Annotated in this window: 380 protein-coding genes, 6 tRNA genes, 3 pseudogenes and 1 riboswitch; of the genes and pseudogenes, 159 read left to right on the forward strand and 230 right to left on the reverse strand. The window is 67.5% G+C overall.

Translation table 11 applies throughout. The annotated features are described in order from the left end of the window. Positions 1-104: 104 nt before the first annotated feature. The 4 genes from AC4JJG_RS02140 to AC4JJG_RS02155 form a co-directional block, all read right to left on the reverse strand. The gene (locus AC4JJG_RS02140; protein WP_495399162.1) at positions 105-689 is read right to left on the reverse strand and encodes a MogA/MoaB family molybdenum cofactor biosynthesis protein; all 585 of its coding nucleotides are present in this window, start codon (positions 687-689) and stop codon (positions 105-107) included. Between the two features lie 82 nt (positions 690-771). Beyond that, positions 772-2,325: a S1C family serine protease gene (locus AC4JJG_RS02145; protein WP_495399161.1), complete on the reverse strand. Its 1,554-nt coding sequence runs from the start codon at positions 2,323-2,325 to the stop codon at positions 772-774. 164 nt (positions 2,326-2,489) lie between these two features. Then, on the reverse strand, positions 2,490-3,899 hold the full coding sequence (locus AC4JJG_RS02150) for a HAMP domain-containing sensor histidine kinase (protein ID WP_495399627.1): 1,410 nt from the start codon (positions 3,897-3,899) through the stop codon (positions 2,490-2,492). A 124-nt stretch (positions 3,900-4,023) separates the two neighbouring features. Beyond that, positions 4,024-4,710, reverse strand: a complete 687-nt coding sequence (locus AC4JJG_RS02155; protein ID WP_495399160.1) for a response regulator transcription factor — start codon at positions 4,708-4,710, stop codon at positions 4,024-4,026. Positions 4,711-4,870: 160 nt separating this feature from the next. Here AC4JJG_RS02155 and AC4JJG_RS02160 point away from each other — a divergent pair, with 160 nt between their 5' ends. Further along, positions 4,871-5,644 (forward strand): SDR family oxidoreductase, encoded by a 774-nt coding sequence (locus AC4JJG_RS02160; RefSeq protein WP_495399159.1) that lies wholly within the window; start codon positions 4,871-4,873, stop codon positions 5,642-5,644. A 113-nt stretch (positions 5,645-5,757) separates the two neighbouring features. After that, entirely contained in the window at positions 5,758-7,284 is a 1,527-nt protein-coding gene (locus AC4JJG_RS02165) for an HNH endonuclease signature motif containing protein (RefSeq protein WP_495399158.1), read from the forward strand. A gap of 101 nt (positions 7,285-7,385) precedes the next feature. Here the strand turns inward: AC4JJG_RS02165 and AC4JJG_RS02170 are convergent, their stop codons facing one another. The 4 genes from AC4JJG_RS02170 to AC4JJG_RS02185 all read right to left on the reverse strand — a co-directional run bounded on the left by AC4JJG_RS02170 (position 7,386) and on the right by AC4JJG_RS02185 (position 11,936). Further along, positions 7,386-9,617, reverse strand: coding sequence for a CocE/NonD family hydrolase (locus tag AC4JJG_RS02170; RefSeq protein ID WP_495399157.1), 2,232 nt, complete (start codon positions 9,615-9,617; stop codon positions 7,386-7,388). A gap of 150 nt (positions 9,618-9,767) precedes the next feature. After that, positions 9,768-10,394, reverse strand: coding sequence for a trimeric intracellular cation channel family protein (locus AC4JJG_RS02175; RefSeq protein WP_495399156.1), 627 nt, complete (start codon positions 10,392-10,394; stop codon positions 9,768-9,770). A 308-nt stretch (positions 10,395-10,702) separates the two neighbouring features. Further along, a complete protein-coding gene (gene rpmF, locus AC4JJG_RS02180) occupies positions 10,703-10,876 on the reverse strand; it encodes a 50S ribosomal protein L32 (RefSeq protein ID WP_014359175.1) in 174 nt (57 codons plus the stop codon). A gap of 205 nt (positions 10,877-11,081) precedes the next feature. After that, entirely contained in the window at positions 11,082-11,936 is an 855-nt protein-coding gene (locus AC4JJG_RS02185; protein ID WP_495405736.1) for a DUF4190 domain-containing protein, read from the reverse strand. 79 nt (positions 11,937-12,015) lie between these two features. Between AC4JJG_RS02185 and AC4JJG_RS02190 the strand changes: the two genes are divergently transcribed. Beyond that, positions 12,016-12,960: an AEC family transporter gene (locus AC4JJG_RS02190; protein WP_495399154.1), complete on the forward strand. Its 945-nt coding sequence runs from the start codon at positions 12,016-12,018 to the stop codon at positions 12,958-12,960. A 48-nt stretch (positions 12,961-13,008) separates the two neighbouring features. Here AC4JJG_RS02190 and AC4JJG_RS02195 read toward each other — a convergent pair whose 3' ends face one another. Further along, positions 13,009-13,647, reverse strand: a complete 639-nt coding sequence (locus AC4JJG_RS02195; protein WP_495399153.1) for a DUF1707 SHOCT-like domain-containing protein — start codon at positions 13,645-13,647, stop codon at positions 13,009-13,011. Positions 13,648-13,730: 83 nt separating this feature from the next. On the opposite strand from AC4JJG_RS02195, the gene AC4JJG_RS02200 reads away from it, so the two are divergent. Then, positions 13,731-14,351 (forward strand): hypothetical protein, encoded by a 621-nt coding sequence (locus AC4JJG_RS02200; RefSeq protein WP_495399152.1) that lies wholly within the window; start codon positions 13,731-13,733, stop codon positions 14,349-14,351. A 36-nt stretch (positions 14,352-14,387) separates the two neighbouring features. On the opposite strand, the gene AC4JJG_RS02205 is transcribed toward AC4JJG_RS02200, so the two are convergent. From AC4JJG_RS02205 to AC4JJG_RS02305, 21 genes are all read right to left on the reverse strand, one after another. Continuing rightward, positions 14,388-16,382, reverse strand: a complete 1,995-nt coding sequence (locus AC4JJG_RS02205) for a vWA domain-containing protein (protein WP_495399151.1) — start codon at positions 16,380-16,382, stop codon at positions 14,388-14,390. A gap of 21 nt (positions 16,383-16,403) precedes the next feature. After that, complete coding sequence (locus AC4JJG_RS02210; protein WP_495399150.1) at positions 16,404-17,852, reverse strand: sigma 54-interacting transcriptional regulator; 1,449 nt, start codon at positions 17,850-17,852, stop codon at positions 16,404-16,406. A gap of 48 nt (positions 17,853-17,900) precedes the next feature. Beyond that, entirely contained in the window at positions 17,901-18,470 is a 570-nt protein-coding gene (locus tag AC4JJG_RS02215) for a TIGR03086 family metal-binding protein (RefSeq protein WP_495399626.1), read from the reverse strand. Positions 18,471-18,472: 2 nt separating this feature from the next. Further along, on the reverse strand, positions 18,473-18,973 hold the full coding sequence (locus tag AC4JJG_RS02220; protein ID WP_495399149.1) for an SRPBCC family protein: 501 nt from the start codon (positions 18,971-18,973) through the stop codon (positions 18,473-18,475). Beyond that, entirely contained in the window at positions 18,970-19,353 is a 384-nt protein-coding gene (locus AC4JJG_RS02225) for an ArsR/SmtB family transcription factor (protein WP_495399148.1), read from the reverse strand. Before AC4JJG_RS02225 ends, AC4JJG_RS02220 begins: the two co-directional genes overlap by 4 nt. Positions 19,354-19,541: 188 nt before the next feature. Beyond that, a complete protein-coding gene (locus AC4JJG_RS02230) occupies positions 19,542-20,483 on the reverse strand; it encodes a TauD/TfdA dioxygenase family protein (RefSeq protein WP_495399147.1) in 942 nt (313 codons plus the stop codon). Between the two features lie 68 nt (positions 20,484-20,551). Continuing rightward, entirely contained in the window at positions 20,552-21,307 is a 756-nt protein-coding gene (locus AC4JJG_RS02235; protein ID WP_495399625.1) for an ABC transporter ATP-binding protein, read from the reverse strand. A 46-nt stretch (positions 21,308-21,353) separates the two neighbouring features. Continuing rightward, positions 21,354-22,358 carry a taurine ABC transporter substrate-binding protein gene (locus AC4JJG_RS02240; RefSeq protein WP_495399624.1) on the reverse strand — a complete coding sequence of 335 codons (1,005 nt, stop codon included), beginning with the start codon at positions 22,356-22,358 and terminating at the stop codon, positions 21,354-21,356. 58 nt (positions 22,359-22,416) lie between these two features. Further along, positions 22,417-23,193, reverse strand: coding sequence for an ABC transporter permease (locus tag AC4JJG_RS02245; RefSeq protein ID WP_495399623.1), 777 nt, complete (start codon positions 23,191-23,193; stop codon positions 22,417-22,419). A gap of 158 nt (positions 23,194-23,351) precedes the next feature. Further along, positions 23,352-24,098, reverse strand: coding sequence for a sulfite exporter TauE/SafE family protein (locus AC4JJG_RS02250; RefSeq protein WP_495399146.1), 747 nt, complete (start codon positions 24,096-24,098; stop codon positions 23,352-23,354). Between the two features lie 18 nt (positions 24,099-24,116). Continuing rightward, positions 24,117-25,694: a bifunctional phosphoribosylaminoimidazolecarboxamide formyltransferase/IMP cyclohydrolase gene (gene purH / locus AC4JJG_RS02255; protein WP_495399145.1), complete on the reverse strand. Its 1,578-nt coding sequence runs from the start codon at positions 25,692-25,694 to the stop codon at positions 24,117-24,119. Next, complete coding sequence (purN, locus tag AC4JJG_RS02260) at positions 25,691-26,272, reverse strand: phosphoribosylglycinamide formyltransferase (protein WP_495399622.1); 582 nt, start codon at positions 26,270-26,272, stop codon at positions 25,691-25,693. Before purN ends, purH begins: the two co-directional genes overlap by 4 nt. 138 nt (positions 26,273-26,410) lie before the next feature. After that, positions 26,411-27,919, reverse strand: a complete 1,509-nt coding sequence (locus AC4JJG_RS02265) for a cell division protein PerM (protein ID WP_495399144.1) — start codon at positions 27,917-27,919, stop codon at positions 26,411-26,413. 211 nt (positions 27,920-28,130) lie between these two features. Then, positions 28,131-29,390 carry a hypothetical protein gene (locus AC4JJG_RS02270; protein ID WP_495399143.1) on the reverse strand — a complete coding sequence of 420 codons (1,260 nt, stop codon included), beginning with the start codon at positions 29,388-29,390 and terminating at the stop codon, positions 28,131-28,133. A 175-nt stretch (positions 29,391-29,565) separates the two neighbouring features. Further along, positions 29,566-31,512, reverse strand: coding sequence for an acetoacetate--CoA ligase (locus tag AC4JJG_RS02275; RefSeq protein WP_495399621.1), 1,947 nt, complete (start codon positions 31,510-31,512; stop codon positions 29,566-29,568). A gap of 34 nt (positions 31,513-31,546) precedes the next feature. Continuing rightward, on the reverse strand, positions 31,547-33,178 hold the full coding sequence (locus tag AC4JJG_RS02280) for an AMP-binding protein (RefSeq protein WP_495399142.1): 1,632 nt from the start codon (positions 33,176-33,178) through the stop codon (positions 31,547-31,549). A gap of 31 nt (positions 33,179-33,209) precedes the next feature. Then, positions 33,210-34,121 carry an HpcH/HpaI aldolase/citrate lyase family protein gene (locus AC4JJG_RS02285; RefSeq protein WP_495399141.1) on the reverse strand — a complete coding sequence of 304 codons (912 nt, stop codon included), beginning with the start codon at positions 34,119-34,121 and terminating at the stop codon, positions 33,210-33,212. A 2-nt stretch (positions 34,122-34,123) separates the two neighbouring features. Beyond that, positions 34,124-34,609, reverse strand: a complete 486-nt coding sequence (locus AC4JJG_RS02290; RefSeq protein WP_495399140.1) for a MaoC family dehydratase — start codon at positions 34,607-34,609, stop codon at positions 34,124-34,126. Next, a complete protein-coding gene (locus AC4JJG_RS02295; protein WP_495399139.1) occupies positions 34,606-35,751 on the reverse strand; it encodes an acyl-CoA dehydrogenase family protein in 1,146 nt (381 codons plus the stop codon). Before AC4JJG_RS02295 ends, AC4JJG_RS02290 begins: the two co-directional genes overlap by 4 nt. Further along, positions 35,751-37,877, reverse strand: coding sequence for an acetyl/propionyl/methylcrotonyl-CoA carboxylase subunit alpha (locus AC4JJG_RS02300; protein WP_495399620.1), 2,127 nt, complete (start codon positions 37,875-37,877; stop codon positions 35,751-35,753). The genes AC4JJG_RS02295 and AC4JJG_RS02300 overlap by 1 nt, the downstream gene beginning before the upstream one ends. Positions 37,878-37,931: 54 nt before the next feature. Next, positions 37,932-39,536, reverse strand: coding sequence for a carboxyl transferase domain-containing protein (locus AC4JJG_RS02305; RefSeq protein ID WP_495399138.1), 1,605 nt, complete (start codon positions 39,534-39,536; stop codon positions 37,932-37,934). A 228-nt stretch (positions 39,537-39,764) separates the two neighbouring features. Between AC4JJG_RS02305 and AC4JJG_RS02310 the strand changes: the two genes are divergently transcribed. Together AC4JJG_RS02310 and AC4JJG_RS02315 are read left to right on the forward strand one after the other, a co-directional pair. Continuing rightward, complete coding sequence (locus AC4JJG_RS02310) at positions 39,765-43,319, forward strand: indolepyruvate ferredoxin oxidoreductase family protein (RefSeq protein WP_495399137.1); 3,555 nt, start codon at positions 39,765-39,767, stop codon at positions 43,317-43,319. A gap of 134 nt (positions 43,320-43,453) precedes the next feature. Continuing rightward, positions 43,454-45,292 carry a GIY-YIG nuclease family protein gene (locus tag AC4JJG_RS02315; protein WP_495399136.1) on the forward strand — a complete coding sequence of 613 codons (1,839 nt, stop codon included), beginning with the start codon at positions 43,454-43,456 and terminating at the stop codon, positions 45,290-45,292. A 15-nt stretch (positions 45,293-45,307) separates the two neighbouring features. On the opposite strand, the gene AC4JJG_RS02320 is transcribed toward AC4JJG_RS02315, so the two are convergent. Genes AC4JJG_RS02320 through AC4JJG_RS02335 form a run of 4 tightly spaced genes read right to left on the reverse strand, consistent with a single transcriptional unit; the run spans position 45,308 to position 48,582 of the window. After that, the gene (locus tag AC4JJG_RS02320; RefSeq protein ID WP_495399135.1) at positions 45,308-45,943 is read right to left on the reverse strand and encodes a TetR/AcrR family transcriptional regulator; all 636 of its coding nucleotides are present in this window, start codon (positions 45,941-45,943) and stop codon (positions 45,308-45,310) included. A 49-nt stretch (positions 45,944-45,992) separates the two neighbouring features. Beyond that, complete coding sequence (locus AC4JJG_RS02325; protein ID WP_495399134.1) at positions 45,993-46,619, reverse strand: nitroreductase family protein; 627 nt, start codon at positions 46,617-46,619, stop codon at positions 45,993-45,995. A 50-nt stretch (positions 46,620-46,669) separates the two neighbouring features. After that, positions 46,670-47,068, reverse strand: a complete 399-nt coding sequence (locus AC4JJG_RS02330; RefSeq protein ID WP_495399133.1) for an NUDIX hydrolase — start codon at positions 47,066-47,068, stop codon at positions 46,670-46,672. Beyond that, positions 47,065-48,582 carry a carboxyl transferase domain-containing protein gene (locus AC4JJG_RS02335; protein ID WP_495399132.1) on the reverse strand — a complete coding sequence of 506 codons (1,518 nt, stop codon included), beginning with the start codon at positions 48,580-48,582 and terminating at the stop codon, positions 47,065-47,067. Before AC4JJG_RS02335 ends, AC4JJG_RS02330 begins: the two co-directional genes overlap by 4 nt. Before the next feature lie 144 nt (positions 48,583-48,726). Between AC4JJG_RS02335 and AC4JJG_RS02340 the strand changes: the two genes are divergently transcribed. Beyond that, positions 48,727-49,182: an SRPBCC family protein gene (locus AC4JJG_RS02340; protein ID WP_495399131.1), complete on the forward strand. Its 456-nt coding sequence runs from the start codon at positions 48,727-48,729 to the stop codon at positions 49,180-49,182. A gap of 12 nt (positions 49,183-49,194) precedes the next feature. On the opposite strand, the gene AC4JJG_RS02345 is transcribed toward AC4JJG_RS02340, so the two are convergent. Next, positions 49,195-50,220: an iron-containing redox enzyme family protein gene (locus tag AC4JJG_RS02345; protein WP_495399130.1), complete on the reverse strand. Its 1,026-nt coding sequence runs from the start codon at positions 50,218-50,220 to the stop codon at positions 49,195-49,197. A 53-nt stretch (positions 50,221-50,273) separates the two neighbouring features. Here AC4JJG_RS02345 and AC4JJG_RS02350 point away from each other — a divergent pair, with 53 nt between their 5' ends. Next, a complete protein-coding gene (locus AC4JJG_RS02350; protein ID WP_495399129.1) occupies positions 50,274-50,498 on the forward strand; it encodes a CDGSH iron-sulfur domain-containing protein in 225 nt (74 codons plus the stop codon). A gap of 2 nt (positions 50,499-50,500) precedes the next feature. On the opposite strand, the gene AC4JJG_RS02355 is transcribed toward AC4JJG_RS02350, so the two are convergent. Together AC4JJG_RS02355 and AC4JJG_RS02360 are read right to left on the reverse strand one after the other, a co-directional pair. After that, the gene (locus tag AC4JJG_RS02355) at positions 50,501-54,739 is read right to left on the reverse strand and encodes an amino acid adenylation domain-containing protein (RefSeq protein WP_495399128.1); all 4,239 of its coding nucleotides are present in this window, start codon (positions 54,737-54,739) and stop codon (positions 50,501-50,503) included. A gap of 154 nt (positions 54,740-54,893) precedes the next feature. Next, complete coding sequence (locus AC4JJG_RS02360) at positions 54,894-55,961, reverse strand: alpha/beta hydrolase (protein WP_495399619.1); 1,068 nt, start codon at positions 55,959-55,961, stop codon at positions 54,894-54,896. Positions 55,962-56,077: 116 nt separating this feature from the next. Here AC4JJG_RS02360 and AC4JJG_RS02365 point away from each other — a divergent pair, with 116 nt between their 5' ends. Then, positions 56,078-57,241 carry an MFS transporter gene (locus AC4JJG_RS02365; RefSeq protein ID WP_495399127.1) on the forward strand — a complete coding sequence of 388 codons (1,164 nt, stop codon included), beginning with the start codon at positions 56,078-56,080 and terminating at the stop codon, positions 57,239-57,241. Positions 57,242-57,370: 129 nt separating this feature from the next. Here the strand turns inward: AC4JJG_RS02365 and sucD are convergent, their stop codons facing one another. Then, positions 57,371-58,261 (reverse strand): succinate--CoA ligase subunit alpha, encoded by an 891-nt coding sequence (gene sucD, locus AC4JJG_RS02370; RefSeq protein ID WP_495399126.1) that lies wholly within the window; start codon positions 58,259-58,261, stop codon positions 57,371-57,373. 13 nt (positions 58,262-58,274) lie between these two features. Then, positions 58,275-59,441 (reverse strand): ADP-forming succinate--CoA ligase subunit beta, encoded by a 1,167-nt coding sequence (sucC, locus tag AC4JJG_RS02375; protein ID WP_495399125.1) that lies wholly within the window; start codon positions 59,439-59,441, stop codon positions 58,275-58,277. Between the two features lie 422 nt (positions 59,442-59,863). On the opposite strand from sucC, the gene AC4JJG_RS02380 reads away from it, so the two are divergent. Further along, positions 59,864-60,967 carry a M23 family metallopeptidase gene (locus AC4JJG_RS02380; RefSeq protein ID WP_495399124.1) on the forward strand — a complete coding sequence of 368 codons (1,104 nt, stop codon included), beginning with the start codon at positions 59,864-59,866 and terminating at the stop codon, positions 60,965-60,967. Positions 60,968-61,223: 256 nt separating this feature from the next. Here the strand turns inward: AC4JJG_RS02380 and AC4JJG_RS02385 are convergent, their stop codons facing one another. After that, complete coding sequence (locus tag AC4JJG_RS02385; protein ID WP_495399123.1) at positions 61,224-63,830, reverse strand: UvrD-helicase domain-containing protein; 2,607 nt, start codon at positions 63,828-63,830, stop codon at positions 61,224-61,226. A gap of 237 nt (positions 63,831-64,067) precedes the next feature. Between AC4JJG_RS02385 and AC4JJG_RS02390 the strand changes: the two genes are divergently transcribed. Beyond that, complete coding sequence (locus tag AC4JJG_RS02390) at positions 64,068-65,666, forward strand: hypothetical protein (RefSeq protein ID WP_495399122.1); 1,599 nt, start codon at positions 64,068-64,070, stop codon at positions 65,664-65,666. A gap of 12 nt (positions 65,667-65,678) precedes the next feature. Here the strand turns inward: AC4JJG_RS02390 and AC4JJG_RS02395 are convergent, their stop codons facing one another. Further along, on the reverse strand, positions 65,679-67,538 hold the full coding sequence (locus tag AC4JJG_RS02395) for a hypothetical protein (RefSeq protein ID WP_495399618.1): 1,860 nt from the start codon (positions 67,536-67,538) through the stop codon (positions 65,679-65,681). Between the two features lie 152 nt (positions 67,539-67,690). Between AC4JJG_RS02395 and AC4JJG_RS02400 the strand changes: the two genes are divergently transcribed. Both AC4JJG_RS02400 and pgi read left to right on the forward strand, forming a co-directional pair. Beyond that, entirely contained in the window at positions 67,691-68,023 is a 333-nt protein-coding gene (locus AC4JJG_RS02400) for a chorismate mutase (protein WP_495399121.1), read from the forward strand. An 88-nt stretch (positions 68,024-68,111) separates the two neighbouring features. Continuing rightward, positions 68,112-69,824 carry a glucose-6-phosphate isomerase gene (gene pgi, locus AC4JJG_RS02405; protein WP_495399120.1) on the forward strand — a complete coding sequence of 571 codons (1,713 nt, stop codon included), beginning with the start codon at positions 68,112-68,114 and terminating at the stop codon, positions 69,822-69,824. A gap of 4 nt (positions 69,825-69,828) precedes the next feature. Here pgi and AC4JJG_RS02410 read toward each other — a convergent pair whose 3' ends face one another. From AC4JJG_RS02410 to AC4JJG_RS02425, 4 genes are all read right to left on the reverse strand, one after another. Further along, positions 69,829-70,359: a hypothetical protein gene (locus AC4JJG_RS02410; protein WP_495399119.1), complete on the reverse strand. Its 531-nt coding sequence runs from the start codon at positions 70,357-70,359 to the stop codon at positions 69,829-69,831. 99 nt (positions 70,360-70,458) lie between these two features. Then, the gene (locus tag AC4JJG_RS02415; protein WP_495399118.1) at positions 70,459-71,865 is read right to left on the reverse strand and encodes a S1 family peptidase; all 1,407 of its coding nucleotides are present in this window, start codon (positions 71,863-71,865) and stop codon (positions 70,459-70,461) included. Positions 71,866-72,049: 184 nt separating this feature from the next. Continuing rightward, positions 72,050-72,802, reverse strand: coding sequence for an SDR family oxidoreductase (locus AC4JJG_RS02420; protein WP_495399117.1), 753 nt, complete (start codon positions 72,800-72,802; stop codon positions 72,050-72,052). Positions 72,803-72,832: 30 nt separating this feature from the next. Continuing rightward, positions 72,833-73,723, reverse strand: a complete 891-nt coding sequence (locus AC4JJG_RS02425) for an Fpg/Nei family DNA glycosylase (RefSeq protein ID WP_495399116.1) — start codon at positions 73,721-73,723, stop codon at positions 72,833-72,835. A gap of 79 nt (positions 73,724-73,802) precedes the next feature. On the opposite strand from AC4JJG_RS02425, the gene AC4JJG_RS02430 reads away from it, so the two are divergent. Next, positions 73,803-74,543, forward strand: a complete 741-nt coding sequence (locus tag AC4JJG_RS02430) for a 3'(2'),5'-bisphosphate nucleotidase CysQ (protein ID WP_495399115.1) — start codon at positions 73,803-73,805, stop codon at positions 74,541-74,543. A gap of 31 nt (positions 74,544-74,574) precedes the next feature. Here the strand turns inward: AC4JJG_RS02430 and cobF are convergent, their stop codons facing one another. From cobF to AC4JJG_RS02465, 7 genes are all read right to left on the reverse strand, one after another. Next, positions 74,575-75,339 carry a precorrin-6A synthase (deacetylating) gene (gene cobF, locus AC4JJG_RS02435; protein ID WP_495399114.1) on the reverse strand — a complete coding sequence of 255 codons (765 nt, stop codon included), beginning with the start codon at positions 75,337-75,339 and terminating at the stop codon, positions 74,575-74,577. Positions 75,340-75,346: 7 nt separating this feature from the next. Beyond that, positions 75,347-76,171, reverse strand: a complete 825-nt coding sequence (locus AC4JJG_RS02440) for an SDR family oxidoreductase (RefSeq protein WP_495399113.1) — start codon at positions 76,169-76,171, stop codon at positions 75,347-75,349. Between the two features lie 70 nt (positions 76,172-76,241). Beyond that, a complete protein-coding gene (locus AC4JJG_RS02445) occupies positions 76,242-77,690 on the reverse strand; it encodes an LGFP repeat-containing protein (RefSeq protein ID WP_495399112.1) in 1,449 nt (482 codons plus the stop codon). A gap of 360 nt (positions 77,691-78,050) precedes the next feature. Next, positions 78,051-78,123, reverse strand: a tRNA-Arg gene (locus tag AC4JJG_RS02450). A gap of 75 nt (positions 78,124-78,198) precedes the next feature. Next, the gene (locus AC4JJG_RS02455) at positions 78,199-78,954 is read right to left on the reverse strand and encodes an ABC transporter permease (RefSeq protein ID WP_495399111.1); all 756 of its coding nucleotides are present in this window, start codon (positions 78,952-78,954) and stop codon (positions 78,199-78,201) included. A gap of 46 nt (positions 78,955-79,000) precedes the next feature. Continuing rightward, positions 79,001-79,474, reverse strand: a complete 474-nt coding sequence (locus AC4JJG_RS02460; protein WP_495405737.1) for a DUF2231 domain-containing protein — start codon at positions 79,472-79,474, stop codon at positions 79,001-79,003. A gap of 11 nt (positions 79,475-79,485) precedes the next feature. Then, positions 79,486-80,181 (reverse strand): phosphatase PAP2 family protein, encoded by a 696-nt coding sequence (locus tag AC4JJG_RS02465; protein WP_495399109.1) that lies wholly within the window; start codon positions 80,179-80,181, stop codon positions 79,486-79,488. Positions 80,182-80,350: 169 nt separating this feature from the next. Here AC4JJG_RS02465 and AC4JJG_RS02470 point away from each other — a divergent pair, with 169 nt between their 5' ends. Next, on the forward strand, positions 80,351-81,691 hold the full coding sequence (locus AC4JJG_RS02470; protein ID WP_495399617.1) for a sensor histidine kinase: 1,341 nt from the start codon (positions 80,351-80,353) through the stop codon (positions 81,689-81,691). On the opposite strand, the gene AC4JJG_RS02475 is transcribed toward AC4JJG_RS02470, so the two are convergent. The 5 genes from AC4JJG_RS02475 to AC4JJG_RS02495 all read right to left on the reverse strand — a co-directional run bounded on the left by AC4JJG_RS02475 (position 81,664) and on the right by AC4JJG_RS02495 (position 85,201). Continuing rightward, positions 81,664-82,341: a response regulator transcription factor gene (locus tag AC4JJG_RS02475; RefSeq protein ID WP_495399108.1), complete on the reverse strand. Its 678-nt coding sequence runs from the start codon at positions 82,339-82,341 to the stop codon at positions 81,664-81,666. The two genes, AC4JJG_RS02470 and AC4JJG_RS02475, sit on opposite strands and share 28 nt — an antisense overlap. A gap of 36 nt (positions 82,342-82,377) precedes the next feature. Further along, positions 82,378-82,803, reverse strand: coding sequence for a MarR family winged helix-turn-helix transcriptional regulator (locus tag AC4JJG_RS02480; RefSeq protein ID WP_495399107.1), 426 nt, complete (start codon positions 82,801-82,803; stop codon positions 82,378-82,380). 6 nt (positions 82,804-82,809) lie between these two features. Next, positions 82,810-83,832 carry a pirin family protein gene (locus AC4JJG_RS02485; protein ID WP_495399106.1) on the reverse strand — a complete coding sequence of 341 codons (1,023 nt, stop codon included), beginning with the start codon at positions 83,830-83,832 and terminating at the stop codon, positions 82,810-82,812. 295 nt (positions 83,833-84,127) lie between these two features. Further along, complete coding sequence (locus AC4JJG_RS02490; RefSeq protein ID WP_495399105.1) at positions 84,128-84,568, reverse strand: SRPBCC family protein; 441 nt, start codon at positions 84,566-84,568, stop codon at positions 84,128-84,130. 111 nt (positions 84,569-84,679) lie between these two features. After that, positions 84,680-85,201, reverse strand: coding sequence for a MarR family winged helix-turn-helix transcriptional regulator (locus AC4JJG_RS02495; protein ID WP_495399104.1), 522 nt, complete (start codon positions 85,199-85,201; stop codon positions 84,680-84,682). Between the two features lie 59 nt (positions 85,202-85,260). Here AC4JJG_RS02495 and AC4JJG_RS02500 point away from each other — a divergent pair, with 59 nt between their 5' ends. Further along, positions 85,261-86,370 (forward strand): FUSC family protein, encoded by a 1,110-nt coding sequence (locus AC4JJG_RS02500; protein ID WP_495399103.1) that lies wholly within the window; start codon positions 85,261-85,263, stop codon positions 86,368-86,370. Positions 86,371-86,483: 113 nt separating this feature from the next. Here the strand turns inward: AC4JJG_RS02500 and AC4JJG_RS02505 are convergent. The 4 genes and pseudogenes from AC4JJG_RS02505 to AC4JJG_RS02520 form a co-directional block, all read right to left on the reverse strand. Then, positions 86,484-86,864: pseudogene (locus tag AC4JJG_RS02505) on the reverse strand (mesocentin); the annotation flags it as partial. Next, positions 86,859-87,401 (reverse strand): annotated as a pseudogene (locus AC4JJG_RS02510) (Mesocentin); the annotation flags it as partial. The pseudogenes AC4JJG_RS02505 and AC4JJG_RS02510, both read right to left, overlap by 6 nt. A gap of 175 nt (positions 87,402-87,576) precedes the next feature. After that, positions 87,577-89,469 carry a substrate-binding domain-containing protein gene (locus AC4JJG_RS02515; RefSeq protein ID WP_495399102.1) on the reverse strand — a complete coding sequence of 631 codons (1,893 nt, stop codon included), beginning with the start codon at positions 89,467-89,469 and terminating at the stop codon, positions 87,577-87,579. Between the two features lie 22 nt (positions 89,470-89,491). Further along, the gene (locus AC4JJG_RS02520; RefSeq protein ID WP_495399616.1) at positions 89,492-89,938 is read right to left on the reverse strand and encodes a type II toxin-antitoxin system Rv0910 family toxin; all 447 of its coding nucleotides are present in this window, start codon (positions 89,936-89,938) and stop codon (positions 89,492-89,494) included. On the opposite strand from AC4JJG_RS02520, the gene AC4JJG_RS02525 reads away from it, so the two are divergent. Further along, positions 89,916-90,560: a DNA-3-methyladenine glycosylase gene (locus AC4JJG_RS02525; RefSeq protein WP_495399615.1), complete on the forward strand. Its 645-nt coding sequence runs from the start codon at positions 89,916-89,918 to the stop codon at positions 90,558-90,560. The genes AC4JJG_RS02520 and AC4JJG_RS02525 overlap by 23 nt on opposite strands. A gap of 1 nt (position 90,561) precedes the next feature. Here AC4JJG_RS02525 and AC4JJG_RS02530 read toward each other — a convergent pair whose 3' ends face one another. The 3 genes from AC4JJG_RS02530 to AC4JJG_RS02540 are packed head-to-tail and all read right to left on the reverse strand — an operon-like array spanning position 90,562 to position 94,599. Beyond that, a complete protein-coding gene (locus AC4JJG_RS02530; RefSeq protein WP_495399101.1) occupies positions 90,562-90,849 on the reverse strand; it encodes an antitoxin in 288 nt (95 codons plus the stop codon). A gap of 10 nt (positions 90,850-90,859) precedes the next feature. Then, the gene (locus AC4JJG_RS02535; RefSeq protein ID WP_495399100.1) at positions 90,860-93,424 is read right to left on the reverse strand and encodes an HAD-IC family P-type ATPase; all 2,565 of its coding nucleotides are present in this window, start codon (positions 93,422-93,424) and stop codon (positions 90,860-90,862) included. Continuing rightward, positions 93,421-94,599: an MBL fold metallo-hydrolase gene (locus AC4JJG_RS02540; RefSeq protein ID WP_495399099.1), complete on the reverse strand. Its 1,179-nt coding sequence runs from the start codon at positions 94,597-94,599 to the stop codon at positions 93,421-93,423. Before AC4JJG_RS02540 ends, AC4JJG_RS02535 begins: the two co-directional genes overlap by 4 nt. 172 nt (positions 94,600-94,771) lie before the next feature. On the opposite strand from AC4JJG_RS02540, the gene AC4JJG_RS02545 reads away from it, so the two are divergent. Further along, positions 94,772-95,473: a TetR/AcrR family transcriptional regulator gene (locus AC4JJG_RS02545; protein ID WP_495399098.1), complete on the forward strand. Its 702-nt coding sequence runs from the start codon at positions 94,772-94,774 to the stop codon at positions 95,471-95,473. A 5-nt stretch (positions 95,474-95,478) separates the two neighbouring features. On the opposite strand, the gene AC4JJG_RS02550 is transcribed toward AC4JJG_RS02545, so the two are convergent. Continuing rightward, positions 95,479-96,210 carry an enoyl-CoA hydratase gene (locus AC4JJG_RS02550; RefSeq protein WP_495399097.1) on the reverse strand — a complete coding sequence of 244 codons (732 nt, stop codon included), beginning with the start codon at positions 96,208-96,210 and terminating at the stop codon, positions 95,479-95,481. Positions 96,211-96,301: 91 nt separating this feature from the next. On the opposite strand from AC4JJG_RS02550, the gene AC4JJG_RS02555 reads away from it, so the two are divergent. From AC4JJG_RS02555 to AC4JJG_RS02575, 5 genes are read left to right on the forward strand one after another with little or no spacing between them, the layout of a single operon-like run. Beyond that, on the forward strand, positions 96,302-97,405 hold the full coding sequence (locus AC4JJG_RS02555) for an NAD(P)-binding domain-containing protein (RefSeq protein ID WP_495399614.1): 1,104 nt from the start codon (positions 96,302-96,304) through the stop codon (positions 97,403-97,405). 38 nt (positions 97,406-97,443) lie between these two features. Continuing rightward, positions 97,444-97,752 (forward strand): helix-turn-helix transcriptional regulator, encoded by a 309-nt coding sequence (locus AC4JJG_RS02560; protein WP_495399096.1) that lies wholly within the window; start codon positions 97,444-97,446, stop codon positions 97,750-97,752. Further along, positions 97,749-98,312, forward strand: coding sequence for a hypothetical protein (locus AC4JJG_RS02565; RefSeq protein ID WP_495399095.1), 564 nt, complete (start codon positions 97,749-97,751; stop codon positions 98,310-98,312). Before AC4JJG_RS02560 ends, AC4JJG_RS02565 begins: the two co-directional genes overlap by 4 nt. Continuing rightward, positions 98,309-99,217 (forward strand): ABC transporter ATP-binding protein, encoded by a 909-nt coding sequence (locus tag AC4JJG_RS02570; RefSeq protein WP_495399094.1) that lies wholly within the window; start codon positions 98,309-98,311, stop codon positions 99,215-99,217. The genes AC4JJG_RS02565 and AC4JJG_RS02570 overlap by 4 nt, the downstream gene beginning before the upstream one ends. After that, the gene (locus AC4JJG_RS02575) at positions 99,214-100,392 is read left to right on the forward strand and encodes an ABC transporter permease (protein ID WP_495399093.1); all 1,179 of its coding nucleotides are present in this window, start codon (positions 99,214-99,216) and stop codon (positions 100,390-100,392) included. Before AC4JJG_RS02570 ends, AC4JJG_RS02575 begins: the two co-directional genes overlap by 4 nt. Positions 100,393-100,627: 235 nt before the next feature. Here the strand turns inward: AC4JJG_RS02575 and AC4JJG_RS02580 are convergent, their stop codons facing one another. The 4 genes from AC4JJG_RS02580 to AC4JJG_RS02595 form a co-directional block, all read right to left on the reverse strand. After that, a complete protein-coding gene (locus tag AC4JJG_RS02580) occupies positions 100,628-101,902 on the reverse strand; it encodes a cryptochrome/photolyase family protein (protein ID WP_495399613.1) in 1,275 nt (424 codons plus the stop codon). Positions 101,903-101,984: 82 nt separating this feature from the next. Beyond that, positions 101,985-102,353 carry an FKBP-type peptidyl-prolyl cis-trans isomerase gene (locus AC4JJG_RS02585; protein WP_495399092.1) on the reverse strand — a complete coding sequence of 123 codons (369 nt, stop codon included), beginning with the start codon at positions 102,351-102,353 and terminating at the stop codon, positions 101,985-101,987. Positions 102,354-102,421: 68 nt separating this feature from the next. Beyond that, positions 102,422-103,744, reverse strand: coding sequence for a citrate synthase (locus AC4JJG_RS02590; protein ID WP_495399091.1), 1,323 nt, complete (start codon positions 103,742-103,744; stop codon positions 102,422-102,424). Positions 103,745-103,825: 81 nt separating this feature from the next. Next, positions 103,826-104,764 carry a carbohydrate kinase family protein gene (locus AC4JJG_RS02595; RefSeq protein WP_495399090.1) on the reverse strand — a complete coding sequence of 313 codons (939 nt, stop codon included), beginning with the start codon at positions 104,762-104,764 and terminating at the stop codon, positions 103,826-103,828. A gap of 72 nt (positions 104,765-104,836) precedes the next feature. Here AC4JJG_RS02595 and AC4JJG_RS02600 point away from each other — a divergent pair, with 72 nt between their 5' ends. The 7 genes from AC4JJG_RS02600 to AC4JJG_RS02630 all read left to right on the forward strand — a co-directional run bounded on the left by AC4JJG_RS02600 (position 104,837) and on the right by AC4JJG_RS02630 (position 110,470). Next, complete coding sequence (locus tag AC4JJG_RS02600) at positions 104,837-105,508, forward strand: 5-oxoprolinase subunit B family protein (RefSeq protein ID WP_495399089.1); 672 nt, start codon at positions 104,837-104,839, stop codon at positions 105,506-105,508. After that, on the forward strand, positions 105,505-106,380 hold the full coding sequence (locus AC4JJG_RS02605) for a 5-oxoprolinase subunit C family protein (RefSeq protein ID WP_495399088.1): 876 nt from the start codon (positions 105,505-105,507) through the stop codon (positions 106,378-106,380). Before AC4JJG_RS02600 ends, AC4JJG_RS02605 begins: the two co-directional genes overlap by 4 nt. Positions 106,381-106,434: 54 nt before the next feature. After that, on the forward strand, positions 106,435-107,490 hold the full coding sequence (locus AC4JJG_RS02610) for an oxygenase MpaB family protein (RefSeq protein ID WP_495399086.1): 1,056 nt from the start codon (positions 106,435-106,437) through the stop codon (positions 107,488-107,490). Positions 107,491-107,657: 167 nt separating this feature from the next. Next, a complete protein-coding gene (locus tag AC4JJG_RS02615; RefSeq protein ID WP_495399085.1) occupies positions 107,658-108,500 on the forward strand; it encodes a helix-turn-helix domain-containing protein in 843 nt (280 codons plus the stop codon). A 53-nt stretch (positions 108,501-108,553) separates the two neighbouring features. Further along, the gene (locus tag AC4JJG_RS02620; RefSeq protein ID WP_495399084.1) at positions 108,554-109,147 is read left to right on the forward strand and encodes a dihydrofolate reductase family protein; all 594 of its coding nucleotides are present in this window, start codon (positions 108,554-108,556) and stop codon (positions 109,145-109,147) included. After that, positions 109,144-110,061, forward strand: a complete 918-nt coding sequence (locus AC4JJG_RS02625) for an NAD-dependent epimerase/dehydratase family protein (RefSeq protein WP_495399083.1) — start codon at positions 109,144-109,146, stop codon at positions 110,059-110,061. Before AC4JJG_RS02620 ends, AC4JJG_RS02625 begins: the two co-directional genes overlap by 4 nt. A gap of 40 nt (positions 110,062-110,101) precedes the next feature. After that, on the forward strand, positions 110,102-110,470 hold the full coding sequence (locus AC4JJG_RS02630) for a TIGR03618 family F420-dependent PPOX class oxidoreductase (protein WP_495399082.1): 369 nt from the start codon (positions 110,102-110,104) through the stop codon (positions 110,468-110,470). On the opposite strand, the gene AC4JJG_RS02635 is transcribed toward AC4JJG_RS02630, so the two are convergent. Further along, complete coding sequence (locus tag AC4JJG_RS02635) at positions 110,448-111,737, reverse strand: MFS transporter (protein ID WP_495399081.1); 1,290 nt, start codon at positions 111,735-111,737, stop codon at positions 110,448-110,450. The genes AC4JJG_RS02630 and AC4JJG_RS02635 overlap by 23 nt on opposite strands. Before the next feature lie 120 nt (positions 111,738-111,857). Here AC4JJG_RS02635 and AC4JJG_RS02640 point away from each other — a divergent pair, with 120 nt between their 5' ends. The 5 genes from AC4JJG_RS02640 (at position 111,858) to AC4JJG_RS02660 (ending at position 117,455) form a co-directional block, all read left to right on the forward strand. Further along, positions 111,858-112,580 carry a YbaB/EbfC family nucleoid-associated protein gene (locus AC4JJG_RS02640; RefSeq protein ID WP_495399080.1) on the forward strand — a complete coding sequence of 241 codons (723 nt, stop codon included), beginning with the start codon at positions 111,858-111,860 and terminating at the stop codon, positions 112,578-112,580. A gap of 40 nt (positions 112,581-112,620) precedes the next feature. Beyond that, positions 112,621-112,962, forward strand: a complete 342-nt coding sequence (locus AC4JJG_RS02645) for a DUF2563 family protein (protein WP_495399079.1) — start codon at positions 112,621-112,623, stop codon at positions 112,960-112,962. A 63-nt stretch (positions 112,963-113,025) separates the two neighbouring features. Then, positions 113,026-114,114, forward strand: a complete 1,089-nt coding sequence (locus AC4JJG_RS02650; protein WP_495405738.1) for a WXG100 family type VII secretion target — start codon at positions 113,026-113,028, stop codon at positions 114,112-114,114. Positions 114,115-114,127: 13 nt separating this feature from the next. Beyond that, the gene (locus AC4JJG_RS02655; RefSeq protein ID WP_495399077.1) at positions 114,128-114,952 is read left to right on the forward strand and encodes a VOC family protein; all 825 of its coding nucleotides are present in this window, start codon (positions 114,128-114,130) and stop codon (positions 114,950-114,952) included. A 13-nt stretch (positions 114,953-114,965) separates the two neighbouring features. Then, positions 114,966-117,455 carry a hypothetical protein gene (locus AC4JJG_RS02660; protein WP_495399076.1) on the forward strand — a complete coding sequence of 830 codons (2,490 nt, stop codon included), beginning with the start codon at positions 114,966-114,968 and terminating at the stop codon, positions 117,453-117,455. 6 nt (positions 117,456-117,461) lie between these two features. Here AC4JJG_RS02660 and pdxH read toward each other — a convergent pair whose 3' ends face one another. After that, positions 117,462-118,157: a pyridoxamine 5'-phosphate oxidase gene (pdxH, locus tag AC4JJG_RS02665; RefSeq protein WP_495399612.1), complete on the reverse strand. Its 696-nt coding sequence runs from the start codon at positions 118,155-118,157 to the stop codon at positions 117,462-117,464. 161 nt (positions 118,158-118,318) lie between these two features. Between pdxH and AC4JJG_RS02670 the strand changes: the two genes are divergently transcribed. Both AC4JJG_RS02670 and AC4JJG_RS02675 read left to right on the forward strand, forming a co-directional pair. Further along, positions 118,319-119,446, forward strand: coding sequence for a citrate synthase 2 (locus AC4JJG_RS02670; protein ID WP_495399075.1), 1,128 nt, complete (start codon positions 118,319-118,321; stop codon positions 119,444-119,446). Positions 119,447-119,598: 152 nt separating this feature from the next. Beyond that, positions 119,599-120,144 (forward strand): hypothetical protein, encoded by a 546-nt coding sequence (locus tag AC4JJG_RS02675; RefSeq protein ID WP_495399074.1) that lies wholly within the window; start codon positions 119,599-119,601, stop codon positions 120,142-120,144. 96 nt (positions 120,145-120,240) lie between these two features. On the opposite strand, the gene AC4JJG_RS02680 is transcribed toward AC4JJG_RS02675, so the two are convergent. Genes AC4JJG_RS02680 through AC4JJG_RS02690 form a run of 3 tightly spaced genes read right to left on the reverse strand, consistent with a single transcriptional unit; the run spans position 120,241 to position 123,492 of the window. Continuing rightward, positions 120,241-121,881 carry an ABC transporter permease gene (locus tag AC4JJG_RS02680; protein ID WP_495399073.1) on the reverse strand — a complete coding sequence of 547 codons (1,641 nt, stop codon included), beginning with the start codon at positions 121,879-121,881 and terminating at the stop codon, positions 120,241-120,243. Next, on the reverse strand, positions 121,878-122,819 hold the full coding sequence (locus tag AC4JJG_RS02685) for an ABC transporter ATP-binding protein (RefSeq protein ID WP_495399072.1): 942 nt from the start codon (positions 122,817-122,819) through the stop codon (positions 121,878-121,880). Before AC4JJG_RS02685 ends, AC4JJG_RS02680 begins: the two co-directional genes overlap by 4 nt. Further along, positions 122,812-123,492: a TetR/AcrR family transcriptional regulator gene (locus AC4JJG_RS02690; RefSeq protein ID WP_495399071.1), complete on the reverse strand. Its 681-nt coding sequence runs from the start codon at positions 123,490-123,492 to the stop codon at positions 122,812-122,814. Before AC4JJG_RS02690 ends, AC4JJG_RS02685 begins: the two co-directional genes overlap by 8 nt. A 100-nt stretch (positions 123,493-123,592) precedes the next feature. Between AC4JJG_RS02690 and serC the strand changes: the two genes are divergently transcribed. The 3 genes from serC (at position 123,593) to AC4JJG_RS02705 (ending at position 126,961) form a co-directional block, all read left to right on the forward strand. Then, on the forward strand, positions 123,593-124,735 hold the full coding sequence (gene serC / locus AC4JJG_RS02695) for a phosphoserine transaminase (protein WP_495399070.1): 1,143 nt from the start codon (positions 123,593-123,595) through the stop codon (positions 124,733-124,735). A 266-nt stretch (positions 124,736-125,001) separates the two neighbouring features. Then, complete coding sequence (gene sepH / locus AC4JJG_RS02700) at positions 125,002-126,174, forward strand: septation protein SepH (protein WP_495399069.1); 1,173 nt, start codon at positions 125,002-125,004, stop codon at positions 126,172-126,174. A 4-nt stretch (positions 126,175-126,178) separates the two neighbouring features. After that, entirely contained in the window at positions 126,179-126,961 is a 783-nt protein-coding gene (locus AC4JJG_RS02705) for a DUF6928 family protein (RefSeq protein ID WP_495399068.1), read from the forward strand. Between the two features lie 10 nt (positions 126,962-126,971). Here the strand turns inward: AC4JJG_RS02705 and AC4JJG_RS02710 are convergent, their stop codons facing one another. Both AC4JJG_RS02710 and AC4JJG_RS02715 read right to left on the reverse strand, forming a co-directional pair. Further along, entirely contained in the window at positions 126,972-127,307 is a 336-nt protein-coding gene (locus AC4JJG_RS02710) for a DUF2537 domain-containing protein (protein WP_495399067.1), read from the reverse strand. Beyond that, complete coding sequence (locus AC4JJG_RS02715) at positions 127,304-128,161, reverse strand: TrmH family RNA methyltransferase (protein ID WP_495399066.1); 858 nt, start codon at positions 128,159-128,161, stop codon at positions 127,304-127,306. The genes AC4JJG_RS02710 and AC4JJG_RS02715 overlap by 4 nt, the downstream gene beginning before the upstream one ends. Before the next feature lie 85 nt (positions 128,162-128,246). Here AC4JJG_RS02715 and AC4JJG_RS02720 point away from each other — a divergent pair, with 85 nt between their 5' ends. Further along, a complete protein-coding gene (locus AC4JJG_RS02720; protein ID WP_495399065.1) occupies positions 128,247-129,491 on the forward strand; it encodes a GNAT family N-acetyltransferase in 1,245 nt (414 codons plus the stop codon). A gap of 9 nt (positions 129,492-129,500) precedes the next feature. On the opposite strand, the gene AC4JJG_RS02725 is transcribed toward AC4JJG_RS02720, so the two are convergent. Together AC4JJG_RS02725 and AC4JJG_RS02730 are read right to left on the reverse strand one after the other, a co-directional pair. Continuing rightward, complete coding sequence (locus AC4JJG_RS02725) at positions 129,501-129,956, reverse strand: MarR family transcriptional regulator (protein WP_495399064.1); 456 nt, start codon at positions 129,954-129,956, stop codon at positions 129,501-129,503. A gap of 67 nt (positions 129,957-130,023) precedes the next feature. After that, the gene (locus AC4JJG_RS02730) at positions 130,024-131,448 is read right to left on the reverse strand and encodes an NCS2 family permease (protein ID WP_495399611.1); all 1,425 of its coding nucleotides are present in this window, start codon (positions 131,446-131,448) and stop codon (positions 130,024-130,026) included. A gap of 115 nt (positions 131,449-131,563) precedes the next feature. On the opposite strand from AC4JJG_RS02730, the gene AC4JJG_RS02735 reads away from it, so the two are divergent. The 7 genes from AC4JJG_RS02735 to AC4JJG_RS02765 all read left to right on the forward strand — a co-directional run bounded on the left by AC4JJG_RS02735 (position 131,564) and on the right by AC4JJG_RS02765 (position 138,534). Further along, positions 131,564-131,812, forward strand: a complete 249-nt coding sequence (locus AC4JJG_RS02735) for a DUF2530 domain-containing protein (protein ID WP_495399063.1) — start codon at positions 131,564-131,566, stop codon at positions 131,810-131,812. Positions 131,813-132,037: 225 nt separating this feature from the next. Further along, complete coding sequence (locus AC4JJG_RS02740) at positions 132,038-132,841, forward strand: enoyl-CoA hydratase-related protein (protein ID WP_495399062.1); 804 nt, start codon at positions 132,038-132,040, stop codon at positions 132,839-132,841. 40 nt (positions 132,842-132,881) lie between these two features. After that, positions 132,882-133,631 carry an SDR family NAD(P)-dependent oxidoreductase gene (locus tag AC4JJG_RS02745; RefSeq protein WP_495399061.1) on the forward strand — a complete coding sequence of 250 codons (750 nt, stop codon included), beginning with the start codon at positions 132,882-132,884 and terminating at the stop codon, positions 133,629-133,631. Positions 133,632-133,661: 30 nt separating this feature from the next. Continuing rightward, the gene (locus tag AC4JJG_RS02750) at positions 133,662-135,335 is read left to right on the forward strand and encodes a class I adenylate-forming enzyme family protein (protein WP_495399060.1); all 1,674 of its coding nucleotides are present in this window, start codon (positions 133,662-133,664) and stop codon (positions 135,333-135,335) included. Then, positions 135,332-136,543, forward strand: coding sequence for an acyl-CoA dehydrogenase family protein (locus tag AC4JJG_RS02755; RefSeq protein WP_495399059.1), 1,212 nt, complete (start codon positions 135,332-135,334; stop codon positions 136,541-136,543). The genes AC4JJG_RS02750 and AC4JJG_RS02755 overlap by 4 nt, the downstream gene beginning before the upstream one ends. A gap of 130 nt (positions 136,544-136,673) precedes the next feature. After that, a complete protein-coding gene (locus AC4JJG_RS02760) occupies positions 136,674-137,819 on the forward strand; it encodes an acyl-CoA dehydrogenase family protein (RefSeq protein WP_495399058.1) in 1,146 nt (381 codons plus the stop codon). 13 nt (positions 137,820-137,832) lie between these two features. Then, positions 137,833-138,534 carry a TetR/AcrR family transcriptional regulator gene (locus AC4JJG_RS02765; protein WP_495399057.1) on the forward strand — a complete coding sequence of 234 codons (702 nt, stop codon included), beginning with the start codon at positions 137,833-137,835 and terminating at the stop codon, positions 138,532-138,534. A gap of 393 nt (positions 138,535-138,927) precedes the next feature. Here the strand turns inward: AC4JJG_RS02765 and AC4JJG_RS02770 are convergent, their stop codons facing one another. From AC4JJG_RS02770 to AC4JJG_RS02790, 5 genes are all read right to left on the reverse strand, one after another. Beyond that, positions 138,928-140,004: a phosphotransferase family protein gene (locus tag AC4JJG_RS02770; RefSeq protein WP_495399056.1), complete on the reverse strand. Its 1,077-nt coding sequence runs from the start codon at positions 140,002-140,004 to the stop codon at positions 138,928-138,930. 55 nt (positions 140,005-140,059) lie between these two features. Then, positions 140,060-140,671 (reverse strand): phosphatase PAP2 family protein, encoded by a 612-nt coding sequence (locus AC4JJG_RS02775; RefSeq protein ID WP_495399055.1) that lies wholly within the window; start codon positions 140,669-140,671, stop codon positions 140,060-140,062. Between the two features lie 28 nt (positions 140,672-140,699). Continuing rightward, complete coding sequence (locus AC4JJG_RS02780; RefSeq protein ID WP_495399054.1) at positions 140,700-141,842, reverse strand: acyl-CoA dehydrogenase family protein; 1,143 nt, start codon at positions 141,840-141,842, stop codon at positions 140,700-140,702. Positions 141,843-142,086: 244 nt separating this feature from the next. After that, on the reverse strand, positions 142,087-144,852 hold the full coding sequence (locus AC4JJG_RS02785) for a sacsin N-terminal ATP-binding-like domain-containing protein (RefSeq protein ID WP_495399053.1): 2,766 nt from the start codon (positions 144,850-144,852) through the stop codon (positions 142,087-142,089). A gap of 8 nt (positions 144,853-144,860) precedes the next feature. Further along, the gene (locus AC4JJG_RS02790) at positions 144,861-145,649 is read right to left on the reverse strand and encodes a DUF3027 domain-containing protein (RefSeq protein WP_495399052.1); all 789 of its coding nucleotides are present in this window, start codon (positions 145,647-145,649) and stop codon (positions 144,861-144,863) included. Positions 145,650-145,779: 130 nt separating this feature from the next. On the opposite strand from AC4JJG_RS02790, the gene AC4JJG_RS02795 reads away from it, so the two are divergent. Further along, positions 145,780-147,807 carry an MFS transporter gene (locus tag AC4JJG_RS02795; RefSeq protein WP_495399051.1) on the forward strand — a complete coding sequence of 676 codons (2,028 nt, stop codon included), beginning with the start codon at positions 145,780-145,782 and terminating at the stop codon, positions 147,805-147,807. 10 nt (positions 147,808-147,817) lie between these two features. Continuing rightward, positions 147,818-148,381 carry a DUF2771 family protein gene (locus AC4JJG_RS02800; RefSeq protein ID WP_495399050.1) on the forward strand — a complete coding sequence of 188 codons (564 nt, stop codon included), beginning with the start codon at positions 147,818-147,820 and terminating at the stop codon, positions 148,379-148,381. A gap of 78 nt (positions 148,382-148,459) precedes the next feature. Here the strand turns inward: AC4JJG_RS02800 and AC4JJG_RS02805 are convergent, their stop codons facing one another. Further along, entirely contained in the window at positions 148,460-148,891 is a 432-nt protein-coding gene (locus tag AC4JJG_RS02805) for a cold-shock protein (RefSeq protein ID WP_495399610.1), read from the reverse strand. Between the two features lie 236 nt (positions 148,892-149,127). Here AC4JJG_RS02805 and AC4JJG_RS02810 point away from each other — a divergent pair, with 236 nt between their 5' ends. The 6 genes from AC4JJG_RS02810 (at position 149,128) to AC4JJG_RS02835 (ending at position 152,707) form a co-directional block, all read left to right on the forward strand. Further along, a complete protein-coding gene (locus AC4JJG_RS02810) occupies positions 149,128-149,334 on the forward strand; it encodes a hypothetical protein (RefSeq protein WP_495399049.1) in 207 nt (68 codons plus the stop codon). Positions 149,335-149,345: 11 nt separating this feature from the next. Continuing rightward, entirely contained in the window at positions 149,346-149,879 is a 534-nt protein-coding gene (locus AC4JJG_RS02815) for a flavin reductase family protein (protein WP_495399048.1), read from the forward strand. Next, on the forward strand, positions 149,876-150,985 hold the full coding sequence (moaA, locus tag AC4JJG_RS02820; protein ID WP_495399047.1) for a GTP 3',8-cyclase MoaA: 1,110 nt from the start codon (positions 149,876-149,878) through the stop codon (positions 150,983-150,985). Before AC4JJG_RS02815 ends, moaA begins: the two co-directional genes overlap by 4 nt. 2 nt (positions 150,986-150,987) lie before the next feature. Next, on the forward strand, positions 150,988-151,266 hold the full coding sequence (locus AC4JJG_RS02825) for a MoaD/ThiS family protein (RefSeq protein WP_495399045.1): 279 nt from the start codon (positions 150,988-150,990) through the stop codon (positions 151,264-151,266). A gap of 259 nt (positions 151,267-151,525) precedes the next feature. Then, positions 151,526-151,705: riboswitch (cyclic di-AMP (ydaO/yuaA leader) on the forward strand. Positions 151,706-151,712: 7 nt separating this feature from the next. Beyond that, positions 151,713-152,396: a transglycosylase family protein gene (locus AC4JJG_RS02830; protein WP_495399044.1), complete on the forward strand. Its 684-nt coding sequence runs from the start codon at positions 151,713-151,715 to the stop codon at positions 152,394-152,396. Positions 152,397-152,545: 149 nt separating this feature from the next. Further along, a complete protein-coding gene (locus tag AC4JJG_RS02835) occupies positions 152,546-152,707 on the forward strand; it encodes a hypothetical protein (RefSeq protein WP_495399043.1) in 162 nt (53 codons plus the stop codon). Between the two features lie 88 nt (positions 152,708-152,795). On the opposite strand, the gene AC4JJG_RS02840 is transcribed toward AC4JJG_RS02835, so the two are convergent. The 4 genes from AC4JJG_RS02840 to AC4JJG_RS02855 all read right to left on the reverse strand — a co-directional run bounded on the left by AC4JJG_RS02840 (position 152,796) and on the right by AC4JJG_RS02855 (position 154,410). Next, positions 152,796-153,224, reverse strand: coding sequence for a molybdenum cofactor biosynthesis protein MoaE (locus tag AC4JJG_RS02840; protein ID WP_495399042.1), 429 nt, complete (start codon positions 153,222-153,224; stop codon positions 152,796-152,798). After that, positions 153,221-153,670 (reverse strand): MogA/MoaB family molybdenum cofactor biosynthesis protein, encoded by a 450-nt coding sequence (locus tag AC4JJG_RS02845; protein WP_495399041.1) that lies wholly within the window; start codon positions 153,668-153,670, stop codon positions 153,221-153,223. Before AC4JJG_RS02845 ends, AC4JJG_RS02840 begins: the two co-directional genes overlap by 4 nt. 37 nt (positions 153,671-153,707) lie before the next feature. Next, positions 153,708-154,145 (reverse strand): cyclic pyranopterin monophosphate synthase MoaC, encoded by a 438-nt coding sequence (gene moaC / locus AC4JJG_RS02850; RefSeq protein ID WP_495399609.1) that lies wholly within the window; start codon positions 154,143-154,145, stop codon positions 153,708-153,710. 76 nt (positions 154,146-154,221) lie between these two features. Further along, the gene (locus AC4JJG_RS02855; protein WP_495399040.1) at positions 154,222-154,410 is read right to left on the reverse strand and encodes a hypothetical protein; all 189 of its coding nucleotides are present in this window, start codon (positions 154,408-154,410) and stop codon (positions 154,222-154,224) included. Between the two features lie 78 nt (positions 154,411-154,488). Here AC4JJG_RS02855 and AC4JJG_RS02860 point away from each other — a divergent pair, with 78 nt between their 5' ends. Then, entirely contained in the window at positions 154,489-156,912 is a 2,424-nt protein-coding gene (locus tag AC4JJG_RS02860; protein ID WP_495399039.1) for a helicase-associated domain-containing protein, read from the forward strand. Positions 156,913-156,959: 47 nt separating this feature from the next. Here the strand turns inward: AC4JJG_RS02860 and AC4JJG_RS02865 are convergent, their stop codons facing one another. Beyond that, positions 156,960-157,202 carry a hypothetical protein gene (locus tag AC4JJG_RS02865; RefSeq protein ID WP_495405739.1) on the reverse strand — a complete coding sequence of 81 codons (243 nt, stop codon included), beginning with the start codon at positions 157,200-157,202 and terminating at the stop codon, positions 156,960-156,962. Positions 157,203-157,324: 122 nt separating this feature from the next. Next, on the reverse strand, positions 157,325-157,927 hold the full coding sequence (locus AC4JJG_RS02870) for a helix-turn-helix domain-containing protein (protein ID WP_495399037.1): 603 nt from the start codon (positions 157,925-157,927) through the stop codon (positions 157,325-157,327). A gap of 19 nt (positions 157,928-157,946) precedes the next feature. Between AC4JJG_RS02870 and AC4JJG_RS02875 the strand changes: the two genes are divergently transcribed. From AC4JJG_RS02875 to AC4JJG_RS02885, 3 genes are all read left to right on the forward strand, one after another. Then, positions 157,947-158,624, forward strand: coding sequence for an AzlC family ABC transporter permease (locus tag AC4JJG_RS02875; RefSeq protein WP_495399036.1), 678 nt, complete (start codon positions 157,947-157,949; stop codon positions 158,622-158,624). Continuing rightward, positions 158,621-158,938, forward strand: coding sequence for an AzlD domain-containing protein (locus AC4JJG_RS02880; RefSeq protein WP_495399035.1), 318 nt, complete (start codon positions 158,621-158,623; stop codon positions 158,936-158,938). Before AC4JJG_RS02875 ends, AC4JJG_RS02880 begins: the two co-directional genes overlap by 4 nt. A gap of 99 nt (positions 158,939-159,037) precedes the next feature. Then, positions 159,038-160,705: a DNA repair helicase XPB gene (locus tag AC4JJG_RS02885; RefSeq protein WP_495399034.1), complete on the forward strand. Its 1,668-nt coding sequence runs from the start codon at positions 159,038-159,040 to the stop codon at positions 160,703-160,705. Between the two features lie 4 nt (positions 160,706-160,709). On the opposite strand, the gene AC4JJG_RS02890 is transcribed toward AC4JJG_RS02885, so the two are convergent. Beyond that, complete coding sequence (locus tag AC4JJG_RS02890) at positions 160,710-161,600, reverse strand: LppU/SCO3897 family protein (protein ID WP_495399033.1); 891 nt, start codon at positions 161,598-161,600, stop codon at positions 160,710-160,712. A gap of 111 nt (positions 161,601-161,711) precedes the next feature. On the opposite strand from AC4JJG_RS02890, the gene AC4JJG_RS02895 reads away from it, so the two are divergent. Further along, positions 161,712-162,866: a pyridoxal phosphate-dependent aminotransferase gene (locus AC4JJG_RS02895; RefSeq protein WP_495399032.1), complete on the forward strand. Its 1,155-nt coding sequence runs from the start codon at positions 161,712-161,714 to the stop codon at positions 162,864-162,866. Positions 162,867-162,878: 12 nt separating this feature from the next. Here AC4JJG_RS02895 and AC4JJG_RS02900 read toward each other — a convergent pair whose 3' ends face one another. Beyond that, positions 162,879-164,363, reverse strand: a complete 1,485-nt coding sequence (locus AC4JJG_RS02900; RefSeq protein WP_495399031.1) for an HNH endonuclease signature motif containing protein — start codon at positions 164,361-164,363, stop codon at positions 162,879-162,881. Positions 164,364-164,645: 282 nt separating this feature from the next. Beyond that, a complete protein-coding gene (locus tag AC4JJG_RS02905; RefSeq protein WP_495399030.1) occupies positions 164,646-165,629 on the reverse strand; it encodes an LLM class F420-dependent oxidoreductase in 984 nt (327 codons plus the stop codon). 98 nt (positions 165,630-165,727) lie between these two features. On the opposite strand from AC4JJG_RS02905, the gene AC4JJG_RS02910 reads away from it, so the two are divergent. Beyond that, the gene (locus tag AC4JJG_RS02910) at positions 165,728-166,408 is read left to right on the forward strand and encodes a TetR/AcrR family transcriptional regulator (RefSeq protein ID WP_495399029.1); all 681 of its coding nucleotides are present in this window, start codon (positions 165,728-165,730) and stop codon (positions 166,406-166,408) included. Between the two features lie 12 nt (positions 166,409-166,420). On the opposite strand, the gene AC4JJG_RS02915 is transcribed toward AC4JJG_RS02910, so the two are convergent. Next, a complete protein-coding gene (locus AC4JJG_RS02915) occupies positions 166,421-168,034 on the reverse strand; it encodes a GMC oxidoreductase (protein WP_495399028.1) in 1,614 nt (537 codons plus the stop codon). A 220-nt stretch (positions 168,035-168,254) separates the two neighbouring features. On the opposite strand from AC4JJG_RS02915, the gene AC4JJG_RS02920 reads away from it, so the two are divergent. Next, entirely contained in the window at positions 168,255-168,557 is a 303-nt protein-coding gene (locus AC4JJG_RS02920) for an antibiotic biosynthesis monooxygenase family protein (RefSeq protein WP_495399027.1), read from the forward strand. A 15-nt stretch (positions 168,558-168,572) separates the two neighbouring features. Here AC4JJG_RS02920 and AC4JJG_RS02925 read toward each other — a convergent pair whose 3' ends face one another. The 3 genes from AC4JJG_RS02925 to AC4JJG_RS02935 are packed head-to-tail and all read right to left on the reverse strand — an operon-like array spanning position 168,573 to position 171,003. Then, positions 168,573-169,175 (reverse strand): TetR/AcrR family transcriptional regulator, encoded by a 603-nt coding sequence (locus tag AC4JJG_RS02925; protein ID WP_495405740.1) that lies wholly within the window; start codon positions 169,173-169,175, stop codon positions 168,573-168,575. Between the two features lie 11 nt (positions 169,176-169,186). Beyond that, entirely contained in the window at positions 169,187-169,873 is a 687-nt protein-coding gene (locus AC4JJG_RS02930; protein ID WP_495399025.1) for an ABC transporter ATP-binding protein, read from the reverse strand. Beyond that, positions 169,870-171,003 (reverse strand): ABC transporter permease, encoded by a 1,134-nt coding sequence (locus AC4JJG_RS02935; protein ID WP_495399024.1) that lies wholly within the window; start codon positions 171,001-171,003, stop codon positions 169,870-169,872. Before AC4JJG_RS02935 ends, AC4JJG_RS02930 begins: the two co-directional genes overlap by 4 nt. Before the next feature lie 282 nt (positions 171,004-171,285). Between AC4JJG_RS02935 and AC4JJG_RS02940 the strand changes: the two genes are divergently transcribed. Genes AC4JJG_RS02940 through AC4JJG_RS02950 form a run of 3 tightly spaced genes read left to right on the forward strand, consistent with a single transcriptional unit; the run spans position 171,286 to position 175,107 of the window. Beyond that, positions 171,286-171,897: a TetR/AcrR family transcriptional regulator gene (locus AC4JJG_RS02940; RefSeq protein WP_495399023.1), complete on the forward strand. Its 612-nt coding sequence runs from the start codon at positions 171,286-171,288 to the stop codon at positions 171,895-171,897. Continuing rightward, on the forward strand, positions 171,887-173,404 hold the full coding sequence (locus AC4JJG_RS02945) for a flavin-containing monooxygenase (protein ID WP_495399022.1): 1,518 nt from the start codon (positions 171,887-171,889) through the stop codon (positions 173,402-173,404). Before AC4JJG_RS02940 ends, AC4JJG_RS02945 begins: the two co-directional genes overlap by 11 nt. Then, positions 173,401-175,107: a GMC family oxidoreductase N-terminal domain-containing protein gene (locus tag AC4JJG_RS02950; RefSeq protein ID WP_495399021.1), complete on the forward strand. Its 1,707-nt coding sequence runs from the start codon at positions 173,401-173,403 to the stop codon at positions 175,105-175,107. The genes AC4JJG_RS02945 and AC4JJG_RS02950 overlap by 4 nt, the downstream gene beginning before the upstream one ends. A 43-nt stretch (positions 175,108-175,150) precedes the next feature. Here the strand turns inward: AC4JJG_RS02950 and AC4JJG_RS02955 are convergent, their stop codons facing one another. The 3 genes from AC4JJG_RS02955 to AC4JJG_RS02965 all read right to left on the reverse strand — a co-directional run bounded on the left by AC4JJG_RS02955 (position 175,151) and on the right by AC4JJG_RS02965 (position 178,971). Then, positions 175,151-175,963, reverse strand: coding sequence for a mycofactocin-coupled SDR family oxidoreductase (locus AC4JJG_RS02955; protein WP_495399020.1), 813 nt, complete (start codon positions 175,961-175,963; stop codon positions 175,151-175,153). 79 nt (positions 175,964-176,042) lie between these two features. Further along, positions 176,043-176,684 carry a TetR/AcrR family transcriptional regulator gene (locus AC4JJG_RS02960; RefSeq protein WP_495399019.1) on the reverse strand — a complete coding sequence of 214 codons (642 nt, stop codon included), beginning with the start codon at positions 176,682-176,684 and terminating at the stop codon, positions 176,043-176,045. Positions 176,685-176,715: 31 nt separating this feature from the next. After that, positions 176,716-178,971 carry an MMPL family transporter gene (locus AC4JJG_RS02965; RefSeq protein WP_495399018.1) on the reverse strand — a complete coding sequence of 752 codons (2,256 nt, stop codon included), beginning with the start codon at positions 178,969-178,971 and terminating at the stop codon, positions 176,716-176,718. 211 nt (positions 178,972-179,182) lie between these two features. On the opposite strand from AC4JJG_RS02965, the gene AC4JJG_RS02970 reads away from it, so the two are divergent. Beyond that, positions 179,183-179,785, forward strand: a complete 603-nt coding sequence (locus AC4JJG_RS02970; protein WP_495399017.1) for a TetR/AcrR family transcriptional regulator — start codon at positions 179,183-179,185, stop codon at positions 179,783-179,785. Positions 179,786-179,789: 4 nt separating this feature from the next. Here AC4JJG_RS02970 and AC4JJG_RS02975 read toward each other — a convergent pair whose 3' ends face one another. Next, positions 179,790-180,680: a M24 family metallopeptidase gene (locus AC4JJG_RS02975; protein ID WP_495399016.1), complete on the reverse strand. Its 891-nt coding sequence runs from the start codon at positions 180,678-180,680 to the stop codon at positions 179,790-179,792. Between the two features lie 41 nt (positions 180,681-180,721). After that, positions 180,722-182,059, reverse strand: coding sequence for a lipase family protein (locus AC4JJG_RS02980; RefSeq protein ID WP_495399015.1), 1,338 nt, complete (start codon positions 182,057-182,059; stop codon positions 180,722-180,724). A 159-nt stretch (positions 182,060-182,218) separates the two neighbouring features. Here AC4JJG_RS02980 and AC4JJG_RS02985 point away from each other — a divergent pair, with 159 nt between their 5' ends. Together AC4JJG_RS02985 and AC4JJG_RS02990 are read left to right on the forward strand one after the other, a co-directional pair. Then, complete coding sequence (locus AC4JJG_RS02985; protein ID WP_495399014.1) at positions 182,219-182,845, forward strand: alpha-ketoglutarate-dependent dioxygenase AlkB; 627 nt, start codon at positions 182,219-182,221, stop codon at positions 182,843-182,845. Between the two features lie 87 nt (positions 182,846-182,932). After that, positions 182,933-183,475, forward strand: a complete 543-nt coding sequence (locus tag AC4JJG_RS02990; protein ID WP_495399013.1) for a hypothetical protein — start codon at positions 182,933-182,935, stop codon at positions 183,473-183,475. 162 nt (positions 183,476-183,637) lie between these two features. On the opposite strand, the gene AC4JJG_RS02995 is transcribed toward AC4JJG_RS02990, so the two are convergent. The 4 genes from AC4JJG_RS02995 to AC4JJG_RS03010 form a co-directional block, all read right to left on the reverse strand. After that, a complete protein-coding gene (locus tag AC4JJG_RS02995; RefSeq protein WP_495399012.1) occupies positions 183,638-184,522 on the reverse strand; it encodes an oxidoreductase in 885 nt (294 codons plus the stop codon). Between the two features lie 62 nt (positions 184,523-184,584). Further along, positions 184,585-186,291, reverse strand: coding sequence for an adenylate/guanylate cyclase domain-containing protein (locus AC4JJG_RS03000; RefSeq protein WP_495399608.1), 1,707 nt, complete (start codon positions 186,289-186,291; stop codon positions 184,585-184,587). Between the two features lie 183 nt (positions 186,292-186,474). Next, positions 186,475-187,017 (reverse strand): YceI family protein, encoded by a 543-nt coding sequence (locus tag AC4JJG_RS03005; RefSeq protein ID WP_495399011.1) that lies wholly within the window; start codon positions 187,015-187,017, stop codon positions 186,475-186,477. 115 nt (positions 187,018-187,132) lie between these two features. Next, entirely contained in the window at positions 187,133-187,729 is a 597-nt protein-coding gene (locus tag AC4JJG_RS03010; protein ID WP_495399010.1) for an NUDIX hydrolase, read from the reverse strand. A 152-nt stretch (positions 187,730-187,881) separates the two neighbouring features. Here AC4JJG_RS03010 and AC4JJG_RS03015 point away from each other — a divergent pair, with 152 nt between their 5' ends. Next, positions 187,882-188,376 (forward strand): SRPBCC family protein, encoded by a 495-nt coding sequence (locus tag AC4JJG_RS03015; protein ID WP_495399009.1) that lies wholly within the window; start codon positions 187,882-187,884, stop codon positions 188,374-188,376. On the opposite strand, the gene AC4JJG_RS03020 is transcribed toward AC4JJG_RS03015, so the two are convergent. Then, positions 188,339-188,863 (reverse strand): pyridoxamine 5'-phosphate oxidase family protein, encoded by a 525-nt coding sequence (locus tag AC4JJG_RS03020; RefSeq protein WP_495399008.1) that lies wholly within the window; start codon positions 188,861-188,863, stop codon positions 188,339-188,341. The genes AC4JJG_RS03015 and AC4JJG_RS03020 overlap by 38 nt on opposite strands. Before the next feature lie 60 nt (positions 188,864-188,923). On the opposite strand from AC4JJG_RS03020, the gene AC4JJG_RS03025 reads away from it, so the two are divergent. Then, the gene (locus tag AC4JJG_RS03025) at positions 188,924-189,499 is read left to right on the forward strand and encodes a TetR/AcrR family transcriptional regulator (RefSeq protein WP_495399007.1); all 576 of its coding nucleotides are present in this window, start codon (positions 188,924-188,926) and stop codon (positions 189,497-189,499) included. A 175-nt stretch (positions 189,500-189,674) separates the two neighbouring features. Here the strand turns inward: AC4JJG_RS03025 and AC4JJG_RS03030 are convergent, their stop codons facing one another. Then, the gene (locus tag AC4JJG_RS03030; protein WP_495399006.1) at positions 189,675-190,688 is read right to left on the reverse strand and encodes an alcohol dehydrogenase catalytic domain-containing protein; all 1,014 of its coding nucleotides are present in this window, start codon (positions 190,686-190,688) and stop codon (positions 189,675-189,677) included. Between the two features lie 204 nt (positions 190,689-190,892). Here AC4JJG_RS03030 and AC4JJG_RS03035 point away from each other — a divergent pair, with 204 nt between their 5' ends. Continuing rightward, positions 190,893-191,885, forward strand: a complete 993-nt coding sequence (locus AC4JJG_RS03035) for an AraC family transcriptional regulator (protein ID WP_495399005.1) — start codon at positions 190,893-190,895, stop codon at positions 191,883-191,885. 51 nt (positions 191,886-191,936) lie between these two features. On the opposite strand, the gene AC4JJG_RS03040 is transcribed toward AC4JJG_RS03035, so the two are convergent. The 3 genes from AC4JJG_RS03040 to AC4JJG_RS03050 form a co-directional block, all read right to left on the reverse strand. Further along, the gene (locus AC4JJG_RS03040) at positions 191,937-192,473 is read right to left on the reverse strand and encodes an AAA family ATPase (protein ID WP_495399004.1); all 537 of its coding nucleotides are present in this window, start codon (positions 192,471-192,473) and stop codon (positions 191,937-191,939) included. After that, positions 192,470-193,141 (reverse strand): CatA-like O-acetyltransferase, encoded by a 672-nt coding sequence (locus tag AC4JJG_RS03045; RefSeq protein WP_495399003.1) that lies wholly within the window; start codon positions 193,139-193,141, stop codon positions 192,470-192,472. The genes AC4JJG_RS03040 and AC4JJG_RS03045 overlap by 4 nt, the downstream gene beginning before the upstream one ends. Before the next feature lie 80 nt (positions 193,142-193,221). Further along, the gene (locus AC4JJG_RS03050) at positions 193,222-193,770 is read right to left on the reverse strand and encodes a TetR/AcrR family transcriptional regulator (RefSeq protein ID WP_495399002.1); all 549 of its coding nucleotides are present in this window, start codon (positions 193,768-193,770) and stop codon (positions 193,222-193,224) included. 99 nt (positions 193,771-193,869) lie between these two features. Here AC4JJG_RS03050 and AC4JJG_RS03055 point away from each other — a divergent pair, with 99 nt between their 5' ends. Then, positions 193,870-195,408 (forward strand): MFS transporter, encoded by a 1,539-nt coding sequence (locus AC4JJG_RS03055; RefSeq protein WP_495399001.1) that lies wholly within the window; start codon positions 193,870-193,872, stop codon positions 195,406-195,408. A 279-nt stretch (positions 195,409-195,687) separates the two neighbouring features. Continuing rightward, complete coding sequence (locus AC4JJG_RS03060; RefSeq protein ID WP_495399000.1) at positions 195,688-196,482, forward strand: hypothetical protein; 795 nt, start codon at positions 195,688-195,690, stop codon at positions 196,480-196,482. Between the two features lie 6 nt (positions 196,483-196,488). Here AC4JJG_RS03060 and AC4JJG_RS03065 read toward each other — a convergent pair whose 3' ends face one another. From AC4JJG_RS03065 to AC4JJG_RS03130, 14 genes are all read right to left on the reverse strand, one after another. After that, positions 196,489-198,297, reverse strand: coding sequence for an Eco57I restriction-modification methylase domain-containing protein (locus tag AC4JJG_RS03065; protein WP_495398999.1), 1,809 nt, complete (start codon positions 198,295-198,297; stop codon positions 196,489-196,491). A gap of 373 nt (positions 198,298-198,670) precedes the next feature. After that, positions 198,671-198,747 (reverse strand) — tRNA-Phe (locus AC4JJG_RS03070). 28 nt (positions 198,748-198,775) lie between these two features. Next, positions 198,776-198,852, reverse strand: a tRNA-Asp gene (locus tag AC4JJG_RS03075). Between the two features lie 45 nt (positions 198,853-198,897). Further along, a tRNA-Glu gene (locus AC4JJG_RS03080) sits at positions 198,898-198,970 on the reverse strand. An 83-nt stretch (positions 198,971-199,053) separates the two neighbouring features. Beyond that, positions 199,054-199,683, reverse strand: a complete 630-nt coding sequence (locus AC4JJG_RS03085) for a response regulator (protein WP_495398998.1) — start codon at positions 199,681-199,683, stop codon at positions 199,054-199,056. A 3-nt stretch (positions 199,684-199,686) separates the two neighbouring features. Then, entirely contained in the window at positions 199,687-200,991 is a 1,305-nt protein-coding gene (locus tag AC4JJG_RS03090; protein WP_495398997.1) for a sensor histidine kinase, read from the reverse strand. An 88-nt stretch (positions 200,992-201,079) separates the two neighbouring features. After that, entirely contained in the window at positions 201,080-202,687 is a 1,608-nt protein-coding gene (locus AC4JJG_RS03095; RefSeq protein ID WP_495398996.1) for an alkaline phosphatase D family protein, read from the reverse strand. Between the two features lie 90 nt (positions 202,688-202,777). Next, positions 202,778-203,119 carry a DUF1330 domain-containing protein gene (locus AC4JJG_RS03100; protein ID WP_495398995.1) on the reverse strand — a complete coding sequence of 114 codons (342 nt, stop codon included), beginning with the start codon at positions 203,117-203,119 and terminating at the stop codon, positions 202,778-202,780. 89 nt (positions 203,120-203,208) lie between these two features. Next, positions 203,209-205,494: a heavy metal translocating P-type ATPase gene (locus AC4JJG_RS03105; RefSeq protein WP_495398994.1), complete on the reverse strand. Its 2,286-nt coding sequence runs from the start codon at positions 205,492-205,494 to the stop codon at positions 203,209-203,211. Positions 205,495-205,529: 35 nt separating this feature from the next. Beyond that, complete coding sequence (locus tag AC4JJG_RS03110; RefSeq protein WP_495398993.1) at positions 205,530-206,474, reverse strand: DUF8832 domain-containing protein; 945 nt, start codon at positions 206,472-206,474, stop codon at positions 205,530-205,532. Positions 206,475-206,669: 195 nt separating this feature from the next. Then, positions 206,670-206,972 (reverse strand): hypothetical protein, encoded by a 303-nt coding sequence (locus AC4JJG_RS03115; protein ID WP_495398992.1) that lies wholly within the window; start codon positions 206,970-206,972, stop codon positions 206,670-206,672. A gap of 66 nt (positions 206,973-207,038) precedes the next feature. Beyond that, positions 207,039-207,111: transfer RNA gene (locus tag AC4JJG_RS03120), tRNA-Lys, on the reverse strand. 75 nt (positions 207,112-207,186) lie between these two features. Then, the gene (locus tag AC4JJG_RS03125; protein ID WP_495398991.1) at positions 207,187-208,095 is read right to left on the reverse strand and encodes a cation efflux transmembrane domain-containing protein; all 909 of its coding nucleotides are present in this window, start codon (positions 208,093-208,095) and stop codon (positions 207,187-207,189) included. 98 nt (positions 208,096-208,193) lie between these two features. Continuing rightward, positions 208,194-209,108, reverse strand: a complete 915-nt coding sequence (locus AC4JJG_RS03130; protein WP_495398990.1) for an alpha/beta fold hydrolase — start codon at positions 209,106-209,108, stop codon at positions 208,194-208,196. Positions 209,109-209,165: 57 nt separating this feature from the next. Between AC4JJG_RS03130 and AC4JJG_RS03135 the strand changes: the two genes are divergently transcribed. Continuing rightward, on the forward strand, positions 209,166-210,071 hold the full coding sequence (locus AC4JJG_RS03135) for an alpha/beta fold hydrolase (protein WP_495398989.1): 906 nt from the start codon (positions 209,166-209,168) through the stop codon (positions 210,069-210,071). Positions 210,072-210,086: 15 nt separating this feature from the next. Here the strand turns inward: AC4JJG_RS03135 and AC4JJG_RS03140 are convergent, their stop codons facing one another. From AC4JJG_RS03140 to AC4JJG_RS03160, 5 genes are all read right to left on the reverse strand, one after another. Then, positions 210,087-211,025, reverse strand: a complete 939-nt coding sequence (locus tag AC4JJG_RS03140; RefSeq protein WP_495398988.1) for a copper resistance D family protein — start codon at positions 211,023-211,025, stop codon at positions 210,087-210,089. A 6-nt stretch (positions 211,026-211,031) separates the two neighbouring features. Beyond that, positions 211,032-211,571 (reverse strand): copper resistance CopC family protein, encoded by a 540-nt coding sequence (locus AC4JJG_RS03145; protein WP_495398987.1) that lies wholly within the window; start codon positions 211,569-211,571, stop codon positions 211,032-211,034. Next, positions 211,564-212,283: a YcnI family copper-binding membrane protein gene (locus AC4JJG_RS03150; protein WP_495398986.1), complete on the reverse strand. Its 720-nt coding sequence runs from the start codon at positions 212,281-212,283 to the stop codon at positions 211,564-211,566. Before AC4JJG_RS03150 ends, AC4JJG_RS03145 begins: the two co-directional genes overlap by 8 nt. A 73-nt stretch (positions 212,284-212,356) precedes the next feature. Next, entirely contained in the window at positions 212,357-212,809 is a 453-nt protein-coding gene (locus AC4JJG_RS03155; RefSeq protein ID WP_495398985.1) for a copper resistance CopC family protein, read from the reverse strand. Positions 212,810-212,910: 101 nt separating this feature from the next. Continuing rightward, a complete protein-coding gene (locus tag AC4JJG_RS03160) occupies positions 212,911-213,441 on the reverse strand; it encodes a YtxH domain-containing protein (RefSeq protein ID WP_495398984.1) in 531 nt (176 codons plus the stop codon). 107 nt (positions 213,442-213,548) lie between these two features. Between AC4JJG_RS03160 and AC4JJG_RS03165 the strand changes: the two genes are divergently transcribed. After that, positions 213,549-213,950, forward strand: coding sequence for a RidA family protein (locus tag AC4JJG_RS03165; protein ID WP_495398983.1), 402 nt, complete (start codon positions 213,549-213,551; stop codon positions 213,948-213,950). On the opposite strand, the gene AC4JJG_RS03170 is transcribed toward AC4JJG_RS03165, so the two are convergent. Both AC4JJG_RS03170 and AC4JJG_RS03175 read right to left on the reverse strand, forming a co-directional pair. Next, positions 213,925-214,656, reverse strand: coding sequence for a GntR family transcriptional regulator (locus AC4JJG_RS03170; RefSeq protein WP_495398982.1), 732 nt, complete (start codon positions 214,654-214,656; stop codon positions 213,925-213,927). The two genes, AC4JJG_RS03165 and AC4JJG_RS03170, sit on opposite strands and share 26 nt — an antisense overlap. A 1-nt stretch (position 214,657) precedes the next feature. Continuing rightward, positions 214,658-215,809, reverse strand: a complete 1,152-nt coding sequence (locus tag AC4JJG_RS03175) for an acyl-CoA dehydrogenase family protein (protein ID WP_495398981.1) — start codon at positions 215,807-215,809, stop codon at positions 214,658-214,660. Between the two features lie 167 nt (positions 215,810-215,976). On the opposite strand from AC4JJG_RS03175, the gene AC4JJG_RS03180 reads away from it, so the two are divergent. From AC4JJG_RS03180 to AC4JJG_RS03210, 7 genes are all read left to right on the forward strand, one after another. Beyond that, positions 215,977-216,846, forward strand: coding sequence for an HpcH/HpaI aldolase/citrate lyase family protein (locus AC4JJG_RS03180; protein WP_495398980.1), 870 nt, complete (start codon positions 215,977-215,979; stop codon positions 216,844-216,846). After that, complete coding sequence (locus AC4JJG_RS03185) at positions 216,843-217,877, forward strand: MaoC family dehydratase (RefSeq protein ID WP_495398979.1); 1,035 nt, start codon at positions 216,843-216,845, stop codon at positions 217,875-217,877. Before AC4JJG_RS03180 ends, AC4JJG_RS03185 begins: the two co-directional genes overlap by 4 nt. A 13-nt stretch (positions 217,878-217,890) precedes the next feature. Next, complete coding sequence (locus AC4JJG_RS03190) at positions 217,891-219,039, forward strand: CoA transferase (RefSeq protein ID WP_495398978.1); 1,149 nt, start codon at positions 217,891-217,893, stop codon at positions 219,037-219,039. 129 nt (positions 219,040-219,168) lie between these two features. Then, positions 219,169-220,257: an MBL fold metallo-hydrolase gene (locus tag AC4JJG_RS03195; RefSeq protein ID WP_495398977.1), complete on the forward strand. Its 1,089-nt coding sequence runs from the start codon at positions 219,169-219,171 to the stop codon at positions 220,255-220,257. Next, the gene (locus AC4JJG_RS03200) at positions 220,254-221,015 is read left to right on the forward strand and encodes a crotonase/enoyl-CoA hydratase family protein (RefSeq protein WP_495398976.1); all 762 of its coding nucleotides are present in this window, start codon (positions 220,254-220,256) and stop codon (positions 221,013-221,015) included. Before AC4JJG_RS03195 ends, AC4JJG_RS03200 begins: the two co-directional genes overlap by 4 nt. Before the next feature lie 49 nt (positions 221,016-221,064). Next, on the forward strand, positions 221,065-221,973 hold the full coding sequence (locus AC4JJG_RS03205) for a LysR family transcriptional regulator (RefSeq protein ID WP_495398975.1): 909 nt from the start codon (positions 221,065-221,067) through the stop codon (positions 221,971-221,973). Between the two features lie 5 nt (positions 221,974-221,978). After that, on the forward strand, positions 221,979-222,851 hold the full coding sequence (locus AC4JJG_RS03210; protein ID WP_495398974.1) for a LysR family transcriptional regulator: 873 nt from the start codon (positions 221,979-221,981) through the stop codon (positions 222,849-222,851). A 94-nt stretch (positions 222,852-222,945) separates the two neighbouring features. On the opposite strand, the gene AC4JJG_RS03215 is transcribed toward AC4JJG_RS03210, so the two are convergent. Further along, entirely contained in the window at positions 222,946-224,172 is a 1,227-nt protein-coding gene (locus tag AC4JJG_RS03215; RefSeq protein ID WP_495398973.1) for an acetyl-CoA C-acetyltransferase, read from the reverse strand. A 57-nt stretch (positions 224,173-224,229) separates the two neighbouring features. After that, a complete protein-coding gene (fabG, locus tag AC4JJG_RS03220) occupies positions 224,230-224,988 on the reverse strand; it encodes a 3-oxoacyl-ACP reductase FabG (protein WP_495398972.1) in 759 nt (252 codons plus the stop codon). A gap of 149 nt (positions 224,989-225,137) precedes the next feature. Here fabG and AC4JJG_RS03225 point away from each other — a divergent pair, with 149 nt between their 5' ends. Continuing rightward, positions 225,138-226,337 carry an acyl-CoA dehydrogenase family protein gene (locus AC4JJG_RS03225; RefSeq protein WP_495398971.1) on the forward strand — a complete coding sequence of 400 codons (1,200 nt, stop codon included), beginning with the start codon at positions 225,138-225,140 and terminating at the stop codon, positions 226,335-226,337. A 59-nt stretch (positions 226,338-226,396) separates the two neighbouring features. Here AC4JJG_RS03225 and AC4JJG_RS03230 read toward each other — a convergent pair whose 3' ends face one another. Beyond that, positions 226,397-227,572: an MFS transporter gene (locus AC4JJG_RS03230; protein WP_495398970.1), complete on the reverse strand. Its 1,176-nt coding sequence runs from the start codon at positions 227,570-227,572 to the stop codon at positions 226,397-226,399. An 82-nt stretch (positions 227,573-227,654) separates the two neighbouring features. On the opposite strand from AC4JJG_RS03230, the gene AC4JJG_RS03235 reads away from it, so the two are divergent. Beyond that, complete coding sequence (locus tag AC4JJG_RS03235) at positions 227,655-228,260, forward strand: helix-turn-helix domain-containing protein (protein WP_495398969.1); 606 nt, start codon at positions 227,655-227,657, stop codon at positions 228,258-228,260. 18 nt (positions 228,261-228,278) lie between these two features. On the opposite strand, the gene AC4JJG_RS03240 is transcribed toward AC4JJG_RS03235, so the two are convergent. Continuing rightward, entirely contained in the window at positions 228,279-229,064 is a 786-nt protein-coding gene (locus AC4JJG_RS03240; protein ID WP_495398968.1) for an SDR family NAD(P)-dependent oxidoreductase, read from the reverse strand. 25 nt (positions 229,065-229,089) lie between these two features. Further along, a complete protein-coding gene (locus AC4JJG_RS03245; protein ID WP_495398967.1) occupies positions 229,090-230,223 on the reverse strand; it encodes a thiolase family protein in 1,134 nt (377 codons plus the stop codon). 233 nt (positions 230,224-230,456) lie between these two features. Here AC4JJG_RS03245 and AC4JJG_RS03250 point away from each other — a divergent pair, with 233 nt between their 5' ends. Together AC4JJG_RS03250 and AC4JJG_RS03255 are read left to right on the forward strand one after the other, a co-directional pair. Continuing rightward, entirely contained in the window at positions 230,457-231,653 is a 1,197-nt protein-coding gene (locus tag AC4JJG_RS03250; protein ID WP_495398966.1) for an acyl-CoA dehydrogenase family protein, read from the forward strand. A 72-nt stretch (positions 231,654-231,725) separates the two neighbouring features. Further along, a complete protein-coding gene (locus AC4JJG_RS03255; RefSeq protein ID WP_495398965.1) occupies positions 231,726-232,883 on the forward strand; it encodes an acyl-CoA dehydrogenase family protein in 1,158 nt (385 codons plus the stop codon). A 78-nt stretch (positions 232,884-232,961) separates the two neighbouring features. On the opposite strand, the gene AC4JJG_RS03260 is transcribed toward AC4JJG_RS03255, so the two are convergent. Next, the gene (locus AC4JJG_RS03260; RefSeq protein ID WP_495398964.1) at positions 232,962-233,516 is read right to left on the reverse strand and encodes a hypothetical protein; all 555 of its coding nucleotides are present in this window, start codon (positions 233,514-233,516) and stop codon (positions 232,962-232,964) included. A 173-nt stretch (positions 233,517-233,689) separates the two neighbouring features. On the opposite strand from AC4JJG_RS03260, the gene AC4JJG_RS03265 reads away from it, so the two are divergent. Both AC4JJG_RS03265 and AC4JJG_RS03270 read left to right on the forward strand, forming a co-directional pair. Further along, positions 233,690-235,339 carry an AMP-binding protein gene (locus AC4JJG_RS03265; RefSeq protein WP_495398963.1) on the forward strand — a complete coding sequence of 550 codons (1,650 nt, stop codon included), beginning with the start codon at positions 233,690-233,692 and terminating at the stop codon, positions 235,337-235,339. A gap of 124 nt (positions 235,340-235,463) precedes the next feature. Next, positions 235,464-237,488 carry an NAD(+) synthase gene (locus AC4JJG_RS03270; RefSeq protein WP_495398962.1) on the forward strand — a complete coding sequence of 675 codons (2,025 nt, stop codon included), beginning with the start codon at positions 235,464-235,466 and terminating at the stop codon, positions 237,486-237,488. Positions 237,489-237,498: 10 nt separating this feature from the next. Here the strand turns inward: AC4JJG_RS03270 and AC4JJG_RS03275 are convergent, their stop codons facing one another. Together AC4JJG_RS03275 and AC4JJG_RS03280 are read right to left on the reverse strand one after the other, a co-directional pair. Beyond that, on the reverse strand, positions 237,499-238,170 hold the full coding sequence (locus tag AC4JJG_RS03275) for a hypothetical protein (RefSeq protein WP_495398961.1): 672 nt from the start codon (positions 238,168-238,170) through the stop codon (positions 237,499-237,501). Positions 238,171-238,652: 482 nt separating this feature from the next. Then, a complete protein-coding gene (locus tag AC4JJG_RS03280) occupies positions 238,653-240,065 on the reverse strand; it encodes a WS/DGAT/MGAT family O-acyltransferase (RefSeq protein WP_495398960.1) in 1,413 nt (470 codons plus the stop codon). Between the two features lie 137 nt (positions 240,066-240,202). Here AC4JJG_RS03280 and gad point away from each other — a divergent pair, with 137 nt between their 5' ends. From gad to AC4JJG_RS03315, 7 genes are all read left to right on the forward strand, one after another. Beyond that, positions 240,203-241,600 carry a glutamate decarboxylase gene (gene gad, locus AC4JJG_RS03285; RefSeq protein WP_495398958.1) on the forward strand — a complete coding sequence of 466 codons (1,398 nt, stop codon included), beginning with the start codon at positions 240,203-240,205 and terminating at the stop codon, positions 241,598-241,600. A gap of 54 nt (positions 241,601-241,654) precedes the next feature. Next, positions 241,655-242,164, forward strand: coding sequence for a nuclear transport factor 2 family protein (locus AC4JJG_RS03290; protein ID WP_495398957.1), 510 nt, complete (start codon positions 241,655-241,657; stop codon positions 242,162-242,164). A 380-nt stretch (positions 242,165-242,544) separates the two neighbouring features. Continuing rightward, on the forward strand, positions 242,545-243,537 hold the full coding sequence (locus tag AC4JJG_RS03295) for an acyl-ACP desaturase (RefSeq protein WP_495398956.1): 993 nt from the start codon (positions 242,545-242,547) through the stop codon (positions 243,535-243,537). A 50-nt stretch (positions 243,538-243,587) separates the two neighbouring features. Then, positions 243,588-244,766, forward strand: a complete 1,179-nt coding sequence (gene dusB / locus AC4JJG_RS03300; RefSeq protein ID WP_495398955.1) for a tRNA dihydrouridine synthase DusB — start codon at positions 243,588-243,590, stop codon at positions 244,764-244,766. Between the two features lie 179 nt (positions 244,767-244,945). Then, complete coding sequence (locus tag AC4JJG_RS03305; protein ID WP_495398954.1) at positions 244,946-247,006, forward strand: LCP family protein; 2,061 nt, start codon at positions 244,946-244,948, stop codon at positions 247,004-247,006. Between the two features lie 117 nt (positions 247,007-247,123). Further along, the gene (gene phoU, locus AC4JJG_RS03310; protein WP_495398953.1) at positions 247,124-247,786 is read left to right on the forward strand and encodes a phosphate signaling complex protein PhoU; all 663 of its coding nucleotides are present in this window, start codon (positions 247,124-247,126) and stop codon (positions 247,784-247,786) included. A gap of 136 nt (positions 247,787-247,922) precedes the next feature. Then, entirely contained in the window at positions 247,923-248,072 is a 150-nt protein-coding gene (locus AC4JJG_RS03315; RefSeq protein ID WP_495398952.1) for a hypothetical protein, read from the forward strand. A gap of 72 nt (positions 248,073-248,144) precedes the next feature. Here the strand turns inward: AC4JJG_RS03315 and pstB are convergent, their stop codons facing one another. The 6 genes from pstB to AC4JJG_RS03345 form a co-directional block, all read right to left on the reverse strand. Next, positions 248,145-248,921 (reverse strand): phosphate ABC transporter ATP-binding protein PstB, encoded by a 777-nt coding sequence (pstB, locus tag AC4JJG_RS03320; protein ID WP_495398951.1) that lies wholly within the window; start codon positions 248,919-248,921, stop codon positions 248,145-248,147. A gap of 27 nt (positions 248,922-248,948) precedes the next feature. Beyond that, positions 248,949-249,875, reverse strand: coding sequence for a phosphate ABC transporter permease PstA (gene pstA / locus AC4JJG_RS03325; protein WP_495398950.1), 927 nt, complete (start codon positions 249,873-249,875; stop codon positions 248,949-248,951). Beyond that, positions 249,872-250,951: a phosphate ABC transporter permease subunit PstC gene (gene pstC / locus AC4JJG_RS03330; protein WP_495398949.1), complete on the reverse strand. Its 1,080-nt coding sequence runs from the start codon at positions 250,949-250,951 to the stop codon at positions 249,872-249,874. Before pstC ends, pstA begins: the two co-directional genes overlap by 4 nt. A 33-nt stretch (positions 250,952-250,984) precedes the next feature. Beyond that, positions 250,985-252,109 (reverse strand): phosphate ABC transporter substrate-binding protein PstS, encoded by a 1,125-nt coding sequence (gene pstS / locus AC4JJG_RS03335; protein WP_495398948.1) that lies wholly within the window; start codon positions 252,107-252,109, stop codon positions 250,985-250,987. Positions 252,110-252,274: 165 nt separating this feature from the next. Then, positions 252,275-253,204 (reverse strand): mycothiol synthase, encoded by a 930-nt coding sequence (mshD, locus tag AC4JJG_RS03340; protein ID WP_495398947.1) that lies wholly within the window; start codon positions 253,202-253,204, stop codon positions 252,275-252,277. Beyond that, positions 253,155-253,919 carry a winged helix-turn-helix transcriptional regulator gene (locus AC4JJG_RS03345; protein ID WP_495398946.1) on the reverse strand — a complete coding sequence of 255 codons (765 nt, stop codon included), beginning with the start codon at positions 253,917-253,919 and terminating at the stop codon, positions 253,155-253,157. Before AC4JJG_RS03345 ends, mshD begins: the two co-directional genes overlap by 50 nt. Positions 253,920-254,075: 156 nt before the next feature. On the opposite strand from AC4JJG_RS03345, the gene AC4JJG_RS03350 reads away from it, so the two are divergent. From AC4JJG_RS03350 to AC4JJG_RS03365, 4 genes are all read left to right on the forward strand, one after another. Further along, positions 254,076-255,026, forward strand: coding sequence for an LmeA family phospholipid-binding protein (locus tag AC4JJG_RS03350; RefSeq protein WP_495398945.1), 951 nt, complete (start codon positions 254,076-254,078; stop codon positions 255,024-255,026). A gap of 66 nt (positions 255,027-255,092) precedes the next feature. Then, on the forward strand, positions 255,093-255,152 hold the full coding sequence (locus AC4JJG_RS03355) for a putative leader peptide (RefSeq protein WP_373278227.1): 60 nt from the start codon (positions 255,093-255,095) through the stop codon (positions 255,150-255,152). 256 nt (positions 255,153-255,408) lie between these two features. Next, positions 255,409-256,248, forward strand: a complete 840-nt coding sequence (locus AC4JJG_RS03360; RefSeq protein WP_495398944.1) for a sulfurtransferase — start codon at positions 255,409-255,411, stop codon at positions 256,246-256,248. Between the two features lie 2 nt (positions 256,249-256,250). Beyond that, positions 256,251-256,556, forward strand: coding sequence for a DUF1416 domain-containing protein (locus AC4JJG_RS03365; protein WP_495398943.1), 306 nt, complete (start codon positions 256,251-256,253; stop codon positions 256,554-256,556). A 79-nt stretch (positions 256,557-256,635) separates the two neighbouring features. On the opposite strand, the gene AC4JJG_RS03370 is transcribed toward AC4JJG_RS03365, so the two are convergent. Beyond that, complete coding sequence (locus AC4JJG_RS03370) at positions 256,636-257,094, reverse strand: SRPBCC family protein (protein ID WP_495398942.1); 459 nt, start codon at positions 257,092-257,094, stop codon at positions 256,636-256,638. Between the two features lie 183 nt (positions 257,095-257,277). Here AC4JJG_RS03370 and AC4JJG_RS03375 point away from each other — a divergent pair, with 183 nt between their 5' ends. After that, entirely contained in the window at positions 257,278-257,934 is a 657-nt protein-coding gene (locus tag AC4JJG_RS03375) for a heme-binding beta-barrel domain-containing protein (protein ID WP_495398941.1), read from the forward strand. A gap of 304 nt (positions 257,935-258,238) precedes the next feature. Here the strand turns inward: AC4JJG_RS03375 and cydC are convergent, their stop codons facing one another. The 5 genes from cydC to AC4JJG_RS03400 all read right to left on the reverse strand — a co-directional run bounded on the left by cydC (position 258,239) and on the right by AC4JJG_RS03400 (position 265,514). Further along, positions 258,239-260,005 (reverse strand): thiol reductant ABC exporter subunit CydC, encoded by a 1,767-nt coding sequence (gene cydC / locus AC4JJG_RS03380; RefSeq protein ID WP_495398940.1) that lies wholly within the window; start codon positions 260,003-260,005, stop codon positions 258,239-258,241. After that, positions 260,002-261,753, reverse strand: coding sequence for a thiol reductant ABC exporter subunit CydD (gene cydD / locus AC4JJG_RS03385; protein WP_495398939.1), 1,752 nt, complete (start codon positions 261,751-261,753; stop codon positions 260,002-260,004). The genes cydC and cydD overlap by 4 nt, the downstream gene beginning before the upstream one ends. Beyond that, positions 261,750-262,832 (reverse strand): cytochrome d ubiquinol oxidase subunit II, encoded by a 1,083-nt coding sequence (gene cydB, locus AC4JJG_RS03390; protein WP_495398938.1) that lies wholly within the window; start codon positions 262,830-262,832, stop codon positions 261,750-261,752. The genes cydD and cydB overlap by 4 nt, the downstream gene beginning before the upstream one ends. 11 nt (positions 262,833-262,843) lie before the next feature. Next, on the reverse strand, positions 262,844-264,409 hold the full coding sequence (locus AC4JJG_RS03395) for a cytochrome ubiquinol oxidase subunit I (RefSeq protein WP_495398937.1): 1,566 nt from the start codon (positions 264,407-264,409) through the stop codon (positions 262,844-262,846). A 235-nt stretch (positions 264,410-264,644) separates the two neighbouring features. Further along, the gene (locus AC4JJG_RS03400) at positions 264,645-265,514 is read right to left on the reverse strand and encodes an aminodeoxychorismate lyase (protein ID WP_495398936.1); all 870 of its coding nucleotides are present in this window, start codon (positions 265,512-265,514) and stop codon (positions 264,645-264,647) included. Between the two features lie 72 nt (positions 265,515-265,586). Between AC4JJG_RS03400 and ygfZ the strand changes: the two genes are divergently transcribed. From ygfZ to AC4JJG_RS03415, 3 genes are all read left to right on the forward strand, one after another. After that, positions 265,587-266,810: a CAF17-like 4Fe-4S cluster assembly/insertion protein YgfZ gene (gene ygfZ, locus AC4JJG_RS03405; RefSeq protein ID WP_495398935.1), complete on the forward strand. Its 1,224-nt coding sequence runs from the start codon at positions 265,587-265,589 to the stop codon at positions 266,808-266,810. Further along, a complete protein-coding gene (locus tag AC4JJG_RS03410) occupies positions 266,810-267,454 on the forward strand; it encodes an MOSC domain-containing protein (protein WP_495398934.1) in 645 nt (214 codons plus the stop codon). Before ygfZ ends, AC4JJG_RS03410 begins: the two co-directional genes overlap by 1 nt. Before the next feature lie 158 nt (positions 267,455-267,612). Further along, on the forward strand, positions 267,613-267,786 hold the full coding sequence (locus AC4JJG_RS03415; RefSeq protein WP_495398933.1) for a DUF3073 domain-containing protein: 174 nt from the start codon (positions 267,613-267,615) through the stop codon (positions 267,784-267,786). A 195-nt stretch (positions 267,787-267,981) separates the two neighbouring features. Here the strand turns inward: AC4JJG_RS03415 and purM are convergent, their stop codons facing one another. From purM to AC4JJG_RS03430, 3 genes are all read right to left on the reverse strand, one after another. Then, a complete protein-coding gene (purM, locus tag AC4JJG_RS03420; RefSeq protein WP_495398932.1) occupies positions 267,982-269,088 on the reverse strand; it encodes a phosphoribosylformylglycinamidine cyclo-ligase in 1,107 nt (368 codons plus the stop codon). A gap of 118 nt (positions 269,089-269,206) precedes the next feature. Continuing rightward, positions 269,207-270,796, reverse strand: coding sequence for an amidophosphoribosyltransferase (gene purF, locus AC4JJG_RS03425; protein ID WP_495398931.1), 1,590 nt, complete (start codon positions 270,794-270,796; stop codon positions 269,207-269,209). A gap of 154 nt (positions 270,797-270,950) precedes the next feature. Further along, on the reverse strand, positions 270,951-271,337 hold the full coding sequence (locus tag AC4JJG_RS03430) for a sterol carrier family protein (RefSeq protein WP_495398930.1): 387 nt from the start codon (positions 271,335-271,337) through the stop codon (positions 270,951-270,953). A 66-nt stretch (positions 271,338-271,403) separates the two neighbouring features. On the opposite strand from AC4JJG_RS03430, the gene AC4JJG_RS03435 reads away from it, so the two are divergent. Further along, on the forward strand, positions 271,404-272,912 hold the full coding sequence (locus AC4JJG_RS03435) for a glutamate-cysteine ligase family protein (protein ID WP_495398929.1): 1,509 nt from the start codon (positions 271,404-271,406) through the stop codon (positions 272,910-272,912). 19 nt (positions 272,913-272,931) lie between these two features. On the opposite strand, the gene AC4JJG_RS03440 is transcribed toward AC4JJG_RS03435, so the two are convergent. The 4 genes from AC4JJG_RS03440 to AC4JJG_RS03455 form a co-directional block, all read right to left on the reverse strand. After that, a complete protein-coding gene (locus tag AC4JJG_RS03440) occupies positions 272,932-273,624 on the reverse strand; it encodes an SDR family NAD(P)-dependent oxidoreductase (RefSeq protein ID WP_495398928.1) in 693 nt (230 codons plus the stop codon). 74 nt (positions 273,625-273,698) lie between these two features. Continuing rightward, positions 273,699-274,796: an NAD(P)H-dependent amine dehydrogenase family protein gene (locus tag AC4JJG_RS03445; protein WP_495398927.1), complete on the reverse strand. Its 1,098-nt coding sequence runs from the start codon at positions 274,794-274,796 to the stop codon at positions 273,699-273,701. Between the two features lie 63 nt (positions 274,797-274,859). Then, positions 274,860-275,285, reverse strand: coding sequence for a DUF2752 domain-containing protein (locus AC4JJG_RS03450; protein ID WP_495398926.1), 426 nt, complete (start codon positions 275,283-275,285; stop codon positions 274,860-274,862). A gap of 19 nt (positions 275,286-275,304) precedes the next feature. Beyond that, entirely contained in the window at positions 275,305-275,760 is a 456-nt protein-coding gene (locus AC4JJG_RS03455; RefSeq protein WP_495398925.1) for a CD225/dispanin family protein, read from the reverse strand. Between the two features lie 201 nt (positions 275,761-275,961). On the opposite strand from AC4JJG_RS03455, the gene AC4JJG_RS03460 reads away from it, so the two are divergent. Further along, the gene (locus AC4JJG_RS03460) at positions 275,962-276,825 is read left to right on the forward strand and encodes a glycerophosphodiester phosphodiesterase (protein WP_495398924.1); all 864 of its coding nucleotides are present in this window, start codon (positions 275,962-275,964) and stop codon (positions 276,823-276,825) included. Positions 276,826-276,923: 98 nt separating this feature from the next. Here the strand turns inward: AC4JJG_RS03460 and AC4JJG_RS03465 are convergent, their stop codons facing one another. Both AC4JJG_RS03465 and purL read right to left on the reverse strand, forming a co-directional pair. Then, positions 276,924-277,778 carry a hypothetical protein gene (locus tag AC4JJG_RS03465; RefSeq protein WP_495398923.1) on the reverse strand — a complete coding sequence of 285 codons (855 nt, stop codon included), beginning with the start codon at positions 277,776-277,778 and terminating at the stop codon, positions 276,924-276,926. A 176-nt stretch (positions 277,779-277,954) separates the two neighbouring features. Further along, entirely contained in the window at positions 277,955-280,246 is a 2,292-nt protein-coding gene (gene purL, locus AC4JJG_RS03470; protein WP_495398922.1) for a phosphoribosylformylglycinamidine synthase subunit PurL, read from the reverse strand. A gap of 100 nt (positions 280,247-280,346) precedes the next feature. Between purL and eccA the strand changes: the two genes are divergently transcribed. Together eccA and AC4JJG_RS03480 are read left to right on the forward strand one after the other, a co-directional pair. Then, the gene (gene eccA, locus AC4JJG_RS03475; protein ID WP_495399606.1) at positions 280,347-282,125 is read left to right on the forward strand and encodes a type VII secretion AAA-ATPase EccA; all 1,779 of its coding nucleotides are present in this window, start codon (positions 280,347-280,349) and stop codon (positions 282,123-282,125) included. A gap of 29 nt (positions 282,126-282,154) precedes the next feature. After that, on the forward strand, positions 282,155-282,562 hold the full coding sequence (locus AC4JJG_RS03480) for a hypothetical protein (RefSeq protein ID WP_495398921.1): 408 nt from the start codon (positions 282,155-282,157) through the stop codon (positions 282,560-282,562). 25 nt (positions 282,563-282,587) lie between these two features. Here AC4JJG_RS03480 and AC4JJG_RS03485 read toward each other — a convergent pair whose 3' ends face one another. Then, the gene (locus AC4JJG_RS03485; protein WP_495398920.1) at positions 282,588-284,114 is read right to left on the reverse strand and encodes an HNH endonuclease signature motif containing protein; all 1,527 of its coding nucleotides are present in this window, start codon (positions 284,112-284,114) and stop codon (positions 282,588-282,590) included. 200 nt (positions 284,115-284,314) lie between these two features. Between AC4JJG_RS03485 and AC4JJG_RS03490 the strand changes: the two genes are divergently transcribed. Further along, positions 284,315-284,773 (forward strand): GAF domain-containing protein, encoded by a 459-nt coding sequence (locus AC4JJG_RS03490; RefSeq protein ID WP_495398919.1) that lies wholly within the window; start codon positions 284,315-284,317, stop codon positions 284,771-284,773. Positions 284,774-284,779: 6 nt separating this feature from the next. On the opposite strand, the gene AC4JJG_RS03495 is transcribed toward AC4JJG_RS03490, so the two are convergent. From AC4JJG_RS03495 to cysD, 3 genes are read right to left on the reverse strand one after another with little or no spacing between them, the layout of a single operon-like run. Further along, on the reverse strand, positions 284,780-285,538 hold the full coding sequence (locus AC4JJG_RS03495) for a 3'(2'),5'-bisphosphate nucleotidase CysQ (RefSeq protein WP_495399605.1): 759 nt from the start codon (positions 285,536-285,538) through the stop codon (positions 284,780-284,782). Positions 285,539-285,564: 26 nt separating this feature from the next. Further along, entirely contained in the window at positions 285,565-287,436 is a 1,872-nt protein-coding gene (gene cysC / locus AC4JJG_RS03500; protein ID WP_495398918.1) for an adenylyl-sulfate kinase, read from the reverse strand. Next, positions 287,436-288,380: a sulfate adenylyltransferase subunit CysD gene (gene cysD / locus AC4JJG_RS03505; RefSeq protein ID WP_495398917.1), complete on the reverse strand. Its 945-nt coding sequence runs from the start codon at positions 288,378-288,380 to the stop codon at positions 287,436-287,438. Before cysD ends, cysC begins: the two co-directional genes overlap by 1 nt. Positions 288,381-288,392: 12 nt before the next feature. Here cysD and AC4JJG_RS03510 point away from each other — a divergent pair, with 12 nt between their 5' ends. Next, entirely contained in the window at positions 288,393-289,325 is a 933-nt protein-coding gene (locus AC4JJG_RS03510) for an IclR family transcriptional regulator (RefSeq protein WP_495398916.1), read from the forward strand. 8 nt (positions 289,326-289,333) lie between these two features. Here AC4JJG_RS03510 and gdhA read toward each other — a convergent pair whose 3' ends face one another. Further along, entirely contained in the window at positions 289,334-290,683 is a 1,350-nt protein-coding gene (gene gdhA / locus AC4JJG_RS03515) for an NADP-specific glutamate dehydrogenase (RefSeq protein WP_495398915.1), read from the reverse strand. A 277-nt stretch (positions 290,684-290,960) separates the two neighbouring features. Between gdhA and AC4JJG_RS03520 the strand changes: the two genes are divergently transcribed. The 4 genes from AC4JJG_RS03520 to AC4JJG_RS03535 are packed head-to-tail and all read left to right on the forward strand — an operon-like array spanning position 290,961 to position 295,119. Next, entirely contained in the window at positions 290,961-291,890 is a 930-nt protein-coding gene (locus AC4JJG_RS03520) for an enoyl-CoA hydratase (protein ID WP_495398914.1), read from the forward strand. 1 nt (position 291,891) lies between these two features. Beyond that, on the forward strand, positions 291,892-293,058 hold the full coding sequence (locus AC4JJG_RS03525) for an acyl-CoA dehydrogenase family protein (protein ID WP_495398913.1): 1,167 nt from the start codon (positions 291,892-291,894) through the stop codon (positions 293,056-293,058). A gap of 4 nt (positions 293,059-293,062) precedes the next feature. Beyond that, entirely contained in the window at positions 293,063-294,031 is a 969-nt protein-coding gene (locus AC4JJG_RS03530) for an acyl-CoA dehydrogenase family protein (RefSeq protein ID WP_495398912.1), read from the forward strand. Then, positions 294,028-295,119, forward strand: coding sequence for an acyl-CoA dehydrogenase family protein (locus AC4JJG_RS03535; RefSeq protein WP_495398911.1), 1,092 nt, complete (start codon positions 294,028-294,030; stop codon positions 295,117-295,119). The genes AC4JJG_RS03530 and AC4JJG_RS03535 overlap by 4 nt, the downstream gene beginning before the upstream one ends. A 111-nt stretch (positions 295,120-295,230) precedes the next feature. On the opposite strand, the gene AC4JJG_RS03540 is transcribed toward AC4JJG_RS03535, so the two are convergent. From AC4JJG_RS03540 to hsaA, 8 genes are all read right to left on the reverse strand, one after another. Further along, a complete protein-coding gene (locus tag AC4JJG_RS03540) occupies positions 295,231-296,919 on the reverse strand; it encodes a GMC oxidoreductase (RefSeq protein WP_495398910.1) in 1,689 nt (562 codons plus the stop codon). Positions 296,920-297,151: 232 nt separating this feature from the next. Then, complete coding sequence (locus AC4JJG_RS03545) at positions 297,152-297,793, reverse strand: class I SAM-dependent methyltransferase (RefSeq protein ID WP_495398909.1); 642 nt, start codon at positions 297,791-297,793, stop codon at positions 297,152-297,154. 36 nt (positions 297,794-297,829) lie between these two features. Continuing rightward, entirely contained in the window at positions 297,830-298,975 is a 1,146-nt protein-coding gene (locus AC4JJG_RS03550) for a sulfotransferase family protein (protein WP_495398908.1), read from the reverse strand. Next, a complete protein-coding gene (locus AC4JJG_RS03555) occupies positions 298,968-299,765 on the reverse strand; it encodes an SDR family oxidoreductase (RefSeq protein ID WP_495398907.1) in 798 nt (265 codons plus the stop codon). The genes AC4JJG_RS03550 and AC4JJG_RS03555 overlap by 8 nt, the downstream gene beginning before the upstream one ends. Continuing rightward, on the reverse strand, positions 299,762-300,970 hold the full coding sequence (locus AC4JJG_RS03560) for a hypothetical protein (protein ID WP_495398906.1): 1,209 nt from the start codon (positions 300,968-300,970) through the stop codon (positions 299,762-299,764). Before AC4JJG_RS03560 ends, AC4JJG_RS03555 begins: the two co-directional genes overlap by 4 nt. After that, on the reverse strand, positions 300,967-301,539 hold the full coding sequence (gene hsaB / locus AC4JJG_RS03565; protein WP_495398905.1) for a 3-hydroxy-9,10-secoandrosta-1,3,5(10)-triene-9,17-dione monooxygenase reductase subunit: 573 nt from the start codon (positions 301,537-301,539) through the stop codon (positions 300,967-300,969). Before hsaB ends, AC4JJG_RS03560 begins: the two co-directional genes overlap by 4 nt. A gap of 5 nt (positions 301,540-301,544) precedes the next feature. Then, positions 301,545-302,456, reverse strand: coding sequence for an iron-dependent extradiol dioxygenase HsaC (gene hsaC / locus AC4JJG_RS03570; protein ID WP_495398904.1), 912 nt, complete (start codon positions 302,454-302,456; stop codon positions 301,545-301,547). Between the two features lie 89 nt (positions 302,457-302,545). Then, positions 302,546-303,730 (reverse strand): 3-hydroxy-9,10-secoandrosta-1,3,5(10)-triene-9,17-dione monooxygenase oxygenase subunit, encoded by a 1,185-nt coding sequence (hsaA, locus tag AC4JJG_RS03575; protein ID WP_495398903.1) that lies wholly within the window; start codon positions 303,728-303,730, stop codon positions 302,546-302,548. A 240-nt stretch (positions 303,731-303,970) separates the two neighbouring features. Here hsaA and AC4JJG_RS03580 point away from each other — a divergent pair, with 240 nt between their 5' ends. The 3 genes from AC4JJG_RS03580 to AC4JJG_RS03590 all read left to right on the forward strand — a co-directional run bounded on the left by AC4JJG_RS03580 (position 303,971) and on the right by AC4JJG_RS03590 (position 306,193). Beyond that, positions 303,971-305,182, forward strand: a complete 1,212-nt coding sequence (locus AC4JJG_RS03580) for a 3-ketosteroid-9-alpha-monooxygenase, oxygenase component (protein WP_495398902.1) — start codon at positions 303,971-303,973, stop codon at positions 305,180-305,182. Between the two features lie 2 nt (positions 305,183-305,184). After that, positions 305,185-305,571: a hypothetical protein gene (locus tag AC4JJG_RS03585; protein WP_495398901.1), complete on the forward strand. Its 387-nt coding sequence runs from the start codon at positions 305,185-305,187 to the stop codon at positions 305,569-305,571. Between the two features lie 91 nt (positions 305,572-305,662). Further along, positions 305,663-306,193, forward strand: coding sequence for a C40 family peptidase (locus AC4JJG_RS03590; RefSeq protein ID WP_495398900.1), 531 nt, complete (start codon positions 305,663-305,665; stop codon positions 306,191-306,193). Here AC4JJG_RS03590 and AC4JJG_RS03595 read toward each other — a convergent pair. From AC4JJG_RS03595 to AC4JJG_RS03610, 4 genes are all read right to left on the reverse strand, one after another. After that, on the reverse strand, positions 306,168-306,671 hold the full coding sequence (locus tag AC4JJG_RS03595; protein ID WP_495398899.1) for a hypothetical protein: 504 nt from the start codon (positions 306,669-306,671) through the stop codon (positions 306,168-306,170). The genes AC4JJG_RS03590 and AC4JJG_RS03595 overlap by 26 nt on opposite strands. Positions 306,672-306,830: 159 nt before the next feature. After that, on the reverse strand, positions 306,831-307,538 hold the full coding sequence (locus AC4JJG_RS03600) for a DJ-1/PfpI family protein (protein ID WP_495398898.1): 708 nt from the start codon (positions 307,536-307,538) through the stop codon (positions 306,831-306,833). Positions 307,539-307,574: 36 nt separating this feature from the next. Next, positions 307,575-308,558: a GlxA family transcriptional regulator gene (locus AC4JJG_RS03605; protein ID WP_495398897.1), complete on the reverse strand. Its 984-nt coding sequence runs from the start codon at positions 308,556-308,558 to the stop codon at positions 307,575-307,577. Positions 308,559-308,756: 198 nt separating this feature from the next. Then, on the reverse strand, positions 308,757-309,341 hold the full coding sequence (locus tag AC4JJG_RS03610; RefSeq protein ID WP_495398896.1) for a TIGR03086 family metal-binding protein: 585 nt from the start codon (positions 309,339-309,341) through the stop codon (positions 308,757-308,759). Positions 309,342-309,470: 129 nt separating this feature from the next. Here AC4JJG_RS03610 and AC4JJG_RS03615 point away from each other — a divergent pair, with 129 nt between their 5' ends. Both AC4JJG_RS03615 and AC4JJG_RS03620 read left to right on the forward strand, forming a co-directional pair. Further along, the gene (locus AC4JJG_RS03615; protein WP_495398895.1) at positions 309,471-310,283 is read left to right on the forward strand and encodes a VOC family protein; all 813 of its coding nucleotides are present in this window, start codon (positions 309,471-309,473) and stop codon (positions 310,281-310,283) included. Positions 310,284-310,345: 62 nt separating this feature from the next. Further along, positions 310,346-311,188 (forward strand): class I SAM-dependent methyltransferase, encoded by an 843-nt coding sequence (locus AC4JJG_RS03620; protein ID WP_495398894.1) that lies wholly within the window; start codon positions 310,346-310,348, stop codon positions 311,186-311,188. A 9-nt stretch (positions 311,189-311,197) separates the two neighbouring features. Here AC4JJG_RS03620 and dmpG read toward each other — a convergent pair whose 3' ends face one another. The 3 genes from dmpG to AC4JJG_RS03635 are packed head-to-tail and all read right to left on the reverse strand — an operon-like array spanning position 311,198 to position 314,001. Next, positions 311,198-312,265: a 4-hydroxy-2-oxovalerate aldolase gene (gene dmpG, locus AC4JJG_RS03625; RefSeq protein WP_495398893.1), complete on the reverse strand. Its 1,068-nt coding sequence runs from the start codon at positions 312,263-312,265 to the stop codon at positions 311,198-311,200. Continuing rightward, positions 312,262-313,167: an acetaldehyde dehydrogenase (acetylating) gene (locus AC4JJG_RS03630; RefSeq protein ID WP_495398892.1), complete on the reverse strand. Its 906-nt coding sequence runs from the start codon at positions 313,165-313,167 to the stop codon at positions 312,262-312,264. The genes dmpG and AC4JJG_RS03630 overlap by 4 nt, the downstream gene beginning before the upstream one ends. Before the next feature lie 48 nt (positions 313,168-313,215). Continuing rightward, a complete protein-coding gene (locus AC4JJG_RS03635; protein WP_495398891.1) occupies positions 313,216-314,001 on the reverse strand; it encodes a 2-keto-4-pentenoate hydratase in 786 nt (261 codons plus the stop codon). A gap of 251 nt (positions 314,002-314,252) precedes the next feature. On the opposite strand from AC4JJG_RS03635, the gene kstD reads away from it, so the two are divergent. The 3 genes from kstD to AC4JJG_RS03650 all read left to right on the forward strand — a co-directional run bounded on the left by kstD (position 314,253) and on the right by AC4JJG_RS03650 (position 317,467). Beyond that, positions 314,253-316,004: a 3-oxosteroid 1-dehydrogenase gene (gene kstD, locus AC4JJG_RS03640; protein ID WP_495398890.1), complete on the forward strand. Its 1,752-nt coding sequence runs from the start codon at positions 314,253-314,255 to the stop codon at positions 316,002-316,004. A 4-nt stretch (positions 316,005-316,008) separates the two neighbouring features. Further along, positions 316,009-316,872, forward strand: coding sequence for a MaoC/PaaZ C-terminal domain-containing protein (locus AC4JJG_RS03645; protein ID WP_495398889.1), 864 nt, complete (start codon positions 316,009-316,011; stop codon positions 316,870-316,872). A 163-nt stretch (positions 316,873-317,035) separates the two neighbouring features. After that, on the forward strand, positions 317,036-317,467 hold the full coding sequence (locus AC4JJG_RS03650) for a DUF6918 family protein (RefSeq protein ID WP_495398888.1): 432 nt from the start codon (positions 317,036-317,038) through the stop codon (positions 317,465-317,467). 55 nt (positions 317,468-317,522) lie between these two features. Here AC4JJG_RS03650 and AC4JJG_RS03655 read toward each other — a convergent pair whose 3' ends face one another. Then, on the reverse strand, positions 317,523-317,663 hold the full coding sequence (locus tag AC4JJG_RS03655) for a hypothetical protein (protein ID WP_495398887.1): 141 nt from the start codon (positions 317,661-317,663) through the stop codon (positions 317,523-317,525). Positions 317,664-317,825: 162 nt separating this feature from the next. On the opposite strand from AC4JJG_RS03655, the gene AC4JJG_RS03660 reads away from it, so the two are divergent. Further along, positions 317,826-319,535 (forward strand): MFS transporter, encoded by a 1,710-nt coding sequence (locus AC4JJG_RS03660; protein WP_495398886.1) that lies wholly within the window; start codon positions 317,826-317,828, stop codon positions 319,533-319,535. A 6-nt stretch (positions 319,536-319,541) separates the two neighbouring features. Beyond that, positions 319,542-320,801, forward strand: a complete 1,260-nt coding sequence (locus AC4JJG_RS03665) for an SLC13 family permease (protein ID WP_495398885.1) — start codon at positions 319,542-319,544, stop codon at positions 320,799-320,801. 194 nt (positions 320,802-320,995) lie between these two features. Here the strand turns inward: AC4JJG_RS03665 and AC4JJG_RS03670 are convergent, their stop codons facing one another. The 7 genes from AC4JJG_RS03670 to AC4JJG_RS03700 all read right to left on the reverse strand — a co-directional run bounded on the left by AC4JJG_RS03670 (position 320,996) and on the right by AC4JJG_RS03700 (position 329,855). Beyond that, positions 320,996-322,639, reverse strand: a complete 1,644-nt coding sequence (locus tag AC4JJG_RS03670) for an AMP-binding protein (protein WP_495398884.1) — start codon at positions 322,637-322,639, stop codon at positions 320,996-320,998. A gap of 45 nt (positions 322,640-322,684) precedes the next feature. Further along, complete coding sequence (locus tag AC4JJG_RS03675) at positions 322,685-323,854, reverse strand: lipid-transfer protein (protein WP_495398883.1); 1,170 nt, start codon at positions 323,852-323,854, stop codon at positions 322,685-322,687. Continuing rightward, the gene (locus tag AC4JJG_RS03680; RefSeq protein WP_495398882.1) at positions 323,851-324,273 is read right to left on the reverse strand and encodes a MaoC family dehydratase; all 423 of its coding nucleotides are present in this window, start codon (positions 324,271-324,273) and stop codon (positions 323,851-323,853) included. Before AC4JJG_RS03680 ends, AC4JJG_RS03675 begins: the two co-directional genes overlap by 4 nt. Further along, positions 324,270-325,304 (reverse strand): bifunctional MaoC family dehydratase N-terminal/OB-fold nucleic acid binding domain-containing protein, encoded by a 1,035-nt coding sequence (locus AC4JJG_RS03685; RefSeq protein WP_495398881.1) that lies wholly within the window; start codon positions 325,302-325,304, stop codon positions 324,270-324,272. Before AC4JJG_RS03685 ends, AC4JJG_RS03680 begins: the two co-directional genes overlap by 4 nt. Then, the gene (locus AC4JJG_RS03690; protein WP_495398880.1) at positions 325,301-326,464 is read right to left on the reverse strand and encodes an acyl-CoA dehydrogenase family protein; all 1,164 of its coding nucleotides are present in this window, start codon (positions 326,462-326,464) and stop codon (positions 325,301-325,303) included. Before AC4JJG_RS03690 ends, AC4JJG_RS03685 begins: the two co-directional genes overlap by 4 nt. Next, positions 326,454-327,560: an acyl-CoA dehydrogenase family protein gene (locus tag AC4JJG_RS03695; RefSeq protein ID WP_495398879.1), complete on the reverse strand. Its 1,107-nt coding sequence runs from the start codon at positions 327,558-327,560 to the stop codon at positions 326,454-326,456. Before AC4JJG_RS03695 ends, AC4JJG_RS03690 begins: the two co-directional genes overlap by 11 nt. Before the next feature lie 117 nt (positions 327,561-327,677). After that, the gene (locus AC4JJG_RS03700; RefSeq protein ID WP_495398878.1) at positions 327,678-329,855 is read right to left on the reverse strand and encodes an acyl-CoA dehydrogenase family protein; all 2,178 of its coding nucleotides are present in this window, start codon (positions 329,853-329,855) and stop codon (positions 327,678-327,680) included. Between the two features lie 119 nt (positions 329,856-329,974). Between AC4JJG_RS03700 and kstR the strand changes: the two genes are divergently transcribed. Further along, positions 329,975-330,631 carry a cholesterol catabolism transcriptional regulator KstR gene (kstR, locus tag AC4JJG_RS03705; protein WP_495398877.1) on the forward strand — a complete coding sequence of 219 codons (657 nt, stop codon included), beginning with the start codon at positions 329,975-329,977 and terminating at the stop codon, positions 330,629-330,631. 7 nt (positions 330,632-330,638) lie between these two features. Here kstR and AC4JJG_RS03710 read toward each other — a convergent pair whose 3' ends face one another. From AC4JJG_RS03710 to AC4JJG_RS03720, 3 genes are all read right to left on the reverse strand, one after another. After that, complete coding sequence (locus AC4JJG_RS03710) at positions 330,639-331,646, reverse strand: alpha/beta hydrolase (RefSeq protein WP_495399604.1); 1,008 nt, start codon at positions 331,644-331,646, stop codon at positions 330,639-330,641. A gap of 186 nt (positions 331,647-331,832) precedes the next feature. After that, positions 331,833-332,609: an enoyl-CoA hydratase gene (locus AC4JJG_RS03715; protein ID WP_495398876.1), complete on the reverse strand. Its 777-nt coding sequence runs from the start codon at positions 332,607-332,609 to the stop codon at positions 331,833-331,835. A 33-nt stretch (positions 332,610-332,642) separates the two neighbouring features. Next, positions 332,643-333,713 carry an enoyl-CoA hydratase/isomerase family protein gene (locus tag AC4JJG_RS03720; protein WP_495398875.1) on the reverse strand — a complete coding sequence of 357 codons (1,071 nt, stop codon included), beginning with the start codon at positions 333,711-333,713 and terminating at the stop codon, positions 332,643-332,645. A gap of 212 nt (positions 333,714-333,925) precedes the next feature. Between AC4JJG_RS03720 and AC4JJG_RS03725 the strand changes: the two genes are divergently transcribed. From AC4JJG_RS03725 to AC4JJG_RS03745, 5 genes are read left to right on the forward strand one after another with little or no spacing between them, the layout of a single operon-like run. Then, a complete protein-coding gene (locus AC4JJG_RS03725) occupies positions 333,926-334,717 on the forward strand; it encodes an enoyl-CoA hydratase-related protein (protein ID WP_495398874.1) in 792 nt (263 codons plus the stop codon). Between the two features lie 4 nt (positions 334,718-334,721). Continuing rightward, complete coding sequence (locus AC4JJG_RS03730) at positions 334,722-335,861, forward strand: acyl-CoA dehydrogenase family protein (protein WP_495398873.1); 1,140 nt, start codon at positions 334,722-334,724, stop codon at positions 335,859-335,861. Beyond that, complete coding sequence (locus tag AC4JJG_RS03735) at positions 335,858-336,901, forward strand: acyl-CoA dehydrogenase family protein (protein ID WP_495398872.1); 1,044 nt, start codon at positions 335,858-335,860, stop codon at positions 336,899-336,901. Before AC4JJG_RS03730 ends, AC4JJG_RS03735 begins: the two co-directional genes overlap by 4 nt. Further along, positions 336,898-338,142 carry a CaiB/BaiF CoA transferase family protein gene (locus AC4JJG_RS03740; protein ID WP_495398871.1) on the forward strand — a complete coding sequence of 415 codons (1,245 nt, stop codon included), beginning with the start codon at positions 336,898-336,900 and terminating at the stop codon, positions 338,140-338,142. Before AC4JJG_RS03735 ends, AC4JJG_RS03740 begins: the two co-directional genes overlap by 4 nt. Beyond that, on the forward strand, positions 338,142-338,795 hold the full coding sequence (locus tag AC4JJG_RS03745) for a GntR family transcriptional regulator (RefSeq protein WP_495398870.1): 654 nt from the start codon (positions 338,142-338,144) through the stop codon (positions 338,793-338,795). Before AC4JJG_RS03740 ends, AC4JJG_RS03745 begins: the two co-directional genes overlap by 1 nt. A 216-nt stretch (positions 338,796-339,011) precedes the next feature. Here AC4JJG_RS03745 and AC4JJG_RS03750 read toward each other — a convergent pair whose 3' ends face one another. Continuing rightward, a complete protein-coding gene (locus AC4JJG_RS03750; protein WP_495398869.1) occupies positions 339,012-339,974 on the reverse strand; it encodes a helix-turn-helix transcriptional regulator in 963 nt (320 codons plus the stop codon). A 90-nt stretch (positions 339,975-340,064) separates the two neighbouring features. On the opposite strand from AC4JJG_RS03750, the gene AC4JJG_RS03755 reads away from it, so the two are divergent. The 3 genes from AC4JJG_RS03755 to AC4JJG_RS03765 all read left to right on the forward strand — a co-directional run bounded on the left by AC4JJG_RS03755 (position 340,065) and on the right by AC4JJG_RS03765 (position 343,620). Beyond that, positions 340,065-340,640: a TIGR03086 family metal-binding protein gene (locus tag AC4JJG_RS03755; protein ID WP_495398868.1), complete on the forward strand. Its 576-nt coding sequence runs from the start codon at positions 340,065-340,067 to the stop codon at positions 340,638-340,640. 114 nt (positions 340,641-340,754) lie between these two features. Beyond that, positions 340,755-342,050, forward strand: coding sequence for an MFS transporter (locus AC4JJG_RS03760; protein ID WP_495398867.1), 1,296 nt, complete (start codon positions 340,755-340,757; stop codon positions 342,048-342,050). A gap of 151 nt (positions 342,051-342,201) precedes the next feature. Further along, complete coding sequence (locus tag AC4JJG_RS03765) at positions 342,202-343,620, forward strand: acyltransferase (protein WP_495398866.1); 1,419 nt, start codon at positions 342,202-342,204, stop codon at positions 343,618-343,620. A 9-nt stretch (positions 343,621-343,629) separates the two neighbouring features. Here AC4JJG_RS03765 and AC4JJG_RS03770 read toward each other — a convergent pair whose 3' ends face one another. From AC4JJG_RS03770 to AC4JJG_RS03795, 6 genes are all read right to left on the reverse strand, one after another. Next, positions 343,630-344,559: an SGNH/GDSL hydrolase family protein gene (locus AC4JJG_RS03770; RefSeq protein WP_495398865.1), complete on the reverse strand. Its 930-nt coding sequence runs from the start codon at positions 344,557-344,559 to the stop codon at positions 343,630-343,632. A gap of 116 nt (positions 344,560-344,675) precedes the next feature. Then, the gene (locus AC4JJG_RS03775; protein WP_495398864.1) at positions 344,676-345,524 is read right to left on the reverse strand and encodes an enoyl-CoA hydratase-related protein; all 849 of its coding nucleotides are present in this window, start codon (positions 345,522-345,524) and stop codon (positions 344,676-344,678) included. 94 nt (positions 345,525-345,618) lie between these two features. Then, positions 345,619-346,503, reverse strand: coding sequence for a hypothetical protein (locus AC4JJG_RS03780; protein WP_495398863.1), 885 nt, complete (start codon positions 346,501-346,503; stop codon positions 345,619-345,621). A gap of 115 nt (positions 346,504-346,618) precedes the next feature. Continuing rightward, positions 346,619-349,165: an ATP-dependent Clp protease ATP-binding subunit gene (locus AC4JJG_RS03785; protein ID WP_495398862.1), complete on the reverse strand. Its 2,547-nt coding sequence runs from the start codon at positions 349,163-349,165 to the stop codon at positions 346,619-346,621. Between the two features lie 368 nt (positions 349,166-349,533). Further along, positions 349,534-350,298, reverse strand: a complete 765-nt coding sequence (locus AC4JJG_RS03790) for a VOC family protein (RefSeq protein WP_495398861.1) — start codon at positions 350,296-350,298, stop codon at positions 349,534-349,536. A gap of 30 nt (positions 350,299-350,328) precedes the next feature. Further along, positions 350,329-350,937, reverse strand: coding sequence for a TetR/AcrR family transcriptional regulator (locus AC4JJG_RS03795; protein ID WP_495398860.1), 609 nt, complete (start codon positions 350,935-350,937; stop codon positions 350,329-350,331). Positions 350,938-351,011: 74 nt separating this feature from the next. On the opposite strand from AC4JJG_RS03795, the gene AC4JJG_RS03800 reads away from it, so the two are divergent. The 3 genes from AC4JJG_RS03800 to AC4JJG_RS03810 all read left to right on the forward strand — a co-directional run bounded on the left by AC4JJG_RS03800 (position 351,012) and on the right by AC4JJG_RS03810 (position 353,901). Continuing rightward, positions 351,012-351,854 (forward strand): alpha/beta fold hydrolase, encoded by an 843-nt coding sequence (locus tag AC4JJG_RS03800; RefSeq protein WP_495398859.1) that lies wholly within the window; start codon positions 351,012-351,014, stop codon positions 351,852-351,854. A 149-nt stretch (positions 351,855-352,003) separates the two neighbouring features. Next, the gene (locus tag AC4JJG_RS03805) at positions 352,004-352,582 is read left to right on the forward strand and encodes an RNA polymerase sigma factor (RefSeq protein WP_495398858.1); all 579 of its coding nucleotides are present in this window, start codon (positions 352,004-352,006) and stop codon (positions 352,580-352,582) included. Beyond that, on the forward strand, positions 352,579-353,901 hold the full coding sequence (locus tag AC4JJG_RS03810) for a VOC family protein (protein WP_495398857.1): 1,323 nt from the start codon (positions 352,579-352,581) through the stop codon (positions 353,899-353,901). The genes AC4JJG_RS03805 and AC4JJG_RS03810 overlap by 4 nt, the downstream gene beginning before the upstream one ends. A 134-nt stretch (positions 353,902-354,035) precedes the next feature. Here the strand turns inward: AC4JJG_RS03810 and AC4JJG_RS03815 are convergent, their stop codons facing one another. The 3 genes from AC4JJG_RS03815 to AC4JJG_RS03825 are packed head-to-tail and all read right to left on the reverse strand — an operon-like array spanning position 354,036 to position 357,294. Continuing rightward, positions 354,036-355,502 carry a flavin-containing monooxygenase gene (locus AC4JJG_RS03815; protein WP_495398856.1) on the reverse strand — a complete coding sequence of 489 codons (1,467 nt, stop codon included), beginning with the start codon at positions 355,500-355,502 and terminating at the stop codon, positions 354,036-354,038. Beyond that, the gene (locus AC4JJG_RS03820) at positions 355,499-356,437 is read right to left on the reverse strand and encodes a patatin-like phospholipase family protein (protein WP_495398855.1); all 939 of its coding nucleotides are present in this window, start codon (positions 356,435-356,437) and stop codon (positions 355,499-355,501) included. Before AC4JJG_RS03820 ends, AC4JJG_RS03815 begins: the two co-directional genes overlap by 4 nt. Continuing rightward, a complete protein-coding gene (locus AC4JJG_RS03825) occupies positions 356,434-357,294 on the reverse strand; it encodes an SDR family oxidoreductase (protein ID WP_495398854.1) in 861 nt (286 codons plus the stop codon). The genes AC4JJG_RS03820 and AC4JJG_RS03825 overlap by 4 nt, the downstream gene beginning before the upstream one ends. 94 nt (positions 357,295-357,388) lie before the next feature. On the opposite strand from AC4JJG_RS03825, the gene AC4JJG_RS03830 reads away from it, so the two are divergent. Next, positions 357,389-358,012, forward strand: a complete 624-nt coding sequence (locus AC4JJG_RS03830) for a TetR/AcrR family transcriptional regulator (RefSeq protein WP_495398853.1) — start codon at positions 357,389-357,391, stop codon at positions 358,010-358,012. On the opposite strand, the gene AC4JJG_RS03835 is transcribed toward AC4JJG_RS03830, so the two are convergent. Continuing rightward, positions 357,994-358,362, reverse strand: a complete 369-nt coding sequence (locus tag AC4JJG_RS03835; RefSeq protein ID WP_495399603.1) for a winged helix-turn-helix transcriptional regulator — start codon at positions 358,360-358,362, stop codon at positions 357,994-357,996. The genes AC4JJG_RS03830 and AC4JJG_RS03835 overlap by 19 nt on opposite strands. A gap of 197 nt (positions 358,363-358,559) precedes the next feature. On the opposite strand from AC4JJG_RS03835, the gene AC4JJG_RS03840 reads away from it, so the two are divergent. Continuing rightward, positions 358,560-359,414, forward strand: coding sequence for an NmrA family NAD(P)-binding protein (locus AC4JJG_RS03840; protein WP_495398852.1), 855 nt, complete (start codon positions 358,560-358,562; stop codon positions 359,412-359,414). Positions 359,415-359,426: 12 nt separating this feature from the next. Here the strand turns inward: AC4JJG_RS03840 and AC4JJG_RS03845 are convergent, their stop codons facing one another. Then, on the reverse strand, positions 359,427-359,906 hold the full coding sequence (locus AC4JJG_RS03845; RefSeq protein ID WP_495398851.1) for an anthrone oxygenase family protein: 480 nt from the start codon (positions 359,904-359,906) through the stop codon (positions 359,427-359,429). Next, the gene (locus tag AC4JJG_RS03850; protein ID WP_495398850.1) at positions 359,903-360,763 is read right to left on the reverse strand and encodes an NAD(P)H-binding protein; all 861 of its coding nucleotides are present in this window, start codon (positions 360,761-360,763) and stop codon (positions 359,903-359,905) included. The genes AC4JJG_RS03845 and AC4JJG_RS03850 overlap by 4 nt, the downstream gene beginning before the upstream one ends. A gap of 105 nt (positions 360,764-360,868) precedes the next feature. On the opposite strand from AC4JJG_RS03850, the gene AC4JJG_RS03855 reads away from it, so the two are divergent. From AC4JJG_RS03855 to AC4JJG_RS03865, 3 genes are all read left to right on the forward strand, one after another. After that, positions 360,869-361,828, forward strand: a complete 960-nt coding sequence (locus AC4JJG_RS03855; RefSeq protein WP_495398849.1) for a cupin domain-containing protein — start codon at positions 360,869-360,871, stop codon at positions 361,826-361,828. 46 nt (positions 361,829-361,874) lie between these two features. Further along, a complete protein-coding gene (locus tag AC4JJG_RS03860; protein WP_495398848.1) occupies positions 361,875-363,191 on the forward strand; it encodes a hypothetical protein in 1,317 nt (438 codons plus the stop codon). Between the two features lie 634 nt (positions 363,192-363,825). Then, positions 363,826-364,578 (forward strand): lytic transglycosylase domain-containing protein, encoded by a 753-nt coding sequence (locus tag AC4JJG_RS03865; protein ID WP_495399602.1) that lies wholly within the window; start codon positions 363,826-363,828, stop codon positions 364,576-364,578. A gap of 12 nt (positions 364,579-364,590) precedes the next feature. Here AC4JJG_RS03865 and AC4JJG_RS03870 read toward each other — a convergent pair whose 3' ends face one another. From AC4JJG_RS03870 to AC4JJG_RS03885, 4 genes are all read right to left on the reverse strand, one after another. Next, positions 364,591-365,889, reverse strand: coding sequence for a M18 family aminopeptidase (locus tag AC4JJG_RS03870; RefSeq protein WP_495398847.1), 1,299 nt, complete (start codon positions 365,887-365,889; stop codon positions 364,591-364,593). 75 nt (positions 365,890-365,964) lie between these two features. Continuing rightward, positions 365,965-366,645: a phosphoribosylformylglycinamidine synthase subunit PurQ gene (purQ, locus tag AC4JJG_RS03875; protein ID WP_495398846.1), complete on the reverse strand. Its 681-nt coding sequence runs from the start codon at positions 366,643-366,645 to the stop codon at positions 365,965-365,967. An 8-nt stretch (positions 366,646-366,653) separates the two neighbouring features. Continuing rightward, entirely contained in the window at positions 366,654-366,893 is a 240-nt protein-coding gene (purS, locus tag AC4JJG_RS03880) for a phosphoribosylformylglycinamidine synthase subunit PurS (RefSeq protein ID WP_495398845.1), read from the reverse strand. A gap of 255 nt (positions 366,894-367,148) precedes the next feature. Continuing rightward, complete coding sequence (locus AC4JJG_RS03885) at positions 367,149-367,628, reverse strand: glutathione peroxidase (RefSeq protein ID WP_495398844.1); 480 nt, start codon at positions 367,626-367,628, stop codon at positions 367,149-367,151. 112 nt (positions 367,629-367,740) lie between these two features. Between AC4JJG_RS03885 and AC4JJG_RS03890 the strand changes: the two genes are divergently transcribed. Beyond that, positions 367,741-368,319, forward strand: a complete 579-nt coding sequence (locus tag AC4JJG_RS03890; RefSeq protein WP_495398843.1) for a MarR family winged helix-turn-helix transcriptional regulator — start codon at positions 367,741-367,743, stop codon at positions 368,317-368,319. Beyond that, positions 368,316-369,860, forward strand: coding sequence for a DHA2 family efflux MFS transporter permease subunit (locus tag AC4JJG_RS03895; RefSeq protein WP_495398842.1), 1,545 nt, complete (start codon positions 368,316-368,318; stop codon positions 369,858-369,860). The genes AC4JJG_RS03890 and AC4JJG_RS03895 overlap by 4 nt, the downstream gene beginning before the upstream one ends. A 114-nt stretch (positions 369,861-369,974) precedes the next feature. On the opposite strand, the gene AC4JJG_RS03900 is transcribed toward AC4JJG_RS03895, so the two are convergent. The 5 genes from AC4JJG_RS03900 to AC4JJG_RS03920 all read right to left on the reverse strand — a co-directional run bounded on the left by AC4JJG_RS03900 (position 369,975) and on the right by AC4JJG_RS03920 (position 375,676). After that, complete coding sequence (locus AC4JJG_RS03900) at positions 369,975-372,146, reverse strand: S9 family peptidase (RefSeq protein WP_495398841.1); 2,172 nt, start codon at positions 372,144-372,146, stop codon at positions 369,975-369,977. After that, on the reverse strand, positions 372,146-373,060 hold the full coding sequence (locus tag AC4JJG_RS03905; RefSeq protein ID WP_495398840.1) for a phosphoribosylaminoimidazolesuccinocarboxamide synthase: 915 nt from the start codon (positions 373,058-373,060) through the stop codon (positions 372,146-372,148). Before AC4JJG_RS03905 ends, AC4JJG_RS03900 begins: the two co-directional genes overlap by 1 nt. A 35-nt stretch (positions 373,061-373,095) precedes the next feature. After that, positions 373,096-374,535, reverse strand: a complete 1,440-nt coding sequence (gene purB / locus AC4JJG_RS03910) for an adenylosuccinate lyase (RefSeq protein ID WP_495398839.1) — start codon at positions 374,533-374,535, stop codon at positions 373,096-373,098. 33 nt (positions 374,536-374,568) lie between these two features. Beyond that, entirely contained in the window at positions 374,569-374,946 is a 378-nt protein-coding gene (locus tag AC4JJG_RS03915; protein ID WP_495398838.1) for a hypothetical protein, read from the reverse strand. A gap of 106 nt (positions 374,947-375,052) precedes the next feature. Next, positions 375,053-375,676, reverse strand: a complete 624-nt coding sequence (locus AC4JJG_RS03920; RefSeq protein WP_495398837.1) for a TetR/AcrR family transcriptional regulator — start codon at positions 375,674-375,676, stop codon at positions 375,053-375,055. A 201-nt stretch (positions 375,677-375,877) separates the two neighbouring features. On the opposite strand from AC4JJG_RS03920, the gene AC4JJG_RS03925 reads away from it, so the two are divergent. The 6 genes from AC4JJG_RS03925 to AC4JJG_RS03950 all read left to right on the forward strand — a co-directional run bounded on the left by AC4JJG_RS03925 (position 375,878) and on the right by AC4JJG_RS03950 (position 380,698). Beyond that, on the forward strand, positions 375,878-378,052 hold the full coding sequence (locus AC4JJG_RS03925) for an MMPL family transporter (RefSeq protein ID WP_495398836.1): 2,175 nt from the start codon (positions 375,878-375,880) through the stop codon (positions 378,050-378,052). A 60-nt stretch (positions 378,053-378,112) separates the two neighbouring features. Further along, the gene (locus tag AC4JJG_RS03930; RefSeq protein ID WP_495398835.1) at positions 378,113-378,382 is read left to right on the forward strand and encodes a metal-sensitive transcriptional regulator; all 270 of its coding nucleotides are present in this window, start codon (positions 378,113-378,115) and stop codon (positions 378,380-378,382) included. Between the two features lie 22 nt (positions 378,383-378,404). After that, positions 378,405-378,809, forward strand: coding sequence for a DUF302 domain-containing protein (locus AC4JJG_RS03935; RefSeq protein ID WP_495398834.1), 405 nt, complete (start codon positions 378,405-378,407; stop codon positions 378,807-378,809). Continuing rightward, positions 378,809-379,432 carry a mycothiol-dependent nitroreductase Rv2466c family protein gene (locus AC4JJG_RS03940; RefSeq protein WP_495398833.1) on the forward strand — a complete coding sequence of 208 codons (624 nt, stop codon included), beginning with the start codon at positions 378,809-378,811 and terminating at the stop codon, positions 379,430-379,432. The genes AC4JJG_RS03935 and AC4JJG_RS03940 overlap by 1 nt, the downstream gene beginning before the upstream one ends. A 1-nt stretch (position 379,433) precedes the next feature. Next, positions 379,434-379,589 (forward strand): DUF8730 family Cys-rich protein, encoded by a 156-nt coding sequence (locus AC4JJG_RS03945; RefSeq protein WP_495398832.1) that lies wholly within the window; start codon positions 379,434-379,436, stop codon positions 379,587-379,589. A gap of 134 nt (positions 379,590-379,723) precedes the next feature. After that, entirely contained in the window at positions 379,724-380,698 is a 975-nt protein-coding gene (locus AC4JJG_RS03950; protein WP_495398831.1) for an alpha/beta hydrolase, read from the forward strand. 72 nt (positions 380,699-380,770) lie between these two features. Here the strand turns inward: AC4JJG_RS03950 and purD are convergent, their stop codons facing one another. From purD to AC4JJG_RS03970, 4 genes are all read right to left on the reverse strand, one after another. After that, positions 380,771-382,024, reverse strand: a complete 1,254-nt coding sequence (gene purD, locus AC4JJG_RS03955; protein ID WP_495398830.1) for a phosphoribosylamine--glycine ligase — start codon at positions 382,022-382,024, stop codon at positions 380,771-380,773. 83 nt (positions 382,025-382,107) lie between these two features. Then, a complete protein-coding gene (locus tag AC4JJG_RS03960) occupies positions 382,108-383,295 on the reverse strand; it encodes a low temperature requirement protein A (RefSeq protein WP_495399601.1) in 1,188 nt (395 codons plus the stop codon). Between the two features lie 87 nt (positions 383,296-383,382). Continuing rightward, entirely contained in the window at positions 383,383-385,470 is a 2,088-nt protein-coding gene (locus AC4JJG_RS03965; RefSeq protein ID WP_495398829.1) for an ArnT family glycosyltransferase, read from the reverse strand. After that, entirely contained in the window at positions 385,467-386,744 is a 1,278-nt protein-coding gene (locus AC4JJG_RS03970; protein WP_495398828.1) for a glycosyltransferase, read from the reverse strand. The genes AC4JJG_RS03965 and AC4JJG_RS03970 overlap by 4 nt, the downstream gene beginning before the upstream one ends. A 319-nt stretch (positions 386,745-387,063) precedes the next feature. Here AC4JJG_RS03970 and AC4JJG_RS03975 point away from each other — a divergent pair, with 319 nt between their 5' ends. Then, on the forward strand, positions 387,064-389,301 hold the full coding sequence (locus AC4JJG_RS03975; RefSeq protein WP_495398827.1) for a DEAD/DEAH box helicase: 2,238 nt from the start codon (positions 387,064-387,066) through the stop codon (positions 389,299-389,301). Positions 389,302-389,323: 22 nt separating this feature from the next. Here AC4JJG_RS03975 and AC4JJG_RS03980 read toward each other — a convergent pair whose 3' ends face one another. Continuing rightward, a complete protein-coding gene (locus AC4JJG_RS03980) occupies positions 389,324-389,749 on the reverse strand; it encodes an HIT family protein (protein ID WP_495398826.1) in 426 nt (141 codons plus the stop codon). A 139-nt stretch (positions 389,750-389,888) separates the two neighbouring features. Here AC4JJG_RS03980 and AC4JJG_RS03985 point away from each other — a divergent pair, with 139 nt between their 5' ends. Next, on the forward strand, positions 389,889-390,890 hold the full coding sequence (locus tag AC4JJG_RS03985; protein WP_495399600.1) for a DNA adenine methylase: 1,002 nt from the start codon (positions 389,889-389,891) through the stop codon (positions 390,888-390,890). Between the two features lie 30 nt (positions 390,891-390,920). Then, positions 390,921-391,760 (forward strand): hypothetical protein, encoded by an 840-nt coding sequence (locus AC4JJG_RS03990; protein WP_495398825.1) that lies wholly within the window; start codon positions 390,921-390,923, stop codon positions 391,758-391,760. A gap of 152 nt (positions 391,761-391,912) precedes the next feature. Here the strand turns inward: AC4JJG_RS03990 and AC4JJG_RS03995 are convergent, their stop codons facing one another. The 4 genes from AC4JJG_RS03995 to AC4JJG_RS04010 all read right to left on the reverse strand — a co-directional run bounded on the left by AC4JJG_RS03995 (position 391,913) and on the right by AC4JJG_RS04010 (position 395,698). Then, positions 391,913-393,319, reverse strand: coding sequence for a sensor histidine kinase (locus AC4JJG_RS03995; protein ID WP_495398824.1), 1,407 nt, complete (start codon positions 393,317-393,319; stop codon positions 391,913-391,915). Further along, positions 393,316-394,041: a response regulator transcription factor gene (locus AC4JJG_RS04000; protein WP_495398823.1), complete on the reverse strand. Its 726-nt coding sequence runs from the start codon at positions 394,039-394,041 to the stop codon at positions 393,316-393,318. The genes AC4JJG_RS03995 and AC4JJG_RS04000 overlap by 4 nt, the downstream gene beginning before the upstream one ends. A gap of 68 nt (positions 394,042-394,109) precedes the next feature. After that, positions 394,110-395,303: a winged helix DNA-binding domain-containing protein gene (locus AC4JJG_RS04005; RefSeq protein WP_495398822.1), complete on the reverse strand. Its 1,194-nt coding sequence runs from the start codon at positions 395,301-395,303 to the stop codon at positions 394,110-394,112. Continuing rightward, positions 395,300-395,698 carry a RidA family protein gene (locus tag AC4JJG_RS04010; protein WP_495398821.1) on the reverse strand — a complete coding sequence of 133 codons (399 nt, stop codon included), beginning with the start codon at positions 395,696-395,698 and terminating at the stop codon, positions 395,300-395,302. The genes AC4JJG_RS04005 and AC4JJG_RS04010 overlap by 4 nt, the downstream gene beginning before the upstream one ends. A 359-nt stretch (positions 395,699-396,057) precedes the next feature. Here AC4JJG_RS04010 and AC4JJG_RS04015 point away from each other — a divergent pair, with 359 nt between their 5' ends. Further along, a complete protein-coding gene (locus tag AC4JJG_RS04015; RefSeq protein ID WP_495398820.1) occupies positions 396,058-399,840 on the forward strand; it encodes an nSTAND1 domain-containing NTPase in 3,783 nt (1,260 codons plus the stop codon). Positions 399,841-399,849: 9 nt separating this feature from the next. Here AC4JJG_RS04015 and AC4JJG_RS04020 read toward each other — a convergent pair whose 3' ends face one another. The 3 genes from AC4JJG_RS04020 to AC4JJG_RS04030 form a co-directional block, all read right to left on the reverse strand. Beyond that, the gene (locus tag AC4JJG_RS04020; protein ID WP_495398819.1) at positions 399,850-401,190 is read right to left on the reverse strand and encodes a lipase family protein; all 1,341 of its coding nucleotides are present in this window, start codon (positions 401,188-401,190) and stop codon (positions 399,850-399,852) included. Positions 401,191-401,421: 231 nt separating this feature from the next. Further along, entirely contained in the window at positions 401,422-402,351 is a 930-nt protein-coding gene (locus tag AC4JJG_RS04025; protein WP_495405741.1) for a hypothetical protein, read from the reverse strand. A gap of 284 nt (positions 402,352-402,635) precedes the next feature. Beyond that, positions 402,636-402,710: transfer RNA gene (locus AC4JJG_RS04030), tRNA-Thr, on the reverse strand. Between the two features lie 4 nt (positions 402,711-402,714). Here AC4JJG_RS04030 and AC4JJG_RS04035 point away from each other — a divergent pair. From AC4JJG_RS04035 to AC4JJG_RS04055, 5 genes are all read left to right on the forward strand, one after another. Then, positions 402,715-404,367: a threonine/serine exporter family protein gene (locus tag AC4JJG_RS04035; protein ID WP_495398817.1), complete on the forward strand. Its 1,653-nt coding sequence runs from the start codon at positions 402,715-402,717 to the stop codon at positions 404,365-404,367. A 9-nt stretch (positions 404,368-404,376) separates the two neighbouring features. Next, positions 404,377-404,601, forward strand: coding sequence for a hypothetical protein (locus AC4JJG_RS04040; RefSeq protein WP_495399657.1), 225 nt, complete (start codon positions 404,377-404,379; stop codon positions 404,599-404,601). A 5-nt stretch (positions 404,602-404,606) separates the two neighbouring features. Next, a complete protein-coding gene (locus tag AC4JJG_RS04045) occupies positions 404,607-406,202 on the forward strand; it encodes an alpha,alpha-trehalose-phosphate synthase (UDP-forming) (protein ID WP_495398816.1) in 1,596 nt (531 codons plus the stop codon). Beyond that, positions 406,199-406,975 (forward strand): trehalose-phosphatase, encoded by a 777-nt coding sequence (gene otsB, locus AC4JJG_RS04050; RefSeq protein ID WP_495398815.1) that lies wholly within the window; start codon positions 406,199-406,201, stop codon positions 406,973-406,975. The genes AC4JJG_RS04045 and otsB overlap by 4 nt, the downstream gene beginning before the upstream one ends. Before the next feature lie 72 nt (positions 406,976-407,047). Next, positions 407,048-407,869 carry an SDR family NAD(P)-dependent oxidoreductase gene (locus tag AC4JJG_RS04055; RefSeq protein WP_495398814.1) on the forward strand — a complete coding sequence of 274 codons (822 nt, stop codon included), beginning with the start codon at positions 407,048-407,050 and terminating at the stop codon, positions 407,867-407,869. 24 nt (positions 407,870-407,893) lie between these two features. Here AC4JJG_RS04055 and AC4JJG_RS04060 read toward each other — a convergent pair whose 3' ends face one another. The 4 genes from AC4JJG_RS04060 to AC4JJG_RS04075 all read right to left on the reverse strand — a co-directional run bounded on the left by AC4JJG_RS04060 (position 407,894) and on the right by AC4JJG_RS04075 (position 410,624). After that, the gene (locus AC4JJG_RS04060) at positions 407,894-408,730 is read right to left on the reverse strand and encodes a transglutaminase-like domain-containing protein (protein WP_495398813.1); all 837 of its coding nucleotides are present in this window, start codon (positions 408,728-408,730) and stop codon (positions 407,894-407,896) included. Positions 408,731-408,839: 109 nt separating this feature from the next. Then, on the reverse strand, positions 408,840-409,730 hold the full coding sequence (locus AC4JJG_RS04065) for an alpha/beta fold hydrolase (RefSeq protein ID WP_495398812.1): 891 nt from the start codon (positions 409,728-409,730) through the stop codon (positions 408,840-408,842). Then, positions 409,730-410,404: a winged helix-turn-helix transcriptional regulator gene (locus AC4JJG_RS04070; RefSeq protein ID WP_495398811.1), complete on the reverse strand. Its 675-nt coding sequence runs from the start codon at positions 410,402-410,404 to the stop codon at positions 409,730-409,732. The genes AC4JJG_RS04065 and AC4JJG_RS04070 overlap by 1 nt, the downstream gene beginning before the upstream one ends. Continuing rightward, positions 410,322-410,624 (reverse strand): hypothetical protein, encoded by a 303-nt coding sequence (locus AC4JJG_RS04075; protein ID WP_495398810.1) that lies wholly within the window; start codon positions 410,622-410,624, stop codon positions 410,322-410,324. The genes AC4JJG_RS04070 and AC4JJG_RS04075 overlap by 83 nt, the downstream gene beginning before the upstream one ends. 154 nt (positions 410,625-410,778) lie before the next feature. Here AC4JJG_RS04075 and AC4JJG_RS04080 point away from each other — a divergent pair. Continuing rightward, positions 410,779-411,062, forward strand: a pseudogene (locus AC4JJG_RS04080) (HNH endonuclease); the annotation flags it as partial.

The raw sequence follows: 411,062 nt of genomic DNA on the forward strand, positions 1-411,062 counted from the left end.
CAACCTGGGATTCCATCATGTGATCGTCATTACACGGTTGAGGTCACGTCATATACCCGACCACACCCGTTCGGGTCCATAGCCGTTATCGCATGGATGCGGTCTCAGAACTCGCTGATGTCCTCGATGACGTGCGTCGCCAGAGGGGTGATGGTGGCCATGCCGTCGCGGACCGCGGCCCGCGAACTGGCCAGGTTCACCACGAGCGTCTGCCCGGAGATGCCGGCCAGGCCCCGCGACAAACCGGCATCGGTGGCCCCGGCGGCCAGCCCCGAACTCCGGATGGCCTCCTCGATGCCCGCCAGCCGACGGTCCAGAAGCGGCTCGGTGGCTTCCGGTGCGACGTCTCGCGCCGCCACACCGACACCACCGACCGACACCACCAGATCGACACCGCCGATCACCGCCGTGTTGAGCGCGTTGCGGATCTCCACCTCGTCACCCGGCACCGCCACCGTCGCATCGACGTGGAAACCGCCCTCCGCGAGCAACTCCCCCACCAGCGGGCCGAGGGACTGGTGCTCCTCGCCGTGCGCGGCGCGGTCGTCGACGACCACCACCAGCGCGCGTCCCACCTCGGCATCGGCGGCGGCGCCATCACGGTCGTGACGGGCCACGAAGTCGCGGGCTGCGGCGTCGGCGGCCACCACATCGTCGGGGTCGATGGTGGTGCGTCCGGTGTCGTTCATGGTCTGCGCCTTTCTGATGTGCTGTGTCGGGAGGGGAGAAATGCCGGGCTGCCGATGACGGTGCGGGACCGCATGACCGGGGTCAGTTCGTCTGCAGTTCCTCCAGGGTCACCTGGACGGTGCGGTCGCGTCCGTCCTCGACGAAGGTGACGCTCACGGTGTCGCCGGGCGCGTGCGAACGCACCGCGGCCACCAGCGCATCACCGGTGGCGATGACGCGGTCGTCGACGCGGGTGACGATCGCGCCGTTCGGAATGCCCGCCTTGGCGGCCGGGCCGTTCGGCGTGACCGCGGAGACCTCGGCGCCCGGCTGCTGCGGATTCGGGCTCGACCGGACCGAGACGCCCAGCCCGGCCTGCGTCGCCTTGCCGTCCTTGAGCAATTCGTTGGCGACGCGCCTGGCCTGATCGATGGGGATGGCGAAGCCCAGGCCGATGCTGCCGGTGGGGCTGCCCGCGCCGGCGCCACCGCCGCCGAGCGTGGCGATCGCGGTGTTCACGCCGATGAGCGCGCCCTTCGCGTTGACGAGCGCACCGCCCGAGTTGCCCGGGTTGATGGCGGCATCGGTCTGGATCGCGTCGATCACCGAGGTGGTGCCCGATTCGCGGGAGGTCGAGACCGGCCGGTTCAGCGCGCTGATGATGCCGGTGGTTACGGTGCCCTGCAGTCCGAGGGGCGCACCGACCGCGATGACGTCCTGGCCGACCGCGAGATTCTTCGACGTCCCGATCTCGATGGCCTTCAGGTCATTGCGGTCCACCTTGATGACGGCGATGTCCGAGATCCGGTCGAAGCCGAGCACTTTCGCATCGGCGCGCGAGCCGTCGTTGAAGTTCACGACGACCTGTCCGGGCCGGGAACCGCCCGCGCTGATGACGTGATTGTTGGTCATGATGACGCCGTCCTTGGACAGGATGATGCCCGACCCCTCACCGGCCTGCTGGCCGTCGGTGACATCGAGTGACACCACCGAGGGCAGCACCTTGGCGGCGACATCCTGCACCGACCCCGCGGGAGCAGGCACCTGCGCCGCCTGACCCGCCTTCGGGTCGCCGCCGATCGGCCCCTGCGACGACGTCGAGGACGACTCGTCGTCACGGTCGGCCACCTGGGCGCCGACCACGCCACCGACACCGCCGGCCACCAGGGTCAGCATCAGCGCCCCGGCGAGCAGTGCCGCCTTGCCGCCACCGCCGGACCTCCGCGGCCGAGGGTCACCCGGGTGCGGGGCACCGCCGTGGGCCGGGTTCCGTCCGGCGAACTGCTGCGTGCCATAGGGGCCCGCGTCGTAGGGCGAGGTGCCCTGCGGCCGTGGCGAACCGTAGGCCGGCATGCCGTAGGGGTCCTGCGCACCGTACGACGACGGCACCGCACCGAAGCCTCCCGTCGACGGCCCCGAATCGGATTGGGCACCAAACTGATCGGGCGCACGACCATAGGTCTCCCCGTAGGACGGGGTGCCCGGTGCGGGCGAGCCGAACGTGCCGCCCGGCGACTCATGGGATCCCCCGGAATGCGGTGCACCGCCGGAGTATCCGGGATACGCGCCCGGGTACCCGGCACCGGAGGATCCGTCACCGGGGCCATATCGTCCGGGATCGTCGGTGCCCGATCCGCCTGCTCCACCACTCGTCATAGTCGTCCTCACCTCGTCGTCGTCCCGGCGAACGTCCCCCGCCGGCCTACTGTGGTCTCCCACAGACGGCCGCCGCCCGGCCGGGCTTACACGCTGGTATTTCCTCACCCTAGGGGATCGACCACCGGGCGCGTGCCCCGAAACCGCGCCGTCGTCATCCCGTCCTAATGACGAATGACGCGCGGCGAAGGTTCCTCAGGGGTTGCCCTGCCGGGCAATGTCATTCGGATGAGCGCACCGCCGAGCTCCGACTGTTCGGCCCGAACCGTGCCGCCGTGGCGCGTGACCACCTGCCGCACGATCGCCAGGCCGAGCCCCGAACCCGGCATCGATCGCGACTGCGTGGCCCGGTAGAAGCGCTCGAAGACCAGGTCACGGTCCTCCTCGGGGATGCCCGGCCCACCGTCGGCGACGGTCAGTTCCGCCGTGCCCGCGTCGACCTGCCGCAGATCCACCAGCACCGGTCGGCCCGGAGGACTCCACTTGGCGGCGTTGTCGAGCACGTTGAGCACCGCCCTCGCCAGACCGTGATCCTCACCGAAGACGTACCAGGGCGTCAGCGTGGCCACGAACTCGATGTCGCCGCGCCTGCGCCGCACCCGTTCCAGCGCACTGTTGACCAGATCGACGAGATCGACCTCCTCGTGCACCACCTCGGGGGCGTCCTCGCGCGCGAGATCCACCAGATCGCCGACCAGGGTGGACAGTTCCTCGATCTGCGCCATCACATCCGAGCGGAGTTCGATCATGTCGGCGGCGGGCACCTCCGGGGCGCCCGGTTCACCGGCGGCGATGAGCAGTTCCAGATTCGTGCGCAGCGAGGTGAGGGGTGTCCGCAACTCGTGTCCGGCGTCGGCGACCAGCCGGGACTGCTGATCCCGCGACTCCTCGAGCGCCCGCAGCATCGTGTTGAAACTCTCCGTCAGGCGGGCCAGCTCGTCGTTGCCGGTCACCGGGATGGGTCGCAGATCCTGTGTGCGCGCCACCCTTTCGGCCGCCCGGGTGAGCCGGGCGACGGGTCTCAACCCCGCCCGGGCGACGGTGGTCCCGGCCAGTGCGGCCAGCGCCACGCCGCCCCCGCCGACCACCAGCAGCACCCAGGCCAGGCGTTTGAGCACGCGGTCGGTGTGCAGCAGGCTCTGCGCCAGCACCAGCGTGTTGCCGTCGTCGAGTTTGCGGGCCAGCACCCGCTGGTTGTTGACCGTCCGCAGGGTCTGGACGCCGGTGCCCGCCGCGTGCGCGATGGACTGCTCCGGCTTCTCGAACGGCACCGCCCCGATCAGGTAGCTGCGGCCGTCGGGGCGCACCAGGGCCAGCGAGATGTTCGTCGAGAACACCGTTCCGGTCACCAGGGATTCCGGCCGCTCGTTGAGAACCCCGCTGCGCGCCAGCAGGTTCATGCCGTCGGCGCGGCTCTCCAGTTGGGAGTCGACCTCGTTGTACATCGCCCGGTAGACCACGAAGTAGGCGGCCGCGGCCATCAGGCTCACCGAGACCAGCACCACCGTCGCCGACAGCACGGTCACGCGGGTCTTCAGCGACACCGCGCGCGTCAGCGGCATCGGCGGCCGCATGTCGTCGAGATATTCGCGCCTGCGTCCCGGAAGCCTCGAGCGCCATCCGATTCCGTTGCGCCCCAGTGGGGTACGCCGGTCGCGGGTGTCGGTCCCCTCGCTCACCGCCCGCGGTCACCCTCGGTCACGGCGGAGTCTCCCGCAGGACGTACCCCACACCGCGCACGGTATGGATGAGCCGTTCCTCGCCGTCGGCCTCGGTCTTACGCCGCAGGTAGCCGACGTACACCTCCAGGGCGTTGCCGGAGGTCGGGAAGTCGTAGCCCCACACCTCCTCCAGAATCCGGCTGCGGGACAGCACCCGCCGCGGATTGGCCATCAGCATCTCCAGGAGCGCGAACTCGGTCCGCGTCAGGCTGATCGCGCGCTCGCCGCGGGACACGTCGCGCGTCACCGGATCGAGGGTGAGATCGGCGAAGGACAGCGTCTCCGAATCGGCACCGTCGTCGGGTGCAGCGCGGCGCAGCAATGCGCGCAGCCGCGCGAGCAATTCCTCGAGCGCGAAAGGCTTCGGCAGGTAATCGTCGGCCCCGGCATCGAGGCCGGACACCCGCTCGGACACCGAATCGCGCGCGGTGAGCACGAGGATCGGCAGGTCGTCGCCGGCCGAGCGCAGACGCCTACACACCTCCAGTCCGTCCAGGCGCGGCATCATCACATCGAGAATCACCAGGTCAGGACGCTCGGCGACGATCTTCTCCAGGGCTTCGAGCCCGTCGGCGGCGATGTCGACGGTGTAGCCGTTGAACGTGAGCGACCGCCGCAGCGACTCCCGTACCGCCCGATCGTCGTCGACCACAAGGATGCGCATGTCTACAGTCTTATCCCCATCTGCTGAGACGTGTCTGAGACCCGCCCGAAAACGCTCGATGACCGAGGCCGGGGTGCACGTACTTACTGGTGAGTAATATGCTGGCGGTTACGTTGTCGGGTTCGGCCGTGTCGCGGCCATTCGTGGGTAGGAGCAGCCGATGTCATCGATCTTCATCTCGGGCGGAGCAGCAGGCATCGGACTGGCGACCGCCGAACGGTTCGCACGTGAGGGCTGGACCATCGGCTGCTACGACGTGAACCCGGCCGCCCTCGACGCCGTGCGCGCGGCACACCCGGACTGGATCGTCGGCGAACTCGACGTCCGCGACCCGAAGCAGTGGGCCGACGCCCTCGCCGACTTCACCTCGCACACCGGCGGCACCCTCGACGTCCTCGACAACAACGCGGGCATTCTGGTGGCCGGACCACTCGACGAGATCACCCCCGACGACGTGAAGCGGCAGATCGACATCGACGTCCTCGGTGTCACCCTCGGCGCCCAGGCCGCCTTCCCCTACCTGCGCGCCACCCCCGGTGCACACCTGGTGAACATCGCATCGGCCTCGGCCATCTACGGCCAGCCCGACATCGCGACCTACAGCGCGTCGAAGTTCTACGTCGCCGGCCTGACCGAGGCACTCGAACTCGAATGGGAACCCCACGGCATCCGGGTCGTCGGGATCTGGCCGCTGTGGGCCAAGACCGCCCTGGCCGACAACGACGCCAAGACCACCCGCACCCTCGGCGTCCGCATCACCCCGGACGAGGTGGCCGAAAAGATCTGGGAGAGCGTCCATCCCACCACCAACGACCTTCGCCTGCACCGCACCTCGTACTCGGTCGGCACCCAGACCACGGTGCTGGCCAACCTCGCCAAGATCGCGCCGAACTTCGTCGTCCGGCAACTCAACAAGTTCCTGGCGCAGAGCTAGAATCGGGCCGGCTGCGGGCGGTCCCGCTGGGCGTGGCGACCTCACTTGACGATCGAACACCTGTTCGATATAGTGGCGGTATTCGCAGGTCATGGCATCGGGGGGTGAACCATATGACCGCATCGGTCGAGCCGTCAGCATCGTTGGTTGAGGCGTATGCGCAGTTGGAGTCATTGCTCGATGTGATTGCCGCGGGGTCCTCGCAGGTGTGTTCGGAAGCCGAACTCGTAGGGCTGGCGGAGCAGCATGAGCGCCTGTATCGGCGGATGGCGTTCTTCGGGCATCAACGCGTGATGGACGTGTCCGATCGTGATGCTCATCGGTCGGCAGGCTGTCGTTCGGTGCAGGACTTTATGTTTACGCGCCTACGCATCACCGACTTCCGCCGTCGCATGGATGCGATGAGCGCACTGATGCCCACCTACACCTTGCAGGGCGAGGTGAAAGAACCCGAATGCCCCGACACCGCAACCGCATTGGCCGAAGGCGCCATCAACCTCGATCACGTCGGGGCAGTGCTGGACGTGCTGAAGAAGCTACCGGCGGCGGTGTCGGTCGAGGACCGGCAAGCTGCGGAGTCGACGCTTGCTGAGTACGCACGAGAGTTGACGCCCAAGAGCATCCGGCAAGTGGGTGCGCGGATACTCGCCCATCTCGATCCCGACGGATCCATGAGCGATGAGCGGGATCGGAAACGTCGGCGCCGGTTGTCGGTGCTCGACCCCGATGTGCAACAGATGTCGAAAATCTATGGGTACCTCGACCCCGAAACCCGGGCGATGCTCGATGTGGTGATGGCCGCGTGGGCGGCACCGGGCATGAACAATCCCGACGACGACCAATCCCCGGTCGGACATGTCGGCGAAGCCGACCCGGAACGACTCAAGGAAGCCGCGCAACGGGATTCACGCGGTGCAGCCGAACGCCAGCACGATGCGTTCAAGGCGCTACTGCGGTGTGCTCTCGATGGTGGTGTTCTCGGCAAGAGCCATCGTGGGTTGCCGCCGCACTTGATCATCAAGATCACCGAATCCGAACTCCGCGAACGCGCCGGACTCGGCCACACCACCACCGGTGCCGATCTACCCATCGGTGATGTGATCAAGTTGGCGGCCGAATCCCAGATGTATTTGGCGGTGTTCGCCGATCACACCAACGAGCCGTTGTATCTGGGTCGAGCCAAACGATTGGCGAATCAGGCCCAGAGGTTCATGAGTTTCGTCCAGTACGGCGGATGTTCGGTGCCGGGCTGTCCGCGACCGTTCTCGCACACCGAAATGCATCACGCCGAACAGGATTGGACCGACGGCGGGACCACCGACGCCAAGACCATGGCACCCGCGTGCCCGCCGCACAATCGATTGGTCGGCCCGAAGACTGGGCAGTTATCGACCATCAAAATCCGCACCGGGCCCGACCGAGGACGCTACGGCTGGCTACGCAACACCACGGGAGTTCCGCCCGACACACCGCGAACCAACCACATCCACCTCGTCGACGAACTCCTGACACGACGCCGACAGCCACCAGAGACGGCGCAACCACCGACCATCGTCGACCTGGACGAGCTACGGCGACAACGCATTCTCGCCGCCGGCTGGGACATTCGGCGCATCGAGATCCGCGAGCCCGGATCATGAGAGCATCGGATTCCCTAGCGGACGGCGGCTCCTCACCCGCAACCGGGGAGAGCCCGCGCCGACCGGCTGCGGCTGGAAGGCTGACTCCGAGCACGTTCCGCTCAGCCGCCGTTGAACGCGGGCTGATACCGCCGGCACGGTTGTCCGCGCAGTCCGTCGCACGCACCGAGCGGCGCCGGGGCACGCATGCCCGGGACGATCGGCAGCACCAGCGACGATCCGCCGCGTCCGAGAGCGATGGTGTCGACGACGCGGCCGCCGGTGCGCGGGGTGTCGAAACGCCACAGCGGCCGGTCGCCGCCGGGCGCGGTGATGATCACCCGGATGCGTGATCCTCTCCGGAACGGATGGGCGATGGGATCGAGCGCGATCCGCACCGTCTGCAATCCCGGTTCGAGGGGACGCCGCGCGGTCCAGTCACGCGCCGGAAACAGCGGTGTCGCCGACGAATTCACGTCGCGCATCGACGCGCGGAGGTATCCCGACGTCACATACGTCTCGCGGCCGTCGGGACGGACCTCGGTGATCGTCGCCTGCAGATCCGTGTCGCTCGCCGACGATCCGAGCCGGAGGTCGAGGCTCGCCGGACCGACCGCGACCGCGTCGGATTGTCGTGGTGCGCCGAGGAATCCGACGCCGCTGCGACCGGGCACCGGCGCCCACCGATACGGTGGCATCGGCCGCCACGGCAGCTGGGATGCGCCCACGATGTCGAGGGTGCCGCCCGGACGCACCGCCGGGTCGGGACGGAAGGAGACCGTCGACGGCACACCCGGCGCGCCACCGAGCCGTCCACCGGCGTCGAGTGCGAGCCGTGTCCCGGAACCCACCGACGCGGGCGGCCACGATCCGAAGCCGGCCGACCAGCGGGCCGATATGGTGCCCGGCAACGGCACCCGCGGGTCGGTCCCCGACCCGAACAGGACCTCGACGCGCGGATCGCGGGCGAAGACAGCGCGGGCCGCCGCGAGTGTCGGCGCAGCCGGATGCCGGGCGGTGACCACCGGCAGCCCCGGTGATCGGGTGCTGTTCAGGTAGATCGCCGAGAATGCCGCGGTCAGGGCCGGACTGACGGGCGGAACACGCTGCGCCACAAAGATGTTGAGGAACTCATGCCAGGGGCCGGCGATCTGCGGGCCGAGTCCGTCGAAGTGGCCGCCGTTGACGGCCTTCACCCAGACATCCCGATTGCCGCGCAGGCGGTCGATGACGCGGGTCCACTGCGGTCCGGTCTGTTCGTCCTGCAACGCACCGCCGAGAAACACCGGAACCGTGATCTTCGGCGCCCAGTGGGACGGCGACCGGTGCTCCAGCAACTGCGGGTCACGGGTACGCAGCGCCGCCATCATCGCAACGGCGTCCTGCGTCTGCAGCCGCAACCGCTGATTGCGGGCGCAGACGCGGTCGCCGCGCCGGATCAGCTCACGGGCGACGGGCTGACCACCGCCCGGGGCGGGAGCGGCGTCGTCCTGCCGCTCCCGCAACCACGAATGCGCGAACCCGGCGTTGAAGATGCCGCCCGGAAAGCCGGTGGAATACAGGTCGTCGGTGAGGCTCAGCGGGGCGATGGCGGCCAGGTGCGGCGGGCGCGTACCGGCGACGAAGATCTGCGAGATCGCCGAGAACGACGCCCCCACCATGCCGACCCGGTGATGGGCCACCCACGACTGTCTGCCCACCGTCTCCACGATGTCGTAGCCGTCGTAGGTCGTCGGATAGTCGAACAGATCGAAAGCCCCACCCGAACAACCACTTCCACGCATCTGCACGCTGACGCTGGCGAAACCGGCGAGGGGCGCCACAAAGGAACCGAGAATGACACCGCTCGACGGTGCGAGCAGGTCGGGACGCCGGGCCACAGCGGACACCGCACCGGGTACGAACTCGCCGGGCGCCGCCGTCTGGTAGCCGGAGTACTCGACGACCGTCGGGAACGGACCGTCGGCCATGGTCTTCCCCGGCGGGAGTCGCACCATCGCGGCGAGGCTCACACCGTCGCGCATGCGGATGTAGTTCATACCGGGCCGCAACGGCTGACGGTAGGCGGACGGTGGTGGTGGCTTCTCGCCGTCCAGAACGGCAAACCCGTTGCCCCGCAAGCCATTCACCTCGAAGTGATATCCGGGACCGGGCGGGAGTTCACGCACCAGGAAGGACCCCAGCCGGTCGACCCGGCCACGTCCGGCGATCCGGCCCGTACCGTCGCGCAGCACCACACCGGCGCCCGGCGGACCGTCGACGAGATAGGCCTGCGTGACACTCCCCCGCCCGTGACCGGCGCCGGACACGGCCTCGGCGGGGCTGGCGACCAGTACCCAGGTCGCCGTGATCACCGCGACGATCGTCAGTGCGGCAATCGATCTCGGTGATCCGTGAGCACCGGGCCCACCCCAGGCATACCCCACCGCCCGACCTTACGACGAACTATGCGGACGGCGCAGCGCACCGCAGCGAAATCGGGTGCAGGTTGGTCCGAACGGCTGTCACCCGTTGGGGTGCCTCCGCTGCGGCGCGGTGGGCAGCCGCCACCCGAACGCCAGACCGGCCAGGCGAAGTCCGGTGGCCACCACCGCACCGACGACGAGCCAGATCCACGACGGGATCGTGCCATACGTGCCGCCGACGGCGACGACCGTAGCACCCAGCAACGCGGGCACCGCGTAGAGGTCGGAGGGCTGCAGCAACAGCGGGATCTCGTTGGCGAGGACATCGCGCAGGATGCCGCCGCCGATCGCGGTGAGCAAACCGACCAGCGTGGCGGCGAACGGACTGGCATCGACGTCGATCGCGATACCCGCGCCGCTGGCCGCGAACAGCCCCATGCCGATGGCGTCGAGGATCAGCACACTGCGCCGCAGTTGGTCGAAGGCCGGATGGAAGAGAAAGACGACGAAACTGGCCGCGGCGGCCACCGCGATCGGTTTCCAGTCCTGCACGGAGGACGGCGGCGTGATGCCGAGAAGGACGTCACGCAGGATGCCGCCGCCGACACCGGTCAGCACGCCGACGACGATGATGCCCCACAGATCGAAATTCTTGCGTACGCCGAGCAGCGCACCGGACGCGGCGAAGACCGCGATACCCACGTCGTTGAGGATGTCGAGCAGCACCCGACCATGGTGTCATCCCGCGGTGATCTCGATACGGCGCCTCGCTCCGCTCGGGGCCTACTCGATCAGCGGACAGGGCAGGCAGGGCGCCGCCACGACCGATCAGCGGCGGACAGGGCGGCGGCACGACCGATCAGCGGGCGGGCACGCGGACGGATGGGTCGCCGGTCGAGTAGTGGCGCGCGAGCGCAGCGAGCCCGCCACGTATCGAGACCCCACCCAACGCCAAGGACCGCCCCGGGAAATCCCGGGACGGTCCTCGACACGTCATGGACGCCCCGACCGCGGTCAGGGGCGACGAGGGTCGCTCAGCGGCGATCCAGGTCGATGATGCCGGCCTGAGCGGCCTTCACCAGGCGACGGGGGATGCGCTGTGCGACACCGTTCACCTTCACCTCTTGCAGTGCGGGGTTGTCCGCCTTCCACTGCGAACGGCGGCTGCGGGTATTGGCCCGCGACATCCGGCGCTTCGGTACAGCCATGGTTGAGCCCTTCTCCTACCAGTACAAAGTCGTGTTCGTGGGTCCGGCGCACGACGCCGGGCGTCCCACTGATCTGCGTGCCGGCCGACTACACAACCGCGCTGGACACGGCCGCCGGGCGTGGCACACAACCACACCAGACTACCGGTGGAACCGCCCAGCACCAAAACGGTGTGCGACCGGCCGGACCCACACGGGTGGCCGGTTACGAATCCGCCCAGATGGCGACACCGAAGAGGGCCACGAACAGTACGCACACCACGAGGCCGAGGACACCGAGGATGATGCCGGCGAGCGCCATCCCGTCGCCGCGCTTCATGCCTCCCGAGTTCGCGATCTCGCGCCGCGCGAAAAAGCCCAGGACGATGGCGACCACCGAGAACACGGGGGCCGCGAAGAAGCAGAAGGCGAACGCGGGTGCTGCACAGATCCCCAGGACCAACGAGGCGATCGCGCCGCCGGAGTTGGTCGGTGCCGCATATCCGTATCCGTATCCGGGCTGACCGTACGGTGACTGACCGTACGGCGACTGGGCGTACGGCGACTGACCGTAGGCCGGCTGCCCGTACGCGGCCTGGGCCGACTGTCCCGACGGATCCTGACCGAACTGATACTGACCGTAGGAACTCTGTCCGTAAGAACTCTGACCGTAGGGAGCCTGACCGTACGACGCCTGGCCGTAGGGAGCCTGTCCGTACGAGGCCTGCGGGTTGCCGTAGGCGTCGGGCGCCTGGCCCTGACCGTAGGACGGGTACTGGGTCGTCGGCGTGCCGTGCGGAGCCTCCGGATACGGGGTCGTCGAGGGTTGATCCGTTTCCGGAATCGACGACCATCCGTCGTACCCGGTGCCGGGTCCCGCATCCTGCGGCGAGGCCGCCCCGCCCGAGCCCGGCAGATCGATGTGGGTCGTCGGGTCGGTGGAGCCGGGCATCGGCTCATTCCCGGCGGTGCCGGCGTCCCCGGCGGCATCCGCGCCGTCGGACGGCTGCGCGGGCGTCGCGTCCGCACCGCCGTCGTCACGTGAGTTCGGTGCGTCCCCCGGATCGGACGGATACGTCACGACATCGCCTCCCAGCTCGTGTCTCGCGCCCGCCGCATGCGGCGGAAGTGCCATTCACACTAGTGAATACACTCGACCGGTGTCAGGAGTGGTGTCGGGCTTCACGGTCATCTTCATCGTGGTGGGCATCGGCTACCTCCTCGGCCGCACCCACCTGCTCGGCGACCGGGCGCACGAGGTGCTCTCGCGGCTCGTGTTCTTCGTGTGCACGCCGGCCCTCCTGTTCCATTCGCTGGTCACCTCCGATCTATCGGTGATCTTCTCGCGCACCCTGGTGATCGCCGGGGGCAGCGCACTGATCATCGGCGCCCTGTATGTGGTGATCGCCCGCCTCTGGTTGCGGCTCGCGGTACCCGAACTCGTCCTGGGCGCGCTGGCGTCGTCGTACGTCAACAGCGTCAACCTGGGTCTGCCGATCGCGATCTTCGTCCTGCACGACGCATCCTTCGTCGCGCCGCTGCTGTTGTTCCAGATCCTCATCTATTCGCCGATGGCGCTGATCGCACTCGACCTGACGACCCGCACCGACGACCCGGACGCACCCCGACCATCCACCGTGCGCGATGTCGTCGTCACACCGCTCACCAATCCGATCCTGCTCGGCGGACTCGCCGGGCTCCTGATCTCGCTGATCGGATGGCATCCGCCGGATGCGGTGCTGGAACCGATGAAGATGCTCGGCGACGCCTCGGTCCCGAGTGCGCTGCTGGCCTTCGGCATCTCGCTGACCGGCGCCGCCGTCTTCCGGAAGGGCGAGAGTCCGCGACGACAGATCGTGCTCGCCACCGTCCTCAAGATGGCCGCGATGCCGCTGCTGGTCTTCGTGATCGCGCGCTGGGGATTCGGCGAAACCGGCCAGGGGCTGTTCGCGCAGGTCGTCATCGCGAGCCTGCCCACCGCTCAGAACGTCCTCGTCTACGCCACGCGTTACGGCCGCGGGCAGATCATGGCCCGCGACACCGCGCTGCTCACCACGATCCTGTCCATCCCCGCCATCACCCTCACCGCCGCACTCCTGACCTGACCCGATGATCCCGTGGCGGTGACACACGCGTCCGTCGGCGTGGAATCGCTACGACTCCGGGAGTCTGCGGGGTCGTCGGTGGATGTCGACGCCGCCCATGAGAGCGAGGCCGACGACCCGGACCGTGGGGGCGCCGGGACTACCGCGGCCGACGCCCGAACCACCGAAACCGCCCATGATGGCGAGGCCGTTCGACTCGACCCCGACATCGGGCGGGACCGTGATGTCGATGCCACCCATGATCGCCGTGCAACGGATGGTGAGTACGGGCGCGGTGAACTCGACCTCGCGGAGATCGATCTCGACCCCGCCCATGATGGCCGTCGCCGTGATGGTGTCGCTCACCGCGACGCGGCCACCGATCTCGTAGCCGGACATCAAGGCGAAGCCGTGGCGAACCGGGCGCAGTCCCGACGTGGGCATGACGCGCGTGGCGCCGGGGTCGGCGGTGGGCGGAACCCCGATCCCCAACTGTGCGACCGGAAGGTCGTCAGTGAGATCGTCGAGTTCCCCGAAGGTCTTCGCCACCACGGCTTTTCCCGCGCGATCCTGATATTCGACGGGAGTCAGCGCACCGTTGGACATCGCGGCGGCGAGGATCTGGTGCACGAGTTCACGGTCGGCGTCCGCCGCCCGCAGGTGTGCTCGACGATCGTCAGGGGCCGGGAGGTCGTCGGGAGTGGTCACCCCCAAAGCCTAGCGACCGCCCCTGCCGGCGACCACCCCGCAAACGACGACGATCCGTACACCTGATGTGGGACGATGCAGCCATGGTGCGATTGAGCAAATGGCTGATCGTGGTCGGCGCAGTCGTCCTGGTGCTCTCGCTCGTGGGCGGGGGCATCATGGCATTCGTGGGCTTCAGCCGCGTCGCGGACGTCACGTCCGAGGCCTTCGACGTCGGGACCGGAGTCTCCCGTCAGTTCGACGACGGCGAATCACTGCAGCTGTATGTCGCCGGCACCCAGGATCATCCGGCCGACACCCTGCCGGCCTGCACCGTGTCCGGGCCTGCGCCCACCCGTTCCGGCCCGTCGACCACCAGCACCTTCACTCGCAACCACAGCACCATCACGTCCTTCGCCTCGTACACGTTCGCCGAGTCGGGCATCTACCGGATCACGTGCGACGCACCGGGAGTGGTGGGTGCGCCACCCTTGTCGGTGTCCGGCATCCTCAGCGGTGTGGGCGGCATCCTGCTCGCCGTCTTCGGCGGGATCCTCGGTGTGCTGCTCGTCGTCGTCGGCATCATCCTGCGGATCGTCGGCAGGCGCCGCGCCGCCACACCCGCACCACCCGCTTACGGGGCGTATCCGCCACCGCCGTATCCGCCAACGCCGTATCCGGGGCCGCCCGCACCACCGGCCGACGATCCGCGGCCGGACCGCTGATTCGACGGAAACGCTTGTCCGGCAGTCACTGCCGGATCAGCGGCGGCGTCCGCGGCGGGACCGCAGATAGTCGCCGACGACGGCCGCGCCGAGCCCGTCGATATCCGGCGCCACCACACGTCCACCGATCCGGCGGGCGATCTGATCCATGAAATTCGCCAGCCCCGGATCGTCCCCGAGCCGGAAGAACGTGACCTGCGCACCGAGCCGGGACACATGGTCGAGTTCACGGACCGTGAGCGCGATCGTCTGCGGGTGCGGCGGATAGAAGAAGAACGGCTCCCCCGACGGGTCGAGGTGTGCGGTCGGCTCGCCGTCGGTCACGATCAGCACCACCGGCTGCGCATTCGGGAAGCGGCGCAGATGACGCTGGGCCAGCAGCAGTGCGTGATGCAGGTTGGTGCCCTGCTCCATACGCGGCTGCAGGCCGGTGAGTTCGGCGATGTCGATCGAGCGCGCGTAGCGGCCGAAGGCGATGAGATGCAGTTCGTCGCTGCGGAATCGGGTCGAGATGAGGTGATTGAGTGCGATGGCGGTCCGCTTCATCGGGGTCCACCGGCCCTCCATCTCCATGGAGAACGACGTGTCGACGAGCAGCACCACCGCGGCCTGTGTCCGGGCCTCGGTCTCGGTGATCTCCACGTCGCGCACGTCTATCCGGACCCCGTCGCGGGCCAGCTCGCCTGCGCCGGTCGGCCCCGGCTGCTCGGATGCGGTGCGCAGCACGGCATTCGACACCGTACGCGTCACATCCCAGGGGTCGGTGTCGCCGAAGGCCCACTCCCGTGACGCGCCGGTCGGCTCGCCGAGCACACCGGGCCGCCGGGTCTGGCGATCACCGCGACCGGACAGCTGTTCGGCGATGTCGGAGAAGATCGATTGCCCCAGCTGCCGCATGGCCTTGGGGCTCAACCGGAATTGACCGTCGGCGGTGCGGTCGAAGAATCCCTGCTCGGATAACGCCTTCTCCAGTTCGGCGAGCCTGCGGGCGTCCACCGCCGCCTCGTCCCCGAGCTGCCGTGCGAGTGCGTCGAGATCGATGTCCTCCATCTGGGCACCCGCATACTGCTGGGACAGTTGCTCACTCAGCGCCTCCAGCTCGGAGATGTCGCGCAGTGCGGCAGCACCCGCGCCCAGTCCCATCGGCTGATCGCCCGAGAACGACTGCGCGTCATCCCAGTTCAGCCCCGGCCGGGCATCCCGCAACTGTGCATCCATCTGCGCCAGCTGACTCATCAGCTCCGGTGATCCGAAGGCCTGCTGCGCCAGCTGATCGAGTTCGGCGCGCTGCTCGGGGGTCAGCGAGTTGTAGAACTGCTGTGCGGCGGCCGCCCGCTGGGCCAGCGAATCGATGAGTTCTTCGGTGGTACGCGGATTCTCCGGGAAGTACTCACCGTGCTTGTCCATGAACTGCTCGAAGCGGTCGGTGGTGTCCTCGCCCCGATTATGGGCCGCGAGAAGCTCATTGAGATCGGTGAGCATCTCCGAGATACGCTGCCGGTCCTCGTCGCTCGCGCCCTCGAGGGCCTCCTTCATGCCGGCGAACCGCTGATCGAGCAGTTCCCGGCCCAGCAGATCCTTGATCTGCTCGTAGTCGGCGCGGGCCTGCGGGCTCCGCCAGTCGTACTCCGACAGTTCCTCGACGGCCTGCGCCGTGGAGGCCGGCAGGTTGCCGATCTGCATCTCCGCGAATCGTGCGTCGTCGTCCAGATCACGCGCCAGCTGCTTGCGTTCCTCGAGCACCGCACGGTCGAGCAATTCGCGGATCTCACCGAATGTGCCGTCCAGATTGCGCTGCCGCAACAACTCCTGACGGCGCCGGTTGATCTGCTCACGCAGTTTGTCGAGACCCCGCATGTCATTCGTGCCGCGCCGCAGGAACTCCCGCAGCGCACGCTCGGGCGAGGCACCGGCCATCACGTCGTCGCCGATGTCGCGCAAGGCATCCCGCAGATCCACCGGCGGCGCCAACGGATCCGGGCCGCCGTCGTACCGCTGATAGCGGGAACGGTGAAAACTCTTGTGCACCATGGGTCTCAGGTCTTTCGTCGGTCAGCCACCGTAGACGGTTTGCCCCTCGTCGTCGGCCTCCTTCCCGATCCGCCGCGCCAGGAACAGTCCTTCCAGGGCGAGTTCGAGGGCGCTCGCGCGTTCACCGTCGGAGTCCGCGTCGAGCCGTTGCGCGATCTCGTCGACGACATCGTCGGTACCGGGATGCTCGTGCACCGCGGCGAGCAGATCGGTGGCCGTGACCCGATCACCGGTCACCACCGGCTCCCCCGACTCCAGCGCCGACACCAGAGGCGCCATGTCGATACCGCCCAGATGCGCACGCACCGTGTCGGCCACCGACTTCCGGAGCAGATGTTCGAGGATCTCAAGTTCCCGGCCCTCCTCACCGGACTCGAACTCGATCTTGCCGCGCAGCACCTCGATCACCGACTCCAGGTCGACGACCCGGGCCACCGCGATCTCCTCGCCCGTGACGGTCGCGCGATGCAGGGCCGCGGCCGCGACGGTCTCGGCGCCCGCGATCGAGAACCGCGCGGACACACCGGATCTCTGGTCGATCGACGGGTGATCGCGGGCGTAGCGGGTGAACCGCGCCAGTATCTCGGTGATGACGGTCGGCACCGTCGCGGTGAGGTCGGCCTCCTGCTCGATGACCGACACCTCGTCGTCGAGTTCGAGCGGGTAGTGCGTGCGGATCTCCGCACCGAACCGATCCTTGAGCGGGGTGATGATGCGGCCGCGGTTGGTGTAGTCCTCGGGGTTGGCCGACGCCATCACGAGCACGTCGAGCGGCAGGCGCAGCGAATACCCTCGCACCTGGATGTCGCGCTCCTCCATCACGTTCAGCATCGCGACCTGGATGCGTTCGGCGAGGTCGGGCAGCTCGTTGATGGCGATGATGCCGCGGTGCGCCCGCGGGATGAGGCCGAAGTGGATGGTCTCCGGGTCACCCAGGCTGCGGCCCTCGGCGACCTTCATCGGATCGATGTCGCCGACGAGGTCGCCCACCGAGGTGTCCGGGGTGGCCAGCTTCTCGCTGTACCGCTCCGAACGATGCCGCCATTCGATCGGCAGATCGTCGAGAAGGTTGGCGGCCTTACGGATCGAGCCCGGGGTGATCGGCTCGTACGGGTGTTCGCCGAGCTCGGAACCCGCGATGACGGGGGTCCACTCGTCGAGCAGCCCGGCCAGGGTGCGCAGGATGCGGGTCTTGCCCTGACCACGCTCGCCGAGCATCACCACGTCGTGGCCGGCGATGAGTGCACGTTCGAGCTGTGGGACGACCGTGGCCTCGAAGCCCACGATGCCCGTCCAGGGATCGCGGCCCTCGCGCAACGCGGTCAGCAGGTTGTTGCGGATCTCGTCGCGGATGCTGCGCTGGACATGCCCACTGGCCCGCAGTTCACCCAGCGTACGAGCGCTCGGCGGGCGTGATTCGGTGGTCTGGGAACCGGATGCGGTGACGTTCTCGTCTGACACCCCATCCACGCTACTCCGCGCCCCCACGACCCTGCCGCCACTCGATCCACCCCGGGGTCAGGGGGCTCGCCAGGCCGGGTCGCGGCCGATGAAGCCGATGAGCCGGTCGACCGGCGAGGCGTCGTCGGGTACCGGCACCGCAGGCCCGTACTGGCCCGAGCCGCGCAGCAGATCCTCGATGCCCGCCATGCCGTCGAGCATCGTGGCGGCGAAGCCGTCGTCGAGGCGGGGATCGGCTCCGATCGCCGTCGCCAGATCCCAGGTGTGCATGTAGACATCGGCGGTATAGAACCGGTCGATCGCGTCGGCGAGCCGATGTTCGCCGGCCATGGGATGCCGGAACATCTCCTCCGCCGGCGAACCGTCGAGCAGCGCCTGTACCGCCCCGGTCTGCGCGCGCCAGGCAGCAGACGGATCGTCGGCGACGTCGGGCCCGGCCGGCAGGATCACACCACCGGCGGCGAGGAAGTCCGGGAACCAGCCGACGAGATGCGCCACCACGTCGCGCGCCACCCAGTCGTCGACCGGCGTCGGCGCATCCCAATCCGTCACGGAATCAACGACTTCGGCGAACCGCGCCGCGACGAGCCGATGACGCTCGCCGGGCGCGGCCCCGGACAGTGACATGCTCACCGGGCGACCTCATCCGACGCGAGCAGACCGTCGAGCTTGGCGTATCCCTCGTTGACGCCCACCTCCATGCCGGAGGCGAGCCAGCCGTCGCGGGCCTCGAAGCTGTCGCACAACGACTCCGCGTGCAGCCGCGTGGTCCCGTCGCCGAGGTCTTCGAAGCGCAGGGTCTCCAGCGACACCGCGTCGGGCATCTCCTCGAAGGTGAAGGTCTGCACGATGCGGTCCTCGGACACGGTGTGGAAGCACCCACGGAATCCGTAGTCCTGGCCTTCATGCGCGGACACGTAACGCCAGCTGCCGCCGTCGCGCGCATCCCACTCGACGATCCGGGTGGACGTCGCGTCCGGTCCCACCCAGCGGACGTACAGGTCGGGATCGATGTGCGCCTTCAGCAATTGCGCAGGCGTGCCGCGGAAGTCGCGGGTGATCCGGATGATCGGCACCTCCTTGTCGGCTTCGATGACGGCCTCCGCATACCGGTTCTGCACTGTGCTCATGATGCCTTTCCTTTCGGTCGCTTCTTCGGTGTATCGCCGTCCCCGCGCTCGGCGGCGGGGCCGTCGTTCATCTCCTCCAGCAGCGCGTCGAGGCGCTGATAGCGGTCCTCCGCCTGACGGCGGTATCGCTCGATCCACTTCGTCATGAGGTCGAACACCTCTGCTTCCAGATGAACCGGGCGGGTCTGGGCCTCCCGGCCGCGGGTGACGAGACCGGCGTCCTCCAGCACCTTCAGATGTTTGGACACCGCCTGGATGCTCACGTCGTAGGGCTTCGCCAGCTCACCGACCGTCGAATCGGCCACCGCGAGCCGCGCGACCATATCCCGTCGCGTCGGGTCCGCCAGCGCCGCGAACACCTTGGACAATTCGTCTGCCACCGTCACTCCTCAACCGTTTGGTTGAATACGAGCGTGCACCCTGATGGTCGCCGTTGTCAACCCATTGGTTGAATAAAGATTCGCGGACCGGGCTCCCACAAATTCTTCACGTGACAGCACCGCCGACCGGATAATCCGGTCGGCGGTGCTGTGAGGTGAACTTTTTGTGACGGTCTGCGCCTGCCGGACTACCCCGTGACGCCGACGGGAATGTCGCCACGCAGCGTGATGCGGTGCATGACGCGGCGGGCGGCGTGTTCGCCACGGTCGTAGTCGCGGTTGGCGTAGTGCAGAGTATTCCGGTTGTCCCACATGACCACATCACCGAGACGCCACCGATGCCGGACGATGTGTTCGGGCTTGGTGAGATGCGCGTAGAACAGGTCCAGCAGGCTGCGGCTCTCGGCCTCCGAGACACCCTCGATATGCGAGGTGAAGCCCGGATTCACGAACAGTGCCCGACGCCCCGTCTCCGGGTGCACACGGACCACCGGATGCCGCACCGGCACGAGCTGGGTGACTTCCTTTCCGTCCCACTGGTTTCCACGACCACCGCGACGCTGCGCGAGGTAGTAGCCGAACTCCCGGTTGCCGTCGTGCACCGCGACGAGTTCGTCGGCGAGGCGACGAACCGGCTCGGACAAGGACTGGTAGGCCAGCTCGGCGTCGGCCCAGTTGGTGTCTCCGCCGTTGCGCGGCAACGCGATCGGCCGCAGGATCGAGCCGAGGGGCGGGCGCTCCATGAAGGTCACGTCGGTGTGCCACACGTCGGCGAACCCGTTGTCCGCACTGTCGAGTGCGTACATCTCCGCCGGCACGTCCCCCGAATCCCACACCGGGTGTCCCGCGGTCAGATCGCCCAGGCGACGCCCGAACTCGACGTGCCCGGGATCGTCGAGTTCCTGATCGCGGAACACGATCACCTTGTACGTCACCAATGCCTGCCGGATGGCGACGATCTGATCGTCGGTGGCGGAGGCGATGTCCACACCGCGGATCTCCGCTCCGAAGTTCGGGCCGAACTCGTCGACGTCGAATTCCACACCTGCGCTGGGAGCGAGGCGAGCAGGATGTATGTCCCTCTCGGCGACGGTGCCGGTGGCGACGGGTGAGTGCGTGGTGACGGTCATTCCGTCTGTCTACCGGCGCCGACGGAGCCGAACCACGGTTTATCGCACGGCGATCGAAAGTCGGCGCATCAGCTCGCGGCCTGTTTGACCGCGGCACCGATCTCGGCGCGCAGCGCGGCGAACTCCGGTGACTCCCGCAGCTCCGTCGGATCTATGCCGGTGCGCGGCAGCGACGACGGGATGTCGAGGACGATCCGGCCCGGACCGCGACTCAGCACAATGATGCGGGTTCCCAGGAACGCGGCCTCCTCCGCCGAGTGGGTGACGAACACGTTGGTGCGCCCCAGGTCGGCGCTCACCGACCGCAGATCCTCCTGCAGCCGTTCCCGAGTCAGGGCGTCGAGAGCGGCGAACGGTTCGTCGAGCAGGAGCAGCGAGGTGTCCGCCGCGAGGGCCCGGGCGATCGCGACCCGCTGCTGCTGTCCGCCGGAGATCTCCCAGATGCGCCTGTCCGCGATGCCGTCGAGTCCGACCCGGTCGAGCAGCGCGTCCCGGCGTGCTGCCCGCTCCCCGCGTGGCACATCCGCGTACTTCAGTGCGAGGTCCACGTTCCCGCCGACCGTGCGCCACGGGAAGAGCCTCGGCTGCTGGAACACCACCCCGGCGCTGACGCCCGGCACCGGTAGGGCTCCCGCGACCTCGAGGTCGCCCGCCGACGGCTGCTCGAATCCGGCGATGAGGCGGAGCAGCGTCGATTTGCCGCAGCCCGACGCACCGACGAGGACGACGAACTCACCGGGCGCGATGTCGAGATCCACCGGGCCGACTGCGGTGACCGCCCGCGCACCGGTTCCGTAGGACCGGGTCACGCCCCGCAGGTTCACCGCGGCGGCCGGCCGCGGTGTGGCACCGACGGCACGTTCCTCGGTGTCACTGAGCGGCGATGGCACCGGGCAGTCCTCGCGTGTAGATGGCGTTCTGGAACACGGCCAGGTCCGGCGCAGCCGGAATCTGGTTCTGCTGCACCAGGAATTCGGCGGCGCTGTGGAGATTCCGTGCGACATTCCCCGGCTTGCCCTCCGTGCCGAGCCATTCCGGTGAGGTCAGCTGGTCGACGGTCAGGAAGGTGCCCTGCCGCAACTGGTCGGCCGCTTCCTGCGGGCTGCTGCCGATCTGCGCGGCCACCGCTTCCGATGCCGCCTTCGGGTCGTCGGCGATCAGGCGAAGGGCACGCGCCTGCACTGTGCGCCAGGCATCCACCGCATCCGGGTGCTGCTTCGCGAAGTCGGTGGCCACGACGCCGAGGTCGAGGGTCGGCTTGCCCGCGGTGGCCAGCTGGCGACTCGCGATGAGTGTCTTGCCGGTTGCGCGCAGTTCGTCGAGCGTCGGCAGCCAGGTGTAGACGGCGTCGACATCGCCTCGCTGCCAGGCGGCCAGGGAGGCCTGCGGCTGGAGATCGATCAGATCGACGTCGGAGGCACGCAGACCCGCCTGCGACAGGGCCGCGAGCAGGCTGTAGTGCGCGGTGGACGCGAAGGCCGTCGCCACCCGCTTGCCGCGCAGATCGGCGACCGTGTTGATCCCGGTTCCGTTGCGCGCCACCAGGGCTTCGTTGTCACCGGCCACGTCGAGGACGAACGCCACCTGATACGCGATGTTCAGTGGCGCCGACAATCCGCGCGCGACGGGACTGGATCCGAGGGCGCCGAAGTCCACCTGCTTCGCGACGAAGGCGGTGTTGACGTCGGCTCCGGAATCGAATTTCGTCCACTTGATCTGGTATTCGGGCAGCGCGTCCTCCAGCCAGCGATTGTTCTTGACGATCAGGTCCCCGCTCGGAAAGTTCTGGTAGGCAAGGCGGATCGTCGGCTTGTCGCCGTCGCCGGAGTTCTCGACCGAGCAACCGGCGAGCACCACGGCCAGTGTGCTCACCATCGCCACGAAGGCGGCCACGCCGGACCGGATTCGGAATCGTGTGGAATTCATGTGTTGCTCATACCTTTCCGCGCCACGGGATGACGCGCCTTTCGATCGCACGGAGGATTCCGTCGATGATGAGTCCGGAGATTCCGATGGCGGCGATGCCGACGAGGACGACCGGTGTGTTGTTGTAGTTGCTGGCGTCCTTGACCACGCCACCGATGCCGGGGAGGCCGTTGAACAGTTCTGCCGCGACGACCGAGGAGTACGCGATGCCGACCGAAAGCCTTATTCCCGTGAAGATCTCGGGCAGAGCCGACGGCACGACGACATCACGGATCACCTCGCCCCGGCTCGCACCGAGTGCACGGGCGGCCTCGATCAGCCCGACCGGCGCTCCCCGGACCGCGGCGGTGGTCGCCACCGCGGCGGGCGGCAGCGCGGCGAGTGCCAGCAGCGTGATCTTCGGTGCCTCGTCGATGCCGAGCCAGATCACCAGCAGGAAGAAGTAGGCCAGCGGTGGCAGTGCACGCAGGAAGGTGAGCCACGGTTCGAGGAGTCGCTGCAGCCATCCGATGGTGCCCATCGCCAAGCCGAGGAGCACACCGGCCGCCACGCCGATCACCACACCGGCGAGGACCCGCCGGAGCGTCATGTAGAGGTGTTCCCACAGAAGATAATCCGCGTAGCCACGCACACCGTCGTGCGTGGTCGACAGATCGACGAACGCCCGCCACACGGTCGGCAGGCGGGGCACGAAGGTCTCCGACCAGATCCCGCTCACGGCCACCAGTTGCCAGACGATCAGGAACACCGCCAGCGACAGCAACGGCAGGCCGACAAGCGTCAGGGCCGAACGCCACCTCGGTACGGTCTCGTCGCCGAGTCGCTCGGCGACGGTGTCCTCGGGTCCGGGTCTCTCCACGCCGGAATACACACTCACCGTGCATGTCTAATCCGGGCGCGAACGGATCACCATCTTTTCCGTCGCCGTGAGGGAAAGTCGCGTCAGTGCACGGCGAGCCAGATCGCCAGTCCCAGACCACAGATGCCGACGGCGATCCGAAGGGGGGTCGCGGGGATGCGTTTCACCACGGGCGGACCGCACCAGCCGCCCCCGAGGCAGCCGATCGCCATGGCGAGGGCGGCCCACCAGTCGACGGAACCGACGATCATGAAGACCACGGCCGCAACGGCATTGGCCACACCCAGGTACACCGATTTCGAGAGAGTGGCCCGCCAGACCTGCTCACTGGTGACCACCAAAGTCAGTGCCAGGTACATGATTCCGGCGCCGGCCCCGAAATATCCGCCGTAGACGGAGATGACCAGCACCCCGGCCAGCCACGCGACGGGGCGATCGGTGTGCTCGGCGGCGGCCAGCTTCCGCAGATACGGTTGCGCCAGCAGGGCCAGCGCGGCGATCGCGACCAGTCCGGGGACGATCACCTCGAAGGATTCGGGTGAGCCCAGGCGCAATGCGACGGCGCCGATCCCGCCACCGATCAGAGCCGCGATCACCCCGGCGATCAGGTGCCTGCGATTGCCGTCGAGCAGGACGCGGCCCGACCGGGTGGTGCTGCCCACGCCGACCGCCACCATCGCGACGGTGTTGGTCATGTTGGCGGTGACCGGCGGCAGACCGACGGCCAGCAGCGCCGGATAACTCACCACCGACGCCATACCGGTGATGTACCCGATCAGCCCGGCCCCGAATCCGGCCAGAATCAGGAGGCCGAAGTCGGCGATGTCCACGACGAATTCAGCGGTCGATCAGTGCGCGAAGTGCCGCGCACCCGTGAGATACAGCGTCACACCCGCATCCGTGGCCGCTTCGATGACCTCGTTGTCGCGGATGGAGCCGCCCGGCTGCACGATGGCGCGCACACCACCGGCGATCAGGACCTGCGGTCCGTCCGGGAACGGGAAGAACGCGTCGGAGGCCGCGACACTCCCCTTCGCCCGGTCGCCCGCGCGATTGACCGCGAGGTGACAGGAGTCGACACGGTTGACCTGCCCCATGCCGACACCGACCGAGGCACCGTCCTTCGCCAGCAGGATCGCGTTCGACTTCACCGAACGGCAGGCGCGCCAAGCGAATTCCAGATCCTTGAGCGTCTGGGCATCGGCGGGCTCACCGGCGGCCAGGGTCCAGTTCGCGGGATCGTCGCCGTCGGCGTCGAGGATGTCGCGCTGCTGCAGCAGTACGCCGCCGGAGATCGGCCGCATCTCGGCGCCGCCACGCTGCGGGGCGGGCGCGGTGAGGATGCGGATGTTCTTCTTGCGGGTGAGGACCGACAGTGCGCCGTCGGCGAATCCGGGGGCGATGATGACCTCGGTGAAGATCTCGGCGACCTGTTCGGCCATCTCGACGGTGACCTCCCGGTTCGCGGCGATGACGCCGCCGTAGGCGCTGACCGGATCGCAGGCGTGCGCCTTGCGGTGTGCCTCGGCGATGTCGGCGCCCACCGCGATGCCACAGGGGTTGGCGTGCTTGATGATCGCGACGGCCGGCTCGTCGAAGTCGTGGGCGCTGCGCCAGGCGGCGTCGGCGTCGGTGTAGTTGTTGTAGCTCATCTCCTTGCCGTGCAACTGCTCGGCGGAGGCGAGACCACCCCCGGACTGATCCACGTACAGCGCCGCCGCCTGATGCGGGTTCTCGCCGTAGCGCAGGATCGACGAACGATTCCAGGTGGCGCCCAGCCAATCCGGGAAGATCTCCGACTCGGCGGACGGCGCAACCACCGACGACATCCACGACGCGACGGCGACGTCGTAGTCCGCGGTGTGCCGGAATGCCTTGGCGGCCAGGGCCTGGCGCTGGGCGAGGGTGAAACCGCCCTCGCCGAGTGCATCGGTGATCGCGGAGTAGTCGGAGGGATCGACGACGACCGCGACCGTCGGATGGTTCTTCGCGGCACCGCGCACCATGGAGGGACCACCGATGTCGATCTGCTCCACACACTCGTCGGGTGCGGCACCGGACGCCACGGTCTCGGTGAACGGATACAGATTCACGACGACGAGATCGAATGCGGCGACGCCCAATTCGTCGAGCTGCTCGAGATGGTCGGGCTTGCGGGAGTCGGCGAGGATGCCCGCGTGCACCTTCGGGTGCAGGGTCTTCACCCGCCCGTCGAGGCACTCGGGGAAGCCGGTCACCTCCGACACCTCGGTCACCGGAACACCCGCCGCGGCAATGTTCTTCGCGGTCGACCCGGTGGACACCAGTTCGACCCCGGCACCGTGCAGTGCGGTGGCCAGGTCGGCAAGACCCGCCTTGTCGTACACGCTGACCAGCGCGCGTCGGATCTGCCTGCGGTCGCCGGCGGAGGGGCTCTGTGCGTTCACGGGATGTCGGCCTTTCGTCCGTCGATCTGTACACCTTTGGTGACCAGTGCGGTCACCACGTCGGCGAGCAACGTGCGCTCGACCTGCTTGATTCGTTCGTGCAACGACGCCTCGGTGTCGTCGGCAAGCACCTGCACCGGTTCCTGAGCGAGGATCGGCCCGGTGTCCACCCCGTCGTCGACGAGATGGACGGTGGTACCGGTGACCTTGACGCCGTGCGCCAGGGCGTCGGCGACACCGTGGGCGCCCGGGAAAGCGGGCAGCAGTGCCGGATGCGAGTTCACGATGCGGCCGGAGAACCGGGAAAGAAAAACCGGACCAAGGATTTTCATGAATCCGGCGGTGACGATCCAGTCCGGTGCGACCGAGGCCACCTGTTCGGTGAGCGCGGCATCCCATGCGGCGCGGTCGGGATGGTCGCCGAGACGGCAGTCGATGAGCGGGATGTCGCGTGCTCGCGCGGTCTCGGCGGCCCGGCAGTCCCGGTCGACGACGATGGCGACGACCCGGAAGGGCGGCTGCGGCACGGTCGTCCGTTCGAGGAGTGCGTCGAGCAACGATCCGGTCCCCGACGCCATCACGACCACCGGGACGGGAGTCTCCGGGGGTGCGCCGACCGTCGATGCATGGTGCTCGGACGGGGCGGCGTTCACACCCGAAAGCCTAGTGGGCAGCGGTTACGTGCCGGTGGGCGGGTCGTCGGGTGTCCGGCGCCGTCAGTTCCGGCGTCCGGCCAGGCTGTCGGTGTCCGACTCCTCGTCCTCCCACGCGTCGTCGCGGTTGGTGTCGTCGGCGTGGGTGTCGTCGGCGTCGGCATCGGTCTCCGACTCGTCGTCGACCTCGTCCCACTCGTACTCGTCGTCGTACTCGGCGTCGGCGTACTCGGTGTCGTCGTCGTACTCGGTGTCGTCGTCGTACTCGTCGTACTCGGCGTCGTAGTACCCGTCGTCGTACTCGTCGGTGACGTAGTCGTCCTCGTAGCCGTCGTCGTCGTAGAGGTCGTAGTCGTCGTATCCGTCGGTGTAGGCGGCGTCCCGTGCCGCACGTGTGGACGGCAGACTGCCGTAGATCAGTGCGACGACGAGGCCGACGACCACGATCCAGCCGAGCGTGAACACCCCGACGGTCGGCACGGTGACGCCCACGGCACCGAACTCACCGAGAGCGCCGCCGGAGAGCAGCGACAGGATCACCATGATCGACGCGGCGACCGCACCCGCGACTCCCACGGAACGGATGTTCACCAGCGGATCGACGTTGCGGCACCGCAGCGCCACGACGAGTGCGATGGCCAGCGGCACCAGAAGCCCGGCGTATCCCCACACCCCGGCCCCGGATTCGGGCAGCACACCGAGGATCGGCAACGGAGGGAACGGTCCCGCCTGCACCTCGGTGAGATTCACCGAGGTGGCACCCACATGGGCGTCCGCGCCCAGCACCACACTGGTCGCGCCGACGATCACATTCGGCAGGTACAGCACCGAGAGCGCGGTGAGTCCGAGATAGCCGTCGAAGTCGTTACCGGTGCCGAGGACGTCACCGACGACCTGCCAGCGCAGCAGCAACCGGAGAAGCACCAGGACGGCACCGACGGTCAGCAGCGCCACCGCCGCGGCGAGCCCCAGCCGCATCCCCCGCCGGTCGGCCGGCGTGACGGTGAGCCTGCCGCCCAGTTCGTCGCGGCGCCGCCAGAGGATGCCGCCCGCGGCGGCGGCCGCGTGAATGCCCAGCGTGTAGCCGAACGCGGCGAGCGCCATCGGGCTCTGAATCTGCGACACCGACGAACCGTCCATCACGACCGCCAGCGAGAGCGCAGTGACCAGCATCGGGCCGCCGATGGCGGAGAAGAAGACGGCGAGCAGCTCCGACCGCGGACGTTCGGGTCCGCTGGCCCCGGCGGCCATCCGCGCGGTGGCGCAGGCGATCAGGAGTGTGGGAAGCAGCGGCAGCACGCCGATGGTGACACCGCTGATGGTCACCGGCACCTGGTGGACGCCCAGCCAGGCGGCGCCAAGGGTGGCGCCGAAACCGCCGAATCCCCCGCCGGCCAGCAGCAGGACCGCGACCACGACGGCAAGGATGACCAGCAGTGCGAGCAGCGGCACACCGAATGCCACCACGATGAGTTCGCGTGCCGACGCGTCGACCGTCGCGCGCTGGGCACGACTCGATTGCCGCACCTGGCGCAGACGCGACGCGAGATTCTCGGCAGTTGGCGATGGCATCCTCCTGAGCCAATCACGCCAGCTTCTCCTCATCCGGCAGACGCGCCGCACGAACCCCAGAAAGCGACTTGCGTCGCATGTGTCGCAGCCCGCCGCACGCGCGGAACGGGCGGCATCCACGGATCCCCACACGGATGACACGTGAGCGGGGCGTCGACCGGATTATCCGGTCGACGCCCCGCTCAGGTGAATTCTGTGTGGGATCAGGCGGTCACTGACCGCCGGACTGCTCCGGCTTCTGGAACACCGTGGTGGCGTTGTTCGCCTCGGATTCCGACGCCGCGGCCGCACCCTCGGACGAGTACGTACCTGCCGACGCCTCCGAGGCGTAGGACACGGACGGACTCGCGTCCGAGGCCGACGCCCCACCGAACGACGCACCGTAGGTCGGTGCCGACGGAGCGGAAGCCGACGACTGCGAGGTGGACGACTGCGAGGTGGACGACTGCGAGGAATCGGCCTGATAGGTGGGTGCCGACTGCTGATAGGTCGGCACCGACTGCTGCGCCTGGCCGTAGGCCGACGGGTCGTAGGCGGACTGCGTGGTACCGCTCGCACCGAAGCTCTGCGTCGCACCCGCGCTGGAGTAACCGGCGGCGTGACCCTGTCCCTGCGCCTGCTGCTGCGTGGTGTCGTATCCCGCCACCTGCTGCTGGACCTGCGGCGTGACCGCGGCCGTCTCGTCCTCGGTGGCCACGGTGGCCGGGGTGTCGGCCGACGGGGCGACCTTCACCTGTCCGAGCACGGTGAGCAGCCAGAAGATGGCGACACCGCTCGCGATGAGGAGCAGCGCCAGCTGAATCCAGCCGGATGCGCCCACCGACGGCCCCTCCGTAACCACGACGCCCGGCGGGACGTCGAGTCCGGCGAGCGGATCGGCTGTGCTGATCTTGATCACCGAATAGAGGTGTTCGACGGTCGCCGCGAGGGTCGCCGCCGCCACCACCGGGACGATGACCTTGTGGGTGAGCTTCGGCAGAGTCCACAGCAGCGCAAGGATGCCGATGAACACCCCGAGCCAGACGTACGCGCCGGAGCGCCAGAAGCCGACGATCGCGGTGATGAAGAGCAACGCGGCGAGCGCGTACGCGAGGATCTGGCCGATGTTCGCCGGCAGTCCCTGGCTCGGCGGTTTCGGCGGGGTGTAGGCGCCGTACTGTCCCTGCTGCGCATAACCCTGCTGCTGGCCGTAGCCCTGTTGTCCGTAGCCCTGCTGACCGGCCTGGCCGTAGCCCTGTTGTCCGTAGCCCTGCTGGCCGGCCTGGCCGTAGCCCTGCTGTCCGGCCTGTCCGTAGCCCTGCTGGCCGTAGCCCTGCTGACCGGCCTGGCCATACCCCTGCTGGCCATAGCCCTGCTGACCGTAGCCCTGCTGACCGGCCTGACCGTAGCCCTGGCCATAGCCTTGCTGGCCATAGCCCTGCCCCGCCTCGGGCTGCTGGCCGTATCCGGATGATCCCGGCTGGTAAGTCATTGGAATCTCCTGCTCAGTTCGTTACGTCCCCGCGGTGAGCACATATAACGGCCACCACGCTAGTACATGTTCTTGCCGAAACCACAGGGTGCCGATCACCGTCGGCGCTCCGGCAGCGCCATGACCTCGACAGACTTCGCGTCCCGAGAGATTTACTCGGTCATTCGGATGACGCCTACGACCAATGATGCTCTCGTCCGCGCTCCGCGTACCAGTCCACCAGGGCGAAATCGTCGACGGCGCGCGGATCCACATTGACCTCGGAGCGGCCCGCGAGGACGGCGGTCACCGGCACCTCGAGCTTCTTGCCGGTGCGGGTGTGCGGAATCCCCGGGGCCTCGATGATCTCGTCGGGCACGTGCCTGGGCGACAACCGTGTCCGCACGGCCGCCGCGACGCGGGCGCGCAGATCGTCGTCGAGGGTGGCGCCGGGCACCAGGGTGACGAACAGCGGCATCCAGTAGGCACCACCGGGGCCGTCGACGCCCAGCACGAAGGCCTCCGCGATCTCGTCGATGCCCTCGACCACCTCGTAGATGTCGGCCGAACCCATGCGGATGCCGTGCCGGTTCAGGGTCGCGTCGCTGCGTCCGTGGATCACCAGCGACCCTCGCGACGTGACGGTCACCCAGTCGCCGTGCCGCCACACCGGCGCCGGCGGCGGCGTCTGCCACTCATGGTCGAAGTACGCCGCCCGGTAGCGCGCGCCGTCCGGGTCGTCCCAGAAGGACACCGGCATCGACGGCATGGGCGCGGTGATGACCATCTCCCCGACCTCGTCGACGAGCGGCGTCCGATCCGGGTCCCAACTCTCCAGCGCGACACCGAGATAACGCACCGACAGTTCACCGGCGACCACCGGGACCCCGGTGGAGCCGCCCGCGAACGCGGTGACGACGTCGGTGCCACCGCTGATGGAGGAGATCGGCAGACCGGCGGCGACGTTGTCGTCGACCCAGCCGAACAGGTCGGCGGCGAGGGTGGATCCGGTGCTGCCGAGCGTACGCAGCGACGAGAGGTCATGCTGTGCACCGGGTTTCAGTCCGGCCTTGCGGGACGCCTGTAGTTGCCCCGGACTCGTGCCGAAGTAGGTGACGTGCTCGTCGTCGACGATCTGCCACAGTCGGTCGGCATCGGGGTACAGCGGCGAACCGCTGTAACAGACGATGCGGGCACCGCAGAGCAGTCCGGCGACCTGATAGTTCCACATCATCCAGCTCAGTGCGGTCTGCCAGAAGAAGACGTCCGACGGCCCCAGATCGCCGTGCAGCCCAGCGGCTTTCAGGTGTTCGAGCACCACACCGCCGTGGCCGTGCACGATACCCTTGGGCCGGCCCGTGGTGCCCGAACTGAACAGCACCCAGAGCGGATGACCGAAGGGCACCGGCACCGGATCGACGTCCGGACCGTCCGAGCGGACCGCGGCGCCGTAGTCGATGACTCGCGGTTCACCGTCCGCGACGGCCTCATCGGTGCCACCGACGACGATGTGAGCCGACAACCCGGGCAGCAGTCCGGCCAGGGCACGACTGTCGGCCGTCTTGTCGATGTCCTTGCCGCCGTAGCGATATCCGGTCGCACTCACAAGGACCGTGGGGTTCAATTGCGCGAGGCGGCCCGCGGCCCCCTCGGGTGCGTAGTCCTGGCCGCACCCCGACCAGATGGCGCCGACCGCGGCGGTGCCCAGGAACGCGATCACCGCCTCGGGGATGTCGGGCAGATATGCCGCCACCACATCGCCGGGTCCGACGCCGCAGTCGGTCAGGGTGCGGGCGAAGCCGGACACGAGACGCGGCAGGTCGGCCCACGCGATCTCGGTGCGCGTGCCGGACTCGTCGATGCCGACGATCGCCGCCCCGGGCAGATCGGCGTGGCGTAGCACGGCATCGACGTAGTTCAGGCGCATGGCCGGAAACCATTGCGCCCCCGGCATATCCGACGATGCGAGAACGTCGTCATCGGCGCCGCCGAGAGTGCCGTCGGCGATGGCGTCGAGATCGAAGTGTGCCCACACCGTCCGCCAGAACGCGGCCGGGTCGTCGACCGACCACTGCCACAGATCGGCGTAGCGGCCGAAGGATCGCCCCGTCCGAGCCTCGGCGAGTGCGGTGAACTGCTGCATTCCGGAATTCGTCCGGCCGTCGTCGGACATCCGTTCAGAGTCCGAGCATCTCGGTCGCCTCGGCACGCATCTGCACCTTGCGGACCTTTCCGGTCACCGTCATCGGGAACTCCTCCACCACATGCACATAGCGCGGGATCTTGTGCCGCGCGATCTTGCCGTCGGCGAACCGGCGCAGATCCTCGTCGGTGAAGTCCTCGACGCCGTCGCGCAACCGGATCCACGCCATCAGTTCCTCGCCGTATTTCGCGTCCGGCACACCGATCACCTGTGCGTCGAGGATGTCGGGGTGGGTGTAGAGGAATTCCTCTATCTCCCGGGGGTAGATGTTCTCACCGCCCCGGATCACCATGTCCTTGATGCGGCCGGTGATCTGCACGTATCCGTTGTCGGCCATCACCGCCAGATCGCCGGTGCGCATCCAGCCGTCGCCGTCGACGGCCTCGGCGGTCTTCTCCGGCTCGTTCCAGTAACCCCGCATCACCGAGTAACCGCGCGTGCAGAATTCGCCGGTCTCGCCGCGGGACAAGGTGTCTCCGGTCACCGGGTCGATCACCTTGATCTCCAGATGGGGACCGACCCGGCCGACCGTCCCGACCCGCAGTTCGAGCGGATCGTCGACGCGGGTCTGCGTGGACACCGGCGACGTCTCGGTCATGCCGTAGCAGATCGACACCTCACCCATGTGCATGCGATCGACCACCTGGCGCATCACGTGTTCGGGGCAGGGCGATCCGGCCATCACCCCGGTCCGCAGGGTGGACAGGTCGAAGTCATGGGTGTCGCCGCGCTGATCGAGCAGGGCGAGTTCGGCGATGAACATCGTCGGCACCCCGTACAGGCTGGTGCAGCGATGGTCGGAGACCGCCCGCAAGGTCGCCTCCGGATCGAAGGCCGGAGCCGGAATCACCATGGTCGCACCGTGACTGGTGGCGGCGAGATTCCCCATGACCATGCCGAAGCAGTGATAGAAGGGCACCGGTAGACAGATGCGGTCGGCATCGGTGTATGCCAGCAACTCGCCGACCAGGTAGCCGTTGTTGCCGATGTTCCGATGGGTCAGCGTCGCACCCTTCGGGAATCCCGTTGTCCCGGAAGTGTATTGGATGTTGATCGGATCGTCGGGGCTCAGCGACCGCGCGATCTCGTCGACGCGCGCCAGCTCGTCGGCGGCCGGATCCGCCAGCAGCGCCTCCCATTCCGGCGACTCGAAGAGCACCACCTGCCGGAGGTCCGGGCACGACGGACGGGCCTGCTCCAGCATCGATGCATAGGCCGAATCCTTGAAACTCTCCGCCGCGACGACCACCTCGATGCCGGACTGCGCCAGGGCGTACTCGATCTCGTTCTGCCGGTACGCCGGGTTCAGGTTGACCAGGATCGCGCCGATCTCGGCGGTCGCGTACTGGATCAGCACCCACTCGAACCGGTTCGGCGACCACACACCGACCCGATCACCGGTGGACACCCCCATCCGCAACAGGCCCGCCGCGATCGCGCGCACGTCACGGTGGAATTCGGTGTAGGTCCACTGTCGGCCGGCGGTGGCGTCGATGAGGGCGACGTTGTCGCCGTGGGCCGCCACCGTGCGGGCGAGCGTCGCACCGATCGTCTCGGTCAGCAGCACGGGCGTGTCCTCGCCCTTCGCGTACGCCGGTTCACTCATCGTCTTCTCCGGTTCTTCCGTCGGAAATCCGTCAGTCGGGAACGTCGTCCGAGGTGGGCACGCCCTCGAGCGCCTCCACCCGTGCCAGTACGACCTCGGCCTGCCGCAGCACCGGGCCGTCGATCATCTGTCCGTCGATGCTGAACACTCCCCCGCGATGTTCGGCCGATCCCTCGACGACCTGTCGCGCCCAGGCGATCTCGTCGTCGGAGGGGCGGTAGCCGTCGCGGATGTACTCAACCTGCGACGGGTGGATGCACGCCGTCGCGGTGTAGCCGAGGGCCACCGCGTCACGGACCTCCGCGATGAGGCCCGTGGTGTCGCGGAAATCGAGATGGACCGAGTCGACCGCGAACTTGCCGTGCGCGGCGGCGGCGATGCGGACCTGCGAACGCACGAACTGCGCGACATCCCGATAGGTGCCGGGGCGGTCCTCGTCGGGGCCGAAGCGACTGGATTTGCCGCCGAGTCCGGCCACCAGATCTTCGGCGCCCCACATCAATCCGATGCAGTTGACCGCCGCCGCGATCTCGTTGACGCGGGTCGCCCCCAGAGGGGTCTCGATCAGCGCGATGGTCTGGATCGCGGTGTCGACGATGGTCTGGGCGTCCTCGGCCTTGGCCTGCATGACGACCCGGTAATTGGTCTCGCTGATGGCGGCCAGGTCCCGGCGGTAGTCACCGGTGCCCGCGGGATTGATCCGCACGATGGTCCGATCGGGGTCGAGCGGATTGGCGATCATCGCCTCGCGTGCGGCGGGCCGGTCGTCGGGGGCCACCGCGTCCTCGAGATCCAGGATCACCACATCGGCGCGTTCCATGGCCTTCCGGTAGCGCTCCGGGCGGTCGGCCGGGCAGAACAGCATCGCGGGGCCGGGCGGTGTCCAGGCGTTGGACGTCTGGGTGCCCGGGACGTCGGGCAGCTGTGGATTCGGCCTTGTCATCATCACTCCACGGGTTGTTTGCGCACGAGGGTGGCACGGACGGCCCGTGCCACGATGTCGCCGTGCTGGTTTCGTCCGATGTGGGTCAGGTTCACCACGCCCTCGCCGGGGCGCGACTTCGATTCTCGCTTGCCGATGCACTCCGTTTCGGCGTACAGCGTGTCGCCGGCGAACAGCGGTGCGGGAAAGGCGATCTCACTGAAGCCCAGATTGGCCACCAAGGTGCCCTGGGTCAGCTGCGACACCGACAGACCGACGATCGTGGACAGCGTGAACATCGAATTGATGAGGCGCTGGCCCCCGAATCCGGGCTGCTGCGCCGACCACGCGGCATCGAGGTGCAGCGCCTGGGTGTTCATTGTGAGCGTGGTGAACAGGACGTTGTCGGCCTCGGTCACGGTACGTCCGGGCCGGTGTTCGTAGATCGTGCCCTCGTCGAATTCCTCGAACCACAGGCCGCGCTGCACGATCCGCTTGTTCTCGCTCATGCGAAGCCCAGTTCCCGTGCGATCAGCATCAGCTGGACCTCGGTGGTGCCCTCGCCGATCTCCAGGATCTTCGAGTCGCGGTAGTGCCGGGCGACCGGATACTCGTTCATGAATCCGTAGCCGCCGTGGATCTGCGTGGCCGTGCGTGCGTTGTCCATCGCGGCCTCGCTCGCGATCATCTTCGCGATCGACGCCTCCTTCTTGAAGGGCTTGCCCGCCAGCATCTTCGCCGCCGCGTCGTAATAGGCGACGCGGGCCACATGGGCGCGGGCCTCCATGCGCGCGATCGCGAAGGACACCGACTGGTATTCCCCGATCGGCTTGCCGAAGGACTGCCGTTCCTTCGCGTACTTCACACTCTCGTCAACGCACCCCTGTGCGACCCCGGTGGACAGCGCGGCGATGGCGATGCGCCCCTCGTCGAGGATGGACAGGAAGTTGGCATAGCCGCGGCCCCGTTCGCCGAGCAGATTCTCGGCGGGCACCCGCGCGTCGGAGAAGGACAGCGGGTGGGTGTCCGAGGCGTTCCAGCCGACCTTGTTGTAGGCCGGTTCGGCGGTGAATCCCGGAGTGTCCGAGGGCACGATGATGGTGGAGATCTCCTTGCGACCGCCATCGCGGGCACCGGTCACCGCGGTCACCGTGACCAGCGAGGTGATGTCGGTACCGGAGTTGGTGATGAACTGCTTGGCGCCGTTGATGATCCACGAGTCACCGTCCTCACGGGCGGTCGTCGCGGTGGCCCCGGCGTCGGAGCCCGCGCCGGGCTCGGTGAGACCGAAGCCCGCCAGCGCGCGGCCCGCGGTGAGATCGGGAAGCCAGCGCTGCTTCTGCTCTTCGGTGCCGAACCGGTAGATCGGCATGGCGCCGAGGCTCACCCCGGCCTCCAGGGTGATGGCGACCGACTGGTCGATCTTGCCCAATTCCTCGAGGGCGAGGGACAACGCGAAGTAGTCGCCGCCCATGCCGCCGTATTCCTCGGAGAACGGCAGGCCGAACAGACCCATCTGCCCCATCTGCGCGATCACCTCGTACGGAAAGCTGTGCTCCGCATCGTGTTTCGCGGACACCGGCGCCACAACCGATTGCGCGAAGTCGCGCACCGAGTGCATCAGGTCGGTGTATTCCTGGGTCAGTTCCATCAGTTCTCCTTCGGTGCCGCATCCGCGGCCTCGGTCCGGATGCGGGCCAGTGTCTGTCCGGCGTCGACCTTGTCGCCGACACCGACCGACAGGTCCACCGTGCCATCGGCGGGCGCGGTGAGGGTGTGTTCCATCTTCATGGCCTCGACGATCACGATCGGCATGCCCTCGACCACCGCGTCGCCATCGGTTGCCGGGACCGCCACGACGGTGCCGGGCATCGGACTCAGGATGTCGCCGGCCGCCTCGCCGGCCGCCTCGTCGAGCAGCGACCGGGCCACCTCGAGTTGCCAGGTGCCACCCGGTCCGGACACCCACCAGGTGTCCCCGACCAGCGCGCGGGCCCACGACTGGCTGACACCGTCGACGATCAGCCGGCGAATCTCGGTGCCGTCCCGGTGGATTCGCCGGTACTCGATCCCGGCCGTCCACGGTTCTCGCGACGCCCCGCTGATCGAGTAGCCCGAGGCGCCAGCCGAGGGCGTATCGAGATCCTCGGCACTCACGGTCGCCGTACCCCGCAGCAAGCCCTCGCCGGCCTCATCGACGGTCACCGCGACGGTGAAGTGCTGTCCGCCTGCGACGAGTCGTGTGATCACGGGTGCGGGCTCACCGATCCGCCAGCCGACGGCACTCGACCAGACGTCGCGCGGGTCGCGGGGACCGATCCGCGCGACCGCGGCCAGCACCAGCGCCTCCGGAACCGGTTCGGGCACGGCGTAATCCGCGACCAGGCGATCCAGCAGTTCGGTGTCCAGCCGGGCCTCGACGACCTCGGGCCGCGCGAGCACGAAGCGGCAGAAGTCGATGTTCGTGACGACGCCGAGCACACGGGTGTGGGCGAGGGCCTGATCGAGGCGTTCGATGGCCTCGGCGCGGTCCCTGCCGTGGGCGATGACCTTGGCCAGCATCGGGTCGTAGTCGCTGCCGACCGTCAGCCCTTCGGCCATGGCCGAATCCACGCGGACCCCGGTTCCCGGCGAGGTATCCGGCTCGGCCAGACCGGCGATCGTGCCGCCGGTGGGCAGGAATCCGTTGGCCGGGTCCTCGGCATAGACACGTGCCTCGATGGCGTGTCCGGTCATCGTCACGTCGTCCTGCGCGATCTCCAGCGGCTCCCCGCGCGCGACCCGGATCTGCTGTTCCACCAGGTCGATTCCGGTCACCAGCTCGGTCACCGGATGCTCCACCTGCAGGCGGGTGTTCATCTCCATGAAGAAGAAGGTGTCCGGCCGGTGCGCGGACACGATGAACTCGACGGTGCCCGCGCCGGTGTAGCCGACGCTGCGGGCCGCGTCGCAGGCCGCCTCCCCGATGCGGGCGCGTGTCTGCTCGTCGAGCAGCGCCGACGGCGCCTCCTCGATGACCTTCTGGTGCCGCCGCTGCAGCGAGCATTCACGCTCGCCGAGGTGGATCACGCTGCCGTGGCCGTCGGCCAGGATCTGCACCTCGATGTGTCGCGGGGTGTCCACGAAGTGTTCGAGGAACAGCGAGTCGTCGCCGAAGGCCGCACCGGCCTCCCGCCGGGCCCGCTGCAGTGCATCGGGCAGGTCGGCGGCGGTCTCGACGCGATGCATGCCCTTGCCGCCACCGCCCGCGCTGGGCTTGATGAGGACCGGGAAACCGATGTCGGGGGCCGCGGCGATGAGGTCGTCGTCGGTGAGTCCGGGTCGCGACAGTCCGGGCACGACCGGCACGTCACGCTCGGACACCGCCGCACGGGCGGTGATCTTGTCGCCCATGGTCGCGATCGCGGATGCGGGCGGGCCGATGAAGATGCTGCCGGCGTCGGCCAGTGCGGCCGCGAATGCCTGGTTCTCCGAGAGGAATCCGTAGCCGGGGTGCACGGCGTCGGCCCCGGTCTCCCGTGCGGCACGCACCACGGCGTCGATGTCGAGGTAGCTCTGCGTCGCGGCGGCCGGCCCGATCCGGACGGCGACGTCGGCGGCCCGGACGTGCCGCGCGTCGGCGTCGGCGTCGGAGTACACGGCGATGCTGCGGATCCCCATGCGCCGCAGAGTCTCGATGACCCGGCAGGCGATCTCGCCGCGGTTGGCGACGAGGACACTGTGGATGGTCCGCACGCCCGGTGCGCTCGTCCGCGTGGTCCCGGTTGTTCCGGTCATGTCGGTCTTCTCAGTCATGTCTGTCTCGGTCATGTCTGTCTCGGTCATGTCGGCTCACATCCGGAAGACGCCGTAGCGCTGATCGGCAAGGGGTGCGTAGCGGCAGGTCTCCAGTGCCAGCCCGAGGACGGTGCGGGTCTGCGCCGGATCGATGATGCCGTCGTCCCACAGTCGGGCCGTCGAATAGTAGGCGTCGGACTGACGGTCGAATTGCTCGCGGATCGGCGCCTTGAAGTCCTCTTCCGCGTCGGCGGCCCACTCGTCCCCGGATCGCTCGATCTGGTTGCGGCGCACCGTCGCGAGGGTGTCGGCAGCCTGCGCACCACCCATCACAGAGATGCGCGCGTTGGGCCATGACCACAGGAAGCGCGGCGAATAGGCACGACCGCACATCGAGTAGTTGCCCGCACCGAACGAGCCGCCGATCATCACGGTCAGCTTCGGGACGCGGGCGCAGGCCACCGCGTTCACCATCTTGGCGCCGTTCTTCGCGATGCCGCCCTCCTCGTAGGCGCGGCCGACCATGAAGCCGGTGATGTTCTGCAGGAACACCAGCGGTATCCGCCGTTGGTCGCAGAGTTCGATGAAATGTGCACCCTTGAGGGCGGACTCGCTGAACAACACACCATTGTTGGCCACGATACCGACCGGGTGGCCGTGGATGTGCGCGAACGCAGTGACCAGCGTGGTGCCGTAGTTGGCCTTGAACTCGGTGAATTCCCCTGCATCACTGAGGATCTCGATAACGGCACGGACGTCGTAGGGGATCTTCGGATCGGTGGGCACGACGTCGTAGATGTCGGTCTGCGGCCTGCGGGGATCACGGGCGGGCACGGTCTCCCACTGCCGGGGATCGCGCGGCCCCAGGGTGGCGACGATCTCGCGCACCTTCGCCAGAGCCTGTTCGTCGTTGTCCACCAGGTGGTCGGTGACACCGGAGACCGACGAGTGCATCGCGCCACCGCCGAGTTCCTCCGCGGTGACGTCCTCACCGGTCGCCGCCTTCACCAGGGGCGGACCGGCCAGGAAGATCGTGCCCTGATCGCGGACGATGACGGTCTCGTCGCTCATCGCGGGCACATAGGCGCCACCGGCCGTCGATGATCCGAGGACCGCGGAGATCTGCGGGATGCCCGCGGCGCTCATGTTCGCCTGATTGAAGAAGATCCGGCCGAAGTGATCGCGATCGGGATAGACTTCGTCCTGCTGCAGCAGCATGGCGCCACCGGAGTCGACGAGATAGATGCAGGGCAACCGGTTGGCGGCGGCGATCTCCTGCGCGCGCAGGTGCTTCTTGACGGTCACCGGGTAGTACGTGCCGCCGGACACCGTCGCGTCGTTGGCGATGATCATGCATTCGCGGCCGGCCACCCGGCCGACACCGGCGACCACACCGGCCGCGGGCGCCTTGTCGTCGTACATGCCGAACGCGGCGAGCGGGGCGACCTCCAGGAAGGGGGAGCCGACGTCGAGCAGGCCGTCGACGCGATCCCGCGGCAGCAACTTGCCGCGCCCGACGTGCCGCTCCCGCGCCTTCGCGCCGCCACCCTGCCGCGCCGTGTGCAGCCGGTCGGCCAGTGTGCGCAGCCCGGCGAGGTGCGCGTCCCGGTTGGTCTCCGCACCGGATGCGGCGTGCGTACTGAACGTGCTGGTCACCATCGACCTTTCAGTTAGTCGCTATTAACTGAATGCATGTTACGACAGAGCCGAGTACTTGTCACCCATCTCGGGCGACTCCGACCATTGTGGCAGGCCGACGTGACGCGGCTCACAATCTTTCGTACTGTGGGGGTGAGCCCACCACCAACGGGCCACCACAACCCGTCTCCGCGGCGCCACCATCCCCGGCATCCGCGGAGTGCCACATGAAGAAGGCCAGGAGACCCCATGACCCTCGCAGACGACCGCGCCTCCCGCTCTGCCGACGTACGCGGCACCGGCCCGCGACCCGCGGACGCGACGTTCTCGCTCGACGATCGCTACACCCGCGAATCCGGCAGCATCTACCTCACCGGCATCCAGGCCCTGGTCCGCACGGTGCGCGACCGTGCCCGCGTCGACCGCGACCTGGGACTGCGCACGGCCTCCTTCATCTCCGGCTACGAGGGGTCACCCCTGGCCGGCTACGACCTCGAAATCGCCCGCAGGCACGCCTACCTGGAGCCCTACGACATCGTCCACCGGCCCGGTCTCAACGAAGAACTCGCCGCCACCTCGGTGATGGGTTCGCAAGTAGCGGGCCAGGTGACCGCGCTGGCCGCGGACGCGCAGGGAGTCGCACGCGACGGCGTCGTCGGCTATTGGTACGGCAAGGCCCCCGGCCTCGATCGCGCGACCGACGCGCTGCGGCACGCCAACATCATCGGCACGCACCCCGACGGCGGCGCGGTCGCGCTCGTCGGCGACGACCCCGGCGCCAAGAGTTCCACCGTCCCGTGCGCGTCCGAGATGGCACTCGCCGACCTGTACATGCCGATCCTCTACCCCGCCGACTCCCAGGACATCCTCGACCTCGGTGTGCACGCCGCGATGATGAGCCGCGTCAGCGGCCTGTGGACATCGATGAAGATCTCCGCCCACGTCGCCGACGGCGCCTCCACGGCCTCCGTCGCGCCGGTACGCATCACGCCCGAATTCGGGGCCCTCGGACGCAGCCCCCACATCCCGAGCGGGCGGCTGCTGGGCGCGAATCTGATGGAGCTGGAACAGAATCAGCTCACCACGCGGCTCCCCCGCGCCACCGAATACGCCCGCCTCAACGGACTCAACCGCATCGTGGTGTCCAGTCCCGACGACCGCATCGGCATCGTCGCCGCCGGCAAGACCTACCTCGATCTGCGGGAGGCGTTGCGGCTCATCGGCATCTCCACCGACGATCTGCACCGCCTCGGCATCCGCATCCTCAAACTCGGCATGGTGTACCCGATCGAGCGGGAGATCCTGGATCGCTTCATGTTCGGCACCGCGTCCGGCGAACTCGACGAGGTCATCGTGATCGAGGAGAAGCGGGACTTCATCGAGACGATGATGCGCGACATCCTGTTCCGGCATCCGCGTGCGCCCCATATCGTCGGCAAGACCAACGAGGACGGTTCCACCCTGTTCTCGAGATTCGGTGAACTCGACGTCGACTCGGTGACCCGCGGTCTCGCGAACCGGCTCGCCCACCACCGGGTGGAAGCCGCGCGGGCGTGGCTGGACCGGCGCTCGGCCCGTCCGACCCGTATCGAACTGCCACTCGCGGTGCGCACGCCGTATTTCTGCTCGGGCTGCCCGCACAACAGTTCCACCCAGGTGGCCGACGGCACGCTCGTCGGCGCCGGAATCGGTTGTCATGCCATGATTCTGCTGATGGATCCGGGACAGGTCGGCGACATCGCGGGCGTCACCCAGATGGGCGGCGAGGGCGCGCAGTGGATCGGTATGGCGCCGTTCGTCGAGGCCGACCACTTCGTGCAGAACGTCGGTGACGGCACGTTCATGCACTCGGGGTCGCTGGCGCTGCGGGCGGCGGTGGCGTCCGGCACCAACATCACCTACAAACTGCTGTACAACGGCACCGTCGCGATGACGGGCGGCCAGGATCCGGTGGGCGCCATGGATCTTCCGCGTCTCACCGCCCTGCTGCTCGACGAAGGGGTGCAGCGGGTCGCCGTCACCAGTGACGATCCCGACCGCACCCGGACACTGCTTCTCCCGCACGGGGTTTCGGTCCATCATCGGGACGATCTCCTCGGCCTCCAGCGCGAACTCGCCGCGGTGCCGGGTGTGACGGTCCTGATCCACGATCAGCACTGCGCCGCCGAGAAGCGCCGCAAGCGCAAGCGCGGCAGCCTGCCCACGCCGGCCACCCGCGTGATGATCAACGAACGGATCTGCGAGGGCTGCGGCGATTGTGGCGAGAAGTCGAATTGTCTGTCGGTGCACCCGGTTCCGACCGAATTCGGCCGCAAGACCCACATCGATCAGAGTTCCTGCAACGTCGATCTGTCCTGCCTCAAGGGCGACTGTCCGTCCTTCGTCACGGTCACCCCCGGACAACGAAGGTCCGTCCGCCGTGCCGATCCCCTCGACGACCACGGCATGCCCGCACCCGCGCCGGCATCGCTGCGCGGTTCGTTCTCGGTGCGCGTCACCGGCATCGGTGGCACCGGGGTGGTCACGGTGTCCCAGGTGCTGGCGACGGCGGCCGTCCTCGACGGACACACCGCCCGCACCGTCGACATGACCGGCCTCGCCCAGAAGGGCGGCGCCGTGGTGAGCGACATCAAGATCAGCCCGGACACGCTGGAGCAGGCCGCGAAGGTCGCGACGGCCGACTGTGACCTGTACCTGGCCTGCGATTCGCTGGTCGCCACCGACCCGGCCAACCTGAAGGTGGCGGCACCGGAGAAGACGGTCGCGGTCGTGTCCACCACGAAGATCCCCACCGGGTCGATGGTGATCGACACCTCCGTCGGGTTCCCCGCCGACGCGCGCATCCACGAGCGCATCGACGACACCGTCGCCCGCGCGATCTACCTCGATCCCGGAGCACTGTCCACGCAGCTCTTCGGCGACGAACAGTACGCCAACATGCTGATGGTCGGTGCGGCGTATCAGGCCGGGGCACTGCCTGTTTCGGCCTCGTCCGTCGAGCGGGCGATCGAACTGAACGCTGTCGCGGTGGACGCGAACGTACAGGCCTTCCGTCGCGGACGGCAGGTCGTCGCCGATCCGGAAGCGGTGACCACGACGGTGACCGGGCTGCACGGCGACACCGATGCGCGGGTCACCCCGTCCGCGTATGCACGGTCCGCGGTGACACCGCTCGGATTCGCCGACGACGACCTCGCCGACACCGTCGCCATCCGGTACGGCGAACTGATCGAGTACGCCGACGAGAAATACGCCCGCTCCTACCTCGAATTCGTGGATCGGACCCACCGGGCCGGCGGCTCGGACGCACTCACGGATGCGGTGGCGCGCAACCTGTTCAAGCTCATGGCCTACAAGGACGAGTACGAGGTCGCACGTCTCACCCGGGACCCGGCCTTCGCGGCCCGGATCGCCGACGAGTTCGGCGACGACGCGAAGGTCGCGATCCGGCTGCATCCGCCGACACTCCGGCACCTGGGCATGCGGGAGAAGATCTCGCTGGGTGCCTGGGCCAACCGGCCGATGGCCGCGCTGGCAACGATGAAGCGACTGCGCGGCACCCGCTTCGACCCGTTCGGCCACAACGAGATCCGCCGCACCGAACGCGCACTCATCGTCGAGTACCGGCAGATCATCGGAGAGTTGCTGGACGGCATCGCGGCAGGCACCATCCCGCCGGAACGGATGCCCGAGGTGATCACCGTCGCCGGACTACCCGACATGATCCGCGGCTACGAACAGATCAAGCTCGCCAACGTCGACCGCTACCACGCCGAACTCGCCCGACTCCTCCCGATCTCGTAGACACTCCTTAGTTCCGCGAAGGAATTGCGGAGGGCGGCGCATCCACCGGACGGATGACTCACTCGCTAAGTCGGGAAATTTGTCGGTACCTCCGGGCACAATCGTGTCGAACCGATCCCCCCGACGGAGGCACGATGTCATCCGACACATCGAGAACGGCGTTCCTTGCTGACCGACTGAACCCCGCAATCGCGTGGCTACTCATGTCCTCGATCGACTTCGCTATCGGCGTCACACCAGATAGAGAATCCGCACGGGTGGTCTGCCACGGTCTCGACGTGACCGAGGGGGCGGATGAGTTCACCATGAGATACGAGAATGACCAGTGGGTCGACTGTGGTCCCCCGGTCGACGACTCCGCTGTGCCTGCCGCATGGCCCGCGCTGATTCCTGCCGACGGCGAAGCGATCCCCCCAGAAGGCGACAAGGGAAAAGCCGAGCAACTGTCCGCACTCTGCGCCACACACGCTGAGCTGATCAATATTTTCTGGAATCTACTCGGAGGCGGCTGGCAGATCGTCGTGCGCCATCTGACCGCCCCCGAAGCCGGCGAGACCCCGCACATCGTGCTCGAAGCCAGGACGTCGGACCTGGATACCCGGCGTGCCGCTGCAGCACTCCGTCGGCTCAGGCTACCGTCGCCCTGCACGTACATCGAAGCAGTATACGCTCCGCAAAAACCATCCGACGAATCGCCCGACTGGCACTTCACGGCGATCCAGGTTGCTGAAACCTACACCAGCACAAAGTATCTGACGACAATCGACACCTTGCTTACCTATCTGGTGAGCAGCGCGCCGGCGTGGACGACCGAGCCGAACCTCGACGTGCCGACGCTGCGCCACACCACTGGCAACCCCATGAGAGACTCCATTCTTGAACCGGCGACACCGACGGAAGCGACTGACGCCGGGATCGAAGAGCGTCGTCGAGCGATCGACGCGTGGGCTGACGCAAATGGCTTCGGACAACGCATCTCGCCGGCCAGACCAACCAATGTTCAACGCGCTCTGGATAAACTCGGCAGCGGCAACCGGGGTTACTACCTCCTGGAGTTCTCGGATGGCGCCTGCTATGTAGGACAGTCAATCTCGATAGCAGACCGGCTGAAGGGGCACCGGACGACCCACAAGGACATCTCGAGCATCCGTCTGTCACCCGACCTCACCGCGAGCACGCTAGCGAATCCGTTGAGACACCTACTGGATGGGGAATCGTCGCTCATCCATGGCCTACAAACTGCTGCGCTCCCCAGCCGCAACAAGGCGCAGATGACTTATCAGACCGCAGAACACGTGTCGCTCGACGACGTCTTCGAACGGAACCGGACAACCGCCTCCGGATGGCTTTCCGACCCCATCGGTGTGAACGCTCGCGACACCGTGGCGGGTCGCGCCCTCCGAGCCACCCCGGACCAGATGGCATCCGGCGAGGATTCGTACAAAACGTGGCTCACTCGAGTTGGAGACAACGCCGCAACTGTGCGGTCACTGTTCCGCACCTACATGCACCGATGTTTACCGCTTCCGCTGCAGACTGAGTACACACACTGGCACCTCAGCTCGCCCAAGACAATTCCGCCATGGCGCTCGCTATCGAACCTAACCACCGGCAAGACCGAGGCATTCAGGATGATGATCGACAAGGATGGGCGCCTGCACGGGATGTTGCACGTCAATGGTGTCGAACTCCTCGGGGAGGACATGAGCGATTACGCGCTCGTCCGATTCATGCGACAACATCCGGGCATCTTCGTCACACATTCCGACTACCAGGATGCAGGTCCTTTCAATCTGATGGTTTGGGCGCCTGATCTCGATTCGATAGCAGACCTTCTCGACGACACCGCGGTCACCCGCGCAGCTGCGACCGCCGCGCTGCATCTCATGAGAAAGTCCAGGACCGGCAACGGAAAGAACTCACACAACCCGGTCCTGGTGAATGCCATCCTCGACATCACTCATCAAGGATGACTAGTGCTCGTCCGGTTACGGATTCGCGGCGGTGAGGGCGGCGTAGGCCATCCGGGCCAGGAGAGCGCGGAGTGCGGGCTGCGGGTACGGGGGCTGCCGGTGCGAGGAGTTGAGCAATCCGAAGGTGGCGTGAACGCGGACGCGGGCCTCGTCGCGGGACAGTTCGTCGCCGTGCACGGCGACGAGCACATCGACCCACTGTTCGACGTAGCGGCGCTGCAGGGAACGCACCTGATGGTTGGCCTCGGCGGTCATGGTGGACAGATCGCGGTCCTGTACCGCGATCAGGTCCGGCTTGGTCACGAGGACGTCGATGTGGAAATCGATGAGCTCACGCAGTGTCAGCTCCGGATCCGCGCCCCGCGCCACCACCTCCGCGCCACCGTCGTGCAGTCGCTGGGAGATCTCGACGAGCATCCGGTCCAGCAGCTCCGTCTTCGACGAGAAATGCCGGTACATCGCGGGACCGCTCACGCCGACCTCGCGACCGATGTCCTCCAGGGTGACCCCGGCGAAACCGCGATCGGCCATCAACCGTGCGGCCGCCTCCAGCAGCTCCGCGCGGCGCGCGGCCTTCGCCTGGCCGCGACGTGTCCGGGCAGCCGGCTCGGGCACACCCGGCTCGGACGCGGAGGCGGATTCGGTGGTCATGGTGACCACGAACTCTACCGCCGACGCGCACGCACCGATGTCCGGTCGGTCACCAGCCGTTGACGTGCAGGACGTTGTCGAGACTCTTGCGCGGTGCTGGTTTGAAGTCGGTGCCCTTGGTGAAGGCGACGGGCAGGAGCACGCCCTGGTGCACGGTCGGCGGGATACCGAGCAGTTCGGCGACCTCCTTCTCGTACACCAGATGCAGCGTGGTCCAGGCGGTTCCGAGTCCACGAGCCCGCATGGCGAGACAGAAACTCCAGGCCGCCGGGAGCAGCGATCCCCAGATACTGGACTGATTGCCGGGCGGCAGATCGCCCCCGGTGTCGATGGCCCCGATCACCATCGCCGGGACCTGCCCCATCACGTCGGCCAGATACTGCGAACTCGAGGCGACACGCTTCATCGTCGCATCGTCGGTGCGCGGCCGCGATGCGGCGTAATCGGCGAAGGACCGCCGGTAGTACTCGCCCACCTGGGCCTTGAGGTCCGGGTCGGTCAGCACGATCCACTGCCAGCTCTGCGTATTGCTACCCGACGGCGCCTGCAACGCGATCTCCAGCCCCTCCCGGATGACCTCCATCGGCACCGGCTTGTCGAGGTCCAGACGCTTGCGGACCGAGCGCGTCGTGGTGAGGAGTTGATCCGGATTCAGTGGCAGCAGTTCGGGAGTCATCCCTCCACCCTCCGCCGCCCGGAAGCGGTCCGCAACCCGACGGGCGCCGATCAGCGCATCAGCCCGAACCGCTCGAGATGCTCGATCAGACCATCGGACAGCGGCAGCCCCGCCAGATCGGCCACCGGAACCCAGCGGGCATCCGCGGCGTCATCACCCGCACACAGGTCGCCACCACGCACCGATCCGACGAAATCGTGCACCCGATAGATCTCACCGTGGTCGCCCGGGATGTCGACGACCCACGCCGGCGCGCCGACCTCGATCCGAAGCCCGGTCTCCTCCAGCACTTCTCGTGCGGTGGCGGCTTCGAGCGTCTCCCCCGGCTCCACCTTTCCGCCCGGAAACGACCATCGGCCCGCCTGCGGCTGGTGGCCGCGCAACACCAGGAGCAGCCGATCGTCGGCGTCCCAGACGATGGCCCCCACTCCCTGGATGACCCGTGTCATGAGCCGGCCCCCGGCACCCGTGCGCGTCGCCCGGGGGACGGTTCACCGGCGAGCGCAGCGGCCACCGCCGTCCGCAGCCGGGACAGACCGTCGTCGGCTCCGATGTCGACGAGTTCGTCGACGATGTTCTCCCGCAGCAGATCCGGCGCCGTGATCCCCTGGTCGGCGGCGAGCTCCGGAGCGTGTCCGGTGTCCCCGTGGACGATGATGCTCGCGCCCTCCGGCGGCAACGGCGACAACCACGCGTCCGTCGCCGCGATGCGGTGATCGGCGGGGAACAACGCCAGCGCCGCACCTCCGGCGCCCTGCCCCAGGATCACCGACACCGTGCGCACCGGCAGGTCGATCAGATCGGCGAGGCCTGTCGCGATCTCGGCGGCCAAACCGTCCTCCTCCGCCGCCACCGACAATTCCGCACCCGGCGTGTCGATCACGGTGACCACGGGAATTCCCCATTCGGCGGCGACCCGCATGCCACGTTGCGCCACCCGTAGATCCGCGGGCCCCAGCAGTTCACCGGCGGCCTGACGCGCCCGGTCCTGACCGATGACCATCGCCGTCCGATCACCGAAATCGTTGAGAGCCAACCACAGTGGGGCGTCGCCGCGCAGCACCACGGCGGAGTCGTCGAGCATGCCGGCGAGCCCGGGACGATCGTTTCGCCGGGTGGCGAGCACCGACGTCCACGCCAGGTCATCGGGGGCGGACGGTCTCGATACGGCGGCTCGCTGCGACCGCGACCTACTCGACCGGCGAGACTCGGCATCCCGCGGAGCGAGCTCACCCGATGATCGAGTAGCGCGAGGCGCCCGCCGAGCGCGTAGCGAGATCGCGCGTGCATCCGGCAGGCAATCGAGAATCGACGAAACCCGGTGCGCCAGTTCGTTCGTCGGCACCACCGCGTCGATGAGCCCGAGCCGGTGCAGATTCTCGGCCTGCTGGACCCCGTCAGGAAACTGCTCGCCGTACAGCCCGGCGTATACCTTCGGCCCCAGGAATCCCACCAGCGCACCGGGTTCCGCCGTGGTGATCTGCCCCAGCGAACCCCACGACGCGAAGACCCCGCCGGTCGTCGGATGCCGGAGGTGCACCAGATACGGCAGGCCTGCGGCTCGATGCGCGGTGACCGCCGCGGTGATGGTGGCCATCTGCAGGAACGCAGGCGTGCCCTCCTGCATGCGGGTACCACCGGATGCGGGCAGTGCGAGCACGGGCAGCCCTTCGGCGGTGGCACGTCGGATCGCCGCGGTCACCCGCGCACCCGCGACTCGGCCGATGGAGCCGCCGAGGAAGCCGAACTCGCTGACGACGAGGACGACCGGATGTCCACCGATGGTTGCCCGTCCGGTCCGCACGGACTCGTCGGCGCCGGATCGTTCGCGAGCCCGGCGCAGCGCGTCCCGGTAGTCGCCGGAGATGTCCGGCGCATCCGAGGCGGGCGTATCCCACGCCTGCCACGATCCGTCGTCGACCAGCAGGTCGAGGACGCCGGAGGAGCTCAGCCGATCGGACACCTGCCCACCGTATCCCGCGCGGGGGCGCCACATCCGTCCACAGCGGACACGCCTGCGGCGACCGGATTGCATAATGGGCGCGCACCGGGTCCACCTGGACATCGGTGACGCCGAGTAGACATTCCGGCCGACAGGAGCCCCGTCATGGGTTACACCGTGCACCGCACCACCACGATCGCCGCCGCCCCGGCGCGCATCCAGCCACTGATCGCCGACCTGCACGCATGGCAGCGATGGTCACCGTGGGAGGACCTCGATCCCGATCTGCAACGCCACTATTCGGGCGCCGAGCAGGGCGTCGGCGCACGCTACGCCTGGTCGGGCAACAAGAAGGCGGGCAAGGGCACGATGGAGATCGTCGAGGCCGAACCGCAGCGCGTGGTCGTCGCGGTGAACTTCGAGAAGCCGATGAAGTCCTCGAGCACCAGCACCTTCACCCTCGAACCCACCGGCGACACCACCCGTGTCACCTGGACGATGACCGGTGAGCATTCGCTGTTCACCCGGATCGCCGGACCGCTCGGGCTGTTCGACCGGATGATCGGCAAGGATTTCGAGAAGGGACTGGCCGCGCTGACCGCCGCCGCCGAAGGCGACTGACCGCGCGCATCCCTACCGAGTCCCGGCGTCCCACTCCTGCAGGAGGTGTGCGGAGACGGCGGATTCGAAGACCAGCGCCGCTCGCAGACCGGTCAGCAGGTCGACCGACAACCGTGGCTCATCCCGCAGGAGCGGCACGGCCATGTCGTGGAGAGCGATCTGCTCGTGCACCGCATCGGCTTCGACGTGTTCGTCGAAGAACCTCGTCGCGTCCACGCCGTACCCGAGGCGCCGCAGGCCGGACGCATAGCGCTTGTTGGGCAGCGACGACGTGCTCTCGATCGCCAGCAGGTGACCGACCACCGCACCCCGGTGGTGCCGTCGGGATGCGAACAGCGTCAACACATTCGACCAGGCGAGGGTCACCGCGGGCAGCGTGTCGGCGTACGCTCCGTGCTCGGTCCGCAGACCCAGAGCACGCATGACGTCCCGGTACAGGGTGGCGTGCATGCGTTCGACGCGCCCACTGCCGTATTCGTCGTTCTGGATCTCCACCAGGGCGGCCTTGGGTTGTCCGCTCACGCGGGGAATCGCCGTGCTGTGCGGATCGGCCTCCCGCAGGTGATAGATCGACCGGTGCCGAACCAGGTCCCGATAGTTGTCCTCGGTCCCGTGGGTCATCAGGTACTGCGACAGCGACGGTCCGGTCACCGCGGCCAGCTCGTCGCGAAGACGGTGCGGCAACTCCGCCGCGGTGGCGGGCGCCACGTCGCCGAGTCGCTCGTGCAGTGCCGTGTCGAGCATGTTCCCCAGGTCGTGACGAAGGGTGGCCACCGCGGGGTGCTCGTTCCATCGATCGTCGACGTCGCGAACGCCGTAACCGTCGAGTTCGGCCAGGACGAACCAGGTGCGCTGCGCGTCGAGGTCATCCCAGAGTCCGGCTCCGGCCGGGAGACGGGCCAGCACCTCGGTCAGGTCGTCACCCCGAACACCGGAATCGGCGGGATCCCGGCCGAGCATCGATACCAGCCGGGCGCCCAGTTCCCCGGCCGGGGGCATCAGCGGGGAACCGTTCTGATGATGGTCGACGAGATTCATGGGGTGCCTCGCACGGAACGACGACGACCGGCCCCCGGGGGCACAATGGCCACATGGATGCAGAAGCCGCCGATCGGAGCCGGGGCCCGGCGCGGATCACCGTCACCCCCGGCGGACCGCTCATCGTCCGCGGTGACACCGAGATCGTCGACACCGACGGCAACCCGGTACCGAGACGCCGCGATACCGTCGCGTTGTGCCGCTGCGGACGGTCGGGCATCCAGCCGTACTGTGACGGCACCCATGCGGTGGGGCGATCGGCGATCCGCGACGAATGACCTCATCGATCTTCCTCCGATCCGAGCCGATCGATCAGATCGGCGAGCAAGGTGTCGGCCATGTCGGCGCCGAGGCCGTCCGGTGTGGTGATCACCCGCACCCGTAGTGCTCCGGACGCGAGCGGCGTCGCCTCGATCTGAAGCAGCCACCGGCTGAACTCCGGGCCGAATGCGTAGCTGGTGCCCGGCCCCAGGGCATCGGCGATCTCCGGTGACCAGCCGACCAGAACGGGGACCGGGAACATCCGGCCCTCGACGACCGGGCGGCCTGCCAGGTCGAGGACCGCCTCCATCGGTGCGGTCGCCGCCCGGAGATGGCGACGCGAGCGCTCCGCGGCGTCGCCCGCGGAACCGTTCGCCGTCAGCGGGACGATGCCCGCGACGACGAAATTCCCCACCACGTCGCGGTCCTGCGCACGCCGCAACGACGCCGGGGTCGCGGAGAGAACCCGCGTCGTACCGGTGTGCCGTGCCAGGGTGTCGGCCACCGCCACCTGAAAACCCTGGAACGGGGTGAGGCCGACATGGGAGGTCCGGGCCCGGAATCGGTCCATGGCGCGGTGATCGACGCTCCCCTTCCGCACGATCGCCGGTCCCGGCGCGTGTGACGCCGGGACGATGCCCCCGAGCGTCCAGGCCGACTCCGGCTCCTCCGCGAGGGCGGTACGCCAGAATCGCCGATCATCCGCTCCGAGCTCCGGCTCCGGCTCCCCGGCGTTCCGTGCCGCGGGTGAGCCGAGTCCGTCGCCCCGGAGGAGCGCGGCCACCTCCGTGCTCAACAGTGCCAAGGAATGACCGTCGACCGCGATGTGGTGCATGACCGCGACCGTGGCGACGACCCGCTCGTCCGGGCCGGTCAGAATCGTGATGGCGATCGGCGGATGCCGCCGCACATCGAGCCGACCGGCCATGTCCCGCGACATCTCCCGCAGCGCACCACGACTCACGTCCCCGGGCGCCTCCCGGATCTCGACGACCTGACACTCGGTGGCATCGAGTACCACGGGCGCCGCCGCGCCGGTCGCATCGTCGGGGAAGACGGTGCGCAGGGCGGGATGCCGGTCGACGAGAGTGCCGACGAGCCGCCGGATGCCGGCCACGTCCGGCGCGAGTCCGGGCGGCGGGAGCCATGCCGCCCGAAGCACCTGCGCACACGGATCCCCGGGATCCCGGGAGACGGTCCGCTGCGCGGGATGTAGCCGTTCGGAGGCCGGGAACGACTCGCGGGCCGGGACATTCGGGCACACCGGACACGTCGTCATCCGCTGCGCGACCGACGCGAGGTCGTCGGACAGCAGCAGTTCGTCGACCGAGATCGCGTGACCGTCGGCGGCCAGCCGATGAGCGACATCAACCGCCGACAGCGAATCCCCGCCGTGGTCGATGAAACCGGCTTCGAGGTCGACCCGGGTGATACCGAGGACCGACGCCGTGACGCGGGCAAGGGCCTCCTCGTCACCCGTGGCCGGTGGGCGTCCCGCCGCCCGCTCCGGCAGCGGAATCGCGCGGAGCGCAGCGGTATCCAGTTTGTCGTTGGCGGTGTGCGGCAGATCGTCGACCACGATGACGTGCGCGGGCACCATGTAGCTCGCCAATGACTCCGCGATCGCCGATCGCACGTCGCGCGCGACGTCCTCCTGGGATTCCGGGTGACCCGCGGGGACGACGTAGGACACCAGCAGCCTGCGCCCGTTCGGCGCGTCCCGCAACAGGGTCGCACACCGTCTCACCGGAGTCGAGCGGATGATCGTCGCGTCGATCTCGCCGAGTTCGATCCGCAGGCCCCGCAACTTCACCTGTCCGTCCCGGCGGCCGAGGAGCATCACGTCCCCGTGCTCGGTCCACATCGCGACGTCGCCGGTGCGATACATCACGGGATCATCCGAAAAGCTGCTCGGCAGAAAGGATTCCGACGTCATATCCGGATCGTCGAGGTAGCCGTCGGCCACCTGCGGACCCGAACAGTGCAGTATCCCCGCCGCGCCCGGGGGCTGCGGTCGGCCGTGACGGTCAAGGACAGCCTCGGCGACGCCGGTCATCGGCGGGCCGACCGTCACCGGGCACCCGGCGGTCAGTGGCCGCGAGAAATTGATGCTGCAGCGGGTTTCGGTGGGACCGTACGCGTTACGGATCGGTACATGCGGGGCCCAGCGTTCCACGAGACCGGCACCGACCGGTTCACCGCCGAGCACCACCTGGGTCAGGCCGTTCGCGGTGCCGACCGGCAGGGTCTCGAGGACCGACGGTGTCACGATGATGTGGGAGACCCGGTGGCGTGCGATGAGCCTGGCCATCGCGTCCCCTCCACGCACCGCGGTCGGGGCCACGACGAGGGTGGCGCCGGTGGCCACGGCCGAGAGGACCTCGACGATCCCGGTGTCGAAGGTCGGCGCGGAGGCGTGCAGCATCCGCGAGTCCGGGTTCAGCGCATACTGCTGCCGGATCTCGGCGACCAGCGCGGGGATGCCCCGATGTGGCATCACAACACCTTTGGGGCTGCCCGTCGACCCGGAGGTGAAGAGCACGTACGCGGTATCCCCGGGCCCGCGATCCAGTCCCGGTGAACGCTTCCACGCCGGCGGGATGCCGGTGTCATCGCCGGGATCCAGCCAGCGGATCGACGTCGACGACGGCTGCGGTGCCGACGCGAAGCCGACGCGGACACCGGCACGCGCCAGCACCTCCCGCGTCCTCGAGTCCGGAGAAAAGCTGTCCTGCACCGGAACCCACACACAGCCAGCACGCATCACCGCCCAGAACGCGACGACCGACGCCGCCGAGCGTTCGAGGCACACCGCGACCCGGTCGCCGGGCCGCGCGCCGGCATCGGCGAGCATCCGGGCGCCCCGGTCGGCGCGGGCGACGAGTTCCCGTCGGGACAGCGTGATCTCTCCGTCGATCAGCGCGAGCGCATCCGGGTCGTCACGGAGCAGGTCGTCAAGAAGTGCGGCGGTCGGGGTGAACACGGGAGCCGGGGGTCCGTGCCGGCTACGGAATTCCGGCCACTCGCCGGCCAGGAAGACCGCGTCGTCGGGAACGGCGTCCCCGGAGTCGGCCGCGTGGACGAAGGCGGTCAGGTAACGCGTGAAACGCTCTGCGAGCGTGTCTAATTCAGATGTGGTGACACCGGCCGCGGGAGCCTCCCAGGTGACGCCCCGTCGTCCGTCGGTGTCGGGGGGCTGCACCGTCAGGCACACGTCCCGGACGGGTCCGGTGCGCAGGACCTCGATCGCCCAGTCCAATCCGGTGTCCTCCGGTGGCGTGAACGCCGGCAGCAGGTTCACGACGGGGCCGAATCCGGCGGCGCCGTCCTGTCCGCCGACCATGTCCGGCCCCGGGTACAGCTGATGTCGCAGCGCCCGGGTGACGACCCGGCCGACGTGCGCGGGCGATGCCGCCGGGTCGACGTCCCCGATACCGTTCAGCGTCAAGGGAATCACGTTGGACAGCGGCACCATCGCACGGCGCCGGAGCGCCGAGGTCCGTGCCGCCACCGGCAGGGCGAGCCCCACGTCGGCGGTATCGCGTAGCCGCGCACACAGACCGGCGAATCCGGCGATCACCTCGCCGGTCGTCGGCGGGCGGGGCACGTCGGGCAGCGGGACCGTGGTGCGGATGACGTCGGAGGTCGGACCACCGGAATGTCGTGACAACACGGTGGGTTCGTGCCGGGACAGCGCTGCGGTCCAGAACTCCCGATCGGCCCGATATCGCGGGGAGGCACGGTATTTCGCCTCGTCCTCCTCGATCTCGGCATCGGCGGCGATGTCGAGGCCACCGGCCGTGGCGTGACCGGCATACACCGATCCGATATGCGACATCACCCGGAACGCTCCCGCTCCGTCGGTGAGCACATGGTGCACGCGGATGATCCAGCGGTGCCGCTGGTCGTCCAGGCGATGGAGTTGGCTGCACCAGAGCGGTCCGGCGAGATCGGCACCGGCCGGATCGTCGACGAAATCGGTTGCCCGGGCGTGCGATTCGAGGTCCGACTCGGTCATACCGGACAAGTCGGAGAACTCGATCATCCCACGGTGCGCCGAGGCGGCGACGCATCTCTCACCGCCCGGCGTGATCCCGATGTCCCGCCAGCGAAGATGGTCGAGCACCGAACCCACCGTCCGGGCGAGCCGGTCGACATCGAGCGGACCGGTCAACTCGACACCGAAGGCGATGACGTAGCTCGTCGGGGGCCTCAGCCGTTGCGCCAGCAGAAGTGCGCGTCCGGTGGTACTCATCATCGGCCCCCACCCATGATGCTGCGCGGACTCGCCGATGTGATGAAACAGCACCCCCGACCAGAGCTTGGGTACATTCCCCGAGTCTAGACTCCGAACCACGCCCGGTGCCCGACATCGCCCTCCCCACAACGGATTCGTGAGGAACGAGGGCCACTCACGCACCCAGGGCGCGGGCGAACATCGGCCAGGACGCGTGCATCTCGTCCTGCCAGTATCCCCAGGAATGAGTGCCCGCCGCCCGGAATCGGATGTTTGCCGGGATTCGCAGTTCGGCGAGTCGACGGGCGAGCACAGTCGTGCACTGACGCGCCGCGGCCTCGTCGACGCCACCGATGGTGATCTGCTTGGCCAACTCCACCCCGTCGCCGCCGACACTCCGGTCGTTCAGCGAATCATGCGTTCCGGGAAGGCCGCTCGCCGCGCTGATCCACAGCGCGGGCGTGGACCGCCTCAGCTTCGCCGCGTTGAGCACCGGATCCTCGGCAGCCCATTGCCGATCCCCCGGCGGACCGTACATGTTGCTGGCATCGGCACCGGCGGGGAGCAGTGCGACGATCCGGGCGATCGAATTGCCCACTGGCGACACGGTATCCGCGCATCCGGAGTACGACCCGACCGCACGGTAGCGCCCGGGATGTTTCTCGGCGATCCTGATGACGGATGTTCCCGACATCGAGATCCCGGCGATCCCACGTGCCCGGGGGCCGCCATGCCTGCCCTCGAAGATCCCGGGCAATTCGGATGTCACGAAGGTCTCCCACCGCAACGGACGCGACGTCTTCACGCCGAAGCGGAAGTTCGCGACCGGATCCACTCTGCGCCAATCGGCGTAATAGCTGGTGGCTCCGCCGATCGGGGTCACCGTCCACACGTTCTTCCGGGCGTAGAAGGCATTGGCGTCGGTCGCATGGGTCCAGTCGTCGTCCTCCTCGCCGCCCATCGATCCGTTGAGGAGATACATCACCGGCGCCTGCGGCCTGCCGTTCGCGGGCGACTGCACCAGGAGCGGCACCTGGGTGGCCATCGACGACGACCACACGGACACAAGCGAATTGCGGCCACTCAGGGGTGTCGCCCGGTACGGCTGCGCGGCGGTCGCACGCAGATAGTGGATGCCGGCGAGCGTATCGGCACGCGCATCGCCGACGTGGGTGACGGCGGCGGCCCCCACGCTCAGTACACATGCGAGAACCGCGACGATCCGTACGAGAATGCTCCGCATCACGTCTCCAGGTGTGGTCGAACTCCATCGCGCCGACGCGGTGAAGGGCTCCGTCATGGTAAGCACATTCCGATGATGCGATACGGGAAAGTGTCCTCCCGGGCCGGACACCGCTGATGCCGCGCGGCGTATCCGGCCTGATGGCGGCAGTGACGATCGTCGCCGCCATCCAGTTCGTGATCGTCGTCGACGAGACGACGGTCGCGGTGCTGGCACCCCCGGTGGCCGAGTCGTTCTCGGTGGGCGATGCGGGACGCGCCCTGCTCGCGACCCCGTTCGCCGCGGGCTTCCTGTTCGGTCTCCCGGCCACCGGCGCCCTGCTCCGCCGCACCGATCCGAGGTGGCTTCTCGGTCCCGCGACGGTCGTCTTCGCGATCACCGCGGCGGCCGGCGCCCTCGCACCCTCGGCCTCGATGCTCGTCGTCGCCCGGATTCTGCAGGGCGTGTCCGCCGCGGTCGTGTCGACGTGCGCGCTGGCCTCACTGCACGTGATGACCCGTTCGGATCCGCGGCGCATCCGGGCGTTCGGCCGGTTCTCGCTGATCTCCGGTGCCGGCGCCGTGTCGGCGCTCGTCCTGCTGGCTCCCCTCGCCGAGGTCTCATGGCGCTGGTGCTTCGTGGCGATCGCCGGTGCGGCACTGATCCTGTCGACGGTGTGGATGATGAGGGAGCGCGTGGCGAGAGATCGCCGTGAGCCGTCGGCGACCCGCGCGATCGTCGACGCCCGGCCCGGGCGGGCATCACGGCCGGTCGGCGCCGGCTGGGCACTGGCCGCCGCGATCGGAGCCAATGCCGGTCTGTCCGCGACGATCATCACGGTCAGCTTCGATCTCCAGCAGCATCTCGGCTGGTCCCCGATGGCGACCGGACTCGGATTCCTGCCACTCAACGCGGCGGCCGGGATCGCTATCCTGATCGTCGCCCCGCTGGCGGCGCGATGGGGACCGGGTGCGGTCGTGGCTCTCGGAATGCTCGTGATCGCAGGCGGGTGCGGCCTCGTGGCCGCAGGCGCCGGTCATCCGCCGACGATGATCGCGGCGACGGTCGTCCTGGGGGCCGGCATCGGCCTGGTCTTCCCGCTCGTCAATGCCGGCAGCCTCGACGGCACATCTCACCCGCTGCGCCGTGCCGCATGGCTCGGCGGCGCCCAGCAGACCGGTGTGGCCGCAGGCGCCGTCATCGCAGCGGCCCATTCGGCCACGGCCATGGCCCTGACGGCCGGTCTGCTCACGGCCGGTGCCGCCATCGCGTCCGCGGTCCGGGGGTCGGCACGAATCTGATCGTCGCCGCGACGATCTGTCCCGACGGGAACTGCCCGAGAACGACGGGAACCCGGCCGGTACGGCACCGCATGTGTGCCGCCCGTCCGGGTTCCGTCGTGTGTGAGACCGTGTGTGGGACTCTGTCGCTCAGAGACCCTGGTAGATCTCGCGAGCCAGGTTGGCGGTCTCGCTCGGCGTCTTGCCGACCTTGACGCCCGCGGCCTCGAGGGCCTCCTTCTTGGCTTCCGCGGTACCGGAGCTACCGGACACGATGGCGCCGGCGTGGCCCATCGTCTTGCCCTCCGGTGCGGTGAAGCCCGCGACGTAGCCGACGACCGGCTTGGTCACGTTGGCCTTGATGTAGTCGGCGGCACGCTCCTCGGCGTCGCCGCCGATCTCACCGATCATCACGATCAGCTTGGTGTCCGGATCCTTTTCGAACGCCTCGATGGCGTCGATGTGGGTGGTGCCGATGACCGGGTCGCCGCCGATGCCGATGGCGGTGGAGAAACCGAGGTCACGCAGCTCGTACATCATCTGGTAGGTCAGGGTGCCGGACTTGGAGACCAGACCGATCGGGCCGGTGCCCGCGATATTCGCCGGGGTGATGCCCACCAGCGACTCGCCGGGGGTGATGATGCCCGGGCAGTTGGGTCCGATGATCCGGGTCTTGTTGCCCTTCTCCTCGTTGTAGGCCCACGCGTACGCGGTGTCCTGCACGGGGATGCCCTCGGTGATGACGACCAGCAGCGGGATCTCCGCGTCGATCGCCTCGATGATGGCGTCCTTGGCGAACTTCGGCGGAACGAACACGATCGAGGTGTCGGCGCCGGTTTCCTTGATCGCCTCGGCGACCGAGCCGAAGACCGGCAGTTCGACGCCACCGTCGTGGCTGACCGTGGTGCCGGCCTTGCGTGCGTTCACGCCGCCGACGATGTTGGTGCCCGCCTTGAGCATCAGGGCGGTGTGCTTGGTGCCCTCGCCGCCGGTGATGCCCTGGACGATGACCTTGTTGTCCTTGTTCAGAAAGATCGACATGTCAGGTGTCCTCTCACTTACCGTTGGCCAGTTCGGCGGCCTTGTCGGCGCCGGAGTCCATGGTCTCGGCCAACGTCACCAACGGATGGTTGGCGTCGTTGAGGATCTTGCGGCCCTCGTCGACCTTGTTGCCGTCCAGACGGACGACGAGCGGCTTGTTGGCGGAGTCGCCGAGCTTGTCGAGTGCGCCGACGATGCCGTTGGCCACCGCATCACAGGCGGTGATGCCGCCGAAGACGTTCACGAAGACGCTCTTGACCTGCTCGTCGCCCAGGATGACGTCGAGACCGGCGGCCATGACCTCGGCCGATGCGCCGCCGCCGATGTCCAGGAAGTTGGCCGGCTTCACGTCGCCGTGCTTCTCGCCCGCGTAGGCGACGACGTCCAGGGTCGACATGACCAGACCGGCGCCGTTGCCGATGATGCCGACCTCGCCGTCGAGCTTGACGTAGTTGAGGTCGTTCTCCTTGGCCTTGAGTTCGAGCGGATCGGTGGCGTCCTTGTCCTCGAACTCCTCGTGGCCGGGCTGCCGGAAGTCGGCGTTCGCATCCAGGCTGACCTTGCCGTCGAGGGCGAGGATCTGGTCGTCAGGAGTGCGGACGAGCGGATTCACCTCCACCAGGAGGGCATCCTCGGCCACGAACACCTCCCAGAGCTTCTGGATGGTGACGGCTGCGGCGTCGAGTACCTCGGCGGGCAGATGTCCCTGCTCGGCGATCGACCGCGCGGTGGCCAGGTCGACACCCTTCACCGCGTCGACGGCGACGCGCGCGAGACGATCGGGCTTGGTCGCGGCGACCTCCTCGATCTCCATGCCGCCCTCGACCGAGCACATGGCCAGGTAGGTGCGGTTGGCGCGATCGAGCAGGAAGGAGATGTAGTACTCCTCCGCGATGTCACTGGCCTCGGCGACCAGCAGCTTCTTGACGATGTGGCCCTTGATGTCAAGGCCCAGGATGTTTTCAGCGTGTGTCTGTGCGTCATCAGGGGTCGCGGCATACTTCACGCCGCCCGCTTTGCCACGTCCACCGACCTTGACCTGTGCCTTGATCATGACGGGCTTGCCGATTTCTTCGGCGATCGCCCGCGCATCGGCGGCGTTGTCGGTCACCCGCCCGGGTGTGGTGGGTACCCCATGCTTGGCGAACAGTTCCTTCGCCTGGTATTCGAAGAGATCCATTCAGCTCACCATCTTCTAGGTTTACCCGCGGAAGGGTGTTACGCGGGCCTCATCGGACTCTAAACCTGCCGCGTATGACGCCGGTCAGGGGACCCGGCGCTTGTGCGACAGATCACTCGGTCGGTCGCGCGATCATGCCGGCGCGACGACGTCACATGCACCCCCGCCGCGACAGTGACGACGTGCGCATGGTGTCATGGATTGTCCCGCGAACGGGTGACGTCAGGATGAATTTGCCGTACTGAATTTTCGAATTCACGCTGGTCATGGCCACGCTGCAACCTCAGTGATGCAGGTCACAGATCCGTGTACTTTCGGGTTCGTTCGGTGGACTTGTCGCAATCATTTCGTTACCGTCGCAAGGGTTGGTCACAGAAGGATTACGGACACAACGAAGTCGTCCGCGCTAGCAAAGAAAGAAGGTGGACGAGTTGACGGGTCGCGGTATCACGAGCGCTCCGGTCGCCACCACCGGACGCCCGGACAGCATCCGCGGCACCCGCTACGACGATCATTCCGCCACCGAGATGACGACGATCATCCCGATCGACGAGTTCGATGACGCCCCCGCCGAGCCGTGGGACGACACCGACACCGCGTGGGATTCGCGCACATGGGAGGGCTACTTCCGCCCGACCCGCTCGGAAATCACCCAGGATCTGCTGATCCCGGAGGGCGAATTCGCGGACTACGAGGACGCCGAGCCCATCTCGTCCTCCAGCATCCGCCCCGACGAACTCGACGACCTGCCGACCGCTCGCGTCGGCGACAAGCCCTTCCGCACCAACCCCGCAGGCCGCGGCTCGGCCGCCAAGCGCGGCGGACGCCACCGCATCAGCGCTCCGCCCACCGCACTGAAGGGTGGCCGCGCCGCTCTCATCGCCATGGCCGCCGGCGCAGCCGTCGCCACCGTCGCGCAGATCAGCACCACCGACACGGTCACTCCGCAGAACACCGCCAACACCGGCACCCCGGGCGCCGTCCCGGACCTGGGGCCCGGCATCGCCGCCGCACCGGTCGCCGCGGACATGAGCACCTTCACCGAGCAGCTGACGATCGGCAAGGAGCGCGCCGCCGCCGAGGCGCAGCGCGAGGCTCTGGCCCGCCGCCCGATGTTCGAGTCACCCATCCCGATGGGCGCCTATCAGTTCACCTCCGCCTTCGCGAACCGCTGGGGTTCCTTCCACGGCGGCATCGATCTGGCCGCACCGCTGGGCACACCCATCCACTCCGTCACCGACGGTGTCGTCGTGGAGGCCGGACCGGCATCCGGCTACGGCAACTGGGTCCAGGTTCGCGCCGCCGACGGCACCATCACCATGTACGGCCACATGTCCTCCTCCGGTGTCCTGGTCCAGAAGGGCCAGCACGTCACCGCGGGCGACGTGATCGCACTCGTCGGCAACGAGGGCTTCTCCACCGGCCCGCACTGCCACTTCGAGGTCTGGAAGAACGGCTCGATGAAGATCGATCCGGCACCGTGGCTCGCGCAGAAGGGCGTACGCCTCACCGGATACACCGGCTGATCGCTCACACATACCGACGACGAAGACCCGCATTCACTGAGTGCGGGTCTTCGTGGTTGGTGGTCTCGATCCGCCAACTCGCGCGCTCGCCGGATACTCGACCAACGGCACGACCAGCCACTCGACCAGCAGCACGACCGGCCACTCGCCGGCTACTCGACCAGCGGCACGACCAGCCATTCGATGGTCGAGTAGCGGTGAGTGAGCGCAGCGAACCCGCCGCGTATCGAGACCAGGCGTCGAACCTCGCTGTGGCTCAGATCTTTTCGCCGGGAAGTCCACCCGCGCACAACAGGGTCACGCGGCCCACGTTGCCACCGAAGTCGAAGGTGACGCGTTCGGTGGCGCCACTCCCCTCCTTCGCGACCGCCTTGCCGAGACCGTACTTCGGATGATTGATGCGATCGCCGACGGCGTAGTCGACGCGCTTGTTGCGACCACGCGTGGGATCGGAGGAGTACGACGAGCGGCCCCGCGCGTCCCCAAAACCGGAACCACCGAAACCTGAACCACCGAAACCGGATTCGCGACCGAAGACACCGCCCGACGATCCGTGGTGGCGACTCATGGACCGCTTCGGCTCGGTCCGCCGCCAATCGACGAGATGCTGCGGGATCTCCTGCAGGAAGCGGGATTCCGGATTCGACACCGGCTGCCCCCACGACGCCCGCATCATCGACCTGGTCACGTACAGACGCTTCTTCGCGCGGGTGATGCCGACGTAGGCGAGCCTGCGTTCCTCGCTCAGTTCGGCGGGGTCGCCGAGCGCGCGCATATGCGGGAAATGGCCGTCCTCCCAACCGGTCACGAAGACCACCGGGAACTCCAGCCCCTTCGCGGTGTGCAGGGTCATCAGGGTGACCACCCCGTCCCCTTCGTCGGGGACCTGATCGGCGTCGGCCACCAGCGACACCTTTTCCAGGAACGCCGCCAGTGAACCCGGTTCGGGTTCACCCTCGCTCGCGGCCTCGGCCTCCGGATCGATCTCCTCGTCGAGGTCGTCGTCGGCGGCCAGCCCGGCCGCATCGGCACTGAATTCCCTTGCCACCGCGACCAACTCGTTGATGTTGTCGAGGCGGGCGCCGTCCTGCGGATCGCGGGAGGCCTCGAGTTCGTCGCGATAGCCGGTCCGCTCGACGATGGCATCGACGAGTTCACCGATGTCGGCTCCCTCCTCGCCCGCGTCGATGACCGCGACGTCCTCGGACGCATCACCCGCGGCGCCGAAGGTGGCCAGGAAGTCGGTGCGCAGCCCCTCGATGAGCTCGACGAAACCGCCGATCTGCTTCACCGCGCGGGTGTTCAGCATCGGCACCTTGCCCTCGGCACCCTCGATGAGCGCCTGATAGAAGCTGATGCCGCGGTTCTCCGCATGTACGGCCACACAGGCCTCGGCACGGTCGCCGATGCCGCGTCGCGGGGTGTTGAGAATACGCCGGAGACTCACCGAGTCGTCCGGGTTGGCGATCACCCGCAGATAGGCGACGACATCCCGGACCTCTTTGCGCTCATAGAATTTCGTGCCGCCGACAACCTTGTACGGGATGCCGTGCCGGACGAACACCTCCTCGAGTGCGCGTGAGCCCGTGTTGGTGCGGTAGAACACCGCGATGTCGGAGTACGAGTAGGACGACGAGCCGCCGATCGAATAATCGGTGAGTTCCTCGATCTCCTTGGCGATGAACATCGATTCGTCGCGATCGGAGTCCGCGACGTACCCGACGATCAGATCGCCGTCTCCGGAATCGGTCCACAGCCGCTTCTCCCGGCGATTGGAGTTGCGCGCGATGACCGCGTTGGCGGCGGACAGGATCGTCTGCGTCGACCGGTAATTCTGTTCCAGCAGAATCGTTTCCGCATTCGGGAAATCCCGCTCGAATTCCTCGATGTTGCGGATCGTCGCCCCGCGGAAGGCATAGATCGACTGGTCGGCGTCGCCGACCACGCAGAGCTCGGACGGCGGGACCTCGAGGTCGTCGGCGGCCGAGTCGACACCGACGAGCTCACGGATGAAGACGTACTGCGCGTGGTTGGTGTCCTGGTACTCGTCGACCATGACGTGCCGGAACCGGCGGCGGTAGTACTGGGCGACATCGGGATGACGCTGGAGCAGCGCCACCGTCTCACCGATCAGATCGTCGAAGTCGAAGGCGTTGGCGGCGCGCAGCCTTCGCTGGTATTCGCCGTAGATCTCGGCGATGGTGCGCGCCGCGGGATCGCCCTCGTCGACACCGGCCAGCGCGGCCTCGGGACCCACGAGTTCGTTCTTGAAGTTCGAGATGGCGACACCGACCCCGCGGGGGCTGAACTTCTTGGGGTCGAGCTCCATGTCCCGGATGATCATGCCCAGCAGGCGTTTCGAATCATCGGCGTCGTAGATGGAGAAGTTCGAGTTCATCGACTCCAGCAGGCCCGACTGGGCGCGGAGAATGCGCACGCACGTGGAGTGGAAGGTCGACACCCACATGTATGCGGCTCGCGGCCCGACCAGGTCGATGACGCGCTCGCGCATCTCGGCGGCGGCCTTGTTGGTAAAGGTGATCGCGAGGATCTGCCCCGGCGTGACATCGCGTGCCGCCAGCAGATAGGCGATGCGGCGGGTGAGTACCGCGGTCTTTCCGGAGCCCGCACCGGCGACGATCAGCAGCGGCGCCCCGGAGTGCAGGACCGCGGCACGCTGCTGCGGGTTGAGTCCGTCGAGGAGCGCGGTAATCCGTTCGTCCGTGGATGCCGGAGCACCGGCAGGGGTCGCGAGAGCGCCACCTGTGGCGGGGGCCTCGCTGCCACCTGTGGCAGGGACCTCGCTGGCACCTGTGGCAGGGATCTCGCTGGTGGGGGCCGGTTTGTGGGCAGAACTGGTCATCGCACACCAGGCTACCCGGCAGCGCCGACAGTCCCGGTACCCGTGCCCGTCGGTCGCCGATCGCCCGATTCTTCGGCCGCTCCCGGTACGATATGTCCGCAATTCACGATGAGCCGGACCTGCGAAATCCGTGACGGGTCATTCAACCGGCCCATAGCGGGAAACACGCCGAAATGGTGTGCTGTCATCGTGAGCGTGAGCCACGGGGGACGCCCTCCGTCGGGTGAAGGGGTCTGGATGAATCAGCAGAAGCGCACGTCCGTGCCGGCACTACTGTTCGGCATCGCGTTGCTCGCGCTCGTCGTCGCACTCATCGTGTCCTTCATCCCGTTCTCGACGAACGGCACCGCCGCCACCACCACGGCCTTCGCCGCCCAGAAGCGACTCGACGAGGTGGCGCTGAAATTCGGTTCCAGTCCCGGAGCGAAGTACACCGGAAAGATCACCTCGGAGTCCGCCGACGGCGACGACACCAAGACCATCGAGTTCAGCAATCTGACCGTGGCATCGACCAACAACGCCGAGGGTGAGATCACCCTGAACGGCACCACCGCGCAGTTCCGCCAGATCGGCAACTACCGCTACGTGAACGGGCCGTCGAAGCTGTGGAGCGATCTGTTCGGCAACGGCGAACTTGTGCAGGTGCTCGACCTGAAGGCCACCGAGAACACCTGGACCGACCTCACCTACTCGGGCATTCCGAGCGTCGGCGAGATCCTCTCGCCCATCCTCCTCGCCGGCCGTATCGGCAACACCGAGCGCGTCCGTAAACCGGAGCTGGGGCTGGGCCTCGCCGCCCCCAGCAAGGGACTGCCGGATGCGCGGTACTGGCCCACCAGCGATCCCGAGATCACCGTCGTCGGCGACGACAAGATCCGCGTCGGCGACATGGAGACCACCTTCGATCGGGAGTCGAAGACCGTCAGCCACATCACGGGCACGTTCACCCGCGCCAACAAGTCGAAGGTCACCATCGACACCGATGTGACCCCGATCGGTGGTGAAGAGATGACCAAGCTGTTCGCCAACGAACGTTCGCTGGCGCAGGAACTCGTGAGCACGCCGGCGCCCGGTCTGCCGTTCGCCAAGGGGCTCTACAGCGTCGAACGCACCGGCGCCGACTGCACCACCGCAGCCTGCGACTTCAAGGTCGTCGTCAACGCCGCGCTCCATCCCCAGGCCGCCGCGGATCTCAAGTACATCACCGGCCACGTCAACGTCGGCGTGACCGTCAGGTTCGAGGTCGACGGCCGTCCGGCCGGGGAGGCCGGCGGCACGTGCCAGAAGGTGATCACGGTGCCGGTCGGCGGTCGTGGCGAGGCGATCTGCACGGCCACCAACATGCCGCCGGGCGCGCGCCGCATCCAGTCGAAGTCGGACTGGGAGTTCATGCCCTTCATCGACATCAAGCCGGAAACCCTGAACGAGTACATCGACAATCAGGAGAAGTCGAGCAAGCTGCCCGTCACGATGATCCGGACCGGTCACAAGAAGGGCGAGGCCGCGACCTACAACGACCGGGTGACCGGTCTGCCGTCGAGCTACGCGGTGAAGGAGAAGGACTACGTCTTCGACGGGGTGGGCCCGGGCGGCAACCTCTTCGTCACCTTCGGTCCCGGCTATGCCGAACACGTGACGGGCGCCAACTTCGACGAGTCGTGGGACGGCACCAAGCTGATCACCGACCAGTTGAAGGAACAGATCGACGCCGCGGGCGAGCGCGAGATCACCTACTTCGTGTCCGAGCCGGAGACCCTGATCGCACTGCGTCTCCTGTTGCTCAAGGAGGGCGTGGACGCGCAGAAGGTCCGCGTGCTCGCGGTTCCGCTGGACTGACGCGGGAGGCGGTCAGCCGACGAGTCGCGCGTCGGCCACCTCGCCGACCCGGCCCTCACCGGTGTGCAGCGTGAGCCCGGGCGTGAGGGGACGCAGCGACACCGTGCGGCCCTGTCCCTCGACCTGGACGTAGACGACGTGTAGCCCGGCCTGCACTGGTATGCGGACCGGGCGGCCGCCGTCGAGGCCGACCTCGACCTCGCCCGGTTGATCCGCGCAGTAGGCGAGCGCGACGGTCCACCGCCAGCGGATCAGCGGACCGTCGAGCATCAGGCGGGTCGGGCCGGTCACCTCCGGCCGGTCGCAGGCGCCCCGCCCGGCCTTGATGGTGCGGGCGCGGGTCACCCCGCCGGGCGCCAGATTGCCCTGATTGTCGAGCACGTTGAGCCGGTCGGTGGTGTTCCCGAAGTCCGGCCGGTCCCGCACCCGGCCGAAGACATGGCTGAGCTGATTGTTCGGATAGGCAACCGGCAGAAGCACTTCCAGCGGCAAGGCCTGATCGAGCATGGTGTGCTCGCGGTTGTCGGCGAGCGCCCGCTTCGCATTCGCGAGATACTCCCCGGTCGGGTCGTCGCGCCAGGAGTCCGCGAAGGACGTCAGTGAGAACACGGCCGACACGATGCCCACCGCACCCACCACGGCCCCGGCGGCGGGCATCCAGGTTGCCGTCCGGCCGGGCGCCGACCGTCGCGCGGCGCTCACGCGTTCCGGCGCCGCGACGATCAGCGCGATGCCGATCGTGATGACCAGCGCGGTGTCCGGCAGGTACCGCATGGTCTGGGCGAGCTCGAGCGCCGTATTCGCGCTCGACCGATTCCACATCACCGGGATCTGCGCGACGACCGCGTACAGCGCCACGGCGACGACCACCGCCGTCGCGCCGCGCCGGCGCAGCACCGCCCACGCCACGAGTGCGGCCAGCACCACCCAGCCCGCGATCATCATCCAGGCCGACGGAAATCCCATGGGCGGGCTCGGAATCCACCGATCCCACGTCCACGGACCGCCGACGAGTGAGGGCACCACCGCATGATCGATGGAGCGCCACACCAACTTCGCGGTCTGGGCGAGCGAATGCTGTCCGGCGGTCGCATCGGAGAGGGAGAAGAAGATGAGGGTCCACACCACGAAGATCACGCCGAGGACGGCCCACAGGCCGCGCGCCGCGGTGAACGCGCGGATCAGAGGTGAATCGAGGGCCCGGGCGTCATCGTCCGCGGTCGGCCCCCGGTCCGGCTCGTCGGCGGTTGCGGTGCCCGGAGGCGACCACCGGGCGGCCAGCACCGCCGCGACGAACGCCACCGGCAGGATGAACAGCGACTTCTCGAAGAACAGCAGCGCCAGGACGAAGACCACCGACGACCGGATGACCACCGCCCGCGTGGACGGGCCGACCGGGTCGTCCACCCCGCGGCGCCGTACGAGCAGCACCGCGTCGGCGACGATCCAGACCATCGCGGCCTGTAGTGGCAGCGTGTTGAGAGCCGCGGCCCACCAGGTGAAGGCGGGCACGGTCATCGGGGTGAAGAGGTAGAACGCGAGTGCGGCGAGCGCACCGGCACGTGCCTGTGGTGCGAGCACCCGGATCATGCGCCAGACGGAGAACGAGGCGAGTGCCTGTCCGAGGATGAGCGTGACGGCCGGCAGCACCCACTGCACCGGGGCGATGAGCGTCGTCAGTCCGGCGACCAGGAAGGCCGCGGGCATGACGTGGCCGTCGTGGCTGTGCCCGAGGTAGTCCCAACTGAGGATCGGATGCGAGGATGCCCGCCCGATGAGGATCAGGTCGTCCCAGTAGAAGTTGCCGGTCAGGGCCAACCAGCCCCGGATGATCAATTGCACCACGATCAGCACGAGGGCGATCGTCCACATCGTCCGGCGATGATCGGCTCCGGGCCGCTCGTCGCGCCCCCGACGATCCTGTCCGACCTGCCCGCTTTGCCCCCGGCGCCCACTCAGCATGGGGTCCAGTGTCGCGGCCCCGATCCGCTGGACAAAATCCCCAGCGTGGCAGAATCGTCGGCGTGACCGACGACTCCACCGACCCCGGCGACAGGACCGCGACGCCGTTCGACGCCGACGATTACGATCTCGGCGACGACGTCTCGGCACTCGACGACGACATCGATGTATTGCGTCTCGAGATCGACCGGCTCGACGCGATGATCCTCGCCGCCATCAAACGGCGATCCGCGGTGTCGAAGAAGATCGGTGCCGCACGTATGGCCTCGGGTGGGCCCCGCCTGGTGCACAGTCGCGAGGTCAAGGTTCTCGATCGGTTCTCCGACCTGGGCCCGGAGGGTCACACCCTGGCGATGCTGCTGCTGCGCCTGGGCCGCGGTCCGCTGGGCCGGTAGCGGTAGGCCCGCCGCTCACGTCGGATGTCCGGATGACGGCCGGGACGACGCATCGCGGCTGTGATCCAGACCGCATAGGGTGAGGATCATGACCGACTCCGGCAGTGGCTATCAGACCAGCGAGCGAACCGACTCCGACACCGGCGATCACGAGGACATCACCGCCACGCAGACGTGGCAGGCGCTCACCGCGCATCAGCCGCATGTCTATTCGATGCATCTGCGGGAGATCTTCGCGGCTGACCCGAATCGCGGGCGTGAACTGACCGTCGACGCCGGTGATCTGCACATCGACTACTCCAAGAACCTGGTCCTGCGGGACACGATGGAACTGTTGTTCAGTCTGGCGAGGGAAACGGGACTCGAGGACAAACGCGACGCGATGTTCTCCGGGAAGCACATCAACACCTCGGAGGATCGCGCGGTCCTGCACACGGCCCTGCGTCTGCCGTCCGACGCGACGCTGACCGTGGACGGACGCGACGTCGTACACGATGTCCACGAAGTCCTCACCGCCATGGGCGAATTCACCGATCGCCTGCGCAGCGGCGAATGGACCGGCCACACCGGCAAGAAGATCACCGATGTCGTCAACATCGGCATCGGCGGTTCCGATCTGGGCCCCGCCATGGTCTACGGCGCACTGCGTCATTACGCCGACGCCGGCATCCGCTGCCATTTCGTCTCCAATGTCGACCCGGCCGACATGGTGGGCACGCTGGCCGACCTCGATCCCGAGACGACATTGTTCATCATCGCGTCGAAGACCTTCACCACTCTGGAGACGCTGACCAACGCGGCCGCCGCCAAACGCTGGTTGCTCCAGGGACTCGACGCCTCCGAGGAGGCGATCGCCAAACATTTCGTCGCGGTCTCCACCAACGCCGACGCGGTGTCCGAGTTCGGTATCGACACCGCGAACATGTTCGGATTCTGGGATTGGGTGGGCGGCCGGTATTCGGTCGACTCCTCCATCGGCCTCGCCGTCATGGCCGCCATCGGGAAGGAGAATTTCGCCGACTTCCTGTCCGGATTCCGTGTCATCGACGAGCATTTCCGTACGGCACCACTCGAGCAGAACGCTCCGGTGATCCTCGGCCTCCTCGGAGTCTGGTACACGAATTTCTGGGATGCGCAGACCCGGGCGGTCCTCCCCTATGCCAACGACATGGCGCGTTTCGCCGCCTATCTACAGCAGTTGACGATGGAGTCGAACGGGAAATCGGTTACCGCACACGGACATCACGTCACGACCGACACCGGGGAGGTGTTCTGGGGCGAACCCGGCACCAACGGACAGCACGCGTTCTACCAGCTCTTGCATCAGGGCACACGGCTGATCCCGGCCGATTTCATCGGCTTCGCCCGGCCCACCGACGATCTGCCGACCGCCGACGGCACCGGCTCCATGCACGACCTGCTGATGAGCAACTATCTGGCGCAGACCAAGGTGCTGGCCTTCGGCAAGACCGCCGATGAGATCGCCGCGGAGGGCGTCGACTCTCATGTGGTGGCCCACAAGGTGATGCCGGGCAACCGGCCGTCGACCTCGATCATGGCGCCGGAACTGACACCGTCGGCGATCGGGCAGTTGATCGCGCTCTACGAGCACCAGGTCTTCGTCGAGGGGAGCATCTGGGGTATCAACTCCTTCGACCAGTGGGGTGTGGAACTCGGGAAGAAGCAGGCGATCGAGATGCTCGAGACGATCACCGAGAAGCAATCCCCTGCCCCACAAGGGGATTCGTCCACCGACGAACTCGTGCGCTGGTACCGCGAACAGCGGGGGCGCACCCCCTGACGCCTCAGGCCCAGCGGTCGTCGTCGAAGACCTCGTCGGGAATGGGGGCGCCGGGCTCGACGCCCAGCTCGTCCAGACGTGCCATCAACGTGGCCGCCACCGCGATGAAGGTCACGAGATCCTGTGGCTCCGTTGACCTCTCGGCCGGGTCGCCACCCATGAACTCGAGGACGACGGGCGGCACGCAGTCGCCCATGTCCAGCGATCGGGTGCCGGTCGCGGTGCGCCACGCATCAAAGCTTGCGTCGTCGACGGCCTGCGCGATGTCGCCGGAGCGTACTGCCGCGAGCACCTCGTCGACGGAGGTCAGCGGGCCGGAGCTGCCGCTCGACGGATCGAAACCCACCACCGTGTCGGGAGCGATCTCCGGATCGTCGTCGAGGGTGAAGTAGACGATGCCGCGCCAGTCGGCGGCCAGCACGTGGACCGTGCGGCCGAAGACGTCGCCGAGTACCTCACCGACCTCGGATCGTCGCTGCTCACCGAACAATTGAAATGCGCCATGCGCAACCGTCTGTCCTTGTTTTGCCGACACACCGGTCACCTTACGCACACGACGCCCGGGTGGCCCGGCACGCACGGCCGCGCGGCCTGTCGCCTGCGACCGTCGGTCCGAGCCGGCCCCGGCCTGATCTCAGCGAGTCGCAGGCCCCGGGCGGGGCGGCCCACCGAACGGTCCCGCCGGCGGCGGACCGGCCTGCGGGAAACCTCCCGTCGCAGGTGGCCCCTGCGGCGGGAAACCTCCCGCGCCCGGTTGCCCCTGCGGACGGAACGGACCCGTGGGCGGAGCAGGTTGCGGGGGCACCGGTTGTGGCGGCATCGGTTGTGGCGGCACCTGCCGAGGGGGCATCGCCCGGCCGGGCCCCGGCGCGGTCGGTGACGGACCACCCATCGGCGGACCACCCGGTCGACCGAATTGTTGAGACGGCGGAGGCGGCCCCTGCGTGATCGGCGGGCCGGGCGGCCCGAATCCGTTGCCGCCCATCCCCGGAGGCATACCCATCGGTCCCATCGGCGGCGACGGCTGCCGCTTGCGGCGCCGTAGCAGAAGGATGATTCCGCCGACGATCAGCAGGGCCCCCACCCCGATCAGCGGCCCCAGCCAGACCCACATACTCATGCCCGACGATTCGTCGCCCTGCTCGGCGCGCAAGGTGACGCCGTGACTCTCCAGATAGGTCCGCAGCGCCGCGTTGTCGGTCGTGAAATAGAACGAGGAGATCGCGTCGGTCTTGGATCCGAAGGAGTTCGTGCCGATGACCGCACCCTGGGTATTCACCGTCGGCCCACCGGACATTCCGGTGCCCATCTCTGCTGACACCTCGGTGCGGACCAGGCCGCCCTGCACGGTTTGCCGCGAGGACACCGTGCCGCCCTTGTAGGACGGCTGCGGCACGGTCGACTCATCGACCACGGCGCCCACGGCGCCCGGGAAACCGATACTCGTGATCTGGTCACCGGGTGACGGCGTCCGGGACGAGATCACCAGGGCGGTCAGCTTTTTCGATGTATCGACCTTGAGAATCGCGTTGTCGCCGTCATCGAATTCCTGGAAGTCGACGACCTCGACGGGTGTCTCCTCACCGAAGACCCGGTAGTCGCTGGCTGGCTGGCGGACGGTGACCTCACGATCGGTCTCGCCGACGGTGCCCGCCGCGTTGCGCACCGGCCATTTGTTGCGCTTGGCGGTCTCCAGGGTGGTGAGCGCCCATTCCTTGTCGCGATTGCCCGCCTTCACCAGTTCGATGATCGCCTGCTCGCGCAGACCGTTCAGGATCTCGTCGTCCTCGCCGTTGACGCAGTGACCGGCCGTCGCGATAAATCCCTTCGGATCGACGATGTACCCGGTGCATCCGGTCTTCATGGTGAGTTTCGGGGTCCACAGCGGGCCGTCGACGAACGGCACCTCCACCTGGCCGCTGAACTCCGTCGTGATGTGTACCAGCGACGGCCCGACCTGTTCGGCGATCGAGTGGGTAGGGGGCGCCGCGCCCGCGACCGGTTGCACCCCCAGGAGCGCACACAGCACCGCCGCTCCCACGGCCACACATTGGAGAACTCGCCGCGCCATGAGCCTGACCCCTGTTTCTCATTCGTTTCGTTTCCCACGAACGTGGTGCGCATTGGTCGAGTGCCTTCGACCGTCGATCATCGTCGCGGCTCGTGGGTGAGATTATCGCAGAGCACCGAGACATTCCCGTTCACGTCGTACGACCGAATGAACCTCAGACCAGCCGGCGGGTGATACCCCGGGGCAGGTGACGCAGCGCCGCGGCGATGGGGACCCAGGGCCAGGACGGCACGGGCGCGAACGCGGGCTCCTTGTCGATGGCCCCCACGAGGGCGTCGACGCCTTTGTCGGTGTCGGTCATCATCGCCGTGCGCACACCCCGGTTGATGTCGGTCTCGATGTAGCCCGGCGCGATCACCGACACGGTGATCGGCGATCCGGCGAATTCCGCCTGCAATCCCTCGCCGAGCGCCGTCAGTCCGGCCTTCGATGCCGAATACGCCGCCTGCGCCTTGGGCAGACCCCGCACCGCGCTCATCGAGCTGATCAGCACCAGGTGGCCGCGGTTCTGTGCCCGGAAGATCTCCAGCGCCGCCTCGGCCTGAGCCAGCGCGCCGACGAGGTTGGTCTGCACCGTCTCGATGTTCGCGCCGGCGTGTCCGGTGCCGAGGGGCGCTCCCTTGCCCAGGCCCGCGTTGACGATGACGCGGTCGAGGCCGCCCAGTTCGTCGGCCAGGGCACCGAAGACGGCCGGTACCGCGGCGGTGTCGGTGACGTCGAGCGCGGCGGTCGCGATCTGCCCGGACGACGCGTCGCGCAGTTCTCCGGCGAGCGCGTCGAGCCGATCGAGGCGCCGCGCGCACAACGCCAGGTCGCGGCCCCGAGCGGCGTACCGCCGGGCCATCCCCTCGCCCAGACCGGAGCTGGCGCCGCTGATCAGAATCTTCTGTCGGGTGGGTGCACTCACGGCCGCCAAGCTACCCGGTGCCGCACCGTGTCACTTGAGCAGGCGCGACATGCGACGGTCGGCGAGCACCTTGCCGCCGGTCTGACATGTCGGGCAGTACTGGAAGGAGCGGTCGGCGAAGGACACCTCGCGGACCGTGTCCCCACACACCGGACATGGCAGTCCGGTCCTCGCGTGCACGCGCAACCCGGTGCGTTTCTCGGATTTCAGGCGCGCGACCTCCTGACCTTCGAGCCTGCCGATCGCATCGGTCAGCACCGAGCGTGTCGCGTCGTAGAGTCCGTCGACCTGCGCCTCGCTCAGCGACTTGGCGGTCGCGAACGGCGAAAGTCTTGCCGTGTGCAGGATCTCGTCGGAGTAGGCGTTGCCCACCCCGGCGATCGTCCGCTGATCGGTCAGCACGTTCTTGATGCGGCCGCCGGCACCGGCGAGGATCTCGCCGAACTCCTCGCGGGACAGCGCCAGTACGTCGGGCCCGAGTGTGGTGATCCGGTCGATCTCCGCGACATCCCGCACGATCCACACGGCCAGTCGCTTCTGGGTGCCGGCCTCCGTGACGTCGAAACCCTCCCCCGGCATCCCGCAGTGCACCCGCAGCGCGATGGGTCCCTTGCCGCCCGGTTTCGGCGGGGTCTGCGACAACTGGTCGCTCCAGCGAACCCATCCGGCCCGGGACAGATGGATGACCAGGGCGATCGCCGGTTCGTCGACCTGCTCGGCGTTTCCGGGAATGGTGGTGATCACCAGATACTTGCCGATGCGTCCGACCGATTCGACGATCCGCCCGGTCAGCGCCGTATACGGCGGGTCGGCGGTCTTGAGCACGGCCAGTGAGGCCACGTCGACGCGGCGGATGGGAAAACCGGTGGCACGATCATCCAGGTACGCCGCGATCGCCGCCACCTCGGGAAGCTCAGGCATGAGTCCATTGTGCGGCATACGGGGTGCGAACACCGCCCGCTCACGCCGACGCGGTCACCGGACGTGATGTAGTAGGTGGATGACCTCCCGTGTCTCCGACGCCGATCTGGCCGCACACCTCGCCGAAGGCGCCGGCGAGGTGTTGCGTGGTGTGCTGCACGGAGATCTGCTCATGGGCCGGCGGCTCGGCGATCTCGGCGACGCGATGGCCCAGACCTGGATATCGCAGGTCCTGCAGACGCATCGGCCCGACGACGCCGTTCTGTCCGAGGAGGCCCGCGACGTCGGCGACCGGATGCGGAACCGGCGCGTGTGGATCATCGACCCTCTCGACGGCACAAAGGAATTCGCGAACGGTTCGAACGACTGGGCGGTCCACGTCGCACTCACCGTCGACGGCGAGGTCACCGAGGCCGCCGTCGCGCTGCCCGCGACCGGGGAACTCTTCCGGTCCGACACCGTGCCCGCGCCGCCGGGACCGCTCACCGGCCGGATGGCCGCGTCCCGCTACGGCGGCTCCTACGAGTCCGCCTGGGTGTCACGCCGCTTGTCGCTCAACATGATCGGCATCGGCTCGGCGGGTGCCAAGGCGATGGCCGTGGTGCGCGGCGACGTCGACGCCTACGTCCACGCCGGCGGGCAATACGAATGGGACAACTGCGCACCGGTCGGGGTCGCGCTCGCCGCCGGACTGCATTGCAGCCGGCTCGACGGTTCCCCCATCGTCTACAACCAGCGTCACCCCTACATGCCGGACTTCGTCATCTGCCGCACCGAGATCCGCGATGCGACGATGGCCGCGCTCGACGAGGTCTGGTGACCCGCGGGAACGTCGGACGGGACCACCGGGCTCAGTCGGAGCGCCCGGACCGGATGAGGTAGATGTCCATGATCCAGCCGATCCGCTCGCGCGCCTGCGCGCGCACGCGGACGATCTCGTCGGCGACATCGCCGACGCGGCCACTGATCAGCACCTGATCGTCGGTGCCGACGTAGGCGCCCCACCAGATGTGATCGTCGGGGTGAGCGGTGTGGCGGAATGCGAGATCACCGTCGAGCATGACGATCTGATTGCCGTCGGCCCCGGCCGGGGTGTCCGGCAGCCTGCGGCCGGTGGTGATGTGGATCGGCTCGCCGATCCGGTTGGCGGTGATGCGGTGCGCGGCGGTGAGCGCACTCGCACTGGTGACGCCGGGGATCACCGTGACATCGAGATCCAGGTCGGTGTGCGCGATCAGATCGTCGACGATCCGTAAGGTGCTGTCGTACAGGGCCGGATCGCCCCAGACGAGGAAAGCCGCCACGCCGCCGTCGGGTACCTCGGCGCGCAGGACGTCGGCGAACAACTCGGCGCGGACGGCATGCCATCGGCGCACCTCGGCGTCGTAGTCGGCGGGGTTCCGGTCGCGTGGCGGATCCACCACCTCGACGACCCGGTGTCCGGGCGCCGCGTGCTCGGCGAGGATCTGTGTGCGCACCTCACCGAGCGACCTGCGCGCATCGCCCTTGTCGAGCATGAGGAAGACGTCGACGCCGGCGATGGCATCGATCGCCTCGAGGGTGATCTGCCGAGGGCCACCGGGTCCGATCCCGATGACCCGCAACGCGATTCGCATCGACTGCTCAGATCTTGACCGAGGGCAGCCCGTGCTTGCGGGCCGTCATGTCCAGCACCCACTGCCGCGGCACCAGGCGCCGGAGCAGAAAAACGATCCCGGCCCGGTTCCCCTTGGCGTAGAACGGCTTCGGATGTTCGGCGAGCGCGGCGTCGACGATGACCTCCGCCATCTGCGCACCCGAGATCCCGGCGTCCTCGTTCTTGCGGGTGGCCGCCGCGAGGGTCTCGTACTCGGCGCGGTAGGGCGAATCGGCACCGATGTGGATGCTGCGGCGATCGCCGATGCCGGTGGCGATGGTGCCGGGTTCGACCGAGATCATCCGGATGCCGTACGGCGCCACCTCGCGGCGCGTGGCCAATGCGAAGGCCTTGAGTGCGGACTTCGTGGCCGCGTAGGTGGATCGGAAGGCGACCGGGAAGCTCGACAGCATGGACCCGACCATCACCACCGTGCCCCGGCGCCGCTCCCGCATGCCGGGCAGCACCGCCTTGGTGATCGCGACGGGCCCGAAGACGTTGGTGGCGAAGAGTTTTTCGATGGCCTCCATGGAGGTGTCCTCGAGCGCACCCGCCTGGCTCTCGCCCGCGTTGTTGATCAGGATGTCGATGTCGCCGACCTCGTCGACGCATTCCTGCGCGGTCGCGTAGTCGGCGTTGTCGAGCCGCACATAGCGGACGCCCGGGATGGGGTTCGCGACCGAGCCGGGATGCCGGCTCGTCCCGTACACGGTGTGACCGCGTTCGGCGAAGAGTCGCGCCACCTCGGCGCCGATGCCGCTCGACGCGCCGGTGACCAGGACGACCTGCGGTGTATCTGTCTGTGCAACCACACTGTCACCGTATACAACAGCGGGCCCGGCACCACATGGTGCCGGGCCCGGAAGACGTTCCGTCGTCGGTCTACTCGGTGGTATCCGCCTTGTGATAGCCGGCCGCCTCCGCGGCGGATTCGGTGGCGAACCAGATCTCCGCGACGACCTCCCGGTACGTCGGCAGACCCGGCGTGTGGTAGCGGCCCGAGTCGGCGTCCCCCTTGATGGGATAACCGTCCGGCGCCTCGGCCCGATCGTCGAGAGGCAGGTGAGCACCCACCGGTACCGGCGTCTCGACGCCGCCCTTCACGTAGGTGCCGATGCCGTCGCCGGAGCCGTGCTTGGCCGCGCTCGCAGCCGCGGCACCGGCGGCAGCGGCACCGCCCACTCCTGCCGCACCGGCCAGACCGGACGTGCCCGGCCCGGTGCCATCACCGGAGTCCGCGGCGCCCGTCCCGTCGGCGGTACCCGTCGCCGCATCTGCGCCGGTGTCGTCGCGACGGCCCTTGATGGCCGCACCCGCCGCCGCGGCACCCGCGGCAGCGGCCGCCGCGGTGCCCGTGGTGCTGGTCTTCAGATCCGTGGTCCGCGCACCGGCGTCCGGCCGATCAGCGGTCGTGGTCGCCGAGGCGCCCGAGGCCGGGCCGACGAGCTGGGGATCCGGTGTGGTCGCGGTGGGCCGGCGAAGATTGCGCCACAGCCACGCCAGCAGCAGACCGAGCAGGACGATCAGGAACGGGATGATCAACCACCACCAGTTGAACTCGCTCTCCTCCGAGCCGGTCACCTCCGTGGCGGTGTCACCGCTCGGGGCGGTGGATTCCGTCGCCGGGGTGGTCGCGTCGGGTGTGCCGGCGTCCGGCATACCCGGTATCGCCACGCCCGACAGGGCGGTGGCCCAGTTGACGTTCGGGGTGCCGGCCCACGCCCCGGTGGCCTTGTTGAACGTCAGCGAGCCGTTGGCGAACTTCTGCGTGATCTGATCACCGGAGGTGGTGGCAGCAGCGACCGGGGCGCCCAGGTCGGCGCCCAGTTTGTCGGTGGCCGCCGACATCGGGCCGCGCACGACCCACGCCCCCGTCGACGGGGTCCAGTAGATCTTCGGTGCGTCGGCGGCCGCGAACTTCGCGACACGGCTCACGGGACGGTACTCGGCGGGCCCCTCGTTGGAGGCCGGGAACCCGAGGGTGCCCGCGGGTCCCTGCTCGGCGCGGAACTTGTCGAGGATGGCGCCGTAGAGCACGGCGGCACCGGTCTTCTCGGACCAGAACACGGAGCCACCGGCGAACTTCTGCTCGAAGCCGTCACCGGCGGGCACGATGCCGCCACGCTTGGCGCCGAGGCCGTTGCCGGCCTGCCCCTGGTCGGCGTCGCCCTTCTGCACCTGCTCGGCGAGCGTCGTGATGGCCTTCTCGGCGTCGGCACGGGGATCAGCGGCGGCCTGGGGCGCCATCAGCAGCGCCGCACTCGCCGTCGCGATGAACCCGAGGAGCACTCCCCGGGCCCGGACACCTCGTCGTGTCTGTGAAGTAGTCATTCCACCTCAACTCGTCTGTATGGGTGAGCGGCTGTATCCGCCCAACGTCATAATCTGCCCTATATAACCGGTAGGTGCCGAGCGAACCGGAAAAGACGTGATGATCGTCATGCCGATATCTCGCGCATAAACGGTGATTCCGCAACGGTGATTCCACGGAGCGGAACGATCATCCACACCATTCTGCTTATCGGCACGACACCACGAAAACCGTTCGGCGCACAGCGGATTCATTCATCGATCGGGCACCGCGGACGGCAATTCCGGAACTGCCGGGCCCAGCGTTTGTTCTCGGTTGCATTTCACTGCCCGAAATCACGATTGTTCCCGGCACAACGGGAGGAGAAGACCTCTCAGGAGTGCTCCCGGCAGGATTCGAACCTGCGACACCGGCTTTAGGAGAGCCGTGCTCTATCCCCTGAGCTACGGGAGCGGACGGCACCCGGTGATGGTGGCCGACGTCGAGAGTCTACGTCAGCGGCAGCCGGGTTCCGGCGTCGGCATGATCTCAGAGCACCTGGCGGGCCACGAGTTCGCAGGTGACGACCATCGCGATCGAGCCGACGGCCAGTAGCGCGACGAGGACGAACAACTGCATGACCGCCGCCGCGGTGGTCGACGCGCCGCCGAGCACCATGCCGACGAAGGCACCGGGGATGGTGACGAGGCCGACCGACCGGGTCTGATCGATCCCGGGCACCAGCGCGGTGGCCGCGGCGGTCCGGGAGATCTCCATCCGGGCATCGCGGGGCAGGAATCCGAGCGACAGTGCGGCGTCGACTTCGCCGCTGCGCGTGCGCAATTCGTCGTGCGCACGGCGCCCGGCCAGAGACGCCGTGTTCATCGCGCCCCCGAACATGATGCCCGCGGTGGGGATGATGGCGAGCCCGGTCGCCGGCAGCACACCGATCAGTACCAGGATCACCACGATGATGATCGTCGGCGCGGCAACGGGAATCAGACATCGCAGCCCACCGGTCACGCTGCCCGCACCGGAAGTGATCCGCCCGGCGGAGAACCACGCCGCGGCCAGTGCCATCACCGCCACGAAAGCCCAGGTGGCCCAGATGTTCTGGATGACCACTCCGAGAACGGCGGCCAGGGCGGCGAGTTGGACGGCCGCACGGATCGTCGCCACCGCGGCCTGCCGCGTGAAGCCGGTGTCCCCGAGCGCGTTGACCGCGACCGCCAGCACCGCAAGGACCACCACGACGACGGCCAGCATGGGGCCGATCCGGATGACCGCATCCCCCACCGACGTCATCGGATCACTCCGTCCTCCGGCGGATTCGCCGCCACCGCACGGGCTCTCAGCGGCCCCATACCGATTGTGCGCCGTAATCGCCGACGAGGAGGGTCATGACGATGGCCCCGATACCGACCGCGACGACCGCCAGACCGAGAATCCATGCGGCGACCGTCCGCACCGTCGGCGACAGCACACCACCGGCACGGTCGACGATCTGCGGGGTGTGCAACGCCCAGAACAGCACGATCGCCACGAAAAGTGCTGCGACCCAGCCGATCATCTGCCCGCCCAGTTCGGTGTGCTCGGCCAGCTTCGGATTGCTGCCCGTCGTCTTCTCCAGCGCCTCGCCCGCCGACGTGGTCAGTGGCGTGATGACCATCGCGACCAGCGCGACGATCGGCGTGATGACGCCCAGTCGCCGTCGCGCGGCGGGCCAGACGACGGAAAGAATCCCGAGCACACCCGCCAGCGGTATGCTCACGACCGCGAGGTGTACGAACAGCGGATGGGCCGGCAGCCCATTGATGGTTTCCACAATTCGAAATCCTAACGCGCAGTGACGGTTTGCGCCGAGTTTTGATGACCGGAGAAGCGTCCGATCCCGGTTGTCGGATTCGCGACCCGCCGTAGGGCCACGGTCACGAGGTCGGGTATCACCAGCGCCGACGCGGCACCGACCGCGAATCCGGCGAGTACATCACTGAGCCAGTGCACACCCAGGTAGAGACGAGTGCCCGCGGCCAGCGCGACGATCACGATGCCGACCGTCACCATCCACCGGTGGACCACCGGACGTGCGGACACCGACCCGAGGATCGCGACCCCGAGCACCAGTGCGCTCGTCCCGGTCACATGACCCGACGGGTAGGAGTACGTCATCTCGGCGACACCCGCGTGGTAGTGCAGCGGCGGCCGGGGACGCGCGACGATCAGCTTGATGACCTCGGTGATCACCGCGGCCGAGAGAACCACCGCCACCAGCGACAACGCACGCTCCGCCGACCGGTCACGGACCAGAAGGATCAGGGCCGCGACGACGGTCCAGACGGACACCAGAACCGGTCCGAAGATCTCCGACAATCCGGCCACCACCGAGGTGTCGCCACGATGTCCGACGATCCAGTCGGTGAATCCCTGATCCGCCAGGATCGGCCCCTGATGCCCGATCAGCACCACCCCGGTCACCAGCACCACCATCAGCAGGCCCGCGGCCGACCATCCCCGTCTCATCGCATCGTTCATGGGTCCATGCTGGTCAACCGACGCTTAGTGAACGCTGAGTGACGGCCTCGGCACGAACCGGACACGCGCTATCGTCACAGAGGTGGAGGCGGACGGATCGACCTGGAGACGCCGACTGGCGCGGTGGACCCGCCCGGTCCGCACCCGGCTGACGCTGCTGGCCACCGCGATGGTCACGGTGGCCCTCGCCGTGGCGGCCGCCATCCTGTTGCTGACGATCCACCAGGTGCTCGTCCACATCGCCGACTCGTCGACATCGGCACGCGCACACCAGATCGCCGATGCCATCCGCACCGAGGGCATCGACGGGATCGACGGCCCGATGCTCACCACGAGCCGCGACATCGACCTCATCCAGATCGTCGACGGCGACGGACGGGTGGCGCTGTCCAGCCATCCGCGCGTGACACAGCCGCTCACCGCCCCGGTCGCCGCCGGGGTGCAGCGGACCATCCGCGAGGCGCGGGCGATGCCCGACGGCACCGAATACCGCGCCACGATTCTCGGCGCCGACTCCACGAGCGGCCCATTCACCATCGAGGTCGGTACGTCCGAACACCGACTCGACGGCACGGTCGCACTCGTCGCGGTGCTGTGCTGTGTGTTGTTCCCGCTCATCGTGATCGGGATGGCCGTGCTGACCCACTATTTCGTGGGCCGCGCACTCCGGCCCGTCGATGACATCAGACGACAGGTCGACGACATCTCCGGCGGCGACACCCATCGTCGCGTCCCGGTACCGCCGACCGGCGACGAGATCGCCGGACTGGCGGGCACGATGAACTCGTTGCTGGACCGTATCGACACCGCGCGGACCCAGCAGACGCGCTTCGTCAACGACGCCTCGCACGAACTGAACAGTCCGCTCACGACGCTCGTGGGGCTGCTGGACCTCGCAGGTGAGACAGGTCAGGGACTCGATGCGGCCACCGTTCGGACCGTGATGATGCCGGAGGCGATCCGGCTGCAGAGCATGGTCTCCGACCTGCTGTTCCTGGCGCGCGCCGACGAGAACGGAATCCCGTTGCGGCTCACCGATGTCGATCTCGACGACATCGTCGGCGCCGAGATCGATCGCCTGGAGGCGTTGGGGCGGTGGCAGATCGGCGCGCATGTCGTGCCCGCACGTGTCCGTGGGGACGTCGCGACCCTGACCCGGGCACTGCGCAATATCGCGGACAACGCTACACGGCACACCACCGGACGACTCACCTTCGACATCTCCCTCGACGCCGGCGGCGCGAACGTCACCGTGACCGTCTCCGACGACGGACCCGGCATACCCGACGCCGACAAGAGCCGGATTCTGGAGCGCTTCGTCCGCCTGGTCGACTCACGCGAACGAGACGGTGGCGGTTCGGGTCTCGGCCTCGCGATCGTGGCCGAGATCGTCCGTGCGCACGGCGGCACGATGATCGTCGCCGACACTCCCGCAGGCGGCGCCACCGTCGGATTCACGCTGCCCGTCGACGCGTCCGACGATCAGCCGCCATCGGCGGCGAGCCGATAGCCGACGCCGCGCACCGTCTCGATCGCGTGGGTGCCGAACGGCACGTCGATCCGCTTGCGCAGATAGCTCACGTACACCTCGACGACATTCTCGTCGCCGCGATAGTTGATGTCCCACACCGAATCCAGGATCTCCGCCTTGGTGAGCGCCTCACCCTTGCGGCGCATCAGGAATTCCAGCATCCCGAATTCCCTTGGCGTCAACGTCAATTCGGTCTCTCCGCGGAATGCGGTGTGCGCGGCCGGATCGAGCCTCAATGAGCCCGCGACGAGCACGGCCGGGCGCACAGGCGCGCCGCGACGGACGAGAGCGCGCAGTCGCGCGATGAGCACCACGAACGAAAACGGTTTGGTGAGATAGTCATCGGCGCCTCCGTCGAGCGCCTCCGCCTGGTCGTACTCACCGTCCTTGGCGGTGAGCATCAGCACCGGCGTCCAGACGCCGCCCGCGCGCATCCGGTGCAGCACCTCATATCCGTTGAGACCGGGCATCAGGATGTCGAGAACGACGGCGTCGAACGGCTCGGTGGTCGCCTTCTCCAGTCCGGCCACGCCGTCGTACTCGACGTCGACGACCCAGCCCTGCGCGATCATCATGCGCCGCACCGTCTCCGCGATGTTGCGGTCGTCGTCCACCACCAGCACCCGCATGCGGTCATCATCCCATGCGTGTGCCGGGCGCCACGCTCACGAACCCGGTACGAGTTTGCGCAGGAGTTCGGTGAGCTGGTCGATCTCCGGATCGGACAGGTGTTCGCCGATGAGTTCCCGGATCTGCGCGGCATGGATGGTGCGCATGTCGGCGATCGCGGACCGGCCACGATCGGTGAGAGCGATGTCCTTGCGCCGGGCATCGGCGCTGGAGGCCGTGCGGGTGACATACCCCGCACGCTCCAGACGCCCGACGAGCCGCGTCGCGCCGCTCTGGGTGAGCAGCAGACGATCGGTGAGGTCGATCGCGGAGATCGGCTCGTCACCGGACCGGTCGATCCAGAGCAGCGCCTCGAACTCCGGCAGGCTCACCCGGTACGCGTCGTCGAGCACCGTGCACATCTTCGCCGACAGGGTGCCGTACGCCGTGATCAGCGCATGCCAGGCATCGACCGCATCCATCCGGCGTCAGCTTTCCGGGTATTCGGTGCGGCCGTCGCCGTGCTTGGCGAAGCGCGGCGTCGAACGCTCGTACACCGGGCCGTCCGACGGCCAGGGCCAGCCGCCGAATTGGGTACGGCGGTAATCGTCGAAGGCCTCCTGGATCTCCTCCGGGGTGTTCATCACGAACGGTCCGTACGAGGCCACCGGTTCGTTGATCGGCACGCCCTGCAGGACGAGGATGGTCGCCGGATCGTCACCGGTCTCGAGCCGGAGCGCGCGCTGCTCGGTCTGCGGGTAGCCTTCACCCTCAACGACCCGTGCGCCGTCGACGGTCACCGATGCGTGGTCCCCGTGCACGTACAGCAGCCGTTCGGTGGCCGCGTTTCCGGTGGCGGGCAACGTCATCGAGGAGTTCGGTGCCATGTCGATCAGCCAGACCGCCACGTCGGCGTCCGGATTCGACGCCCATGAGGCACGCGGCGGCGATACCGGTGCGGCGCCGTCGAATTCGCCCGCGATGACCATCACCCGGACGTCGCCGGTGGCGTCGGCCGGCACGACGGACGGGATGTCCTCACGCCACTGCATGGTGAACTCCGGCGGTTCCTTCTTGCCGCTCGCCGGCAGGTTCAGCCAGATCTGATACAGCTCGAAAGGGTTGTCCGCGTCGGTGTTCAGCAGGGGGAACATCTCGGAATGGCTCACGCCCCGTCCGGCGGTCACCCACTGGACGTCACCCGCGCCGTAGCGGGCGCCCGCACCGGTCGAGTCGGCGTGATCGACGAATCCGCCGCGCACGATGGTGATGGTCTCGAACCCCCGGTGCGGATGCCCGGGGAAGCCCGGCACCTCCGTGCCGTGATACATGCTCCACCCGGACGGATGGCGAAAGTCGTTGCCCAGCGGGCGATTACTGATGTCCTCGGCGGGTCCGAGATTCTCGTTGCCCCGCGGGTATGCGTCGACGTGCCGGCTGGCGAAGATGAACGGTCCCACTCCGCGCCAGGGCCGGCCCAGGTCGACGACCTGGTTCTGCACTGTGGCCATTGCCCACACCTCTCTGTTCGTCATTGATGTCGCTGTGGTCGCCACCGATACGGCGCGACACCCCAATCAATGCATGCGCAGGCTTATATATTCCCCGGCGTGTGCACCGGCCGCTGATGGAGTAGTCGGCGAGCGCCAGCCCCCCCGGCCGCTGATCGAGTAGTCGGCGAGCGCCAGCGAGTCGACGTATCGAGATCTCGATACGTCCTCGGCTGGCGCCTCGGCCTACTCGATCAGCAGACACGGCCGGCGAGTCGACGTATCGACTTCCCCGTCAATGAGGCACGCGCAGCGCTCAGTCCAGCGCTTCGACCTGGGCGGTGAGCTTGGACTCGGTGTGCCGGATGGCCTGCCCCACCACGGGCTCGATGATCGCCGCGAGTGCCCGGCCCGCGAAGCCGCCGGGCAGGTTGTAGGCGAACTCGACGTCGGCCTCGGTGCCGCCGTCGACATCGCTGAACCGCCAGGTGGTGCTCACGTCGAGACCGTCGACGGAATCGAGACGGACCACTTCGCTCTCGACGTATTCGGTGACCCGCAGAGTGCTGTTGAGCGACTTCGGACCGATTTTCATCGTCGCGGCAAAGGTGGCACCGAGGCCGACGGTCTGTTCGGTGACCGGATCGAAGCGTGTGACGCCGAACATCCAGTCCGGCACGGTCTCGTGGGCATTCACGTAGTCGAATGCCAGCGCGCGCTCCCGCCCGACCTTGGCCGTATGCCGAATGACCGCCATGAGTGTGTTCCTCCCCTAGCCTGGGTTCCCCGACTTCGAATCGACGAACATGGTATCCATCACACCTGAATCAGGCGTGACACCACTCCGAGATACGCGAAACCGCCGATATCAGGCCTCGCCGAGAGTCAGCGATATCCGGCGGAGCAACTCGGCGAGCGTCGCCCGCTCGTCGGCGGACAACGCCGCCAGGGCACTCTCGTCGTCCACCAGCCGACGGGGAATCTCGGCGTCGACGAGGCGGCGTCCCTGCTCCGTCGGCGCGAGCAGCACCACCCGCCCGTCACGGTCGGACTTCCGTCGTTCGATGAGTCCACGGCGCGCGAGACTGTCGGTGAGCTTGGTGATCGAGGCTCCGCTGAGCATCGTCGTGGACACCACGTCGCCGGCCCGCAGCGGGTGATCGGCCCGGACCAGCGCACCGAGCACGTCGAATTCCGATCGCGTGATGTCGTGCGCCTCCAGATTGCGGTCCAGCCGGTGGCTGGTCAGCGCCGCGATCCGCTGGATGCGGCCGAGTACGCCGATCGGCGCGGTGTCGAGGTGCGGGTACGCCGACGACCACTCCTGCTGGATGCGGTCGACCAGGTCGGACATTCCGGCGTCCTCTCCGTCGACATGTTCACCACTCATTGATGCATCGTAGGCCGTGCCATTTATTTTACTACTAAAACAGTGGTAGATTATCCGGCGTGCCGACCTCAACCACCCCGCTGCTGCGCAACCGCTACGACGCGCTGACCCACGTCGTCCGGCCGTCGACGTGGCGATCGGCGCTGACCGTCGACATGAGCAGGACCAGCGTCGCCGTGCCAATCCGGGTCGGCATCGCCGTCGGATTGATGCTGATCGTCGGTGGACTGACCGGACAGCGTGATGTGGCGGGTTTCGCCGCACTCGGCGCGACCGTCGCGGCCTTCTGCCGCCCCGACGCCTATCCCGTTCGCGTCCAACGCCTCACGGCACTCGGCGTCGGGGTCGTCGGCGCCGTCGGGATCGGTTCGATCGTCGGCATCGCCGACGCACCCGTCGCGGTCGAGATCGCCGTCATCTCCCTACTCGGCGGCATCGCCGCACTCCTGGTCGCCATGCTGCACATCGTCGGCCCCGGCGCGGTGATCTTCGTCTTCGCCGCCACCGGCGCCGCCGGATTCGCCCACAGCACAGACGATCTCACGCGCGCCGTGATCGCCGCCGCCGTCGGCGCCCTCAGCGGGATCGCGGCCTCGCTCGCTCCCTGGCTCCTCGACGTGCTGCGGCCCTCGACCCGAAACGACGCGGACCACCCACCCGTCCGGCACGCGACGGTGTGGGACGACCTGCGCACTCCGCCCCGAAAAGATCTGGTGGTCAACAGCATCCGGATCGTCGTCGCGGCGGCCTTGAGCGCCACCGTGGCCACCGCCATCGGCCTGTCGCACCCGATGTGGGCGGCCATGGGCGCGATCGCCGCCATGCAGGGCGCCATCTACCACGTCACGGTGACCCGTGGCGCGCAGCGACTGCTCGGCAACATCGCAGGCGGACTCATCGCCGCCGGACTGCTCGCATTGGGACTGGGCTACTGGGGTTCGGTGGTGGCCATCGTCGTCTGCCTGATCACGGCCGAGATCATGGCCCCCGCGAACTACGCGGTCACCTCGACCGCCGTGACCCCGATGGCACTGCTGCTCACCGCACTCAGCGCGGGCCTGAGCCCGTCGGCGGCGATGGACCGCGTCGGCGACACCCTGATCGGCGTGGTCATCGGCATCGTCGTCGCAGCCATCACCATCGGCCGGCACGAGCTGCACCGGAACTGACCACGGCGGTCACCGCCGGGCGACGCGGATTGCGCGGTGCAGCCCGCCCAGCGGTGCCGGCCGACGACCGATTGTCAGTTGCCAGGGTCGGGAGCGCCACCGTCATCGGCCGTGTAACTGCCTGCGGGACAAGCCGGATCCTGATTGTTGGCGCAGTAGTCCTGGCTCACGTTGTTGCCGGTCGACCCGTCCGCACCGGTCGGACCGCCATTGGCGGGCTGACCGTCCGAATCCCACATCCCCGGAGTACCCCCTGCGCCCTTGTTCGGATTGGTGCAGACCGTGCCCTCGCACGCGACGTAACCCGATCCACCCTTCGGATCCCGGATCGCATCGGGGCCGACGTAACTACCGGACGGACACGCCGGGTCTTGGTTCCGCGCACAGTATTCGCGCGTCAGATTGTTGCCCGTCGAACCGTCCGCACCAACCGGCCCTCCACCGACCGGTCTGCCGCCGGCACCCCAACTGCCTCGCTGACCACCCGGTCCGGCACCGTGATCGGGATTGGTGCAGATGGTGCCCTCACACCTGACATACCCGGGACCACCCCTCGGGTCCCGGATCGCATTGGGCCCCACATAGCTGCCCTTCGGACAGCCCGGGTCTTCATTTTTCGCACAGAACTCTTGTGTCAGACCGTTGTTCGTCGAACCGTCCGCTCCCACCGGACCACCGTTGACCGGCATGCCGTTGCCGTCCCATCCCCCGTGCTTCGGGTGATAGGCGACATGCGGTCCGACGAAGGAGCCGACCGGGCACGCCGGATCCTGATTCGCGGAACAGTAGTCACGAGTCAGGTTGTTGCCGGTCGACCCGTCCGCACCGACGGGACCGCCGTTGATCGGCAGCCCCCGGGTGTCCCAGCCCTGGACGCGGGGATCCGGTTTACTCGGGTCGCCATGCACGACCATGCGAGCCTTCTTCGACGTCGACGACGCCGTCGACGACGTGTTGTCCGACGATCCGCAGCCGGACAGGAACAGTGCGCCGCAACAGAATACGGCGACTAGGGCGAACAATCGTCTCATGGTCAGTGTCCCTACGGTTCGACGATCACATACGTGCGTCGGCAACTATAATCGGGCACAAGGGACAAAAGCCCCCATTTACTGACATTTGCGATCCGTGATGTGCAGCGGTGTTCACTTCGGCTCGAACACGGCGCTCCACCACAGGAATTCTGTCCACATGCGGACCGCCCGATCAGCGCCCCGCGGCCGCGACGCGCGCCTGGATGGCGTCGACGAACACGGTCTTGATGTCCTGCGCATTCTTGGCGACGTACGTGGTGCCTCCGGTCGCGTCGGCAATCGCCTTGAGGGCATCGGTGTCGGCGTCGTCGGAGATGCCGATGGTCAGCACCAGCACCGGCCGCGCCGGATCCTCGAGCTTCTTCAACTGTGCGAGCAGTTCGTCGAGGCCGATGCTGTTCGGATCCTCGTTCTGTCCGTCGGTCATGATGATGACCGAGTTCGAGTAATTCGGATCGTAGGAGTTCTGCACCTCCTTGAACGCGGCCAGGGTCGTGTCGTACAGACCGGTGCCGCCGCCCAATTGTGCGGGCGCCAGTCCCTGACGAACGGTGCGCGCCAACTCGTCCCGATGTGTGCCGCCGTTGGCCGAGGGAGCGTCGAGGCGACGGATCGGGGCCATCCAGCGATAATCCTGATCCGGTCCGCCCTTGTCGATGCCGAACGCCCAGCCGCCGATCATGGCGTTGTTCGGGAACAGTTGCAGACCGGTGATCGACGCGTCGATGAGCAGTTCGGCGCGCGTCTTGCCGCCGGTCGCCGCCGACATGGAGCCCGAGGTGTCCTGGACGACCAGCGTGCGGATCGGTACACCGAGCACCTGCCACTGCCGGATGGCCTTGTCCACCTGCGACGGATCCTTCAGGGTCAGCGTGTTGACCTGGCCGATGCCGACGCCGTCGGGCAGCGGGGTGCCCTTCGCGTCGCGATAGCCGGATTCGTTGAGCTTCTTCAGCCCGGCCTCCGAGCCGAGCGCGTCGGCGAGCACCTTGCCCGCGGCCGCCGCGGTGTCACGGTTGGCCGCCGACGCCGTGTTGACGAGCGGATAGTCGAGCATCACGGTGCCGTCCTTGGGCGCCGATGCCTTGAGTTCCGACCCCGGGTGGGTACGCGTGAAGAGCAGGTACTGCTGTTCGGTCGTCACCACCGGAACGTCGGAGGTGTTCGCCAGGTTGAGACGGGTGCCCTCGTTGTCGTTGGCCAGGCGGGCATTGTTCTGCTGCACCGCCAGGACCGTCATCGCCTGTGTCAGTTCGGATTCGGAGAGATTGCCGTTGTTCACCTCGGCCAGCGCACCGACGATCGGCGCGTCACCGGTACTGGTGTCGATGGGGCTGCCGGTACGGAGATCCGGCAGCTTCATCACGTTCACCCAGCTCGACAGTTCGGGCACCGACTTGCCTGCGACGACCGTCGGCGAGGTGGCGATGGACGGCGAGATCATGTCGAGGTCGGTGCGCACCTGGGTGGTGACGCGACGCGCCTGGACCTGCGAATCGGCCACCCACAGGTCCGGTGTCTCGTCGCCGCGGGTCAGCTGACCGGGCACCTGCGCGCCGGCCACACCGGTCACGGCGAAGTCGTAGCAGGAGTCCTCGGACGCCTGTTGCGCCACACCCTGCAGCACGCCGGTCATCGCCGGGTCGGAGGCGACGGCCACCTTCGTCCGGTCGGAGCAGCCGCCGGTGGTGGCCCGCCACACGATGAATCCGGTGACCAGTGCGGCCACCAGGATCAGCGCCGCGATCACCCACACCCAGCCGGGCCTGCGCCCCGTCGTCGCCTTGCGATGGGAGAAACCGAACTTGTCGTCGTCTCCGGCGGCACGGCGCTCCGACGAAGTCCCGGCTCGTGCCTGCCTGCCGTCGAACGGCCCCGTCGAGGGCATGTCGATGGGACCGCTGCGCGGCTCGGTGGACGGCGGAGGCGTGACCGGCGTCCGGCCGGACGCCCCCTCGCCCGCCGGACGGAACGCTGACCTGGAATCGGGTCGACCGGACTGCTGCCCGCCGGGCTGCTCGGCGCCGCCCGCATTGTCGTCCCCGTCCGACCTGTGTCGACCCATGTTGTGTTGTGCTCCCTGCTGACTATTCTGTCTCGCCGAAGATTTCCCGGAAGGTCACCAAGGACTTTCGGAGGTCGCCGGACACGGACTTCGCGGCGAGCTTGCCCGCCGGGCCGATCAACGGCAGGCCGCCGAGATCAAGTGTGAAAGTTACCTTCGAACCTGTGGAGATGGGCACAATTCCCAGGTCCAGCTTGGCTTTGACGCCGCCTTTGCCGTCGCCCTTGAGGGTGACGCGCTCACCTTCGACGAATTTCTCGATGGTCCAGTCGAAGCGGACGCGGGTGCCCTTGGCCTTCACCACGGAGGTGATCTTCAGTCCTTCGGCCAGTTCGTCGCGGGTCGGCACGGGTGAACGCCAGCCGTCGTGGAGGAGCAGCCACTCGTCGAACCGCGACAAATCCGACGCTGCCGCCCAGGTATCGTCGACCGATAGATCAACGTCTATTGAGTCACTCGTCTTTGCCATGGTCACAGAGCCTATCGTCCCGGTGCTCGCCGCCACATTGCTGGGCCGCGAGCTGATCGGTCATGGTGTGCGTCTGCGGATCACCGAGGTGGAGGCGTACGCCGGTCGCGACGATCCGGCATCACACGCGTTCACGCGAACTCCGCGGTCGGAGATCATGTACGGGCCGTCGGGGCGGTTGTACGTCTACCGCATCCACGGTCACCATTGCGCGAATGTCGTCACCGGTCCCACCGACCAGGGTGCGGCCGTGTTGCTGCGGGCGGGTGAGATCGTCGACGGGATCGGTATCGCCCGTCGGCGACGCCCCGGTGTCCCCGACGAGAGGCTCGCGCGTGGTCCCGGAAACCTCACGCGCGCACTGGGAATCACGATGGACGACCTGAACACCGATCTCACCGACGATGTGCCCGTCTGCCTCGACGACGCCACTGTTCTCACCGGTGAGGTACCGACGACCACCACACCGCGCATCGAGGCCGGTCCCCGCGTCGGGGTGCGTCTGGCCGCGGATGTGCCGTGGCGATTCTGGATCGCCGGCGATCCGACGGTGTCGGCCTACCGGCGACACGCACGTGCCGGTAGGCCGGGTGAGTCGGCCGTCGCGGATAGCCGCGGCTGATCTACTGCTGCGGCGGGTTCGGGTTACCCGGCTGATTCGGGTTACCCGGCTGATTCGGGTTGCCCGGCTGACCCTGATTGCCCGGTTGGTTCGGGTTGCCCGGTTGGTTCGGGTTACCGGGCTGATTCTCGGCGCCGACGGCCTTCCGAACCGCGTCCTGCGCCTTGTCCACGTGACCCGCGTATTTGCCGCCGGTCGCCTTGTCGATCGCGTCGCCGCCCTTGTCGATCAGGTTCGGGTTGCCCTTGAGCGCGGCCTTTGCCTTGTCCACCAGTCCCTTGAGATCCATGCGGGCCAGTCTAGTGCCGAGTGGACGCATCCGGTGCGGTGAGTTCGGGATCGTCCTCGCCGGCCCCGTCGTCGTGCCGTGCCCGGGCAGCCATGAGGCGGGGCATGATGCGCGAGAGCACCTCGATGACGAGAATGCCCACGGCCGCCGACGTGAACGCGATCGACATCATCCGGGCGTTCGACGGATCCAGGATGAACAGGTCCTGCGTCCACGGCCAGGCGAAGATCACCACGTACCCCAGGACCGACAGTGCGATCAGGAGTGTCTTCCACCAGTTGTACGGGCGCGCCACCACGGCCAGCACGTAGAGCGCCACCGCGATGAGCGTGACCAGCGTGGCGGTCGCCGCCTGGGTTTGTTCGGCGGTCAGCGCGGCCGCGTCCTTGGAGCCGAGGGAGACTCCGGCCCCTCCCGGATTCACCAGCAGATAGGTGGTGAAGGCGGCGAGACCGACGACGATGCCGTTGGGCACCGCCTTCGACAGCACGCGGCGCACGAAGCCCGTCTGGGCACGCTCGTTGTTCGGTGCCAGCGAGAGCACGAATGCCGGGACGCCGATGGTGAACCACGCCGAGATGGTCACGTGGATCGGCTGGAAGGGATAGCTCAGCGGTGTGAAGCCGAAGATCTTCGCGGCCAGGCCCCCGATACCGACGAACAGGGCCAACAGCACCGCGTACACGGTCTTGGTGAGGAACAGGTTGGCGACGCGTTCGATGTTGCCGATGACGCGCCTGCCCTCCCCCACGACGTAGGGCAGTGTGGCGAACTTGTTGTCCAGCAACACGATCTGCGCCACCGAGCGCGCCGCCGACGATCCCGAGCCCATCGCGACGCCGATGTCGGCGTCCTTCAGGGCGAGGACGTCGTTGACGCCGTCGCCGGTCATCGCCACGGTGTTGCCGGTCGACTGCAGCGCCTTGACCATGGCGCGCTTCTGGTCGGGCCGCACCCGGCCGAAGGTGACGCCCTCCTCGACGACCACGGCGAGTTCGGCGGGATCGGTGGGCAGCGAACGGGCATCGACGGAGGTGTCCGGCGAACCGAGGCCCAGCGATGCGGCGACCGCGCCGACGGACCGGGCGTTGTCGCCGGAGATGACCTTCACCGCGACGTGCTGTTCGGCGAAGTACTCCAGGGTGTCGCGGGCGTCCGGCCGGACGCGCTGTTCCAGCACGATCAGGGCGACGGCCACGGTGTCACCGGGGGTGACCGCCCCGTCGGCGGGCGGGGTGTCGACCGCTACGTCGGTGTGCGCGAGGAGCATGATGCGCAGTCCCGTCGACCCCAGTTCGGTTGCCCGCGCGGCCGTTTCGCTCTCGGGGTCGAGCAGGACGTCCGGCGCACCGACGATCCAGTTCCCGCGATCGGAGCCGTCGGCGTCGCGGAACGACATGCCGCTCCACTTCTTGGCGGAGGTGAAGGGTTCGACGGCGGACACGGTCCAGTCCGGCGGCGTCGGATACGCCTCGGCGACGGCCTGCATGCTCGCGTTGGGGCGCGGATCGTTGGAGGCCAGCGCGGCGAGGACCGCGCCGAGGTCGGATCGTGTTGTCTCATCGACCGATTGGAGGTCGGAGAGCCGCATCCCGTTCTCGGTGAGAGTGCCGGTCTTGTCCGCGCAGACGATGTTCACGCGGGCCAGTCCCTCGATTGCGGGCAGCTCGTTGACCAGGCATTGCCGTCGCCCCAGCCGGACGACACCCACCGCGAACGCGATGGAGGTCATCAGCACGAGACCCTCGGGCACCATCGGGACCAGCGCGGCCACCATGCCCAGGATGGACGAGTTGAAGTCGCTCCGGCTGATGAACAGCTGGTTGATGATGGTCAGGATGCCCGCGGGGATGAGGAGCCAGGTGATCACCTTGAGGATCTGGTTGATCCCGGACCGCAGCTCGGAGGCGACGAGCGTGAACTTCGATGCCTCCGCGGCCAATTGGGCGGCGTAGGCGTCGGCCCCCACCTTGGTGGCGCGGTAGGCGCCGGAGCCTGCGACGACGAAGCTGCCGGAGAGGATCTTGTCGCCGGGGTCCTTGTCGACCGGATCGGCCTCACCGGTCAGCAGGGATTCGTCGACGTCGAGGGCGGTGGCCTCCGCGATCTCACCGTCGACGACCACCTGGTCACCCGGCCCGATCTCGATGATGTCGTCGAGCACGACCTGATTCGGCGGCAGTGCGCGCACCTCGCCGTCGCGACGCACCATCGGCTTGGCCTGGCCGACGATGGCGAGTTTGTCGAGGGTCCGCTTCGCCCGGATCTCCTGGATGATGCCGATGCCGCTGTTGGCGACGATGATCAGCCCGAACAGCCCGTTCCGGAAGTCACCGGTGATCGCCACGAGCGCGAAGAGCACGCCGAGGATCGCGTTGATGCGGGTGAAGACGTTGGAGCGGATGATCTCGCCGACCGTGCGGCCGGACCGATCGGGCACCGAGTTGACCTGCCCCGCGGCAACCCGTTCGGCGACCTCGGCCTCGGTGAGCCCCGGCGAGACGGATGTGGCGGTGCCTCCACCCGTTTCGGACTCGGCCGCCGATGGATGGCCGGCCTGCGGTTCTGCGCTCATGCGGATCTCTCCCACCACGTCGGATCGGCGAGTCCGGTCCCGGTACGTGTCGTGATGTCGATGGTGCCACCCGGCGGGGGCACCAGGACGGTCGCTCCCGCCGCGTCCGCGGCGGGCAGGGCCCGCGCGATCGGCTCACCCCACGGGTGACGCGCCAGATTGAATGTGCCCCAATGGATCGGCACCATCACCGCATCGGCGCCGGTGTCCCGGGTGAGCATGTGGTGGATGCGCACGGCCTCCTCGGGATCCACGTGGACGTCCGGCCACAGCCGGTCGTAGGCGCCGACCGCGATGAGTGTCAGGTCCACACTGCCGATCCGTGCCGCGACCTCGTCGAATTCGTCGGTGAAACCGGTGTCGCCGGAGAAGAAGGCCCGATGCACCGGACCGGCGATCACCCAACTCGCCCACTGGGTGAGGTTGCGGGTCAGGACGCGGCCGGAGAAGTGCCGGGCCGGTGTACAGGTGAACGTCAGCGCCACGCCACGCGTCGTCAGGGTCACGGCGCCCCACCAGTCGGCCTGCCGAATCCGTTCGGGCGCAATGCCCCAGCGGATGAGGTGGGCCGCCACCCCGATGGGGGCCACGAACACGGCCGACGGCATGTGCCGCGCCAGTGCGTCGACGGTCTCCGCGTCGAGATGGTCGTAGTGGTCGTGACTGATGAGCACGACGTCGATCTCCGGCAGGTCGGCGACGGTGACCGGACTCTCGTGCATGCGCACCGGGCCGACGCGCCGCGACGGTGAACATCTCCGGCTGAACACCGGATCGGTCAGCACACGCACGCCGTCGATCTCCAGCAGCGCGGACGCGTGACCCAGCCAGGTCACCGCGAGACCCGGTGCGATGTCGCCGAATTCGGGCCTCAGCACCCGCACCGGCCGGACCGGGCGCCCGCGTCGCCGGGCCATGTCGGCCACCGCGCGCATGTCCGAATCGACGGATTCGACTGGGGCGTCCCGATTCCGGAAGGCACCGTCCACCAGATTCGGCGATCCGGCGGTGTGCGGGCGGATCTCGTGTTCGCGGGCACCGAGGGCCCGCGCGGCCGGGACACCCAGTGCGGCGAGACGATAGGAGGCGGATTCGACCGCGGAGAGGCCCGCGGCCGCGACGGCGGACGCCGCTCGCGAGGCGGGACCCGCGGAACCATCGAGCGTTGAGGTCACGGAACCAGCCTAATGTGCGACCACCCGGCAACCCGGCACGGTGGAGGTATGTCGGCCGACTGAACCATCATCCTTCATGCGGCCCCATCGATGACAAATCACCTGATACGGTTGCCTGACTTGTTGTTGACTCATGTGCCGGGCACATGCGGCGTGTGGAGGTTTCACCTCAGTGGCACGAATGTCCGTCGAGCAACGGCGCTCCGCGCTCATCGCTGCCGCGTATCGCGTGATCGCCGATCACGGTGTCGAAGGCGCGACCACCCGTCGCATCTGCGCGCACGCCGACATGCCGCTGGCAAGCTTCCACTACGCCTTCGAATCCCGTACGGCGCTGCTGTGCGCGGTGATGGATACCGCTGTGCCCGCCGACATCTCGGAGATACTCGAGGCGATCATGCCGCTCGCCCCCATCACGGGTCAGGGCAAGGAGGCGATGGTGCGCAGTATGTATGCGCACTTCCGCGCGTTCTACACACTCCTGCAGGCGGATCCGGGGCGCATGCAGGCCGCCATCGCTCTCGGCCTGTACGCCCACAATCACCCCGAACTGCAGCAGGTCGGCAAGGCGATGTACGAACGGCTCTACGAGATCTCCGCCGCCGGACTCGAGATCGCGGGGCGTCGCATGGGAGTTCGCTGGACGGTGCCGGTGAGCGAGTTGAGTCCGGTGGTGATCGCGACGACCAACACCATCACGCTCACCTACCTGTCCACCGCCGACGACGTCACCGTGGAACGGATCATCGGCGTCACCGTGAACGCGTTGTCCGCCTACGTGGAGGACGCGCCGGCCGACGACGATGCCGCCCCGGCAGCGGTCGCCCCGGCAGCGGTCGCACCGGATGCGTCGCCGGTGGGCAGCGTCGACTGACGGGCCTACCGGCCCCGGAACACCGGTATGCGGCGTTCGGCGCGGGCAGCCCGCCCCTCCGCGAGATCTTCGCTGTCCCAGGCACGCAGCATGGCGGTCAGACGATCCGGTGCGGGTTCATCCCGGGCGCCGTCGCCGTTGAGCACCAGTTTGTAGTGCTGCAGGGTCAGCGGCGCCAGGCCGGCGATGAGTTCGGCCCACTCCTGCGCATCGGCGAGGTCACCGATGCGGTTGGCGAAGCCCAGGTCGAACGAACGGTCGGCGGGGAGCAGTTCGCAGCCGATCAGGATGCCGCGCGCCGGACCGGCGCCGACCAGCGACACCAGTCGCCGGATGGTCCATTCGTCGACGGCCACGCCGATCTTCGCCGCCGGGATACCGATGAAGGCCTCGGGTGACATCACCCGCAGGTCGGCGACCATCGCCAACTGCAGGCCCGCGCCGAGCGCGGATCCGTTGAGCGCCGCGATGACCGGCACGGGTGCCGATTCGATCCGGTGCAGCGTGGCGACCAGCGTATCCAGGAAATCCGGGTCGTAGACCGGACCGGACAGATCGGCGCCGGCGCAGAACACCGAGCCCTGCCCGGTGAGCACGATGGCGCGGGCGCCCCCGTCCACCGCGGTCGTCACCGCGTCCCCGATCGCCGACACCATCTGGGCGTCGAGTGCGTTCCGTTTCTCCGGGCGGGCCAGCTCGATCGTCGTGACCGGACCGTTTGTCGAGAACTGGATCATGGGCGGAAGCCTACCGAGCGCGCCGCGCGCGAGTACACCGGATCATCACTGACACACTGGTCACGTGCCGGATTCAGTCGCCTCAACGCCCATTCCGCCCGAAACGGACGTCCTCGTCATCGGAGGCGGGCAGGCCGGCCTGTCGGCGGCGTATTTCCTGCAGCGATTCGGACTCTCGGAGCGCTACCTCCTGCTCGATCATGCGCCCCGCCCCGGCGGCGCCTGGCAATTCCGCTGGCCCACATTGACTTTGGCCGGCGCCAACGGGGTCCACGACCTTCCCGGGCTCGGGCTGGCGGAGGCACTCGGCCGGGACTGCTCCGAGATCCCGGCTTCCACGGTCGTCCCGGACTACTTCGACACCTACGAACAGAAGTTCGGACTGCGGATACGCCGCCCGGTGGACGTGACGCGGGTCGAGGAGGTGGACGGCGGTTTCCGGGCCACGCTCGGCTCGGGTGAGCGGATCGTCGCACGCACCCTGATCAACGCGACCGGCACCTGGGACCGGCCGTTCGTCCCGCACATCCCCGGCATCGGCGATTTCCGGGGCAGGCAACTCCACACCCACGACTACACCGGACCGGAGGAGTTCGCAGGTCAGCGCGTCCTGGTGGTCGGTGCGGGCATCTCGGCCGTGCAGTTGCTCATCGAGATCGCACGGCGCGCGCCGGATGTCACGACCTTCTGGACGTCGCGGACGGAACCGGTCTTCGACCCGGAGCCGTTCAACCCGGACCGGGGTCGCGAGGCGGTGGCACGGGTCGAGGAACGGGTGCGCGCCGGACTCCCACCCACCTCGGTCGTCTCGGTCACCGGCCTCGCGCTCACACCCGCCGTCGCGGCCGCGCAACGCGACGGCATCCTGGCCTGGCATCCGATGTTCACCCGCATCACCGAGACGGGCGTGTGCTGGGACTGCGGCGCGGACGGTCCCGATCACACCGATTCCCTGGATGTCGACGTCATCTTCTGGAACACCGGATTCCGCAGCGCCCTCGATCACCTGGCGCCGTTGCGGTTGCGGGGTCCCGGCGGCGGCATCGTGATGACCGGCCGCCTCACGACGACCGTCGCCGCCGATCCGCGCATCCAGCTCGTCGGCTACGGACCGTCGGCCTCGACGATCGGCGCCAATCGGGCCGGACGGGAAGCGGCGCGCAATGTCGCGGATTACCTGGAGCAGCATCCGTAGGGTTGACAAAATGTTGTGAAAACACAACACTCTGTTCCATGAGCCCGGTACGTCGAGGAGAAAAGCTCCCGATCTACAACCGCATCGGCGTTCTCCGCGCCGAACGCCGGATGTCGCGCGCACAGCTCGCCGACCTCGTCGGCATCAACGTGCAGTCGGTGGGAGCACTCGAACGTGGGGACAACTATCCGAGCCTGGACCTCGCATTCCGGATCTGCGATGTCTTCGGGCTGCCGGTCGAAGCAGTCTTCGGCCGCACCGAATTCGGGGCGATGTCGGCGGAGCTCTACGGGGCGACCCGCCCCGCCGCAGGCACCGACGAGCAAGGGGAGGTACGACCGTCATGATCCCGACACCGGAACGAGGCACGCCACCGCAACCGGTCGCGGCCTGGCGTCGCTACGACCAGTGGCGCGGCCGGCGACATGAGAAGTTCGTCGCGCAGCACGCACACCGGTTGCCGAGCTGGCGCAACCGGGCCACCTACCGCCGGCTGGTGATCGCCGAGGCGGTCGTGCTCGCCGCCATGCTGGCCTGCGCCATCGGCACCTTCGGCTCCCGATGGTTCATGGTGCCGTACGCGGTCGGCATCATCCTGCTCATCGTGCTGCAGACCGCCATTCGCATCGTGACCGGCTCCGACGCCGACGCCCCGGTATCGGCACTCGACGAAATCCAGCTGACACAACGTAATTCGGCGCGCTCGATCGGATTCACCGCACTCTACGTGCTGATGTTCATCCCCTACATCGCGCTGATCGTCCTCAGCACCCGCGATCAGGTGGACGGACAGACGATCTACGGCGTCGCGATCGTCCACATCACCCTGGTACTCGCGGCCCTGCTGCTGCCGACGATGCTGACCGCCTGGTGGCGCAGCGACCCCGACCCGGAGGACCTCCGATGACCGGCGCACTGATCGTCGACGGACTGCACAAGAGCTACGGCGACCTGATCGCCCTGCAGGACATGACCTTCCGGGTGGAACCCGGCGAGCTGTTCGGCTTCGTGGGCAGCAACGGCGCGGGCAAATCGACCACCATGCGCATCATCCTCGGAGTACTGGCGGCCGATGCGGGACAGGTGCTCCTCGACGATCATCCGATCGATCTGGACACCCGCAGGCAGATCGGGTACATGCCGGAGGAACGCGGCCTCTACCCGAAGATGAAGGTCGGCGAACAACTCGTGTATCTCGCACGGCTGCACGGCATGTCACCGGCCGAGGCCGAGTCGGGAGCCCGCCGGTGGACCGAGCGGCTCGGCGTGGACTCCCGCTACGACGACAACGTCGCGGACCTGAGCCTCGGCAACCAGCAACGCGTCCAGCTGGCCGCCGCCCTGGTCCACGACCCGAAGGTGCTGGTGCTCGACGAACCGTTCTCCGGCCTCGACCCGGTGGCCGTCGACGTGATGAGCGATGTGTTGCGGGAGAAGGCCGCCGAGGGCATCCCCGTTATCTTCTCCTCGCATCAACTCGATCTGGTGCAGCGGCTCTGCGATCGCGTCGGCATCGTCGCCGCCGGACGCATGCGGGCACTCGGGCCCGTCGCCGACCTGCGTGCGCGCGACGGCGTGTTGCTGGAGGTCGACGGACCGAACGGCGAAAGCCGGTGGGCCGACGGCCTACCCGGGGTACTCGCCGTCGACTATCCGGTCTCCGGCGAGACCACCACCACGCTGCGGATCGATCCCGCCCACACCGACGATCAGCTCATTCTGTCGGCGGCCCTGCGCGCCGGACCGGTACACCGATACGCACCGACGACCCCGTCCCTGACCGAGCTCTTCCGAGAGGTGGTGTCCGCATGAGCGCCCCTGCCCTGCACGCGATCCGGTTGGTCGCCCGGCGCGAGATCGTCTCCCGCGCGAAGACCCGTTCCTTCGTCATCACCACCGCGGTGCTGATGCTCGTCATCGTCGTCGGCACCATCGTTCTGGCCGCACTCAGCGGCGGCGACGATCGGGACCGTGTCGGCGTCACGAGCGGTGACGCCGCCCTGATCCCCACCATCAGCGCCATCGGCGACGCATCCGGGACCCCGCTCGACGTCGTCACCGTTTCCGATGCCGCACAAGCCCGTTCACAGGTGTCCGACGGCGACCTGGCCGCCGCCGTCATCGCCGACGGCCCGCGGTACAACCTGCTCTCCGACAATGCCCTGCCGCCCGCCCTCGACGGCGTGCTCCGTGCCGCGATCGACAAGGTCGCACTCGACCGGGGACTGCGACAGGCGGGCGTCGATCCCGCCGGACTCCCCCGCGCGGACATCACCGTCACCCAACTGACGCCGGACAATCCGGAGAAATCCGAGCGCCTCGTCATCGCCATCGTGGGCACCGTGCTGCTCATCACCGCCATCATGATGGGCGGCACCATGGTCGCCGTGGGGGTCGTCGAGGAGAAGACCTCACGCGTCGTCGAACTGCTGCTGTCGACGATCCGGCCGCTGCACCTGTTGTGGGGCAAGATCATCGGCATCGGCGCGATCGCACTCGCGCAGGTGGTCCTCCTCGGGGTGACCGCCGTCATCGCAGGCGCGGCGACCGGGTTGCTCACCATCCCGGCCGCGGCCGGCGGCATGTTCGTCGCGGTGATCGCGTGGTTCCTGCTCGGCTTCCTGTTCTTCGCCACGCTGTACGCGGCCACCGGCGCCATCGTGTCCCGGCAGGAAGAACTCAACGCGAGTTCGGCACCCCTGACCATCCTCGCGATGGCGGTCATGTACGCGGGGATCTTCGGTGTGCAGGCGCTGGACTCCCGGATCGTCGAGATCCTCAGCTGGATACCGCCGTTCAGCGCCACGCTGATGCCCATCCGGATCGCCACGGGCGACACCACACCGGTGCAGGTCGTCGTGACACTGCTGCTGATGATCGCGGCCTGTGTGCTGGCCACCTGGCTGGCGTCCCGGATCTATCAGCGGTCGATCCTGCGCACCGGCTCACGCCTGCGGTGGTCCGAGGTGATCGCGCTGACCCGCTGATCGGGGTCTCGATACGCGGCGGGCTCGCTGCGCTCGCACACCGCTACTCGACCAGCGAGTCTCCCGCAGATCGAGTCTTCCGCTGATCGAGTAGGCGCCGAGCGCAGCGAGGCTCCGTATCGAGATCTCCCACAGCGGGACCCCTCGCTGATCGAGTAGACGCCGACCGGAGGGCCCCTCGCTGATCGAGTAGGCGCCGAGCGCAGCGAGGCTCCGTATCGAGATCACCGCGAAATCAACGAGAACGGTAGCGGCGCAACGCCTCTTCCCGCTCGGCGGCGTGGTCGACGATGGGTTCCGGATAGTCGGCGGTGCCGTGCTCCGGGACCCATCGGTCGACGTAGCGGCCGTCGGGGTCGAACTTCTTCTCCTGCGTCGTCGGATTGAACACCCGGAAGTACGGCGCGGCGTCGGTTCCGGTACCGGCGGCCCACTGCCAGCCGTGCTGATTGCTGGCCATGTCGCCGTCGACGAGTTGGTCGAGGAACCAGCGCGCTCCCCACCACCACGGCAGGTGCAGGTCCTTCACGAGGAAGGATGCGGCGAGCATCCGGATCCGGTTGTGCATGAAGCCGCTATCGCGCAGCTGCCGCATCCCGGCGTCGACCAGGGGGAATCCCGTCCGTCCGGCGCACCAGGCGTCGAAGCGTTCCCGTGCGTCGTCGCCGGTGTCCAGCGCGATGTCGTCGAAGTCCTGATTCCAGTTGCGCCACAACGATTCCGGCCAATGGAAGAGAACGTCGGCGTAGAAGTCACGGAAGGCCAGTTCACGCAGATACGCCTGCGCCCCGGGAGATCCGCCCAGATCGGCCGCCAGGGTGCGCGGATGGATGTTGCCGAACTTCAGATACGCGGACATGCCGCTCGTCGCGTCGAGGTCGGGACGATCACGGGTGTCGTCGTAATCGGCCAGCCCTTCGTCGACGAAGTCGGCCCACCGCGCCAGGGCGGCATCCTCGCCCGCCGGCAGGCTGAGCTCCGTCGGCGCGTCCGGGATGGTGATCCGGTCGATGCCGGTCAACGAGTCGGGATCGAGAAACGGGTCGCCGGACGGCTTGTCGATCGGCTTCCGCCAGCCGTGTTCGCGCCAGCGCCGGTAGAACGGGGTGAACACCCGGTAGGGGGTGCCGTCGTCCTTGAGTACCCGGCCGGGCGACACCAGATACGGCGATCCGGTGGCCTCCAGCGTGCGATCGCCGAGTTCTTCCTCGACCGTACGGTCACGGCGGCGCCCGAACGGCGTGAAATCGTCACTGATGTGGACGGTTTCGGCGTCGACGGCGTCCGCGATGCGTGGGATCTCGGTCTCGGGCCGCCCGCGGACGACGAGCAGCCGTCCGTCGAGCTTGCGGTCGATCTCACGGAGCGAATCGAACAGAAAGCTCAGACGTCGTGCGCCGGAGGATTTCTCGAGCCGCGGATCGAGGACGAAACAGGCGAGGACGTCCGCGCCGTCGTGCCGGGCGGCATGCAGTGCGGGCAGGTCGTGCAGACGAAGATCACGACGCAGCCACAGGATGTTGGTCATCGACGGGTTGGTCTCGATACGCCGGCTCGCTCCGCTCACCGGCTACTCGACCAGCGAGGCCGGTCTAACCGACGCCGAGCAGATCGATGACGAAGACCAGGGTCTTGCCGGACAGCCGGTGTCCGGCACCCTCGGGGCCGTAGGCGAGTGCCGGCGGCACGGTCAGCTGACGGCGGCCACCGACCTTCATGCCGGGGATACCCTCCTGCCAGCCCGGGATGAGGCGCTCGAGCGGGAAGTTGGCCGACTGGCCGCGGTCCCACGACGAGTCGAACTCCTCGCCGGTGTCGTATTCGACGCCGACATAGTGGACGTCGACGATGCCGCCGGGCTGTGCCTCGGGGCCGTCACCGACGACGATGTCCTTGATCTGCAGCTCGGTGGGCGCGGGGCCTTCGGGGAATTCGACTTCGGGCTTCTCGGGGCTGCTCACTGCGGACTCTCCTTCGAGTCGTCGGTCGGGTGCGCTGATCGTGCGATCCTGGTGATTCACACAGACTTTCAGCGATCACCCATGGTGATGTAGTCGCGCTCGGTGTAGCCGGTGTACAGCTGACGCGGGCGACCGATCTTGGTGGTCGGGTCGTTGTGCATTTCCCGCCAGTGGGCGATCCAGCCGGGCAGGCGGCCCAGCGCGAACAGCACGGTGAACATGCGTGTCGGGAAGCCCATGGCGCGATAGATGACGCCGGTGTAGAAATCGACGTTCGGGTACAGCTTGCGCTCGATGAAGTAGTCGTCGCTCAGCGCGACCTCTTCGAGACCCTTGGCGATATCGAGCAGATCGTCCTGCACGCCAAGCGATTCCAGGATCTGGTCGGCGGTCTTCTTGACGATCGCCGCACGCGGATCGTAGTTCTTGTAGACGCGGTGCCCGAAGCCCATGAGCTTCACACCGTCTTCCTTGTTCTTCACCTTGTCCATGAAGGCCTTGGTGTCGCCGCCGGACTCGCGGATCTCGTCGAGCATCTCGAGCACCGCCTGGTTGGCACCGCCGTGCAGCGGCCCCCACAGTGCGTTGATGCCACCGGAGATCGAGGTGAAGAGGTTGGCCTGGCTGGAGCCGACGAGGCGCACGGTCGACGTCGAACAGTTCTGCTCGTGATCGGCGTGCAGGATGAACAGCATGTCGAGGGCCTTGGCGACCTCGGGGTTCACCTCGTACGGCTCGGCCGGGAAACCGAAGGTCATCCGCAGGAAATTCTCCACCAGGCTCAGCGAGTTGTCCGGGTAGAGGAACGGCTGGCCGACCGACTTCTTGTACGCGTAGGCCGCGATGGTGGGCAGCTTGGCGAGGAGCCGGATGGTCGAGAGCTCGACCTGCTCGGGATCCTTCGGGTCGAGCGAATCCTGGTAGTACGCGCTCAAGGCGTTCACCGCGCTGGACAGCACCGGCATCGGATGCGCGTTACGGGGGAAGCCGTCGAAGAAGCGCTTCAGATCCTCGTGCAGCAGGGTGTGCCGCTGGATCTTGTTGGTGAAGTCCTCGAGCTGGCTCGGGGTCGGCAGCTCACCGTAGATGAGCAGGTAGCTGACCTCGATGAAGGTCGACTTCTCCGCCAGTTGGTCGATCGGGATCCCGCGGTAGCGGAGGATGCCCGCGTCGCCGTCGATGTAGGTGATCGCCGATTTGGTGGCCGCGGTGTTGACGAACCCGCTGTCGAAGGTCGTCAGGTCGGTTTCGGACAGAAACTTGCCCAGGGCGACGGAATCCGACCCCTCGGTGGCCTTCAGAATCGGCAGATCCAGCTGGCCACCGGGGTAGGTGAACGTCGCCGAAGCCTGATCGGACGCCTGGTCGGCTGGGTCTGTTACAGCAGACACACGAACCCCTTCACTCAGCTTCACTCGGGATGAGAGTCGTCTTTTCGTGTGATCCGGGTAAGGATCACGCCTGCTAACAAACTAGTCGCTCCGCACCTCACTCGCCCACGGAGGGTCGGCCCCGGGCCGCGTGACGGTGACGGCGGCAACCTGACCAGCGAATTCGGCGATCCCCCGCCAGGCATCCGTATCGAGGTCGGCGACCGCCGGGCCGGAGAGCGCCCCGAGCCGGTCGAGGCGTGAGAGCAGCGCGCCGAGCACGCTGTCGCCCGCCCCGATCGTGTCGGCGACGTCGACCTCCGGGGGCCGGACCGGCACCGACAGCGCGGGCGTCCGCACGGTGAGGTCGTCGCCGCCCGCGGTCATCAGCACGGCTCGGACGCCCGCGGCGAACCAGTCGTCCGGGGTGGTGCCATGAGGGCCGTCGGCCAGCCACACGGCGTCCTCATCCGACAGCTTCACGATGTCCACCGCGTCCATCCAGGACGCGAATCGCTTCCGGTACGCGTCGTGATCCTCGATGACGGCGGCCCGGATATTCGGGTCGACGACCACCAGCCGGCCTTCGTCGTGACTGCGTCGCATCACCGTTTCCCACACGGACGCACCGGGTTCCAGCACCAGCGACAGCGTTCCGAAGCACACCGCGGACACCGTGGACGCGAACGGACCGGGATCGGTCACCGCACGGTCGGCGGTTCCGGCGACGTAAAAGGAGTAGCGGGCCGCGCCGTCGTCGCCGATCAGTGCCAGCGCCAGTGACGTCGGCTCGGATCGTCGCTGGATGAGCGTGGTCCCGACACCACTCGCACGGAGGGCATCGACGATCACCTCGCCGTAGTGGTCGGTGGAGACGGCCGAGCAGAAGGACACCGCACTGCCCAGCCTGCCCAGCGTGATCGCGGCGTTGAACGGGCCACCACCCAGTGCGGGTTGCAGGGCAGGCAACCGTGCCCCGGTGGCCGATGACGACTGCACCGCGTCGACCAGCGCCTCTCCGCAGATCACGATCTCGCGCACATCGCCTCCTCGTTTCCGTCCGACCCGTTTCGGCTCATCCTCTCACCGCGGACGACCCGGTAGGTTGGATCCATGCGAGAGTTGCCCGCGGGCCACGACGCGGTGCTGCTCGATTTCACCGCCGAACCCGATCCGGCCGCTGCCGTCGGACGGGCCGCCGGGGCGCTCATGCGGGCCGCAGGCAGTGCCGCACTCCCCACCGTGGCCGACGTGATCCCGGCCGCGACAACCATTCTCGTGCAGGCCCGCCCGGGTGCCGGGATCGACATCCTCGGCATCCATCGCTGCCTGCGCTCGGCTTCCGCGGACGAGGGCGCCGGGACGGCGCAGGACGCACCGGATCTGGTGATCCCGGTGATCTACGACGGACCGGACATCGCCGAGGTCGGGGAACTGACCGGCCGCAGCGGGGACGAGGTCGTCGCGATCCACCGGTCGACGCGGTGGCGCGTTCAGTTCACCGGCTTCGCACCGGGCTTCGGTTACCTTGTCCCCCACGATGATCGGGATCACCCGTTCCGGGATCTCGGTCGGCGCGGCGAATCCCGGCCGCGGGTGCCCGCCGGATCGGTGGCGGTGGCCGCCGGCTACAGCGCGGTCTACCCGCGCGAGAGTCCCGGCGGCTGGCATCTCATCGGGCACACCGACACCGTCATGTGGGACATCGATGCCGACCCGCCCGCCGTGCTGACTCCCGGACGCATCGTCCGATTCTCCGACACCACAACGGATTCCGGCCGATGACGCACACCGGACGCACACCCCGCCTGGCCGTCGTCGACCCCGGGCCGCTCGCGACGATCCAGGACCTCGGACGGCCCGGACACGCACACCTCGGTGTCCCGGAATCCGGTGCGGCCGACCGCGGCTCGCTGATGCTGGCGAACCGGCTCGTCGGCAACCCGGAGAGCGCCGCGGCCATCGAGACCACGCTGGGGCGTTGCACACTGCGCGCGCTCGATCACCTGCTGATCGCGGTGACCGGTGCGGCGACCACCGTCCGGGTCGATGGCGTGCCCGCCGGGTCGGCCGCCGCGACATCCGTTCGGGCGGACGCGACGATCGTCATCGACACTCCGACCCGAGGATGCCGGAACTACCTGGCGGTCCGCGGCGGCATCGACGCACCGCAGACGCTCGGCTCGCGCAGCACCGACACCCTGTGCGGGCTGGGGCCGCCACCGCTGCGCGCCGGCGACGAACTGATCGTCGGCGCACCGAGCGGACCGCTCCCTCCGGTGTCGTCGGCACCCATCGGCACCGACACCGACGACGTCGTATCCCTGGACGTCCTGCCCGGCCCCCGGGAGTCACTCCTCAGCCGACCGGGCGACCTGCGTTCCGGCACCTGGGTGGTGGGCGCCGACAGCAATCGCGTCGGTGTCCGCCTGGATCGCGCCCCGGGATCGGCCGACCCCCTGCTGAGCCACGCCGCGGAGCTGGCATCGGAGGGGATCTCCCACGGGTCGGTGCAGGTGCCGCCGAGCGGTCGTCCGGTGATCTTCCTCGCCGATCACCCGGTGACCGGCGGGTATCCGGTCGTCGGCGTCCTCACCCGCGCCGCGCTCGATCGGGCCGCGCAGGTGGTCGCCGGACAGCGCATCCGATTCGGATGACACCGCGGTCCGACCCGTTGACACCCTATTGAGACGATCGTAGACTTTCGTCTCATGAGCGATCTGCTGACTCCCACCGACGACACCGACGCGGCCCCGGACCCTGCCACGGGCCCGGCGGTGACCGCATCGGAGGACACCGCACGACCGGAGTACGCCCCCCTGGGACCGGATTCGCTGACCTGGCAGATCTGGGGCACCTGGACCGGCATGTTCCAGGGCCTGTGGGCCGGTTCAATCCAGAACATGCACCCGAAGCTCGGTGCCGCCGTCTGGGAGCACTCCGACTTCTTCGGTGAGCGCTGGCAGCGCCTGATGCGCTCGCTGTACCCGATCAGCGGCGTGGTGTTCGACGGATCGTCGGCCACCGGCCACGAGGTGCGCGATTACCACCGGAACATCAAGGGCCGCATGGACGACGGCTCCCGCTACCACGCGCTCGACCCCGACGTCTTCTACTGGGCGCACGCCACGTTCTGGTACGGCAATGTCCGCCTGTGCGAACGCTTCGGCCCGTGGCTGTCCGAGGACGACAAGCGACAGCTCTTCGAGGAGTCGAAGGCCTGGTACGCGATGTACGGCGTCTCCATGCGTCCCGTCCCGGACACCTACGAGGACTTCCTCGAGTACTGGGATTACATGTGCCGCAACGTTCTTCAGGATCATCCGGCGGTACGCACCGTACTGGACATCACCAAGATGCCCCCGCCCTCGCTGCTGTCCTTCGTCCCGCAGTCGATCTGGAGCCGCTACATCGCCCCTCCCGGGCAGCGCTTCTTCCTCTGGCTGACCACCGGCTTCTACGACAAGCCCATCCGGGAGATGATGGGGTTGCCGTGGTCGGAGCGCGACGAGAAGCGGTTCCGGCTCTTCGGCAAGGGCGTCAACCTGGTGATGCATCGACTGTTGCCGAAGCGCTACCTCCGGCATCCCCGACCGCGGGACGCCTGGGACCGGGTCACCGGCCGGGTACCGGCGGACGCTCCGCTCGTCGAGACACCGAAGCGCAATCTGCCACCGGAATCCGAGCGCGACAACCCGATGCACTACTGCCCGGTGCACGCCGCGCGCCGCGCCAACTACCCCGGCGTCATCACCGAGTACCACTGAGCCACACAATAATCCCCGGAGCGGGGAGCGAACTGGATTATCCGGTCGGCCTCCCTCTCCGGGGATTTTTTTGTGGGCGTTTCGCACCCCGATGACCGAGTAGGATGTCGACGTGCGCGCGAACGTGCTCCACGGGATCATCGTCGAGGTACTCGAGCGAGCGGTCAGTGCCTGAGAATGCGGGCAGCTATGTCGAGCGGCTGCCCGCCCCCGGCCTGTCACGGGTCGTGCGGACCGTGTGGTCCCAGCACACCGGCGGCTCCGACTATCTCCAGCGCAATCTGCCCACCGGCGGCACCGAGATCCACTGGCCGATCGGTGGTCTCCCGTATCTACTCGGTCCGCTGACCGGGCCGGACATCGACGTCCTCGCGGCCGGGACCCGCACGGTGGGCGTCCGCTTCAAGCCGGGCCCCAATCCCCTGCTGGGAGTCCCCCTCGGAGAACTCGTCGATCGCCGGATCCCGTTGACGGAACTGGGATTCGGATGGGTGACCGACACCGGGGCGGAGATGGTCCGGGCCGGCAGTCACGAGCGGGCGCTCGTCGTACTGGAGCGCCGGATTCTGGCCGAGCTGAGGGCCTCGCCGCCACCGGATCCGCTGCTCGGCGAGGCGACCCGACTGCTCATGCCCTGGCATCCTGTCGACATCACCACACTGGCCGACGGACTCGGCCTCTCGTCGAGCCAGCTGCGCCGCCGATACGTGCGGGAGCTCGGGATCGGCCCGAAGGCGATGCAGAGAATCCTGCGCTTCCAGGGATTCCTCGCTCTCGCGCAGGCACAGGCCTCCTCGCCGGTCCCCGCCCGCGACGAACCCATGGCCCACCTCGCCGTCGAGGCCGGGTATGCCGACCAGTCCCACCTCACCCGCGAGTGCGCTCGCCTGACCGGCTTGACGCCCGGCGTACTCCTGGGCGGTGATCTCGGACGTTGCCTGTGCGGACACGACCACGCCGCGTCCTACGGACCGTTCCTCGCCGCCCGCTCAGGCCCTCCCCACGCCTGAGCATGCGCGTTTCGTCCAAGACACGCCGTACCACCGCTTACTAACGTCGGGGCATGGGCAAGGTCATCACCGCACTCTCGGTCTCCGTGGACGGCTTCATCACCGGCAGGCAGCCCGGTGCCGGGCACGGCCTCGGCGACGGCGGGGTGCTGTTCGACTGGTACTTCTCCGGGGACACCCCGAGTTCGGTGCTGGACGGCTTCCGCATGAGCCCCGACAGCGCCGGTGTCTTCGACGCCCTGGCGGCCCGGGTCGGAGCCAGTCTGGCCGGCCGCACCACCTACGACGACTCCGGATGGGCGGACGGGGGGACGCCGCATCCCACCGCCCCGCTCGTCGTCCTGAGCCACCGGCCCGCGCCGCGGGTCAATGACCGGCAGACGTTCGTGCACACCGGCATCGGCGATGCGGTGTCGGTCGCCCAGCAGTTGGCCGGTGACGGTGACGTGGCACTGATGGGCGGTGGAGTCGTCACGGCGGCCCTCGCAGCGGGGCTCCTCGACGAGGTGGTGCTCCATCAGGTGCCCGTCATTCTCGGCGGCGGTCGCCCGTTCTTCCGGGCACTGGCGGGACACGTCGACCTACGGTTGCTCGAGGCCGTCGCCGCGCCCGGGGTCACCCATCTCCACTACGAGGTCCGCCGATGATTCTCGTCACCGGCGGCCTCGGCATGATCGGCGCGCAGACCGCACGCGCACTTGCGGATTCGGGCAGGGAGGTCGTCGTCACCGCGCACCGCACCACGACGCTGCCGTCCTTTCTCACCGATCGCGTCGTCGTCGAACAGGTGGACCTGACCGACCGCGACGCGGTTCTCGACCTCGGCCGCCGTCACGACATCACCGACGTCGTCCACCTTGCCGGGAGCGTTCCGTCCGGCGACGTCGTGGCGTATTTCCGAGCCGATACGACCGCGCTGCTCACCGTCATCGAGGCGGTGATCGCCTGGGGCGTACGCCGATTCGCGGTCGCCGGGAGTCTCGGCGCCTACCTCGGCCGTCCGGAGATCCCCTGGCACGAAGACCTGGACCTGCCCGCGGTCGCCGCACCGCATCCGATCATCGCGTTCAAGAAGGCGGTCGAACCGTTGACCACCAACGCCCTCGCGGGGACCGGAGTCCAGCCGATCGTCCTCCGGATCGGCAGCACATGGGGTCCGCTCATGGATCCGGAGTCCCCGTTCAACGCCGTGCCGCCCCTCGTGAGCGCGGTTCTGAGAGGCGAACACGCCGGTCCGCTCGACGCCGCGGCGGGAGGCGATTTCTGTTACGCGCCCGACGCGGGCCGGGCGATCGCTCTTCTGATGACCGCCGACCTACTCGACCACGACACGTACAACGTGTCCAGCGGTACGGCGATCACCAACGCCGACCTCGCCGCGGCCATCGAGTCGGCGGTCCCCGGGGCGTCGGTGACCGTCCGCGGGACGCCCGACACCGCGCCTGACCTTCCGTATCTCGACATCTCCCGACTCCAGCGCGCCACCGGCTTCATCCCGGCCTATGACCTCCCGGCCGCGATCGGTGACTACGTGGCCTGGCGGCACGACAACCCGCGCTGATCGTCGCCCCGCACCCCCCATCGACCGATCGGAGACACCCATGCTCGACGACCGTGCCCGCGCCGTGCTCGACGGGGCGAACCTGGCACACCTCGCGACCGTCCTCCCGGACGGCTCTCCTCATTCCACCCCGGTGTACGTCGGCACCCGCGACGACCACGTCGTGTTCTTCACCGGGCCCGGCACCCGCAAGGCACGCAACATCCGGCGCGAACCCCGCGTCGCCCTCTCGATAGCCCCGCGCGACGATCCGTTCCGGCCGGTCGTCATTCGTGGGCGTTGCATCGACCGGATCGTCGGCGAGGAGGCGTGGACGATCATCGATCGGCTCGTCGCCACGTACGTCGACGTGCCCTACCCGCGCGACGAGGAACGTGTGGTGTTCGTCATCGAGCCCCGGGCGGACTGACGCGTCCGACCCGGTAGCGGACGAACGCCGGAACCGCGAGTGCCGCAAGGACTGTCAGCACGATGACACCGATACCGCCGCCCGCGGTGGCCACGGCCGTACCGACCGTCGCGGCGGCGGCACCGTGCGCGACGTCGGCGATCCGCGGCCCACCCGCGACGACCACGATGAACACGCCCTGGAGCCGGCCACGCATCTCGTCGGTGGCCACCGACTGCAGCATGGTCTGCCGGAAGGCCGCCGGCGCCATGTCGGCCGCGCCGCCCACCATCAGCGCGATCACGACGATGGGCAGGACCGGTAGCGCGGTGCCGTGTGCGAAGAACAGCGCGAATCCGGCGACCGCGATGGCGCCACCCCAGATGAGGATGCACACGATCACCGCGAGCCCTTGTCGCCGGACGCGGGTCACCCATCCCGAGAACACGCCGCCGATGACGGCGCCGAGCGGGATCGCGGCGAACAGGAGCGCGAAGACCGTCCCGCCCTCCTGCGGTCCGCCGAAGCTCTCGGCGGCCATCTGCGGGAACAGTGCGCGCGGCATGCCGAACACCATCGCGATCAGGTCGACGACGAAACTCATCAGCAGCACCGGGTGCAGGCGCAGATAGGCGAACCCGTCGAGCACGGAACGGATCCCGGCAACCCGCCGTTCGTCGCCGGCCGCGCGTTCGGGTGTGAGCGACGGCAGCTTGATGACCGCCCACAGCGTCGCGAACAGGCAGATGGTGTCAATGAGGTAGAGCCACGAATAGCCCAGGACCGGAATGAGGACCCCACCGACGAGCGGGCCGGCGATCGCACCCGCCTGCATCACCGTCATGTTCAACGAATTCGCCGCGGGCAGATCCGTCGTCGGCACCAGCCGGGGCAGGATCGCGGTCCGCGTCGGCTGATTCACCGCGAAGAATGCTTGCTGTAATGCGAAGACACACAACAGAAGCCAGACATTCCGGACATTCATCGCGGCCTGGAGCCAGAAGATGCCGCTGCACACGATCAGGCCGGTCGTCGTGACGACGAGGATCGTCCGCCGGTCGAAGATGTCCGCGAGCGCGCCACCCCAGAGCCCGAAGACGATCAGCGGCCCCAGCCCGAACACACCCGTCAGACCCACGTACGCCGAACTACCCGTGTCGGCATAGATCTGCGCGGGCACCGCGACCACGGTGAGCTGGGCACCGATCACGGTGATGATGTTGGCGACCCACAGCCGCCGGAAATCCGGATAGCGCAGCGGAGTCGTATCGGCCAGGAGACGTGGCACTCGGACGAGTCTAGGCGACGTGCGTGGCCCGGCCTCCACGGAGATCAGATGGTCGCGCGCTGTTTGTGGACGAACTCTTGTCGGTCTTCTGAATGAATCCTTCTCGAGAGGGCTACCGGCGTGTTCGCCCCTCGGCGCGCCACGAACCTCCTCACCAGCCGCTATGTGGAGTCTGGAATCCTGTCTGCATCGCGGGCGATCGCGTCGGCGCTCGTCCGGCTTCCGGCCCGCGCACGGATTGCTACCGTGATGAGCGCATTGTGCGTTTTCGGCCGAAATTTTCGTCTTGGCCTGAGGAGGGAGAACGCTCCGATGGAGCTACCACGTAATCAGGATGATGTCGACGCCCTGCTGCGCAACGTCGATGCCCTCCGGGAGAGTATCGCGGACGCGCAAGCGAAGGCCACGCACCTCACATCCACCGCGAGCGAGTTCGATGGACGACTTTCCGTCACGGTGAACATGAGAGGCATCGTGACCCGGACCGACATTGCGGAAGACCTCCTCGACAGGGTAACCGCCCGGCAACTTGCGTCGGCCATCACGGCCGCCACTCAGCGCGCCGCACGGGATGTCGCGGAGAAGACCGCCGAGGTCTGGCGTCCGATCAATCGGGGACTGGGAGACCTTCCTTCCGCTTCCGATGTGATAGACGGTTTACCCGAGGTCGGCAGTCTTTTGGACGGGATGGTCACATCGCCTCCACCCCAGGAGGCCACAGCCGACGACCAGCACTACGAGAATCTCGAGATACCAACACCGACAAGCGCTTCCACGGACTACTACGAGAATCTCCAGGAGCGGGAGGAACCGCGTTCATCCTTCCGCGACCAGGCGTGGTAGGCAACCGACGTACAAACACAACGACCAGGAAGGGAAAGCGATGACGAGCGGGGTAACCGGTGGCGACATCGAACAGCTGGGCAGCTACGCGAGCCGCTTCCATGTCCTGGCCGGACGCCTTGAGCAGGCGAACACCACACTGGCGCAGTCGATCGAGGGCGAAGGCACCCCCTGGGGCGGCGACGACGAAGGAAATGCGTTCTCGGAGAAGTATCTTCCGCAGTCGGAGGCCGTGCAGGACAATGGTGAAACTCACCGTCATCGCCTTCTGACCGTTGGCAATATCGTCGAACAGGCCGCCCGGGGATTCGCGACAATCGAAGGGATCAACAGGATCCAACTCACGTCCGAGGCATCGGCGACGATCACCCCGTCGAAGTAGGGCCGGTACACAATGGGAATCGAATGTCCTGGTTATATCGCCGAACCGCTCTCGTGGGTGGGCATGAATTGGCCGGAAGGCGACGAAACAGCCCTCGACCGCTTGGCTGAGCACTGGAAGACGTACGGACAAGCCGTGCAAGGCATCGGCGACGAACTCGAAGGGCTGTCGCACGGCGTGCTCGGTACGTTCGAAGGCGACACGCAGGAAGCCCTTCGCGAACATCTACGTACCTTCTTCGAGGGTGAGAAGTCGCTCGAGAAGATGATCGAGGAGGCCGACGCACTGGCCTCAGCCTCGTCCACGATGTCCAATCAAGTTCTCACGCTGAAGATTCTCTTCATCATCGAGTGTGCCGAGTTGGCCGTCACGGTGGCCGCGATCATCGTCTCGATGTTCTTCGGGAACGCCGGGGGCCCCATGCAAATCACGGCACGGATAGCCATCTCGCGAGTCCGCATGATGCTGATGCGACGTATGGCCATTCGCGCCATCAAAGAGGCGGTCGCGCGTCAGGTGATGAAACGCATCATGACTCGCGGATTGAAGAACTTTGCAAAGGGCGCCGCGGCCACGGCCGGTATTGATACGGCAATCGGTGCGGGTCGCGAGCTTCAGAATCAGTACGTCGCCGCGGTGATCGGTGGCGAAGACTTCGATCTCGGCAAGATAGCTTCGGCAGGACTGACGAGTGGAATGGCCAGTCTCGTTCTCTCACCGATCGGTGGACCTCTGACGAACGGCCTATCTACCGCGACCGGCAGCAAATTCGCCGGAGACATGCTCTCCCGTTGGGGGACATGGGATGCCGCGAGTTCTACTAGTAGCTGGATCGGCGACAAGTTCTCACGCGAGGTCGATGGCAGGCCCACTGCCGTCGACGAGGGCATCAGCCGCTGGGACTCCTGGGACAACCGGCGCCCGTCAGAGTCACCTCCCCTCTTCCCCAACCCCAATGTCCATGCCGAGCCGTACTTTCCGGATCGTTCCGAGGCGACAATCGAAAAAGGACCGTACGTCCCCGAGCAGTCAGAGCCGACTGTCCAGGCGAAACCGTACATCCCGCCGGTCGACACCACGCAGTCCGGTGAGGCTCCGACGTGGGTACCGGGCAGTGACAGCGGCGTAGTGTCACCGAGCCGCCCTCGCTAGGAATGAGGTGAGCATGACGACTACGACCGCGACGCGCGGTGCACCAAGCTGGGTCGACCACACTTCGGCCTCCTCGGAGGCCATGCGCAAGTTCTACGGCGAGCTCCTTGGTTGGACTTTCGTCGAAGAGGGCACTATCGGCCTCGTCGACGGGCTACCGGTGTGTGGCGTGGCAGAGGTGCGCGATTCGGGGGACGGTACCGGCGCCTACTGGCACCCGTACTTCGGGATCGACAGTTTCGAGCGACTCAGCTCCGAGGCACCGGAGGGCGGTGGACTGCTTCTGGCGCCGACTGCGTACGGGGATGGAATCGCCACGGTGGCAACGATCTGCGATCCCGCGGGTGCGACGTTCAGTTTGTGGGAAGGCGGTTCGATTCCCCACTTTCGTACCGGAATCGATACCACGCCGGCCTGGTTCGAACTCGTGACGCCGCGAACGGCAGCGGTTGCACGTTTTTACTGTGAGCTCTTCGATTGCGAACCGACCTCGGTCGGCGGCGACGACGCACCCTATCGCGTGTTCGCCCGCGCCGATGTGGGTCCCATCGCCGGCGCAATCGCAGCCGACGTCCAACCGTATTGGCGGGTCTACTTTCGAGTGTCCGGCCTCGATTCGACGATCGCGCGGGCCGAAGATCTGGGTGGCACCTGCCTCACCGACATCCTCACACTGCCTATCGGGCACACCGTGCTGCTTCGTGATCCCGTGGGGGCATTGTTCGGCCTGATCTCAACGGAATCCCGCACCGAACGAGCGGCAGAGCCGGCCGAACGGTGTGCGTCGCCTTCCGAGCGGCCGGACAACGCCGGATACCCGACAAACCTGTCGTTGTGAGAAAACAGCCGTTGTGAGAAAACAGCCGACGGAAAGAAACCATTACCTGGCGTCGATCCGGTCGTCGTCGTTCGGCCTCCTGCTGACACTCGTCGGTATCGGCGTGACAGCGCTGGTGGTCGGCTACGTCCTGATGTTCGTGACTTCCTACGTGGTTCCCGGCCTGGTGCTCGTGGTGACGGTGATCGCGACGGCAATTGCCCTGTCCGCCTGGTCGCTGGTGACCAGCGGGCGGAAACCGCAGCCCGGGCAGGTGCGTCTCTTCGGCGGTGTGCTCGCGGTGACTAGTGACGGTGTGATCGTAGAGGGGCCGCGAACAACTTCCTTCGCCTCATGGGGTGATCTCGGTGCGGCGGCGGCCGGTGGCGAAACGTCGCAACCAGCGGAGGCCGCCTATCCCGGCGAAAGCGCGGCGGCGATCCGCTCTGCGGGACGGATCATCAAGCGCCGGAGTATGATACGGCGATCGGCAATCTGGGCCGATAGTGTCGCGGGTCAACCGGGGACCGTCACGATTCCACTACATGAGTTCGCCCTCGAGAAAGACATCGCCACGGTCATCGCCGCCATCGGTACGCAACTCCCCCATCTGGCTGCCGGCATTGGCGCGGAACTGGGTACCGCCTCCGATTCTCCGAGCTTGTCCGGAGTCCGGCAGGACACGATCGTGGCGGCGACCAACGCTCAAGGCCGCCCGACAACCGCGTCGACCAACGTAGACCTGAGGAAGAACGCCTACATCACGTCTCGTCTACGACATCCGTTCGGCCTCATCGCGATTGCATTGTCCACGGTCACCGTCTTCTTCGTGCTGGGCTACGTGAATGATGAGGTGGATGCCCGCGAGCTGCTCCCTCTGGCCGCGGTCTGGACTCTCGTCGGTGGCTGGTGGCTCGGCCGGGATGAGCTCGTCTGGTTGACGGCCCGCGTCACGCGACTACCGCTGGACCGGATGCGCGCGCTCGGTCGTCACCTGGCCATCACCAGTTACGGCCTCATCCTGGACGAACCGGAGCGGACGACATTCCTGCCATGGTCGGGGGTCCGGACGGTACCGGCATCGCTGCGCCTGCCCAACGACGAACTCGCGGCCTCCGATCCGCGTACATGGGCGAGCGAGTTCACCGGACAGGGTTGCGTTCGGCCTCACCGATTCCGCAACCGGCCGATCGGAGAGTGGTCGCAGATGAGTGGGCTGCCATCCCAGCGGGTGACCGTCGATATTGCACTGTTCACGGAGACCAGCAACTACCGCCAGATACTTCGGACCCTGCGTCGGAGCGTCGCATCGCTGCCGGACGCGGCGGATACGCCGCCCCCGCCCCGCATTCCACCGACGCCACCGAACGGCGTGGCCGAGGTCGAATGGTTTGCCGAATCCTCTCTGACGTCAGTCGGCGGATACCTTCGGAAACTCGCGACCGGTCTACTGATCATCGCGGTGACGTTTGCCGTGATGAACTTCTATCTCTCGATGGATACCGGCGCACTATTCCTCGCACTGGGGATAGTGGTCGTCGTCCTCCTTGCTCTGCGGCCGGTAATGACTGCGTTCTTCACAGCGGTGGGTCTTCCGCCCCGGCAGACACGGTGGATGGGACCACACCTCGCCGTCACATCGGCAGGTCTCATCGTCACCGACAGCACACGGACGGACTTCCTTCCGTGGACCGAAATGCGGGACATCACCCTTGAGCCGATGCCCGCATCCCAGGCCGCCCGCCTGAACCTTCCGTCTCTTCCCCGGCCCTCCATCACCGGCCGGGGGATCAGCAAGGTGCTCGGCGCCTCGTACCTCAGAGTTGTTGGCCGGGTGCCACATTCCGAGGGGCCACCCACCCGCGTGAGCATCGATCCCGGGGCTTTCGTACACACGGGCATACAGTCCGAGGTCACTCGGGTCATGTGGCGCTACCGGCCCGACATCGCCGCACTACTCGGCTATCCACCACCGCTGCGCCAGGTACCCAACAAATGGACGGGCGCACTCACGACATACTCCGCGTCGATAATCGGCCAATCCTCCGGCGGCCGTACGTCTTCCGTCGTGCTCCCGCGGCTCGGCGAGATCTTCATCGACCAGCCGGCGAACCAGCCGATGATCGTGGTGCGCGGTCAGCACATCCCCACCGTGCAGGTCACGGGGACGATGATCACCGTCGGCGACAGCCCCGCACATCTCGTCGCCGTCAGCCGATCGGCCGGTAGCACCGCACAACATCAACTCGTCGTCGTCGATGCAACCGGCAATGCTCTGCTCTTGCGCGCTCCGAACGACGCAACCGTCGCATCCTCGATGCGCGCATACCGCGGCGTTCGGGCGGAGGAACTTCCCCTCCGCGTCTCCCGCCGCACCGACGGATGCGTGGACATCGATATCCCACCCTCATGGAACGGTGAGCTTCTGCCACAAGAAGTGGCTCTCGCGATCGCGCTCGCCGGGATGTTCGGGACTCGCTCGGTACAGCTTCGAAACGCGCCTCAGTCCCTGATTCGGCGATGACCCGCGTCAGGGTTGCAGGCGTTCGGCCTGCCACCCGTTGTCGGTGTGGGTGAGGCGGACGCGGTTGTGGAGGCGGTTGGCGCGGCCCTGCCAGAACTCGACGACCTCGGGAACGAGGCGATAGCCGCCCCAGTCGTCCGGCACCGGAACGTCCTCACCGTCGTCGAAGCCGCCGAAGCGCTCGGCGACCTCCGCGGCACGTGCCTCGAGGTCGGCGCGGCTGCCGATCGGCTGCGACTGCTCCGACGCGTACCCGGACAGCTGGGAGCCGCGCGGACGGTTGTGCCAGTACGAACTCGTCTCCTCCGGACTGACGTGCTCGATGTGACCGCGGAAATGCACCTGACGTTCCAGCGCGATCCACGGAAACGTCACGGATGCACGGGGATTCGCGGCGATCTGCTTGCCCTTGTCGGAGTGGTAGCCGGTGAAGAAGATGATCCCGGCGGCATCGATGCCCTTGCACAGCACGGTGCGGGTGGCGGGTGCGCCATCGGCGTCAACGGTACCGAGCACCATGGCGTTGGGTTCCGGGATGTGCGCGTCGATGCCCTCGCGCAGCCACACGGTGAACAGGTCGAGCCACGGCGGGTCGCCGCGCAGCCAGCTCGGATCGAGGTTCTCGCGCACGCCGTCGGCACCCGCCTCCCGGTCGCCCTCGCCGATGTTCGGCGGGATCCCGCCGCCATATCCGACCCGCATATTCGGCAGGTCAATAGGTTCGTCCACCACCTGCGTGAGGCTACCCGGCGGCCTGGTATTACTCCCCGGTATACCCGGAACGGTGCACTGACCTAAAGTCCTAATCGAGAAGATGCGGTGCGCGGCCGCGCACGGCACGTCGACGTGTCGAGAGGACCACCATGGCGAACAACGTTCCGGAGGATTTCGTCCCCGGGCTCGAGGGCGTGGTGGCCTTCACCACCGACATCGCCGAGCCCGACAAGAACGGCGGCAACCTCCGGTACCGCGGCGTCGACATCGAGGATCTGGTCGAGAACCACGTGACCTTCGCCGACGTGTGGGCACTGCTGGTGGACGGCAAATTCGGCGACGGTCTGCCGCCCGCCGAGCCCTTCCCCCTCCCGATCCACACCGGCGACGTCCGCGTCGACGTCCAGGCCGCACTCGCGATGCTGGCCCCCATCTGGGGTTATGAGCCGCTGCTCGACATCGATGACGCCACCGCCCGCGACAACCTGGCCCGCGCCTCGGTGATGGCCCTCTCGTACGTGGCGCAGTCCGCGCGCGGCATCCATCAGCCCGCGGTACCGCAGCAGCGCATCGACGAATGCGAGACCGTCACCGGCCGGTTCATGACCCGATGGAAGGGCGAGCCCGACCCGCGACACATCCGCGCCATCGACGCCTACTGGGTGAGCGCCGCCGAACACGGCATGAACGCCTCCACCTTCACCGCCCGCGTCATCGCCTCCACCGGCGCCGACGTCGCCGCGTCCCTGTCCGGGGCCATCGGCGCCATGTCCGGGCCGCTGCACGGCGGTGCGCCGGCCCGGGTGCTGCCGATGATCGAGGAGGTCGAACGCACCGACGACCCGCGCGGCCTCGTCAAGGGCATCCTGGATCGCAAGGAGAAGCTCATGGGCTTCGGGCACCGCGTGTACCGGGCCGAGGATCCGCGTGCCCGGGTGCTGCGCCGCACCGCACAGGAACTCGACGCGCCGCGCTACGAGGTCGCCGCCGCCCTCGAGCAGGCCGCGCTGACCGAGCTCCGCGAGCGACGGCCGGACCGGGCGATCGAGACCAACGTCGAGTTCTGGGCGGCCGTGATCCTGGACTTCGCGGAGGTACCGCCGCACATGATGCCCGCGATGTTCACCTGTGGCCGCACCGCCGGCTGGTGTGCCCACATCCTGGAGCAGAAGCGTCTGGGCAAGCTGGTCCGGCCGGCGGCCATCTACACCGGCCCCGCGCCCCGACGACCCGAGGATGTCGACGGCTGGTCGTCGGTGACACCGGCGGGCCGCTGAACACGTTTCAGCACACCCGTTCACACCCCCGGAGATGCCAAGCATTCGAACAGCGGACTGACGACGGCATCCCCGCACCGGTACCGTCGCGGTGATCATTTCCTGACCACGCGCCGTGCCACGACGCCCCGACCCGACGCACCGGAGATGCCGTGACCCATCCCCATGATCCCGCCGGTCGGCCCGGCCACGGCACTCCCCCGTACGGATCGTCGCCGTATCACCCGGCGCCACCGGGCACGTATCCCTACGCGGGCGGGCCCTCCTACGGCGCACCGCCGCAGGGTTATCCGATGCCGGGTTATCCGATGCAGCCCCCCGTACCGGACAAGCGGCCCGGATCAGTCATCGCCGCCGCGGTGGTCCTGATCGTGATGGGGGTCCTCGTCGGGCTGCTGCGTCTCGTCGCGCCACGCAGTCCGATGGGCGAAGGCATGTATGCCGCGGGCCAGATGATCGGCGTCGCCCTCGTTCTGCTGGCCGCGCTGGCCGCGGTGATCACCGGAATTCTGTTGCTCACCATGCGTTCCCGCACCGTGCCGGTGCTCGCGACGATCGCCGCGGTGTTGCTGGTGTTCACCTGTATCGGGGTGGTCGCGACCATCGCGGTGCCGGTCCTGCTGTGGGCTCAGGACGCCGCACGTGCGTGGTTTGCTCCACCACCCGCGAGCGGCCCGTACGGGACTCCGACCTGGTAGCACCGGAACCCGTTCTCCCACACAAATTTCACGTGTGAGGCCCTCCGACCGGATTATCCGGTCGGAGGGCCTCACACGTGAAATTTGTGTGGGCGATCAGTGCATGTCGCGTCTGCGGAAGCCGAGCAGGCCGCCGAGTGTCAGCATCACCGCGATCACCAGCAGGATCAGCACCGGCGTCCAGTTCATCGGCGCCACCGGGACGGCGGGACTGTGCGTGAACGGCGACAGATCGCGAACCCACCCCGGCAGGTCGAACATGCCCGACATCGGACCGAGGAACAGCGCCGCGATCACCAGCAACCAGCCGACCGGAACCAGCGCGGGACGGAAACCGTACAGCAGCAACGCGATCGACGACATCGCGAGTGCCGCCGGGATCTGCGCGAGCGCCGTGGCGAGCGAGTCGCCCACCGACGACCAGTCGCCACCGGCGAGACCATTCCCGACCCCGATGGCCAGAGCCGACAGGATCATCAGCACCACCACGCCGACCATCACCATCGCGACATAGGTGAGGAAATACCGGGTTCGCGAAATCGGTGTGGCGAGCAGCATTTCGGCCCGCGCATCATGTTCCTCGGACCGCATGCGCGTCGCCACGTTCACCGCCCACGCGGAGGCGGCCACCGCGAAGAACGCCAGGATCGTGATCCCGAACAGTGTCGACAAGCTGCCCTGCACCCCCGACTGCCGCAGGATCTTGTCCATCTGCTCGTTGCCCTGTGTCAGATCGTCGATGGACGGTTGCATGAATCCGACGATCAACCCGTACACCACCACACCGGAGACCCAGGAACTCAGCAACGGCATCGTCAGCCTGCTGATCACGGCACCCAGCGAGGACAGTCGTGTACTCGATGCCGGTCCGGGCCGGGGAGCGATCAGCCCCGCCCCCAGATCGCGCCGGGTCACCAGGATTCCGGCCACCACACAACCACCGACGAAGACCCCGAGGGAGGCCAGCGCGTACCAGAAGTTGTTGGCGCCCATCGGATCGATCAGTTGCGCCCACCCCATCGGGGTGATCCACCGGAGCCAGTCCCAGCCGTCGGTCGCGTCGGCCGCACCGCGCAGCAGGTAGCCGACGAGAACCACCGATGCCGCCGTCAGGTTCGCGATGTGCGAGGTCTTCGCGACCTGCGCGGTCACCAGGGCGATACCGGCCGCCGCGAGGGCGGTCGTCGTGTACTGCGCGAAAACCGCTGCCACATCGACGGTGTCGGCGCCCATCGGGTAGAGCACCAGCGACATGCCGAGCCCCACCAGGACACTGAACACGACGACGACCACGGTCGCCGCGGCGATGGGCGCCAGTGGGCCGACGACCGCGGCCCGCACCAGTTCCGCGCGGCCGAGTTCTTCCTCCTTGCGGGTCTGGCGCACCACCAGGAGCACGGCACACACCGCCAGCGCGACAACCATGAACAGTCCGGCACGCCACAACGTCATCGCGGCTGCGGATTCGGTATTCGTCAAGGGGCCCAACAGGAATCGGAAGGCCGCATTGCCGCCCAGCCCGCCTGCGGCGTCGGCGCGCTGCGTGGCCGTGGGATACATACTGTTGATGGAGGCCGCGGTCGACATATTGAGCAGCACGAACACCGCGAGGGTCACCAGCGCGACGAGTCGTTCGCGCCGCATCATCAGCCGGATCAGGACACCGGTTCCGGTGAACTGTTCGGCCACCGGCGATGTCGACTGCATGGGCCTCGTATCGAGGACTGCGGCGGTCATCGCGGCACCCCGGCGATCGATGCGGCTTCCGGCTCGTCCGAGTAGACGTGCATGAACAGCTCTTCCAGGCTCGGCGGTTCCACGGACAGGGAGCGCACCTCGCGGCCGGCGAGGGCACGCGTCAACGCGGTCAGGCCGGTGTCGTCGACGGTGAACGTCGCCGACGGTCCGTCTGCGACGAAGTCGTACACGCCGGGCACCGACGCCAGGTCCGCCACATCACCGGCGCACGTCACCGTGACCCGGGAGCGCCGCAGGTGCCGCAGTTCGGCGAGGGAACCGGACTGCACCGTCCGGCCGGACCGGATGATGGTCACCGTCTCGCACAGCTGTTCCACCTCGGACAGCAGATGGCTCGACATCAGCACGGCCGCACCGGCTTCGGCTCGTTCGCGGACGCACGAGACGAAGACGCTCGTCATGAGCGGGTCGAGTCCGGACGTCGGCTCGTCGAGGATCAGCAGATCGACATCGGTACACAATGCCGCGATGAGGGCCACCTTCTGCCGGTTGCCCTTCGAGTAGGTCGACGACTTCTTGGTCGGGTCCAGTTCGAAGCGTTCGATGAGTTCGGCCTTCGCCGTGGCGGCTTCGGTCCGTCGCCCTCGCAGCGACAGCAGCAGATCGACGCATTCTCCGCCGGTCAATTGAGGCCACAGATTCACGTCGCCTGGCACATAGGCGAGCCTTCGATGGATCGCGACGGCATCGGCCAGCGGATCCTTGCCGAAGACCCGCGCGGTACCACCGTCGAACCGGTAGGTGCCCAACAGGATCCGGATCGCGGTGGACTTCCCCGCTCCGTTGGGGCCGAGAAATCCGGCCACCTCACCGGCATGCACCCGCAGGTCCAGGCCGTCGAGTGCGGTGAACGAACCGAACCGTTTCCGTAATCCCGAAACATCGATCACCACATCATCTTTCGTCGTGTCAACCACGCTCAGCATCTTGGTCCTTTCGGTAATCCAGCACAGCTGTCAGCAGAGAGTCGTCGGCCATCACGCCGTGGACCGCCATCTCCGAGGCGGGCACCATGGTGCGTTCGACGGTGTCGCGCACGATGGCCCCCGCATCCGACCAATCTGCGGGCGGATGCATGACGAGGTCGACGAGAATCGCACCCAGCGATTGCGCGACCAGGTATCGGGCACGGGCGGTCTCGTCGATCGACGGGCGGATCGTGCCGTCGTCGACTCCGGCGCGCAGGATCTCCTCGGTGTCGGCCGCCACGTGCTCCAGCAACCGGCGAGCCATGTCCCCGCCACTCTGCAGGCTGCGGATCAGGTAGACGATCCGCGGCCCCTCCGACTCGACACCGTCGGCCATCGTGAGAATTCCCGACCATCCGCCGGTACCCGCGGCGTCGTCGAGTTTGTCGCGGTTCGCCTGCTTGGTCAGCGCGAGGACATGGTCGTCACATTCGGCGCGCAACGCGGCTTTCGAGCCGAAGTGGTGGATGACCAGGCCGGGACTCACCGCCGCGGCCTCCGCGATCGTCCGCACCGTGGCGCCGAAACCATCACGCGCGAAGACCTCGATCGCCGTGTCACGTAACCGCGCACGGGTCGACCGGTCGTCGGCGAGATCATCGGAGTTATCCGTTAAACGCACGTTCAGTACGTTAAACGCTTGTTCAGTCGATGTCCAGAGCCATCGCCGACGCGGGGCCGTGACTGTAGTGGCCGCCCTCACAGCCTTAGAATTGGCGACCATGAGCGAACCCACCGCTGCCATCACGATTCCCGCCGACCTCCTGCCGTCGGACGGCCGCTTCGGCTGCGGTCCGTCGAAGGTCCGCCCCGAACAGTTGCAGTCCCTCGTCGACACCGGCGCGTCGGTGTTCGGCACCAGCCACCGCCAGGCCCCGGTGAAGAATGTCGTGGGCTCGATCCGCGAGGGCCTCGCCGACTTGTTCTCGCTGCCCGAGGGCTACGAGGTGGTGCTGTCCAACGGTGGCACCACGGCGTTCTGGGATGCGGCGGCCTTCGGCCTCATCCAGCGGCGCTCGCTGCACCTCACCTACGGCGAATTCAGCTCGAAGTTCGCGACGGTTGCCAAGAAGGCCCCGTTCCTCGATTCGCCCGCGGTCATCTCCACCGATCCGGGAACGGCGCCCGATCCCGCGGCCCTGACCGCCGACGACTTCGGTGGCGTCGACCTGATCGGCTGGGCCCACAACGAGACCTCGACCGGCGTGGCCGTGCCCGTCGTCCGTCCCGAGGGCGCCGACGACGCACTCATCGCCATCGACGCCACCTCCGGTGCAGGCGGCCTCCCGGTGAACGTCGCCGATACCGACGTCTACTACTTCGCACCGCAGAAGTCCTTCGCCTCCGACGGCGGCCTGTGGCTGGCCCTGATGAGCCCGAAGGCCCTCGACCGGATCGCGCAGATCGCCCAGACCGATCGCTGGTGCCCCGAGTTCCTGTCGCTGCCGACCGCCGTCGACAACTCGAGCAAGAACCAGACCTACAACACCCCGGCGCTGGCGTCACTGTTGTTGCTGGACAACCAGATCCAGTGGATGCTCGGCAACGGTGGCCTGGACTGGTGCACCGCGCGGACCGCGGACAGCAGCAGCCGCCTGTACGAGTGGGCCGAGGCGAGCGAGTTCGCCACCCCGTTCGTCACCGATCCGGCGCTGCGCAGCCAGGTCGTCGGCACCATCGACTTCGCCGACGACGTCGACGCCGCCGCGGTCGCGAAGACCCTGCGCGCCAACGGAGTGGTCGACACCGAGCCGTACCGCAAGCTGGGCCGCAACCAGCTGCGTATCGGCATGTTCCCGGCGATCGAGCCGGAGGACGTCACCCGCCTGACGCAGTGCATCGATTACGTCGTCGGCAAGCTCTGAGCCGTCTCCCGCTGATCGAGTAGCCACCGAGCCGCCAGGCGAGGAGGCGTATCGAGATCACCCTGTCCGCCGCACGGGAGCCCGGCACCACCGGCCCCTCCGGTACCCTGATCACAGGGGCCACAGGTGCCACACCATCACCTGTGGCCGCACCCGCAACAACGTTGCTGATCTGCGGTTATGCCGCGTGTCCGACGCTGGAATGCGGGCGGGCTGGTCTACCCTGACCCCAATGCCCGCACTCGAGATCACTGGAGGAGGCGCAGATGCGTGAGCTACACGTCGTCGGTGTGGAGGCCGACGGCACCCAGGTGATCTGCCGGGATCCGGAGTCCGGCGAGAAGTACCGGATCGCCGCCGACGAACGACTCCGCGCGGCCGCACGCGGCGACATCTCCCGCCTCGGTCAGATCGAGATCGATATGGAGAGTTCCCTGCGCCCCCGCGAGATCCAGGCACGCATCCGCGCCGGCGCCAGTGTCGCCGAGGTCGCGGCCGCGGCCGGGGTCCCGGTCGACAAGATCGAGCGCTTCGCCCACCCGGTACTGCTCGAACGGTCCCGTGCCGCCGAACTCGCCGCGATGGCCCACCCGATCCGCGAGGACGGACCGGCCGTGGCGACGCTCGGCGAGATGGTCGCCGAGTCGCTGCACGCGCTCGGACAGCCGCAGCGCGATGCCGAGTGGGATGCCTGGAAGGGCGACGACGGCTACTGGGTGGTCCAGGTCAGCTGGCACGTCGGCCGCACCGACAATCACGCGCACTGGCGCTATCTGCCGGGCGGTCACGGCGGCACCGCCGATGCCCTCGACGATCTCGCCGACGAACTGATCCACCCGGAGGCCATCGTCCCGCGCCGGCGGCTCGCCTCGGTGGCCGCACCCGAACTCGCACCGGTGCCCACCAACGCGCCCGCCACGAACCGCGGCGACGGACGCACCGTCGATTCGGTGACCGTCGACGCCGACCGGCTGATCGACGCGCAGCGTGTCCGGAACGGCTCGATTCCGCCGACCCATGACGAATACGGCACCCCGGCCTTCGATTTCGATGCGCCCGACTTCGATACACCCGAGTACGACGAACCGGCCGGACCGCCCGAACAGGTCGCCCGTGGGATCGACCGGGTGACCACCCCGCACGCCGAAGCCCATCCGGGCGACAACGCGGCCCGTCCGGGCAGCGAGGTCGTCGAGGGCCGGGCGTGGAGTCCGGCTCCGAGCGGCCCGCCGCCCGCGCCGGAGGTGCCCACCGAGTCCCATCCGTCGGATCGGCAGCAGGCCTCCTCCGATGCGTCGTCGGCCCCGGACACCACGGGTGCGCCCGCCGACGATCGCGACTCGGCACCGGCACCGAAGTCGCGCCGCAAGTCGCGCAAGCCCGCCGTCCCCGCATGGGAAGACGTCCTGCTCGGCGTCCGAAGCAACGGCAGCAACTGACGACGTGTCGGCTCGCGCAGTCACCGTCTGGTTCATCGACACCGACGACCCGATCGGCGTGTTGTCGGACAACCCGGCCAACGACGTCGTCGCCGCCCAGAAACTGGCCGGCGGCATCTACGGCGACCGGGTCCTGGTGCCCATCGCGGATACGGATCTGAGTTCCGCGGCCGCGGCACAGGATTCACATGTGTACGCCGGCTGGTACGGCCCCCTCGCGGTGATCACCTGTTCGCTCTTCGAGACCGACGAGCCGTCGGCACTGACGCGGACCCTCGCGACCATCCACCCGAGTGCGGCCGCCACCCTCCTGGTGACCGACCCGGAATCATCGCTCGGGGTGTTCGCGCGGTGGGAGAACGGCGAATTGCGGCGCTCCTTCTCCGCTCATCCGGTGGCCATCCACGAGAACCTCGGGTTGCCATATCCGTTCGAGAAGCCGTTCTGGGCGGGCGAACATCCGCTGCGTTACGCCACCGGGGTCGCACCGGAGCCGATGGCACTGCCGTTTCATCCGCAGCAGATCGCGGAGGAGGCCAACCGCGAATGGCTGGGGTTCCGGTTCACCACGCCATTGGCCGAGACCGATCTCGACCCCACCCGCCTGCCGGTGACGGCGTTCGCCATCCATCCCGCGGATTATGTTCCGGGCGAGCAGGATTGGAGCCGGTACCGGGAGAACAACGGGCTCGTCACGGCTCCCCCGCAGCCGCCTGTCCCGAACGGCACCGGCGACCCGGACACGGGCAGGCGCCGCGGGCGGCTCGCCCGGTACTTCGGCTTCTGACGCGAGCCGTTCAGCGTCCCAGCACGAAGAGCGCCACCGACGATCCGGCGCCGGCCAGCAGCCCGATCAGCGTGCCCCAGACGATCCACCGCCACACCGGACGTTCCCGCAGATCCCACAGGGTCCAGCCGATGCCGACGCAGACGATCGCGACGGCCCCCAGTCCGAGCCATCGCTGCAGGCCGCCGATCAACTCGTAGATCCCCACCAGCAGCACCGTCGCGAACAGGGCGAGGGCCGCGGTCACCATCAGTCCCAGCGTCCAAGGGGTGGGTTCACGGGGCACGTCGTGATCGGGATGGCCCGTCTCCGACCACGCCCGCGCGGTGCCCCCGGTCATGGTCATTCCCCCATGCTGCCCGATGAGCGGGCCCGTTCATAGAAGGCGATCGCGGCGGCGGTGGCGACGTTGAGCGAATCGGTGCCGCGACTCATCGGGATGCGGGCGCGCACATCGGTGGCACGCATGGCGCCCTCCGACAGGCCGGGCCCCTCGGCGCCGGCCAGGAAGCCGACCCGCTCCCCGTCGACCGCCTCCGACAGCGGCCGGGAGCCGGGCCCGGGGGTTAGGGAGATCAGCTGGAAGTCCTTGTCCCGCAGCATGTCCAGGCCACGCGGCCAGTCCTCGAAACGTGCGAAGGGCACCAGCAGCGCATGCCCCATGGACACGCGGACGCAGCGGCGGTAGAGCGGGTCGGCACATCCGGCACCGAAGAGCACCGCATCGACGCCGAGTCCGGCCGCGTTGCGGAAGACGCTGCCGATGTTCTCGTGATCGTTGACGCCCTCCAGGATCGCCACGGTGCGGGCGTCCCCGACCAGGTCGGCCACCTCGAGTTCGGCCGGTCGCCGCGCCACCCCGAGCACCCCCCGGTTCAGGTGGAAACCCACGATCCGCGCCATCACGTCGGCGCTCGCCCGATAGAACGGGAGCCCCGCAACCGACGGATCGGTCAGATCGTCGCCGAGTTCGGTCAGCCGCCGTTCCACGCCCAGGAAGGCGTGCGGGGTGAACCGGGACGCGATCATCCGCTGCACCACGAGCACACCCTCGGCGATCACCAGGCCCTTCCCGACGCGGCCGCCGGGCAGGGCCGGAAGGTCGGGGCGACGATCCACCGAGTTCAGATCGCGGAAATCGTCGACGCGCGGGTCGTCGGGATCGTCGATGTCGACGATCTCGACCTGCAGAGTGCTCACCGAATCAGTCTGCCAAGTGAACGATTCGGCACAAATCCCGGGGCGATGGGTGTTTCGTTGTCACGGCTGTGGAAGCCTAGAACGAGTGACGAACGCACAGCCCTCCCACTCGTCTCTCGTACTGTCCCGCGCCACCGACGCCGACTGGCCGGACATCTTCGCGACCGACGCGCGCGCCTTCCTGATGACCGACCCGCTGTCGGAGGCCGAACAGGCCGACATGCGGTCGAAAGTCGACGACGCCGACGTCGTGCTGCTGCGCGATCACGACGGTCCCGCGGACACCCCGCTCGTCGGGGTCTCGATGTTCTACCGCATGACCATGACCGTGCCCGGCGGCGTCGAATCCCCCGCGGCCGGTTTGTCCTGGGTATCGGTGGCCGCCACGCACCGGCGGCGCGGCATCCTGCGGAAGATGATCACCGAACTCTTCGATCAGTGGGAACGCGAGGATCAGGTGTTCGCGATCCTCACCGCCAGTGAGGCCACGATCTACGAGCGCTTCGGGTTCGGGCCTGCCGCCTTCTCCCGCGACCTGTCGATCAACCTGGCGAAGGCCAAGATGCGCAAACGGCCGCATCGCGGAACCGCATCGGTGAACTACGCCTCGCCCGAGGAGATCGCCAAGCACGTGCCGGAGATCCACGCCCGCTGGGCGGCGACCCGGCCGGGCGCACTCGGGCGCTCCGATGCCTGGTGGGCGCCGATCCTCGCGGACCGGAAGTCGCAGCGGCCCGCACAGACGAGCGGCCGGCACTACCTGCTGCACGACGACGGCTACGCCGCCTACCGCATCGACCAGTCGGGCGACGCCCCGGCGGCCGTGGTGGAGGAATTCGTCGCCGTCACCGACGACGCCCACACCGAGCTGTGGCGCGTCATCATCGGACTCGATCTGCTGAGCCATGTGACGGCGGCTGTCCCGGTGGACGATCCGCTGCGCGCCAAGCTGACCGACCACCGCTCGGTGGCGGTCACCGGTGTGAGCGACCGGCTCTGGCTGCGCATCCTCGACGTCCGGCGCGCCCTGGAGATGCGGCGCTACGAACGCGACGGCGAGGTCATACTCGAGATCGACGACGAGTTCCGTGGACGTGGCGGCACCTTCGCGATGCGGATCGTCGACGGCGTCGCGACGGTGACGCCGACCGACGCCGAACCGACGGTCCGCATGGACATCTCGGTGCTCGGTTCGCTGTTCTTGGGCAGCAGTTCGCCCCGGCTCTTCGCGCATGCGGGACGCCTGTGGACGGACGGTCCGGAGACACTCACCGCGCTCGAGCAGATATTCTCCGCCGACTACGCACCGTACGCGGGGACCTTCTTCTGAGCGTCGCGCTCAGCGACGGCCGTTGGGATGTCCTTCGGCCGAGATGATCCGGTTCATCAACGGCAGCGCGGCGGTGAGGGCCGCGCGCTCCTCGGCCGTGAATTCGTCGAGACGAGCGCTGAGCCATTCCTCGCGGGCCTCGTATTCGGCGCGGACGACATCGCGGCCGGATTCGGACAGCGTGACGATCGCCTGCCTGCCGTCGGTCGGATGCGGTTCCCTGCGGATCATGCCCAGGTCGGCGAGCGACGCGATGACCCGCGTCATCGACGGCGGTTGCACACGCTCGGCGGCGGCGAGCGCCCCGGGCGTCATCGGCCCCTCCTGATGCAGGGTGGACAAGGCGGACAACTGGGTGAGCGAGACCACCTTGCTCGCACGCCGACCGCGCAGACAGCGCGCAAGACGAACGATCGTGAGTGACAACTCCCCCGACAGGGTCTCCTCTGAGACTATTGAGTTCACACAGCTAAGAGTAATTCACTTCCACATTCACGCACTACAACCGAGTGGATAGTCGGGACCAAAGTCCCTAACCGACCAGATGCTCGATCGGACCGCGCGCGAAGTACGCGACGAAGACCAGCGACACGATCCACAGCAGCGGATGCACTGACCTGGCTTTTCCGCCCGCAGTCTGCAGAATCACCCAGCTGATGAAGCCGACGCCGATACCGTTCGCGATCGAATAAGTGAACGGCATGACGACGATGGTGAGGAAGGTCGGCAGCGCCACCGAGAACTTCGTGAAGTCCACGGTGCGGATCTGGCCGATCATCATCGCGCCGACGATCACCAGCGCGGGGGCCACCGCCTCCTGCGGCACGACGCTGTACAGCGGCGTGAGGAACATCGCGACCAGGAACAACCCGCCGGTCACCACGTTGGCCAGACCGGTCCGGGCACCTTCGGCGATACCGGATGCGGATTCGACGAAGACCGTGTTCGACGACGACGAGCCGACGCCGCCGGCGATGGCGCCCGCACCCTCGACGACCAGCGCCTTGCCGATGCCCGGCAGGTTGCCCTTCTCGTCGGCCAGGCCGGCCTCCTTGCCGAGGCCGGTCATGGTGCCCATGGCGTCGAAGAAGTTGGACAGCACGAGCGCGAAGACCAGAACCGACGCGGACAGCACACCGATGCGTGTGAACGCGCCGAACAGGTCGACCTCGCCCACCAGGCTCAGATCCGGCAGGCCGCCGAAACTGTCCGGGATGGCGGGCACCGAGAGGCTCCAGCCCTTCGGGTTCTCGACACCCGACCCGAGATCCAGGACCGACTCCAGGATGATCGAGACGACGGTTGTGATGACGATGCCGATGAGCAGGCCGCCGGGCACCTTGCGCACCACCAGGATTCCCATGAGGAGCACACCGAGCGCGAAGATCAGCGTCGGCAGGGTGTTGATGGAATTGTCGGTGCCGAACTGCACCGGCACGGTGGTGTTGGCCGCGTCCGGGATGCGTTTGACGAACCCGGCGTCGACGAAGCCGATGAACGCGATGAAGCAGCCGATGCCCGCCGCGATCGCCGCCTTCAGTTCCGCGGGCACCGCGTTGAACACCGCCGTCCGGAATCCGGTGACCGCGAGCAGCACGATGATGATGCCGTCGACGACCACCAGTCCCATCGCCTCGGGCCAACTCACCTGCGGCGCAATGGAGACCGCGAGCAGACTGTTGATACCCAGACCGGTCGCGATGGCGAACGGATAGTTGGCGATCAGGCCGAAGAGGATGGACATGACGCCGGCGACCAGCGCGGTGACGGCGGCGACCTGAACGATGGGCAGCACATTGCCCAGGACGTCCTCATTCTTCCCGGACCCGGGCAGCCCGCCGATGATGATGGGGTTCAGGACGACGATGTAGGCCATCGTGAAGAACGTGACGAGGCCGCCGCGCACCTCGCGCGACACCGTCGAACCACGTTCGCTGATCTTGAAGAACCGGTCCACGGCGCCCCCGCCGCGTGAACCCCGGTGTTCGGTCGTCCCGGAGTCGGCGACCGGTGTCGCGGGCTCGGAGACGGAGTCGGGATCGTTGTGCACAGTGGAAAGTTACTCTGAGGGCATGACTCCCGCATCCGACATCCCGGAACTCCCGCCGTCGCTGCGCGCACCGGAACCGGTGATCATCGTCGGGATGGCGGCCTTCCTCGTCGCAACCGTCGTGGTGGCCCTCACCGGATGGGGCGGAGGCCGCGCGCTGGCGGTGTGTCTCGTCGGATTGGCCGTCGGTGTTCTGGGCACGACGATCATGCTCATCCAGCGCGCCGCCGTGCGCCGGGGTTCACGGACCGCGCAGCGGGGTCTCGACTGATCCCGGTCGACCCGCCCGGATAAATCTCTGCCGGATAAATCTCTGCCGGGGCCGCGCGAATCGGTCTCCACCGGCGTTCGATCCGCTCACTCGTGACCATCGTGTGAGGCAACGCCGATGTCCCGCTCACCTGTGGGCCTTGACACACGCCGCTGGGTGAATGTACGTTCATTCATCATGAAAGGCGGGTCACATACCCGCACGATCTCACCGAGGAGAAACGTCATGGCCGAGAAGAAGTACGAGGACATCGACTACACCGTCGAGGGCAATGCCGCGATCATCACGATGAATCGCCCGCAGCGCTACAACGCTTTTCGCGCTCAGACGGTCGAGGAGATGATCCACGCGTTCAAGCGCGCGTGGGCCGACTCGCAGGTGCAGGCCGTCATCCTGACCGGCGCGGGCGACAAGGCCTTCTGTACCGGCGGCGACGTCAAGCAGCGCGCCGAGACCGGCGACTACGGACCGTCCGAGAGCGGCATGTTCGAGATCGGCAACCTGCACAAGACGATCCGCGACATCCCGAAGCCGGTCATCGCGGCCGTCAACGGGCTCGCCATCGGCGGCGGCCACGTCCTGCACGTGCTCTGCGACCTCACGATCGCCGCGGACACCGCACGCTTCGGACAGTCCGGCCCCAAGGTCGGTTCCTTCGACGCCGGGTTCGGTTCGGCCTTCCTGGCGCGGATCGTCGGCGAGAAGCGGGCCCGCGAGATCTGGTACCTGTGCCGCCAGTACGACGCCGAGACCGCCGAGCGCTGGGGCCTGGTCAACTGGGTCGTCCCGGCCGCCGACCTGATGGACGAGGCGAAGAAGGTCGCGGCCGAGATCGCCGAGAAGTCACCGACCGCCCTCCGGTTCCTCAAGCAGAGCTTCAACGCCGACACCGACCACCAGGCGGGTCTCTCCAACCTGGCGATGAGCGCTCTCGACCTGTTCACCCACCACACCGAGGAGGGACAGGAGGGCGCCACCGCCTTCTCCGAGAAGCGCATGCCCGAGTTCAACAAGTACGCCGCCATCTGATCCGGCCCACCCACTCCGACATCACGAACGAGGGAAAACCATGAGCTCCACCAGCATTGCCGTCGTCACCGGTGCCGCATCCGGCATCGGGAAGGCCATCGCGCTCGCCTTCGCCGAGCAGGGCACCACGGTCGTCGCCGCCGATCTCGACCTCGACGCCGCCAAGCAGATGGCCGCGGGCAATCCGGCCATCCATCCGATGAAGGTCGACATCGCCGATCGCGCCTCCGTGGACGCGCTGCGCGACGCGGTCGGGGCCGAGATCGGCGTCCCGGACATCCTCGTGAACGCGGCCGGCTGGGATCGCACCGACCAGTTCCTCAACGCCACACCCGAATTCGCCGAGAAGGTGGTGGCCATCAACTACCTGGGCCCGGTGCACATGGCGAGCGCCTTCCTGCCCGGCATGGTGGAGGCGGCGAAGGACGACTCGTGGCCGGGCGGCCGCGTCATCAACCTGGCCTCGGATGCCGGACGCGTCGGCAGCGCGGGTGAGACCATCTACGCCGGCGCCAAGGGCGGCGTCATCGCGCTGTCCAAGTCACTGGCCCGCGAGATGGCCCGGCATCGCATCACGGTCAACGCGGTCTGCCCCGGCCCTACCGACACCCCGCTCTTCCAGGCGCAGCCGGACAAGCTGAAAGAGGCGCTGGTGAAGGCGATTCCGTTCCGGCGGCTCGCCCGTCCCGACGAAGTCGCCGCGCCCGTCCTGTTCTTCGCCTCCCCCGCGGCGTCGTTCATCACCGGTCAGGTGATCAGCGTCAGCGGCGGCCTCACCATGGCCGGCTGACCGGCCAGCGCCCCGAGCACAGGACACGACATGAGTTATTCCTATGACGCCCAGGCGTATCGGGCCTTCTTCGAGAACGAGTTCACCTACCTCAACGGCTTCCGGCGCAACGTGCACCGGTACGCCGGGCAGGTGGCCATGATCGACCCGCTCACCGATACCGAGTGGACCTACGCCCGGCTCGGCGACGCCGTCGACCGCATTGCCACCGGTCTCGCGGAGCAGGGCGTGACCGACGGGGACGTGGTCGCGTACCAGCTGCTCAACGGCCCGGAGTTCGCCCAGCTGTACCTGGCGACCCAGGCCGCGGGCGCAGTCGGTTCGCCGGTCAACTTCCGGCTCGCCGCGGGCGAGACCGCCGTGATCCTCGATGCCAGCAGACCGAAGATCTTCGTCTACGAGACCGAACTGGCCGACGTGGTGCGGGAGGCCATCCGCATCGCCGAGCACACCCCGGAGGTGCTGATCGGCGTCGGCGACGGAGACCTCATCGACGCCCCGCGATCGCTCCGGTTCGACGAACTGACCGCCGCGGCCGCCAATCCGCCCGTCGTCGACCGCGGGGTCTTCGACGAGACCACCCGGCTGTACACCTCCGGTACCACCGGCATGCCGAAAGCGGTGCCGCTGAACAGTGCCATCGAGATCTTCTCCGCGCACGACGTGATCATGCACTTCCCCCTCGCGCCGGAGGACCGCACCCTGAACATGACACCGTGGTTCCACCGCGGCGGATTGTATTGCGCCGGACCGAATCCGACGTTCTACCTGGGATCGTCGCTCGTGCCGATGCGGACCTTCGATCCGGCGACGACGCTCGATTACGTCGAGCGCTACCGTCTCACCTTCCTCATCGGCGCACCGACGAACCTCGCAATGCTGGCCGCCGAGCAGCAGGCACGGCCGCGCGACCTGTCCAGCCTCAACGGCATCGTGACGATGGGCGCACCGCTCGAACGCGAGGCGGCACTGCTGTATCAGCGGGTGCTGACGCCGCGGATCTTCAACGGCTACGGCAGCACCGAGGGCTTCTGGAACACCTTCCTGCGACCGACCGACCTGCCCGATCAGGCCGGCACCGCCGGACGGGCATGTCTCGACGACGAGGTCCGCGTGGTGAAGGTGCACGACGACGGTCACCTCGCCGCGCCGGACGAGATCGTCGCCCGGGACGGCACCGAGGTCGGTGAGGTGATCATCCGGTCTCCCAAATGTGCCGCCGCCTACTACGACTCGCCCGAGCAGGAGAAGGCGAAGTACCGCGGCAGTTGGCTGCACATCGGCGATCTCGCCACCTGGGACACCCAGGAGTTCGTGACCATCGTCGGCCGTAAGGACGACATGCTGATCTCCGGCGGCGAGAACGTGCACCCCGTGCAGGTGGAGGAGGCACTGAACTCCCATCCGTCGGTGGCCGATTCACTGGTCGTCGGTGTGCCCGACGATCAGTGGGGACAGCTCGTGGTGGCCTACATCCTGCCCGTCGAGGGCACCGAACCCACCGCGGAGGAACTCGATGCCTTCTGCCGCGACCATCCTCTGCTCTCGGCGTTCAAGCGTCCCCGCGCCTACCGCTTCATCGACTCCCTCCCGGTCTCGGCAACCGGAAAGAAGTTGCACTACAAGGCATCCGAATCTGCGGTCACGGACATGGCCGCGGGCGACTTCGTCGCCCCCGACACGACCCGAGGAGCGACACGATGAGCGCCGCCACCACGACCACCCCGAAATTCTCCGCACTCGATCCGCTCAATCTCGATCTCGGCTACTCCGACGACGAACTGGCCGTCCGGGATTCGGTCCGCGGATTCCTGGCCGAACATGTCACACCGCACATCGGGCAGTGGTTCGAGGACGGCGGCATCCCGATCGCCCGCGACCTGTTCAAGCAGTTCGGTCAGCTCGGCGTGCTCGGCATGCATCTCGACGGATACGGCTGCGGCGGTGCGAGTTCGGTGCACTACGGACTGGCCAGCCTCGAGCTCGAGGCCTGCGATTCGGGTATCCGGTCGATGGTGTCGGTGCAGGGCTCGCTGGCCATGTTCTCCATCTACAACAACGGCAGCGAGGAACAGAAGGAGCAGTGGCTGCCGTCGATGGCGGCCGGTGACACCGTGGGCTGCTTCGGCCTCACCGAACCGGATGCCGGCAGCGACCCGGCATCGATGAAGACCCGTGCCCGCCGCGACGGCGACGATTGGATTCTCGACGGCCGCAAGATGTGGATCACCAACTCCCCCATCGCCGACGTCGCGGTGGTGTGGGCGCAGACCGAGAACGGCGTCCGCGGTTTCATCGTGCCGACCGACACCCCGGGCGTGAGCACACCGGAGATCAAACACAAACTGTCCCTGCGTGCCTCGACGACCGGCGAGATCGTCCTCGACAACGTCCGTCTCCCCGGCGACGCGCTGATGCCCGGCGACGACAACCTGACGAAGGGCAGCGGTATCAAGGCGCCGCTGTCGAGTCTCACCGAGGCCCGCTACGGCATCATCTGGGGTGCCATCGGCGCGGCCCGCACCGCGTGGGCGGCCGCGGTGGACTATGCCACGCAGCGCACCCAGTTCGGCCGGCCCATTGCGGGTTTTCAGCTCACCCAGGGCAAGATCGCCGACATGGCCGTCGAATTGCAGAAGGGCCAACTGCTCGCGCAGCATCTCGGTCGACTCAAGGACAGCGTCGGGCTGCGCCCCGACCAGGTGAGTTTCGGCAAGCTGAACAACACCCGCGAGGCCATCAAGATCTGCCGTACCGCACGAACCATCTTGGGCGGCAACGGAATCTCGCTGGAGTATCCGGTCATCCGGCACATGGTGAACCTGGAATCGGTCCTCACCTACGAGGGCACCCCCGAAATGCACCAGCTTGTCCTCGGCCAGGCCTTCACCGGCGAGAACGCCTTCCGCTGAAGGTCAACCGCGCCCGGTGAGCCGCTGGTCGAGTAGCCGCGAACGAGCGCAGTGCGCCCGGCAAACCGCTGGTCGAGTAGCCGCGAACGGAGTGAGTGGCGTATCGAGACCACAACACAGAAGGACCGTCATGACCGCATTGACACACGATCCCGAGCACACCCAATTCCGCGACACCGTCACGCGTTTCGTCGCGGAGAAGATCGTTCCCGCCCATGAGAAGTGGGAGGAGGCCGGGCAGTGGGATCGCAGCCTGTTCACCGCCGCCGGCGCGGCCGGACTCATCGGCTTCCCGGTACCCGAGGAATTCGACGGGCCGGGCGTCGACGACTTCCGCTATCACGCCATCGTCATCGAGGAGATCGCGAAAACCGGCGCGGCAGCGGAGGCTATCGCCTTCTCGCTGCAGAACGACGTGGTGCTGCCGTATCTGGTGGAGATGACCACCGACGACCAGAAGGCACGGTGGCTGCCGGGTGTGGTGTCGGGTGAGACGGTCCTCGGCATCGCGATGACCGAACCGGGCGCTGGCAGCGACCTCACCGGCATCCGGACCACCGCGGTCCGCGACGGCGACGACTACATCGTCAACGGCTCGAAGACCTTCATCTCCAACGGGCGCAACGGTGATCTGTTCGTCGTGGCCACCCGCACGTCCCCGGAGAAACACAAGGGACTGACGCTGCTGGTGGTCCCCGCCGACACCCCGGGCTTCGAACGCGGACGCAACCTGGACAAGATCGGGCTGCACGCCCAGGACACCAGCGAACTGTCCTTCCACGATATGCGCGTACCCGTGGCCAATCGGCTCGGCGAGGAGGGGCAGGGCTTCTATCAACTCGTGCACAACCTGCCGCAGGAACGCCTCTCGCTGGCCATCGGCGCGGTCGCGGCGGCAGAGGGAACCTTCGCCCGCACCCTCGACTATGTGAAGGAGCGCACGGCATTCGGGTCCCCGGTGTCGTCGTTCCAGAACACCCAGTTCGTCCTGGCCGAGCTCGCCACCGAACTCGACGTCGCCCGCACCTTCCTGAACGACTGCATCGCCGAACATGTGAACGGCGAACTGACGGCGGCGCGTGCGGCGAAGCTGAAGTGGTGGGCGACCGAGTTGCAGGTGCGGACCGCCGACCGCTGTCTGCAACTCCACGGCGGTTACGGCTACATGCGCGAGTATCCGGTGTCGCGCGCCTTCATCGATGCCCGCATCCAGACCATCTACGGCGGCACGACCGAGATCATGAAGACGATCGTCGCCAAGGATCTGGGCATCTGACAGGATGACTGCCGTGCCCCGCCCCGCTTCCCCACGTGCCGCGACGACGACCTCCGTCGACGTCGCGGAGGCGGTACGCGCCGTCCGGGCCTCGTCGCGACGCCGTCAGCTTCTCGACGCCGCCGTCGCGGTGATGGAACGCACCGGCTTCCACCAGATGTCGATGCAGGCGCTCGCCGACGAGGCGCAGGTGAGTGTGGGCCTGTTCTACAAGTACTTCGGCAGCAAGGAGGACATCCTTCTGGCCGCGATCATCGACATCCTCGAGACCTTCCGCGATCAGCTCCGACCGGCCATGGATCAGGCGGGCGACGACCCGGTGATGCAGTTGATCGCCGGTTTCCGGCAGTACACGACGATCGTCGACGCCAACCGCGACGCAGTGGTCCTCACGTATCGCGAGAGCCGGACACTCGATGCCGCGGGCCGTGATCGCATCAAGGAACTGGAGATCGAGACCGTCGCACCGATGAAGGACGCGGTGACCGCAGGCATGGATGCCGGCCTGATGCGCGACGGGGATGCCGACCTGGTGGTCTTCGACCTGATGATGCTCGCTCACGGCTGGGCGCTGAAGCACTGGCATTTCGCCACGCCCGCGGCCACCGGTGCACAACCGCTCACGCTCGATGGATACATCGCCGCGCAACTGCGGTACACCTTGTCGGCACTGGTCGTCGCGGACAAGCTCGAGGACTACCTCGCCCGGATCTGACCCTGCGGGCAGAATTCGGCGTGCGACAACGCAGTGAGGTCGGGCAGATGTCCCGCACCTGGACATCGACCCGACCTCACGCGAAGCGCATCACCGGCCATCGCAGTGTCACGAGTGACCATCGAACCGCCCCGACCGCGATTCGACCTCCGCTTTGACACCGGACTGCACTTCACCATAAATGTGTGCGCCCGAAAGTAATTCTCTTATACGACGGCCGATTCGGCTAGCGGATTGCATAAAGTAATCAATCCATTCGGCATAGTCCCAGGTCCCGCGCCAACGCGACGCGGACACACACGCCCGATCCCCACATATTCTTCACCAGACAGCGCGTCCGACTGGATAATCCAGTCGGACGCGCTCTGACGTGAAATCCATGTGGGCCGACGATCAGGATTCGGCGATGAGCGCGTTCAACCGGTCGCCGACCATCACCACGGCCTGACCGAGGATCGCGTAGGCCTCGTTGGTGGTCTGCCCGTGGTAGTAGCGGTAGTAGATCTGCTGCGCGATCACCGCGAGCCGGAACAGGCCGAAGACCTCGTACCAGCGCCAGCGTTCCGGGGTCATCTCGAATCCCATGCGCTCGCAGTAGCGTTCGACGAATTCGGCGCGCGTCAGCATGCCCGGGAGGTGTGTCGGGACACGACGGGTCATCTGCATCTGCGGATCGTCGTCGGCCTGCACCCAGTAGGCCATCGACCCGGCGACATCCATCAGCGGATCACCGAGCGTGGCCATCTCCCAGTCCAGGATGCCGATCACGCAGGTGACGTCGTCGGGTGCGAGCACGACGTTGTCGAGTTTGAAGTCGTTGTGGATGACCCGGTTGGCGACATCCTCGGGCTGATGGTCGGCGAGCCAGGCCATCACGGCCTCATAGTCCGGCACGTCCTCGGTGCGGGCGTTCCGGAAGCGCGTCGACCAGCCGTCCACCTGGCGCCCGACGTAACCGAATCCCTTACCGAGATCGGAGAGACCGGCCTGCTCGGGGTCGACCGAATGGAGTTCGACGAGAACGTCGATGAAGTTGAGGCAGAGTTGCCGGGCCTGCTCCTCGGACAGCGGGACCGACGGCGGCCATTCGCGGCCGGGAATCACCCCGTCCAGCCGGCCCATTACATAGAAGTCGGCACCGAGCACCGACTCGTCGTCGCAGAAGGCGATCATCGGCGCGACGTAAGGCAGCACGGGCGCCAGCCGCGACTGAATCCGGTACTCGCGTCCCATGTCGTGCGCGCCGCGGGCCTTGGTACCGCGGGGTGCGCGACGCAGGATCAGATCGCGATCGGGATAGTGCAGCAGATACGTGAGATTCGATGCGCCACCGGAGAACTGACGTACTTCCGGCACCCCGTCCAATCCGGTCGGATCGGCGGCGTTGGCCCGCAGCCACTCCGCCACCGCATCGACGTCGAACGCATCCTCGGCGCGCACCTCACGCGCGCCCGCCACCTGTTCACTCATGCCGCCCGACGTTACCCTCCCCGGCCGGCCCCGATGACCGGCATCGACGAGGCCGTCACACGGACGTCGTCACCGACCGGCTCCGGCGGGTGTACCAGTCGACGATCACTGCGCACACCGCCACCCAGACCGCTCCGATCAGCCAGCCCGCGAGCACATCCGTGGTCCAGTGCACGCCCAGGTAGACCCGGCTGGCACCCACCAGCAGCGTCCACAGCAGCGGGACCACCAGAATCCACCGGTGCGCGCGCACCCAGGCGCTGAGCCGCCAAGCCGCGATGGAGATCAGTCCCGCGGCCACCATGCTCATCATCGCGTGGCCCGAGGGGAACGAATAGGTGTCGATCTGGATCAGTCGGTCGTAGACGGGTGGCCGGTCCCGCGCGAAGACCTGCTTCAGGATGACCATCAGCAGATAGCCACTCAGCATGCCCGCCCCCACCAGAATCGACTCGGTGATCGCGCGCCGGGCGGCGAGTGCCACCACGATCACCACGATGAGGGCCGTCAGGACGACCGTGTTGCCGGTGACGGTGATGACGTGTGCGATGCCCTCGCCCCAGCCGGTACGTGCTTCCACGACCCGATCGGTGACCGCGCGGTCGAATCCGACTCGGGTGGCCACTGTCTCGACCAGCCCCACAGGAGCCGTATCCGGCATGTTCATCGTTCTCACAGTACCGGGCGCCGACGCATCAGCCGCCGGCGAGCTGACGGCCGATGACCAAACGCTGAATCTGGTTGGTGCCCTCGAAGATCTGCGTGATCTTGGCCTCACGCATGTAGCGCTCCACCCGGAAGTCCCGAGTGTATCCGTATCCGCCGAGCACCTGCACCGCGTCGGTGGTCACCTTCATGGCAGCGTCCGTGGCAACGAGTTTCGCGGTCGCGGCCGCGCGGGAGTACGGGCGGCCGGCGTCGCGGCGGCGAGCCGCATCGAGATAGGTGGCCCGGGCGGAGTCCACCGCGGCAGCCATGTCGGCGAGCAGGAAACTCAGCCCCTGATGGTCGATGATCTTGCGGCCGAACGTCGTTCGCTCCTGTGCATACTCGACGGCCGCGTCCAGGGCGGCCTGCGCGAGGCCGGTGGCCACCGCGGCGATGCCGAGCCGACCCGAATCGAGCGCGGAGAACGCGATGCTCAGGCCCTGGCCCTCGGCACCGAGCAGTCGGTCGGCGTCGACGAGCGCGTCGTCGTAGGAGGCCGACGTGGTGGGGACGGCGTGGAGGCCCATCTTCTCCTCCGGCTTGCCGAAGGTCAGGCCGTCGGTGTCGCGCGGGACGAACAGGCAGCTGATGCCCTTCGACCCCTCGCCGGTCCGGACGAAGACGTTGTAGACGTCGGCGATGCCGCCGTGGGTGATCCACGCCTTGGAACCCGTGACGCGGTAGCCGTCCTCGCCCGCGACGGCACGGCAGGCCAGCGCTGCGGCGTCGGAACCGGCCTGCGGCTCGGACAGGCTGTAGGCGCCGACGAGCCGGCCGTTGAGGAGATCCGGCAGCCAGCGCTGCTTCTGATCGTCGGTGCCGTAGTGGAACAGCGGGTGGCAGGCCAGTCCGTGCACGCTCACGGCGACGGCGACGGACGCCCATCGTGCGCCCAGTTCTTCGAGCACCTGGAGATAGACCTCGTAGGGTTGTCCGCCGCCGTCCCACTCCTCCGGATACGGCAGCCCGAGGAGGCCTGCCTCCCCCATCTCGGCGAACAGACCGTCGGGGTAGGTGGCGTTCTTCTCGTGGTCATCGACGATGGGGAGGAATCGTTTGTCGGCGAACTCCCTGGTCAGCTCGATGAGATCGGCGGCTTCTGAACTCGGGAGCAGACGGTCGACGGCCATTGCGGTACCTCTCGCGGTGCGGCGAACGAAACAGTGCCAACGTATCGCACGCCGCAATCCCACCGGGTCTCGATACGCGCCGGGCTCGCTGCGCTCGCACGCCGCTACTCGACCAACGACAAACACTCCCGGCGATCGAATGGGCGCCGAGCGCAATGACGCCACCCACCGCTGATCGAGTAGGCGCCGAGCGCAGCGAGGCTCCGTATCGAGATCACCGCACCGCCGTCGACTTCGTTGCGGATCAGCACCATTCCCGGTCGAGATGGGTGACCCCGTTCTCGTCCACCCACCAGCGCACCCGAACCTCGCGGCGGGAATCGTTGTGATCCACCCGGATCCGGAGTTCGTCATGAAGCCGAATCGCTCCGGTGAGGGGCCGGCCACCGAGCAGCCCGAAGCGCATCGCGACGGTATCCGTACTCGCGGCTCCGCTCCCCTCGTCGATGACGACGGCGCGGACATCGTCGGCAACGGTGGGCAGGTCGAGGATCTCGGCGAGCAGTTCGGCATCGTCGGCCATGTCGCCGGCATCCTCCGCGCGCGTGGCGACGACCAGCTCCGCCGAATCGATCACCTGCGCGAACCACGGACGGTCGAGAACCAGTGCCCGTCCGACGGCTTGCCCGGACAAGGCCCGCACCCGTTGCGGCACATCGAGTTCCGACGGTTCGAACACGCCGGCCCGGCCGGCGTCGACGAGCGCGGCGTGCACTCCGGCGGCCACTCCGGCGGAGATGTCGCGCGCCGGATCGCCGAGATTGCCCAGGATCACCGCCGCATCCGCGACCGACGCGATACGTATGCCGCCCAGGGCGCCGGCGAGTTGGTCAGCCGCCGGATGATCCAGCGGATCACGCACGCCCGCAACACTGTCGTCCGACGGCGCCCGGTAGGCACCCAGTGGCCTGCCGTCGACATACGCGTGACGGCGGAGCCACCACGCCGTGTAGCCGTCGGCGTCGAGCAACTGCGGGGCGATGTGCGGGTCCTGCGCCAGCACCGACAGCGCCTCCGACCAGCGTTCCCCGGCCACGAGATCGAGATCCCGGACAGCGGAGAGGGTTTCGGGTGCCTCCGGCAGGGAGTCCCACCACTCCTCCTCGTCCGCGAGGTCATGGTCGGGTGCGACCGGCAGGTCGTCGGTCACCGTGAGGAAGCCCCAGCCGACCCCCAACCGCCGCAGCGTCTCCGACCCGAATCGATCGACGAGGGCGTGATCGGGGCGTCCGAACGGGGCGTCGTCGATGAGCACCCCGGCCAGGGGGCCGTCGGCCAGGAGGAGTTCGTCGACGGGCCGGAGGTCGCCCGCATCGTCGCGAATCAGCAACGCGGACAAGGCGGACGGTACGACGGCGTCGGGGTCGGCGGCCAGCGCGCCGAGCACCTCGTCGGCGAGTCCGGCGGCATCGTCCTCGTCGTCCTCGTCGATCTGGTCGACGAGTGCGGCCAGCCCAGGGTCGGCCAACGCGTCCGACACCGACATGCGTTCGGCGCCGAGCCGTTCGAGCAGCGGGTGGTCGGCGTCGGCGGCCACCGAGGACAGCCACCGCATCGGCACGCCCGCCGCATCCGCCACGACCATGCCCCGGGCCCCGATGTGCATCCGGCCGTCGGCGCGCGGAATCGGCAGTGCACCAAGCTCTTCGGCATCGACCGGACCGGACACATGTGGCGACAGGGCCTCGTAGAGCCGGTGCCACCATCGCGGCTCACGATCCACGCCGGTGAGGCGTTCGGCCAGATCGGCGAGCGTCATCGGGGTCACACCGACCGACCGCAGCCGCGACAATCCGCCCCGCTCGGACACCGACGGATGCGCCAGGTCCCCCATCAGCGGCGCCAGGACGCCCGCGAGATCGTCGGTCAGATCGGGGAAGACCACGGCACGTCGCGGCACGAGATCGCCACCGTCGGCGGCGGGCAGCCAGGTCTCGTCGCCCAGCCGGTCCAGTACCTCCGACACCAGGGTGGCGTCCGCGCCGTTGCGGACCGCCGTCCGATCCGGCACCAGCAGCGGCCGCGCGGCCGCCGGCAGGCTCCGCACCAGTTCCACGTATCCGGCTGCGGCCGAATCGATCCGGGCATCCGGGTGCAGGTGACGCCGATCGGGCGTGAGCGGCAACCCGGCGATCACCCGCGCGGGCAGGGACAGTTCCACGTCGGTGGGCGTGGGAGCATGCAGCACATCGCCGTGCAGCGGCACAGGTCGCTCACCGTCCATCTCGACGAGCCACCGGGTGCCCGGCCCGGCACCCTCGTGCCACCGACGCTCTGACGCCTGTCCGTCGAGCTCGGTGGTGACGGTCAGCAGGTTCGCGCCGTCGCATTCCTCCCGCGTGATCCGGTACACAGTGTCCGCGACGGCGATCTCGCCGAGTGCCGGCAACGCCAGCAGCAGATCAACGGCCTGCGCGTGCGCGGCCGCGACCAGGTCGCCGACGTGTTCGCCGTCGGCAAGACCGAGGACGATCTCGGTGTCCGCACCGGCGACGGGGCCGGCGTCTCCCGGCCAGGCGAGCCGCAGCAACGGAATCGGCCGCACATCCGCACCGTCCACACCCGCGTCGGCCATCGCGTGCTCGGTCGCCGCGCGGTCGAAAACGACTGTGCCGGTGGTGGATCGGACCTCCACCCGGTCGGCGACCGTACTGGTGGCGGTGAACCCGACACCGAACCGGCCCACGTGGTCCTCGATGCTTCCGGATTTCGCCGACACACGCAGCGCCAGCATCGACCGCACACCCCGGTCACTCAGCGGCGCACCGGTATTCGCGATGTGGAGGTCGTCGTCGACGGCCCGGACGGTCAGACGTCCGGCCACCTGCCCCGCGGCGGCCGCATCGGCGGCGTTGGCGGCCAGCTCGGTGATGAGGCGATCGCGATACCCGACCGTCGCCAGGTCGTCCTCGGCCGCCGCGTCCTCGGCGAATCTCGTGGGTGATGTGCGCCAGGCGTCGAGGGTGGCGGCCCGTAGACCGGCGAGTCCGAACGGGTCGTCGGTGCCCACGGGGCCGGTCAGGACGACGTGGTCGAGGTGTCGGTGCTCACCGCGACGATCTCCAGTGCGCCGTCGTCGTAGGCGTCGTAGGCGGGCGAGCCCTCGCCCTTCGGCGCGCGGACGTCGGAATGCGCTCCGCAGCCGTAGGTGGCCGCGACGACCCGGCCGTCGGCGGCGTATTCGTTGGCGCACACGCCGAAGGCGGCACGCAGAGCCCCCGCGAGCGGTACGAAGAACCCGCAGGTCGCGCAGGCGTAGGTGGCGGCCGCGGCCATGTCGCTGTGCGGACCGTGGTCACCGTCGAACCAGCGCTGCGCTGCCTCCTCGCGGCCCTCCGGGCTCAGCAGGCGGCGGCGTCCGAGGCCCAGCAGCCCCGAGATCTGACCGATCTCGTCCGGGTCGGCGTCCTCGGAGTCGAGCCGGAAGTCGTCACCCGTGTCGATCTGGTTGGGCACCAGACGCGGGTCGTCGGCGGGGGCCGCGAGTACGTCACCGGGCGAGAGGTCGCCGGCGCTGACGCGCTCCGACCACGGCACCCAGCCGGGCGACAACAACGCCTCGTCCCCCGGGAGCAGGACCACCTCGCTCACGGTGATGACGTCGCTGCCCGGCGCGCCGGCGAGCACCACACACCACTGCCAGCCGCGGTACCCGTCGAGATTCGCCTCGAAGTAGTGCGCCACCGCGCACTCACCCTCGGCGGCGCTGCTCAGATGGGCTCCGGGCCGCTGATCGTCCTCGACGAGAGCGGCTCGCGCCACATCGACCGCGGAGAGCAATCGGTCGGCGTCGAACACAGAATTCACGTCCTCCAGTGTGCCTGACGGCCGAATCCGGTGTACACACCGGTCTCACCCGGCCGGTTGTGATCGACGCCCTCCGTGTCCGGGCGAGGCGCGCCGACACATGTCGGGCCGATGAGGAACAATCGATGGCGTGAACCGACCCGAAGCCCGCTTCCCCCGCCGGGAGCGTCGCGACAATCCGGGGGCCGATCCCCGTGACGCGGGTCGAGGCGACATCCCGGGCACCGACGACCGGCGCGACACCCACCGGCATCCCGGAGCCGCGAATTACCCCGTCGACGAGCCGACCCGGCGAAACCCGGTCGGCGGCCGGGGCGGACGGGGCCCCGGCGAACACGCCTACCTGCCGCCTCGCACCCACAATCCCCATCTGCCGCCGCTCGACGGGGACGACCCGCACACCGAGCGCATCGGCGGCACGCGCGCGATGCCCACCACACACGACGAGCCGGACACCGAACGCCGCGCCATCCCGAAGAAGCTGACCGTCACCCGGATCGCCGCGATGCGCAGCCGTGAACTCACCAGCCGCGGCATCGGCAAGATCCACCAGGCGGCGACGGCCGACGGCGCCGACCGATCCGGCCTGACCGCGCTCACCCTGCCGGTGATCATCAACTTCGCCGTCGACGCCGCGATGGCGGTCGCGCTGGCGAACACACTGTTCTTCGCCGCCGCGACCGGCGAGTCGAAGACCAGCGTCGGCCTCTACCTGGCGCTGACGATCGCCCCGTTCGCACTGATTGCCCCGCTGATCGGCCCGCTGCTCGACCGTCTGCAGCACGGCAGGCGCATCGCCATGGCCACCACATTCGGCCTGCGCGTGATCCTCGCGCTGCTGATCATGGCCAACAGTTCCTGGGATGCCGCCACCAATCAGCTGAACTATGACCCGTGGGTGCTCTACCCCTGCGCGCTCGGACTGCTGGTGCTGTCGAAGTCCTTCGGCGTGCTGAAGTCGGCGGTCACCCCGCGGGTCGTCCCGCCGAGTATCGACCTGCCGCGGGTGAATTCGCGTCTCACCACGTTCGGGCTGATCTGCGGCACCATCATCGGCGGTGCCGTCGCCGCCCTGTTCGAGATGCTGCTCGGCAAGGTGCTGCCGTTCCATCTGCCGGGCGCGATGGCGTGGCTCGCGGTGATCGCCGCGTACGGCGCCTACACCTGTATGCGCATCCCGTCCTGGGTGGAGGTCACCGAGGGCGAGATCCCCACCACCTTCACCTATCACGGGGAACCGGCGACACCCGCGCCTGCGCACGGTCACGACAACGCCGGTCGCGGCAAGCGGTCCGCCCGGGCGACCGCCACCGAGATCGCGGCCAAGATGCGGCAGCCGCTGGGACGCAAGGTCGTCGCCGGCCTGTGGGGCAACGCGACCATCCGCATCCTGACCGGCTTCCTGACCCTGTTCATCGCGTTCTACGCGAAGGCACAGCAGGGCGTGCACTCCGACTGGACGCAGCTCCTGCTCCTCGGCGCGGTGGGCGCGGCGGCCGGCGTCGGCAACATGATCGGCAACGGCCTCGGCACCCGCCTCGAATTGAAGAACCCGCCGCAGCTCGTGGTGTGGTGCACCGCCGCCTGTTTCGTGACCGCCGTCCTCGCCGCGATCTTCGGCAACATCGCCATCGCGGCCATCGCCGCCCTCATCGCGTCCGGCACCAGCGCCATCGGCAAGGTGTGCCTGGACTCGTCCATCCAGGACGACCTGCCGGAGGAATCCCGCGCCTCGGCGTTCGGGCGGTCGGAAACCGTCCTGCAGCTCGGCTGGGTGCTCGGCGCGTCCCTGGGCGTGCTTCTCCCGCCGACTCTGTGGATCGGTTTCACCGTCGTGGCCGTACTCCTCGGCATCGGCCTGCTGCAGACCGTACTGACGACGCGCGGGTCGTCGCTGGTGCCGGGCTTCGGTGGCCGCAGGCCCGACTACGCCGCACCGACGGTCGCCTTCGCGGTGCCCGGGCAGGCACCCGCACACGGACATCGGGGGCCGGTGGACGCACCCACCCGTCCGCAGCCGAATCCTGCGCGCCCGGATCCTGTGCGCCCACAACCCCATTCACCTCGTACCCCACCGCCGCACGAGTCGGGGAACGGACGCGTCAGAGGCGGCGACGCCACCCGGCGCATGCCCACCCATCCCACCGAGCAGCCCTGAGGTCGTTGGAGTGCAATTCAATTCCGGAGAGAAGAAGGCTGTCGCGATCATCGCGGCGGTCGCCGTCGTTTTCGTGCTGGTCGTCGGCGGCAGCGTCGCGTTCCTCACCAAGGACGAATGGTCGAAGGAGCCGCAGTTCGGCGCCATCGACAAGGGAGATCACCTCTACGTGCAGGTGGCCGTCGAGGACAAGCTCGTTCGCGTCAACCCCTCCCGGATGTGTGACGTCTTCCTCAAGGGTTGCCGGCCCGCCGACCAGAAGGACGTGAAACCCACCCGGGTACCGGTGCGCCCCGGCGAGTCGATCATGGTGTCGGTGTCCGAGGACATCGCCAAATGGCCGTGGCAACTGTTCATCCTGGCCCAGACACCACAGGGCCTCGAGGACACGCAGATCCGATTCGAATCGGGCACGAAACATACGACGGTCCTGCGATCGACACCCGAGCGCACCATCATGTCGATCGAGGTCGCGATCCCGTCGGTCGTGAAGATCAGTGACGACGACTACGTCGCCCGGGGTGTATTCGGCGTCGACACCAGCCCGGTACAGCCCCAGCAATCCGGCCAGTAGTCGCTCACGAATTCCGTTCCCGCGCAGGGTTACCCGTGCCGCGGGAACGGAATCAGTGAGCGTCAGTTGCGGAGGCGGTCAGCTCTCGAGTTCGCGGGCGACGGCGCGGACGACCTCGGCGATACGGCTCGCGGTCTTGCGGTCCGGGTAGCGACCCTTCCGAAGATCCGGCTGCACCTTGCCCTCGAGCAGGGTGATGAGGTCGGCGACCATGCCGTGCAGTTCGTCGGGCGAGTGCTTGCGGCTGTCCTTGCGGGCGCCACTCTCCTTGCGCGCGGATTCACGCTGATTCTTCGAGACGCTCGGTGCGGGTTCGAGGACGGTGACGGTCAGCGCCTGCGGCCCCCGACGACCCGCGGCCATGCCGAATTCCACACGCTGACCGGGCTTGAGTGCCTCCACGCCCTCCGGCAACGCCGAAGACCGCACATAGACGTCCTCACCCTCGTCCTGCGCGAGAAAGCCGAATCCCTTGTCGGCGTCGTACCACTTCACCTTGCCGGTCGGCACTGTGCTCACCCTCATCTGTCCGTAGAACGCCACCGCAGTGGCATGACAAAAGCGCCCGTCACCCGATCCCGTAGCGGCCCGCGAGTGCGAACCGCTCCGTCACAGGTGAGCGCAGGCGCCTGTTGGTTGTCCAGTCTAGCCAACCCGATCGCACTCGGTCATCTCGAATACCGCGGACCATCACACCGACCACCACGCGGGCGTCGCCCACGCGCGTCGTGCTCTACCGTGGATGTATGCGGAACGAACAATCCCCACGGCTGCTGCAGGTTGCGGGAGTGCTGTTCGCGATCGGACTGCTGGCGATCATCGCGCTGTTCCTCACGCCGATCGTGACCGGCGACACCGCACCGACCGTGGTCTACCTGCTCACCATGTGCGCACCGCTCGGCTTTTTGTGCGGGCTGGTTTTTGCATTGCGGTCGGGCCGGAGGACGCGTTGAGTATCAACCCCGTGACCCCTGTAGCCAGCACCCTCGTATCCGCCACCGATCCGGGCGCGCTCAAGCGCGCCTACAGCTGTTTCCCGTCCGGCGTGGTGGCGGTGTGCTGCCAGGTCACCGGCCCGTCGGGCGATTTCGAATACGTCGGTATGGCGGCCAGCGCCTTCACCACCGTGTCCCTCGATCCGCCACTGGTGTCGCTGTGCGTCCAGAACTCGTCGTCGACGTGGCCGCGGCTGCGCGACGCACCGGTGATCGGGGTCAGCGTGTTCGCGCACGATCAGTCATCGGTCTGCCGCCAGCTGGCCGGTCCCGCCGAGTCCCGCTTCGACGGCATCACGCCGTTCGGCACCGACGACGGCGCGCTGTTCATCCCGGAGGCGTCCGCGTCGCTGGTGTGCTCGCTGCACAACGAGCTGCCCGCCGGCGATCACACACTCGTCCTGCTGCGTATCGAGGCCCTCGACTGCGATCCCGACGTCGAACCACTTGTCTTCCACGCCAGCACTTTTCGAGCACTGGAAGCGCGCCGGAACCGGACATGACGCCCGTCGCACTCGGACTCCCCCTCCCCGTCGCCCCGCACCGGGCGGCGGGAACGAACCCGGGTGCCGACGGCGCGCCGACGTCCGGGCCGATGACCGATCGGTATCACCGCGTGATCCGCGATCTGCGGGTGTCGGTGACCGATCGCTGCAACCTGCGGTGCACCTATTGCATGCCCGCCGACGGCCTCGACTGGCTGCCGTCCGACCAGTTGCTCAGCACCGACGAGATGATCCGCGTGATGACCGTCGCGGTGCGTGACCTCGGTGTGCGCACCATCCGCTTCACCGGCGGCGAACCACTGTTGCGGCGTGACCTGACCGACCTCATCGCCGCCGCGGCCGGTGCCGGAGCCGAACGCCCCGAGATCGCGATGACCACCAATGCGCTCGGGCTCGCCCATCGGGCCGCGGATCTGGCGGCTGCCGGGCTCGACCGCATCAACGTGTCGCTGGACACCGTCGATCCCGATCGGTTCGCGGCGATCACCCGGCGCGAACGCCTCGACGACGTACTCGCCGGCCTGGCCGCGGCCCGGGCCGCGGGCATCGGCCCCATCAAGGTCAACGCGGTGGTGCCCACGCGCGGCGACCTCGCGGGACTGCCCGATCTCCTCGATTTCTGCCTCGCCGGCGGGTATCAACTCCGGATCATCGAGCAGATGCCGCTGGACGCCGACCATCGCTGGAGCCGCGACACCATGGTGACCGCCGACGAGATCCTCGACGCCCTGCGCAGCAGGCATCGTCTGCTGCCCGATCCACGACCGCGCGGCAGTGCGCCCGCGGCGACCTGGATCGTCGACGGCAACCAGCTCGACGGCCGGCCCGCCCGCGTCGGTGTCATCGCCTCGGTGACGCGCCCGTTCTGCGGCGACTGTGACCGCACCCGCCTCACCGCCGACGGCGCGCTGCGCAACTGTCTGTTCGCGCAGTCCGAGACGGATCTGCGCCCGATCCTCCGGGGCGGCCTCACCGGTACCGAACTGGATGCCGCGATTGCGGCCGCGTGGCGCGGCGACACCTGGGCGAAGGCGTGGGGCCACGGCACCGAGCAGAGCGGCATCGTGCAACCCGACCGGCCGATGTCGGCGATCGGCGGATGACGATGGCCGACAACGCGACCCACGCGACGACGCGCGCACTGACGATCCGGTTCTTCGCGGCGGCGCGCGCAGCCGCCGGCACCGACACCACGGTGCTCGACGTGCCCGCGGACGCCACCCTCGGAGATCTCGAGACCCTGCTCGCCGCCGATGCCCCCGGGTTGGCGCGCGTGCTGGCCCGCTGCTCGTATCTGCGGGACGGCCGAGCGGTCTGTGATCGATCATCGATACTCGGCGATGTCGACACGATCGACGTTCTCCCGCCGTTCGCGGGCGGCTGAGGCCGTTATCGACCTGTGAGCTTCATCACATAACGGGTTGATAACAGGATGGACACAAGACGACTATCGAGCCGTGACCTGGGCGGACGACGACACTGGGTCGAAAGTCCCGAAAACGCCTCAAAAATTGCCTTGTCCCACAACTGGGTTAACCGCTCCAACTCGTCGTAGTGTCTACAGCGACCGCCACGGCGGTCACGACCAGATACCAATTACATACATCCCGTCGGCCGCGCCGAGCCTCGCTTCCGTCGGACGGGATGACCCAGAGCTATGAATCTAGGAGCGAGGACGGGGGACCCACCTCCCCGTAGGGGAGTTCGGGCGTCGTGACGACGTCCTTGGGGTCAAGTCTCGGCCGGTAACCATTCCGGCGAGACCGGGCAACCTCTCGCCCGAACCCGACAGCTGACTTCGTAGGCGCGTGGAGAGAGGAAAAAATCCTTATGTCCGGACGTCATCGCAAGCCGACGAACGCCACGACCACCAAGACCTTCGCCAAGGTCGCGCTGACCGGCGCAGTCCTCGGCGGCGGTGCCGCCCTGCTGGGCACCGCGGGTACCGCGAATGCCGCAACCGACGCCGAGTGGAATCAGGTCGCTCAGTGCGAGTCGGGCGGCAACTGGGCCATCAACACCGGCAACGGCTACCAGGGCGGACTCCAGTTCAGCCCGAGCACCTGGTCCGGCCACGGTGGCGGCCAGTTCGCCCCGTCCGCCGATCAGGCCACCCGCGAAGAGCAGATCGTCGTCGCCGAGCGCGTGCTGGCCGGCCAGGGCAAGGGCGCATGGCCAACCTGTGGTACCGGACTGTCGGGTCACACCCCGCGCACCGCCCCCACCGACACCCCGAAGAGCCTGTTCGACGGCTCCGGCCTGCAGAGCCAGCCGAAGGCCGCGCCGAACGCTCCGGCCTCGCCGCAGACCTCGCTGGAGACCGCTCCCGAGGCCAAGAGCACCTCGGACGTCAAGAACCAGGTCGACTCGGCCCTCACCGCCGCGGAGAAGAAGGGCCAGATCAGCCCCGAGGTCCGCAACCTGTGGAAGGCCGCGAAGGACAGCGGTGTGCAGCTGAGCCCGGATCAGATCAAGCTGTTCAACCAGAACAAGAACCTGCTGCCGCTCCCCTGAGCCACCCAGGTTCGTCCGGCCTGACCGGACCCCAGTCGAAGAGCCCCGCACGACGTGTAATCCGTGCGGGGCTCTTTCCATCCCCCTTTTCTCCCCATGAGGCGCCCGCCGAACGCGCCCGTTTCCGCAACGGCATCTATCGAGTACTCATGACCCCGGACGCCATGGGCACCGAAGCCGTACCGCTGATGTTCGCCGAGTTCCACCGAGAGCCGGCAAAGACCCCGGCAACGATGTTCGCGAAGTACCTCGACGACCCGGATGCCGAAGTCCGCAAACAGGCGAACCGCACGCTGAAGAAGATCGGCTGAGCCTGGTCCCTATTGCCGCGACGTCACCTCGTTCCCGCGACTTCGGCCGAGGTCGCGGGAACGAGGTGAGGTCGCGGCAGCGACACACTCAGGCCGAGCCGACCCATTCGTCGGTGCCGTCGGCGAAGTGCTGATGCTTCCAGACGGGTAGGCGGGCCTTCACCTCGTCGACGAGGAGGGCGCAGGTCGCGAAGGCCGCGCGCCGGTGGTCGGCCGCGACCGCCACGACGAAGGCCGCATCACCGACGGTCAGTTCCCCCACCCGATGGGACACCGCGACGGCGCGCACGCCGTCCGCACCTCCGGCTATCTCGCCGACCACCTCCGCCAGGACGTCGGGCGCCGACGGATGGGCCGAATAGTGCAGGGCGGTGACCTGACGTCCGCCGTCGTGATCACGGACCGCACCGACGAAACTCACCACCGCACCGGCCGAGCGATCCGTGACGGCGGCCTCGTGGTCGGCCGCGGCGATCGGGGTGTCCGATACGGACAGCAGTGCGATACGGGCACTCATCGATGATCACCACCGGCGATCTGGTCGAGCGCATGGTCGAGGACACCGTCGAGGACACCGAGTCCGTCGCGCACCCCTCCGGTGGAGCCGGGCAGGTTCACGATCAGGGTGCGTCCGGCGATGCCCGCAATGCCACGTGAGAGCACCGCGGTCGGCACCTCGGGCAGCCCGGCGGCGCGGACGGCGTCGGCAAGGCCGGGGATCTCGGCGTCGAGCAATGGCCGTGTCTGTTCCGGGGTGCGGTCGGTGGGGGTCAGGCCGGTGCCACCGGTGGTCAGGACGAGGTCGGCGGCATCGACTGCTGCCCGGAGGGCGTCACCGACCGGCGGACCGTCTTCGACGACGGTCACCGTGACGTCGAAATCCCGTGCGCGGAGCCATTCCTCGATCAGCGGTCCGGTGCGGTCGTCGTAGTGGCCGCGTGCGGCGCGGGTGGAGGCGACCACGACATGAGCCCGCCGACGATCCGATCGTGCGCGCGGATCAATCACCGGACTCGCGATGCCAGTCGCCGGATTTGCCGCCGGTCTTCGAGAGCAGGCGGACGTCGGACATCGACGCGCGACGGTCGACAGCCTTCACCATGTCATGGAGCGTGAGGCCGGCAACGGACACAGCGGTCAGCGCCTCCATCTCCACGCCGGTCTGACCGCTCGTGGCAGCGGTCGCGACGACGTCGATGTGATCGTCGCCGAGAGTGAATTCGATCTCCACGGCCGAGAGGGCGAGTTGATGACACAGCGGGATGAGGTCGGCGGTGTGTTTGGCCGCCATGATGCCCGCGATCCGGGCCGTCGCCAGCACGTCGCCCTTGGGCAGGGCGCGGTCGGCGAGAAGACCGATCACCTCGGCGGTGGTGCGGAACGTGCCGCCCGCCACCGCCCGGCGATCGGTGTGCTTTTTGCCGCCGACATCGACCATCCGGGCCGCACCGTCGGCGTCCAGGTGGGTCAGCGTCGGTGAGCTGGGAGTTTCGTCGTGCCGCGACACTCGGTGATCAGCGGTTGACGACGGTCTTCGCGTGCACGTACGGCACCTTGTCGGCCGGCAACGGGAACTCGACATCGCCGAAGGGCGACAGCGCACCGGACAGCGAGGCGGCGAACTCGGAGACGGCGTGGGCGTGATCGCCATCCGCATCCTTGGGCCACCCATGGTCGACGTACTGCTTCTTCTTCTCAGCCACGCGCTCATTCTGCCATGAGCCCGGTTTCGTCGTACGCGCGAAACCACCCAACACGTCCGGCTCAGTAGAATCGACCGAATGAGCGCGGAGGATCGGGACGTGAGCCTTGCCGCCGATCTGGCGGCTCGCGGCGACGACGAGTTGATCCGTCTGCTGTCCCTGCGTCCGGATCTGGCATCGCCACCGCCTGCGGGTACCGCGGTCCTGGCCTCGCGGGCACTGTCGGCCGCGTCGGCGGCCGTGGCGGGCGACGACCTCGACCTGCTCGGGGTGGCCGCTCTGGAGGCCGCGCTCGACACCAGCCGCTCGTCGAGCGGCCCCCTCCCCCAACCGACCTCGGTGGACGCGATCGTCGCGGCACTCGACGGGCGGGCCGACGACGCCGACATCCGTGCACGCGTCGACGACCTGCGCACCCGCGCGCTGCTCTGGGGCCGCGACGACGAGCTGTATCCGGGTGCGCATGCCGCGTCGGCGCTGCCGTGGCGGGCCAACCAGCTCACCGGCCCGACGGCCGTCCACAGCACCGACGAACTGCGCGACCTGTTGGCCGGACTCGATGAACGGCAGCGTGGCCTGATGGACACGCTGTCGCGCGGTCCGGCGCTCGGCCGCAGCAAGGACGCGGCCCGCGACGCCGATCCCGCCGCTCCGGTGGCACGACTCATCGCCGACGGACTGCTGGCCCGCGTCGACGACCAGACCGTCGAGCTACCACCGGCCGTCGGCCAGCTCCTGCGCGACGAACCGCCCCTGCGCACCGACGACCTTCGCGCACCGGCCCTCGGTGATCCCGATGGCACACAACGGTTTTCCGCCGACGCGATCGATGCCGCCGGCGGCGGCGAGGCGCTCGAACTGATCCGGCACACGACATCGCTCATCAGGATTCTGGGCATGACGCCCGCCGCGGTGTTGCGCTCCGGGGCGCTCGGCGTGCGCGAACTGCGACGTCTCGCGAAGGTCAGCGGATTGTCGCAGCAGCGCGTCGCCTTCATCGTCGAACTGCTTGCCTACCTCCGGCTCATCGACGCCGGATTCCCTGATCCGCCACCGGCTTCGGACACCGGCGAGCAGGCCTTCGCGCCGACGTCGGCGGCCGATACCTGGCTGCACCACCAGCCTGAACGTCAGTGGGCGGTGCTCGTCGGCGCCTGGCTCGAACTGCCGCGCCGCGCGTGGCAGGTGGGGGAACCCGATCGCGACGGCAACACCCACGCGGCCCTGGCCGGCGAATTGCACGACGCCTATGCGCCGGCCCAGCGGACCGCGATCCTGTCCGCGCTCGCACAGACGGCCCCGGCGGTGTCGGTGGCCGCGGACGATCTCGCGGCGGCCCTGCATTGGCGCCACCCGCGGCAGATACGTCGCTACAGCAGGCACATCATCGGTGAAACCCTGAGGGAGGCACGCGAACTCGGCCTGGTGGCGCACGGTTCGATCACGCGGGTCGGGCGCGCCACGCTCCGCGTCGACGACGATGCGCAGTCCGCGATGACCGCTGCCATGCATGAGGCGCTGCCGACGCCGATCGATCATTTCCTGACGCAGGCCGACCTGACGCTCACCGTGCCGGGACCCATGACGCCGGAGTTGGCCGAGGAGGTCGAGCTGGTGGCCGATCTCGAATCCGGCGGCGCCGCATCGGTGTACCGGATCTCCGAGGACAGTGTCCGTCGCGCGCTGGATGCCGGCCGCGGCAGCAGCGAGTTGATCGCGTTGTTCACCACGCATTCCCGGACACCGGTGCCCCAATCGCTTACCTATCTGATCGAGGACGTGGCCCGCAAACACGGACAGCTCCGCGTCGGTGTGGCGTCGGCGTTCATCCGCTGCGAGGACCCGACCACCCTGGCCGCCGTCCTGCGCAGCGAGGCCGCCGACCACCTGGCGCTCCGCGCCCTGGCACCCACGGTGGCCGTCTCCCAGGCCGACGTCCGCGACGTCATCGACCAGTTGCGCGCCGCGGGCTTCGCGCCCACCGGCGAGGACTCCACCGGCGCGGTGGTGGACCTCCGGCAGCGCGGCAGCCGCGTATCGGTGACCCGAGCACGACGCCATTCGCAGCCCCGACGGCCCGTACCGTCCGCGGAGCAACTGGCCGCGGTCGTGACACGCGTACGCGCCGCCGACCGGGCGGCCTCGGCGAGGCCCGCGGGCCGCTCGGCCAACGGATCACCCGTCCGCGCCGCGGGCGGTGGCGAATCGGCGACCGCGCTCATCCAGTTGGCGCTGCGCACCGATCGTCCGCTGCGCGTCGACTATGTGGACGCCCACGGTTCCGCGAGCAGACATGTCGTCACGCCGCGCACCCTCGGCGCCGGTCAGCTGATCGCGACCGACCTCGGCACCGACGACGAGCAACACTTCACGCTGCACCGCATCACCGCGGTGGAACTCCTCGACAAGCCGGAACCGCCCCCGCGGAACGGGTCGTCGCCGACACCGCCGAAAAAGCGTGCGGCTCCCCGGAAGACGGCCGCCCACAAGAATCCGACCTGACCACCCGGTCGATCACCTCGCGGCCGGCGTCGTCCAGCCGGCACCCCCTAGCCGTCCGGCGACCTCTGCGCCATCCGGTCCGCGACGTCCATGATGCGCCGGTACCCGAGCGCCGACAGTCGTCGATGCAGCCGCTCATGCGTTTCGGCGACCGCGACCAGTTCGGCGTCCGACAGATTGTCGGTGGGAGTCTCCCGGATGTCCTCGAGCAGATCCTCAAGTTTCTGATATCGCCGTACCAATCCGGGCGAATCCCGTTCGGACGCAGCACTTTCCGATTTCTCCCCCACGTCGTCCACCTCACTCCCCTGTTGTCGATAGGCATCCAGGGTATCGAACATGCGTTCGATCAGCAAGAGTGCTTGTGAGCCGGCGGCGTCACGACCGAGCGCACCCGACGCCACCGTTCATCTCATACGGATTCGCTGATCATCACGGCCACCGTGCCCGACTCGAGTGCGTCGAAGATGTGCTCGACATCGCCCGCGTAGGCGATGTAGTCACCGGGCGACAACTCCACCGCGGCGTCGACCGGCCCCAGCGACGCCCGCCCCGCGGTGAGCACGACATGCTCGACCGTCCCCCGGGCGTGCGGCGCGGAAATCCTCGGCTTTCCCGGCTCGGCACAGATCAGGTACACATCCCGCCGCGTTCCCGGCCGCGCCGTCGACAGCAGCGTCGCGGCATAGTCAGCGTCGGCCGCCGGGATCGCGGTGCCCTCGCCGAACCGGACGACCTCCACCGGATGCGAGGATTCCGCCACCAGCGCGGAGAACTGGATTCCGAGCGCGGTGGACAATGCCCACAGGGTCTCGATCCCGGGGTTGCCCTCCCCCATCTCGAGTTGCGACACCGTCGATTTCCCGACTCCGGCCCGGCGCGCGAGCTCACCGATGGACAGTCCGGCCCGCGCCCGCTCACGCTTCAGGGCCGCTGCGATCCGTCGGGTCGGATGATCCGATCCCCGGCCGTCCGACTCATCGAACGAACGTCCATCTTGACGAACACTACTCATAGCGTTCAGTATAGTGGCCATGCGTTCGGCAGACAGGACACTTGATCGATCGACGCTCCGCTCGATCGTCGTCATGTCGGTCGCGGTCTTCGTGATCGGCGCGTCGTACGGGGTGGCAGCACACACGGCCGGACTGGCCTGGTGGCAGATCGTGCTGATCGCGACCGTCGTCCTGGCCGGGTCGTCCGAATTCGTCTTCGTCGGCATCCTGGCCACCGGCGGTTCGCCGCTCCTCGCCGCGCTGGCCGGACTGCTGGTCAATAGCCGCAACGTCGGTTACGGGCTGGCCGTCGGCGACGAACTGCCCCGCGGGCTGCCCCTGCTCGCGGCAGCACACCTGATCAACGACGAGACCGCCGCGCTCACCGCGTCCGCACGCCGGGAGCCCGCGATGTCGACCCACCGCATCCGTCTGGTGTTCTTCGCATGCGGGGCCGGCATCCTCGTCGGCTGGCCGCTCGGGTCACTGACCGGCGCGGTCCTCGGCGAAGTCGTCGCGAGTCCGGACGCGCTCGGCCTCGACGCCGCATTTCCCGCGCTCCTGATCGCGTTGGCCCTGCCTGCCCTACGCGACCGGCGAACCGCACGTGCCGCGGCGGCCGGAAGCGCCATCGCCCTCCTGACCACGCCGTTCGCACCGGCCGGCGTGCCCGTGGTGGCAGCTCTCAGCGGACTACTCGCCCGCGGACGCCGATGAGTGCCTCCCTGATCGCCGGGATCGCACTCCTGGCCGGCGGCACCTACGCCATTCGTCTCGCCGGTCCGCTGTTGCGTAGCCGCATCACTGTGTCCACCGGGACCTCAGCACTGCTCGACCAGGCAGCGATGGTTCTCCTGGTCGCCGTCGCGGTCACCGGAACGATCTTCGCGGCAACGGAATTCGCCGGATGGGCACGCGTGCTCGGCGTCCTGGCCGGCGCCGTCGCCGCGTGGCGCAGGGCGCCGCTGGTGGTGGTCGTGCTGGTGGCCGCCTCCGTGACCGCGGCGCTGCGACTCTGCGGTATCGCCTGACCCCCGCCGCGGCGACTCATCGTGCCTCTTTCCGCCGATGTCGGTCGTGCCTCCGAGGTACTGGTGGCGCAGCTTGCCCCGACCTGGACAATGGATCGGGTGACCGATGGACCCCTGATCGTGCAATCCGACAAGACGCTGCTGCTCGAGGTGGATCACCCCGACGCACCAGCGGCGCGCGCGGCGATCGCCCCCTTCGCCGAGCTCGAACGTGCACCCGAACATGTGCACACCTACCGTGTGACCCCGCTGGCCCTCTGGAACGCCCGTGCCGCGGGCCACGATGCCGAGCAGGTCGTCGACGCCCTGGTCACCTATTCACGCTATGCCGTGCCGCAGCCGCTGCTCATGGACGTCGTCGACGTCATGGGCCGCTTCGGCCGACTGCAACTGGTGAAGCACCCGGCGCACGGTCTGACGCTGGTGAGCCTGGATCGGGCGGTGCTCGAGGAGATCCTGCGGAACAAGAAGGTCGCCCCGATGCTGGGGGCGCGCCTCGACGACGACACCGTGATCGTCCACCCCTCCGAACGCGGCAGGCTCAAGCAGGTGCTGCTGAAGGTCGGCTGGCCCGCCGAGGACCTCGCCGGCTACGTCGACGGCGAGGCCCACCCGATCGCCCTGGACCAATCCGACTGGCATCTGCGCGACTATCAGGAGCTGGCCACCGATTCCTTCTGGGCGGGTGGTTCCGGTGTCGTCGTACTCCCGTGCGGTGCGGGCAAGACGATGGTCGGCGCGGCCGCGATGGCGAAAGCCGGTGCCACCACACTGATCCTGGTCACCAACACGGTCGCCGGCCGGCAGTGGAAGCGTGAGCTGATCGCGCGCACCTCGCTCACCGAGGAGGAGATCGGCGAATACTCCGGCGAACGCAAGGAGATTCGGCCCGTCACCATCGCCACCTATCAGGTGATGACACGGAAGTCGAAGGGCGAGTACAAGAATCTGGATCTCTTCGACTCGCGCGACTGGGGTCTCATCATCTACGACGAGGTGCACCTGCTGCCCGCACCGGTGTTCCGCATGACCGCCGATCTGCAGTCGCGGCGCCGCCTCGGACTGACCGCGACACTGGTCCGGGAGGACGGGCGCGAAGGCGACGTCTTCAGTCTCATCGGCCCGAAACGCTATGACGCGCCGTGGAAGGACATCGAGGCCCAGGGCTGGATCGCACCCGCCGACTGCATCGAGGTGCGGGTGACCCTCACCGACGAGGAACGTCTGCAATACGCGGTCGCCGAGAACGAGGAGAAGTACAAGCTCTGCTCGACGGCCCATTCGAAGGTCGCCGTGGTCAAGTCGATCCTGGCCCGGCACGAGGATTCACAGACCCTCGTGATCGGCGCCTACATCGATCAACTCGAGGAACTCGGCCAGGCGCTCGACGCCCCCGTCATCCAGGGGTCGACGAAGAACAAGGAGCGCGAAGCGCTGTTCGACAAGTTCCGGTCGGGTGAGATCCAGACGCTCGTGGTCTCGAAGGTGGCGAATTTCTCCATCGACCTGCCCGAGGCGTCGGTCGCCGTGCAGGTCTCCGGCACCTTCGGTTCACGGCAGGAGGAAGCGCAGCGACTGGGCCGCCTGCTACGCCCGAAACGCGATGGCGGGCAAGCGCACTTCTACTCGGTCGTGTCGCGTGACACCCTGGACGCCGACTATGCCGCGCACCGGCAGCGATTCCTCGCCGAACAGGGCTATGCCTACCGGATCACCGACGCCGACGACCTCCTCGGACCGGCGATCGGCGGCGACTCCCCGGCGTGAGACGTCAACTCGCCGTCTGACTCTCCAGGCAGTAGCCGACCGGCCGCGGGAACTGGAAGAACACCTCGAGTTCCCCACTCGCGCAGGTGGGCTGCGACGTCGTGCGCTGAGACACCCGCGCCACCGTGTTACCGTCCCCGCCCGCGGTTCCGCATGGGACCTCGGCGAAGTCCGACAGCGATCCACCGACGCCCGACGGGATCGAGTAGCACTTCTCCGCAACGAGATTCGGCACCAGGCATAGCTGCTGGTCCTTGGACGAGTCCGAGTCCCGGCTGCGCTTCCAATACAGGCGCGAATAGTCCTCGTTCGGGCAGGTCTCACCGATCGAGTTGGTCTTGGTCGCGACATAGAAGGTGAACGTGCCCGGCCCGTCGCAGGAGGCCTTCGACGCCTTCAGGTCGTCGGAGCGCTCGGTGCCGGTCACCGTGACGCAGTCGCCGATCGCCACATCGTCGGCGTTGTCGACATCGTCCTTCGTGCCGGCGATTCCCAGTGCCACGAGCGCGCCGATCGCGACGATGGCCACCAGGCCGAGCGCCAGGAACACCCACAACACCGTGCGCTTCTTCTTCGGCGGCGGGGTTCCGACGGGGGGCATCCCGTAGTTCGGAGCCCCACCCTGCTGACCGAACGGCGGCGTACCGGGCTGAGGCGTACCGAACTGAGGCCCACCGAACTGCGGTGCGCCGGGCTGAGGCGGGGCACCGTACGGGGGCGGTGTACCGGGTTGGGGTGCTCCGGGCACCGGCGGCACGCCGTAGTGGGGTGCTCCGGGCGCAGGCGGCCCACCGAACGGCGGCTGACCGCTCCCCTGCTGTCCCGAGGGATCCGGCTCCGGACCGGAGGATCCGGGCGGTGAACCTGGTGAGGGCGGAACAGGTGGGGTGGTCATGGACCCAGATGCTACTTGCCCGCACGCATCAATCCGACTCGTGAGACAAATCCGGCAGCTGATCCGGCACGTTCGGAGGACATCGGGTCCCGGTGTGCCAGCCTGGAGGGCATGCGTACCGTCTCACGGCTCCAGCCCTTCGGCACCACCATCTTCGCGGAGATGTCGGCTCTGGCGGTGCAGCATGACGCCGTCAATCTGGGCCAGGGATTCCCGGACACGGACGGACCCGCGAGCATGCTGGAGGCTGCACGGCAGGCAATCGCCGACGGGCGCAACCAATACCCACCGGGTGCCGGGATTCCGGAACTCCGTCAGGCCGTGGCACGTCATCAGTCGAGTCACTACGGACTCGACTACGACCCCGAGACTCAGGTGTTGATCACCGTCGGCGCCACCGAGGCGATCGCGGGCGCGATCGTCGGACTGGTGGAACCGGGCCGTGAAGTCATCATGATCGAGCCGTACTACGACTCCTACGCGGCGACCGTCGCCATGGCCGGCGGCATCCGCCGTACCGTCCCGCTCGTCGCCGATGGCGACGGGTTCCGTCTGGACCGCGCGCGCCTCGCGGACGCCTTCGGCCCGAAGACCTCCCTGATTCTGGTCAACACGCCACACAATCCGACGGGCACGGTGCTCTCCGACGACGACCTCACCGAGATCGCCCGGCTGTGTGTGGAACACGATGTCGTCGCGGTGACCGACGAGGTGTACGAGCACCTGCTGTTCGATGGTCGCAAGCAGCGGCCGCTGGCGACGTTCCCCGGCATGGCCGAACGCACCCTGCGGATCTCCGGTGCAGCGAAGACCTTCAACTGCACCGGTTGGAAGGTCGGCTGGATCAGCGGTCCGGCCGAGTTGGTGACGGCTGCCCGTGCCGCCAAACAGTTCATGTCCTTCGTCGGGTCCGGGCCTTTCCAACCCGCGGTCGCCCTCGCACTGGACACGGAGATGGAATGGGTACACCGGTCGGCCGCGACGCTCGAACACAAGCGGGATCTGCTCGCGACCGCATTGTCCGACGCGGGATTCGGCGTACACCGCAGTGAGGCAACCTATTTCATGCTCGCGGACCCGCGCCCACTCGGCTACTCCGACGGTGCAGAGTTCTGCCGCATGCTGCCCGAGCGGGTCGGCGTGGCCGCGGTACCCGTGAGCGCCTTCGTCGACGACACCGATCCGTGGCGCCACCTCGTCCGGTTCGCGTTCGCCAAGCGCGATGATGTCATCGCCGAAGCCGGTGTCCGGCTGCGGCGTCTCTGAGGCATAGCCGAATCAGAAGGGCGGCGGATCCGTCAGGCGCCGGAACCTGTTGCGCGCGCGTTCTACTCGTCGCCGTGCGTATTTCTCGGCCAGTCGGGTCCGCCCCCGGGACGGCGCCCGCTCGTCAGCCGATTCGGGTGTCGGCTCCGGCTCGGGCGGCGCGGCGAAACGGATTCGCCGTAGTCCGGGAAACATCACTTCGTTGGTCTCGGCCTCGCCGGCCAGCACCAGCCCCTCGGGTGTCGTGTACTCCGTCCGTAAGCGTCCGTCCGTGTCGCGATATTGGTCGTCGATCCAGTCGCCGAACGTCTTGAGTCGATGCCCGAACCGGCATTTGGCGTTCATGTCGTCGGCAGTGGTCTGTCCGCCGGCCGAGGGATCGCCGTGGTCGAACTCGTGGATGTGGTCGAGATCCGCCTCGAATGCCGAACACTCGCACCCCGGGTCGACACACTCGCCGTCGCGGACCCGAACGAAGGTGTCGAGTGCAGCCGACGGCCGATACGGGTCCGATGGCCGATGCGACGGAAGGGTGTACGTGCCGTCGGGCCCCTCGGTGACCGAGTCCGGCACGATCGGCCGGATTACGGCGTCCGGGCGTGATGCGAGGTCGCGCACATGGGCATCGGAGATCACGCCGTGCCCGTCGACGAGCCCGGCGTTCTGCGCCGTGCCGTCGAGTGTCCCCTCGTCGCAGACGACGTGAATGACGATCTTCGGGTCGACCGGCGGCACCGTGCCGGGCTGAGGGATCACGGCCGTGCAGTCCGATCTGCCGCAATCGCAGGTGAAGGGCGTGCCGGACAGCAGCGCGAACATCGCGTCGGATCGTCGTTGCTGTCGTGTCCGGCGGTCGTCCCGGCACGTCGCATCGGCCAGAGCTGCGACCGCCGCGACGGCGATCCGGATGTTCTCGGCCGCCATCACACCGACGATCTCGCCGACGCCGTCGGCCCGGGACTCGGTCCACACCCCGCGAGCATCCAGTGCGTCCTGTCGCCGGTCGCGGACAGCGTCCGGATCATGTCGGAAGATGATCCGATCGATCATGTCGCGGAAGCGTTTCCGGGACCACGAACCCGACGTGTCACGGATGATCGCCGCGATCTCCGCATCGACCAGCGGTGCGGCCGGCGAGTCGGCATCGAGCAGGTCGGTGCGGGTGATCGCGGCCTGCGCCTGCCAGCGGACGATGACCCCGTCCCGCAGGCAGGCAAGAACCTGCGGCAATCGGTCACGGAGGGCTACGGAGTGATCGAGTAGCTGCTCGGCGGCGAACTGGGTGAGCCCCCGCGTCCGCGCGATACGGGCCGCGCAGTCGGCGAACGCGTCGACGATCCGGTGGTCGGTGTCGCGGGTACCGGCAACCAGCTGCTCGAAGAGCGCGGCGGCCGAACGATACTCGGCATACGCGAGATACGCAGCGCCCCGGTCGAGCTCCGTCATGCCGAGCAACAGCTCATTGGTGGACGAGTCACCCGGCGCTTCCGGATCCACACCACGAACATATTCCGCGGGTAGATCCGGCCATGGCGAGGCGGACTCCGAATGCGATGGCACGAACAACCTTCCGACGTGATGGACAGGCACAGGACATCGTCATCACGTGGAAATCGTCGTCGTACTGAGCATCGGGCGGTACTGCGTCACGGCCTATAGGGTTCGCACACTGAGGGTTCTGCCCGGCTCAACTCATCCTGCTGCCGCCACCCTACGACGGGCCACCGACAAGTCCGCATCACCGCCGGTCACCGGACACGTTCGCGACCGCCGGGCCGTTCAGCGCAGAGCCGGCATGACCTCGGCGACGAAGCGGTCCAGGTCGGTGCGGTCGTGTGCGATGTCCGGGAAGTAGAAGATCCCGTAATCCATCCCCAAGTCCTGGATCGCGGAGAGATTCTCGACGACCTGCTCGGGAGTGCCGACGGCCGGCATGCCGCGGAAGGCCTCGATACTGGCCTTCGCCGCCGCGGGGTCGACGTATCGGGCCAACCGTTCCTCGAGTGCGGTCAGTTTGCGCTCCACATCGGACTCCGAGTCGCCGAGCATCACGTTGTAGTTGGCCGACCGGACGATCGACGAGTAGTCGCGGCCAAGATCGTCGCAATGCCGTTGCAGCACCGCCGATTTGTGCGCGAAACCTTCCGGCGTGCCGTCGAAGTTGGTGTAGTCGGCGTACTGCGCGGCAATGCGCAGCGTCTTCTTCTCGCCGCCGCCGGCGATCCACAGCGGGATGCGGCCGAGCGTCGGCCGGGGCGCACAGATTGCGTCATCGACCTGATAGTGCTTGCCGTCGAGGCTCGCCCGCCCGGTCTCCCAGGCCTGCTTCATGATCTGCACGCCCTCATCGAGACGACCGAGTCGTTCCCCGGCCGAGGGGAAGCCGTAACCGTACGCGCGCCACTCGTGCTCGTACCAGCCGCCGCCGATACCCATATGCACCCGACCACCCGAGATCAGGTCCGCGGTGGCCGCCACCTTGGCGAGGTACATCGGGTTCCGGTAGCTCATGGCCGTGCACATCTGGCCGATACCGATCCGCTGCGTCGTCGCTGCGAAGGCCGACACCAGGGTCCAGGCCTCGTGGGTGGCCTCGTCGGTGGGCATCGGCACGGTGTGGAAATGGTCGTAGACCCAGATCGAGTCGAATCCGGCTGTTTCCGCGGCACCGGCCAACGACGACATCACCGGCCATTGCTCGGCGGGTTCGATACCCGTGAGGTCCAGCCGCCATCCCTGAGGAACAAACATTCCGAATCGCATGGCCGATACGCTACCGACGAGTGCGGTACCGGGGCACCTAGACTGGGGTTCGCGCGGGGTGGATTCGCGGACCGATCGATGAGGGGGCAACGGCGACGATGGCACGGTCCCGCAGCCGGCAGGTCACCGAGACCCGGGAGCGCATTCTGACCACGGCCGAACAGTTGTTCGCCGAACGCGGCGTCTCGTCGGTGTCGAACAGGCAGATCAGCGAGGCGGCCGGGCAGGGCAACAATTTCGCGGTGGGTTATCACTTCGGTGGCCGCGCCGAGCTCATCGAGGCCATCCTCGAACGCCATGGCGGGCGCATCGAACCGATCCGTCAGGCCACTCTCGCGGAACTCGGTCCCGGCGCCGGGCTTCGCGACTGGCTGACGTGCCTGGTGCGTCCGCACACCGAGTACTTCGCATCGCTCGGGCCGCCCACCTATTTCGCCCGGTTCTGTGCACAGGTGACCACCGATCCACAGCTACGTCAGCTGATGTACGCCGAGGCCGCGATGTCGGAGAGCCTTCTGGACGTGCTCACCGGGATGTACGAGGCCTTGCCGCCGCTGTCCGACGAGGTACGTGAGGCCCGGGACGCGATGACCCGGAACATCCTGGTGCACACCATGGCCGACTTCGAATTCGCCCACGCCTCCGGGCACCCGGCCGAGGGGGCGGGTTTCGGAGACTCGATCCGTACCTGGTCCGATCTGCAGGGCCATCTCGTCGACGCACTCACCGGCATATGGCTGGCGCCTGCGGCATCGGACGACACGACGTCGCCGTCGTGACCCCCAGGCGGGTCAGATGAGGGTCCCGACGTCGGAGCGGACGAGGTTGTCGAGAGCGCGTTCGGCGACCGCGGCGATCGTCATCGACGGATTGCACGCCGCGGTATTCCCCGGGATGAGTGCACCGTCGACCACGTAGAGCCCCGGTTGACCCTGCACACGTCCGTCGAGATCACACACCGTTCCCATGCAGGCACCGCCGAGGGCGTGCCATGTCGAGGGCACCACCGCATTGGTGTCGGTGAGGACGGTGCCGCGTCCCGCGATCCGGTGCGCTGCCGGGCCGATGTGGTTGTCCTGGATGTGCCGATCCCCGTCCTTCGGCCACCGCAGCCGCGCGTCGTCGGCGTTCGAGTCGTAGACGAAGTGACCGCGTGCGTCGCTCACCCCGAATCCGACGAGCATCGTGCTGCGCGGATCCACCGCCATGGCCGGGATCGATGCCTGCACGATCGTGAACGCGTTGGCGGGATCGGACCAATTGCGGCTGCCGTAGATCACCGGCCCGCCCTGGGTATCGCCGAAGCCGCGGGCCGGATCGGACCAGACGTAGATGCGGTCGGCGTTGGTGCCCCAGCCCCGGCCCAGACCGTCCGGGACATCACGCAGGTGACCGCGGGCCGCGGAGCGCACGAGAAGCTTGGTGGTGTTGACGCTACCCGCACCCATGATCAGGGTCGGTGTCGTGAGAATCTGCTGTGCCACAACGTTTCCGGAGGTGTCGATGCGGTCCACGAAGACCTCCCACCTGCCGTTGCGGGTCCGGCGGACATCGGTGACCTGATGCAGGGTGCGCACGTCGACGAGGCCGGTCCGCTCGGCGGCGCGGATGTAGGTGACGTCCACCGAGTGCTTGCCGCCGTTGTTCACCCCGATCGCACAGTCCCCGTTGGTGTACGACGGCTTCATCGCACCCCGGAGCTCGGCGAGCGCGTACGACCAGTCGATGGGCATGGGAATCTTCGAAAGCGGCATCCCGGCGGCCCGGACGTTGCGTGCGAAGGTTCGCGCGGCGCGGTAGTTGGGGCTGTGGGCGAGTTCGTCGGGTGCGGCCCGCAGTCGGAGCATGCGCGCCACCCGCGGATAGTGCACCCGGTTCATCAGTTGCCAGTCGAGCTCCCCGGGCAGGTGCGCCTCGAAGACCTCGCGTGTCGGCTGCAGTGACATCCCCTGGTACACAAGCGATCCGCCGCCGAGACCGGCCGCGCACACGGCGGTCATGTTCTCGCCTACCACCGCCTCGAACAGCCCCGCGTAGGGGTCGAACACTGCGGGCCGGCCGAACAATTGGGGGCTCGACCGGTACCACAGGGCGCGCTTGTCGGGGTTGCCCGCGTGCGGAAAGGTCTCGGCATTCGGTCCCGTGACCCAGCGACGGCCGCGCTCGAGCAGGGTCACCCGCACACCGGCCTGCGCCAGTCGCAGCGCCGCGACCCCGCCGCCGAAGCCGGAACCCACGACCACCACCCGATGGTCCTCGCGGGTCAGTCGAATTCGTTTGCCCGGGGCGGCTTTCGGGGCACCGACGGCCGTGCCCCCGGTCGACGAACCGACCGTACCGGCCACTGCCGCGACTCCGGCCGCACCGGCCCCGGACAGAAATGAACGTCGACCGATCTCGACCATGCGTCGCCTCTCCGCAGATGTGAAACACCGGATCCCTGCGCATCGCCGCAAGGCACGCCGGACATTCAAACATCATTCAGTCATCTGACTCAACACCTGAGCCGCTTTTGTATGGTCAGCCTTCGATCTCGGCGACGCACAGCCCCATGCCCGACATCTTGCCGACAGACTGTCGGTAAGATCGTCGATGTCTCATCCGAGCCTCACCCAAGGAGTACCCATGTTCGTGGTCAGCAATCGCATCGACGTCACCGAGGACGCCCCCGCGTTCGAAGAGGCCTTCTCGAACGCCATGCGCACCACCCTCACCGGCGTCCCCGGTCTCCACCGCGCCACCCTGATGCGCCCGGAAACCGAAGGGCTGCCCTACATCTCGACGATGGAATTCGATACCAAGGACGACTTCCTGGCCTGGTTGAAGTCGGACTCGTTCCGCGCGTCGCACTCCGATCCGGACGCCGCCGGGATGCAGGCGCCGTCCGCGATCGAACAGCACACCCTGATCGAGACCTTCACGTCCTGACCCGCGGGAGATCCGTCAGCCGACGGTCAGGCCGAGATAGCCGCCGACCAGGCGACGGATCACGTCCGCGGCATCCGCCGGCGGGTGCACCGTGTCGCATCCGCCCGCCGGAGCGGGCCTGCAGGCCTGCATGATGATGGCGTCGATGATCTCCGCCATCCGCTGGGGCTCTGCCTCGCCGTGCGCGGCGAGCGCCTCCACCAGCGGCAGCTGCAATTCGCGGTGGAACCGCGTCATCGGTTCCTGGAGCACGGCGGGGTCGACGACCCGCGCGAGTGCGGCCGCGACGACCTGCTCCGACGAGGCGAACAACTGGATGTTGGCATCGATGTACGCCCAGATACGATCGCGTGAATCCGACTGCGCCTCAACCTGTTCACGGACCTGCCGAGCCCAGGACGGGAAGATGTCGGCGACTACGGCCGCGAGCAGGTCCTCGCTCGAGGAGTAGTACTGGTACACGCTGGATCGCGCCAGGCCGACCCGCTGCGCCACCTCGGCGAGGGTCGGCGCGCGACCGGTCTGCGCCAGGATCTCCCGTGCGACCGCCAGGATGGCGGCCTCCTGCTGCCGACGATGTTCGGCGACGGTGGGTGCGTCGATCCGCGGCACCGCCATCACCTCCGTCGTCAGTCCGTGTCGCGGGACACCTCCGTGAGTGCGCCGTCGACCATCTCGTAGATCCGGTCACAGTGTACGAGGACTTCGGTGTCGTGCGTGACCATGACCGTCGCCACGTCGTGTTGTTGCGATTCGACGGCCAGCAGTTCCACGATGTCGTGGCTGCGCTGCCGGTCGAGGGCCGCCGTCGGTTCGTCGACCAGGAGCAACCGGGGACCGGTGACAAGGGCACGCGCGATGCCCACACGCTGCCGCTCACCGCCCGACAGCTGATGGGGCCTGCGCTGCGCCTTGGCCGACATGCCGACACCGGCGAGCAGTTCCATCGGATCCCGCGCTGCGCGCAGTGCACCGAAGGTCAGCGGAAGCCGGAGTTGGTCGACGGCGGTGAGCGCGTCGATCAGGTTGTGACTCTGGAACACGAACCCGATGTCGGTGCGCCGCACGTCGCCCAGTTCGCGGGGCGACATCGAGCCGAGCGCACGGCCACCGACCTCCACCGTGCCCGATGTCGGCCGGATCAGCCCGCCCGCCACGGCGAGGAGGCTGGATTTGCCTGCGCCGGACGGCCCGACGATCGCCACGAGTTCCCCGGGCGCCACCTTCAGGGTGACCTCATCCAGGACGGTGACCTGCTCGTCACCGTCACCGCGGACCAGGCTCACCTGATCGAGAACCAGACCGTACTCCGTCATCGACTGCCTCCCAAGGCATTCAGAGGATCAACGCGTGTGATGCGCAGGACCGCCACCGCGGCGCCCGCCATGCCCAGCACGATGAGCAGGCCGAAGGCCACGGCGATCGGCGCCACCTCGAGGGCGAATGGCATGGCCGTGGAGGCTAGTGCGGCACCGAGTCCGACTCCGAGGGCGACGCCGACACCCGTCGAGATGACCAGCAGCAGGAAGGACTGCAGGAGCGCGTCACGCAACAGGTATCCGGTACTCGCACCGATCGCGCGCATCACCGCGATCTCCGGGCGCCGCTGGATGGTCAGCACCGTGAAGAACGCGCCGACGACCAGGGCCGAGATCGCGTACAGGAAGGCCTGGATGAGCGTGAGCGTGGAGGTTTCCGCGCTGTATCCCGGTGAGGCGGCGAAGGATTCGTCGAGTGTCAACGAGGTCGTCCCGGCGGCTTCGTCGCCTGCCGTCAGGTTCACGCCGTCGCCGTCGACCGCGATGGCCGTCACCTCCTCGTACACGCGGGGGGCCACTTCGTCGCCCGGGCGAACACCTGCCCGGATCTCCTGCCAGGTCCGCAACGGCACGTACGCGACGTCGACGTGACCGAAGGTGTGCTGACCGTCGAGGATGCCGACGACGTGCAATTCGGTACCGAGCGGCTCGACGACGACCGTGTCACCGATCTTCAGGCCCGCCTCGGCCGCGGTGTCACTGATTACGATGTCACCGGCACCCTGCGCATCGGTCCGCAAGGTGTTCCCCTGAGCCGCAGTGGGTTCCAAGGGGCCGCCGGGCTCGACGCCGAACAGTGCCAGGTCGATCTCGACACCGGATTCGGATCGTCCGTTGATCAAGGTGTTGCCGAAGGGCGCGGCGTCGCGAACTCCGTCTTGCTCCGCCCACTTCTGCGTGGCGGACACCGGGACCAGACTGCGCGAGAACGCCGAGTCGGTCTTGACGTTCTGCTGGAAGGCGAAGGAGGTGACCGGCAGCTTCTTGAGACCGGACACGCCGTCGTTCACCAATCCCACCGACAGCCCGCTCAGGATCACCATCAGGATGGCGATCAGCGCGACGACCGCGCCCATCAGAGCGAAGCGGCCGCGGGCGAAACGCAGTTCGCGTAGCGCGAGGAACATGCACAGCTCCTAAGTTATCGACATGCTGTCGGCAAATGTACCGACACGGTGTCGGGAACATCAAGTCGCGTCATCACTCACCTCCGCGCGGGATAGTGCGCGGGCAAAACGTCACACCCTTTCGTATTCGCACTGGTCAGAGACCATTCACGCACACCGCGAACGCCGCCCCGGCGGAACCACGGCCCTTCGACGCGGCAGCAATCTGTGAGCACCCCCACGCCCCAGACAAAGTTACAGACAGTCTGGACTGTTTGTAGATTTCGGATTAGTCTCCTCTCCATGACATCCGGGACCGACGCATCCGAGGGCGAGGCACCGGCCTCGACCACGCGTCGTACGCAGGCCGAACGGACGGCCGCCACGCGCCTGAAGGTGCTCGACGCGACCATCGACGCGCTGGTCGACGTCGGCTACGCGGGCACCACGACGCAAGAGGTGAACCGCCGCGCCGACGTGTCCCGCGGCGCCCTCCTGCACCACTTCCCGACGCGTGAGGCCCTGGTCGTCGCCGCGGTGTCCCATCTGGTGGACCGTCGCCTCGACGAACTGCTTGCCCGCCCGCGCACCGGCGACGAGGACATCGAGGTGATCGTCGAGGCCTTCGACGGACCGCTCTTCGACGCGGCACTCGAGCTCTGGGTGGCCGCACGCACCGACCCGGCACTTCGGGACGCGATGATGCCGCTCGAACAGCAGGTGTCCGACGCCCTCGCCGCCGGCTGCGCCGAACTCTTCGGCTCCCGCTACACCCCGGAACAGATCGAACTGAGCGTCGAACTCGCTCGCGGACTTGCCGTTTCCCGCATCCTGCGCAGTCCGGATGCCGACCGCGCCTATCTGTCTCGTCTACTCCCCCAGTGGAAGGAACACCTCGACCGCCATGACCGCTGACACGACACCCGAACATTCCGCGCCGCCCGCGTCCGTCGACGTCCTGATCGTGGGCACCGGATTCGGCGGTCTCGCCGCGATCCAGCGCCTGCGCAAGGACCATCCGCGGCTCCGGCTCGCCGTCATCGAACGCGCATCCGGCCCCGGCGGCGTCTGGCGGGACAACGACTATCCCGGCGCCGCCTGCGATGTGCCGACCTCCCTGTACTCGCTGTCCTTCGCCGACAAGCCGGACTGGTCGCACAGCTACGGACGGCAGAGCGAGATCCGCGAGTACCTGGAATCGGTCGCCGAACCGTACCGCGACCTCATCACCTACGACTGCCCGATGACCGGGGCACGCTGGGACGACGACGCGTCGGAGTGGGTCGTGGAGACCCCGCGCGGTGAGATCCGCGCGCATCACCTGGTGGCCGCGCCCGGGGCGCTCTCCGAGCCGGGCGTGCCCGACCTTCCCGGGTCGTCCGAGTTCACGGGCACCGTCTTCCACACCGCGCAGTGGAATCACGATCAGGAGCTCACCGGCCGGCGAGTGGCCATCGTCGGCAGCGGCGCATCGGCGATCCAGGTCGTCCCCGAGATCGTCGACACCGTCGACCATCTGACGGTCTTCCAGCGCACCCCGGCGTGGATCGTGCCCCGGCTGGACCGGTCGATCGGCGATGCCGAGCAGAACCTGTACCGCCGATTCCCGCTGAGCCACAAGATCGTCCGCCTGTTCACCTGGCTGTATCGGGAGTCGTACGTGGTGCTGATGGCCCGGCAGCCCAAGCTGCTGCCGCTGGCCAAGGCGGTCGCCAAGGCGCAGCTGTTCCTCCAGGTGCGCGACCGCGGGCTCCGCAAGCGACTCACGCCGTCCTACACCATCGGGTGCAAGCGAATGCTGCTGACCAACAAGTGGTTTCCCGCGCTGCAGCGAGACAACGTCACCGTCACCGGCGCGATCACCCGCCTCACCGCCACCGGCGCCGTCGATGATGCGGGCACCGAACATCCGGTGGACACCGTCATCTACGCCACCGGCTTCACGCCCACCGAACCCCCGATCGCACGCGCCATCACCGGCCGCGACGGGCGCACCCTGGCGCAGACCTGGGACGGTTCACCGAATGCCTACCGCGGCATGTCGATCCACGGATTCCCGAATCTGCACCTCATGTACGGGCCGAACACGAATCTCGGACACAGCTCCATCGTGCTGATGCTCGAGCCACAGGCCGGATACGTGTCGGCCGTCCTGACGACCCTGCGTGACCGCAACAAGGACGTCGTCGAGGTGACCGAGACGGCGCAGCGCCGCTACGCGGCGGAGATGGACAGGCAACTGGCGGGCACGGTGTGGAATTCCGGCGGCTGCTCGAGCTGGTATATCGATGCCTCGGGCCGCAATTCGGTGATGTGGCCGACGTTCACCCGCACCTTTCGCCGGATGATGTCCCGGTTCGAGCCCGCCGACCACATCCTGACGCACAGCCGTTCGGCGAAGACCGCGGAGGCGGCCCGGTGACCGAGGTTACCGATTTCGACGTGATCGTCGTCGGCTCCGGCTTCGGCGGTTCGGTCACCGCACTCCGGCTGTCGGAGAAGGGATATCGCGTCGGCATCCTCGAGGCCGGACGGCGCTTCACCGACGACCGGCTCCCGAAGACCAGCTGGCGCCTACGTGACTATCTCTGGGCGCCCACCCTCGGATGCTATGGGGTGCAACGCATGCACCCTCTGCGTGACGTCCTGGTGATGGCCGGAGCGGGTGTGGGCGGCGGTTCGCTCAACTACGCCAACACGCTCTACCGGCCACCGCAGGCCTTCTTCGACGATCCGCACTGGGGCGCGATCACCGACTGGGCCGCCGAACTCGCCCCGTACTACGACCAGGCCGAGCGGATGCTCGGCGCCACCACCTATCCGTACGTCACCCCGGCCGACGAGGTGATGCGTGAGGTCGCCGACGAATTCGGTGTGGGCGACACCTTCGTCCCGACACCCGTCGGCGTCTACTTCGGCACCCCGGGCAGGACCGAGGCCGATCCGTTCTTCGGCGGCGCGGGACCCGAGCGGACCGGCTGCACCGAATGCGGCGCCTGTATGACCGGATGTCGCGTCGGCGCGAAGAACACGCTGGTGAAGAACTACCTGTGGCTCGCGGAACGGGCAGGCGCGCAGATCATTCCGATGACCTCGGTGCACGCGGTGACCCCGGACGGCAGCGGCGGGTACGTCGTCGAGGCCCACCGCACCGGCCGCCGCCGCAAGCGCACCCGGTTCACCGCAGGTCAGGTCGTGCTGGCCGCCGGTACCTACGGCACCAACAAACTGCTGCTGTCGATGCAGCAATCCGGTGAGCTGCCCGGCCTGTCGAAGCGGCTGGGACGGGTGGTCCGCACCAACTCGGAGGCCGTCCTCGCGGCCACCGCACGCGACCGCGATATCGATTACACGCAGGGTGTGGCCATCACCTCGTCCTTCCATCCGAACGACCACACCCATATCGAGCCCGTCCGATACGGCAAGGGCAGCAACCTGATCGGACTTCTCCAGGCCGTGCTGGTGGACGGTGACGGACGCGTGCCCCGTCCACTCAGGGCTCTCGCGGCGATGCTGCGTCATCCGCTCGTCACGCTCCGGTCGCTGTCGGTGCGGCACTGGTCCGAACGCACGATCATCGCACTCGTCATGCAGACGGCCGACAACTCGATCGAATTGTTCGCCGGCCGTGGACGATTCGGTCCCCGTTTACGCAGCCGTGCGGGTGCCGGGGAGCCACCACCGCGCTGGATCCCCGAGGGTCATCGTGCGGTGCGATCCATCGCACGCCGGATCGACGGCGACGCGGGCGGTTCGGTCGTCGACCTGCTGAACATCCCGATGACCGCGCACTTCCTGGGTGGCTGCGCCATCGGTTCCGGACCCGACCACGGTGTGGTGGACGCCTATCACCGGGTCTTCGGGCATCCGGGCCTGCATGTCGTCGACGGTGCGACCGTGTCGGCGAACCTGGGGGTGAATCCGTCGCTGACGATCACCGCGCAGGCCGAACGCGCGATCGCGATGTGGCCCAATCGTGGTGAGCGCGACGCCCGGCCCGGCCTCGGCGGCACGTATCGCCCGGTTCCCGCGGTGCCGCCGGTTCGTCCGGCGGTGCCCGGCGACGCACCGGGCGCACTACGTCTGCCGATCACCCCGGTCCGCCGTACCGCGACCGCGGGCTGACACCTCCGGAGCGCACCGAGTCCCGGTGCGCGGCCGGGCGGGCTCAGAAGGAGTGGGCTCCGCCGTCGATCGAAATATGTTCGGCGGTGATGAATTTCGCTTCGTCGGAGGCGAGAAAGGCCACCACGTTGGCGATCTCGTCGGGATCGGCGACGAATTGGTTCAGGAACGTCATCCCCATACCCGCGAGACGCGGGTTGGCGGCATTCGTCTCCTCGATGCGCGCCACCATCTGCCCGGAGCCCATCGGTGTCGCCACGGCGCCGGGATGGACACTGTTGACCCGGATGTCGTGGTTGCCGAGCTCGGCCGCGAAGGCCCGTGTCATCCCGACCAGGGCATGCTTGCTGGTGGTGTAGTGCACCATGAACGGCTGCATCTTCAGACCCGCGAGTGAGCTGATCAGGATCACCGATCCGCCCCCGCGGTCGATGAGGTGCGGTGCCGTCGCCATCACGGTGTTCCAGGCGCCGGTGACATTGATGTCGATGGTGTCCCGGAAGCTGTCCGCGGTGACCTCGTTCCAGGTCTGCGGAATGCAGATGCCCGCGTTGGCGACCACGATGTCGAGGCCACTGAACATGTCGGAGGACTCCCGCGCGACGGCCGTCAGCGCATCGAGGTCGCGGACATCGGCCTGCACGAGATGCGATGTGCCGCCTGCCTCCGCGATCAGTCGGCCGGTCTCCTCGAGGTCGGCGGGAGTCGCCGAATCGTAGGGCACACCGGGGAGCGGACCGGCGAGATCCACACCGACGATCCGCGCACCCTCGCGGGCGAGACGGATCGCGTGTGCGCGTCCCTGACCGCGGGCCACACCCGTGACGAACGCGACCTTCTCGTCGAGACGCCCCATCGCACAACCTCTTTCCCGGACGCGCCGGAGCACGTCGCCATTGATATGCCGCGGATGCGGCGTCCGATGTCCACGGTGCTCAGAGCGGCAGGCCCTGCTCCAGGAGGTCGATGGCCTCCATGGGGTCGTCGTACAGCGTGTCCATCGCGCCGGGCTGATCGACGCGCTGCGCGAAGTGGAACATCAATCCGCCTGCGGCGGCGACGAAGACACGGAGACGGCGGCTGTCGACCGGTACGCCGAGATAGTTCGCGAAGATCTCGGCACCGCTGGATATCGCCCGGTCGGATTCGATCTGATGCGCCATCCGCAGTACCGGTTCCGACTGGATGAGCCGCATCCGTTCGGTGTCGGTGACCCACGGATCCTCGGACCCCACCTCGAACAGCCGCGTCACCAGATGGCGGAGCAGATCGAAGCGGCCCAGTCCCTCGGGTATGTCGGCGAGGGCCGCCTCCCGCTCCTCCTCGAAATCGTCGGCGATGACGACCTGCTCCTTCGAACTGAAGTAGCGGAAGAACGTCGTGTGCGAGACGCCCGCCTCCCGCGCGATCTGTTCGACGGTCGTCTGCGTGTATCCCTGTTCGGCGAACAGCGCCATGGCCGCCTGCCGGATCGCGGTGCGGGTGCGCATCTTGTTGCGCTCTCGCAGTCCGACCCGACGCTCCGGGTCGGCTCCGGCGGGCGTCGCCCCCGGGACCGTGGTGCCCGACGTGGCCATGGCGCTGTTCCTCCTCACTCGTCGATGCCGGTCAGGCCGGCGCTCCCACCACTTCGGAGTCCTTGTCCGTCACGGACTCGGTGGCCGGCAGGCCGCGGTTGCGGACCGCCTCACCCTCGATGTCGAAGTTCGGTATGAGCCGATCCAACCACTTGGGCAGTCCCCAGGCGCGATCTCCGAGCAATGTGATGATCGCCGGCACCACCATCATGCGAATGATGAAGGCGTCGAAGAACACCGCGATCGCCAGGGCGAACCCGATCATCTTGGACGTCGTGTCCGGGGCCAGCATGAATGCGGCGAACACGCTGATCATGATGATGGCGGCCGAGGTGACCACGCGGGCGCCGTGCCGGTATCCGGCGACGATCGCGTCCTTCGCCGACATGCCGTGGATGTACTCCTCCCGCATACGGGTCACCAGGAACACCTGATAGTCCATCGCGAGTCCGAAGACCACACCGATCAGGAAGATCGGCAGGAACGACAGGATCGGTTTGGTGTTGTCGATGAGCCCGAACGCACCTTCCTGGAAGATCGCGACCGTCATGCCGAAGGTTGCGAGCACCGAGAAGATGAAACCGAGCGTGCCCACCAGTGGCACCCAGATCGACCGGAACACCGCGATCATGATGAGGAAGGCGAGCCCGACGACGACGATCAGGTACGGGATGAGGGCCTTGTCGAGTTTGGCCGACAGATCCGACATGATGGCCGTCTGACCGCCGACGTGCAGTTCCGATCCGGCCTGCTCGGCCTGCGGGCTGAACTCCCGGATCTGCTCCATCAGGGTGTGCGTGGCCTCGTCCGACGGTGCGCTCACGGGCGTCACCGTGATCAGCGCGGTATCGGCGCCGATGTTCGGAAGCGGCTGTCCCGCACCCGGTTTGCCATTGCCCATCCAGGCCAGCGACTGCGCGTTGGCCACGTCATCGAGAGTCTTGATGTGCTCGACGGTCTGCTGCGCCGCCGGGGCCACGTCGCCGCCGTCGGCGTGCAGGACCACCAGCAGCGGCCCGTTGATGCCCTGGCCGAAGCCCTCGGCCAGGAGTTCCTGGGCGGGCACCTCGTCGTCGGCCGACAGTGACAGCCCGAGTTCCATCTTGCCCATCGGGACGGCGGCCAGCGCCAGCACCAGCAGCCCACCGATGATGAACGGGATGGGGCGCCGAACCACGCTGCGGCCGAAGCGAACCCCGTTGGTCTCGGCCGTCTCGTCCGGCTCGGCGTGCCGGATCCAGGGGATGCGCGGACTGAACGCGAATCGTCCGAAGGCGCCGAGCAGTGCCGGGATCAGGGTGAGCGCACCGAGCACGGCGATCGCGACGGCGACGGCGGCACCCATACCCATCTGGGTGATGAGCGGAATCCCGATGACCATCAGGGCCACGACGGCGATGATCACGGTGAGTCCCGCGAAGACCACCGCGGATCCGGCCGTACCGACCGCCCGGCCCGCGGCGTCGGCTCTGCTGCCGCCACGTTTCACCTCGCTGCGATAGCGGGAGACGATGAACAGGGCGTAGTCGATGGATACCGCGATGCCGAGCATCGTGACGATTCCGGTGGCCGTTTCGTTGATCGACATGAACTCGGCGGACAGCGTCAGCAGCATGATGGTGATCGCCACGCCGACGAGACCGGTGACGAGCGGGATGAATGCGGCGACGAGAGCACCGAAGGCCACGATCATCACCACGAAGGCCACGGCGAAGCCGATCATCTCGGCCTTGCCACCCTCCTCGAGGACCTGCATCAGCGAACCGGTCGCCTCGACCCGCAGCCCGTCGCCGCGATGTTTGTCGAGGATCTCGGTCAGCTTCTCCTTGTCCTCGATCTTCAGATCCATCACCTCGATGTTCTGACGGACCTGGATGAGGCCGACCTTGCCGTCGTTACCGAGAACCGTCGGCGCGAGTTCGGGTTTCGCGGCTGCCACGGTCACCGGGTTGACCAGGGTCGCGGGATCGGTGAGCTCGGGCAGGGTGCGCAGGTCGGCGACGAGGGCGTCGACGGCGCCCCGATGCGCGGCCACCCCGTCGTCGGCCGCCACCAGCACACTGGTGGACGCCCGCTCCTGCTGCTTGAGAACCTCCGGGAAATACTGCTCGACCTGCTCGGTCGCCGTTCCGGAGTCGGTGCCCGGGAGGCTGAAGTCCTTGGCGAACTGGGGATTCAGTCCGCCGACGAGGCCGCCGACGATGGCCGCGGCCACCACCCAGACCCCGATCACCCACCACTTGTGCCGGAAGGACGTCCTTCCGACGCGATACAGAAATGAGGCCATCACTCGCCTTTCGCGTTCGGGTTGCTGTGTTCGCAAGAGGCAGCACCCACCCCCGATTGGAAAGTGTTAGTGACTACCACTTGTTACTGAATAACAGAATCGAGCAGCCATCGCCACGTTCGGGCCGCCGATCGTGATGGACGTCTCGCCCGGCCCGCGGACAATCGACGTAAAGTCTTGGCCGACACCGACCGGCGGACGGAGGAGCGGCATGGGCTTTCGACCTGACAGCCATCGGCCCGAGACCCTGAAACGGCGTGACGCGTTGCTCGATGCGGCGATCGCCATCATCGGCGAGGGCGGACTCGGCGCGCTGACCCACCGTTCGGTCGCGTCGCGCGCAGGACTTCCCAATGCGACGACGAGCTACTTCTTCGCATCGATCGACGCCCTCGCGGTGGCCGCGATGGAGCGTGTGGTGAGCAAGGCCTCCGACCAACTGGCGCAGATCGGCCGCGGTATCGACGGGCTCGACGAGGCCGCGGACACCGACCAGGTCATCGCCGATGCACTCGAATTCCTCTTCGCGGAAACGGATTCGGAGACGATCACCCAGTTCGAGTGCTACCTGCTCGCCGCCCGGCGCCCCGAATTCCAGGCGCAGGTCGGCGAGATGATCGGTACTTTCGCCGGCATCGTCGAACGCGGCCTGACCGCCATGGGCGTGGAGGGCCCGGAGACCAAGGCACGGGGCATCGTCGCACTCGTCGACGGTTTTGCCCTCCACCGACTGGCCCACGGCCGCTCCGCAACCGACGATCAGGCCCTACGGACCACGATCGCGATGCTCATCGCCGCGCCGGGCGCCGGATAGCGACTCAACTCCGCACCGCGATCCGCCGCTGCGACAGATCGTCGAGCCAGTAGGCGTGATCGTGGTCGACGACGAGCAACTCTTCGAACTTGGCGCCGAAACCGCCTGCGCGGATGTGCGGTTCGATGGCCCAGATCCCGGTCTTCGGACCGGTGTGGTGCGGCCCGAGTTCCTCGGGCAGCACCGCCCGGCTGATCACCTTCAGCAGGAAACCCGGCGAATGCCAGCTCAGCATGTAGCCGAACGGCTTCTCCGGCAGGTAGAAGGGCAACTGCGAGAAGAACTTCCCGTGCCGGTACACGCGGTGACCGAGAACGTGGCCGACGTACCCGTCGACCGCGCTCTCGTACCCGGCGTCACGCATTCGCTCCACGACCCAGCCGAAGACATCGTGTGCGCGTTCGGGATTCGCGAACTGCGCGGGCAACTCCGCACGAAGGGTCGAGAGGAAATCCTGCGCGCGAGCGAGTTCGGGCGGGTCACCGACGGCCACGGTGTAGGCGACGTCACCGGTATATCCGTCGATCACCGGTGCGCAGTCCAGGATGGCCACATCGGTCGGGTCGAGCGTCCGGCCCTCACCGCGAGCAGGCCCCCACTCGGAATCCGGTGCAAGCGTCCGCGGGCCGAACGCGGCGATCGGCTTGTGCAGGCTCGTCCGCACCCCGCAGTCGGCCAGGTAACTTCGCATCGTCTCCTGCACACGGGATTCCGTCCAGCCCGGCCGCATTTCCTCCGCGACCGCCTGCGCGCATTCGAAGGCGACACGCTGTGCCGCACGGTAGCCCTCGACCTCGGCGGTGGTGAGCGGACGGGCGGATCGGGTTCTGGGCGCCGACAGGCGCCGCAGAATACCGTCCTCGACGGCGGTTCGCGCATGATCGATCGATGTCATCGGTCCTCCTTCGATCTGACGACTCGGTGCGGCATGGTGGCCTAGCGACCACCCGTGGGCCGCGATGCTCGCGGCGGATGGGCGGGCAGGAACGGTTGCGCATGCGGATTGCTCACGTGGCACCCCGTGATGCCTGCGGAGCGGCCCGCCAGCCACTCGTCGAGGTACGGCACGGCATGCGCGAAGAAGATCGGCCCGCCCGCGATGTGCTCCGGCACCGGATCACGGAAGTAGTGCAGGCGCGCGCCGCCCGCGCAGTACTGCGGTACGAGCCTGTCCATCGGGCGCACGGAGAGGATCTCGTCGTTCACGCCGTGGTAGATCAGACCGGGTGTGTCCGGGATGTGATGCCCGAAGGCGTTGGCCGCCACGATCTCTTTCACCGGCGAGCGATCGAACAGCCGTGGCTGCGTGGTGAACTCGTCCATCGACCGGAACGGCGCCGAGAACTCCGAGGTGGCGCACCCCCTGGAGGCGCTCGCACGATACTGCCGGCCGCGGTCGTTGAGATACCGGTCCAGTCCGAAGCCGAAGGCGCGATCGAGGGCCACCGCCGCCGTCATCTGGAGTCCGGCACCGAAGGTCCGATCCAGGAACTGCACCGACTCCCGGTTCAGCACCGGCGCTCCGCCCGCGGCGAATCCCGCGATCTTCAGCTCCGGCGCATAACTCCTACGCAGCTCGGCGGCGGCGAGAGTGGTGATCGAACCTCCCGAATACCCGACCATGGCAACGTGATTCGCCCGGGGAGCAAGGCCGGACGCGGGAAACGACCGGGCGGCCCGGACCGAGTCGAGGGCGGCGTGCCCCTCCATCTTCCGCACGGCGAACTGCGACTTCGGACCGTACGCGTCGGGGATCGCCACCACCACACCGCGCCGAAGTTGTTGGTAGACAAAGGCAAGAGTTGATTCGAGCAGCAGGTTGACGCTGCCGCCCGCGGCCCGACCACCCGTGCGGAGCTGATAGGACGGCGCACAATCCGGATCCACACTGTCCTCGGCGTCGTGGACGGCGAGCAGTGCGCGTCGCCCACCCGGCGCGGGCCTGCCCTTCGGGACCATCATCGTGGTCACCGTGGCCGTCGGCCGATCGGTCGCGTCCGTCGTCCGGTACAGCAATTGGTAGGCATCCACCCACGACGCCATCGGCACCGGCCCGGCCTGCACATCGACGCGCCGCCACCGCAACACCGCCCCGGGCTCGTGCCGGTCGAGTCCGGCGGGCACGCGATAGAAGGGATCGGTCACCGGACTCTGAACGGCAGCACGGGCGGGAGTCGCCTCGACCCGCACCGCCGTCCAGGGGCCAATCGCTCCGAGTCCCATGCACAGCACGAGGGCGGCCGTCAGGGTCACCCCTCGCCCGATCCTGACCATGAACCGTCCACACACCTGCATCTGCCCTGCTTCCCGACCCCGGATTGATTGCGATGTGAACCTAGTCTCATGCTGGGCATATGTCCAGCCTGCATGCTTCGTTGCAGCTCACGAAGAGCGAAGCGAACGCATGTTCGATCCGGGCGGTAGGCTGGCATCATGACCGCAGGCATGCAGGGCTCGCTGTTCGATCTCGGGTCCGACGACCCGGACTTCGGCGGCCTCGACAGCACCCGGCGGCGAGAGCTGACCGACGGCGCGTGGGTCGACCTCCGGCCGGGCTGGGCCACCGGCGCGTCCGCACTGTTCGACCTGCTCCACGACGGTGTCGCCTGGCAGGCCGAGCGCAGGCAGATGTACGACCGGATGGTCGACGTCCCCCGGCTCGTCGCCAAATATCACCGCGAGAGCGAGTACCCGCACCCGGCGCTCGCCACCGCACGACGCCGGCTCACCGAGCATTACGCGGACGAACTCCCGGAGGGGTTCGCCTCCGCGGGGCTCTGCCTGTACCGGGACGGCAGCGACAGCGTCGCGTGGCACGGCGATCGGATCGGCCGGGGCAACACGCACGACACGATGGTCGCGATTCTCTCGCTGGGTGCGCCGCGGCCGCTCCTCCTCCGCCCGCGCGGCGGCGGCTCATCACTGCGATTCCTGGTCGGTCCCGGCGACCTCCTGGTGATGGGCGGCAGTTGCCAGCGCACCTGGGAGCACGCGGTCCCGAAGGTCAGCGGCACCGGCCCGCGCATCAGTGTCCAGTTCCGGCCGCCCGGCGTCTGGTGACGGCGCTCACCCCGGACGGTCGGCGAGAACGCTCATGGTTTAATCGAATCGTTATCTCACGGGGTCGATCAATCCAGGGGAATCTCCATGACGTTGAAGCATGTGACCGCAGCGGTGCTCACCGGGCTCGCGATGACTGCGGGTATGGCTGTCGCACCCGCGACCGCCGGCCCCCTCGATTCCCTGTTCGGGAGCGCAGGAAGCTCGGATTCCGGTAGCTCCAACATCCTGGACACGGGCAGTGCGATGCTCGGTTCCTCGGGCGGCAAGAAGCAGCAGCACTACGGCAAGCTGGGCCGCGCCGGCGCCCCCAACGGCGTGAAGTCGATCAACGTGTGGGTGTACTCGCCGAAAGCCAAGGCCATCAGCCCGGGCGTCTATCCCCGGAACTCGCACCTCGGCGTGCGCTGGAACTCCACCATCGACGCGGGCCCCGTCGTCGAGGGCAACGAATGCAAGATGGGTATCCGGCTGAGCGGCCCGAAGGTCCCCAAGAAGTCTCAGTTGACCGGCACCAAGAGCTGCACGTCGAAGAAGACCTTCCTGCTGCGCGCGCCGGGCGAGTACTCGATCACCGTGACCGACGGCATCTCCGGCGCATCGAACGCCATCAAGTTCACCGTCCAGTAGTCGCGGAGCCGGTCTCGATACGCACGCTCGCTGCGCTCGCGGGCTACTCGACCAGCGGTGGACGCCCCCTCGGCCGCTGATCGAGTAGGACGAGGCGCCAGCCGAGGCCGTATCGAGATCCGCCCCCAACGGGAAGCGAAACGAGAGGGCGCCCTCCCGGGATCACACGTCCACGGTGATCCCCGTCAGCTTCTCCGACTCCGCCCATAGACGCGACCGGAAGGCCGCGTCGTCGGCGGCCTTGCGGTACCCCGACGGACCGGGCGGCCCCTGCATCCCGAAAAGTGCTGTCGGGCCATAGAATCCGCCCGAGATGGCCGATGGGGACGTCGCCGCGTAGAGAGACGGGAGCGCTCCGTCGGCCGCTGACTGGACCAGTGGCGTCCTGTTCACCACACCCATCACGGTGTCCATGAACGATTCCGTGTGGCTCTGCAGATCCGTTGCGGCATAACCGGGATGGGCGATCGTCGAGGCCCTGGGCCGGTCCGGCCGATCCGATGCGGCCAGGCGCACGGCCAGTTCCTTCCCGAACATCAGGTTCGCCATCTTCGAATCGCCGTACGCGGGCCAGCGCTGATACCGGCGCTTCTCCCAGTTCAGATCGTCGAGCTTGATCCGGCCGATCTGGTGCATCGCCGACGACACGGTGACGACCCGGTCGGAGATCTTCGGCAGGAGCAGCGCGGTCAGCGCGAAATGCCCCAGATGGTTTGTGCCCATCTGCATTTCGAATCCCTGCGCGGTCCGCTGCAACGGAGTGCCCATGACGCCCGCGTTGTTGATCAGGATGTCGGCGCGCTCGACGCCGTCGGCGAAGGCGCGCACCGAATCGAGGTCGGCGAGGTCGAGTGCGGCCACCGTGGCGGCCGGACCGATGGTGCGGGCGACCGCGTCGGCCTTCGCGGTGTTGCGGCAGGCCAGAATGACCTGAGCACCGGCACGGGCGAGGGCCGTCGCGGTCTGCTCACCCAGCCCGCTGTTGGCACCGGTGATGATGGCCGTTCGCCCCGTCTGATCCGGAATGTCGGCCGCAGACCAACCCATCGTATGTACTCCCTGCTCGTCGAAATGTCGGCGATCACGCCATGGAACGGACATACCGGCCGTCACCGACCGATCATCCCGAAGGGTAGACGCAACACGCTGCCCACACCGGATTTCCGCGACGGCTTCAGGAGACCGGCGACCACGTCGACGATGTTCGGGGGCATCTGACGCGGTGTCAGCGCGGTGGGTACGAAGACCTCGGTCGGCTGCGGACGGCCCCGGAGCATGCGGGCGCCCACGGACCGCCACTCCTCTTGTTCCTCGTCGTCGGTGGCGGCCATCGCCGCATCACTGGCCAGTACCGGCACCGCTGCGGTCTTCGCCATCTCCGACAGCCGGGCGCATTCGTTCACCGGATCGCCGATCACGGTGTACTCGTAGCGGCGCTCGGCTCCCACGTTTCCCGCGAAGACCATGCCGAAGGACACCCCGATCCCCCACTCGATCGGCAACTCCCCGAGCTGTACCGCGAGTTCGCGAGCCGCGGCCAGCGCCGCTCCGGCCGGATCGTCCAGGGTCACCGGCACCCCGAAGACGGCGAGCGCCGCATCACCCTCGAACTTGTTGACGATGCCGCCGTGATGATCGACGACATCGGCGACCACGGTGAAGAACCGGTTGAGGAGGTCGACGGTCTCCTGCGGATCCTGCTGCGCGGCAATCGTGGTCGATCCGACGATGTCGACGAACAGCACACCGACGACCGCGTTCGTCCCGTGCATACCGGCCCCGCGCCGCAATGCCAGCTCGGCCACGGTGTCACCCACATGGCGGGCGAACAGCTCCCGCATCCGTTCCCGTTCGTCGAGGCCCTCGACCATCTTGTTGAACCCGTGCTGGAGGACGCCGAGTTCGGACGTGTCGTACACGGCCACTTGGGCATTGGTGAGATCGCCCCGGTCGACGCGTTCGACGGCCTGCCGCAGATCGGTCAGCGGATCGGCCAGTGCGGTGCCCACCAGTGCCACCACGCGGGCCCCCGAGGCCAGGCTGACGATGGCGAGAACCGCACTGGCCCAGTCGACCGTGCCCTCCACGGGCGGCAGCATGTCGAGCCACCGGCCGCCGTTGAGGATCAGCAAACCGCCCATCGGCACCGCCGAGCTGACCGCCCACACGGCGAGGAGCCGGCCCCGCACCCCGTGGAGCGCGTGCTGCGCCGGATAGTCCTGCAGCGCAACCACCGACAGGGGGCGGGCGGCACGTTCGGCGAAGACATACGTGATGCACGCGCTCGACAATCCCGCGAGCGCGAACGCCGTGGAGACACCGGCCGCGGTGGCGCCGGTGAGATCGGAGGCGAGAAGCAGGTAGACCGCCACTGCCGCGGCCCAGCCGACCATCGTGCCGTAGACCTGATTCATCGGGATGCGCTGCACGGCGCGCCGTCGCTCGTGGTCGGCGGGCCGGCCGCTGACGAACCATTCGAGCTGTGGCTTCAGCAGCCGGAGGCCCACGAGAACATTCACGAGCATGCCCACGACGATCGCGACGATGACCGCCGGGAAGTTCGGTGCGCCGAGGGTGGTCTCGAAGGTGAGTTGCCCGCCGTTGAAGGCCAGTTGCACAAGCAGAAAGGTCTCGATGCCGAACATGAAGTTGGCCGAGAGGATCGCGATTCCCGCCGACACGAATGCCCACCGCGCCATCCGTCGGCGCTCATCGAGCGTGACCCGTGTCCAGTCACGCCCCGCGGGTTCACTCAGACGGCCCCAGATGAGCGTGGGAGCACCGATCTTGCCGACCGTCGCGAACCCGGCGGACATCCGGTTGCGCAGCGATAGCCTCATGCCCGGCTCCTCCTGCACGTCGGCGGATGTCCGACAAGCCTACCGGGCAGGTAGAACACGTTGCACGCAGCCACCGAATCGAGAAACCCGGGTCGCCACAGAGAATTCGTGGCGACCCGGGTTTCTCCGGAACCGGCGGGAGTGAACTCCCGGCGTGGGTCAGGCCTGCTGGCCGGCCTCGATCTCGATGGTGAGGTTGATCTTGTCGCCGACGACCACGCCGCCGCCCTCGAGCGGCATCTCGATGTCGATGCCGAAGTCCTTGCGGCTGATGACGGTGCTGGCCTCGAAACCGGCGACCGGGCCGTTGCCCATGCCCGGGTTGGTGCCGAGGTACTCCAGCGAGAGCTCGACCGGACGGGTGACGCCCTTGAGGGTGAAGTCACCGGTGAGGACGTAATCGTCGCCCTTCGGCTGGACATCGGTGGACACGAAGGTGGCCTTCGGGAACTTCTCCGCGTCGAAGAAGTCCGCCGAACGGATGTGGGCGTCGCGCTGCTCGTTGCCGGTGGAGATCGAGGTGACGTCGATCTCGGCCTCGACGGACGGGGTGCCGTCCTCGGCGACGCTGATGGTGCCGGTGAAGTTCGGGAAGTCACCGCGCACCTTGCTGACCATCAGGTGCTTCACGGAGAAGCCGACCTGCGAGTGGGCGGGATCGATGTTCCAGATGCCGGGAGCGATGGGTGCGGTGGCGGTCATTGTGTCTCCTTCAGACGAGTTGTCCGGTCGGGGTCGGTTCTCGTGGGCCGGGGTGGCCCAACACAGACTCTAAACGGACCGCGGTCCGATTGCATTCCCGGGAGGCAAAAAAAATTCATGACCACGCGAAGACCGGCTGCTCGAGCCCGTCCACACGGGTGTGCCGATCGCGCAGGACGACCTCGGTGAACTGGTACAACACCGCTGCGGTCGGCGCATGAACCAGCGCATTGGCGATCGGCAACTGGATCACCGGACGCGGAGATTCCGGGATACTCAGGAAGCGAGGTTCGGCCAGCAGGTCGTCGAAGGTGACGAAGAACAGTTCGGCCACCTCGTCGGGACTGGGCACCGGTTCCTGATCGTCGGACCAGCAGACCACCGGCGTGATGACGAAGCCCGAGCGCGTCGGATAGTCGTCGAGCGTGCCGAGGATGGAGTCGTCGCCGAGTGCGATGCCGATCTCCTCATGGAGCTCGCGCAGCGCAGCCGTCCGATAATCCTCACCCGGATCGAGCCGCCCGCCCGGGAGAGCGAACTGGCCGGCATGCCTGCGCATCGTCTCGGGACGCCTGAGCACCCAGACCCCCTGCTCGCCGCCACGCTCGGAGATGGTGATCGCGACCGCCGACTCGACGCCGCCGGGCGGCGCCGTCTGCCGGTCGAAACCGTCGAGGCGATGCCGGATCTCCGACCGATCGAGTGGGAACACACCCTCAGTCCACCATGGATGCAAAAGTTGCGTATGCACACATTTCGGGCGGTGCCCTGCGTCACCTTCAGCGACGGGAATCTGCACGGCGAGTAGCGACGCGTACCGTGCGACGTGGGTCGGGTCCACGTTCGAGACCATGGGGAGACACGATGACCGACGACACCTCCGAACGCATCGAGGCCACCCGCCTCATCGACGCCCCAGCATCGGAGATCTTCGAGGTGCTGCGGCAGCCCTACGGGCACGTGGCGATCGACGCGTCCGGAATGTTGCAGAGCGCCAGCGGTTCTCCGGTATCGGCCGCGGACGAGTCATTCGTGGTCCACATGGACCGCGAGGCCCTCGGCGACGTCGATCTCGGCAAGTACGACGTCGAGGTCCGCTTCGTCACCTTTGAACCGGACACCGCCATCGCCTGGACCATCCTCGGCGCGATCAAGCCGCCCATCGGGCACGTGTTCGGTTATCGACTGGAGCCGCAGGACGGCGGCACGCTGGTGACGTCGTACTGCGACTGGTCGTCGGCGAACCCGAAGTGGAAGCCGATCTTCCCGGTGATCGACGCGAAATCCCTGAAGGCCACCCTCGGCATCCTGGAGCGGGCCGTCAGGCTCGGCTACCCGACGGGTCCGTCTGCCGAGTGACACCTGTCAGGGGCGTCATCGGACCCATGTTCAGGCCCTGCACCCGGGCGACCTCGACGTCGCGCGCCTGGTCGATCGAACCCCAGACCGCCCGGCCACCGCGCGTCCGGCGCAGTGGTCCGATGAACCGGTAGAACGTCTCCATCTCCTCGTCCGTCACCGGACGCGCCGGGCCGACGGTCCCGATGAGACGGATTCCCGGCGGCACCACGAACTTGCCACCGAGAAGCGACCGCAGCCACATCGTTTGCCGACTGTCGACCGCGACGATGGCCACGTTCGGATCGCGGTCCACATTGGCGGCAAGCCTCGTGTTGAACACGTCGAGGTAGGTCGCGGTGCCCCTGCTACCGAGCATCAGTGACCCGATCGGCGTCACGTGGGGCGAGCCGTCACCGTTCGTGCTCGCGATGCTGCAATGCATCGACGAACCCACCGCCCGCCGCACGATCTTCCTGGCCGACGACCACTGTTCCTCACTGATCATTCCGATCCCCCTTTTATTAGAGCGATTACTCCTAAACTAGTGGAGCATAAACTCCACAACATGGGAAGACCCGCGAAGCACACCGCCGACGACTTCATCGACGCCGCCGTGTCCCTGTTCGCCGAGAAAGGGGTCCGGGCGGTCACCCTGGGGGCCGTCGCCGAAGCGATCCACGCGGCGAATGGTTCGATCTACCACCGCTTCCCGGATCGCCCGGCATTGCTCGCCGCGATCTGGCTACGCACCACGAAGGAGTTCGAAACCGCCTACCGGACACAACTCGGCACCGCGACGGTCGAGAGCGCCATCGCGGCATCGGCCTGGGTCGTCGAGTGGTGCCGGGCGAACCCCGAACGCGCACAGGTACTCCAGGCCGGTATGCGCACATTTGATCCGGAGGGCTGGACACCGGAGGCCCGCCGGTCCGCGAGCACCGACGCCGACTTCGAAGCGGAAGCCCGCAAACACATCAGCGAACTGGGCGACTCGACCGCGGCGACGCCCGCTCAGATCGCATTCGCGATGTTCGACCTGCCACTCGCCGTTGTCCGGCCGGCACTTCAGGCCGGGAGGACACCCAGCGAACGCGACGTCGAACTCGTCCGGGAGCTCGTCGGTGTGATCCTTCGTCAGTAGCCGGTGGCGCGCCGAGCAGCGAAGCGCCACAAAATAATCCCCGCTCAGCGACACGGACTGGATTATCCGGTCGACCATGCTGTGCGGGGATTATTTTGTGGGCCATCAAGTTGTCGCGGCGCAGGCGTCGCCCGCCCTGGACCGACAGCTGACATCCGCTGAGCGGAGGAGGCGCTCAGTAGGTGACAACCGCGCGGAACCGGACGTCGCCGGCCGTGACCTTGGCGACGGCTTCGGTGATCCGCTCCTTGGGAAAGACCTCGATCATCGGCTTCACCTGGCCGGTCGCGGCGATGTCGAGTGCTTCGGTGAGGTACTGCAGTCCGTTGTGCGTCGCACCGATGAGCTTCTGCCGCTGGGCGAAGAAGGGTTGCGGCTCGGTCGGAATGGTGAAGTCCGAGAAGGGATCGAGTCCGGCGAGCACGGCACGACCGTTGTGCCGGAGGCCCTTGAAGGCCTCCCTGCCCGCGTCATAGGAATTCGAGCACAGGAGAAGGACATCCGCGCCGCCCGCCGCCTGCAATTCGGCACCGCTGGAAACAACAAGGTCGGCACCGAGGCTGCGCGCCAGATCGTGCTTGTCGGGCGAATGGGTGACGGCGATCGTCTCGTGGCCCGACGCCTTCGCGTACTGCACGGCGAGGTGGCCGAGTCCACCGATGCCGACCACAGCGATCTTCTCGTGCGGCTGTGGTTCGGCCGCGCGCAACGCACTCCACACGGTGTAGCCGGCGCAGAAGATCGGAGCGGCCTCCTCGTAGGAGAGCCCGTCCGGGATCAGGACGGTGCCGGTGGCCGTGGCCGCGATGTACTCGGCGTGGCCACCCTGCGCGGTGAAGCCGGTCAGGCGCGCCTCGGGGCAGTTCACCGCCGCCTGGCCGGAGAGCGGAAGGTTCTCCGTGCAGTAGGCGCACCGCCCGCATGTCGACTGCACCCATGTGGTGCCGACACGGTCGCCCACCTTGCGACCGATGACGCCTGCACCGACCTCGACGACCTCACCGACGACCTCGTGTCCGGGGGTGTTGGGGAACAGGTCACCCGCGGCCCCGCGGGTTGTCCAGATGTCGGTGAAGCAGATTCCGGTGGCGTGCACCTTGATGAGCACCTGGCCGGGTTCCGCAGTGGGAGTGGGGATGTCACGCAGTTCCCAGGTGCCGTTGAGCTCGGGAATGACAGCTGCCTTCATGGTCGCCTCGCCTCTCAGTGAGTTGGGGACGTGCGGATCACGTCCGTCTGACACGGTCGACGCTACGGTTCCCCAACCGCACGGTCACTAGCATGGGACGCCTGATGACTTGCAGTTCGCGACACCTGGTTCGTGACGTGATCGGCATGCTGAATGGCGGATGATGCCAGTGATCGCGATGGGGACGAGAGCTACGATCGGCGCGTGGCAGGTAATCGATTCGACCTCGACCCGAGCATCAAGGTGCTTCTGCACGATCTCGGCGTCTCGCCCAATCGAACCCTGCGGCGCTCGGCTCTGCCCGGTGACCTGTTCTCACGCCGGTCGCCGGAGCTGACGATCGAGGAGTACTACCGGTTGTGGGACGCCATCGACGAGGAGGCCCCGTCGACGGACGGCGGCGCGGATATAGCGGTGAGTATCGGTCAGGCGATCTCGGTCGAGCATTTTTCGCCACCCATTTTCGCGGCCCTGTGCAGTCCGAACCTGGACACCGCGGCGAACAGGCTCGCGACCTACAAGCCGCTGATCGGCCCCGTGCGGCTCGATGTCGACAGCGGCCCCGCACTGACCATCACCTATCGCTGGCCTGCGCAACCACCACCGCTGCTCGGAGTCGTCGAGCTCCTGTTCTGGGTCGCACTCGCCCGCATCGCCATTCGCACGGACATCCGGCCGGTGCGGGTCGACGTGCCGATCCAGCTCCGAGACCGGGCCTCACTGGAAGAGTACGTCGGCACCCGGGTACGACACGGCGACGATTACGTGATCGCGTTCTCCTCAGCGGATGCCGGCCGACCGTTCCTGACCGAGAACGACGCGATGTGGACAGTCTTCGCGCCGGCGCTACAGAGCAGACTCGGCACCCTTCAGGCCTCGGCGACGACCGCCGAACGGGTACGTGCGGCCCTCGTGGAGACGCTGCCCGCGGGCGACTCCTCGATGACGGCCGTCACCAGCACCCTCGCCACGAGCGCCCGCACGCTACAGCGCCAGTTGAACAAGGAGGGGACATCGTTCCAGGCCGTGCTGGCCAGTACGCGCGAAAGCCTTGCGCGCCACTACCTCACGCGCGACGGGCTGCGCACCTCCGAGATCGCATTCCTCCTCGGCTACGCCGACACCAATTCGTTCTATCGCGCATTCAAGACATGGACCGGCACCACTCCGGACGCCGCGCGAGCGGTCACCGGCTGATACCCCGACGGACAGAAGTGATTTCGGTGATATTCGAGGGGCCCAGCCTGATCAGAACCGGTGCAGACCCTCCCGCACGGCACCGCGCACGGCGTCGACCGTGTCCGCGACCGAAAGGCCGGTGGTGTCGAGCACGTGCCGCTCGTAGGCGCCGAGCTCGGCGAACTGATCCCACATCGTCAGGACTGCATGCTCGTCGGTGAGCGCACCGGGCTCGGTGCGCCCCTGCGCCCGGCGCAATGCGGTGCGACGGTCTGGCCGGAGAATGACGTAATGCACTGCCGTATCGGGGTTCTCGCGTGACACCCGCAAGTAGTGATGCAGCATCCAGGGACCGACGATGCCATCGACGATCGTGCCGTAACCTCCTGCGGCATAACCGAATGCGGCCGAAGCGGTCACGCCGACAACCGTCTGATTCTGCGAATCGGATTCCGGGAGGTACGGCGGAATCGCGCCGGAGACGATGGCGTGCCAGAAGTCGTCGGTGTGCAGGTGTACCGCCCGCTCGTATCGGTGGGCGAGTTGCCGGGCGACCGTGGTCTTCCCGGCTCCGGGTGGACCGGTCACGATGATCACGTCACTCATGCGGGCTCGATGCCTGTCACCCAACCGGGCTCGGCAACCAGGTCGCTGAACTCCTCGACCAGCCGCGACAGGTGGAACCCGTCGGCCACGGCATGGTGAATCTGCACCGACATCGGCATCACGATGCGTTCACCGTCGGCCCGAAACCGGCCGAGCGTGAACGACGGCGCGTAATGGTCCCAGCCGGAATGCATGTGGAGCGCAAAGCTCGTGAAGGACGTCCACGGCAGACTCGAGACGTCGAAGAGATTCGGCGGCGGCGGAAAACCTTGCGGAAACGGCGTTGTCGCACTGCGATATTCGGCGAGGAGCCCGATCGCCCGGTCATGAAATTCACCGAAGTCGGGCGAATACCGCATCCAGACGTTGCAGAACGTCTCGCGTTCGGGATTGAACACCGTTAACGATGGATCGACGATGTCCCACACCGAGGGCGTGCCCGAATCATCGACGGTCATCCGGAATTCCGGGTGCCTGTTGACGACCGACGCCAGCGCCCACACCTGCGCCGGATAGGTCTTCCGCCCACACGCGGCCAGCGCTTCCCGTAGAGCCGTCACGTCGACGTCGACGGATATCGAACAGTAGGTCGGACGACGTGAACGGTAGTGCTCGAACCACTCACGCCGCGGCCACCCCTCCGGATCGATGGGCTGCGAAGCTGCCATACGACCAGCCTGCACTCGGAGCCCGTGGGCCTTCAACCCAATAAGCACGCGGCATGCGAACCCGGAAGGACGAGTACCACTCACCCCTCGCCGACAACCTCCAGGATCTTCGCCACGAGGCGTTCACGCGCTTCCGGGGTCATCGGAGAGGCCAGGATGCTCTCGTATCCCCAGGAACCGTCGGCGGCCATTCGCGCGACGAGGCACCGGAGCGACAGGTCGTCGAGCTCGTCGACGGACTGCTCCTCCTCGGGGAACCAGCGCCGGTAGACGCGCTCCCACGGCGCTATCCACTCCGGCTCGTTGGCGGCTTCCATGATGAGCCGCATCTCGACGTTCGTCGGCGACCTCAGCGAGGCGCGCACGTATCCGCGGGTGCGTTCGACAAGCGACGCTCCCTCGGGTTCCCGCCCCGTGGCGTCAAGGAGTTCCTGCTCCATTCGCGCGGCCAGATCCTCGTGAATACCAGTGAGCAGCGCGTGCTTGCTGGGGAAGTGATAGATGAGGCCGCGTTTGGTCACGCCGGCCTGCTCGGCGACCGCGTCGAGCGTCAGTGCTGTGATGCCACGCTCCTCCACCACCGTCAGGGCGGCCTCGATCAATCTGGGTCGTGCACTCGGTCGTGCCATTTGCGTCTCCCATCGACATCGTTAGTATACCTGTTGGTGTAGTACACTACTTGGTGAATAAACACCGCATGGTGAATAAACCCCGACAGGAGACATCTCATGACCGACACACTTGAGCGGGCCACGACCCGGACCTGGGTGGGATTGGCGGTACTCGTGCTGCCGATGCTGCTCATCGCGATCGACGGGGTGGTGCTGATCTTCGCCCTCGCCGACATCGCCGCCGACCTGCAGCCGACCGGCACCCAGCAGCTGTGGATGCTCGACATCTACGCCCTGATGCTCGCCGGTCTGCTCATCACGATGTCGTCGCTCGGCGACCGCTTCGGACGGCGCAAAGTCCTGCTCATCGGCGCGGTCATATTCGCGGTCGCGTCGATCTTCGGCGCACTGTCCACCGCGCCGTGGATGCTGATCGCCTCCCGCGCCCTGCTCGGCGTGGCCGGCGCGATGATCATGCCGGGCACGCTCTCCCTGATCCGCAACATGTTCCTCGACCGCGATCAGCGACGAACCGCCATGGCTGTCTGGTCCGCATCGGGCGCCCTGGGTGCGGCCGCGGGTCCCATCGTCGGTGGCTGGATCATCGAGATCTTCAGCTGGCACGCGGTGTTCCTGATGAACATCCCGGTCATGGTGCTGCTTCTCGTCCTGGCACCGTTCCTCGTTCCGGAGAGCAGGAATCCGAACCCGGGCCGCATCGACCTGCCCAGCATCGTGCTGTCCCTCGCCGGCATGATCTCGTTCGTCTACGGCGTGAAGACCTTCGCCGAGGGCGACGAACCGGGCGTCGCGCTCATCACGTTCTTCGCCGGGCTCGCCCTGCTGGTGCTGTTCGTCATCCGCCAGCTGCGTCTGCCGGTCCCGATGATCAACGTCCGCCTCTTTCGCGTCCGGGCCTTCACCGGCGCGGTCATCACCGATCTGCTGTCGGTGTTCGCTCTGGTCGGTGCGATGTTCGCGCTCACTCAGTTCCTGCAGCTCGTCGCCGGACTGAGCGTCATCCAGTCCGCTCTGTGGATGCTGCCCCAGGCAGCGGTGTCCGCCTGCGCCGGATTCATCGCGGCAGCGCTGGTCAAACGCATCCCCACCGCGCTGGTCGTCGCGGCCGGTGGACTCATCACCGCGGGCGGCTTCGCGATGCTGCTCACCATCAGCCCGGAGACCCCGCCGTGGTTCATCGCCATCACCCTGTGCCTGGTCGGTCTCGGTGCGGGCGTCGGCATGACGCTCACCAACGACCTCATCATGAGCTCGGTACGTCCGGAGCACTCCGGCCAGGCTGCCGCGATCAGCGAGACCGCCTACGAACTCGGCACCGCGTTCGGTACGGCCATCCTCGGTTCGGTGCTGCTCGGCTTCTACCGCACGGGCCTCGCGGATTCCGCTCCGGCGGGTCTGCCCGGCGGTGTCCTCGAATCCGCGAAAGAGACACTCGCAGCGGCGGTCATGCATGCCGGCGAACTACCCGGACAGCTGGGCGCGGCGTTGTACACCGCCGCCACCGAATCGTTCACGAATGCACTCTCGTGGACCGGTGGGATCGCCGCGGGCATCCTGTTCCTGGTGGCACTGTTCGCCGGTGTGATGCTCCGCGGGGTGTCCGCGCAGGCCGACCTCGCCGAGGCCGACCACTGAGTCGAGTCGGTCGGTGCGACGCCGGATTCCGGGCGAGCGACGCCACACACGGCAAGGAGCCGAAGCCGGTCAGCAGGACTCGGTCCTGCTGGCCGCGCTCGACCTCATCGACCTTGGTGGTTGCGGGGTGCCGGCGGCGCGACCTCCCGGGCCAGCCCGGGGGCGAGCACGCGATCCGGCCCCAATCAGTCCTGGCGGACAACACGGCCCGTTTCCCGCATCCGGACTAGCTAGTATGAGCGCGACTAGCGCTGGCAAGCCGGAGAGGTGTGACCACAGGTGCCGTGGAGCAATGAGGAGCGGGAGGAGCGTCTACACGACGTTCTGACGAAGATGAAGGCGATCTTCGTTGCGGACCCTGAGAATGCGGTGCGGAGCCAGGAATTCATCCAGACCTTCCACAGCTTTATCGCCGACGATCTGCGATCCTTCCTCACCACAAAGGCTGCAAGAGCCGGCGTGAAGGTCGTCGAAGAGGCGAAAATCTTCGGCTCGTACAAATCTAAGGACGTCGACGTCGCAGTCATCCACCCGCTTAACGGCCCACTCTTGCTCATCGGAGTGCGGAGCCAAATGAGCTCGGTCGGTAAGAACGTTCTCACGTACTACCAGGACATCATTGGTGAAGCGATCTCCCTGCAGGAACGTTTCCCAATGTGCACCACCGGATACGCCTATCTCCACCCGCTCGAGGTCGTCCCATGGCAAAAGAAGGATGGCAAATGGGTCAAGGCTGAGAAGCCGAACCACAGCCGCTTCGCGCGCATGTACGCAGGGATCGGGGATCGCGACGACCGCCTTTACAAGCACCAGACCGGATCCTATGACCACTTCGCGTACTCGGTGGTGGACTTCCACTCCGACCCGGTGACGCTGCGCGACGACATCGTGTCACTCGCCGTCGATACGCTGGACATGTCGATACGCACGTTCGTGCCTCGGCTGGTGGATACGTTCCATTTACGGAACCTCTGGGTGCAGGACGTTTTCGAGCCAACGCAGAGCGAAGAATTCCCGGATGAGGAGGTCGAGGCGGAACTCGACGACTCACTCCTCGTGTCCGACGGGGAATGATCAACCTCACGCCTGGGCCCTGCGCCACCTTGTGAGAAGGTTCGCTCCTTCCCAAATTGCTGCCAAACCGTCCGCACCGACGAGGCGCTCAATGGAAACAGCGCCGACGGCGTATGCGGCGTCCGCATCACCAGACTGGAGCGCTTTGTCGAGCTCGCTCGCGTCACCGTGATGCGTCGAAGGCCGGTCGAGGATCTGGACGGCGTCCGCCTCACGGGGCACGGCAATCATGATTCCGCCGCCGAGGGAATGAATCTGCAGCTCCGTGCTGAGCAGCGTCAAGGGCGTGTACCAGGAGTCCACCAGGTCGCGTGGCTTCTCGTCTGTACGCACAAAGCCACAAAGCACGCTGTTCGAGGCTACCCAGCCCGCGTCGTTGAGGTGCAGGCGCGGCCGGTCGCTGAACGTGGTCAACAGCAGGTCGGGCACTTTGACGCCGGGCACTCGATACCAGGGTTTGCGGATGCGGCACTTGTACCCCATGTCGACGCCGTCTCGCTCTCCTAGTCCCACGTACTCGCGCTCACCCTTGGTGAGCTTCTCGCCTGGTAGCCACAGCCAGGATGCCGGCCGCATCGAGCTGGTGCCGACGCCGGCGCGCGAGAGCTGGCGCGAGCTTTCGACCGTGGGAATGAGAGAGGGCTTCGGCAGGCGGAACTCCTTGACACTATCGGGGTCAGGTTGAAAGAACTTCTTGTTGCCCGAAACGTATCCGATGTTAAATTTCGCGCGCGTGCCCGCTGGGCCTGAGTGTGGAGCCAGGACGGCCAGGGCCTCGCGTGTGTTCTCGGGCAGGAGTGCGAACTGGAACGCACGTTCGCCCTGAACGACGTCTGAGAGGTCGATCGGCACGCCTTCGCCAATGTCATCGGGCAGATCATCGAGACGGTCGTGCGCGATCTGCTCGACTTGCGAGGTCGAGCCGCCACGATCTTCGGCAAGCAGGATGAGGACGTTTTGCGAGATGTCAGGAAACACGCGCTCACGAAATCGCAAAACTCGGATTCGTCCGAACGACCGGCCGAGCAGCGACCATAGGGGGCGGGCGTAGCGGACGTACGTGAAGTCCAGGGGAAGGACGTAGGCGAGTCGACCTCCCGCGGCGAGCTGCGCAGTGGCCTTGGAGACGAATGGCATCCAGAGGCTGCCGGCGTTGTCCATGGCGAGACCTCCCATGGTGGACGTTGCGGCGTCAAGCGCGTTGCGACGTAGGACGCTGTCGAGCTCGCGCAGACGGACGTAAGGAGGGTTGCCGATGACGACATCGGCCATAGGCAAGTTCGTTGTGGCTAGAAAGTCGCCGATGTGCACACGGTCCTCTGCGACGGCGCCGCTAGCGACGGCCTGGGCCGCAGTGGCCGTGTCCAGCTCGCAGGCGTGCAGGTCGAGCATGCCCCAACCGCGGCTGGCCGCGTACTGCTGGGAAGCGAGGGCGAACTGCCCGTCGCCAACGCTGGGTTCGAGGATCACGCCGGACTCGTTGCGGATCGCCCATCGGACCATGACCTTGGCGGCATCGTCGGGAGTGAAATACGCACCGCGGCTCCGCTCCGCGGTTCGAGCCGCGCGGGCGCTAAGGGCGATTTGGCGACCGAAGTCCTCGATCTCCTCCTGGCGATAGACGTGGCCGTGCATCGTCGCAATCGGCGCCGGCATTGCGGCCGCGATGCCGGAGGTCGCAGTTCGGGAGCGCGTAGCCCAGACGCGGAACGTGTTGATCGAAACGCCGAGCATCGCTGCGGCGCGACGGTTGTCTACCAGGCCGTTCACCGGTCCAAGATCGTCTGCGGTAAGTTCACCGGACTGCGCACTCACGTGAGTACTGTAACGCATCATTACAGCCCGCTCGAGTCAATCTGTGACGAGCCTCCGCGTTGGCGCGAAGGACAAGGCCCCCGGCTGAGAGTGCACCCCCACCCCGCGGCATGCCCTCAGATCGGCCGCCTCCGAGGTGCGGGCGCCGGCCTCAAGCTGGTCTCTGCGGGGTTCGGGCACGCAAGCGTCGCGACGACGCGGAAGATCTACAGTCACCTGTTCGACGGCGAACTCGACCGAGTGGCCGACGCGCAGGAGTGAGTTTGGGTTGTGGCCCACTTTCGGCCCATCCGAAGCCGCCAGAAACCAACGGAACAGAGTTGAGATCTGGACAAGACACAGGAAAGCCCCCTGTAAACAGGGGGCCTTTCTATGGTGGCCAGAGTCGGGATCGAACCGACGACCTTCCGCTTTTCAGGCGGACGCTCGTACCAACTGAGCTACCTGGCCGGAAGGCACGGCATGAAACCGACACCTTTGGCGACCCTGACGGGACTCGAACCCGCGACCTCCGCCGTGACAGGGCGGCGCGCTAACCAACTGCGCCACAGGGCCATGTTCTGTTATCAGCCACCCATCCCCGTAGGGGCTGGGCAAGCGTACCCCCTACGGGATTCGAACCCGCGCTACCGCCTTGAAAGGGCGGCGTCCTAGGCCGCTAGACGAAGGGGGCCGGTTCTCCGTTGGGAGCCGACTTAGCTTAGGACACGCCACATTCAATACACAAATCAGGTGGTCAGGTCGGGTTTCGGCGATTCACTGACGTTCGGCGAGGTACGTCAGGATCGCCCGTACGCGACGGTTGTCCTCCTGCGGTGGCAGGTCCAGTTTCACGAAGATGTTCGCGACGTGTTTGGCGACGGCCGCATCGGAGACCACGAGCTTCTCCGCGATGGCCGCGTTCGATTGTCCCTGCGCCATCAGGGCGAGCACCTCCCGTTCACGCGGGCTCAGGCGATCCAGCACCGACGACCCGACCATCCGTCCGATCACCTCGGGATCGACGACGACCCCACCGGCCGCGACGGTCTCCACGGCCCGCAGGAAATCGGTGACCCGGCCGACGCGCTCCTTGAGGAGGTAGCCGACCGAGCCGCCGGAATCGAGAAGCTGCCGGGCGTAGGCGACCGCGATGTATTGCGAGAGCACCAGCACCGGAAGATCCGGCCTCCCCTGCCGGATCTCCAGTGCGGCGCGCAGACCGTCGTCGCCGTCGTCGGGCGGCATGCGGACGTCGGTGACGACCACGTCGATGTCGTCGGTCACCGCGGCGCGGAGGTCGGTGGCGTTGCCGACGATCTCGGTGACCTCGTGGCCGGCCCGCTCGAGGATGCGGCGCAGTCCTTCGGCGAGCAGCACCGAATCCTCGGCGACGACGATCCGCACCCGTCACTCCCTCCGCTTCGACCAGAACAACCTCGTGGGGCCACCGGCCGGGCTGTCCACCGTCAGGGTGGCACCGACCGCGGCGGCACGTTCCACCAAGCCTGCCAGGCCGGTGCCGGCGGAGATGTCCGCACCGCCGGTGCCGTCGTCGACGATCTCCATCGTGATCGCATCACCGGTCGCGTCGAAGGCCACGGTCACAGTGGAGGCGGAGGCGTGTTTGACGGCATTGGTGACGGCTTCGCTTGCGGTGTAATACATTGCGCGCTCCACCTCGATGGGCCAGCGCGCCGCCGACGGCCAGCCCGGACCGGTGCTCACCCGAACGGGGATGGTCGTGCCGAGCTCCACGCAGGCCGCCGCGACACCGTGATCGTCGAGGACCTGCGGGTGCACACCGCGCACCGTGTCGCGCAATCCGGCGAGCACCTGCTCGACACGTCCCTGGGCATCGGCGAGCTGGTCACGAAGACCCGCATCGTCGGTGGCCAGTTGCAGCTCACCGAGATTCATCGACAATCCGACGAGATCGCGTTGCGGACCGTCATGCAGATCACGTTCGATGCGCCGCCGCTCCCCTTCGAAGGAGTCGACCAGCACACCCCGCGATGCACGCAGATTTGTGACGAGCGTGGCGAGTTCGGCCTCGCGCGGCCCCAGTAGAGCCGCGGCCAGCGACCCGAGTGCCGCCGACACGCAGGCGCAGAGGTACACGCCGAGGACGATCACCGGCAACGACATCAGCGTGACGAGCCAGGCCTCCCACTGGGTGTCGATCTTCCAGCGTCCGAACATCATGTAGTCGGAGCTGACCAGCAGCGGCGCGAACAACATTGCCGCGCAGAAGAATCCGTAGATCATCACACCGATGGACAGCACCGGCGCCAGCGCGGCGACGATCAGCGAGTATCCGGTCTCCCGCCAGGTCGCGGCCTCTCCGAGACGTTCACCGACGCGGGCGGGAAATCCCATGGGCGGCAACACCGGATGCGGATCGACGATCGGAGTCATCCGCAGGAGCCGGACGCGCCGCCGCTCCAGCTTGGCCAGGTAGTACGACCACAGCGGAGCGAAAGGCAGCAGCAGGATCGTGATGTACAGGAAGAAGCAGATCCAGCCGAAGAGCAGCGAACCGATCAGATAGCCGAGGCTCCGCCACGGATCGGAGGACGTTAGGAAGCGCAACGGGTTCCGGGCGAGGGCCGCCCAGGGTGACGGTGGTCGCGGCGCCTGTTCCGGCGACGGGGGTTCCGGCGGTATCTGCTGAGTGGGCATGGTCATCTGTGTTGTGGTGGCGGTGTCATCCATGTCTCCGACGCTAGGTTGCCGGAGGTTGTCACCACACTGATCGTGCCACGAGTCTTCGGGGTAGTGCAGGCACTACCCCGACGAGCACTCAACGACGTTCCGGCGTGAGTTCCTTGGTGTAGAGAGGGGTGCCGGCGGCGTCGCGCAGGGTGACCGTCAGTGTGCGGCTGTCCTTGTCGATGCCGACCTCACCGAAATGCTGGAATCCCTCGGCCGGCGAGGTGTCCGCCTCGGTCGGCGCGTGTACGAATTCGTATCGGGCACCGAAGGTTCCGTCGAGAGGTGACTCCGGGAACGCCCCCGCGTTGAGTGGTCCGGACACGAATTCCCAGAACGGCGCGAAGTCGCTGAACCCGGCTCGATCGGGGTGATAGGAGATGGCAGCGGTGTAGTGGACATCGGCGGTCAGGAAGACGAGCCCGGTGACGTCGCGGGTCTCGCGGAGAATCCGGGAGAAGGCGATCTCCCGGCCGAGCGGCGCGGCGTTGTCGCCCTGCGCAACAGCCTCCATCGACGCAGGCTTTCCCGCAACGGTGGTGGCCTTGTCGGGCACCACGATGCTCAGCGGCAGATCATTGGCGACGACCTTCCAGGTGGCCTTCGAGTTCTTCAGACCGTCGATGAGCCACTGCGTCTGTTCGGCGCCGAGAATTCCGTTCTGGTCCTGCGGATCCCACGCCGCCGGATTGGGATTCTTGTTGCTGCGCATGTCGAGGACGAAGACGTCGAGGAGCGGACCGTAGGACATGGTGCGGTACAGGCGATTCGACGTGCCGAGTTGCACGGGCTGCCACTCACGCCAGGCCTGACGGCCGCGGTCCGTCAACGTGTCGACGCTCATCTCGGTGTAGCCCTTGCGTTTCTGACCGGTGAGATCCTCGCCGGGGAACCAGTTGTTGACGACCTCGTGATCGTCCCACTGGATCACCTGTGGGACAGTCGCATTGAATCGCCGATAGTGTTTGTCGGTGAGGTTATAGGCATAGTTGCCGCGGAATTGGTCGAGTGTCTGCGCCACCTGATTCTTGCCGTCGGCGGTGATATTGCGGTAGATCCGGCCGTCGTTCTGCTTCTGCGTTTCCGGCACCGGGTTGTCGGCGTAGATGGCATCGCCGGAGTGGATGAAGAAGTGCGGTTCACGATCGGCCATCGCACCGAAGATCGTCATCCCGTCGAGGTCGGGATTGATGCCCCAGCCCTGCCCGACGACGTCGCCGGACCACACGAACCGGATGTCGTGCGGGGTCGTCGGCGCGGTGGTGAACACTCCTGTCAGCGGTTCACCGGCGGCGCCGTCCTCGGATTCCAGGGTCACGCGATAGTGCACGGTCTGGCCGGGTTCGAGTCCGGTGACCCGCACCCGTCCGGTGCCGTCGGACGCCGGAGTCACCTGCGGCCCCGCGTGCTTACGGGGATTGGTGAACGATTCCGTCGCCGATGTCTCCACGATCATTCGCGCGGGCTGATCCGAACGCGCCCAGATGAGGGCACCGTCGGCGGTCGCGTCGCCTGCCGCGATCCCGTGCGTCAGAGTCGGCCTGTTCCGCGATACCGACGGCGCCGACGATCCGCACGCCGCGAGCGCCGAGGTCGCCGGGATCAGCAGGGCTCCACCGGCCACCGCACGCAGCAGGGCGCGGCGCGAGACGGGTGTCGAGAGATTCTGATTCGAGGGCCGATTCTGATTCGAGGGCATGGACAGCAGCCTCACCGACGAATCCCACGGCCCGGCAAACCTGAGGTGACATCCGGGTGATGCGCTGTGCCGCAGCGGCCGACCCGGTGCTCAGTCCGCGAGTAACTTGGCGATCGTCTGCGCCGCTCGGTAGCCATCGGGCACTCCGGGCAGAAGTGCCACGATCGACCGGGAGTGGTCGGCGCGCAGAGTGAGGATCTCGCGGTAGGCCGGGGACACGTACCACGAGCGGGCATCATCGAAGCTCGGGAATCCGATGATCACCACCGACCCGGGCAGGTCCCCCTCGACGACCTCGGGCTGCGCCCCGTGCACCAGCCACTCTCCCCCGTACGGTTCGAATGTGCCCTCGACCCTGGACATGTACTCGATGATCTCCGGCCCCATGTCGACATCGTCGAGATAGCCGATCGCGTAGCCGCGTGCAGTCATGGCCGTTCCTTTCACCACCGGAGGCCGATATCCTCAATCGTGGCCCCGGCCTTGGCGGATGTCCACGACCTCGGAGGTCATGGACAACCTCAGACCGAGATCGCCCGCGGTTCCCGCTTCTGCGGGATCGCGCTCCGAAAACCGCGCAGCCGCAGGCTGTTCGCGACGACGAAGACGCTCGAGAAGGCCATCGCCGCGCCGGCCAGCATCGGGTTGAGCATGCCGAGAGCGGCGACCGGGATCGCGGCCACGTTGTAGGCGAAAGCCCAGAACAGGTTCGACCGGATCGTGCTGAATGTCTTGCGGGACAAACGGATCGCGTCGGCCGCGCTCCGCAGGTCGTCGCGGACGAGCGTGATGTCGGATGCCTCGATGGCCACATCGGTGCCCGTCCCCATGGCGATGCCGAGATCGGCCTGCGCGAGCGCCGGGGCGTCGTTGACGCCGTCGCCGACCATGGCCACGGTCCGGCCATCGCCCTGCAGTCGGGTGATCACGTCAACCTTGTCCTGCGGCAACACCTCGGCATAGACCTCATCGATGCCGACCTCTGCCGCGATCTGCCGGGCCACCGCCTCGTTGTCGCCGGTCAGCAGGACCGGTGTGAGCCCGAGTTCCCGGAACATCGAGATCGCCTCGGCGCTGGTCGGTTTGACGGTGTCGGCGATGACGAGGATGCCACGGGCCTGACCGTCCCAGCCGACCGCGACCACCGTCTTGCCCTCGTTCTCGGCCCGACGCTTGGCCGCAGCGAGTTCGTCGTCGAGGTGCTGCGACCAGTCGGCCAGCAGCGATTCCCGGCCGACGACCACGGCGTGACCGTCGACGATCCCGTGCACCCCCTTGCCCTCCACGTTCGCGAAGTCCTCGGGAGTGGGCAGCGTGCCGGTTTCCTCGGCGGCACCCGCCGCGATGGCCCGTGCGATCGGGTGCTCCGAGGCATGCTCGAGAGCGCCTGCGAGCCTGAGCAATTCGGCGCGATCGGTCCCGGGTCCGGTGATGACGTCCACCAGAGCCATCGCACCAGTGGTGACGGTGCCGGTCTTGTCGAGCACGATGGTGTCGACGCCGCGGGTGGATTCCAGGACCTCCGGCCCCTTGATCAGCACACCCATCTGGGCACCGCGTCCCGTGCCGACCAGCAGCGCGGTCGGCGTGGCCAGTCCCAGCGCGCACGGGCAGGCGATGACGAGCACGGCGACGGCGGCGGTGAACGCCGCGGTGGCGCCGAATCCGCCGCCCAGCCACGCGCCGAGTGTTATTGCGGCGATCGCGATCACGATCGGGACGAAGACCCCGGAGATGCGGTCGGCCAGTCGCTGCACGTCGGCCTTGCCGGTCTGTGCGTCTTCGACGAGCTTCGCCATCTGCGCCAGCTGGGTGTCCGAACCAATGCGCGTGGCACGGACGACAAGTCGTCCGCCCGCGTTGACGGTCGCACCCGTGACGGCGTCTCCCGCGGCAACCTCGACGGGCACCGATTCACCGGTGAGCATCGACGCGTCGACGGCGGAGCTGCCCGAGGTGACCACACCGTCGGTGGCGATCTTCTCCCCCGGGCGTACGACGAACTCGTCGCCGACCGCGAGATCCTCGACGGGGATGGTGGATTCGACGCCGTCACGGATCACCGACACCTGTTTGGCACCCAACTCCAGGAGCGCGCGGAGTGCCGCGCCCGCCTGGCGTTTGGATCGCTTCTCGAAGTAGCGGCCGGCGAGGATGAACATCGTCACCCCGGCCGCCGCCTCGAGATAGATGTTGTTCGCGCCGTCGGACGGGGCGATGCTGAACTCGAAAGGGTGTGTCATACCGGGTGTTCCGGCGGTTCCGAAGAACAACGCGTACAGCGACCACCCGAATGCGCTGAGCGTGCCCAGTGAGATCAGGGTGTCCATGGTGGCGGTGCCGTGCCGCAGGTTCGTCCAGGCGGCCTTGTGGAAGGGCCATGCGGCCCACAGCACCACCGGCGCGGCGAGTGTCAGGGAGGCCCACTGCCAGTTGGTGAACTGGAATGCGGGGACCATCGCCATCGCGATGACCGGCACCGACAGGATGATCGCCCCGATCAGTCGCGTGCGCAGCGAGTCCAGTTCCGCATCGGTCTCGGGTTCGTCACCGTCGGTGTCGTCGGTCTTCTTCGGTGTGGGCAGGGTCGCCGTGTAGCCGGCGTCCTTGACGGTGGTGATCAGCTTCTCGCTGTCGTATCCCGCCGGCGCGACGACCTTGGCCTTCTCGGTGGCGTAGTTGACCGTCGCGGTGACGCCGTCGAGTTTGTTGAGCTTGCGTTCGATGCGGTTCGCGCAGGACGCGCAGGTCATCCCACCGATGTCGAGTTCGTAGTCCGATTCGCCGGTGGTCGTGGGCGCACCCATGACTGCTCCTCCTGTCGCTCGGTCGCCGCTACTCATCAGTGTCCACCCGGATGCGAACCGTGGGCGGCTTCCGGTGCACCCGTGCCGGTGGCGTCCACCACGAAGGTCGCGGTGTGGACCTGTCCGTCGACCTGGAAGTCGAGGTACATCAGGTAGCGGCCGGGGGTGGGAGCCTGCGACATGAAGGCGATGTTCGGCCCGGAAGTCTGTCCCGGCTTCGGATCGGCGCCCTCGGCGTGCACATGCAGGTAGGCGAGGTCGCCCTGGCGAAGCGCCACCAGGTGTCCGAAGGCGCCGAGGTACGGTTGCAGGCCGGTCACCGGACGGCCGTCGCGGGTGATGGTGATGTCCAGGTCACTTGTCTTGTCGGCGAACAGATCTCCGGTCAACGCGACGTCGAAACCGTCGACCGAGTCCGTGGTGCGCACTGCCGTCGACACCTCGGGGATGAAGTCCCCGGCCGCGTCGACCGTGCGGGTCAGCGTAACCTTCGCGGGATCGTCGCCGGCGGTCTGGAAGTCGGCGAAGACCCGGTACGTGCCCGCGGCCTCCCACTGCCAGGGCAGGCTCCACGTGCCGGTGGAGCGGTCGAGCGTCGGATGCACGTGCCGGTAATGGCTGCCGTCGCTGCGCACGACCATCAGGTGCAGGTCCTTGTCGTGTTCGGCCGCGAAGTCGGTGACCGGTCGACCGTCGTCTGTCCGGATCTGGAACGAGAGCGTCCCCTGCTCACCGACCCGCGCAGGTGCGGTCACCGGCGAGAGCAGATAGCCGTCCTGTGCGAGCGAAAGTCCGGGCTGCGCACCGGCATTCGACGGAGTCGCCATGTCGCTGTGCTCGGAACCGTGATCTGACATGCTCTTCTCCTTCCAGGAGGCGACGGCACTGTCCGGAACCACCACGGCCGCGATCCCGAACGCGGCGGCGAAGAGCGCCACCAGCCCGGCCCCGAAGATCGCCAAACGCCCGGCCGCATTCATCGGATGTGCTCCCCTTCGCCCGGATACCCCCATTAGGTATCAACAGTGGCGAGGGTATACCCCTCAGGGGTATCTAGCAAGGGTCTCCCGGAACTCCCCACCGGACTGTCGGCTTGCGCTGCTGAAAACGTCCTCGTGAGCGCGCTCCGAGGGCAATATGCCCTCGGAGCCTGCTGAGGACGATGCTTTCAGCAGCTATCCGTCGGTCTCGACCGGGAACAACTGGGTGCGTCCGACGCACGCGTCCCGTTCGGCAGCGAGAGCAGCCCTCCGCGGATCAGCCATGAATCCGTCGAAGCCGGCCTGATTGTCGAAGGACAGGATCTGCACCTCGTCGGGATTGCCGTCCGAACCGTCGCTGCGTACCCGCTGGATCACCTGGCCACCGTGTTCGGTAAGCAGGGCGAGCACCGTGTCCTCGTATGCGCGGAGCCGATCAGCCTGCCCGGGCGCCGCCCAGAGAAGGCAGCAGAGAACGATCCGTTCACGGTCTGTCATCTGAGTATTCTCGCAGGTTCGCAATGGCCCGGAACCCCGCGCACGCAACCGGTGCAGCACATCTTGTGCCCCCACCAGGGCTCGAACCTGGGACCTGCGGATTAAAAGTCCGTAGCTCTACCAACTGAGCTATAGGGGCGCAGACCCTGCCGGAGCAGGGCGACGATGAGTTTACAGGTTGGGTGCGGCATCGGATCGACGCCCCACCCACGTGTCAGTCGTCGATCAGGGAGGCGTCGGTGGTGAGTTCGACGGTGACCCACACGTCGTGGCCGAGGGCGTCGAGCCGGTCGGTGATGTGGCGGCGAACGGAGTCCTCGTCGTCGACCTGCCACTCGCCGTGGTCGACGAGGAAGTCGACCTCGACGTAGAGGCGGCGGCCCAGTTTGGTGGAGCGCACGACGGGCGCGCCGAGCCCGAAGGTGATGCGGGCGTCCTCGACGATGTCGTGGACCGCGGCCAGCAGGGCGGGCGGCGGCGCGGCTTCGAGAATCTCCCGAAGACCTTCGCGGATCAGGCCGATGGCGAGTGGCACCATGGCGGCGCAGGCGAGCAGCACGAGCAGCGGATCCACATATCCCGCAGCATCTTCCATGCCATTGCGGTGTAGCGCCAGGGCGACGCCACCGCCAATACCGACCATCAGGCTCAGCAGCGCACCGGCCCGCCAGGACACCAGTTCGGCCCGCGCGAGTGCCGACCGCGTGGCGTACCGGCGGAGCCACAGCGCGATCAGCAGCGACACCAGGCAGGACACCACGCCGTAGAGCACCACGCCGAGCGGCGCGGCCTCCGAGCCACCCTTCGTGATCACTTTCACCGCGTCGGCGGCACCGTAGAACAGGGTGCCGAGCAAGGCTGCGCCCTGAAGTGCGACGGCGAGCGGGGTCGCGGCGGATCGACCGAAGGGGTATTCGAGGCTGGGCTCGGCATCCGCGATGCGTGAGGCGAGGATCGACGCACCGACGAGCACGATGCCCGCGAGCATGTACACGCCGTCGAACAGCACGATCCGCGACGAACTGACGATGCCCCACAGCACGGCACCGATGCCCAGCACGGCCGTCGCGACCAGGCTGATCACCAGTGCGCGCTGCTCGACCCGATTTCTGTGCGCAGTCACGCAATCAGTATCGGGGATCGCGCGGTTCGTGGCCGGTGATCTCGATACGCAGGCTCGCTGCGCTCACGTGCTACTCGATCAGCAGTTGCGGCGTCCGGTCAGCTCGTGAGGGCGCCGGTGGGCGCGTGCACGACCGCGTCGACCGCGGCGACGAAGGGCGGGACGAAGGCCTGGGCACCGATCACGCAGCAGGCGTGGCCGCCGGCGACGTCGAAGCGGCGTGCGCCGGGGATGCCCTCGACGAGAAGTTCCTGCCGGGCGGGCTCCACGACCTTGTCGCGGGTGGACACCACCACCGAGGTGGGTACGTCGATCTCGGAAAGCCAAGGACGGGAATCGAATTCACCGAGCCCGTCGCCGAATTGACCCATATGTGAGAGCGGGGTGGAGAAGAACTGCCGCATGGCCCACACCGTGGTGTGCACGGAGGTGTTGTCGAGGCGACTGACCGGCGGGGTCGGTACCACCTTGTCCAGCAACGTCATCCAGCGGCCGCTGCGGTGCGCCTGGGCGCGCAGTTCCGGATTGTGGGTGCTGAAATACGGTCCGGTGGAACAGAGGACGAGGCCGTTGACGCGGTCGGGATGGCGGCGCCACGCGAGCTGTGCGATGCCACCGCCCATGGAAAACCCTGCGGCCGCGAAGCGTTCGATACCGAGGACGTCGGCCAGGGCGATCACGTCATCGGCGCAGTCCTCGAGATGGAATCCCTCGGACCGGATTCCGCGGCCGTGCCAGCGCTGATCCATCGTGATGACCCGGTAGTTCTGGTTGAGCACGGGCACCGTCGGGTACCAGCACAGCAGGCCCGTCGTCAGAACCGAATGCAGAAGGAAGACGGCGGGGGCGTCCGACGGTCCGGAGTCGGTGACGTAGGTGGCGCCCCGGTCGGGCAGATCGACCATCGTCCCGGCGGGCACATCACGCACCGGGTGGGGCCGCAGGACATGACCGGCTGCGCGGGTCACCGCCCGCGGAAGTTCCCTGTTCACCACATAGACGGTACGCCTCATCGGGCGAAGTATGGTCTTGTGACCCACCGCACAGGGGCTGCGTGACATCATCGATGGATGATCGACATCGCCCGACCGAAGATCGAGGGGTCCGTCGCCGTCGGCGAGGGTCGACGGATCGGATTCGCGGAATTCGGATCGGCCACCGGCCGCGCACTGTTCTGGCTGCACGGGACGCCCGGCGCCCGCAGGCAGATACCCACCGAGGCCCGCGCTTATGCGGCCACCCACGGAATGCGGATCATCGGACTCGATCGTCCGGGTGTCGGATCGTCGACGGCGCATCGATACGGGTCGGTCGCCGACTTCGCCGACGACCTGATCGCGGTCGCCGATTCTCTCGGCATCGGCGAGTTCGCGGTGATCGGACTGTCCGGCGGCGGACCGTACGCGCTGAGCGTGGCGCACCGCCACCCCGATCGAGTGGTCACCGCGGGCATCCTCGGCGGTGTCGCACCGACGGTCGGCCCGGATCGCGTGACGGGCGGCGCGATGCGACTCGGCGCCGCCACCGCCCCGCTACTGCGGGTCGCGGGCACTCCGATCGGGAAGGTCCTCAGCTCGGCACTCAGTGTTGCCCGGCCCATCGCCGAGCCGGCCATCTCGGTGTACGGCCGACTCTCGCCGCAGGGCGACCGGGAACTGCTGTCGCGCCCGGAGTTTCGCGCAATGTTCCTCGACGACCTGCTGCACGGCGGGTCCCGGCGGATGCAGGCACCCTTCGCCGACATCGTGGTCTTCGCGCGGGACTGGGGGTTCCGGGTGCCGGAGATCGTGGTTCCGGTGCGGTGGTGGCACGGCGACCGCGACCACATCATCCCCTACCGCCACGGCGAGCACATGGTGTCGCTGCTGCCGGACGCGTCGCTGTACACGATGCACGGCGAAAGTCACCTGGGCGGGCTCGGCCTCTCCGAGCAGATCATCGCCGAACTGATGACCGTGTGGAACGAGAAGCGCTGACCGTCGGCGCGTGAATCAGGGTGCGGTGGTCGACAATCCGACGGCCAACCCCAGCACCACACCCATCACGATCAGTTCCAGCGCGGCCAACCGCACCGACGACCGCTCCGGCATGCGATGACGATCGGCCGCGGGCACCCAGTGACTCCGGTGGCGTGCACCGAGAGCAATGAGGACGGCGGCCCCGGCAGCCTTGGCGATGAGCACCCGGCCGTAACCGTTGTCCAGCAGGTGATTCGGCCCACCCACCTCGATGACGCCATCGACGACACCGGTCAGCACGATCACCGCGACCACCCAGATCGCGCGGGCGGAGAATGCGGGAAGCGTTGCGGCCCAGCCGGAACGCCCTCGCACGGTCATGACCATCGCGGCGAGCGTGCCGCACCACCAGGCGGCGGCCACGGCATGCACCCCGATGAGCACCGGTCCGACGGCGTGGGTGCCCGGATGACCGGAGACCGACCCCGCGAGCAGGCCGATACCCGCCAGCACCGCGATGACCGGGATCGGCGGCGCGGCCCGCCCGGTGAGGATCAGCGCGGCGACGGCAACCACCAGAATCGCGACGATCAGTGCGATGAGATCGGCTGTGCCCGAACCGATCACCTCGACGAACTGGCCCACGCGGACCCGTACCGGCGAGACATCGACCTGTTCGGCGGTGCGCATCCACGCGGTGACCAGCACCGCGACCACCAGCACCGCGCCCGCACCGGCCACAACCCGCATCGACGGCTCCGGGCCGATCGCCGGCAATGCCCCCAGTCCGAGCAGAAGCGCACCGGCCGCCACCGCGACGGACGACGGCACGGAGACGGCACTCGGCCCCGACGGTGCGGCGAGCACCCAGCACAGGCCGAGCCCGGCAAGCATCGCGAACAGCACCGCACCCAGGATCGTGTACCGCAGGCTCTGCGGTATCGGTCCGGCGGCACTGCCCGCGTTGCTCATCACGGATCAGTGGCGACCGGCACGCCGGGTACGCCAGAGCATCAGCCCCAGGCCACCGCCGAGCACCAGCACCGCGACAACGATGAACGGCCACAGGGGCGGACCGTCGTCCGACGAGGACTCCTGCGCATCGGTGGCGGAGGCACCCGGGGTGCCGTTCCCGGCGACGGTCACGGTGAAATTGCGCTTCCCGCCGACCGGATGACCATCGGCCGAAGTCACCCGATAGTTGATGGAATACTCTCCGGCAGGACCCAATTCGCGCAACTTGACACTGATGGTCGGACCACTGACGGTGGGTTCGCCGTCCTGCCAGAAGTTCCCGTCGGGGCCGACGACCGTCATCACGGCGTACGACGGTTGCAGCGCCTCGTTGAACGTGATGCTGACCTTCTCCGGCCCCTTGTCCAGTGACGCGTTCAGTTCCGGGTCGGACGACACGACGGTGGAGTGCGCCGACGCCACCGGTGCCAACCCGGCACCGGCGACCATCATCGCCAACAACCCCAGGAGCACCGCCACGGCGGTGGCGCCGCGGCTACGCATCGGAAACCTGCCGACGGCCGCGTGCGAAAGCCGCCACACCCGCGACCGCACCGATGGCACCCAGCACCAGACCGATGCCTGCCATCCAGCGGGCACCGCCATCGGTGGACGACGAGTCGGATGCCTCGGCGTGGCCGGCCGATTCGGTTGCGGCGCCGGAGCTTGCGCCGTGTGCGCCATGGTCGTGGCCTCCCGACGACGCCGGCAGTGCCAGCGTCGGTGCCGGGTGTTCGGGTTCGGTGCCGTCGTCACCCATGGGCTGTGACCAGTCGACCTTCTCCCCGTCGGCGTACGTCTGGAGGGCAGGCAGGGAGACCGAATCCTGTTCCGGGAACGGGCCTCCGGACAGGCGGAACTGACCGAACTCCCCGACCGGGATACCCGCGGTGCCGGGCAGGGCCGTCCAGGTGATCGACGTGACCTCGGTGGTGGCCGGGTCCTTGGCGACGGTGGCCTTCCAGCCCGGCATCGCCTCCGGCCGAGCCGATTTCAGCTTCGGCAGACGGACGGTCAATTCGGTCGTCGGCGCGGTCTCGGATTCATTGGGCACCACGAGATTCACCACTCCGTAGCCACCCTGGGTGACGGTCGGCGCATTCGCGCTCACATGTGCGGATGCCGTGCCCATACCGGCGGCGGCCGCCACCGCGAGAGCGGCGACGGGCAGGGCGAGTCGACGCGACCATCGGAGGGTCGTCGAAATGCTGTTCATCAGCGAATTCCTTTGTGGAGTTGTCGCGGGACGCCGCGGCGAACACGCCGGGCGCCAAGGTCTTCGGCCCGCGTCAGACCGACTTCACCCGATAGTGGATGGTGCCGGTGATCCGATGCCCATCCGCCGCGTACACGCGATAGCGGATCTCGTATCGTCCTTCTCCCGCATACAGATTCGTCCGCTGGACGACTTTCCTCCCGGAGACCGTCGGAGTACCGACCTTCCAGGAGTGCCCTGAACTGTCACGCACGGTGATGGAGACACCCTGCGCACGGATCGGCGCGCCGAAGGTCAGCGTCACCCGCACGGGCGCCGCGTACAGCACGCTGTTATTGCGCGGCGTGGCTCGCACCAGTTCGTATCGGACCGGACCGGAATCCGGTGTCCGCGCACCCGGTGCACTCGACGAGCCCAGGGCCGCCAGCGGATCCGCGCCGGCGCCGGGAGCGCCGGTGATGCCGAACAGTCCGGCCACCAGGGCGAGCGTGGCGACGACGATCGACGATCGGGTGAGTGCGCGCAACGGGGTTCCTCTCGGGAAGAAATCTGTGGGAGATGACGGGCGACGGCGGGCCGTGGAGCCGTCGCGGACGCGACGCCGCCGGTGAGCGGTGCCGGATCGGATCAGGCGGTCAGTGGTGGTCCGCGCAGTCCCGTACCGCCGACGACCAGCCGGGTCCGCACCGGGGGCGCGGACCAGAAGGGCGTCGGCCGTGCCGGGATTCCGGCGACCGCCGGCGCGGCGATCGTCCGGATCGTCGACGTGAGGACCGAGAGCAGAAACGCGCCGACGACGATCAGCACCGCACTGAGCGGGATCGCGACGACGTGCGTGAGGAGCATGGCCCCCGGAGCGGAGACCGCGGACGACGAGCCCCCATGCGCGCCGTGGCCGACACCGAGCGCCAGGTGCGCGCCGATCTGCGCAACCGTCAGCAATACGGAGGTCGATGCCACCGCGGGCAGGAGCCGACGACCGGTCCGCGGGCGCCACATCAGTGCGACGACGGCACCGATCGCGACGGCCAGCAGCATGCCCGCGCTCGACGGCATGACACCGGAGGCCAGACCGTGCGCCGCGATCCCCACCGTGGGGACGACCAGCGCCGCCGCGACGCGCATCGGCGCGTGCGGTGAACGGTCGGAGGTGGCCATGGCCGTCAGTCTAAGTGGACGTCGTACGCGGGCCGAATCGTCACCGGCATGCGCGTACCGGATACCTCCCCTACGCTGACGACCGTCGTCGACGAAAGGGGTCTGACGTGGCGATAACCTCCCGTATCAGCTCGGGTTCGCCTTTTGAACCGACCATCGGATTCTCCCGGGCCGTGGTGACCGGAAACCGGGTCCTGGTCTCCGGGACGGGACCGGTGTGGCCCGACGGCTCGTGCAGCCCGGACGCCGAGGAACAGGCGGTCCGCTGTTTCCAGATCGTCGAGCAGGCCCTCGCCGAAGCGGGTGCATCGCTCGACGATGTGGTGCGCACACGCAACTACCTGACGACCCCGGACGCCGCGGATGCGGTGATGGCCGTCCACGGACGCCTGTTCGGCGAGATCCGCCCAGCCGCGACGATGGTGATCGTGGCGGGACTGCTGGATCCGCGGTGGGTCTACGAGGTCGAAGTGGAGGCGGAGATCAGTTCCCACTCCTCCGCAGGGTGACGCGATAGGTGTAATGCTCGGGCAGGAAGTAACTGACCGCGAGTTCCACGGCATCCCCGTCGGCGTCGCTGTAGAGACGGTCGACCCGCAGGACGGGATGTCCCACAGCACAGTCCAACTGTGCCGCCACCTCGGGCTCGGCGAGCGCAACGGTGATCGACTGCGCCGCTTCCACAATCGGACGTGGCAGTAGCGGTTCGAGAAGACCGATCATGGTGTGCGCGCTCCGCGCCCCCGCCGCCACCTCGGGACGGTCGGCCAGCAGCCTGGCCACATCATCGGGCCACGACACCGTGGTCAGCACGAACGGGACGCCGTCGTGAAAGCGCCGAAAGACCATGCGGTACACCAGATCCGTGTCGAGCCGTAGCCGACCGGCGGCATCCAGGTCGACGAGCCTGCGCGGCGCCGCGACGACCTCCATCGTGGTGTCGTCCGAGAGATTCATGAGATCTTCGATGGAGCCGAGTTGCCGGAGATAGCGACCGCCGCCGTTCTCGGTGGCGAAGGTCCCGCGCCCGGGCACGCGGTAGACGACGCCCTCGGCGACGAGATCCTGAAAGGCCCGGCGCACGGTCTGCCTGCTCAGACCGTGGTGTTCGGACAGCTCCGATTCGGTGGGCAACCGCACCCCGTCGCGGTACCGTCCCTCGGCGATCTGCGCGCGCAACGTCCCGGCGAGTGCGCGGTACGCCGGTTCCGGCACGTCACAGCCCTCCGCGGGAGACCAACTGTGCGGCAATCACATTGCGCTGGATCTCGTTGGTGCCCTCACCGACGATCATCAGCGGCGCATCCCGGAAGTAGCGCTCGACATCGAATTCCGTCGAATACCCGTATCCGCCGTGGATACGAACGGCGTTGAGCGCGATCTCCATCGCCACCTCGGAGGCGTACAGCTTGGCCATACCCGCCTCCATGTCGCAGCGTTCGCCGCGATCGTACTGACGCGCCGCATGCCAGGTGAGTTGCCGGGCCGCGGTCAGTTTGGTCGCCATGTCGGCAAGGTAATTGCCGATCGACTGATGCTTCCAGATCGGCTGACCGAAGGATTCACGCTGCTGGGCATAGGCGAGCGAATCCTCCAGTGCCGCAGTCGCAACGCCGAGCGCCCGGCACGCCACCTGGATGCGCCCGGTCTCCAGGCCTTTCATCATCTGCCCGAAGCCCTTGCCGGGTGCGGTGCCCAGAATCGCCGACTGCGGCACCCGATAGCCGTCGAAGGACAATTCGCAGGACTCGACACCCTTGTAGCCGAGCTTCGGCAGATCACGGGACACCGTGAGACCGGGGCCGTGTTCACACAGCACGATGGAGATACCCCGGTGGCGCGGTTGCGCTTTCGGGTCGGTCTTGCAGAGCAGCGCGATCAGACCGGATCGTCGCGCGTTGCTGATCCAGGTCTTCGAGCCGGAGATCACCAGGTCGTCGCCGTCGACCTTGGCGACGGTCGCCATGTTCTGCAGATCCGAACCGCCACCCGGTTCGGTGAGCGCCATCGTCGCCCGCATCTCGCCGGTCGCCATGCGCGGCAGGTAATTCCGTTTCTGTTCGTCGGTGCCGAACAGCGTGAGGAGTTTGGCCACCACGGTGTGGCCGCCCATCGCGCCCGCGAGACTCATCCAGCCGCGCGCCAATTCCTGGGTCACCTGTGCATAACAGGGCATCGAAACGGGACTGCCACCGAATTCCTCCGGCACGGCGAGCCCGTAGATCCCGATCTCCTTCATCTGCTCGATCCACTGCTCGGGATAGGAGTTGGCGTGCTCGACCTCCTGGACCGTCGGCTTCACCTCGCGGTCGACGAATGCCCGGACCGTCTCCACCAGGAACGCTTCCTCGGGATTCAACTCACTCATCGACCGCATCCGCTCCTTCACCCGAACTCCGATTTGTACGGCCATATTCATCGGCCACCCACCCGATGTCAAGGTCTTCCATCGTGAGCTGGGCTCTGGTAGGTGTGTGTGGACAAAACTTTGGCCGCACATTTGCGGCCACCGGGAGAAGCGAGGTCTTCGTGCAGATGTCCGGTGCACATCCGGCGCGACGGCGGGCGGTGCTGGTCGCGCCCGCCTCCGACGACCGCAAGGCCCGCAAGGCGCTCGCGTCCGGGGCCGACGAGGTGGTACTCGACCTCGAGGATGCCGTCACGCCGGAGAACAAGGACTCGGCCCGGGCCGCCGCGGGCGAACTGGTCGCCGAGTTCGGCGCGGACCGTCGCGTGTCGATCCGCATCAACGCCGCGGACAGCGACTGGTTCACCGACGACGTACGGGCCTGCGCGGCACTGGGTTCGGCGCTCGCCTCGCTGATACTGCCGAAGGCCGAGACGGTCGCGGCGCTGAGTGCCGTCGACGAACTGCTGGGTTCGGCACCCACCCGCGTGCAGGCTCTCGTCGAGACGCCACTGGGGATTCGCGACGTCGCACCCCTCTGCGCCGCCTCGCCCCGACTCGACGCGGTCATCATCGGGTACGCCGATCTCGGTGCGACACTGGGCCGTTCACCCGATGCGCCGCGATCGGTGTGGCACCCGGTGCAGGATGCCGTTCTTGTCGCGGCCCGCGCCGCCGGATTGTCGGTGATCGACGGACCACATCTGACCATCGCCGACGACGAGGACTTCCGGTCCGCGAAACGCTGGGTCCGCGACCTCGGTTTCGACGGCACCTGGGTGATCCATCCGGCCCAGATCGATACCGCGATCGAGATCTTCACCCCCGACGCCGCCGCCGTCGAGGACGCACGCCGGGTACTGGCCGCGCTGAAGGAGGCCGCGGGACAGGGCGCCGGGGCGGCCAAACTCGACGGACGCATGCTCGACGAGGCGCTGGCGGTGTCCGCACGGCGCATCCTGGCACGCAGCGACAATCCCACAGGAGACGCACCATGACCACCGAAATCGCCGTCGGCGGACCTTATTTCGACGACCTCTCGGTCGGGCAGGTCTTCGACGAGGCGCCGTCTGTCACCCTGACCTCCGGACTCGCGGCCACGCATCAGGCGATCCTCGGCGACCGGTTGCGTCTCGCCCTCGACGGCCGGCTCGCCGCGCGGGTCACCGGCGGGGAACGAGCTCTCGCCCATCCGGGACTGGTGTGCGACATCGCGATCGGGCAGTCGACGCTCGTCACGCATCACGTCAAGGCCAACCTCTTCTACCGCGGACTGCGCTTCGAGGCGCACCCACACCTCGGCGACACGCTGAGCACCACCACCACGGTCGTCGGACTCAAGGAGAACTCCCCCAAACCCGGGCGCGCGCCGACCGGCCTGGCCGCCCTGCACATGGTGACCGTCGATCAGGACGATCAGGTGATCCTGGACTTCTATCGGTGCGCGATGCTGCCGCTGAGTCCCACGGCGGATCCGGACCGGAGGGTCCATACCGACGACCTGTCCGCCATCGGCCCCGCCGAACCATCGGCACCGTCGGTTCCGGACTGGGATCTCGCCGCCTACCGCGAATCGGCTCGCGGGCAACACTTCTCCGCTGACCTGGCCGGAAATGTCTACCGATCTTCCGGCGACGTGGTGTCAAGTGCACCCGAACTGGCGCGACTGTCCCTGAACATTGCTGCCACCCACCACGATGCCGGCGCCGGGAGCGCAGCGAGCGGGCCGAATTCAGCGGCTGTCTCCGGAAGGGAGCGCCTGGTCTATGGCGGACACACGATCGGCTTGGCACTGTCCCAGGCGAATCGGGCGTTGCCGAATCTGGTCACCGTGCTCGGCTGGGACTCCTGCGATCACACCGGCCCGGTACACGAGGGCGACACCCTGCTCAGCGAACTGACCGTCGAGGAGGCCACTCCGGCCGATCGGGGCGGTGTCCTCACACTGCGCAGCGTCGTGGGCGCCCGCACCGACGACGGCGACCTTCGTCCCGTGCTGGACTGGCGTTTCCGCGCCCTGATGGCCTGACCCGAGGAGATCCATGAGCACCCCGCCCGATGTCACCCGTCCGCTCGACGGACTGCGGATCGTCGAGGTGTCGAGTTTCGTCGCCTCCCCGCTGGCCGGATTGACCCTGTCCCAGTTGGGCGCCGAGGTCGTCCGCGTCGACCCGACCGGCGGTGCCGCCGACATCAACCGCTGGCCCGTCACCGCCGACGGCGCATCGATCTACTGGACCGGCCTGAACCGCGGCAAGCAATCCGTCGCGGTCGATCTCCGCGATCCGGAGGGACAGGCCGTCGTCCGTCGTCTCGTCACCGAATCCGGTGCGGGCGGCGGGATTCTGCTCACCAATCAGGCGGGCCGCTCCTGGATGAGCCACGAGTCGCTGACCGAACTCCGCCCCGACATGATCACCTGCGAGATCCTCGGCCGCACCGACGGGACACCCGGCGTCGACTACACGGTCAACGCCGGGCTTGGGTTCCCACTGATCACCGGCCCCACCGATCACGTCGGACCGGTCAATCACGTCCTGCCCGCGTGGGATGTGGCGTGCGGGCTCTATGCCGCGCTGGCCATCACCGCCGCCGTGCGCAGACGTGACGCGACCGGGCGCGGCACCCATATCTCGCTGCCCCTGGAGGACACCGCACTCGCCATCGCGGGCACCCTGGGATATCTCACCGAACCACAGGTCAACGGGCACGGCCGGGAAGCCACGGGCAACGACGTCTACGGCACGTACGGAACCGATTTCGCCACCTCCGACGGAGGGCGCTTCATGATCGTCGCGCTGACGCCGCGCCACTTCCGGGATCTGGTGCGGCTCACCGGAACCGAGGCGGCGGTGGCCGCGGTCGCCGACGCACTGTCCGCCGATTTCGACCGCGAGGAGGAACGCTACGCGCACCGCGCCGTCCTCCGGGGACTCTTCGAACCGTGGTTCGCCCGGCACACCACCGCGGAAGTGGCTGCCGCACTCGCCGATTCGCCGGTGCTCGCCGAGCAGTACCGGACCTTCGACGAGGTGGTCGCCGACGGGACCCTCGCGAACAATCCCCTCTTCGCCCCGCTGGATCAGCCCGGCATCGGCGAATACCTGGCCGCGGCGCTCCCCGCGTCCTTCGACGGGGTGCACTACTTCGCCGGACCGGCCCCCGAACTCGGCGCCGACACACCGAGCTGAGCCATATAGGTCTTTCCTCATCGACCGACAGCCGGTCGGACTTTGAGCCCAAGGATCGGCCCGTGATCGTATGGATTCGCACCCGTCTCCAGCGCATCGCCGGCCGGGTCGAGCAGCTGGAGGTGAGGGATGACCGTTTCCGTCGAGGTGACCGGGCATCGGCAACGCGAGGCGTGGGCCGAGAAGGTGCTGCCGCCCGTCGAGGAAGTACGTCCCGGACTGTGGTCCATCCCGGTGCCCATGCCGGGCAATCCCCTGCGCTACGTGCTCATCTACGCCAAGGCCGTCCCCGACGGTCTCGCCCTCATCGACACCGGCTGGACCGCCGACGAGTCCTGGGAAGCCCTGGTCGACGGCATCCACGCGACCGGCCACGACATCGCCGACATCAGCCACGTGGCGATCACCCACCTGCACCCGGATCACTTCGGTCTGGTGCCGCGACTGCTGGAACGCACGGACGCGGTACTCGCCATGCACCGCAACGACGCCCAGCACCTGTCCTATCAATCCGACGCCGAGATCGATGCCGTGGTCGCGGGCTCACGCCAGGAACTCGACGAACTGGGTATCCCCGGCGATGTCCCCGACACCGGATTCCGGTTCATCGCACGGCTGCCCAAGGGCCGCACCATCGACACCGAACTGACCCACAGCGACACCCTTGGCATCCCTGGCTGGAATCTGCAGGCCATCTGGACGCCCGGTCACACCGCCGGTCACCTGTGCTTCGTCGACGAGGACAACGGGGTGATCTTCACCGGCGATCACCTGCTGCCGCGGATCAGCCCCAACGTGTCGACCAACGCCTTCCAGCTGTCCAATCCGCTCGACGATTACCTGATCTCCCTCGCGAACACCGAACATCTGCCCGACCTCGAAGCTCTGCCCTCGCATGAATACCGCTTCCGCGGATTGTCCGACCGTGTCACCGCGCTGCTCGAACACCACGAGGAACGACTCACCGAGATCACCGACGCGGTACGGGCGAATCCGGAGAGCACGGCCTGGGAGATCACCCGCTCGGTCACCTGGTCGCGCCCGTTCGAGGATCTCTCGCTGGAACTGAGCAGGATGGCATGCCGCGAAACCAACGCACACCTGGTGCTGCTCGCCACCCGGGGCGTGCTCACCGCCACGGACGGGGTGCCCGTCCGCTGGACCCTGTCCGAATCCGACAACCCCAAGTCCGACAACACAGATGGGAATCATCGATGAGCGCAGTCCTCACCGAGTTCGCCGACGGCATCGCCGTCATCACGATCAACCGTCCCGAAGCCAAGAACGCGGTCAACCGCGAGGTCGCCGAGGGTATCGCCGCCGCCATCGACGAACTCGAGGCCCGCGACGACCTCACCATCGGCATCATCACCGGCGCCGGTGGCACCTTCTGCGCCGGCATGGACCTCAAGGCCTTCACCCGCGGTGAGGTCGTGTCGCTGGAGGGCCGCGGCTTCGCCGGACTCGCCGAGTCCCCGCCGTCGAAGCCGCTGATCGCCGCCGTGGAGGGCTGGGCGCTGGCCGGCGGCTGCGAGATCGCTCTCACCTGCGATCTGGTCGTCGCGGCCCGGGATGCCAAGTTCGGCATCCCGGAGGTCAAGCGCGGACTGGCCGCCGCGGCCGGTGGACTGCTGCGCCTGCCGAAGACCCTGCCGTATCAGGTGGCCATGGAGATGGCGCTTACCGGCGATCCGATGACCTCGGAGCGAGCGCATGGATTCGGCCTGGTCAACCGGCTGACCGAACCCGGTTCGGCACTCGACGGGGCGCGCGAGCTGGCCGCCGTCATCGCGGCCAACGGACCGCTCGCCGTGCGCGCCACCAAGCAGGTGATGTCGATGGCCATCCGCTACACCGACCCCGAACTGATCCAGGCGCAGTGGACACACCTCGGTGCGGTCTTCGCCTCGGAGGACGCCCAGGAGGGCGCGAAGGCCTTCGCCGAGAAGCGGGCGCCGCAGTGGAAGGGCAAGTGATCTGCGGAGTCGGTGACCGGCTCGGGTGACGGGTTCGTACGATCAGAGGGTGGACCTGCACCTCGTCACCTACTTCGTCGCGGTGGTCGATCATGGCGGGATCACCAAGGCGGCGCAGTCGCTGTACATCTCGCAGCCGTCGCTGTCGCAGGCCATCCGCACCCTGGAACGCCGGCTGGGCCTGACGCTCTTCGACCGCTCGGGGCGCAGGCTGGAGTTGACCGATGCCGGACGGCGCTTCGACGATGCCGCCCGGCGCATCCTCGCCGACGTCGCCCGCGCGAAGGAGAAGGTTGATGCGGTCCGCGAACTGCGGTCCGGCCGGGTGGACATCGCCACCTACGCGGCGTTCAGTGTCGATCCGCTGATCGGGATGATCGCCGAATTCCGTTCCCGTTTCCCGAATCTCGGCGCCCGCGTGGTGGCCGTCGACGGACCGAACGGTGTACTCAACGCTCTGCGGCGCGGCGATGCGGAGATCGGCGTGATCGACTCGGCCGCCGAACATGCCACATTCACCGCGCTCCCCCTCGACGTCCAGGAACTGGTGCTCGCGGCGCGGTCCGAGGTGGCGACGCCGGCGGATCCGGTTCCGCGGCAGGCGGTCCGCGAGATCCCGCTGATCCTCGACATCGCCGATCCGGATGCGACGACCCTGTACGAGGATCTCGTCGCGGGCCCCGATGCCGCACCGAATGTCGTCATCGAATCCGCTCATCCCCCGGCCACCTGGGACCTGGTGTCCCGCGGCATCGCGGGCACGATCGTCCCGCGCAGCGTCGCCGAACAACAGATGCCGACGGTGCCGCGCTTCGCCCTCGACCCGCCGCTGGAACGGCCGTACGGATTGGTGATGAGATCGTCGCGGCCCTCCCCGGCGGCCATGGCCTTCATCGGGATGGCCCGCGCCCATGTCGGCGCGCCCGCCGACCCCGCCGAGTTCGGGAACTGGGACTGAAGGCCATGGAACTGCGTCAGGTCGAATACTTCCTCGCCGTCGTCGAGAACGGCGGCATCGGTGGTGCCGCCACTGCTCTGGGTGTCGCGCAACCGACTGTGTCCCAGGCACTCCGGGCGCTCGAACGCGAACTCGGCGTGCAGTTGTTCCACCGGATCGGGCGCGGCATGGTGCTCAGTTCGGCGGGCCGCACGATGGTCGGTCCGGCGCGTCAGATCATGCGTGACGTAGGAGCCGTCGGCGACCTGATGGCCGCGACCGCCGGGGAGATCACCGGGCGGCTCGACATTCTCGCCTTCCCGGCGACCACCGGTGGTCCCATCCTGGACCTGCTCGCCGAATTCCGGCGCCGGTATCCGGGAGTGACGATCCGTTTCGGGGATCTGCGCGACGAAACCCAGGCGGCCTCGGTCATCGAGGACGGCCACTGCGAATTCGTCGTCGCGCACCTTCCCATCGCGGGCAACGGACTGGAGGTCGAGGTACTCGGCGAGCAGGAGTATGTGCTCGTCTACCCACCGGGCACCGATGTGCCCGACGGTCCGTTGCCCCTGCACGACCTACCGCTGGTGCCGATGGTCTTCGTCCCGCGCGGACAATCGGTGGCCGACGAGATCGAGGAGGCCATCCGCGTCGGCGGCGTCCGTCCCCCGCTCGCCGTCCTGTCCGAACACCGCGAGGCGCGCGTGCCCATGGTGCTCGCCGGCATCGGCGGCAGCATCGTCGAACGTTCCCAGGCCGATGCCCTCGCCGACCGGCTGGTCATCCGCGAGACCGAACCGGCACTGGTCCGGCCCTTCGCCGTGGCCTACGACCCGAATTCGCTCTCCGCCGCGGGCCAGGCCTTCGTGGACCTACTGCACTCCACCGGTGGTTGAGTGGCGACGCACGAGCACCCCACCGCTGGTTGAGTAGCGACGCACGAGCGCAGCGAGTCCGCCGCGTATCGACACCCCGCCCACCGTCCGAAGATCAGCTCACACGCTCGAAGACCGCGGCCAGCCCCTGCCCGCCGCCGATGCACATGGTCTCCAGGGCGTAGCGCGCGGCGCGGCGGTGCAGTTCCCGCGCCAGTGATGCGAGCATCCGACCACCCGTGGCACCCACCGGATGCCCCAGGGAGATCCCCGATCCGTGCACATTTGTGCGGGCGAAACCCTCACTGTCCGAGGCGAATCGACCGAAACCCCATTCCCGGGTGACGGCCAGCGCCTGCGCCGCGAAGGCCTCGTTCAGCTCGATGACGTCGATGTCGCCGAGCGACAGTCCCGCCTTGGCGAGGGCCTTCTCGGTGGCCGGCACCGGTCCGATCCCCATGGTGCGCGGCGGCACACCCGCGAGCCCCCATGACACCAGGCGGACGAGCGGCCGCAGACCGTGCTTCTCGGCGACCTCCGGGGTGGTGACGACGGCCATCGAGGCGGCATCGTTCTGTCCGCTGGCGTTACCCGCGGTGACGGTGGCGTCCGGATCGGTCTTCCCCATGATCGGCTTGAGCTTCGCCAGGGATTCGGCGGACACGTCGGCGCGCGGATGTTCGTCGGTGTCGATCACGATGTCGCCCTTACGATTCGGCACGGTGACCGGGATGATCTCCTCGGCCAGCAGACCGTCCTGCTGAGCGCGCACGGCTCGCTGATGGGAGGCGACCGCCAGATAATCCTGCTCCTCGCGGGAGATCTCGTACTCCTTGCGCAGGTTCTCCGCGGTCTCGATCATGCCGCCCTCGACCGGATAGTTCGTGCCGCCGGCCGTCGACCGGGCACGAACGAGGCTGTCGTGCAGGGCGATTCCGGTGCGCGCACCACCCCAGCGCATGTCCACCGAGTAGAACGAGGCATTACTCATCGATTCGGTGCCGCCCGCGACAACCAGATCGTGGTCGCCACCGGCGACCTGGAAGGCGGCCTGGATCACGGCCTGCAGTCCCGACCCGCACCGACGATCGATGTGCATGCCGCCCACGGTGATCGGTAGTCCCGCGTCGAGTGCGACGACCCGTCCGATGGCCGGCGCCTCGCTGTTGCCGTTGCAGTGACCGAGGATCACGTCGTCGACGGATTCCGGTGGGAGACCGGTGCGTTCCAGCAGTCCGCGCAGGGCGGTGACGCCGAGGTCGACCGCGGTGACATCGCGGAACATGCCGCCGTAGCGGCCGATGGGGGTGCGGACGGGTTCACAGATGACGACTTCAGGCATGCCGTACTCCTCTTCGATGCCGGCTGGTGACGATGAATGATGTTCGGATACGGGAACTCACATGAACCGGCCGCCGGTCACGTCGAGCACCGTGCCGGTCATGTACGACGACATATCCGATCCCAGGAACAGTGCGACATCCGCGACCTCACCGACCTCACCGGCACGCTGCATGGGGATCTCCGCCATCTTCTGATCCCAGGCCTTCTGCGGCATCGCCTCGGTCATCGCGGACCGGATCAGTCCGGGCGCAATGGCATTGACGCGCACACCGTGGTGCGCCATCTCCTTGGCCGCGGCCTTCGTCATGCCGACGATGCCCGCCTTGGCGGCCGAGTAGTTGGTCTGACCGACCATGCCGACCTTCCCGGACAGCGACGAAAGATTCACGATGGCACCGCTTTTGGCCTCACGCATGATGGCGGCGGCCTTGCGGATGCCGTTCCAGGTACCCTTCAGGTGGACCTGGATGACGAGGTCGAAGTCGTCCTCCGTCATGTTCCGCATGGTGGCGTCACGGGTGATGCCGGCGTTATTGACCATGACGTCGAGGGAACCGAATCCGTCGACGGCGGCGGCCAGCATCGTGTCGACGGCCTCCGGGTCGACGACGTCGCAGCGGACCGCGCGGGCTACGTCGGGACCGCCGAGCTGTTCGGCGGCCTGCTGTGCGGCGGCCTCGTTGAGGTCACCGATCACCACGCGCGCACCGGCATTCACGTAGTTCTGGGCGATGGCATACCCGATGCCCTGGGCGCCTCCGGTGATGACGGCGGTGCGGCCCTCGAGCAGATTTCCGGCGGATGCGGTCGACATGGATGTCCTCTCGAATCAGATGCGGTCTGCCGCGAAATCTACCGCCGGTGACGCCGTTCCGGCCCCGTCGACTCCATACGCAGCGGCTATCGGAGGGGTGTCGTTGTTCGTATTGGACACCTTCGACGGGCTGTCGCAGGGTTGTGGGCATGACCGCATCCGAGTCCGTCCCGTCGTCGTCCGTCCCGTCGTCGCCGCAGGTGTCGGCCGAGGACTTCGCCGACATTCTGGCCCAGACCCGCAGTTTCATCCGCGATGCCGTGGTGCCGCGTGAGCAGGAGATCCTGGACACCGATGCGATCCCGGAGGACATCCGGCAGGCGGCGAAGGATATGGGCCTGTTCGGTTATGCGATCCCGCAGGAGTGGGGCGGCCTCGGCCTCGACCTCACCCAGGACGTCGAGCTCGCCATGGAGATGGGCTACACGTCGCTCGCTCTTCGATCGATGTTCGGCACCAACAACGGCATCGCCGGGCAGGTGCTCGTCGGTTTCGGCACCGACGAGCAGAAGACCGAATGGCTCGAGCGGATCGCCTCCGGCGAGGTCGTCGCGTCCTTCGCCCTCACCGAGCCCGGCGCCGGCTCCGATCCGGCGGGCCTGCGCACCAAGGCCGTCCGCGACGGCTCGGACTGGGTGATCACCGGCGAGAAGCGCTTCATCACCAACGCTCCGCTGGCCGATCTGTTCGTGGTGTTCGCCCGGACGCGTCCCGCCGACTCCGACGGCACCGGCATCGCGGTGTTCCTGGTGCCCGCCGATACGGCCGGGGTGACCGTCGGCGCGAAGGATCGCAAGATGGGTCAGGAGGGCGCGTGGACCTCGGACGTGCACTTCGACGACGTGCGGGTACCGGACAGCGCGCTCGTCGGCGGCAGCGAGGACGTCGGCTACCGCGCCGCGATGACCTCACTCGCGCGGGGACGCGTCCACATCGCCGCGCTGTCCGTCGGCGCCGCGCAGCGCGCGCTCGACGAGTCGGTCGCCTGGGCTGCCACCGCGACGCAGGGCGGTCAGCCGATCGGCAACTTCCAGCTCGTGCAGGCCATGCTCGCCGATCAGCAGACCGGTGTGATGGCCGGCCGCGCCATGGTGCGCGACGCCGCCCGCGCCTGGGTCGACGAGACGGATCGTCGCATCGCGCCGTCCGCGGTGAAGCTGTTCTGCACCGAGATGGTCGGCAAGGTCGCCGATCTCGCCGTCCAGATCCACGGCGGCAGCGGCTACATGCGCGATGTCCCGGTCGAGCGCATCTACCGCGACGTCCGTCTGCTCCGCCTCTACGAGGGCACCAGTGAGATCCAGCGCCTCATCATCGGCCGCGGGCTCGTCAAGCAGGCGCAGCGCTGAGTCGTCCGCCGACAGACGTTGCACTCTGACGCGGTAAGCGCGTCAAACCGCAACGTCTGTCAGTGCGACACGCGAGCACGTCGGTCGCGGACAAGAACGACCAACGCGATCGCGCCCCATCCCAGGCCGGTCGCGAATGCGGCGACGTATCCACCGGTGACAGCGATTCCCACACCCGCGACGACCGGCGCGATCGTGATCCCCAGCTGCATGGCGGCGACATTCAGCGCGCTGCCGAGGGTCGGGGCGTCCGCGGCCACCGAGAAGACACGCGCCATCACAGCGGGATTCAGCAGAAAACCGAAGAGCCCCAGCGGTAGACACAATGCGGCCACCGCGAGTCCGGAACCGGTTGTGGCCATGAGAGCGACGATGACGGCCATCGTGCCGAGAACAGCACAGACCGTGACCCTGAACGGGTACCGATCGGACAGGCGCCCGCCGATCGCGAGACCGACGCACGCACCCGCGCCGAACAGCAACAGCGCCATCGGCACCAGAGTCGTGGCATGCGCGCTCGCGTCGGTGATCGCGGCACCGGCGTAGGCGAAACACGCCATGTACATCGCCGTGGTCGTCAGGGTGATCGCGTAGGCGGTCCAGACCCTCGGACGGCGCAGTACCCGTAGTTCGGCGCGTCGATCGAGTCCCGCCGAGGGTGCCGGTGATTCCGTCATGGAGAGGCGAAGCGTCAACGCCAGCACGATCACCAGCACCACCGGACCGTAGAACGCCCAGTGCCAGCCGAACGAGTCGGCAATGACCGTGCCCAGGGGACCACCCAGGACCATCGCCATACTCAATCCCGTGACGACCACCGACAACGCTCTGGCCGAATAGTCCGGCGGCACAAGACGAACCGCGACAACAGCACTCACCGCCCAGAAAGCCGCGTAGGCCACGCCTGCGACCATTCGACCCACGAAGAACGTGGCATAGGTACCGCCGACGATGCCGAGACCGAGAGCCGCCGCGAACATCAGCTGACTGCCCACCAGGGTCGTGCGCGGCCGCCAGGACAGCGTTGCCAGCGCGAGCACCGGTGCTCCCACCACGACCCCGATCGCGAACGCGGAAATCAGACCTCCGGCCCGAGCCACCGACACGTCCAGATCACCGGCGATCTCGGGAAGGACACCGGAAATGATGAACTCCGAGGAGCCCATGGCGAAGAGGCATGCCGCCAGCAGGTAGATCGTGGAGGGCAGCCGTTGTCGGTGGTCGATGTCGCTCATCACGACGCCCACAGTGGCGGCCGCTTCGCGATATCGGCAATGTTCGTTGCCGAATCCGGGAATCCGGTCCTACCGTGGTCGCATGGATTCGCAGCCGGCAGTCGCGGCGACGCTGGACCAACTACCGGGGCGCCTACGGCAGGCCAGGCGCGACCGGGACCTCTCCCTCACCGCGCTCGGCAAGGCCACCGGCATCTCCACGAGCACCCTGTCCAGACTGGAGAGTGGACAGCGCAAGCCGAGCCTGGAACTGCTGTTACCGATCTCGGCCGCACTCGCGGTCCCGCTCGACGATCTGGTCGCCGCACCGCGGGTCGTCGATCCACGGCTTCGGCAACGACGGTCGAGTTCGGGCGGGCGGGTCTTCGTCGCGCTGTCACGCCTACAGCGGGAGCCCAAGGCGTACAAGCTGATCATCCCCGCCGACCACACCGAACCGGACCCACGATCACATGACGGGCACGAGTGGCTGTACGTGCTGCACGGTCGGCTGAGACTGATTCTCGGCGACTACGACGTGATTCTCGGGCCGGGGGAAGTCGCCGAATTCGACACGCGGCATCCGCACTGGTTCGGGTCCGCGGGACACGGATCGGTCGAGGTTCTCAGCCTGTTCGGCAAGCAGGGCGAGCGGATGCATGTGCGCACCCGCCCGGCACCGAGCTCACCACCCCGGAATGATCGCTGACGACGGCGGGTGATCCCGTCAGCGCGGCGCCATCCGGATGGCGCCGTCGAGGCGGATCGTTTCACCATTGAGGTAGGCGTTCTCCAGCATCGAGACGGCGAGCTGTCCGAATTCCGACGGCCGGCCGAGGCGCGACGGGTTGGGGATGCTGGCCGCCAACGAAGCCCGGACGTCGTCGCGCAGTCGCGCGAGCAGTGGGGTGTCCATCGTGCCGGGAGCGATGGTGTTGACGCGGATGTGCTTGCTGGCGAGGTCGCGGGCAGCGACGATCGTCATACCGACGATGCCGGCTTTCGAAGCGGCATAGTTGATCTGGCCGATCTGGCCTTCGAAGGCCGCGACGGATGCGGTCAGCACGATGGCGCCGCGTTCGCCGCCGCCGTGATCGGGATCGCGGTCCAGGTCATCGAGGCGGGCCATTCGTTCCGCGCCCAGCGACAGGGCGAGGAACGAGCCGATCAGGTTGAGGCGGATGACGAATTCGAAATCCTCCGGCGAGCCGGCATTGCCTTCCTTGTCGAGGATGCGCATACGACGACCCGCACCGGCGCAGTGCACCAGCCCGCGAAGACCTCCGCGCGAATCGGCGACATCCAGTGCGGCCGCGAACTGTTCGGCATCGGTGACATCGGCGGGGGCAAAGTTCGCGGCATCGCCGAGTTCCTTCGCCACCGCCTCACCGTCGGAGGAGGGCAGATCGATGAGGGTGACCAGGCCGCCCGCATCGATGATCCGGCGTGCGGTGGCCAGGCCGAGGCCGGAGGCGCCGCCGGTGACGGCAGTGGAGAGACCGGTGAGATCCATGAGTGTTCCTCGCTGTCGCTGGTGATCAGAGCAGTTCGACGATGGTGGCGTTGGCCATACCGCCGGCCTCGCACATCGACTGCAGTCCGTACTGGATTCCGTTGTCCCGCATGTGATGCAGCAGACGTGTCATGAGGATGGCGCCGGAACCGCCGAGCGGATGCCCGACGGCGATGGCCCCGCCGAGCGGGTTCAGGGCGTCGATGTCCGCACCGGTCTCGATCTGCCAGGCGAGGGGCACGGGCGCGAAGGCCTCGTTGATCTCGAAGGCACCAATGTCGCCGATGGACAGGCCGGAACGCTTGAGCGCCTTGGCCGTTGCCGGGATCGGCCCGGCGAGCATCATCACCGGATCGTCGGCGGCCACGACCGCGGTGTGGACGCGGGCGATCGGTGTCAGTCCGTGTTCCTTGGCGACATCGGCGGCCATCACGAGCAATGCACCCGCGCCGTCGGAGATCTGGGAGGCGTTGCCCGCGTGGATGACACCGTCCTCCTTGAACGCGGTCTTCAGCCCGGCCATCTTCTCCAGGGTGCCGCCCCGGCGGATGCCCTCGTCGCCCTCGAGGACTCCCGGCAGCGGCGCGAGCTGACCGTCGAAGGCTCCGGCGTCGGCGGCCTTCGCGGCGAGTTCGTGTGAGCGCAGCGAGAATTCGTCGAGCCGGGTGCGATCGAGGCCCCACTTCTCGGCCATCATCTCGGCACCGATGCCCTGACTGAACCGTTCGATGCCGTACCGGTCGAGGACGGTGGCGGGTTGGCTCTCGCCGTTCGGGGCGGCACTGCCCATCGGCACGCGGCTCATCGACTCGACACCACCGGCGACGACCACGTCCTGCTGACCCGACGCGACGGCGGCGGCCGCCATGCTGACGGCCTGCTGGCTCGAACCACAGGCACGGGTAACCGTCGTTCCGGGAACCGATTCCGGCCAGCCCGCGGCCAGCACCGCGGTCCGGGCGACGTTGCCCGCCTGCTCGTTGACCTGGCTCACGCAGCCCCACACGACATCGTCGATGATGTCGGGAGCGATGCCGGTCCGCTCCACGAGCGCCTCGAGCACATGCGCGGACAGATCGACCGGATGGATTCCGGACAGCGAACCGTTTCGCTTCCCAATCGGGGTACGAACGGCATCGACGATGACGGCATCACGCATGACGGGTTCCTCTCCTCGGAGTATCCCCTCGACTCGATCACGAATCCCGAGGCCACAGCAATGACGTTCACACTCACGGTCAGTGAGGCGCTGCCTATGATCCGGCGTCCCAGCAAGCACTATTGGCAGTCGCTATCGGTGCCTTAGCCCGAACGATCGTTCCGGCAATGATCGCGACCCGGCATGCTGTGAGATGGCCTGACTCCGACCACCCCCCGGGAGACCCGCACGCCATGACCCGCCTGGCCCAGACCGCCGGACTGACCGACGTCCAGAACGAGATCGTCGCGAATGTCCGGTCTTTCGTCGACAAGCAGATCATCCCGTACGCGCAGGAACTCGAGCACTCGGACACGTACCCGCAGGAGATCGTCGACGGGATGCGGGAGATGGGCCTCTTCGGCCTGATGATCCCCGAGGAATACGGCGGGCTCGGCGAATCGCTGCTCACCTACGCACTCTGCGTGGAGGAGCTGGCGCGCGGCTGGATGAGCGTGTCGGGCGTCATCAACACGCATTTCATCGTCGCGTACATGATCCGGCAGCACGGCACCGACGACCAGAAGCACCATTTCCTCCCGCGCATGGCGACCGGCGAGGTGCGGGGCGCGTTCTCGATGTCCGAGCCGGCGCTCGGCTCCGACGTCGCAGCCATCCGCACCACCGCCACCCGCGGCGCCGACGGCAACTACACCATCAACGGCCAGAAGATGTGGCTCACCAACGGTGGCAGCTCCACCCTCGTCGCCGCCCTGGTGCGCACCGACGAGGGCGAGGAGAAGCCGCACCGCAATCTGACGACCTTCCTCATCGAGAAGCCCGCGGGCTTCGGTGAGGTGCTGCCCGGCATCACCATCCCGGGGAAGATCGACAAGATGGGCTACAAGGGCATCGACACCACCGAGCTCATCTTCGACGGATACGCCGCCAGGGCCACCGACATCCTCGGTGGCACACCGGGCCGCGGCTTCGCACACATGATGGACGGCGTCGAGGTCGGCCGGGTCAACGTGTCCGCCCGCGCCTGCGGTGTGGCACAGCGCGCTTTCGAGCTGGCGGCCCGATATGCCCAGCAGCGCACCACGTTCGGCAAACCGATCGCCGACCATCAGGCCATCGCCTTCAGCCTCGCCGAGATGGGCACCAAGGTCGAGGCCGCCCACTTGATGATGGTCAACGCGGCCCGCCTCAAGGATTCCGGCGAACGCAACGACGTCGCCGCAGGCATGGCGAAGTACCTGTGCAGTGAATACTGCGCCGAGGTCACCCAGGCATCGTTCCGCATTCACGGCGGATACGGATACTCCACGGAGTTCGAGATCGAACGACTGATGCGCGAGGCGCCGTTCCTGCTCATCGGCGAGGGCACCAGCGAGATCCAGAAGCAGATCATCAGCAAGGGACTCCTGCGCGAGTACCGCGAAAAGTAGTACCGCCCAGCATAATTGGGCAACGAGCACGAGCACCGCACCCATACCATCGACGTACCGCGAGGAAATATCATGCAGCGCACCGTTTTCACCGACGATCACGACGCCTTCCGCACCACCATCCGCGATTTCATCGCCAAGGAGGTCGCGCCGGTCTACCACGACTGGGAGAAGCAGGGGCATCCGCCGCGCGAGTTCTACAACCGCCTCGGCGAACTCGGCGTGCTGGGCATCGAGGCCCCCGAGGAGTTCGGCGGTGGCGGTGCCGACGATTTCACCTATTCGATGGTCATCGCCGAGGAGACCGCGGCCGCGGGCGTCAGCTTCGGCAGCTATTCGGTGCATGCCAACCTCATCCTGCCGTACCTGATGACCAACGCCACCGACGAGCAGAAGCAGCGCTGGATTCCCGGATTCTGTTCCGGCGAACTGATGTTCGCGATCGCGATGACCGAACCCGGCACCGGCTCCGACCTCGCCAACATCTCCACCACCGCGAAACTGTCCGAGGACGGCAGCCACTACATCCTCGACGGCGCGAAGACCTTCATCACCGGAGGCGCGCTGGCCGACCGCATCCTGGTCGTCTGCCGCACCGCCCCCTTCGACGAGGCGAATCGCCGTGCGGGCCTGTCGATCCTCGTCGTGGACACGACGTCCGAGGGCTTCGCGGTGGGCCGCAAACTGGAAAAGATCGGTCTCAAGGCATCCGACACCGCCGAACTGTCCTTCACCGGGGTGAAGGTTCCCGTCGAGGATCGTCTCGGCGAGGAGGGCGCGGGATTCACCTACCTCACGCAGAATCTCGCGCAGGAACGTCTCAGCATCGCGATCGGTGCGGCGGCGACCGCGGCGGCCGCCGTCCAGCATGCCCTCGCGTACACACGTGAGCGCGACGTGTTCGGCAAGCCGGTGGCGTCGTTCCAGAACACCAAGTTCGTGCTCGCCGAATGCTCGGCGGAGGTCGAGGCGATCCAGCAGTTCGTCGACCGGGCGCTCACCCTGCACAACGCGGGCGAATTGTCCGTGCCGGACGCGGCGCGCGTGAAGCTCTTCGCCACCGAGACGGCGGGCCGCGTCATCGACAAATGCCTCCAGCTGCACGGCGGGTACGGCTACATCCTCGAATACCCGATCGCACGCCTGTACGCGGACACCCGCGTGAGCCGTATCTACGGCGGCACCAACGAGGTCATGAAGACGATCATCGCCAAGGACCTCGGCCTCTGACCGTCGCGCTCACCTTTTCCGTTCCCGCTCATGGCTCAGACGTGAGCGGGAACGGGGACAGGTGAGCGGGAAGCGCGGCTACTCCTCGTCCTCCAGCCACTCCGGTTCCGGATAGGGGGCATCGGGATATTCCTGGCGCAGCCATCCGAAAAACTCGTCATAGTCGATGGGGTGATGCCGCCATGTCCATTCAGGCCCGGACCATGGTTCCGGCTCCAACGATCGCGGAGCCCCGATGCACGAGAATTCCGGCCCTTCGGAACCGATGCCGAAGAAGAACTCCGGAAATGCCATTCCTTCGGCGGCGAACACCGAACTGTGGCGTTCGCGGTAGCCGAATAACTCCTCACGTCGCGGATCGTCCGGATCCTTGACGTCCTCCGGCGCCCCGTCCACGTCCCATTCGGGAAGCTCATCCCACGCACGCCAGAAGGCCTCCGGCAATGATTCATTCGGTTCGACCGAGAACACTGCAGATTCCGTACGAATGGCCTGATCGTGGGCCAGGAACCAGTTGACGAACTCCTCGCCGACCAACGCCGCCTCGAAGACCACCGTTGAGGCACCGTCCTCGCTGAGTAGCGAAAACCGGTACGTGGGGTCGTAGCTGTCCGGGGGAGCCGGCGGTTCCATCTTTTCGAAACGTAGGCGAATCACTGCAGCCTCTTCCGCTGAGAACACTCCCCCGATCGCTCTCGCCGCAGCGTACGCACCCCACTTTCACTCAGCGAGACAAGCGCATGAATTTCATTCGTTCGCTTGTAACGTCGGTCACACCCCTGCCCCGACACAGGAGCCGATTCCGCATGCACGCAACCATGGCCGAGCTGTTCCTCGAGCGAGCCGACGACGACACCACCGCCCTCATGTTCGCCGACCGCACCTGGACGTGGCGTGAGCTGCTCGACGAGGCCGCGGCGCGGGCCGGCGTGCTCACCGATCTGCGACCGTCCGACGGCTCACCCTGGCATATCGGGCTGCTCATGCGGAATAGCCCCGAATACCTGTTCCTCGTCGCGGGTGCGACTCTCTGCGGGGCGACGATCGTGGGCATCAACCCGACGCGTCGGGGCGCGGAACTCGCCCGCGACATCGCGGCCACCGACTGCGCCGCGATCCTCGTCGACGACGCCGAACGGGAACTGCTGAACGGCATCGAGTCCGACATCGGCCGCATCATCGAGGTCGAGCACGACGACTACCGGTCGATGCTGGACGCCCATGCCGACGATGAACCCGCGGCATCGGCCGAGGGTCTCGATCCGACGACCACGCTGCTGCTGCTCTTCACCTCGGGCTCGACCGGCGCACCGAAGGCGGTGATCTGCTCGACCGGCCGCTGGGCACGGGTCTCCCAGCTCAACCCCATCGAATTCGATACCGACGACGTCGCCTACAACGCGATGCCGCTCTTCCACGGCAACGCGCTGATGGGCGCCTGGGGGCCGTGCATCACCAGCGGCGCGGCATTCGCCCTGCGCGACAAGTTCTCCGCCTCGGGATTCCTGCCCGACATCCGTCGTTTCGGCGCGACCTTCTTCAACTATGTGGGCCGCTCCCTCGCCTACGTACTGGCGCAGCCGGAACGCCCGGAGGAATCCGACAACCGCCTGCGATTCGGTTTCGGCACCGAGGCGAGCTCCCAGGACCGTGCCGAGTTCGCCCGGCGATACGGCGCACCGCTCTTCGAGTCGTACGGATCGTCGGAGGGTGCCTGCTACATCATTCACACCGAGGACACACCGCCCGGCGCGCTGGGAGTCGCACAGCAGGGCCACGATCCGGTCATTCTCGATCCGGACGGAAACGAATGTCCCCCGGCCCAATTCGACGAGCACGGCTCGATCGTGAACGCCGCGGAGGCGATCGGCGAGATCGTGTCCCGCAACGGCGGCCGGATGTTCGAGGGCTACTACCGCAATCCGGAGGCCACGGCCGAACGACTGCACGGTGGCGCCGACTACTGGACCGGCGACCTGGGCTACCGCGACGCCGAGGGCTACTTCTACTACGGCGGCCGCACCAGCGACTGGATTCGCGTCGACTCGGAGAACTTCGGAGCGGCTCCCATCGAACGAATCCTGTTGCGCCATCCCGACGTGGCCACCGCCGTCGTGTACGCGGTACCCGATCCGCGCACCGGTGATCGGGTGATGGCGACGCTCGAACTGACCCCGGACGCCGGTGACTTCGATGCCGACGGATTCGCCCGGTTCCTGGCCGAGCAACCCGACATGGGCACCAAGTGGTCGCCGTCCTTCGTCCGGATAACCCGTCACGTGCCGCTGACCGCGACGAACAAGGTCGACAAGCCCACCCTCAAGCGGCAGCGCTGGCTCACCGACGATCCGGTGTGGACGTGGACCGGTCAGAGCTATCGCCTACTCTCCCCCGCCGAGGCGGATGCGATCGCCGGCGAGTTCGACACCCACGGCAGGCGCCACCTGATCGCCTGAGTGCGTCTCCCTGCGGAAAACGTCGTCGTCAGAGGCCTTCGAGGGCACTATGCCCTCGGAGGGGCTTCACGACGATGTTTTCCGCAGCGTCGAGCCGACACTGCCACGCCGCTAAACTCACGGTGTGTCTGTCTATGAGCACGGATTCGCCCGGGTCACCGGTGTGGTGCCGGTGGTGTCGATCGCCGATCCGGTCGCGAACACCGACCGCACCATCGACCACCTGCGGGCCGCCGCCGACGACGGTGCCGCCCTGGTGGTGTTCCCGGAGCTGGGGCTGTGCGGGTACTCCATCGATGACCTCGTCCAGCAGGACGCGCTGCTCGACGCCTGCCTGACCGGGCTCGAACGGATCGTCGAGGCGACGCGCGGGCTGCGGCCGCTGGTCGCCGTCGGTGTGCCACTGGTCGTCGGCGACGGACTGTACAACTGCGCGGCGGTGATCCACGACGGATCGATCCTCGGTGTGGTGCCCAAGTCGTATCTGCCCAACTACCGGGAGTTCTACGAGCAGCGCTACTTCGCCGCCGCACGCGACGCCGTGACGACGACCGCGCGGGTCCTCGGCACCGACGTGCCCTTCGGTTCGGATCTGATCTTCGAGGCGACGGATGTCGACGGTTTCGCCGTGCACGTGGAGATCTGCGAGGACGGCTGGGTGCCGATCCCGCCGTCGACATGGGCGTCCCTCGGCGGTGCGACAGTGCTCGCGAACCTGTCCGGCAGCCCGGTCACCGTCGGCAAGGAGGCCTACCGGAAGTCGTTGTCCACCAGCCATTCCGCACGGTGCGTCGCCGCGCAGATCTACGTCGCGGCCGGTTACGGCGAGTCCACCACCGATCTCGCGTGGGACGGCGACGCCCTGATCACCGAGAACGGGACCCTCCTCGCACGCAGTGAACAGTTCGCCATGGACGGCCAGGCGATCACGGCCGACATCGATCTCGACCGTCTGCGTCAGGAACGGATGCGGATGATCAGCCTGCGCGATCAGGTCGGCGATTACGCCGACCAACTGAAGTCATTGCGGCGCATACCCTTCGAACTCGGCTCGACCGACGACGTGGACGACGAGCTGCGACGGACCGTGCCCCGATTCCCGTTCGTCCCCGCCGGATCGGCCGATCGCGACGAACGATGCCGCGAGGTCGGCAACATCCAGGTACAGGGGCTGGCCGCACGCCTGCGCGCCACCGGCATCTCGAAGATCGTCATCGGGGTGTCGGGCGGGCTGGACTCGACGCTGGCGCTGCTGGTCGCCGTCGACACCTTCGACCGGCTCGGACTCCCCCGGAGCGATATCCTCGCGTACACCATGCCCGGATTCGCCACCGGCACAGACAGTTTGCGTCGCGCCCACACCCTGATGGAGTCGCTGGGCGTGACCGGCACCGAACTCGACATCCGGCCCTCGTGCGAGCAGATGCTCGCCGACCTGGGCCACCCGTATGCCAAGGGCGAGAAGGTCTACGACGTGACCTTCGAGAACGTGCAGGCCGGTGAGCGGACCTCGCACCTGTTCCGTCTGGCCAACCTGCACAACGCGATCGTGCTCGGGACCGGCGATCTCTCGGAACTGGCTCTGGGCTGGTGCACCTACGGCGTCGGCGACCAGATGTCGCATTACAACGTCAACTCGTCGGTGCCGAAAACCCTGATCCAGCACCTCATCCGGTGGATGATCGATACCGGTGCGTACTCGTCGGAGACCACCGGCGCACTCACCGAGATCCTCGGCGACGTGATCTCACCGGAACTCGTGCCGCCGGGCGAGGACGGCGCGATCCAGAGCACCGAGGACACCGTCGGCCCCTACGAGCTGCACGACTTCTTCCTCTACTACCTGACGCGCTACGGCTACCGGCCGGACAAGATCGCCTACCTCGCCGAGCAGGCGTGGAGCGACGTGAACCGCGGTCCGTGGTCGGACATGATCGACGAATCACGCCGCAACGCCTACGATTCCGCGACCATCGAGCACTGGCTCGATGTGTTCCTCAAGCGGTTCATGGCGAACCAGTTCAAGCGCACCGCCATGCCCAACGGCCCGAAAATCGGTTCCGGCGGCTCACTGTCGCCGCGCGGCGACTGGCGGTCACCGTCGGATGCGTCGTCACGCACGTGGCGGGAGGCACTCGAACGCCGCTGACCTGCCGCGATCAGAAACCGAAGCCCGGCTCGAAATCCCAGCGCGCACAACCGAAGGAGACGTCGTCGGCCTGCGCGGGGGTCCCGTCACCCTGCACTCCGTACGAGGTGACGACGGCACGCGGATTACGGGCCGAGATCTGCGCCAAGGTCATCGTCTGGTTGCGATCCGGGAGTCCGTTGATCCCCTGGGTGCTCCACCAGCGCTCCGACCCGAGGTTTCGGCTGTTCACCCAGCCGGCCTCCCCGCTGCCACCGTTCCACGCCGGTTCCCAGACCAGGGTGGTGAAGCCGGAGGTGTTGTTGTCGATGCGGTCCGCACCGAGCAGACGAATCTGATACGAGACGTAGCGGCCGTGATGCCGGAAGCCGATGGCGCCGGGCAGGACTGCCACCGGCTTCAACGGCACGCCGGCCAGGTGAAACATGTTGTGCCGAGCCGAGCCCGACAGATCGAGGAATCCGCTGCCCCGGGCACCGGTCCCTGATGTGATCGTGCCTGCGGCCGCGCCATCCTGCGGCCCCCACCCCCACGTCAGGACCGGAGTGACCGGGATGGCGAAACAGCCGGGAGCGGAGCTTCCGGAATCGGGTGCCGCTTCGGCGACCGCCACCATCGTCGATCCGCCGACGACGACAACCCCGGTGAGTGCGAGAACAATTCTGCGAATACGTCTAAGCATGAGAAACCCCTGATGTCTGGAATCCGGACGAGGAAGGGGCACGATCCAACCGGTTGCCGGCATGCAGCACCCAATCGGCCTGCCATGGAACAAGGTTCACGTCATCGACGATGATGCGGGTACGGGAAGGACGAAAGTCGCGCGAGGCGCGTCACCCTCCCGACGTTCTCGCTGCCCGGCCCGCCGCGTGCGGCGACTGACCAACACGACGAACACACTACGCGGTAAGACATTGACACGGGGTACTTTTCAACAGTCCCGAGCGGTGTGATCTCGATACGCGCGCTCGCTACGCTCGCGGGCTACTCGATCAGCGGACGTCGAGACTCACCCGCAGCGCCCCCGATCAGCGGACGTCGAGACTCACCCGCAGCGCGCCCGATCAGCGGACGTCGAGACTCACCCGCAGCGCGCCCGATCAACCGGTGTCGAGGTTCGCTCGCGGGCTCGATCAGCGGGTCATAGGTGCGGCCACTGGTCGTTCAATCGTCCGGATCGTCGCAGGCGGCAACGAGTTCGGCCAGTTTGTCGGCGAAGCCCTCGGCGATTGACCAGACGTCGGGCACGAGGTCGGGGCAGGACAGCAGGCCGACGTTGAGCTTGCCGTCGGCGGAGAACACGGTGATGTTCATGCCGCTGCCGTGGAAGATCGGGCCGAGCGGGTAGACGCCGGTGACGCGACACCCCAGGAAGTACAGCGGGAAATCGGGTCCGGCGACGTTGGACACCAGCACGTTGAAGATCGGCGGATGTTTCAGCGACAACCGCCGGTTGCCGTACACCTTCATGATCGTCGACATCGTTGTGCCGGGCGCGAATTGGGCCCAGGCGCGCAGGATGTTCGCGTCGATCTCGGCGTGGTGCGCCTTCGACTTCCGGGTTTGTTCGGATGCGTATTCGAGACGCTCGACCGGGTCGGCGACATCGGTCGGCAGCAGGGTGAACATGCCGGTGACCTTGTTGGTGCCGCCGACGACCAGATCCTTTTCGTCGGCCCCGTGCACGGACACCGGAAGCATGGCGACCAACGGCTGTTCGGGCAATTCATCCCGGTCGAGGAGATAGTCGCGCAGCACTCCGCCGGTGATGGCGAGGACCACGTCGTTGATCTTCACGCCGAAGCGGTTCTTCACCTTCTTCACGTCGGCGAGCGGCAACTGGCTGAAGGCGATGGTGCGGTGCGGGGTGATCGGCGCGTTGAATCGGGTGCGCGGCGCACGGAACGGTGCGGGCATCGCGGCGTCGGCGCGCGCCCGCCGCAGCCAGCCGAGGGGCACACCCACCGTATTCGGAAGAAGCTTCGCCATGGCGATGGGCCGCTGCACCATGTAGTTGACCGCACCGGTCAGTGCCATCGTGGCCCGCGACGACCCGCCCGCCGTCTCACGCACACGGTCCGGATCGAGTTCGGGTGACTCCGGGGTCAGCGTGCACAGTTGCGCGAGCATCTCGGCGCTGGTGACACCGTCGACGCTCGCGTGGTGCACGCGCAGCATGGCCATCGCCTTGCCGTCGGCCATCCCCTCGATGATCCACAGTTCCCACAGTGGTTTACCTCGATCGAGGGTCTGGCCGGCCAGGTGTCCGATCAGTTCGGCCACCTCCTCGACACCGCCCGGCGCGGGCACCGCGACCCGGTGCACATGGCGCTCGATGTCGAAGTCGTCGTCCTCGATCCAGACCGGGTGATCGATGTTGAGCAGTGAGTTGTCGAGTTTGCGCCGGAAGTTCGGCATCGCCGCGATCCGGTTCTCCAATTCGTCGCGTAACCGCACGAATTCGTAGCCGCCCGGCATGGTGCCCGGATCGATCTCGATCAGGCCGATCACGTGCATCAGCTGCGATCGGGTCTCCAGATACAGAAAAGACGCGTCAAGTCCGCTGAGCCGCTCCATATTCCACCTCCGCACCACCGTCGCGGTGGCCCCCTCGCGCTCACATTGTCCGAAATGCGGCGCGAACCGAGTCGTGCCGGTTTCTCATCATGCCCGACGGCCGAGCCCCACGGGCCGTTCTCGGTTAGCGTGCAGAGATGGAGCCGATCGAACGCCGGAAAGCCCTCGCAGACCTGCCCGTCGCAACCAATCCACTCTTCACCCGGCCCGGTGAGGCGACCGAGTTCCCCCGGTTCCGCCTTCCGGACGATCCGTCGCTGCCCGAGACCGCCTATCAGATCGTCCACGACCAGGCGATGCTCGACGGCAACGCGCGGCTGAACCTGGCGACCTTCGTGAGCACGTGGATGGATACCCACGCCGACCGTCTGTATGTCGAATCCGCCGCGAAGAACATGATCGACAAGGACGAGTACCCGGCCACCGCCGCCATCGAAACCCGCTGTTGGACAATCCTCGCCGACCTCTGGCACGCCCCGGAACCGACCAGCGCGATCGGCACGTCGACGATCGGTTCGTCGGAGGCGTCGATGCTCGGCGGGCTCGCACTGAAACGCGCGTGGCAGGAACGCCGACGTGCCGCGGGCAAGTCGACCGAGCGGCCGAATCTGGTCATGTCGTCGGCCGTGCAGGTCTGCTGGGAGAAGTTCTGCAACTACTTCGAGGTCGAGGCCCGCTACGTGCCGATCTCCGACGATCATCCGGTGCTCGACGGTCACGAACTGGCACAGCATGTCGACGAGAACACCATCGGTGTCGTCGCGATCATGGGTGTCACCTACACCGGCGCCTATGAACCGGTGGCCGCGATCGGTACCGCACTCGACGCGATCGCCGCCGATGGCGGACCCGATCTGTCCATCCACGTCGACGCCGCGTCCGGTGGCATGGTGGCCCCCTTCCTGCAGCCGGATCTGGAGTGGGATTTCCGGGTGCCGCGGGTCGCGTCCATCAATATGTCCGGCCACAAGTACGGCCTGGTCTACCCGGGGATCGGCTGGGTGGTGTGGCGTGACGCGGCACTGCTGCCCGAAAGCTTGATATTCCGGGTCAGCTACCTCGGCGGCGACATGCCGACCTTCGCACTGAACTTCTCCCGGCCGGGCGCGCAGGTGCTGCTGCAGTACTACCAATTCCTGCGCCTCGGTTTCGAGGGCTATCGCGCGGTCCAGCAGAGCTGCCAGGACGTCGCGCACCGACTGTCCGAACAGATCGGCAACCTGGGACCGTTCGATCTGGTCAGTGAGGGCTCCGACATCCCGGTCTTCGCGTGGCGGCTGAGGGCCGGTCACACCGACAACTGGAATCTGCACCATCTGTCGGCGCAGCTGCGGGAACGCGGGTGGCTGGTGCCGGCGTATCCGATGCCCGACAACCTGACCGACCGCACCGTCCAGCGGATCGTGGTGCGGAACGGATTGTCGATGGACATGGCGGGTCATCTGATGAACGACATCCGCGACTCCGTGTCCTATCTCGACAGCCTCTCAGGCCCGATCCCGGAACCCATGCGCGAGGGCGCTTTCCACCATTAGAGCCCTCGCCGGAAACACCGAAAACCAGAACTCGTTCCAGTAATGTCGGCGCCGATGAGCACTTTCACCGCCGCCGAACTCGACGAGGCGTTCCGGCAGTTCCAGGCGACCGTCGCGGAGATCGCGATCAGCCGGGACTGGGACCGCTTCGCCGAGTTGTTCACCGAGGACGCCGACTACGTCGAACACGCGCTGGGCACCATGTCCGGACGCGAGGAGATCCGGACCTGGATCTGGAAGACGATGACGGCGTTCCCGGGCAGCCACATGACCGGCTATCCCTCGCTGTGGCACGTCGTCGACGCCCCGACCGGACGCGTCATCTGCGAGGTCGACAACCCGATGCGGGATCCGGGCGACGGTACGCACATCACCGCCACCAACATCACGATCCTGACCTATGCGGGCGACGGATTGTGGAGCCGGGAGGAGGACGTCTACAACCCGATGGAGTTCGGGCAGGCGGCGATGCGCTGGTGCGAGAAGGCCGCCGAACTCGGCACCCTCGACGAACCGTCCGAGCGGTGGATGACCGGCGTCGGGAGGATGTTCGCGCGCCGCTGACGCCGCGCCGCCTCGGCATCGGCGGAATCACCGACGATCCCGTTGCCGACCAGCAGGTTCCCTGCCAATCCCGGGAAACCATGGCTTTCGGTGCGCGGATCGGAGACCATGTCGGGAGACCGGCAACGACGGTCGGAGCGGGTGAGCAAGGACACTGTCACCCGTCGCCGACCGGCGTAACGTCGGCACCGACGATCACGAAATCTTCAGCGGACGAACTTGGGTACACCTGCCCCGATGTCGTAGGCTGGACCACTGATCAGTGCCCGTGAGCCGCCTCGGGGAGCCGGTCCACCGTCACTCGTGAACCGCCCGGGCACGCAGGAACCCGCACCGCACGACCGACCCACAACGCCACATCGTTCGGAGGAACATCCACCATGGCACGCACGCTGACGCAACTCGAACTGCTCCAGGAACTGGCTCCTGTGGCCGAGGAGAACGTCAACCGGCACCTGAAGATCGCCAAGGACTGGAACCCGCACGACTACGTGCCGTGGGACGAGGGACAGAACTTCGCCGCCCTCGGTGGCGTCGACTACGACCCCGAGCAGTCGCAGCTCGACGAGGTCGCCAAGGCCGCGATGGTCACCAACCTGCTGACCGAGGACAACCTGCCGTCCTATCACCGCGTCATCGCCGAGAACTTCTCCATGGATTCCGCCTGGGGCCACTGGGTCGGCCGCTGGACCGCCGAGGAGAACCGCCACGGCATCGTCATGCGTGACTACCTCGTCGTCACCCGCGGTGTCGATCCGGTCGCCCTCGAAGAGGCGCGCATGATTCACATGACCAACGGATACGATCCGCTGCTGGCCGCCGCCGACCGCGCCGACGAGATGCAGGAGCACGGCGAGGAGATCGGCCTGCTGCACTCGGTCGCCTACGTGACCTTCCAGGAACTCGCCACCCGCGTCAGCCACCGCAACACCGGTAAGGCCTGCAACGACCCGATCGCCGACAAGATGCTGCAGCGCATCGCGGCCGACGAGAACCTGCACATGATCTTCTACCGCAACATCTGTGGCGCGGGCATGGACATCGCCCCGGATCAGACGCTGCGCGCCGTCACCGACATCGTCACCAACTTCCAGATGCCCGGCGCCGGCATGCCGAACTTCCGCCGCAACGGCGTCCTGATGGCCAAGCACGGCATCTACGACCTGCGTCAGCACCTCGAAGAGGTCATCATGCCGGTCCTGCGCAAGTGGAACGTCTTCGACCGTGACGACCTCTCCGCCGAGGGCGAGAAGACCCGCGAGGAGCTGGCCGCCTTCCTCGAGCAGCTCGAGAAGGACACCGTCCGCTTCGAGGAGATGCGTGATCGTTCCCTCGCCCGCGAGGCCGCGAAGCGGGAGCGTCAGGCATCCTGAGCACCACACTTTCTCCCGTACCGGCGCCGGGAGCGCCGCGAGCGGGCCGAATGTCACCGGCGTCCGCGGCCCTGGCCGCGGGCGCCGGTCCCGCGTTGCGCATCGGATCCATCGAGCTGGCCAGCCCGGTCGTGCTGGCCCCGATGGCCGGTGTCACCAATGTCGCGTTCCGGACCCTGTGCCGCGAACTGGAACTCGCGCGCACCGGCACCGTGTCCGGTCTGTACGTCTGCGAGATGGTCACCGCCCGTGCGCTCGTCGAGCGGCATCCGGTCACCATGCACATGACGACCTTCGGCCCGGACGAGAACCCGCGGTCGATGCAGCTCTACACCGTCGACCCGGAGAACACCTACGCGGCGGCGAAGATGATCGTCGACGAGAATCTCGCCGACCACATCGACATGAACTTCGGCTGCCCGGTGCCCAAGGTCACCCGCAAGGGCGGCGGGTCGGCAATTCCCTTCAAGCGCAAGCTGTTCCGACGGATCGTCGCGGCCGCGGTGCGCGCCACCGAGGGCACCGACATCCCGGTGACGGTGAAGTTCCGCATCGGCATCGACGACGACCACCACACGCACCTCGACGCCGGGCGCATCGCCGCGGAGGAGGGGGCGCAGGCGGTCGCCCTGCACGCACGCACTGCGTCGCAACGCTATTCGGGTGTCGCGGCCTGGGACGAGATCGCGCGCCTCAAGGAGCATGTGACCGACGTGCCGGTGCTGGGCAACGGCGACATCTTCGAGCCGCGTGACGCGGTCGCCATGATGGCGCAGACGGGATGCGACGGAGTGGTCATCGGCCGCGGCTGTCTCGGACGCCCCTGGCTCTTCGCCGAACTCGCCGCCGAACTGAACGGTCTGCCGGCGCCGGCCGCCCCCACGCTGGGCGAGGTGTCCGAGATCATCGTCCGCCACGGCCAACTGCTCGCCGATCACCACGGCGAGGACAAGGGCATGCGCGAGATCCGCAAACACGTCGCCTGGTATCTGCGCGGCTTTCCGGCCGGTTCGGATCTGCGTAACCGGCTCGCACTCGTCAGTACCGTCGACGAGCTCCGCGAACTCGTCGCCACGCTGCCCGCGGACGCACCGTTCCCCGAGGACGGGCACGGTCCGCGCGGCCGTCAGGGCTCGCCCGCGAAGGTCGCGCTGCCCGACGGCTGGCTCGACGATCCGGACGAGGATGTCGTGCCTGCGGGCGCCGAGATCATGCACTCCGGTGGATAGCGTCGTCACGTGTCGCCGGGAGCCGTCAACCCATTCGTTCGGTCTGCTCACTGAGATGCGTTCTCAGGTGCGGTCGCTACTATGTCCTGCAGTCCTGTGAGTACGGGACCATGTAGTTGTGCGCTGCGGCAGTCCGCCGTGGGCAACGCATCGAGCACAGAGGTCGAGGGGATTGGCTTTTGAGTCGTACGACATCGGATTCGGACGGGCCGGAGCCCTCCGACGAGGGCAACGGTCCCCGTCGGAGCAGGCGTGCCGGTCGGTCCGGCGGTGCCAACGACTTCCGCGAGAAATTCGGGACCGCCCCCAGTAACGACGTTCCCGCACACGGTTCGCTGCACGAGCCGCGCGCCGCCGACCGCTACGTCCGCGGCCGCACCCGGCTCACCGTCCGTGAGCTGATGGCGCAGATGAACGCGGAGACCGACCCGCAGCCGCCCGCCGACGACTCGCCCACCCAGGTTCATCGCTTCGGCGACCTGTCCGTCCCGCCGTCCAACGACGTCACCACGAAGATCCCCGTCATCCGGGACGTCGACGAGCCGCACGACGTCGACCTCTCCGACGACGCGACCCGGCAACGGGTCTCCGAGGAGTCCCGCGGCCAGGATCCGCGTCCGCTGCAGCGCACCCCCGATCTCAGCGACACCATTCCGCCGCGATCCCGCCCGCAGCGCCACGGCACCCCGGAGGAACGCCGGAAGTCGATGACCCGGACGGCCACCACGACCGGCCGTATCCTGGTCGCGCTCGGCTGTGTGATGGCCCTCGTGGGCACCGGATTCGTGTGGGGCTTCCTGCAGTCCTGGGACGGCAACTGGAAGACGATCGCCGCCGTCGACCCCAACAACTCCGACATCCGCAACAAGGACGCCCAGTACGGCGACGAGAATTATCTGATCGTCGGCACCGACACCCGCAGCGGCAAGAACTCGAAGGTCGGCGCGGGCACCACCGCCGACGCCGAGGGCGCGCGCTCGGACACCATCATCCTGGTGAACATCCCGGCCAATCGCAGCCGTGTCGTCGCGGTGTCCTTCCCCCGCGACCTCCAGGTCAACCGGCCCGACTGCCAGCAGTGGGACAACGCCGCGGGCTCCTACGGTGCCGCGCTGCCCGCGGCCGACGGCGTGAAGCTGAACAGCGTGTACTCCGACGGCGGCCCCAAATGCCTGGTGAACGTCCTCACGGCGATGAGCGGCCTGAACATCAATCACTTCATCGCGATGGACTTCGTCGGCTTCGAGAAGGTCGTCCGCGCGGTCGGCGGCGTGGAGGTCTGCTCCACCACTCCCCTCTACGACTACGAGCTCGGACAGATCCTGCGCAAGAAGGGCAAGCAGAAGCTGACCGGCCGACGTGCCCTGAACTACGTGCGCGCCCGCACCATCTCTTCCGAGGGCAATGGCGACTACGGCCGCATCAAGCGTCAGCAGCTGTTCATGTCGTCACTGCTGCGCTCGACGCTGTCGGGCAACGTGCTGTCCAATCCGGGCAAGCTCAACGGGATCGTCAACACGTTCATCGAAAACAGCTTCGTCGACGGCGTCGACACCAAGTCGCTGCTCAACCTCGCGGAGTCCATGCAGGGCATCGAGGCGGGACGGGTCACCTTCCTGACCATCCCGACCTCCGGCACCTCCGAGGACGGCATGAACAACGAGATCCCGCGCAGCGATGACGTCGACGCGATCTTCAACGCGATCATCGACGACGACGCGTTGCCGGGCGAGAAGGCCAAGAAGTCCAAGAGCAGCTCCGACAGCAGCAAGAAGTCGTCGTCGAGCAATTCCGCCGCCCCGGCACCGAAGCCCACGCCCACGCGGGTGTCGGCCACCGCGCAGAGCCCCGGCAACGTCGGCGTCCGCGTCCTCAACGGCACCGGGCGGACCGGCGCCGCCGCCGAGATGTCGGATCAGCTCACCCCGCTCGGCTTCGACGTCCGCGGCGTCGCCGACGCGTCGGAGAACCGTGACGACACGGTCATCCGCTACGGCACCGGCGAACAGGATTCGGCGGCCACGCTCGCCTCGATGTTCCCGGGCGCGTCGATCCAGCTCGACCGGAAGGTCAAGTCGGGTGTCGAGGTGATCCTCGGACGGAATTCGGACGGGTCGATGGACTCGACGCCGAGTGCCGGGACCACCATCTCGGTGCCGCAGCTCGCACCGGACACCTCCTCGTCCAGCCTGCCGAACGACCTCGCGGTCACGAACGCCAGCGATACCACCTGCTCGTGATCGAGTGGCCCGGATCACGTCTCTCACCTGGCGATACTTCAATCGCACATGGGGCGTTCACCGGCAATTCACCGTCATAATCCGGGATCGCCACAGGCACGACGTATCCTGGCGTACATGCGTACTGCGTACCAGGAGCAGCTCGAAGCGCTCAACACCATTCTCGGCGAGATGTGCGATCTCGCCGGCGCCGCCATGGCGCGTGCCACGCAAGCCCTTCTCCAGGCCGATCTGGCCGTCGCCGAGGAGGTCATCGGCGACAACGATCGAATGAGTGAAATGTCCGCCCAGGCCGAGGAGCAGGCCTTCGCCCTGCTCGCGCTGCAGGCACCCGTCGCAGGCGACCTGCGCGGCATCGTGAGCGGCGTACAGATCGTCGCCGACGTCGACCGCATGGGCGCCCTGGCGCTGCACGTCGCGAAGGTCGCGCGTCGCCGCCATCCCGCCAAGGCACTGCCCGAAGAGGTCAACGGGTACTTCGCCGAGATGGGCCGCCTCGCGGTCCAGCTCGCCCACACCGCGCGTGAGGTGCTGACCACGCAGAACCCCGAGGATGCGCTTCGTCTCCAGGAGGACGACGACGCGATGGACGATCTGCATCGGCACCTGTTCACGGTCCTGATGGACCGGGAGTGGAGCCACGGTGTGGCCGCCGCCGTCGATGTCACGCTGTTGGGCCGCTACTACGAGCGCTTCGCCGACCACGCCGTGCTGATCGGCCGCCGCGTCGTGTTCCAGGCGACGGGCCAGACGCCCGAGCAGTTCCAAGAGGTCTCCTGAGCGACGTCCACGCCGCATCTATGACAAGCGCCCGGCTCCGGCCGGGCGCTTGTCGTATGCCCGAACCTTGTTCGACCGAATACTGTTCACCAGTTTGGATTTCCCCGAAAGTACAACCCCCGTTAGGGTGACGTGCATGGCTCAGCACTACCCGGCGGAACCAGACTTCAACGCGGTCACCGACGAACAGGCGGCCCGCGCCGCACATCGACGACAGATCGTCGTCTACCTCGGCGTGACCCTGTCGCTGGTCGCCCTGCTGATCATCCTGCTGTTCAACATGTAGCCGGAACGACGAACGCGCGGCCACCCGATAATCGGGTAGCCGCGCGCCGGAGTGCTCGGTGCGGTCGCCGGCTCAGCCGAAGCGACCGGAGATGTAATCCTCGGTCTCCTTCTTGACCGGGTTGGAGAACATCGTCTCGGTGTCGTTGATCTCGACGAGCTGCCCCGGCTGTCCGACACCCTCGAGGTTGAAGAACGCCGTTTGATCACTCACGCGGGCCGCCTGCTGCATGTTGTGCGTGACGATCACGATCGTGTAGTCCTTGCGCAGCTCCCCCATCAGATCCTCGATGGCGAGGGTCGAGATCGGATCGAGTGCCGAACACGGCTCGTCCATGAGCAGCACGTCGGGAGACACCGCGATGGCACGGGCGATGCACAGACGCTGCTGCTGACCGCCGGAGAGCCCGCCACCGGGCTTGTTGAGGCGGTCCTTGACCTCTTCCCACAGATTGGCGCCACGCAGGCTGCGCTCGGCGACCTCGTCGAGCTGCGACTTGTTGCGCACACCCTGCAGCTTGAGGCCGGCGACGACGTTGTCGCGAATGGACATGGTGGGGAACGGATTCGGACGCTGGAACACCATGCCGATGGTGGTCCGGACGCTCGTCGGGTTGATGCCCTTACCGTAGATGTCCTCGCCGTCGAGCAGCACGCTGCCGACCGCGTAGGCGCCCGGGATCTCCTCATGCATGCGGTTGAGCGTGCGAAGAACGGTGGACTTGCCGCAGCCGGACGGCCCGATGAATGCGGTGATGCTGTGCGGCGGCACGGACAACGTCACGTCCTTCACGGCGTGGAACTTGCCGTAGTAGACGTTGAGGTCCTTGATGTCGAGGCGCTTGGCCATGGTGTTCCTTCTCTGCCTTCGGTTGCGCTATTTGGTCTTCGGGGCCAGCACCTTGGAGAGCACCGCCGCAATGATGTTGAGGGCCGCGATCACGATGATCAGCGTCAGTGCCGCACCCCAGTAGTAGAAGCTGGAGGCCGGCTGGGCCGAGGCCCACTGGTCCTTGATGAACAGCGGCAGCGAATCCATGCCACCGGCGAACGGGTTGGTCTGCACCTGGGTGCTCGCCGGGCCCGCGAGGATCAGGACCGGCGCGGTCTCGCCCATGACGCGTGCGATGGCGAGGAAGATGCCGGAGAGCATGCCCGACAGCGCGGTCGGGATGACGACCCGCATGATGGTCTTCCACTTCGGGATGCCCAGCGCATAGGACGCCTCGCGCAGTTCGTCGGGCACCAGCTTCAGCATCTCCTCGGTGGACCGGACGACGACCGGCACCATCAGCAGGATCAGCGCGAGGCTGACCATGAAGGCCGACTGTCCGAGTCCGAGCCCGATCACGAACACCGTGAACACGAACAGGGTGGCGACGATCGACGGCACACCGGCCAGGATGTCGACCATGAAGCTGACCGGCTTGACCAGCTTCGACGTCGGGTATTCGACCAGCAGGATGGCCGTCATCACGGCGATCGGCACGGAGATGACCGTCGCGATGAGCGCCTGCATCAGCGAACCGATGATGGCCTGCGAGATGCCCGCGCCGTATTCGGTCGTGGTGTCCACGGCGTAGGCGTTGCCGAACCACCAGTTCGGGTCGGTGAGCGCACCGGCACCGTTGGACACGACCGTGAACAGCAGCCACACCAGCGGGATCACACCGATGACGAAGCAGACCGCGAAGATGATGCGCGCGGAATTGTTCCGCAGGCGGCGCCCGAGCGAGATCTCGCGGAACGCCGACGCGGACGCCTTGACCGGGTCGCCGGGAGCGGATTCGACTGTGAGGGTCATCCGTTCACCTTTCCTCCGGCGACCGTACGGGCGATCGCGTTGACGACGAATGTGAGGACGAAGAGCACGAGGCCCGCGGCGATGTAGGCGCCGGCGGCGTCCTCGCTGCCGACGAACTCGCCGACGTCACGGGCGATCTTCGAGGCGAAGGTGTCGCCGCCCTCGAAGAGCGACCAATTGAGCTTGCCCACCGCGGCGCTCAGGATGATCATCACCGCGATCGTCTCGCCGAGTGCGCGGCCGAGGGCGAGCATCGCCGCGGCGATGATGCCCGACCGTGAGTACGGGAACGAGGTCAGACGAATGACCTCCCATTTGGTGGCGCCCAGCGCGAGCGCCGCCTCCTTCTGCCCACTGGGCGTCTGCCGCAACACTTCTCGGGTGATCGAGGTGATGATGGGCAGCATCATGATCGCGAGCACGATGCCCGCGGTGAAGATGGTGCCGCCGCCGGACACCGAGGTCTTGCCGGTGGAGAAGAGGAAGAACCAGCCGAAGGTGTTGTTGAGCCACTCGGCGAACGGCGCGATGACCGGGGCCAGGATGTAGATGCCCCAGAGGCCGAAGATGATCGACGGAACGGCGGCCAGCAGGTCGATGATCGCCGCGAGGGGGCGGGACACCCGGCTCGGTGCGTACTCGACGAGGAAGACCGCGATGCCGATGGCGATCGGGGTCGCGAGGAACAGGGCGAAACCGGAGGAGAGGACCGTGGCCCGGAACAGCTCCCACACGCCGAACTTCGCTGTGCCGTCGGCGAAGTCGGCACCGCCGACCTTCCAATCGGAACCGAAGAGGAAGTTGCCGTTGTTCTTCGCGAGCGCGGGGATCGCGTCGATGAGCAGTGAGATGCCGATCGCCGCGATGAGCACGATGACAACCACACCGGTGCCGCGGGCCAGGTAGCTGAACAGCCTGTCGCCGAACGCACCGCGTCGGCTGTTCAGGCCCGGGTTGATGGCCTCGTCGACGTCAGCGGGCGTCGAGGTCTTGTCGGGTGAGGCACCGGGGTCCGGGACCGGCGGAGAGCCCGCCGGTCCCGGGCCGATACCCGTGGTGTCGTCGTCCACGGTCATAACTCTAAGTTGCCTGTTCGGTAGGTCGACGGATCACTTGATGGCGTCGATGGCGCCACGGAGCTTCGACTGGAAGTCCGCGGGCACCGGGATGTAGCCGGCCTTCTCCAGATCGGCACCCTGATTCTGCGGGCTGGTCGCGACCTGCAGGAAGCTCTTCACGCCCTTGCCGGTCTCCGCGTCCGCGTACTGCGAGCACACGATGGAGTAGGTGGCCAGCATGATCGGGTACGCACCGGCAACGGTCGGCTTGTAGAACGACGAGGTGTCGATCACCATGTCGTGGCTCTCCGGGCCGTTCTTCAGGGTGGCCGACTCGATGGTCTTGCCACCCGACGCCGCGGTCAGCTCGACGCCCTGCTTGTCCTGGTCGGTGATGATCTTCGCCATCGACACGTTGTTGGACTTGGCGTAGGCCCACTCGACGTAGGCAATGGAGCCCGCGGTCGGCTTCACGGCCGCACCGACGCCCGGATTGCCCTGCTTGCCCTCGCCGACGCCGCCGTTGAAGGTCTTGCCCTCACCCTTGTCCCAGCCGCCGGCTGCCTTCAGGTACTTCTGGAAGTTGTCGGTGGTGCCGGACTGATCGGCGCGGTAGATGACCGAGATGGCCAGGTCGGGCAGCTTCTTGCCCGGGTTCTCGTCGGCGATCTCCTTGGCGTTCCAGTTCTTGATCTGGCCGGAGAAGATCTTCGCGAGGGTCGGCGCGGAGAGTGCGAGGTCGTTGACGCCGTCGACGTTGTAGGCGACCGCGATCGGCCCGAAGACCATCGGCAGCTGCCATGCCGGGGAGGCGCAGCGCTTCTCCGAGGCCGGGATCTCGTCACCCTTGAGCGGCGAGTCCGAGCCGCCGAAGTCCGTCAGGTTCTGGTTGAAGTCCGAGATGCCCTGGCCGGAGCCACCGCCACCGTAGGACAGCTCGAAGCCCGGACAGGTCTTGGCGAACGACGTCGAGAAGATCTTCATCGCGTTGGCCTGGGCGGTCGAACCGCTCGCCTTCAGCGCCTTCTTGCCTTCACACTGGACGTCGGAGACCTTCGAGGCCGACGCCGCACTGTTGGTTCCACCCTTGTCCGCGTTGCTGCTGCAGGCGCCAAGAACGAGCGCGGACGCGGCGGCCATCGAGGCCACCGCGGCTCCGGAACGACTGATCTTCACAGATTTCCTCCACGATCGGATGACGGCGCGTCGCACAACGCGACATGCCCGGTCGCTCAGACACTAAGTTTCGCTGGTGGACAGCCCGCGCCCCACGGATGAACGACAGATGAATTGCCAGCGTGTCGGCGGTGTTGCCCTCCCCACATCCGGCAAAAAGGGTGGTCAACCGTAGGCAACGTCGATCGCGTAGCGGGTGAAGCCGAGCCGGTCGTAGGTGTGCAGAGCCGCCGTATTGTCGCCCTCCACGTAGAGCTCGACCTCGGGCAGGCCACGGTCGGCCAGATAGTGCAGGCCGGCGAGGGTCAGTATCCGGCCCAAACCACGGCCTTGCGCCGCCGGATCCACGCCGACGATGTACACCTCGCCCAGGCTGTCGTCGTGGACCTTCGTCCAGTGGAATCCGAGCAGGCGGGTCGGGTCGTCGCGGTCGAAGGCCAGGAACAACCCGGCCGGATCGAACCACGAACTCGTCACCCGCTCGGCGATCTGTTCCGGCGACCATCCGCCCTGTTCGGGATGCCAGTCGAAGGCGGCGTTGTTGACGCGCAGGATCTCCGGTTCGTCGGCCTCGCCCTCGTAGGTGCGCAGCACGGTCCGGGCATCCACGTCGAGGTCCGGCAGCGGATGACCGGCGCCCAGGGGCCTGCGCAGTTGCAGGAGTTCACGGGTGCGGTCGAGGCCGAGCGCGGTGGCCAATGCCCTCGCCCCGGGCAGGTCACCGTGCGCCCAGGCACGCGGTGCCGGATCGGCGACGAGCTCACGCGCGACGGCGAAGGCGGCGGCGAGAAGCGCACGACCCTCACCCCGCCGGCGGTGTCCCGGGTCGACGACCGCTTCGATCATCGCCGGCTCACCGTCACGTCCGGCCGTGACATTCGCATAGCCGTGTTCGGAAAGCACATGCCGCAGAGCCGGATTCCGGGACGCATCGATCGCGGCGACCGCCTGTTCGGAGAGCGGCGCGACACCGTCGGCGGTTCGTGCCGCATCCACCATCCGGTGGGCCGAGGTTGCCTGTCCGGCATCGAGAACGTCGAGGACCTCAGGCTCGATGGACAATGAATTCCTCTCCCATGTCGACGGTGTCGTCATCGGGCAGGTCGTCGTCGACATCCGGATCCGGGGTGGCACCCGGCCCGCGCTTCGGACGGACCGCCTTGTACCCGACGTTACGCACCGTCCCGATCAGCGACTCATGGTCGGCTCCGAGCTTCGCCCGCAGGCGCCGCACGTGGACGTCGACCGTCCGGGTGCCGCCGAAGAAGTCGTATCCCCAGACCTCTTGCAGGAGTTGGGCTCTGGTGAACACCCGCCCGGCATTCTGCGCCAGGTACTTGAGGAGTTCGAATTCCTTGTAGGTGAGGTCGAGCGGCCTGCCGCGCAGCCGCGCGGTATAGGTGCCCTCGTCGATGACGAGCTCACCGAGGCTGACCTTGCCGCTCATCTCGTCGGCGTCACCGCCGCGGGTGCGCACCAGCAGCAACCGCAGTCGCGCATCGATCTCGGCGGGGCCGGTGCCCGGGAGCAGGAAGTCGTCGATACCCCAGTCGGCGTTCACCGCGACCAGTCCGCCCTCGGTGAGGACCGCGGCCACCGGTACCGCCGCGCCGGTGCTGCCGAGGAGACGGCACAGTCCGCGGGCGGCCGCGAGTTCGGTGCGCGCGTCGACGATCGCGACATCGGCGTTGCCCGCCTCCATGAGGGAGGACACCTCCGTCGGCGCGACACGGACCGTGTGGGCCAGCAACGACAATGAGGGCAGCACCGCTTCGGGATCCGCATCCGATGTCAACAGCAAGAGATCCACGAGCCACTCCGATCCCGTCGTCCGAGCGCGTCCACGACGCTCGGAGGCCCGACATCACGCCGTTGTGGGAAAGGCCTCCACTACTACTCACGCGGTCCGTCGGGCCGTCGACGCTGACGCCCCGACACGTGCGTGTTAGGTGACAGAATAGCGCCAATGTCGCAATCTGCTGTTCACAAGGAGACCGAAACCGGTCATCCGGCGTCTCCCAGGGGCCGGTCACCGCGGTCCCGGCGCACGCTCCGGACGCTGGTTGTCGTCCTCGCCGTCGCACTTCTGGTCGGAGCGGGCGCCCTGGTCGCGGACACCGTGGCGGGTATGCGCACCGAGTCCGCGGTGTCGGCGGCACTCCTGGATTCGCCCCGCATCGACAATGCGCCCGAGGTCACCCTGGGCGGATTCCCGTTCATCACCCACCGGCGGTCGGGCACATATCCGTCGGCGACGATCACCGCCCGCGGCGTGGACACCGACTGTCCGCCGGTGCCGGGCACCGGCCGTGCGCGGCCGTGCCCGATAGAACTGGGCGCCTCGCTCGGCGAGTTCCGCGTCGACAACCCGGGACGTGACGCCCCGGCCATCGGCCCCGACTCGATGCTGCACACCGCATCCGCGGCGGCCTACATACGGCTGGATTCGGTGAATCTCGGGCGGTTCCTCGGCATCACCGACCTGACGGTCAACACGCCCGCCCCCGAGGACAAGGCCGGCGGCGGGGGCCCCGGAGACGGTTTGCTCCGCCGTACCCGGGGCGTGGTCCTGACCGGCACCGTCGCGCTGCCACCCGTACGCACCGACAGCCCGGTGCCGCCGTCGGCCTCCGATTACGACGGCCCGACCGCCCGGGTGAGTGTCAGCGCCGACCTGTCGGTGGTCGACGGAGCGCTGCGCATCACCGCCACGGACTTCTATCGGGGCCCGCAGGATCATGCCGACAACGATGTGACCGACGCACTCCGGGACCGGGTCCTCGGCGCCTTCCGCATCACACTGCCCGCGCTGCGATTGCCCTGGGGCATCACGGCCACCGGGGCCACCAGCGAGGGCAGCGACGTCCTGCTCACCGGCGACACCGACGACCGCGCCCTGCGGTTGAACACCTTCTGAGCACCCCGTCGATTCCGGCCGCCGCAGGTGTGTACCCTCTGTGGCATGCAACTGCGCCGTGAGTTCATGCTCACCCGCCGCCGTGCGATCGACTTCTGTCGCGTCGCCAACTGTTGCTGTCGATAGTGCGGTGAGCGCTGCGCCCGATGGGCCAGTTCACCGCACGATGACGGCCGGCGCAGCTTCGGTGCACGACCTCCGTGCACATATCCGACCATCGAGTCCGATTCCATGACTGTGTCCGATACGGACGATCCTTCGGTGATCCCGAACGATCACGCTCGGCCGACATCGCCGCCCGGCATCACCGGATGCCGATCTTGTATCCGAGTAACACCACCGATTGTTCGAAAACCGGTATCTGGGAAGGAACCCATCACCAATGGCACGATCCGACGTGCTGGTCAGCGCCGACTGGGCTGAGCAGAATCTGAACACCGACAAGGTCGTCTTCGTCGAGGTCGACGAGGACACCTCGGCATACGACGGCGGTCACATCGCCGGCGCCGTCAAGATCGACTGGCGCGACGACCTGCAGGACCCGGTCCGCCGTGACTTCGTCGACCGCGAGCAGTTCTCCAAGCTGCTCTCCGAGCGCGGTATCGCCAACGACGACACCGTCGTCCTCTACGGCGGCAACAACAACTGGTTCGCGGCCTACGCGTACTGGTACTTCAAGCTGTACGGCCACCAGGACGTGAAGCTGCTCGACGGCGGCCGCAAGAAGTGGGAGCTCGACGGACGTCCGCTGTCCACCGACTCCGTCTCGCGTCCGGCCACCGAGTACAAGGCCGCCGACCCGGACAACTCGATCCGCGCCTTCCGCGACGAGACCGTCGAGGCCATCGGCGTGAAGAACCTCGTCGACGTGCGCAGCCCCGACGAGTTCTCCGGCAAGATCCTGGCACCGGCTCACCTCCCGCAGGAGCAGAGCCAGCGTCCGGGTCACATCCCCGGCGCCATCAACGTGCCGTGGAGCAAGGCGGCCAACGAGGACGGCACCTTCAAGTCCGACGACGAGCTCGCCGACCTGTACAAGGAAGCCGGCCTGGACGGCGAGAAGGAAACCATCGCCTACTGCCGCATCGGCGAGCGCTCGAGCCACACCTGGTTCGTGCTGCAGGAACTCCTGGGCCACAAGAACGTGAAGAACTATGACGGCAGCTGGACCGAGTACGGCTCCCTGGTGGGCGTGCCGGTCGAGCTGGGGGAAGGAAAGTAATCATGTGCGCTGCACCCAAGCAGGGACAGAAGCTGCCCGCGGGCGTCGACGTCGAGAAGGAGACGGTGCTGACCGGCACCGTGAACGACGCCTCCGGCACCCCGGTGGCCGGCGCCTTCGTCCGGCTGCTCGACTCGACCGGTGAGTTCACCGCCGAGGTCGTCGCCAGCCCGACCGGTGACTTCCGGTTCTTCGCCGCTCCGGGCAAGTGGACGCTCCGTGCGCTCAGCTCGGTCGGCAACGGCGACGTGACCGTCGCCCCCGAGGGCCCGGGCGTGCACGAGCACGACATCGTGGTCGCCAAGTAGGACCGCAGTACCACCAGACGACGTCCCCGTGACGGGGTCCGGCGGGCATATGCCCCCGGACCCGCTCACGGGGACGTTCTCAGTTGGTGGGGTCGACACCCTCGGCCACTGCCGCCAGGCGATCCACCGAGGCCCGCAACTGATCGGGCCCGGTCGCTCGCGCACGCGGAAGTCGTTGCGCGTCATGCATATCCGTCCAGTCGTAGGTGTGCGTCACCTCGGTGCCGCCGTCGGCTCCCGGGACGAGTTCCCATCGCCATCGGTGTCCGACCGGTTCACCTCCCGGCTCGGCGGGACACCAGGCGATGCGCTCACCGTCGACGAACTCGACGACGTGGTTCTCGCGGACCTTGCCGTTGGTCAGGGTGGTGACGAACACCTCCCCCGCCGCCCGCACACGCGGAGAGGTCGACGTGGCCAGATTGTCGTTGCCGTCCCAGTCCGGTTGCCGGGCGGGATCGGCGATCAACTCGAAGATCCGCCCGGCCGGTGCCGCGATGTGCCGGGACGCGGACACGATCCGTATGTCGTCGCTCATGACACTCATCCAACACCGGTTCCGGTGCGACGGCAGTGGAGACGAACCTCATTCGCGACACTGCCGGGTCGGGCGGTAAACTCGGGCCGTGGTCATCTTCTTCGAGATCTTGCTGGTCCTGGCATCGGTTCTGATCGCCTGGTTCGGCGTCTACGTCCTGTACCGCCTGATCACCGACGAGTCGTGACGGACCCGGCGGACGATTCCGTCGAACCGGCCGCGAAGCGGTCGGGCGACGAGGCGATCAGTCAGGCCGAGGCGCGGGCCGAGGAATCGGGCAGCCGCGAACGCAACGTGCCGACGTGGGACGATCTGCCGCTGCCCGCCGACACCGCGAATCTCCGACTCGGCGCCGACCTGCATGACGGTCTCCTCGGCCTGCTGCCCCTGGTGGGCGTCTGGCGCGGCGAGGGCGAGGGCAATGACCCGGAGACCGGCGACTATCACTTCGCGCAGCAGATCGTCATCAGCCATGACGGCCAGAACTTTCTGAACTGGGAATCCCGTTCCTGGGTCATCGACGAGGACGGCAAATTCGTCCGGCCCGATCTCCGCGAGACCGGCTACTGGCGTATCGGCGAGGACGACACCATCGAAGTGCTCCTCGCGCACGCCGAGGGCTGGATCGAACTCTTCTACGGCAAGCCGCTCACCCAGACGTCCTGGGAGCTGGCGACCGACGTCGTCATCAAATCCGAATCGGGCGCCCGCACCGGCGGCGCCAAGCGACTGTACGGGCTCGTCGAGGACGGCGATCTCGCCTATGTCGAGGAGCGCGTCGACGCCGACGGCGACCTCGTCCCCCGCCTGTCCGCGAAACTTCGCCGGCACGCCGGCTGAATCGTGATCGGCGCGGTGGCGCCATAAAACGGAAACGACCCCCGTACCGAGTCCTTGCGGACCCTGCTGCGACGGACCGTCGCGGTACGGGGGTCGGGTGGCCACCTGGTATTCGCCGGCACGGCGGGTGCGACGCGGATCGGCCCTGTGGATGCCGATGGCGCACTCCCGCAGCAGTGAATGCCACGGTGCCTCCGCGCTAGCGGATGGCCACCTCACATGTCCGTAAGTCGATCAACTTCAGACCACCTCCTCTCCTGTGTACCGACGAACGTACGCCTGCCGAAGCGGGTCCGCAACGGATTTATCGCACGGTCCGACCGGGGTCGACGACCAGCACGTCGGGGGTGGGTTCGAGGCCCGAAAGGTCCTGCGCCACTGGCTGATGAGTGACGATCACGACCGTCCGGTCGGGCCCGAACATGGTCGTGCCGCCGACGATCTCGCGCAGCAGTGCGGCCGCATCCCGCGCGTCGAGATGTTCGGTGGGTTCGTCGAGAAGCACCACCGGCGCGGGGTGCAGGATGGCGCGAGCGAGCAGCAACCGTCGTCGCTGTCCGCCGCTCATAGCCTCCGCACCGCCGGAGATCATCGAGTCGAGGCCGTCCGGCAGGGACCGCACCCAGTCGCCGAGACCGACCTGATCCAGCGCCTCGAGCAGTTCGGCATCCGTGGCGTCCCCGCGGGCCAGCAACAGATTGTCGCGGAGGGTCGTGGAGAAGACATGCGATTCCTCGGCGAAATAGCAGGTGGCCGAACGACGCTCGACGAGGTTGCGCTCCCGGTCCCGGTAGACGACGATCCCACCCAGTGCCGGGAGCAGGCCCGCGAGGGTGAGCAGCAGGGTCGACTTCCCGGACCCGCTCGGCCCCACGACGACCATGCGTGAGCCGGGCGGCAACTCGCGCGTCAGCCCGTCCGGGCCTCCGAAGACCTCGTCCCGGCCGTCGACATCGTCACGGCCCCAACGCAATTCGTCGGCGATCAGCGTGACGGGGCCGTCGTGCACCGGACGGTCGAGCGGTCCGTCGCCGTCGGCCGGTTCCGCGGCCGCCCCCGCGGCATCCACCAGAGCCATCACCCGCGCCGCGCTCTGTCTGCTGCGTTCCATCTGGATACCGGCCTCGGTGAGCGGTCCGGTCGACTCGAAGGACGAGAGCGGCAACAGGATCAGCACACCGAGGAGCATCGGGGTCAGCCCCTCCCCCGTCGACACATCGGCCAGCGACCCGGACACCTGACCCGCGAGGTGAATGGCGATCAGGCAGGCCGCCAGCACCGAGGCGCCCAGCGACAGCGGGGTGGCCGCGGCCGCCGCGGCCTGCCACCGCATGCCACGGTCCGCGGCACGCGCGGCATCCCGATCGGCCCGCGCCATCGCATCGATGACCTCGGTGCGCCGCCCGGACACCGTCAGCTCGGGGGCGTGCCACAGCGCCGACAGTGCGGCCTCGGTCACCCGCGTCCGTGCGGCCGAACCGTCGTCCATCGCCCTCGCCGACCCCCGAGCGGCCAGCCACGGCGCCACGACTCCGCTGACGACGAGGGCAATCGCCAGAATCACTGCCGCCCACAGGGATACGAAGGCCATGATCACTACGGCCGCGATCGATGTCACCGCACCCACGGCCATCGGGATGATCCCGCGGATGAGCGCATTGCCGATCTCGTCGACGTCGTCGCCGGTCCGCGACAGCAGGTCGCCGCGCCGCAGTGTCACCGAGTATCCGGGGTCGCCCCCGGCCAGCGCGCGATAGATCCGTTCCCGCGCCGACGCCATGGCACCCAGGGCGAGATCGTGCGTCGCCAGCCGCTCGAGATAGCGAAAGAGGCCGCGCGCGATGCCGAGCGCGCGCACCGCGGTGATGGCCACCGACAGATACAGCACCGGCGGCATCTGCCAGGCCCGCGTGATCAGCCACGCGGACAACGCGGCGAGCCCGAGTGCGGACAGTGCGCCACACACGCCGAGCAGCACAGCGACGATCACCGGACGGCCCCGGAGCCCCAGGAAGGCGAAGGCGCGGCGCAGCGGATCACCGGCCGTCGGCCGCACCGCGACCGCGGTCATGAGCGACCGCCCGGCAGGTCGATGACGTGGTCGGCGTGGGTGCGGGCCATTGGGTGATGAGCCACCACGACGACCGTGTCACCGGCGGCGGCGCGATCGGCGAATGCCGACAGGACGTCGAGCGCCGACCGTTCGTCGAGGTGCGCCGTCGGTTCGTCGAGCAGGAGGAGCGGCGCCGGGGATGCGAGCACCCGGGTGATCGCGAGACGCTGCCGCTGTCCCGCCGACAATCCGACGCCACCCGCACCGAGCACGGTGTCCCCGCCGTCGGGCAGCCCGGCGACGACCTCGTCGAAACCGGTTGCCGCCGAAGCTCTCTCCAGGGCGGCCGGATCGAGCGCGCCGAAGAGCGCCAGATTGTCGGCAACCGTACCCGGGACGATGACGGGTTGCTGTGGGAGCCACGCGATCCGGCGGTGATAGTCGGCCGGATCGAGGCTCGCGACCGGCTCGGTGCCCACGAGCACCGTTCCCTCGTCGGGACGGATGAGCCCCATCACCGCCATCAGCACCGTCGTCTTGCCCGAGCCGTTCGGCCCGGTCAGTACCGTCAGCTGCCCCGGCGGGAACACACCGTCCAGGTGATGCGGCGACCATCCGTCACGACCGTCCACCCCGAGATCGGCCAGGGTGATCGCCTGTCCGGCAACCGCGGGATCACGCGTGCCGTGACCGGCGTCGTCGGCGACCGACGCCTCCTCGATCAGGTCGATGGCCGAACCGGCGGCGGCCACCCCGTCCTCGGAGTTGTGGAACTGCGAACCCACCTGCCGCAGCGGCAGATACGCCTCCGGCGCCAGGATCAGCGCGAAAATGCCCGCGTACAAACTCATCTCCCCGTACACCAGACGCAGGCCGATACCGACCGCGACCAGCGCCACACACAGCGTGGCCAGCATCTCGAGCACGGCACCGGACAGGAAGGCGACGCGCAGGGTCGCCATCGTGCTCCGCCGATGGGCGCGGCCGAGGGCGGCGACACGGTCACCGGGCGCGCGGGACCGGTTGAGGGCGCGCAGCGTCGGTAGGCCGGCGATCAGGTCCATCAGCTGCGCGTTGAGCCGGCTGAGCGCGGCCAGTTTCCGCGCCGTGCGGTCGCGCGTCATCAGACCGACGAGCGCCATGAACATCGGGATCAGCGGCAGGGTGATCACCACGATCAGCGCCGACGGCCAGTCGGCCACCGCCATGACCGCCACCACCAGTGGCGTGACCGTGACAGCGACGATCAGCGCCGGCAGGTATCCGGCCAGGTAGGGGCGCAGATCTTCGAGGCCGCGCAGCAGCACCGTCGCCGCATGGTCGCGATGTTCGAGGAGACGGCGGGGCGATGTGCGGGACGGATCGGTCAGCGCCTCGACACCGCGGATCCGCAGCTCGGCGATGGTGCGGTCGGCGGCGCGGTGCGCGTACCGGTCATTCAGATAGCTCAGGACGACACGGGCCACCGCGGCGCCGAGCAGCACCCACAGGTGCGTCTGCTGTGCCGACAGTGAACGACTCGACGGATCGACGATCAGTTCGGAGAGGATGGAGGCCACCATCGCCGCGGTGACGATCACCGCCACCACGGTTCCGAAAGCGAAGGCCGCACCGGCGATCACGTACCCGCGGGTGGCGGGGGCGTGCCGCAGCAGACGGGGATCGAGCGGCCCCTTCCGTCGCCTCGGCTCGCCTGCCTCCTGGTCGTCGGCGCCCTCGGCGGCCGGCGCGGAGTCGTCGGCCACCGTGGACGATGAGCGGGTCATTCAGACGGCACGCGCAGCGACGGCAGGCCGGTGTGCGCGGGGATCTGCTTGGTCGAGATCCGCTGGCGGAACACCCAGTACCCCCAGGCCTGATAACCGATCACGACCGGGGTGATGAGCACGGCCGCCCACGACATGACCACGAGCGTGTAGTGGCTCGACGAGGTGTTGGCGATCGTCAGGGTGTAGTCCGGATTCGTCGACGACACGAGCACATTCGGGTACAGGCATGCGAAGAGCGTCGACACGGTACTCGCGATCGCGATCGCCGAGGAGGCGAACGCCCATCCCTCCCAACGCAACTGGGTGAAGACAACCATTCCCACGGCGCCGGCCGCAGCGATGATGACCGGTATCCAGGTCCATCCGTTGCCGTATTCGAGCTGCGTCCACAACAGGAATGCCGCGGCGACGATCGCCGTCGGGACGGACAGCCGAGCCGCATAGGTCATCGAGTCCTGCCGCAGCACGCCGGCCGTCTTCAGGGACAGGAACACCGCACCGTGCGTCAGGAACGCGAGCAGCATGGTCAGCCCGCCGAGCAGCGCGTACGGATTGAGGAGGTTGAAGAAACCGCCCGTGTACTGATGGTTGGCGTCGATCGGTATGCCCCGCAACACATTCGCGAAGGCCACGCCCCACAGGATCGACGGAATCCACGACCCGAGACCGATGCCGACGTCGCACCACATCCGCCAGCGAGGATTGTTGATCTTGCCGCGCCACTCGATGGCACACACCCGGACGATGAGCCCCAGCAGAATCAGCAGCAGGGGGAAATAGAAGGCGGTGAACATCGTTGCGTACCAACCGCCGAACGCCGCGAACAGCGCACCGCCCGCGGTGATCAGCCACACCTCGTTGCCGTCCCACACCGGGCCGATGGTGTTGAGGAGCGCGCGCCGCCGCGTGTCCGGGTTGGCCTCCGGATCGGTGGGTGCCACCTGCGCGTCGCCGCCGGTATGACTGCGTCCGAGGAACGGCATCAGCATGCCGACGCCGAAGTCGAAGCCTTCGAGCACGAAGTATCCGACGAACAGGAACGCGATGATCAGGAACCAGAATTCGGGGAGTCCCATCGTCTCACTCCTCAGTACGCGAACGACAGTTGTTGGGGATCATCGGAATCGGCGTCATCATCGCTGTGGCCCGGTGGACGCGCGTCGTAGGTCGCGGGTCCTTCGATGATGTACCGGCGCTGGAGCAGGAACCACACCACGCCGAGTGCGCCGTACAGGATGGTGAACACGATCAGCGAGGTCCAGACCGTCGCCGCGACGTGATTCGATACACCGTTCTGGACGAGCATGCTCACCCGTGTGGGGTCGAGATCGTCCACCCAGTTGGGCGCGACGACCCAGGGCTGACGTCCCATCTCGGTGAAGATCCAGCCGGATGCGTTGGCCAGGAACGGAGTCGGCATCATCCACAGTGCGAACAGCCCGAACCTGCGCGAGGTGACAACTCTCTTCCGGCGGGTCAGCCAGAGTCCGCCGAGGGCGAGCAGCGCGGACCCGAGCGCCCAGGTGATCATCGCGCGGAAACTCCAGTACGTGACGAACAGGTTGGGCGCGAAGTTCTGCCCGGGCATGTTCAGTGCTTCCTCGTACTGCTTCTGCAGTTCGTTCACACCCTTCACCTCACCGGTGAAGGAGTGATCGGCGAGGAAGGACAGCATCTTCGGAATGGTGATCACGTGTTCGATGTGATCGCAGTTGTTCTGCCGGCCGATCGAGAGCACCGAGAAGCCTGCGCCGGATTCGGTCTCGCACAACGATTCCGCGGCAGCCATCTTCATCGGCTGCTGTTTGAACATCATCTGCGCCTGGAAGTCACCGGTGATGATGACGGCGACGCCCGCGAAGATCGTCAGCCACAACCCGAAACGGGCGACCGGACGCCACAGGGTGCGGGCGTCGTCCTCCAGCTTCTCCGGGGTGGCGTCGACGAGGCTCGGGGAGGTCGTCGGCGGCAGATCGGGAGTGGTGTCGGCGGCGGCCGCCTCACGGATCTTCTTGGCACGCCACGAATTGCGGGCCATCCACCAGCACCCGATGGCGGCGACGAAGGTGCCGGAGGTGAGCCAGCTGCCCGCGATGACGTGCGGGAACGCCGCGAGTGTCGTGTTGTTCGTGATGACGGCGAGGAAGTTGTCCATCGCGGGCCGCCCGCGTTCGCTGTCCCAGGTGACACCCACCGGATGCTGCATCCAGGAGTTGGCGGCGACGATGAAGTACGCCGAGGCGGTCACGCCGATGGCGGCCAGCCAGATGCAGGCCAGGTGGATCTTGCGCGGCAGTCGATCCCAGCCGAAGATCCACAGGCCGATGAAGGTCGACTCCAGGAAGAACGCGACCAGGCCTTCGAGGGCGAGTGGCGCACCGAAGACGTCGGCGACGAATCGGCTGTACTCGCTCCAGTTCATGCCGAACTGGAATTCCTGCACGATGCCGGTGGCGACGCCCAGGGCGAAGTTGATCAGGAACAGCTTGCCGAAGAACTTGGTGGCGCGGAGCCACTGTTCGTTACCGGTCTTGAGCCAGATGGTCTGCATCACCGCGATCATCGGCGCGAGACCGATGGTCAGTGGGACCAGAATGAAGTGATAGACGGTAGTGATCCCGAATTGCCATCGGGAGACATCCAGAGCATCCATGTCGCCTCTATCGCGTGGGCACCGGGCTGCGGTGCGCGGGTTGGACGGACAGCGCGACCTCCGCCGCCGTGCCACTCCTACTACTAACTGTAGTAGGACTACTCGTACCACCGTACGCGTCGCCCCGACAGCCCTTCAAGCGACCAAAGTCCCGCCAACAGGGTCTTCAATTGTGGCCTTGACCTCGAAAGATAGACTCAGTGGCGCGTCACACAGCGACGACCACCAAATCCAGTCAATCAGTACTGATGGCCCGATCGACCAAATCGGAAAAAATCGGCGCGTCATCGGACACCGGCATGACGTAGCGATTCAGCGCGGCCACGCGCGCGGCCAGCGTGACACTGCTGATCAGCCACACGGAATCGGCGGTGATCAGGTCGCCGCGCGTCAGCGTCGCCACCCGCGTCTCCCAGCCCTCCTGCGCCGCCGTCCGGAACACCGCACTCTGCGTCGTACCCGGCAGGATGCCCGCCTCCGGCGGTGGCGTGACCAGGGTGCGCCCGCGCACCACGACGACGGTCGAGCGCGGACCCTCGAGCACGGATCCCTCACTGCTGACGTAGATCACGTCGTCGAAGCCCTGCTTCTCCGCATGCCGGATCGCCGCCATGTTGGTGGCGTAGCTGAGGGTCTTGGCACCCAGCAACTGCCACGGCGCACGCCCGGCCAGATCCGTCGAATAGCCACGATCCAGCGTGACCACCGATACCCCGTCCGTGCGGGCCTGCTGCACCCGCTCGGCAACCGGTCCGGCCATCACGTACGCCGTGGGACCGCCACCCGGTGAACTCTCCCGCCCGCGCGAGTAGACGAGACGCATCCACGCCTCGGCGCCCGTACCGGCCGAGTCCACCCACTTCTTGGTGGCGATGTCGATGGCCGTCTCCCAGGCGCCGCGGTCGGGCGCGGGCAGATCGAGCATCGCGGCGCTGCGGGCCAGCCGATCCAGATGGTCGCCGACCCGACGGGTCCGACCGGTCCGGATCAGCAGGGTCTCGAAGACACCGTCCCCACGCACTGCGGCCAGGTCGTCGGCGCGCAGGAAGGGTGCGTCCGGATCGCGCACCAGTCCGTCGAGGGTGACCAGGATCTGAGCCGTCATTCCCTGAGGCTAGGCGACGATCGGCGGCAACGGGTCCGTGCCCACCCGAGTGACGACCCGTAGAATCACAGTGTGACGAGGTCACCCATTCTGACCAGGTATTCCACGCAGGGCGCCGTCGCCGAGCCGCATCCGGACGCGACGACCGATACTCCTGCCGAGCGTGTCCCTGCCGAGCGTGTCGAGGTGCCCTGGCACTTCGGCGATCCGCTCGGCGAGCAACGCAGCGCGGCGCGCGGCGCGATCATCGTGGACCGCGGCGACCGCGCGGTGCTCGAGATCGACGGCCCCGAACGACTCACCTGGCTGCACACCATTTCCAGCCAGCACGTCAGCGCTCTGCCCGACCGGTCGTCGGCGGAGAATCTGTCGCTCGATCTCAACGGCCGCGTCGAAGAGCACTTCGTGATGACCGACATCGACGGCGTCACCTGGATCGACACCGAGGGCGACCACGGCGACGGCCTCCTGCGCTTCCTCACCTCGATGGTGTTCTGGGCGAAAGTGGAGCCTGCGGCACGGACGGACATGACGGTGCTGACCCTCGTCGGCACCGACGTCCTGCACGGCCCGATCGCCGAACTGCTCGACCTTCCCGGTGATGCGGCCGTGTATCAGGCCGGCAACCTGCCCGAGCAGCACCACGAGGAGGAGCCGCTCGGTTTCTGGCGCGTCATGCCGCCCATCGGCGAGGGCGCGTCACTGCCGGTGATCGATCTGGTGGTGCCGTCATCGGCGGTGGAGAGCTGGTGGTCGCAGCTCACCGAGGCGGGCGCCCGGATGGCGGGCAGCTGGGCCCTCGACGCCCTGCGCGTGGCCGCGGTACGCCCCCGCCTCGGGATCGACACCGATGAGCGCACCATCCCGCACGAGGTGAACTGGATCGGCGGTACCGCCGAGCAGGGCGCGGTCCACCTGGAGAAGGGCTGCTATCGGGGCCAGGAAACCGTTGCGCGCGTTCACAACCTCGGTAAGTCCCCACGCAGGCTCGCCCTGCTGCATCTCGACGGCAGCACCGACGAGCGTCCCGCACCGGGCGATCCGGTCACCGCGGGCGGCCGCACCGTCGGACGCCTGGGCACGGTGATCGACCACTACGAACTCGGTCCCATCGCCCTGGCACTGGTGAAGCGGGCGGTCGGTGCCGATGTCGACCTGGTCGTCGGTACCGAGCATCCGGTGAGCGCGCGGATCGATCCGGATTCGATCGCCGCCGACGACCGTGTGCAAGCGGGCCGCGCCGCGATCGAGAAACTGCGTTCCGGCGGACGGGCACCCGCGAGCGGCGAGCGCTGATGAGCGCCGGGTCGGGGCGGGTGCTCGCCGTGTGTGCCGTCGTCGACGAGGTCGACCTGGGCAGGATCGGCTCGAGCGCCATCGACAAGCGGGCGCTCCCGGGCCGCGTTCAGGTCGGCGAACTCGGCTTGACCGGAGATCACGTCGTCGACACGAAACATCACGGTGGCGCCGAACAGGCCGTGTACGCCTACCAGGAGTCCGAGGCACAGCGCTGGGCCGACGAGTTGGACCGCGAACTCCCGTTCGGCTGGTTCGGCGAGAACCTCCGCATCGACGGCGTGGCCGTCACGGACGCGGTGGTGGGCGAACGCTGGGCCGTCGGCGACGACGGGTTGGTCCTGGAGACAACCATCCCCCGCACACCGTGCCGGACCTTCGCAGCGTGGGCGGGCGAACCGCGGTGGATCAAGCGATTCCTCGACCGGGGCGACACCGGCGCCTACCTCCGTGTTGTGACTTCGGGCACGGTCGGGGCCGGAGATGCCGTGCGGGTCGTCGATCGTCCCGATCACGGCGTCCGCATCCGCGACCTGGTGGCCGGGACCGATGCCGACTCGAAGGCCCTCGAAAAGCTTCTGACCAGCGACGATCTGGTCCCGAAGGTGCGGCGCGACGCCACCCGGAAACTTGGGCGCCTCTGACGACACCGCCGAATCCCACCCCGCCACGCTCCGGTGCGGCAGGGCAATCCGCATTCTCCCGACGAGCGCGCTAGACTGGTGCCCACGACAGAATTACTTCCTAGAGAACGGGGCCGCCAAGCGATTGGCCGCCCCGTCATTGTGCGAGGGGGTCCCACATGGGCCGCGGCCGGGCAAAAGCGAAGCAGACGAAGGTTGCTCGTCAGCTGAAGTACTCCACTCCCAATACCGACTTCGACAGCTTGCAGCGCGAGTTGTCAGGATCGGACGACTCGGATCGCCGGGATCGGATCGAGGAGTGGAAAGACGAGGACGAGTGGCGTCGAGCCTGACGGCTCCCCACTGACGTCGGCGCGGGTTCTGCCCGCGTTCTCTGTTCGACATCACATCTCACCCATCGGGTTCCTGCGTGCCCGGTGGGTGAGACGTGTGCGGTGAGGTGAGCCGTCTCAACCGTCACCGAATTCGGCGAGAATCGCCCCTGAAGGGCATATTTCGCCGTGAACGGTGACGGTTACGCCAGTGACTCAGAAGCGCGGGTGACGTCCGGAGAGGACGACGCGCGAGAGATCGGTGTTCTTGGGATCGGTGGAACGCTTCACGGAGCCGAGCACCCAGTTGTCGACGTGCCGCGCGGTGAGCACCGCCTGAGCACGTTCGGTGTCCTCGGGCGCGACGACGGCGACCATGCCGACGCCCATGTTGAAGGTGCGCTCCATCTCCTCCTGGGAGACACGGCCACGCTGCTCGATGAGCGCGAAGACCGGTGCGGGCGTCCAGGTTTCGCGTTCCAGTTCGGCCACCAGGCCTTCGGGGATGACGCGTTCCAGATTCTCCGCGAGGCCACCGCCGGTGACGTGGGAGAAGGTCCGCACATCGGTCTCGGCGGCCAGCGCGAGGCAGTCGCGGGCGTAGATGCGGGTCGGCTCGAGAAGTTCTTCGCCGAGAGTGCGGCCGAATTCCTCGACATGCCCGGACAGGTCCATGTGGCCCCAGTCCAAGAGCACCTTGCGCGCCAGTGAATACCCGTTGGAATGCAGCCCCGACGATCCCATCGCGATGATCACGTCACCGGGACGCACCTTTTCCGGCGACAGGATCTGGTCGGCCTCGACGACCCCGACCGCGGTGGCGGACAGGTCGTAGTGATTCTCGCCCATGAGGCCGGGATGCTCGGCGGTCTCGCCGCCGAGGAGTGCGCAGCCGGCATCCACGCAACCGTCGGCGATGCCCGCGACGATCTGCGCGACGGTTTCCGGCACCACCTTGCCGACCGCGATGTAGTCCTGCAGGAACAGCGGTTCGGCGCCGCAGACGACCAGGTCGTCGACGCACATGGCGACCAGGTCGCGGCCGACGGTGTCGTGCCGGTCCATGGCCTGTGCGATGGCGAGTTTGGTGCCCACACCGTCGCTGGCGGCGGCGAGCACCGGCTCCCGGTAGTTGCCCTTCAGGGCGAACAGTCCGGAGAAGCCACCGAGACCGCCCATGACCTCGGGGCGGGTGGCCCGCTTGGCGTGGGGTGCGAAGAGTTCGACCGCCCGATTGCCCGCGTCGATGTCGACGCCCGCGGCGGCGTAGGACGCGCCGTTGGCGGTGACCGGATCGTCGGCAGCAGAATCCCGCTCGGTCATCGCGCTGAGCACTCCCTTGTCACAAGAAAACTGGTCATGAACCCCAGGTGCCGGCGACTCACCGACGGCACACACGCTACCCGACGGACGCTCGACGGCGGCGCCGGGTCAGCAGGTCTCAGGGCCGCATCACGGCGCTGACGTTGTCGTTGGGCACGGTCAGCGGATCGACATGGCTGCCGTCGGCGGTGGCGCTGGCCAGCATTTGCTCGAGCACCGCCTTGCCCATCGATGTCTCCTCGGGCAGGTCGATCGGATACTCGCCGTCGAAGCAGGCCGCGCAGAGGTTCTCGGCGGGCTGTTCGGTCGCGGCGATCATCTCGTCGATGCCGATGTAACCGAGGGAGTCGGCGCCGATGGCCTGCCGCACGCCCTCGACCATCCCCTCCTCGGATTCCATGCCGTTGGCGATGAGTTCGGCGGGCGATGCGAAGTCGATGCCGTAGAAGCAGGGCCAGCGCACCGGGCTGGATGCGATACGGACATGAACCTCGGCCGCACCCGCCTCGCGGAGCATGCGGATGAGGGCACGCTGGGTGTTGCCGCGGACGATCGAATCATCCACGACGACAAGACGTTTGCCCCGGATGACCTCTTTGAGGGGATTCAGCTTGAGACGGATGCCGAGCTGACGGATGGTCTGCGACGGCTGGATGAAGGTGCGGCCGACGTAGGCGTTCTTCATCAGACCCTGCCCGTACGGGATGCCGGATTCCTGCGCGTATCCGACCGCGGCCGGGGTGCCGGATTCGGGCACCGGGATGACCAGATCGCCGTCGGCGGGGTATTCGCGGGCCAGCCGGCGACCGATCTCCACCCGGGCGGAATGCACGGACCGGCCGTTGATGACGCTGTCCGGCCGGGCCAGGTAGACGTATTCGAACACACAGCCGCGCGGCGTGGCCTCGGCGAAGCGCTGCGTCCGGACGCCGTCGGCGTCGATGGCCAGCAGTTCACCGGGCTCGATGTCGCGGACGAAGGAGGCGCCCACGATGTCGAGAGCGGCGGTCTCCGAGGCGACGACCCAGCCGCGGTCCAGCCGGCCGAGGCACAGCGGGCGCACACCGTGCGGGTCGCGGGCGGCGTAGAGGGTGTGCTCGTCCATGAAGGTCAGGCAGAAGGCACCGCGCAGCGTCGGCAGCAGTTCCATCGCGGCCTGCTCCAGGGTGCTGTCCGCGGCGCCGTGTGCCAGCAGGGCACCGACGATGTCGGAGTCCGAGGTCGCGCCGCCCACGCCGCTGGAGTGCACGCCGAGAGCGCGGGCCCGACTTGCCAGCTCGGCCGTGTTCACCAGGTTGCCGTTGTGCCCCAGGGCGACTCCGGTACCCGCGGTGGTGGTGCGGAAGATCGGCTGCGAGTTCTCCCAGGTGGTGGAACCGGTGGTCGAGTAGCGGCAGTGGCCGATGGCGACGTGCCCGACCATCGCGCCGAGCGTCTGCTCGTCGAACACCTGGCTGACCAGTCCGAGATCCTTGAAGACCAGCACCTGTGAACCGTCGCCGACGGCGATACCGGCGGCTTCCTGGCCGCGATGCTGCAGCGCGTAGAGGCCGTAATAGCTGAGTTTGGCGACATCCTCGCCGGGCGCCCAGACACCGAAGACACCGCATTCCTCGCGCGGTTCGTTCTCGGGCTCCTCGGACGGGCAACCACCGCAACCGGGTGTGGGTGCCAGCAGATTCGGACGGTGGTCTGACGCGTCGGTCATCAGGTGAGCTCCCTGGGGCTGAGAGAACGTTCGTGGTGCTGGGGAGATGCATTCACTTTACCGGCCTGTTGCGACCGATTGCGAATCTGCACAACGGCGAGCCGGGCCGTCTGATTCCCGACCTGGCATGCGCGCCACGGAGCAGCGACCGAGGTCACACCGGGAAGAGCGGCATCCATCGTTCGATGTCGCCCGCGCGCGACCCGGACGCCGTGAGCGTGCCGGCCTCGGACAGGGCGTCCATCGTCGCGGCGCCGGTCACCAGACGGAGCCAGGAGCGGGGATCGGTCTCGACCACATTCGGCGGCGTACCGCGGGTATGGCGCGGACCCTCGATGCACTGCACCGCGACGAACGGCGGCACCCGCACCTCCACCGACGATCCGGGCGCGATCTGCGCGAGGGTGCGCGCGGTCATCCGCACCGCGGCGGCAAGGGAGGCCCGATCCGGGGCGGTCACCGAGTCGTCGGCCACCCATTCGGCGACCGCGAGCACGGCCGCACGGGCCTCGGCGGGATCGATCTGTGCACGCGACGACATGCCGGACATCATGCCGCAGCGCCGAATGTCACTTACCGAACCGGGCGAACAGGGCACGATGGGGCCATGGGCGAAGATGTGTCCGAACGCGTGTTCACCGGCGACGATCGGGTGCGCTTCCGTCGGCAGGTCGGTCGCGGCACCGAGGCGATCGCCCGGATGCTGGCCGACGGTCTGTTCACCGATCAGGGACAACCACCCGAGCCGCTGCTCGGCATGGAGGTCGAACTGAACCTCGTCGACGACGCGATGCGGCCGGCCATGGCGAACGCCGCCGTCCTCGACGCCATCGCCGACCCGGACTTCCAGACCGAGCTGGGCCAGTTCAACATCGAGATCAACGTCTCCCCACGGCCGTTCACCACCGACGACACCATCTCGCTCGAGCAGATGCTGCGCACCTCCCTCAATCGGGCGGAGGAGCGGGCCGCGCAGACCGACAGCCACCTGGTGATGATCGGGATGCTGCCCACCCTGAAGTCCGAACACTTTGCCCACCAGTGGATTTCCGCGAACCCGCGCTATGACCTGCTGAACGACCAGATCTTCGCAGCGCGTGGTGAGGACATGGAGATCGACATCACCGGTGTCCCGCTCGATGCCCGGCACGGCCACGAACGGCTCCACACCACGACCGATTCGATCCTGCCCGAGGCCGCCTGCACCTCACTCCAATTGCACCTGCGGGTGGCACCGGAAGACTTTGCCGCACACTGGAATGCCGCGCAGGCCATCTCCGGGGTACAGATCGCGCTTGCCGCGAATTCCCCGTTCCTCGCGGGTACCGCGCTCTGGCACGAGAGTCGCATCCCGGTCTTCGAGCAGGCCACCGACACCCGGCCGCTGGAGCTGAAGAATCAGGGCGTCCGGCCACGGGTGTGGTTCGGCGAACGCTGGATCACCACCATCTTCGATCTCTTCGAGGAGAACACCCGCTACTTCCCCGCCCTGCTGCCGGTGACGACGGATGTCGACCCGATCGACGAACTCGAGGCGGGGCGGATCCCCGCACTCGACGAGCTCCGGCTGCACAACGGCACCGTGTACCGCTGGAACCGGCCGGTGTACGACGTCGTCGACGGACATGCGCATCTGCGCGTGGAGAATCGTGTGTTGCCCTCGGGCCCAACGGTTGTGGACACGATGGCCAACGCCGCCTTCTACTACGGTGTGGTGCGGGCACTGGCCGATTCCGACCGGCCGCTGTGGTCGCGTATGTCGTTCAACGCCGCGGCGGAGAATCTGCACAGCGGCGCACGCGACGGCATGCACGCGCAGTTGTATTGGCCCGACGTCGGATGGGTGCGCCCCGACGAACTCGTGCTGCGCAGGCTGCTTCCCCTGGCCGACGACGGATTGCGGGCCTTCGGTGTCTCGGACAAGGCACGCGCCCGCTATCTGTCGGTCATCGAGGGCCGCTGCCTCTCCAGGCAGACCGGCTCCGAATGGCAGCGCCGTGCCGTACTCGCCCGCACCGAGGCCGGCGAGGATCGTGACACCGCGCTACACGGCATGTTGCGCGACTACACGACCCTCATGCACGAGGGCGAGCCGGTTCACTCCTGGCCGCTGTGACTTCCGCGGCGCGTGACCGTCAGCCGACTCCGGGCACGGGCACCTGCGCACCGGTCACGGCCGCACCCGCGTCCGAGATGAGGAACGCGATGGTATCGGCGATCGCCTCCGGCGGCACCCACCCCGTGCGCTTCGAATCCGGTTGCGATTCACGGTTTCCCGGGGTGTCGATGACCGACGGGAGAATCGCGTTCGCACGAATCCCGTCCGATTTGTACTCGACGGCCAGTGCGCTGATGAAAGCCCAGACCGCGGCTTTCGACGTGATGTAACCGGCCGCCCCGGAGAACGGCGCGAACGCCGCTTTCGCCGACACCCCGACGATCGATCCGCCGCCTGCCTCGATGAGTGCGGGCAGCGCCGCCTGGGTCAGCAGATACAGCGGGCGAAGGTTGAGCCGAACCAACGCGTCGAACTCGTCGACGGGCGTCTCATGCACCTTGCCGCCCATCGCGAATCCGCCGACGAGATTGACCACGGCACGCAGTGTCGCCCCGGGATCGTCGGTGGCGGCCGCGACGACTGCCGCCGCCCCCTCCGGCTCGAAGAGATCGGCGTGCACCGTCACCAGCCGCTCCGACTCGGGTAACCGGGACAACTCGGCCTCGTTCACCCACGGCACCACCACGCGCCATCCGGCGTCGAGAAGCGTTGCCGTCACCGCCGATCCCAGGCCGCCGGTTCCTCCCGACACGATCACGGTCTCCGTCATTGATCCGTCCCTCCTCGATCTGCACACCTCGTCGAACGGTCCGGGTGACCCCGGCCGTGGACGACGCTACGCCCTCACCCGTCGGCACCGCCGCGGTCACCGGCCACCAGGCCGCGACCGGTGACCGGCGGCAGGTCGAGCGCGGTGACCAGGCCGGGTTCCGCATCGACAACCGCCGCAACGGAATTCACCAAGCGCATGGCCGTCACGATCATGCCGGACACGTTGTGGTCCCCGGATTCGCCGTGATGGCCGAATTCGACGGCCATCTCCGGTTCCCCGGAGATGAGGACGCGATAGCAGCCGTCGCCGTCCGTGGGTGTCGGCCAGTCCGGACACTGGTCGGGATGGGTGCGGGTGTAATGCTCCAGCACCACGCGGTCGACGCCGTCGACCTGGCCGGCGACCTCGAAACGCACTGCCGCCATGGTGCCCTCGGGGATCTCGACCGACACCGTCGAGTAGTCGCGGTCGGCGGCCACCCGTTCGACCCGTTCCACCAGAGGCTCGTCGAGGGTGACGTCGAGACCCGCCGCGATCTGCCGCACCACACTCCCCCACGCCATCGAGAGCACACCGGGATTGAGCAGGAACGGTGTCGAGTCCATCGGCTGCCCGAAACCGAACAGCGAACTCATCACCACCGGCTGGTAGTACGTGGAGTAGTCGGCGATCTCCTGGCAGCGCACCTCGTCGATACGCTGTGACAGGCTCGTCATGGCAAGCGGCAGAACATCGTTGGCGAATCCGGGATCGATGCCGTTCACGTGCAGACTGGCCTTCCCGGCCTGTGCCGCGCTGTCTATGCGCTCGATCATCTCCGGCGGCAGGACACCATACGGGAACTGCAGAACGACCGGACCGCTGGAGACGACGTTGATCCCCGCCTCGACGAACGCGGTCAGATCCGCGATGGCCTCCATGATGCGGTCATCGGTCATCGCGGTGTGCACGATGCAGTCGGGGCGCAGCGCGATCAGAGCGTCGCGATCGTCGGTGGCGGTGACGCCGAGTTCCCGGCCGAGACCGGCGAGTTCACCGGCATCCTTGCCCACCTTGGCCGGATCGGACACCCACACCCCGACGAGTTCCAGGTCGGGACGGGCGTCGATCCCGGCGATGGCATGTCGTCCCACGGTTCCGGTCGACCACTCGACCACACGAAGAGTCATGCCAACAAACTAGAACAGGTTTCAGACAGCTGTCGCCGGAATGGCGAGGCACGCGACGCCGGGTCAGACCCTGAGTGACCGGAACGGCTCGACCGGAATGTTGCGGATGACCAACCAGATCACGACGGTGACCAGCAGAATGACCCCCGAGTACCGCCAATGCTGCCAGCTCCGGATCCTGCGACCGGTCCAGAGCCCGATCGTGTACGCGCCGAACGCGAACAGGAGCAGCGCCAGGGCCACCACCGCGAAGGCATTGAAATGCAGGGCGGCGGGCAGGTCGCCGTGCATCAGTGAATACACGGCGCGCATCGCACCGCAGCCGGGGCAATCGATGTTCAGCAGGGCCTTCGTCGGACAGACGGGCAGGGGGCCGCCCGGTGTCGTCGGATCGCCGAACCAGATGGCGGTACAGACGACCGCGGCCCCGGCGATGACGATGCCGGGGCCGAGGACGCGATGCGTGGAGACGGTCGAGACGCCGCGCATGACGGCGTTCTCGAATCGCTCAGTAGCTCGAGGTGCTGCTTGCCGCAAGGATGATGACAACGACGTAGAAGATGACGATGAGGACCCACAGGGCGACGGCCGCGACCGCGCTCCAGATGGCCCACTTCTTGGCCTCGTCGGCGGCGGCCTGTGCACCGGCGAAGTCGCCGGTCGCCCAGAGCTTGCTCACCGAGGTCGACTTGACGATGGACACGATCCCGAGCGGGAGGCAGCACAGCACGGTGGCGAGGATCGCCCAGACCAGATTGTTGTCGGGCTCCGGGCCTGCCGGCGTGCCGTAGCCGTACGCGGGCTGACCGTAGCCGGGCTGCTGTCCGTAGCCGGGCTGCTGCCCGAAACCGGGCTGCTGTCCGTAGCCCGGCTGCTGCCCGTACTCGGGCTGCTGTCCGTATTGGGGCGCCTGCCCGTACGGCTGCTGGGCGGAATCGCCCTGGTTGTCGTAGGGGTTCGTCACGTGCGTCCTCTCGAGGTTCAGATCAGGTCGCATGGAGCGTAGCCGACATCCGGACCATGCGACATCCGGGGGACCACGGATTACATTGTCCGACCGACCCGCGCCGCCCCGCAGATCACGTCTCCCCCACGAGTACCGTCCGCACCGGGTTCCGCCTGGTGGCGCTGCATTGTCGTCGCGCTGGTCGTAATCTCGCGGACGATGCCGAAATCACCGTCGTCACCCGACTCCGATGCCGCTCCGCCCGTCGCGCTCGTTCGCAACGGCCACGTCACCTGGATCAAATGGCATCGCGCGCGTCGCAGAGCCGATGATCCGGCGTTCACGACCACCCGCATCCGGGAGGCGATGGCGGTGGGCGCGAGCGTCGAGGTGGATCTCGTCATCCATGCCGACCGTGGCTTCGCGGTGTTGCACGACCGGGACGTCCGGCACGCGACCACCGGCACCGGCCAGATCGCCGACCTGCCCGCCGACGCTCTGCGCGGACTGTACCTCCGTTCCAACCGGGGACGGCCGCTCGACGAACCGGTACTGCTGCTCGAAGACCTCGCCGACGTCCTCGCCGACGTACCGATCCATCGGAATGCACTGCTGCAGTTGGACTTCAAGGAGGATGCCGCCGCACTGGACCCTGCATCGATTCGGATCTTCGGCGAGTCGGTGGCACCGTTCGCGCGCCACGCGATCCTCTCGTGTGGTGATGCGGAAGCGGTGCGGCTCCTCACGGACGCGACGCCGGGCGTCAGGATCGGTTACGACCCGTGCCATCACGGCGCGGCCGACCGTGTGCTCGCATCCCGCGACTACGCGCAGTTCGTCGATGATGCGGTGGCTGCCTCGCCGGATGCCGAGATGATCTACCTGGAGATCCGGCTGATCCTCGACGCCGCCGCACACGGTGTCGACCTCGTCGGCGCCTTCCACGATCGGGATCGGCGCGTGGACGCCTACACCGTGCGCGACATCAATCGACGTTCGGTGCGCACGATCCGGAAGCTCCTCGACCTCCGGGTCGACCAGATCACCACCGACGATCCGGAGAGCCTCGTCGCCGCGCTCTGATCACAGCCGATCGATCATGCCGAGCACACGGCCCCGCCGGTCGAGTAGCGCCGCGCGAGCGAAGCGAGCACGACGCATATCGAGACCAGCCACACCTCTCAGAACTGGCCGAACGGCGGCTGTTGCGGCGGATACTGCTGCTGGGCCGGATTCTGCTGGGCCGTCAGGAATTGCTGGGCCGGATACCGCTGAGTCTGGAACTGCTGCAACGAATTTCCCGCATCACCGGACTGCGGATTCGCCTCGATCCAGGCGACCGTCGACGGCACGTACGCGAGAACCAGTGTTGCGATCGGGAATAGCAGGAGGACGATCCCGATACCGATCACCACACCGAGTGCGGCCCCGGCGCCGCCGCCGAGGTGGGCGCGGATTCCCGCACCCACCGCGACGAGCACGATCAAGCCGAGGACGCTGGTCACGATGACGATCCCGGAACCGATCATCACGAACAAGCGGCCACGTCTCTTCCGCTGGAACAGCTCGATGGCACCCCAGAGGAGAAGAATGGTGACCGCAACGTTGAGGATGGCGACCAGGATGGTCCAGATACCGGTGAAGAGCGCCGCCCCGGAGTCCATACCCAGCACATCGATGGCACCGATCACACCCGAAAAGACTCCGAACAGCGCCGCCACTCCGCCCAGCAGCGCCAATATCGCGGCGATGATGCCCGTCACTCCCGACGGCTGAGCCTGATATCCCTGCCCATAACCCGTCTGGGGGTATGCCCCGTACGACTGTCCGTAGGTCGGCTGCCCGTACTGCTGCGCCTGACCGTACTGTGCCTGACCGTACTGCTGCTGACCATAGGGCGACCGACCGTAGGGCGACTGACCGGGGGCCGGCTGCGCGTTCTCCGGCTGACCGAACGACGCCTGAGGTGAGCCGTACGGGGCCGACTGGCCTGAGCCGTACGGATTCTGATCGCCGGACGAGGGCGGGTAGGTCATACGAGTTCCTTGGTCGATGGGGGCGTCGGACAATGGGTACAACGGTCGATGTGCGGATGTCGACTGGTGCATCGCGACAAACGACCGGACCGCCGCGCTTGCGGCCATTACAACACGCCCGGCAGAACCCGGCCGACCGACGTCATCTGCGTGGACGACACCCGCCGGCGACCCGGCTACTCGCCGAACAGCGCGGGCAGGGTGCCCTCGTGCGCGGCGCGCAGTTCGTCGAATCCGATCTCGAACTGGTCCTGGACCGAGACGCCGTCGGCGCCCTGATCGACGACCCCGACGCGATGCCACGGCATGCCGCGGGCATCGAGCATCCCGACGAACCGGGATTCCTCGGTGCGGGGTACGGCGACGAGCACACGTCCGGCCGATTCGGAGAACAACCAGACGAAGGGATCCGCGTCCTCGGGCAGCAGGATGCGGCAACCCGTTTCACCGGCCAGCGCGGATTCGACGACGGCCTGGAACAATCCGCCCTCGGAGAGATCGTGGGCGGCCGACACGAGGCCGTCGCGGGACGCGGCGACCAGGATCTCGCCGAGCAGACGTTCCCGGTCGAGATCGACCTGCGGCGGCACGCCGCCGAGATGGTCGTGGGTGACCTGCGACCAGATCGAGCCGTCGAACTCGTCGCGCGTCTCACCCAGCAGAATGAGCGTCTCCCCCGGTTCGGTGCCGAAACCGGTCGGGATGCGGCGATGAACATCGTCGATGATGCCGAGCACACCGACGACCGGCGTCGGAAGGATGGGCGTGGAACCGGTCTGGTTGTAGAAGCTGACGTTGCCGCCGGTGACCGGGATACCCAGCTGCGCGCAGCCGTCGGCGAGGCCGCGCACCGCCTGCTGGAACTGCCACATGACGGCCGGATCCTCGGGCGATCCGAAGTTGAGGCAGTTGGTGACGGCCTTCGGTGCGGCGCCGGACACCACGACGTTGCGGTACGCCTCGGCGAGCGCGAGCTGCGCACCGCGGTACGGGTCGAGGAAGGTGTAGCGGCCCGACGCATCGGTGGCCAACGCGATGCCGCGGCCGGAGTTCTCGTCGATACGGACCACACCGGAGTCGGCGTGCTCGGCGAGCACCGTGTTGCCGCGCACGTAGCGGTCATACTGTTCGGTGATGAACTTCCGGCTGCACAGTGCCGGTGAGGAGATCATCTGCAATGCGGTGTCCCGCAACGCATCCGGAGTGTCCGGCCGGGCGAGCGGCTCGGTCGTCGAGGCGATCACGTCGTCCTGCCACTCGGGCCGGGCCAGCGGACGCTCGTAGACGGGGCCCTCGTGGGCGACGGTGCGGGGCGGCACGTCGACGACGGTCTCGCCGTGCCAGTCGACGACCAGCCGGTCACCGTCGGTGACCTCACCGATCACTGTGGCCAGCACATCCCACTTGCGGCACACGTCCATGAACTTGTCGACGTTCTCCGGCGTGACGACCGCGCACATGCGCTCCTGCGACTCGCTGGACAGCACCTCAGCGGGTGTCATGCCCTCGGCCCGCATCGGCACCTGCTCCAGGTCGATGTGCATGCCACCGTCGCCCGCCGCCGCGAGTTCGGAGGTGGCACAGGACAATCCGGCGCCGCCGAGATCCTGGATACCGACCACCAGCCCTGCGTGGTACAGCTCGAGGCAGCACTCGATGAGTACCTTCTCGGTGAACGGGTCGCCGACCTGAACACTGGGCAGCTTCTTGCGGTTGGGGCCGGAAGTGTCGCCGTCGTCGTCGAAGGTCTCCGACGCGAGAACGGAGACGCCGCCGATGCCGTCGAGACCGGTGCGCGCGCCGAACAGGATGATCTTGTTGCCTGCTCCCGACGCGAATGCCAGGTGCAGATCCTCGGTGCGCAGCACGCCCGCGCACAGCGCGTTGACGAGCGGGTTGCCGGCGTAGCTGGCGTCGAAGACCGTTTCACCGCCGACGTTGGGCAGGCCCAGCGAGTTGCCGTAGCCGCCGACGCCACGGACCACACCGTCGACGACCCGGCGGGTGTCGGGTGCGTCCGCGGCACCGAAGCGCAGCTGATCCATGACCGCGATCGGCCGGGCACCCATCGCCATGATGTCGCGCACGATGCCGCCGACGCCGGTGGCGGCACCCTGGTAGGGCTCGACGTAGCTGGGGTGATTGTGCGATTCGACCTTGAAGGTGACCGCCCAGCCGTCGCCGATGTCGACGACGCCGGCGTTCTCCCCGATACCGGCGAGCATGCTCGCCTTCATCTCGTCGGTGGTGGTCTCACCGAAGTAGCGCAGATGCACCTTCGACGACTTGTAGCTGCAGTGTTCGGACCACATCACCGAGTACATCGCCAGCTCGGCGTCGGTGGGACGGCGCCCGAGGATCTCGCGGATCCGTTCGTACTCGTCGTCCTTGAGCCCGAGCTCCCGGAAGGGCTGGGGTTGGTCGGGGCTGCCTGCAGCGGCTGAAACGGTATCCACCTGCGCACTCACTCAAGCCAGTGTAATTGAGCCGCAGGCTAGGCTGATCCCCGGACACGAACGGCGGGTGGACGACATCCGGCGATGAGACGGAATGCGCTTGGGGGGACCCGTGGGCGACGTACGCAAAGCCCGGCAACTGTTCGAATTGGGGGTGCTGTCACTCGGCATCGCCCTGGAGGGACAGGAGCCCATCAACAATCCGGCCCAGGCCGCGAAGGCGTTCACGCGCGCCAGCGAGTGGGACCCGACGATGGGCGATGCCTGGCTGGGACGCCTGGCGTGTGGCGACGACACCGACGAGGTCCTGCTGGCCGCGTTCCGGAACCGCGCGACCATCGGTCACGAGCAGCGCAGGCTCGGTCTTCCGCCCCGTACTCTCTCCGGGCGCTGGAATGCGGGCTTCGGCATCGACTATCCGATGTCCGAGCCCACCGAGGCGATCGCTGCCTACGCGGCGTCGCTGGCCCGGGGCAAGGATTATCAGGGCGCGCAGGACATCCTCGATCAGGTGCCACCGGCACATCGCGGGCCGATCGTCGAGTTCGTGCAGGCCGGTCTCCACATGTCGGCGCAGCGCTGGCCCGATGTGCTGACGGCGCTGCATCGCTCCGACCGCTGGACCGACACGTTTCTGCAGACCGCCGCGGATTTCCTGGCCGGCACCGCGTGCGTGCAGATGGGCATGTTCGGGGAGGGTCAGCGGCGGTTACAGAACGTGATCGACGGTCCCATCGCCTCACTGACGACCCAGGCCATCTTCACCGTGGGCATGGCCCTTCGGGAGCAGGGCCAGGAGGACAAGGCCCGGGTGATGTTCGAACAGGCCTACTCCCGCAACCCGGAGTCACCCGCGAAGCAGGCACTCGCCTCCCCCGGTTTCCGGCTGGTGATCACCAGTGCCGACGACGTGGCCGCGCGCCGTGATCCGTGGGACGCGGAGTCGGCGGGCGACCGGCCGGACACGCTGATCTCCGACACGACCGAGAATCCCGAGCAATCCGACCTGGTCGCCGAAGCACAACGGGAACTCGACGAGCAGATCGGCCTCGACTCGGTGAAGGAGCAGGTCGCCAAGTTGCAGTCGGCCGCGACCCTGGCACGGATCCGCGCCGACAAGGGCCTCAACACCGCGGCCCGCAGCCTGCATCTGGCTTTCACCGGGCCGCCCGGGACCGGCAAGACCACGGTGGCGCGCATTGTCGCCAAGATCTATTGCGGGTTGGGATTCATCAAGACCGACAAGGTGATCGAGGCGACCCGGCGCGACCTGGTCGGCGAACATCTCGGCTCCACGGCACCGAAGACCTCCGCCGTCATCGACTCGGCCATGGACGGTGTGCTGTTCATCGACGAGGCGTACACGCTGATCCAGCAGGGGCTCTCGGGTGGCGACGCCTTCGGCCGCGAATCGGTGGACACGTTGCTCGCACGTATGGAGGACGATCGCGATCGGCTGGTCGTCATCATCGCCGGGTACGACTCGGAGATCGACCGCTTCCTCTCCGCCAACGACGGACTGGCCTCACGCTTCGCACGACGTGTGCGGTTCGAGTCGTATACGCCGCTCGAACTCGCGCGGATCGGCGAACACATTGCGCGGAAACGGGATTCACTGTTGACACCGGACGCCGCGCTGGAGCTCGAGCGTGCGTGTACGCCGCTGTTCGAGGATGTTCGCATGGACGCCGACGGACTGCGCCGCGCGAGTGATATCGCCGGCAACGGTCGCTTCATCCGCAATATCATCGAGGCCGCCGAGGAGGAGCGTGAGCATCGACTCACCAAGCGTCCGGATCTCGCGTCATTGAGCCACGACGACCTGATGCGTATCGAATCGGGCGACCTCCAGGCCGCGTTGAGTGGCGTCCTGTCCGGCCTGCGACGGTGATTAGTGTTCGGCGAGAAGGGATTCAGCGGATGAATCAGCGATCGATGGCCGGGGCGGTCTGTTCGCTCATACTCGCCACCGTCGCGGTGTCCGCCTGCACCGTCGATGGGGATCCCCGTGCCGACCCGGCTCCACCGCCTGTCACGGCCACGACTTCCGAGACGGATACCCCCGCGACGACCATGCCTGCGCCGTCGATTCCACCTGCGTCACCGACCACCCAGGAGGTGCCGCCACCTCCGGACGCGCAGACCATCACCTGTCGCGACTACCAGACGCGCGACGAACCGACTCAGGTCGCCATCGTGAAAGCCAATGGGGTGACGAAGAATCCGTTCCTCGTGGCCACTCTGGTCGGCATCATCTGCCGGCAACGACCCGGCGACACGGTCAATTTCATCATCAGCAACATGAAGGACGAGATCATCCACAACTGACCGGGTCTCGTGGCTCGCACTATGCTCACTCATCGGTGGGCACACTCGTGTGAAAGATGACATCGGTGCGCTCTACTCGATGCGAGGTCAACACTTCTCGCAATGCGATCTCGGTTCCCGATCCGGATGACGGTGGCGGTTGCGGCCGGCTTCTCAGGAGTTCATCAACAAGGTGGATGTGGTTGGTTCGCGGTATGTCGGGTGGCACTCCGTCGGTGGTGTTGCGTCTCCAGCCGTAGCGTCCACGGTCGGGGCCGCTGCGGATCTTGATGGTCGACAACTGTCCGGTCTTCGATCCCACGAGTCGGTTGTGTGGCGGGCAGGCCGGAGCCATGGCGTTGGCGTCGGTTCGTCCGCCGTGGGTCCAATCCTGTTCGGCGTGATGCATCTCGGTGTGGGAGAACGGCCGCGGACACCCCGGTACCGAACAGCCGCCGTACTCCACGAAACCCATGAACCTCTGGGCCTGATTCGCCAACCGTTTGGCTCGACCCAGATACAACGGCTCGTTGGTGTGATCGGCGAACACCGCCAAATACATCTGGGATTCGGCCGCCAACTTGATCACATCACCGATGGGCAGATCAGCACCTGTCGTGGTATGGCCCAGACCCGCCCGCTCCCGCAGTTCGGACTCGGTGATCTTGATGATCAGATGCGGCGGCAAACCCCGATGGCTCTTGCCGAGCACACCACCATCGAGAGCACACCGCAGTAAGGCTTTGAACGCATCGTGCTGGCGTTCCGACGCACCACGCGAATCCCGTTGTGCCGCCTCCTTCAGCCGCTCCGGATCAGCCTCATCGACATGCCCGACCGGCGATTGATCGTCGTCGGGATTGTTCATGCCCGGCGCGGCCCAGGCGGCCATCACCACATCGAGCATGGCCCGGGTCTCGGGGTCGAGGCAACCGACGATCTTCGACATCTGCTGAACATCGGGATCGAGCACCGACAACCGGCGCCGACGTTTCCGATCACGGTCATCACTCAAGGAGCCGTCCGGATCCAAGTGCGCGAGGATCCGTGCCCCCACCTGCCGAATGCTCTTCGGTGTCAACTCTCGCGCATATTCAGCAAGCGTCGACTCCGCAGCTTCCCGGTCCTCAACAGACACCGCCGCCGGCAACTTTTTCATCACGTCCAACACCGCACCGACATGATCGGGGTTGATCGCACCTTCGGCCAAAGCGGCTGCGGTGTCCGGGCATTCGGGATCTTTCACCTCGCCCTGCAAGGTGTAGGTGGGCAACAACGCTCCCATCGCATCCATACGACGGCGAACATCGGTGATGCGCAGCCGCGTAACCATGAAGTCCTGGATCGAACGACAGCCCGCCGATCGATGGGCGTCACGATCAGACACATCCATCACCCGCTGGTGCCCAAAGAACGCCATCCGCCGATACAACCGCTCATGCGTTTCGGCCAGCCCCACCAGCTCGGCCTCCGAACACAACCGTGACGACCCCACAGCAATCTCGTCGAGCAACAATTCCAGTCGCGCGTACGCGTCCACCAACGATGACGATGGTTCGACCGATGCGGTCATATGGTCCACCCCCCGATGCCATGACCTGCGAATAACACGACTATATCGAACATGCGTTCGATATGCAAATGCGATCGACGCCAGACGGCAGAGCGCCCCCGGCCGGACCATCCGATCCATATCCACCGCAGCCCATGCAACCGTCCGGATCGGCGTGAGCTCAACCCGGCAATCCATCCCCGACCGCCTAGACTGGCCCGATGACCACTTCCGTCAGCCCCTACGACGAACTCCTCGCCTCCGCGACGGCGCTCCTCGACGGTGAGACGGATCTCGTGGCGGCCATGGCCAACCTGTCCTCACTCGTGTATCACTCACTGCCCGAACTGAATTGGGTCGGCTTCTACGTCACCAAGGGCGGCGAGCTGGTGGTCGGGCCGTTCCAGGGCAAACCCGCCTGCACACCGATCTCCTTCGACCGCGGCGTCTGCGGCGCAGCCGCGCGTACGCAGGTGATCCAGCGAGTCGACGACGTCCATGCCGTCCCCGACCACATCGCCTGCGATGCCGACAGCCGATCCGAACTCGTCATCCCGCTCGTGCGGGACGGGCAGACACTCGGCGTCTTCGACCTGGACAGCCCGCGCACCGCACGCTTCGACCAGGCCGACGAGGACGGCCTGGCGGCCCTCGCCGCCCTCGTCCTCGCACTGTTCTGACCGCAGTCAGCCCCGCGAGGTGATCGCGATGATCTCCTCGCGGAGTTCGGGACGGCAGATCACCAGATCCGGCAGATAGGTGTCGTCCTGGTTATAGACCAGCGGTGAGCCGTCGATTCGCCCGCACCACAAGCCTTTTGCCTGCGCCACCGCGACCGGCGCGGCCGAATCCCATTCGTACTGGCCGCCGGCGTGCACATAGGCGTCCGCCTCACCGCGGACGACGGCCATCGCCTTCGCCCCGGCGGAGCCCATCGGCAGCAGTTCCCCGCCGATCGCGTCGGCTACCGCTTGTGAAAAGCCCGGTGCGCGAGACGCACTCACCACGACCCGCGGGCGATCACCGCGCGGATGGGCGGCAAGCCCGGTCGTCGGCTCGACCGGCGTCGCATCGTCGAGATAGGTCACCCCGAGGGCCGGCAGGGCGACCGCACCGGCGATCAGCCCATCGGTCGCCGACCACAGCGCGACGTGCACGGCCCAGTCGGTCTTCCCGTCGGTGCCGTACTCACGGGTGCCGTCGACCGGGTCGATGATCCACACCCGTTCCGCGGACAGTCGGGATTTGTCGTCCGCGGATTCCTCGGACAACACCGCATCATCGGGGCGTATCTCCGCGAGCCGGGCGAGGATCAGATCGTCGGACCGCCGGTCACCGGCATCACCCAGTTCGCGACCGGACAAGCCGCTGTTCGCACGTACGTCCAGCAGCAGTTCACCTGCGGCCGTGGCCAATTCGCCCGCCAGTGTCCGATCGTCGACCATTCCGGCGCCTCCCTCTGTCGTCACGGTCACAGCCCCAGGTTACGGAGAACCGACTCGGCAGCGTCGGCGGGTGCACCATCGGACGGCGCGACGACCAGTTCCGCATGCTCGGGCCGCTCGTACGGAGAGTCGATGCCGGTGAACTGACTGATCTCCCCGCGGCGCGCCTTCGCATAGAGCCCCTTGGGATCTCGACGCTCACACTCCTCGATCGGCGTGTCCAGGAACACCTCGAAGAACGGCAGACCACGTTCGGCATGCACCTCGCGGGCACGCTGTCGTTCTTCGGCGAACGGCGAGATCAACGAGACGATCGCAACCGCACCGGAATCCGCGAACAGGGCCGCCACCTCGCTGGTGCGTCGGATGTTCTCCCGACGATCGTCATCGCCGAAGCCCAGGTCCGAATTGAGGCCGTGCCGGAGATTGTCACCGTCCATCAGATAGGCGGGCCGTCCCTCGGCGACCAGGCGTCGTTCGATCTCCACCGCCAGTGAGGATTTGCCCGATCCCGACAGGCCGGTCAGCCAGATCGTCGCCCCCTGGTGCGAACGCTGGTCGCGGGTCACCTTGGTGGTCTGCCACACGACATTCGAGTCCTGCCGGACCGGCGCGGTGATCATGCCCGCACCGACGGTCCGGTTCGTCGACTCGTCGATCAGGATGAAGCTGCCGGTGTCCCGATTCTTCCGGTAGGAGTCGAACAGCAGCGGCGATTGTGTCCGCAGCGACAACCGGGCGATCTCGTTGAGTCGCAATGACTCCGCCGATGCGTCGCGGTGCAGCGTGTTCACGTCCAACCGATAGTTGAGGCCGCTGATCTGCGCGCGCGTCGTCCGCGTACCGCACATCACCTGATACGTGCCGCCCACCCGAAGTTCACTGTCCTCGGCGAACCAGCACACCATCGCGTCCACATCGCGCGCGACATGTGGCCGGTTGTTGGGCCGCGCGAACATGTCGCCGCGGGAGATGTCGATCTCGTCGGCGAGTTCGATGGACACCGCCATCGACGCGAACGCCTCCTCCAGCGGTTGCCCGCCCGGCCCCCAGATGCGCCGGATGGTCGTCCCGAAACCACTGGGCAGCACCACGATCTCGTCGCCCTGCGCGAACGTCCCGCCTGCCACGGTGCCCGCATAGGCGCGGTGATCGGCGCCGTCGCTGCGCTGCGGACGGATCACGTACTGCACCGGCATCCGGGCGTCAATCAGGTTGCGATCGGAGGCGATGTATACGTGTTCGAGGTGACTCAGCAACGGACGCCCTTCGTACCAGGGCATATTCGACGACTGTTCGACGACGTTGTCACCCTGCAGCGCCGATAGCGGAATGAACGTCAGGTCAACCACATTGAGCTTCGCGGCGAAGGCCACGAACTCCTCACAGATCTCCTCGAAGCGCGCCTGCGACCAGTCGACGAGGTCCATCTTGTTCACGCAGATGGTCAGGTGCGGGATGCCGAGCAATGAGGACAGAAAGGCGTGGCGCCGAGTCTGTTCCAACACACCTTTGCGTGCGTCGATCAGGATCATCGCCAGATCCGCCGTCGACGCACCGGTCACCATGTTGCGGGTGTACTGCACATGGCCCGGTGTGTCGGCGATGATGAACTTCCGTCGAGGCGTCGAGAAGTACCGGTACGCAACGTCGATCGTGATGCCCTGCTCACGCTCGGCGCGCAGGCCGTCGGTGAGCAGCGCCAGATTCGCGTACTCGTCACCACGTTCTGCGCTGGTCCGCTCGATGGATTCCAGTTGATCGGTGAAGATCGACTTCGAGTCGAACAGGAGACGACCGATCAGCGTCGACTTCCCGTCGTCCACCGACCCCGCGGTCGCCAGACGCAGAAGCTCTTGTTGTACACCGGGTTCCGCGGTGCCCACGGGTGCGCTCATCAGAAGTAGCCCTCTTTCTTGCGATCTTCCATGCCCGCCTCGGAGATGCGGTCGTCGGCGCGCGTGGCACCGCGCTCGGTGACACGTGTCATCTCGATCTCGGCGATCACCTTGTCGATGGTGTCGGCGTCGCTCTCGACGCACCCGGTGCAGGTCGCATCACCGACGGTCCGGAAACGGACCTTTTCGGTGCGCGACTCCTCACCCGGATAGGTCTGCAGGAAGCGGGTTTTCGCGAGCAGCATGCCGTCGCGCGGGATCACCTCGCGCTCGTGCGCGTAGTAGATGGGCGGCAACGCTATCTGCTCGGCGCCGATGTACTGCCAGATGTCGAGTTCGGTCCAATTGCTCAGCGGGAACACCCGGATGTGTTCCCCTTTGTGGTGGCGGCCGTTGTACAGGTTCCACAACTCCGGGCGTTGGGCTCGCGGATCCCACGCGCCGAACTCGTCACGGAAGCTGAAGACCCGCTCCTTGGCGCGCGCCTTCTCCTCGTCGCGCCGCGCGCCGCCGAAGACCGCGTCGAAGCGGTTCTCGGTGATGCCGCGCAGCAATGCCGCTGTCTGCAAACGATTTCGACTCTTCCCCGGACCCGTCTCCTCGACGACCCGGCCGGCATCGATGTCGTCCTGCACCGAACTCACCACCAATCGCACCCCGGTCTCCTCGACGACCCGATCGCGATAGTCGATCACCTCGTCGAAGTTGTGGCCGGTGTCCACATGCATCAGCGGGAACGGTACCGGCGCAGGCCAGAAAGCCTTGCGAGCCAGGTGGAACATGACGACGGAGTCCTTGCCGCCGGAGAACAGGAGAACCGGCCGCTCGAAGGTGGCCGCGACCTCGCGCATGATGTGCACGGCCTCGGCCTCCAGCGCGTCCAGGTTGGTGAGCTCGTAGCCACTCACGGCGCCACTCCTTGACGTGTCGAATATTCGACACATAGTATTGAATATGTGACACATACCGTAGGCGAGCACGCCGATGGGCGTCAACCACGTGACCGGTCACCGGGCGCGCAGCCCGATACACCGATCTCACCACCCACGGCACGCGTCATCAGCATTCTGGAACATCTTGTCCGCGCCGAATCATCTGACGACACCGGCTCGATGACGCTTGCCGAGATCGTGCGCGCCACCGGATCGTCGCGGGCGACCGCACACGCGATCGTCGGCGAGCTGGCCGCGCACGGCTGGGTCGTACGCGACGAGGACACCGGCGCCTTCCGCGTCGGCCCGGCGTTCGTCACGCTCGGACGCACCGCCGCCGCGGGCGATCACATCACCGACTGGGCGGCCACCGCCCTGCGCAGCCTGACGCACACCGTCGGCATGCCCGGATTCGTCGCCCGCCGAACCGATTCCGACACCGTGACCGTCGTCGATCACAGCGGAGACACCACCGCGACCCCCTGGTTCACCCCCGGCCGCCGCATGCGGCTGCGTCCGCCGAACTGCCGGGAGTTCATGGCGTGGGCGCCGACCACCGAACAGAACGACTGGATCGCGCACGCGCCCGCCGGCACCGCGAATCGTCTGCGGCAGGCGCTGGCCGCCATCCGCGAACGCGGCTACTCCATCGAACGCATGACCACCGACCACACACAGGTCGTCGCGGCACTCGATTCGATCGACGGTGTCTCCGACCGGCTGCGATCGCGTGTGGGCGATCTGCTGAGTGAACTCACCACCATCGACTATCTGCCGGACGAACTGACCGGGGACATCACGGCCATGACCGTCGGTGCACCGATCTTCGATGCGGAGGGAGATGTGGTCGCCTCGATCGTGATGTGTCCCGGAATCACCCTGGACGCAACGGAACTCGTGCGACTCGGCGAGGCCACACGAACCGCGGCCGACCAGGTGTCGGGCTACCTGCGCTGAGCGCCCGATCAGATGACGCCGAGCGCCAGCATCGCGTCGGCGACCTGGGTGAAGCCCGCGATGTTGGCACCCGCGACGTAGTTGCCGGGCACGCCGTACTCCTCCGCGGTGTGCAGGCAGCGATCGTGGATTCCGGTCATGATGTCCGACAACCGGTCTTCGGTGTGTTCGAAGCTCCACGAGTCGCGAGAGGCGTTCTGCTGCATCTCGAGCGCACTCGTCGCGACACCGCCTGCGTTGGCCGCCTTGCCGGGAGCGAAGGTCACGCCCGCACCGGTGAGAACACGGATGGCCTCCGGGGTCGTCGGCATGTTCGCGCCCTCCGCGACCACCTGACAGCCGTTGGCGACCAGGGCCTCGGCATCGGTCTCGGTCAGTTCGTTCTGCGTCGCGCACGGCAGGGCGATGTCGGTCGGCACGTCCCAGATGCTGCCCCCGGTGACCACACGCGCGGAACCACCGCGCGCCGCCGCGTAATCCTCGATGCGTTCGCGGCGTTCCTGCTTGATCTCCTTGAGAAGGCCGCAGTCGATGCCCTTCTCGTCCACCACGTAACCGCCGGAGTCGGAGCACGCGATGACCCGGCCGCCGAGTTCGTGCACCTTCTCGATGGCGTAGATCGCGACGTTGCCTGAGCCGGACACCACGACCTGCTTGCCCTCGAAGCTCTGCCCCGACGCCTTGAGCATCTCGCGGACGAAGTAGACGGTGCCGTAGCCGGTGGCCTCGGTGCGCACCTGCGATCCGCCCCAGGAGATGCCCTTGCCGGTGAGCACGCCCGATTCGTAGCGGTTGGTGATGCGCTTGTACTGGCCGAAGAGGTAGCCGATCTCGCGGCCGCCCACACCGATGTCACCGGCCGGGACGTCGGTGTACTCACCGATGTGACGGTAGAGCTCGGTCATGAAGGACTGACAGAACCGCATGACCTCGCCGTCGGAGCGGCCCTTGGGGTCGAAGTCGGAGCCGCCCTTGCCGCCGCCGATGGGCAGGCCGGTCAGCGCGTTCTTGAAGATCTGCTCGAATCCGAGGAACTTGACGATGCCGAGGTAGACGCTCGGGTGGAAGCGCAGGCCACCCTTGTACGGTCCGAGCGCCGAGTTGAATTCGACGCGGAAACCGCGGTTGATCTGCACCTGCCCCTTGTCGTCGGTCCACGGCACGCGGAAGATGATCTGCCGTTCGGGCTCACAGAGCCGGCGGATGACCTCGGTGCTCAGATAATGCGGATGCTTGGCGACGACCGGTCCGAGGCTTTCGAAGACCTCACGCGCCGCCTGATGGAACTCGGTCTCACCCGGGTTGCGTGCGACCACCTCGTCGAACAGTTCCTGTAACTGCGGCGCGAATTCGGACACGCAGACCTCCAAAGACAAACGGACAGACCGGCTCAGCCTATCGTCCGACAGGATCCACCCAACGGTCCCATCCCCCGATTTCACACTTATGCCCCGGACCTGGCATATCCGTGCAAACGGTCACAACACGACAGCGACCGTCCACCACCGACCGTAACGCGCTGCGGTCGATCCCGGCGCGGTCCTGCGGCGGCAGCATCGTCGTTCCCTGACCGATCGCGCCGACGCCCTGAGACCCGACTACCAACCAAGCACTTGCTAGGTTAGGCTCGTGGGCATGAGCGACGCCGTCATCCCACCTGCCCTCGGCCGTGACGACCTGGGACCGGACTCCTCGCCGGTCGCCTACGAGGTCGGCGGCCCGGACAACGCGGTCGCCTATGTGACGCTCAACCGGCCCGATTACCGGAACGCACAGAACTCGGTGATGACGTACTCACTGGATGCGGCGTTCCGGAAAGCCGTCGACGACAATGCGGTCAAGGTGATCGTGCTGCGGGCCAACGGCAAGCACTTCTCCGCTGGCCATGACATCGGCACACCGGAACGCGACTTCGACACGTATTACGACAACGTCGCCACCCTGCACTGGGATCACACCCGCGGCGACGGTCAGCCCCTCGACAGCAACCAGCGCCTCGCCCGCGAGATCGAGGTGTACATGGGGATGTGCCGCCGCTGGCGCGACATCCCGAAGCCGATGATCGCCCAGGTGCACGGCGCCTGCATCGCGGGCGGTCTGATGCTCGCCTGGATCTGTGATTTCATCGTCGCCTCCGACGACGCCTTCTTCTCCGATCCGGTGGCCCGCATGGGCATCCCGGGGGTCGAGTACTTCGCCCACGCCTACGCACTCGGCACCCGCCGCGCGAAGGAGATCCTGTTCACCGGTGAGCGCTTCACCGCGGCGCAGGCCGCCGAGTGGGGCATGGTGAATCACGTTGTGCCGCTCGACGATCTCGGTACGAAGGTCGACGCCATCGCCGAGAAGATGGTCGCGATGCCGATGCAGGGACTGTTCCTGAGCAAGAAGGCCGTCAACATCTGCGAGGACCAGATGGGATTGCGCAACGCGATGGAGTCGGTCTTCGGCTGGCACCACTACGCGCATGCGGCCAACGATGCCGATTCCGGCGACTCGCTCGGTGGCATGGACGCGAAGTCGATGAAGGCATCTGCCGAGAAGAACGCAGCGGAGAAGGGCTGACATGGACCTGTTGTTCGACGACGCCGCGCAGGCGTTCCGCGCCGAGGTGCGCGCCTGGCTGGCCGATCATGTTCCGGCCGAACCACTTCCCTCGATGGACACCGCCGACGGCTTCGAGGCCCACCGCGAGTGGGAGCGGACGCTGGCGGCCGACAAGATGTCGGTGGTCAGCTGGCCCGAGGAGTACGGCGGCCGCGACGTACCGCTGCTGCACTGGGTGATCTTCGAGGAGGAGTACTACCGTTCGGGCGCGCCCGGACGTGTCAGCCAGAACGGCATCTTCCTGCTCGCCCCAACACTTTTCGAGCATGCCAAGCCGGAACAGCTGGACCGCATCATGCCGCGCATGGCTCGCGCCGACGACATCTGGGGTCAGGCCTGGAGTGAACCGGAGGCCGGTAGCGACCTCGCGTCGCTGCGATCCACCGCGACGCGCACCGAGGGTGGCTGGCTGCTGAACGGCCAGAAGACCTGGAGTTCGCGATCCAGCTTCGCCGACTGGGGTTTCGGACTGTTCCGTTCCGACAAGGACGCGCAGCGCCACAAGGGCATCACCTACTTCATGTTCGACCTGCGTAGCCCCGGCGTCACCGTCCGGCCGATCGAACAGCTCGACGGCGAGCACGGTTTCGCGGAGCTGTTCCTCGAAGATGTCTTCGTCCCCGACGACCCGGCCAACCCGGGTGACTCGGGCGTGATCGGCGAGGTCAACAACGGGTGGAAGGTCGCGATGAGCACCGCCGCCAATGAGCGCGGGTTGTCGCTGCGGGCACCCGGCCGCTTCCTCGCCACCACCGATCGACTCGTCGAGCTGTGGCGCCGGAACCGCGACACCGTGCCGACGACCGCGAATGTCGATGCGCGCGTCGCCGATGCGTGGATCGGATCGCGGGCCTACGAGTTGTCGACCTATCAGACAGTGAGCCGCCTGGCCGCCGGCGGCCAACTCGGCATGGAGTCGTCGATCAACAAGGTGTTCTGGTCGCAGTGGGACATCGCGGCGCATGAGACCGCACTCGATCTGCAGGGCCAGGACGCCGAACTGGACGACGCCTGGACGGACGGCTACATCTTCTCACTGTCGGGTCCGATTTACGCCGGCACCAATGAGATTCAGCGCAATGTGATCGCGGAACGCCTCCTCGGCCTTCCGCGTGGGGACAGGTGACGTCATGGAATTCCTGCTGTCCGACATCCACGACGACCTCGCGTCGACCGTCGATGCCCAGCTGTCGAAGGCCGATATCCCGGCCCGCGCCCGTGCCTGGGCGAACGGGGACCGCGAACCGGTGATCGAGGTCTTCGCCGGCCTCGCCGACACCGGCGTCAATGGTCTGCTGATCGACGAGGCCGAAGGCGGCAGCAGCGCCGGGGCCATCGAACTCGTGGTGGCCCTGGAACAGATCGGCCGCCACGCACTGCCCGGCCCGGTGGTGGAGAGCATCGCCGTACTGCCGACTCTGTTCCACTCCGCCGGTGTGCGCGGCGCTCCCGTGACCGCACTCGCCGAAGGTGCGTTCGCGACCGTCTCGATTCCGTCGCTGGCAACTCTGGCACCGATCGCCGACACGGCGTATCTGGTCCGCGACGGCGTGCTCAGCACCGCCACCATCGGCGAACCCCGGGCCACCGTCGATCCCGCCCGGCAGGTCGCCGAACTGAGCCCGGCCGACACCCTGGCCTCCGGCGTCGACGTCGACGACGCGGTCGACATGGGCATCCTCGGCACCGCCGCGCAACTGCTCGGCATGGCGAGCGCCATGCTCGCGCTCGCCGCGGAATACGCGCAGGCGCGCAAGCAGTTCGGCAAGGCCATCGGCTCCTTCCAGGCGGTGAAACACCATCTCGCCGACGTGGCGATCGCCATCGAGATGGCCCGGCCGCTCGTGCATGCGGCGGCGCTGGGCGTCGACGGTCAGATGCCCGAGGACACCGATGTCCGCCGCGACATCGCGGCCGCGAAGGTGGCCGCGGGCGATGCCGCGTACCTCGCGTCACGACGCGCGCTGCAGGTCCTCGGCGCCATCGGCTACACCACCGAACACGACCTGTCGCTCTACCTGACATCCACCCGCGCCCTGCTGTCCGCCTGGGGCACACCGGCCGTGCTGCGCGAACGAGTGCTGGAGACCCTCCGATGACCACCCCCGGGGCGATCTCCGCCGACGAACGCGAAGCACTCGCCGAGGCCATCCGCGAGGTCGTCCGCAAACGCGGCGACTCGGCCGCCGCCCGTGCGGCGATGCGCGCCACCCCTCGGCTGGACCGATCCCTGTGGGAGACGCTCACCGCCGAGATCGGTGTTGCGGCACTGCCGATTCCGGATACCTACGGAGGCGCGGACGCAACCTTCGTCGAGACCGGCGCGGTGCTCGAAGAACTCGGCGCGTCACTGAGTCCCGTCCCCGTATTCTCCAGTGCGCTGGCCACGGTCGCGCTCCTGCTCGCCGACGACCCCGACACCAACGCCCGACTGCTGCCCGGTATCGCCTCCGGCGAACTGATCGTCACCGGCTGCGGCGCGGGACCGACCGGCTGGCTGAGCCCGGGTGTCACCGCGGACGGCGGATTGCTCAACGGCACAGCCGAATACGTCATCGACGGCGAGTCGGCCGATGTACTCCTGGTCTTCGCCGGGACCGGCAACCGGGTCACCCTGCACGTCGTCGACACGACGGCCGACGGCATCACGATCACGCCGCTGCCGGTACTCGACCCGAGCCGCCCACTGGCACGCATCACCTTCGACGAGACACCGGCGACCAGCATCCCGTCCGGACCGGATCTCGCGGTCCGCGTGCGCTCCGCCGCATGGGCCCTGCTGTCCGCCGAACAGGTCGGCGGTATGGCCGCGGCCCTGGACCTGACGGTCGACTACACGAAGTCCCGCAAGCAGTTCGGTCGCACCATCGGTTCCTTCCAGGCCCTCAAACACCGGATGGCCGACATGTACGCGCTGGTCGAGTCGAGCCGGTCGATTTCCCGGGCCGCCATCGCCGCGCTCGCCACGGGTGCGCCCGACGCCGACGACCTCGCGGCCGCCGCGCACGTCCACTGCTCCGAGGCCTTCACCCGCGTCACCGGTGAGGGCATTCAATTGCACGGCGGCATCGGCATCACCGCCGAACACGACATCCAGTTGTACTTCAAACGCGCACAGGCCAGTTCACAGTTGTTCGGCCAACCGCACGACGTGGTCGCCGGGCTGACCGAACGCCTCACTCGCTGATCGAGTAGCGCGCGAGCGCAGCGAGCCGGCGCCTCGACCTACCCGATCAGCGACAACCCTCAGCCGACCAACAGAACCCCCAACCGCCTTCTTGGTCCGCGGATAGCCCGGTCAGCGCCCGTCGGCGATGATCGTCGCGATGTTGCGTTCGGCCACCGCGGTGATGGTCAGCGTCGGATTCGACGCGCCTGCCGAGCCGGGCAGCATCGCACCGTCGTTCACGTAGAGATTCCGGTAACCCTTGACGCGGCCGTACTCGTCGCACGCGGTTCCGAGCGTGGCGCCGCCGAGGCAGTGCGCCCATTGCACGTCCGGTTCGTACAGCACCGCTTGTACGGGCAACCCGGACTTCTCCGCCAGCCTGTGCCCGATACGCACACAGTTCGCTTCCACATCGGCGTTGCCCCGGGCCGGCCAGTCGAGGACCACCTGACCGCTGTCACGGTGATACCGGAACGTTCCCCGGGAATCGTCGACCGAGGTGATGCCCACCTTCATGGCCGAGGTGTTCGCTGCCGCGGCGACGTCATCGAGCGGCCCGAGGCCGAACGTCGCGTTCACCACCCCGCGGGCGAACGTGTCCCCGGTGTCGATGAATCCGACTGCGCCGACGGCACTCTGGGTTGCTTTCCGGGTCCCGCCGAGCGCGATGTCGATGTTGCCGTTGCCGTTGTTGCCCCAACCGGTACCGATGTGCTCGTTCAGGTTCGGCAGGGCACCGGTGTCACGCGCCGTCACCAGCAGACGATTGGTCCCCAGACATCCGGCGGCGACCACCAGCCGGTCCGTGGTGAGCGTGCGACGAGCCAGTACGTCCCCGTAGGGGCTCACATAGTCGACGTCGAGGACGAAGCGGCCGGACTTCTCCACATGAATGGCGTTGACCTGATGGCGCGGATGGATGGTCGCCTTGCCCGTCGCCTCGGCGCGCGGCAGGTAGGTGTGGGTCAGGGCATTGAGCGAGCCGTTGGAGTTCGCCAGGGCCGCGGCCGTGGCCATCGGCTTTGCGCGACCGGCGATCTCGTCGCGCAGCACATTCCAGCGCCAGTTTCCCGGTATCGGATGCGGATCGTATCCGGCCCGCCTGCTGACCCGCTCGAAGTCCCGGGCGTTCCGGAAGCTGACGTCGCGGTAGACATCGCCGGGGACGACCGTGGCGCCGAGCCCCGACATCGCCTTCGGATACCAGGTACGCGCCATCTCGTCGTAGTTGACGACCCCCTTGAACACCGCGTCGAACGGTTCCCGCAGTGACTGCGCGGTGATGCCGATGTAGACGACCGACCCTCCGCCGACGGCCGCACCGCACATGATCGCGGCATTGTGGTGCCAGCTGATCTCGAAGATTCCCCCGAAATCGTCGACGGCCGCCATGGCTCCGTACGTCGACGCATACGCCGCCGCCGTGAGAGTCGACGGACCGGCAGGTCCCCGGGAATCATCGGCCAGCGCCCGACTTCCGTGCCACAGCATACGGCCGTCGAGCCCGTAGATCTCCCGCCACGGATCGTTCGGCCAGCGTGACCCGCGTTCGAGCACGGTGGTCTGAATCCCGGCCTGCGCCAACCGAAGCGCGCTGACGGCGCCTCCGAAGCCCGTACCGATGACGATCGCCTCGGAATGCGATCGCGGCGCCGGGACGGGCCGGAAGATCTCCGGCACGAGTTTCTCGTACTGACCGCGTTTCGACAGCGGACCGGCGGCGACAGGCTGCGCGGGCGACGCCGACGCGACCGGTTGCCTGACACCGCCCATACCGGCAGCCGACAGCCCGGCCACCGACATTCCGGCAGCCGTCATCCTCAGAAAAGATCGACGATCCACTTCGCTCCCCCACGGAGTCCCGCCAGGACGATCGCCTCCCCTGACGAACGCAACTGGACCTTCCCCGACCCAGCCTGTACGGGGATAGGGTACCGGATGGAATTTCTTTGCACGCAGCGAATCCCACGTCTCCGGTGCTCGCTCGGCAAAGTTCATACGACCGGTGGACACGGGATCTCGATCACCTCGTCGGCGCCTCGATCATCTCCTACGAGCGGCGGCGGGCCAGCATGTGCACCTCGGGAAACCGGTGATCGTCGTCGGGGCGGCTCACGGAGTGCCAGACCTCGTCGAACCCGTTGTCCGACAGTTCTTTCGACAATCGGGCCGGATGCCAGCGCCAGGCCGGGGCGACCTTGTGATCGAAGGGCTCCGGGTCTCCCGCGGTGTCGGTCGACTGCGAGGCCACGAGGACCGGCGCCCCGGGCGCGAGCATCTCGGCCCAGGCCGCGAACACCGGGCCGACCTGATCCGGTTCCAGGTGGATCAGACTGAACCGGGCCAGCAACGCGGCCGGCTGCTGATGGTGGACCGCGCTCAGGGTGGCGTCATCGATCTGGAACCGCAGGTGAGGATGTTTTTCCCGCGCGATGGTGACCATTCGCACGCTGGGGTCGACACCGACGACGGTCAGTCCGCGGTCCGCGAGTTCGGCGGTCACATGTCCGGGCCCGCAGCCGACGTCGACGGTCGGCCCCGGCAACCCCTCGGCGAGGACGATGTCGGCGAAGGCGTCGACCGCACGCCTCTCCAGCGCGGTGAGATAGGCCTTCGGGAAGGTCTCGGCATAGAGGTCGGCGACGTCGTCGTACAGCGCCGCCGAATGCGTGTCATCGGTATTGCCTGCCATGCCCGCACCCTAGCCTGCTCAGATTCAGGCTGCGCTTCAGCGCGCGAAAGCCCCGCTGACCTGCTCTTCGTCGAGCCCGTAGTCGGACAGCGAATAACGATGCTGCGGTTTCCGGTCCCCCGACTTGCTCTCCGCATCGAGCGTCTCCATGGCGGCGCGCGCCTCGTCCGACACCTCGCTGCCGAGGGCGGCATAGATCCGGTCGACGGTGCCGAAGGGGTCGGAACGCAGGTCGTCGAAGTCCACGTCGACGAACTGTGCCGGGTCGTACCGTGTGCGGGCCTCGGTGAAGTCCCGGAGCCCCCGCGACCACAGTTCGAGCTGCTCGGTCCCGATGGTGTCGCCGACGAAGGTGTTCGACCACCCGCGGGTCGCATGCTCGGCGAGACTGCACATCGACGCGATGATGGTCTCCGGCGGCCGGTGGGTCTGCACGACGAGCGCGTCGGGGTACACCGCCATCAGTGCGTCGAGGGCGAACATGTGGCTGGGGTTCTTCAGGACCCACCGCTTGTCCGGATCATTCATCCCGATCAGTTGCAGATTCGTCCGGTGACGCCGATAGGCGGGCGTCCAATCCTGTTCGCGCAGCCACCGCGAGTACGACGGCACGTGCGCGAGCGATTCGTAGGAGATCGACATGACGTTCTGGCGCAACAGCTGCCAGCATTCCTCGACCTCGTCGGCCGTCATGTAGTGCAGCCCCATAAATTCCGGGTTCTCGACGTGATGCTGTGAGAGGCCGGCATCGATCTGCTGATACACCGGATTGTCCGCCCACTCCGACCGCGGGGGCCGGGGCTGCGGGAACTCGGCGAGCCAGTACTCGAGCCCCTGATGGGCCGGGTCGGCGGCGAGCAGACGATGCAGTGCGGTGGTGCCGGTGCGGGGCAGCCCGGTCACGAAGATCGGCCGGGTGACCGCCACATCCGCGTAGCCGGGGTTGGCCTTCCACGACGCCTCGGACAGCAGTCGCGCGACCAGTGCCCCCTTCAGGAAGAACCGGAACATCTTGCTGCCCGATTCCGTCAGGTCGGCTTCCTGCGCATACGCATCGAGGAGCACCTGCAGACCGTCGATATAGTCGGGCTGTCCGAAGTCGTCGAGACCGGTTGCCCGGGTGGCCGATTCGTGGAGGTCGGCGATACTGCCCACGTCGATGCGGGCTCCGGCACTAGTCATGGTATTCCCCACAGTTCACGTCCAGGGTGTGTCCGGTGATCGCATTCGCCATCGGCGAGGCGAGAAACACCACGGCGTCGGCGATCTCGTCCGGCTCCGGCAGTCGCTTGAGATCGGATTTGCTCGCGGTCTGCTCGTAGACCTGCTCGGGTGTGATGCCGTACTTCGTGGCGACCTCGCCGAAATACCACTTCAACTGATCGTCCCAGATGTAGCCGGGGGCAACGCTGTTGATGCGGATTCCCTTGTCCCCGAGCTCGGTCGCCAGCGACTGCGACATGGCGAGCAACGCCGACTTGGCCATCTTGTAGCTGCCGTAGCGCGGCTCGGAATGCCGGATCACCATCGAGTTGATGTTGACGACGGCACCGTCGGTGTCGGCGAGAGGTTCGGTGAACGCCTTGATGACGCGCAACGTGCCCAGCAGTGTCAGTTCGAGACTGGCGGTGATGTGCTCGAAGTCGGTGCGCGCCAATGGTTTCATCGACGGCAGCGCGAACGCGTTGTTCACCACCGCGTCCACCCGGCCGAAATTCTCCAGGGTGGCGGCGACCAGCCGGTCGACGGCCTCGTCGTCGGTGATGTCGGTGGGCACCACGAGAGTCTCCCCGCCGGCAGCGGCCGCCTCGGCGGCGATGTCGTGCAACCGCGATTCGGTGCGCGCGGCCAGTACGACCTTCGCGCCCGCCGCCGCGGACCGGAGCACGATGGACCGCCCCAGCCCGGGCCCGACACCGGACACCACGACGACCTTGCCGTCAAGCAGCCCCGACGTGTCCGGCGCGCTCATCCCAGCATCCTCTCGGCGAATCCGCGCTGCCGCACGGTGATTCGCTCGGCCCATCCCGCATCGTCGACGACGTTGGTGTCGTGATACGGAAGATGTTCGGCGACGTCCCCGAAGTCGATGACCTGCGCAGTCGGCCCCTGCTCGGGGGTGATCGGCGCATCCACCCGCTGCCACCGGAACTGCATGATCCCCTGCGCGCGACCGGTGGTCTCGATCCAGTTCGCCACACCCGGATTCTTCCGGGACAGCACCATGCGGATCATGCCGTCGGGATCCACCTGCGCCTGTGACGAATTCAGGCTCGTCTGATGATTGACGTAGTCGAGGGAGATGTACCACATACTGCCGAGCTGGAAACCCTGATAGGGCGCAGCCGATTTCGGCACGGTGATGATCATCGCCTCGTCGTCGGCGAGCCGGTAGTGGCCGACCGACGAGAACTGCGTCGAGAGACCGCCCGGCGTGAGACGTGGTGCGGTGAAGGTGTTCACCGGCTCGTCCAGGTAGAACCACTTGGGGAAGTTGAACCAGGTGTGCACCCGGGACTTCAGCATCTTCCCCATCGTCGTGTAGCGCTTGGTCACCCGGGCGAGATCGGGCTCGGCCGGTGCGGTCCCGGTGGTGTCGACACGCTCGATGGAGATCGTACCCTTGCGCTGTGCCCAGTCCCCGTACACCTCTCGCACCGACAGCATCGACGCACCGGCGGGCAGCGTGAAGTAGCCGTCACGCGATTCGTCGAGTGCGGGACCGAAGGTGATCTCGTACGTTCCGTCGTCGGCGATCCCGATCGCGCGATCGTCGAATGCCTCTTCGCCGCCGGGGATCTCGTCCGGCGTGTAGTCGCCCTTGAGTACCTGGAACGCCAGGTCGGTCGTGCTGCCCCGACGGCCGCGCACGATATACGTTCCGTGATCGTCGATGTCCGCGTGATAGTAGAGGGTGTCCGGGTTGTCGAGGCCCATCTTCGTCATCGGCCCCGTGGACGTCACGAAGTTCGGGTGGGAGATATTGCGCGACCGCACCGTCTGGACGATCGCCGCGATGCTCCCGGCCAGGTAGTCGAGCCCCTCGGCCAGATCCTGCTCGGTCTCGATGAACTCCGCACCGGCGATGAGCTTTTCGCACTCGGCGATGGCATCGGTGAACGGCCGGGTCACGGTGGTGTCAGGGGTCGCGTTCGCGGAATCCGTCGAGTCCGTCATAGCCAGGTGTCGCCTCCGGTCCAGGTGAGGAAGTTGTCCAGTTCGGCCTGCGCGGGCGTGACGCGGGGATGCTCGGTGGACAGGTATCCGCCGCGATAGAACAGCAAGGGCTTGTCCTGCAACACATCACCCAGCGTCTTGGCACGTCCGATGACGATGAAGTGATCGCCGCCGTCGGTCACCTGCTCGACGTCACATTCCACCCAGGTGAGCGAGTGCCGGATCACCGGCAGTCCCTGCGGGGACGGGTCCCAGGTGATGTTGCGGAACTTGTCGTCGCCCGGCGCACCGAAGGCCGCGCTCACGTCCTGCTGACGATTCGACAGCACGTTGACGCAGAACTTGCCGGACTTCTCGATGACCGGCCAGCTCCGCGAGGTCTTCATCGGACAGAACAGCACCAGCGGCGGATCCAGTGACAGCGCGGCGAAGGACTGGCAGGCGAATCCGACCGGGGCGCCCGCGTCATCGATGGTCGTGATGACCGTGACCCCCGTGCAGAACTGGCCCATGGCGGTACGGAACTGCCGGGAGTCGAAATCCGACGACCCATACGGTGTCTGTGTCACGGCGATCAGTCCCGGAAACCGACGGTGAAGTCATGTCCCCACAGGCTGACCGCGGTGGACTCACGCGCCACCCACTCGTCGTCGTCGACCTGTCTTCCCTCACAACCGTATTCGACGTCGAAACCGCCGGGTGTCTTCATGTAGAAGGACAGCATCAGGTCGTTGACGTGACGGCCGAGTGACGCCGACATCTTCACCTTCTTGCGCAGAGCGCGGTCGAGGCAGAGTCCGACGTCGTCGGAGTTCTCCACCTCGATCATCAGGTGCACGATGCCGGTGCTGTTCGGAATGGGCAGGAAGGCCAGGGAATGATGGCGCGGGTTGCAGCCCAGGAAACGCAGCCACGGCGACTCGTCGCCCTCCTCGCGACCGACGGCCTGCGGGGGCAGACGCATCGAGTCCCGGAGGGAGAAGCCGAGCACGTCGCGGTAGAAGGCCAGTGCCGCGGCGTCGTCGTCGCAGGTCAGCACCACATGTCCGAGGCCCTGCTCACCGGTCACGAAGCGGTGACCGTACGGGCTGACGATGCGTCGATGCTGAAGTGCCACACCGTGAAAGACCTCGAGAGTGTTGCCCGCCGGGTCGTCGAAGACGATCATCTCGTCGACCTGCCGGTCGAGGAGTTCCTCGTCCTTGGCCTCACGGAAGATCACACCCGCGGCCGAGAGCCGGTCGCGAACGTCCTGCAGCGCTGCGGCATTCGCACATTCCCAGCCGGACGACGCGATGTGATCGCGGTCGGAGGGCACGATGACCAGGCGTGCCGGGAAGTCGTCCATGCGGAAGTACAGGGCACCCTCGACGGTGCCCTTGCCCTCGATGAGGCCGAGGACCTTGAGGCCGTACTCACGCCACGCGTCGATGTCGGTGGCCTCGATGCGCATATATCCCAGGGACTTGATCGGGCTGTCACTCATCTCGAAATTGCTCCTGTTGCTTGGTGATCCGTGCTGAGACCTGCAAGCGGATCAGCGGACGGCGTGCGCCGCTGATCCGCAAGCAAGGCTCACACCATCGTGTCGCCGACGGGGATGCCGAATTCGTTGTTGCCGAAGGCCACGTAGGCGCGTTCGGGATCGTTCGCTGCATGCACCCGGCCGGCGTGGGCGTCACGCCAGAACCGCTGGATCGGGTTGTCGACGTTGAGCGCACCCGCACCCGAGTTCTCGAAGAGACTGTCGATCGACGCGATGGCGCGGGCGGTGGCACGCACCTGGTCGCGACGGGCCGCGGTGCGCAGCTCCATCGGGATCTCCTCGCCGGCGAGGATCAAGTCGTATTCGGCCTGCAGGTTGCCCGACAGCTGACGCCAGGAGGCATCGATGTCGCTGGCGGCACCGGCGATACGGACCTTGGCGAACGGGTCGTCCTTGGACTTCTCCCCGGCGTAGGCCGCGCGCACACGCTTGCCCTGATGCTCGACATGCGCGTTGTAGGCGCCGTACGCCATGCCGACGATCGGCGTGGAGATGGTGCTGGGATGGATTGTGCCCCACGGCATCTTGTACACCGGCGCGGTGTTCTGCTCGAGACCCGGGCTCCGGTACTCGGCCATCGTCCGCATGCTCAGCACGCGATGGGTCGGCACGAAGGCGTCCTTGACCTCGAGGGTGTTGGAACCGGTGCCCTTGAGGCCCACCACATTCCAGACATCCTTGATGTTGTAGTCCGAGCGCGGCAGCAGGTAGCTCACGAAGTCGACCGGACGGCCGTCCTTGATGACCGGTCCGCCGACGAAGGTCCAGTCGGCGATCTCACAGCCGGACGAGAACGCCCAGTTGCCGTTCACCTTGTAGCCGCCGTCGACGACCTCGCCCATACCCATCGGTGCATACGACGAGGAAATGCGGACGTTGGGATCGTCGCCCCAGACCTCTTCCTGCGCCTGCTGGCCGAACAGGGCGAGGTGCCAGTTGTGGATGCCGATGATGCCGGCGACCCAACCGGTGGAACCGCATGCGGTGGAGATGCGGCGCACCGCCTCGTAGAAGGTGACCGGATCCACCTGGTATCCGCCCCACTGCTCGGGCTGCATCAGTTTGAAGAAGCCCGCGTCCTGCAGGCTCGACACCGTCTCCTCCGGGATACGCCGCAGATCCTCGGTGGCCTGTGTCCGCTGCTCGATCTCGGGCAGCAGAGCGTTGATCTTCTCCAGGACCTGCTCTGCGGCCTCACTCCGTTGTGCTGGCATCTCGCCGCTCCTTGTCGTTCTCCTCGGCCCTGAAAGGGTCGACCTGGTTCTCGTCCGAATCCGAGACTAGAACACGTTCTCATTTATGTCGAGCGCTGCGCGTTTGCCGGGTCTTCCGACCCTTTTTCGTCGTCCGAACGGCGCAACCCCCTGGCCATTTTTGAAACTTGTTCTAGTATTGAGGCAGGCGGGAACCGACACAACCCACGGTCCCGCATACCGAAACGACAGGAGTGGCTGATGTCAGCGACACCCGAGACCCCCACCGCAGCGACCGCCCGCGCCGGCGATGGAGACGTCCGCGAAATCGACACCGGAACCCCGCCCTCGCGGTTCGCCCGCGGCTGGCACTGCCTCGGTCTGGTCGACGAATTCACCGACGGCAAGCCCCACTCGGTGGAGATCTTCGGCACCAAGCTGGTGGTCTGGGCCGACGACGAGGGCAACATCAACATCCTCGACGCCTTCTGCCGCCACATGGGTGGCGACCTCTCCCAGGGCAGCATCAAGGACGGGAACGTGGCGTGTCCCTTCCACGGCTGGCTGTGGAAGGGAAACGGCCGGTGTGCCGGGGTCCCCTACGCCAAGCGCAATCCGAAACTGGCGAAGACCCGCTCGTGGCCGACGACGATCCGCAACGGCCAGGTGTTCGTGTACAACGATCCCGAGGGCAACCCGCCGCCCGAGGAACACATCATTCCCGAACTCCATGAGGTCGGCAGCGACGAGTGGACCGGCTGGACCTGGAACCGCATCGTCATCGAGGGCTCCAACTGCCGCGAGATCATAGACAACGTCGTGGACATGGCGCACTTCTTCTACGTGCACTACGCGCTCCCGGACTACTTCAAGAACGTCTTCGAGGGCGAGATCGCCGCGCAGTACATGAATTCCCACGGACGCCCCGACGTCACGCTGGGCACCAACTACGGCGACAGCCGGCTGGAATCCATTGCGGCGTACTACGGTCCGTCCTACATGCTGAACCCGATGGTGCAGTACTACGGCGAGTACGCGGTGGAGACCATCCTCACCAACTGCCACTACCCGATCGACGAGAACTCCTTCGTCCTCATGTACGGCGTGATGGGCAAGATCCCCGAGGGCCTCAGCCGTGAGCAGGGCGAGCGGATGGTCCAGAAGATCACCAAGGGCGTCGAGGTCGGCTTCCTCCAGGACGTTGCGATCTGGAAGAACAAGACCCGCATCGACAATCCGCTCCTCGTGGAGGAGGACGGCCCGGTCTACCAGCTGCGTCGCTGGTACGAGCAGTTCTACGTCGACAAGGCCGATGTCACCGACGAGATGACGCAGCGCTTCGAGTACGAGATCGACACCGCCAAGGCGCTGGAGAGCTGGGGCATCGAGGTGCAGGAGAATCTGCGGCGCCAGCAGGAAGAGGCCCAGCAGGACGACACGCAGCAGGCCGGCTCGGAGAAAGCGGAGGTCTGAGCGTGACCCGGGCGGCCGAACACGCACAGAGCGGCTGGGCAAAGGCTCCCGACTTCCATGCCGATCCCGCTCGGCTGGCGGCGGTCCACGCGGCCACCGAGCGGGACCGCAGCCACTACCTGCAGGGCGGGATGCGGGAGATCGAATGCCGCACCTGTCATGCCCACGTCCTGGTCAAGAAGACGAGCCCGCACCACACCAGCGTGCAGTGGAACGACGATGCACGAGCGCGGTGCATGGGTCTGGAACCCTCCGCCAACGGCCGGGCGCTCCTGCCCGGCTCGATGATGCCGACCTGCGCCCGATTGTCGGCGAGTATCGATCACGCAGTGGCCGAGGGCATCATCCCGTCGGAATCCCCGGAAACGGACCCCGACGGATACTGGTGATCGACGCGGGGTAGCCGGAAGGCGGCATCGCCCACCAGGGACTATGCCGAAAGCTTGACAGTGTGTGGCTCACATACGCCAGTCTGAATGCATGACGAGCCACCGACGGCGCCGCGCGGCCGGGGTGCTGTGTGCCGCGACCATCGTGTTCACCGGCGCGCTGACCGCCCCCGCGGCGATCGCCGACACCGGCTCGGCGGGCAGTAGCTCGAACGGCGGATCGAGCGGTTCCAGCGGGTCGGTCGAGATCTATCTGCCCGTACCGACCCCGGCCGGGCTTGCCGCGCTCTCCGCGGCGACGACCCAGATCGGCAAACCCTACAAGTGGGGCGGAGTCGGACCGAATTCCTGGGACTGCTCGGGTCTGGTCCGCTGGGCCTTCGCCACCACCGGCATCCACCTGCCCCGCACCAGCCAGCAACAGCAGCATTCCGGCAAGGCCATCCCCATGTCGGCACTCGCTCCCGGCGACCTCATCGTCTTCCGGCAGGCGGCCGACCACATCGGCATCTACGCCGGATTCGGTCAGGTCTTCAACGCCTACGGCCCGAACGGTGTGCCCATCGGTTTCACGCCGCTCTCGACGATGCCGTCGGTCAAGACGATTCGGCGACTCGGGTAGACCACACGGTCATTCCCGCGGCACCGACGATCAGCACCGCGATCACCAGCGAACCGATCACACCCCACCCCGGATCCAGCTGCGGCGCCGACGCCGACAGTGCTTCGGTGACGGCATCGTCGAACAGATGCGACGGCAGCGACGACCAGACCACGACGGACCAGACGGCCGCGCACACTCCGCCCAGACCGGCGATCACCGCCGCCGCGATCCGGAACTCCGCACGCCACCACGCCACGGCACCGGCGATCAGGATGATCAGGGCGAGAGCGATCAGCAGGAGCCCGGGCCGTCCGGTGTGATCCTGCAGGAAGGCCACCTCGTCGCGGCTCCCCCCGTCGATCGATACCTTGCCGGTGCCGCTGATCGTCGGCCGCCAGCCCTCCGTACCGTGCCCCCACGGGGCGAACGTCAAGGCCGCCAGGACCATTGCGCCGACGACCAGTCCGATGGCCCAGCGCTGGGGCGAGATCCGCATGACCACCACCCTGCCATGAACTCCGATCGTGCGAAGCCCTGCGGTGAGGACCTCCAATCCAGCATGCCGCAACCACACCCGCCTGGTCTCCGTGTGATGGTCGAGTAGGCCGCGAGCGCAGCGAGCCGCCGTATCGAGGCCGTAATCTCAACGAATGAATCAGGCGCTGAGCGGCCGTCTTAACACCCGGTCCCACAGCAGCCGCGCCGACGCGGACAGCGCCGCGGGTCTGATCATGTCCCGGCCGAGCAGCGCCGCCGCCGACGTCTTGGTGCGCGCCGACGCCTTGGAGGTGTGACCTTCGTCGACCGGGGGTTGCGGATCGTATTCGATGAGGAGTTGGATGGCCTTCGCCTTGGCCTCACCGTCAATCTGCGCCGCCAGCCACAGAGCGAGATCAATGCCCGCGGACACTCCGGCCGCCGTCACCACATCGCCTTCGTTGACGATGCGACGATCCGCGACCGGCGTGACACCGAAGGTCCGCAACGCGGGCAGGGCCGCCCAATGCGTGGTGGCCGATCGCCCGGTGAGCAGACCCGCGGCCGCCAGAATCACCGACCCGGTGCACACCGACGCCGTCCAGCCGGCCTTCGGGTGGACGCGCCGCAGCCAGTCGAGCAGCCGGTCGTCGCGGGCCGCGGCCATGCAGCCGGGGCCGCCCGGCACGAGAACCAGGTCGGGAGAAGGGGTTTCGTCGAAGGTGTGCGTTGCTCCGACGTACAGCACGCCGGAGTCGGCGGGTACCGGACCCACCTCATGCCAGACGAAACGGACCTCCGCCCCGGACAGATTACGCAGCACCTCGTAGGGCCCGATGAAGTCGAGCGCGGTGAACTGCGGATAGACGACGATGGCGATCTGCATGGCATGCCCCGATCTGTTGGTTGATGTGTGCCGATGTCAGGCGAAGGTCTTGCGATAATGGTCCGGCGATACGCCGACACGACGAACGAAGTTGCGCCGCAACGTCTCCGACGATCCGAAACCGCATCGCACGGCGATCACCTCGACGGTGTCGTCGGTCTCCTCCAACTGCCTGCGCGCCGCGTCGACCCGGATACGTTCCACGTAGGTGCCGGGTGCGATGCCGACCTCGTCGGTGAACAGCCGGGAGAAATGTCGCGGGCTCATCGCCGCCCGCGCGGCGAGCGATGCGATGTCATGGCATTCGCCGGGCCGGGTGTCGATCCATTCCTGGACTTCGCGGATCGGTGCGCGTTTGGCACGTGGCATCCACACCGGCGGCGCGAACTGCGTCTGCCCGCCCGGGCGGCGCAGATACAGAACCAGCCATCGCGCGACCGTCTGTGCCACCTCGGTGCCGTGGTCGTCCTCCACCAGCGCGAGTGCGAGGTCGATGCCCGCGGTCACCCCGGCCGAGGTCCAGACCGTGTCCGAGCTGCGCACGAAGATCGGATCGGAATTGACCTGTACCAGCGGATAGGTTTCGGCCAGCAGGTCGGCCCACGCCCAATGGGTCGTCGCCGGGCAGTTGTCGAGCAGGCCGGCCTCGGCCGCCAGAAATGCGCCGGTACACACGGTGACGACCCGCCGGGCGTTGCCCGACGCACGCCGCAGCCACGTCGTGAGATCCGTGGAGGCGCAGGCCGCCTGCACCCCGAATCCACCCGGGATCAGGATCGTGTCGATGTCACCGTCGGGTTCCGGAAGGACGTCGGCGACCAGTCGCAGTCCCGAATTGGTGGTGACCGGGTCACCCGCCGCGCAGGCCAGTGACACCGTGTAGCCCCCGCCCGCCCCCGTGGCCGCGAGATACTGTGTGGCACCGGCGAATACGTCCGCGGGACCGGTGATGTCAAGCGCCTGCGCATCCGGGTATCCGACAACGACGACCCGCCGCACCGTCCCACTGTCCTGTTGCACAGGTTCAGTCTGTCGCGATCATCTCATGTCGTCCATGACACGGACCCCACAGATTCGGACATGCACGTCCGGGCATCGGTCGCGGCCCGTGGGACCGGCCTGCTGAAAACATCGCCGTGACGGGTCACAAAGGGCAATATGCCCTCGGAGCCTGCTGAGGGCGATGTTTTCAGCAGCCGGACGAGTTGCCGCGATCGCTCACCCCGCCGACGGCCAGAACGGGTCGCGGCCGGCGAGGCCGACAAGTCGCTGAAGGAGAGGTGCATCGTCGGGTACGGGTACGACCGGCCCGAACATGCCGTCTCGTTCGGACTGCGGTTGTGCCGGGTGATGCAGGTCGAAGACGGCCTGCAGTGCCGGTTCGCCGACGGTGTAGTCGACGCCGATCGAGCGGGAGACGTCCCAGCCGTGCAGCACCAGTTCGCTGAGTGCCACGGTGCCCATGATCGTGGCCGGCGCGGTGACACCGCCCGCCTGGGTGTCGCCCTCCCAGGCATCCGGTTGTGCCCACGCGTCCCGAAGTTCGGCGAGGTTCATCCGGAGACGTCCACGCCAGCCGTCGGGCAACGTCGACGCGGACGGGTCGGGCGGGGTGTCGGTCAGTGCGCCGGTGTCTTTCCGCGCGGCCGCCGTGAACGCCTCGCAGAGTCCGATCACGTGGCCGTACATCGTCGCGAGATCCATATCCGGGCACGGCGTGGGCCTGGACAGGTCGTCGTCGCCGGTCCGGTCGGCGAGCGTGTTCAGGTTGTCCACCGCGTTCGAGAATTCATCTGTGTACATCGAAACCTCCTCCTGTGGTGGTGCAGACTCGACACAGGATGGCGATTCATCGGTCGGCCACCGATGAATCCCGCGTCCGGGCACAGTCCGTACTTCCGTCAGGACCCACACCGTTCGAAGGGATTCGCCATGCCCGACTATCACGCCCTCACCGGGGCACCCGTTTGGTTTGATCTGATGAGTTCGGATGCCGATCGCGCAGCCGACTTCTATGGCCAACTGTTCGGTTGGACCGCGTCGGAGGGCACGGAGGAGTTCGGTGGCTATCGCAACTTCTCGGTCAACGGCAAGGTCGTCGCCGGACTGATGCCTGCCACCGGCGACGCCGCCGACGGGCCGGGCGATGCCTGGACCGTCTACTTCAAGGTCGATGACGCGGATGCGGCCGTCGAGGCAGCCAAAGAGGCGGGCGGTCAGGTGTTCGCCCCGCCGATGCCGGTGGGCGATCTCGGCGTGATGGCCATCCTGTCGGACCCGGCGGGTGCGATGTACGGAATCTGGCAGCCCGGAACACACCCCGGTTTCACCGAGCGCGGCACCCACGGCACCCCGTACTGGTTCGACGAGATGAGCATGAACTATCCGGCATCGACCGAGTTCTACACGAAGTCGCTGGGCTGGCAACTCGAGGAGATCGGCACCGGTGGCGACCCCGATGCCGTTGGGCCCGACCGGTATTCGCAAGTGACGGTCGGTGAGGGCGACACCCGCGAAGGAGTCGCGGGCATCATGGCCGCCGCGGGCTTGTTCGGCGACCATCATCCCTCCTTCTGGCAGGTGTACATCACCGTCGACGATGTTGCCGCGACGGCGGCGAAGGCCGCGGAACTCGGCGGCACGATTCTCCAACCGGGTGAGGTCACGCCGTTCGGCACCCTCGGCGCGATCAAGGACCCGATGGGCGCCGCCATCTGTATCGCCACACCCCCGGCCGACAGGTAGGCCCAGCTCGATTCCGCGGAGTCGTCGTTGCGGCACAAGTGAACCGCTGGCACGGTGGGAGCATGACGACTCCCGCGGAATGGGCACACGGCGCGGCCGGATGGGTGGAGAATGAACGCTATTTCGACGCGATCTTCACACCGATCACCGCAGCCATCATCAAGGCCGCGGACATCCCACCGGGGCAACGGGTGCTGGACGTCGGCTGCGGGTCGGGCACCCTCCTCGCCGCCGTCGCCGAGGCCGGTGCCGATCCGGTCGGCATCGACATCTCGCCCGACATGGTCGACCGTGCCCGGGAGCGCGTTCCGTCGGCGACCGTGATTCTCGGCGACGCCGCAACCACCAACGTGGCAGGCGAGGCGCCGGGACGGCCCTTCGACCGGGTGATCTCGCGGTTCGGGGTCATGTTCTTCGACGACCCGACCGCGGCGTTCACCAGGATCGCCGACGCCACCGCAGACGGCGGTCGACTGGCGTTCGCCTGCTGGCGTGACGCGAGCGAGAACCCGATCTTCACGCTCGGCACCGAGATCCTTCGCGCCCGGCTCGGCGAGCCGCCCGTGGAGGCCGCGCCGGGTGCACCGGGCCCGACCGCCTTCGCCGATCCGGAACGGCTGACAGCGATTCTGGACGCGGCGGGCTGGAGCACCATCGGCATCGACCCGCTCGACACGGTGTGCGACTACGCGATCGACGACGGCAGCGACGGTGTGGCCGAACGGATGTTCATCATGCTGGCCACCACCACCGGGCGACGTGCCGCCGCCGAACTCCGCCCGCGCATCGGCGAGGACGGCTGGCAAGCCCTACTCGACGATGTGCGAGACGACCTTCGCACGCACCTCGTCGACGGCCGACTCCGTCACCCGGCCGCCTGCTGGCTGGTGACGGCGCAACGCTGAACGCGGACGTCACACACCCGCGTTGGCGTCGGCCTTCTTCTTCAGTTCGAGCGCGATGTCGATGAGCTGATCCTCCTGGCCGCCGACGAGCTTGCGTGCGCCCGCCTCGAGGAGGATGTCGGCGGCCGAGACGCCGTACTTCTCCGCGTGGCCTTCGGCGTGCTTGAGGAACGAGCTGTAGCAGCCTGCGTAGCCCATCATCATGGCCGGCCGGTCGACCAGGCATTCCGACGGCATCGCCGGGCGGACGACATCCTGTGCGGCATCGGCGATCTTCATGAAGTCGATACCGGTGGTGATGTCGAGTTTGTCGCACACACCGACGAACGCCTCGACCGGCGTATTACCCGCGCCCGCACCGAAGCGCCGCACCGAACCGTCGATCTGCTGAGCCCCGGCACGCACGGCCGCAATGGAATTCGCGACCGCGATGTCCAGGTTCTCATGACCGTGGAAACCGATCTGGGCGTCGTCGCCGAGTTCGGCGCGCAGCGCGGAGACGCGATCGGACACCTGCTCGAGAACCAGCGCACCGGCCGAGTCGACGACGTAGACGCACTGACATCCGGCGTCGGCCATGATGCGGGCCTGCTTCGCGAGCACCTCGGGCGGCTGGCTGTGGCTCATCATCAGGAAGCCGACGGTCTCCAGTCCGAGTTCGCGGGCCAGGCCGAAGTGCTGGATCGACACGTCGGCCTCGGTGCAGTGGGTGGCGATCCGGCAGATCTGCCCACCGTTGTCCTGCGCGGCGCGGATGTCGTCCTTGGTGCCGAGTCCGGGCAGCATCAGGAACGCGATCTTCGCCTGCTTCGCGGTCTCGACAGCGGCTTTGATCAGTTGCTGCTCCGGTGTTTTGGAGAATCCGTAATTGAACGACGATCCGCCGAGGCCGTCGCCGTGCGTCACCTCGATGACCGGAACACCCGCGCCGTCGAGTGCGGCGACGATGTCGCGCACCTCCTGCTCGGTGAACTGGTGACGCTTGTGGTGGCTGCCGTCCCGCAACGACGAGTCGGTGACCCGGATGTCGAGGGTGTCGGAGAACTTGCGCGCGTTCGCCATCACGTCGTTGCTCATGCCGAGACTCCCAGCTTCTGCTTGGCGATTTCTTCGCCGACCTTGGTGGCGGCGGCGGTCATGATGTCGAGGTTGCCCGCGTACGGCGGCAAGAAGTCGCCCGCACCTTCGACCTCGACGAAGATCGAGACCCGTGCGTAGCCACCGTTGATGACGCTCGGTGCGTCGAACTGCGGATCCTGCAGCAACCGGTAGCCGGGCACGTAACTCTGGATTTCCTTCTCACGCTTGTGGATCGCCTCCGAGATGGCATCGGTGTCGGCATCGGCGGGGATGGCGCAGAAGATGGTGTCGCGCATGATCATCGGCGGGTCGGCCGGATTCAGGATGATGATCGCCTTGCCCTTGTCGGCGCCACCGATCGTCTCGACGCCCTTCGACGTCGTGCGCGTGAACTCATCGATGTTGGCGCGGGTACCGGGACCGGCGGACTCCGACGACACCGATGCGACGATCTCCGCGTACGGCACGGGCACGACCGACGACACCGCGTGCACCATCGGAATGGTCGCCTGACCACCGCAGGTGATCATGTTGGTGTTCGGTGCGTCGAGATGTTCGCGCAGATTCGCCGGCGGCACCACGGCCGGACCGACAGCGGCCGGAGTGAGGTCGATGGCGACGATGCCCGCCTCCTCGTACTTCGGCGCGTATTCGCGGTGCACGTAGGCCGACGTCGCCTCGAAGATCATGTCGGGTTTCTCCGACGACGCGAGCAGTTCATCGGCGCCGCCACTCATGGTGATGAGCCCGTGATCGGCGGCCCGCTTCATGCCCTCGGAATCGGCGTCGATGCCGACCATCCATCGCGGGACGATCACATCGGAACGTTCCAGCTTGTACATCAGGTCGGTGCCGATGTTGCCCGACCCGATGATCGCTGCGGTCAGCTTGGCTGCCACGGCGCCTCCTCTACTCGTGATACTCGATGTCGTGAAAGTCATTGTTAATCAGGTGAAGTCGAGCGTGACGGACCCGAGGCCCTCGAACTCGGCGACGAAATGGTCACCCGATGCGATGTCGAACGCCTTGGTTGCGGTACCGGGCAGGATGACGTCGCCCTTGCGGAGCTGCACACCGAAATTGCCGACCGTGCGCGCCAGGAAAAACACCGAGTTCAGCGGATTGCCCAGTACCTCGGACGAATTGCCCTTCGCGACGACCTCACCGTTGCGTTCGAGCGTGGCATCGATATCACCCACGTCGAGGTCGGCAATCGCGACCCGTTCCTTGCCCAGAATCCAGCCGCACGACGACGCGTTGTCGGCGATGGTGTCGGGGAGCGTGATCTTCCAGTCCTTGATCCGCGAATCGATCAACTCGATCGACGGCACCACCCACTCGATGGCGGCGATGACGTCGTCGTTGGTGCATCCCTCCGGCGGCAGATCGGCACCGAGGACGAACCCCACCTCGACCTCGACCCGCGGGAAACACAGCTTCGAGGTATCGATGGGCCGATCCTCGAAGTACTGCATCTCGTCGAGCAGATGCCCGTAGTCCGGCTCGTCGACATTCATCATCTTCTGCATGGCCGCCGACGCCAGCCCCACCTTGTGGCCGACGATCGTCGCGCCCGCCGCCAGCCGCTTACGGATGTTGATCAGCTGGATCTCATAGGCGTCGACGACGTCGAGGTCATGCGAATCGCTGGGACGGTCGATCGCCGACGCAGTCGCCTCCGCCTGCCACAGGTCGGCTGCGATCTGCTCGCGAATCGCCTGGTCAACCGCCACTTCTACCTCGCTCCAGTCAGGGTGAACGTGTTCTAGTTTAGAGCACCCGAGCTCAATACGACACTTTCAGTCCAGTCTTGTCGCTTACGCGGCAATCGCCCAGAGCATGCCCACTGAGCGGGACGTCGGACTCCTTGTGACATGGCGGCACGGCAGCATCGCCTGCGCCACACCCTGGCATACTGTTTCTGAAACGTGTTCTAATTCATCCAGAGCACGGCTATCCAGTGGCGAAAACTGAAGGGGCTTCGATGTCCGGCGCAACCGAACCAACCGAACAGACAACAGACGAGACCTACGACGTCGTCGTCGTGGGTGCCGGCGCGGCCGGGCTGAGCGCGGCCATCACGGCCGCGGCGAGCGGCCTGAAGACCGTCCTCATCGAGAAGTCCGAGTACTGGGGCGGCTCGACGTCGCGCTCCGGCGGCGGCGTGTGGATCCCGAACAACTCGGTCCTCAAGCGCGACGGCGTGCGGGACACCCCGGAGAAGGCGCGTGAGTACGTGCACGCGATCGTCGGTGAGCACGCCTCGCCCGAGCGCATCGACGCCTACATCGACCGCGGCCCGGAGGCGCTGGACTTCCTGATGAAGCACTCCCCGCTGAATCTGGAGTGGGTGAAGAACTACTCCGATTACTACCCCGAGGCGCCCGGCGGTCGCGCCGCCGGACGATCCGTGGAGCCCAAGCCGTTCGACGCCCGCAAACTCGGCGACGACCTGAAGACGCTGCATCCGGCCTACACCAAGGCGCCACTGAACATGGTTGTGCTGCAGTCGGATTATCGCTGGCTCAATACCGGCATGCGCCACTGGCGCGGCCCGGCGAAGATGGCCAAGGTCGCCACCCGATTCTTCTGGGGGCGCACGCGCGGCAAGAAGAACATCGCGATGGGTGCCGCGCTGGCCGCCGAACTCCTGCTCGGTGTCCGTGAGCTCGGCGTCCCGGTGCGCCTGAACACCCCGCTGGTCGATCTACTCACCGAGAACGGCGGGGTCGTCGGTGTGCTCGCCGAACACGACGGGAAGACCTTCCCGATCCGTGCCCGGCACGGCGTGATCCTCGGCTGCGGCGGCTTCGAGCACAACGCGGAGATGCGCGCCAAGTATCAGCGCGCACCGATCGGCACCGAATGGACCACGGGCGCACCGTCGAACACCGGTGACGGCATCAATGCGGCACTCAAGGTCGGTGCGGGCGTCTCGCTGATGGACGACGCGTGGTGGGGTCCGACGATCCCGATGCCGCGCGGACCGTGGTTCGCGCTGTCGGAGCGTTCGGTGCCGGGCACCTTCATCATCAACGAGCGCGGACAGCGCTTCATGAACGAATCCCTCCCGTATGTCGAAGCGGTACACCAGATGTACGGCGGCGAATTCGGTCAGGGAGAGGGGCCGGGCGAGAACGTGCCCGGCTGGCTGATCTTCGACCAGACCTGCCGCAACCGCTATCTGTTCGCGGGAATCAATGCGCGCCAACCGCTTCCGAAGAAGTGGCTGGAGTCCGGTGTGGTCGTCAAGGCCGGCAGCATCCGTGAGCTGGCCGAGAAGATCGGTGTACCCGCCGATGCCCTGGTCGAGACCACCGAACGCTTCAACGGCTTCGCCCGCACCGGCGTGGACGCCGATTTCCATCGCGGCGAGAGCAGCTACGACCACTACTACGGCGACATCACCAATAAGCCGAACCCGAGCCTCGGCACGCTCGAGAAGGCGCCGTTCTACGCGGTCAAGATGGTGCCGGGCGACCTCGGCACCAAGGGCGGCATCGACACCGACGCCGCGGGCCGTGCACTGCGTCCCGACGGATCGGTCATCGAGGGCCTCTACGCCTCCGGCAACACCAGCGCACCGGTGATGGGCCACACCTATGCCGGTCCCGGCGCGACCATCGGACCCGCGATGGTCTTCGGCTATCTCGCCGCACTGGATGCCGCCTCGAAGGCCAAAGCGGCACCCGCCCGGTCCACGTCGAACCCGTCCAACTCGAACGCAGGAGCCTGACACCGTGCCCATCGATCCCGCAATCGCGGTCGGCGCCGAACTGCCGCCGGTCAGCTTTTCCTGGACCGCCTCCGATGTCGCGCTCTACAACCTCGCGGTGGGCGCGGCCGCCGATCCGATGGACACCATCGGCCTCGCTTACGTCGACGACGTCACGCCCAAGGTGCTGCCGTCCTTCGCCACGGTGGCCGCCTCCTTCCACGCGACCGAGCCACCGAAGGTCTCCTTCCCGGGAGTCGACATCGACCTGGCGAAGGTGGTGCACGGCAGCCAGCAGGTGACCGCGGCCCGTCCGTTGCCCGCGTCCGGTTCGGCGACCAGCCGTACGGTGATCGCCGAGGTGCAGGACAAGGGTTCGGCCGCGGTGATCATCCAGGAGAAGACGACCACCGACGACGCGACCGGCGAGGTCCTGTGGACGGAGCGATCGTCGATCTTCGCCAAGGGCGAGGGCGGATTCGGTGGCGAGCGCGGCTCGTCGGCGAAGGTCGCCTACCCGGACCGCGCACCCGATCACCGGTTGAGCGTGCCGACGCTGCCGCAGCAGGCACTGCTGTATCGGCTCTGCGGTGACCGCAACCCGCTGCACTCGGATCCGGCTTTCGCCGAGGCGGCGGGATTCCCGCGGCCGATCCTGCACGGGCTGTGCACCTACGGTTCGGTGTGCCGCGCCGTCACCGACGGAGTGCTGGGTGGCGATGTCGCACGCGTGCACGACTTCTCGGCCACCTTCGCCGGCATCGTCTTCCCGGGCGAGACCCTCGACGTGAGCGTCTGGGAGGACGGCGATCAGTTGCTGATCACCGCGGCGGTGGCCGATCGTGACGGTGCACCGGCGCTGGGCAACGTCGTGCTCCGCACCACCTGATCCGAACCACCGGCAGCGACAAACGGTTCGGTGACAACAGGTTCGGGGACAAGCGGTTCGGGGATGGCCACTCGGCGGCGGAGACCACGGCAAGTAGGCTCGACGCCGTACTGTGCCGGTGGGTGTCCGCCGGCGTCCCCCGCATCTGATCGAGGAGTAAGCCATGAGCGAATCGCTGCACACCCTGTTGGCCCCGAACCGGCCCCAGCTGGTCTCCGACCTCGTCGGCGTGATCGACGCCGAGGTCGCCGATCAGAAGGGTCTCGGCGGTGCCGCCGTGAAGACGGCCTACAGCGCCGCACAGAAGGTGAAGCCGGGTGTCGTGGCCTCCGCGACCGACAAGATGCTGCCGGACTTCGTGAACGCGCTGGAACCGCTGTGGGCCTCGAAGCCCGCGGGTGTGGCCTTCGGCGACCACCTGGCCGCCAACAGCGACACGGCCGCCGAGTCGCTGCTCGCGGTCACCGACGCGCAGACCGAGGATGCCAAGCCCGCGTTGTCGAAGGCGTACGGCGCATTGCGCGGCAAGGCCAAGGGGTATGTGATCGCGGCGCTTCCGCGCGTGGGTGCCGCGTTCGAGAAGAACGCAGGCTAGTCCGACGGATGTCGTGCCCCGGCGATCGATGGATCGGCGGGGTGCGACGCCGGTATCAGGCGGCGGACGTGACGATGAGCAGCAGGCCGGCGACCATCGCGGCAAGGGCCGCGACCATCGTCAGCACTCGCCACACGTGGACGCGCGCGGGGGTGCATTCGGTGGATTGCGAAGAGGCGACCTGGGGTGAGGCCATGATCTCCCACTTTCATCGGTCCGGATCGTCGGCATCAGCACCGGCACTCCGGTTCTGTTACTGCAGTGATAAATGTTGCACATGTTGCGACGATTATCGCGTCGGACACACCGCGTGTCGTGGTCACGAGACGGCAACAGCTCGTCACATCCAGGAGGCGCCATGACCGAAACGGCCGGGACCATGAATACCACACCGCGCCCCCCGCGAACCCTGGGCGGGGTGGATCTCCGATCGATCTGGCTCATCGGTATCGCCTGTGCCGCAGTCAGCATGGTCGTCGCCGCGATGGCCGCGCTCAACACCGCGCTGCCCGGTATCGCGATCGACACGGGCGCCAGCTCGGCGCAGATGACCTGGATCATCGACGGTTACACCCTCGCACTCGCCGCACTGCTGCTGCCCGCGGGCGCCATCGGCGACCGTATCGGCCGGCGCGAGGTCCTCGTCGTCGGTCTCGTCCTGTTCGCGATCGCCTCCCTGCTACCGGTCTGGATCACCGACCCCACCCAGCTCATCGCGACCCGTGCCTTCGCGGGTGCGGCCGCGGCACTCATCATGCCGACCACACTGTCCCTCATCACCTCCGGCGTCCCCGAGGACAAACGGGCGATCGGCGTGAGCATCTGGTCGGCGGTCGCCGGTGTCGGCGCCATCGCGGGCTTCCTGGTGACCGGCATCCTCCTCGAATTCTTCTCGTGGAAGTCGATTTTCATCACGTTCGCCGCGTCGGCCGCCGTCACCGCGATTCTGTGCGTCACCATCGGCACCTCCAAGGACAGCGCTCCCGGCCGCTTCGATTGGCTCGGTGCCGTCACCTCCGTGGCCGGTATCTTCGCGATCGTCTTCGGCCTGCTGGAGGCCCCGCATCGCGGCTGGGCGGATCCCGTGGTCCTCGTGTGCCTGATCGGCGGACTGGCACTGGTGGCCACCTTCTGCGCCATCGAAATCCGCAGGGCCAACCCGCTCCTCGACGTCCGGCTGTTCACCAACCGCGCCTTCGGTTCCGGCGCACTGGCGGTGTCGCTCCAGTTCTTCGGGTCGTTCGCGGTGTTCTACCTCTTCCTCCAGCATCTGCAGCTGATCTTCGGCTTCTCGCCGCTGCAATCGGCGTTCGCTCTCATGCCGATGGTGGCGGGTGTCGGCGTCTTCGCGTTGATGGGCAACTGGCTGGCCGTGCGCTTCCACTCGCTGAAATTCGTGCTGTCCACCGGCATTCTGGTGGCCGGCATCGGGATCATCCTGCTCGGCACGGTCGACTACGACAGCTACTACCCGACCGGCGCGGGGCTGGTGGTCATCGTCGCCGTCGGCATCGGCCTGGCCACCGCACCGTCGACCACGGCGATCATGTCCAACACCCCGCTCGACAACCAGGGCATCGGGTCCGCCGTCAACGACACCGCACGTGAACTCGGTGCGGCCATCGGTGTCGCGCTGGCGGGCAGCATCGTCGCGGCGGGCTACTCGTCGCGGATCGGGGACACCGCCCGTGGCGTCGAAGAACAGATGCGGGCCGCCGGTCAGCAACGTCTGGAATCCGGTGACACCGTCGGCGGACAGCTGACCCTGCAGCAGGCCGATCAGGTCGGTGAGCACATCAGCCGCTCGCTCGCCGAGGCCACCGCCGTCGCCGAACGTCTCGCCGGACGGGCACCCGAACTCGCCGCGCGCGTCACGGCAGGCGCACGGGATGCGTTCCTGGAACCTGCTTTTCAGGCCTACGTCATCCTGGGATCGGTTCTGGTCGCGGGGGCGGCGCTGTTGGTCTGGCTGGCTCCCGGACGGGTCGTCGCGATCACCGAAGAGGAGGTCGACACCACCGAGAAGCCGGCCACCGACGTCCCGGACACACCCGGCACCCCGTCGTGACGACGCGTGCTGTCCGCCGATAGCGGCATCGGTGTCGCCGTCGCGCTGACGATCCTCGTCGTGGTCGTCGGCGGCACCATCGCCGTGCGACGACTGCCACCGGCCGTGTATGCCGTGCCCGCGGCACTGCTCCTCGTCGGACTGGGACTCGTCGGCCCGCGGGCGGCAGCCGACGAGATCCGTTTCATGGCACCGACGATCGGCTTCCTCGCGGCGATGCTGGTCGTCGCGGACGTGTGTGCCCGGACCGGGGTCTTCGAGTGGGTGGGCGCCGTGATCGCACGCTGGAGTCGCGCATCCCCGTATCGGTTGTTGCGCATCGTCTTCGCGGTGGCCGCGGTGACCACCGCGGTCCTCAGTCTGGACACCACGATCGTGTTGCTGACCCCCGTCGCGGTGGCGACGGCCCGGCGTGTCGGTGCGCGCGTGGCACCGGTGGGTTACGCGACCAACCATCTGGCCAACACGGCCTCCACGCTGTTGCCGGTGTCGAATCTGACCAATCTGCTGGCCTTCGGCGCGACCGGGTTGTCCTTCCTGGAGTTCACCGGCCTGATGACGGGACCGTGGCTGGCGGCAATCATCGTGGAATATCTGGTGTTTCGATGGTTCTTCGCCTCGACGCTGGCGATGCCGCCGATTCCGACGACCACCGATGGGCCACCGCCCGAGGCTCCGCAGGCACCGCGGGCCGTCCTCGTCATGCTGGCGCTTCTGCTGATCGCCTTCGTCGTGGCCGAACCACTCCATGTGCCGCTCGCCGCGGTGGCTGCCGTCGGTGCGGCGATCATGGTGGCGCCGTTGCTGTTCCGTTCTCCCGTCGACACCGTACGCCGCACGATCTCGGTGGTGAACCTGCCGTTCCTGACGTTCGTGGCCGCCCTGGGCGTCATCATCCTGCCCATTCGGCAGGGGCCGATCGGCACGGCCGTCGCCGACGTGATCCCGTCGGGCACCGGCTTTCTCGCGCTGCTCGGGGTGGCCGCGCTGGCAGCGCTCCTGGCGAATCTGCTGAACAACCTGCCCGCCACACTGCTGCTGGTACCGCTCGTGGCCCATCAACCGGGCCTGGTGCTGGCGGTGCTCCTCGGCGTCAACATCGGCCCCAACCTGGCACATTTCGGTTCGCTGGCGAACCTGCTGTGGCGGGAGGTCATGCACCGTCAGCAGTCGGCGACCCCGTCACGCCAGTACCTGCTCCTGGGTGCACTCACCGTGCCGCCGACACTGCTGGTGGCGGTCACGGCGCTGTGGTTGGTGCTGTGACCTCGATACGCGGGGATCTCGATACGCGGGCTCGCTGCGCTCGCACGCTACTCGGTCAGCGATATGTCGCGCCCGGACCTCCCAGGCACTCGATCAGCTATATGCCGCGCGCCCAGCCTATCAACGCCTCTCTTGGATGCTGATCGAGTAGCGCGAGGCGCCAGCCGAGCGCGTATCGAGATCCCGGCCACCAATCAGGAAGCAGCGCCGGCGGTTTCGGCCGCACCGGCGGCCGCTTCCTTGGCCCAGCGATAGTCCGCCTTGCCTGCCGGGGTGCGCTTGACCTCGTCCACGAACACGATGGTGCGCGGCACCTTGTAGCCGGCCAGCGACTCGCGTGCGAAGGCCTGCACCTCCTCGACGGAGGGCTCGGACTCGCCCTCGGCCACCGAGATCACCGCACCGACGCCCTGGCCGTACTTCGGGTCGGGTACCGGGACGACGAGTGCATCGGCGATCGCGGGATGCGCGTGCAGCACGGCCTCGACCTCCTCGGCGAACACCTTCTCGCCGCCGGTGTTGATGCACTGCGATCCGCGTCCGAGGAACACGATGGTGCCGTCGGCCTCGACGGTGCCCATGTCGCCCAGCACCGAGACGCGCCGGCCGTCCGGGAGTGTCGGGAAGGTGCGGGCCGACTTCTCCTCGTCCTTGTAATAGCCCAGCGGCACATTGCCGATGCGGGCGATGTAGCCGATCTCGCCGCTGCCCGGCTGGATCTGGTTGAGGCTTTCGTCGACGACCATCATCTTGTCGGTCGGCGGCACCCGGAGGTGTCCGCTCTCGTCCATCACGATCTCGCCGTCGTTGCCGGACTCGGACGCACCGAAGTTGTCGCGCAGCAACAGATCTTCCTTGACGCCGAGGAACCGGTCGCGGCAGTGCTGCGACCAGATGGCACCGCCGGAGGTCACCGAGAACAGCGACGACAGGTCGACCTCACCCTTGCGCTTCTCGAACTCCTCGACCAGCGGCAGTCCCATCGCGTCGCCGACGATCAGGATGAGCTGCACCTGATTGGCTTCCACACTGGAGACGATGGCCTCGGGATTGAAGTCGCGTTCGATGACCAGTCGACCGCCGAGGGTGAAGAAGGTGAACAGCGAATACGAGGCGGCGCCGTGCATGAGCGGCGCGGCGAGCAGGAAGGACATCGACGGGAAATCCTTGACCGCGGTGGAGATCTCCTCGAGATCCTTCCGTGCCTCGCCGTAGGGATTGCCACCTGACAGCGGCTTGCGGAAGAAGTCGTCGTGCTGCCACATGACGCCCTTGGGGTATCCGGTGGTGCCGCCGGTGTACAGCAGGTACAGCTCTTCGCCGGTGCGCGGCTCGAAGTCGCGTCCCGCGGGTTTGTCCGCGAAGCCGGCGAAGGGGACGACGTCGACGGTCCGACCGTCCGGCAGCGACCGTGCCGCCTCGGTCAGTTCGTCGACGACGTCACCGATCACGAAAACGGTTCGGACCGTGGGTACCTCGGCGAGCAGCCGGGCCACACTGCGCTGATGTTCGGGCAGTTCGACGATGATCGCGCGGGAGTCGGAGTTGTCGAAGATGTACTGCAACTCGGGATTCGTGTACCGGTAATTGATGTTGACCGGCACCGCGCGGATCTTCAGCAATCCGAGCAGGCTCGTCACGTGCTCGACACTGTTCTTGAGGAACAGGGAGACATTGTCGAAGGCACCGATCCCGGCATCACGCAGCAGATGCGCCACCTGGTTGGCGAGCCCGTCGAGCTCGGCGTAGCTGATCGCCTGCCCACCGTAGTTGAGGGCGATACGCTCCGGCACCGAGTCGGCAACCGTCTCGAACACGTCGGCCAGATTGAACTTCATGTGCGCTTCCTTTTGTGTGCCTTGATATTCCGGTACATCAGGGGGTCAGCGGGTGAGAACGAGTCCGCTGGTGGGCACACCGGTGCCCGCGGTGACGACGACCTTCTCGGCGTCGTCGACCTGGTTGACCGACGTGCCGCGCAGCTGCCGCACGGCCTCGGCGATGCCGTTCATCCCGTGGATGTAGGCCTCACCGAGTTGTCCCCCGTGGGTGTTGAGCGGGAGCCGTCCGCCGACTTCGAGCGCGCCGGGCTCACGGACGAAGTCCTTCGCCTCACCGCGCCCACAGAACCCCAATTCTTCCAGCTGGATCAGGGTGTAGGGAGTGAAATGGTCATAAAGGACAGCCATATCCATGTCGTCGGGCCGGAGGCCGGATTGTTCCCACAACTGCCGCCCCACGAGCCCCATCTCCGGCAGGGTCGCGAGGTCGTCGCGGTAGTAGCTCGTCATGATGAACTGATCGGGACCGCTGCCGGCCGCCGCGCCCGCGATCACCGCCGGACGCTGCGCGAGATCCCGCGCCCGCTCCGCGGAGACCACCACGATGGCCACGCCGCCGTCGGATTCCTGGCAGCAGTCGAGCAGATGCAGCGGCTCGGCGATGTAGCGCGACTTCTGATGATCCTCGAGAGTGATCGGCTTGCCCTCGAAGAACGCATTCGGGTTCACGGCCGCATGTTTCCGGTCGACCACCGCGATGCGTCCGAAATCCTCACTGGTGGCGCCGAAGTCGTGCATGTACCGCTGGGCGACCATCGCGACGAAGGCCGCCGGCGTGGACAGTCCGTGCGGATACGAGAAGGCGTTGTCGGTACCCGACGAGTTCTCCTGATTCGCCACCGCCGAGTTCACCTGGCCGAAGCGGAGTCCCGAACGCTCGTTGAACGCGCGGTACGCGACGACCACATCGGCGACACCGGTGGCCACCGCCATCGCGGCCTGCTGCACGGTGGCGCAGGCCGCGCCGCCACCGTAGTGGATGCGGGAGAAGAACTTCAGCTCCGGGATACCGACGGCACGGGCCACCGCGATCTCGGCATTGGTGTCCATGGTGAAGCTCACGAGACCGTCGACGTCGGCCGCGGTCAGACCCGCGTCGGCGAGTGCAGCGTTGACCGCCTCGGCGGCCAGCCGCAGCTCACTGCGACCGGAGTCCTTGGAGAATTCGGTGGCGCCGATACCGGCGATCGCAGTCTGCCCGGAAAGAGTCATCGGCCTGCCTCCTGATCCGATTCGCCGAAGGTCAGCGTCACGGTCGAGATCACATGTTTGCCAAGGGAATTCGACCCCGTCACCGAGATGGTGACGACGCCGTCGGTCACGTCGGTCACCTCGCCGGCGAAGGTCACCGAATCGTAGGCGTACCAGGGCACGCCGAGTTTCAGCGCGATCGAGCGGATACGGGCCGTGGGGCCCGCCCAGTCGGTGACGAACCGTTCGACCAGTCCGGTGTCGGTGAGGATGTTGACGAAGATGTCCTTGGAGCCCTTGGCCTGCGCCAGATCCCGGTCGTGATGCACGTCTTGGAAGTCCCGGGTGGCGAGGGCGGAGGCCACCACGAAGGTCGGGGTGGCGTCGATCGTCAGGCCGGGCAGCTGATCGCCGACGGCGGCCGTCACAGCACTGGTCATGACTGCTCTTCCCTACTCTGCTCGTCGGTGCTCGGTGCGGCCGGGCGCCATGCGTAGAGCGACCACGCAGCGGCACCGGTGTCCGGATCGTCGGCGAAATCGAGGAACTGGACCTCCACGGGCAGGCCGATGCGCACCTGGGCGGGATCGATGTCGCGGAGCTCGCCGAGCATCCGCACACCTTCGTCGAGTTCGACGAGGGCGACCACGAACGGCAACTGCCGTCCGGGCACCTTCGGCGCGTGGTGCACCACGTAGCTGAACACCGTTCCGCGGCCGCTGGACACCACGTAGTCGGTGATCGGCACGGTGCCGTCGGACTCCCGTTCCTTCCAGATCGCGGGGATCGGCGGATGCCGGAGCGAACCGTCCTCGACCTGCTGGATGCGCAGTTCGTGTGCGGCGACGCCGTCCCAGAAGAACGCCGTGTCCCGCGACGCGGACGGCTTCAGCATCCGGGAGGGATCGAGATCGTCGGGAACGCCGGAACCGCCTGCCGCAGCCGGCTTCTCGTCCGCGTTCGGCGGCCGGAACTTGAGGATGCGGAAGGACATCTCGGCGACCACCTCGTCACCCACCGACCACACGTTACGGGTGGTGAAGAACCAGCCCTCCCCCAACGCCGTCGTCTTCGGGCCCACCACGTCGATGAGCTCGGCGGAGAGGGTGACCTCCTCGCCGGGCCGTGTGTAGCGGTGATAGACCGTGTCGCAGTTGGTCGCGACGACCGAGGTGTAGCCGGCCTCATCGAACAGTTCGGTGGCGCGGCCCAGCGGATCGTCGGCGGTGCGGGCGCCGTGCAGACCGCGCATCGTCCACACCTGCGCCATCGCCGGCGGCGCCACGATGCCCTGGTGTCCGGCGGCGCGGGCCGCGTCGTCGTCGACATAAATCGGGTTCGCATCGCCCATCGCCTCGATCCAGTTGTGGATCATCGGCTGATTGATCGGGTCCCGTCCACGGACGGGTGCGCTGGGCCCGTCGGCCTTGATCGCCTCCGCCCCGGCGAGGATCTGCTCCGGTGTGCTCATCGCTTGGCCCTCGGCAATCCCAGTCCCGCGGTACCGATCATGTCGCGCATGACCTCGTTCACCCCACCGCCGAAGGTGATGACGACGTTGCGCTTCTGCTGCACGTCGAGCCAGTCGACGAGAGCCGCGGTCTCCGGATCGGTGAAATCGCCGTAGCGGCCGACGATCTCGTTGATCAGGCGACACACATGCTGGAGCCGTTCGGTGGCGAACACCTTGGTGGCCGCGGCATCCGCCATCGAGATCGCCTCACCCGTGGAGGCGACCTGCCAGTTGAGGAGTTCGTTGATGCGCGCATACGCGTCGATCTCGGCCAGTGCGCGGCGTACGTCGGGCTGTGTCGCGATGACCGTGGCGTCCGGGCCGGGGCGCTGTGCCCAGTCCCGGACACGGGCCGCGAGTCCGTCGATGCGTCCGGCCGGGCCGAGCATGACGCGTTCGTGGTTGAGCTGCGTGGTGATGAGCTTCCAGCCATCACCCTCCTCGCCGACACGCATGGACACGGGAACCCGGACGTCGTTGTAGTACGTGGCGTTCACGTGATGGGCGCCGTCGGCGGTGATGATCGGCGTCCAGCTGAAACCCGGATCGGAGGTGTCGACGATGAGGATGGAGATGCCCTTGTGCTTCGGTGCATCCTTGTCGGTGCGGACGGCCAGCCAGATGTAGTCGGCGTCGTGGCCGCCGGTGGTGAAGATCTTCTGTCCGTTGACCACATAGTGATCGCCGTCGAGGACCGCCGAGGTCGTCAACGACGCCAGGTCGGTGCCGGCCTCGGGCTCGGTGTAGCCGATCGCGAAGTGAACTTCGCCTGCGAGGATGGCGGGCAGGAATTTCTTCTTCTGCTCGTCGGTGCCGTGGACCTGCAGGGTCGGGCCGACGGTCTGCAGTGTCACCGACGGCAGCGGCACGTCCGCGCGCACGGCCTCGTTGGTGAAGATCTGTTGTTCGATGTCACCGAAACCCTTGCCGCCGTACTCCTTCGGCCAGCCGACACCGAGCCATCCGTCGGTGCCCATCTGACGGATCACCTTGCGGTAGGTCTCGCCGTGGCGTTCGGTGAGCATGGTCTCGACGTCCGCCGGGCTCACCAGTTCGGCGAAGTACTGCCGGAGTTCGTCGCGTAGCGCCCGCTGCTCGGGCGTCAGATCAATGAACATGTGCGCCCTGCGCTTTCGGGTCGAGACGCGAGTCGGTGCCGTCGGCGATCTCGTCGAGGCGCGCGTTAGCGCCGCCGACCAGCCGGGCCAGATCCTTGGTGATCGAGAAGTAGCGGTGCAGCGGATAGGTCACATCCACGCCGATGCCGCCGTGCAGATGCGTCATCGTCCGGGTGGTCGCGGGCACCTCGGCGGCCATCCAGTAGGTGGCGATGTCGAGATCCTGTGTGGCATCGAGGCCTTCGGCCAGACGCCACGCGGCCGCGGTGGTCGCGAGGTCCAGCGAGCGCCCCACCACGTAGATGTCCGCGAGCTGTTGGCCGACGGCCTGGAACAGCGCGATGGGTTTGCCGAACTGTTCCCGCTTGCTCACGTGACCGGCGGTCAGCTCCGTGGCTCCGGCCACCAGACCGTCGGTGTACGCCGCCAGGACGAGCCGGTAGAGGTCCCGCATCCGGGAGTCCTCGATGACGTCCACGGAATCCACTGCCACACCGTCGAATTCGACGGTGTACTCACCCCAGCCGGTCGACGACGGCGTTCGGGTGACGGTCACTCCGGATGCGTCGGGTGCCACGAAGACCGTCCCCCGGTCGGTGCTCACGAGCAGGGCCGAGGCGCCGTCCGCGTGCAGCACGCCGGATTTCGTGCCGGTGAGGATGCCGTCGGCCAGGCTGGTACGCGGGGTCGCGGTGAGCGCGTCGCCGGGCTCTCCCAGTGCGATCGCATGCCAGGCGCCGTCCGCGAGAGTCGCTCCCCACCGGTCGCGCGTCGCATCCGGCGCGGCGGCCAGTACGAGTGACGACACCAGGGTGCCCGGGGCCGGGGTGACCGAGGCGTCCTTGCCCAGCGCCCGGAGCAGGGGCAGTAGTCCGAGTACGTCGACGTCGTCGCCGCCGAGGTCGGACGGCAGGGGCAGCGCGACGAGACCCGCGTCGGTCAGCGACCGCCACAGCGCCTCGTCGAACGCCCCCGGCCCGGCGGTCCCGGCACCGCGGTGACCGAACTTCGACGCCCAGTCCGGTTGATGCCGGACGAATACCTCCGCGGCCGCGTCCCGAACCGCGATCGCCGTGTCATCGAGGGCAAAATCCACCCTGCCGCCTCCTCGCACAATTAGAACTTGTTCTAGTTGTATCAGACGGAGGTTACGTCGCGCTCGGATAGGGGCCTCAACTGGGACGACGTCCTCGTCGGTCGACCGTGCCGGGCGCTATCCGCGGGGCAAACCCAGAATACGTTCTGCCGCCGCGGTGCGCAGGATCTGCGTGGTTCCACCGGCGATCGACAGGCACCGGTTCTGCAGGAACTGATCGGACATGTTCCCGAGCAGCACACCGTCCGCCCCGAGGAGATCGAGACCGAATTCCGGTACCGCCTGCCGATGGTGCACACCGAGCAGTTTCCGGACGCTCGACAGTGCCCCCGGGTCGTGCCCGGCGAGACGCTGGGTGACCGCGCGGGCATCGATGACCCGTCCGACCTGAGCCTCGGCGACAAGAGTCCCGAGTCCCGCCAACTCCGCCGCGTCGAGCTCCCTGCCCGCCTCGGTGATCGCGCTCAGAACCATCTCCATCTCGGCACCCAGCCCCGATCCGCCCATCGCGACGCGTTCGTTGGCGAGCGTGGTGCGCGCCAGCCGCCAGCCGCCGTTCACCTCGCCGACCACGCAGTCGTCGGGCACGAACAGTCCGTCGAGGAACACCTCGTTGAAGTTCGCACGGCCGGTGAGCTCACGCAGCGGCCGGATGTCGATGCCCGCGGACGCCATGTCGACCAGGAAGTAGGTGATGCCCTTGTGTTTGGGCGCATCGGGATCGGTGCGCGCCAGGCAGACGCCCCAGGTCGCGTTGTGTGCCTGCGACGTCCAGATCTTCTGCCCCTGCAGCTGCCACCCACCGTCGACACGAGTTGCCTTGGTGCGCAATGCCGCCAGGTCCGATCCCGCTTCCGGTTCGCTGAACAGCTGACACCAGACGATGTCGCCGGCGAGCGTCGGGGCGACGAATCGTTCCCGCTGGTCGTCGGTGCCGTGTTCGAGGATCGTCGGGATCGCCCAGGCGCCGATCACCAGATCCGGCCGGACGACGTCCACGCGGTCGAACTCCGCGTCGATGAGGAGCTGCAGCGCGGGCTCGGCCGCCAGTCCGTAGGGCACGGGCCAGTGCGGCATCAGGTAGCCCGACCGCGCCAGCTCCGGTCGCCTGTCCTCCGCCTCGATGGCCGCGAGACGTTCGATTTCCGCCCGGACCTCGGCGCGACGACCTTCCACCGAGGACAGGTCGATCTCGAATTCACGTCGCGCACCGGACAATCCGGCCCATCCCAGTGCGCGCCGGGCCGCGGTGCCGTTGCCCAGCACCGAACGCGCGACCGATGCCGCGCGCAGGTACAGCTGGGCATCGTGCTCGAAGGTGAAGCCGATCCCGCCGAGCACCTGTACACAGTCCTTGGCGTTGGCGACGGCGACGTCGGCCGTCTCCACATCGGCGACGAGACGGCACAGGTCGAGTTGGGCCTGCGCGCGCCCGTCGCCCGGAGCGTTGCGGACGGCATCGACCGCGTTCGCGATGTCCCAGGCCGCGGCGGTGAGTTCCTCGCTGCGGCACAACATGTCGGCGCAGATGTGTTTGACGGCCTGGAACGAACCGATCGGCGAGCCGAACTGGGTGCGCACCTTGGCGTAGTCGACGGCGGCGTCCAGCGACCACCGGGCCACACCGCTCTGGTAGGCCGCGAGCGTCGCCGACAGGACACCCGCGACGGTGCCCGCATCCGGGATCGCGATGAGGTCGGCGTCGTCGATGCCGGTCAACCGGACCCGTGACACCGACTCGAGTCCGGACAGCGGCGGCTGCGGCTCCACCTCGGCGGTGCCCGTCCCCGGTGGGACGACGACCCATCCGTCACCGACCGGCACGAGCAGTGCGCACCCGTCGACGTACCCGCCGACGAGGCCGAGATCGAGGGTTCCGCCATCGAGCGTGAGTCCCGTTCCGCTCGCCGCCGCGGTGTACGCGGTCGCGGGGACCGTGGCGGGCGTCTCACCCGCGGCGAGCGCGCCCAGCAGGTCGTCGGCGCGTTCGTCGGTTACGGTGGCCAGCGCGAGTGCGGTCACGACCGTGGGCCCGATCGGCCCCGGTACGAGACTCGCCCCGCACTGTTCGATCATCGCGGCGACGTCGGCGAAGGTCGCGCCGAAGCCCCCACGGGCCTCGGGCAGGGCGGCGGCGAACAGCCCGAATTCGGCGAGCTGGGCGAACAGCCCGGCCCACTGGTCGGCGGGCTTGTCGATGTCCGCGCGGACCAGCTCGGCGGTACGGGCACCCTGTGCCCAGGTGGCGATCGCGTCGCAGACGGCGATCTGTTCGGTGGACGTGGCGATTGTCACGTGAATCCTCTGAATGTCGAGTTGTGACGGTCAATTAGAACCTGTTCTAATATGCCATGGGTGGTTGCCGACCGGTAGCCACGGTCAACACCTCGACCACGTGAGGATGTACGAGACTCATGACACGCATCGGATCGGCAGGAACATCGGCGGACGCCCCGCCCGATGCCGCGGCCGGGGTGTCGTCGGTCGGGGCCGACACCGGGTCCGCCGCGCAGCGTGAACGCAGGCGCCGGATTCTGGACGCCACCCTCGCACTCGCCTCCAAGGGCGGCTATGACGCCGTCCAGATGCGCACCGTGGCCGAGAAGGCCGATGTCGCGGTCGGCACGCTCTACCGCTATTTCCCCTCGAAGGTCCACCTGCTCGTGACCTCGCTGGCCCGCGAACTCGGCCGCGTCGAGGCGCGCGTGGACCGTTCACAGCTGCGCGGCGACAACGCCATGGAGCGACTGCGCCACGTCCTCGACATGATCACCTACGCGATGCAGCGTGACCCGCTGCTCACCGAGGCCATGACGCGCGCTTTCATGTTCGCCGACGCCTCCGCGACCGCCGAGGTGGATCAGGTCGCGGGCATCATCGATCGACTGCTCGCCGGCGCCATGGTCGAGGAGGGCGAACCCACCGAGGACGATCTGGCCATCGCGCACGTCCTCGCCGACGTGTGGATGTCGAATCTCGTCCAGTGGCTGACGCGCCGCGCATCGGCCACCGACGTCACCAATCGACTCGAGCTGACCGTTCGCCTGCTGCTGCGCGACCGTCCGAGCTGATCGCCCGTCAGCGGCCCTTCACCGGCTTGGCCACGCGCTGCGTGCGATTGAGATCCGCCGCGATCATCGGCCAGGTGCGATGCAGATCGTTCTCCCAGTACTCCCACGAGTGAGATCCGTTGGGGCGCAACAAGGTCTGTGTCGGGATGCGTAGCTGCCGCAGCCGGTCGGCCATGTCGCGCGTGCACGCGTTGATCGCCGCCTCGATGACACCGCCGAGGACGACCTGATTCGCCAGCGTCATCGGGTCGCCGTCGACACCGCGGGCATCGATCCGGTCATACGGCCCGGGCAATCCGGAACCGCTGGTCATGTACACCTTGGTGCCACGCAGTTTCGCAGCGTGGATGTAGGGATCGTTGGCACGCCAGCCGGGGCCGCCCATCGGGCCCCACATGTTGTTCACGTCGGCCCGTCCGCGGTCACCGACGACCATGCGGATGTAGGTCTGCCCCAGCGGATCACTCGTTCGCGCGCATCCGCTGTACGCGGCAACCGCGCGATACAGCCGGGGTGCGGCGATGGCGAGGTTGAGCACCGACGTGCCCGCCATCGAGATCCCGGCGATGGCGTTGGCCTTCGTCGTGTTGAATTCCTTGTCGATCAGCGGGGGCAGTTCCTTGGTCAGGAAGGTCGACCACTTGTTGCGGCCCAGCGCGGGATCGTCACGTTCCCAGTCGGTGTAGTACGAGAACGCGCCGCCGACGGGGGTGACCACGTTGACGTTCTTGTCGGCGAAGAACTTCTCGTAGTCGGTCTTCATCGCCCAGCTCGCGGAGTCCTCCCCACCACCCGCGCCGTTGAGCAGGTAGAGCGTCGGACTCGGCTTGCTGGTATCGCGCGGCCGCAGGACCGTCACCGGGATCATCTTGTCCATGGAGGCCGAATAGACGATCGCGGTGACCCGATGCGCCGAATCGTGGATCACCGTGTCGATGTGGGACTTCGGCGCCGGGTCCGCCACTGCGGACGTGGCGCCGAACGCGAGCGTGCCCGCCAGCGCGGTACCGATCACCGCCGCGGTCCGCTTGGCCAACCGACCATTGCCACCACACCAACGCACCATCAGACCCTCCAGCCACTCCAGTCACACTAGTAACTGAGAGTATCCGACTCGTGCGTCCTCACCAAAGTCGGTGACCGGCTTGTTAGCCAGTTGTGACGTGCGACGATGGCGATCCGACGGTGCGTCCGGCGAGACTCAGCGATGCGTGAACGTCGGGTCGCGCTTGTCCACGAAGGCGGCCATGCCCTCGGTCTGATCCTCGGTGGCGAACGTCGAGTAGAAGAGGGTCCGCTCGGCGCGCAGGCCTTCGGTGAGTGTGGTCTCGAAGGCCCGGTTGACCGCATCCTTGGCCAGGGTCGACGCGATGAACGACTTCCCGGCGATCGTGGCGGCCACTTCTTTCGCGGTGGACAGGCAGTCGGTGGCCGGCACCACCCGCGACACCAGACCGGCGCGTTCGGCCTCGTCGACCTTCATCTGACGGCCGGTGAGCACGAGATCCATGGCCTTGGCCTTGCCGACCGCGCGCGTCAGCCGCTGCGATCCGCCGATGCCGGGGATGACACCGAGGTTGATCTCCGGCTGGCCGAAGACGGCGGTGTCGCCGGCGATCAGGATGTCGCACAGCATCGCCAGCTCACAGCCGCCGCCCAGGGCGTAGCCGTTCACGGCCGCGATGATCGGCGTGCGCAGACGCGCCAGGTCGTCCCAGGCACCGAAGAACTGTTCGGTGACGACGTCGGCGTACGACTTCGACGACATCTCCTTGATGTCCGCGCCCGCCGCGAACGCCCGGTCGGACCCCGTGATGACGATGGCGCCGATATCCGGGTCGCGGTCGAATTCGGTTGCCGCACCGACGACCTCACCCATCAGAGTGGTATTCAGCGCGTTGAGCGCCTTGGGCCGGTTGAGGGTGATGATGCCGACGCGGCCGTCGCGTTCGACGATGATCGTCTCGTGGTCAGCCATCTGGATTCTCCTGTGTTCGGTGATTGTCGTGCGTCACTGGATGTCGAGTTCGAGACCGTCGGGCAGCGGCGCGAAGAAGGCGTCCACGGTCTCCTCGGACACCTCGCCTGCACTTGTCGGTGACCAGGCCGGGTTCCGGTCCTTGTCGATCACCTGGGCGCGAATCCCTTCTGCCATGTCCGGATGCAGCAGGCTGCGCAGGGACACCCGGTACTCACGACGCAGCGTATCGGGCAGCGCCGGGTGCACGTCGCGAAGGGACCGCAGGGTGACGGCGAGTGCGGTCGGGCTCTTCGCGGCGATGGTGTCGGCGGTCGCGGTCGCCGAATCAGTTCCCACCGAACGGCACCGATCGATGATCTCGGCGACCGTATCCGCGGCGAATGCCTCGCTGATCCACTCCCGGTCGGCCTCGAGCGCGGACACCGGCGGCTGCTGGGCGAAGGTCGCGAGCGCCTCGTCGAGGCCGTGCTCGATCAGCGCGGCCCGGAAGGCGGGCAGATCGTCGGCCGGGATGTAGTGATCGGCGAGGCCGAGCGCGATGGCGTCGGCGCCACGCAACGAGCCGGCAGTCAGGGCCGCATAGACACCAAGGCCGTCGGCGACCCGCGCCAGCAGATGCGTCCCGCCGACGTCGGGGACGAATCCGATCCCGACCTCGGGCATCGCCAGGCGCGTGCGATCGGTGACGATCCGGGTGTTCGCGTGCGCCGAGATCCCCACACCTCCGCCCATGACGATCCCGTCCATGATCGCGACATACGGCTTCGGATACTCCGCGATCTCCGCGTTCAGCCGGTATTCGTCGGCCCAGAACTCCGCGGACGCACAGGCCGCGGCCTCCGCATCGCCGGCACCGGAAGAACTGAGCGCCGATGCATCCCGATGGATCGCGACGATGTCGCCACCCGCGCACAGACCGCGCTCCCCCGCGCCGGACAACACCACGGCAGCAATCGAGGCATCCTCGGCCCAGGCTCGCAGCGCGGAGTCCATCGCGGTCACCATCGGATGATCCAGCGCGTTGATCGACTTCGGACGATTGAGCGTCAGCGACGCTATCGGCCCGTCGATCGACGTCAGAACGGATGATTCGTCGGCCATGAACACTCCTGCTCGTCAAGGGTCAGCACGTAGATGGTTGCATATCCTAGTAACCATCTCAACGTCGATTCATCACTCGGACGAACCGCTCACACAAGCGGGCAGTCGTCGAAAGTCAGGGCGCGGCGGTGTGGCCGGGCAGTCGGCGGCGAGGACCAGCCGCACGGCAGTATCGGATCACATTTTGTATCCAATCTGCTAGGGTCTCGCTCATGGCTACTGACAGCACTCCCGCCGAGGCAACGATCCGGACGGCCTTCGCCGACGGCGTCGCCCGTCTCACCCTCAACAATCCGCGGCGCAAGAACGCGATCACGCTGGACATGGCCGCGGATATCGAGCAGTTCTGTGATCGGGTCGAGTCGGATACGACGATCGGTGTCGTGGTGGTCGATGCGGCGGGCGAATACTTCTGCAGCGGCGCCGACACGCGGAATCTGGCCAGCGCGTCCGACAATCCGGCCTCCCCCGAGGCCGTCAAGAACATCTCCGCCGTCTATTCGGCGTTCGTCCGCGTGGGAAGCCTTCCGGTGCCGACGATCTCGGTGGTGATCGGCGGTGCGGTGGGCGCCGGACTGAACCTCGCCCTGGCCACCGATATCCTGCTGACGACCCCGGATGCGGTGCTGGACAGCGGTTTTCTCGGACGCAGCATCCATCCGGGAGGCGGCCATCTGTCGCTGCTCGGGCGTGCCGTCGGGTGGTCCGAGACCATCGCGATGGCTGCCTGCGGCCAGGCGCTGAGCGGGACCGAGGCCGTGGCGCGCGGACTCGCTCACACCGCGGCACCGGTGGCCGACCTGCCCGGCATCATCGATCGACTGACCGGCCCCGCGGCCGCCGACCCGGAACTCACCCGCCGCATCATGAACAGCGCGCGGCTGGAACTCGGCCCGCCCGCGGTGAACTGGTCGTCGGCGCTGGAGATCGAGCGTGGCGTGCAGATGTGGTCGATGTCCCGAAAGGGCAAGCAGGCCTGGTCGTCTCGCGGACCGGGCAAGTAGCCGCATGACCACCGCGCCACCGGCCACGACACTGTCCGCACTTCGCGCGGACGTCCGAACCTTCCTCCGTGAGGAGATCGACACCGGCCGCTTCACGCCGGACACCGACAGTTGGATGACCGGATTCGATCCGGAGTTCAGTGCACGCCTCGGCGCCCGCGGTTGGCTCGGGATGACGATGCCCACCGAGTACGGCGGCCAGGGACGAACGGCAACAGAGCGTTTCGTCATCACCGAGGAGTTGCTGGCGCACGGTGCACCGGTCGCCGCGCACTGGATCGCCGACCGGCAGATGGCCCCGGGCATCCTCGCCAACGGCACCGACGACCAGAAGCGACGCTACATCCCCGCGATCGCCGAGGGCCGGATGTTCTTCGCCATCGGCATGAGTGAACCCGATGCCGGCTCGGATCTGGCGAGCGTACGCACCCGAGCCGTCGACAACGGCGATACCTGGACCATCACCGGAACCAAGGTGTGGACCACCGGAGCACACCTCGCGCACGCGATGATCCTGTTGGCGCGCACCGACGGTCGACCCGACGACCGTCAGTCGGGCCTCTCGCAATTGCTCGTCGACCTACCGCACCCCGACATCGAGATCCGTCCGATTCGCAGCATCGACGGCCAGGCACATTTCAACGAGGTCATCTTCCACGACGCCGTGGTGCCGAAATCCGCGCTGCTCGGCGAACGCGGTCGGGGATGGTCGCAGGTGATGTCGGAACTGGCATTCGAACGGTCGGGGCCGGAACGGTATCTGAGCACGATGCCCCTGCTGCGCTCCTGGGCGGAACGGCTCCGGGCCGATGGCGCCACCGCGGAGGAGCGCAGCACCCTCGGCGCGCTCACGGCACAGGCCTGGGCACTACGTCAGATGTCCCTGCGGGTGGCCGACGAGCTCTCGCGGGGCGGCACACCCGACGTCCTCGCGGCGATGGTCAAGGATCTCGGCTCGGCATTCGAAGGCGATCTCGTGCAAGCGATCCGGGCATCGAGCGGGATCATCGCCCGACGCGACACCGACGATCCGTTCGCACGCCTCCTGGCCCACGGGGTCCTGCACACACCGGCATTCACCCTGCGGGGCGGGACCAATGAGATCTTGCGCGGCATCGTCGCCCGCGGATTGGGGATTCGATGAGCACCCTGCGATCAGAGGTCCTCGCCGGCGTCGCGACCATCCTGGACCGGGTCGACATCGACACCGAAACGCCCTGCACAGGAATCGATTCCGGAGTCTGGTCACAACTGAGTGCGTCCGGTTTCACCGCTCTGGACGCCCTGGGAGACGGCGAGTACGACGACGATTCACCTAACCAGCAGGACGTCCTCGCCGTGGTGGGGGCACTGGCGCGTCACGGCGCCCTCACCCCTGTCATCGAGCACGGGACGGCGGCATGGTTATGCGCACGAGCCGGATATCCGCTCGCCGAGAACACCACGGCAGCCCTGGCACTCGGGTTCGACGGAACCAGCCGAACGGATGGCGATCACGTCGTCATCACCGGGACCGCCACCGACATTTCCCATCTGGAGAATGCGGATGTGCTGGTCCTGCTGATACCTGCGACGAACGGGTCCGGCACGGTCGCCGTCATCGACGCGACGGGCGACGGAGTCACCGCGAGCGTGGGTCACGACCTGATCGGGCTCCCGGTGGCCGACGTCGTACTCGCCTCGGCACCAACTCTTTTCCACGCGCCGTCGCCGGTGGAGCCCGACGACATCCGGGCACGAGTTGCCCTGGGATATGCGACGGCCCTCGCCGGGGCCGCGCGCGCCGTTCTCGACACGACACTCGCCTACGCGGGTGACCGCGAACAGTTCGGGCGCGCTCTGACGCGGTTCCAGGCCATCCAGCAGACTCTTGCCGGACTGGCGGCGCGGACCACGCTGATGGAGACCGCCACCGATGCGGCGGGCGAGCGGCCGACGTCCACCACCATCGCGGCGGCGAAGTCCGTCACCTCCCGGTACGCCGAGGAGGTCGCGGCGGCCGGCCACCAGGTCCACGGTGCCATCGGCTTCACCGCCGAATATCCGTTGGGCCGCTTCACCACATCGCTGTGGACCTGGCGTGACCGCGCGGGCGACGAGCACGTATGGAATGAACGGATCGCCGCGCGCATCCTCGACGAGGGTGCCGATCCATGGGACCTCATCGTGGGTGAGACCGAATGACCGACATCGACGGTGCCGCCGCCTGGTCCGCATCCTCGGCGGCTCCGGCCACCACACCTCTGCACGGCATACGGGTACTGGATCTCAGCCGTGTGCTGGCCGGTCCGTACACGACGCAGATGCTCGCCGATCACGGCGCCGACGTCATCAAGGTGGAGGGACCGGCCGGCGACGAAACCCGCGGCTGGGGACCGCCGTTCACCGACGACGGGAGCAGCAGCGCCTACTTCTCCGGCCTCAATCGCGACAAACGCAACCTCTGTCTGGATCTGCGCACCGACGAGGGGCAGGAGATCCTCGGGCATCTCCTCGCGGGCGCCGACGTCGTGGTGGAGAACTTCAAGGCCGGCACCATGGCCCGCTGGGGATTCGACTATGAGACGGTGCTCGCCGAGCGGTTCCCCGAGCAGATCTATTGCCGCATCACCGGATACGGCGTCGACGGTCCCCTCGGCGGACTACCGGGATACGATGCGGTGCTGCAGGCCTACGGTGGGTTGATGAGCGTCAACGGCTACGCCGACCGCGGTCCGCTCCGGGTCGGGGTGCCGATCGTCGACATGACGGCCGCGGGTCTCGCCTTCAGCGGAATCCTCCTCGCCCTGTTCGAGCGGATGCGCAGCAACCGCGGACAACTCGTCGACATCACCCTTCTCGACGCCGTCGTCTCGATCCTGCACCCGCACACCGCCAACTGGGCAACCGCCGACACCGTGTCCCCACGGACCGGCGACCAGCATCCGACGGTCGTGCCCTACCAGGTCTTCGCCGCGGCCGACGGCGATCTGTTCATCAGCGCGCTCAACGATCGCCAATTCCGCTCCCTCACCGACGCCCTCGGCATCCCGGACGTCGCCTCGGATCCGCGCTTCGCCTCGAATGCGCAGCGCCATGCGAATCGCGACGACATGATCGCGCTACTCCAGGACCGCATCCGCACCTTCGAACGCGACGACCTGGCGCCGCGCCTCGAAGCGGCCGGCGTGGCGGCCGCACCGGTCAACACCGTCGACCAGGCGTTGACCACGGAACAGGTTCGTCATCGGGGCCTGTTCGTCGAGAACGACGACTACCGCGGTGTCGGGGTGCCCATCTCTCTGAGCCGGTCGACGACCCGGCCACCGACGACCCCGGTGGCGCGCGGTGCGCATACCGATGAGATCCTCACTGCCATGGGATATTCGGCGGACGACGTCGCGGCGTTGCGCACCGCGCAGGTTCTCGGACCGGACGCCGGCTGATGGCCGGACAGACCGCGGCACGTGTTGCCGACGATATCGAACGGATGATCCTGTCCGGGGTGCTGCTCCCCGGACAGCCGATCCGGCAGGAGTCGATGGCCGAGACGCTCGGGGTGAGCCGTCTGCCGATCCGGGAGGCACTGCGGCACCTCACCACACAGGGTCTCGTGCGACACGAGCCGAACGTCGGCTACACCGTCGCCCGCCTCGATCCGGGCGAGTTCGACCAGATCTACCGCATGCGTGCCGCTCTCGAACGTGAAGTGCTGTCGGCGATTCCCCGACTCGATGCCGGAGCCCTGCAGGAGATCCGCGAACTCGGCGTCCTGGTGTCCGAGGCGGCCGATGCCGGCGACGTTCCCACCATGCGTATCAGTAACCAGCGCTTCCACTTCGCCATGTTCGAGCAGTCCGGCCTCCACCTGATCGTCGCCGAGCTCCGTCGACTCTGGAACCTGGCGATGCCGTATCACGCGGCCTATCTCTACGATCCGGCCGCACGCCGCCGGGTGTGCGCCGAACACGACATGATGGTCGAGGCGCTGGCCGACGGCGACAATGTCCGGCTGGTGGAGTTGATGGAGGAACACCGCAACGGCGGTGAGACGAGTACCGGTGCGCTGCTGGGTGATTCGGCCGCCGGCAGCCGCTGATCGACGGTTGGGTCGGTGATCTCGATACGCACGCTCGCTCCGCTCGCGGGCTACTCGATCAACGGGGGGTCGATCCGCTCGCGGGCTACTCGATCAACGGGGGGTCGCTGCGCTCGCGGGCTACTCGATCAACGGGCGGCGCGACTCGATCGACGACTCCTTCTCGCCGGTCGAGTAGGCGGCGAGCGCAGCGAGCCACCGTATCGAGACCCCTGCTCACGGCATCCGTTCACCGAGCCTGTCCCGCAACGCTTCCCGGAGCCAGACCGGTTCGACGACGGTGAGCGGTACGTCGAACATCAGGAACCAGAGAACACGGTCGGCGCGCTCGCCGTCCCCGATGCGGAGAGTCGCCCGCACGCGACCGTCCGGTCCGTCGACGGCGGTCACCTTCTCCACGATCAGCGGCGCACTGATCCGCGCGACATCGTCGGGCGCACAGTCGATCACCACCTCGAGTGGCGTGAACTGTGAGCGGAAGGACGCGCGCCGACGCTCCCACACCTCGGCGAGGTCGACGTCGTCGGTCCGCTGCGCGGGTTCGTCGAGAATCTCCACGTCGGCCATTCGGGACACCCGGTACATCCGCTCCGACGCGGCGGTACCGGAGGCGTGTCCCTCCGGACCGACCACGTGGGCCACGAGGTACCAGACGTCGCCCGCGGCGATGAGTCCGATCGGATCGACGACGCGTAGGGCTGCCTCGTCCGCGCCGCGCCGCGTGTAGCGCAGTCGGACGCGGAGGCCGGCGAAGACGGCCTCCTGCAATGGTTCCAGTGCATCGACTTCCGGCGCCTCGCGTACAAATCCCTCGGGCCGGACGAGAACACGTTGAGCGGCTCGTGCCGCACGCTGTCGTTGCTGATCCGGCATCGCGGCCGCGACCTTGCGCATCGCACTCGTGAACGCGGGCGAGTCCAGACGTCCCGTCCCCGCGAGCAACGAGGTCGCCTCGTCGACGGTCAGCCCGGTGAGGTCGGTGCGATATCCGGGCAGCAGGGCAAAGCCTCCGTGCCGTCCCCGCTCGGCATACACCGGGACGCCGGACAGCGAGAGCGAGTCGATGTCGCGCAGCACAGTGCGTTCGGAGACCCCGAGTTCGGCGGCCAGGGCGGCAGCGGTGATCCGCTCATGCCGCTTCAGCAACATGAGCACGGCGATCAACCGTTCCGCACGCATATCCCGAATCCTCCCCCGAAATCATGACAGAAGATGTCAGGTATCGGGGTTTGACTGACTGATGTCACCGAACGACGAAAGGACATCCCGATGACCGCACAGCCCGCAGATCCCCGTCCGTACTACGCCGCCGCCACCTCATGGGTGACCGCCCTACTCGAGGGCGTCACCGACGATCAGCTGGGTTTCTCCACACCGTGCACGGAATTCGACGTCCGCGCCCTGGCCGGCCACCTGATCGGCACCGCATGCCGTGCCGTGGCCCTCGGTCAGGGCGACGACGCGATGACCGTCAACACCGCCGACGCCCGGCACGATGCCGCGACGTACGCGGAGCTCACCGGTCGCGCCATCGATCTGTGGTCGGACGACGCCACGCTCGTCCGGATGGTCACGGTCCCCTGGGGCGAGGTACCCGGCGCCGGCGCGCTCTGGGGATATGTCAACGAAACCCTCACCCACGGTTGGGATCTCGCCACCGCGACCGGGCAGGACAGTGAGGCCGATCCGGCAATCGTCGAGGCCACACTGGCCGTCGCACGACAGTTCATCCCCGCAGAGATCCGCGCCGACGACGCGGTTCCGTTCGCCGCCGTCGTCGAATCCGCACCCGACGCGGGGCCCACCGAACGTCTGGCCAACTGGAACGGCCGCAGCTCTCGCTGACCTGTCCGATACCGCTCGCCATCCGAGGCGAGCGGTATCGCGGTAGCGGTCAGGAAGCGACGCGGCGCTCGTCGGCTCGCCCCCGCCACCGCCGACACACCTATCATGGGAACAATGTCCGACATCCGCGAACCCGAGAAGCGCGAACCGGACAGTCCCCTCACCGCGTCGGCGCCCACCACGCGTGACGGCGTCTTCGCGTCGCTCGCCAACCCCAATTACCGCCTCTACTTCTTCGGTCAGGCGATCTCCCTCATCGGCACCTGGATGCAGGCCACGGCGCAGGCGTGGCTGGTCCTGACGCTCAGTGATTCCGCGTCGATCCTCGGGCTGATCGTGGCCCTACAGGCACTGCCGATCCTGTTCCTCGGCCCGTACGCGGGGGTGATCGCCGACCGGGTGGACCGCCGACGGCTGATGATCATCCTGCAGTCGGTGATGGGTCTGCTGGCCGCTGTCCTCGCGGTACTCACGCTGACCGGTGCCGTCCGGATCTGGCACGTCGGTGTATTGGCCCTGCTGCTCGGCCTCAACAACGCCTTCGAGAATCCGGCACGGCAGGCATTCATTCATCAGATCGTCGGCCAGGCGCTGATCCGAAACGCCGTCACCCTCAACTCGGTGATGGTCAATGCCGCCCGCGCGATCGGTCCGGGCGTGGCCGGCGTACTCCTCGCCGCCGTGGGCGCCGGGTGGTGTTTCACCATCAACGCGATCAGTTTCGTCGCGGTTGTCGTCTCGCTGGTCGCGATGAACACCGCGACCATCGAACGCGAGGAACGGGTGGTCCGGGCGAAAGGCCAGCTCCGTGAGGGCTTTCGCTACATCGCGGGGATCCCCGCACTGTGGGTGCCTCTGGTGATGATGGCGCTGGTGGGCACCCTTGCCTACGAATTCCAGGTCTCCCTGCCCGCTGCCGCGAAGGACACCTTCGAGGGCGGCCCCCAGGCACTGGGCTTCATGACGTCGGCCATGGGTCTCGGCGCGGTCGTCGGCGGACTCCTGGTCGCGGCGAGGGGAACGACCGGCGTGCGCCCCCTGACCATCGCGGCCGCGGGCTTCGGGGTGACCATCGCGCTGACCGCGATCTCCCCCAATCTCACGGTTGCCGTCATCGCGCTGTTCTTCGTCGGATGGCTGAGTGTGACGTTCATGTCCACCGGCAACGCCACCCTGCAACTGAATTCGGACCCGCAGATGCGTGGCCGGGTCATGTCCCTGTGGTCGGTGTCGTTCATGGGCACCACCCCCATCGGTGGCCCGATCATCGGCGCCATCTCCGAGGCCGCGGGTGCACGGGCCGGACTGGCCGTCGGCGCCGTGGCCTGCTTCCTGGCCTCAGCACTCGGGGTGGCGGTGTGGCGACACCGGCACGCGCCCGCACGATATCCACTCAGCCGGATGGAGTAACGTCTCCGCAGACATTCGGGCCGTGTGCACATCGTCGTGCCATGCGACGTCGGAAATCCGTGCGAGTGAATGCGACTCGCGTCCGGGCCAACACCTTCGCCGGACGGATGTCGTCGCGCGCAGCGCGGTACCGAGCGACAGGAGGGCGACGATGGTTACCGAACAACCGGCGACAGCCCATCCGAAGTCCGGCAAGCCGGACGAAACCCCCACGGTCGCACCGGAAGACACCAACGGCTCCGAGCCTGCACCGAAGAAGCGTGACAAGCACCTCTATCAGGTGGACCTGGTGCGCCTCGTCACGTTCGGAGGCGTGATCCTCGATCACGTCGTCCTGGGCATCGCGACACCGGTGAATGTCGCCGCGGGCGGCCTCGGACTGCTCCTGCGCTACACCCGCTACGGGTTCTTCGCCCTCACCGGCTTCGTCCTCACCTACCAGTACCGCAACCGGGAACTGAAAGCGATCCCGTTCTGGCGCCGCCGCTACAAGCTGATCGGCCTGCCCTTCCTGGTGTGGTCGCTGTTCTATTGGACCTACGGCCGCTACGAGGGTGGCGGATTTGCCGGGCTGAGAACATATTTCGACTCATTGAGTCACCTGGTTACGACCGCGAAGAGTATCGGGTATGACCTGATCACCGGAAATGCCTGGTATCACCTGTATTTCCTGTCCGTCAGCATGCAGATCTACGCGATCTTCCCGCTGCTGTTGTGGATTCTGCGCCGCACCTGGGGATTTCACCGCTACCTGCTGGCGCTGAGCCTCGCGTTCCAGGTGACCATCATGTACCTGATGGTGCGCCCGCCGCTGCCGATCTTCGACGACGGCCCGCTCGGCACCCTGTGGCGGCATCTGGTGGTGACGCTGTTCCCCTACCAGTTCTTCGTGCTCGCCGGCTGCGTGGCCGCGATGCACTACGAGGCCTTCCAGGCATTCATGGTGCGGTGGCGGTGGCAACTGCTCGGGCTCGGCTCGCTGATCATTCTCGCGACGCTGCTCTACTACGTGGACGAGGTGGACAGCGGCACCAGCGTGACACGTGCGACCAACGCCTTCATGCTGCAGAACACCCTGGCCTATGTCGCGATCATCGTCATGCTCTACGTCTTCGGCACGATGTGGCAGAACCGCAGGCGGCCCGGCTCCGTCACCGACGCGGTCATGCGCACCGCGTCCGATCGATCCTTCGCCATCTACCTGTCACACGCACTGGTGCTCGCGGAGTTGCGCCCACAGATCCTCGAGAACCTGGACAAGTCACCCGGCGTGGTGATCGCCGCATCCTTCGTCGCCACCGTCGTGCTGACCGTCTTCGTGGTGGAAGTGTTGCGGCGCAGCCCCATCAGCCTCATCACCACGGGTCGCAGCACCATCGACTGGCGCGAGCAGAACGCCGGACGATCGATGGCGGTCGGCATCGCCGCCGTTGTTCTCGGCCTCGTCGTGCGGGTCCTCTTCGACATTCAGGCGGCCACCCTCGTGTCGGCGACCGGCGCACTGCTGATCATCTCGGCGGTCGCCGTGTACCGGCACCGCTACCGCGCGGCACAGTCGGTCGTGGCCTGACCGGTCGACTCAGGCCAGCGCGGCGACGACCAGTTCGGCGACCGCGGCCCTGCCGCGCGCATTCGGATGAAACGGCACCGGTCGTTCGAGCCCGTGCAGCCACGGCTCCGGCGAGCACACCGTGTGCGACGCACCGGCTTTCGATGCCTCCACCAGTTGCGCGCCGGTGCGGGCCGCCGCCATGGCGGTCGCCTGGGCCAGTCCGCCGAACACCTGCATGGTGGTGGCCGCCTGCGCGGGCGTCAGCGGAGCGCGTGCACAGACATCGGCGGCCGAGGCCAGTGCGGGCGGGTAGTCGACGACCAGGATCCGCGCATGCGGCGCGCGGGCACGGACCGTGGTCACCAACGCGGCGATGTCGCGTTCGACGAGTGTGTAGTCGACGGCGGTCGGTGCCGGCCGGACGACGTGGCCGCGCACGCATTGACGGAGTCCGGCCGCCGGACCGACCGCGTTCGTGCACGCCTCGGTCGTGAGCCGGCCCACATAGCCGAGATCGTTACCGCCGGTCGTGATGGTCACGACGTCGGTATCGCTTGTCACGGCACCGATCTGGGGGCGGAGTCGATGGCGGCCCTGTGGCTGATCGAGAAGATTGTCGGTCGTCGCGCCGGAACACGACATGTCGGTCAGCCGCATACCGGTCGCGGCCGCCACCCGGTGGGGATAGTCGTCGCGCGTCCGGAAGCAGATCCGGTCCGCCAGCGGCGCGGAGTCGGGGCCGGATGCGTACGAACTGCCCAGCGCGACATACTTTTTGCCCGCATATCGCCCGTCGTGCACATCGGCCCCGCGGTGTGCGGCGTCCCGCGACTCACCGGCCGAATCCGTCTGCGGAGCAGGAAACTCGGGCGCGGCCGTTCCGGGGATCACCACCGAGGCGATCGCAGCACTCGCGGCGACCACCGTCGCGGCACGGGTGAGCAGGGAGCGGCGCATGAGAAGAAGTCTCACACATGCGGTCCCGTGGACCTCACCGGACCGGCGTGATCACGCCCACACTCACCGCAAAACCGTTGTGGGCGGGCGTAAATCGCCGCAATGGTGACCGCGGATCAGAAGATATCCGGCAAATCCGCCGACACCCGATCGGTGAACACGGCGTCACGTTTCTCCAGGAACGCGGTGACCCCCTCGGCGACGTCGGGCATCGTGCCCCGGTAGTAGATCGCCTTCGAATCCGCCTCGTGCGCGACCATCGGGTCGGGCGCACCCGCCATCCGCCACAGCAACTGCCGCGTCAGCGCGAGCGACACCGGCGCCGATCCCGAAGTCAGGTCACGGGCCGCGGCGACGGCCGTCGCGACGACATCCTCCTTGGGGACCACCTGCTGGACCAGGCCGGCGTCGAGCGCTTCTTCCGCCGACACCATCTTCGCCGGCAGGGTCCAGCGCAGGGCCGTCGGCAGTCCGACGAGACGCGGCAGGAACCAGCTCGAACACGCCTCGGGCACCAGTCCGCGCGCCGTGAAGACGAATCCGAAACGCGCGTCGTCGGAAGCGATCCGGATATCCGCGGGCAGCGTCATCGTGACGCCGACACCGGCACACGGACCATTGATCGCCATGACGACGGGCTTCAGCGACTCGAAGATCCGCAGCGTCAGCAGGCCACCCGAGTCCCGGGGCACGACCCCGGGCTCGGACTCCTCGAGTTCGAAGGTCGTCGCACCGGCGCCGAGATCGGCTCCCGCACAGAACGCACGCCCCGTCCCGGTGATGACCACCGCACGCACCGAATCGTCGGCGTCGGTCGCGTCGAGTGCCGCCCGCAACTCCTCCCCCATGCCGAAGGTGAAGGCGTTCAGGCGATCCGGGCGATTCAGCCGGAGGACGGCGATGTCGCCGTCGCGTTCGACGACGATGGCGGACTCTGCGTTCGCGGTGTCAGACAATGAGGGCACGCACTCACCTTACGTGGCTCCCGATCGATCGCTCGGGAAATGATCGATCTCGATCCGTCCTCGGCCAGCGCCTCGGACTACCCGATCAGCGGACCTACGGCCGGGTGAGCAGCGACCAGACGCGCGCGCGAACGCGGCGCACATCCACATCCTCCCCAGCGAGTGTCCGCAAGAACTCGTCGAGCGCCCAGGTGTGCAGGCCACCGTAGCGTCCCGAGTAGATGCCGACACCGCGAATCCCGTACGTATCGGACCGGTCGAACATCGTATAGGCCAGAAGCTGATAGATGTCCACGGTCGGCAGACTGTCCGAACGCACCCCGGTCCGTGGGTTCTTGTGGCCCGCACGCGTTTTGACGTCGATGAGCAGATGATCGGCGATGAGGTCGGCATCCGCGGGACAGTAGTCCGATCCATCGAATGTGGGCCCGAGCTCGTACGGCCCGCGCACATGTGGGACGAAACGGGTCTCCGCCAGCGCCCCCATCTCCCGCAGCTGCCGCAGCCCATCGGCAGGTGCCAATCCGAGCAGTCCGTCGGTGGTGAGACCGCCCGGCCGGGCGAGCAGGCGGCGAAGAGGCGAGCCGGCCACCACCCCTCCGCTCCGGTAGACATCCGTCGTCCACGCGAGGGCCCAGCACGCCCGGCCCAGCGTCTCGGTGTCACCGCCCCGGGCCGCGTCCCTCGCGATCACCGCGACGTCCCCGATCGCCCGGAATTCTGTCGGCCGCTGCACGAAGGCCGCGGTGGCGACCGCCGGGAAGACCGACGGTTCCAGCGTGAACCGCAGTTGGAAATCGAAGGCCGCACCGACGATCGCCGGGTTCGCCGTCCCGGGCTCGACGAGGATCGGACCACTCGTCTCGCGGTAGGTCCGCTGCAGCGGCTTGACGTTCGGGAAGCGCTCGTCGAAATATCTCCGCAGCGGAGAGGACGCGTCCCGCACGGCCCCCGTCAGATTCGTGTACCGATAGGCCATGCCTCGACAGTTCCATATCGGCGACGGCACCGCAGGGGCAGCATGAGTCGATCGCACCCCCGGACAGCAGAAAACCCCGGCGCCACCGGCACCGGGGTTCTCCGTTCGTCAGGGACTAGCTCGCGTCGGAGTTGCCCTCGCCTGCCTGGCTGAGCACCACCGGCGAATCCGGCAGCTCCCGCGGACGCTCCGAACCGGTGAACGTGAACTTGGCGTCCTCGCCGTCGTCCTCGCCGTCCCAGCCCTCGACGTCGACCAGCACGATCTGGCCGGCGGTCAGCTCGTTGAAGAGGATCTTCTCGGAGAGCTGATCCTCGATCTCACGCTGAATCGTGCGACGCAGCGGCCGGGCACCGAGCACCGGGTCGAACCCGCGCTTGGCCAGCAGCTTCTTCGCCCGATCCGTGAGTTCGAGTTCCATGTCCTTGTTCTTCAGCTGCGTCTCGACGCGACCGATCATCAGATCGACCATCTGGATGATCTCGTCCTGCGTGAGCTGGTGGAACACGATCACGTCGTCGATACGGTTGAGGAACTCGGGCCGGAAGTGCTTCTTCAGCTCGTCGTTGACCTTGAGCTTCATCCGCTCGTAGTTGGACTGCGAGTCATCACCGGAGGTGAAGCCGAGGCCCACCGCCTTGGAGATGTCGGAGGTGCCGAGGTTCGAGGTGAAGATCAGCACGGTGTTCTTGAAGTCGACCGTGCGGCCCTGACCGTCGGTGAGACGGCCGTCCTCGAGGACCTGCAACAGGGTGTTGTAGATCTCCGAGTGCGCCTTCTCGATCTCGTCGAAGAGCACCACCGAGAACGGCTTGCGGCGCACCTTCTCGGTGAGCTGGCCGCCCTCTTCGTAGCCGACGTACCCGGGAGGAGCACCGAACAGCCGCGACGCGGTGAAGCGGTCGTGGAACTCGCCCATGTCGATCTGGATGAGTGCGTCGTCCTCGCCGAACAGGAAGTTCGCCAGCGCCTTGGACAGCTCGGTCTTACCGACACCGGACGGGCCGGCGAAGATGAACGAGCCGGACGGACGCTTCGGATCCTTCAGACCCGCACGCGTACGGCGGATCGCCTTGGAGACGGCCTTGACGGCATCCTCCTGACCGATGATCCGCTTGTGCAGCTCCTCCTCCATACGGAGCAGACGGGTGGTCTCCTCCTCGGTGAGCTTGAAGACCGGGATACCGGTCCAGTTGCCCAGCACCTCGGCGATCTGCTCGTCGTCGACCTCGGCCACGACGTCCATATCGCCACTGCGCCACTGCTTCTCACGCTCGGCACGCTCGGTGACAAGGGTCTTCTCCTTGTCGCGGAGGCTGGCCGCCTTCTCGAAGTCCTGCGCATCGATCGCGGATTCCTTCTCGCGACGGGCATCGGCGATCCGGTCGTCGAACTCCCGCAGGTCCGGCGGAGCGGTCATCCGGCGGATGCGCATACGCGCGCCCGCCTCGTCGATGAGGTCGATCGCCTTGTCCGGCAGGAACCGGTCGTTGATGTAGCGGTCGGCCAGAGTCGCCGCGGCCACCAGCGCACCGTCGGTGATGGACACCCGGTGATGGCTTTCGTAGCGGTCGCGCAGACCCTTGAGGATCTCGATGGTGTGCTCCACCGACGGCTCGCCGACCTGGACCGGCTGGAACCGGCGTTCGAGGGCGGCGTCCTTCTCGATGTACTTGCGGTACTCGTCGAGGGTGGTGGCACCGATCGTCTGCAGTTCGCCACGCGCCAGCTTCGGCTTGAGGATGCTGGCCGCGTCGATGGCGCCCTCGGCGGCACCCGCGCCGACGAGCGTGTGCAGCTCGTCGATGAACAGGATGATGTCGCCGCGGGTGTTGATCTCCTTGAGCACCTTCTTGAGGCGTTCCTCGAAGTCACCGCGGTAGCGGCTGCCCGCGACCAGCGAACCGAGGTCGAGGGTGTAGAGCTGCTTGTCCTTGAGGGTCTCGGGCACCTGGCCGTTGACGATGGCCTGCGCCAGTCCCTCGACGACGGCGGTCTTGCCGACGCCGGGCTCGCCGATCAGCACCGGGTTGTTCTTGGTGCGGCGGGACAGCACCTGCATGACCCGCTCGATCTCCTTCTCGCGACCGATGACGGGGTCGAGTTTGCCCTCGCTCGCGGCGGCCGTCAGGTTGCGGCCGAACTGGTCGAGGACCAGCGAGGTCGACGGCGTGCCGGATTCGCTGCTGCGACCGCCGGTGCCCGCCTCCTGCGGCTCCTTGCCCTGGTAACCGGACAGCAGCTGGATGACCTGCTGACGCACCCGGTTGAGGTCGGCGCCGAGCTTGACCAGCACCTGCGCCGCAACGCCCTCGCCCTCGCGGATGAGGCCGAGCAGGATGTGCTCGGTGCCGATGTAGTTGTGGCCGAGCTGCAGCGCCTCGCGCAGCGACAGCTCGAGGACCTTCTTGGCGCGCGGCGTGAACGGGATGTGCCCGGACGGTGCCTGCTGGCCCTGGCCGATGATCTCCTCGACCTGGCTTCGCACACCCTCCAGGGAGATCCCGAGGGACTCGAGCGCCTTGGCGGCGACACCCTCACCCTCGTGGATCAGACCCAGGAGGATGTGCTCGGTGCCGATGTAGTTGTGGTTGAGCATCCGCGCTTCTTCTTGCGCCAGGACGACGACCCGGCGTGCGCGGTCGGTGAACCGTTCGAACATTGTTCTCCCTCGTTTGCTAGCGCCCCGGCCGTCGGTGACCACTGTTGTGAGGTCGCACACTTCTGGGTGTGCGTTCCACGTGGTCGAGGTACACGACGACCAGCCTGCTTCCAGTCTAGAGGTCGTGTGTCATGCACCTGCAGTTAACGCCCGTCCGGAGAATTCATCCGAACGAACCCGGCGGGGGTCTGACTGCTTCAACCGTGCACGTCGTCGGCATGTTCCGGACTCGACGCAGCACCGCTACGCCCTCAGCGAACGGGCGACGGATCATCGGAAAGGCTGCGGAAAACATCGCCCTCAGCGCGGTCCGAGGGCAATTTGCCCTCGAAGGTCTCTCACGACGATGTTTTCCGCAGCCGCGGGGCTCACTCCTGGCCGGCGCTCGAGAGAACGGAGATGACATTGCCCGACGGATCGGTGAACCACGCGATGTCCGGTCCGCCGCCGGCCCCGCGCGCGATGCCGCGGTCGTCCTGATCGAACCCGTCGTAACGGAGGAAGGCGACACCCTTCGCGGCCAGATCGTCGACGGCCCGATCGATGTCGGTGACCGGGATGTTGAGGATGGTGAAGGCTGCGGGCTGATGGTCGGGCTTCGGATAGGCGAGGACGGTCGTCTGCCGGTTGATCCGCACACCGAGGATCCCCATCGGGAATCGCAGGACCCGCATGCCCAGCACGTCGCGATAGAAGTTCGCGGCCTCGTCCAGGTCACGCACCGCGAATCCGCTGAAGGCCGACTCCGGGCCGCTCATCTCGGCTTCGTGCTCGTCACTGAGCCGGACGATCTGCAGCCAGTTGCCGTCGGGGTCACGAACGGTGCCGAAGAAGTTGCCGTCGCGGTCCTCGAGGGGGCTGACCCATTCCGCACCGACTCCGTCGAGCCGCCGGGCGGTGGCCTCCGGGTCGTCGACCTCGACATTGAGGATCGCCCGGGCGCCGTTCGTGTTGGGTCCCGACACGTCGTCACGCTTGTCGAACATCAGGTAGAAGCCGTCCAGGCCGACGACCGAGTAGCCGTCACCGGGTGTTGATTGGACCTCGGCCTCGAAAACCGTTGCGTACCAGCGTGCGAGACGCTGCGGATCGTCGGTGGACAGGAGCATGGAATTGATCGTTGCGGTTGCCATACCCATACCGACCGGGTGCCGCGCGGGAACTCATCGGTCGATCGTGAACGAATCGATGATCCGGTCCATCACGACCACCATCTCCGCCGTCGCGGCCGGACGATCGTCGGCGGCGGCGACGTAGAGCGCGGCCTCGTCGAGCGCGCCGACGGCCACGTGGGCGATCGGCCGGACCGGCTGCTGGGCCACCCGCCCCTGTTCGATGGCCGTCGCGATCAGGCCCTCGATGAGCGCGAAGCCGAATTCCTCCCCACGCGCCCGCCATTCCACCCAACCGAGCACCGACGGCGCATCGACGAGCGTGATCCGGTGGACCGCCGGTTCGGTGACGAGCTCGAGGAAGATCCGGGCCCCCGCCTTGAGCGCATCGATCGGATCGTCGGCCGCCGACTCTCCGACCCGTGTGGCGATCCGGGCCACGATGCCCTGCTCGACATCGTCGTAGACGGCCGCGAAAAGCCCCTTCTTGTCATCGAATTGGTGATAGAGCGCGCCACGCGTGACACCGGCCTCCTCGACGATGGCCTGCGTGCCGACCTCCGCGTAACCGTGTTCTCCGAAGAGGTGACGACCGGCGCGCACGAGCGCGGCGCGGGTCGCCGCGGTGCGTTCGGCCTGGCTTCGACGATTGACATTCATTCTGTCTGTATGTAACTTCCGTACTGAGTGTTCGTAAATGACAGTCACACCTTATACGGAAGGCGCCCGCACCCATGGCAACCGTGGAACTCCCCTCCGGCACCATCGATTACGACGTCGTCGGTCCCGCCGACTCACCCCATCCGCCCGTCCTGTTCATCCATGGTGTCGCCGTCGACAACCGGCTGTGGACGTCGGTCGCGGACCTCCTCGCCGCCGCAGGCCACCGCTGCTACCTGCCGATCCTGCCGCTCGGTTCACACCGCATCCCGTGGGGCCCGGGCCACGATCGATCCGTCCGCGGCGCGGCCTCGCTCGTCACCGAGTTCGTCCACGAATTCGGACTGTCGGATGCCACTCTCGTGGCCAACGACACCGGCGGTGCGATCACCCAATACGCGCTCGCCGACGATCCCGATCTGGTCGGCCGGCTGGTCTTCACCAACTGCGACGCCTTCGATCTCTTTCCGCCGCAACCCTTCCGGCTGATCTTCGGGCTGATGAAGAACCCGACCTTCACCCGCCTCGCCATCGCCGGACCGCTCCAGGTGACGGCCATCCGGCACTCACCTCTCGGCGTCGGACTGCTCACCCACAACCGGAACGCCGAACTCACCCGCGACGTCTTCGAACCACTGCGGACCGACCCCCGCATCCGCGACGACCTGTCCGCATTCCTCCGCACCATCGATCCCGACGAACTCGCCCGGATCACTCCCCTGATGTCCCGGGTGACCGTTCCGGTCTCCTTCGTGTGGGGCATGCAGGACCGGTGCTTCACGCCCGAACACGGTCGCCGGTTCGCCGCGGTCTTCGGCGACGTTCCCTTCACCGAGGTCCCCGACTCGCTGACCTTCGTCGGACTGGACCGCCCGGATGCGGTGGCCGACGCCGTGATGGCCGCCGTGCGGAAGTAGCCCGGCAGCAGTCCACAGTCGTCACCGCCTGCGCCGCCGATCGCGTACTGCGATCGGCGGCGCACCCACGTGTCGGGGTGTGGACTCGGCGACGAATCAATTTCCGTATGCGGCGTCGGATTCTTCGTCCCGCGTACGACGATGAGTATGTGAGTGGCGAACGCGAGGGCCCACGGGGCCGGGGAGCCCAGGCATTGCTGGCGGTGTACGACGACGCGCTGCCCGCGGTCTACGGCTATCTGTACCGGCGATGCACGGATCGTCGCGTCGCCGAGGATCTGACGTCCGAGACCTTTCTCGCGGCGATGGACACCGTGCGGCGTGACGCGACCATGCAGCCGTCGACCCCGTGGCTGATCGGTGTGGCTCGACACAAACTGGCCGATCACTGGCGTGCGAAGCAGCGCATCCCCGAACCCGTGGACGAGGTGCCCGAGTCCCCGGCCGATCACTGGGACGTCCACCTCGACCGGCTCGTCGCCCACGCGACGCTCGCGCGGCTCTCCCCCGGCCACCGGGCCGTGCTCACCCTGCGCTACGTCGACGACCTCCCGGTCGCCGAGGTCGCCGCCCACCTCGGCCGCACCCCCGGCGCGACCGAGGCACTGCTCACGCGCGCCAAGAGAGCCTTTCGGGAGGCATACCCCGACGCCGGCCCGGAACCCGACGGATCACCACCCCACAGCCCACCGTCCGGCGGGCGGCAACCGAGAGGAGGTCACGCATGAACACGCACCGCGACGACGAACGCGAGTGGTCCGATCCGTTCGTGGCCCTTCGTGCTGCCGACGGCCCCGCATGGTCGGAACCCATCACACCCGACTCCGGATTCGCGAACGTACTGCGCGACCGGCTCGAGCGTGGCGCAACACTCCCGGAAGGAGTCATCATGAGCACTGCGACAACCGCGCCGGTGCGGGAAACCCCTGCTGCCGAACGTCTTCCGCGCCCCGGCGCCCTGCCGTACCTCGCCGTCACCGACGGGCGTGCGGCCATCGACTGGTATGTCGATCACCTCGGTGCGCGGCTGGTGGGCGAGCCGATCGTCATGGACGACGATCGCATCGGTCATGCCGAACTCGAGATCGGCGGCGGCACCATCTATCTCGCGGCCGAGTTCCCCGACATGGGGTTGCGCGCTCCGGCCGCCGGACATGTCTCGGTGAGCCTGATGCTCGATGTCCCCGACGTCGACGTCGCCGTCGCCGAGGCGTCGCGCGGGGGCGCGGCGGTCACGCGGGAGCCCTATGATTCGTACGGCCACCGCACCGGGACGATCGTCGACCCGTTCGGGCACCGCTGGATGCTGACCGGTCCGTCCGCGGCTACACCCGCGCCGTCACGCGTGCGGCAAGGCGACCTGGTGTACGCCTCGCTGCAAACCCCGGATGTGGCACGCGCGGTCGCCTTCTACGGCTCGGTGTTGGGCTGGGACTACGACCCGGAGACCCGTCAGGTCACGAATCTCGGCCACCGGCTGGGCCTCTCACAGGCCGGCGACTACGGCATGAACACTCTGTACTGCGTGTACGCAGTCGACGATTTCGAGTCCGCCCGGGCCGCGATCATTGCCGCCGGCGGGACCGCGGGGGACGTCGACGAGGTGGCCCGTGACGGCGTCCGGGTGATCGACGCGACCGACGATCAGGGCGTCCGCTTCTCCGTGCACGTTCCCGCACCCGATACGCCACGCGCAGAACAGCACCCACGCGGCGTCGGGGAACTGTCCTACCTCACGGTGCACACACCGGACAGCGCGCGCTATCGCGCCTTCTACGGGCCGGTCCTGGGATGGTCGTTCACGGCGGGCCGTATCGACGACGGCTGGGAGGTCGACGACACGCACCCACAGGTCGGAATCGCCGGGGGCTCGGAAACCTCTGTGGCGGTACCGATGTGGAATGTCGCCGACATCGAGGCCGCGGTCGGCCGGGTGCGTGCCGCGGGCGGCACGGTGATCACCGAGCCCGATCGTCAGGCATACGGGCAGATGGCCCTGTGCCGCGACGATCAGGGCGCCGAGTTCTACCTCGGGCAGCTGTTCTGAGATCTCGATACGCCCACTCGCTACGCTCGCGCGCTCTCGATCAGCAGGAGAACAACGCGATCCCAGCTTCGCTGATCGAGTAGGTCGAGGCGCCAACCGAGACCGTATCGAGATCCTTTGCACCCCAGGAGATGTCAGGCCCGGTCGACGTGATAGTCGGCCGGGTCGGGCTCGGTGAGCATCCGGTCCAGGGTCGAGCGATCGTACGGCCAGAGGTCGACGGTTCCGGCCTCGGAGAAGTACCACGAGTTGCAGCCGGTGTTCCAGACCGTCGGGACCATCGCATCGGCGACGTCGTCGGTGAAGCGGGTGGTGGCCTCCTCGGTCACCTCGACCGCCTCCACCTCCCCGTCCCGGAAGCGCCGCAGCCAGCCGACGATGTACTCGGCGGTCCGTTCCGCGGAGTGCTGCAACGGAATCGAGCCGGTCGGCGAGTTGGGACCGAGGATCGTGAACAGGTTGGGGAAGCCGGGGATGGCCGTCATCCGGTAGGCGCGCGGCCCCTTGTCCCAGGCGTCGTCGATCGTCACGCCGTCCCGTCCGGTGATGGCCATCGGCCGCATGTAGTCGTGTGCCCGGAATCCGGTGGCCAGCACGATCACATCGATGTCCCGCTCGACGCCGTCCGCGGTGCGGATACCGGTCGGCGTGACCTCGACGATATCGTCGGTGACGAGTTCGGCATCGTCGCGTGTGATAGCGCGATAGTAGGTGCCCGACACCACCTGCCGCTTACACAGCGGCTGATAGTCGGGGGTGAGCTTCTCCCGTAATACCTTGTCGCGCACCTGAGCCCACAGGGACAGGCGTGCGTATCGCTGCACGGCGCGACGGCGCCACGAGGGACGCAACACGACGTCGGTGAAGATCCCGGTGGTACGGACCAGTCCGCCGAACATCGCCCGGTGCACACGCGGCAGTCGCCCCAGCGCGGCCGCGACGAGCTTCGACTGCCGGACGCCCATCGGCGCCCACAGCACCCACTGCGGCGAGCGCACGAAGTGGATGAGCCGCTCCGCCTCCGACACGAGAGCCGACACCACCTGCACGCCGGTCGATCCCGTGCCGATCACGGCGATCCGTTTGCCCGCGGTGACGATCTCGTCGTCCCACCGTGCGGTGTGCACGATGGGACCGGTGAAGGTGGCGAGTCCGGGGATGTCGGGAACGAATGGGTGATGCAGCACGCCGGTCGCGCACATCACGAAGTCGGCGACATGCGTCTCGCCGGTGGCGGTGGTCACCGACCAGGTCTTGCTGTCCTCATCCCAGTCCGCCGCAAGGACTTCGGAGTTGAGGCGCAGATACGCGTCCAGACCGAGTTCATCGACGACGTCACGGTGATACCGCTGGATCTCGGCACCGGTGGCCCAGATGTGACTCCAGTCGGCCTTCGGCGCGAAACCGAATTGATAGATCTGCGACGGCACGTCACAGGTGAGCCCGGGGTAGCGATTCCAGTGCCACACACCCCCGACGTCCGACCCCTTCTCGAGGATCACCAGGTCGGTAAACCCGGCCTCGACGAAGGTGTGGGCGGCCGCGATACCCGCGACACCCGCCCCGATGATGACGATGCGTGGACTGCGGTCGGCGGTCACAGCGCGGCATCCGCGCGATCGAGGGCCCGTCCGACGGTGTAGTCGGCTGTCTCCATGGCGGATTCGAATGCGGCTTCGCGGTGCCCGCGGTTCATGAAGTTGGCGCCGAGCCCGGCGAGTGCATGCCGATCCGGCAGGATCGGGACCACGGTCGTGCCCCGGGCGCGCACCCGGTCGATCTCCTGATGCAGGACGGCCGACATCGGCTGCCGTAGGAGACGATCCTCCAGCACCCCGCCGATACCCGGAACCCGTTGTCCGGCTTCGGAAGCCATGGGTGCGATCACATAGATGACATCCGCTTCCTCCGGGCCGATGAGGTCGATCGACGCGGTCGATGCCGCACCGCCGTCGACGTACCGGCGGCCGCCGATCGTCACCGGCGGCATCCAGCCCGGAATGGCCCACGATGCACGCAGCGCCTCTCCGGCGGTCGCCGCCGGTGCACCGGGCGAACCGAAGGCGACACGTTCGCCGCGATCGATGTCGAAGGCCACCATGCGGGCCCTGCTGTGGGGCAACGGATTCTCTGCGGTGTCGTAGGCATCGGCCAGGGCCTGGAGCCACGCGGGATTGCCGCGGCCGGTGGGTGCGACACCGGTCATCCGCGCCAGGGGCGACGGGAACCGCCGTCGCGCCAACCCGGGCGACAGCGGCCGCGGAACCGGTAGCGGCGGGATCCCCGACGGGGTTGCCGCCAGATGTGCACGCAGACGCGGATCCTCGGCCCGCCCGCGCTGCATCGCGACGAGTTCGTCGGTGCCGACGCCCCCGGCGAGCATGGTCACCATCTCCGCGCCCGCCGACGTTCCCTGCAGGACATCGAATTCCGATGGCTGCACGCCGATATGATCGGACAGCGCCTTGAGCGTCGCGACGATCCACGCGCCACCGATGGTGCCACCGCAGCCGATGGCCACTGCGCGCCTGGTCATCGTGCGGCCTCGATCCCGGCGTGGCGGTCGAGGCGGTCGGTATAGGCGCGCCGGCCGTCGGCATCGATGGCGGTGAGGGCCCGCCGGTCCTTGATCAGGGTCCGCACCGCGTTCTCCAGCCATTCCGGGGTCAGCGCGTCGGACAGTCGCCATGCCGGAGCGACCCATCGGGGCACCGACGTCTCGGCGGCCCGGGTGCGGCAGGTGTGCACGATGGCGCGGGCGACGTCCTCGGGGTCGACGGTCGGCATGCCGCCGCCCAACGGTGCACCGGAGGACAGTTCGGTGCGAACGGCGGACGGGAGGATCGCCGACACCGTGACACCGGTGCCCAGGTACTCGCGGCGCGCGGCGCGGGAGGCACCGAGTGCGGCGAACTTGCTGGCGTTGTAGGTGACCATCCCCGGGATCGGGATGAGCCCGGCCAGGGACGCCACGTTCACGACATGTCCGCGCCCGGCCGCGACCATGTCCGGTATCACCGCGCGCATGCCGTTGAGCATCCCGCGGACGTTGACGTCGAGGGTCAGATCGATGAGTTCCTCGGACTCCTCATCGAGAGCGGCCAGCGGCATCACCCCCGCGTTGTTCACGAGGATGTCGACGGAATCCCCGTGTGCGGTGACCTCTTTCCGGAATTGCGCCCACGAGGCCGGGTCGGTGACGTCCAGCGCCGCGGACTGCGCATTCCGGATGCCTGACGCGGTGACGGCGGCGACGTCGGCATCGATGTCACCGATCCAGACGCGCGCGCCCTGCGAGGCGAACAACCGCGCGGTGGCCTCGCCGATCCCCCGCGCGCCACCGGTCACGATCACCGTCGCCCCGTCTATCGACATGCTGTTCTTCCGCCCCATGACGCCCCTCCATCGCTCCCGCCCGTTTCGAATACCGACGGTATCCGGATGCCGACGGTAGGTCAACAGCGGTCGAGTCTTCTAGACTCGGGCCATGCCGCGCTTGACCCGGGCCGAGAGCCAGGCCGCCACCCGCACCGAGATCCTGGCCGCGGCGTGCCGGCGATTCCTCGACGACGGCTATGCGGCAACCAGTCTCGACCAGATCGCGGACGACGCGGGCTATTCGAAGGGCGCGATCTACTCCAACTTCCGCGACAAGCCCACCCTGTGCCGGGAGGTGCTGGCGACGGTGCACCAGGAAAAGCTCGCCGAGATCGAGGCGATCATGCGGGACGACGGCGACCTGGCCTCCCAGATCGAGTCGATGGAACGCTGGCTCGGCGCCACCGTCGGCGACGTCGGCTGGACGATGCTGGAGATGGAGGTCGCGGTCATGTCCCGCACCGACCCGGGCATGCAGGAGATGGTGTCGTCACTGCGCGGCGGCATGCACAAATCGATCCGGTCGGTACTGCGAGCCCTGGGCAGGCGTATCGACCCCGACCTCGATCCCGCGCATCTCGATCTTCTGGCCGATCAGATCGTCAGCAGCGCATTCGGACTCGGCGTACAGCGCGCGGTGGACCCGTCCGTCTCGATCGAACCGCTGTTGCGATTCATCCGCGACTCGGTCGGCGAGGTCGCGAACGGTGCCGCTCAGCCCCGCGCGTCGTAGTCGACTCGCGCCTGCTCCACGTCCGCCACATGCCCCTCGACGTAGTCGATCAATCCTGTCAGCCGATCCGCAACGGCCACACCGAGATCGGTGAGCGAGTACTCCACTTTGGGCGGAATCGTCTGCAACACAGCACGATTGACGAAGCCATCACGTTCCAGGGCCTGCAGCGTCACCGACAGCATGCGCTCGCTCACTCCGTCCACGCGACGACGTAATGCGTTGAAGCGCAGATCGCCTTCCGCGAGCGCGGCGAGTGCCAGCAGTCCCCAGCGACTGGTGACGGTCTGCAGGATGTCCCTCGACGCGCAGTCACGCGCGAACACATCGGCCAGGAGTGCGGGTTCCATGCCGGCGGCGGCCAGTTCATCGGCCGCCCGGGCACCCTCGTCGTCGCGTGCCACATCGGAAACGTGCGGGTCGGATGCGGCGGACATGATCATCACTCTACCTGACCGACAGCCATGCACTTCCTTCTAGATTTGCACTGTACGAAAAGTAAGTGCACCATGGGTCGAGTTCCCGCACCCGACACCGGAGGATTCTCATGACCACCTACGCAGTGACCGGCGCAACCGGAGGTCTCGGCGGCGCAACCGTCGACGCGCTGATCCGCCGGGGTATCGCACCGGCGGACATCGTCGCGGTCGTGCGCAACCCCGATCGCGCCGACGCCCTGCGATCGGCGGGAGTGGACGTTCGCGTCGCCGACTACGCGGACCGCGACGCACTCGACACCGCCCTCGACGGCGTGGACCGACTGCTGCTCGTGTCCGGACCCGAGGTGGGCAAACGTCTCGCCCAGCACACCACCGTGATCGGCGCGGCGAAGGCCGCGGGCGTCGGACTACTCGGGTACACCAGCATCCTCCGGGCGGACAGTTCGCCTCTCACCCTCGCCGAGGAGCACGCCGGGACCGAAAAGGTGCTGGCGGACAGCGGAATTCCCGCCGTCATCCTGCGCAACGGCTGGTACTGGGAGAACTTCGTCAAGTCCACGCCCGCCGCAGTGGAGAGCGGAGTGCTGTACGGCGCCGCGGGCGATGGCCGGGTGGCCGGAGCCGCGCGGGCCGATTACGCCGACGCCGCGGCGGCGGCGCTCATCGACGGCACGCCCGGCATCATCGAACTCGCGGGACCCGAGCGCCTCACCCACGCGCAGATCGCCGCCGCCATCGGTGAGGTCACCGGCACCGACGTGCGGTATCAGGATGTGCCCGAAGCCGATTACGCGGCGGCCCTCACACAGGCCGGCATCCCCGGGCCGTTCGCCGCCGTCCTCGCGAACTCGGACGCGCGCACCGCCGACGGTGCGCTGGATGCCGACGATCCCGCCCTGACCGAGTTGATCGGTCGGGACCCCGTGCCGTTCACGCAGGTGCTCCGGGACGAACTGGGCTAGTTCCGCCGACGGTCAGCCCCGGTGGTGCACGACGCCGACGACCAGCACCGCGAAGGAAGCGGCGTGCACCACCGCACGGGCGATGTTCGCGCGCGCCCACGGTCCGGCGAAGTCCGACCAGGCGCGTTCGGCCGCGGTACCGGTGACCGCACCGGCCTCGTCGAGGGCGTTGTTGAGCGGGATGTTGATCCCGATGGTGATGAGTGTGCCGATCAGACACAACACCAGCGCACCCACCACCCACCAGCGCAGCGGCCCCGACCAGCAGAGCGCGGCCGTGATCGCACCGACGACCAGCCCGCCCGCGAAGATCAGGAGGAAGAACGGGTTCTGGATGGCGACGTTGATCCGTTGCATGGCAACGACTCCCACTGCCGCATCTGCCCGGCGTAGACCGGGCAAGACCGAGTAGGCGAAGGCCGCGTACAGCCCCGCATGCAGTCCGAAGATCACGATGGTGGCGGTCAGCATCACCTCGCGCACGCCGCTCATCGACGCACCGTGCCCAGTTCGCGGCGGATCACGTCGGCGAAATCCGTTGCCGGACGGCCGAGTACACGCTCGATGTCACCGGAGACACTGGCATTCCGACCGTCGAAGAGCGTGGCGAACAATTCGTGCACGATGGCCGCGTCCGCGTCCGGCACCCCCAGTTCACGCACGATCTCGCGGTAGTCGTCGGCCGTGACGCGCCGGAAAGCCACCGGACGTCCCCGTGCCGCACCGACCTCGTCCGCCGCGCCGGCGAAGGTCAGCAATCGCGGGCCGGTCAGTGAATAGGTCTGCCCCGCATGGGGGTTCATTCCCTCGTCGACGTCCGTCAGTGCGGCGACCGCCACGTCGGCGATGTCATCGGCGTCGACGAAGGGCTCCCCGACGTCACCGACCGGCATGGTGAGCGTGTCCAGTTCGGCGATCTCGGAGACGAACGCGCCCTCGGTGAAGTTCTGCGTGAACCAGGCACACGACAGGGCGGTCGAGTCCAGCGGGCTCCGGTGCACGATCTGCTCGGCGACCTGCGCCTCGGCCTCTCCACGGCCGGACAGCAGGACGAGCCGCCGCACGCCGGCATCGACGGCGATGCGGGTGAACTCCATGATGTCCGCACCCGAGCCCGGGGCGATCAGATCCGGTTGATAGGTGACGTAGACCGCGTCGGCGCCGGCCAGCGCGGCGGGCCAGGTGGCCCGGTCGGTCCAGTCGAATCGGATATCCGTACTCCGGCTGACGGCCCGGACATCGTGGTTGCGCCTGCGGAGACGGTCCGCGACGCGGCGCCCGGTTTTCCCGGTCGCACCGACGATCACGATCGGTGCGGTGCTGCGGTGCTGCTCTTCGTTGATGGTCATACACCTGAGTTCACACCATCGAGGTGAGACGATCCATGGCCCTCGCGCTCGAATTCATGCGTCATCGTCTCGCGGTGCGGCTCCGGAGCAGTTAGGATCACCGCCATGGACGCCCTCGGAAGCCTGCTCGACGGCCCTCGTGCCCGCAGCCCGTTCATGCTGCGGATGGTGATGTCCGGCTCCTGGTCGGTGCACGTCACCGACACCGCGCCGCTGACCGTCGTCGCCACCATCCGGGGATCGGCCACGCTGCGCTATGACGACGGCACCGCGTACCGGCTGACGCCGGGCGCCGTCGCACTCGTCCGCGGCACGCATCCGTACACCGTCGGCCATCCGGAGGCCGCGGAGTGGACCGCGTGGGTCGACGAGAACGGCGACTGCTTCGACCCGACCGGCACGCGCCCCGTGGCGACGGAGATGTCGGTGGGCGTGCGGTCCTGGGGCAACTGCGCCGACGACACCACCGCCGACGCCGTCATCCTCGTCGGCACCTACGCGGCCGGGCAGGTCAACCGCCCACTTCTCGACGCGGTCGACCGCTGCACCGTCGTGGAACTGTCCGATCACCCACTCGTCGCCCTGCTGGACGAGGAGATCGTCCGCGACGCCCCCGCGCAGGAGGTCGTACTGGGGCGTCTGCTCGATCTACTCCTCATCACCGGACTCCGGCGGCACATGGAATCGCCGGGCTCGCCGGAGGCGGCGTGGTACCGGGCACACACCGACCCCGTGGTCGGAGGCGCACTTCGGCTGCTGCACAACAACATCGAGCATCCGTGGACGATCGCCGGCCTCGCCGCCGAAGTGGGTGTCTCTCGAGCGGTTCTGGCCCGGCGGTTCACCGAATCGGTCGGCGAGCCACCCATGACCTATCTGACCTCGTGGCGCCTGTCGGTGGCCGGTGACCTGCTCACCGACACCGATGAGCCACTCGGGACGATCGCGCGCCGCGTCGGATACGGGAGCGCCTTCGCCTTCAGTTCGGCGTTCAAACGCCACCGGGGTGTGAGCCCCACGCAGTTCCGGCGAGAACCCGAAGGTCGACGCGCCACGGCCGGTTGACCGCCACGTCATCTCGCCAACCGACGGACGTGTTTGACTGTTGTCCATGTCAGTCCGTCCGTCGCTCACCGCAGTCGCGCGACGTCTCCCGTTCCGCATCGGTATCGGCACTGTCGTCGGGGTACTCGTGGTCGCCATGGTCGCCGTCGTCGGGGTGATCCTGTCCATGGGCGGGTCCACGTCCACCACCGATTACACGGCGGGTCAGCTGCGCGGTTACGACCGCGAACCCGAGGTCGCGTGGACCCAGTCCAGCGACACCCTGCCCGGCTACGGCACCGACGACGGCATCGAGATCGCGGACACACTCCGGGATCGCTGGCTGCTCTCGTACCGCTCGGGGCTCGGCCGCGCCTTCCTGCTCGTGGACCGCGCGACGGGGGAACCGCGCTGGCAGCAGCCGGTGGTCGTCGGGCTCGGCGACTGCGCCATCGCAGCGACCGGCCAGATCGGCTGCGCCATCAAACTCGGCGGCGTGCCGGACGGCTTCTATCTCATCGATGAGTCGGGGACACCGCACTCCCGGACCGCTCTCGACGACACGAAACAGGTCGTCGCGGTGGGGCCGAACTTCCTGCGCATCGACCAGGTGGGCTATGGCGTCAGCATGTACGACGCGGACGGCAGACGACTGTGGACCAGGACCTTCGCCGCCGCGGCGAAGGCCTCGGTGACGCCGGAGGGCATCCTGATCATCCGCACCTCGGACGGCGCCGAATTCGTCGTCGATTCGACGGACGGCGAGGACCGGATCACCTGCACACAGTGTCGGATCACCGCGTTCCCCACCGGGATAACGGTGCAGCACAACGAATTCGAGAAGGAGCGGGTGGATCTGTACGGAATACCCGACGGCGAGGTGAGCCGCAGGCCGAGTGCGCGTGTCCCCGGACTGCAGGTGCTGCCCGGTCCTTCGCGGCTTCCGGTACTCACCGGTGTCGGCGACAGCGAGATCCAGCAGGTCCAGGGGCGCTACGAGATTCGCGACCCGGCACTCACCCGGGCGCTCTGGCAGATCACCGATCCCGAACTCTCCAAGTCGAATACGCGCCCCTGCGGAGATCAGGTGGCATTCGCACTCAAAGACCGCTCACGGGTGATCCACCGCCTTTCCGACGGCGCGAAACTCGGCAGCCTGCCGGTCCCGTCCCTCGACGACCCCGACGCGAACATCGATCAGCTCGCCTGCGTCGGCGCCACAGGTGACCGCCTGATCTTTGCCAACCGCAACCAGATCACCGCCTTCGACGTGTCGGCCGGAGAAATCGCGTGGTCGCGTCCGACGCTCGGCACCACCGAGTCGGTCGACGGTTACATCGTGGTGCACGAGGGCACCTCCCTCTCGGTTCTCCAGCCGAACTAGCGACCGCACGGGCCGCATTCGACACCGTCGACACGCGCTCATAATGTGGCGCAGCTCATAGTCGCCGCCGACGATCCGGCTGACCTGGACACCTGATGCCGCCGATTAAGGAAGCTCTCAGTTTCAGTCACGGGACGGTAACGGAAAGCGTAAGAAATAGGGTACGGTCGACCGCGGTCACGGGCGCGGTACGCCTGCCGGCCATATGCGAAATCAGCTGGGACATACGAGACGCACGAGGTCGTACGGATTCATGGGCAAACACTCGGCTCCGAGCCACTGGCCGGTCGGAACCACCCTGGCACCACGCCCCTCGCAGGACCCTGACCTGCAGATCACCACCGAGTTCGATGTACAGGAACTCCGCTGGGCCGAGCACGTCACCGACTGCCCGACCGAAGTCCTGACCCCTGTCGAGTATGTCGCCGACGCTTATGACGATGCAGAATTCACCAACGACGATAATGCATTCAGCAAATGTGCGGTGGATGATAATCATCTCGTCGTCAAAGACTTTGGTATAGCGGATCTCGATGATGACGACGACATTCCCGGAATGGATTCGGAAAGGGCCGCACAGTCCATTGATGCCGGACCCGTCGCCCGGGTACGCAGGTCCCGGAAACCACTCGTGATGGCGACGGTGCCGCTCGGCGTCCTCGCCGCCGCGGCCGCGACCGTCACCGTCGGCCAGACCCCGGACCAGCCCACCGCACGCAGCGCCGCCCACGATTCACCGACCGCCCCCGGCGCCGATGTCCGTCCGGTCGCCGCCACCGCGGGCGCCCCGGGAGCCGCGGCGGGAGCGCGCACCGCACCGGCCGCCGGCACCCACGCGGCCGCCGACATCCTTCCGGCGTTCCCGGCCAGCGTGACGTCCGGCGAGGTACCGAAGCAGGCGTTCGCGGCGTATCACCGTGCGGCGGAGACACTCTCGAAGACCACTCCGGGCTGCGGCATGACCTGGAACACCGTCGCGGGTATCGGCCGGGTCGAGTCCCACCACGCCGACAACGGCAACATCAACCCGCGTACCGGCCAACTGCTCACACCGATCTACGGGCCCACGCTCAACGGGACACTGGCGGGCAACGAGGTCATCACCGACACCGACGGCGGCAGGCTCGACGGGGACGCCGCGCATGACCGCGCCGTCGGACCCATGCAGTTCCTTCCCTCGACCTGGGAGAAGTACGGTGCCGACGGGAACGGCGACGGCACGGCCGACCCACAAAACATCTACGACGCCGCACTCACCACCGCGAAGTACCTCTGTGACGGCAACCTTGATATGCGCAAGCCCGCCGATCAGGTCCGCGCGATCCTGCGATACAACAACTCGATGACCTACGTCGACAACGTGCTCGGTTTCGCCCGCGGCTACTGAGGCGTCCGCGGCTCAGGCCGCGTCGTTCAGGAACGCCTGCAGCGCAGCGGAATACATCGGAACGTCGGCGGCGCCCATCAGCTCCCGTGCGCTGTGCATGGCCAGCTGTGGCGCGCCGACATCGATGGTCCGTAACCCCGTACGGGCCGCGGTGATGGGACCGATGGTGGAGCCGCACGGCAGGTCCGCGCGATGGGTGTACCGCTGCATCGGGACACCCGCGGCAGCACAGGCGATCGCGAATTCCGCCTCCCCCACGGCATCCGACGCGTAGCGCAGATTCTGATTCACCTTCAGCACCGGACCGCCGTCGATGGCGATCTGGTGTGAGGGCTCGTGCCGTTCGGGATAATTGGGATGCGTGGCATGCGCCATGTCGCCGGACAGGCAGATACTGCCCGCCATCGCCTGCAGGTAGTCGGCGCGAGAACCACCGCGCGACAACACGATCCGCTCACAGATCGTCGCCAGGAGATCGGAGGCGGCACCGCGCTCCGAGCCGCTGCCCACCTCCTCGTGGTCGAAGAGGGCGAGCATCCGGGTGTGTGGCCGCGCGTCGCCGTTCGCCGAACCGTCCAGCAATGCGCGCAGTCCCGCGTAGCAGGTGCCCTGGTTGTCGAGCCGGGGTGCGCTGAGCAAGGTCTCGCCGGGGCCGATCAGCCGGCTCGGCGTCACGTCGTGGGTCATCAGTTCCCACCCGAGCAACGCATCGGGATCGATGGCGGCATACCCGGCGACCCAGCGCAGGATGTCCGGTGCGTCACCACTGGCCGACCAGATCGCGTCGAGGTGCCGTTGCGGGTCGGGCGCCACGCCCTTGCGGTCCTCGGAGAGGTGAATGGCCAACTGCGGCACGCGGAGTATCGGCTCGGTGACGTGGACGAGCACGTGCTCGACTCCGGCCGCGCCGCGGTAGGCGAGCCGGCCGGACAGTCCCAGATCGCGGTCCAGCCAGGAGTTCAGCCACGCGCCGCCGTAGGGCTCGAGAGCGACCATGTCGACGCCGGCGGAGACGCGCGCGGGCGCCTGCTTGAGCCGGAGGTTGGGGCTGTCGGTGTGGCCGCCGACGATCCGGAAGGTGCCGGCCGACCCCGAGTCCCACGCCACCAGCGAACCACCACGGATGACGTAGTGACGTCCGGCGGCAACCGGCCAGTCCCGGTCCTCGTGCAGCCGGGTGTATCCGGCAGCCTCCAATTCGGCTGCGACCGTTGCACATACGTGGAACGGCGACGGCGCGGCGTCGATGAACTCCCCCAGGCCGGCGGCCGTGGCCGTCGTCGGAATCGTCGTGCCCGTACCCACAGTCATGCCACCTCTCCGGCTCTCACCGGCCATATCCGGTCAGTCACAGCAGAATCGGAACCCATTCCGCATCCCGTCGGGTCAGACGGAGGCCAGTACGGAGTCGATGACGGAGTAGAACAGGCCCAGACCGTCGTCACTCGGCCCGGTGAGCGGCTCGGTGGCATGTTCGGGATGCGGCATCAGTCCGACCACGCGCCCGTCGGCACTCGCCACACCCGCGATGTCGAGCGCCGAGCCGTTCGGGTTGCCACCGGAGTAGGTGAACACGATCCGGCCCTCACCCTCGAGTTCCTCGAGTTTGCGCTGCGGTGCGACGTAGCGTCCCTCACCGGACTTCAGCGGGATGAGGATCTCGGCGCCGCGCTCGAAACGGGTCGTCCACGCCGTCGTGTTCGATTCGACCTTCAGCCACTCGTCGCGGCAGATGAAGTGCAGACCCTCGTTACGGGTGAGCGCCCCGGGCAGCAGACCGGCCTCGCAGAGCACCTGAAAACCGTTGCAGATCCCCAGAACCGGCATGCCCTTGGCCGCGGCCTCCACGACCGAGCCCATCACCGGGGCGAAACGCGCGATGGCACCCGCCCGCAGATAGTCACCGTAGGAGAACCCACCCGGGACGATGATCGCGTCGACACCCTTGAGGTCGGCGTCGCCGTGCCACAGTTCAACCGGCTCGGCACCGGCGAGCCGGACGGCACGCACCGCGTCGACGTCGTCGAGCGTGCCGGGGAAGGTGATGACACCGATACGTGCTGTCATATCGAGCCTCAGTCCGTGATGCGGGTGACGTTGAAGTTCTCGATCACCGTGTTGGTGAGGAGTTCCTCGGCGATGCGCTCGAGGGTGACGTCGTCGACCGAGTCGTCGACCTCCAACTCGAATCGCTTGCCCTGCCGGACGTCGGAGACCCCGGCGAATCCCAGTCGGTCCAGAGCCCCGACGATCGCCTGGCCCTGCGGGTCGAGGATCTCGGCCTTGGGCATCACGTCGACCACCACTCGCGCCATCGGCTGCTGCTCCGTTCTCACTGGTCGCTGTACAGCGAACACCTTACCGGCGACGGTTCGGCCGTCGCCGGTCGAGTGGGTCGGTCGCGGTCCGGTTGGTCTCGATACGGCGACTCGCTGCGCTCGTGGCCTACTCGACCAGCCAGGGCTCCTGCCGGTCGACCAGCGGCGAGCGAGAACGTCTCGCTGGTCGAGTAGCGGCGAGCGAGCGCAGCGAGCCCGCCGCGTATCGAGACCAACCGGACCGGAGCCGCGCTACAGGAGAGCCTCGATGGCCTCGACGACCTCGGGTGCCGTCGGTTCGGTGCGCGGACGGATGCGCTTGACGACCACGCCGTCGGCATCGACCAGGAACTTCTCGAAGTTCCACTGCACGTCGCCCGCCTCTCCGTCGGCGTCGGCGGTCTTCGTCAGTTCGGCGTACAGCGGATGACGGTCGTCGCCGTTCACATCGGCCTTCTCCAGGAGCGGGAAGGTCACGCCGTAGTTCGTCGAACAGAAGGTGGCGATCTCCTCGGCGGTTCCGGGTTCCTGCCCCATGAACTGATTGCACGGCATGCCGATGACGGTGAGTCCGCGGTCGCCGTAGGTCGTCGCGAGTTCTTCGAGGCCGGTGTACTGCGGGGTGAGACCGCATTTGCTGGCCACGTTGACGATCAGCAGCGGGCCCGAGAAGTCCGCGAGATTCAGCGCAGTGCCGTCGAGTCCGGTCACGGGAATGTCCTTGATGCTCATATCCAGAAACTACCCAACCCCGTGACACCCGTCACGGGCTGCCGGAAAGGGTGCTCGATCTCACCGTTACTTGCGCTCAAGAAATAGTTGCGTCGTCGCTACTATTGCCGACGTGCATCCTTCCGAATCGTCCTCTCCCACCGGTCCGTCTCGTGCGGCCACCGGTTCGGTCGAGACGGCAAGCCAGGTGCTCACCGGTTTCCTCGACCGCTTCGCCGCGTGCGGCAAATCGCATGCGATGGATCTCCTCGCGGCAACCGATCTGACGTTCTCCCAACTCAAGGTGCTCTTCACCCTCGGTTCACACACCGACTCGCCCTGCGCCATGCCGGTCAACGAGATCGCCGACCACGTCAACCTGTCGTTCGCCGCGACCGGTCGCACCGTCGACAAACTCGTCGGTGCCGGACTGGTCGACCGGCGGGAGGACGCCACCGATCGGCGCGTGAAGCGCGTATCGCTCACCGCCGACGGACGTCGCATCGTCGACGAACAGCTCACCTTCAAGGACGGACTGATCAACGCATTCGTCTCGGGACTTCCCGACGAACTCCGTAGCCGGTTGTCCGAGGCGCTACAGCCGATCGTCGATTCCGACGTCGACTACTTCGCGTTGCTCGAGGACTCCGGAGCATCCGGCATCACCCCGCACGACTCTGCCCCCGACCACTCACAGAAAGTCACCGCATGACATCCTCGTCAGCTCCGGCGGACGCCCCCAAGGCGGAACCGGATACCAAACTCGACCGGCACGTCCTGATGGTCGCCGGCGTGGTCGTGCTCGGCGCGATCATGTCGATCCTCGACGTGACCGTCGTCGCCGTGGCGCAGAACACCTTCATCAGCGAGTTCAAGACCGACGCCGCGGGCGCGGCCTGGACGGCCACCGGCTACACACTGGCGCTGGCCGCGGTGATTCCGATCTCCAGTTGGGCCGCAGCACGTTTCGGCACCAAGCGGGTCTACCTGACGTCGCTGGTGCTGTTCGTCATCGGCTCCGCGCTGTGCGCGATGGCCGCCAACATCGGCATGCTCGTGCTGTTCCGCGTCATCCAGGGTCTCGGCGGCGGTCTGCTGATGCCCATCGGCATGATGATCCTCACCAAGGCGGCGGGCCCCGAGCGCGTCGGTTCGGTGATGGCCGTGCTCGGTATCCCGATGCTGCTCGGGCCCATCGGTGGCCCGATCCTCGGCGGCTGGCTGATCGAGGTCGCCTCCTGGCACTGGGTCTTCCTGATCAACATCCCGATCGGCATCCTGGCCTTCGTCTACGCGTCGATCGTGCTGCGCAACGACGAGGAGACCACCCGCCCGTCCATCGACGTCGTCGGACTGCTGTTGCTGTCCCCCGGTCTGGCACTGTTCCTCTACGGTGTCTCGTCGAGCGCCGAGCACCGCACCTTCATGAACAAGGGCGTGCTGATCCCCGCCGCCATCGGTTTGATCCTGGTGGGCGGATTCATCTGGCACGCACTGCGTTCCGAGAAGCCGCTGCTCGACCTGCGCCTGTTCAAGAACAAGACGATGACGGTCTCGGTGCTCACCATGACCTTCTTCATGATCGCGTTCTTCGGTGCGTCGCTGCTCTATCCGCAGTACTTCATCGGCGTGCGCGGCGAGTCGACCCTCACCGCGGGTCTGCTTCTGGCACCGCAGGGCCTGGGTGCGATGCTCACGATGCCGATCGCCGGCCGCCTGACCGACAAGATCGGCCCCGGCAAGTTCGTCCTCGGCGGCATCGTGCTGATCTTCTTCGGCCTGGGTGTGTTCACCTTCATGGGAGCCGACACCTCCTACTGGATTCTGTGCGGCGCACTCTTCGTCCAGGGTCTGGGCATGGGTATGACGATGATGCCGATCATGTCCGCCGCACTCGCCACCCTGACCAGCAAGAAGGTGCCGGACGGCTCCACCCTGCTGAACGTGGTGCAGCAGTCCGCGTCGTCGATCGGTACCGCGATCATCTCGGTGATCCTGGCAACCCTGCTCGCCAACCGTCCGCAGGGCGCGATGGCGATCGTGTCCAACACGGCGCCGGAACAGCTCCCGCCGGGCGCTCAGGTCATGCCGTCCTTCTTCGATCAGGCGGCCGAGGCGTTCAGCCTCACCTTCATCGTGTCCGTGGTCCTCGTCGGGATCACTCTCATCCCGGCGTTCTTCCTGCCGCGCAAGAAGATCGAGTCCGGACTCGTCGAGGAGGACATGGATCGCGCACCCGTCGTGATGCACTGATCCGCTGATACAACAAGCGTCGGCCCGAGTCCGCTGGACTCGGGCCGACGCTTGTATTCGGGGCAGAGGTTGCGCTTCGACGCGGTAGGCGCGTCAAAGCGCAACATCTGTTCGTCAGGAGTCGAGGGACCCCGTCTGCTGGATGATCCAGGCCAGTTCGAAGGCGACTTCCTCCCACTGCTTGTACCGGCCGGTCACCCCGCCGTGCCCGGCGGCCATCTCCGTCTTGAGCAGCACCTGATTACCCGAGGTGCTCAGTTCCTGAAGCCGGGCAACCCATTTGGCGGCCTCGGTGAACAACACGCGGGTGTCGTTCAGGGAGGTCTGCGCCAGGATCGGCGGGTACGGCTGTGCCGTGACATTCTCGTACGGCGAGTAGGTCCGCATATAGGCGTAGACCTCGGGATCGTGCAGCGGATCGCCCCACTCATCCCATTCGGTCACCGTCAACGGCAGTGACGGATCGAGGATCGAGGTCAGCGCGTCGACGAACGGCACCGATGCGAGGATGCCGTGGAACAGTTCCGGCGCGAGGTTGGCGACCGCACCCATCAGGAGGCCGCCGGCCGAACCGCCTTCGGCCACCATGTGTTCGGCGTCCGTCCAGCCGGTGTCGATGAGGTACTTCGCGGCGTCGACGAAGTCGGTGAAGGTGTTCTTCTTGGTCAGCGTCTTGCCGTTGTCGTACCAGTGCCGACCCAGTTCACCGCCGCCACGGACATGAGCGATCACGAAGACCACGCCACGGTCGAGCATCGACAGTCTCGACACCGAGAACGCCGGATCGATGCTGGCCTCGTACGATCCGTAGCCGTACAGCAGCAACGGCGCCGGTCCCGTGCTGTCACTCGGCCCGCTCGCTTTGCGCCGCACGATGGACAGCGGGATCCGGGTGCCGTCGGCCGCGGTCGCCCACTCACGCGACTGCTCGTAGTCGGCCGCGTCGTAGCCACCGAGGACCGGCTGCCGTTTCAGCAGGGTCCGCTCACCGGTCCCGACGTCGAGATCGAGCAGCTCGGCGGGCTCGATGAAACTCGTGTACCCGATGCGCAGTCGCGGCGTGGTCCATTCCGGATTGGCGCCCAGGCCAACGGAATACAGCTCCTGGTCGAAGGTCACCTCGTCGAAGTCGGACTCCGCGGGGATGCCCTCGACGCGACGTAGGTCCGCGATGGCCATCTTGGGCAGGGCATCTTCGCGATACGACAGCACGAGATAGTCGCGGAACGCATCGAGGTCCTCGATACGGCGCGCGGGATCGTGGACGAACAACGGCCTGCGGGCCGCCAGGTCGTCGACGGGCGCGATGTCGACGGCGAAGTTCTCCGCCTTCACCCCGTCCCGAACGTCGTTGTGCACCACGACGAAATAGTCCTCGCCGTCGATCACGGCATGCTCGACGCCGTATTCCACGCCGTCGACACGTGGTGCGACACTGTGGAACTCCCCTGTCGGGTCGTCAGCGGCGAGGATGTACACCTCGGAGGTGACCTTCGAGTTCGAGCCGATCATCAGATACTTGTCGCTCCGAGTGGAACCCATGCCCACCCAGTAGCGTTCGTCCTCCTCGTGGAAGACCCGAACGTCCTCGGTGCCGGCGCCGATGTCGTGACGCCACACGGTATCCGGGCGCCACGCATCGTCGACGGTCAGATAGAAGACGTGACGCGCATCCGCCGACCACATCGCGCCGCCGGCCGTGTCGGGGATCTGCTCGTCGAGCAGCTCACCGGTGCGAAGGTTCTTGAACCGCAAGGTGTACCGCTCGTCGCCGACCACATCGGTGCTGTAGGCGAGCCAGTCGCCGTCGTCACTCACGCTCAGCGCGCCGATGCTGAAGAAGTCGTGTCCCTCGGCCTCGACGTTGGCGTCGAAGATCACCTCTTCACCGGGCAGCGGCGAGGATTCGCTCACCTGCGGCGGATCCCAGTCGTCGTCACCGGAAATCGGCGCCCGGCAACGGATTCCGTACTGCTTACCGGCCTCGGTGCGACCGTAGTACCAGTACCGGCCGCGGCGCGACGGCACCGACATGTCGGTTTCCTGCGTGCGGCTCTTGATCTCGCCGAAGATCTGCTGCCGGAGGCCGGCGAGCTGCGCCGTCGACGCCTCGGTCACCGCGTTGTGCGCCTCCAGGAAGGCGATCACCTCGGGATCGTCCTTGTCGCGCAACCACTCGTAATCGTCGACGAACGTGTCGCCGTGATGTGTGCGTTCCGTGGGCGCCTTCTTGGCCACCGGCGGTGTCGCCACCGCTGCCGGGTTCTTCTGAGCGTCGTCGCCCATCACTGTCCCCCATCCTTGTCGCCCGACGGCCGATCGGGCCACTCGTCGAACGACTTCTGCGTAATCAGTTCGTACGCTTCGATATAACGGTCGCGGGTCTTCTCGACGACGGCGGCCGGCAACGGCGGCGGCGGAACGTCGCCGGCACGATCCCAGCCGGAATCCGGTCCGGTCAGCCAGTTCCGCACGATCTGCTTGTCGAAGCTGGGTTGCACCTCACCCGGACGGTAACTCGCGACCTCCCAGTAGCGCGACGAGTCCGGGGTCAGCACCTCGTCGGCCAGGACCAGTCCGCCGCCTGCGTCGAGACCGAATTCGAACTTGGTGTCCGCCAAGATGATTCCTCGTTCGGCCGCCAGCTCGGAGGCCCGCCCGTAGATGTCCAGGGTGGCGTCGCGCAGACGCGTCGCCAACTCCGATCCCACCTCCCCGACGACCCGTTCGAAGCTGATGTTCTCGTCGTGGTCGCCCTGCGCGGCCTTGGTCGCGGGGGTGAAGATCGGTTCGGGCAGACGACTGGCCTCCTCGAGGCCCGCGGGCAGCTCGACACCGCACACCGATCCGGTGGACCGGTAGTCGAGAAGCCCGGAGCCGGTCAGGTAACCACGGGCGACGCACTCCACCTGCACCATCGGCAGTTTCGAGACCACCATTGCGCGACCGAGCACCTCGGCCGGGATCCGCTCGTCCTCGGGACCGCCGGCCAGATGATTCGGCACACCGAGCACGTCGAACCAGAAGAAGCTCATCGCGGTGAGGATGCGCCCCTTGTCCGGTATGGCCGTGTCCAGGATGTGATCGAAGGCGGAGATCCGGTCCGACGTGACCAGGAGCAGGGTGTCGTCGTCGATCTCATAGATCTCCCGCACCTTTCCCGACGCGAGATGGGTATAGGACGAAAGTTCCGGACGCATGCACACGACCCTAGAGGTACCCGGGTCCGCGCCGCTCAGAGGATGGGTGCCGGTGTGTAGGACGCCGCCTCCGGGTAGCGCGCGACGATCTCCTCGGCCGCCGCGATCACATCGGCGACCTGCTGCTCGGCCGCGCCGACGAAGGCCCCCTTGTCGGCGAGCAGTTCGTCGAGCTGGGCGCGGTCCAGCGGGATCCGGTCGTCGGCGGCGAGCCGATCCAGCAGGTCGGGCTCGCGTCCCTCCTCACGCATGGCCAGGGCGACCGCGACGGCGTTCTCCTTGATGGCCTCGTGGGCGGCCTCGCGGCCCACGCCCGCGCGCACCGAGGCCATCAGCACCTTGGTGGTCGCCAGGAACGGCAGGTAGCGGTCGAGTTCGTTGGCGATGACCGCGGGATACGCGCCGAATTCGGCGAGCACGGTCAGGAAGGTCTCCATCAGTCCGTCGATGGCGAAGAACGCGTCCGGCAGCGCCACGCGACGCACGACCGAACAGAACACGTCGCCCTCGTTCCACTGGGCACCGGCGAGTTCGGCGGCCATCGAACCGTATCCGCGGAGGATGACCTGCAGCCCGTTGACGCGTTCACAGCTGCGCGTGTTCATCTTGTGCGGCATCGCCGAACTGCCCACCTGACCGGGCTGGAAACCCTCGGTGACCAGTTCGTGCCCGGCCATCAGCCGGATCGTGTGGGCCAGCGACGACGGCGCGGCCGCGGTCTGCACCAGCGCGGATACGACATCGTGATCGAGGGACCGGGGATAGATCTGGCCGACCGAGATGAACGAGCGGGCGAACCCCAGATGTGTCGCGACCCGCGCCTCGAGCTGTGCGAGCTTCTCGGCATCCCCGCCGAGCAGATCGAGCATGTCCTGGCTCGTGCCCATCGGTCCCTTGATCCCGCGCAGCGGGTACCGGTCGACGAGTTCTTCGAGCCGCGTCAGCGCGATCATCAGTTCGTCGGCGGCCGAGGCGAATCGCTTCCCCAGCGTCGTCGCCTGGGCCGCCACGTTGTGGCTGCGGCCCGCCATGACCACCGACGAGTACTGGGCGGCGCGCTCGATGATCCGGGCGAGCACCGCGACCCCGTGCGCGTGAACGTGCTGCAGTGATCGCAGGATCTGCAACTGCTCGACGTTCTCGGTGAGATCCCGGCTGGTCATGCCCTTGTGGATCTGCTCGTGGCCGGCGAGTGCGTTGAACTCCTCGATACGCGCCTTCACGTCGTGGCGGGTGACGCGCTCCCGCTCGGCGATGGAGTCCAGGTCGATCTGATCGACCACGCGCTCGTAGTCGGCGATCGCATCCTCGGGCACCTCGATGCCCAGATCACGCTGCGCCCGCAGCACCGCGATCCACAAGCGGCGTTCGAGTTCGATCTTCGCGCGCGGCGACCAGATCTGCGCGAGATCGGCCGAGGCGTAGCGACCGGCGAGGACATTGCTGATGGCGGGCTTGCTGACGGGATCTGACACGAGGGCCAGTCTAATCGGCCCGGTTCACCGCCCTCACAGGGCGAAGCACAGGCCTCCGCTGCCGTACCCCTGATGCACCCGCACCAGCGCGAGCGGTGAGGTCTTGCCGTTCTGCCGGGCATAGATCCAGCGGTTGCCGGTCGTGCGCGGCGTCCAGGTCGTCGCGGCCGACGCGCCCTGCGGGTAGGCCGCACCGATGAACTCCTCGCGATGACCACGACGCTTCTGCCAGAACGTGACCCGGCCCGACGAGTTGACGAACACCGTCATCGGATAGGTGCAGCCGGAGCCGTACACGACGGACGATAGCCGCGCTCCCGGATCCACCTTGGCGGCCGGCGCCGATGACGCGGGTGCGGCCAGCACGGTCGTCACCGCGACCGCGCTCGCCCCGAGTGCCGCCGAGACCATCGCACCCCGACGCCCGGTAGTCGCCGATGTCCCCCGATTCCGTGCCTGTCTACGCATCGATTCCCCCCGTGTCGTATCCGTTCATCTCGTATGAGTATGTCATCGATCACCGGCCCCGGTCCCGATTCGGCCCCTCATCCGCACGGGGTGCGAGTACGTCGATGACCTCGTGGAGTGCGTTGCGCGCCGCATCGTACGGTGCGGCGCCGCTGGTGCCGATGGCGCCGACCAGAGCGCCGTCCTCCACATCGATGAGCCGTTCGATATGCATCGGTTCGGCTTTGCGGCCGGATTTGACGAGCACCTCGGAATGCATGGCGGACAACCGGATCCGATGGCCGGACACGACCTCGCGGATCCGGGGATACCGCGCCGCGAGGGCCATCATCTCGTAGCGTGCGGACAACTCGGGAACCGATGCGTCCAGGCCGACGAAAACCTCGGCGAGCACCTCCGCGGTCGCCTGCCCGCCTCTCCTGCGACGGGACAGCGACTCACATCGCGCGGCCATCAGTTCTTCCTCGGACCGGCATACATAGCCCGCGGCCTCGGCCATCAGCTCCTCGAGGGAACCGAAGTAGTAAGTCGTCGACGCGAGAGGCAGTTTCGCGCGTTCGGCGACGGCGCGGTGCCGCACCGCATCAAATCCCCCGTCCAGCAGAAGCTCGCCGGCGGCCTCGATGAGTCGGGACCGCCGCCGGAGCCCCTTCGGGGTAGCCGCCGAAGTCATGGGGTCATGCTGCCAAAGGCGCGGGGCCGGGATTATTGCTTTGGCGAAAGCAATCCGTTTCCCATTCCGGCGCGGCCGGGTTCGGTCATCCGAATGACACCGCGCCTCGGTGATCGCACCTTGCTCGATTGATACCCCCTAGGGTATGTTCGGCCGCGACCCTAGATACCCCTAGGGGTATAAACCGACGACGGAAGAGCGATGAGCGACACCGACACCTCCCCCGCAACGGATTCATTGGCGACCGACTCGGCGGACTCCACCGGCAACCCCGGACGCCTGGCACGTCTGGGCGCGTGGACCGCCGACCACCGGCGCTGGGTCTTCGGACTCTGGCTCCTGGCGATCATCGGACTCGGTTCCGCGGCACCCACGGTGTTCGGCAGCCTGGCCGGGGCGGGCTGGCAGGCGAACGGCTCGGAGTCGGTCGCCGTGCGCGAACTGGCGGATAAGCATTTCGGCGGCAATTCATCGGCCGCGGTCCAGGTGGTGATCCACTCGGCCAGCCGTCAGGTCGACGATCCCGAGGTGCAGCGCACCATCGCCGAGGTGTCCACCCTGCTCGCCGCCGACGATCGGTTCGGGGAGGTGATCCCACCCCAGCCGAATGCGACCATCAGCCCGGACGGCCACACCGGCATCCTCATCGCCGGAGCCAACGCCGACACCGATGCCATGGTCAAAGCCGTCGACGAGCACAAGGATGCACTGACAGGGCTGTCCGGCAACGACATTCGCGTCCTCCCGACCGGCGCATCCGCATTGTGGAGTGACTTCAACAAGGCCAATCACGACGCGATGATCAAGGCGGAGATGTTCTCCTGGCCGGTCACCCTCGCGATCATGGTCGTCGCGTTCGGATCGCTCGTCGCCGCCGGACTGCCCCTGATGCTCACCATCGCCGGCCTCGTCGCGTCGGCGGGCGGACTCGTGCTGCTGAACTCGGTGACACCGATCTCGGTGTGGGCCATGAACTTCGCGATGATGTTCGCTCTCGCCCTCGGCATCGACTACGCCCTTTTCATGGTGTCGCGGTTCCGTGCGGCGATCGCCGCACACGGCGATGCACGGGCCGCCGTGATGGAGACGATGGACACCGCGGGCAAGGCGGTCGTGCTGTCGGGACTGACCGTGCTCGTGAGTTTGTCTGCGGTACTGCTGGTTCCGGCTCCGGCGGTGCGAACGATGGCGGTGGGCATCATGGTCGCGGTGGCGGTCGTACTGCTGGCCACGGTGACACTGCTACCGGCGACGCTCTCGAAGCTGGGCACCAGGGTCAACGCCGGCGCACTGCCGTTCGCACGCAAGAACGCCACCCGGCACACCTCCCCCGCGTTCGAGAAGTGGGGCGCCACACTGCATCGCCATCCGTGGCCGTTCGCCATCGGCGCGGGTGCGCTGCTGATCCTGCTGGCACTGCCCGTCATCGGGATCAAGGTCGCGATGCCGTCGATCTCCGTGGTCCCCGAGGACGCTCCGGTCCGACAGGGCTACGAACTGGTCCAGCGCCAATTCGGGGAGGGCGCACCGGGAATGTTGCAGATCGTCGCCCCCGCCGATCAGGCCGCCGAGGCGGCACGTATCGCGGGTGAGCGTCCCGGTATTGCCGCGGTGATGCCCGCCCAGTCGGCGGCCGACGGCTCGGGTTACGCCCTGCTGCAGGCGATTCCGGCGGTCGACCCGTCGTCGGAGGAACTCCGGGGCATCGTCGCGGACCTCCGCGCGCAGTTACCCGGCGACGCACTCGTCGGCGGCGCACCGGCGGAGAACCTCGACCTGCAGCAGGCCCTCAACGACTGGTTCCCGGTGGTCGTCGCCGTCATCCTGACGCTCGGCTTCCTGCTGCTGCTCGTCGCGCTGCGGGCGCCGGTCATCGCACTGTTCGGCACGCTGGTCAGCCTGCTGTCGACCGCGGCGGCGTTCGGGGTGGCGCGGCTGATCTTCCAGGACGGGCACGGTTCCGGACTGCTCGGTTTCACGCCGCAGGGTTTCCTCGACGGCTGGGGGCCGGTGTTCTTCTTCGCCATGATCTTCGCGATCGCCATGGACTACACCGTCTTCCTGCTGGCGACCGCCAAGGAGCACTACGAGAAGACCGGCGATCCGCATCGCGCCATGATCGACGGACTGGCCCATTCCGGGCGGGTGATCTTCGCGGCCGCCGCGGTGATGGTCGCCGTATTCTTCACCTTCGCTCTGGCGCAACCGCTTCCGCCGAAGGAGATGGGCATCATCCTGGGCGTGGCCGTGCTGCTCGATGCCACCCTGGTCCGCCTGGTGCTGCTCCCGGTACTGCTTCGCATCACCGGCCACGGCGCCTGGTGGAGTCCGGCCTGGTTGCGCCGTGTACTGCCGGAGATCTCCTTCCGGCACTGATCCGACATACCCCAAGGGGTATACAATGGAGGCATTATCCGGTCCACCGAAGGAAGAACCATGGTCGGCGACGAAGAATCCATCACGGTCGTACTCAACCGGCTCCGCCGCGCACACGGGCAGCTCGCCGGAGTCATCTCGATGATCGAACAGGGCCGCGACTGCAAGGACGTGGTCACCCAGCTCGCCGCGGTGTCCCGTGCCCTCGACCGGGCCGGCTTCAAGATCGTCGCGACCGGTCTCCGTGAATGCCTGACCGGCGACGATGCCGACAATCGTGAACCCATGACCGAGGAGCAGCTCGAAAAGCTCTTCCTCGCGCTCGCATAACCCCGAAAGGAAGGAAGAAGCCATGACACTCGGCCTCACCACCACCCTGAACACCACTTTCGACGACGCCGTCGCACGCACGCGGGATGCGCTGTCCGAACAGGGATTCGGGGTGCTCACCGAGATCGATGTCCAGGCCACCCTGAAGAAGAAGCTGGACGAGGACATGGAGAAGTTCCTGATCCTCGGCGCCTGCAATCCGGCTCTCGCACACCGGGCACTCGGCGTCGACCGGCAGATCGGCCTGCTGCTGCCGTGCAACGTGGTCGTGCGCGACGACACCGCCAACCCCGGCACCGTCATCGTCGAAGCCATGAACCCGGACATCATGGTGCAGGTCGCCGACGCTCCGGGACTGCCCGAGGTGGCCGCTGACGCGGCAACCAAACTGCGTGCGGCGATCGACGCGTTGTCGGCAGGTGCCTGATGACCGCATCCGGTCCACGGGTCACGGTGTTCGTCGACCCGGCCTGTCCCTTCGCCTGGGCCACCAGCCGATGGCTGACCGGGATCGCGGACCGTCGGGGTATCGCCGTCACCTGGCGCCAGATGAGTCTCGCGACGCTCAACGAGGGTCAGGAGATGTCCGGTACACATGCCGAGCGGATGCTCACCTCGCGACGGGCGGGACGACTGCTGGCGAGCGCCGGTGAGGCGGCCTTCGCCGACCTGTACCGCGCGCTCGGCCGCCGGTTGCACACCGACGGCCGGCCGCTCACCGACGACCTGGCCGTCGAGGCGCTCACCGAATGCGGACTCGATGCCGGACTGCACACGGCCATGGACGACGACAGTCATGATGACGACGTCGCCGAGGCCCACGCGCTCAGTCAGGAGACGCTCGGAGGTTCGGGCGGCAGCCCGATCACGGTGATCGGCGAGCGCGCGTTCTTCGGCCCGGTGCTGACCGGGATTCCGGACGCCGAGGAGGCCGACCGCCTGTTCGACGGACTGTCCGCGCTCGCCACGACGCCGGCCTTCGCGCAGATGGAACGGCCGCGGACCGGACCGCCGAACCTCACCGAAACCGACCTGGCCGGGGTGGCGTGACATGTGCCATGCGACTCGCTGCCGTCACTGCGGCAAGACGACCTGGTCGGGTTGCGGACGCCACGTCGCCGCGGTGAAGGCGTCCGTGCCGGCCGCCCGGTGGTGTGCCGGTCACCCGGATGCACCGCGGCGCGGGATCTTCGGCCGGCGCCGATAGGCGTCCGCCGATTGTGGTCCAGCCCACGCGATCACACGTCACATCGTCCACATCCGGCACATCGGTCACATACTCGGCGTGGCGTCCTCGCGTGATTCGGGGCATGACGCGAAGCCCGGTACCCTGGTGAACCGATGACCGGCGAACCCACGACTTCACCCCGGCCCGAACAGGATTCGCGCCGACCGGACCCGACCGCACAGATCCGCGGTCGGGTCACTCGTCGTTCGGCCCTGCTCGGCGGTCTGGGTGCGGGCGTCATCGGGGCATTGGCCGCCTGCGCACCCCAGACCTCGACGACGGTGGAACCGCGGAAGCTCGAGACGCATGCCGCCGACGACGAGTTGCCGTCGGAGACCGAGAAGGCCACCGTGGCCGGCGGCCCGCCCATCGTCACCGGCGTGTTCCCGTCGGCCAAGATGAACGGCCGACCCACCAAGTGGGCCGTCGCCCGCCCCAACGGCGTGACCGGCCGACTGCCCGTCGTCGTCGTGCTGCACGCGCTGAACACCAACGAGATGTCGATCTTCTCGTCGAAACTCGACATGCAGGGCGCCCTGCAGAAGTACGTCGACGCGGGCAACGCCCCCTTCGCGCTCGCGGCTGCCGACGCCGGACGCAACTACTTCCATCGCCGGCTCGACGGGTCCGACGGCGCCGCGATGATTCTCGACGAGTTCCTGCCGATGCTCGCCGCCAACAAGGATCTGGACCTGAGCACCGACCGGATCGGGCTCTTCGGATGGTCGATGGGCGGCTACGGCGCCCTCCGCCTCGGCGCACTGCTCGGGGCACCCCGGGTCGCGTCCATCGCGGTGAGTTCGCCTGCGCTGTGGGCGGATCCGCGCAACTTCCCGCCCCGCGCCTTCGACGGGCAGGCCGACTACGACGCCAACTCGCTGTTCGGCAAGCAGAGCGCATTCGCGAAGATCCCGCTGATGATCTCCATCGGCTCGAGCGATCAGTTCTTCACCTACACCCGCCAGTGGGCTGCGGGCCTGCATCCGCCCGCGGCCTTCGGGACCTCGGCCGGCGGCCACACCAATCGGTACTGGCGCAGTGTTCTGCCGGATCAGATCGAGTTCCTGGGACGGAACTTCACCAACTGAGCTCTGGGGTGACGCTCACGCATTCCGCTTACGCTCAGCCGATCTGGTGAGCTTTAGCGGATTCGGTGAGCATCAGAGTCGGATGTCTCCGTCGAGTGCGGCCTTCCCGATGTCGGTGCGGTGATGCGAACCGGGCAACGTGACGGTCGCGATGCGGTCGTAGGCCTGCGCGCGCGCCTCGGCGAGGTCGGCACCCGTACCGACGACGGCGAGCACCCGTCCGCCCGACGACACCACGGCACCGTCGGCGTTACGGGTCGTCCCCGCGTGGAGCACGCCCTCGCCGTCGGCCCCCGTGATCGGATCGCCGGTGCGTGGCTTGCCGGGATAGTTCTCGGCCGCGACGACCACGGTGACCGCTGCCCCATCGGCCCATTCGAGCGCGGGCAGTTGATCGAGCGTGCCGGTCGCGGTGGCGTTGAGTGCTTGTCCCAGAGGGGATTTCAGCAGCGCCAGCACCGCCTGCGTTTCCGGATCACCGAACCGGCAGTTGAACTCGACGACCGACGGCCCGTCCTTCCCGATGGCCAGACCCGCGTAGAGAAGACCCGAGAACGGTGTGCCTCGCTTGGCCATCTCGGCGGCTACGGGCTTCACCACCTCGTCGACGATCCGCTGCGTCATCGCCTCCGGCAGCCACGGCAGCGGTGTGTAGGCCCCCATGCCGCCGGTGTTCGGGCCGCTGTCGCCGTCGCCGACCCGTTTGTGATCCTGCGCCGGGATGAGCGGCACCACCGTCTCGCCGTCGACCAGGGAGAACAGCGAGACCTCCGGACCGTCGAGGAAGGATTCCAGCAGCACCGGATGGCCGCTCTCGATGAGGTCGGCGGCGTGGGCACGAGCCGCGGCGAGATCGTCGGTGACGACGACCCCCTTGCCCGCGGCCAGTCCGTCGTCCTTGACCACCCAGACCGGTCCGAACCGTGCGAGCGCGGCGTCGATACCGGCCGGGCTGTCGACGATCTCGCTATGCGCGGTCCGTACGCCGGCAGCAGCCATCACATCCTTGGCGAAGGCCTTCGATCCCTCGATCTGCGCGGCCGCGGCATTGGGGCCGAACGTCGCGAAACCGGCCTCCCGCAACGCATCCGCCACACCGAGCACCAGCGGCACCTCCGGCCCGATGACGACCAGATCCGCCTGCACCTCACGCGCCAGCGCGACCACGGCCTCCGCGGAGGCGACGTCCACCGGATGATTCGTCGCGATCGCCGACGTCCCGGCATTACCCGGGCCCGCGTGCAACTCCGTCACCGACGGATCGGCGGACAGTCCGAGAAGAAGGGCATGTTCGCGGCCGCCCGAGCCGATCACCAGTACGCGCACGGCACTGACTCTAGTGGACCGTCCACGGACGTCACCGAAGCGCGCGGCCGAGTGCATAGCGCGGACGAGCAGCCGCAGCGGTGTCAGCTGTGGACGTCTCGGCGCCGCACACCGACGATCTCGTCCAGTACGACCATCAGGGCCGGCGCGCACGCCGCGACCACGATCGCGACGATCACCGATACTCCGGCCGCGGCGAGCCAGACGGCACCGCCGAGCACCGCCACGGCGCCGACGGCCATCGCGATGCCCAGGACGTCGAAGGGCATCAGGTACTCGTACATGACGATGATGCCGACGCAGTAGATGCCGAGCGGGATGGCCAGGCAGGCGACGACCGCGCCCGCCGGGATGTGGGCTTCCCCCTCCAGATACAGCGCACCGACGTGCAATCCGGCGCCGACGGCGGCGGCCGACATGAAGATCAGGATGTGTCCGTAGCCCCAGAGGAAGCACTTCTCCCGCCGGGCGTGCAGGGCATCGCCGACGGGCACGATGAAGTACAGCCACCACATGGAGAACGTCAGCCCCATGGCGGCCAGGCCCAGGACCGCGGTCTCCACCGACCAGCCCTGCGTCTGGATGAGCGCGCCGAGCACCGCGACGGTGCCGACGACCCCCTCACCCAGGGTGACGATGGTCAGCAGCGAATACCGTTCGGCGATGTGGTGGGCATGCCAGGGTGTGCCGCCGCCCCTGGTCTCCGCGATCACCGGACCGGCCATCTCCACGACGACGCCGGCGATCATGGCGAACAACGTGGGGAGCGGCGCCATGTCCGCGATGACGACGGCCACCCAGATCACCTGCGCGAGCAGCGTCGCAGCGACGTAGATGAGGCAGGCACGCCGGTAGCGGGTGCTCTGCACGGCCGCCCGGATCCACTGGGACACCATGCCGACACGCATCACGATGTAGCCGATGACCATGACGCGGTTGTCGACGTGTTCGTGGTGGGCGAGGGATTCGAAAACCGGCGGCACGCCGAGCGCGATGATCGCGACACCGATCATCTGCACCAGAACCGTCAGCCGGAAGAACCAGTCGTCGGTGTCGAAGGCCGAGGCGAACCACGCGAAGTTGATCCAGGCCCAGATCGCGGCGAAGGTCGTGAGCAGGCAGCCGAAGATCGCCACCTGATAGTGGCCTTCGGCGAGTTGTTCGGCGACCTGGGTGCCGACGGTGGCGAAGGCCACCACGAAGACGAGGTCGTAGAACAACTCCAGGCTGGTGGCGACGCGACCGCCCTCGTGCGTGTCACGGCCGCCCATCCGGCGCATGCGATGCCCGATCGATGTGGTCACATCGGCACTGTAGTGGCTGTGCCCCTCATCGGCCGGGGATCGCCCGCGTGGTCGTCAGTTGTTCGGTGCCGTCAGGTCGTAGAGGGTGGTCGAGCAGACGGTCGTCGCGGTGAAGTTCTCCTCCACCCATGTCCGAATCTGCGCCGACGGTTGATCGGCATTGCCGCCGCCCGGTCCCCCGCGACCGCCGCCGATGAAGAAGTGGATCTTCCCTTCCGCCACGAGTTTCTGGAACGCGGCGAGAGTCGGCGACGGGTCCGAGCCGTTGAACCCGCCGATCGGCATCACCGAGTAGCCGGTCGCCAGCTGGTAGCCGGACGCCTCCATGGAACCGACCGCGGCCGCCACCCAGGTGAACTTCCCGGCATGCTCCGACAATGTCGCCATCACTTCGGCACTGGGCGTCGATCCTTTCAGGAAGCCGGGACCGCCCGGTCCACCGCGCTTACCGTCCACTCCGGGTGCGCCGTCGGGGCCGGGCCCGCGCCCCGGCATGCCGGGTAATCCACCGGGCCCGCCGCCGGGTCCGGGGAATGCTCCGGGCGGCGAGAATCCGCCGGGACCGCCGGGGAAGCCCGGTCCGCGACGAGGTCCGCCTCCGCCGGGGCCGAACTCGCCGGCGATCCGTGGGCCTGCACTGATGATCGAGCCCTGCTTGGCCGTGGTGACGGTGTCGACGGTGTAGGCGAGGGGTCCGGCCAGTCCGGCAAGAAGCGCCAGGCCGGCAGCGACCGCGGCGAACCGTGGGCGATCGGTCAGGAACATCAACGCTGCCGCGACGATCCCGACGATCAGCACGGTCCAGCGCAGCCAGGGCACGAAGTCCGGGGCACGGTTCAGCAGCACGAATCCCCACACCGCGGCGATCACCACGGATGCCGACAGGGTGATCCGCACCCACCACACGTCCCGGGCGCTCCAGCAGACCGCGGCACCACCCGCGACGACCGCCGCGACCGCGGGAGCCAGCGCGGCCGTGTAGTAGCTGTGGAAGATGCCTGCCATGAAGCTGAACACCGCCATGGTGACGAGCAGCCACAGCCCCCACATCGTGAGGTAGGCGCGCTGGGCGCCGGTGTTCGGCGCCGGGAGCGAGCCGGATTCGTGCCGCGCCCTGCCGAGCAGCAGCAGCGCGACGACGAGCAGCACCAGAGCGGTAGGGATCAGCCAGGCGATCTGGCCGCCCTGCGCGGGGTCGAACATCCGCAGCCAGCCGGTCTCGCCCCACATTCCGCCGCCCGGGCGACCACCCGGTCCGCCATAGCCGCCGCCGGGGACGACGCTGCCGGTCTCATTGCCGTTCAGCCGGCCTAATCCGTTGTAGCCCAACGTCAATTCCAGTATCGAATTGTTCTGCGAACCGCCGATCCACGGACGCGACGACGCAGGCCACAGTTCGACGATCAGCAGCCACCAGCCCGCGCTCACGATCAGTGCCCCCAGTGCGGCGAACAGATGGCCGATGCGCGTACGCCAATCACGGTGTCCGAAGGCCAGATACGTCAGCGCCAGGGGCGGGACGATCAGCATCACCTGCAACTGCTTGGTGAGGAACCCGAATCCGACGAACACCCCGGCGAGAATCATCCAGCGGATGCGTCCGTCCTCGATCCCGCGCAGGGTGGCCCAGACAGCCGCCACCATCAACAGGATGAGCAGGGCTTCGGGATTGTTGAAGCGGAACATCATCGCGGCGACCGGCGTCAACGCCAGCACCACTCCGGCGAGGATGCCTGTCCAGTGGCCGAAGTACCGGCGCGTAATGACGTACAGCAGCGCGACGGCGGCGACGCCCATCAGCGCCTGCGGCACCAGGATCGACCATGAGTTGACACCGAAGACCCGCGCCGAGAGCGCCGGAATCCACAGAGACGCAGGCGGTTTGTCGACGGTGATGGAATTGGCCATGTCCGACGACCCGAAGAACCACGCCTTCCAGGATTTCGATCCGGCCTGGATAGCCGCCGAGTAGAAGGAGTTGGCATAGCCGTTGATCGACAGATTCCAGAGGTTGATGATCGCGGTACCGATGATCAGCGCTGCCAGTGAGGTACGCTGCCCCACCACGGATCTGGCCGGGGTGTTAGTCGTCGTCGCCGGCGCACCGGGTCGCGCCGGGGTGGCGGTGGTGAGGGTGGTCATCGTGCGGTCTCCTGTCCGACGGTCCGTGCCGCCAGGTGATGACGGAAAATCCATCGCAGACCGACGAATCGAGTAAGGGTGGCAACGAGATTGGCGATCACCAGGACGGCGAGCTCCACATGTTTGCCCGCGTCCGGAACGAGGTGATGGAGCCCGAATAGCGCACCCGCGGTGACCATCCAGCCGAACGCGAAGACGCCGAGACCGAAGATCTGGTGGCGCACCGCGTCGTCGCGGCCGCGGACACCGAAGCTGAAACGCCGATTGGCCGCGGTGTTCAGGATGGCCGTGATGGCCAGGGCCAGGAAGTTCGAGGCCTGGGCGCCCACCATCGCGTGGAGCATCAGGTACAGCGCCGCGTAGGCGGCGGTGGACAGCACGCCCACCACACAGAATCGTGCCAACTGCCCGACCAGACCGACCGGCACGCCGTCGATCCGTGGTCCCGGTGAACGGTCGCGCCCGATCGTGGCGCGCAGGTCGGCGATGGGCAATCGACCGGCGGCGAGAGCGAAACCGACACGCGCACAACCTTTCAGGTCGGCGATGGCCGTCGCCACGATGTCGACGCTGCTCGTCGGATCGTCGATCCAGTCGACCGGAACCTCCGCGATGCGCAGGCCGATCCGCTCGGCCAGCATCAGCAGCTCGGTGTCGAAGAACCAGCCGGAGTCCTCGACGTACGGAAGGATCTCCCGCGCCACGACGGTGCGCATGGCCTTGAATCCACACTGCGCGTCGGAGAACCGGGCGCGCATCGTGGTGCGCAGGATCAGGTTGTAGGAACGGGAGATGAACTCGCGCTTCGGCCCGCGCACGACGCGCGACGCACGGGACAGCCGGGTGCCGATCGCGATGTCGGAGTGACCGGAGATCAGCGGTGCGATCAACGGCATCAACGCGTTGAGGTCGGTGGACAGGTCGACGTCGCAGTAGGCGACGATCTGCGCGTCGCTCGTGCGCCAGACGGCGTTGAGAGCACGACCGCGCCCCTTCGCATCGAGGTGGACCACCCGTACGCCACCGACCTCCTCCGCCGTCGCCGCGGCGATGGACAACGTGTCGTCGGTGCTCGCGTTGTCGGCGACGGTGATCCGGGCGGGATACGGCACGTGGGTGCGGAGGTGCTCGGACAGCCGTCGGATGGCGCGCTCGACGTCGAGTTCCTCGTCGTGCACCGGAACCACGATGTCGAGGACCGGGCCGCGCACCGAGGTATCGGCGATGATCGTCGCGGGTGCGGCCGCCATCGGCCGCAGGGTGTCTGTGGGCATGGAGCAAGAGTCGGACACCAAACTTCGCCCACTCTGGGCCGACGCTGTCAGGTTCCTGAGAGCGCCGCACTCAGGTGGGGCGCACCGGAACCCGCAGGTCGACGTGGGTGCCCACCGCCGCGTCGAGCACCGCCATGCAGAGGTCATGACTTGCGGCGGCTGGTGCCGAATCGGGAGGCGGCGGTTCCGGCCGCATAGTATGCCCACACAGAATTCCCCTGTGGGACAGTCGAACTGGATAATCCAGTCCGTGATGCTGTGCGGTGAATATTCTGTGGGCCACTCGCCCGGTGTCGGTATCGAACGATAGATTGGCGGCATGTCCTCCCCCACTGCCACGCTCACCCCGGAACAGCAGGTCGTCGCGGACGAAGTGATCGGGAGCCTGGCCGGCCCGGGAGCGCGGCTGCGCGACGACCAGCTCGCCGCGGTGGCCGCACTCGTCGGGAGTTCCGGCGCCGGGAGCGAAGCGAGCGGGCCAGATCGTCCCGGCGCCGGGAGCGAAGCGAGCGGGCCACATCGCTCCGGCGCGCGTGTCCTGGTCGTGCAGGCGACCGGCTGGGGAAAGAGTGCTGTGTACTGGGTTGCGACCGCGATCATCCGGCGGGCCGGCGCCGGTGACGGCGCGAACGGCCCGACGCTGATCGTCTCGCCGCTGCTGTCACTCATGCGGGATCAGGTGGCGGCCGCGGAGCGAGCGGGACTGCGGGCGGCGACGCTCAATTCGTCGAATTTCGACGAGTGGTCGGCGATCGAGGAGCAACTGCGCTCCGGTGAGCTGGATGTGCTGCTGGTGTCGCCGGAGCGGCTGGCCAATCCGGGTTTCGGGCGGCGGGTGCTGGATGCGCTGTCCGGCGAGCTGGGGTTGCTGGTGATCGATGAGGCACATGCCATCTCGGACTGGGGACACGATTTCCGTCCGGATTACCGGCGGGTGTCGGATGTGCTGCAGACGCTGAATCCGCAGACCCCGGTCCTGGCGACCACGGCCACCGCGAACGCTCGTGTCACCGAGGACGTCGCCGCACAACTCTCCTCCCGGGACGGCTCTGCGCCGCCGCTCGTGCTTCGCGGTCCGCTGGCGCGGAAGTCATTGCATCTCAATGTGATCGACGGGCTCTCCCCCATCGAGCGCTATGCCTGGGTTGCCGAATACCTGCCGAAGCTGCCGGGGTCGGGCATCATCTACGTGCTGACCGTCGCCGATGCGGACCGGCTGGTGGGTGCGATCCGCGCCGTACACGGCGCCGGGAGCGCAGCGAGCGGGCCGCATCAACACGGCGATGATTTCCCGGTGGCGGCGTACACGGGTCAGCTGGCCTCGGAGGAGCGCCACCGGCTCGAGGATGCGTTGTTGCGCAACGAGATCAAGGCTCTGGTCGCAACCTCGGCATTGGGTATGGGCTACGACAAACCGGATCTCGGATTCGTGGTGCACGTCGGTTCACCGCCGTCGCCGGTGTCGTACTACCAGCAGGTGGGTCGTGCCGGACGCGCCCTGGACGAGGCGGTGGTGATGCTGCTGGCGTCGAAGGCCGACGACGCCATCTGGGATCACTTCGCCACCGCGACGATCCCCGACCCGGACCGGATGCGGCGTCTCCTGGACACCCTCGACGCCGCGGACGGACCGATGTCCGTACCACAGTTGGAATCGTCGACGGGTTTCCGCCGGGGCCGAGTGGAGTTGATGCTCAAACAGCTCGCCGTCGACGGGGCGACCGAGCGCGGCCCGGACGGCTGGGAATCCACCGCCGCACCGTGGTCGTACGACGCCGAGCATTACGACGGCGTGCTGGCCGTGCGGCAGCGCGAGGCCGACATCATGCGCGCCTATGTCGGCGGCCGCGAATGTCTGATGCAATTGCTGACGTCGTCCCTCGACGATCCGGCGGCGCAGCCGTGCGGGCGGTGTTCGGTGTGCCGGGGTGCGCTGACCGAACCGCTGTCGTCGGACGTGCCGGCGGAGACGGTGCGCACCATCACCGGAACGCTACGTCGGGCCGCACTCCTGCTGGAGCCGCGAAAGATGTGGCCGGGCGGCGCTTTCGGGACGCGGGGCCGGATCTCGCCGGACCTCGCCGCGGAGCCCGGGCGGGTGCTGGCGCACGCGGACGCACCGGAGTGGGTGGAGTTGCTGGCGGCCGCGAAACGCGGTGACGACACCGCGATCGGTGAGCTCGGCGATGCCGCGGTCGCCACGCTGTCGGCGTGGGTGCGGGAGACCGGGGTACGGCCGGACGTCATCTGCTCATTGCGATTGACCGGCACGGTGCTGGCCGAGCGCCTGGCCGCGCACCTCTGCGAGGTCGGGCGCCGGCCGGGCACGCACTACCCGGTACGCGCGGGCGACGGTCCGGGCCGCGACGCGACCGGCGCCACCGAGGCGATCTACTGGCGCGATCACCTGGGCGACACACCGGACGTCGCCGGCCAGGTGGTGCTGCTGGTCGTCGACGAGACGTCGTCCGGGTGGCCCGTCACCCTGGCCGCCGCCGCATTACGCGGCGCCGGTGCGCAAGCCGTGCTCCCGCTCGTTCTTCACCGCACCGTCTGACGAGCCGTTTCGGCAGGGTGGACTAGTCGGCGACGTATTCGCCGTAGCCGGTGTCACGCAGGGCGGCGCGGATCTTGTCGGCGGCGGCGTCGAGTTCCGCCGGATCGGGATCGGTGTCGGCGTTGGTGAGGTCGAAGGACTCCAGTGTGTGCGCCGGGAACACGTGCAGGTGCACATGCGGCACCTCGAGGCCGGCGATCAGCAACCCCATCCGCGGTGCGTCGAAGGCCACCTTCACGGCGCGGCCGACCTTCTGCGCGACATCGGAGAGATGGGTGAAGGACGCGGTGTCCATCTGCTCCCAGTGGTCGACCTCCTTGCGTGGCACCACCAGCACATGGCCGGGGGTGACCGGGTTGATGGTGAGGAACGCGACCGCCTGGCCGTCCTTCCACACGAAACGTCCGGGGAGGTCGCCGTTGATGATCATCGTGAAAACCGAAGCCATGGCTCCACCCTAGTGTCCGCACGCCGGTGTCACGGCGTGGATTGTCGGTGCGACGTGACATCCTTTGTCTGTGAGTCGACCGGAGTTCACGTCCAGTGACGTGGTGGAGCGGGCGCAGCGGTTTCCCCGCCTGCGCTATATGGGGTCGAAGTACCGGCTGCTCCCCCATCTGGAGCGCACGTTCTCCGAGATCGGCGGGCAGACCGCGGTCGATGCGTTCTCCGGTTCCGGCGTCGTCTCGTACCTGCTCAAGGCGCAAGGTTTCGCCGTCATCAGCAACGACTTCCTGAACTTCCCGCACATCATCACACGCGCCACCGTGGCCAACTCCAGCGTCCGGCTCGAGCCGGAACTCGTCGACACCATCTGCGGGCCGCCCGCCGACGACCGCGACTTCATCCGGAGCACCTTCGACGGGCTGTACTTCACCGCGGAGGATCGCGCCTTCCTCGATTCGGCGTGGTCCCACATCGACGGTCTGCGCGGTTACCGCCGCGACCTGGCGATCTCCGCACTCGTGCTGGCCGCGGCCCGTAAACAGCCGCGCGGGGTGTTCACCTTCACCGATTCCACCCGCTATGCCGACGGCCGCCGCGACCTGCGCATGTCCCTGCGCGACCATTTCCGGGAGCGGGCGACCGGCGAGTACAACGCCACGGTGTTCAGCAACGGCCAGACCAATCGGAGCGTGTCCGGTGACGTCTTCGATCTCGACACCACATCGCTCGGCGCGCCACCGGATCTCGTCTACCTGGATCCCCCGTACGCGCCACCTACGGACGACAACGACTACATCAAGCGCTATCACTTCCTCGAAGGTCTGAGCGCCTACTGGCGCGACATGACGATCATGGAACACACCAAGACCAAGAAGCTGACGAAGCGTTTCACGCCGTTCGCCTACAAACGCACCATCGACGACGCCCTGGTGCGCACCTTCGAGCATTTCGCCGACGCCGGGGCCATCGTGCTCTCGTATTCGTCGAATGCGTTGCCCGACAAGGACCGTATCGTCGATCTGCTCGGCAAGGTGAAGCCATCGGTCGAGGTCGTCGCCATCGACCACAAGTACAGTTTCGGCACCCACGTGGCGGCGACGCGTCGCGATGTGAGCGAGTATCTGTTCATCGGGCGCGACTGACATGCACACAGCTGCCGTGGATCACACGCGATGAGTGACGCCGGGACCTTCGACGACTATCTGACAACCCTGGGCCGCTTGACCTCTCACGTCGATCCGACGATGTCGACACCGGAGGCCGAACACCTGCGCCGGGCCACCGACAGTCTCGGCGATCTCCTCGACACGGACACCGCGGGGCTCGCCGCGTGGGTGCGTGATCACCCCTCCGATGTGCCGCTGCTCGGCCTGACCGTCGGATTGTCGCAGGAGAAATTGAAGAACGTGCTGCGCGACCGGTTCGGGACGACCGGCTGGCACGGTGTGGCACGCAGCAAACCGGTGGAGCTGATCGACTGGCTGGACACCGAATTCGATCTGTTGCGTCTGCTGTCCACCCAGCTGAACCGCACCTATACCTTCGCCGACATCCTCGTCGCACGCGCGGGCACCCGGGCCACCGCGACGCGCGCCGGCGCCTCCGGCCGCCGCATCGAGGACGAGATCGAGTCCATCGCAAGCGATCTCGGACTCGATTACGTCACCCGGTCCCGATTCACCGGACGCAACGGCCGCACCGCGCCCGCCGATCTGATCATCGGCGATCCGACCACCGCCGACATCGTGGTGGCGGCCAAGGGATTCGACTCCACCGGCAGCAAACTCACCGACGCGGTCCGGGAGATCGAGGAGATGGCCGAGGTCCGCCTGCCCCGGCAACTCGTGCTCGCCGTCATCGACGGCATCGGGTGGAAGTCCCGGCAGTCCGACCTACGGAGGATCCATCAGCTGTGGGCGGATCGGCAGATCGACGGCATGTACACCCTTGTCAGTCTCGACCGGTTCCGCGACGACGTCGCCGAGTTCGCGGCACTCCGACGGCTGATCTGAGCCCTGTGATCGAGTAGGCCACCGCACACCGCTGATCGAGTAGGCCGCGAGCGTAGCGAGCCGCCGTATCGAGATCACCTGTGCGAGATCTCGATACGCGGGCTCGCTGCGCTCGCACGCTACTCGATCAGCGGGTCACGTCCGCTGCCGAATCACTCCGCGAGCCGCGGCAGACGGACCCAGAAGGTCGATCCCGCACCGGGTTCGGAGTCCACGCCCACCGTGCCGCCATGCGCGTCCACGAGGGCCGCGACGATCGACAGGCCCAGCCCGCTGCCGGTCCCGGAATCGGTGCGATGCCGCGAACTGTCACCGCGATAGAAGCGCTCGAAGACATGTGGAGCGTCGTCGGGTGACAGACCCGGCCCGGTGTCGGCGACCCGGATCACCACGTCGTCCCCTTCGACTTCGACGGTGAGCGTGATCGTCGCGTCGTCCGGGGTGTGCACGATCGCGTTCGTGACCAGATTGCGGATCACCTGATGCAGGCGTCGGCCGTCGCCCGACACCATCGGCGGCTCCTCCGGGGCGGTCACCTCGAACCGGATGTCGCGCTGCGGCGCGGACACCGTCACCGCGTGCACGACATCGGCGGCGATGGCCAGCACGTCGACGGGCAACTCCGCCAGCGGCCGCTGGGCGTCGAGCCGCGCGAGGATCAGCAGATCTTCGACGAGCAGCCCCATCCGTCCTGCCTCGTCGTCGATCCGGCGCATCGCGTCGGACGCGTCGGGGACCGCTCCCTGCTTGTACAGTTCGGCGAATCCTTTGATCGACGTCAACGGTGTGCGCAGTTCATGGCTCGCGTCGGCGACGAACCGGCGCATCTCCTCCTCGGATCGCCGGGCCTGCCGCTCCGAGGCCGCGGTGGCCGCGAAGGCCCGCTGGATCTGGCCGAGCATGGTGTTCAGCGACGCGGAGAGACTGCCCACCTCGGTATTCGACGGGGCATCGGGCACCCGACTGTCCAGATTCCCCGCCGCGATCGCATGCGCGGTCTCCTCGACACGGCGCAGCGGTCGCAGGCTGTTACGCACCAGCAGGTGGCTGAGCAGTCCGATCACCAGCACGACGACCGTGCCGATGCCGACCTGCAGCCAGATCAGCCGGGAAACCGTGGCGCCGACGTCGTCGAGCGGCGTGGCGACGATCGATTCACCGAACTGGTTGGAGGACTTGATCAATCGCCATCGGGTACCCGAGCCACTGGCCGACGGCACCGTGACGGGGCCGCTGTCGGGTGGCAGTCCACGCAAATCCGGGGTGTCGTCGAAATCGTTGTTCCCCAGGGTCGTCCCGTCGACCAGAGTCGTCATCGCGAAGTAGCGGGACGGCGGACGACGGGGGCCGACGGGCGGCCCCGGCATCGGGGACTGCTGCCGCGGTTTCGCCCACGTCTCGATCGCCGCCTCGAGTCCGCGGTCGGTGCGCGAGATCAGATCCTTCTCCATCGCGGAGGTGACCGCGAGCCCCGACGCCAGCAATCCGAGCACGACCAGCACCAGGGTGAGCGCGATCAGCGAGATACGCAGTGGGACACCGCGTGCGCCCAGCGTCATTCCCGCGGTTCCCGCATCACGTACCCGACTCCGCGGAGCGTGTGGATGAGACGTTTGTCGCCGGTGTCGAGTTTGCGCCGCAGATACGACACATAGGACTCCACCACGTTCACCTCACCGCCGAAATCGTAATTCCACACATGATCCAGGATGCGTGGCTTGGACAGCACCGTCCCGGCGTTCACCATGAAGTAACGCAGCAGCGTGAATTCGGTGGGCGACAGCGACACGAGTTTGCCTGCCTTCCACACCTCGTGCGTTTCGTCGTCGAGTTCGAGATCGGCGAACGTCAGCCGCGACGACGCCTTCTCCCGGCCGTCGAAGCCGCTGCGGCGCAGCAATACCTGAAGACGCGCGACCACCTCCTCGAGCGAGAAGGGTTTGGTCACGTAGTCGTCGCCGCCGATCGTCAGCCCGTTGATCTTGTCCTCCACCGAATCCCGGGCGGAGAGGAACAGTGCAGGCGCCTCGATGCCGTCGGCACGGAGCCGCTTGAGTAATCCGAACCCGTCCATCCCGGGCATCATGACGTCGAGGACCAGCGCATCCGGTTTGACGGTGCGGCAGATGTCGAGCGCGGCCGGACCGTTCGCCGCCGTCGTCACGTCGTAGCCCTGGAACTTCAGCGACACCGACAGCAGTTCGCGGATGTTCTCCTCGTCGTCGACGACGAGGATCTTCGCTCCGGGGACACGGTCGGAGCCATGGGCGGTGTCGTTCATCCCATCACTCTCCCGCGCGCGACTGCCGCCCGTCTGACCAAATGCTGGGAGCTTCCTGTGAACGCTGATCAGGGGCGCATGAACGGCGCCGGATATCCCGGCGTCGGTCGCACCTCGCCGAGCCAGGAACGTAGTCGTTCGGCTTCGGCATCGAGAGCCTTCCGCGCCGCGGCGGGCAGTCGCTCGAAGACGTCGACCTCGACCGCACCGTCGTCCTTGCGTTGTCGCCAGCCACCGACGATCCGGCCGTCCCACCACGCCGTCTGGCCACCGTTGCCGTTGCTGTCGAAGACCCGTCCGGCATGTGCGCCGAGATAGAAGTCCCGTTCCTTCCAGCCCATGGTAGCCGGATCGAGTTCGGGCAGCAGCAGGGCCTGCGGTGCGACCTCGTCCTCGGCGTCGGGATCCTCGGGCAGGTCGTCGGGGAGTAGGTAACCGGTTTCGCCGCGATCGAGCCGCACCTCGACGATCTCGAGTTCGGCGAGCGCGGACCGGACAGCCGTCTTGGTCGAGCCGAGCCACCACACCAGGTCGGTCTCGGTGCCGGGACCGAAGGTCGCGAGCCAGCGGCGCACCATGGCCCGGTGCCCGTCGGCGACCGAGTACGCGGGCAGCCGCTCCCCCAGCCACGCCGCCATCCCCGTCCAGGCGGGCCGCGACTGATGCCAGCCGCCCGCGTTCGGCCCGCGCACGATGTCGCCCGCCGCACTCATCATGTTGAGCACCCTCGGGCCCATCGGCATCCGTCCCTCCCAGGACTTGCCGACGCCCTGCGTGATGTAGCCGTCCAGAGCGGACAGACGTTCACGCAATTCCGACGAGGTGCGGGCCGCACCGTCGGCCAGATCGTCGAGGACGGCGGTGCGGGCGCGATCGATCCAGGCCTCCGGATCGTCGAAGTCGGGACTGCGCCGAAGATCGCGCAGCATGTTGGTGCGTTCGGACGCGGCCACACGCGGACCGACCGCACCGACGGCCTCGGCCAGGACGTCCCGCGTCATCACGAACAGCGTGCGCCGCATGGCGAGCTGTTTGACGAGGGAGCGGTCGAGGTACAGGGCGTTCGACATCGACTCCGGCTCGAAGTCCGTCATCCGCGCCCAGGTGGAGAGATAGACCGTCGACGCCGTGGTGGCATGCAGTCCGACGACCGAATCGGCGATCTCGGTGACCGACGACCCCCGGGCCTCGCGTGCGAGGCGGTGCCTGCGCAGCAATCGGGTGCGGCGTGCGGCGTCGGAAAACGCCGGGAGGACCGTCATGCGGACGGAGCGGCGACGGCCTCGATCTCCACGAGCTGATCGTCGTAGGGCAGCACCGTGACACCGATGGCGATGGCGGGAGGCACCGGCGTACCGAAGGTCTCGACGACGGTGTCCCACGCGACGGTCAGGTCGGCCTGGAGGCTCTCGGCGACATACACGGTCAGCTTCGCGACATCGGCGAGCGCCGCACCCTGTTCGGCGAGGACCGTCGACAGGTTCGTCAGGCACTGACGGGTCTGCCCGACGACGTCGCCGGGCGCGACGATCGTGCCGTCGGCGTCGAGGGGACTGATGCCTGCGGTGAAGAGAAGCGGTCCGGATGCGACGGTCGCGCTGTAGGCGAAGCCCCCGTCCGGCAGTGTCGATGAGCCGTTGAGGCGAACACGCGTCATGCCCGCGATCCTATGCGGGCTTCGGTGGTGCCACGAGTCCCCGTCCGACCCGAGCGGGGAATCGTGGCGGTCAGCGTCGTCGCACGACACGCACCCCCGACTGGGTGACACGGCGACGTACCTCCGCGCGTCGGGCGACGAGCACTGCCGACAGTCAACTGCTTCCGCACACACGCGTCCACCTTTCGGACGACAAAGCCAGTAAATTCCCAGGTAACACTGGTGAACGAAAAATCCGGACCGGACATCACCGGTACCGGTTCGCGCAATTCCGGGGAGGTCGACTGGTCGCTGCGCGGCGCCGTGCCGCATGATGTACCGGTCGGGGGCACCTGGGGGCAGGGCGACGTGAGGGTCGAGTGGACTTCGGTGAGGCATTGGCCCGGCTGTTCGTACAAGCCGGGCGCCCGACACTCCGCGCGGCAGCTTCACGATTCCATCTCTCCGCCCAGCGCATCAGCGACTGGCGCAACGGCAGGCATCTGCCCCGGGATTTCGCGACCGTCGAACCACTCCTCGTCTGGCTGACCTCGCGTGCGGTGAGCGACGGCGCCGCCGACGTCCTCACCATCCCCCAGTGGCGCGACCTCTGGGCACGTCATCTGCTGGCCCAGCAGACCTCCGAGGACTCCGACGGCTCCGCGACACCGGCCTCGATCACCCGTCCGTTCGCCGGACTCGCGAGTCTGACCGCGCGCGAGGGCGCCCTCTACTTCGGCCGCGACGACCTGGTGGCCCGTCTCGTCGACACCGTCCTGGAGGCCGCGGCCGCACCGTCCGGGCCCCGCCTCGTCGTGGTGACCGGTGTCTCCGGGTCGGGGAAGTCCTCACTCCTGAACGCCGGCCTCGCCCGCGACGCCCGGTTGCCGGCACCACGGCACGCGTCGGTCTATGCGGGCGGACTCAGCCTGCCGGACACCGAACCCGACGCCACCTCCGACGAACCGCAGCCGGACGTCGTCGTCATCGACCAGTTCGAGAATGCCTTCGCACTGGGCGGTGAGCAGGTCGCCGCCGTCGTACACGACATCGAGGAACTCGCTGCCGACACCGTGGTGATCCTCGGTGTGCGAGCCGACTTCTTCGGTCAGTGTGTCGAGTTCCCGGTCCTCGCCCAGGCCTGGCAATCGCGGTGCATCATTGTCTCGGAGATGACCGACGCCCGGCTGCGGGAGGTGATCGCCGGGCCGGTGCGACTGGCGGGCGGACGCATCGAACCCGGTCTCGCCGACGTGCTCATTCACGACCTGCACGCCGCATCGCCGATCGGCGACCGGGCGGGCAGCCTCCCCCTGCTCGCGCATGTCCTCGCGGCGACCTGGGCGCGCCGCGCCGGGAACCGGATGACCGTCGCCGGCTACCGCGCGACCGGCGGTCTCGCCCGGGCCGTCGCCGACACCGCCGAGTCCGCGTGGGCGTCGGTGGATCCCGGTGACCGCGACCTGGCCCGCGCCCTGCTGATGTCGCTGATCCACATCGGGCCCGCAGGCATCGCGCTCCGCGTCCCGCTGTCCAACGCGGCACTGGTCGATCGTTTTCCCAGCCGCGTCTCGGCCGTCATCGACGCGTTCGCGCAGGCGCGTCTGCTGGTCGTGTCGACGGATTCGGTGGCGCTCGTGCACGACGTCGTACTCACCTCCTGGCCACGCCTGGCCGAATGGATCGCCACCGACTCCGGCATCCACATGTGGCGTCAGCAACTCGACGCCGACACCCAGACCTGGATCGACGCCGACCGCGACCGCGACATGCTCTACAGCGGCACGCGCCTGGAGGCCGCGCGCGTACACCGGGAGTCGCTCACGCGCACCTATCACCACATGCTGTCCTCCGACAGCGAGGCATTCCTGGACGCCGCGGGACAGCAGCAACGCGTGCGGCGTCTGTTGCGGATCGGGGCGATCGTCGCCATCGGCACGCTCGCGGTGGTGTCGACGATCGCCGCCGGCATCGGGCTCCGGCAGGCACATGACCTCACCGCACAGCGCAATACGGCCGAACAGGCCGCACTGTTGTCCCATATCGAGAGCCTGCAGCAGACGAACCCGTCGGTGGCCGCCCGGCTGCTTCTGGCCGCACATCGGCTCTACCCCGACGACATGACGGTCACCCAGCGCCTGCTGGGCGCGGCCTCGAGCCCGATGAGCCGGACGCTGCCCGGGCACAGCGGACCCGTGTACGACGTGAACGTCAACGCCGACGGTCGGCTGATGGCATCGGCAAGCGGCGATCGCACGGCGCGCCTGTGGAGTCGCTCCGACGACGGTGTCTTCCGTCCGGTCGCCACTCTCGACGGCTACCGGAATTACCTGACCTCGGCCACCTTTCATCCACGTGACCCGCTGCTGGCGACGGGCAGCGGCGACGGCAGCGTGCGGGTGTGGGATATCCGCGACCCGTCGCGGCCTCGGCAGATCTCCTCGGTGGACACCGGGCGCGGCACCGTCTACATGACACGATTCGCCGCCGACGGCCGGCACCTGGCCGCCACCGCGGACGACGGGTCGCTCATCGTCTATGCGGTGTCCGGGGACGGCACGCTCACCGAATCATCGGTGACGCCTGCACATCTCGCGGCCGCGCGCACGCTCGCCTACAGCCCCGACGGGCGGCTCCTCGCCACCGGCGGCGACGACCGGGTGGTGCAGCTGTGGGACGTCGGGGACCCCGGACGGCCGGTACGGCTCGCGACCCTGACCGGCTTTCCCAACATCACCCATGCGGTGGCATTCAGTTCGGACAGCCGGACACTCGCGATCACCGGCGACAGTCCGAACGCGCAACTCTGGGACGTCCGGAACCCCACTCGTCCCGCTGCCATCAACACCGCCCTGCCCAACACCACCGCCGGGTCGTGGTCGATCGCGTTCAGTCCGGACAACACCCATCTGGCGTCGCCGCGCGCGGACGGGGCGGTGCGGATCTGGAACACCGTCGATCGCTCCGACCCGTCGACGCAGTGGTCACTGCAGGCCGCGAGCACCCTCGGCGAACCCGAACAGGGTTCGGTCCGAACGTTTTCCGCCGTCTACACACCGGACGGGCGCAACCTGCTCGTCGGCCGTTCCGACGGCGGCATCGACCAGTGGACGATGCCGACCGGCGTGCTACCCGATCGCGGCGCGATCATCACCGACATCGCCGTCGAGGGCAACGTACTGGCATCCGTGGGGACGGATGCGCGCCTGAACATCTGGTCGGCCGACGGCGAGCGGCCCTGGCGGCAGCAGGGCGGCGCACACCTGGAACGCCGCGTGAACGATCATCCGCGGGTGTCCCTCAACGAGACGGGCACCATGGCCGCGACGGCAAACAACAACGGCGGCCGGGTCGAGCTGTGGGACATCCGTCACCGCGATACCCCTGTCGCGGCAGGCGATCTGCGGCTGTCGACCAGGTACACCAACCCGGTCGCCTTCGCCCCGCACGCCGACATCCTCGCCACCGGCGCCGACGACCGGAGCATCCAGATCTGGAACACCACCGATCCACGCGGTCCGATCCGCATCGGTCCGCCGCTGACCGGTCCGACCGACCTGATCCGCTCCGTCGCCTTCAGCCCCGACGGGCGGCGCCTCGCGGTCACCTCCGACGACAAGCACACCTATGTCTACGACCTCGACGAGACCGGCCGCAGCACAACGGATTCCCGGCCGGCGACGGTCATCGCCGATCACAGCCCCGGCGCCCAGGTGATGTTCGGCAACGACGGCAACACGCTGATCGTCGCCGCCCGGGACCTGACCGTCTGGCACGTCGGCAACCGCACCGCGACGCAGATCGACAAGGCGCCCAACACCTTTGCGTCGACACTCGCGCTCATGCCGAACCGGCTCGTCGTCGGCACCGCGACACATCACCTGGTCACCTATCGGCTTGGCCCCGACGGCCGGCTCGACGACCGCCGGGCCATCACACCGTTGATCCCGACCACCGACTCCACCTCGACCTGGCAATTCCCCGAGCGGATGCCGACCGACGACACCATCATCGCGGGCGGCGACGCCACCGGCAGCCTGCAACTCCAGACCACCCGGCTCGACGTCGCGCAGGACTGGATCTGCCGGACGACCGCCGAACTCAGCGCCGACGACCGATCGGACTATCTGGCTCACGCGGCCGCCGGATCGGAGTGCGGCTGATGCCGTCGCCTAGGCGCGCATCCGGGCCGACAACCAATCGATGGTCTGCATACCGAAGAGGTCGGTACCCCAGCCGTAGATGTTGGTGATGAAGTTGATCATGCTGCAATCGGTCGGCTGGTAGTCGACGCGTGTGCCGCCCGCACGGTAGTCGCGGGCCAGTGCGCGTGCGTCGGCTGCGGGAACGAGCGACATCGGGGAATCGTCGGCGGCGCAGGAGGCGATGAGCACCGGGGCGTTGGGTGCCTTGCGGCCCAACTGGTTATCGCGGTAGACCGGCTGGAAATCGGCGATATCCGCGGGATTCTGGCCGCTCCGGAACAGGGAGCGCAGCGGCACGAACGGCGTGCCGAAATATGCTGTCTGGCACTGCGTGCGGAAGGTGTCGGCCAGCGCCTTGCCCGCCGGGTTGAGCTTCTCGTCGAGCTTCATCTCCGGGTAGCGGGGCTCGAGGCCGACGAGCGTGGCGAAGGCGAATCCCGAACCGAGCGAGCCGTCGGACATCTTGATGAAGTTGCGCTGGTTCACGACCATGCCCTCGAGGACGGTGCCCTTGATGTTGAGTTCGGGTGCGTAGTCCTGCGCGTTCTCGGCGGCGAACGCGGCGCCGACACCGCCACCCGCGATGCCGAACAACGAGATCGGCGCGGTCTTCGAGAGGCCGGCCTGCTTATTCGCCAGGGCCGCGCGGAGTCCGTCGAGAAGCGTGTTCCCGCCGTAGCGCCCGGCGAACACACCGTGCGGGCGCGGATCACCGTTGTTGCCGACGTCGCTGATGACGACGGCGTAGCCCTTGCCGAACATCTGCGCCAGCGGCCCGAGAGCCGACCACGACGCACCGTCCATGGGATTCGAGCCGGTCCACATCGTCGACGGGTGGCAGTTGGCACCGACACTGTCGTTGGCGAACTGATAGCCGACGATCGGTCGCGTGGCGTCGGACCTGCCGTCGCGCGGCACCATCATGATCCCGGTGGAGATGTCGGCCTCGCCGTGCAATCCACGCGTCACGTACATCAGCTGATACGCATCCAGCTTGCCCGGACGGTAGCCGGTGAACTGGACGGCGACCTTCCTTGCCTTGAGCAGGGTGCCCGCCTTCTCGCCACCCTTCAGGCGGGGCTCCCGGAAGAAGGGATCGCTCGCGTCGATGGGGCGGAAGAGCTCGCCGGGCGATGCCAGCCGGCCGCTCGTCATCGCGCCGACGACATACCCGTTGAACACCTCGTTCAGGCCGGGGGTGCGATTGGGCGGCTCTGCCTGCGCCGGTCCGGCGAGAGCACCGGTGGCGAGGGTGGCCGCGACGGCCAGCACCGCCGCGAGAACACGGATGGCGATCGGACGCTTCACTGATAGATCACTTTCATCATTCCCCGACGACTGAGCCCCGAGCCGGGGCTCACGGGTGCCGAACGAGACGAACATTAGATGGCGTCTCGTTGCGAGGGCAAGTTTCCACCTAGGCGACCATCGGCCCTGGTGACAGCTTTCACACGTCCGGAATGCCCGAACCCGCCGGTGGGACCGGCGGGTTCGGGTTGTTCATGAGCCGGGCGGGCGCCCGGCCGGCTCACGCGATTGTCACCGCTGTGCGGGCAACAACGACTTCGCGAGGTCCGCGATGGGCGCGACCTGCGGGTTCGCGTCGATCGCCTTGTCGATGGCCACCGAGATGTTGTCCAGGGTGGGCGTTGCGGCGGTGACCGTCGGCTGCACGGCCTTCGCGACCGGCTCGGGCAGGGCGGCGGGCACCGTCTTGGCGATGTCGAAACGTGGCGCGGGGGTCACGGACGTCTTCTCCGCGGCCGGGACACGAGCGGGCGCGGACGCGTAGGTGGATCCCACCGCGGCACCGATCCCGGCACCGATGCCCGCACCGATCAGTCCGCCGACAATCGGGCTCGCCAGCGTCGCGACCGGCGCACCGATCGCCGTGACCAGCGGGACGAGCACCGTGCACACCGGAATGATGGCCGGCGCGGCCGGAAGGGCCGCGACGCTGCCCCCGGCGCACAGTGCCGCACCCAGGATCGGCGTTCCCACTGTCACGATGGCGCCGATCGCCGGTGCCGCCAGCGCTCCGGCGACGACACCTGCGACGGCACCGATCCCTGCACCGACCAGCGCCGAGGTTCCGATGGTCTGCGGCGACGCCACCTCGTGGCGAGCAACTCGACCGATGGTGTTCGCGATCGGAGCGACGGTCGCACCGGCGACCGGAGCCATGGCGGCCACCGGTGCTGCCGCGGCGGGCAGGATTACGCGCGCGGTGGACGGCGTGAGCGTCCGCTCGGCCTGGTGGGCGATGCCCACCGAGGCGGCTGCGACGGGCTGTACCGCCCCGACACCCGCGGAGGCCGACGGCGCGGCGAGTGCGAACGCGCCGACCGCGGCGGCGAGTGCGATGCCGACGCCGACCGAACGACGGCCGGTCCCGATTCGCGATATGTCAGATCGTGGTGCGGCGCATGGTGATTCCAACACGACCGCTGGTGCGATTCCCCGACTCATTGATTTCTGCCTTTCCCGCACCCTCCGGGCGCGAGGTCACATGTGGTGGAACTGGGCAGAGAAAATGTATGTCCGCACGGGCGGTGACGACGGGTCTGGCGCATCAGATCTCACCATGCCCGAAAAGTGTGCGCGCTCACATAGTCGACGGGTGCGACCACCGGCCGACAACGGATGACACAGCAGTAGACTGCCGATCTGGGATACGCGTCGACAGGCCGCTCAGGAGGCCCGCGGCGACGGCCCGGACTCCGGTGGATGCGCCGTCGTCGTTGGCGCGGGATTGGAGCCCCCTGTCAGGATTGAACTGACGACCGCTCGCTTACAAGGCGAGTGCTCTACCACTGAGCTAAGGAGGCGTGCGTGCGCGAGTATATCGGCCGCGCATTGGGGTGGTTGAACCCCGTCCGCCTGATCGGCGACAGTCACGCCACGATCGACACCATCGAACCCGGCAGCATCCGGGTCTCGCCGCGTCAGCCGATCGACCGTTTCGATGTCGAGGCGATCACCGAAGTCCTCGACCTGGCCACGAAAATCGGTGCGGTGCTGCTGGATTCGGGGACCGCCGCAATCGACACCCAGCGCCAGATCGAATTCGTCGCAGGCGTGTACGGCCTCGAAGAGGTCGACGTGGACGTCACCTACAACACCATCGTCGTGAGCGCCCGTCGCGGCCCGACCCTGCCCCCGATCACCACGATGGAGCAGGTCTACTACCGGTCGCTCGACTTCACCCGGCTGGCACAGATCGACCGTCTGGTGCGCCGCATCCGTGACCTGGCGATCTCCGCGGACACCGCACACCAGATGGTCGACGAGATCATCACCGCTCCACACCCGTACCGGCATCGCGTCGCGACCGGGGCGTGGGCCCTGATGGCCGCGGGCATCACCATGCTCATCGGCGGCGGCCTCATCGGCGCGGCGCTGGCCTTCGTGACCACTCTCGTCATCGTGGTCATGAATCGTCGGCTGAGCCGTATCGGCACCCCGGTGTTCTTCCAGCAACTCGCGGGCGGATTCGTCGCCGTCATCCCGGCCGCCGTCACCTACGGGATCCTCGAGAACGGTGCGGTCGAATTGGCACCGTCCCGGGTCATCGCGGCGGGCATCGTGGTGTTGCTGTCCGGGCTCGCCCTGGTCGGCTCCGTCCAGGACGCCATCACCGGCGCCCCCATCACCGGTGTGTCCCGGTTCTTCGAACTGATCCTGATGACCGGTGGCCTGATGGCCGGCGTCGGTATCGCGATCCGGTTGCTCGAACAGTTCGGCATCTACCTGCCGTCGATCACCACCGACACATCCTTCCCCGCTGTCGAACTGCCGCTGCGTGTGCTCGCCGGCGCGGTCGCGGCATTCGCGTTCGCCCTGGCCAGCTACGCGGAGCGACGAGCGCTGCCGGTCGCGTTCATCAGCGGCGCGATCGGCGCGGCCGTCGTCGGCGGCGCCAGCTTCCTGCCCATCGGCGAGGTCGCGGCCAACGGTGTCGCCGCCGCGATCGTCGGCCTCGCCGGTGGTCTGCTCGCTCGCCGCGCGCTGACACCTCCGCTGGTCGTCGCGGTCGCGGGCATCACCCCGCTGCTGCCGGGTCTCGCCGTGTACCGCGGCCTCTACGGTGTACTCAACGACCAGACGGTCGTCGGCATCACCTGGATGACCAGCGCCCTCGGCATCGGTTGCGCACTGGCCGCGGGCGTCACGCTCGGCGAGTTCATCGCCCGGTCCCTGCGCAGGCCCCAGTTGCCGGTCCGGCCCGCCTGGATGTCGATGGTGGGCCGGCAGCGCAACTACGAGCGCGGCGAGCGGCCGACCTCGTACCGTTCCATCCGCATCCGCCCACTGAAGAGCGGCGGTGTCCCCGGGCACCTCCGCCGTGTCCACGGCACCGCACCGACCTCCACGCCGCATCCCTCGGCCGCACCGCCACCGCCTGCCGCGAGTCCGCCACCCGCACCGCCCGGGCCGACCCCGCCCGCTCAGGTCCAGCCGGAGGACGACCAGCAGGCCAGGTAGAATCGGGACTTGCGTGCACCGCACCGCATCCCGCGCGATCCGCGGGAGCCCGACGCACTACCTGAGGACTCCATGCCTGCGAAGACCACCGACATCCCCGACGACGAGTTGGAGCCTGTCGCCGACGAGACCGCCAGCTCGGCGCGCCGCGTCGTCGCCGCCTATGCGACCGACGCCGACGAATGCCGGATGCTGCTGTCCATGCTCGGAATCGCGCCCGGCGAAACCGCCTGAGCGAGATGTCCGACTCCGGGCAGTCCAGCACCTCTGACACCACCGCCGTCGTCGAGCCACGCGCCGATGGCGCACAGTTCGTCGTCGTCGCCAACCGGCTCCCGGTCGACAAGGAGGTGCTGCCCGACGGCACCGTCCGCTGGAAGCGCAGCCCGGGCGGCCTCGTCACGGCCCTCGAACCGATCCTGCGCTCGCAGACGGGCGCGTGGGTCGGGTGGTCCGGTATCGCCGACTCCGACGACAACCCGGATATCCCGGGCGTCGACATCCACGCGGTCCCGCTGTCCAGCCAGGAGATCGCCGAGTACTACGAGGGCTTCTCCAATGCCACGCTGTGGCCGCTCTACCACGACGTCCTCGTCAAGCCCGAATATCACCGGGAATGGTGGAACACCTATGTCGAGGTGAATCGCCGCTTCGCGGAGGCCACCGCGAAGGCCGCGGGACCGGGCGCCATCGTCTGGGTGCAGGACTACCAGCTGCAACTGGTGCCGAAGATGCTCCGCATGCTGCGGCCAGATCTCCGGATCGGGTTCTTCCTGCACATCCCGTTCCCGCCGGTGGAACTGTTCATGCAGTTGCCGTGGCGCACCGAGATCGTCGAGGGACTGCTCGGCGCGGACCTCATCGGCTTCCATCTCGCCGGCGGGGCACAGAACTTCCTCATCCTGGCCCGCCGTCTCGCCGGTCAGGCCACCAGCAAGGGCACCGTCGGTGTGCGCCAGCGCTTCGGTGTGGTGCAGGTCGGCTTCCGCACCGTGCGTGTGGGTGCGTTCCCGATCTCCATCGACTCCGGTGAACTCGACGCGAAGGCCAAGTCGAAGGAGATCCGGCAACGCGCCGCCGAGATCCGCGAGGAACTCGGCAATCCGAAGACCATCATGCTGGGCGTCGACCGCCTCGATTACACGAAGGGCATCGACGTCCGGCTGAAGGCGCTCTCCGAATTGTTCGCCGAGAAGCGGCTCGATCCGTCGGAGACCGTCATGGTGCAATTGGCCACGCCGAGCCGGGAGCGCGTCGAATCGTATGTGCAGATGCGCGCGGACATCGAGCAATTGGTCGGCAACATCAACGGCAATTACGGCACGGTCGGACACCCCGTCGTCGAATACCTGCATCGGCCCATCCCGCGTGACGAACTGATTGCGTTCTTCGTGGCCGCCGACGTCATGCTGGTGACCCCACTCCGCGACGGCATGAACCTCGTCGCGAAGGAATACGTGGCCTGCCGCAGCGATCTGGGCGGAGCCCTGGTGCTCAGCGAATTCACCGGCGCCGCATCGGAATTGCGGACCGCGTACCAGGCGAATCCCTATGACCTCGACGGGGTGAAGGACGCCATCGACGCGGCCGTGCACCAGACCGACCACGAGGGTCGTCGACGGATGCGCGCGCTGCGGCGGCAGGTCCTCACCCATGACGTCGCGAAGTGGGCCGAGAGCTTCCTGTCCACGCTGGCCGCGACGGCCCCGACGGAGACGAACGGCAACCGGGGCATCCATCTGGTGCGCGACCATGCCCAGGAGAAGGACGCCGACGAGAACTCCGGGGAGAAGGACGCCGAACGGAACGGCTCGGACACGGACAGCGAGTCGTGACCGGGGCGACGCTGCCCGACGGACTGGTCGCCGCGCTGGACCGCCTGGTGGTCACCGATCGTCTGGTGGTCGCGTCCGACTACGACGGCGTCATCGCACCGTTGGTCTCCCGTCCCGAGGATGCGGTCCCCAACCCCGCGTCGATCCGTGCGCTGGAAGCGATCGGGGCTTTGCCCGATACGCTGGCCGCCGCGATCTCGGGCCGGGCGCGGGGCGTCCTGGCCGAACTCTCCGGGCTGTCGGCACCGATCCGTCTGGTCGGCAGCCACGGCAGTGAGTTCGACACCGGTTTCGCCACCCCCATCACCGATGACGCCCGGCTGCTCCTCAACCGGCTCATCGACGAACTGCGTTCCCTCGCAGCCGAATACCCCGGCGTCACGGTGGAGACCAAACCGGCGAGCACCGTGCTGCATGTCCGGAACGCCGAACCCGCGGACGCCGTGACGGCGCTGCAGCGGGTACGCGACGGCGCAGCCGGCTGGCCCGGCGTCCACGTCACCGAGGGCAAGGCCGTGATCGAACTGGCCGTGATCGAGACGTCGAAGGGCTACGCGCTCGATGTCCTGCGTGATCAGTTCGGTGCCACCGCCGTCGTCTACCTCGGCGACGACGTCACCGACGAGAAGGCCTTCGCCCACCTGCGCCCCGAGAACGGCGACATCGGTATCAAGGTCGGCGCGGGCGAGACCATCGCCGGCTTCCGTATCGCCGACACCGATGCCGTCGCGACCGTCCTCGAGCACATCGCGACGCGGCGCGGCGCCCACTGACCATCTCCCCGCCGTCCCGGTAATCGGGAGTATTTTCACCCGCTCGGAGCGGGTCTGTGATGTATTCGGCAGATGAGCGCAGCACAGGAGGGCACCGGCAGCCTTGCCGGACGGATTGCGGTGGTCACCGGCGGTGGTGACGGGATCGGAGCGGGCATCGTGCGCCGCTTCGCCGACGAAGGTGCACGGGTCGTGGTCGCCGAGGTGAACGCCGAAGCGGGACAGGCCATTGCCGACGAGGTCGGCGGGCTCTTCCTGCCTGTCGACGTGACCGTGCGCGATCAGGTCGAGGGCATGGTGGCCACCACCCTGGACACCTTCGGGTCGCTGGACATCCTGGTGAACAACGCCTGGGGTGGCACCGGCAACGTCGGGCGCGTCGAGTTCAAGGCCGACTGGATGATCGACCACGGTTTCCGGATGGGCTATTACGGACCGTTCTGGGCGATGCGCGCGGCCTACCCGCACATGAAGGCGAACGGCTGGGGCCGGGTGATCAACATGTGCAGCCTCAACGGGGTGAACGCCCACATGGGCACCCTGGAGTACAACTCGGCGAAGGAGGCACTGCGCGCGCTGACCCGCACCGCCGCCCGCGAGTGGGCGGGCACCGGTGTCGTCGCCAATGTGATCTGTCCGGGCGCCCGCAGCGCGGCGTTCACCCGGATGGCCGAGCAGCGTCCGGAGATAGCGGCCGCCGCCGACAGTGCGAATCCGATGGGCCGCATGGGCGATCCCTACGACGACATCGCACCGGTGGCGGTATTCCTCGCGAGTGAGGGCGCCCGCTACCTGACCGGCAACACCCTGTTCGTCGACGGCGGCGGGCACATCAACGGTGTGGCGTGGACGCCGGAACTCGCCGACGAACCGGCCGAGGATCCCTTCGCCTGACAGGCGCCCTCCGGTACGCCGCCGTCAGCTGATGCGGATACGTTCCGAGCCGTCGTCCACGGGCAAGGGGCCGTCGACGGTCGCGGTGACCTTCGCACGGTCCAGATAGATCGACCCGCCGTGGTTGTCGAGGAACGCCGTGTCGGCGGCGTCACGGCCGGTCGCGATGCGCACCAACGATTGTCGCGGTGCCAGACCGGTGGCGTCGATCACCACCCATTCGCCGTCGACGAGTGCCTCGGCGACCGCGTGGAAGTCCATCGGGCTGAGCCCGGGCGCGTACACGGCGACGAACCTCGCGGGAATGTTCAACGCACGCAACAGAACAACCACCAGGTGTGCGAAGTCGCGACACACACCACGGCTGGTGAGCAAGGTCTGCTCGGCACCGTCGGAGACACCGCTGGAACCCGGCGCGTAGTAGAGCCGATCGGCGACGAAATCACGCACGTCCTGCACCAGCTGCACCGGGGAGCGAGTGGTGTCGAACTGGCCCGCAGCGAATCCGAAGAAGTTGTCGGCGGCGGCATATCGGCTGGGACGCAAGAAGATCGGCCGGTCGAGCGGCTCGACGGCAGTAGGATCGGCCCGCCCCGTCACCGTCGCGCGGTAATCGATGCTGACCGCGCCCGGCTCCGACCGGAAGCGGTGGATACGACCGCCGTACGGCCCCACCAGTTCCTCGAGTTCGATCGGCTCGTCGTCACGGGTGACGACGAGTTCTTCGTCGACGGTCAGCCCGGGTGCCCGCACCACGGCGATCTGCATCTCCATCTCGGTTGCGGCCGTCACCCGCACATCCATCGCGGCGGACACCGTACGGACGTTGCCGTCCCCTGCTGTTTGTTCGTCGCTGGTCATGTACCCAGGCTAACGATTCGCTCCCGACCCGGCAGATCCCCCTCCGGGGTCACGGCGTTACGCATACCCTCGTAACGCCGTTTCCGTTGCGGTGCTTGCCATCCGACGGTCAGCCGGGGGCGGCTCCCACGGCCGTCCACCAGTCGACGATGCCCTCGGCCACGTCGTCGGGTGCGTCCGACTGCACGAAATGGCCGGCCCCGGGGATCATCGTGGTCGTCAGGTCCGGCAGACGGTCCGTCCATTGGGAGATCGTCTTGTCGCCGAGCGCCACGTCGCCGTCTCCCCACACGAGCAACGCCGGAACATCGGCCACGTCAGGCAACCTGTCCTCGACGTCGGCGAGGAACGCCCGGCTGCCGATGAGCGCGCCGGGAAGTGCGGCACAGGCATTGCGGCGGTCGCGGGTCGCCAGCGCCCACCGATACTGATTCATCTCATCGTCGGTCACCGACCGGCGGCGATGACCCGCGGGCATGAGGATGTTGACGAACAGATTGAAGCGCCGGATCAGTTCCCGGCCCACGATGCCCCCGACAGCACGAGCCGCCACCTCGGCCCGCAGGTCTCCGTTGAGGGGCCACGCCCAGGTGTTCATCAGCACCAGTCCCAGAAGGCGATCGGGTCGTCGCTGTGCGGCCGCCAGACCGATCGGGCCACCCCAGTCGTGGGCGACGAGCGTGATGTCGGTGAGATCCAATCGATCGATGAACGCGGCCACCGTCACGGCGTGGTCGTCGGGCTGAGAGCGGTAGCACCGGGATGCCGTCGACAACCCGAAGCCGGGATAGTCGAGTGCAATGCAGCGAAATCGGTCGCGGAGCAGTTCGATGACCTGGCGGTAGACGAACGACCACGTCGGATTACCGTGCAGCATCAGCAGAATCGGACCGGTCCCCTCATCGACATAATGCACCGTATTGCCGTCGATATCGATGAAATGGCTTGCGAACGGGAAGGATTCATCGTCCAACCAGTCGGGCCGTTCCCCACGATTCATCAATGATCTCCCCCGTCAGTTGCCGTCGGTACGGCGTGTGGACCGTTGAACCGCAAGCGCTGCAATAGTTCTCGATCACCGTCGACGTCCAGACCGAGTTCGGCGGCGGACTCCACATCCAATTGACCGGTGAGCACCCCCAGAACGAGCCGACCGTCCCCGGTCATGGTGAGCCCCGGCGCGGTGTCCGGTGGGACCATCGTGGTGCGAATCCCGTTGTCCGCCAATTCGATGAAGGCCGGCCGCTCGTCCGCGCGTACCTCGATCACCGCGGCCCCGGCGGACGGCTCCGCATCCTCGATGAGCTCGCTGATCGGATATGCCAGCCAGTGACCGCGAAACGCATCCTCCTCAACGAAGTCCGCCATATATCGCGCACCGAATCGCACCAGCGACCGGATCACCGGATCGAGTTCCCGACCGGTGTCGGTCAGCCGATACAGGGTGGTCGAGACGGGCGGTGGCGCGTCCTCGCGGTGGAGCAGGCTGGCATTCTCCAATGACCTGAGCCGGTCGACGAGAAGATTTGTCGAGATTCCCGGGAGATTTCGCAGCAGATCCGCATACCGCAGGCCGTCCTGCAGCAGGAGTTCACGGACGACGAGCAGCGTCCAGCGGTCGCCGACCACATCCAGAGCCTTGGCCGCCGAACAGTAGTGACCGTAGGAACGCATGCTCGGAGACTACCCCGGCTACTTGAATAAATGAAGTAGTTACTTGACTTTTACCACCTGCATGGTCGATCGCCCGGCAAGGGCGACCGGCGTCGAGCCGTGGGACCGACGTGATCGCCTGGATCTGTTCACGAAGGATGTCGCCGTGGCCTGAATGCCGGGCGAATTCCTGGACCATCATCCCGGTCGAGCGCGGCGTCCAGGAGGGATCGCTCGGCACCCTCAACGGTATTGCCGTTCATAGGTTTTCACTTCCTCGTGATCTCGCGGAGTATTCATGGCCCCGCGGCGGATGACGCATGCGCCGTTGACAATCGAATGTATGTTCGATATAGTTGCGTTATTCGCAGGTCATGGCATCGGGGGGGAACCATATGACCGCATCGGTCGAACCATCGTCATCGTTGACGGATTTGTACGCGCAGCTGGAACTGTTGCTTGATGAGATCGCTGTGGGGTCGTCGCAGTTGTGTTCGGAAGCTGAGCTGGTGGAGCTGGCCGAAACGCATGAACGGCTGTATCGGCGGATGGCGTTCGCGGGGCATCGGCGGGTGATGGATGTGGCCGATCGTGACGCCCACCGATCGGCGGGCTGTCGTTCGGTGCAGGACTTCATGGTTACGCGCCTACGCATCACTGATTTTCGCCGTCGTATGGA

Source organism: Gordonia sp. B8661-1, from assembly GCF_059427765.1.

Bases quoted from the DNA above. Each gene is read 5' to 3' on its own strand.
- AC4JJG_RS02140 (WP_495399162.1), bottom strand. From the start codon at position 689: ATGAACGACACCGGACGCACCACCATCGACCCCGACGATGTGGTGGCC.
- AC4JJG_RS02145 (WP_495399161.1), bottom strand. From the start codon at position 2,325: ATGACGAGTGGTGGAGCAGGCGGATCGGGCACCGACGATCCCGGACGA.
- AC4JJG_RS02150 (WP_495399627.1), bottom strand. From the start codon at position 3,899: ATGCGGCCGCCGATGCCGCTGACGCGCGCGGTGTCGCTGAAGACCCGC.
- AC4JJG_RS02155 (WP_495399160.1), bottom strand. From the start codon at position 4,710: ATGCGCATCCTTGTGGTCGACGACGATCGGGCGGTACGGGAGTCGCTG.
- AC4JJG_RS02160 (WP_495399159.1), top strand. From the start codon at position 4,871: ATGTCATCGATCTTCATCTCGGGCGGAGCAGCAGGCATCGGACTGGCG.
- AC4JJG_RS02165 (WP_495399158.1), top strand. From the start codon at position 5,758: ATGACCGCATCGGTCGAGCCGTCAGCATCGTTGGTTGAGGCGTATGCG.
- rpmF (WP_014359175.1), bottom strand. From the start codon at position 10,876: ATGGCTGTACCGAAGCGCCGGATGTCGCGGGCCAATACCCGCAGCCGC.
- AC4JJG_RS02200 (WP_495399152.1), top strand. From the start codon at position 13,731: ATGGTGCGATTGAGCAAATGGCTGATCGTGGTCGGCGCAGTCGTCCTG.
- AC4JJG_RS02205 (WP_495399151.1), bottom strand. From the start codon at position 16,382: ATGGTGCACAAGAGTTTTCACCGTTCCCGCTATCAGCGGTACGACGGC.
- AC4JJG_RS02215 (WP_495399626.1), bottom strand. From the start codon at position 18,470: ATGTCACTGTCCGGGGCCGCGCCCGGCGAGCGTCATCGGCTCGTCGCG.
- AC4JJG_RS02220 (WP_495399149.1), bottom strand. From the start codon at position 18,973: ATGAGCACAGTGCAGAACCGGTATGCGGAGGCCGTCATCGAAGCCGAC.
- AC4JJG_RS02230 (WP_495399147.1), bottom strand. From the start codon at position 20,483: ATGACCGTCACCACGCACTCACCCGTCGCCACCGGCACCGTCGCCGAG.
- AC4JJG_RS02240 (WP_495399624.1), bottom strand. From the start codon at position 22,358: ATGGTGAGCACACTGGCCGTGGTGCTCGCCGGTTGCTCGGTCGAGAAC.
- purN (WP_495399622.1), bottom strand. From the start codon at position 26,272: ATGGCGTCGGGGACCGGATCGTTGCTCGACGCACTCCTCGAACGGACG.
- AC4JJG_RS02265 (WP_495399144.1), bottom strand. From the start codon at position 27,919: ATGCCATCGCCAACTGCCGAGAATCTCGCGTCGCGTCTGCGCCAGGTG.
- AC4JJG_RS02270 (WP_495399143.1), bottom strand. From the start codon at position 29,390: ATGACTTACCAGCCGGGATCATCCGGATACGGCCAGCAGCCCGAGGCG.
- AC4JJG_RS02275 (WP_495399621.1), bottom strand. From the start codon at position 31,512: ATGCAGCAGTTCACCGCACTCGCCGAGGCTCGGACGGGGCGATCCTTC.
- AC4JJG_RS02280 (WP_495399142.1), bottom strand. From the start codon at position 33,178: ATGAGTGAACCGGCGTACGCGAAGGGCGAGGACACGCCCGTGCTGCTG.
- AC4JJG_RS02285 (WP_495399141.1), bottom strand. From the start codon at position 34,121: ATGACAAGGCCGAATCCACAGCTGCCCGACGTCCCGGGCACCCAGACG.
- AC4JJG_RS02290 (WP_495399140.1), bottom strand. From the start codon at position 34,609: ATGAGCGAGAACAAGCGGATCGTGCAGCGCGGCCTGTGGTTCGAGGAA.
- AC4JJG_RS02295 (WP_495399139.1), bottom strand. From the start codon at position 35,751: ATGGAACTGACCCAGGAATACACCGACCTGATGCACTCGGTGCGCGAC.
- AC4JJG_RS02300 (WP_495399620.1), bottom strand. From the start codon at position 37,877: ATGACCGGAACAACCGGGACCACGCGGACGAGCGCACCGGGCGTGCGG.
- AC4JJG_RS02305 (WP_495399138.1), bottom strand. From the start codon at position 39,536: ATGGTGACCAGCACGTTCAGTACGCACGCCGCATCCGGTGCGGAGACC.
- AC4JJG_RS02310 (WP_495399137.1), top strand. From the start codon at position 39,765: ATGACCCTCGCAGACGACCGCGCCTCCCGCTCTGCCGACGTACGCGGC.
- AC4JJG_RS02315 (WP_495399136.1), top strand. From the start codon at position 43,454: ATGTCATCCGACACATCGAGAACGGCGTTCCTTGCTGACCGACTGAAC.
- AC4JJG_RS02320 (WP_495399135.1), bottom strand. From the start codon at position 45,943: ATGACCACCGAATCCGCCTCCGCGTCCGAGCCGGGTGTGCCCGAGCCG.
- AC4JJG_RS02325 (WP_495399134.1), bottom strand. From the start codon at position 46,619: ATGACTCCCGAACTGCTGCCACTGAATCCGGATCAACTCCTCACCACG.
- AC4JJG_RS02330 (WP_495399133.1), bottom strand. From the start codon at position 47,068: ATGACACGGGTCATCCAGGGAGTGGGGGCCATCGTCTGGGACGCCGAC.
- AC4JJG_RS02340 (WP_495399131.1), top strand. From the start codon at position 48,727: ATGGGTTACACCGTGCACCGCACCACCACGATCGCCGCCGCCCCGGCG.
- AC4JJG_RS02345 (WP_495399130.1), bottom strand. From the start codon at position 50,220: ATGAATCTCGTCGACCATCATCAGAACGGTTCCCCGCTGATGCCCCCG.
- AC4JJG_RS02350 (WP_495399129.1), top strand. From the start codon at position 50,274: ATGGATGCAGAAGCCGCCGATCGGAGCCGGGGCCCGGCGCGGATCACC.
- AC4JJG_RS02355 (WP_495399128.1), bottom strand. From the start codon at position 54,739: ATGATGAGTACCACCGGACGCGCACTTCTGCTGGCGCAACGGCTGAGG.
- AC4JJG_RS02360 (WP_495399619.1), bottom strand. From the start codon at position 55,961: ATGCGGAGCATTCTCGTACGGATCGTCGCGGTTCTCGCATGTGTACTG.
- AC4JJG_RS02365 (WP_495399127.1), top strand. From the start codon at position 56,078: ATGCCGCGCGGCGTATCCGGCCTGATGGCGGCAGTGACGATCGTCGCC.
- sucD (WP_495399126.1), bottom strand. From the start codon at position 58,261: ATGTCGATCTTTCTGAACAAGGACAACAAGGTCATCGTCCAGGGCATC.
- sucC (WP_495399125.1), bottom strand. From the start codon at position 59,441: ATGGATCTCTTCGAATACCAGGCGAAGGAACTGTTCGCCAAGCATGGG.
- AC4JJG_RS02385 (WP_495399123.1), bottom strand. From the start codon at position 63,830: ATGACCAGTTCTGCCCACAAACCGGCCCCCACCAGCGAGATCCCTGCC.
- AC4JJG_RS02390 (WP_495399122.1), top strand. From the start codon at position 64,068: ATGAATCAGCAGAAGCGCACGTCCGTGCCGGCACTACTGTTCGGCATC.
- AC4JJG_RS02395 (WP_495399618.1), bottom strand. From the start codon at position 67,538: ATGTGGACGATCGCCCTCGTGCTGATCGTGGTGCAATTGATCATCCGG.
- pgi (WP_495399120.1), top strand. From the start codon at position 68,112: ATGACCGACTCCGGCAGTGGCTATCAGACCAGCGAGCGAACCGACTCC.
- AC4JJG_RS02425 (WP_495399116.1), bottom strand. From the start codon at position 73,723: ATGCCTGAGCTTCCCGAGGTGGCGGCGATCGCGGCGTACCTGGATGAT.
- AC4JJG_RS02430 (WP_495399115.1), top strand. From the start codon at position 73,803: ATGACCTCCCGTGTCTCCGACGCCGATCTGGCCGCACACCTCGCCGAA.
- cobF (WP_495399114.1), bottom strand. From the start codon at position 75,339: ATGCGAATCGCGTTGCGGGTCATCGGGATCGGACCCGGTGGCCCTCGG.
- AC4JJG_RS02445 (WP_495399112.1), bottom strand. From the start codon at position 77,690: ATGACTACTTCACAGACACGACGAGGTGTCCGGGCCCGGGGAGTGCTC.
- AC4JJG_RS02455 (WP_495399111.1), bottom strand. From the start codon at position 78,954: ATGACGTCGGTGGGGGATGCGGTCATCCGGATCGGCCCCATGCTGGCC.
- AC4JJG_RS02465 (WP_495399109.1), bottom strand. From the start codon at position 80,181: ATGAACGATGCGATGAGACGGGGATGGTCGGCCGCGGGCCTGCTGATG.
- AC4JJG_RS02470 (WP_495399617.1), top strand. From the start codon at position 80,351: ATGGTCACGGTGGCCCTCGCCGTGGCGGCCGCCATCCTGTTGCTGACG.
- AC4JJG_RS02475 (WP_495399108.1), bottom strand. From the start codon at position 82,341: ATGCGGGTGCTGGTGGTGGACGACGACCGCAACATCGCGGAGACGGTG.
- AC4JJG_RS02480 (WP_495399107.1), bottom strand. From the start codon at position 82,803: ATGGATGCGGTCGATGCCTGGCATGCGCTGATCACGGCGTACGGCACC.
- AC4JJG_RS02485 (WP_495399106.1), bottom strand. From the start codon at position 83,832: ATGGCCACAGTGCAGAACCAGGTCGTCGACCTGGGCCGGCCCTGGCGC.
- AC4JJG_RS02490 (WP_495399105.1), bottom strand. From the start codon at position 84,568: ATGGCGGTCATTCGGCATACGGCCAAGGTCGGGCGGGAGCGCGCGCTG.
- AC4JJG_RS02495 (WP_495399104.1), bottom strand. From the start codon at position 85,201: ATGAGTGGTGAACATGTCGACGGAGAGGACGCCGGAATGTCCGACCTG.
- AC4JJG_RS02515 (WP_495399102.1), bottom strand. From the start codon at position 89,469: ATGGGTCGACACAGGTCGGACGGGGACGACAATGCGGGCGGCGCCGAG.
- AC4JJG_RS02520 (WP_495399616.1), bottom strand. From the start codon at position 89,938: ATGGCAAAGACGAGTGACTCAATAGACGTTGATCTATCGGTCGACGAT.
- AC4JJG_RS02530 (WP_495399101.1), bottom strand. From the start codon at position 90,849: ATGGATCTCAAGGGACTGGTGGACAAGGCAAAGGCCGCGCTCAAGGGC.
- AC4JJG_RS02535 (WP_495399100.1), bottom strand. From the start codon at position 93,424: ATGAGCGCAGAACCGCAGGCCGGCCATCCATCGGCGGCCGAGTCCGAA.
- AC4JJG_RS02550 (WP_495399097.1), bottom strand. From the start codon at position 96,210: ATGATCCAGTTCTCGACAAACGGTCCGGTCACGACGATCGAGCTGGCC.
- AC4JJG_RS02560 (WP_495399096.1), top strand. From the start codon at position 97,444: ATGAGCCCGGTACGTCGAGGAGAAAAGCTCCCGATCTACAACCGCATC.
- AC4JJG_RS02565 (WP_495399095.1), top strand. From the start codon at position 97,749: ATGATCCCGACACCGGAACGAGGCACGCCACCGCAACCGGTCGCGGCC.
- AC4JJG_RS02570 (WP_495399094.1), top strand. From the start codon at position 98,309: ATGACCGGCGCACTGATCGTCGACGGACTGCACAAGAGCTACGGCGAC.
- AC4JJG_RS02575 (WP_495399093.1), top strand. From the start codon at position 99,214: ATGAGCGCCCCTGCCCTGCACGCGATCCGGTTGGTCGCCCGGCGCGAG.
- AC4JJG_RS02600 (WP_495399089.1), top strand. From the start codon at position 104,837: ATGCGAGAGTTGCCCGCGGGCCACGACGCGGTGCTGCTCGATTTCACC.
- AC4JJG_RS02605 (WP_495399088.1), top strand. From the start codon at position 105,505: ATGACGCACACCGGACGCACACCCCGCCTGGCCGTCGTCGACCCCGGG.
- AC4JJG_RS02610 (WP_495399086.1), top strand. From the start codon at position 106,435: ATGAGCGATCTGCTGACTCCCACCGACGACACCGACGCGGCCCCGGAC.
- AC4JJG_RS02620 (WP_495399084.1), top strand. From the start codon at position 108,554: ATGGGCAAGGTCATCACCGCACTCTCGGTCTCCGTGGACGGCTTCATC.
- AC4JJG_RS02625 (WP_495399083.1), top strand. From the start codon at position 109,144: ATGATTCTCGTCACCGGCGGCCTCGGCATGATCGGCGCGCAGACCGCA.
- AC4JJG_RS02630 (WP_495399082.1), top strand. From the start codon at position 110,102: ATGCTCGACGACCGTGCCCGCGCCGTGCTCGACGGGGCGAACCTGGCA.
- AC4JJG_RS02645 (WP_495399079.1), top strand. From the start codon at position 112,621: ATGACGAGCGGGGTAACCGGTGGCGACATCGAACAGCTGGGCAGCTAC.
- AC4JJG_RS02650 (WP_495405738.1), top strand. From the start codon at position 113,026: ATGAATTGGCCGGAAGGCGACGAAACAGCCCTCGACCGCTTGGCTGAG.
- AC4JJG_RS02655 (WP_495399077.1), top strand. From the start codon at position 114,128: ATGACGACTACGACCGCGACGCGCGGTGCACCAAGCTGGGTCGACCAC.
- pdxH (WP_495399612.1), bottom strand. From the start codon at position 118,157: ATGCGGGTCGGATATGGCGGCGGGATCCCGCCGAACATCGGCGAGGGC.
- AC4JJG_RS02670 (WP_495399075.1), top strand. From the start codon at position 118,319: ATGGCGAACAACGTTCCGGAGGATTTCGTCCCCGGGCTCGAGGGCGTG.
- AC4JJG_RS02680 (WP_495399073.1), bottom strand. From the start codon at position 121,881: ATGACCGCCGCAGTCCTCGATACGAGGCCCATGCAGTCGACATCGCCG.
- serC (WP_495399070.1), top strand. From the start codon at position 123,593: ATGAGCGAACCCACCGCTGCCATCACGATTCCCGCCGACCTCCTGCCG.
- sepH (WP_495399069.1), top strand. From the start codon at position 125,002: ATGCGTGAGCTACACGTCGTCGGTGTGGAGGCCGACGGCACCCAGGTG.
- AC4JJG_RS02710 (WP_495399067.1), bottom strand. From the start codon at position 127,307: ATGACCATGACCGGGGGCACCGCGCGGGCGTGGTCGGAGACGGGCCAT.
- AC4JJG_RS02735 (WP_495399063.1), top strand. From the start codon at position 131,564: ATGACTCCCGCATCCGACATCCCGGAACTCCCGCCGTCGCTGCGCGCA.
- AC4JJG_RS02740 (WP_495399062.1), top strand. From the start codon at position 132,038: ATGGCCGAGAAGAAGTACGAGGACATCGACTACACCGTCGAGGGCAAT.
- AC4JJG_RS02745 (WP_495399061.1), top strand. From the start codon at position 132,882: ATGAGCTCCACCAGCATTGCCGTCGTCACCGGTGCCGCATCCGGCATC.
- AC4JJG_RS02750 (WP_495399060.1), top strand. From the start codon at position 133,662: ATGAGTTATTCCTATGACGCCCAGGCGTATCGGGCCTTCTTCGAGAAC.
- AC4JJG_RS02755 (WP_495399059.1), top strand. From the start codon at position 135,332: ATGAGCGCCGCCACCACGACCACCCCGAAATTCTCCGCACTCGATCCG.
- AC4JJG_RS02760 (WP_495399058.1), top strand. From the start codon at position 136,674: ATGACCGCATTGACACACGATCCCGAGCACACCCAATTCCGCGACACC.
- AC4JJG_RS02770 (WP_495399056.1), bottom strand. From the start codon at position 140,004: ATGAGTGAACAGGTGGCGGGCGCGCGTGAGGTGCGCGCCGAGGATGCG.
- AC4JJG_RS02775 (WP_495399055.1), bottom strand. From the start codon at position 140,671: ATGAACATGCCGGATACGGCTCCTGTGGGGCTGGTCGAGACAGTGGCC.
- AC4JJG_RS02780 (WP_495399054.1), bottom strand. From the start codon at position 141,842: ATGGCCGTCGACCGTCTGCTCCCGAGTTCAGAAGCCGCCGATCTCATC.
- AC4JJG_RS02810 (WP_495399049.1), top strand. From the start codon at position 149,128: ATGCGGAACGAACAATCCCCACGGCTGCTGCAGGTTGCGGGAGTGCTG.
- moaA (WP_495399047.1), top strand. From the start codon at position 149,876: ATGACGCCCGTCGCACTCGGACTCCCCCTCCCCGTCGCCCCGCACCGG.
- AC4JJG_RS02825 (WP_495399045.1), top strand. From the start codon at position 150,988: ATGGCCGACAACGCGACCCACGCGACGACGCGCGCACTGACGATCCGG.
- AC4JJG_RS02830 (WP_495399044.1), top strand. From the start codon at position 151,713: ATGTCCGGACGTCATCGCAAGCCGACGAACGCCACGACCACCAAGACC.
- AC4JJG_RS02835 (WP_495399043.1), top strand. From the start codon at position 152,546: ATGACCCCGGACGCCATGGGCACCGAAGCCGTACCGCTGATGTTCGCC.
- AC4JJG_RS02840 (WP_495399042.1), bottom strand. From the start codon at position 153,224: ATGAGTGCCCGTATCGCACTGCTGTCCGTATCGGACACCCCGATCGCC.
- moaC (WP_495399609.1), bottom strand. From the start codon at position 154,145: ATGGTCGATGTCGGCGGCAAAAAGCACACCGATCGCCGGGCGGTGGCG.
- AC4JJG_RS02860 (WP_495399039.1), top strand. From the start codon at position 154,489: ATGAGCGCGGAGGATCGGGACGTGAGCCTTGCCGCCGATCTGGCGGCT.
- AC4JJG_RS02870 (WP_495399037.1), bottom strand. From the start codon at position 157,927: ATGAGTAGTGTTCGTCAAGATGGACGTTCGTTCGATGAGTCGGACGGC.
- AC4JJG_RS02875 (WP_495399036.1), top strand. From the start codon at position 157,947: ATGCGTTCGGCAGACAGGACACTTGATCGATCGACGCTCCGCTCGATC.
- AC4JJG_RS02880 (WP_495399035.1), top strand. From the start codon at position 158,621: ATGAGTGCCTCCCTGATCGCCGGGATCGCACTCCTGGCCGGCGGCACC.
- AC4JJG_RS02890 (WP_495399033.1), bottom strand. From the start codon at position 161,600: ATGACCACCCCACCTGTTCCGCCCTCACCAGGTTCACCGCCCGGATCC.
- AC4JJG_RS02895 (WP_495399032.1), top strand. From the start codon at position 161,712: ATGCGTACCGTCTCACGGCTCCAGCCCTTCGGCACCACCATCTTCGCG.
- AC4JJG_RS02905 (WP_495399030.1), bottom strand. From the start codon at position 165,629: ATGCGATTCGGAATGTTTGTTCCTCAGGGATGGCGGCTGGACCTCACG.
- AC4JJG_RS02910 (WP_495399029.1), top strand. From the start codon at position 165,728: ATGGCACGGTCCCGCAGCCGGCAGGTCACCGAGACCCGGGAGCGCATT.
- AC4JJG_RS02915 (WP_495399028.1), bottom strand. From the start codon at position 168,034: ATGGTCGAGATCGGTCGACGTTCATTTCTGTCCGGGGCCGGTGCGGCC.
- AC4JJG_RS02920 (WP_495399027.1), top strand. From the start codon at position 168,255: ATGTTCGTGGTCAGCAATCGCATCGACGTCACCGAGGACGCCCCCGCG.
- AC4JJG_RS02925 (WP_495405740.1), bottom strand. From the start codon at position 169,175: ATGGCGGTGCCGCGGATCGACGCACCCACCGTCGCCGAACATCGTCGG.
- AC4JJG_RS02930 (WP_495399025.1), bottom strand. From the start codon at position 169,873: ATGACGGAGTACGGTCTGGTTCTCGATCAGGTGAGCCTGGTCCGCGGT.
- AC4JJG_RS02935 (WP_495399024.1), bottom strand. From the start codon at position 171,003: ATGTTCCTCGCGCTACGCGAACTGCGTTTCGCCCGCGGCCGCTTCGCT.
- AC4JJG_RS02940 (WP_495399023.1), top strand. From the start codon at position 171,286: ATGACATCCGGGACCGACGCATCCGAGGGCGAGGCACCGGCCTCGACC.
- AC4JJG_RS02945 (WP_495399022.1), top strand. From the start codon at position 171,887: ATGACCGCTGACACGACACCCGAACATTCCGCGCCGCCCGCGTCCGTC.
- AC4JJG_RS02955 (WP_495399020.1), bottom strand. From the start codon at position 175,963: ATGGGGCGTCTCGACGAGAAGGTCGCGTTCGTCACGGGTGTGGCCCGC.
- AC4JJG_RS02960 (WP_495399019.1), bottom strand. From the start codon at position 176,684: ATGGCCACGTCGGGCACCACGGTCCCGGGGGCGACGCCCGCCGGAGCC.
- AC4JJG_RS02965 (WP_495399018.1), bottom strand. From the start codon at position 178,971: ATGGCCTCATTTCTGTATCGCGTCGGAAGGACGTCCTTCCGGCACAAG.
- AC4JJG_RS02970 (WP_495399017.1), top strand. From the start codon at position 179,183: ATGGGCTTTCGACCTGACAGCCATCGGCCCGAGACCCTGAAACGGCGT.
- AC4JJG_RS02975 (WP_495399016.1), bottom strand. From the start codon at position 180,680: ATGACATCGATCGATCATGCGCGAACCGCCGTCGAGGACGGTATTCTG.
- AC4JJG_RS02980 (WP_495399015.1), bottom strand. From the start codon at position 182,059: ATGGTCAGGATCGGGCGAGGGGTGACCCTGACGGCCGCCCTCGTGCTG.
- AC4JJG_RS02985 (WP_495399014.1), top strand. From the start codon at position 182,219: ATGACCGCAGGCATGCAGGGCTCGCTGTTCGATCTCGGGTCCGACGAC.
- AC4JJG_RS02990 (WP_495399013.1), top strand. From the start codon at position 182,933: ATGACGTTGAAGCATGTGACCGCAGCGGTGCTCACCGGGCTCGCGATG.
- AC4JJG_RS02995 (WP_495399012.1), bottom strand. From the start codon at position 184,522: ATGGGTTGGTCTGCGGCCGACATTCCGGATCAGACGGGGCGAACGGCC.
- AC4JJG_RS03000 (WP_495399608.1), bottom strand. From the start codon at position 186,291: ATGTCCGCCGGGTTCGCGACGGTCGGCAAGATCGGTGCTCCCACGCTC.
- AC4JJG_RS03005 (WP_495399011.1), bottom strand. From the start codon at position 187,017: ATGACCGCCACCGCACCCATCGCTCCCGGCATCTGGAACATCGATCCC.
- AC4JJG_RS03015 (WP_495399009.1), top strand. From the start codon at position 187,882: ATGACCGACGACACCTCCGAACGCATCGAGGCCACCCGCCTCATCGAC.
- AC4JJG_RS03020 (WP_495399008.1), bottom strand. From the start codon at position 188,863: ATGATCAGTGAGGAACAGTGGTCGTCGGCCAGGAAGATCGTGCGGCGG.
- AC4JJG_RS03025 (WP_495399007.1), top strand. From the start codon at position 188,924: ATGGGAAGACCCGCGAAGCACACCGCCGACGACTTCATCGACGCCGCC.
- AC4JJG_RS03030 (WP_495399006.1), bottom strand. From the start codon at position 190,688: ATGAAGGCAGCTGTCATTCCCGAGCTCAACGGCACCTGGGAACTGCGT.
- AC4JJG_RS03040 (WP_495399004.1), bottom strand. From the start codon at position 192,473: ATGAGTGACGTGATCATCGTGACCGGTCCACCCGGAGCCGGGAAGACC.
- AC4JJG_RS03045 (WP_495399003.1), bottom strand. From the start codon at position 193,141: ATGGCAGCTTCGCAGCCCATCGATCCGGAGGGGTGGCCGCGGCGTGAG.
- AC4JJG_RS03050 (WP_495399002.1), bottom strand. From the start codon at position 193,770: ATGGCACGACCGAGTGCACGACCCAGATTGATCGAGGCCGCCCTGACG.
- AC4JJG_RS03055 (WP_495399001.1), top strand. From the start codon at position 193,870: ATGACCGACACACTTGAGCGGGCCACGACCCGGACCTGGGTGGGATTG.
- AC4JJG_RS03090 (WP_495398997.1), bottom strand. From the start codon at position 200,991: ATGGATGACACCGCCACCACAACACAGATGACCATGCCCACTCAGCAG.
- AC4JJG_RS03095 (WP_495398996.1), bottom strand. From the start codon at position 202,687: ATGCCCTCGAATCAGAATCGGCCCTCGAATCAGAATCTCTCGACACCC.
- AC4JJG_RS03100 (WP_495398995.1), bottom strand. From the start codon at position 203,119: ATGACTGCACGCGGCTACGCGATCGGCTATCTCGACGATGTCGACATG.
- AC4JJG_RS03105 (WP_495398994.1), bottom strand. From the start codon at position 205,494: ATGGGTGCGCCCACGACCACCGGCGAATCGGACTACGAACTCGACATC.
- AC4JJG_RS03110 (WP_495398993.1), bottom strand. From the start codon at position 206,474: ATGAATGCGGCCGGGCGTTTGGCGATCTTCGGGGCCGGGCTGGTGGCG.
- AC4JJG_RS03115 (WP_495398992.1), bottom strand. From the start codon at position 206,972: ATGACAGACCGTGAACGGATCGTTCTCTGCTGCCTTCTCTGGGCGGCG.
- AC4JJG_RS03130 (WP_495398990.1), bottom strand. From the start codon at position 209,108: ATGAGGCGTACCGTCTATGTGGTGAACAGGGAACTTCCGCGGGCGGTG.
- AC4JJG_RS03135 (WP_495398989.1), top strand. From the start codon at position 209,166: ATGATCGACATCGCCCGACCGAAGATCGAGGGGTCCGTCGCCGTCGGC.
- AC4JJG_RS03140 (WP_495398988.1), bottom strand. From the start codon at position 211,025: ATGAGCAACGCGGGCAGTGCCGCCGGACCGATACCGCAGAGCCTGCGG.
- AC4JJG_RS03145 (WP_495398987.1), bottom strand. From the start codon at position 211,571: ATGCGTAGCCGCGGCGCCACCGCCGTGGCGGTGCTCCTGGGGTTGTTG.
- AC4JJG_RS03150 (WP_495398986.1), bottom strand. From the start codon at position 212,283: ATGAACAGCATTTCGACGACCCTCCGATGGTCGCGTCGACTCGCCCTG.
- AC4JJG_RS03160 (WP_495398984.1), bottom strand. From the start codon at position 213,441: ATGGCCACCTCCGACCGTTCACCGCACGCGCCGATGCGCGTCGCGGCG.
- AC4JJG_RS03175 (WP_495398981.1), bottom strand. From the start codon at position 215,809: ATGAGTGAGTTGAATCCCGAGGAAGCGTTCCTGGTGGAGACGGTCCGG.
- AC4JJG_RS03180 (WP_495398980.1), top strand. From the start codon at position 215,977: ATGTCCGGTGCACATCCGGCGCGACGGCGGGCGGTGCTGGTCGCGCCC.
- AC4JJG_RS03185 (WP_495398979.1), top strand. From the start codon at position 216,843: ATGACCACCGAAATCGCCGTCGGCGGACCTTATTTCGACGACCTCTCG.
- AC4JJG_RS03190 (WP_495398978.1), top strand. From the start codon at position 217,891: ATGAGCACCCCGCCCGATGTCACCCGTCCGCTCGACGGACTGCGGATC.
- AC4JJG_RS03195 (WP_495398977.1), top strand. From the start codon at position 219,169: ATGACCGTTTCCGTCGAGGTGACCGGGCATCGGCAACGCGAGGCGTGG.
- AC4JJG_RS03200 (WP_495398976.1), top strand. From the start codon at position 220,254: ATGAGCGCAGTCCTCACCGAGTTCGCCGACGGCATCGCCGTCATCACG.
- AC4JJG_RS03210 (WP_495398974.1), top strand. From the start codon at position 221,979: ATGGAACTGCGTCAGGTCGAATACTTCCTCGCCGTCGTCGAGAACGGC.
- AC4JJG_RS03215 (WP_495398973.1), bottom strand. From the start codon at position 224,172: ATGCCTGAAGTCGTCATCTGTGAACCCGTCCGCACCCCCATCGGCCGC.
- fabG (WP_495398972.1), bottom strand. From the start codon at position 224,988: ATGTCGACCGCATCCGCCGGAAATCTGCTCGAGGGCCGCACCGCCGTC.
- AC4JJG_RS03225 (WP_495398971.1), top strand. From the start codon at position 225,138: ATGACCGCATCCGAGTCCGTCCCGTCGTCGTCCGTCCCGTCGTCGCCG.
- AC4JJG_RS03230 (WP_495398970.1), bottom strand. From the start codon at position 227,572: ATGAGCGACATCGACCACCGACAACGGCTGCCCTCCACGATCTACCTG.
- AC4JJG_RS03235 (WP_495398969.1), top strand. From the start codon at position 227,655: ATGGATTCGCAGCCGGCAGTCGCGGCGACGCTGGACCAACTACCGGGG.
- AC4JJG_RS03240 (WP_495398968.1), bottom strand. From the start codon at position 229,064: ATGGATCTCACCGGTCTCTCCACTGCCGTCACCGGCGGCGCCTCCGGC.
- AC4JJG_RS03245 (WP_495398967.1), bottom strand. From the start codon at position 230,223: ATGCGTGATGCCGTCATCGTCGATGCCGTTCGTACCCCGATTGGGAAG.
- AC4JJG_RS03250 (WP_495398966.1), top strand. From the start codon at position 230,457: ATGACCCGCCTGGCCCAGACCGCCGGACTGACCGACGTCCAGAACGAG.
- AC4JJG_RS03255 (WP_495398965.1), top strand. From the start codon at position 231,726: ATGCAGCGCACCGTTTTCACCGACGATCACGACGCCTTCCGCACCACC.
- AC4JJG_RS03260 (WP_495398964.1), bottom strand. From the start codon at position 233,516: ATGGAACCGCCGGCTCCCCCGGACAGCTACGACCCCACGTACCGGTTT.
- AC4JJG_RS03265 (WP_495398963.1), top strand. From the start codon at position 233,690: ATGCACGCAACCATGGCCGAGCTGTTCCTCGAGCGAGCCGACGACGAC.
- AC4JJG_RS03275 (WP_495398961.1), bottom strand. From the start codon at position 238,170: ATGCTTAGACGTATTCGCAGAATTGTTCTCGCACTCACCGGGGTTGTC.
- AC4JJG_RS03280 (WP_495398960.1), bottom strand. From the start codon at position 240,065: ATGGAGCGGCTCAGCGGACTTGACGCGTCTTTTCTGTATCTGGAGACC.
- gad (WP_495398958.1), top strand. From the start codon at position 240,203: ATGGAGCCGATCGAACGCCGGAAAGCCCTCGCAGACCTGCCCGTCGCA.
- AC4JJG_RS03290 (WP_495398957.1), top strand. From the start codon at position 241,655: ATGAGCACTTTCACCGCCGCCGAACTCGACGAGGCGTTCCGGCAGTTC.
- AC4JJG_RS03295 (WP_495398956.1), top strand. From the start codon at position 242,545: ATGGCACGCACGCTGACGCAACTCGAACTGCTCCAGGAACTGGCTCCT.
- dusB (WP_495398955.1), top strand. From the start codon at position 243,588: ATGTCACCGGCGTCCGCGGCCCTGGCCGCGGGCGCCGGTCCCGCGTTG.
- phoU (WP_495398953.1), top strand. From the start codon at position 247,124: ATGCGTACTGCGTACCAGGAGCAGCTCGAAGCGCTCAACACCATTCTC.
- AC4JJG_RS03315 (WP_495398952.1), top strand. From the start codon at position 247,923: ATGGCTCAGCACTACCCGGCGGAACCAGACTTCAACGCGGTCACCGAC.
- pstB (WP_495398951.1), bottom strand. From the start codon at position 248,921: ATGGCCAAGCGCCTCGACATCAAGGACCTCAACGTCTACTACGGCAAG.
- pstA (WP_495398950.1), bottom strand. From the start codon at position 249,875: ATGACCCTCACAGTCGAATCCGCTCCCGGCGACCCGGTCAAGGCGTCC.
- pstC (WP_495398949.1), bottom strand. From the start codon at position 250,951: ATGACCGTGGACGACGACACCACGGGTATCGGCCCGGGACCGGCGGGC.
- mshD (WP_495398947.1), bottom strand. From the start codon at position 253,204: ATGACGACACCGTCGACATGGGAGAGGAATTCATTGTCCATCGAGCCT.
- AC4JJG_RS03350 (WP_495398945.1), top strand. From the start codon at position 254,076: ATGTCGCAATCTGCTGTTCACAAGGAGACCGAAACCGGTCATCCGGCG.
- AC4JJG_RS03360 (WP_495398944.1), top strand. From the start codon at position 255,409: ATGGCACGATCCGACGTGCTGGTCAGCGCCGACTGGGCTGAGCAGAAT.
- AC4JJG_RS03365 (WP_495398943.1), top strand. From the start codon at position 256,251: ATGTGCGCTGCACCCAAGCAGGGACAGAAGCTGCCCGCGGGCGTCGAC.
- AC4JJG_RS03370 (WP_495398942.1), bottom strand. From the start codon at position 257,094: ATGAGCGACGACATACGGATCGTGTCCGCGTCCCGGCACATCGCGGCA.
- cydC (WP_495398940.1), bottom strand. From the start codon at position 260,005: ATGACCGCGGTCGCGGTGCGGCCGACGGCCGGTGATCCGCTGCGCCGC.
- cydD (WP_495398939.1), bottom strand. From the start codon at position 261,753: ATGACCCGCTCATCGTCCACGGTGGCCGACGACTCCGCGCCGGCCGCC.
- cydB (WP_495398938.1), bottom strand. From the start codon at position 262,832: ATGGGACTCCCCGAATTCTGGTTCCTGATCATCGCGTTCCTGTTCGTC.
- AC4JJG_RS03395 (WP_495398937.1), bottom strand. From the start codon at position 264,409: ATGGATGCTCTGGATGTCTCCCGATGGCAATTCGGGATCACTACCGTC.
- AC4JJG_RS03400 (WP_495398936.1), bottom strand. From the start codon at position 265,514: ATGACGGCTCAGATCCTGGTCACCCTCGACGGACTGGTGCGCGATCCG.
- AC4JJG_RS03410 (WP_495398934.1), top strand. From the start codon at position 266,810: ATGAGCGCCGGGTCGGGGCGGGTGCTCGCCGTGTGTGCCGTCGTCGAC.
- AC4JJG_RS03415 (WP_495398933.1), top strand. From the start codon at position 267,613: ATGGGCCGCGGCCGGGCAAAAGCGAAGCAGACGAAGGTTGCTCGTCAG.
- purM (WP_495398932.1), bottom strand. From the start codon at position 269,088: ATGACCGAGCGGGATTCTGCTGCCGACGATCCGGTCACCGCCAACGGC.
- purF (WP_495398931.1), bottom strand. From the start codon at position 270,796: ATGACCGACGCGTCAGACCACCGTCCGAATCTGCTGGCACCCACACCC.
- AC4JJG_RS03430 (WP_495398930.1), bottom strand. From the start codon at position 271,337: ATGTCGTCGCGTGCACAGATCGATCCCGCCGAGGCCCGTGCGGCCGTG.
- AC4JJG_RS03435 (WP_495398929.1), top strand. From the start codon at position 271,404: ATGGGCGAAGATGTGTCCGAACGCGTGTTCACCGGCGACGATCGGGTG.
- AC4JJG_RS03440 (WP_495398928.1), bottom strand. From the start codon at position 273,624: ATGACGGAGACCGTGATCGTGTCGGGAGGAACCGGCGGCCTGGGATCG.
- AC4JJG_RS03445 (WP_495398927.1), bottom strand. From the start codon at position 274,796: ATGACTCTTCGTGTGGTCGAGTGGTCGACCGGAACCGTGGGACGACAT.
- AC4JJG_RS03450 (WP_495398926.1), bottom strand. From the start codon at position 275,285: ATGCGCGGCGTCTCGACCGTCTCCACGCATCGCGTCCTCGGCCCCGGC.
- AC4JJG_RS03460 (WP_495398924.1), top strand. From the start codon at position 275,962: ATGCCGAAATCACCGTCGTCACCCGACTCCGATGCCGCTCCGCCCGTC.
- AC4JJG_RS03465 (WP_495398923.1), bottom strand. From the start codon at position 277,778: ATGACCTACCCGCCCTCGTCCGGCGATCAGAATCCGTACGGCTCAGGC.
- AC4JJG_RS03480 (WP_495398921.1), top strand. From the start codon at position 282,155: ATGAATCAGCGATCGATGGCCGGGGCGGTCTGTTCGCTCATACTCGCC.
- AC4JJG_RS03485 (WP_495398920.1), bottom strand. From the start codon at position 284,114: ATGACCGCATCGGTCGAACCATCGTCATCGTTGGTGGACGCGTACGCG.
- AC4JJG_RS03490 (WP_495398919.1), top strand. From the start codon at position 284,315: ATGACCACTTCCGTCAGCCCCTACGACGAACTCCTCGCCTCCGCGACG.
- AC4JJG_RS03495 (WP_495399605.1), bottom strand. From the start codon at position 285,538: ATGGTCGACGATCGGACACTGGCGGGCGAATTGGCCACGGCCGCAGGT.
- cysC (WP_495398918.1), bottom strand. From the start codon at position 287,436: ATGAGCGCACCCGTGGGCACCGCGGAACCCGGTGTACAACAAGAGCTT.
- cysD (WP_495398917.1), bottom strand. From the start codon at position 288,380: ATGTGTCGAATATTCGACACGTCAAGGAGTGGCGCCGTGAGTGGCTAC.
- AC4JJG_RS03520 (WP_495398914.1), top strand. From the start codon at position 290,961: ATGAGCGACGCCGTCATCCCACCTGCCCTCGGCCGTGACGACCTGGGA.
- AC4JJG_RS03525 (WP_495398913.1), top strand. From the start codon at position 291,892: ATGGACCTGTTGTTCGACGACGCCGCGCAGGCGTTCCGCGCCGAGGTG.
- AC4JJG_RS03530 (WP_495398912.1), top strand. From the start codon at position 293,063: ATGGAATTCCTGCTGTCCGACATCCACGACGACCTCGCGTCGACCGTC.
- AC4JJG_RS03535 (WP_495398911.1), top strand. From the start codon at position 294,028: ATGACCACCCCCGGGGCGATCTCCGCCGACGAACGCGAAGCACTCGCC.
- AC4JJG_RS03540 (WP_495398910.1), bottom strand. From the start codon at position 296,919: ATGACGGCTGCCGGAATGTCGGTGGCCGGGCTGTCGGCTGCCGGTATG.
- AC4JJG_RS03545 (WP_495398909.1), bottom strand. From the start codon at position 297,793: ATGGCAGGCAATACCGATGACACGCATTCGGCGGCGCTGTACGACGAC.
- AC4JJG_RS03550 (WP_495398908.1), bottom strand. From the start codon at position 298,975: ATGACTAGTGCCGGAGCCCGCATCGACGTGGGCAGTATCGCCGACCTC.
- AC4JJG_RS03555 (WP_495398907.1), bottom strand. From the start codon at position 299,765: ATGAGCGCGCCGGACACGTCGGGGCTGCTTGACGGCAAGGTCGTCGTG.
- AC4JJG_RS03560 (WP_495398906.1), bottom strand. From the start codon at position 300,970: ATGACGGACTCGACGGATTCCGCGAACGCGACCCCTGACACCACCGTG.
- hsaC (WP_495398904.1), bottom strand. From the start codon at position 302,456: ATGAGTGACAGCCCGATCAAGTCCCTGGGATATATGCGCATCGAGGCC.
- hsaA (WP_495398903.1), bottom strand. From the start codon at position 303,730: ATGCCAGCACAACGGAGTGAGGCCGCAGAGCAGGTCCTGGAGAAGATC.
- AC4JJG_RS03580 (WP_495398902.1), top strand. From the start codon at position 303,971: ATGTCAGCGACACCCGAGACCCCCACCGCAGCGACCGCCCGCGCCGGC.
- AC4JJG_RS03590 (WP_495398900.1), top strand. From the start codon at position 305,663: ATGACGAGCCACCGACGGCGCCGCGCGGCCGGGGTGCTGTGTGCCGCG.
- AC4JJG_RS03595 (WP_495398899.1), bottom strand. From the start codon at position 306,671: ATGCGGATCTCGCCCCAGCGCTGGGCCATCGGACTGGTCGTCGGCGCA.
- AC4JJG_RS03600 (WP_495398898.1), bottom strand. From the start codon at position 307,538: ATGCAGATCGCCATCGTCGTCTATCCGCAGTTCACCGCGCTCGACTTC.
- AC4JJG_RS03610 (WP_495398896.1), bottom strand. From the start codon at position 309,341: ATGTACACAGATGAATTCTCGAACGCGGTGGACAACCTGAACACGCTC.
- AC4JJG_RS03615 (WP_495398895.1), top strand. From the start codon at position 309,471: ATGCCCGACTATCACGCCCTCACCGGGGCACCCGTTTGGTTTGATCTG.
- AC4JJG_RS03620 (WP_495398894.1), top strand. From the start codon at position 310,346: ATGACGACTCCCGCGGAATGGGCACACGGCGCGGCCGGATGGGTGGAG.
- dmpG (WP_495398893.1), bottom strand. From the start codon at position 312,265: ATGAGCAACGACGTGATGGCGAACGCGCGCAAGTTCTCCGACACCCTC.
- kstD (WP_495398890.1), top strand. From the start codon at position 314,253: ATGTCCGGCGCAACCGAACCAACCGAACAGACAACAGACGAGACCTAC.
- AC4JJG_RS03650 (WP_495398888.1), top strand. From the start codon at position 317,036: ATGAGCGAATCGCTGCACACCCTGTTGGCCCCGAACCGGCCCCAGCTG.
- AC4JJG_RS03655 (WP_495398887.1), bottom strand. From the start codon at position 317,663: ATGGCCTCACCCCAGGTCGCCTCTTCGCAATCCACCGAATGCACCCCC.
- AC4JJG_RS03660 (WP_495398886.1), top strand. From the start codon at position 317,826: ATGACCGAAACGGCCGGGACCATGAATACCACACCGCGCCCCCCGCGA.
- AC4JJG_RS03670 (WP_495398884.1), bottom strand. From the start codon at position 322,639: ATGAAGTTCAATCTGGCCGACGTGTTCGAGACGGTTGCCGACTCGGTG.
- AC4JJG_RS03675 (WP_495398883.1), bottom strand. From the start codon at position 323,854: ATGACTCTTTCCGGGCAGACTGCGATCGCCGGTATCGGCGCCACCGAA.
- AC4JJG_RS03680 (WP_495398882.1), bottom strand. From the start codon at position 324,273: ATGACCAGTGCTGTGACGGCCGCCGTCGGCGATCAGCTGCCCGGCCTG.
- AC4JJG_RS03685 (WP_495398881.1), bottom strand. From the start codon at position 325,304: ATGAGCACACCGGAGCAGATCCTCGCCGGGGCGGAGGCGATCAAGGCC.
- AC4JJG_RS03690 (WP_495398880.1), bottom strand. From the start codon at position 326,464: ATGTTCATTGATCTGACGCCCGAGCAGCGGGCGCTACGCGACGAACTC.
- kstR (WP_495398877.1), top strand. From the start codon at position 329,975: ATGACACGCATCGGATCGGCAGGAACATCGGCGGACGCCCCGCCCGAT.
- AC4JJG_RS03715 (WP_495398876.1), bottom strand. From the start codon at position 332,609: ATGGCTGACCACGAGACGATCATCGTCGAACGCGACGGCCGCGTCGGC.
- AC4JJG_RS03720 (WP_495398875.1), bottom strand. From the start codon at position 333,713: ATGGCCGACGAATCATCCGTTCTGACGTCGATCGACGGGCCGATAGCG.
- AC4JJG_RS03725 (WP_495398874.1), top strand. From the start codon at position 333,926: ATGGCTACTGACAGCACTCCCGCCGAGGCAACGATCCGGACGGCCTTC.
- AC4JJG_RS03730 (WP_495398873.1), top strand. From the start codon at position 334,722: ATGACCACCGCGCCACCGGCCACGACACTGTCCGCACTTCGCGCGGAC.
- AC4JJG_RS03735 (WP_495398872.1), top strand. From the start codon at position 335,858: ATGAGCACCCTGCGATCAGAGGTCCTCGCCGGCGTCGCGACCATCCTG.
- AC4JJG_RS03740 (WP_495398871.1), top strand. From the start codon at position 336,898: ATGACCGACATCGACGGTGCCGCCGCCTGGTCCGCATCCTCGGCGGCT.
- AC4JJG_RS03745 (WP_495398870.1), top strand. From the start codon at position 338,142: ATGGCCGGACAGACCGCGGCACGTGTTGCCGACGATATCGAACGGATG.
- AC4JJG_RS03750 (WP_495398869.1), bottom strand. From the start codon at position 339,974: ATGCGTGCGGAACGGTTGATCGCCGTGCTCATGTTGCTGAAGCGGCAT.
- AC4JJG_RS03755 (WP_495398868.1), top strand. From the start codon at position 340,065: ATGACCGCACAGCCCGCAGATCCCCGTCCGTACTACGCCGCCGCCACC.
- AC4JJG_RS03760 (WP_495398867.1), top strand. From the start codon at position 340,755: ATGTCCGACATCCGCGAACCCGAGAAGCGCGAACCGGACAGTCCCCTC.
- AC4JJG_RS03765 (WP_495398866.1), top strand. From the start codon at position 342,202: ATGGTTACCGAACAACCGGCGACAGCCCATCCGAAGTCCGGCAAGCCG.
- AC4JJG_RS03770 (WP_495398865.1), bottom strand. From the start codon at position 344,559: ATGCGCCGCTCCCTGCTCACCCGTGCCGCGACGGTGGTCGCCGCGAGT.
- AC4JJG_RS03780 (WP_495398863.1), bottom strand. From the start codon at position 346,503: ATGGCCTATCGGTACACGAATCTGACGGGGGCCGTGCGGGACGCGTCC.
- AC4JJG_RS03785 (WP_495398862.1), bottom strand. From the start codon at position 349,165: ATGTTCGAACGGTTCACCGACCGCGCACGCCGGGTCGTCGTCCTGGCG.
- AC4JJG_RS03790 (WP_495398861.1), bottom strand. From the start codon at position 350,298: ATGGCAACCGCAACGATCAATTCCATGCTCCTGTCCACCGACGATCCG.
- AC4JJG_RS03795 (WP_495398860.1), bottom strand. From the start codon at position 350,937: ATGAATGTCAATCGTCGAAGCCAGGCCGAACGCACCGCGGCGACCCGC.
- AC4JJG_RS03800 (WP_495398859.1), top strand. From the start codon at position 351,012: ATGGCAACCGTGGAACTCCCCTCCGGCACCATCGATTACGACGTCGTC.
- AC4JJG_RS03810 (WP_495398857.1), top strand. From the start codon at position 352,579: ATGAACACGCACCGCGACGACGAACGCGAGTGGTCCGATCCGTTCGTG.
- AC4JJG_RS03820 (WP_495398855.1), bottom strand. From the start codon at position 356,437: ATGACCAGGCGCGCAGTGGCCATCGGCTGCGGTGGCACCATCGGTGGC.
- AC4JJG_RS03825 (WP_495398854.1), bottom strand. From the start codon at position 357,294: ATGGGGCGGAAGAACAGCATGTCGATAGACGGGGCGACGGTGATCGTG.
- AC4JJG_RS03830 (WP_495398853.1), top strand. From the start codon at position 357,389: ATGCCGCGCTTGACCCGGGCCGAGAGCCAGGCCGCCACCCGCACCGAG.
- AC4JJG_RS03835 (WP_495399603.1), bottom strand. From the start codon at position 358,362: ATGGAACCCGCACTCCTGGCCGATGTGTTCGCGCGTGACTGCGCGTCG.
- AC4JJG_RS03840 (WP_495398852.1), top strand. From the start codon at position 358,560: ATGACCACCTACGCAGTGACCGGCGCAACCGGAGGTCTCGGCGGCGCA.
- AC4JJG_RS03845 (WP_495398851.1), bottom strand. From the start codon at position 359,906: ATGAGCGGCGTGCGCGAGGTGATGCTGACCGCCACCATCGTGATCTTC.
- AC4JJG_RS03850 (WP_495398850.1), bottom strand. From the start codon at position 360,763: ATGACCATCAACGAAGAGCAGCACCGCAGCACCGCACCGATCGTGATC.
- AC4JJG_RS03855 (WP_495398849.1), top strand. From the start codon at position 360,869: ATGGACGCCCTCGGAAGCCTGCTCGACGGCCCTCGTGCCCGCAGCCCG.
- AC4JJG_RS03860 (WP_495398848.1), top strand. From the start codon at position 361,875: ATGTCAGTCCGTCCGTCGCTCACCGCAGTCGCGCGACGTCTCCCGTTC.
- AC4JJG_RS03865 (WP_495399602.1), top strand. From the start codon at position 363,826: ATGGCGACGGTGCCGCTCGGCGTCCTCGCCGCCGCGGCCGCGACCGTC.
- AC4JJG_RS03870 (WP_495398847.1), bottom strand. From the start codon at position 365,889: ATGACTGTGGGTACGGGCACGACGATTCCGACGACGGCCACGGCCGCC.
- purQ (WP_495398846.1), bottom strand. From the start codon at position 366,645: ATGACAGCACGTATCGGTGTCATCACCTTCCCCGGCACGCTCGACGAC.
- purS (WP_495398845.1), bottom strand. From the start codon at position 366,893: ATGGCGCGAGTGGTGGTCGACGTGATGCCCAAGGCCGAGATCCTCGAC.
- AC4JJG_RS03885 (WP_495398844.1), bottom strand. From the start codon at position 367,628: ATGAGCATCAAGGACATTCCCGTGACCGGACTCGACGGCACTGCGCTG.
- AC4JJG_RS03895 (WP_495398842.1), top strand. From the start codon at position 368,316: ATGACATCCTCGTCAGCTCCGGCGGACGCCCCCAAGGCGGAACCGGAT.
- AC4JJG_RS03900 (WP_495398841.1), bottom strand. From the start codon at position 372,146: ATGGGCGACGACGCTCAGAAGAACCCGGCAGCGGTGGCGACACCGCCG.
- AC4JJG_RS03905 (WP_495398840.1), bottom strand. From the start codon at position 373,060: ATGCGTCCGGAACTTTCGTCCTATACCCATCTCGCGTCGGGAAAGGTG.
- AC4JJG_RS03915 (WP_495398838.1), bottom strand. From the start codon at position 374,946: ATGGTCTCGGCGGCACTCGGGGCGAGCGCGGTCGCGGTGACGACCGTG.
- AC4JJG_RS03920 (WP_495398837.1), bottom strand. From the start codon at position 375,676: ATGACTTCGGCGGCTACCCCGAAGGGGCTCCGGCGGCGGTCCCGACTC.
- AC4JJG_RS03925 (WP_495398836.1), top strand. From the start codon at position 375,878: ATGAGCGACACCGACACCTCCCCCGCAACGGATTCATTGGCGACCGAC.
- AC4JJG_RS03930 (WP_495398835.1), top strand. From the start codon at position 378,113: ATGGTCGGCGACGAAGAATCCATCACGGTCGTACTCAACCGGCTCCGC.
- AC4JJG_RS03935 (WP_495398834.1), top strand. From the start codon at position 378,405: ATGACACTCGGCCTCACCACCACCCTGAACACCACTTTCGACGACGCC.
- AC4JJG_RS03940 (WP_495398833.1), top strand. From the start codon at position 378,809: ATGACCGCATCCGGTCCACGGGTCACGGTGTTCGTCGACCCGGCCTGT.
- AC4JJG_RS03945 (WP_495398832.1), top strand. From the start codon at position 379,434: ATGTGCCATGCGACTCGCTGCCGTCACTGCGGCAAGACGACCTGGTCG.
- AC4JJG_RS03950 (WP_495398831.1), top strand. From the start codon at position 379,724: ATGACCGGCGAACCCACGACTTCACCCCGGCCCGAACAGGATTCGCGC.
- AC4JJG_RS03960 (WP_495399601.1), bottom strand. From the start codon at position 383,295: ATGGGCGGCCGTGACACGCACGAGGGCGGTCGCGTCGCCACCAGCCTG.
- AC4JJG_RS03965 (WP_495398829.1), bottom strand. From the start codon at position 385,470: ATGACCACCCTCACCACCGCCACCCCGGCGCGACCCGGTGCGCCGGCG.
- AC4JJG_RS03970 (WP_495398828.1), bottom strand. From the start codon at position 386,744: ATGCCCACAGACACCCTGCGGCCGATGGCGGCCGCACCCGCGACGATC.
- AC4JJG_RS03975 (WP_495398827.1), top strand. From the start codon at position 387,064: ATGTCCTCCCCCACTGCCACGCTCACCCCGGAACAGCAGGTCGTCGCG.
- AC4JJG_RS03980 (WP_495398826.1), bottom strand. From the start codon at position 389,749: ATGGCTTCGGTTTTCACGATGATCATCAACGGCGACCTCCCCGGACGT.
- AC4JJG_RS03985 (WP_495399600.1), top strand. From the start codon at position 389,889: ATGGGGTCGAAGTACCGGCTGCTCCCCCATCTGGAGCGCACGTTCTCC.
- AC4JJG_RS03990 (WP_495398825.1), top strand. From the start codon at position 390,921: ATGAGTGACGCCGGGACCTTCGACGACTATCTGACAACCCTGGGCCGC.
- AC4JJG_RS03995 (WP_495398824.1), bottom strand. From the start codon at position 393,319: ATGACGCTGGGCGCACGCGGTGTCCCACTGCGTATCTCGCTGATCGCG.
- AC4JJG_RS04000 (WP_495398823.1), bottom strand. From the start codon at position 394,041: ATGAACGACACCGCCCATGGCTCCGACCGTGTCCCCGGAGCGAAGATC.
- AC4JJG_RS04005 (WP_495398822.1), bottom strand. From the start codon at position 395,303: ATGACGGTCCTCCCGGCGTTTTCCGACGCCGCACGCCGCACCCGATTG.
- AC4JJG_RS04010 (WP_495398821.1), bottom strand. From the start codon at position 395,698: ATGACGCGTGTTCGCCTCAACGGCTCATCGACACTGCCGGACGGGGGC.
- AC4JJG_RS04025 (WP_495405741.1), bottom strand. From the start codon at position 402,351: ATGAGTCGGGGAATCGCACCAGCGGTCGTGTTGGAATCACCATGCGCC.
- AC4JJG_RS04045 (WP_495398816.1), top strand. From the start codon at position 404,607: ATGTCCGACTCCGGGCAGTCCAGCACCTCTGACACCACCGCCGTCGTC.
- AC4JJG_RS04055 (WP_495398814.1), top strand. From the start codon at position 407,048: ATGAGCGCAGCACAGGAGGGCACCGGCAGCCTTGCCGGACGGATTGCG.
- AC4JJG_RS04060 (WP_495398813.1), bottom strand. From the start codon at position 408,730: ATGACCAGCGACGAACAAACAGCAGGGGACGGCAACGTCCGTACGGTG.
- AC4JJG_RS04065 (WP_495398812.1), bottom strand. From the start codon at position 409,730: ATGAATCGTGGGGAACGGCCCGACTGGTTGGACGATGAATCCTTCCCG.
- AC4JJG_RS04070 (WP_495398811.1), bottom strand. From the start codon at position 410,404: ATGCGTTCCTACGGTCACTACTGTTCGGCGGCCAAGGCTCTGGATGTG.